Source organism: Sinorhizobium sp. M4_45, from assembly GCF_002885915.1.
GTDB lineage: Bacteria > Pseudomonadota > Alphaproteobacteria > Rhizobiales > Rhizobiaceae > Sinorhizobium > Sinorhizobium meliloti_A.
The window spans coordinates 1-397,654 of sequence record NZ_NWVE01000006.1; the positions used below are offsets into that span (position 1 = coordinate 1).

General features: G+C 60.8%; 373 protein-coding genes and 23 pseudogenes. 217 read left to right on the forward strand and 179 right to left on the reverse strand.

Features of this window, described 5'->3' with window-relative positions; all coding sequences use genetic code 11:
• Positions 1 to 304: 304 nt before the first annotated feature.
• On the reverse strand, positions 305 to 1,264 hold the full coding sequence (locus tag CN933_RS17110; protein ID WP_102761835.1) for an MBL fold metallo-hydrolase: 960 nt from the start codon (positions 1,262 to 1,264) through the stop codon (positions 305 to 307).
• Between the two features lie 93 nt (positions 1,265 to 1,357).
• Between CN933_RS17110 and CN933_RS17115 the strand changes: the two genes are divergently transcribed.
• The 3 genes from CN933_RS17115 (at position 1,358) to CN933_RS17125 (ending at position 3,206) form a co-directional block, all read left to right on the forward strand.
• Positions 1,358 to 2,311 (forward strand): LysR family transcriptional regulator, encoded by a 954-nt coding sequence (locus CN933_RS17115; protein WP_102761836.1) that lies wholly within the window; start codon positions 1,358 to 1,360, stop codon positions 2,309 to 2,311.
• Positions 2,312 to 2,598: 287 nt separating this feature from the next.
• The gene (locus CN933_RS17120; protein WP_102761837.1) at positions 2,599 to 2,853 is read left to right on the forward strand and encodes a type II toxin-antitoxin system HicA family toxin; all 255 of its coding nucleotides are present in this window, start codon (positions 2,599 to 2,601) and stop codon (positions 2,851 to 2,853) included.
• Positions 2,850 to 3,206 (forward strand): type II toxin-antitoxin system HicB family antitoxin, encoded by a 357-nt coding sequence (locus CN933_RS17125; RefSeq protein WP_102761838.1) that lies wholly within the window; start codon positions 2,850 to 2,852, stop codon positions 3,204 to 3,206. Before CN933_RS17120 ends, CN933_RS17125 begins: the two co-directional genes overlap by 4 nt.
• Before the next feature lie 873 nt (positions 3,207 to 4,079).
• On the opposite strand, the gene CN933_RS17130 is transcribed toward CN933_RS17125, so the two are convergent.
• The 4 genes and pseudogenes from CN933_RS17130 to CN933_RS17145 all read right to left on the reverse strand — a co-directional run.
• Positions 4,080 to 4,916: an alpha/beta fold hydrolase gene (locus CN933_RS17130; protein ID WP_102761839.1), complete on the reverse strand. Its 837-nt coding sequence runs from the start codon at positions 4,914 to 4,916 to the stop codon at positions 4,080 to 4,082.
• A 253-nt stretch (positions 4,917 to 5,169) separates the two neighbouring features.
• Positions 5,170 to 6,768, reverse strand: a complete 1,599-nt coding sequence (locus CN933_RS17135; RefSeq protein WP_102761840.1) for an MFS transporter — start codon at positions 6,766 to 6,768, stop codon at positions 5,170 to 5,172.
• Positions 6,765 to 7,208 carry a DoxX family protein gene (locus CN933_RS17140; RefSeq protein WP_102761841.1) on the reverse strand — a complete coding sequence of 148 codons (444 nt, stop codon included), beginning with the start codon at positions 7,206 to 7,208 and terminating at the stop codon, positions 6,765 to 6,767. Before CN933_RS17140 ends, CN933_RS17135 begins: the two co-directional genes overlap by 4 nt.
• 161 nt (positions 7,209 to 7,369) lie before the next feature.
• Positions 7,370 to 8,599 (reverse strand): annotated as a pseudogene (locus CN933_RS17145) (amidohydrolase family protein); the annotation flags it as partial.
• A 45-nt stretch (positions 8,600 to 8,644) separates the two neighbouring features.
• Between CN933_RS17145 and CN933_RS17150 the strand changes: the two are divergent.
• The 4 genes from CN933_RS17150 to CN933_RS17165 all read left to right on the forward strand — a co-directional run bounded on the left by CN933_RS17150 (position 8,645) and on the right by CN933_RS17165 (position 14,142).
• Positions 8,645 to 9,895 (forward strand): alpha/beta hydrolase, encoded by a 1,251-nt coding sequence (locus CN933_RS17150; protein ID WP_180980749.1) that lies wholly within the window; start codon positions 8,645 to 8,647, stop codon positions 9,893 to 9,895.
• A gap of 370 nt (positions 9,896 to 10,265) precedes the next feature.
• Positions 10,266 to 12,206, forward strand: coding sequence for a DUF3604 domain-containing protein (locus tag CN933_RS17155; protein ID WP_102761842.1), 1,941 nt, complete (start codon positions 10,266 to 10,268; stop codon positions 12,204 to 12,206).
• A 77-nt stretch (positions 12,207 to 12,283) separates the two neighbouring features.
• Positions 12,284 to 13,150 carry a peptidylprolyl isomerase gene (locus CN933_RS17160; RefSeq protein ID WP_180980718.1) on the forward strand — a complete coding sequence of 289 codons (867 nt, stop codon included), beginning with the start codon at positions 12,284 to 12,286 and terminating at the stop codon, positions 13,148 to 13,150.
• A complete protein-coding gene (locus tag CN933_RS17165) occupies positions 13,147 to 14,142 on the forward strand; it encodes a HupE/UreJ family protein (RefSeq protein ID WP_102761843.1) in 996 nt (331 codons plus the stop codon). The genes CN933_RS17160 and CN933_RS17165 overlap by 4 nt, the downstream gene beginning before the upstream one ends.
• Before the next feature lie 81 nt (positions 14,143 to 14,223).
• On the opposite strand, the gene CN933_RS17170 is transcribed toward CN933_RS17165, so the two are convergent.
• The 4 genes and pseudogenes from CN933_RS17170 to CN933_RS31830 form a co-directional block, all read right to left on the reverse strand.
• Entirely contained in the window at positions 14,224 to 14,868 is a 645-nt protein-coding gene (locus CN933_RS17170; RefSeq protein WP_102761844.1) for a LabA-like NYN domain-containing protein, read from the reverse strand.
• 266 nt (positions 14,869 to 15,134) lie between these two features.
• Positions 15,135 to 15,386, reverse strand: coding sequence for a hypothetical protein (locus tag CN933_RS17175; protein ID WP_102762155.1), 252 nt, complete (start codon positions 15,384 to 15,386; stop codon positions 15,135 to 15,137).
• A 315-nt stretch (positions 15,387 to 15,701) separates the two neighbouring features.
• A pseudogene (locus CN933_RS31825) lies at positions 15,702 to 16,004 on the reverse strand (chromate transporter); the annotation flags it as partial.
• A gap of 222 nt (positions 16,005 to 16,226) precedes the next feature.
• Positions 16,227 to 16,619, reverse strand: a pseudogene (locus tag CN933_RS31830) (exonuclease domain-containing protein); the annotation flags it as partial.
• A gap of 201 nt (positions 16,620 to 16,820) precedes the next feature.
• On the opposite strand from CN933_RS31830, the gene CN933_RS17185 reads away from it, so the two are divergent.
• From CN933_RS17185 to CN933_RS17200, 4 genes and pseudogenes are all read left to right on the forward strand, one after another.
• Positions 16,821 to 17,096, forward strand: a complete 276-nt coding sequence (locus CN933_RS17185) for a metal-sensing transcriptional repressor (protein WP_102761846.1) — start codon at positions 16,821 to 16,823, stop codon at positions 17,094 to 17,096.
• Positions 17,097 to 17,108: 12 nt separating this feature from the next.
• A complete protein-coding gene (locus tag CN933_RS17190; RefSeq protein ID WP_102761847.1) occupies positions 17,109 to 18,431 on the forward strand; it encodes an MFS transporter in 1,323 nt (440 codons plus the stop codon).
• A pseudogene (locus tag CN933_RS17195) lies at positions 18,428 to 18,662 on the forward strand (YqaA family protein); the annotation flags it as partial. The gene CN933_RS17190 and the pseudogene CN933_RS17195, both read left to right, overlap by 4 nt.
• Positions 18,659 to 19,180: pseudogene (locus CN933_RS17200) on the forward strand (urease accessory protein UreH domain-containing protein); the annotation flags it as partial. The pseudogenes CN933_RS17195 and CN933_RS17200, both read left to right, overlap by 4 nt.
• Before the next feature lie 8 nt (positions 19,181 to 19,188).
• On the opposite strand, the pseudogene CN933_RS17205 reads toward CN933_RS17200, so the two are convergent.
• A pseudogene (locus CN933_RS17205) lies at positions 19,189 to 19,879 on the reverse strand (MFS transporter); the annotation flags it as partial.
• Positions 19,880 to 20,093: 214 nt separating this feature from the next.
• Between CN933_RS17205 and CN933_RS17215 the strand changes: the two are divergent.
• The gene (locus tag CN933_RS17215; RefSeq protein ID WP_102761848.1) at positions 20,094 to 20,402 is read left to right on the forward strand and encodes a hypothetical protein; all 309 of its coding nucleotides are present in this window, start codon (positions 20,094 to 20,096) and stop codon (positions 20,400 to 20,402) included.
• A 197-nt stretch (positions 20,403 to 20,599) separates the two neighbouring features.
• Here CN933_RS17215 and CN933_RS17220 read toward each other — a convergent pair whose 3' ends face one another.
• Together CN933_RS17220 and CN933_RS17225 are read right to left on the reverse strand one after the other, a co-directional pair.
• Positions 20,600 to 20,950 (reverse strand): type II toxin-antitoxin system RelE/ParE family toxin, encoded by a 351-nt coding sequence (locus CN933_RS17220; RefSeq protein ID WP_180980719.1) that lies wholly within the window; start codon positions 20,948 to 20,950, stop codon positions 20,600 to 20,602.
• On the reverse strand, positions 20,931 to 21,206 hold the full coding sequence (locus CN933_RS17225; protein WP_102761850.1) for a type II toxin-antitoxin system ParD family antitoxin: 276 nt from the start codon (positions 21,204 to 21,206) through the stop codon (positions 20,931 to 20,933). The genes CN933_RS17220 and CN933_RS17225 overlap by 20 nt, the downstream gene beginning before the upstream one ends.
• Before the next feature lie 503 nt (positions 21,207 to 21,709).
• Here CN933_RS17225 and CN933_RS17235 point away from each other — a divergent pair.
• A pseudogene (locus CN933_RS17235) lies at positions 21,710 to 23,054 on the forward strand (ISKra4 family transposase).
• Positions 23,055 to 23,393: 339 nt separating this feature from the next.
• Here CN933_RS17235 and CN933_RS32385 read toward each other — a convergent pair.
• Positions 23,394 to 23,762, reverse strand: a complete 369-nt coding sequence (locus tag CN933_RS32385; RefSeq protein WP_348627611.1) for a VOC family protein — start codon at positions 23,760 to 23,762, stop codon at positions 23,394 to 23,396.
• A 656-nt stretch (positions 23,763 to 24,418) separates the two neighbouring features.
• Between CN933_RS32385 and CN933_RS17250 the strand changes: the two genes are divergently transcribed.
• The 3 genes and pseudogenes from CN933_RS17250 to CN933_RS17260 all read left to right on the forward strand — a co-directional run bounded on the left by CN933_RS17250 (position 24,419) and on the right by CN933_RS17260 (position 26,683).
• A complete protein-coding gene (locus tag CN933_RS17250) occupies positions 24,419 to 24,814 on the forward strand; it encodes a response regulator (protein ID WP_102761852.1) in 396 nt (131 codons plus the stop codon).
• Between the two features lie 256 nt (positions 24,815 to 25,070).
• Positions 25,071 to 25,235: pseudogene (locus CN933_RS31835) on the forward strand (sigma-70 family RNA polymerase sigma factor); the annotation flags it as partial.
• 248 nt (positions 25,236 to 25,483) lie between these two features.
• Positions 25,484 to 26,683: a GGDEF domain-containing protein gene (locus tag CN933_RS17260; RefSeq protein ID WP_102761853.1), complete on the forward strand. Its 1,200-nt coding sequence runs from the start codon at positions 25,484 to 25,486 to the stop codon at positions 26,681 to 26,683.
• A gap of 181 nt (positions 26,684 to 26,864) precedes the next feature.
• Here the strand turns inward: CN933_RS17260 and CN933_RS17265 are convergent, their stop codons facing one another.
• Both CN933_RS17265 and CN933_RS17270 read right to left on the reverse strand, forming a co-directional pair.
• Entirely contained in the window at positions 26,865 to 27,275 is a 411-nt protein-coding gene (locus tag CN933_RS17265; protein ID WP_102761854.1) for a response regulator, read from the reverse strand.
• The gene (locus CN933_RS17270) at positions 27,259 to 30,738 is read right to left on the reverse strand and encodes a chemotaxis protein CheB (RefSeq protein WP_102761855.1); all 3,480 of its coding nucleotides are present in this window, start codon (positions 30,736 to 30,738) and stop codon (positions 27,259 to 27,261) included. The genes CN933_RS17265 and CN933_RS17270 overlap by 17 nt, the downstream gene beginning before the upstream one ends.
• Positions 30,739 to 30,981: 243 nt before the next feature.
• On the opposite strand from CN933_RS17270, the gene CN933_RS17275 reads away from it, so the two are divergent.
• Both CN933_RS17275 and CN933_RS17280 read left to right on the forward strand, forming a co-directional pair.
• Positions 30,982 to 31,989, forward strand: coding sequence for a chemotaxis protein CheB (locus CN933_RS17275; RefSeq protein ID WP_102761856.1), 1,008 nt, complete (start codon positions 30,982 to 30,984; stop codon positions 31,987 to 31,989).
• A 193-nt stretch (positions 31,990 to 32,182) separates the two neighbouring features.
• Positions 32,183 to 32,680, forward strand: a complete 498-nt coding sequence (locus CN933_RS17280; protein ID WP_245425074.1) for an SDR family NAD(P)-dependent oxidoreductase — start codon at positions 32,183 to 32,185, stop codon at positions 32,678 to 32,680.
• A 545-nt stretch (positions 32,681 to 33,225) separates the two neighbouring features.
• On the opposite strand, the gene CN933_RS17290 is transcribed toward CN933_RS17280, so the two are convergent.
• Entirely contained in the window at positions 33,226 to 34,506 is a 1,281-nt protein-coding gene (locus CN933_RS17290; protein ID WP_180980720.1) for a cytochrome P450, read from the reverse strand.
• 652 nt (positions 34,507 to 35,158) lie between these two features.
• On the opposite strand from CN933_RS17290, the gene CN933_RS17295 reads away from it, so the two are divergent.
• Together CN933_RS17295 and CN933_RS31290 are read left to right on the forward strand one after the other, a co-directional pair.
• Positions 35,159 to 35,704, forward strand: coding sequence for a LysE family translocator (locus CN933_RS17295; RefSeq protein WP_180980721.1), 546 nt, complete (start codon positions 35,159 to 35,161; stop codon positions 35,702 to 35,704).
• A gap of 265 nt (positions 35,705 to 35,969) precedes the next feature.
• A complete protein-coding gene (locus tag CN933_RS31290; protein ID WP_146032671.1) occupies positions 35,970 to 36,209 on the forward strand; it encodes an FAD-dependent oxidoreductase in 240 nt (79 codons plus the stop codon).
• On the opposite strand, the pseudogene CN933_RS17300 reads toward CN933_RS31290, so the two are convergent.
• Positions 36,157 to 36,294 (reverse strand): annotated as a pseudogene (locus CN933_RS17300) (transposase); the annotation flags it as partial. The gene CN933_RS31290 and the pseudogene CN933_RS17300 overlap by 53 nt on opposite strands.
• 238 nt (positions 36,295 to 36,532) lie before the next feature.
• Here CN933_RS17300 and CN933_RS17305 point away from each other — a divergent pair.
• The gene (locus CN933_RS17305) at positions 36,533 to 37,543 is read left to right on the forward strand and encodes an IS30 family transposase (RefSeq protein ID WP_102761860.1); all 1,011 of its coding nucleotides are present in this window, start codon (positions 36,533 to 36,535) and stop codon (positions 37,541 to 37,543) included.
• Between the two features lie 101 nt (positions 37,544 to 37,644).
• On the opposite strand, the pseudogene CN933_RS32555 reads toward CN933_RS17305, so the two are convergent.
• Positions 37,645 to 37,797: pseudogene (locus CN933_RS32555) on the reverse strand (IS91 family transposase); the annotation flags it as partial.
• Positions 37,794 to 37,928, reverse strand: a pseudogene (locus CN933_RS31845) (NAD-dependent epimerase/dehydratase family protein); the annotation flags it as partial. The pseudogenes CN933_RS32555 and CN933_RS31845, both read right to left, overlap by 4 nt.
• Before the next feature lie 112 nt (positions 37,929 to 38,040).
• Between CN933_RS31845 and CN933_RS17320 the strand changes: the two are divergent.
• Genes CN933_RS17320 through CN933_RS17335 form a run of 4 tightly spaced genes read left to right on the forward strand, consistent with a single transcriptional unit; the run spans position 38,041 to position 42,193 of the window.
• A complete protein-coding gene (locus CN933_RS17320; RefSeq protein WP_102761861.1) occupies positions 38,041 to 39,018 on the forward strand; it encodes an AraC family transcriptional regulator in 978 nt (325 codons plus the stop codon).
• Positions 39,019 to 39,071: 53 nt separating this feature from the next.
• Positions 39,072 to 39,500 carry a c-type cytochrome gene (locus CN933_RS17325; protein ID WP_245425075.1) on the forward strand — a complete coding sequence of 143 codons (429 nt, stop codon included), beginning with the start codon at positions 39,072 to 39,074 and terminating at the stop codon, positions 39,498 to 39,500.
• 17 nt (positions 39,501 to 39,517) lie between these two features.
• The gene (locus CN933_RS17330) at positions 39,518 to 39,970 is read left to right on the forward strand and encodes a (2Fe-2S)-binding protein (protein ID WP_102761862.1); all 453 of its coding nucleotides are present in this window, start codon (positions 39,518 to 39,520) and stop codon (positions 39,968 to 39,970) included.
• 3 nt (positions 39,971 to 39,973) lie between these two features.
• Entirely contained in the window at positions 39,974 to 42,193 is a 2,220-nt protein-coding gene (locus CN933_RS17335; RefSeq protein WP_102761863.1) for a xanthine dehydrogenase family protein molybdopterin-binding subunit, read from the forward strand.
• A 707-nt stretch (positions 42,194 to 42,900) separates the two neighbouring features.
• Here the strand turns inward: CN933_RS17335 and CN933_RS17340 are convergent.
• From CN933_RS17340 to CN933_RS17370, 7 genes are all read right to left on the reverse strand, one after another.
• A complete protein-coding gene (locus CN933_RS17340) occupies positions 42,901 to 43,872 on the reverse strand; it encodes an alpha/beta fold hydrolase (RefSeq protein ID WP_102761864.1) in 972 nt (323 codons plus the stop codon).
• A 337-nt stretch (positions 43,873 to 44,209) separates the two neighbouring features.
• Positions 44,210 to 45,100 carry a LysR family transcriptional regulator gene (locus CN933_RS17345; protein WP_102761865.1) on the reverse strand — a complete coding sequence of 297 codons (891 nt, stop codon included), beginning with the start codon at positions 45,098 to 45,100 and terminating at the stop codon, positions 44,210 to 44,212.
• A gap of 33 nt (positions 45,101 to 45,133) precedes the next feature.
• Positions 45,134 to 45,475: a hypothetical protein gene (locus tag CN933_RS17350; protein WP_102762159.1), complete on the reverse strand. Its 342-nt coding sequence runs from the start codon at positions 45,473 to 45,475 to the stop codon at positions 45,134 to 45,136.
• Between the two features lie 22 nt (positions 45,476 to 45,497).
• Positions 45,498 to 45,962 (reverse strand): nuclear transport factor 2 family protein, encoded by a 465-nt coding sequence (locus tag CN933_RS17355; RefSeq protein WP_102761866.1) that lies wholly within the window; start codon positions 45,960 to 45,962, stop codon positions 45,498 to 45,500.
• A gap of 76 nt (positions 45,963 to 46,038) precedes the next feature.
• Complete coding sequence (locus CN933_RS17360) at positions 46,039 to 46,587, reverse strand: carboxymuconolactone decarboxylase family protein (protein WP_102761867.1); 549 nt, start codon at positions 46,585 to 46,587, stop codon at positions 46,039 to 46,041.
• Between the two features lie 126 nt (positions 46,588 to 46,713).
• Positions 46,714 to 48,765 (reverse strand): 2Fe-2S iron-sulfur cluster-binding protein, encoded by a 2,052-nt coding sequence (locus tag CN933_RS17365; protein WP_102761868.1) that lies wholly within the window; start codon positions 48,763 to 48,765, stop codon positions 46,714 to 46,716.
• 59 nt (positions 48,766 to 48,824) lie between these two features.
• Complete coding sequence (locus CN933_RS17370; protein ID WP_102761869.1) at positions 48,825 to 49,436, reverse strand: glutathione S-transferase family protein; 612 nt, start codon at positions 49,434 to 49,436, stop codon at positions 48,825 to 48,827.
• 300 nt (positions 49,437 to 49,736) lie between these two features.
• Between CN933_RS17370 and CN933_RS17375 the strand changes: the two genes are divergently transcribed.
• Positions 49,737 to 50,690, forward strand: a complete 954-nt coding sequence (locus CN933_RS17375; RefSeq protein WP_102762161.1) for an MBL fold metallo-hydrolase — start codon at positions 49,737 to 49,739, stop codon at positions 50,688 to 50,690.
• A gap of 208 nt (positions 50,691 to 50,898) precedes the next feature.
• Positions 50,899 to 51,741, forward strand: a complete 843-nt coding sequence (locus tag CN933_RS17380; protein WP_102761870.1) for an alpha/beta fold hydrolase — start codon at positions 50,899 to 50,901, stop codon at positions 51,739 to 51,741.
• 102 nt (positions 51,742 to 51,843) lie between these two features.
• Here the strand turns inward: CN933_RS17380 and CN933_RS17385 are convergent, their stop codons facing one another.
• The gene (locus CN933_RS17385) at positions 51,844 to 52,710 is read right to left on the reverse strand and encodes a LysR family transcriptional regulator (RefSeq protein ID WP_180980751.1); all 867 of its coding nucleotides are present in this window, start codon (positions 52,708 to 52,710) and stop codon (positions 51,844 to 51,846) included.
• 99 nt (positions 52,711 to 52,809) lie between these two features.
• Between CN933_RS17385 and CN933_RS17390 the strand changes: the two genes are divergently transcribed.
• Positions 52,810 to 54,228 carry an aldehyde dehydrogenase family protein gene (locus CN933_RS17390; protein ID WP_102761872.1) on the forward strand — a complete coding sequence of 473 codons (1,419 nt, stop codon included), beginning with the start codon at positions 52,810 to 52,812 and terminating at the stop codon, positions 54,226 to 54,228.
• Positions 54,229 to 54,249: 21 nt separating this feature from the next.
• Here CN933_RS17390 and CN933_RS17395 read toward each other — a convergent pair whose 3' ends face one another.
• Positions 54,250 to 55,245 (reverse strand): NADPH:quinone reductase, encoded by a 996-nt coding sequence (locus CN933_RS17395; protein WP_102761873.1) that lies wholly within the window; start codon positions 55,243 to 55,245, stop codon positions 54,250 to 54,252.
• Between the two features lie 109 nt (positions 55,246 to 55,354).
• Between CN933_RS17395 and CN933_RS17400 the strand changes: the two genes are divergently transcribed.
• Positions 55,355 to 55,684 (forward strand): winged helix-turn-helix transcriptional regulator, encoded by a 330-nt coding sequence (locus CN933_RS17400; protein ID WP_102762163.1) that lies wholly within the window; start codon positions 55,355 to 55,357, stop codon positions 55,682 to 55,684.
• An 11-nt stretch (positions 55,685 to 55,695) separates the two neighbouring features.
• On the opposite strand, the gene CN933_RS17405 is transcribed toward CN933_RS17400, so the two are convergent.
• Positions 55,696 to 56,580: a LysR family transcriptional regulator gene (locus CN933_RS17405; protein WP_102761874.1), complete on the reverse strand. Its 885-nt coding sequence runs from the start codon at positions 56,578 to 56,580 to the stop codon at positions 55,696 to 55,698.
• Positions 56,581 to 56,717: 137 nt separating this feature from the next.
• On the opposite strand from CN933_RS17405, the gene CN933_RS17410 reads away from it, so the two are divergent.
• Positions 56,718 to 57,293: an isochorismatase family protein gene (locus tag CN933_RS17410; RefSeq protein WP_102761875.1), complete on the forward strand. Its 576-nt coding sequence runs from the start codon at positions 56,718 to 56,720 to the stop codon at positions 57,291 to 57,293.
• 65 nt (positions 57,294 to 57,358) lie between these two features.
• A complete protein-coding gene (locus tag CN933_RS17415) occupies positions 57,359 to 58,105 on the forward strand; it encodes a pirin family protein (protein WP_102761876.1) in 747 nt (248 codons plus the stop codon).
• Between the two features lie 174 nt (positions 58,106 to 58,279).
• On the opposite strand, the gene CN933_RS17420 is transcribed toward CN933_RS17415, so the two are convergent.
• From CN933_RS17420 to CN933_RS17450, 7 genes are all read right to left on the reverse strand, one after another.
• Positions 58,280 to 58,696 (reverse strand): RidA family protein, encoded by a 417-nt coding sequence (locus tag CN933_RS17420; protein WP_210204019.1) that lies wholly within the window; start codon positions 58,694 to 58,696, stop codon positions 58,280 to 58,282.
• Between the two features lie 304 nt (positions 58,697 to 59,000).
• On the reverse strand, positions 59,001 to 59,648 hold the full coding sequence (locus tag CN933_RS17425) for a LysE family translocator (RefSeq protein WP_102761878.1): 648 nt from the start codon (positions 59,646 to 59,648) through the stop codon (positions 59,001 to 59,003).
• Between the two features lie 410 nt (positions 59,649 to 60,058).
• Entirely contained in the window at positions 60,059 to 60,817 is a 759-nt protein-coding gene (locus tag CN933_RS17430; protein ID WP_102762165.1) for an alpha/beta fold hydrolase, read from the reverse strand.
• 105 nt (positions 60,818 to 60,922) lie between these two features.
• A complete protein-coding gene (locus CN933_RS17435) occupies positions 60,923 to 61,657 on the reverse strand; it encodes a L,D-transpeptidase (protein ID WP_522954411.1) in 735 nt (244 codons plus the stop codon).
• Positions 61,654 to 62,184 (reverse strand): VOC family protein, encoded by a 531-nt coding sequence (locus CN933_RS17440; RefSeq protein ID WP_102761879.1) that lies wholly within the window; start codon positions 62,182 to 62,184, stop codon positions 61,654 to 61,656. The genes CN933_RS17435 and CN933_RS17440 overlap by 4 nt, the downstream gene beginning before the upstream one ends.
• A 65-nt stretch (positions 62,185 to 62,249) precedes the next feature.
• Entirely contained in the window at positions 62,250 to 63,098 is an 849-nt protein-coding gene (locus CN933_RS17445) for an alpha/beta fold hydrolase (protein WP_102761880.1), read from the reverse strand.
• Positions 63,099 to 63,144: 46 nt separating this feature from the next.
• A complete protein-coding gene (locus CN933_RS17450; RefSeq protein ID WP_102761881.1) occupies positions 63,145 to 63,969 on the reverse strand; it encodes an oxidoreductase in 825 nt (274 codons plus the stop codon).
• Between the two features lie 107 nt (positions 63,970 to 64,076).
• On the opposite strand from CN933_RS17450, the gene CN933_RS17455 reads away from it, so the two are divergent.
• A complete protein-coding gene (locus CN933_RS17455) occupies positions 64,077 to 64,940 on the forward strand; it encodes a LysR family transcriptional regulator (RefSeq protein WP_102762169.1) in 864 nt (287 codons plus the stop codon).
• 66 nt (positions 64,941 to 65,006) lie between these two features.
• On the opposite strand, the gene CN933_RS17460 is transcribed toward CN933_RS17455, so the two are convergent.
• The 8 genes from CN933_RS17460 to CN933_RS17495 form a co-directional block, all read right to left on the reverse strand.
• Positions 65,007 to 65,303 (reverse strand): chorismate mutase, encoded by a 297-nt coding sequence (locus CN933_RS17460; RefSeq protein WP_102761882.1) that lies wholly within the window; start codon positions 65,301 to 65,303, stop codon positions 65,007 to 65,009.
• Between the two features lie 41 nt (positions 65,304 to 65,344).
• Positions 65,345 to 65,929, reverse strand: a complete 585-nt coding sequence (locus CN933_RS17465; protein WP_102761883.1) for a hypothetical protein — start codon at positions 65,927 to 65,929, stop codon at positions 65,345 to 65,347.
• 51 nt (positions 65,930 to 65,980) lie between these two features.
• Positions 65,981 to 66,310, reverse strand: coding sequence for a hypothetical protein (locus CN933_RS17470; RefSeq protein WP_102761884.1), 330 nt, complete (start codon positions 66,308 to 66,310; stop codon positions 65,981 to 65,983).
• Positions 66,311 to 66,344: 34 nt separating this feature from the next.
• Complete coding sequence (locus CN933_RS17475; protein ID WP_102761885.1) at positions 66,345 to 67,121, reverse strand: molybdopterin-binding protein; 777 nt, start codon at positions 67,119 to 67,121, stop codon at positions 66,345 to 66,347.
• Entirely contained in the window at positions 67,118 to 67,972 is an 855-nt protein-coding gene (locus CN933_RS17480; protein ID WP_102761886.1) for a cytochrome b/b6 domain-containing protein, read from the reverse strand. Before CN933_RS17480 ends, CN933_RS17475 begins: the two co-directional genes overlap by 4 nt.
• A 110-nt stretch (positions 67,973 to 68,082) precedes the next feature.
• Positions 68,083 to 68,709, reverse strand: a complete 627-nt coding sequence (locus CN933_RS17485; protein WP_020808321.1) for a hypothetical protein — start codon at positions 68,707 to 68,709, stop codon at positions 68,083 to 68,085.
• A gap of 67 nt (positions 68,710 to 68,776) precedes the next feature.
• A complete protein-coding gene (locus tag CN933_RS17490) occupies positions 68,777 to 69,367 on the reverse strand; it encodes a TetR/AcrR family transcriptional regulator (RefSeq protein ID WP_003519161.1) in 591 nt (196 codons plus the stop codon).
• Positions 69,368 to 69,422: 55 nt separating this feature from the next.
• On the reverse strand, positions 69,423 to 70,250 hold the full coding sequence (locus tag CN933_RS17495; protein WP_102761887.1) for an oxidoreductase: 828 nt from the start codon (positions 70,248 to 70,250) through the stop codon (positions 69,423 to 69,425).
• A gap of 91 nt (positions 70,251 to 70,341) precedes the next feature.
• Between CN933_RS17495 and CN933_RS17500 the strand changes: the two genes are divergently transcribed.
• Positions 70,342 to 71,253: an AraC family transcriptional regulator gene (locus CN933_RS17500; RefSeq protein ID WP_102761888.1), complete on the forward strand. Its 912-nt coding sequence runs from the start codon at positions 70,342 to 70,344 to the stop codon at positions 71,251 to 71,253.
• Between the two features lie 51 nt (positions 71,254 to 71,304).
• Here the strand turns inward: CN933_RS17500 and CN933_RS17505 are convergent, their stop codons facing one another.
• The 5 genes from CN933_RS17505 to CN933_RS17525 form a co-directional block, all read right to left on the reverse strand.
• Positions 71,305 to 71,994: an aspartate/glutamate racemase family protein gene (locus CN933_RS17505; protein ID WP_102762171.1), complete on the reverse strand. Its 690-nt coding sequence runs from the start codon at positions 71,992 to 71,994 to the stop codon at positions 71,305 to 71,307.
• 269 nt (positions 71,995 to 72,263) lie between these two features.
• On the reverse strand, positions 72,264 to 73,019 hold the full coding sequence (locus CN933_RS17510; RefSeq protein ID WP_102761889.1) for an SDR family oxidoreductase: 756 nt from the start codon (positions 73,017 to 73,019) through the stop codon (positions 72,264 to 72,266).
• A 77-nt stretch (positions 73,020 to 73,096) separates the two neighbouring features.
• Positions 73,097 to 74,515, reverse strand: a complete 1,419-nt coding sequence (locus tag CN933_RS17515; RefSeq protein ID WP_102761890.1) for an MFS transporter — start codon at positions 74,513 to 74,515, stop codon at positions 73,097 to 73,099.
• 80 nt (positions 74,516 to 74,595) lie between these two features.
• Positions 74,596 to 75,282: a TetR/AcrR family transcriptional regulator gene (locus CN933_RS17520; protein WP_245292581.1), complete on the reverse strand. Its 687-nt coding sequence runs from the start codon at positions 75,280 to 75,282 to the stop codon at positions 74,596 to 74,598.
• Between the two features lie 5 nt (positions 75,283 to 75,287).
• Positions 75,288 to 75,668: a winged helix-turn-helix transcriptional regulator gene (locus tag CN933_RS17525; protein WP_102761891.1), complete on the reverse strand. Its 381-nt coding sequence runs from the start codon at positions 75,666 to 75,668 to the stop codon at positions 75,288 to 75,290.
• Positions 75,669 to 75,714: 46 nt separating this feature from the next.
• Between CN933_RS17525 and CN933_RS17530 the strand changes: the two genes are divergently transcribed.
• Entirely contained in the window at positions 75,715 to 76,524 is an 810-nt protein-coding gene (locus CN933_RS17530) for an SDR family NAD(P)-dependent oxidoreductase (protein ID WP_102761892.1), read from the forward strand.
• A gap of 45 nt (positions 76,525 to 76,569) precedes the next feature.
• On the opposite strand, the gene CN933_RS17535 is transcribed toward CN933_RS17530, so the two are convergent.
• The 3 genes from CN933_RS17535 to CN933_RS17545 form a co-directional block, all read right to left on the reverse strand.
• Positions 76,570 to 77,556 (reverse strand): alpha/beta hydrolase, encoded by a 987-nt coding sequence (locus CN933_RS17535; RefSeq protein WP_102761893.1) that lies wholly within the window; start codon positions 77,554 to 77,556, stop codon positions 76,570 to 76,572.
• Between the two features lie 187 nt (positions 77,557 to 77,743).
• Complete coding sequence (locus CN933_RS17540) at positions 77,744 to 78,391, reverse strand: NrsF family protein (protein ID WP_102761894.1); 648 nt, start codon at positions 78,389 to 78,391, stop codon at positions 77,744 to 77,746.
• Entirely contained in the window at positions 78,384 to 78,926 is a 543-nt protein-coding gene (locus CN933_RS17545) for a sigma-70 family RNA polymerase sigma factor (protein WP_245425078.1), read from the reverse strand. The genes CN933_RS17540 and CN933_RS17545 overlap by 8 nt, the downstream gene beginning before the upstream one ends.
• Positions 78,927 to 79,117: 191 nt before the next feature.
• Here CN933_RS17545 and CN933_RS17550 point away from each other — a divergent pair, with 191 nt between their 5' ends.
• Positions 79,118 to 79,903, forward strand: a complete 786-nt coding sequence (locus CN933_RS17550; RefSeq protein ID WP_102761896.1) for an alpha/beta fold hydrolase — start codon at positions 79,118 to 79,120, stop codon at positions 79,901 to 79,903.
• Positions 79,904 to 80,390: 487 nt separating this feature from the next.
• Here CN933_RS17550 and CN933_RS17555 read toward each other — a convergent pair whose 3' ends face one another.
• Positions 80,391 to 81,314, reverse strand: a complete 924-nt coding sequence (locus tag CN933_RS17555; RefSeq protein WP_102762173.1) for an AraC family transcriptional regulator — start codon at positions 81,312 to 81,314, stop codon at positions 80,391 to 80,393.
• A gap of 162 nt (positions 81,315 to 81,476) precedes the next feature.
• On the opposite strand from CN933_RS17555, the gene CN933_RS17560 reads away from it, so the two are divergent.
• The 9 genes from CN933_RS17560 to CN933_RS17600 all read left to right on the forward strand — a co-directional run bounded on the left by CN933_RS17560 (position 81,477) and on the right by CN933_RS17600 (position 91,193).
• Positions 81,477 to 82,790, forward strand: coding sequence for an MFS transporter (locus CN933_RS17560; protein ID WP_102761897.1), 1,314 nt, complete (start codon positions 81,477 to 81,479; stop codon positions 82,788 to 82,790).
• Between the two features lie 61 nt (positions 82,791 to 82,851).
• The gene (locus CN933_RS17565; protein ID WP_102761898.1) at positions 82,852 to 83,697 is read left to right on the forward strand and encodes an SDR family oxidoreductase; all 846 of its coding nucleotides are present in this window, start codon (positions 82,852 to 82,854) and stop codon (positions 83,695 to 83,697) included.
• 89 nt (positions 83,698 to 83,786) lie between these two features.
• The gene (locus CN933_RS17570) at positions 83,787 to 84,836 is read left to right on the forward strand and encodes an aldo/keto reductase (RefSeq protein ID WP_102761899.1); all 1,050 of its coding nucleotides are present in this window, start codon (positions 83,787 to 83,789) and stop codon (positions 84,834 to 84,836) included.
• A 134-nt stretch (positions 84,837 to 84,970) separates the two neighbouring features.
• Positions 84,971 to 85,954: an oxidoreductase gene (locus CN933_RS17575; protein ID WP_102761900.1), complete on the forward strand. Its 984-nt coding sequence runs from the start codon at positions 84,971 to 84,973 to the stop codon at positions 85,952 to 85,954.
• Between the two features lie 2 nt (positions 85,955 to 85,956).
• Positions 85,957 to 86,595: a DedA family protein gene (locus tag CN933_RS17580; protein ID WP_102761901.1), complete on the forward strand. Its 639-nt coding sequence runs from the start codon at positions 85,957 to 85,959 to the stop codon at positions 86,593 to 86,595.
• Entirely contained in the window at positions 86,592 to 87,191 is a 600-nt protein-coding gene (locus CN933_RS17585) for a class I SAM-dependent methyltransferase (RefSeq protein WP_102761902.1), read from the forward strand. The genes CN933_RS17580 and CN933_RS17585 overlap by 4 nt, the downstream gene beginning before the upstream one ends.
• Before the next feature lie 193 nt (positions 87,192 to 87,384).
• Positions 87,385 to 88,011 (forward strand): (2Fe-2S)-binding protein, encoded by a 627-nt coding sequence (locus tag CN933_RS17590; protein ID WP_102761903.1) that lies wholly within the window; start codon positions 87,385 to 87,387, stop codon positions 88,009 to 88,011.
• Between the two features lie 3 nt (positions 88,012 to 88,014).
• Complete coding sequence (locus CN933_RS17595; protein WP_102761904.1) at positions 88,015 to 89,016, forward strand: FAD binding domain-containing protein; 1,002 nt, start codon at positions 88,015 to 88,017, stop codon at positions 89,014 to 89,016.
• Positions 89,013 to 91,193: a xanthine dehydrogenase family protein molybdopterin-binding subunit gene (locus CN933_RS17600; protein ID WP_102761905.1), complete on the forward strand. Its 2,181-nt coding sequence runs from the start codon at positions 89,013 to 89,015 to the stop codon at positions 91,191 to 91,193. Before CN933_RS17595 ends, CN933_RS17600 begins: the two co-directional genes overlap by 4 nt.
• A 127-nt stretch (positions 91,194 to 91,320) precedes the next feature.
• Here CN933_RS17600 and CN933_RS17605 read toward each other — a convergent pair whose 3' ends face one another.
• A complete protein-coding gene (locus CN933_RS17605) occupies positions 91,321 to 91,686 on the reverse strand; it encodes a DUF1330 domain-containing protein (protein ID WP_180980723.1) in 366 nt (121 codons plus the stop codon).
• A 94-nt stretch (positions 91,687 to 91,780) separates the two neighbouring features.
• Here CN933_RS17605 and CN933_RS17610 point away from each other — a divergent pair, with 94 nt between their 5' ends.
• Positions 91,781 to 92,719 carry an AraC family transcriptional regulator gene (locus tag CN933_RS17610; protein WP_102761907.1) on the forward strand — a complete coding sequence of 313 codons (939 nt, stop codon included), beginning with the start codon at positions 91,781 to 91,783 and terminating at the stop codon, positions 92,717 to 92,719.
• Positions 92,720 to 92,765: 46 nt separating this feature from the next.
• On the opposite strand, the gene CN933_RS17615 is transcribed toward CN933_RS17610, so the two are convergent.
• Positions 92,766 to 93,458, reverse strand: a complete 693-nt coding sequence (locus CN933_RS17615) for a TetR/AcrR family transcriptional regulator (RefSeq protein ID WP_522954412.1) — start codon at positions 93,456 to 93,458, stop codon at positions 92,766 to 92,768.
• 67 nt (positions 93,459 to 93,525) lie between these two features.
• Between CN933_RS17615 and CN933_RS17620 the strand changes: the two genes are divergently transcribed.
• Positions 93,526 to 94,266 (forward strand): SDR family NAD(P)-dependent oxidoreductase, encoded by a 741-nt coding sequence (locus CN933_RS17620; RefSeq protein ID WP_180980752.1) that lies wholly within the window; start codon positions 93,526 to 93,528, stop codon positions 94,264 to 94,266.
• A 221-nt stretch (positions 94,267 to 94,487) separates the two neighbouring features.
• A complete protein-coding gene (locus tag CN933_RS17625) occupies positions 94,488 to 94,979 on the forward strand; it encodes a hypothetical protein (RefSeq protein ID WP_146032673.1) in 492 nt (163 codons plus the stop codon).
• A gap of 85 nt (positions 94,980 to 95,064) precedes the next feature.
• Here CN933_RS17625 and CN933_RS17630 read toward each other — a convergent pair whose 3' ends face one another.
• From CN933_RS17630 to CN933_RS17640, 3 genes are read right to left on the reverse strand one after another with little or no spacing between them, the layout of a single operon-like run.
• A complete protein-coding gene (locus tag CN933_RS17630) occupies positions 95,065 to 95,649 on the reverse strand; it encodes a dioxygenase family protein (protein WP_102761910.1) in 585 nt (194 codons plus the stop codon).
• 53 nt (positions 95,650 to 95,702) lie between these two features.
• Entirely contained in the window at positions 95,703 to 96,785 is a 1,083-nt protein-coding gene (locus tag CN933_RS17635; RefSeq protein WP_102761911.1) for an aldo/keto reductase, read from the reverse strand.
• 25 nt (positions 96,786 to 96,810) lie between these two features.
• The gene (locus CN933_RS17640) at positions 96,811 to 97,803 is read right to left on the reverse strand and encodes an MBL fold metallo-hydrolase (RefSeq protein ID WP_180980724.1); all 993 of its coding nucleotides are present in this window, start codon (positions 97,801 to 97,803) and stop codon (positions 96,811 to 96,813) included.
• A gap of 169 nt (positions 97,804 to 97,972) precedes the next feature.
• Between CN933_RS17640 and CN933_RS17645 the strand changes: the two genes are divergently transcribed.
• Positions 97,973 to 98,878 carry a LysR family transcriptional regulator gene (locus tag CN933_RS17645; protein WP_102761912.1) on the forward strand — a complete coding sequence of 302 codons (906 nt, stop codon included), beginning with the start codon at positions 97,973 to 97,975 and terminating at the stop codon, positions 98,876 to 98,878.
• 47 nt (positions 98,879 to 98,925) lie between these two features.
• Here the strand turns inward: CN933_RS17645 and CN933_RS17650 are convergent, their stop codons facing one another.
• Positions 98,926 to 99,420, reverse strand: coding sequence for a lipocalin-like domain-containing protein (locus CN933_RS17650; RefSeq protein WP_102761913.1), 495 nt, complete (start codon positions 99,418 to 99,420; stop codon positions 98,926 to 98,928).
• Positions 99,421 to 99,467: 47 nt separating this feature from the next.
• A complete protein-coding gene (locus CN933_RS17655) occupies positions 99,468 to 100,301 on the reverse strand; it encodes an SDR family oxidoreductase (RefSeq protein WP_102761914.1) in 834 nt (277 codons plus the stop codon).
• A 94-nt stretch (positions 100,302 to 100,395) separates the two neighbouring features.
• Between CN933_RS17655 and CN933_RS17660 the strand changes: the two genes are divergently transcribed.
• A complete protein-coding gene (locus CN933_RS17660; RefSeq protein WP_102761915.1) occupies positions 100,396 to 101,295 on the forward strand; it encodes a LysR family transcriptional regulator in 900 nt (299 codons plus the stop codon).
• Between the two features lie 114 nt (positions 101,296 to 101,409).
• Here CN933_RS17660 and CN933_RS17665 read toward each other — a convergent pair whose 3' ends face one another.
• The 3 genes from CN933_RS17665 to CN933_RS17675 form a co-directional block, all read right to left on the reverse strand.
• Positions 101,410 to 101,736, reverse strand: a complete 327-nt coding sequence (locus tag CN933_RS17665) for an Atu4866 domain-containing protein (RefSeq protein WP_134646417.1) — start codon at positions 101,734 to 101,736, stop codon at positions 101,410 to 101,412.
• Between the two features lie 104 nt (positions 101,737 to 101,840).
• Complete coding sequence (locus tag CN933_RS17670; RefSeq protein ID WP_102761916.1) at positions 101,841 to 102,395, reverse strand: nuclear transport factor 2 family protein; 555 nt, start codon at positions 102,393 to 102,395, stop codon at positions 101,841 to 101,843.
• 93 nt (positions 102,396 to 102,488) lie between these two features.
• Positions 102,489 to 103,547, reverse strand: coding sequence for an aldo/keto reductase (locus tag CN933_RS17675; protein ID WP_102761917.1), 1,059 nt, complete (start codon positions 103,545 to 103,547; stop codon positions 102,489 to 102,491).
• Positions 103,548 to 103,643: 96 nt separating this feature from the next.
• Between CN933_RS17675 and CN933_RS17680 the strand changes: the two genes are divergently transcribed.
• From CN933_RS17680 to CN933_RS17695, 4 genes are all read left to right on the forward strand, one after another.
• Positions 103,644 to 104,534 carry a LysR family transcriptional regulator gene (locus tag CN933_RS17680; protein ID WP_102761918.1) on the forward strand — a complete coding sequence of 297 codons (891 nt, stop codon included), beginning with the start codon at positions 103,644 to 103,646 and terminating at the stop codon, positions 104,532 to 104,534.
• 107 nt (positions 104,535 to 104,641) lie between these two features.
• On the forward strand, positions 104,642 to 105,091 hold the full coding sequence (locus CN933_RS17685; protein WP_102761919.1) for a MarR family winged helix-turn-helix transcriptional regulator: 450 nt from the start codon (positions 104,642 to 104,644) through the stop codon (positions 105,089 to 105,091).
• 4 nt (positions 105,092 to 105,095) lie between these two features.
• Entirely contained in the window at positions 105,096 to 105,905 is an 810-nt protein-coding gene (locus CN933_RS17690; protein WP_102761920.1) for an NAD-dependent epimerase/dehydratase family protein, read from the forward strand.
• A gap of 351 nt (positions 105,906 to 106,256) precedes the next feature.
• Positions 106,257 to 106,982: an SDR family NAD(P)-dependent oxidoreductase gene (locus CN933_RS17695; protein WP_102761921.1), complete on the forward strand. Its 726-nt coding sequence runs from the start codon at positions 106,257 to 106,259 to the stop codon at positions 106,980 to 106,982.
• Between the two features lie 459 nt (positions 106,983 to 107,441).
• Here the strand turns inward: CN933_RS17695 and CN933_RS17700 are convergent, their stop codons facing one another.
• The gene (locus CN933_RS17700; protein ID WP_102761922.1) at positions 107,442 to 107,993 is read right to left on the reverse strand and encodes a TetR/AcrR family transcriptional regulator; all 552 of its coding nucleotides are present in this window, start codon (positions 107,991 to 107,993) and stop codon (positions 107,442 to 107,444) included.
• 81 nt (positions 107,994 to 108,074) lie between these two features.
• Here CN933_RS17700 and CN933_RS17705 point away from each other — a divergent pair, with 81 nt between their 5' ends.
• Together CN933_RS17705 and CN933_RS17710 are read left to right on the forward strand one after the other, a co-directional pair.
• Complete coding sequence (locus CN933_RS17705) at positions 108,075 to 108,818, forward strand: SDR family NAD(P)-dependent oxidoreductase (RefSeq protein ID WP_102762180.1); 744 nt, start codon at positions 108,075 to 108,077, stop codon at positions 108,816 to 108,818.
• A gap of 71 nt (positions 108,819 to 108,889) precedes the next feature.
• Positions 108,890 to 109,684: an alpha/beta fold hydrolase gene (locus CN933_RS17710; RefSeq protein ID WP_245425082.1), complete on the forward strand. Its 795-nt coding sequence runs from the start codon at positions 108,890 to 108,892 to the stop codon at positions 109,682 to 109,684.
• 194 nt (positions 109,685 to 109,878) lie between these two features.
• On the opposite strand, the gene CN933_RS17715 is transcribed toward CN933_RS17710, so the two are convergent.
• The 8 genes from CN933_RS17715 to CN933_RS17750 form a co-directional block, all read right to left on the reverse strand.
• A complete protein-coding gene (locus tag CN933_RS17715; RefSeq protein ID WP_102761923.1) occupies positions 109,879 to 111,048 on the reverse strand; it encodes an alpha-hydroxy acid oxidase in 1,170 nt (389 codons plus the stop codon).
• A 4-nt stretch (positions 111,049 to 111,052) separates the two neighbouring features.
• Positions 111,053 to 112,318, reverse strand: coding sequence for a glycerate kinase type-2 family protein (locus tag CN933_RS17720; protein ID WP_102761924.1), 1,266 nt, complete (start codon positions 112,316 to 112,318; stop codon positions 111,053 to 111,055).
• Positions 112,319 to 112,320: 2 nt separating this feature from the next.
• Positions 112,321 to 113,301 (reverse strand): D-2-hydroxyacid dehydrogenase, encoded by a 981-nt coding sequence (locus tag CN933_RS17725; RefSeq protein ID WP_102761925.1) that lies wholly within the window; start codon positions 113,299 to 113,301, stop codon positions 112,321 to 112,323.
• A 68-nt stretch (positions 113,302 to 113,369) separates the two neighbouring features.
• On the reverse strand, positions 113,370 to 114,878 hold the full coding sequence (locus CN933_RS17730) for a tripartite tricarboxylate transporter permease (RefSeq protein WP_102761926.1): 1,509 nt from the start codon (positions 114,876 to 114,878) through the stop codon (positions 113,370 to 113,372).
• Positions 114,879 to 114,889: 11 nt separating this feature from the next.
• Positions 114,890 to 115,354 (reverse strand): tripartite tricarboxylate transporter TctB family protein, encoded by a 465-nt coding sequence (locus tag CN933_RS17735; RefSeq protein WP_102761927.1) that lies wholly within the window; start codon positions 115,352 to 115,354, stop codon positions 114,890 to 114,892.
• Complete coding sequence (locus tag CN933_RS17740; RefSeq protein ID WP_102761928.1) at positions 115,354 to 116,310, reverse strand: tripartite tricarboxylate transporter substrate binding protein; 957 nt, start codon at positions 116,308 to 116,310, stop codon at positions 115,354 to 115,356. Before CN933_RS17740 ends, CN933_RS17735 begins: the two co-directional genes overlap by 1 nt.
• A gap of 90 nt (positions 116,311 to 116,400) precedes the next feature.
• Entirely contained in the window at positions 116,401 to 117,084 is a 684-nt protein-coding gene (locus CN933_RS17745) for an RraA family protein (RefSeq protein WP_180980725.1), read from the reverse strand.
• 33 nt (positions 117,085 to 117,117) lie between these two features.
• The gene (locus CN933_RS17750; RefSeq protein ID WP_180980726.1) at positions 117,118 to 118,110 is read right to left on the reverse strand and encodes a hydroxyacid dehydrogenase; all 993 of its coding nucleotides are present in this window, start codon (positions 118,108 to 118,110) and stop codon (positions 117,118 to 117,120) included.
• A 182-nt stretch (positions 118,111 to 118,292) separates the two neighbouring features.
• On the opposite strand from CN933_RS17750, the gene CN933_RS17755 reads away from it, so the two are divergent.
• The 4 genes from CN933_RS17755 to CN933_RS17770 all read left to right on the forward strand — a co-directional run bounded on the left by CN933_RS17755 (position 118,293) and on the right by CN933_RS17770 (position 124,352).
• The gene (locus CN933_RS17755) at positions 118,293 to 119,174 is read left to right on the forward strand and encodes a LysR family transcriptional regulator (protein ID WP_102762186.1); all 882 of its coding nucleotides are present in this window, start codon (positions 118,293 to 118,295) and stop codon (positions 119,172 to 119,174) included.
• 190 nt (positions 119,175 to 119,364) lie between these two features.
• Positions 119,365 to 120,720 (forward strand): anti-phage END nuclease, encoded by a 1,356-nt coding sequence (locus CN933_RS17760; RefSeq protein WP_102761930.1) that lies wholly within the window; start codon positions 119,365 to 119,367, stop codon positions 120,718 to 120,720.
• A 298-nt stretch (positions 120,721 to 121,018) separates the two neighbouring features.
• Complete coding sequence (locus CN933_RS17765) at positions 121,019 to 122,011, forward strand: AAA family ATPase (protein ID WP_102761931.1); 993 nt, start codon at positions 121,019 to 121,021, stop codon at positions 122,009 to 122,011.
• Positions 122,012 to 122,018: 7 nt separating this feature from the next.
• Positions 122,019 to 124,352: a S8 family peptidase gene (locus tag CN933_RS17770; protein WP_102761932.1), complete on the forward strand. Its 2,334-nt coding sequence runs from the start codon at positions 122,019 to 122,021 to the stop codon at positions 124,350 to 124,352.
• A gap of 57 nt (positions 124,353 to 124,409) precedes the next feature.
• On the opposite strand, the gene CN933_RS17775 is transcribed toward CN933_RS17770, so the two are convergent.
• The 3 genes from CN933_RS17775 to CN933_RS31540 all read right to left on the reverse strand — a co-directional run bounded on the left by CN933_RS17775 (position 124,410) and on the right by CN933_RS31540 (position 126,393).
• Entirely contained in the window at positions 124,410 to 124,649 is a 240-nt protein-coding gene (locus tag CN933_RS17775; RefSeq protein WP_102761933.1) for a hypothetical protein, read from the reverse strand.
• Between the two features lie 34 nt (positions 124,650 to 124,683).
• The gene (locus tag CN933_RS17780; protein ID WP_102761934.1) at positions 124,684 to 125,841 is read right to left on the reverse strand and encodes a S8 family peptidase; all 1,158 of its coding nucleotides are present in this window, start codon (positions 125,839 to 125,841) and stop codon (positions 124,684 to 124,686) included.
• A gap of 165 nt (positions 125,842 to 126,006) precedes the next feature.
• Complete coding sequence (locus tag CN933_RS31540; protein WP_180980727.1) at positions 126,007 to 126,393, reverse strand: hypothetical protein; 387 nt, start codon at positions 126,391 to 126,393, stop codon at positions 126,007 to 126,009.
• A gap of 144 nt (positions 126,394 to 126,537) precedes the next feature.
• On the opposite strand from CN933_RS31540, the gene CN933_RS17785 reads away from it, so the two are divergent.
• Both CN933_RS17785 and CN933_RS17790 read left to right on the forward strand, forming a co-directional pair.
• The gene (locus CN933_RS17785; protein ID WP_180980728.1) at positions 126,538 to 128,133 is read left to right on the forward strand and encodes an AAA family ATPase; all 1,596 of its coding nucleotides are present in this window, start codon (positions 126,538 to 126,540) and stop codon (positions 128,131 to 128,133) included.
• 1 nt (position 128,134) lies between these two features.
• Positions 128,135 to 128,992, forward strand: a complete 858-nt coding sequence (locus CN933_RS17790) for an HNH endonuclease family protein (protein ID WP_102761936.1) — start codon at positions 128,135 to 128,137, stop codon at positions 128,990 to 128,992.
• A 229-nt stretch (positions 128,993 to 129,221) separates the two neighbouring features.
• Here the strand turns inward: CN933_RS17790 and CN933_RS17795 are convergent, their stop codons facing one another.
• The 6 genes from CN933_RS17795 to CN933_RS17820 all read right to left on the reverse strand — a co-directional run bounded on the left by CN933_RS17795 (position 129,222) and on the right by CN933_RS17820 (position 140,653).
• Positions 129,222 to 130,295 (reverse strand): T6SS phospholipase effector Tle1-like catalytic domain-containing protein, encoded by a 1,074-nt coding sequence (locus CN933_RS17795; RefSeq protein WP_180980729.1) that lies wholly within the window; start codon positions 130,293 to 130,295, stop codon positions 129,222 to 129,224.
• A 56-nt stretch (positions 130,296 to 130,351) separates the two neighbouring features.
• On the reverse strand, positions 130,352 to 131,638 hold the full coding sequence (locus CN933_RS17800) for a ComEC/Rec2 family competence protein (protein WP_102761938.1): 1,287 nt from the start codon (positions 131,636 to 131,638) through the stop codon (positions 130,352 to 130,354).
• On the reverse strand, positions 131,635 to 133,368 hold the full coding sequence (locus tag CN933_RS17805) for a gluzincin family metallopeptidase (RefSeq protein ID WP_102761939.1): 1,734 nt from the start codon (positions 133,366 to 133,368) through the stop codon (positions 131,635 to 131,637). The genes CN933_RS17800 and CN933_RS17805 overlap by 4 nt, the downstream gene beginning before the upstream one ends.
• A gap of 359 nt (positions 133,369 to 133,727) precedes the next feature.
• Positions 133,728 to 136,886 carry a UvrD-helicase domain-containing protein gene (locus CN933_RS17810; protein WP_102761940.1) on the reverse strand — a complete coding sequence of 1,053 codons (3,159 nt, stop codon included), beginning with the start codon at positions 136,884 to 136,886 and terminating at the stop codon, positions 133,728 to 133,730.
• Positions 136,816 to 139,503, reverse strand: coding sequence for a PD-(D/E)XK nuclease family protein (locus tag CN933_RS17815; RefSeq protein WP_102761941.1), 2,688 nt, complete (start codon positions 139,501 to 139,503; stop codon positions 136,816 to 136,818). Before CN933_RS17815 ends, CN933_RS17810 begins: the two co-directional genes overlap by 71 nt.
• Positions 139,504 to 139,759: 256 nt before the next feature.
• Positions 139,760 to 140,653 carry a helix-turn-helix transcriptional regulator gene (locus CN933_RS17820; protein WP_102761942.1) on the reverse strand — a complete coding sequence of 298 codons (894 nt, stop codon included), beginning with the start codon at positions 140,651 to 140,653 and terminating at the stop codon, positions 139,760 to 139,762.
• A gap of 115 nt (positions 140,654 to 140,768) precedes the next feature.
• On the opposite strand from CN933_RS17820, the gene CN933_RS17825 reads away from it, so the two are divergent.
• The 7 genes and pseudogenes from CN933_RS17825 (at position 140,769) to CN933_RS17855 (ending at position 146,787) form a co-directional block, all read left to right on the forward strand.
• Positions 140,769 to 141,734 (forward strand): CBASS oligonucleotide cyclase, encoded by a 966-nt coding sequence (locus CN933_RS17825; protein ID WP_102761943.1) that lies wholly within the window; start codon positions 140,769 to 140,771, stop codon positions 141,732 to 141,734.
• Positions 141,735 to 141,741: 7 nt separating this feature from the next.
• Entirely contained in the window at positions 141,742 to 142,254 is a 513-nt protein-coding gene (locus CN933_RS17830; RefSeq protein ID WP_065662027.1) for an HORMA-1 domain-containing protein, read from the forward strand.
• Complete coding sequence (locus tag CN933_RS17835; RefSeq protein WP_102761944.1) at positions 142,254 to 143,207, forward strand: AAA family ATPase; 954 nt, start codon at positions 142,254 to 142,256, stop codon at positions 143,205 to 143,207. The genes CN933_RS17830 and CN933_RS17835 overlap by 1 nt, the downstream gene beginning before the upstream one ends.
• A complete protein-coding gene (locus tag CN933_RS17840) occupies positions 143,204 to 143,935 on the forward strand; it encodes a DUF6602 domain-containing protein (RefSeq protein WP_102761945.1) in 732 nt (243 codons plus the stop codon). Before CN933_RS17835 ends, CN933_RS17840 begins: the two co-directional genes overlap by 4 nt.
• A 57-nt stretch (positions 143,936 to 143,992) precedes the next feature.
• Positions 143,993 to 144,643 (forward strand): SEC-C metal-binding domain-containing protein, encoded by a 651-nt coding sequence (locus tag CN933_RS17845; RefSeq protein WP_102761946.1) that lies wholly within the window; start codon positions 143,993 to 143,995, stop codon positions 144,641 to 144,643.
• Positions 144,644 to 145,489: 846 nt separating this feature from the next.
• Positions 145,490 to 145,683: pseudogene (locus CN933_RS32390) on the forward strand (hypothetical protein); the annotation flags it as partial.
• A 147-nt stretch (positions 145,684 to 145,830) separates the two neighbouring features.
• Positions 145,831 to 146,787 carry a hypothetical protein gene (locus tag CN933_RS17855; RefSeq protein WP_102761948.1) on the forward strand — a complete coding sequence of 319 codons (957 nt, stop codon included), beginning with the start codon at positions 145,831 to 145,833 and terminating at the stop codon, positions 146,785 to 146,787.
• 320 nt (positions 146,788 to 147,107) lie between these two features.
• On the opposite strand, the gene CN933_RS17865 is transcribed toward CN933_RS17855, so the two are convergent.
• Positions 147,108 to 148,247 carry an RHE_PE00001 family protein gene (locus tag CN933_RS17865; RefSeq protein WP_180980730.1) on the reverse strand — a complete coding sequence of 380 codons (1,140 nt, stop codon included), beginning with the start codon at positions 148,245 to 148,247 and terminating at the stop codon, positions 147,108 to 147,110.
• Positions 148,248 to 148,429: 182 nt separating this feature from the next.
• On the opposite strand from CN933_RS17865, the gene CN933_RS17870 reads away from it, so the two are divergent.
• The 3 genes from CN933_RS17870 to CN933_RS17880 are packed head-to-tail and all read left to right on the forward strand — an operon-like array spanning position 148,430 to position 150,286.
• Complete coding sequence (locus CN933_RS17870) at positions 148,430 to 148,687, forward strand: type II toxin-antitoxin system VapB family antitoxin (RefSeq protein WP_018096619.1); 258 nt, start codon at positions 148,430 to 148,432, stop codon at positions 148,685 to 148,687.
• The gene (locus tag CN933_RS17875) at positions 148,684 to 149,085 is read left to right on the forward strand and encodes a type II toxin-antitoxin system VapC family toxin (RefSeq protein ID WP_102761949.1); all 402 of its coding nucleotides are present in this window, start codon (positions 148,684 to 148,686) and stop codon (positions 149,083 to 149,085) included. Before CN933_RS17870 ends, CN933_RS17875 begins: the two co-directional genes overlap by 4 nt.
• A gap of 25 nt (positions 149,086 to 149,110) precedes the next feature.
• Positions 149,111 to 150,286, forward strand: a complete 1,176-nt coding sequence (locus CN933_RS17880) for a site-specific integrase (RefSeq protein ID WP_102762188.1) — start codon at positions 149,111 to 149,113, stop codon at positions 150,284 to 150,286.
• A gap of 265 nt (positions 150,287 to 150,551) precedes the next feature.
• Here the strand turns inward: CN933_RS17880 and arsH are convergent, their stop codons facing one another.
• The 5 genes from arsH to CN933_RS17905 form a co-directional block, all read right to left on the reverse strand.
• Positions 150,552 to 151,307: an arsenical resistance protein ArsH gene (gene arsH / locus CN933_RS17885; RefSeq protein WP_102761950.1), complete on the reverse strand. Its 756-nt coding sequence runs from the start codon at positions 151,305 to 151,307 to the stop codon at positions 150,552 to 150,554.
• Between the two features lie 20 nt (positions 151,308 to 151,327).
• On the reverse strand, positions 151,328 to 152,395 hold the full coding sequence (arsB, locus tag CN933_RS17890) for an ACR3 family arsenite efflux transporter (RefSeq protein WP_102761951.1): 1,068 nt from the start codon (positions 152,393 to 152,395) through the stop codon (positions 151,328 to 151,330).
• Positions 152,396 to 152,482: 87 nt separating this feature from the next.
• Complete coding sequence (arsC, locus tag CN933_RS17895) at positions 152,483 to 152,914, reverse strand: arsenate reductase (glutaredoxin) (protein ID WP_102761952.1); 432 nt, start codon at positions 152,912 to 152,914, stop codon at positions 152,483 to 152,485.
• A complete protein-coding gene (locus CN933_RS17900; RefSeq protein ID WP_102761953.1) occupies positions 152,911 to 153,438 on the reverse strand; it encodes an arsenate reductase ArsC in 528 nt (175 codons plus the stop codon). The genes arsC and CN933_RS17900 overlap by 4 nt, the downstream gene beginning before the upstream one ends.
• On the reverse strand, positions 153,435 to 153,788 hold the full coding sequence (locus CN933_RS17905) for an ArsR/SmtB family transcription factor (protein WP_102761954.1): 354 nt from the start codon (positions 153,786 to 153,788) through the stop codon (positions 153,435 to 153,437). The genes CN933_RS17900 and CN933_RS17905 overlap by 4 nt, the downstream gene beginning before the upstream one ends.
• 184 nt (positions 153,789 to 153,972) lie before the next feature.
• On the opposite strand from CN933_RS17905, the gene CN933_RS17910 reads away from it, so the two are divergent.
• Genes CN933_RS17910 through CN933_RS17925 form a run of 4 tightly spaced genes read left to right on the forward strand, consistent with a single transcriptional unit; the run spans position 153,973 to position 157,802 of the window.
• Positions 153,973 to 154,938 carry an ABC transporter substrate-binding protein gene (locus CN933_RS17910; RefSeq protein ID WP_102761955.1) on the forward strand — a complete coding sequence of 322 codons (966 nt, stop codon included), beginning with the start codon at positions 153,973 to 153,975 and terminating at the stop codon, positions 154,936 to 154,938.
• A 22-nt stretch (positions 154,939 to 154,960) separates the two neighbouring features.
• Positions 154,961 to 155,965, forward strand: coding sequence for a FecCD family ABC transporter permease (locus CN933_RS17915; RefSeq protein ID WP_102761956.1), 1,005 nt, complete (start codon positions 154,961 to 154,963; stop codon positions 155,963 to 155,965).
• On the forward strand, positions 155,962 to 156,996 hold the full coding sequence (locus tag CN933_RS17920) for a FecCD family ABC transporter permease (RefSeq protein ID WP_102761957.1): 1,035 nt from the start codon (positions 155,962 to 155,964) through the stop codon (positions 156,994 to 156,996). The genes CN933_RS17915 and CN933_RS17920 overlap by 4 nt, the downstream gene beginning before the upstream one ends.
• Before the next feature lie 8 nt (positions 156,997 to 157,004).
• Positions 157,005 to 157,802, forward strand: a complete 798-nt coding sequence (locus tag CN933_RS17925) for an ABC transporter ATP-binding protein (protein WP_102761958.1) — start codon at positions 157,005 to 157,007, stop codon at positions 157,800 to 157,802.
• Here the strand turns inward: CN933_RS17925 and CN933_RS17930 are convergent.
• Positions 157,774 to 158,475 carry a class I SAM-dependent methyltransferase gene (locus CN933_RS17930; protein WP_102761959.1) on the reverse strand — a complete coding sequence of 234 codons (702 nt, stop codon included), beginning with the start codon at positions 158,473 to 158,475 and terminating at the stop codon, positions 157,774 to 157,776. The two genes, CN933_RS17925 and CN933_RS17930, sit on opposite strands and share 29 nt — an antisense overlap.
• A 364-nt stretch (positions 158,476 to 158,839) precedes the next feature.
• Entirely contained in the window at positions 158,840 to 160,789 is a 1,950-nt protein-coding gene (locus tag CN933_RS32235; protein WP_210204020.1) for a calcium-binding protein, read from the reverse strand.
• Between the two features lie 361 nt (positions 160,790 to 161,150).
• Between CN933_RS32235 and CN933_RS32240 the strand changes: the two genes are divergently transcribed.
• From CN933_RS32240 to CN933_RS17950, 4 genes are all read left to right on the forward strand, one after another.
• Positions 161,151 to 161,927 (forward strand): PDDEXK nuclease domain-containing protein, encoded by a 777-nt coding sequence (locus CN933_RS32240; protein ID WP_280951593.1) that lies wholly within the window; start codon positions 161,151 to 161,153, stop codon positions 161,925 to 161,927.
• Positions 161,857 to 162,459, forward strand: a complete 603-nt coding sequence (locus tag CN933_RS32245) for a PDDEXK nuclease domain-containing protein (protein ID WP_280951598.1) — start codon at positions 161,857 to 161,859, stop codon at positions 162,457 to 162,459. Before CN933_RS32240 ends, CN933_RS32245 begins: the two co-directional genes overlap by 71 nt.
• A gap of 477 nt (positions 162,460 to 162,936) precedes the next feature.
• The gene (locus CN933_RS17945; RefSeq protein ID WP_018096606.1) at positions 162,937 to 163,137 is read left to right on the forward strand and encodes a type II toxin-antitoxin system VapB family antitoxin; all 201 of its coding nucleotides are present in this window, start codon (positions 162,937 to 162,939) and stop codon (positions 163,135 to 163,137) included.
• Positions 163,134 to 163,517: a type II toxin-antitoxin system VapC family toxin gene (locus CN933_RS17950; RefSeq protein ID WP_102761960.1), complete on the forward strand. Its 384-nt coding sequence runs from the start codon at positions 163,134 to 163,136 to the stop codon at positions 163,515 to 163,517. The genes CN933_RS17945 and CN933_RS17950 overlap by 4 nt, the downstream gene beginning before the upstream one ends.
• Positions 163,518 to 163,609: 92 nt before the next feature.
• On the opposite strand, the gene CN933_RS17955 is transcribed toward CN933_RS17950, so the two are convergent.
• The 4 genes and pseudogenes from CN933_RS17955 to CN933_RS17970 form a co-directional block, all read right to left on the reverse strand.
• Positions 163,610 to 163,999, reverse strand: coding sequence for an ester cyclase (locus tag CN933_RS17955; RefSeq protein ID WP_102761961.1), 390 nt, complete (start codon positions 163,997 to 163,999; stop codon positions 163,610 to 163,612).
• Positions 164,000 to 164,337: 338 nt separating this feature from the next.
• Positions 164,338 to 164,712: pseudogene (locus CN933_RS17960) on the reverse strand (type II toxin-antitoxin system VapC family toxin); the annotation flags it as partial.
• A 93-nt stretch (positions 164,713 to 164,805) separates the two neighbouring features.
• Positions 164,806 to 165,426: a hypothetical protein gene (locus tag CN933_RS17965; RefSeq protein WP_102761962.1), complete on the reverse strand. Its 621-nt coding sequence runs from the start codon at positions 165,424 to 165,426 to the stop codon at positions 164,806 to 164,808.
• Between the two features lie 366 nt (positions 165,427 to 165,792).
• Positions 165,793 to 166,503: a LysM peptidoglycan-binding domain-containing protein gene (locus CN933_RS17970; RefSeq protein WP_102761963.1), complete on the reverse strand. Its 711-nt coding sequence runs from the start codon at positions 166,501 to 166,503 to the stop codon at positions 165,793 to 165,795.
• A gap of 229 nt (positions 166,504 to 166,732) precedes the next feature.
• Between CN933_RS17970 and CN933_RS17975 the strand changes: the two genes are divergently transcribed.
• From CN933_RS17975 to CN933_RS17985, 3 genes are read left to right on the forward strand one after another with little or no spacing between them, the layout of a single operon-like run.
• Positions 166,733 to 167,182: an MgtC/SapB family protein gene (locus CN933_RS17975; RefSeq protein ID WP_102762191.1), complete on the forward strand. Its 450-nt coding sequence runs from the start codon at positions 166,733 to 166,735 to the stop codon at positions 167,180 to 167,182.
• Positions 167,179 to 167,697, forward strand: coding sequence for a DUF421 domain-containing protein (locus CN933_RS17980; RefSeq protein WP_102761964.1), 519 nt, complete (start codon positions 167,179 to 167,181; stop codon positions 167,695 to 167,697). Before CN933_RS17975 ends, CN933_RS17980 begins: the two co-directional genes overlap by 4 nt.
• Positions 167,697 to 168,218, forward strand: a complete 522-nt coding sequence (locus CN933_RS17985) for a spore germination YkwD domain-containing protein (protein WP_102761965.1) — start codon at positions 167,697 to 167,699, stop codon at positions 168,216 to 168,218. The genes CN933_RS17980 and CN933_RS17985 overlap by 1 nt, the downstream gene beginning before the upstream one ends.
• A 64-nt stretch (positions 168,219 to 168,282) precedes the next feature.
• Here CN933_RS17985 and CN933_RS17990 read toward each other — a convergent pair whose 3' ends face one another.
• The gene (locus CN933_RS17990) at positions 168,283 to 169,545 is read right to left on the reverse strand and encodes a DUF2254 domain-containing protein (RefSeq protein ID WP_102761966.1); all 1,263 of its coding nucleotides are present in this window, start codon (positions 169,543 to 169,545) and stop codon (positions 168,283 to 168,285) included.
• A 430-nt stretch (positions 169,546 to 169,975) separates the two neighbouring features.
• On the opposite strand from CN933_RS17990, the gene CN933_RS31550 reads away from it, so the two are divergent.
• Positions 169,976 to 171,025, forward strand: a complete 1,050-nt coding sequence (locus CN933_RS31550; RefSeq protein WP_102764407.1) for a PRC-barrel domain-containing protein — start codon at positions 169,976 to 169,978, stop codon at positions 171,023 to 171,025.
• A 203-nt stretch (positions 171,026 to 171,228) separates the two neighbouring features.
• On the opposite strand, the gene CN933_RS18000 is transcribed toward CN933_RS31550, so the two are convergent.
• Together CN933_RS18000 and CN933_RS18005 are read right to left on the reverse strand one after the other, a co-directional pair.
• A complete protein-coding gene (locus CN933_RS18000; RefSeq protein WP_018096595.1) occupies positions 171,229 to 171,702 on the reverse strand; it encodes a MarR family winged helix-turn-helix transcriptional regulator in 474 nt (157 codons plus the stop codon).
• A gap of 267 nt (positions 171,703 to 171,969) precedes the next feature.
• Positions 171,970 to 172,383 carry a hypothetical protein gene (locus CN933_RS18005; protein WP_102761967.1) on the reverse strand — a complete coding sequence of 138 codons (414 nt, stop codon included), beginning with the start codon at positions 172,381 to 172,383 and terminating at the stop codon, positions 171,970 to 171,972.
• A gap of 165 nt (positions 172,384 to 172,548) precedes the next feature.
• Here CN933_RS18005 and CN933_RS18010 point away from each other — a divergent pair, with 165 nt between their 5' ends.
• On the forward strand, positions 172,549 to 173,787 hold the full coding sequence (locus CN933_RS18010; protein ID WP_102761968.1) for a bifunctional alpha/beta hydrolase/OsmC family protein: 1,239 nt from the start codon (positions 172,549 to 172,551) through the stop codon (positions 173,785 to 173,787).
• An 864-nt stretch (positions 173,788 to 174,651) separates the two neighbouring features.
• On the opposite strand, the gene CN933_RS18020 is transcribed toward CN933_RS18010, so the two are convergent.
• Both CN933_RS18020 and CN933_RS18025 read right to left on the reverse strand, forming a co-directional pair.
• Positions 174,652 to 175,020 carry a PRC-barrel domain-containing protein gene (locus CN933_RS18020; protein ID WP_018096592.1) on the reverse strand — a complete coding sequence of 123 codons (369 nt, stop codon included), beginning with the start codon at positions 175,018 to 175,020 and terminating at the stop codon, positions 174,652 to 174,654.
• A 78-nt stretch (positions 175,021 to 175,098) separates the two neighbouring features.
• Positions 175,099 to 176,211, reverse strand: a complete 1,113-nt coding sequence (locus tag CN933_RS18025; protein WP_498323598.1) for a flavodoxin family protein — start codon at positions 176,209 to 176,211, stop codon at positions 175,099 to 175,101.
• Positions 176,212 to 176,459: 248 nt separating this feature from the next.
• Between CN933_RS18025 and CN933_RS18030 the strand changes: the two genes are divergently transcribed.
• Complete coding sequence (locus CN933_RS18030) at positions 176,460 to 177,764, forward strand: PQQ-dependent sugar dehydrogenase (RefSeq protein WP_102761970.1); 1,305 nt, start codon at positions 176,460 to 176,462, stop codon at positions 177,762 to 177,764.
• Positions 177,765 to 177,771: 7 nt separating this feature from the next.
• On the opposite strand, the pseudogene CN933_RS32560 reads toward CN933_RS18030, so the two are convergent.
• From CN933_RS32560 to CN933_RS18050, 4 genes and pseudogenes are all read right to left on the reverse strand, one after another.
• A pseudogene (locus tag CN933_RS32560) lies at positions 177,772 to 177,979 on the reverse strand (cell filamentation protein Fic); the annotation flags it as partial.
• Between the two features lie 62 nt (positions 177,980 to 178,041).
• Positions 178,042 to 178,248: an antitoxin VbhA family protein gene (locus CN933_RS18040; protein WP_102761971.1), complete on the reverse strand. Its 207-nt coding sequence runs from the start codon at positions 178,246 to 178,248 to the stop codon at positions 178,042 to 178,044.
• 267 nt (positions 178,249 to 178,515) lie between these two features.
• Positions 178,516 to 178,794: a type II toxin-antitoxin system Phd/YefM family antitoxin gene (locus tag CN933_RS18045; protein ID WP_102761972.1), complete on the reverse strand. Its 279-nt coding sequence runs from the start codon at positions 178,792 to 178,794 to the stop codon at positions 178,516 to 178,518.
• Between the two features lie 185 nt (positions 178,795 to 178,979).
• Complete coding sequence (locus tag CN933_RS18050; protein ID WP_180980731.1) at positions 178,980 to 179,900, reverse strand: LysR substrate-binding domain-containing protein; 921 nt, start codon at positions 179,898 to 179,900, stop codon at positions 178,980 to 178,982.
• A gap of 126 nt (positions 179,901 to 180,026) precedes the next feature.
• Between CN933_RS18050 and CN933_RS18055 the strand changes: the two genes are divergently transcribed.
• Both CN933_RS18055 and CN933_RS18060 read left to right on the forward strand, forming a co-directional pair.
• Positions 180,027 to 180,419 carry a RidA family protein gene (locus CN933_RS18055; protein WP_102761974.1) on the forward strand — a complete coding sequence of 131 codons (393 nt, stop codon included), beginning with the start codon at positions 180,027 to 180,029 and terminating at the stop codon, positions 180,417 to 180,419.
• 1 nt (position 180,420) lies between these two features.
• Positions 180,421 to 181,557, forward strand: a complete 1,137-nt coding sequence (locus tag CN933_RS18060) for an NADH:flavin oxidoreductase (RefSeq protein WP_102761975.1) — start codon at positions 180,421 to 180,423, stop codon at positions 181,555 to 181,557.
• Positions 181,558 to 181,603: 46 nt separating this feature from the next.
• Here CN933_RS18060 and CN933_RS18065 read toward each other — a convergent pair whose 3' ends face one another.
• Positions 181,604 to 182,488 (reverse strand): LysR family transcriptional regulator, encoded by an 885-nt coding sequence (locus CN933_RS18065; RefSeq protein ID WP_102761976.1) that lies wholly within the window; start codon positions 182,486 to 182,488, stop codon positions 181,604 to 181,606.
• Positions 182,489 to 182,798: 310 nt separating this feature from the next.
• Between CN933_RS18065 and CN933_RS18070 the strand changes: the two genes are divergently transcribed.
• From CN933_RS18070 to recX, 3 genes are all read left to right on the forward strand, one after another.
• A complete protein-coding gene (locus CN933_RS18070) occupies positions 182,799 to 185,234 on the forward strand; it encodes a penicillin-binding protein 1A (protein ID WP_180980732.1) in 2,436 nt (811 codons plus the stop codon).
• Between the two features lie 32 nt (positions 185,235 to 185,266).
• Positions 185,267 to 186,964, forward strand: a complete 1,698-nt coding sequence (locus tag CN933_RS18080) for a peptidoglycan D,D-transpeptidase FtsI family protein (RefSeq protein ID WP_102761978.1) — start codon at positions 185,267 to 185,269, stop codon at positions 186,962 to 186,964.
• Between the two features lie 164 nt (positions 186,965 to 187,128).
• Positions 187,129 to 187,701, forward strand: coding sequence for a recombination regulator RecX (recX, locus tag CN933_RS18085; RefSeq protein WP_280951599.1), 573 nt, complete (start codon positions 187,129 to 187,131; stop codon positions 187,699 to 187,701).
• A gap of 5 nt (positions 187,702 to 187,706) precedes the next feature.
• On the opposite strand, the gene CN933_RS18090 is transcribed toward recX, so the two are convergent.
• A complete protein-coding gene (locus CN933_RS18090) occupies positions 187,707 to 188,987 on the reverse strand; it encodes a GGDEF domain-containing protein (RefSeq protein ID WP_522954413.1) in 1,281 nt (426 codons plus the stop codon).
• 474 nt (positions 188,988 to 189,461) lie between these two features.
• Between CN933_RS18090 and CN933_RS18095 the strand changes: the two genes are divergently transcribed.
• The 4 genes from CN933_RS18095 (at position 189,462) to CN933_RS18110 (ending at position 194,006) form a co-directional block, all read left to right on the forward strand.
• A complete protein-coding gene (locus CN933_RS18095) occupies positions 189,462 to 190,238 on the forward strand; it encodes an aminoglycoside adenylyltransferase family protein (protein ID WP_102761981.1) in 777 nt (258 codons plus the stop codon).
• A gap of 162 nt (positions 190,239 to 190,400) precedes the next feature.
• Positions 190,401 to 191,051 carry a glutathione S-transferase family protein gene (locus CN933_RS18100; RefSeq protein ID WP_102762193.1) on the forward strand — a complete coding sequence of 217 codons (651 nt, stop codon included), beginning with the start codon at positions 190,401 to 190,403 and terminating at the stop codon, positions 191,049 to 191,051.
• 150 nt (positions 191,052 to 191,201) lie between these two features.
• Entirely contained in the window at positions 191,202 to 193,265 is a 2,064-nt protein-coding gene (locus tag CN933_RS18105; protein ID WP_102761982.1) for an ATP-dependent helicase, read from the forward strand.
• 300 nt (positions 193,266 to 193,565) lie between these two features.
• Positions 193,566 to 194,006: an ion channel gene (locus CN933_RS18110; protein WP_180980734.1), complete on the forward strand. Its 441-nt coding sequence runs from the start codon at positions 193,566 to 193,568 to the stop codon at positions 194,004 to 194,006.
• A 138-nt stretch (positions 194,007 to 194,144) separates the two neighbouring features.
• Here CN933_RS18110 and CN933_RS18115 read toward each other — a convergent pair whose 3' ends face one another.
• A complete protein-coding gene (locus CN933_RS18115; RefSeq protein WP_102761984.1) occupies positions 194,145 to 195,032 on the reverse strand; it encodes a LysR family transcriptional regulator in 888 nt (295 codons plus the stop codon).
• 99 nt (positions 195,033 to 195,131) lie between these two features.
• On the opposite strand from CN933_RS18115, the gene CN933_RS18120 reads away from it, so the two are divergent.
• Together CN933_RS18120 and CN933_RS18125 are read left to right on the forward strand one after the other, a co-directional pair.
• Positions 195,132 to 195,854, forward strand: a complete 723-nt coding sequence (locus CN933_RS18120; RefSeq protein WP_102761985.1) for an SDR family oxidoreductase — start codon at positions 195,132 to 195,134, stop codon at positions 195,852 to 195,854.
• A 59-nt stretch (positions 195,855 to 195,913) separates the two neighbouring features.
• Positions 195,914 to 196,288 carry an Atu4866 domain-containing protein gene (locus CN933_RS18125; protein ID WP_245425087.1) on the forward strand — a complete coding sequence of 125 codons (375 nt, stop codon included), beginning with the start codon at positions 195,914 to 195,916 and terminating at the stop codon, positions 196,286 to 196,288.
• A 20-nt stretch (positions 196,289 to 196,308) separates the two neighbouring features.
• Here CN933_RS18125 and CN933_RS18130 read toward each other — a convergent pair whose 3' ends face one another.
• Positions 196,309 to 196,989, reverse strand: coding sequence for a class I SAM-dependent methyltransferase (locus tag CN933_RS18130; protein WP_102761986.1), 681 nt, complete (start codon positions 196,987 to 196,989; stop codon positions 196,309 to 196,311).
• Positions 196,990 to 197,259: 270 nt separating this feature from the next.
• Here CN933_RS18130 and paoA point away from each other — a divergent pair, with 270 nt between their 5' ends.
• The 6 genes from paoA to CN933_RS18160 all read left to right on the forward strand — a co-directional run bounded on the left by paoA (position 197,260) and on the right by CN933_RS18160 (position 204,512).
• Positions 197,260 to 197,895, forward strand: coding sequence for an aldehyde dehydrogenase iron-sulfur subunit PaoA (paoA, locus tag CN933_RS18135; protein WP_522954414.1), 636 nt, complete (start codon positions 197,260 to 197,262; stop codon positions 197,893 to 197,895).
• Entirely contained in the window at positions 197,892 to 198,842 is a 951-nt protein-coding gene (locus CN933_RS18140; protein WP_102761988.1) for an FAD binding domain-containing protein, read from the forward strand. The genes paoA and CN933_RS18140 overlap by 4 nt, the downstream gene beginning before the upstream one ends.
• Before the next feature lie 4 nt (positions 198,843 to 198,846).
• Positions 198,847 to 201,045, forward strand: coding sequence for an aldehyde oxidoreductase molybdenum-binding subunit PaoC (gene paoC / locus CN933_RS18145; protein WP_102761989.1), 2,199 nt, complete (start codon positions 198,847 to 198,849; stop codon positions 201,043 to 201,045).
• Positions 201,046 to 201,135: 90 nt separating this feature from the next.
• Positions 201,136 to 202,269 carry a DNA polymerase IV gene (gene dinB / locus CN933_RS18150; RefSeq protein ID WP_522954415.1) on the forward strand — a complete coding sequence of 378 codons (1,134 nt, stop codon included), beginning with the start codon at positions 201,136 to 201,138 and terminating at the stop codon, positions 202,267 to 202,269.
• 499 nt (positions 202,270 to 202,768) lie between these two features.
• On the forward strand, positions 202,769 to 202,891 hold the full coding sequence (locus CN933_RS32250; RefSeq protein ID WP_018096561.1) for a hypothetical protein: 123 nt from the start codon (positions 202,769 to 202,771) through the stop codon (positions 202,889 to 202,891).
• A gap of 889 nt (positions 202,892 to 203,780) precedes the next feature.
• The gene (locus tag CN933_RS18160; RefSeq protein ID WP_180980758.1) at positions 203,781 to 204,512 is read left to right on the forward strand and encodes an adenylate/guanylate cyclase domain-containing protein; all 732 of its coding nucleotides are present in this window, start codon (positions 203,781 to 203,783) and stop codon (positions 204,510 to 204,512) included.
• 12 nt (positions 204,513 to 204,524) lie between these two features.
• Here the strand turns inward: CN933_RS18160 and CN933_RS18165 are convergent.
• Positions 204,525 to 205,300: pseudogene (locus CN933_RS18165) on the reverse strand (sulfite exporter TauE/SafE family protein).
• Between the two features lie 299 nt (positions 205,301 to 205,599).
• Between CN933_RS18165 and CN933_RS18170 the strand changes: the two are divergent.
• The 8 genes from CN933_RS18170 to CN933_RS18205 all read left to right on the forward strand — a co-directional run bounded on the left by CN933_RS18170 (position 205,600) and on the right by CN933_RS18205 (position 214,904).
• A complete protein-coding gene (locus tag CN933_RS18170; RefSeq protein ID WP_102761991.1) occupies positions 205,600 to 206,586 on the forward strand; it encodes a BMP family protein in 987 nt (328 codons plus the stop codon).
• A gap of 11 nt (positions 206,587 to 206,597) precedes the next feature.
• Positions 206,598 to 208,013 carry an amidase gene (locus CN933_RS18175; RefSeq protein WP_102761992.1) on the forward strand — a complete coding sequence of 472 codons (1,416 nt, stop codon included), beginning with the start codon at positions 206,598 to 206,600 and terminating at the stop codon, positions 208,011 to 208,013.
• Positions 208,010 to 209,536, forward strand: a complete 1,527-nt coding sequence (locus CN933_RS18180; protein ID WP_102761993.1) for an ABC transporter ATP-binding protein — start codon at positions 208,010 to 208,012, stop codon at positions 209,534 to 209,536. The genes CN933_RS18175 and CN933_RS18180 overlap by 4 nt, the downstream gene beginning before the upstream one ends.
• Positions 209,526 to 210,575 (forward strand): ABC transporter permease, encoded by a 1,050-nt coding sequence (locus tag CN933_RS18185; RefSeq protein WP_102761994.1) that lies wholly within the window; start codon positions 209,526 to 209,528, stop codon positions 210,573 to 210,575. The genes CN933_RS18180 and CN933_RS18185 overlap by 11 nt, the downstream gene beginning before the upstream one ends.
• Positions 210,572 to 211,516 carry an ABC transporter permease gene (locus CN933_RS18190; RefSeq protein ID WP_100674095.1) on the forward strand — a complete coding sequence of 315 codons (945 nt, stop codon included), beginning with the start codon at positions 210,572 to 210,574 and terminating at the stop codon, positions 211,514 to 211,516. The genes CN933_RS18185 and CN933_RS18190 overlap by 4 nt, the downstream gene beginning before the upstream one ends.
• Before the next feature lie 17 nt (positions 211,517 to 211,533).
• A complete protein-coding gene (locus CN933_RS18195) occupies positions 211,534 to 212,832 on the forward strand; it encodes an amidohydrolase family protein (protein WP_102761995.1) in 1,299 nt (432 codons plus the stop codon).
• A gap of 95 nt (positions 212,833 to 212,927) precedes the next feature.
• A complete protein-coding gene (locus CN933_RS18200) occupies positions 212,928 to 213,605 on the forward strand; it encodes a cupin domain-containing protein (protein WP_018096551.1) in 678 nt (225 codons plus the stop codon).
• Between the two features lie 96 nt (positions 213,606 to 213,701).
• Entirely contained in the window at positions 213,702 to 214,904 is a 1,203-nt protein-coding gene (locus CN933_RS18205) for a multidrug effflux MFS transporter (protein WP_018096550.1), read from the forward strand.
• A 64-nt stretch (positions 214,905 to 214,968) separates the two neighbouring features.
• On the opposite strand, the gene katG is transcribed toward CN933_RS18205, so the two are convergent.
• Positions 214,969 to 217,152, reverse strand: a complete 2,184-nt coding sequence (gene katG / locus CN933_RS18210; RefSeq protein ID WP_102761996.1) for a catalase/peroxidase HPI — start codon at positions 217,150 to 217,152, stop codon at positions 214,969 to 214,971.
• Positions 217,153 to 217,272: 120 nt separating this feature from the next.
• Complete coding sequence (locus CN933_RS18215; protein WP_102761997.1) at positions 217,273 to 218,163, reverse strand: LysR family transcriptional regulator; 891 nt, start codon at positions 218,161 to 218,163, stop codon at positions 217,273 to 217,275.
• Between the two features lie 98 nt (positions 218,164 to 218,261).
• Between CN933_RS18215 and CN933_RS18220 the strand changes: the two genes are divergently transcribed.
• From CN933_RS18220 to CN933_RS18230, 3 genes are read left to right on the forward strand one after another with little or no spacing between them, the layout of a single operon-like run.
• A complete protein-coding gene (locus tag CN933_RS18220; RefSeq protein ID WP_102761998.1) occupies positions 218,262 to 219,677 on the forward strand; it encodes an aldehyde dehydrogenase family protein in 1,416 nt (471 codons plus the stop codon).
• Between the two features lie 57 nt (positions 219,678 to 219,734).
• Complete coding sequence (locus CN933_RS18225; protein WP_102762196.1) at positions 219,735 to 220,301, forward strand: TetR/AcrR family transcriptional regulator; 567 nt, start codon at positions 219,735 to 219,737, stop codon at positions 220,299 to 220,301.
• A 55-nt stretch (positions 220,302 to 220,356) separates the two neighbouring features.
• Positions 220,357 to 221,325: a quinone oxidoreductase family protein gene (locus tag CN933_RS18230; RefSeq protein WP_102761999.1), complete on the forward strand. Its 969-nt coding sequence runs from the start codon at positions 220,357 to 220,359 to the stop codon at positions 221,323 to 221,325.
• A gap of 92 nt (positions 221,326 to 221,417) precedes the next feature.
• Here CN933_RS18230 and CN933_RS18235 read toward each other — a convergent pair whose 3' ends face one another.
• Positions 221,418 to 223,007, reverse strand: a complete 1,590-nt coding sequence (locus CN933_RS18235) for an ABC-F family ATP-binding cassette domain-containing protein (RefSeq protein WP_102762000.1) — start codon at positions 223,005 to 223,007, stop codon at positions 221,418 to 221,420.
• Positions 223,008 to 223,116: 109 nt separating this feature from the next.
• Between CN933_RS18235 and CN933_RS18240 the strand changes: the two genes are divergently transcribed.
• Entirely contained in the window at positions 223,117 to 223,770 is a 654-nt protein-coding gene (locus CN933_RS18240; protein ID WP_102762001.1) for a TetR/AcrR family transcriptional regulator, read from the forward strand.
• 62 nt (positions 223,771 to 223,832) lie between these two features.
• Here CN933_RS18240 and CN933_RS32255 read toward each other — a convergent pair whose 3' ends face one another.
• The 8 genes and pseudogenes from CN933_RS32255 to CN933_RS18275 all read right to left on the reverse strand — a co-directional run bounded on the left by CN933_RS32255 (position 223,833) and on the right by CN933_RS18275 (position 232,388).
• Positions 223,833 to 223,958, reverse strand: coding sequence for a hypothetical protein (locus CN933_RS32255; protein WP_272939047.1), 126 nt, complete (start codon positions 223,956 to 223,958; stop codon positions 223,833 to 223,835).
• A gap of 27 nt (positions 223,959 to 223,985) precedes the next feature.
• Positions 223,986 to 224,402 carry an organic hydroperoxide resistance protein gene (locus CN933_RS18245; RefSeq protein ID WP_102762002.1) on the reverse strand — a complete coding sequence of 139 codons (417 nt, stop codon included), beginning with the start codon at positions 224,400 to 224,402 and terminating at the stop codon, positions 223,986 to 223,988.
• A gap of 315 nt (positions 224,403 to 224,717) precedes the next feature.
• Positions 224,718 to 225,923 carry a plasmid replication protein RepC gene (repC, locus tag CN933_RS18250; protein WP_102762003.1) on the reverse strand — a complete coding sequence of 402 codons (1,206 nt, stop codon included), beginning with the start codon at positions 225,921 to 225,923 and terminating at the stop codon, positions 224,718 to 224,720.
• 156 nt (positions 225,924 to 226,079) lie between these two features.
• Complete coding sequence (repB, locus tag CN933_RS18255; protein WP_102762004.1) at positions 226,080 to 227,084, reverse strand: plasmid partitioning protein RepB; 1,005 nt, start codon at positions 227,082 to 227,084, stop codon at positions 226,080 to 226,082.
• A complete protein-coding gene (gene repA / locus CN933_RS18260) occupies positions 227,081 to 228,256 on the reverse strand; it encodes a plasmid partitioning protein RepA (RefSeq protein WP_100674083.1) in 1,176 nt (391 codons plus the stop codon). Before repA ends, repB begins: the two co-directional genes overlap by 4 nt.
• Before the next feature lie 1,838 nt (positions 228,257 to 230,094).
• Positions 230,095 to 230,289: pseudogene (locus tag CN933_RS31865) on the reverse strand (selenide, water dikinase SelD); the annotation flags it as partial.
• Positions 230,290 to 230,488: 199 nt separating this feature from the next.
• Entirely contained in the window at positions 230,489 to 230,716 is a 228-nt protein-coding gene (locus tag CN933_RS18270) for a hypothetical protein (RefSeq protein WP_100674081.1), read from the reverse strand.
• Positions 230,717 to 230,732: 16 nt separating this feature from the next.
• The gene (locus CN933_RS18275) at positions 230,733 to 232,388 is read right to left on the reverse strand and encodes a M10 family metallopeptidase C-terminal domain-containing protein (protein WP_100674080.1); all 1,656 of its coding nucleotides are present in this window, start codon (positions 232,386 to 232,388) and stop codon (positions 230,733 to 230,735) included.
• Between the two features lie 322 nt (positions 232,389 to 232,710).
• On the opposite strand from CN933_RS18275, the gene abc-f reads away from it, so the two are divergent.
• Positions 232,711 to 234,333, forward strand: a complete 1,623-nt coding sequence (gene abc-f / locus CN933_RS18280) for a ribosomal protection-like ABC-F family protein (protein ID WP_102762005.1) — start codon at positions 232,711 to 232,713, stop codon at positions 234,331 to 234,333.
• A 192-nt stretch (positions 234,334 to 234,525) separates the two neighbouring features.
• On the opposite strand, the gene CN933_RS18285 is transcribed toward abc-f, so the two are convergent.
• Positions 234,526 to 235,425, reverse strand: a complete 900-nt coding sequence (locus CN933_RS18285) for a LysR family transcriptional regulator (RefSeq protein ID WP_100674078.1) — start codon at positions 235,423 to 235,425, stop codon at positions 234,526 to 234,528.
• Between the two features lie 101 nt (positions 235,426 to 235,526).
• On the opposite strand from CN933_RS18285, the gene CN933_RS18290 reads away from it, so the two are divergent.
• Positions 235,527 to 236,516 carry a zinc-dependent alcohol dehydrogenase family protein gene (locus CN933_RS18290; protein ID WP_102762006.1) on the forward strand — a complete coding sequence of 330 codons (990 nt, stop codon included), beginning with the start codon at positions 235,527 to 235,529 and terminating at the stop codon, positions 236,514 to 236,516.
• A 48-nt stretch (positions 236,517 to 236,564) separates the two neighbouring features.
• Here CN933_RS18290 and CN933_RS18295 read toward each other — a convergent pair whose 3' ends face one another.
• Both CN933_RS18295 and CN933_RS18300 read right to left on the reverse strand, forming a co-directional pair.
• Positions 236,565 to 236,831 (reverse strand): DUF2277 domain-containing protein, encoded by a 267-nt coding sequence (locus CN933_RS18295; RefSeq protein ID WP_014528166.1) that lies wholly within the window; start codon positions 236,829 to 236,831, stop codon positions 236,565 to 236,567.
• A 103-nt stretch (positions 236,832 to 236,934) separates the two neighbouring features.
• Positions 236,935 to 237,951 (reverse strand): LacI family DNA-binding transcriptional regulator, encoded by a 1,017-nt coding sequence (locus tag CN933_RS18300; protein WP_102762007.1) that lies wholly within the window; start codon positions 237,949 to 237,951, stop codon positions 236,935 to 236,937.
• A gap of 343 nt (positions 237,952 to 238,294) precedes the next feature.
• Between CN933_RS18300 and CN933_RS18305 the strand changes: the two genes are divergently transcribed.
• The 10 genes from CN933_RS18305 (at position 238,295) to CN933_RS18350 (ending at position 249,031) form a co-directional block, all read left to right on the forward strand.
• Positions 238,295 to 239,386 (forward strand): Gfo/Idh/MocA family protein, encoded by a 1,092-nt coding sequence (locus CN933_RS18305; RefSeq protein WP_102762008.1) that lies wholly within the window; start codon positions 238,295 to 238,297, stop codon positions 239,384 to 239,386.
• A 22-nt stretch (positions 239,387 to 239,408) separates the two neighbouring features.
• On the forward strand, positions 239,409 to 240,323 hold the full coding sequence (locus CN933_RS18310) for a sugar phosphate isomerase/epimerase family protein (RefSeq protein WP_102762009.1): 915 nt from the start codon (positions 239,409 to 239,411) through the stop codon (positions 240,321 to 240,323).
• 88 nt (positions 240,324 to 240,411) lie between these two features.
• Positions 240,412 to 241,593 (forward strand): aldose 1-epimerase family protein, encoded by a 1,182-nt coding sequence (locus CN933_RS18315; protein WP_102762010.1) that lies wholly within the window; start codon positions 240,412 to 240,414, stop codon positions 241,591 to 241,593.
• The gene (locus CN933_RS18320) at positions 241,590 to 242,384 is read left to right on the forward strand and encodes an SDR family NAD(P)-dependent oxidoreductase (protein ID WP_102762011.1); all 795 of its coding nucleotides are present in this window, start codon (positions 241,590 to 241,592) and stop codon (positions 242,382 to 242,384) included. The genes CN933_RS18315 and CN933_RS18320 overlap by 4 nt, the downstream gene beginning before the upstream one ends.
• 28 nt (positions 242,385 to 242,412) lie before the next feature.
• Positions 242,413 to 243,606 (forward strand): CaiB/BaiF CoA transferase family protein, encoded by a 1,194-nt coding sequence (locus CN933_RS18325; protein WP_102762012.1) that lies wholly within the window; start codon positions 242,413 to 242,415, stop codon positions 243,604 to 243,606.
• A gap of 2 nt (positions 243,607 to 243,608) precedes the next feature.
• A complete protein-coding gene (locus tag CN933_RS18330; protein ID WP_102762013.1) occupies positions 243,609 to 244,757 on the forward strand; it encodes a type 2 periplasmic-binding domain-containing protein in 1,149 nt (382 codons plus the stop codon).
• 4 nt (positions 244,758 to 244,761) lie between these two features.
• Positions 244,762 to 245,532: an enoyl-CoA hydratase/isomerase family protein gene (locus CN933_RS18335; RefSeq protein ID WP_102762014.1), complete on the forward strand. Its 771-nt coding sequence runs from the start codon at positions 244,762 to 244,764 to the stop codon at positions 245,530 to 245,532.
• A complete protein-coding gene (locus tag CN933_RS18340; RefSeq protein ID WP_180980736.1) occupies positions 245,532 to 246,494 on the forward strand; it encodes an ABC transporter permease in 963 nt (320 codons plus the stop codon). The genes CN933_RS18335 and CN933_RS18340 overlap by 1 nt, the downstream gene beginning before the upstream one ends.
• Before the next feature lie 22 nt (positions 246,495 to 246,516).
• Entirely contained in the window at positions 246,517 to 247,491 is a 975-nt protein-coding gene (locus CN933_RS18345) for a sugar ABC transporter substrate-binding protein (protein WP_102762015.1), read from the forward strand.
• The gene (locus CN933_RS18350) at positions 247,478 to 249,031 is read left to right on the forward strand and encodes a sugar ABC transporter ATP-binding protein (protein ID WP_245425091.1); all 1,554 of its coding nucleotides are present in this window, start codon (positions 247,478 to 247,480) and stop codon (positions 249,029 to 249,031) included. Before CN933_RS18345 ends, CN933_RS18350 begins: the two co-directional genes overlap by 14 nt.
• Positions 249,032 to 249,283: 252 nt before the next feature.
• Here the strand turns inward: CN933_RS18350 and CN933_RS18355 are convergent, their stop codons facing one another.
• The 4 genes from CN933_RS18355 to CN933_RS18370 form a co-directional block, all read right to left on the reverse strand.
• Complete coding sequence (locus tag CN933_RS18355) at positions 249,284 to 250,531, reverse strand: enolase C-terminal domain-like protein (protein ID WP_102762016.1); 1,248 nt, start codon at positions 250,529 to 250,531, stop codon at positions 249,284 to 249,286.
• 90 nt (positions 250,532 to 250,621) lie between these two features.
• Positions 250,622 to 251,818 (reverse strand): AGE family epimerase/isomerase, encoded by a 1,197-nt coding sequence (locus CN933_RS18360; RefSeq protein WP_102762017.1) that lies wholly within the window; start codon positions 251,816 to 251,818, stop codon positions 250,622 to 250,624.
• Between the two features lie 13 nt (positions 251,819 to 251,831).
• Entirely contained in the window at positions 251,832 to 252,617 is a 786-nt protein-coding gene (locus tag CN933_RS18365) for an SDR family NAD(P)-dependent oxidoreductase (protein ID WP_102762018.1), read from the reverse strand.
• Entirely contained in the window at positions 252,617 to 253,552 is a 936-nt protein-coding gene (locus CN933_RS18370) for an SMP-30/gluconolactonase/LRE family protein (RefSeq protein WP_102762019.1), read from the reverse strand. The genes CN933_RS18365 and CN933_RS18370 overlap by 1 nt, the downstream gene beginning before the upstream one ends.
• 208 nt (positions 253,553 to 253,760) lie before the next feature.
• Between CN933_RS18370 and CN933_RS18375 the strand changes: the two genes are divergently transcribed.
• The 20 genes from CN933_RS18375 to CN933_RS18470 all read left to right on the forward strand — a co-directional run bounded on the left by CN933_RS18375 (position 253,761) and on the right by CN933_RS18470 (position 271,223).
• Entirely contained in the window at positions 253,761 to 254,450 is a 690-nt protein-coding gene (locus tag CN933_RS18375) for a GntR family transcriptional regulator (RefSeq protein ID WP_102762020.1), read from the forward strand.
• A 125-nt stretch (positions 254,451 to 254,575) separates the two neighbouring features.
• Complete coding sequence (locus CN933_RS18380) at positions 254,576 to 255,310, forward strand: FadR/GntR family transcriptional regulator (protein ID WP_018096518.1); 735 nt, start codon at positions 254,576 to 254,578, stop codon at positions 255,308 to 255,310.
• A 2-nt stretch (positions 255,311 to 255,312) separates the two neighbouring features.
• Positions 255,313 to 256,509: a mandelate racemase/muconate lactonizing enzyme family protein gene (locus CN933_RS18385; protein WP_102762021.1), complete on the forward strand. Its 1,197-nt coding sequence runs from the start codon at positions 255,313 to 255,315 to the stop codon at positions 256,507 to 256,509.
• Between the two features lie 59 nt (positions 256,510 to 256,568).
• Positions 256,569 to 257,261: a GntR family transcriptional regulator gene (locus CN933_RS18390; protein ID WP_102762022.1), complete on the forward strand. Its 693-nt coding sequence runs from the start codon at positions 256,569 to 256,571 to the stop codon at positions 257,259 to 257,261.
• Positions 257,262 to 257,306: 45 nt separating this feature from the next.
• Positions 257,307 to 258,281, forward strand: coding sequence for a sugar ABC transporter substrate-binding protein (locus CN933_RS18395; protein WP_102762023.1), 975 nt, complete (start codon positions 257,307 to 257,309; stop codon positions 258,279 to 258,281).
• Between the two features lie 186 nt (positions 258,282 to 258,467).
• Entirely contained in the window at positions 258,468 to 259,451 is a 984-nt protein-coding gene (locus CN933_RS18400) for an ABC transporter permease (protein WP_102762024.1), read from the forward strand.
• Positions 259,448 to 260,179 carry an ATP-binding cassette domain-containing protein gene (locus CN933_RS18405; RefSeq protein WP_102762025.1) on the forward strand — a complete coding sequence of 244 codons (732 nt, stop codon included), beginning with the start codon at positions 259,448 to 259,450 and terminating at the stop codon, positions 260,177 to 260,179. Before CN933_RS18400 ends, CN933_RS18405 begins: the two co-directional genes overlap by 4 nt.
• A gap of 7 nt (positions 260,180 to 260,186) precedes the next feature.
• Positions 260,187 to 260,942: an SDR family oxidoreductase gene (locus CN933_RS18410; RefSeq protein ID WP_102762026.1), complete on the forward strand. Its 756-nt coding sequence runs from the start codon at positions 260,187 to 260,189 to the stop codon at positions 260,940 to 260,942.
• Positions 260,942 to 261,829, forward strand: coding sequence for an aldose 1-epimerase (locus CN933_RS18415; RefSeq protein WP_102762027.1), 888 nt, complete (start codon positions 260,942 to 260,944; stop codon positions 261,827 to 261,829). Before CN933_RS18410 ends, CN933_RS18415 begins: the two co-directional genes overlap by 1 nt.
• A 130-nt stretch (positions 261,830 to 261,959) precedes the next feature.
• Positions 261,960 to 262,982, forward strand: coding sequence for a LacI family DNA-binding transcriptional regulator (locus CN933_RS18420; protein WP_102762028.1), 1,023 nt, complete (start codon positions 261,960 to 261,962; stop codon positions 262,980 to 262,982).
• Positions 262,983 to 263,107: 125 nt separating this feature from the next.
• Complete coding sequence (locus CN933_RS18425) at positions 263,108 to 263,776, forward strand: amino acid ABC transporter permease (protein ID WP_100674071.1); 669 nt, start codon at positions 263,108 to 263,110, stop codon at positions 263,774 to 263,776.
• Positions 263,777 to 263,786: 10 nt separating this feature from the next.
• Positions 263,787 to 264,443, forward strand: a complete 657-nt coding sequence (locus CN933_RS18430; protein WP_018096512.1) for an amino acid ABC transporter permease — start codon at positions 263,787 to 263,789, stop codon at positions 264,441 to 264,443.
• A 46-nt stretch (positions 264,444 to 264,489) separates the two neighbouring features.
• Positions 264,490 to 265,287: a transporter substrate-binding domain-containing protein gene (locus CN933_RS18435; RefSeq protein WP_180980737.1), complete on the forward strand. Its 798-nt coding sequence runs from the start codon at positions 264,490 to 264,492 to the stop codon at positions 265,285 to 265,287.
• Positions 265,288 to 265,303: 16 nt separating this feature from the next.
• The gene (locus tag CN933_RS18440; RefSeq protein ID WP_102762030.1) at positions 265,304 to 266,083 is read left to right on the forward strand and encodes an amino acid ABC transporter ATP-binding protein; all 780 of its coding nucleotides are present in this window, start codon (positions 265,304 to 265,306) and stop codon (positions 266,081 to 266,083) included.
• Between the two features lie 32 nt (positions 266,084 to 266,115).
• Positions 266,116 to 267,054, forward strand: coding sequence for a 2-hydroxyacid dehydrogenase (locus CN933_RS18445; protein WP_280951595.1), 939 nt, complete (start codon positions 266,116 to 266,118; stop codon positions 267,052 to 267,054).
• A 16-nt stretch (positions 267,055 to 267,070) separates the two neighbouring features.
• Positions 267,071 to 267,403: an EthD domain-containing protein gene (locus tag CN933_RS18450; protein WP_102762032.1), complete on the forward strand. Its 333-nt coding sequence runs from the start codon at positions 267,071 to 267,073 to the stop codon at positions 267,401 to 267,403.
• A gap of 293 nt (positions 267,404 to 267,696) precedes the next feature.
• Positions 267,697 to 268,095, forward strand: coding sequence for a RidA family protein (locus tag CN933_RS18455; protein ID WP_180980738.1), 399 nt, complete (start codon positions 267,697 to 267,699; stop codon positions 268,093 to 268,095).
• Positions 268,096 to 268,218: 123 nt separating this feature from the next.
• Positions 268,219 to 268,926, forward strand: coding sequence for a BA14K family protein (locus CN933_RS18460; protein ID WP_102762034.1), 708 nt, complete (start codon positions 268,219 to 268,221; stop codon positions 268,924 to 268,926).
• Positions 268,927 to 269,180: 254 nt separating this feature from the next.
• Positions 269,181 to 270,032, forward strand: coding sequence for a D-amino-acid transaminase (locus CN933_RS18465; RefSeq protein WP_102762035.1), 852 nt, complete (start codon positions 269,181 to 269,183; stop codon positions 270,030 to 270,032).
• A 153-nt stretch (positions 270,033 to 270,185) separates the two neighbouring features.
• Complete coding sequence (locus CN933_RS18470; RefSeq protein WP_102762036.1) at positions 270,186 to 271,223, forward strand: DmpA family aminopeptidase; 1,038 nt, start codon at positions 270,186 to 270,188, stop codon at positions 271,221 to 271,223.
• A gap of 17 nt (positions 271,224 to 271,240) precedes the next feature.
• On the opposite strand, the gene CN933_RS18475 is transcribed toward CN933_RS18470, so the two are convergent.
• Positions 271,241 to 272,182 (reverse strand): LysR family transcriptional regulator, encoded by a 942-nt coding sequence (locus tag CN933_RS18475; RefSeq protein WP_026168760.1) that lies wholly within the window; start codon positions 272,180 to 272,182, stop codon positions 271,241 to 271,243.
• Positions 272,183 to 272,364: 182 nt separating this feature from the next.
• Between CN933_RS18475 and CN933_RS18480 the strand changes: the two genes are divergently transcribed.
• The 8 genes and pseudogenes from CN933_RS18480 to CN933_RS18515 all read left to right on the forward strand — a co-directional run bounded on the left by CN933_RS18480 (position 272,365) and on the right by CN933_RS18515 (position 280,123).
• Positions 272,365 to 273,990 carry an amidohydrolase gene (locus CN933_RS18480; protein ID WP_102762037.1) on the forward strand — a complete coding sequence of 542 codons (1,626 nt, stop codon included), beginning with the start codon at positions 272,365 to 272,367 and terminating at the stop codon, positions 273,988 to 273,990.
• A gap of 56 nt (positions 273,991 to 274,046) precedes the next feature.
• Entirely contained in the window at positions 274,047 to 275,639 is a 1,593-nt protein-coding gene (locus tag CN933_RS18485; RefSeq protein ID WP_102762038.1) for an ABC transporter substrate-binding protein, read from the forward strand.
• Between the two features lie 82 nt (positions 275,640 to 275,721).
• Positions 275,722 to 276,657 carry an ABC transporter permease gene (locus tag CN933_RS18490; RefSeq protein WP_102762039.1) on the forward strand — a complete coding sequence of 312 codons (936 nt, stop codon included), beginning with the start codon at positions 275,722 to 275,724 and terminating at the stop codon, positions 276,655 to 276,657.
• Between the two features lie 5 nt (positions 276,658 to 276,662).
• Complete coding sequence (locus tag CN933_RS18495; protein WP_100674058.1) at positions 276,663 to 277,484, forward strand: ABC transporter permease; 822 nt, start codon at positions 276,663 to 276,665, stop codon at positions 277,482 to 277,484.
• A complete protein-coding gene (locus CN933_RS18500; RefSeq protein ID WP_102762040.1) occupies positions 277,481 to 278,392 on the forward strand; it encodes an ABC transporter ATP-binding protein in 912 nt (303 codons plus the stop codon). The genes CN933_RS18495 and CN933_RS18500 overlap by 4 nt, the downstream gene beginning before the upstream one ends.
• Positions 278,389 to 279,351, forward strand: coding sequence for an ATP-binding cassette domain-containing protein (locus CN933_RS18505; RefSeq protein ID WP_102762041.1), 963 nt, complete (start codon positions 278,389 to 278,391; stop codon positions 279,349 to 279,351). The genes CN933_RS18500 and CN933_RS18505 overlap by 4 nt, the downstream gene beginning before the upstream one ends.
• A gap of 119 nt (positions 279,352 to 279,470) precedes the next feature.
• The gene (locus CN933_RS18510; RefSeq protein WP_102762042.1) at positions 279,471 to 279,722 is read left to right on the forward strand and encodes a FitA-like ribbon-helix-helix domain-containing protein; all 252 of its coding nucleotides are present in this window, start codon (positions 279,471 to 279,473) and stop codon (positions 279,720 to 279,722) included.
• 19 nt (positions 279,723 to 279,741) lie between these two features.
• A pseudogene (locus CN933_RS18515) lies at positions 279,742 to 280,123 on the forward strand (type II toxin-antitoxin system VapC family toxin).
• Positions 280,124 to 280,262: 139 nt separating this feature from the next.
• On the opposite strand, the gene CN933_RS18520 reads toward CN933_RS18515, so the two are convergent.
• Entirely contained in the window at positions 280,263 to 280,691 is a 429-nt protein-coding gene (locus tag CN933_RS18520; protein WP_180980739.1) for a GFA family protein, read from the reverse strand.
• Between the two features lie 395 nt (positions 280,692 to 281,086).
• Between CN933_RS18520 and CN933_RS18525 the strand changes: the two genes are divergently transcribed.
• The 5 genes from CN933_RS18525 (at position 281,087) to CN933_RS18545 (ending at position 286,101) form a co-directional block, all read left to right on the forward strand.
• Complete coding sequence (locus CN933_RS18525; RefSeq protein ID WP_180980740.1) at positions 281,087 to 283,621, forward strand: PAS domain S-box protein; 2,535 nt, start codon at positions 281,087 to 281,089, stop codon at positions 283,619 to 283,621.
• Between the two features lie 26 nt (positions 283,622 to 283,647).
• On the forward strand, positions 283,648 to 284,010 hold the full coding sequence (locus CN933_RS18530) for a response regulator (RefSeq protein ID WP_102762045.1): 363 nt from the start codon (positions 283,648 to 283,650) through the stop codon (positions 284,008 to 284,010).
• Between the two features lie 82 nt (positions 284,011 to 284,092).
• The gene (locus tag CN933_RS18535) at positions 284,093 to 285,010 is read left to right on the forward strand and encodes a DnaJ C-terminal domain-containing protein (protein WP_102762046.1); all 918 of its coding nucleotides are present in this window, start codon (positions 284,093 to 284,095) and stop codon (positions 285,008 to 285,010) included.
• Positions 285,007 to 285,345 carry a chaperone modulator CbpM gene (locus CN933_RS18540; RefSeq protein ID WP_102762047.1) on the forward strand — a complete coding sequence of 113 codons (339 nt, stop codon included), beginning with the start codon at positions 285,007 to 285,009 and terminating at the stop codon, positions 285,343 to 285,345. The genes CN933_RS18535 and CN933_RS18540 overlap by 4 nt, the downstream gene beginning before the upstream one ends.
• A 225-nt stretch (positions 285,346 to 285,570) precedes the next feature.
• Positions 285,571 to 286,101, forward strand: coding sequence for a cytochrome c family protein (locus tag CN933_RS18545; RefSeq protein ID WP_102762048.1), 531 nt, complete (start codon positions 285,571 to 285,573; stop codon positions 286,099 to 286,101).
• Positions 286,102 to 286,151: 50 nt separating this feature from the next.
• On the opposite strand, the gene CN933_RS31870 is transcribed toward CN933_RS18545, so the two are convergent.
• Positions 286,152 to 286,616: a hypothetical protein gene (locus tag CN933_RS31870; protein WP_245425102.1), complete on the reverse strand. Its 465-nt coding sequence runs from the start codon at positions 286,614 to 286,616 to the stop codon at positions 286,152 to 286,154.
• Between the two features lie 189 nt (positions 286,617 to 286,805).
• On the opposite strand from CN933_RS31870, the gene CN933_RS18555 reads away from it, so the two are divergent.
• The 4 genes from CN933_RS18555 to CN933_RS18570 all read left to right on the forward strand — a co-directional run bounded on the left by CN933_RS18555 (position 286,806) and on the right by CN933_RS18570 (position 288,966).
• Positions 286,806 to 287,015, forward strand: coding sequence for a cold-shock protein (locus CN933_RS18555; protein WP_100673568.1), 210 nt, complete (start codon positions 286,806 to 286,808; stop codon positions 287,013 to 287,015).
• A gap of 129 nt (positions 287,016 to 287,144) precedes the next feature.
• Entirely contained in the window at positions 287,145 to 287,525 is a 381-nt protein-coding gene (locus CN933_RS18560; protein ID WP_102762049.1) for a DUF6481 family protein, read from the forward strand.
• An 86-nt stretch (positions 287,526 to 287,611) separates the two neighbouring features.
• Positions 287,612 to 288,682: a fatty acid desaturase gene (locus CN933_RS18565; RefSeq protein ID WP_102762050.1), complete on the forward strand. Its 1,071-nt coding sequence runs from the start codon at positions 287,612 to 287,614 to the stop codon at positions 288,680 to 288,682.
• Complete coding sequence (locus CN933_RS18570) at positions 288,679 to 288,966, forward strand: hypothetical protein (protein ID WP_018096482.1); 288 nt, start codon at positions 288,679 to 288,681, stop codon at positions 288,964 to 288,966. Before CN933_RS18565 ends, CN933_RS18570 begins: the two co-directional genes overlap by 4 nt.
• 123 nt (positions 288,967 to 289,089) lie before the next feature.
• Here CN933_RS18570 and CN933_RS18575 read toward each other — a convergent pair whose 3' ends face one another.
• Together CN933_RS18575 and CN933_RS18580 are read right to left on the reverse strand one after the other, a co-directional pair.
• On the reverse strand, positions 289,090 to 289,695 hold the full coding sequence (locus CN933_RS18575) for a general stress protein (protein ID WP_102762051.1): 606 nt from the start codon (positions 289,693 to 289,695) through the stop codon (positions 289,090 to 289,092).
• A gap of 32 nt (positions 289,696 to 289,727) precedes the next feature.
• Positions 289,728 to 290,042 (reverse strand): PepSY domain-containing protein, encoded by a 315-nt coding sequence (locus CN933_RS18580; RefSeq protein ID WP_100673565.1) that lies wholly within the window; start codon positions 290,040 to 290,042, stop codon positions 289,728 to 289,730.
• A gap of 258 nt (positions 290,043 to 290,300) precedes the next feature.
• Here CN933_RS18580 and CN933_RS18585 point away from each other — a divergent pair, with 258 nt between their 5' ends.
• Both CN933_RS18585 and CN933_RS18590 read left to right on the forward strand, forming a co-directional pair.
• Entirely contained in the window at positions 290,301 to 292,307 is a 2,007-nt protein-coding gene (locus CN933_RS18585; protein WP_102762052.1) for an AI-2E family transporter, read from the forward strand.
• A gap of 89 nt (positions 292,308 to 292,396) precedes the next feature.
• The gene (locus tag CN933_RS18590; RefSeq protein WP_102762053.1) at positions 292,397 to 294,580 is read left to right on the forward strand and encodes a putative bifunctional diguanylate cyclase/phosphodiesterase; all 2,184 of its coding nucleotides are present in this window, start codon (positions 292,397 to 292,399) and stop codon (positions 294,578 to 294,580) included.
• A 175-nt stretch (positions 294,581 to 294,755) separates the two neighbouring features.
• On the opposite strand, the gene CN933_RS18595 is transcribed toward CN933_RS18590, so the two are convergent.
• Positions 294,756 to 295,229: a VOC family protein gene (locus CN933_RS18595; RefSeq protein ID WP_102762054.1), complete on the reverse strand. Its 474-nt coding sequence runs from the start codon at positions 295,227 to 295,229 to the stop codon at positions 294,756 to 294,758.
• Between the two features lie 298 nt (positions 295,230 to 295,527).
• The gene (locus CN933_RS18600) at positions 295,528 to 296,931 is read right to left on the reverse strand and encodes a S8 family serine peptidase (RefSeq protein ID WP_102762055.1); all 1,404 of its coding nucleotides are present in this window, start codon (positions 296,929 to 296,931) and stop codon (positions 295,528 to 295,530) included.
• Between the two features lie 141 nt (positions 296,932 to 297,072).
• On the opposite strand from CN933_RS18600, the gene CN933_RS18605 reads away from it, so the two are divergent.
• Together CN933_RS18605 and CN933_RS18610 are read left to right on the forward strand one after the other, a co-directional pair.
• Positions 297,073 to 297,615, forward strand: coding sequence for an RNA polymerase sigma factor (locus CN933_RS18605; protein WP_102762056.1), 543 nt, complete (start codon positions 297,073 to 297,075; stop codon positions 297,613 to 297,615).
• The gene (locus CN933_RS18610) at positions 297,612 to 298,397 is read left to right on the forward strand and encodes an anti-sigma factor family protein (protein ID WP_102762057.1); all 786 of its coding nucleotides are present in this window, start codon (positions 297,612 to 297,614) and stop codon (positions 298,395 to 298,397) included. The genes CN933_RS18605 and CN933_RS18610 overlap by 4 nt, the downstream gene beginning before the upstream one ends.
• A 5-nt stretch (positions 298,398 to 298,402) precedes the next feature.
• Here the strand turns inward: CN933_RS18610 and CN933_RS18615 are convergent, their stop codons facing one another.
• Together CN933_RS18615 and CN933_RS18620 are read right to left on the reverse strand one after the other, a co-directional pair.
• Positions 298,403 to 298,819 carry a hypothetical protein gene (locus CN933_RS18615; RefSeq protein ID WP_026168757.1) on the reverse strand — a complete coding sequence of 139 codons (417 nt, stop codon included), beginning with the start codon at positions 298,817 to 298,819 and terminating at the stop codon, positions 298,403 to 298,405.
• A gap of 239 nt (positions 298,820 to 299,058) precedes the next feature.
• On the reverse strand, positions 299,059 to 299,772 hold the full coding sequence (locus CN933_RS18620; RefSeq protein ID WP_102762058.1) for a DUF6065 family protein: 714 nt from the start codon (positions 299,770 to 299,772) through the stop codon (positions 299,059 to 299,061).
• A 186-nt stretch (positions 299,773 to 299,958) separates the two neighbouring features.
• On the opposite strand from CN933_RS18620, the gene greA reads away from it, so the two are divergent.
• Positions 299,959 to 300,441 (forward strand): transcription elongation factor GreA, encoded by a 483-nt coding sequence (greA, locus tag CN933_RS18625; protein WP_102762059.1) that lies wholly within the window; start codon positions 299,959 to 299,961, stop codon positions 300,439 to 300,441.
• A 136-nt stretch (positions 300,442 to 300,577) separates the two neighbouring features.
• Here the strand turns inward: greA and CN933_RS18630 are convergent, their stop codons facing one another.
• From CN933_RS18630 to CN933_RS18650, 5 genes are all read right to left on the reverse strand, one after another.
• Positions 300,578 to 302,104: a malonate--CoA ligase gene (locus CN933_RS18630; protein WP_102762060.1), complete on the reverse strand. Its 1,527-nt coding sequence runs from the start codon at positions 302,102 to 302,104 to the stop codon at positions 300,578 to 300,580.
• The gene (locus CN933_RS18635; RefSeq protein WP_102762061.1) at positions 302,101 to 303,540 is read right to left on the reverse strand and encodes a malonyl-CoA decarboxylase; all 1,440 of its coding nucleotides are present in this window, start codon (positions 303,538 to 303,540) and stop codon (positions 302,101 to 302,103) included. Before CN933_RS18635 ends, CN933_RS18630 begins: the two co-directional genes overlap by 4 nt.
• Positions 303,537 to 304,853: a TRAP transporter large permease gene (locus tag CN933_RS18640; protein ID WP_018096469.1), complete on the reverse strand. Its 1,317-nt coding sequence runs from the start codon at positions 304,851 to 304,853 to the stop codon at positions 303,537 to 303,539. Before CN933_RS18640 ends, CN933_RS18635 begins: the two co-directional genes overlap by 4 nt.
• Positions 304,850 to 305,419, reverse strand: a complete 570-nt coding sequence (locus tag CN933_RS18645; RefSeq protein WP_018096468.1) for a TRAP transporter small permease subunit — start codon at positions 305,417 to 305,419, stop codon at positions 304,850 to 304,852. The genes CN933_RS18640 and CN933_RS18645 overlap by 4 nt, the downstream gene beginning before the upstream one ends.
• Positions 305,420 to 305,485: 66 nt before the next feature.
• Positions 305,486 to 306,490: a TRAP transporter substrate-binding protein gene (locus CN933_RS18650; RefSeq protein ID WP_102762062.1), complete on the reverse strand. Its 1,005-nt coding sequence runs from the start codon at positions 306,488 to 306,490 to the stop codon at positions 305,486 to 305,488.
• 126 nt (positions 306,491 to 306,616) lie between these two features.
• Between CN933_RS18650 and CN933_RS18655 the strand changes: the two genes are divergently transcribed.
• From CN933_RS18655 to CN933_RS18690, 8 genes and pseudogenes are all read left to right on the forward strand, one after another.
• Positions 306,617 to 307,291: a GntR family transcriptional regulator gene (locus tag CN933_RS18655; RefSeq protein WP_018096466.1), complete on the forward strand. Its 675-nt coding sequence runs from the start codon at positions 306,617 to 306,619 to the stop codon at positions 307,289 to 307,291.
• Positions 307,292 to 307,522: 231 nt separating this feature from the next.
• Positions 307,523 to 308,923: a type II and III secretion system protein family protein gene (locus CN933_RS18660; RefSeq protein WP_102762063.1), complete on the forward strand. Its 1,401-nt coding sequence runs from the start codon at positions 307,523 to 307,525 to the stop codon at positions 308,921 to 308,923.
• Positions 308,920 to 309,219 (forward strand): hypothetical protein, encoded by a 300-nt coding sequence (locus CN933_RS18665; protein WP_102762064.1) that lies wholly within the window; start codon positions 308,920 to 308,922, stop codon positions 309,217 to 309,219. The genes CN933_RS18660 and CN933_RS18665 overlap by 4 nt, the downstream gene beginning before the upstream one ends.
• A 21-nt stretch (positions 309,220 to 309,240) precedes the next feature.
• Positions 309,241 to 309,771 carry a tetratricopeptide repeat protein gene (locus tag CN933_RS18670; protein ID WP_018096463.1) on the forward strand — a complete coding sequence of 177 codons (531 nt, stop codon included), beginning with the start codon at positions 309,241 to 309,243 and terminating at the stop codon, positions 309,769 to 309,771.
• A gap of 89 nt (positions 309,772 to 309,860) precedes the next feature.
• Positions 309,861 to 310,667, forward strand: a pseudogene (locus tag CN933_RS18675) (class I SAM-dependent methyltransferase).
• Positions 310,668 to 310,728: 61 nt separating this feature from the next.
• The gene (locus CN933_RS18680) at positions 310,729 to 311,514 is read left to right on the forward strand and encodes a class I SAM-dependent methyltransferase (RefSeq protein ID WP_102762065.1); all 786 of its coding nucleotides are present in this window, start codon (positions 310,729 to 310,731) and stop codon (positions 311,512 to 311,514) included.
• A gap of 371 nt (positions 311,515 to 311,885) precedes the next feature.
• Entirely contained in the window at positions 311,886 to 313,190 is a 1,305-nt protein-coding gene (locus CN933_RS18685) for a metal-dependent hydrolase family protein (protein ID WP_102762066.1), read from the forward strand.
• Positions 313,191 to 313,275: 85 nt separating this feature from the next.
• Positions 313,276 to 314,328 (forward strand): AI-2E family transporter, encoded by a 1,053-nt coding sequence (locus CN933_RS18690; protein ID WP_102762067.1) that lies wholly within the window; start codon positions 313,276 to 313,278, stop codon positions 314,326 to 314,328.
• A 69-nt stretch (positions 314,329 to 314,397) separates the two neighbouring features.
• Here CN933_RS18690 and CN933_RS18695 read toward each other — a convergent pair whose 3' ends face one another.
• From CN933_RS18695 to CN933_RS18720, 5 genes are all read right to left on the reverse strand, one after another.
• Positions 314,398 to 315,036 (reverse strand): HdeD family acid-resistance protein, encoded by a 639-nt coding sequence (locus tag CN933_RS18695; RefSeq protein ID WP_102762069.1) that lies wholly within the window; start codon positions 315,034 to 315,036, stop codon positions 314,398 to 314,400.
• A gap of 407 nt (positions 315,037 to 315,443) precedes the next feature.
• The gene (locus CN933_RS18705; RefSeq protein ID WP_102762070.1) at positions 315,444 to 315,938 is read right to left on the reverse strand and encodes a DUF1269 domain-containing protein; all 495 of its coding nucleotides are present in this window, start codon (positions 315,936 to 315,938) and stop codon (positions 315,444 to 315,446) included.
• Positions 315,939 to 316,073: 135 nt separating this feature from the next.
• The gene (locus CN933_RS18710; protein ID WP_102762072.1) at positions 316,074 to 316,364 is read right to left on the reverse strand and encodes a YMGG-like glycine zipper-containing protein; all 291 of its coding nucleotides are present in this window, start codon (positions 316,362 to 316,364) and stop codon (positions 316,074 to 316,076) included.
• 110 nt (positions 316,365 to 316,474) lie between these two features.
• On the reverse strand, positions 316,475 to 317,734 hold the full coding sequence (gene arcA / locus CN933_RS18715; RefSeq protein ID WP_102762074.1) for an arginine deiminase: 1,260 nt from the start codon (positions 317,732 to 317,734) through the stop codon (positions 316,475 to 316,477).
• A gap of 14 nt (positions 317,735 to 317,748) precedes the next feature.
• A complete protein-coding gene (locus tag CN933_RS18720; RefSeq protein WP_102762076.1) occupies positions 317,749 to 319,170 on the reverse strand; it encodes a basic amino acid/polyamine antiporter in 1,422 nt (473 codons plus the stop codon).
• A 103-nt stretch (positions 319,171 to 319,273) separates the two neighbouring features.
• Here CN933_RS18720 and CN933_RS32565 point away from each other — a divergent pair, with 103 nt between their 5' ends.
• On the forward strand, positions 319,274 to 319,324 hold the full coding sequence (locus CN933_RS32565; RefSeq protein ID WP_146032676.1) for a twin-arginine translocation signal domain-containing protein: 51 nt from the start codon (positions 319,274 to 319,276) through the stop codon (positions 319,322 to 319,324).
• 168 nt (positions 319,325 to 319,492) lie between these two features.
• Here the strand turns inward: CN933_RS32565 and CN933_RS18725 are convergent, their stop codons facing one another.
• Positions 319,493 to 320,920 (reverse strand): basic amino acid/polyamine antiporter, encoded by a 1,428-nt coding sequence (locus CN933_RS18725; RefSeq protein WP_102762077.1) that lies wholly within the window; start codon positions 320,918 to 320,920, stop codon positions 319,493 to 319,495.
• 204 nt (positions 320,921 to 321,124) lie between these two features.
• On the reverse strand, positions 321,125 to 321,961 hold the full coding sequence (locus CN933_RS18730; RefSeq protein WP_180980741.1) for an alpha/beta hydrolase: 837 nt from the start codon (positions 321,959 to 321,961) through the stop codon (positions 321,125 to 321,127).
• 212 nt (positions 321,962 to 322,173) lie between these two features.
• Here CN933_RS18730 and ppk2 point away from each other — a divergent pair, with 212 nt between their 5' ends.
• Positions 322,174 to 323,094, forward strand: a complete 921-nt coding sequence (gene ppk2, locus CN933_RS18735; protein WP_100673543.1) for a polyphosphate kinase 2 — start codon at positions 322,174 to 322,176, stop codon at positions 323,092 to 323,094.
• A gap of 77 nt (positions 323,095 to 323,171) precedes the next feature.
• Here ppk2 and CN933_RS18740 read toward each other — a convergent pair whose 3' ends face one another.
• On the reverse strand, positions 323,172 to 324,251 hold the full coding sequence (locus CN933_RS18740; RefSeq protein WP_018096459.1) for a mechanosensitive ion channel family protein: 1,080 nt from the start codon (positions 324,249 to 324,251) through the stop codon (positions 323,172 to 323,174).
• Between the two features lie 260 nt (positions 324,252 to 324,511).
• On the opposite strand from CN933_RS18740, the gene CN933_RS18745 reads away from it, so the two are divergent.
• Complete coding sequence (locus CN933_RS18745) at positions 324,512 to 324,838, forward strand: GYD domain-containing protein (RefSeq protein WP_180980742.1); 327 nt, start codon at positions 324,512 to 324,514, stop codon at positions 324,836 to 324,838.
• A gap of 134 nt (positions 324,839 to 324,972) precedes the next feature.
• On the forward strand, positions 324,973 to 325,692 hold the full coding sequence (locus CN933_RS18750; RefSeq protein ID WP_102762079.1) for a fimbrial biogenesis chaperone: 720 nt from the start codon (positions 324,973 to 324,975) through the stop codon (positions 325,690 to 325,692).
• Positions 325,693 to 325,733: 41 nt separating this feature from the next.
• On the opposite strand, the gene CN933_RS18755 is transcribed toward CN933_RS18750, so the two are convergent.
• The gene (locus CN933_RS18755; protein ID WP_102762081.1) at positions 325,734 to 326,669 is read right to left on the reverse strand and encodes a LysR substrate-binding domain-containing protein; all 936 of its coding nucleotides are present in this window, start codon (positions 326,667 to 326,669) and stop codon (positions 325,734 to 325,736) included.
• Between the two features lie 117 nt (positions 326,670 to 326,786).
• Here CN933_RS18755 and CN933_RS18760 point away from each other — a divergent pair, with 117 nt between their 5' ends.
• The gene (locus CN933_RS18760; protein ID WP_102762082.1) at positions 326,787 to 327,659 is read left to right on the forward strand and encodes a PhzF family protein; all 873 of its coding nucleotides are present in this window, start codon (positions 326,787 to 326,789) and stop codon (positions 327,657 to 327,659) included.
• 115 nt (positions 327,660 to 327,774) lie between these two features.
• Here CN933_RS18760 and CN933_RS18765 read toward each other — a convergent pair whose 3' ends face one another.
• The gene (locus CN933_RS18765; protein WP_018096455.1) at positions 327,775 to 327,978 is read right to left on the reverse strand and encodes a cold-shock protein; all 204 of its coding nucleotides are present in this window, start codon (positions 327,976 to 327,978) and stop codon (positions 327,775 to 327,777) included.
• A gap of 248 nt (positions 327,979 to 328,226) precedes the next feature.
• On the opposite strand from CN933_RS18765, the gene CN933_RS18770 reads away from it, so the two are divergent.
• Positions 328,227 to 329,771, forward strand: a complete 1,545-nt coding sequence (locus CN933_RS18770) for an MFS transporter (protein WP_102762084.1) — start codon at positions 328,227 to 328,229, stop codon at positions 329,769 to 329,771.
• 91 nt (positions 329,772 to 329,862) lie between these two features.
• Complete coding sequence (locus tag CN933_RS18775) at positions 329,863 to 330,816, forward strand: SDR family oxidoreductase (RefSeq protein ID WP_102762085.1); 954 nt, start codon at positions 329,863 to 329,865, stop codon at positions 330,814 to 330,816.
• Between the two features lie 209 nt (positions 330,817 to 331,025).
• On the opposite strand, the gene CN933_RS18780 is transcribed toward CN933_RS18775, so the two are convergent.
• From CN933_RS18780 to CN933_RS18800, 5 genes are all read right to left on the reverse strand, one after another.
• Positions 331,026 to 331,940, reverse strand: coding sequence for an SMP-30/gluconolactonase/LRE family protein (locus CN933_RS18780; protein WP_018096451.1), 915 nt, complete (start codon positions 331,938 to 331,940; stop codon positions 331,026 to 331,028).
• 14 nt (positions 331,941 to 331,954) lie between these two features.
• Positions 331,955 to 332,902 (reverse strand): ABC transporter permease, encoded by a 948-nt coding sequence (locus CN933_RS18785; protein ID WP_018096450.1) that lies wholly within the window; start codon positions 332,900 to 332,902, stop codon positions 331,955 to 331,957.
• Positions 332,899 to 333,846: an ABC transporter permease gene (locus tag CN933_RS18790; RefSeq protein WP_102762087.1), complete on the reverse strand. Its 948-nt coding sequence runs from the start codon at positions 333,844 to 333,846 to the stop codon at positions 332,899 to 332,901. Before CN933_RS18790 ends, CN933_RS18785 begins: the two co-directional genes overlap by 4 nt.
• Positions 333,843 to 335,291, reverse strand: a complete 1,449-nt coding sequence (locus CN933_RS18795) for a sugar ABC transporter ATP-binding protein (RefSeq protein WP_180980743.1) — start codon at positions 335,289 to 335,291, stop codon at positions 333,843 to 333,845. The genes CN933_RS18790 and CN933_RS18795 overlap by 4 nt, the downstream gene beginning before the upstream one ends.
• Before the next feature lie 72 nt (positions 335,292 to 335,363).
• The gene (locus CN933_RS18800) at positions 335,364 to 336,380 is read right to left on the reverse strand and encodes an ABC transporter substrate-binding protein (RefSeq protein ID WP_102762090.1); all 1,017 of its coding nucleotides are present in this window, start codon (positions 336,378 to 336,380) and stop codon (positions 335,364 to 335,366) included.
• A gap of 273 nt (positions 336,381 to 336,653) precedes the next feature.
• On the opposite strand from CN933_RS18800, the gene CN933_RS18805 reads away from it, so the two are divergent.
• Together CN933_RS18805 and CN933_RS18810 are read left to right on the forward strand one after the other, a co-directional pair.
• Positions 336,654 to 337,901, forward strand: a complete 1,248-nt coding sequence (locus tag CN933_RS18805; RefSeq protein WP_102762092.1) for a sensor histidine kinase — start codon at positions 336,654 to 336,656, stop codon at positions 337,899 to 337,901.
• Positions 337,898 to 338,620, forward strand: coding sequence for a response regulator transcription factor (locus CN933_RS18810; protein ID WP_018096445.1), 723 nt, complete (start codon positions 337,898 to 337,900; stop codon positions 338,618 to 338,620). The genes CN933_RS18805 and CN933_RS18810 overlap by 4 nt, the downstream gene beginning before the upstream one ends.
• Positions 338,621 to 338,778: 158 nt before the next feature.
• Here the strand turns inward: CN933_RS18810 and CN933_RS18815 are convergent, their stop codons facing one another.
• The 6 genes from CN933_RS18815 to CN933_RS18840 form a co-directional block, all read right to left on the reverse strand.
• The gene (locus tag CN933_RS18815) at positions 338,779 to 339,045 is read right to left on the reverse strand and encodes a hypothetical protein (protein WP_026168753.1); all 267 of its coding nucleotides are present in this window, start codon (positions 339,043 to 339,045) and stop codon (positions 338,779 to 338,781) included.
• A gap of 140 nt (positions 339,046 to 339,185) precedes the next feature.
• Positions 339,186 to 339,362 (reverse strand): hypothetical protein, encoded by a 177-nt coding sequence (locus tag CN933_RS18820; protein WP_164866947.1) that lies wholly within the window; start codon positions 339,360 to 339,362, stop codon positions 339,186 to 339,188.
• 262 nt (positions 339,363 to 339,624) lie between these two features.
• Entirely contained in the window at positions 339,625 to 340,362 is a 738-nt protein-coding gene (locus tag CN933_RS18825; RefSeq protein WP_003525223.1) for an ATP-binding cassette domain-containing protein, read from the reverse strand.
• The gene (locus CN933_RS18830; protein ID WP_180980744.1) at positions 340,362 to 341,381 is read right to left on the reverse strand and encodes an ABC transporter permease; all 1,020 of its coding nucleotides are present in this window, start codon (positions 341,379 to 341,381) and stop codon (positions 340,362 to 340,364) included. Before CN933_RS18830 ends, CN933_RS18825 begins: the two co-directional genes overlap by 1 nt.
• A 69-nt stretch (positions 341,382 to 341,450) precedes the next feature.
• Positions 341,451 to 342,401: a sugar ABC transporter substrate-binding protein gene (locus tag CN933_RS18835; RefSeq protein WP_102762095.1), complete on the reverse strand. Its 951-nt coding sequence runs from the start codon at positions 342,399 to 342,401 to the stop codon at positions 341,451 to 341,453.
• A gap of 119 nt (positions 342,402 to 342,520) precedes the next feature.
• On the reverse strand, positions 342,521 to 344,035 hold the full coding sequence (locus tag CN933_RS18840) for an aldehyde dehydrogenase family protein (RefSeq protein ID WP_102762096.1): 1,515 nt from the start codon (positions 344,033 to 344,035) through the stop codon (positions 342,521 to 342,523).
• A 118-nt stretch (positions 344,036 to 344,153) separates the two neighbouring features.
• Here CN933_RS18840 and CN933_RS18845 point away from each other — a divergent pair, with 118 nt between their 5' ends.
• Positions 344,154 to 344,855 (forward strand): GntR family transcriptional regulator, encoded by a 702-nt coding sequence (locus CN933_RS18845; RefSeq protein WP_180980745.1) that lies wholly within the window; start codon positions 344,154 to 344,156, stop codon positions 344,853 to 344,855.
• 149 nt (positions 344,856 to 345,004) lie between these two features.
• Here CN933_RS18845 and CN933_RS18850 read toward each other — a convergent pair whose 3' ends face one another.
• Positions 345,005 to 345,619, reverse strand: coding sequence for a TetR/AcrR family transcriptional regulator (locus CN933_RS18850; RefSeq protein WP_018096433.1), 615 nt, complete (start codon positions 345,617 to 345,619; stop codon positions 345,005 to 345,007).
• A 128-nt stretch (positions 345,620 to 345,747) separates the two neighbouring features.
• Between CN933_RS18850 and CN933_RS18855 the strand changes: the two genes are divergently transcribed.
• From CN933_RS18855 to CN933_RS18875, 5 genes and pseudogenes are all read left to right on the forward strand, one after another.
• On the forward strand, positions 345,748 to 347,214 hold the full coding sequence (locus tag CN933_RS18855; RefSeq protein WP_180980746.1) for an MFS transporter: 1,467 nt from the start codon (positions 345,748 to 345,750) through the stop codon (positions 347,212 to 347,214).
• A 149-nt stretch (positions 347,215 to 347,363) separates the two neighbouring features.
• Positions 347,364 to 348,356 carry a PQQ-dependent sugar dehydrogenase gene (locus CN933_RS18860; RefSeq protein ID WP_102762199.1) on the forward strand — a complete coding sequence of 331 codons (993 nt, stop codon included), beginning with the start codon at positions 347,364 to 347,366 and terminating at the stop codon, positions 348,354 to 348,356.
• Positions 348,357 to 348,500: 144 nt separating this feature from the next.
• Positions 348,501 to 349,847 (forward strand): annotated as a pseudogene (gdhA, locus tag CN933_RS18865) (NADP-specific glutamate dehydrogenase).
• Positions 349,848 to 350,160: 313 nt separating this feature from the next.
• Complete coding sequence (rnk, locus tag CN933_RS18870) at positions 350,161 to 350,583, forward strand: nucleoside diphosphate kinase regulator (RefSeq protein ID WP_102762097.1); 423 nt, start codon at positions 350,161 to 350,163, stop codon at positions 350,581 to 350,583.
• A gap of 299 nt (positions 350,584 to 350,882) precedes the next feature.
• Positions 350,883 to 351,353, forward strand: coding sequence for a GreA/GreB family elongation factor (locus CN933_RS18875; RefSeq protein WP_234841231.1), 471 nt, complete (start codon positions 350,883 to 350,885; stop codon positions 351,351 to 351,353).
• A 52-nt stretch (positions 351,354 to 351,405) separates the two neighbouring features.
• Here the strand turns inward: CN933_RS18875 and otsA are convergent, their stop codons facing one another.
• The 4 genes from otsA to denD form a co-directional block, all read right to left on the reverse strand.
• Positions 351,406 to 352,797, reverse strand: a complete 1,392-nt coding sequence (gene otsA / locus CN933_RS18880; protein WP_100673514.1) for an alpha,alpha-trehalose-phosphate synthase (UDP-forming) — start codon at positions 352,795 to 352,797, stop codon at positions 351,406 to 351,408.
• A gap of 471 nt (positions 352,798 to 353,268) precedes the next feature.
• Positions 353,269 to 355,047 (reverse strand): IlvD/Edd family dehydratase, encoded by a 1,779-nt coding sequence (locus CN933_RS18885; RefSeq protein WP_102762099.1) that lies wholly within the window; start codon positions 355,045 to 355,047, stop codon positions 353,269 to 353,271.
• An 8-nt stretch (positions 355,048 to 355,055) separates the two neighbouring features.
• A complete protein-coding gene (locus CN933_RS18890; RefSeq protein WP_102762100.1) occupies positions 355,056 to 355,937 on the reverse strand; it encodes an NAD(P)-dependent oxidoreductase in 882 nt (293 codons plus the stop codon).
• On the reverse strand, positions 355,934 to 356,917 hold the full coding sequence (gene denD, locus CN933_RS18895; protein WP_102762101.1) for a D-erythronate dehydrogenase: 984 nt from the start codon (positions 356,915 to 356,917) through the stop codon (positions 355,934 to 355,936). The genes CN933_RS18890 and denD overlap by 4 nt, the downstream gene beginning before the upstream one ends.
• Positions 356,918 to 357,113: 196 nt before the next feature.
• On the opposite strand from denD, the gene CN933_RS18900 reads away from it, so the two are divergent.
• The 8 genes from CN933_RS18900 (at position 357,114) to CN933_RS18935 (ending at position 365,452) form a co-directional block, all read left to right on the forward strand.
• Positions 357,114 to 358,559: an FAD-binding oxidoreductase gene (locus CN933_RS18900; RefSeq protein WP_102762103.1), complete on the forward strand. Its 1,446-nt coding sequence runs from the start codon at positions 357,114 to 357,116 to the stop codon at positions 358,557 to 358,559.
• Between the two features lie 14 nt (positions 358,560 to 358,573).
• A complete protein-coding gene (locus CN933_RS18905) occupies positions 358,574 to 359,299 on the forward strand; it encodes a FadR/GntR family transcriptional regulator (RefSeq protein ID WP_102762105.1) in 726 nt (241 codons plus the stop codon).
• A 147-nt stretch (positions 359,300 to 359,446) separates the two neighbouring features.
• The gene (locus CN933_RS18910; protein ID WP_102762107.1) at positions 359,447 to 360,643 is read left to right on the forward strand and encodes a fumarylacetoacetate hydrolase family protein; all 1,197 of its coding nucleotides are present in this window, start codon (positions 359,447 to 359,449) and stop codon (positions 360,641 to 360,643) included.
• Positions 360,644 to 361,177: a TRAP transporter small permease gene (locus CN933_RS18915; protein WP_018096421.1), complete on the forward strand. Its 534-nt coding sequence runs from the start codon at positions 360,644 to 360,646 to the stop codon at positions 361,175 to 361,177.
• Complete coding sequence (locus tag CN933_RS18920; RefSeq protein WP_102762108.1) at positions 361,177 to 362,454, forward strand: TRAP transporter large permease; 1,278 nt, start codon at positions 361,177 to 361,179, stop codon at positions 362,452 to 362,454. Before CN933_RS18915 ends, CN933_RS18920 begins: the two co-directional genes overlap by 1 nt.
• A 50-nt stretch (positions 362,455 to 362,504) precedes the next feature.
• On the forward strand, positions 362,505 to 363,509 hold the full coding sequence (locus CN933_RS18925) for a TRAP transporter substrate-binding protein (protein WP_100673505.1): 1,005 nt from the start codon (positions 362,505 to 362,507) through the stop codon (positions 363,507 to 363,509).
• Positions 363,510 to 363,667: 158 nt separating this feature from the next.
• Positions 363,668 to 364,348, forward strand: coding sequence for a DUF2161 domain-containing phosphodiesterase (locus tag CN933_RS18930; protein ID WP_018096418.1), 681 nt, complete (start codon positions 363,668 to 363,670; stop codon positions 364,346 to 364,348).
• A gap of 126 nt (positions 364,349 to 364,474) precedes the next feature.
• Complete coding sequence (locus tag CN933_RS18935; protein ID WP_102762110.1) at positions 364,475 to 365,452, forward strand: 3'-5' exonuclease; 978 nt, start codon at positions 364,475 to 364,477, stop codon at positions 365,450 to 365,452.
• 54 nt (positions 365,453 to 365,506) lie between these two features.
• On the opposite strand, the gene CN933_RS18940 is transcribed toward CN933_RS18935, so the two are convergent.
• The 5 genes from CN933_RS18940 to CN933_RS18960 all read right to left on the reverse strand — a co-directional run bounded on the left by CN933_RS18940 (position 365,507) and on the right by CN933_RS18960 (position 372,418).
• Positions 365,507 to 367,600, reverse strand: coding sequence for an oxidoreductase (locus CN933_RS18940; RefSeq protein ID WP_102762111.1), 2,094 nt, complete (start codon positions 367,598 to 367,600; stop codon positions 365,507 to 365,509).
• A 252-nt stretch (positions 367,601 to 367,852) separates the two neighbouring features.
• Positions 367,853 to 368,698, reverse strand: a complete 846-nt coding sequence (locus CN933_RS18945; RefSeq protein ID WP_102762113.1) for an alpha/beta hydrolase — start codon at positions 368,696 to 368,698, stop codon at positions 367,853 to 367,855.
• 15 nt (positions 368,699 to 368,713) lie between these two features.
• Complete coding sequence (locus tag CN933_RS18950; protein ID WP_102762115.1) at positions 368,714 to 370,177, reverse strand: NAD-dependent succinate-semialdehyde dehydrogenase; 1,464 nt, start codon at positions 370,175 to 370,177, stop codon at positions 368,714 to 368,716.
• A gap of 16 nt (positions 370,178 to 370,193) precedes the next feature.
• Positions 370,194 to 371,393, reverse strand: a complete 1,200-nt coding sequence (locus tag CN933_RS18955; RefSeq protein ID WP_102762117.1) for an iron-containing alcohol dehydrogenase — start codon at positions 371,391 to 371,393, stop codon at positions 370,194 to 370,196.
• On the reverse strand, positions 371,390 to 372,418 hold the full coding sequence (locus CN933_RS18960) for an Ldh family oxidoreductase (RefSeq protein WP_102762119.1): 1,029 nt from the start codon (positions 372,416 to 372,418) through the stop codon (positions 371,390 to 371,392). Before CN933_RS18960 ends, CN933_RS18955 begins: the two co-directional genes overlap by 4 nt.
• A gap of 94 nt (positions 372,419 to 372,512) precedes the next feature.
• Between CN933_RS18960 and CN933_RS18965 the strand changes: the two genes are divergently transcribed.
• The 5 genes from CN933_RS18965 to CN933_RS18985 all read left to right on the forward strand — a co-directional run bounded on the left by CN933_RS18965 (position 372,513) and on the right by CN933_RS18985 (position 377,459).
• Positions 372,513 to 373,205 (forward strand): GntR family transcriptional regulator, encoded by a 693-nt coding sequence (locus CN933_RS18965; RefSeq protein WP_102762122.1) that lies wholly within the window; start codon positions 372,513 to 372,515, stop codon positions 373,203 to 373,205.
• Entirely contained in the window at positions 373,202 to 374,794 is a 1,593-nt protein-coding gene (locus tag CN933_RS18970; protein ID WP_102762123.1) for a sugar ABC transporter ATP-binding protein, read from the forward strand. The genes CN933_RS18965 and CN933_RS18970 overlap by 4 nt, the downstream gene beginning before the upstream one ends.
• Positions 374,760 to 375,755 carry an ABC transporter permease gene (locus tag CN933_RS18975; protein ID WP_102762124.1) on the forward strand — a complete coding sequence of 332 codons (996 nt, stop codon included), beginning with the start codon at positions 374,760 to 374,762 and terminating at the stop codon, positions 375,753 to 375,755. The genes CN933_RS18970 and CN933_RS18975 overlap by 35 nt, the downstream gene beginning before the upstream one ends.
• 29 nt (positions 375,756 to 375,784) lie before the next feature.
• Positions 375,785 to 376,753 (forward strand): substrate-binding domain-containing protein, encoded by a 969-nt coding sequence (locus CN933_RS18980; protein WP_018096407.1) that lies wholly within the window; start codon positions 375,785 to 375,787, stop codon positions 376,751 to 376,753.
• Between the two features lie 118 nt (positions 376,754 to 376,871).
• A complete protein-coding gene (locus tag CN933_RS18985) occupies positions 376,872 to 377,459 on the forward strand; it encodes a DJ-1/PfpI family protein (protein ID WP_102762126.1) in 588 nt (195 codons plus the stop codon).
• Positions 377,460 to 377,621: 162 nt separating this feature from the next.
• Here the strand turns inward: CN933_RS18985 and CN933_RS18990 are convergent.
• Positions 377,622 to 377,965 (reverse strand): annotated as a pseudogene (locus CN933_RS18990) (DUF2200 domain-containing protein).
• A gap of 368 nt (positions 377,966 to 378,333) precedes the next feature.
• On the opposite strand from CN933_RS18990, the gene CN933_RS18995 reads away from it, so the two are divergent.
• Positions 378,334 to 378,585, forward strand: a complete 252-nt coding sequence (locus CN933_RS18995; protein WP_102762128.1) for a GlsB/YeaQ/YmgE family stress response membrane protein — start codon at positions 378,334 to 378,336, stop codon at positions 378,583 to 378,585.
• A gap of 28 nt (positions 378,586 to 378,613) precedes the next feature.
• Positions 378,614 to 379,099: a YidB family protein gene (locus CN933_RS19000; protein ID WP_102762129.1), complete on the forward strand. Its 486-nt coding sequence runs from the start codon at positions 378,614 to 378,616 to the stop codon at positions 379,097 to 379,099.
• 255 nt (positions 379,100 to 379,354) lie between these two features.
• Here CN933_RS19000 and CN933_RS19005 read toward each other — a convergent pair whose 3' ends face one another.
• Positions 379,355 to 380,248 (reverse strand): LysR family transcriptional regulator, encoded by an 894-nt coding sequence (locus CN933_RS19005; RefSeq protein WP_146032674.1) that lies wholly within the window; start codon positions 380,246 to 380,248, stop codon positions 379,355 to 379,357.
• A 99-nt stretch (positions 380,249 to 380,347) separates the two neighbouring features.
• On the opposite strand from CN933_RS19005, the gene CN933_RS19010 reads away from it, so the two are divergent.
• Positions 380,348 to 381,088 carry an SDR family oxidoreductase gene (locus CN933_RS19010; RefSeq protein WP_102762131.1) on the forward strand — a complete coding sequence of 247 codons (741 nt, stop codon included), beginning with the start codon at positions 380,348 to 380,350 and terminating at the stop codon, positions 381,086 to 381,088.
• A 26-nt stretch (positions 381,089 to 381,114) separates the two neighbouring features.
• Entirely contained in the window at positions 381,115 to 381,333 is a 219-nt protein-coding gene (locus tag CN933_RS19015) for a tautomerase family protein (protein WP_102762133.1), read from the forward strand.
• 92 nt (positions 381,334 to 381,425) lie between these two features.
• On the opposite strand, the gene CN933_RS19020 is transcribed toward CN933_RS19015, so the two are convergent.
• Positions 381,426 to 382,271: an aldo/keto reductase family oxidoreductase gene (locus tag CN933_RS19020; RefSeq protein WP_280951600.1), complete on the reverse strand. Its 846-nt coding sequence runs from the start codon at positions 382,269 to 382,271 to the stop codon at positions 381,426 to 381,428.
• Between the two features lie 147 nt (positions 382,272 to 382,418).
• Between CN933_RS19020 and CN933_RS19025 the strand changes: the two genes are divergently transcribed.
• Positions 382,419 to 383,342 (forward strand): LysR substrate-binding domain-containing protein, encoded by a 924-nt coding sequence (locus CN933_RS19025; RefSeq protein ID WP_102762137.1) that lies wholly within the window; start codon positions 382,419 to 382,421, stop codon positions 383,340 to 383,342.
• 108 nt (positions 383,343 to 383,450) lie between these two features.
• Here CN933_RS19025 and CN933_RS32395 read toward each other — a convergent pair whose 3' ends face one another.
• Positions 383,451 to 383,573, reverse strand: coding sequence for a GMC oxidoreductase (locus CN933_RS32395; RefSeq protein ID WP_348627615.1), 123 nt, complete (start codon positions 383,571 to 383,573; stop codon positions 383,451 to 383,453).
• 243 nt (positions 383,574 to 383,816) lie between these two features.
• Here CN933_RS32395 and CN933_RS19035 point away from each other — a divergent pair, with 243 nt between their 5' ends.
• Positions 383,817 to 384,716 carry a helix-turn-helix domain-containing protein gene (locus tag CN933_RS19035; protein WP_102762138.1) on the forward strand — a complete coding sequence of 300 codons (900 nt, stop codon included), beginning with the start codon at positions 383,817 to 383,819 and terminating at the stop codon, positions 384,714 to 384,716.
• Positions 384,717 to 384,753: 37 nt separating this feature from the next.
• On the opposite strand, the gene CN933_RS19040 is transcribed toward CN933_RS19035, so the two are convergent.
• The gene (locus CN933_RS19040; protein WP_180980747.1) at positions 384,754 to 386,892 is read right to left on the reverse strand and encodes a TonB-dependent siderophore receptor; all 2,139 of its coding nucleotides are present in this window, start codon (positions 386,890 to 386,892) and stop codon (positions 384,754 to 384,756) included.
• Between the two features lie 311 nt (positions 386,893 to 387,203).
• Here CN933_RS19040 and CN933_RS19045 point away from each other — a divergent pair, with 311 nt between their 5' ends.
• From CN933_RS19045 to CN933_RS19065, 5 genes are read left to right on the forward strand one after another with little or no spacing between them, the layout of a single operon-like run.
• Positions 387,204 to 388,199: an iron-siderophore ABC transporter substrate-binding protein gene (locus CN933_RS19045; protein ID WP_164866943.1), complete on the forward strand. Its 996-nt coding sequence runs from the start codon at positions 387,204 to 387,206 to the stop codon at positions 388,197 to 388,199.
• Entirely contained in the window at positions 388,196 to 389,242 is a 1,047-nt protein-coding gene (locus CN933_RS19050) for a FecCD family ABC transporter permease (RefSeq protein WP_180980748.1), read from the forward strand. Before CN933_RS19045 ends, CN933_RS19050 begins: the two co-directional genes overlap by 4 nt.
• Positions 389,239 to 390,279, forward strand: a complete 1,041-nt coding sequence (locus CN933_RS19055) for a FecCD family ABC transporter permease (protein ID WP_102762142.1) — start codon at positions 389,239 to 389,241, stop codon at positions 390,277 to 390,279. Before CN933_RS19050 ends, CN933_RS19055 begins: the two co-directional genes overlap by 4 nt.
• Positions 390,276 to 391,118, forward strand: coding sequence for an ABC transporter ATP-binding protein (locus CN933_RS19060; protein WP_102762144.1), 843 nt, complete (start codon positions 390,276 to 390,278; stop codon positions 391,116 to 391,118). Before CN933_RS19055 ends, CN933_RS19060 begins: the two co-directional genes overlap by 4 nt.
• Entirely contained in the window at positions 391,115 to 392,182 is a 1,068-nt protein-coding gene (locus tag CN933_RS19065; protein WP_102762146.1) for a DUF2218 domain-containing protein, read from the forward strand. Before CN933_RS19060 ends, CN933_RS19065 begins: the two co-directional genes overlap by 4 nt.
• A 265-nt stretch (positions 392,183 to 392,447) precedes the next feature.
• On the opposite strand, the gene CN933_RS31875 is transcribed toward CN933_RS19065, so the two are convergent.
• The 3 genes and pseudogenes from CN933_RS31875 to CN933_RS19080 all read right to left on the reverse strand — a co-directional run.
• Positions 392,448 to 392,657, reverse strand: coding sequence for a hypothetical protein (locus tag CN933_RS31875; RefSeq protein WP_102762204.1), 210 nt, complete (start codon positions 392,655 to 392,657; stop codon positions 392,448 to 392,450).
• A 288-nt stretch (positions 392,658 to 392,945) separates the two neighbouring features.
• Positions 392,946 to 393,287 (reverse strand): annotated as a pseudogene (locus tag CN933_RS19075) (glycoside hydrolase family 16 protein); the annotation flags it as partial.
• A gap of 78 nt (positions 393,288 to 393,365) precedes the next feature.
• Positions 393,366 to 393,578 (reverse strand): annotated as a pseudogene (locus tag CN933_RS19080) (transposase domain-containing protein); the annotation flags it as partial.
• Positions 393,579 to 393,893: 315 nt separating this feature from the next.
• On the opposite strand from CN933_RS19080, the gene CN933_RS19085 reads away from it, so the two are divergent.
• Positions 393,894 to 394,076: a hypothetical protein gene (locus tag CN933_RS19085; RefSeq protein ID WP_017265658.1), complete on the forward strand. Its 183-nt coding sequence runs from the start codon at positions 393,894 to 393,896 to the stop codon at positions 394,074 to 394,076.
• On the forward strand, positions 394,063 to 396,126 hold the full coding sequence (locus CN933_RS19090) for a recombinase family protein (protein ID WP_102762148.1): 2,064 nt from the start codon (positions 394,063 to 394,065) through the stop codon (positions 396,124 to 396,126). Before CN933_RS19085 ends, CN933_RS19090 begins: the two co-directional genes overlap by 14 nt.
• Before the next feature lie 24 nt (positions 396,127 to 396,150).
• Here CN933_RS19090 and tnpC read toward each other — a convergent pair.
• A pseudogene (tnpC, locus tag CN933_RS19095) lies at positions 396,151 to 397,536 on the reverse strand (IS66 family transposase); the annotation flags it as partial.
• Between the last annotated feature and the right edge of the window lie 118 nt (positions 397,537 to 397,654).

Here is a 397,654-nt window from a genome sequence, read left to right on the forward strand (position 1 = left end):
GGAGGCACTCAGCTGGCATTTGGCTGAGGGCAGCGAGGTCTTCCAACGCCAGAGGTGGCCAGAACGGTTCGCAGGTACGTTGGGTTGATTTCCGCTATTGGCGCTACCTGCTCGTCCCGATGAGCAAGACGGAACGACCGCCTTCCACCCAACCGAGGCAGTCGGCAAGCTGCTGAGCGCCCGTCCGTAGTGTCGGCTGTTTATTCCTCGCCTTGAGCGGATTCGGCGCGGCAGCCATCACTACAGCTTCTCCCGGCGGTTGCCTGATCCGCGCGTTTCACTGGAGGATAGCCGGTCGTCAGAACTACGAATAGTTGACCGGTAGCCAGTCGCAATTGGTGCTGTCTTTACGGACATGTCCGATGCCCGGAAAGGCGATGTGTGCGCCTGCCACCAGATATTTGCCTGCCACCGCCTGTCGGAACGCAATGTCGCGCGCATCAACGGCGGCCTTCTGGTCAATATCGAATTCGATTGCGATGCCGGGTTCATCGAATTGCAGGATATCGCCATGCGTGATGTCGCCCCAGAATACGATCTTCTGGCCTTCGCTTTCCAACGTGATGGCGCTGTGACCCGGTGTATGTCCCGCATAAAGAATGGAACCAAGGCCGGGAACGGGCGCTGCGTTATCCGCGAAGGTTTCGAATTTTCCGGCTTTGACGTAAGGCGTTACGCACTGGTCCGCCTCGCGAAAATGCTGCTTGACGATGCCGGTCGCTGCCCTGGCGTTCTTCGGGCTTAGCCAGAATTTGGCCTCCCGCTCATTGACCCGCAATGTGGCGTTCGGAAAGGTATGCTTGCCATTGCTCATCAACCCGCCGGAATGATCGGTGTGAATATGGGTGAGGATGACATCATCGATGTCATCCACCTTGTAACCGGAAGCCTCGATGTTGGCCACGAGTTTGCCGAGCGATGGCCCGAGATAGGCACCGGTGCCCGCATCGATCAGTATCAGCCTATCGCCGTTGTTGACCAGGAAGGCGTTGACGGACGTTGGTACGAGCTCCGGCAGAAAGGCATCCTTCAACACGTTCTGGGCATATTGTTGGCTGGTATTGGTATACAGCTTAGCCAGCGGCAGGGCGACCGTGCCGTCCGACAGGGCCGTGACCTCTACGGAGCCGATTTTCAGCCGGTAGAAACCGGGCGCCTGAACAGCGGCATAAGGTGCCTTGGCGAAGGCGGGCGACGGTGCGCCGAAGGGTGCAGCGATGATGCCGGACAAAACGCCTTTGAGAATGGAACGACGGGATGGCATGGGTTTGCTCCTTGAAAGATGGTTCGGAACGGCTTGCAAGTTCCTGCTCTTCAGCTAAGGATGTCTCGGTCAGCAATCAAATCGATATCGGTCATGCAAGTCATCGATCATTTCAATCTTCGTTCCTTCGACCTCAATCTTCTCGTTGCCTTCGATGCGATGATGGAAGAAATGAGCGTGACACGTGCTGCGCAGCGCTTGAAAATCCAACAACCTGCCATGAGCCACAATATATCCACGCTGCGCACACTGTTTCAGGATGAGCTTTTCGTCCGTGTAGGGCAGGTGATGAAGCCCACCGCACGGGCGCTCAATTTGTCCGGCCCGGTGCGGCAGGCTCTGCGACAGGCGCAGGCGGCCGTGTTGATGGCAGACGCATTCGATCCGGCCACCGAACGGCGCACGTTCCGGCTGGGGCTTTCCAGCGAGGTGGAACTGCTACTGCTTCCCGATCTGACGGCTCGGCTGCGCGATATCGCGCCGGGCATCCGTATTCTGGCCCGCGGTGGTGATGCCCAGGAGGTTGACGCGATGCTGGAGGCCGGCGTCGTCGATCTGTCCGTGGGGTGCAGCTATCTGCCCGATTCACGGCACCATTGCGAGCCGCTGTATCAGTCCAGCGTTTTGTGCTGTTTCAATCCACAATTGCTGAAGGTTTCGAATCCGGTAGGCCTCGATGCTTATATGACCGCACAACACGCCGTGATCTCACAGACAGACAGCCTGCATGGCTGCGTCAAGGATGCGCTGAAACACGCGGGCGCAGAACTGGAGGTGGTAGCGGCAGCACCCGATTTCATGTCGATATTGGCCACGGCACGCTCATCTGCCGTGATTGCCACCGTATCATCGCGCATTGCACTTCGTTACGGACCGCTGCTGGGACTTGAGGTGAGCCCGGTGCCACTGGAGCTTTCGTTTCCACCCGTGGCAATGGTTTGGCCGCTTCAGACGGACAGCGATCTTGGCTGCGCATGGTTGCGGCAGCAGATCCGTGAGGCGATGCTGAGGACGAACGGGAGTAACGTCGCGCATATTGCGGCGTGACGGGCGGTGGAGATCAGCGTGTGTGTGAAGGCCTCGCCTTGAACGGACTCGAACTGCAGACCCGTTATTACAATCTCCACCAAAACCACTATTTGATCTTAAGAACGTAGGCAGCGTCCTTGGTCATCCAGCTCATCGCGTCTCGGAGGACGGCACCAAAGATCTTACCGCCCGCTCCGGCCTTGATCCGCCGCAAGTAGGACTTTTCGGTGTGCTCAGTTCGATCGAAGTCACGGAGCTGTTGAGTTTATGCTTGCATAAACAGCAAGCGTCCTTATATTGCTAGCATGAACAGCAAGCAGAGAAAGACCCTTGCGGCCGTATTCAAGGATCCGGTTTCTGGAACCATTGAATGGGCCGCTATAGAGAACCTGCTTGTGGCCGCTGGAGCGAACGTAATCGAAGGAAACGGCTCTCGCGTGAAGTTCGAAAAAGACGGCATCATTGCGAGCTTCCACAGACCCCATCCGGACAAGGAAGCAAAGCGGTATCAGGTGCGCGATGCTCGCGAGTTCCTGATGCAAATTGGAGTAACGCCATGAACACCATGACTTACAACGGGTATCACGCTCGCATCGAATTCGATGCTGAGGACGAAGTGTTTTTTGGCAAGATTGCAGGTATTTCCGATGTTATCGGCTTTCACGGCGACAGCGTCGTTGAGCTTAAGAAGGCCTTTCATGAGGCAGTCGATGATTACCTCGAGACCTGCAGGAAAATAGGCAAAGAGCCTCAGAGGCCCTATTCAGGAAAGATGATGTTTCGTGTCGCTCCCGAAGTCCATCGCCGAGCGGCTCTTGCTGCTGAGCTTTCGGGAAAGAGCCTTAACCAGTGGGCAGAAGAGGTGTTGGAAGAAGCCGCCGACCACTTTGCCGAGGCACGCCTCTCAGCATAGTGCCCGTTGCGGCTCATTGTAAATCCGCAATTCGCCCTACGGCGACTGGCCGTTCGATGAATTGGCTTGAATGCGCTCCCGCGCAAGTGCTTGGGCTATCGAACGCCCACCGAGGTCTTCATGGCGCATTTGCGCGAATGCGCGTAGTGCCCTACTCTTCACCCGTCAATGTTGCACTTGGATTAGATTCTCCCGAACATGAACATCCTCGCAACAAGTCGTGCACGGGATTCGCGAAGAACGGCTCCCTTCGACCCCTTGCGGCAGTAGGGGACGAGGACCGGGAATGGCTCGATTGAGCCCGGTCCAGCTTCCCGCTTCGCTGACGACCGCCGTACGCCAAAGCTGTCACGAGACCTCTTCGAAATAGAAGCACAACCCGATCGCAGTCAGAATCCACCCTTCAGGTCTCGATGGCTCCTTCCGCCATCAACCTCGTCTTCGGAAAGGAAGTTTTCACCCATTCGGCGAAAGCCGCCGCCGCGAGGGATGGCGTTGCTCCCCGGGGAAGAAGGAGGTTACACGCGTGACGGACGACGGACGGCGCGTTGACGGGCTGGATCAATGCCTTGCTGGCGAGAAAGCGCTCGATCAGCGGCGGCCCAATCAGGGCAAAGCCCTGTCCATATGCTTGCTCTGTAGCAGGTGTATGCGTCCTCCGGTGAGAGTTTGAAGATTTCCTGAGATATGCCGCCGAGGCAGCGACAACTGATGATGCCGAGGAACTCGAGCCGCACCGCCATCGGTTCGAGTACCCGGGCAATCAGGCTTGCCGTGCCTTTACGTGGCTATGTCATGGTCACCTCAGCTAAAATTGTGGATGATCCCTCAGACAGCGGATGCAAGAGAGCCGCAACCGTCGTCTGTAGTGGGTCAGCTCTGGACGAAGCCTAGAAGATCGGCGTTCAGCACGTCGGCATTGACCGTGAGCATGCCGTGCGAGAAGCCGGGATACGTCTTGAGGGTGCCGCTCTTCAGAAGCTTGGCGGTCTTCAGCGCAGAGTCTGCGATCGGGACGATCTGGTCGTCTTCACCGTGCAGAACGAGCGTCGGAACCGTGATCGCCTTCAGGTCTTCGGTCTGGTCGGTTTCCGAGAAGGCCTTGATGCCGTCATGATGCGCCTTTACGCCACCCATCATGCCCTGACGCCACCAGTTCTGGATCACGCCTTCCTGAACCTGGGCGCCTTCGCGGTTGAAGCCGTAAAATGGGCCGGCAGGAACGTCGCGGAAGAACTGTGCGCGGTTAGCGGCAAGCGCAGAGCGGAAACCGTCAAAGACTTCCATTGGCAGGCCTTCCGGGTTGGCTTCGGTTTTGAGCATCAGCGGCGGGACTGCGGAAACGAGAACGGCCTTGGCCACGCGGCCGGCCTTCTGGCCGTACTTAGCAACGTAACGAGCGACTTCGCCGCCGCCCGTTGAGTGACCAATATGAACCGCGTTCTTCAGGTCGAGATGTTCGGCGACAGCAAAAGCGTCGGCGGCGTAGTGGTCCATATCATGACCATCAGCGACCTGGGCGGAACGGCCGTGGCCACGACGGTCGTGAGCGACGACACGATAGCCTTTGGAAAGGAAGAACAGCATCTGGGCATCCCAGTCGTCGGATGACAGCGGCCAGCCGTGATGGAAGACGATCGGCTGTGCGTCCTTGCGCCCCCAGTCCTTGTAGAAGATTTCGACGCCGTCGTTGGTGATTACAGTGCTCATGGCTTGTTTCCTTTTGAATTGGCTTCGGGGGATGCAGCGTTGGCTACAATGAAAGGGAGGCGGGCATTTCGAAAGCGGGGCTACGGAAACTGCGGAAAGCGGCATCATCGTTGCTTGTATCGCAGACCCTTTGTTCTTCTAACGGATCCATGTTGTCTGGAAACGCGCCGATCAACAATTGCAGTAATGATTTCGAATCAATTGCCGTTTCTGCAATTATCAGACAGTCGTACTGGTCCGCCTCCCTGTTTCGTTACGCAGCGCCAAGACGATTGATGGTCAGGAAGTGGCGGACGACCGGCTTTTCCGTCCCGGCGTGATAGGCAAGCACCTTGCCCTGCAGGTCGGCGTCGGCGTTGGAGACCCGCTTGTGTTGGCGAAGATGCTCGGCCCAGGATTCAACCATGAACCACTCGACAATCTTCTCGGGGTCGGCCGAATCCTCGGTGATGCCCCACCCGTAGGCACCATCGCGGCGGCGCTCCCTGGAAAGATGATCGATCGCGTGCAGGAAGGCTGTGTGGTGCTGCTTCTCGACCTTGTACTCGATCAGGATTAGAACCGGGCCACGGTCATGGGCGATCGGTTCCGCAACAAGCGGCTCGGGCCAATGGTTCGACGGCACCAGGTCGGCATCGCCGGCCGGAAGCTTCATGCGGTGCATTATGAACCCGGCGGTGAGCAGGCCGATGCCTCCAATGATCAAGGTGGACTGGATGCCGACAGCCTCGCCGACCGCGCCCCATCCAAGGCTTCCGGCAGTCATCGCACCGTTGAAGACGGTCAGGTAGACGGCGAGCCCACGGCCGCGCACCCAGTTGGGCAGAACAGACTGCGCAGTGCCATTGAGCGTTGTCAAGGCGGTGATCCATGCACCACCGAGGAACAGAAGGACCATGATGGCGACGATCTTTGGCGGCGCAAGCGACAGGACACCCATGACGGCTGCTGTGACAAGCGCGGCGCCGAGCAGCAGGCCGTCGGAGCTCAAGCGTTCACGCAGCTTCGGCATCACCAAGGCTCCGCCGATGGCACCAGCACCTACCGCACCGAGCAGGATGCCATAGAAGCTGGCATCACCACCGAGCAGTTGCCGGGCAACGAGCGGCAGAAGTGCCCAAACCGCGCTTGCGAACGCGAAGAAGATCGCGGCGCGCAGGAGGACGATGTGCAGTGGCGTGCTCGAGCGGGTGTAGCGAAGTCCGGCCCGGAACGCGCCAAAGAAGTTTTCCTGGAGAGCATCGTTGGCGTTCTTGGCGCGTGGCCACCAGACGAGAGCTGCGATCACCACGATGTAGCTGGCAACGTCTGCGCCATAGGTGATCCCGGCTCCGAAGGCTGCGAGAAGCAGGCCGCCCGCAGCAGGCCCGATTGAACGAGCAATGTTGATGCCGAGCGAGTTTAGCGCCACTGCGCTCTTCACGTCCTCGCGCTTCACCAGTTCCGGAACAATTGCCTGCCAGGTCGGCCCCATAAGCGCTGCTCCGATCCCGCCGAGGAAGGTCAGACCGATCAGCGCGCTGACCGAGAGCATGCCCGTCTGCGACAGGACCATCAGGGAGATGCTGACGGATGCCAGCAGGAGTTGGCCGGCAATCAGGAATTTGCGCCGATCGAGGATGTCGGTGAGAACGCCTGCTGGGATGGCAAGCAGAAAGATCGGCAGGGTTCCAGCCGCCTGAACCATGGCGACCGCGGCTGGCGATGCCGAAAGATCCGTCATCAGCCAGGAGCTAGCGACGTCGCGCATGAAGCTTCCGGTGTTGCCAAGGACGGTGGCGGTCCACAGAACCGCGAAGACTGGCTGGCCAAGGGGCGCAAAGGTTCCCGCGGATAATTTTGCGGCGCTCATTTTCCTGCTCCCTTGGTGAGGTCGAATGCTGCAACAAAGACGAATGCGCCTGCGAGGCCGAGGTGCTCGAAGAAGGCGTTGGTCGCCATCATGCGATCCATTCCCGGTGCCATCTCCCAGAAGCGGAGGGCGATGAAGGTTGCGAGAAGCGTGAAGCCAGCCAACGCCAGAGCACCTGCCCAGCGCAGAAAGCCGGAGATCACCATGGCAGAGGCCGTCAGCTCGAAGACGATGACAGCGACCGCAAAGAAAGCGGCTGGGTGGAGACCGAAGTGGTCCATCTCGGCCAGGGCACCATTGAAGTCGAAGATCTTGGTGAGCGGACCCTGTATGTAGGCTGCGCAAAGAGCCAACAGTGACACCCTCCGAGTAACCGGAGAGCCGATGACGCGTGCCAGATTGCTCCGGATTGGGTTGGATAGTTGAGATTGGTAGGTCATATCTGCTCCTGCATGTTCGCCGCGAGGGCTGCGTTCGATGGAGCGATATTGGCTGGTTACCGCGTAGCCAACAATTGCAGCAATAGTTTCGATTTAATTGCAAAATCAGCAATTATGGAGTGACGCTCGGGTGTCGGTGGGCCACCCGAGCTGAATGTTCGTCAGACCGCCCAGCAGGAGCAGCCGAGAGCGCCGAAGAAGCCTTTGAGGTCGGCTATCGGGAGCTTGGATGTCCAGGCCCCGGCATGGTCGTGGCCGTGCACGCCGCAATCACTTGCACATCCGCATGTGGAGATCGCGGTGCGGCGGAGCGAACGGGCACCCGCTCTTTCCGGTTCGCCCCAGGCCGCGTAACCGCCGAACTTGCGCACCGGAGACCAGTCGGGCATCGCGGGCGGGATCTCGTTCTCGTCGAGCGTCTTGAAGTCGCCTGCGCCATAGACAATCTTGCCGCCGACCATGGTCAGCTCCGAGACGATGAAGGAGATCTCGTCCTCGGCGCAGGAGAAGAAGTCCTTGTCCGGCACCACGAGGTCGGCGAACTGCCCTTTTTCGATGCGGCCCTTCTTGCCTTCTTCGTTGGAGAACCATGTGACCTTTTCGGTCCACATTCGCAGCGCCGTCTCGCGGTCGAGGCAGTTTGCCCGAGGGTAGAGCTGCATGCCGCCGACCGTCTTGCCAGTTACCATCCACGACAGCGAGACCCACGGATTGTAGGAGGCGACGCGGGTGGCATCGGTGCCGGCCGAGACGTTTACTCCCTTGTCGAGCATGCGGCGGATCGGCGGCGTCGCCTCGGCCACGCCGTGACCGTAGCGCTCGACGAAGTATTCGCCCTGATAGGCCATGCGATGCTGGGTAGCGATACCGCCGCCAAGTGCGGCGATACGGTCGATCGAGCGGTCCGAGATGGTTTCGGCATGGTCGAAGAACCAGTTCAGTCCTTCGAGCGGGATATCCTTGTTGACCTTCTCGAACACGTCGAGGGCGCGGGAGATCGTCTCGTCATAGGTGGCATGCAGGCGCCATGGCCAACGGTTTTCAGCCAGGATGCGGACGACCTCTTCCAGCTCGCCTTCCATTTCAGGAGCCATTTCCGGACGGGGCTGGCGGAAATCCTCGAAGTCGGCGGCCGAGAAGACAAGCATCTCGCCGGCACCGTTGTGGCGGAAGTAGTCGTTACCCTGTTTGTATTTGACCGACTGCGTCCAGTTCAGGAAGTCCTGCTTCTCTTCCTTGGGCTTCTGGGTAAAGAGGTTGTAGGCCAGCCGCACCGTCATCTGGTTCTCGTCGGACAGCTTTTGAATGACCTCGTAGTCGTCAGGATAGTTCTGGAAGCCGCCACCCGCGTCGATCACGCCTGTCACGCCAAGGCGGTTCAGTTCGCGCATGCCTCATCATTTCCTTCCGATCGTCTTCAGCGGGCGGCCCTCTGCCTGGCATTCGTCGTGCTTTCCGGATGCGGCGGGCATCCGAAAGGCGTGCTGACGCCTGTCGCCGACAGCACGCCCACAACGAGCCGCGTCGACATGCTGATCACCACCACCCGCGGCCGTTCGGAGGTGGCCGGAGAGATGTTCACGGGCGAACGGGCGCGCGCCCCGGCCTTCGCGAATATCACGGTTTCGATCCCGCCTGTCCGCAAGGTCGGCGAGGTTGCCTGGCCAAAAAAACTGCCGTCCAATCCAGCCACCGATTTCGCGACGTTGAAGGCGGATGAACTGACCAAGGATGGAGCCAAGACCTGGCTCAATGCCACGGTCAGGAAAAGTCCCGACCGCAGCGTGCTCGTGTTCATCCACGGCTTCAACAACCGCTTCGAGGACTCGGTCTACCGCTTCGCGCAGATCGTCCATGACTCGGGAATCAAGAGTGCGCCTGTGCTGGTCACATGGCCGTCGCGGGGCAGCCTGCTAGCCTATGGCTACGACCGCGAAAGCACCAACTACACCCGCAATGCGCTGGAATCGCTCTTCCAGTACCTGGCCGCGGATCGCGAGGTGAAGGAGGTGTCGATCCTCGCGCATTCGATGGGGAACTGGCTCACGCTCGAGGCTCTCCGCCAGATGGCGATCCGCAATGACGGGTTGCCGCCCAAATTCAAGAACGTGATGCTTGCGGCTCCTGATGTCGATGTCGACGTCTTCCGCTCGCAGATCGAGGACATGGGCAGCCAGCACCCCCGGTTCACCCTGTTCGTATCGCGCGACGACCGGGCTCTTGCCTTCTCGCGCAGGGTCTGGGGCGACATTCCCCGGCTCGGTTCGATCGACCCCGAGGTCGATCCCTACAAGCAGGAACTGGCGGACAACGAGATCACCGTCATCGATCTGACCAAGGTCAAGGCAGGCGACGGCATGCATCATGGCAAGTTCGCCGAATCCCCGGAAGTCGTCCGCCTCATTGGCGCACGCATCTCCGAAGGTCAGCCTCTGACCGACAGCCGGATGGGCCTCGGGGACCATCTCATTGCAGGAACGACGGGAGCAGCCGCTGCGGCCGGCAGCGCCGCCGGCCTGATCCTCGCGGCTCCAGTCGCCGTCATCGATCCACATACCCGAGACAACTATGCCAACCACGTCGGCGCGGCGATGGGACGATCGGGTGGCAAACAGGAGATCGCGGTGAAAGACTGCGCTTCGAGACCGTCGGCTGAACGCGATCCGGCGTGCGCGCCGCAAAACTAATGGGTAAATCGAGATGCCCAGATACCGCAAACCCGGACTGGCGGCAGTGCTGGCGGCGGTGATCGGCAACAGTGCTGTCGCGGCCGATGTCTCGCCACTGCTCGTCGGAGAGCCTCGGCCTTTTTGCCGTTTGAGCTAGCGGTCGCTGTATGCAACGAGTTTGCAGAATTTAGATACCAGCTGGTTCGAGCCTCCTGACAATCTGCAAGCAAAAGGCCAAAACAAGATCAATGGACGTGCTATGGTTTGCATCTATTACAACTGTTTAAAATGACCGAGGGCTGGGGGCCGAGTTCCCGTCATCGATGCAAATCAAAATATGCTGCTCGGATACTGTTACCATGACTGGGTCGGGAAAAGGGGGGGGACAATGAAAAGCACATCTGTGACGTTGGTTTTTGCCGGGTTCATCAGCCTGGGCTCTGCCTTGGCGGCTGAGGCTCAGGAGACCACCGATATCGGCACTCTGGACGGTGCAAAGGCCGAAAAGGCATTTTCCAGCAAACCGGTCTATTCGCCCTATACGGGGCGCAATTTTCCGACCCGGCCGCTGTTCGGCGACACGCATTTGCATACCGGGGCTTCATTCGATGCCGGGGCTTTCGGTGCAAGGTTGACGCCTCGCGATGCATATCGCTTTGCTCGCGGCGAGGAGATCACGGCGTCGAGCGGCCAGCCTGCCAAGTTGTCACGGCCGCTCGACTTCCTCGTGGTGGCCGACCACTCGGACAACATGGGCATGTTCCCCGACCTCTTCGCCGGCAAGCCGGAAGTCATTTCCGATCCGCAGGCCAAGACCTGGTACGAGGAGATCAAGGCGGGACAAGGCGGCAAGGCCGCGCTCGAGATCATCTTCAGCTTCGGCAAGGGGACACTGCCCAAGAGCATGATCTACGGGCCGGAGACACGTCCCTACAAGAACGCGTGGCAGGACACGATAAAGGCCGCCGAGGAATACAACGAGCCGGGCCGCTTCACCGCCTTCATCGGCTATGAGTGGACCTCGAACACGGCAGGCAACAATCTACATCGCAATGTCGTCTTCCGTGACAATGCCGACAAGGCCGACCAGGTCGTGCCCTATACGACGCTTAAGCCCTTGGGCAGCGACAATCCGCGCGACCTATGGAAGTGGATGCAGGCCTATGAGGACAAGACCGGCGGCAGCGTGCTGGCGATTGCGCACAACGGCAATCTGTCCAACGGCCGCATGTTCCCGCTGATCGAATCCTTCACCGGCAAGCCGGTCGACAAGGAATATGTCGAGCAGCGCTCCAGGTGGGAACGCCTCTACGAGACAACCCAGACGAAGGGCGACGGCGAGGCGCACCCGGTTCTGTCGCCCAATGACGAATTCGCGGATTTCGAGACCTGGGATTTCGGTAATCTCGATGCCAGTGTGCCGAAGACGCCTGATATGCTCGAGTTCGAATATACACGGTCCGCGTTGAAGAACGGCCTCAAGCTCGAAGCCGAACTCGGCACAAATCCCTACAAGTTCGGGCTGGTCGGCAGCTCCGACGCGCATACCGGCCTTGCGGCCATGGAAGAGGAAAACTTCTTCGGAAAGACCACGCCGCAGGAGCCAAGCCCGGAGCGCCTGACGGCAACGTTCGTCAAGGACGCCAAAACCGGCATCACGGTGATGGACTGGGAGGTCGGCGCGTCGGGCTACGCCGCTGTGTGGGCCACGGAGAATACGCGGGAATCGATCTGGGACGCCATGCAGCGCAAGGAGACCTATGCAACCACCGGGCCGCGCATGGCCGTGCGCTTCTTCGGCGGCTGGGATTTCGAGCCTACCGATACCGAGACCCGCAACCCCGGCGCGATCGGCTACGGCAAGGGCGTTCCCATGGGCGGCGACCTGACGGCAGCGCCGGAAGGCAAGGCACCGTCGTTCCTGGTGGCGGCGCTGCGAGACCCAATCGGGGCCAATCTGGACCGCTACCAGATCGTCAAGGGCTGGCTCGACGACAAGGGCGAGACGCATGAGCAGGTGTACGACGTCGCCTGGGGCGGGGACCGTAAGCCGGGCGCCGATGGCAGGGTGGCATCGGTCGGCAGCACCGTCGACCTCGAGAACGCGACCTGGACCAACACCATCGGTGCGCCGGAACTGATCGCGGTCTGGAAGGATCCGAGCTTCGATCCGAAACAGAAGGCCTTCTACTACGGACGCGTCATCGAGATACCGACGCCTCGGTGGACCGCCTATGACGCCAAACGGTTCGGGACAAAGCCGCTGGAGGGCACACGGATGACCGTCACCGAACGCGCCTATACCTCGCCGATCTGGTATACGCCGTGACTCAAAGGGAAGTGGATGTCGCGATGCCGGCGGCCGAACCGACCGCCGCATCATTTGGTCCGTCATCCGGCGAACGAATGAGCACGATATTGTTCAAACATGTGCTGAGAGAGCCGCTGGTCCACTTCTTGGCTCTCGCGCTGCTGATCTTCGCGGGCTACGGGCTCTTCGGCGCCAATGCTGACAGCAAGCCGGACAGCATCGTCGTCGTCGCGCCGAAGATCGAGCAGATGGCGACCCTGTTCGCCAAGACCTGGCAGCGTCCGCCGACCGCCGATGAACTCAAGGGCCTGATCGACGACTATGTGAAGGAAGAAATCCTCGTTCGCCAAGCGCTGGTGCTTGGACTCGATGAGGGCGACGCGGTCGTTCGTCGCCGTCTGCGCCAGAAGATGGAATTCCTGAACGCCGCGGACGCCGAAGCGCTGACAGCGACCGATGCGGAGCTCGGCGCCTACCTGAAGGCCAATCCAGCGACATTCGAGATCGATCCGATGCTGGCCTTCCAGCAGATTTTTCTGAACCCTCAGCGGCATGGCGAAGCGATCGAACAAAACGCCGCCACCATCCTAGACCTCTTGCTGAGCCAACCTGCGACCGATCCCGCTTCGCTTGGCGACGCCTCGATGCTGCCACCGGAGCTGGCGCTCACGAGCAAGAGCTTGATCGGACAGACCTTCGGCGCCGATTTCGCGGAAGCAATCGACAAGATAGCCCCGGGCCAATGGACGGGTCCTATCGCCTCGGGTTTCGGACCTCACCTGGTCCGGGTGTCGGAACGCAAGCCCGGCCGACTGCCAGCCCTCAGCGAGGTGCGCGACGCCGTGACGCGCGAGTGGACCAATGCCAAACGCAAGGAACTCGAAAACCAACGCTTTGCGGAACTTCTCAAGGGCTATGTGGTCAATATCGAGAGCCTGACCAACGCGGAAGGCAACCCGTGACACGGCTTGGTACCCTGCCGGTCTTGTTCCTCCTGATGTTTCCGGCCGTGCCGGGGGTCGCCCATGAGATTCGACCAGCCTATCTCGACATGCGGGAAACTGGTCCGGACGAGTTCACCGTCGTCTGGAAAGTGCCGGCGCAGGGCGAGATGCGTCTCGGGCTTTATGCAAGTCTGCCGAAGCCGTGCATGGCAAAAGCCGAACCGGCGAGGTCGATCGAGGGCGGAGCTTATCTGGAGCGATGGACCGTCGCCTGCGCAGGCGGATTGAAGGGCGGCGAGATCGCCATCAACGGCCTCAGATCGACCATGACCGAAGCGCTCGTCCGCATCGAATACGAGAACCGCGACACGGAGGTAGTGCGCCTCATGCCGGAGGCGCCCTCATTCGTCGCCGCGGGTGCACAGACCGGCCTTGAGGTCGCCCGGACCTACTTCCTGCTGGGTGTCGATCACATACTCTCCGGCCTCGATCATCTGCTCTTCGTTCTTGCACTCATTCTGCTCATTCGAGATCGCTGGATGCTCGTCAAGACGATCACGACCTTTACGATTGCCCACAGCATCACGCTGGCTGGAGCGTCGCTTGGATATTTCAGCCTGCCCCAGAAGCCGGTCGAAGCAACGATTGCGCTCAGCATTGCGTTTATTGCCAGCGAACTGATCAAGATGAAGCCGGGCAAGAGCAGGCTCTCGGAAAGCCACCCCTGGGTAGTGGCCTTCGCGTTCGGGCTGCTGCATGGTTTCGGGTTTGCCGGTGCCCTGAAGGAAATCGGCCTGCCGCAATCCGACGTGCCGCTGAGCCTGCTGACATTCAACCTGGGCGTCGAGGCAGGACAGTTGATCTTCGTCGCCGCGGCGCTGGGCGTGCTAAGGGCCGCGGGCGCACTGGGCACGATGCAACCCGCACTAGCCCGTCAGTTCAGCGCCTACATGATCGGGACTGCTGCGCTGCTGTGGCTGGTTTCCCGAATCGCCGGGTGGGCGGCGTGAACTATGGCGCAATGCGACGCCGGGAGCAGGAGCCATCACCATCAATCGAGATGGCTTTCTCGATGGAGCCCTGTCGCAGCCTCACCCCTCAAGTGTCGTGACTGCGTGTCCGTCGTCGCTGCCGTTTGAGGCGCTTTCTGCAGGCTCCCGACTTATTTCGCTCCGGAGCATGACCAGATCGATAAAGTGATCGGCTTCGCGGCGCAGTGCGTCTGAAGTCTCTGGCGGCCGCGTCGCCATGGTTGAGACTACGGAGACCTTGCGCCCCTTGCGTTGCAATGCCGCGACAAGGCTCGTGAAGTTGCCATCGCCTGAGAAGATCACGAGATGATCGGCGGTTTCCGCCAGTTCGATGGCGTCGATCGCAAGTTCAACGTCCATGTTGCCCTTGATTTTGCGTCGGTCGAGCGTGTCGGTGAATTCTCTGGCGGGTTTGGTCACCACCTGGTATCCGTTGTAGTCGAGCCAGTCGATCAACGGGCGGATCGTGGTCGTTTCCTCGTCCTCCACCACCGCGGCATAATAATTGGCCCGGAGCAGATAGGCGCGCTTCCGAAAAGCCTGGAGCAGCTTGCGATAATCGATGTCGAAGCCGAGCGCCTTCGAGGCGGCGAGCAGATTGGCGCCGTCAATGAGGAGCGCGATCTTCTCCCGCTGATCAACATGGCCGTTCTCTCCGCCGCAGGGCCCGCACCGGAGCCAATCACGGCAGCCGGGACTTCGCATATAATGAATTACTAAAGTGATTGGACCAGAGTGGTCTAGGGGGCTATACCCGGTGCACCATCAGAAGTTTATCTATTAAAGACACTCAAGGATGTGATTGATTTTTAGAGGGGAGCCGCTCGGCGGGCTCCCCTTGCTGCCGTTACCAAAGAACCCCTCTAAGGGTGATTAGGACAACGATCGCAATGCAAAGCGCGGGCGTTGACCTGATCGCAAAAATCGATTGCCCTGAATCCGATAACCGAAGCTTCCAACGTAAGATCTCATCACTTTTTCACGCCTCCAAGCGGGTTATTTAAGACCCGCAATGCTCTTGCTGCATTTTTGGGGCTGAGCCCATTCATTTTCCAGGCGCCGATCGTTGCGACGTTCCCCGAGAAGACGTGATAGATCGTATAGGTCCCATCTCCCTCAAAGCGGCGTCCATACTGGTGAGACTGCCCAGAGCTGTCCGGCTCTCCTCCTCGCGCCTCCCAGCCGCTAATAGTGCTCGCGTCCACCTCGTGCTTGCTCTTCATTTGCAACCTCCCTTGCGCCCGATGGTGGATCTGCTCGGTAGTGATGAAATACGGCATGAGCGGCCACGATGACGGACGCTGCAGAGACCGCTGCTGAGCATGCCATATTCACGCAGCGGCACGGCTGCTGCGTGTTTAGAACGGGGGGAGTTTGACGGGGCGGGGTGGGAATGCACCCGGAAGCCAAGCTAGCCCTGAGGGTGAATGCTATGTCTCAAGAATAAGTCCTTAATAAGTTTCTGCTAATTAAACTGGATTACCCGCAAGAGTAACGGCTGGCTGAAGCCCGGCGAGACGCTCGTCTCGGCATTTTCAGAGACGACGTTCGTCTCTGAGAATCGGACCGGGTTCCCGCTTGTGACCGCAGCCAACTCTAAACAACGGCGAACCGAAGCGCCCGCCAATATAGCCGAATATCCCGCCGGCCAACATGATCAGCGGAAAGGAGACGCGGAAGAAGAAGATGGCGATGAAAGCCGCTGCAGCGATGCCGACTATCAGTCGCCTCGTGAGCGCGCCCTGCCGCCTATCCGACACGGCACGAACGACAACGGCGACCAACGCCGCTTTCAGGCCGAGGAACAGCTCTTCGACAACGGTGACATTGCCGAACGCGGCACTCTTCAGCAACCGGAGACCGGTATCCTCTCTTCAGCGGCTGAGACGCGCTAGCGGGGGCGAAACCTGCAAAATAGGCGTCATCAACCCGCACGCTTCTCTTCCGACATCCTCATTCGCTTCGCCGATCGCATGTCTCTACGAAACCCGTTTCACGCCGGGGGGCTGCCATGTCCCTTCGCCCGCCGGCAGGAAAGACGGTGGCGTAGTCTTCGGCCAGTATAGATCGGCAGGTTCAATGATGGTGCGCAGCTGATAGAGGTCGATCATCTGGCCCGCCCCAATTTCCTCTGTGATGCCGGTCAGGCGCGTGATCTCGGAAGGAATTGGAGCGCTCGGTTGCTGCAAGCCACCATAAACCCGATGACATCGCCGATGGTGCCGGTCGGATCGAACGTGAATGCCACCGCGCCGATCTCGATATCTCGTCCTTGCGATGGTTGAGGCCGGTCGTCTCGGTATTGAGGATCACGCCCCTCGGGGGAAAGCCCGGGCGTGCGACCGCCGCGACGTACGAGGCTCGAGCCTTCTCGGAATGCGATAGCGGTCAGACTCCCGGAGCGCCACACAATATCGTCCCTCGCTCAAGCCACTCCGAGGGTGGCGCTTCTTCACCGACGAACACCCGCCTTAGCAGGTCCTGCCTCGTCCGCGACAAACAAATCGAACTGCTTCATTTGCTCAGCCTCGCGGCCGCGATGCGACGAGTTCCCAGCTTGTTCCAGATTTTTTCGTATTCCTCCCTCACCCGGCTATCGTGGAGTCTGCAAGATTCTTCGGTTGAGTTATCCCCTCCAGGAGGATAGGAGATGCAGCATGACAGAGGACAAACACGAAACCCATCCAGAGATCGTGAAGCGGCTGAGGCGGGCCGAAGGACATCTGAAAAGCGTCATTGCGATGATCGAGTCGGGGAGGCCGTGCCTTGACATTGCCCAGCAGCTCCATGCTGTCGAAAAGGCGATCGCTCAAGCGAAACGGACACTGATACAGGACCACCTCGATCACTGCCTCGAGGAAACCGTCGGCGCTCTTCCCCGCGACCGACGCCAATCGATCGATGAGTTCAAGTCGATCACCAAATATCTCTGAGGCGCTCCCGACATGCTGCAGGTCCTTGCCAACCGCACCTACCGCCACCTGTTCCTGGCACAGGTGATCGCGCTCGTCGGCACGGGTCTCGCCACCGTCGCGCTCGGACTTCTCGCCTATGACCTGGCAGGAGCAGAGGCCGGCGCGGTGCTCGGCACTGCACTTGCCATTAAGATGATTGCCTATGTCGGCGTCGCCCCCGTCGTCGCCGCCTGTGCCGAACAACTTCCCCGCCGTGCGATGCTCGTTTGCCTCGATCTCGTGCGGGCAGCCGTTGCGCTGTTCCTGCCCTTCGTGACCGAGGTCTGGCAGGTCTATGTGCTGATTTTCCTGTTGCAATCGGCGTCCGCCGCCTTCACGCCGACCTTCCAGGCGACCATTCCGGACGTGCTGCCGGATGAGAAGGAATATACGCGCGCCTTGTCGCTTTCGCGACTTGCCTATGATCTCGAAAGCGTCGCAAGTCCGATGCTGGCGGCAGCGCTTCTGACCGTGGTCAGCTTCCACAGCCTGTTCGCCGGAACGGTAGTCGGCTTCCTCGCATCGGCGGCCTTGGTTGTCTCGGTCGTGCTGCCGAGCCCCAAGGCGTCGGAACGCCGCGGCATCTATGATCGGACGACACGTGGCCTGCGCATCTATCTCGCCACGCCACGCCTGCGCGGCCTGCTCGTCCTCAACCTCGCGGTCTCGGCGGCAGGGTCGATGGTCATCGTCAACACCGTCGTGCTCGTCCAGGCAGAATTCGGCCTCGCTCAACGCGACACCGCCGTGGCGCTTGCGGCGTTCGGCGTCGGCTCAATGATTGCCGCCCTGCTGCTGCCGCGAATGCTCGACAACATGCCGGACCGCACTGCCATGCTGGCGGGGGCCGCCGTTCTCGTTGCAGGGCTGTTCATCGGCGTGTTCGTACCGAGATTCGCTCTGCTGCTGCCGCTGTGGCTGGCAGTCGGCGTCGGCTATTCGCTTACGCAGACGCCATCCGGCCGGCTGCTCCGCCGTTCGGCTCACCCGCAAGACAGGCCCGCGCTTTTTGCCGCGCAGTTCGCGCTCTCGCACGCCTGCTGGCTGATCACCTATCCTGTCGCCGGATGGCTCGGAGCCACCGTCGGTATGCCGGCGACCTTCGCCACGCTTGGGGTGATCGCCGCCGCCGCCATCTTCGTCGCCGCACGGCTCTGGCCGGCGGACGATCCCGAGGAAATCGAGCATGTCCACGACGACCTTGCCGAGGACCACCCGCATCTTGCCGACGCCAAGCGTGTCGGCGATGGGCACAGACATAGCCATGTCTTCGTCATCGACAGCCATCATCCCGATTGGCCCACCGAGCGATGAGCGAACTCGCCGTCTATGCCGGGCTGTTCCTGGTGGCGCTTGCGGGCCGCCACGATCCTGCCGATGCAGTCGGAAGCAGCGCTGGCTGGCCTGCTGGTTGCGGGATACACGCCATGGCTGCTCATCGCCGTCGCAGGCGTCGGCAACGTGCTTGGCTCCGTCGTGAACTGGCTGATCGGCCGCGGCATCGAGCGCTTCCGCCATAAGCGCTGGTTCCCGGCAAGTGAGGCGGGCGGCGCGGGCTGATGGTCTCGCTGGCACTGTCCGCCACGCACGTGACGATGGCCGTGGTCATAGCCATGTTCTCGCTGCCGCTGGTATCGATCATGCTTGGAAAGGCTGGGTCGGCTCCGCTGCTCGAGGACGTGAGCCGGGGACTGCTCGGCCTCATCGGGGCGTGGATGCTGTGGAGCTCCTTCTTCCGGCCGCCGCATGTGCACGGCGAAGGCGAAGGTGTCGCCGTCGGCTTCATGGCCGGGCTGATCCCTTGCCCGTTGACGCTGTTCGTCATGACCTTCGCCATGTCGCGCGGCGTGCCCGAAGCCGGGATCATGTTCGCCCTCGTCATGATGACGGGGGTGGCAATCACCCTTTCGAGCGTAGCGCTCGCGACCGTTTTCTTCCAGAGGCGGATGGAGAAACTGCTCGCCACCCGACAGGCTCTGCTGACCAAGATCTCGAAGGCTGTCGAGGCCGTCACTGGACTGATCCTGGTGATCGTCGCGGTGCGGGAGATTTTCATCCGTTGAAGAGTGCGTCAGCATTCCTCCGGCGGTTTCAGCCGCCGGAACTGCATCAGCAACAGAAGATCGTAGACGATCTTCAACGCGCCGCAGATGAGCAGCGGCCATGCCCGGAAAGAGGCGGCGAAGAGAGCGCCCGCCAGTGCAGGACTGACCGAGGCGGCAAGGCTGCGTGGAACCGAGGTGAAGCTTGCAGCGGCGGCTCGCTCCGCCTCGTTCACGACGGCCACCACGTAGGACGAGCTCGTCGGCACGTGCATCTGCGACAGTGCGGCCCGGACCAGCAGAAAGCCAAGCGCGAGGGATAGTGTGGGCGCAAGCGCCGCTAGCATCAAAGCGATGCTGGACGGGATGTGTGTGAACACCATCGTGTTGATCAGTCCGATGCGTCGCGACAGCCATGCGGCCACAGGAAACGACTGCGCCGACAGCACGCCCGACCAGAAGAAGAAAACACCCGCCTCTGAAAGCGACAGGCCAAATCGCGCGAACGCTGACGCTGGCGGCCGAGGGGTTGATCGTCCCGACAAACGCGATGACCAGGAGCAGCGCGTATTCGTGGACAACGGCAAAGGCCACGCCGGTCGCGATGACGAGACTCGCACCGGCCAGCAAGATTTGGCGATGATCATACCGGGCTCCGAGGAACCCGACACATATCGTCAGCAGCGAGGAGCCAAGGAGCGATGCCGTTGCGATGACGCCTCGGAACCGGACAGCCGGTCGGTGCTATGACGGATATTGTTTCACCGTCTTAGCAGGGATCATTCTTGGCTTTGGCTTCTACCGAGCCTGGATCGGCGCAGTGCTTGCGGTTGCACTGGCGGGTGCGGTTGTCGCGGCGACGCGTCTGCCGCCCCGGGTGTCGACGGGCAGCGATTGCATCCGACCTAAGGATCCATCGACAGTGAGGCGATTAATGATCGTCGAAAACCCTACGGCGTCAGCAGAACCTGCCGGACGCGCGATTTGGGCAACATTGTTGTCGGCTGAAGCGCAGCGCCGCGAGAAAAGCGGGAACGAGAACCGCCTTCTGCGCCAGCCACCGGGCGATATCGATGTTTTCATTACGCCCGGCGGTCGGATGCTCCTTGTTGGACGCCCTCCGGAGGCCGATGCGGAATTCGACGGCCCTCGCCTTCTGGGCTCGGAATTGCAATGCGGCATCCCTTCCGACCCTTCCGGCCTGAAGTCTGGCGAGACCGGCAAGGTGAAAGATACGAGCTGATGAGCGGCAGCACGAACGCGGTCACCGGCAACAGCAACAGCTTGCAGCAAGCTGGCGTAATTTATGATCAATACCAGCGGCGGAGAGAAATGTACAAAAGCAGTTCGGCCATGCGAGCGCCGAAATGACCCGCAAATGTCAGCGCCGATGCGGCCGATTTAGAGTCAATCTGCGACGGCCTCGGGGCTGTAACGACGTTATCCCGCCAGCATACGCGCGAGCATATTTCTGATGTGGTCTTGCGCGCCGTAGAAAATTGCCGCGACATTGATTGTGCGGCTATGTTCTACCGGTACAAACCAAATAGCCGCCTTGTCCCGCCGAAGAAACCGTATTCCGGGATAAATATCGGGCCGCAGAGTCCCGATATGGGGCGTATCGACTAGACGATCGATCCCGACACGCAATTTGCGGATCCGTTGCGCGGTACGCTCCACAGCCTCGTCAGGCGAGTCCCCGAGATCGACATAGGCGTCAAACAGATGATCGAAGATCAACTCGAAATCGCGTTCGGCATCCTCAGAATATTCAAGAGTCCACACGAACAACCCGTCTCTTCCGCTCAATCATTGCCGCGACGCGGCTTTCCATTTCCGCCGCAGAAATCATCGATCCGTTCAATCGCCGCTGGACCAATTCGCGAAGCGCTGCCGTTTCGACGGTCTCAGTTTCCGTCTTCTGCCGAAGCAGTTCTAGGCCCTGCTGAAGAACCGAACTCATGCTGGAATACCGGCCGCTCTCCACCAGCGAACGGGCAAACGCATCCTGCTGGTCGGTCAGCGAAATCGACGATTTGACACTCATCGGTTTAACTCCTTTGAGTCTAATTTGCTGCTCAGTAGCACATTTGTCAATCTGACGAGATGATCCGGCAGGGCGGGCGCAAAGTCAGGGACGTCGGACCGGATCATCTCAATGACCAGGAGGTGGCGCAGTTAGTCGAGCGAATCGCGATTGCCGTCTTTGGCCACTCGCTGCGCGCGGGTCTAGCGTCTTCGGCGGAGGTGGTCGACGAGCGATGCAAAAGCAGCTGGGCACGCTTCGGCCGAATGACGCGCAAATAACCGCGCCGACCCGACGATTGCGATCAGCCCACAGGCTGATACTGCCCCCCGTAATCCGCTTGTAACCTGAAGCCTGTCGGGCGAAATGAAAAACTGCCCCCCCTAACGAAGCGATGTGGTTTTGCACTTAATTCCCAGAAGCTGGTCGCAGCAATTTCAACCAGGAGGGCGGGAAAAACGTGGGGGTAAGAATATTGGCGTAACGAGAACCCTTTTCGAAAGGGGTGTTCATTGGCAACGCAAATGAGGATGAAGATCTGGGCCGAGTTTGTCGGGGCCGATGGCATTCCACAACGTCGGGAAATCGCTGGCGTCGAGCGCATCGTGGAGGGAGCGCGGCTTGATGATTTCGGCCTCTCTCTGGAGGAAGGCAAAGCGATACACCGTCGTTTGCAGGAAGAGCTCACGCAGTTTCAGGCGGATCAAGCCAGCAAGCAGGATCGGAAATGTAACGCCTGCGACCGCCTTCGGCGGGTTCATGAATCGAACTCGGACGGTTCATTCTCTGTTCGGCATTTGTCGCCTGCGCGTGCCCCGGTTCCGCTATTGCGTGTGCGGGAAGACGGCAAGATTGAATGCCGGAAGCATCGAGATGCTGCTGAAGGGCAGAGCAACGCCGGAATTGGAGCGCGTTCAGGCTGAACTCGGCTCCCGGCTGTCATTTCGAGAAACCGCCCGTGTGCTCGATCTCTTCGTTCCGGCCGCGCGACCACACAATCATCGGACCGTCGTGAACCGGCTGGCCAAGGTCGCCGATCAGATCGAGAAGTGGGACGCTGCGAGTCTCTATCGCATCAGCCGAGTTGGCGAATCCGCAATTTCCGTCTTCATAGATGGAGCCTATATCCGCGCAGTTCCCGGATATCAGAGCCGCCATTTCGAGATCGCCATGGGACGCGTCGTTTCAAAGGGTCGGCCGCCTCGTCGGTTCGCGGCCGCGCCGAATGTCGCCACTGGCAAACACGACGTGCTCCGTGCGGCGATGCGGGCGCAAGGATGGCTGCCTGGCCGCGAAGCCACCGTCTTCAGCGATGGAGACGTCGGCTTGCAAAGCCTCGTGCTCACCGCAACGCGACAGCCCATCACTTACATCCTCGACTGGTTCCATCTTTCGATGCGGCTCCGGCACATCGAACAGGCATGGGAAGGAATTAGGCATGTCGGCGACCTGAACATCTACCTGCGGGACGTAGCGGTTCATGTGCCGAGGCTTCGGCATCTCCTTTGGAACGGCTATGTCAGGGAGGCAACGAGAGCGGTGAAAGATATGCTCTACCAGATAAGGCAGCACGCTAGGCTTAGAGACGCCAACAAAAAGTTCAACCGCTTGTGCGAATTGATTGGTAATCTTCAGACCTATCTGATCCAGAACAAGGCGTCGATTGTCGACTACTGCCACCGATATGGGGCAGGTCAGCCGATTTCCAGTGCCCCCGCCGAGAGTGCCGCCAACAGTCTCGTCAACGCCCGCATGAATAAGAAACGTCAAATGCGCTGGTCGCCCGTCGGCGCTCACCGGGTCCTTCAGGTCAGAGCCGCAGTCGCAGACGGCCGCCTCAAACAAGCCAAGTTTGCCCTGGCCGCTTAACCCCAACGTTTTTCCCGCTCCCCCGGATGAGGATGATGGCGGTGGAGACGACAGTCCCCTTCCCCAGCAGCCATTACCGGAGCCGGTGTGAAAAAGGGCATTGTCCCGGAACATTGCAGCCAACACGGTGTTTGAGAGGCGTTCCCATTTGAGGAAGGTTGTTTTCTCCCTCTGAATTTCGACTAGCGGACAAACAATCGCACATGTCGGACAACTGCAGCGCTCCTAATCGCATCTGTCGGAGCGCTGCTTTTCTTGCTGCTAGGCTGATTATCCGTTCAATCCCAACAATGCCGTAGATCGCCATCAGGAGCATGACGAGAACCAGCAACAGGATAATTATCGTCGATACTCTCTTGGACATGCCAGTGAAATAACAGTACAGCGTGCTTGGAATAGGACTGAAGTCTTACTCCAAGGAGTTGCTGTATTCCGCTTAATACAACGAACCAGCACAAACCCAAGCAGTGCCCCGCCCAGTTGGCATGCCGAGTGCCGAACATGGCTGACACAAATAGAGCTGCAGTGGGCAATGCTCGGGAATGCAACAGCGTCCTGAAGACTGATCTTTTGGGCCCCGAAATGCAGTGACCACTTGCCTGGCCGTTCCTCCCGCGATTCCATGTTCAGTACACGTTCATAGAAGCGGCGAGTGGCGCGGACGTCGTTGACGCAGAGCACTTTATGATCGAGCGCACAAACCTTCATGCCGTCACTTTACCTTTCCGAACATCGAAACGAAACTGTTACGGGACCGACTCTCCACTACTGCGATGGGCGAATGGCTGGGAGCGCCACCGGTGGTGTCGGCCCTTTCCTAGTCGTCGTCAACTCAACCGACCACGTCTGGGCGCCATGCCACACGCACTGAATGCGAACCTTTCCTCTATGACCATGTAGGCCGGGATAAGGGTGTACGCGGGATACAAACTCCCGCGTCCCGGTAATGCGACCAGGACGACCACTCTCGGGAAATCCTCGTCAAACAACCACAGCCCAGAGCAAAACTCAGGCGAGAGATGCAGTCAGTGGCTGCGGAGACTCACTCGCTCACGCAGGGTGGGGCCGTTTTCCCGAGATACGAATTCGACCATATCGGCGCCAATGGGAGACCCGCAAAGGTGCGTCTCTTCGGCTGTTTCGGTCCGGCCGGACAGCCGTGCGTGTTTGCGAGAAACGGCCCGACGCCAGGGTACACGGAGAGGGAAGGCGGAGATGTATCCTGTTGCACTTCCATGATGCTGCGGCGCGAACTTCGGTCTGGTCTGACCAGGAAACCTGAGCAAGCGCCCAATCCAGTCACATTTGAGGGAACCGTTTGCCGAACTGCGCGTTCACGGGAACCATATCTCGGGGGACATGCATTGGAATCGGTCACCATATTGCTCGCGGAGGACGAGACTCTCCTGCTGTTGGACTTCGAAGACGCCCTTAAAGAGGCCGGGTTCGTGGTTCTGGCGGTGACGAACGGCAAGAAGGCAATCGAGCATTTGAAAGCCGCAGAACCCTCCATCGCTGGAATAGTGATGGACATCCGCTTCGCTGAATCCCCGAGCGGTTGGGATGTCGCCCGCATTGCAAGGGAGGTCGACCCGGAGATGGCGGTGGTCTACATCAGCGGGGACAGTGCTCCCGATTGGGCGCCTCAAGGCGTTCCTAAGAGCATCATGATTGAAAAACCTTTCGTCATGTCACAATTAATCGTTGCAATTTCGCAGTTGCTAAATGACAGGACGGCGGGAGCTGCAGCTTTGGAATAATTTGGGGGCTACCCTCACGGGGGAGGCTCCCGCCTCTGTCCTGTGTCTCTGTCTCCTTCGCGCATAGCCGCGACCTCAAGTCTCGCTCCGTCGCCCAGCGGTCCCGGGCTTCGCCGAGGAATGTCCGAGTGACGCATCTATTGTCCTTCGCGCCAGGTAGATGGGAGTCACTGGGGCGACAACCCACCACCACGCTTTACCGCGTCAGATCGAGGCCACTTGCCGTGGTGGCGCATTGGCATGCTAGAAGCTAGACATGAAGCCGCAGCATATCACCGAGCTGATCGTGCGAACCGCGATGAAGGATCGCAAGGCTTTCGATGCGCTTTATCGCAGCACCAGCGCGAAACTGTTTGGAGTTTGCCTGCGTATCTTGAACAACCGCTCGGAAGCCGAGGAGGTGGTGCAGGAGGTCTTACTCCCCGATCTTTCTCACTTTCACATCCGCGGCCATAAAGCCAACGCCGAGCAATTCGTCGTTCTCCTCCCTTTGTGTTTTGGATCTTGGCGTTCGCGCGCTTCTGCATCGAATACGTCCCAGTCCCCCGTGCTCAAGCGCCGCATCATCGTTTAATGATTTCTTTGTGCGCCATCACTAATGTGCCTCCTGGTCCGCGAAGCGCGCTCACGGGCTAGTCGTTGTCACGGGCGCATATTGGATTCTGCTTCATGGGCGGTGCGATCTCACTACTGGCGGTGAATTTCATCGTCGCCCAGATCTTCGTGGCTGCCTTTGTGATCATCTCAGTGAAGAGCCGCTCGGGCCGGGCGGCGGCCTGGTGCGCCGCAGGTTTCGCCATCGCCTCTCTCTCTGCGATCTGCGAGGTCGTCCTGCCATTTACACCCATGCCAAGGCTCTTTGCCGTTGGTGCCTTTACAAGCGTTCTTGCCGGTTTCTGCCTCCTGCGCGTCGGTCTTGGCGTTTTTTACAGCGTTCCGGCAAAGCCGCTGGCGCTTACAGTCTTTTTCACTGGGTCGGTGATCGTCGACCTCGTGATCTATGATCTTCCGCGAGGAACGTTGCAGCACGCCTTCTTTTACCAGATGCCGTTCTTCGCGATCCAGGCATGGTCCGCCACCACGATCATCCAGTCCCAGCGCCGATCCTACGCGGACAGGAGCCTCTTTTGCCTGCTGACGCTGAGCGCAGTCTATTTCCTTGTGAAGATCTACGCCGCGATTGCTGCAGGCTCAGGGGCCACCGCGGCGGATTATCTGCAAAGCCCGTTTGCCCTGACTTCGCAGGCGCTCGGAGCCATTCTGATCGTCGGCACGGGCGTAGCGATGCTTGGTGTCATGGTCAAGGACATCGTCGACGAGGCTCGCGCCAGTTCCGAAATCGATGCCCTCTCGGGTCTTTGCAATCGACGCGGGTTTTCGAGCCGTGTCGCGCCTCTCCTGCGCGATCTGAGCGATCAGGACATCGGAACGCTGATCCTTGCGGACATCGATCGGTTTAAACTCGTTAACGATACCTTCGGCCATCATGCCGGCGACGAAGTCATCCGAGAATTTTCGTGTGTTTTGGCTGATCTCATGCCTCACCGCGCGGTGGCGGGGCGCGTAGGGGGCGAGGAGTTCGCCATATTTCTTCCGCGCGTGGGATTGGCCGATGCGCGCGTAATAGCCAACGGAATTCGCGCGGAGCTTGCAGCAAAGCGCATCAACGGCCTTCCGGAAGGCGTCGCGGTTACTGCAAGCTTCGGCGTTTCTGCGGTAGCGGCGGGTGAGCTCTTGGACGCGGCGATGAGGCGGGCTGACAATGCACTTTATGTCGCCAAAGCTGGCGGACGGAACCGTGTGGAATGCGCCGAGGCACCCGTACGTGTCGTCGCTTCTAACGATCACCATGCGATCGGGACTTGGTAGCAGTGCGCCGACACCTGACCACCATTCAAGATCTCCCGATTCTTCGGTGTCAGCTCAACAACGTACTCTCCGGAGACCACGGCCAGTTGTTCCCGTCGATACCATATGCGACCTGCTATTGTAGCGGCTGCGCTGTATCCGAAGACAATCTCCGCCGAAGCCAAGTGCCGTCATTGGAAACTTACGCCGGCGAAGGCGGCAGGTTCGAGGCCGTAAGCACTCCTGCGGCCGTCCCAACAATATCCTGCTGCGTGGCGGGCTTTACGATGACGACCGCGCCGTTGCCTTTCTTTCGCATGTCGTCGGGTAGCGTTTGGCCGCTATAGAAGAAGAATGGAATGCCCCGCTCGTTGAGGAGATCGATGACCCCCTCGGTGGTTGCCGTGCCCAGGCGAATGTCGAGCACCGCGAGCGCAAACGCTTCATTTTTCGCCGCCACCAATGCGGTCTCAAGGGTGGCGCAGGGTCCCACCACCTGAGCTCCACCATCGAGAAGTGCCGCCTCGAGGTCGAGAGCGATCCAAATCTCATCCTCGACTACCAGAACTCTGACGCCCTCAAGGGGCCTGCCGTCGTCATTTTTCCGCGCCATCTGGCGGGATCTCCGGAAGCTCGATGTCGACCGTGCAGACGACGCCATCCGGTTGAAAATCGCGACGGACCGTAGATCCTGGCAAGCTCTTCTCGATCAGAACGCCGCCGAAACCCTGCTCGCTCGGCGGCTCGACCGGCGGGCCACCGCGTTCTTGCCAGATAACCGCAAGAGTTCGGCCGTTGTTCCCGAGTTTCCAACTGAGTTTGACTTGTCCGTTGTCGGTAGAAAACGCTCCATATTTGGCGGCGTTGGTCGCGAGCTCGTGGAGCACGAGACCGAACGGCGTAGCCAGGTCCGGCGGCAACATCACTGGTTCGCCCTCGATCAGCAGGCGGCGCCGATCAGTGCCCGCATATGCATCGAGCTGCCCGCGCGCGAGTGCGTCGAGCTCGGCGCCGCTCCATTCGGAATCGACAAGCAGCTTGTGGGCGCTCGCAAGTGCTGCGAGGCGCCCCTCAAAGCGCTCGACGAAGTCCTCGCTCGATCGCGTTGTGCGGAGCGTCTGGCGTGCCAGCGACTGGACGACAGCGAGCGTGTTCTTCACGCGATGGCTGAGCTCGTTCAGCAAGAGCTGCCCGCGCCGCTCCCAGCGCTTGCGGTCGGTGATATCGCGGGTGCTTTCAAGCACAAGGCGGCGCTCGCCGATCGGCACGAGCTCGATCTGGCTCTCTACCGTCAGCACCCGCCCGTCCTTGGTGGTATGGTTCAGTTCGCCGCTCCAACGGCCCTTCTCTGCGAGCCTTCGCCGGAGCTTGTCGAAGGACGAGCCGGGAACGGCCGTCTTGAGCAGTTCTTCCTTGCGCCTTCCGAGCGCTTCCACACGCGAATAGCCATAGAGTTCCTCGCTGCCGCGGTTCCACTGCATGATGCCATCGTCGAAGTCCCATACGAACATGGGCGAGCGCGACAGCTCGACGAGCCGCATTTCCTGTTCAAGGCGCCGTCCGCTCTCCTTCGCCGCCTCTTCGGCATGGCGCCGCTCGCTGATGTCGACGAATGTGACGACGACGCCGTCGATCTTGTCTTCGATCGTACGGTAGGGACGCATTCTCACCAGGTACCAGCCGTCGTTGCGGCCTTTCACCTCGTGTTCGATCGGCGTGAGCTGCTTCAGAACCGAGCATGCGTCGTCAGCAAGTCCCGCATATTCGAGGTGATGCGTGAAATCGGTGATCGGCCGGCCTTCGTCGTTCGGCGTCACGTTGAAGATCTCGGTTAACCGGGGGGTGAAACGCTTGATGCGCAGGGACGGATCAAGAAAAAGTGTCGCGATGTCGGTTGCCGCCATCAGGTTTTGAAGGTCGCTGTGGGCGCGAGAAACGCTTTCCAGCTTCAGCTTCAACTCATTATTGACCGTTTGCAGCTCCTCATTGATGGACTGGAGTTCTTCCTTGCTCGTCTCCAGTTCCTCTGCCGTCGAACGGTATTCCTCGTTCATTGACTGCAATTCTTCGTTGGCGGCGCGCAGGTCCTCACTGGCCGACTCCGACTCCTGTCTCGTCAGGCGAAGCCGGCTTTGCGCAAGCTGCAGTTCTTCCTGGAGCTCGCGAATAAGCTGGTCGATGGACGGACGACCGTCGAGCGTCTCGAGGACCACCTCCCCCGTCTTGTCGATGACCTCGCCTTCGATGAATAGCACCAGAGCATGGCGCGTGCGCTCGTCCGCCTGAACGACAGGCTTCACCTGCAGGTAAACGCGATGCGGCTGCGCATCGAGTTCGGCAAGTATCGGCATGCTCAAGGTCGGTTCATTCCGCTCGAAGGCGCGATGCAGCGCCGCCCTCAGATCGAACCGGAACTCCTCGCGCACGAGGTCCGTCGCATCGGTCGTAACGGGACCGCCCGAGGGCCGGAGATACCGCCCGGCATTTTCGGAGAGGTGAATTGCGTGATGGCTTTCATCCACCAGCATGCTCGGGGGGGCAATCTTCTCAAGCATCTGACGGTGCACGGCCGCATCGCTGATGTGGCCCGCCGGCGCCGGTCGGATGATCGTCGATGTCCTCTCCGTCTTGTGTGGGCCCAGCAATACCGGCGGCACCAGACGCCGATCACCGCCTGCTACGGCCCTGTAGATGCGCGCCTCGCGGTTCAGAGTGCGGAAGAGGCCCGGATAGTCGGCGCTTTCAGACGATCCGAGCAAAAGGAAGCCGCCGGGTTTGAGCGCGTAGTGAAACGTACTGCACGCCTGTTGCTGCAGCTGGCGGTCGAGATAGATCAGCAGGTTCCGGCAGGAGATCATATCGAGGTGGGAGAAGGGCGGGTCCCTAAGCAGGCTGTGGCTTGCGAACAAAACGACGTCGCGCAACTCGCGACGAACGCGATAGTGATCGCCCTCGCGCTGGAAGAACCGGCGCAGCCGCTCCTCCGAGAGATCGCCTTCGATCGTCGATGGGTATCGCCCCTCGCGGGCCATGCTCAGTGCCTGAAGGTCGAGATCGGAGCCGAATACTTGAATTTCCGGCGAAAGGTCGCGGCGCGAGGACTCCTCGAGCAGAAGCATGGCGATCGTGTATGTTTCCTCGCCGGTGGCGCAGCCCGGAACCCAGACCCTGATGCTGTCGGCGGCTTCCTTGCCGTCGAACAGCTGCGGGATGACGTTCTCGGCCAGAGACTTGAACGCCGAAGGATCGCGAAAGAACGTGGTGACGGAAATCAGGAAGTCGCTGAAAAGAGCCTGCGCCTCCTCGGCATTCTCGCGCAGGTAGTCGAAATAGTCTGCGAGCCTCTCCTTCCTGGCGACCTGCGCTCGCCGGCCGATACGCCGCAGAATGGTCGCGCGCTTGTACTGGGAGAAATCATGTCCGGTTCGGGCGCGCACATGCGACAGAATCCGCCCGACCAGATCTTCGTCTCCAGCCTCATCGAGATGCGAAGACAGTCGGTCACGGCTGGCAATCAGGTCGGCCAGGCGCCGGGGAAGTTCGCGCACGGGGAGCACGAAATCCGCCATGTCCGTGGCAATCGCATTGCGGGGCATGGAGGCATATTCCGCCTCGTCCGGATCCTGGACGAGCACGATCCCGCCCGCCTCCTTTATGGCCCTGACGCCAAGCGCCCCGTCCGCCCCGGCGCCGGTGAGTATGACCGCGAATTCGCTTCCATGTTCTTCCGCGAGCGACCGGAAAAACAGATCGATCGGCGCGCGGATGGAACGGGGCTCTTCGAACGGAAGCGCGGCTATGGTCCCGTCGGCGATCTTGAGTCGGCGGTTCGGCGCAATGACGTAAACGTGGTTTCTTTCAAGGCGCGCTTGGTCCTCGACCTGCGTAACCGGCATGCGCGTCCGTGCCGCTAAAATGTTGGCAAGCTCGCTTCTGGCATGAGGATCGAGATGGACAATGACCACGAAGGAAGCGTCGGTGTCGTCCGGCAAAAGATCGAAGAAGGTCTGAAGAGCCTGGACGCCGCCCGCAGAAGCTCCGATTGCGACAATCGGAGGATCCAATTCTCGATCCATGCTCAACCTCCCGGAATCTCACAGGAACGGGCCGCCTGCGCGGCGGCTGCTTTGCCTGTGAGGAATATCGGCAATCTTCAAGGCCGGAGGTAGCCCATTCTACGTTCCCGGCACCTTCCTCTTATATCAGCGGACGTGTCGGCCATGATAGTATCGAGTGGGAAAATCTTCCCTTCGTCCTCTCAACCGGCAGGTCGTCGAACTTATCCGCGTGTGGAGCGTTTTTGCTCGATGGAGCATGGCATGAGCCGCCGCGACATCATAGCCATAGGAGGTTCGCTTGGCGCGGTGGCCGCCATGAAGCACCTGCTTGGCAACCTTCCGAGCGACTTCCCCGCCACCGTGTTCGTCGTCATACATGTGGGCGCACGCGGAAAGGATCTGCTCGCAGATATATTCGATGCGAACACCAGGATTCCCGTCACGACCGCTGTCGACGGAGAGCAGGTCGAACGCGGCCACGTCTATGTTGCGCCCGCAGATCACCATCTCCTCGTCATCGATGGCATCATCCGGCTTGGCCGCGGCCCCCGCGAGAACCTGGCTCGACCGGCGGTCGACCCGCTCTTTCGATCAGTCGGTTTGAATTACGGACCACGGGCAATCGCGGTCGTACTCACGGGGATGTTGAATGACGGGGCCGCCGGACTTTCCGATCTCAAGAGGTGCGGCGGGGTGACTGTCGTCCAGAACCCGAGCGACGCTGTTGCGCCTGATATGCCGATTGGGGCCCTGAGGGCAAGCGACGTCGATTACCGCGCTTCCCTCGACGGTCTCGCCGCACTCCTCGTCGAGCTCACCCGCGAAGAGGCCGGTTCGCCCGTTCCCATTCCGGGCGACATCAAGCTCGAGATCGATATCGCCCTCGGCCGGCAGATCGGTTCCGAGACGATGCGAACCATTGCGGACCCGGTCCCGATCTCGTGCCCGGCTTGCGGCGGCGTGCTGTCGCAGATCAAGAACTGGCCGCCGCTGCGGTTTCGTTGCCAAGTCGGGCATGCCTATACGTCCGAGGCTTTGGCTGCGGAGACGGAAGGCGCCGTCGACGAGGCTCTGAGAGTTGCCCTTCGGATCATCGAGGAGAGGGTAACTCTCAGCGAAAAAATGGCTGAAGATGCGCAGCGCAGCGGTTTCGCCGCCGCCGCTGCCGCAAACAGAAGGCGGGCCAAAGAGGGACGGCAGCATGCGGAAACACTGCGTCGCGCGATCGCCGGCAGCTCGCCGGACGCCACTGCAGGCAAAGGAGGCTGAGCAGGCGCTCAATCAGATCGGCTGATATGAGACGACTCCCTTCGACACGCGTCTCCTGCCGCGCGTGCATAGCAGCAGCCGGCTCTCCCATCTTACGGGTCGCTTTCACCGGACATCGTGGAACCTTCGTGGGAGCCAGCTGGTTGGTCGTCAAGCTGGAGGTGCATCATGTCCGCGCAGAAGGTTTCAAAGCTTGTCGAAGATTGGCCGCAATATCGCTTCCGAGCTCGGCAGGGAAAGCGTGCCCTACTACGCAGCCTATACGGCGTCAAAACACGGCGTAATCGGGTTGTCCGACGCGCTGCGCCAAGAGGTGAAGCAAGCAGGTCTTGAGAATATTCATGTATGCGCGATCATGCCGACAGCACACGACACACCCTTCTTCGATCATGTGGCGAACTATAGCGGGCACCAGGTTGAACCGCCAACGCCTCTGCATGATCCGGAGAACGTCGCCGAAGCCATTGTGGCCGCAGCACGCGATCCCAGCGATGAGGACATCGTCGGATGGGATGGGACTATCAAGATCGCTATGAAGCGCTTTCTTCCGAGCGCGGCCGATGCGCTAATGGCCCGGACAATGCACAAGACCCAGATGGACGCCCCACCCGCACCGAACTCTCCCGGCGCGGTGAGCAGCCCGATTGAGGAGGGAACCGAAGTCGATGTTGGACGCCGCACGCGGCGGTAGCTCGGATCACAACCAATTGCCATCCGCGATTCGTCGATGCGAATACCTCAGATATTCGCATTCAAGTGCCTCGAGAACTGCAGTATCGAGAACACGCGTCCGATGTCGATCGACCGAGACATCGCCGGTCTGCTGGCGACTGCCGTCGGTGCCAATCTTGCCAGACGTCCCGAGCATCTTCGGGTAGACTTTTGCGTCAAGTCATGTGAGCTGACGTGAGACAGCGGTTGTATCGCCTCCACTACATCAAAAACCCGAAAGCGTACCTGATTGGCGCTATTGCGGCTCATCAGGCCGGCACACCGCTCGCAGGGCCTTTAGCGCCTCCTCCTCGGAGCGGCAAAGAAGATTGAGTTTGACGGGTCTCCGAAGCGCGATCTGGATGTGGTGCGGGCCAAACACTCGGATCAGCCCATGACCGGGAAAGCGCCCGTTACCCGCAACTCGATTGTTCCACCGCGTGATCCTGCTGGGCGGGTGCCTGTAAGCATGCGACGCGCCGAGTATTCGCGAGCATTCATCGTAGAACATCCGCCTGTCGCCGGTCATCTGCGAGACCTCGCTGCAACGGCGTTCGCCTCTGTATGGGCCAGAATTATCGAGACTGGCGGTGCCGGCGAGGCCGGAATTGAGCCGAGCGGAATGTTGGCATCCGCAGGTGTTATTCGAACAGGGCGGCTTCGGCAAATGAGCTTCAATGTTTCTTGTAGAATCGCGACCGTCATTTTTTCGCCTGGGCAGCGATGGCTGGTTTCGGGCCGACCTCCTCCTTGTGGAATGAAGCGGAAGTCCCCATTGCGCCACGACGATTCCCGCTTGGGATTGAAGACTGCCGGGCGAGGAAAGAGGCGTGCGTCGTGGGTCGTCCCATAGAGATCCAGCAGAAGCCAATCGTCTTTGCCGAGTGGATGGCCCTGCCAAACAAGATCCTTTCTCAGCCTCGCACCGACAAAAGGAAAGAACGGATAGAGCCGGCGTACCTCCTCGACGAAGCCTTCGATCTCCTTGTCGTGCCCGCCGCGGAACCGTTCCTGCCAGTCTGTGTTCCGGGCAAGCGCCAGAGCCAGGAATACAATCCAGCGGCTGATTGCAGAGATCGGACGCAGCAGGTTGAGGAGTTCGACAGCTGCCGCTTCCGTCGAAAGAGCTCGTCCGTCAACATCCCGGTAGAGCAAGCAAATCGTCTTCAGCGCGCACTCACCGCTCACATCAAGTGAACCGTCACGCACTGCCTCCACGATGGATGCCAGCCAGCGTTCGGTTCGCCGGCGAGACATCAGCGCTATCCATGCCGATGGGCCAAAGCTGCCGGTACTGTCGATCATTCGTGCGAGGCTCGCGGCGAGCCTCCGGTCATCGCGGCTGGACCCAGGAATTCCGATCCAATCCGCCGACGCTTTCGTCAGAGCGAGATTGGCCAGTTGCCGCAGATCGAAGCGAACGGTCTCAGGGTCGCCGACCTGAGACAGCCAGTGATCGCGGAAGCGGTCGACGAGTGCTGCGATTTCATTATCACTCATCGCCAGATCGATAAACATCGCCTTCCTCTGCCGGTGCCTCTCTCCGTCAAGCTGCTGGACGCTGTGCTTGTCCTGAAGCAGGCGAAGAACGGTCCAGGGCATCGAGCCGACACGCGTTACATCCTCGCTGTCGTAGAAGAGCTGCGCCGCTGCCTCCCCGCGCATGCAGAGCACCGGCCGAAGCATCAGCCGGGTTTGAAAAATATCGCTGCCGAGTTCGTCACATCGCGCAGATATGAATGTGTAACCCTCCCGAAGCAGCGCTAGAGTACTGTCGAATGACGAGGTGCGGGGTACCGATTTCATCGTGCGTCTCAGGCTCGCTTGTGCAGACGCCCAACTTTTCCCCGCTGTGGATGTTCCCTGTGGCTGGGCTGCGCGAAACGGAAGGAGAGTGCCGTTATAGCCTTGCCCCCATACGGGGTGCGTCCACACGGTCAGGACAGCAGACAAATCGAGCACTGAAGCCGCCATTTGACGTTTAGTCATCGAACGCCCGATTAAGCGTGTCGGATTGCAACATCTTACGTGGTGGATGACTGGTGACCAAAGGAGAAGGTGCGGGTATCTGACCTTTGAGGAATTCTGGACACGCGAGTAGTTGACCCAAGATCGGCTCATTCGAGAGGTCCCGGCTCCGGCGGAAAATAGATGAGCAACCGCCGAACGACGGCTTCCGACGTCGGCGGCAAAATCGCCATCCCCATGGTCCCGTTCGTTGCCCCGAAACCCTATGTGGACGCAGCAAACTGATCGCACGCTAACTTCGACAAACGGCCTAATACGGCTGTATCCGGCAGTAGCCAGACCCGGCCGATACGCCGCGCGTCCTGCCGCTCACTACTGTGAGGGAACTTCGCGCCGCCGGCACGGTTTCACCCGGATGCTCGATCCGTCCACGTACGCCTCATTCCTCGGCGCTGTACTCGCCTACCAGCTCTCTGGGGTTGGTCCAGACATGATGCTTGTCATTGGCCGCGGCATGGGCCAGGGCAGGCCCGGCGGCATTGGGATGTGTGGCCGCAGGGCTTGTTCAGATCCCGCTGCTCGCAATGGGGCTGCCACGGTCATTCTTTCCTCGCCGCCGCTGTACAAGGCTCTGCAACTGATCGGGGCTGCCTATTTGATTTATGTGGGGATTCGGTTCCTGGCTGCCGTCGATACCGGGAAAAATCAGGATTGTGTAGCGTCCGCGCCTCTGCTCGGGGCCTTTCGGCAAGGGATGATCTGCAACCTGACAAATCCGGCAGCACTTTCCTTCATGCTCGCCATCCTCCCGCAGTTCGTGCACCCGTCCTCCGGATCGCCTGCGCTGCAGTTCGTGATTCTAGGAGGCACGATGAAGGTAACGGGATTGCTGATCCTGGGCTCGGTGGCTCTGACTTCGGGCGCGTTCAGCAGTTGGTTGGCACGCAACAGACCGATTATGGTCTGGCAGCAACGCATCGCAGGCACCATCATGATCGCACTGGGCATCAGATTGCTCCTGTTGATGCGTCAATAAGCGGCCGCTAGGACTACGCGGTAGAAGAATCGAGCTCCGGGCCTGGTAATGGGAGCGACAGACGGTTCTGGGCAGAATGCGCGTATACTCAGCGTTCCACATCGTTTCAGTCGGCGGCCAGTGGTCGTATCCAGCTATGCATTTTGTAGTACCCAACCACCCAACCAGTGATGCAGGGCGCGCATGATCGGTCTCAGGAAGCCTCCTTCCGGTACCGACGTTCCGCAGTGGCAAGTGAGAGCCTGATGCTGATTGACGTGGAGATTTGCGTGCCAGCGATCTCTGCATTGTCGGCGCCGGTCCGGTCGGGCTCGCACTCGCCTTAAGATGCGCCACCAGAGGCCTATCGGTATCCCTTGTCGACGGCGGCGATTCAGCAAGCGGCCCGATTGGCAGGCTCTGTTCGGTGCGGGGGACTTTGCCACGGCGCATCACGCCAGGTTTTGGGGCGGCCGAAAGATTCTGCGGAAGCGCATCCCAAGGCTGCGCATCAAAGCGAAGTTAGGCGAACCCTGTTTCAAGGCATCGACCTCTATTGCCTGATTGATCGTCAGCATGCCCCGCGGTCTGATGCAAAGGGCGGCCGCGACGGCACAGGCAGGGTGACGATCGCACAGACGCCCTGGGCCCTACTGACCGGCGTCATCTGGCTGCAGCGCATCCCCATCCCGAGAGTCGTAGGCACCGCGCCCGGCGCGCCGTCGGCCCACCGACGGCAAGCATTCCAGTCGATACATTATGCGATCTTATCGGTGTAGCCGATGGGTTCAAGGATGAAGTGCGACTTGCGATAGATACCAATGGGTTATCACGCGCAAGGAATGGCTCATGAGACGGACCTACTCTCAGATCGATATGGATGAACGTCGCAGGATCGCTCGCTGGCGATCGGCCGGCCTGAGCGCCACCGTTATCGCCGAGAAGCTCGGCCGGCATCGTTCGACGATTTTCCGCGAGCTCAGGCGCAATGCTTTTGAGGATCCGCAGATGCCGGATCTGAGCGGCTACTATTGCGTCACCGCCAACGAGATGGCCCGTGAGCGCAGAGCCAAGCTGCGCAAGCTCGCCCGGTTCTCTCATGTGCGCCAATCGGTCATCGAACGGATCATCCATGGCTGGTCGCCACAGCAGATCGCCGGCCGCATGCGGCTGGAGCGCCATCCGATCTGCGTCAGTTACGAGACGATCTACAAGTTCGCCTATTCCGCAGACGGTCAGGCCATCAAGCTATGGCGGCACCTGCCGGAGCGTCGTGCGAGACGCAGGCCGAGGCATGCTCGCCGGCGTCACGGTCGCCGCTTCAGCCCGGAACTGAACATCCTTCACCGTCCTGATGCTGTCGACGAACGCAGGCAGTTCGGCCATTGGGAGTGCGATCTCATTCAGTTTCGCAAGAAGTTCGGCAAGGCCAACGTGACGTCACTGGTCGAGCGGGTCAGCCGCTTTGCGGTCTTCCTGCGCAACAACGACCGGCAATCGAAGCCGATCATGGACGGGCTGATTCGGGTGCTCCAACCCCTGCCCCACGCCGCTCGACGCTCCATCACCTTCGACCGTGGCACCGAGTTCAGCGAATGGCCCTATCTGCAGGCTGGCATCGGAACACAGACGTGGTTCTGCGACCCGCAGTCGCCCTGGCAGAAAGGCACGGTCGAGAACACCAATGGCCGGGTTCGCAAATGGCTTTCGAGAGAGGTCGATCCCCTGTCGATCAGCGACGGCGAACTGAAGGACATCTGCGATCGGCTCAACTCGACACCGCGGAAGTGCCTCGGCTACCGAACGCCCGCGGAAGTCTTCCGCAAGAAACTGCTCGCGCAAATGCGACGTGCCGGTTAGCTTCACACGCGTAAGTCGCAGTTCGGCATGAACTTACAAAAGGTGAACATCACAGCAACCCGCCGTGCGGGGCTCATGGGAGCACGATTCCGTCCGCCCCGGTAGCGCGACAGGGCAAGCACGGCCTGAGGCCCGGCGAAGGGCGCCTTGGCATAAACCACCCAGCGCTTCTTCCGGACGGGTGCCAAGTGCCGCTGGAATGCCCGCCGGTCGATGAAGTGCGCCATCGATCCGAAAATGGTAAGCCTACTGCTCCAAGCGTGGCCAGTATTCCGGCTGCGCCCGCCGACCGGACCAGTCCAATGACCTTGTGTCCGGCAGCGATCAAATCCGTCACCACCGCCGAACCAACAAAGCCTGAAGCTCCTGTCACCAAAATCCGCATTGTCTTGATCTCCCCTTGTCGCCGATGGAACTTCCTTCAAGGCTAGATGCTTGCTTGCGCACGATCCACGCTCTAACGTCCGCACTATCGTCGCAATCGTCCGGATTTCGTCTTGGATCCCCTTTCTGAAGTTCTATCGCTGCTCAAAACTCGCAGCTATATCTCGTCCGGGTTCAGCGCCGCAGGCGATTGGTCTCTTCACTTTGCGCTGCGTGATGACATCATCAAATGCTACGCCGTCGAGGCGGGAGCATGTTGGCTTGCTGTGGAAGGCATCGAGGAGCCGATCAGGCTCGAGGCGGGAGATTGTTTTGTGCTGGCGAGCGGCCGGCCCTTCCGGCTGGCAAGCGATCTGGCATTGCAGCCGCTAGATTCCAAGACAGCTTTCCCTCCCGCGGAACCCGGCGGTACGGTGACCGTCAACGGCGGCGGCGACCTGCTTCTTGTGGGCAGCCGGTTCACGGTTGCCGGACGCCATGCCGGGGCACTCCTCAAGATGATGCCGCCCATCGTTCACATTCGAAAAGAGGTGGATCAGGTGGCGCTGCGTTGGTCGGTGGCAAGGATGCGCGAAGAACTTCGCGAGGATAGGCCAGGCGGAGCGCTGATCGCCCAGCATCTGGCCCACATGATGCTGGTACAGGCGCTGCGCTTGCACCTGGATGAGGGAGGCCATGAAGCCGGCTGGTTCGCTGCACTGAAGGACGCCCGCCTGAGCAAGGCACTTTCGGCCATCCATTCCGATCCGGCACGACGCTGGACCTTGCAGGATCTTGCCGGGCAAGCCGGAATGTCCAGGTCGGTCTTCGCGCAGCGGTTCCGGGAAACGGCCGGCGAGACGCCGATGGACTACCTTACCCGCTGGAGAATGCTGCTTGCAGGCGAGCGGCTGGAAAGCACCGGTGAGCCCGTATCCGCGATCGCACCCTGCCTTGGTTATGAATCCGAAAGCGCCTTCACCAGCGCCTTCAAGCGCGTCATGGGATGCACCCCCAGAGAGTATCTCCACCGCCGGCAGAAGCCGATCTCACCTCGGAAGCTCAAGACCGATCCGGACGATCGCGACGATATTCGAGACTCAGCCGAATAGATCGTATCGGGAAGACTGTTTTATCGTGCCTTCAGCAATGGAGGCAATGAATGATGTCTACCCCATTCCATGGAATGCCAAGCCTACAGGATGCCCAGGATGAAGGAAGGCGACGGACGCTGCCGGCGATCCTTCTCGCAATATCGGGCTTGCTCTGTCACCTTCCAGCTGCCGCTCAGGATATTGACGGAGCTCGCCTGTTTCAGCAGCGCTGTGCGACCTGCCACAGTGTGGAGGCCGGTCAGAACAAGGCGGGCCCGCACCTGTCGGGCTTGATCGGCCGGGCCGCCGGAACCGTCGAAGGCGCTACCTACTCCGATGCGTTGCGTTCCTCCGGCATCACCTGGGACAGGCAATCCCTCGAGACCTTTCTCACGGCGCCCGGCCGCATGGTCCACGGCACACGGATGACGGTTACCATCCCCAATACAGGCCAGCGAGCGGCAATCATCCAATACCTCGAAGGCCAGCCAGCCAATTAAGATCAGGAGAAGCACCCATGACAGCGTTCACCATAAACGGGCGCGCAATCGATGTCGTCGCCGAACCCGATACACCGCTTCTTTGGGTGATCCGGGAACATCTGAAGCTGACCGGCACCAAATTCGGCTGCGGGATCGCACAATGCGGGGCCTGCACCGTCCATGTCGACGGCGAGCCTACCCGCTCCTGCCAGACCTTCCTGCAGGATGTCGCCGGCAGGGAAGTAACCACGATCGAGGGCCTGTCAGCGGATTCCAGCCATCCCTTGCAGAAGGCCTGGATCGCCGAGCAGGTGCCGCAATGCGGTTACTGCCAGTCCGGACAAATCATGCAGGCCGCCGCCCTTCTCGCGACCACGCCCAATCCGACCCGCGAACAGATCATCGACCACATGGATGGGAATATCTGCCGCTGCGGGACCTATGTTCGCATCATCAGCGCGATCCAGCGCGCAGCAAGGGAGAGCTGAGCCATGACTCCGACCCAACGGCCTCAAAGCCGCGCGCTGTCGCGGCGCAGCTTCCTCGTCACCACCGGCAGCCTGGGCATTGCCGTCGCGTTTGGAAGTCTGCCCGACCTCACATACGGCGCGACCCCGGCTGCCGCCGCCGCGGGTGATTTCCGCCCCAATGCCTGGATCACGATTGCAGCGGACGGCACCGTCAGCATCATCGCGCCTGCCGTCGAAATGGGCCAGGGGATCATGACCACGCTGCCGCTGCTCGTCGCCGAGGAATTGGATGCCGATTGGAACCGTGTGCGGGTCGTACAGGCGCCCTCCGATGCGGAAACCTACGGCAATCCAGGCTTCTACGGTATCCAGCTCACCGGCGGCAGCGAATCGACGCGTGGTTACAACGCGCTGCTTCGCCTGACCGGTGCCCAGACCCGCCTGATCCTGCTGGCGGGTGCTGCCGGCCTACTGAACGTGCCGACGGGAGAACTCACGACCGAACCCCACAGAGTGGTGCACCCATCCTCGGGCCGGACGCTCGACTATGGCGAGATCGCCGCCAGGGCCGCGCTCCCGGATCCCCTGCCGCAGGCGACTGAGGCTGACCTGAAGCCGCGCGACAGGTGGCGTTATGTCGGAAGCAGGTCGATACAGCGCATCGACGTGCCTTCCAAGGTTAATGGCACCGCCATCTACGGGATCGACGTCCAGCTTCCGGGCATGCTCTACGGGGCGGTCCTGCGGGCACCGGTTCAGGACGAGCGGCCGGACGCCATCGACGACGCCGAAGCAAGGCGCGTACCCGGGGTCACCCGTATCCTCCCGCTCCCCTACGGAGTGGGCATCATCGGCGAGACGGTTGAAGCGACGAAACGCGCGAAGGATCTGCTGAATATGACCTGGAGCACCACGTCCCGGGTCCGCAATTATACCAGCCGGCGGCTGCTGGATGAATACCGCGCCATCGGCCGCGACACTGGGAAAAAAGGCGTCTCCGCTCACGCCGACGGCGATGCCGAGGCCGCGATCGCAAATGCCGCGACCGTGATTGAGGTCGACTACATGAGCGACCATGTCGCCCATGCGACCATGGAGCCGATGAACGCCACCGCGCTCGTAACGGGGGACAGGGTGGAGATCTGGGCGCCGACCCAAGGGCCGACAGGCACGCAGGGTTTTGCGGCGAATATTGCCGGCACCACGCCGGACAAGGTAAAGGTCAACACGACCCTGCTCGGCGGCGGCTTCGGACGCAAGGCTGAAGCCGACTTCATCGTCGATGCGGTATCGCTGGCCAAGGCGGTGGAGGGACGGCCGGTCAAGGTCATCTGGAGCCGCGAGGACGACGTCCGGCATGACAAGTTCCGCCCGCTCGAGGCTCAGCACGTCAAGGTGGGGCTGGATGCCCAAGGAACCATCGTCGGCTGGCGGCACCGCATCGTGGCGGACTCGATCTTCGCCCGCACGTTGCCCCCCGTCTTCGAGGAGGCCGGCGGCCACGACGACGTGGTGACCGAAGGGGCCAAGTTCAACTACGCCATCCCGGCCCATCAGATCGAATATCTGCGCCAGGACCACGGTCTCGCCATCGGATTCTGGTTCGCGGTCGGCGTCGGCTATACGAGGTTCGCGATCGAATGCGTTGTCGATGAGGTCGCCGCCGCCAGAGGTATCGATCCCGTCGCGTTGCGGTTGGAGCTTCTGAAGGATCAACCGCGGGCGCGAAAGGTTGTCGAGACCGTTGCCCGGATGGCGGAATGGGATCGGACGCGCGACGACCGCGGGCTTGGCATTGCCTATTCCGATGCCTTCGGCTCCCATTGCGCCCAGGTCGCCGAGGTCTCGCTCAACCGCGAGACCGGTGAAATCCGGGTGCATAAGGTCTGGTGCGCCATCGATCCCGGCGTGGCGATCCAGCCGCTCCATATCGAGGCCATGATGATCGCCGGCATCACCGGCGGGACCGGCCACGCGCTGTTCGAGCAGATCAACGTTGTCGACGGCGAGGTGCAGGAGTCGAATTTCGACACCTACCGGGTCATCCGCATGGCCGAAGCCCCCGAGATCGAGGTCTCCGTGGTGCCAACGCCCGGAAGCCCCTTCGGCGGCATCGGCCAGGCCGGTCTGCCACCCACCGGCCCGGCGATCGCCAATGCCGTCGCCAGGCTCACCGGCGGCGTTCGGCTTCGTCACTATCCGTTCCTGCCCGATCGGGTGAAGGCGGCGCTCAAAAGCTGAACTGGATGTCTCCAACATACGCAGTCCCATCGGCGCTTTGGCATGACCAGAAAGAGCGCAACAGCAGATGACAGCAATGGCTCGGGCTTGACAGTCTCAATGCTTGCTTACGAAAGGAATCGAACCGACGGCCCGCTATTTGAAAATTGCGTATTTCACTGGCCTCGCCATTTGCAGCAGCTCAAACGGAAAGCCGGTCAGCAGGAACTAAAAGTATACCGTGCGAGCATCTTTCCACGAGGAAGGAAGTCTATATCCTCGCCGATAACACGGAGGCGACAACGGCCCCAAGCCATCCTGACGCCCCTCATTGTAGAAGATCGTTGATCAAAGCGGCCTAGCGGGCTGCAGCGTGGTTGCGGGGGCAGGATTTGATCCTGCTATTGCCAGGTTTGATCGGTTGAGGTGTTCATTGCTAAGGCGTGATTTCGGGCGGCTGTATTGATAAGAGCTGAACCCGCGGCCCCGTCAATTCGGAGGCTGGCTGCAGTTGAAGGGACTCGAACCGCCGACGTGTGCCTGCGATCGCCAAACGAGAGCCGCCGGTAATGATGACCAATATTTCCATCTCAAGGTAAACCAGAATACCTGCCGCGGGAGGAGAGATGCGGCGGGCGTATCGAAACAAATGGCTGCCCCATGAAGAGAGGCTTGTGGAGGAGGCTTCCTGAACCGTTTTCAGGCGGTGCGGGAGCCTCACCCTGTTTTCACTCTGCAATCTTGCGATCCAGGAACCTCCTGATCAGCGGAGCCATCTCGTCCAGCTTGTCCTCAAGCGCAAAATGGCCTGTATCAAGAAGATGGAACTCTGCTTCGGGAAGATCACGCAGATAAGGGTGCGCACCTTCTTCCGGGAAAATCTTGTCGTTCTTTCCCCAGACGATCAACGTCGGCGGCTTCCGGTCCCGGAAGAAGGCCTGGAACTGCGGATAGAGCGGCAGGTTGGTACGGTAATCGTAGAACAGGTCGAGCTGGATATCCTTGTTACCCGGCCGATCGAGCAGCGCCTGGTCGTGAACCCAATTGTCGGGGCTGATCCGCGTCAGGTCTTTGACGCCATCGGTGTACTGGAATTTGGTCGTTTCAGGTGCAACGAGAACAGATAGCGCTTGCCGGTCCTTCTTCGCCCCTGACTTCCAGTAGGTGCGGATGGGGTTCCAGAAATCACGGATGCCTTCGTCATAGGCATTGCCGTTCTGGACGATCATTCCGGTGACGCGATCCGGGTGCTTGAGCGCTAGCCGGTAGCCAACGGGTGCGCCATAGTCCATGAGATACATCGAATATTTGGTAGCACCGAGCTTGGTCAGCAGCGTGTCGACGATATCGGCATAGTGGCCGAAGGAATACTCGAACTTGGTGTGATCGGGGGCATCGCTCTGACCGAAGCCCGGATAGTCAGGGGCGATGACGCGGTAGCGGTCAGCGAGCAGCGGGATCAGGTTGCGGAACATGTGCGACGATGTCGGGAAGCCGTGAAGCAGGACGACGACCGGGCCGTCGGCCGGTCCGGCTTCGCGATAGAAGACGTTGACGCCGTCGATTTTCACGGAGCGATAGCGAACCGTCGCAGATGCCTGCTGGGCGATCGCCGGCGTTTCGGCGAAGACTACGTTTGCGGGCGCGGTAATAAAGATGCTGGCGGATGCGAGAAGTAGGGCGGCAAGAGTGCGAGACATTGTGGTTCTCCTCAGGAGTGGTCGTGGGCGGCTTGTTGCCTGCAGCCAACATCGCTCTTTCAGCCTGGAAGGAGAATGTTCGTATTCGACAACGGATTGTTGCGTCTGGTGATATGAGTGCGGCAAAACAGGCGGCCATTTGGATGAACCGCTACGGTGGCGTCGGCGTGGGTAACGCTGTCCGTCGGATCGCAGCTCAGGGGATCGACTTGCGGTGTGACCATCGCGTTCAGAAACAGGGATAATTGTCTACCCGAACGGCGGTCCCACGCAACGAGACGGGGAGCGAACGCAGTTCGCTCCAAGAGCATAGGCCTAGCTTGGTGATATCGAGGGGCTAGTTGAGAAGGCGGTTCTCGCGCAGCCTTGCCGCAGCCATATCGACGAAGGCGCGCACCTTTGCTGGAGCGTGCCGACCCTCCGGATGGAGGATGTGTATGGGAAAAGGCGGTTCCTCGAATTCACTGAGGATGATCTGCAGCTCTCCAGCCACGAGCGCTGGGCCAATCTGGTAGTTAAGAACCCTGGTCAGGCCCCATCCGTCACGTGCCGACTGGATCGCCGCTTCGTTGGTGTTGCATTGTAAAGCCGCATCCACGGATACTCGCAGATCGCCGCCAAACTTCCAGTCAGGTGAAGCCCAGGCCGCAGTGGAGGCCGCGATACGGTGGTCTTTGAGGTCAGCTGGCGATTTCGGAACACCAAACCGCTCAAAATACTTCGGAGAACCGCACATGACGCGACGGACCGTACCAACTTTCACAGCAGAGAGATTAGAGTCGGGGAGATGGCCGATGCGCACAGCGACGTCGATGCCTTCCTCGACGATGTTGACCGGTCGATCGATGAACAGCGTCTTCGCTTTCATCGTCGGATAGGTATCGAGGTAATCCGTCACGACCGGAAGAACGTACATCTGCCCGAACAGCGCGGACGCGGTTATGGAGAGGGTCCCCGTCGGCGTCGCGTAGGAACCGCCGGCAGCCGCCTCTGCTTCTGCGATATCGGCAAGGATCCGGCGACAGTCTTCAAAATAGCGAACGCCCGCTTCGGTCATCTTCACCGAGCGGGTGGTTCGCACGAGCAGGCGCGCACCAATAAGGTCTTCGAGCGAGGCAACGGCACGTGTGACAGCCGGTGCGCTCATGAACATCTGGCGTGCGGTGTCCGCGAAACTTTCGGTTTCGGCGACCTTAACAAAGATCCTCATTGCTTGCCAGCGATCCATCCATTCCCCCGAAGCGCTCGAATTTCCAAGACCTTAGGGGCTTAAAAACGAAGCCTCAAGAGGCACGAGATCATCCGATTGAGAACGGCAAGCCTGCGAGATGAGTTCTATCTCCGCGCAGACTTCCTCGGAAAGACCGGCGCGCAGTGCGCGCTGGTGCGTCTCCCGAGAGGCATTCAAAGCAAGCGAGACCGCGACCGAAGTCTCGAAATCGAAGCTTGACCCCCGCCTTGCGATGTCCATCTCGGCGCCGGTCATACCAAGGGCACGACCGGCTTCTTCTTGTTTCGCAAGCAGCGCTTTGCTCGCGTTGGTTCTCGTGAGAGCCAGTTCTATTGAAAGCCTCACCCGCGGATCAATTGACGAGCTGGCCATTTCCATGTCCTTGATCAGCCGCCTAAAAGCCGAAATCGCTAAGGCCAGGATGGTCGTCCGGCCGGCGGCCCAGCGGCCAACGAAACTTGCGATCCGCTTCAGCGATCGGGTGTTCGTTTATGCTTGCATGGCGTTCCCGCATCAGGCCGTCCTCGGCAAATTCCCAGTTCTCGTTGCCATAGGCGCGGAACCACTGGCCACTATCATCGCGATGTTCATAGGCATACCGGACGGCAATGCGATTGCCGGTGAAAGCCCAGAGTTCCTTGATCAGGCGATAATCGAGCTCCTTGTTCCACTTGCGGGTCAGGAAGGCCTCGGCTTCGGCGCGGTTCTTCGCGAACTCGACCCGGTTACGCCAGCGCGTATCGAGCGTATAGGCGAGCGCGACCTTGGCGGGATCGCGGCTGTTCCAACCATCTTCTGCAAGACGGACCTTCTCGATGGCACTCTCTCTGGTGAATGGGGGAAGCGGGGGACGGGACATGTTTAAAGTTCCTCTCAGGATGACTTTGACCGTGAGGCGGGAAGCGGTTTGTCTTGTACCGCCTCCAAGCCCGGCATCAGGCAGCCGCGCGATCGATACGGGGAAAGTCGATCTCGGTATCGAGGGCCTCGTTCACGTAGTTCGTGAAGGTGTTGAGGGCCACATGGGCGATGATCTCGACAATCTCGGCATCGCTGTAGCCGGCATCGCGAACCTTGGCGATTTCGGCTGGCGAGACGGACCCACGAGCGACCGTCAGAGCCCTGGCGAACTCGACTGCAGCAGCCGCCTTCGGATCGTTCGACGTGCCGTTACGGTTGGCAGCGATTTCACTTTCGTCGAGCTTGGCGAACTTCGTGCCCGTGAAGGTGTGGGCCGAGAGGCAGTAGTCACAGCCGTTGGCTTCAGCCATGGCGAGTGCGATGCGTTCGCGAGTAGCCGACGGCAGCTTACCTTTGCCGAGTGCGCCCTGGAGCGACGTCAAGCCCGTCAATGCGGCGGGGCTGTTGGAAACCAGCCGGAAGATGTTTGGGACGGATCCGATCTGCTTCTGGATGGTTTCGAGGATCGGACGGGAAGCTTCGGGAGCTTGTTCGATGGTTACGGGGGTAGGAATGCGTGACATTGTATTCTCCTTTTTCGATTGGGAGAGAGTCGTCGCTCTCTTGAGATTGAACATGATCCGGTCGGGACGATTGCTGAACATCGAAAGGAAACAAGGGACCGTTACGCTGGACGCATCAATCGGCCCTTAGACAGCGAGCTGCAGGCCGCCTTTCTGGTCGGCAGGAACAGCGCAGCAGAGGAGCACTTCGTCGGCGTCGATCTTCGCAGTGGGCTGCTTGACGTAAGCGACGGCGCCCTTGACGAGCTTCGTCCGGCACGTCCCGCAGTTGCCTTCCCGGCAGCTGAATTCGGGGTCGAGGCCGCGCGCCTCGGCAAGTTCGAGAAGCGTGCCGGAACCCGGCGTCCACCGAGCTTCTTTCAGGGAACTCGTGAACACCACGGGCACAGGTTTTTCGGACGGCTGCGCGGCGGGAGACATCAAGGCTGGTTGCCCCGTGCGGATCAGCGACGACGGACCGAAGGCCTCGGCCTGGATGCGATTGTCAGCAATGTTGAGAGCCCGCAGCCCATCATAGATGCCTTGAGTGAACTGGGGAGGCCCACACAAATAGAAGTCATAGTCGTTGAATGGGAGGAACCGCGTCAGCATCGCCATATCGATCCGCCCGGCGGCATCGAAGTCCCTGCCCTCTTCAGCATCCGTCGTGTCGCTGAGGACCCTGACCAAACGCGCGGCCCCCTTTGTCGCACCGATAAGGTCGGCGATCTCCTTGTCGAACGGTCGATCGGCCTTGGAGCGAGCCGCATAGAACAACGTGACTGGACGGATACGCTGCTTGCGGAGCCCTTCGTAAACGACATGACGGAGCATCGCGAGCATCGGCGTGATGCCGACGCCGCCTGCCAGAAGCACCGCCGGGCGTGTCGAGCGGGCGTCGATGCTGAAGTCGCCGGCCGGCGCGCGCGCCTCGATGACATCGCCAACGGCGATGCGATCATGGAGGAACTGAGATACCTGACCATCGCGCTTGACGCTGATGCGGTAGATCCTGTCGGACGGCGCGACCGAGAGCGTGTAGGTGCGAATGACCGCCCTATTTTCGCCGGGCAGCTTGATGCGGATGGGCAGATGCTGACCGGCCGCGTGCGGAAGGAGCCCTGCGCCATCGCCTGGCCGGAGGTGGAAAGACTTGATCGTCGCGCTTTCATCGACGATCGCGGTGACGGTCATTGGCCGCCAGCTTTTAGCAAACTCTGCGGCGCGGAGACGGTCGGCCGCTTCGCTCCAGCTGCCCGTCATCAGGGAACTCGGGGACCAGCCGTCCTTCTGAAAAGCCCACCTCAGAGCCAGCGCATTGCGGCGCCGAACAATGCGCGTCGGCTTGAATGTCCAGAACCGCTCTGCCCCCTGGAAAGCGGCGATCTCGGGCGAGTCGAAAACGACTTCGGCTGTTCCTGTCATCTGCAGCGTGTCGCCCGTGTTGAAATCCACGAACAGCAGTCCTGCCTTTCCGTTCAGCAGGATATTGCCCAACGTTGCGAAGAAGAGATTGCCGTCGAAATCCGGGATCGTCAGGACGCCGTCGTCACCGACGCGGACAAACCCGGCATTGCCGCCGCGATGGGAAACATCCACCTGACGCCGGTCCTCGCGATCGACATAGGACGCGACGAAGAAGGCGTCGGCTTCACGAATGATCGCGCGCGCTTCGTCATCGAGGTCGGGCAGTTGCTCGACCTCACCGGTAAACGGTTCGCCAGGCTGACGCTCGAAAGAAAAGTCGCGCAGCTGAATGTAACGCGGACAATTGCCAAAACTCTGGTCGACATCAATGCGGAAACCGCCGGCGATTGCCGAGACAAAACCGTTCATGCGGTTGCGGCGACGGGTGTGCATCTCGATGCCAAGGAGACCGATCGGCAAGCCGCCCGCCAGTCCTTCACTGGCCGGGTCGCTCGGATCGCGGTGCGCAGCAATGTCAAGCACGACGGGCGAAGGTGACGACATGAACCCCGGCTCGCCTTCGACGAACGTCGCCCAGGCGTCTCCGGCCTGATCGACGCTCCCGAGAACGATGAAAGGGAGTTGGGCGTAGAAGTCCCGGTGCTGGTCCGGCATGAAATCGCGAACGACACGCTGGCCGACGGAGGCCATGCGTTCCTTTACGCCGAGCTTTTCCTGAATAAAGGTCTCGCCTTCATGCCACGTCGGCAATTTCGTAGGCTTCACGGACATCTGCGTTCTCCAGAAAAAGAGGCGAAGAGCGTGCGAGGTGTCGCACGCTCCGGTGAGGCTCAGGCCGCAAGACCCACGGGCGTCTTGACGAAATCGACGAATCCCGGAAGGTCTTCGACGCGAGACAGCAGAGCGTTGACGGAGGGATAAGCGCTAAGGTCGACATTGCCCTCCGGGGCGCGCGCGACGTAGCTGTAGATCGCGACGTCGGCGATCGTCGGGCGGTTGCCCACCAGCCATTCCCGTCCTTGCAGCTGGCTCTCGATCCGTCCAAGGATGGTATGTGCCCGGCCAATGACCTCTTCCGGGTTGAACTTGGCGCCGAACACTGTCACCAGACGCGCAGCTGCCGGTCCGTAGGCGATTTCACCGGCCGCAACCGAGAGCCAGCGCTGGACTTCAGCGGCGCCTTTGGCATCTTCGGGAAGCCACTCCGTCTGGCCCGACTTCTTGGCGAGGTAGACCAGGATCGCGTTGGAATCAGAGATGAAGACATCGCCGTCCGCCAAGACCGGGACCTGACCGAAGGGGTTCATTTTGAGGAAATCAGGCTGCTTATGGGCGCCAGCCTTCAGATCAACCTCGACCAGCTCGTGGGGGAGCCCGATTAGGGAAAGGAAGAGCCGAGCCCGGTGCGAGTGGCCCGACAGTGGATGGTGATAAAGTTTCATGTGATCGCTCCTGATTAAAGGCCGGGTTCGTTCCCGATCCGTGAACACAGGATGCAATGCGCGACCGCCCGGCTGAATAGTCATGATTGGCACTGGACCATTACGCCAGATGCAACAGTGTGCGGCGCACAAACACCAGGCTTCCGGAATCGCGGTTGAAAGCGCTTCGACATGACGCGGCGCTGGCGGAACTCTTACGCCAAGCGAAATAATCCCTTGTGCGCTTTGCCGATTATCGATTGCGGCAGCAAGCGTATTGTCTGGCCATCTTCTCAGGCAACAAGGAACTTCGCCGTGAACATCGCCAACACACCTTACGTCAGTCGCCGCACTCTTCTAACCGGGGCCCTAGCAACATTCGCTGCTGCTCCTTTCCTGGCGTCGAACGCGCTCGCCAAATCCGGAACCATCGTGGACTCCCTAAGGGATGCAGCGTCCCGGGCTGACATCACGACCTATCCGGTGCGCGCCAACATTGCCGTACTGGAGGGATCGGGCGGCAACATTGCCGTTCTAACCGGTAAGCAGGGGAAGGTCCTCGTCGATGCCGGTATCACGGCAACTCGCACTCGGATCGAACAGGCTCTTTCGAAGCTGGGGGATCAACCTGTCAGGCATCTTATCAACACCCATTGGCACTTCGACCATACCGACGGAAACGAATGGCTGCACTCTGTGGGCGCCGCAATCATTGCTCATGAGAACACGCGCCGCCACCTGCTTGAGGCCCAGCGCGTTGATGACTGGAATTTCGATTTCCCACCTTCACCCTCTGGCGCGATTCCTGCGACCCTGATCACAAGCGACAAGGTGCTGGAGCTCGAAGGTACGAAGATCGGTATCACCGCCTATCGCCCGGCGCATACGGACAGCGACATCTCCGTTAAGTTCGAGGAAGCAAACGTCATCCACGTCGGGGACATCTTCTGGAACGGCCTTTATCCCTTTATCGACTATTCGACTGGCGGGAGCATAGATGGAACGATTGCAGCGTCAGCGAAAGTCATCGCTGCGGTGGATGCGGATACCGTCATCATTCCAGGTCACGGCAAGCCGCTCAGCACGCTCGACGGTCTGAAGCATTATCACGAGATGCTGGCGACCATCAGGGACAATGTCGCAAGGCTGAAATCAGCGGGTCGGTCTGTCGAGGAAACGGTTGCAGCGAACCCGACTGAGGCGTTCGACGATGAATGGGGCAAAGCGATTATCAGCCCCGCCTTCTTCACGCGCCTTGTCTACAAAGGTGTCTGAAGAAAATCGCCGCTCGAACCGACTTCTGATCTCAGAAGCAATCGGCACCATGCCATCCACCATGAGGACTAATATGACCGAAGATCAACCATTTAACGTCTCACGTCGAGACGTTCTGCTCGGAGGCTCAGCGCTGCTGCTGGCCTCTGGTATCCCAGCGTTTGCCGCATCAGGCAACGCACAAACCATCCAATAAGGAGAAACGACAATGACAGAAGCATTCATCACTACCAAAGACGGCGTAAACCTCTTTTACAAGGATTGGGGGCCGAAGGACGCCCAGCCGATCGTATTCCATCATGGCTGGCCCCTGTCGTCCGATGATTGGGACAACCAGATGCTGTTCTTCCTGTCGAAGGGTTATCGCGTGATCGCTCATGACCGGCGCGGGCATGGTCGGTCGCAGCAGGTCAGCGACGGTCATGACATGGATCATTATGCTGCCGACGCGTCAGCGGTTTATGAGCATCTCAATATCAAGAATGCCGTCCATATCGGCCACTCGACAGGTGGTGGCGAGACCGCCCGCTATGTCGCCAACTTCGGCGAGCCGCGGGGTCGTGTGGCCAAGGCTATCCTCGTGAGCGCGATCCCGCCGCTGATGTTGAAGACACCTTCCAACCCCGACGGAACACCGATCGAAGTCTTCGACGGCCTCCGCAAGGCACTGGCCGACAATCGGGCGCAGTTCTATCTCGACCTTCCTACAGGTCCTTTCTTCGGCTTTAACCGGGAAGGCGCAAAAATCTCGCAGGGCCTCATCCAGAACTGGTGGCGCCAGGGCATGATTGGCGGCGCCAAGGCCCATTATGATGGGATCAAGGTGTTCTCGGAAACCGATCAGACCGAGGACCTGAAGAAGATTTCGGTGCCCACTCTCGTCCTGCATGGCGATGACGACCAGATCGTTCCCGTCAAGGCGTCCGCAGAACTTGCCGTGAAGCTTCTGAAGAACGGAACCTTGAAGGTCTATCCAGGCTATCCGCACGGTATGCTTGCGACCAATCCTGATGTTCTGAACGCTGACATGCTCGCATTCATCCAGAGTTAAATTGTGCTGGAAGGAGAGAGATTCGCTACCTGCGCCCTCTCTCCTTTCGACTCCACTGAGAGTTGGCTCGAAATTCAATGCGAGCTCGACGAAACATCGAATTCAAGACGATCTGTCGATATCACCGCTTTGCCTAATCTCGTGGATCAAGTCGACAAGCCGGCGGAGCTTTGCCGGGATATTGCGTCGGCCGGGATAGTATAAACATAGGCCCGGATAGGGCGGGGTCCATTCGGCCAGAACCTGCTGCAGCCTTCCGGCAGCAAGGTCGTCCCTGACCTGCCATTCGTTCAGATAGGCGAGTCCGGCTCCGTCGCGGGCAGCCCGGAGCATCAGGTCGCTATCGTCGAGCACGAGCTTGCCTGGAACGTCGAGCGCAAAGCTCTCGCCTCGCCGCTCGAACTCCCAGCGATAGATGGTTCCACTCGCCATCCGCGCACGGATGCACCTGTGGAGCTGAAGATCTGCCGGGACCTGCGGCTTTCCATAGCGGCGGAAGTAATCGGGAGACCCAACGATGACCGGGTCGATACTGTCGCCGATCGGGACAACCACCATGTCGGGAGGAACAGCTTCTCGGATCCTGATTCCAGCGTCGAAGCCCTTGGCATTTACGTCGACCAGCGCCCCTTCGGTTACGACCTCCACCGCCATCTGCGGGTTCCGTTGCATATATTCCAAGATCAGCGGCGTCAGGATCATCCGTGTCGCGCCGACCGATGTATTGACAGCGCTACGGATCGCCTCCAGCGCCGGTCCGACGCTTGCGACAAATTGCTCTCCTGCGGTTGAAAGGACCACACTCCGGGTCGAACGGTTGAACAGCCTGACGCCCATGCGCGTCTCCAGCGCAGCGATCTGCTGGCTGAGGGAGGACGAGGAGATCCCTAGTTCGCGAGCCGCTGCCCGGAACCCACCTCGGGACGAGACGGCCATAACCGCCTCTAGTTCAGCGAGCGAGCCACGCATCATTGTCCGTAATCCCCTATCAGGCTGAGTGCTTTTGGCCAACTTATCAGGACAGTCCTGAAATGCCAGATATGACGGAACAGCCGAAAGGAGTTTGAAATGTACGACATCGACAAGATCTATATCGACGGGCAGTTCGTTACGCCTCGCGCAACCGAGACGGCCGATCTCCATAATCCCTCGACGGAAGAGAAGATCGGAACGGTCAGACTGGGTAGCGTCGAAGATGCACGGGAAGCGGTGGCGGCTGCAAAGCGCGCCTTTCCCACATTCTCACGCACGACGAAGGCAGAACGCATCGAGATACTGAAGCGGTTGAACGCGGCAGTCGCCTCGCGGGTCACCGATCTCACCGAAGCGATGGCGCTCGAATATGGTGCTCCGCAGACGTTTACTCGCTTCGCCATCCCGCATGCTGCTTCAAGCTTCCTAACTATAGAAAATGTCTTGGAGAATTATGATTTCGAGCGGCAGATTGGCCGCGCCCGCGTCGTCATGCAGCCCTCTGGCGTCGCCGCTGCCATCACGCCCTGGAACAGCAATATCGGCTTCATTACCTCAAAGCTCGCGACCGCCATCGCCGCAGGCTCGACCATCGTTATAAAACCCAGCGAGATGAGCGCGCTACAGACGCAGATCCTGACTGAGTGCCTTCATGAAGCGGGTTTGCCGAAGGGCGCCTTCAACATCGTCAACGGACTTGGCAATGTCGTCGGCGCGGAACTCAGCCGGCATCCGGACGTCGCCAAGGTGACGTTCACCGGCTCTACCGCGGTCGGCAGGGAAATCATGCGCAATGCGGCGGAGACCTTCAAGCGCGTGACGTTGGAACTCGGCGGCAAGGGTCCGAACATTATTCTCGATGATGCCAATCTCGACGCGACTATTCCCGCAGTACTGCGGATGGGGCTCATCAACAGCGGCCAAGCGTGTATTGCCGGTACCCGTATTCTGGTGCCCAAACATCGGATCAATGAGGTTCTGCGCAGGTTGAAGCAGGAGATCGAGACGTTCAAGGTCGGTGCGCCGGACGATCCGGATGCGATGATTGGCCCGATGGTCAGTCAGAAGCAGTACGATCGAGTTCAGTCCTATATCGAACTAGGAACGCGAGAGGGTGCCAGTCTTCTGACGGGCGGGCTCGGACGGCCTGCTGGAATGGATCGTGGCTGGTTCACGAAGCCGACCATATTTACGGATGTCGACAACCAGATGCGCATCGCGCGTGAGGAGATATTTGGGCCGGTTCTGTCGGTGATCCCCTATCGCGACGAGGACGAGGCCGTGTCGATTGCAAACGACACCCAGTACGGGCTTCAGGCCTATCTTCATGGCACCGACTCTGCACGCATGCAGGCGCTCGCGGATCGACTGGAGTGCGGCCGCGTCGTTGTCAACGGCGCGCCGCACGAGCCGCTCGCTCCTTTCGGCGGTTTCAAGCAATCGGGTATCGGTCGCGAGTATGGCGTGTTCGGCCTCGAGGCGTTCCTGGAGCCAAAAGCCGTCATCGCCTCATGAGCTGAGCTTGATGGGATCGCATCACGGGTTCTGAATTCGGAGGAGAACCTTACCGACAGCTTTCCCGCTCTCCTGCCTCTCGTGTGCCTCGGCCACTTCGTCAAGCGCATATGTCTTCGCGATCCGCGGAGCATATGCCCCCGATGCGGCGCAGGCCGAAACCTCCTCGATTGCATACCACATCGCGGCTTCCGGCATGGTGTAGACATAGACGAACCGGAACGAGAAGCCGCCCAGCAGCGCCGGGAAGAACGGGATCGTCAGCTTCGCGTCTGGCGATTCAGTCGAATAAGCCGAGACGACTCCGTCGCGGGCGAGAGAGGCGATTGCTACGTCGATGTTGGCGGAGATATCGACGTCTACGATGCGATCGACGCCATGGCCGCCGGTCGCCGATCGTAGCGCCTGAGAGACATCCTCATCGTGACGGTTGAGCACAAGGTCGGCACCAACCGCTCGCGCGACCTCGGCCTGCTCCTCGCGGCTCACAGTCGCCGCCACCCACGCCCCCACCCATTTGGCAAGAAGGATTGCCGCGTTACCCACGGCGCCCGCTCCGCCCTGAATAAGAACCCGCTTGCCGCGCAGGTCTCCGTCGGCGAACAGGCAGCGGTGCGCGGTCATCGCAGGGACGCCGAGCGACGCCCCGATTTCGAAGGATACGTTGTCGGCCAGCCTGACAGCCTGCGCGGAGGGAACGACAACAAGTTCCGCCGCCGTCCCGGACGCGCGGCCCCATTGCGCCATGTAGACCCAGACGCGCTCGCCGACGCGCGACGGCGGCACGCCGGGACCGACGGCGTCGATGATGCCGGCTCCGTCCTGATGCGGCACGATCCGCGGAAACGGCATGAGCTTGCCGCCAAATCCAATTCGCGCCTTGATGTCGGAGGGATTGATGCCTGACGCAACCACCCTCACCCGAACCTCTCCGGCTCCCGGCTGCGGATCGGGTAGCTCGCCGATGGACAGCACCTCTTTTGCAGATCCTTGTCGGTCGTAAAATGCAGCTCGCATGGCGCACCTCTGAAATAGTTGCCTCCAACTACGGGCGACGCAGGCGAACTTGCAAGTAGGCAACGTTTCTGCCCATAGAGATAGAAAGTACACTATTGGAGCGGACATGATGGTTTCAGGTCGGAAATGCCCCGTCGAAACAACTGTCGATGTCGCCGGCGGCAAGTGGAAACCGATGATTATCTACCGCCTCCTGGACGGTCCGCGTAGATTCGGTGAGCTGCGCCGCCTGGTAGGCGACCCGAGCCAGCGTTCGCTGACGATGCAGCTTCGCGAGCTCGAAGCCGACGGGATCGTCGCCCGCGAAGTCTTCGCCGAGGTTCCGCCGCGCGTTGAATACTCTCTAACGTCGTTCGGGCAGACGCTCGCGCCCGTGCTGATGGCCATGCGCGACTGGGGTGTGGCGTTTCAGGAGCGGCATTCGGCGACACACTCTTAGACTTTTCTGCGCTAGCCAGTCCGAGCGTTCGCCGAGAACCTCTCGACAAAGAAATCGATGAGAACCCGAACCTTCCGCGACACGTGCGATCCCGGCGGCCGCACGATGTAGACGCCGATCTCCGGCAGGCTGTAATCCGACATGATCGGCACGAGGGTTCCGGCTTCCAGGTAATTCTGAGCGATCACCACGGGTAGCGCTGCGACGCCAAGCCCCGCCGCCGTCCCTTCGGCGATGCCCGCAGCGCTGTCCGCCTTGAAGCGTCCCTGACCGTTGACGACCGCCGTCCGGTTCCCATCGGAGACCTTCCAGCTTTCGGTGCCCTGCAGGATGGCCTGATGTTCGAGAAGATCTGACGGCTTATGCGGAACGCCGTGAACACGCAGATACCCCGGGTTTGCAAAAAGGCCTGCCGCAAAGGCGCCAATCTTGCGCGCAGTCAGGTTCGAATCCTGCAGGTATCCGACGCGGATGCCGCAGTCGAAGCCTTCCGCCACCAGATCGACGTAGCGGTCGCTGTAATGCGCGTGGATCTGCAGGAGCGGATGCAGGCGGGCGAGCTCGGCCAGTGCCGGGGCGAAGTGCCCAGGACCGAAGGACGATGGGACCGCCACGCGAAGGCGTCCCCGCAGATCTCCGGTCGGCAGCATCTCCTCGCGTGCGACGTCCATCTCCAGGCACATGCGGGCGGCGTGCTCGCGGAAGGTGGCGCCAGCTTCGGTGAGGGATGCACCTCTGGTCGTCCGTGCCAGGAGCTGAACGCCGAGCTCGCTTTCAAGCCGAACGAGCCGCCGGCTGACGATCGACTTCGGCAGGCCGAGACGCCGCGCGGCCACCGTGATGCCACCCCCGTCCGCCACCTCAACGAACGTCTGCATGTCCTCGAAGCTGATCATCCCAGTGTTCCATTTTTCGTTCCACAGAGTGGCCTACCATAGAGCTACCGTGCCGCCAATCGCAACGATAAATTTCAATCATCGAGCGGATCGAAACGACTTCACCAACCACCGCCGACAGAAAAAGGAGCACGACAATGCATAAGGACGTATTCACCCCCGAGAGTTCCGCCATGCTGCTGATCGACCACCAGATCGGTACGATGGCCTGGACGCACTCGCACGACATCAACCTGGTCAAGCAGAACGCGCTGAAGCTTGCCCGCATCGCCAAGGCCGCTGCGATTCCGACGATCCTGACCTCCAGCATGGAAGACCAGATCCAGGGCCCGCTGCTGCCGGAACTCGAAGCAATCCTGCCCGAAGCGTTTGAAGCACGCATCAAGCGTCCCGGCATCGTCAACGCCATGCACCACGACGGCTTCAACCAGGCGGTCAAAGCGACCGGTCGCAAGAAGCTGTTCGTTGCCGGCGTGACGACTGAGATCTGTGTCACCTTTCCGGTCCTGCAGATGCTCGACGAAGGCTACGAGGTCCAGGTCTCGGCCGACGCGTCGGCTTCCTACACCAAATACGGCGACGACATCGCCCTACGCCGCATGGAAAAGGCCGGCGCAATCATCACCACTGTCGACCAGATCATCTCCGAGCTTGCCGTCGACTGGACGAGCCCGCTCGGTCAGAAGCTAGTCGGCATCCTGAACTATCATTGAGCGCGCACAGCGGGGACGTTCGGCGCGGGCCATAGAGCCCGCGCACGGATGAAGGGAGCACCATAATGACCATCACCAAGATTCCCGCGGGCCGGATGCTCGGCGACTTCAGCCAAGGCTTCGGCGTCGAGATCCTGTATCCCGGCCAGACGCTAACGTCGGACGACACCGGTATCGGCCCGATCGGACGGATCGATCGCGCCCAGGTGCAGCCGGGTCAGCTGATCGGTATGCACCCCCACAAGGACGACGAGATCCTGACTTACATTCGCGGCGGCGAGATGCTCCATCGCGATACGGTCGGGAACGAAAAGAAACTCGACAAGACCCACTTCATGATGATGAACGCCGGTCATACGTTCCAACACGAAGAACTGATGCTCGGTGATCGTCCGGTGCGCGCGCTACAGATATTTCTGCGACCAAACGCTCCCGATCTGGAGCCGATGGTACAGTTCCATGAATTTCCGCAGGAAGACAGCGTCGATCGCTGGCGGCTTATCGCCGGACCGAGCGCTGCACCGTTGAAGGTCAGATCTGACGTCCGCGTCTTTGACGCCCGTATCGCTGAAGGGGTCCATCTGCGGCTGCCGGCCGAGGAAACTGGAAGAAATACCTTGCTCTACGTCTACAGTGGAAAGGTCGCCATCGCGGGCGAGGTCATATCGGAAGGGGAAAGCGTATTTTCGACCGCTGCCTATGACGATCTTACCGCATGGGCTGAATCAGACGTCTTGCTGTTCTCGATGGATCCTGCGGCGGAGGTTTACCGAGGTGGCATGTTCAGTGGGAACCAGAGGCGCCGCGTCTAGAGATGCAGGCCTCGATCACTCCTCGCTTGCCGGCCTCGGCGTCATCTCGACCACCACGTCGAGGTCCCCACACGGCGTCATCGTTCTGCTCAATATTCACGTTAAGGCTCTGGGCTTACGCTCTTGACAGGTTATGAACCCGCGACCCGTCGTGCATTCGCTGCGCCGACCTTGTTATTCTTCCAGTTTGGGGAACCAGCGCGAAGATACCGCTGCCACAACCTTGATCTCCACAAGGAGACCGGGATGGGCAAGTTCAGAGACTCCAATGCAAGTCCAGGCACATGTTCCGCGGGGGAAAATCCGGTCCTTTACCTTGCGAAAGGTATCCATGTGCTGCTGCAATCCGACGTGGTATGTCGTCATTTCGACGACATCCTCGAAACTACAACCTGCCGCTGACAAAACTGTAGCTAAGTTGTCCCAGCACGCCTCGAACTGCTTCTCCGGGTCGTTGATGACATCCATGTTGGCATCACGTCCAATCTGGCCCGCGCAGAAAACCAGATTTTCGACGCGTACTGCAGGGGCATAGCCTGCCCGCTCCACAATGGACTTCATTGCCACCGGCACGATAATTTCGCGTTCCACTAATGATCCTTTCTTCATCCGCATCGGCTAAACCAAGTTGACCAAGTGAATGCAACTGGCGCGAGGCGGTCGTTGTATGCAAGCCGCGTAGGCACATAAATGTGACTTCTCAGCGCGTTTTTCGCATGATCGGCTGCTTTAGCTGATAGCACTTTGCCCTCGTCAACATGAAAGATGCTGCTCCCGACGTGGTGCCCTCTGCTTCAAATTAGGCTGTCGCATGACCCGCAAATGTAGTCCGTCAAGCCGAAACCGTTCCTCCCCTCATGCTGGAACTCTTGGGCCCCGGATTAGGTTGACACGATCATGCCGGGCTCTTTGCCAATAACAAGCGACCGCCTAGCAAAATCAAAGCCGTTCCGGAGATCGTTTTGATCCTTCTGGCGACGTGCGGGCGATTGAGAAAACCAGTCACGCTGCCGATAAGGAGGACAACTACGCCGTAGAAACCTAGAGCGATCAGGGCATGTGTGAGTGCAAGCGCGGCGCCATTTGCAAGCACGTCCTGTTGGTGGCCCTCCAAGAATTGGGGGAACACCGCAACGTAAAAGATCGCCGGTTTGGGATTGAGGAAGTTGCTGAGATACCCGCGAACGAAGGCTTTCGGAGCTGTCAAGCTCACTGAAACCCGGCTTGGATTTATGACAGGTGCATCCAGACGTCGCAGCGACAAGAGCGATTTAATCCCCAGCCAAATGAGATAGGCTGCGCCCAAGAGTTTCAGCACCGTGAACAATATTGCCGACGCTGCGATCACCGCCCCCACTCCAACAAGTGCCAACGCGGCATGGGAAACGATGGCTGCGGCAAACCCAACTACCATCCCGAAGCCGGTCAACTTCGTATTGCTATGAGAATTGGCTAGCAGCAGAGCAAGGTTAGGTCCTGGCGTTACCACGATCATTGTGACGATAGAGATAAATATGAAGTACTGATGCAGAGGGATGGACATGGCGACGACCTTGAGGTTCGGGTAGAAATTCGGAGCGTACTGCGTGCGGTCGTTCTTCGACCTGCATCACACGCAGGAGTTCGAGTTATGACGAAGTTATCGGGCACAGTGCCCCCCGGGGCAAACATATATGCGTAACAGCATCCGACTAGGGATCCAAATCCGATACGCGCTACAATCATCGGAGTGCGCTCCTGCTGTATCTTCCATCGCGATCCAAATTGAGGGCCAGCGACGACACGAGGCTTTAGAACGCGATGATGGACTGCGTGGTCTCTCTGATGACAACATTTATCCTTGGTGCGGCGATCACATCACTGACAAAGCGCGCGTGCAAACTCGCAAACTGCGTTACATTCCAAATGCAATTCAGTTGGCGAATTTGCAGAGACTACAGCGCTCTTTTACTGTCAATCGACAGCTTCCGCGGCCCCCTCGATTACCTTCGCAACTGCTGCGGCCTGCGATGTGTAAATGGCGTGACTACCGTCGATCTCTGTCACCGTTGAACCGGCGCGCTTGTACATCCAGCGCTCAAGGTCCGGATTGATCGTCATGTCGTCCTTCGCAACAATCCCGTAGCTAGGCTTGTCGTGCCAGGCGACAATAGACACGGGTGCACTGGTGGCCGCGATGGCGACAGGCATCTGAGACCGGGCCATAAACTCGCCCTGCTCTTTGGGTAGATCCGCTCCGAAATCAGCCGCGAACTTTGCCGGGTCGATAAGCAGGAAGCCATCCTTTGTCGGCTTGATATCGTTGGTGGGTGACGGCATCGATTGGAGCAGTTGTGCGGTGCTTTCGCCCTTTTCTGGCTGCAGTGCCGCAACATAGACTAGTGCCTTGACCTTGGGATCATCACCTGCTGCCGTGATGATCGTGCCCCCATAGCTGTGGCCGACGAGAACGACGTCCCCGTCCTGCTGATCAAGCACGCTCTTCGTGGCTGCAACGTCCTGATCCAGGCTTGTCAGTGGCTGCTGGACGATGCTGACATGATAGCCGTCGCGGGTCAGGATGTCATAAACGCCGCGCCAGCCCGAACCATCCACGAGCGCGCCATGGACAAGCACGATGTTGCGCGCGTCCGCTAAGGCTGGGGCTGTTAGGACAGCGGAAGACAAAAGCACGGCAATGAGGCCAACGGCCGCTTTACTGAAGTTGGACATGGTCGGTAGTTCCTTGAGTTCTGTGCGTGGAATTGCGGAGGCTTTGAAAGCGCTGAAGGACCTGTCTTCCCTGGTCCAGGGAGGGATGGACATGATCGCTTGCGCTTACTGCTTGACGACAATTGGAGCCTTGAGCGGGACGCGTTCATAGAGGTCGATAATGTCCTGGTTGAGCAGGCGCACACAGCCGGACGAAACGGCCTTGCCAATCGAGCGCCATTGCGGATTGCCGTGCAGACGATAGAGTGTGTCCTGGCCGCCGGAGAAGATGTAAAGCGCTCGCGCACCGAGCGGATTTTTCAAGCCCGGCTCCATGCCGCCATTCTCGATCGAATACTTCGCAAGTTCCGGTTGACGCGCGACCATCTCGTTCGGCGGCTTCCAGCGCGGCCATTTTTGACGCCATTGAATGACGCCATCGCCCTGCCAGGCAAATCCCTCGCGGCCGATCCCGACACCATAGCGCATCGCGGTCCCACCCGGCTGGACGAGATAGAGAAAGCGTGAGGGGGTATCGACGACGACGGTGCCAGGCGCTTCCCCAGTCGGATCAATGACCTGTTGACGGTAATAGCGCGGATCAATCTGTTTGTAGGGAACCGCTGGTATCAGGAAACCACCATCTTCAATGGGGCCGTAAATGACCGCAAGTTCGGAATCTGTCGGCGCGGCCGCAATCTGCACAGGGCGAACCCGATCCAGGAGGCGCGTCGGCTGCGGATCCAGCATCCGGCCGGCTCCGGAGGTTGACGTGCAACCTGCCACGGCCGAGGCCGCAGCCATCGCCGAAAGCGACAGAAGGCTGCGGCGAGATAACGAGGTATCAAAGCTCACGCTCATTCCTCGTCCTGCCATCTGCGCAGATCCGTCTGGTCATGATAGGCCATGCGATCAGGCGTGGTGATAAACTCAATCATCGTGCCCCACGGCGTGCGGCAATAGCAGACCTTGTTTCCAGGACCTTTTTCGGTTGCGTAGGGAATAGCGCGTGGTGCCGTGAGGGCTGTTCCGCCGGCCTTCTCAAAGCGCTCTACCGATGCGTCGATGTCGTGGGTATAGACACCGAAATGCGTAATGCCCAAGTCGCTCGGTGTAACCGGCTGCGCTTGTTTGGGGCCGTGCATTTCGAAGAGCTCGATGTCAGGCCCGGATCCGATCTTGACCATCGCCTGCGCACGCACAACCGTTCCCGGGTAGGCACCAGTGGCCCGCTCGAACTCGGGTCCCTCCCTGGCCGGATCCTGCGGCCCGAACGATTGGTAGATCACCTGGCCGCCAAAGGCTTCCACCAGGAACGATTTTGCTGCCTCGATATCGGGCACTGTGATGCCGATGTGATTGACGCCGCGAATTTGAGGTGCGGTCATTATAGTTTTCCTTTCTTGTTGAATCGATGAACGCGATCGGACTCAATTTGCCCGGATCGCGGAGTTCACTTGGCCTTGAGGAAATCGATGAGAGCGGCGGCCACTTCATCGGGGCGCTCGTCTGCCACATAGTGACTGCAGCGGGCAATCGAGCCGCCCGTTACATCTGTGGCGAACTCCTTGAGCATCGGGACCATGTGAGCACCAAAACGCTGCTCTCCGCCGAGACCTAAAACCGGAATCCGGAGCGGTTGCTTTTTGTATTCGAGCGCGGCCGCATGGTCGGCGGTTAGTGTGCGGTACCATTCCATGCCACCGCGCGTGCGACCAGGAAGTGCCATTGCTTTCGCATAGATGTCGATGTCTTCAGGATTAAATGTGCTGTGATCGTAAAACCGCTCCGCCATGAAGGCCGAAACATAGTCATATTCGCGGCCATAAATCAGGCGTTCCGGCAGATCCCGATTGGCATGGAACGCGAAGTGCCAGATCTTTGCCGTCGTCGCCTCCCATTGGCTCCAGCCGGGAAGCGGAACATCGAGGACGGCAAGGTGAGTAATCGCATCTCGATAGATTGCGGCCTGCGGCAATGCGACCATTCCGCCGATGTCATGGCCACACACGGCATAGCGTTGATGCCCAAGGGAAAGCATGACCTCATGCGCGTCGCGCGCCATCGTCGCCTTGTCATAGCCGTCAAGCGGGCAGTCTGAAAAACCCGCACCGCGCAGATCAATCGCCACCACGCTAAAATGTTCGGCCAGCAGCGGCATGACGTGGTGCCATTCCCACCAGGTTTCCGGCCAACCGTGAAGCAGAAGGATCGGGGGACCGGAGCCGCCCGTGACGGCATTGATCTTGATGCCATTCACCGGCACCAGCTGCTGGGCAAACCCTTCCAATGTTGGGATCATAACTCTTTCCCGTCGATGTTGATGTTAAACAGAGCTAACGACCAGCTCAGGGCTGATCGAAATCGGTCACGATCGAGATGTCGCGCCAGGTGTCGATATCACGGCGAAACGAAGCCAACTTTCGCTCAGCGATTGAATGCGCGACGGGCCCAAGCGGCAGATGAAGCGGGGCATCATCCGCATCGACCGCCTGCAGGATCACTGCAACCGCCTTGTCGGGATCGCCTGCTTGATTACCGTTGTTGGCTTCACGATAGTGCCTGCGCGAACTCTCAGCGTATTCCGGCATCTCCTTGGCCGCCATCGTGATCGAACGGCCGAGGAAATCGGTGCGAAACGGCCCAGGCTCGACGACTAGTACGCGGACGCCGAACGGCTTCAGTTCACCCGCGAGCGCCTCGGAAACCCCTTCAACCGCAAACTTGGCGGCATTGTAATATGCTGCACCGCCGCTGCCCGCGATCCCTGCGCCGGACGACATGTTGACGATCATTCCGCCCGAACGTCGCAAGGTCGGCAACGCTGCTCTGGTGGTTTCGATAAGACCGAAAACGTTCACCTCGAACATCGGTCGATATTCTTCGGGCGTGCCCTCCTCGAGCGCCCCAAACAGTCCGTAGCCGGCATTGTTCACCAGCACGTCAAAACCCCCAAATGTCTCGACGGCCTTTGCGACCGCGGTATTGGCCGCCGCCGCATCTGTCACGTCGAGCGGCAAGGTGATCATGCGGCCGTCAAATGGCCGAGCCATTTCTTCGATCGAGTTGACGCTGCGGGCCGTTGCGACGACCCGATCGCCCCGCTGTGCCGCAGCCATCGCGAGCCGTTGTCCGAAGCCGCTCGAGCAGCCTGTGATGAACCATGTTTTCATGACGTTTCTCCGCTTGTTTTCGAACATGACTTGAATCTAGGTGTTTAGATCTGTACTTGAAGTCACAGTTTTGCATTCTCGATGTTCATTTTTGTAAGGGTTTGGCCGTGGAATGGAGTGACGTAAAAATCTTCCTTGCGATTGCGCGATCCGGCACGCTCGGCGGCGCTGCGCGTGCTCTTCGTACAAGCCATCCCACCGTCGGCAGACGGCTGCGTGCCCTCGAGGAGGCGATCGGCCACACGCTCTTCCAGCGGACCGCGGACGGTCTCGTGCTGACCGAGGAAGGCCATGGAATCATCACTCTGGCAGAGCAGATGGAAGAAGGCGCGCTGGCCATGGAGCGCCGGCTCGCCGGGCAGGAGCAAAACCTCAAAGGCAATCTGCGCATCTCGTCAGCAGACTGGTTCGGGGCCTATGTCCTACCTCCCATCGTGGCAGATTTCTCGAAAGCCTACCCCAATGTAGACGTCGAGATCCTAACCGGCACTCGCCTGTTCAACCTCGCGCAAAGGGAGGCCGACGTTGCCTTTCGCATCGTTCCGTTCGACACTGCCGATGTCATCCAACGGCGGCTCTTCAGGCTCGAATACAGCGTCTACATCGCCGAGGAGTCGCCTGACCCCAAATATGGCGACGGGTCTGGCTTCCGGCTGATCACCCACGATACTTCGACCGGGCAGTTCCCCGACATAGCCTGGCTCGCCGAGAGTTTCCCGAACGCAAGACCCGTGCTGCGATCAAACAACCGAAACGTCCAGGGGCGGATGTGCAAGCAGGGCGTTGGGATCGCCGTCCTGCCCCGCGTCGTGGGCAATCAAATCCCAGGTATCCGCAGACTGGAACTACCTAAGCCCCCGCCGGCGCGAGACATCTGGATGGGATATCACCGGGACCTGCGACGTCTTCAGCGTCTTCGGGCATTTATCTCAACCGTCTCGGACCACCTCACAAGCGCCCCTGCGTGGTAAGCCGTGCGAAAAAGATCGATTTCCCCCGCCGATCACGGCTGCGCTAGGACAGCCGCGACAGACAACTTACTTCTTGGCCGCAATCTCCCTGTGCCGCTCCACCACAGCGCCCACGATCATTGTCATCAGCCCTTCGACAAAGCGCCGACTGAGACCAACATCATTGGCGATCCTCATCAGTCGATCCAATTGGCGTCGCTCTCGCTCATTATCGATCGCCGGCATCGCCTGTTCGGCTTTCAAGTGGCCGACTAGCTCGGTACAGCGAAAGCGTTCGGCCAGGATATAGAGGAGAGCTGTATCCAGATTGTCGATGGTCCCCCGATAGGAAGCAAGTTGCCCTGCCGCGTCATCTGTCGTCATTTGAATATTTTCCAAGCGGTTTTATTGGCGCGAGGTAGCGCTTATGAAATGGGATGCATACTGCGACGCGACAGGGCGATCGTCAGCCAAATTGCCGAAACCAAGAAGTAGAATGCCCCAACGCCAGCGTAGCCCGCAACGGTTGCGATAGAAGGCTCCTGCGGCATTTGCGCCTGGAAGATGAAGAGCGCGCCGGCCAAAGCGGATTGGCCACCGCTCAAAATCATCGCCCACTGGCCTCCACTCGTTTTCCAACGCCGCACGGCGGTCCCAAGCTGCAATAGCCCTGAAAAGATTGCCCATAGACCGAAAGCGCCGAGAACCCAGTTCATGTTCATTGTCAACGCCACGATCACGGCTATCGTCATGACCGAGCTCGCTGCGACGTTGATCGCTTGGCTCCGGTTGGCGGCAAGACCACCGCTCCTCGCGGCATCGATAACGTTCGCGATTGCATCCCAAGCGGGATAGACGATCAGCAGTGCGGCAGCCACCGCAAAGGAATGCCGTCCGGCCGTCAAAGCAGCCGCGACCCACAGCACTGAGAAGGCCGCTCTGGTAAAGTAATATTGCTTCAGCCACTGGTCGTTACCGCGCGGGGCACGGGAGGTCTGGTTGTTCGACATTGTTTTCTTCCACTTTCCGAACTGGTTGATTGATGGTTCGCGCAGGCGTCGTCAGATGAAGACGACATGTTTGCCGAAGAGGGTGTTCTCGTCCCATTCAGTACGGCCGATCCGATCGCTTTCGCCGGAGAGTTTCCCGACCGACATTTCGGAACTATCGAGGTCATGCGAGCCGCCTTGAGAGGAAACCTTGGCCCCGCCGCCGTGGGCACCCTTGATACACACGCTTTTCTCGAAGGCATCGCTGATCGCCTCCTGCCGCCTGGCCACCCATCGGCCGTCAGGATCTGAAAGGATCGAACTGGTTTGGTTGGTTTCGACCTGTCGTGAAGGCGCAATTGCTGAAATCGGCATCACTTTCTGGACTTTCCGTCGGCTCATGGATTGTTTTCCTGTGGTTCACCATTTGATGGCCTTAGAAGCCGGCGTACCATTCGTAGCCGCGATCTTCCCAATAGCCGCCATTCCCGCCCCACAGGTCGGCGAAGCTGTCGACCAGTTCGATGCGCATGATGTACTTGGCCTGTTTGTACCCCAGCTGCCGCTCGACTCTGAGACGCAAGGGCGCCCCGTGGCCGACGCTGAGGTCCTGGCCGTTCATCTCGTAGGCGAGGATGGTTTGAGGATGAACCGCGTCGATGAGATCGATGCTCTCGTAGTAGCGGCCGCTGCCATCAAGCGTCTTTTCGAGCTCGTCGGCACAATGCAATACGACGTAGCGCGCCGTTGGCTTGACCCCGGTGAGGCGCAACAGATGGGCGAGCGGAACGCCTCTCCATTTGCCGATGGCGCTCCAGCCTTCGACACAGTCATGGCGGGTGATCTGGGTGCGGGACGGAAGCGCCTTCAGATCTCTGAGCGAAATCTCTCGAGGCCGATCAACAAGACCGTCGATCTTCAGTCGCCAGTTTGCGAAGTGACCTTCCAGCAGCTCCGCATATTCATCGCTGTCGGGAGCACTCGTTCCATTGACACGGAAGGAGGGGGAAATGTCCTTTTCGTCAAACTCGCGCGCCAGTGAATCGCGCCCCTGAAGCAGTCTTTGGGCTTTCATGGTCAGATGCTCAGCTGAGCGAAGGACTTTTGCGACGTCTGCGTTCTGGTCCAAGAGGTCGCAACCCGAGAGAGTAAGGGCGCTGGCCCCGAGCGTGCCGCCGATGAGAAAGCGGCGTCGGGTGAAAAGCTTGCTCATGATTTCGGGCCTTTCTCCTGGATCGCATAGCGTCCGGTGATCATCGAGCGGATGTTGTTCCAGGTCCCGGACAGGACCACCATTGCCACATGCACGATGACGAACAGCACCAGAGCCGATGCGGTGACGAAATGAATGGTACGCGCAGATTGACGTCCGCCAAAAATCTCGATCAAGGCGGGCAGAGCGGCATCGACGCCCGGTGACATGGTCAGGCCTGTCAAAACCATCAGAGGCAGGAGGACGACAATAACGGTGAGATAGGTGAGCTTTTGAAGCGCATTGTAGTGTTTGGCCTCCTCCCCTTCCGAAAAGCGGAGCCGAGCGTGGTCGAGGATTTCGCGGCCGAGGTGGCGCGGCGAGATCTCATGGGGCTTTGGCGCGAGGTCTTTGCGGAAATGTCCGCTGAGCACGCTGAAGCCGAGATAGACAATGCCGTTGATCACAAACAGCCAGGCGAAGAAGAAATGCCAGCGACGTCCGGCGGCAAGATCCTGGAATGAAGGGATGGTTGCCCAGGAGGGAAAAGCGCGTGAGACCTGTTCGCCATCAGCCTGAGAAACGCCAAGCACGCCCGTCGTGGGGATCTTCAACCCGGCAATACGTACGAAACCGCGCGGCTGACGGCCGCCGTCATCGGAGCCTATTGTCATAACGGCGGGATCGCCGTTCGCGCCATAATGACCCCAATAAAGCTCTGGGTGGGCATTGAAGATCTGCAGCCCGCTCAAAAGAAGGAAACTCAGGCAAAGCACGTTCAGCCAGTGCGTGACACGGGTCACAACGGAGTGCCGGCGGATAAAGATCGTCCGTGGATATTCAACATTGTCGTTGGAAGCGTTTGCGCTCATCTCAGCGTCTTTCATCGTTGACATGTTACGGCTGCAGATCAGGCGTCGCCGATTTCTAGTCACTGGCCGAAGCAGCAAGGCGGCCGCTCCGGCCAGTGGCGGCGTGGTCTTCACATGGGGGGAACCACGCCATTCCTGCCGACGACCACCTGGTGGGCGATCGGGCCTGTTGCAGCTTTTTCAGCTGTGATGAAGACCACGGCGCCAGGAACGAGATCATCCTTCGTGGCCGCGGCGATGGTCACGACCGGTGTCCCATCCGGAATGGCGATCTTCTTTTCCTTGCCATGATAGGTCACGGTGACAGTCCGGCCATCGACGCCTTTAACGGCATCCGCGACCGTCGCATTGGTCATGCTGCTGTCCGGCTTCAGATCCCAACCGTAGCTCCCCTCGCCTGTGCCTTTCATTGCCGGCGGGAAAATCAGGACCTCAAGTGCGCCATCGCCACCATCGGCCTTTGGTAGGGATGCAATGCCGACAAAATCTCCCGGCTTGATGTCGGTGACCTTGGCATTCGCGACGCCTGCCAGCTTCCAGTCGTCGGCAAGCGCGACGTCCATTGTCTCCCCTTCGCGGGTCTTCACTTTGAGCGTTGACCCCTGGTAGTCGACGATGCTGCCGCGGACATGGATCGGCGCGGCTTTCTTATCCTCGGCAGATGCGGGTGCCGAAAGGACAGTTACAGAAAGGATGCTTGTCAGCCCGAGGGCCAAGGCTGGGAAAGTATTTCTCATTTTTATCTTCCTACTAGTTGGTAGTTTCGATGGACGCGATTGACCCGAGTAGCCTTGCCACGCAGGATTAGTGAGAAACCGTCGGCGTGAGACGATTGAGGGCAGGTTCGAGTATCATTGAGAACACTTCCGGCTTCCCATTGGCTCTCGCCGAAAGCATTGCCCCGTAGACGGTTGCCAGAAATGTTTCGGCTTCGACATGCGGCGCACTGGTAAGACTCAGCTCGCCCTGCTTGGAACCTCGCTCCATGACCGAAGCCAGCCACGAAGAGATGAAGCGAAAAAAGTTCGTAACCTCGGTTGCGACTTCCGTGGGGAGGGATGGCAGTTCACTGGCAAGCATAGCACAGACACAGTAGGGTCTGCTGGCATCCTCAATGCATGCAGCCCAGTGGTTTGCATAAGCCTTGAGGATGTCCAGAGCATTCGGAACCTTCTGCTCAAGGACTGCCACGCTTGCCTGGCCATCCTCCCGATAGCGCTTGACCAGCTCACGCACCAGATCGACCTTGCTGGGAAAATGATGATGAATACTTGCTTTGCGGATACCGACAATCTCCGAGATATCGGCGTAGCTGAAGCCATTGTAGCCGCCGCTTATCAGAAGGTGTCGGGTGGACGCCAGAATGTCGTCCGAGGTGGTCGAAAGATTGCTCATGCAGCTTGTCTACCTTCTAGTAGGCAGATCGTCAACAGCAAATTTTGGGTTTGCGTTAGCCGTCTGTGGAGACAGTCACACTCTTCCAAGCTTCGATTTCCTGGGTCAGGCGTTCGATCCGCGCCGTTACATGTCTAAGCGCATCGCTGCCAAGGAGAAGTTGCGGCGGGGGATTTTCAGATTCGATGAGGGTCAGCACCGCGTCGGCGAGCTTTTGCGGATTTCCGAGCTGCTTGCCGCTCACTGCCTGACGCGCCTCGCGGATCGGATCAAACAGGGTATCATAGTCAGCAATGGAACGCTCTGTGCGGACCATGGAACGGCCTGCCCAGTCCGTCCGGAACGAGCCGGGGCAAAGGGTTGTTACGTGCACACCAAACGGCGCCATTTCCGACCGCATGACCTCTGAAATACCCTGCAACGCGAACTTGCTGCCGCAGTAATATGCGATGCCGGGCATGGTGATCATACCGCCCATCGACGTGACGTTCACGATAAAGCCGCTTCGGCGCTCACGGAACCTCGGAAGAAATGCCTTGGCCACAGCCACGGCGCCGAACACGTTCACGTCAAACTGACGTCGCATCTCTTCAAGTGGCGATTCCTCGAGCACGCCCTCGTGACCGTATCCGGCATTGTTGATCAGCACGTCGACTGGCCCGTGTTCGTCCTCCGCTTGCTGGACGACGTCAGGGATGCGGTCGAAATCGGTGACGTCGCAAAGGACCGGGCGCAGTTCCGGGAGGCTCTTTGCCAGCGTTTCGCGCGAGGCTTCGGAGCGGACGGTCCCGATGACGGTGTGACCGGCTTCGATTGCGGCAGTGGCGATCGCCAATCCGAAGCCCGAATTCGCCCCTGTTATGAAAAACGTTTTGCTCGACATTTCTAAAACTCCTTGATTAACCGTGGATGACAGATAATCTCAACGCCAACTGAACTCGATTGCGGATCCTCTAATTGTTTTGCCTAATCCTATGATTTCTGAAAAGCAGTCCGTCGCCCATGACCGGCTCGTCGCCGTGGCCGGGCAACTGGCTCCTCGCCTCGGCTACAATCAGACTGCGATCAGTTGTGTCCGTATCCTTCGCACCGAGGCGGTGCTCGATGACGTTCCGGTTCTCTATAAGCCGGGGGCGGTCTTCGTATTACAGGGAAGCAAATACGGAATCCTCGAAGGCGACGTCTACCTTTATGACGAGGATCATTATCTCGCTGTCTCGGTACCGGTTCCATTCCGAATGACTTCAAAGGCAAGTCCACAGCGGCCATTGCTTGCCGTCTATCTGGAGTTCGATATGCAGATGGCGACGGAGATCGCTCTGCAGGTGGAAGAACTCGCAGGTCCCGCAGACGCCAAACCGAGAGGGCTGCTCTCGAGCAGAATGGACAGCGATATCGAAGACGTCCTGCTTCGCTTACTGACGGCGCTCGGCAACCCGGTCGATGTCGCCGTGCTCGGGAGCTCTATTCTGCGTGAACTGCATTACCGCGTGATGGTTGGCTCGCAAGGTAGCGCGGTTATCGCGGCCCTTCAGCGAAAAGGGACGTCCGGAAAACTGCTTCAGAGCGTGGCATGGCTGCGGGAGAACTACAGCAGTGAAATCGCCGTCGCGGATCTTGCGAGAGACTTGGGTATGAGCGTTCCTTCCTATCACGTCCATTTCAAGAACCTGACCGGCTCAAGTCCGATGCAATATGTGAAGGCGATGCGGCTCCATGAAGCGAGACTGATGATCGCCCGCCAGACTGCAACAATTGCAGAGGTGGCGGCGTCAGTGGGCTATGTCAGCCCGGCGCAATTCAGCCGCGACTTCAGACGGCATTTCGGGCGTACCGCATCTGAAGAAGCGAAGTGGGTCCGGCATCACCTGGGCGAACAGGTTTGACCATTGCCCCTCACCGTTATCACGATCGATCGACCGTCAGAACACAACATGTCATTGTAAAGCGGCTTGAAGGGCGGCTTTGCAATGAATGAGGGTCGTGTCGAAGACGGGAACGCCTACGTTATCCTGGTTTAACAGCATACCCACCTCGGTACAGCCGAGGATAAGACAGTCGCAGCCTTTGTCGACCAGACGCTGCGCAATCCGTTCATAGGCCAAGCGGCTCTCCTCGCGAACGATGTCGCGGCACAGCTCTTCATAGATAATACGATGGGTTTCTGTTCGATCATCAGCTTCAGGGATCGTTGGCGACAGCCCCTGAGCGATGAGGCGGTCGGTGTAGAAGGTCTGCTCCATGGTGAAGGCCGTTGCCATCAAACCCGGTCTCCGGAAACCGCGGTCGAGGATAGCGGTTGCAGTCGCGTCCGCGATGTGCACGAACGGGATCGACACCCCGCCCACGATGTTGTCCGCCACCTTGTGCATGGTATTCGTCGCCAGGATGAGGAGGTCGGCACCTCCGCGCTGCAGCGCGATAGCATGTTCATTGAGGATTCGGCCCGCCGCGTCCCAATCGGAGGATGCCTGCAACTTTTCGATTTCGTCGAAGTCGACAGACCGTATGAGAAGCTCGGGAGAATGAAGTCCTCCCAGGCTATCGCGGGTAAGCCTGCAGAGTTCTCGGTAATAAATCTGGGTTGATGTCGCGGACATTCCGCCAAGTATGCCGATGGTCTTCAAATGCTTCTCCATGTTCATACGTTAGGTCTGTTACCGCTCAACGGGCGCTTGAGCAGAAACCAGGCCACCCATATTTGCTACCTTGGTACGATTGCAACGCAGGAAAACCACCAACGGAGTGGAGAAATGCCTGAATAAGGGCCGCCGTCCGCTTCGCCGAACATACGCGCACAGTGCAGCGGAGGGAACTCCGCGGCGGCCCATGCGCGCCCTTATTCCGCGCTAGTAGCTACAGGGTGGAACGGCGAGGCACCGCCTCGTCTCAATGCTCAGGCACTGATGCCGCCGTCGACGAGAATGCCTGAGCCGGTAATGTAGGCTGCACCGGGCCCCGCGAGAAAGGCGACGGCCTCTGCGACTTCACTGGTTTTACCGTATCGAGCAATCGAGAGGTTTGGCAGGATAGCGGCTGCGAGCGCGCCATCGGCAGGGTTCATGTCAGTATCAATCGGACCTGGTCGAACCAGATTGACCGTAATTTCCCGAGAGCCCAACTCACGTGCGAGGCCGCGCGTGAAGCTTTCCAGCGCAGACTTTGTCGCGGCATAGACCGCGATCCCCGCGAACGGCACAGCCAGACCCGCGTTGCTGCCGGTACTGATGACGCGACCTCCGTTGGGAATATATTTCAGCGCTGCCTGAGTGATCAGAAAGACACCGCGAACATTGACGTTCAGCTGAAGATCAATCTCCTCCAGTGGCTGCGTGGAGAAATCACCTGCGAAAAGGACACCGGCATTATTGACCAGAATATCAAGGCCGCCGAGCTCAGCGACAGTTTGTTCGACGGTAGCCATCGCGGCTGCTTTGCTCGCGGCATCGGCATGGATGGCGATCGCATTTCGACCCATGGCGCGGATCTTGGCAACGAGAGCTTCCGCTTTCTCGACCGACTTCTCATAGGTGATCGCAACATCGGCACCATCCTCGGCCAGTTTTAGCGCAATTGCCGCACCGATACCGCGTGCCGCACCGGTGACCAGCGCGCGCTTGCCGGAAAGAGGTAGTGTGGAGATGTTGTTCATGGAGAGTACCTCTGTATGTCTCTGTTTTGCTTGGGAGTTTCACGCCGTTTCCGCGCGATCGGCTGATGATGCGCCGCTCATCGACGCAACGGTTGGGTCGATGTAAGGCTGACGGAAAGCCATCCCGCGATGAGAAGACAAATGGCAATTGCAACGGCTGCAACGCTGTATGCTCGGCCAATGGATTGAACGTCTGTGGCCGACCCCAAGATCGAGAAGAACAACCCGCCAACAATTGCGGCTGCCAACGCACCGCCAATCTGAAACATCGAATTGACCAGACCAGAGGCCAATCCTGACTGCGCCCGGTCCACCCTTTGCACGATGCTCTTCACCAGGTTTGGAAGGGCGATCCCCTGCCCCGCACCGATAAGAAAAAGCGCGGCAAAAAGGAATTGTGGAAGGCCATTCGAAATCAAGGCCGCCGTTCCAAACAACCCTGCAGCTTGCAGCACCATGCCGGCGCCGGCGGAAAATCTTCCGAAGACGCGGAGGATGCGCTCACTTGCGAAAGGACCAAGGACGAAGCCGACGGCCGCAGGAAGGATCGCCAGCCCGGCCTCGAAAGGCGTCAGACCAAGGCCACCCTGCTGATAGACCGAGAATATCAGCCAGAAGGCCGCAAGCGAGTAGAAGAACAATGCAGCCAGCAGCCCGCGCATTAGTCCACGGTTTTGCAGCAGGCTAGGTGCAAGAATCGGATCTCTCCCCGTCGACTCCAGGTGTTTCTCATGCCGCCAGAACAGGAGGAAAAACGGGAGGGACATGACAAGCATCAGGATTAGCCAGATCGGCCACCCCTGCTCCCGCCCCTCGATCAGCGGCGCAATCAGCGCAGATAGCGCAATCGCGATCAACAATGCTCCGCCAAGGTCCAATTTGCTTGGGCGCTCAGATCGGGTTTCCCGCAACATGATGAAGGCCGACGGCGCAGCGACCGCGATAACCGGCAGGTTGATGAGGAAGATGGCTCTCCATCCAAGACCAAGGATATCAAGCGCAATCAACGCACCACCGAGAAACAGACCAACCATCGATGCCACCCCGAATGTCAGGGCATAAACGCTGAGGGCTTTTGATTTTTCGTGGTCTGGGAAAATCGCGTTGATGGAAGCCAAGGCTTGCGGCGCCATGATTGCCGCTGCAAACCCCTGAAGGATACGGCCGGCGACCAACGCGGCTGGAGACCAGGCAAACCCGCATAAGGCAGATGCGGCTGCAAACCCGACCATTCCAGCCAGAAAGACATTTCGTCGACCATAGAGATCTCCAAGCCTGCCCCCAGTGATCAGCATCACAGCATAGGTGGTGGCGTAACCGGAGATAATCAGCTGCATCGTCGACGCAGAGGCCCCGAAATCCTCCCGGATCGAGGGCAGCGCCACGTTGACGATGAAGAAGTCGAGCGGTGGCAAAAAGGCACCGGTCAAAAGGATGACCAGTGCCATCCATCGACGTGGATCGAGTTTGTTATTGGGATTGCTGGTGTCTCTCATAAGTCTCTCCACATCGACCAAAAAATCGATCGACGGTTTGCAATGGCAATGATTTGGAACTATTTGGTTCCAATTTTGGGTCAGCCAAGTGCCTTCAGCGCCAGTTCGACCATGGCCCTCGTCTCAGCGCGATCCGCTCCTGCCTTGGCGAGGACCCGCATACCTTGGATCTGACACACGAGGAACCTGGCGAGCGTTCGTTCATCCAGCCCTGGATCGATTTCGCCCACGGCCTGGGCTCTTATGATCGCCGCCGCATAAAGATCTTGCAGACGTCTGAACAGCCGGGAAATACGTGGTGCGACCTCTTTATCCTCTGGAAGCATTTCGACGGCTGCAAAGACGACAAAGCAGCCACGCAAACCTTCCGGTCCGGATGCTTGATCCACTTGTTGCGAGAAAGCGTCTCGAATTGCTGCTTTGGGCGACGGATTGGAATGCAGCGTTTCACCGACCGAGCGAACGGCGTCCTCGATGTAAGCGTCGAGGGCGCGCAGATAGATGCCTCTCTTGTCGACGAAAGCCTTATAAAAGCTGCCTCTGGAAAGTTCCATGCCCTCAAGCAAGTCGGGAAGGGATGCATCGTGATATCCACGATTCCAAAATACGTGCATTGCTTTTCGAACTACTTCATCGAGTTCGAATTCTCGAGGGCGACCGACGGACGCGGATATTTGATTGCGCTTGACCATGGCAAATATATGGAACCATTCGGTCCACAATACAAGCGATATTTTCGGGATGATGCGCCAAGCGTCGGTGCCCAACTTAGTTAGCGACGCCGATCGACGGGATAATCCCGAGAGAATTCCTTGACGGCCATCAAAATCGGCATAAGCCCGCGGCCTGCCGAACTCAGCGAGTATTCGACTCGAGGAGGCTGCTCTTGAAAGTCGTGCCCGATTATGAGGCCGTCAATTTCCAGCTCCCTGAGATGTTGCGTTAGCATCTTCTGGGATATCCCAGGTATGTCTCTCATGAACTGCGATGCCCGCAATGATGGTTCGGCGAACAATCGGAAAAGGATCGGCAGTTTCCAACGTCCTGTGATCATCCGAAGCACCCTGCTGACATGAGAGACAGAACCGTCGGCTCCGAGGCACGTCGCCCTGTCCTCGACAGGCACTATAAAGTGCGTAATTGCCTGCTTCATCGACGAACCTCATATCTGCTGGAGACGGTAACACGGATCAAATATCATGGACTTACAACTCCAAAACAAGGTTGCGCTGGTCACGGGAAGCAGCAAGGGGATTGGCGAGGGTGTGGCCAGAGGCCTCGCGAAGGAAGGGGCAACCGTTCTTGTCCACGGTCGCGACAGAATGAAAACAGAGGACGTCGCGCATGACATCATATCCTCTGGAGGTCGGGCATTCGCGGTATTCGGCGACCTGACAGTGTCGGATCAGGTCGATCGTCTTGTTAGGGATTCCAAGGCCGCAGCAGGGTCGATCGACATCCTGGTCAATAATGCCGGCGGATCTGCCCCGGCGGAGGATTGGACTTCGACAAACCCTGAAACGTGGGCCGCTGTCTATGACATGAACGTGCTCGCATCTGTGAGGATCATCTCGCTAGTTCTGCCCGCAATGAAAGCATCGCGGTGGGGTCGGATCATAAACATCTCAAGCCTGGCGGCCCTGATGCCGCCCGCAAGTCGACCGGACTACTCCGCCGCCAAGGCGGCCATGATCGCGATGACGGCGTCGCTCGCAAAAGACGTTGCTGCACACGGCATCACCGCAAACACCGTTTCGCCTGGAACGGTGCATAGCATCAGTTTGGATACCGCATTCCGTAAGAAAGCCATTGAGAGGGGGATGGCCATTGACGCCCCCTGGGACGACATAGAGAGAGAAATCCTGCCAATGTTTGCTCAGGTGCCCGTTGGAAGGGTCGGAACCCTCGAGGAGATTGCAGATGCGATTGCGTTTCTCTCGAGCCCCCGTGCTGGCTATATCACAGGAGCAAACCTCCGACTTGACGGAGGAATGTGGCCAGGGATGTAGCAGGACAACAGAGAAGCTGCGCCAAACCTGTCTAAGTTCCCCGCCTCAGTTCCAGTTTGCCATGACGAACCGGTGGATCTCCGCTTCGAGTTCCTGGTCTTCCGGCGTCCCACCCATGAAGCCACCATGGGGCATAGCTTCGAAGACGTGCAATTCGGTTTCCACGCCAGCTTTTCGCAAGGCTCGATGCATCCTCACCGTGTTTGACAGGAACAAATCACGCGTGCCGGTCTGCAGAAACGTCGGCGGGAAGCCCCGCAGATCACCAAAGAGTGGCGACAGATAGGGATTGGAAAGATCTGCACCACCAGCGTAGAGCAGGTTGCTTGATCTAAGCGGGCGAGGGAGAACAAGATCAAGCATCTGGTTTGTTTGGAAACTGTCGCCCGATTCGGTGAGGTCAACCTGTGGCGAGAGCAAGACCAATCTGCCGGGCATTGGCATGCCTTCATCTCTCGCCCTTAGCAGCATAGCAGTCGCGAGATTGCCGCCGGCCGATCTCCCCAGGATGACCACCTTGTCGGGGGGATGACCGTTCAACACATGACGGTACGTGGCCAAGCAGTCATCAAGAGCGGCCGGATAGGGATCCTCAGGCGGCATCCGGTAATCGACGCCGTAGCATCGAACGGCATGCTGGTGAGCTTGGCGGCGTGCACTGACGCGACAGGCCTCTCCGCCTCCGAACACCAATGCGCCGCCATGCAGGTCGATGAGTGCGCCACGCTCATGAAATGCTCCGTGCGGCGTCGCAACATGGATCGTTGCTTGCTCGACTACAATTGTCGTGACTGTGGACTGCAAACTCTCGGCAAGATCTTTAGCCGCGGCGGCGTAATGCGCATCTACTGCGGCTTTCATCATCATCCAGCCTGAAAAATCCTCTGGGGACGGCATTTCGAACCGCGCATTGATAGGGCTGCCGTCCTCGTCGACCAAGCACGACAGTGCCGCTTGTGCTTCGACGCTGATGGACTGTGGGACCTGAATTATCCGTGAAGGGACGGCTGCACTGCGTGAGGAATTGCTCATTTCTTGCTCTGTCACGGAACGAAGCGACGACTTTCTCTCGAACCCGGGCGCCGGTCTGGCCTGTCGACTATAGTTGATCTGCCCGAGATACAAGATCGCTTCAGATTGGCGTTTGGGTCCGCAGCCCGATAACTGACTGTATCCCATTGCTTTGAGGGGAGAATAGCCTATTACCAAACTGATTTTGCTACCACCTTAACAGTTTGGGCCCGATTGACGCTCCCAGTGCCGCTACACATGCAATGGCGATCGAATACCATACCGCCACAAAGGCAGCGCCATCGTTGAGGCAGGCGATGGTATAGGCGAGACCACCAACGGAACCTGCAAGGAAACCTGCAATAGCGCCTGCCTGGCTGAGCCGCGTGGGCGTTCCGGCTCGCATCGCAGAGAGAATAGCGGCGAGTGCCGGGATGGAGGCCATGATGATAGTACCCGCACAATTTAGCACCGAGTAGGTGTGAACCCCAAGCAAGGGAAAGCCGCTCCGATCCGACAAAGCTCCGGTAAGCAGGAAGGCCAGTCCCGGAGCAAGAAAGAGAACCGTGCGAGGAACCAGGCCCGGCTGGACCACTGTCCAAACAAGCTGAAACCCGCCGGCAGCTACAAGAACCATGCCGATGACTTTGAATAGGAATGTCCATGTCGGCAGTATCTGCATGAGATCGGAGCGCGGACCGGCGATCATCACAACGACGCCAGTCGCTGCCAGGATCGAAAAGACCAGCGCGACAGGAAGGACGATCGAGAGACGGAGCAAAAGTGACGAACCTTTACCAGCTTGCGCTGCAAGCCCTCGAATAAGATCGTCCGTTGGCTGTCGATTGTCATTCATGCCCGGGGCCCCTTCTCTGTGTTGCCGCCATTAGTTTCTTCAACGAGCGATGGAAGGCGACGCGCACCGCTCCCTCGGTGGAACCGATGCGCGCCGCGGCCTCTTTGGTAGAGGCACCCTCGAGCCCGATGGCTCGGACAGCAGCCTGTTCGCCAGGGGGCAAGGCGGAGATTAGTTTTTCGACATCTGCCGGATTGCGTTCAGGATCGACGACCCCCTCAGATGAGAACAATCCGGCCCACTGCTCTTCGGTCAAATCGACGCGCATGCGTGCGTCTCGGCCCAAGCGCCGGCTGGCGTCAATGATCTTGTAGCGCGTGATTGCGTTCAGCCAGGGAAGCAGAGACCGCTTCGTATCCCATTGGTGGCGACGGGAATGCACTGCTATGAGCACTTCCTGTACGACATCCTCTGCCTCATAGCGACTGAAGCCCATATACCGCAAATGCGTTTCGGCGATCCGCCGCACCGAAGCGGCGAAAGCCCTGAGAAATGCCTCGTAGGCAGCGCTATCTCCAGTGCGTTCCGCGCGCATCGCTTTCGCCCATCTGTCTTCCCGTGTGTCCATGCACTCGTGCTTTCGGTTGGACGAGACCCGTTGTTACGTCGCATCGCGAAATTATTCGATATTACGCGCCGATCACATAGGCGTGACGATGTAAGATCGGGGAATTCCCAACGAAAGACTCCTCGAAGCATGTGCTTTATGATGAAAGGAAGTCCGGAATGATCATGAACAGGCGCACATTTTCAACTGCTATGCTTGCCGGCGCGGCAGCATCAATGCTTTCAACCAAAGGCTTGGCCGCGTCGGCAGCCGGCCGCCCAGAAAAGGCCCGTAACGTTGTCTTCGTGCATGGGCTATTCGCAGATGGTTCCTGCTGGAGCGAAGTGATATCGAGGCTGCAGCCAAAGGGCTTGAACATCACATCCGTGCAGAACCCTCTGACCACTCTCTCGGAATCGGTTGCTGCTGCGGAGCGAGTATTGGCGCGGCAGGATGGGCCAACAGTATTGGTCGGGCACTCATTTGGGGGAATGATTGTAACTCAGGCAGGAATGCACCCTAATGTGTCGGCGCTCGTGTACGTCGCCGCCCGTGCACCGGACGCAAACGAGGATTTCGGCGCTTTAGCGAAAACCTTCCCTACTCCCCCCGCTTCTGCCGGAATTGTTTTCGACGGTGAGGAAGGAAGACTTAGCGAGAAGGCGTTCCTCGAGGACTTCGCCGGTGACATTCCCACGGCCCGCGCGAAGGTGCTGTATGCAACGCAGTATCCTTTCCAGAAGACGCTACTCTCAGGCAAAGTTACCGAAGCCGCTTGGCGCCACAAGCCCAGCTATTACGCGGTGTCGAGCGAGGACCGCACGATCAACCCGGACCTGCAGCGCTTTCTCGCCAAACGCATGGACGCAAAGGCAATCGAATTGAAAGCCAGCCATCTCTCGCTGATCTCGCACCCGGACGAGGTCGCGGAGCTTATCCTGGAAGCTGCAGGCCAGAAAGCCTAACCCGATCCGCGAAATTCAGACAGTCAGACACCGCTGCGTGACCTCCCCTAAACCTGCGCTAGTCGTCCAGTGACCTCTTTGCAAAGCGGACGGTTTCTAGGCAACGAGGCAAGCAGCGCAGTCGAGAGAGGACGACAGCCAAGACTGGGGGTGTCGTTCTTTCTCCGAGCTGTTAGGCAATGAATATATGTGTGCCAGGTTGTTCAGATTTATCTCTCAAGCAATCTAGCTCTTGAACCGAGTCGAACCTAGGACACGTTGTTTCCGGATTCTGAAGCCTGGCCTTATGGATGCTATTGCATTCCACTTGGGAACATTGCGACGGCCAAAGACGGAGCTTCTACCAACACAATTGACTACCTTGGGTTGCCAATATCTCGTGCATGAGGTTGGCTTCTAACTCCCGCCTTCCTCTTCAGAACGCGTGCTGAACTAAACGCCGGGTTTCCCCCGCGCACTTTCCGTCACGCCGTTCTTACTAACTCCATCAGGCTGAACGCACACTTCGGCTTGCATAGGCATTGTGGAGGCGCTGCTGGGTCAAGGCATCCTGCTTGGGAGCAATGCCAAAGGTTCTTGAATATTCGCGACTAAACTGCGATGCGCTTTCATAGCCAACCCTGTAGGCCGCTTCGGCAACATTGGCGGCCTCCGTCACCATAAGGCGGCGTGCTTCGAGCAAGCGTAGTTGCTTCTGGAACTGAAGCGGCGTCATAGAGGTCAACGCTTTGAAGTGCTGATGGAATGACGACGGGCTCATCCGCGCGATCTCCGCTAGCTGTTCGACACGCAGCGTGTCTGCGAAGTTGGTGTGCAGCACCGACACGGCCCTGACGACGCGTTCGATATTGGATTCCGGCAGTGCCAGCTTGCAGATGTCACCGCCATGCGGCCCGCTCAGCAGCCAGTAGCATATTTCACGCACGATCGAAGGCGCCAGAACTGGAATAGCTTTCGGCGTTGCCAACAATCTCACCAGGCGAAGAATGCAGTCGGCCAGCGGTTGATCGACTTTAGCAACGAAAGCACAGGGACCTGATTCTTCTGATTGCGCCGGAAGTGCGTCCAGTTGTTCAAGGACGTTCCGCAAGGTTGCCACGTCGAAATCGATCAGGACGCCCACATAGGGAACCTCTTCGCTCGCCTCGACAATGCGGCCGGTCGCCGGGAGGCCAACGCTGACAACCAGGCACTCCATCGTTCGGTAGTTCAGCCGCTCTTCTCCGAAATGCAGCTCCTTTGCGCCCTCCAGCACAACGCAGAGCGACGGCCGATAGATGTTTCGCATCGGCATCATCGACTGAAATGAGCGGACAATATTGAAGCCATCAATGGCTGTCGGGAACAGGCCTTGGCCACCGCCCTGGGCTTCGATGTAATCCGTTACGGCTGAAAGTAGCGGTGCATTCATGCGCGGCTCCACATAGTCCAAGGGCCATGGCAGCACTTGGCTCCTCGCCGGCTTATTCGCCTCCTCTGCAGGAATAGGCAAATTTCTTGAGAATTCGGGCATTCTGCTCATCGGACACTCCATCTAGCTTAAGGGTGCAACCAAGCGAGGAGTAACCTCAAAATGGCAGAAATTGTCGCCGGGTCAAGAGATCCTTCAATAGTGCGGACACAGCCCGCACCCTTGAGCAGTGAGTATGTGAAGAGTTGGCGGTTCATTGCCATATGCACCGTCCTGTTGCTGATCAACGCATTTTCGCAGATCGATCGGATCCTTCCGTTCATCCTCGCCGAAAAGATCAAAGCAGACCTGTCACTCAGTGATACCCAGATTGGACTGTTGACTGGCGTCGCCTTCGCGGTCTGTTACGCACTTCTGTCGTTGCCGCTCGCTCGCGCGGCGGATCGAGGATCACCACGGCTGGTCCTGGTCTCGTGCGTGCTGATCTGGAGTGTGATGACAACACTCGGCGGCTTCGCCGCCAGTTTCATGTTTCTTGCGCTGACCCGCTTCGGCGTCGCATTCGGAGAAGCAGGGGCAGTCCCGGCCGGCCATGCCTTGATTGCGCGCAAGATCGAACCGGAGCGGCGTGGCCTTGCGATCGGTCTTTTCGCGATGGGTATTCCGCTGGGAACGATGGCTGGATTTGCGGCTGGCGGTGCCATCGCGGATATCTTCGGTTGGCGTGTCGTACTGATGGGTGCCGGCGCCATCGGTGTCTTGATCGGCTTCTTGACGTGCCTTGTCGCAGGTCCGACGCCGCGCGTGCATGTTACCGCCACCGGCAATGAACCATTTTTGCGGACAAGTCTAAACCTCCTGTCGGCACCGGCCTTTCGCTGGCTATTCCTAGGCACGATTTTCCTCGGTTTTGCCGGAGCACCGTTCTACGCCTTTTCTGTCCCGTTTTTAATTCGCACCCATGATCTCACCGCAACCGAGGTAGGCGTCTTCTTCGGACTGCTGCAGGGGCTGATGGGCATTGTCGGCACATTGGGCGGAGGTCGCTGGTTCGACCATGCCGTTCGCTCCGGATCCGGTCGCGTGCTGGGTCCGCCTGCCGTGCTCTTCCTGGCGGCCAGCATCACAACGACTGCGGCTCTGTTTGCCCCTGCGGGATGGATGTCCATCGCTTTGTTCGTCCCTTCGATGCTGTCATTCTCGTTCATGCTGCCCTGGGGTTTCGGTGCAGCGCACCTCGTCGCCGGCCCTGGTCGTCAGGCGCAGGCATCCAGCCTCGTCATGATTGGCAGCGGCCTTATCGGGCCAGCCCTCGGCCCCTTGTTCGTCGGCGTGGTGAGCGATGCTGCAAGCGCAGCCGATGTTCCAAACGGTCTCGCGCTTGGCCTTTTGATCGTGCCCTTGGCGAGCATCCTGTCTGGCCTGGCGCTTCTCGTCGCCAACAAAAGGGTCGGCGCTTTCCTTCGGCAGCGCTGAACACCTCCCCATCCACGCAACATCAAAGGCGCCCCGGGCCTATTGAAAAGGAGAAACCTCAATGCCTGATACCGGCAATTCCCGCCGCACGTTTCTGGCTCTTGCAGCCGCCGCACCATCGGCTCTTGCGATGACCGGCATAGCCTCCGCCCAAAGCACACAGACAACCGTGAGAAATACAGAACAACGCGTGGCCGTCGTCACGGGCTCATCACGTGGCATTGGAGCCGCCACCGCAAAGCGCTTGGCGCGCGACGGCTACGCTGTGACGGTGAACTATCTAACCAATCGTGATCTTGCGGCTCAGGTGGTACGCGACATTGAGGCGGCCGGTGGTCGCGCAATTTTCCGTCAGGCCGACGTGGCGGACGCGGCAGCGGTGAAAGCGCTGTTCGACGCCAATGATGAGGCATTCGGCGGCGTCGATGTCGTCGTCAACAATGCCGGTATCATGAATGTCGGCCCCTTTGCCCAGATGACCGATGAAGCCTTCGACCGGATGATCGCCACTAATGTGAAGGGCAGCTTCAACGTCCTGCGCGAAGCGGCCCGCCGCGTTCGCGATGGCGGCCGGATCATCAGCCTCAGTTCGAGCATCATCAAGACGCCGCCGCCCGGGACCGGAGCTTACGCGGCCAGCAAAGCCGTCCAGGTTTTGTATTCAGGCGTGCTCGCAAAGGAACTGGCTGGTCGCGACATATCGGTCAACGCCGTTGCGCCCGGCGCCGTCGATACGCAACTCCTGCGTCAGCACGGGGAAGAAGCGCTCAAGGGAATTCCCGAGCAGACGCCGCTCGGACGACTGGGACTGCCGGAGGACATCGCCGGCACCATAGCCCTTCTATGCTCCAAGGAAGGCGCATGGGTGAATGGCCAGAACGTCTTCGCAAACGGCGGTCTCGGGTGAGACGGTAAGCCGCCGACAGCACCCCTCGGCGATGAAGAGGGACGAGGGGTTCCCACGACAACGAGACCATTACCGCGAAGGAGAACATTATGAAATACAACACGCTCGGAAATACTGGTCTTTTCGTCTCTGAGCTTTGCCTGGGAACCATGACCTTCGGCGGCCAGGGCGTCTGGTCCAACATGGGCAATGTCCAGCAGGAAGACGCTGAAAGCCTGATCGCGCGTGCCCTCGACCATGGCATCAACTTCATAGATACCGCCGACATCTATTCCGGCGGCGTCTCCGAGGAAATTCTCGGCCAGTCGCTCAAGAACCTGGGTGTCCGGCGCGAAGACGTGGTCATCGCCACCAAGGTCTGCGGACCGATGGGCACAGGTCCAAACGAGGCCGGCAATTCGCGGGCGCATATCATAAACAGCGTCAAGGCGAGCCTGAGAAGGCTCCAGGTCGACTACATCGACCTCTACCAGCTGCACAATGTCGATACTGTGACGCCGATCGAGGAAAGTCTGGCAGCTCTTGACATGCTCGTTCGGCAAGGCCTGGTTCGTTATGTTGGTGTGTCGAACTGGTCGGCCTGGCAGATGGCGAGAGCCGTTGGCCACAGCGAACGGCTCAACCTGGCGAAGATCGCGACGACGCAGAACTACTACACACTCGCTGGCCGCGATATCGAGCGGGAGATCGTACCCCTGGTCAAGGCGGAGCGGCTTGGCCTTCTCGTCTGGAGCCCGCTCGCCGGTGGGCTGCTCAGCGGCAAATTCGGGCGCGACAAACAAGGCGCCGAAGGCAGCCGCCGCACGACCTTCGACTTTCCGCCTGTCGCGATGGATCATGCCTACGCCGTCATTGAGGCGATGGAGCGCATCGGCCAACGGAAGGGCGTGAGCGTCGCTCGCATAGCACTCGCCTGGCTGCTGCACCAAACACATGTCACGAGCGTGATTATCGGCGCGAAGACGGTCAGTCAACTCGACGACAGCATCCGGTCGAACGAAGTGTCGCTCGACGTCAAAGAACTGGCCGAACTCGACGCGGTGAGCAAACTCCGCGCCGAATATCCCGCCTGGATGCAACGAACGCGTCAGGCGCCGGAACGGCCCCCGCTCGAAATCAGCGAAATTGCTGCCGAATAGGCTTGGATCCTAACCCCCATTCTGGATCCTGGAAGGTCGCCCCCGCCCCCAGCGACCTTTGTCCGCCGGAGATGCCTACCCCTCGTCGCATCTCCGGCGGGCCACTTTTCCAACACTGAACCAAGGAACTCATCATGTCCAAACCCTGGACGCTTGACGACATGCCGTCCCAGCAAGGCCGCACAATCCTCGTCACCGGAACCGGTGGCCTGGGTTTCGAGGACGCCATTGCATTGGCCAGAGCCGGAGCTGAGGTGATCCTCGCCGGCCGCAATCCTACGAAAGGAGCTGAAGCCATCCGGCGCATCAACGATAAGGTGTCGAACGCTTCAGTGACCTTTGAGCAGGTTGATCTCGGCAATCTCGATTCGATCGAGGCGCTTGCCGAGCGGCTGAAAGAAAGTCGCGATCATCTTGACGTGCTGATCAACAATGCAGGCGTCATGACGCCGCCGGTGCGCAAGACCACAGCTGACGGGTTCGAGCTGCAGTTCGGCACGAATTACCTCGGTCACTTCGCCCTGACAGGCCACCTGTTGCCGCTACTGGTGCAAGGACGAGATCCAAGGGTTGTGACGCTCTCCAGCATCGCCGCAAAAGGCAGGAACGTCGCGATCGACTTTGACGATCTGCAGGCGGAGCAAAGCTACAAGCCCATGCCCGTCTACAGCCAGTCGAAGCTCGCCTGCCTAATGTTCGCACTCGAATTTCAGCGACGCAGCGAGGAGGCTGGTTGGGGTATCACCTCCATCGCTGCTCATCCCGGCATTTCCCGGACGGACCTGCTGCACAACGCACCGGGACGCCGCAGCGCGCAAGGACTTCTGCGGTCGCTTTTGTGGTTCCTGTTTCAACCCGCGTCCCAAGGGGCACTGCCGACCCTGTTTGCCGCCACGTCTCCGCATGCCCGCGGTGGCAAATATTATGGCCCCGATCGGCTTAGCGAAACCCGCGGTTACCCCGCGGAGGCGCAAATCCCGCCACAGGCAAATGAGCTCCACGTCGCCAAGAGACTTTGGGATATCTCGGAAAAGCTGGTCGGCATTGAGTACGAGGCCCAACCTACCACGATGGCAGATCCGCTTGTCGCCGCGACGACGATGAGACAAGGGGGCTAAGAATGGATCCGCTCGCAGATCTCGTCGATTGGATAGCGCTATACGGAGTCGTCGGACTTCTTTCGATCGGTCTCGCGGAACGCTTCGTCCCCGCGCTCCCGTCCCACGGCGTGCTGGTAGCAATCGGCATTGCCGCCAATGACGATGCGTGGTCAGTTCATACCGCTGTGGCCGGTACCGCAGTTGGGAGCTTCATTGGCGCGCTTGCGCTCTACATTCTTGTGCGCGCTATCGGAGAAAGTAAGTCCGTCGCACTTCTCCATGTCGTCGGCAAGTGGATTGGTGTTTCCCGTCAACGCATCGACCAAACACTCTCTTCCCTGCGCGCCCGGGAACAAACGATCGCCATCACATCGCAGCTCATCCCCACGGTAAGGTTGATCACTCCCCTGGCGGCAGCGCTTTTAGGGACAAGCATGCTACGTTTCGCGTCTGGCGTGGCGGTGGGCATCGTGTTGTGGAACGGGTTGTTCATCGCCGCCGGCTACCTGGCCGTCATGGCGCTACCGGACATCAACTCTTCGGCGTTTGCCCTGAAAATACTGGTATTCCTCGTTTTTGTGGAAGCGCTGATTGCCGTGACATTGCGGCTGCAACTTCGCTGCTCGAAGCAAGCTTGGACGAGCGGGGATGCGCAATGAGCAGCAAAACGGCAGATGCACTCCTGTTCTTTCGTGCCTGGCTCTCTGCGCCTTTGCAGGTGGCCTCGGTTACGCCTTCGGGACGCGCGCTCGCATCGCTTATGACCAGCGAGATCTCTGCGGATACCGGAACCGTTATTGAACTCGGTCCAGGAACGGGCGTCTTCACCGAAGCGCTGCTCAATCGTGGAGTTTGCGAGTCGGATCTCATTCTTGTGGAATATGGCGTAGATTTCGCCCTCGAGCTCACGATCCGCTTCCCGGCAGCGACCACCCTTCGGATGGACGCGGCGCAACTGCGCAAGTTCGAACTGCAGACTTCGGCGCCCATTGGTGCGGTCGTGAGCGGTCTTCCTCTTTTATCAATGCCAGTCCGAAAAGTGATCACCATTCTTGAAGGTGCCTTTTCGCATCTTCGTCATGACGGTGCATTTTACCAGTTCACTTACGGTCCACGATGCCCGATCCCGAGGCCCCTGCTTGATCGGCTAGGCCTGAAGGCGACGTTCATTGGCGGGACACTCGCGAACGTGCCGCCCGCTGCGGTCTATCGCATCAGTCGGCGGCGACGGCGCCCATCACTGGTAGCGACGTGAGGTGCGTGAGTGTGGTGGGTCCCTCCCGAGATTTCGAGATTAAACCACCATTGCGAAGGAAGACTTACCGCCTTGCGCAGCTTTAATCACCTAATTTTCCCGGTCGGGCTGCTCTAGGTTCAGGAAGGTTGGGCGGCTTGAAGAGAATGATTCCGAACGAACGCAGTTGCAATCATCAGGAGGCCAGATCCGAATGACGGACCCGCAAGATATGCAGTTCTTACCCCTTACTCGACGGCAGGTCCTGGAAGCTGGAACGGTCGTTTCAGCCTCCGGAATGATATCGACGGCGACCGCACAAGAGCAAACACAGGTGACAACTTCTCCTTCTCTGCCCGAGAACGGGACCACCGTTCACATAGCTTGCCGCGTCAATGGCCAGCCAACGGCAATCGATATCGATGTGAGAGCATCCCTGCTGGACATGTTGCGCGAGCGCCTGGGCCTCGTCGGTGTCAAGAAGGGATGCGACCACGGTCAGTGCGGTGCCTGCACCGTCCATATTGATGGCCGACGGATTGCTTCCTGCCTGACTCTCGCAGCCAAGGTCAATGGTCGCGAGGTCACGACCATCGAAGGTATCGGAAGCGCGGACGGCCTGCATCCCATGCAGCAAGCCTTCATCGACCACGATGCCCTGCAATGCGGCTATTGCACACCTGGGCAGATCATGGCCGCGATTGCGTGTGTAAAAGAGGGGCACGCTTCAACACCAGAAGACATCCGGGAATATATGAGCGGCAACATCTGTCGCTGCGGAGCCTATGTCGGCATCGTTGCGGCGATCGAACAGGCCGCTCCTCAGATCGAGCGGGGCTGAACTATGAGATCACTATCCTATGTCCAAGCCAAAACTGTGCGCGAAGCCATCGAAGCATATGCCGCGGCAGGCGAAGGTGCGCGCTACATTGCTGGCGGAACCACTCTTTACGACTTGATGAAGCTCGGTGTCGAGCGGCCCGCCCATCTGGTCGATATCGCCTCTCTGGAAGGGGCTGACCGGATTGATACAAGCGGTGACGTTCTGTTTTTTGGCGCCGGAGCGCTTATGGCAGACGTCGCCGAAAATGATGTCGTCCGCCGTGACTATCCCGTCTTGGCCGAGAGCCTTTCGAAAGCCGCCTCTCAGCAGCTTCGCAACATGGCGACCGTTGGCGGCAACCTGCTGCAGCGGACCCGCTGTCCCTATTTCCGGAACGGCGCAATTGGCGCCTACCCCTGCAACAAGCGAGCGCCCGGCTCCGGATGCGCAGCGATTGGGGGGCTTGACCGCGGGCAAGCCGTGCTCGGCATCAGTAACGCTTGCACAGCCGTGTCGCCTGGTGACTGGCCCGTCGCGTTGACCGCGATGGACGCGACAGTGGAGATCCAAGGTCCGGCGGGACTACGATCAGTTCCGATCGCCGAATTTTACCGACTGCCTGGTGATACGCCCCATCTCGAATTCGCGATCGAAGCCGGCGAGATCGTCACCGGGATGTCAGTTCCGAAGACGGAGGCCGGCCGCAACTCGACCTATCTCAAAGTGCGCGATCGCGAGTCATATGCTTTTGCCCTCGCCTCGGCAGCCGTGGCGCTGGCGATGGACGGCGATCACGTACGACAGGCGAGTATTGCTCTCGGCGGCGTTGCCACCCGGCCTTGGCGGGCACGCGAGGCAGAGGCGCTTTTAAACCGTCGAACGATCGAACCGGACATTGCGCTGGCTGCCGGCAGAGCGGCATTCGCCGATGCCCGACCCGGCGAGCACAACGCATTCAAGATTGAACTCGGTGCTCGCACGCTTGCCGATGCCATCATGACAGCTGGAAGGAAGATGCAATGACACAGGAACGGACCGCTGACCGCCCTCGGGTCGATGCTTATGAAAAAGTGCTAGGTCGGGCACTATACGCGGCAGATCAGCCGATCGCCGGTCTGCTTCATGCGATGGCGGTTCCAGCGACAATCGCCAAGGGACGTATTGAAGCGATCGACGCAACTGCCGCTGAAAATGTGCCAGGCGTCGTGCGCATCTTTACGCATGAAGATTTCTCGCAAATCAAGACGACACCTGCCGCTCGCGGTGCCTATGGTCAGCCCGGCAAAGGCCATCAGCCGATGACGAGCCCGGTCGTGCGCCACCGGGGCGAACCGGTCGCCCTGGTGGTCGCCGAAACCTTGGAGGCCGCCATCGAGGGCGCGGAAGCCATCAAGGTCCGCTACGCCGAAGAGGCATTCAGCACTCACATGGAGGATGATCTTGCCAGTCCGGAACCGAAGCCGGATCGCCAGCTGTCCTCCGGTGATGCGCAGGCAGCCTTTGCTGCTGCCGATCATCGCATTGATGTCGAGTACGTGCATCCCCAACAGCATCACAATCCAATCGAGCTGATTTCGACGAGCGCCGCATTCGAGGACGGAGAACTCCGGATCTATGAGGGCACCCAGGCGGCGTCAGCTTTTGCCGGCGGCCTTGCAGGGATGATGGGAATGGAGCCGACACGGCTGCGCGGCGTAAGCCCCTACACCGGCGGAGGCTTCGGCCAGAAGAACGGCATTCAGGAGCAGAGCGTGCTTGTTGCAAGCGCCGCCATTCTACTGCGCCGCCCCGTGAAACTCGTGATGCCGCGTGGTCAGTTGTTTCACACGGCATCCTATCGCCCAAGAAGCCGTCACCGGATCCGGCTCGGGGCGGACAAACAAGGTCGCCTCCTGGCAGGCCTTTATGAAACGGTCCAGCAAAACAGTCGGTACGATGGGTTTGCCTGTGATCACGGCGCCAATCCCCCTCGCATGTACGAATATGGTGCCTGGGCAGGAAGCGACCGGATCATCCGGGTCGACACCCAGACGCCCGGCCATCAGCGTGCACCGCATGAGCATCCCTCTAGTTACGCCACCGAATGCGCATTTGATGAGTTGGCTGAGGCTGTCGGGATGGATCCCGTCGAGCTCCGCATCCACAATGACGCTCAAAATGACCTGATTACTGGAAAGCCATTTTCGTCTCGTCATCTGGTTGATTGTCTAAGACGCGGGGCGGAGCTGATCGACTGGAGCCGACGAGCCCGCGAACCTGGCTCCTTGGGAGCAGAGAACGGAGACCGCATCGGCCTCGGTGTTGCCTGTGGCAGCTACAAGGGATCGATGACGGCAGCTGTTACGACACTTCGTCTGTCGGCAAGCGGACGATGTGAGATCTCGACATCCGGCCATGAGATGGGACAGGGCATCCGTAGCGTCATCGCCGCGGAGCTTATCGAGGTTCTTGGCGTCGATCCAACCAAGCTCGATATCCGGATCGGAGATACCGGACATGCGCCACAGCATATAACCGCGGGCTCATGGGGGACGGGAAGCGTTGCGCCGGCCGCGCGAAGCGCTGCCCTGAAACTGCGGGAAGAGCTTAGCGTTCTAACCGGTGCGCCATTGTCGGAAGAACCGGTTCATGTCCAGCTCGCCCGGACCCGCCGCCCCTCTTTGGAAGTCACGGTGAATACGATACCGCTCGGCAAGGACGCACAGGTCATCGAGCAGTTGCGCCGGGGTATCCCATCCACTACCGGCCCCGAATATCCGGACTTCATGGCGTTCAGCTGGATCGCCCATTTTGCTGAAGTTCACGTGGAGACATCGACCGGGCGCGTGCGCGTCAAACGCGTCGTCAGCGTTGCCGACTGCGGTCGGGTCATGAACCGGCGTACTGCGGAAAGCCAGGTCAGAGGCGGTGTCGTCTGGGGAATTGGCGCAGCACTCCGCGAGGCTGGTGAAACTGACCCCCGCTTCGGCGGAGTCCTCAACAATGACCTTGCCGAATATGTCGTACCGGTCAACGCCGACATAGGCGCGATCGACGTCGATTTCATCGATCAACCGGACTTCAAGCTCAACATGTCCGGCGTCAAGGGTCTCGGCGAAGTCGCCATGGTCGGAGCGGCTGCAGCCATCGTCAATGCCGTCTACAATGCGACCGGCAGACGTGTGCGACATCTGCCCATCAGGATTGAAGACCTGCTGTAAAGCAGGTCTCAACGGCAAGGCATGCGAGACGAAGGGAGGGCACCCGATGCCCTTTTCTGGGCACAGTTACGCGACGGAAGAGTGGCGCAATCGAGCTGCCCTTTGAAATGCGCGACTATCTAACTCTTCATCGAGTCATTGTGCGGATTGGCTGCAATACCGCCTCTTCGAGGGCTGACATCCGGATCGGGTCGGCAACGGCGTAGGCCGGGTCGGCGATCATCTTGACGAAAGTTGACCGGTTTGGGTAGCGCACCAGCGCCACCGCATCCCAGGATTGGCCCGGTTCGGCGCAGAGTGCGGTCGCGCCATCGCCGGCGAAGATGATTTCAGCACCATATCGCCTGACGATCGGGCCGGCCATCGCGAGGTAGTCGAGATAGCGCTGGCGTCCCCCATCCACCTTGAACCGAAGGAGGTTAAGCATGACGATGGGCTCAGCGTCATCTTCGGCAAGAAAGCGGTCGATATCGGCGGCGGTGACTTTAATCATCATAATTCTCCAGCGGTAAGGCCTCAGCCTCGTTCCAGTCCTCCGGCAAATTATGCTATTGCTTCTGCAAGAATACTTTATCTAAAGCCCAAAAATGGATCCCTTCCTAGATCTTATCCGATTGCTGCGGCCGCGCGCTGCCCTCCTGGGGCGCGGCTTAGACGCAGGGGGTGACTGGGGCATCAGTTTTCCAGCGCTGGGAGACCTTTTGTTCTTCTGGCTGGAAGAGGGCGATTCCCTGCTGATACGACCTGGCTGCGCTCCGCTGTCGCTCAGAAAGGGCGACTTCGTACTGCTGCGGACAACGCTTCCTTTTACGCTGGCCTCAAGTCAGGAAGTAGAGCCGTTGGACAGCGTCGCGGCCGTGGCAGCAAAGCGGGAGGGACGGTTGAAGCTGGGCTCCGGTCAGGAAAGGCCGATTTCGCTTCACATGGGTAAATTCCTGTTCTCGACAGCCAACGAGGATCTTCTGACCGGGCTTCTCCCGCCCCTCGTTCATATCCCCTCTCGTTCGCCCATACTCCATCGGCTGCACAATTTGCTCGCGTTGATGGAATCCGAAGGCCGCGACCCCGGGCCAGCAAGCGAGTTCATCATCCTCCGTCTTGTCGAATTGGCGCTGGTCGAAATACTCAGAATGCCTGCCTCGGGTCTTCCGGAACAAGCTATCGATCCAGCCAGCCGCGGCCTGCTTGCCGGCCTTCGAGATCCGGTAACCGCCAAGGCGATTCGTGCCATGCATGAAAATGTCGGGCAAGAATGGACGGTCGATTCTCTGGCGAGGCTTTGCGGTGTCTCGCGATCCGCCTTTGCCACACGCTTTCGTGCCGTCGTCGGAATCGGCCCGATATCGTACCTGTTGCGGTGGCGCATGGCACTTGCCAAGGAGGCCCTCAAGTCTGGAACGGCGAAGATTGAGGAGATCGCCTTTTCGATCGGCTACAAGTCGGCGAGTGCGTTCAGTACTGCTTTCACGCAAGCCGTAGGATGCTCGCCGAGCCGCTTCGCAGAATGTCTTTCCCGCTCTCAATAAGGGAATAGCCTCAAAAGCTGTTGCGTAGGCCATCACATCAAAGGGATCAGGCCTTGCTCAGCATGCTCTGATCGATGGTACCGGTGATGTTGTCCCAGCCGGAAAGCGCAAATTCCGCCGCGGCATTCAGTTCAGCCCGTTCCGCGCCATCGCGGGCACGGATCGCCATACCGCTCTGGACGATCTGCACGAACCTCGCCAGCTTCGTCGTGTCTGCCGTGGGGACAAGATCACCCTCGATCTTTGCTCTGTCAAAGCGCGCCTTGAGGATGTCGAAACCACCTGCGCGCGTTGCTCGCATGAGTTCGGCTAGTTCGGCGTGTCCTTCGCTACCCACCGACGCGAGTGTCGCCATGCACCCGTGCGGCAGATCGCAATCTCCGCCAGTCATGGCGATTGCGGAATCCTCGAGAAATGCAAGAGCGGCTTCTCTGGCTGTCGACGCTTCTCGAAAGCGCGTCCAGACCAATCCTTCATAGGTCGTGTAGTAGTATTCGAGCGCTTGCGCATAGAGTTCATCTTTCGAACCGAAAGCAGCGTACAAACTCTTCGTGCCGATCCCCATCGCTTCCGTCAGGTCCGCGATCGAGGTCGCTTCATAGCCTTTGATCCAGAACAGCCGCGTCGCTGTTGCAAGCGCGGCAACGCGATCGAACTCCCGTGGCCGACCGCGTGGGGGGCGGGGCGACGATGAACTAGGTGGTGGTGTCAAAGCGTCATTGTGCATCGACCACTGCATAATTCAGTTGACGTTAGTTTGCAATGGCCATAGGTATTTCTACATCGATCACTGCATAAAAGGAAAGATCATGGAATTGCTTGGAAAACGCGCCCTGGTAAACGGCGGCTCTCGCGGAATAGGAGCTGCCATTGCAATTGCTCTTGCTGAGAAGGGCGCGGATGTCGCATTCACCTATCAGTGTTCGGCGGACAGGGCTGCGTTAGTGGTCAAGACCATTGAGGAAAAAAGCCGGCGCGGGCTCGCCATTCAGGCCGATAGTGCCGACCCGGACGCCATTCGGCGTGCCGTGGACCATACGGTCGACAGACTTGGAGGGCTTGATATCCTGGTCAACAGCGCAGGGATCGGAACCGCAGGCATGACAGCGGATCTAGCGCTCGCGGACCTGCAGGCCATGCTTGATGTGAACGTTCGCGCTCCTGTCCTGTTTGCGCAGGCGGCAATACCGCATTTGTCATCCGGAGGCCGGATCATTTCTCTCGGCTCCTCCCTGGCGGAGCGTGTGCCCTTCCCCGGGGTCACGGCTTACGCGATGTCGAAGTCGGCGCTTCTGTCATTTACACGAGGTCTTTCGCGCGAACTCGGACCTCAAGGCATCACCGTCAATCTTATTCTCCCGGGTTCAACTGACACGGAAATGAACCCCGCCAATGGCGAGAATGCTGACTATCAGCGCAGCCTTACCTCGCTCGGTCGGTTTGGCGAGCCCCGTGAAGTCGCCAGTGCAGTCGCGTTTCTGGCAAGCCCTGCTGCCAGTCTGATCACCGGCGCCGTTCTAAGTGTAGATGCCGGCTTCAACGCCTGATCCTCCACCTTCTTCGGACGTCGACCTCGCCGACGTCCGCTGCTCTCGCATAGCGCCTCGACTGGTACCTGAAAGGATTCAGGTGGCTGCGACGCCCGGCTAACACGATAAGCAAAATCAGCTGAAGAACCTCATCTGCGATCAAGTGGCGGGGAAAAATCAGCCCCGAGCAAGCCGCTAATGCGATGCTCGGAGGCAGAACTAACAAAGGAATCAACACGATGATCGTTGCAGGCAACTCCAGGATCCCCCTGCTCTTGCAGTCGAACTCCCGATTGTCTGGGCAAGACACCGTCCGCGAAGCACAGCAAGTCAAAGGAGGTGGAAATCTCCCCTCTGTCTCCCTTGAACCCCGATATGGCTCGAAGCTTGCGGACGCGCTGTGGTCGATGGAGAGCAACGGCGTTGTGTTGGACCAAAAGCCTAACCGCACCGCTCTCAGTAAAGACGACAAACCCGATGCGGGTGACGAGTTTCTGAAGGTGTCCAAGATGACGCCAGCCGAACGTATCCGTTATTTCTTCCTGAAAGATCGCGAGCTGAATGAAGACAAGCTGGCTGCAATGAGCCAGAAGGATCGAGAGGCGATCGAACAGCAGATCAAAGAGACTATCCTGCAACAACTCGGCTTGGAGAATGAAGACGGTAAGCCTGACGACGCGCCCGAGCCAGCACAGGAAGGGGATCCGGTACCTTTGGATGCAACGCCGTGAAGCGGCGGCGTTCGCAATCGCCCGAATGGCTCAATGACGTCCTGCAGGTCGGTAAAGGGGGGCGCCCGCTGAGACGTCATCTTCGTCAAACTACGAAATCAAATCGCCCGAACCTTCCGTCACCGGTCTGCTTGATGTCGAGGAGCAGCGCCTCGTCAAACAACCTGTCCCCGGCATTTCTGGGCTCGCCGGGAAAATAGAGCTGGGTGGTGAGGACCCGCCCACTGGGGCGCTGGACCTTTAAATGAAAATGCCGCGTGCGGCCGGGATAAAGCGCGGGCACGATGGTGTTGAACCACCAGCGCCCCTGGGCGTCGGTAAACTGGTGTCCGCGCAGGCGAAAACCCACCCTGTCATAGTCGCCTTTCTCGTCGGCGTGCCAGATCTCGACGAGACTGCCGGCTAGAGGCCGGCAGCGGTTATCGAAGACGAATCCCGCGACGGTGATCCGCTCGCCATTGGGCGCGTCGGGATAAAGATCCCGCTCGAGCGGCGAGTTCGGTCTGAAGAACGGGCCTGCTTCCCGTTCGGGGGTCAGTTCGTCTTCATCGTCACATGCTGGCGTCAACGGCAGTTCGGGAGCGGCCTGAGCAAACGCCCTGCTTCTCGCCACGTCGATGAGGGGCAGCGTCAGAAAGGCCGTCAGAAGCGAACGTCTGGTGGAAGGCAAGGCGGATCTCCCAATGAATGTTCCAACGTGATGGCGGGTTAACTGACGCGCCGTTACTGCAGGCGTTGCGCGGCGTTCGCCTGCGCCTCCCGGATAAGGCCTTCATACATATTCTCCTTGCCGGGATACCACGACATCGTGCCGATGGATCCAAAGCCGGGAATCGTCTCCATATGTGCGACCATGCGGGCGCGCATCCGCTCGTCGGGAAGCGGACCCTTCAGCGCCTGGACATTGTCGCTCATATGGTCGGGGTTAGACGTGCCGCATAGGACGCTCGTGACGGCAGGATGCGCCATGACCCATTTCAGGAAGAACTGCGCCCAGCTCGTCGCTCCGAACTCGGCTGCAAAACCGGGAAGCTCATGGCCCTCGACCACCTTCATCAGGCGGGCCTTTTCGAGCGGCAGATTGATCAGCACGCCGACGCCCTTGTCGGCCGCAGCGGGAAGAAGACGGCGTTCGGCGTCGCGGTTGAAGATCGAGTAGTTCGTCTGAATGAAGTCGACATCGTCGCGTTGGATGATGGCCAGCAACTGGTCCTGCGCCGCCGACTCGTGATGGGTCACGCCGACATGGCGTATGAGGCCTTCCTTCTTCCAGGCCTTCATAAGCGGGACGACGACCGGCGCATTGGTAATGCTGTGGCATTGCATGAGATTGATCGTGTCGCGCCATGTGCGCATGCGCGATTGCCGGAAGCTTTCCATCGCGTGGCTTTCGTCGCCGAGATATTCTCCCGTCGACCAGACCTTGTTGGCGAGGAAGATCTCGTCCGAACCGTCGAACTCTCCCATGAACTGGCCGACGCTGACCTCGGCCGAGCCGTAAAGCGGCGATGTGTCGACCACACGGCCACCCGCAGCGACATACCGCTCGAAGACCTGACGCAAAGCGTCGCGTCGGTCACCGGGCTTCAGGTCGAAGGTGAGGAAGGTGCCGAGACCCAGCGCCGTGACCCTTTCGCCGGTCCGCGGCAAGGTGCGGGTAAGGACGTCCGGGTTGGATCCAGCGGTTGGCGACGCCACATTCGTTTCCTGGGTTTGTGCCACAGCGTGGCTGGCAAATGCCAGCCCTGTCGCCGCCGCGCCCATCGTGCCGAGGAAACCGCGCCTGTTGATCTTTGACTGGTCCATGAGAGTTCTCCTGTTTCCTTAATCGTCAAAACTGCCAGTTGGCGGGGACCCAGGCGTAACCGCCGTCGGTTTTCAGCATCCGGCCGAGGCCGGGGAAGGGAAAATGGAAGCCGAGCACCGGGATACGATCGGCGGCCGCCCTGTCAAAGATGCGCCGACGGGAGGCAAGAGCGGTTTCCTTGTCGCGGTCGGGGCCTGGAAGCCACGGCCTGTCGACGTTGACGACGGGGTGATAGGCAAGGTCCGCCGTCAGCAGCAACTGGTCGTTTCCGGAATGGACGAGGAAGGTGGCCATGCCCGGCGTGTGGCCGGATGCGACGATCGTCGTCAGGCCCGGCACGATCTCGGCGCCGGCTTGGTAAAGCTCCACATCGTTCATGAACGGCGTGAGGTTGTTCTTGATGTTCGCGGCGAAGCGCAGACGGAACTCCTCCGGCACCGGCATATAGGAGAGATCCGGATCGGTACGGACGAAGAAGTCCCAGTCCGCCTTGGGGACGAAGACCGTGGCGCGGGGAAAGGCCTTGCCGCCGTCTGCGGTTCTCAAGTTACCCACGTGGTCAGGGTGGGTATGGGAGATAACGATCGCGTCGATGTCCGCTGGCGCGAGGCCGACAGCGGCGAGATTATCAAAGATCTGGCCGCCGTTCGGGCCCATGGTCTTGCCGGCTCCGGCTTCGATCAGAATGCGCCGGCCGCCGGTTTCGATCAGCAGCGTGTTGAGGTTGAGTGTCATGTGATCGGCCGGAAGAAAAGCCTGCCGCAGGACCTCCTGAAGCTCGGCTTCCCGCGCATCGCTTGCATAGACGCGCGGCGGGCCACCGATCACGCCGTCGCTCAACACTGTCGCGCTGATGTCCCCGACGCGAAAGCGGTAATGCCCGGCATTGCCAGCGAGCGCGGGCGTGGCCTGGGCGTTGGCTGCGCCGGAACCGGCCAGGCCGGGTATTAGCATGCTTGATGCGCCTGCGACGGCGGACAGCATGACAGCGCGTCTGTTGAGGATGAAGGCATTCATCGGTCTTCCCTTTCGCATTGGGCACGCCCGGCTTCGCTACGCAGGGGCCTAAATGACCCGCAAAGGAACCGGATGGAGCGCGGCGTTGAACTCTACGCCAACCATGACATCGGACCATTGATCTGATAAGCTGCGCTAAGTTTATCAGCTTGATTAGAAATGCTTCTCAATGAACCCTCTTCGTCTGGACAGCTTCGACGTTTTCGTGGCCATCGTGCGTTGCGGCGGTTTCCGCGCGGCAGCGCTTGAGCGAGGGGTCTCTTCATCGGCCTTGAGCCAAACGATGAACGCCCTCGAAGAGGCTCTGGGTATCCGGCTCCTCAATCGAACGACGCGGAGCGTGTTCCCCACGGAGGCAGGCCAGCGCCTTCTTGAACGCCTGGCACCTGCATTGGGCGACATCAGGCTCGCCATCGCCGAGGTCGATGAACTGCGGGACAGCCCATCCGGCACGCTCAGGATCAACGCGCCCGCGCCGGCCGTCGATCATTTTCTCTGTCCGCTGGTGTTCGATTTCATGGACGCCTATCAAGAGGTGAAAATCGAGATCATCAGCGATGCGGCCGTCATCGATATCGTGGAGCAGGGTTTCGATGCCGGCGTCAGGTTCGGCAAGCAGCTGGCGCAGGACATGATCGCGCTGCCGCTTGGCCCTGCACTTCGCTACGCCATTGTCGCTTCACCGGATTATATCGGAAGGTGGGGACAGCCGCAGACACCGCACGAACTTGTGGATCACGACTGTATAAGACGCCGGTTCCCAGGCGGGACGCTCGTCACATGGCAGTTCGACGAGGCGGGCGAAGAGATTGAAGTCACGCCAACGGGCCGATTGACGGTCAGCTCCGCGCATAACGAACTGCAAGCTGCGCTGGCAGGCAGAGGGATTGCCCATGTCTTGGATGACTACGCCAAGCCGCATATCCAAACCGGCCGGCTGGTGGAGCTTCTCTTAGACTGGAGCCCCACCCTGCCACACTGGTTTTTATACTATCCCAGCCGACGCCTTCCAAGCGCCGCCATGCGCGCCTTTCTCGACTACATGAGGAACTATGACTGGCAGGCCAGGACCTGATGCCGTTCCAGCCGGCATTGCGGCAGGAACGGCTTGTCGGCGATGCCTTATTTGACCCGCTGCCATTCGATCCTGATTTCGGTGCCTTCCGGCCGGCGGAATTGCTCGGTCATACGATCACCATCAACGATGAGCGTGAGATCAGCACGCGTCCGCACGCTGCCGACCCAGTTCGGGAATGTCGACCCTTCGACACGGTTTCCGCTGAACTCTCCGTTCTCATCGACGGTATAGGTTCCGAAAAACCCGATGCTGCGTGACATGGCCGTGCGGTTTTCATCATCCGTTCCCTCGCCGCGCGTGTTGGAAGCAAACGGCGGGATTTCGGCGTCGGTCAAGACCTCCACGAAATGCATGTCAGGCGTGAAGACGAGAAGCCCATTGGGCTTTTCTCCATAGGCGGCGATATTTTCCCCGCCGGGGTCGATCGTCGCCGAGATCATGCGCCAGGTGCCTGCGACCTGATTTTCGGTGGCAGTCTGCGCGAAGGCAGCCGACGAAATGCTGACGGCGACAGCCAATGTGATCGGTCGAATGAACATGTCGTTTCCTCTGCTGTTAGAATGATAGGGTCCCGCCGCTGCGGGGTTCACCGATCCTGCCGGTCGGCGGAATTCGCGACATCCCGCTGCGCCTCGAGTGCCGACAGGCGTTTGGAAAGCGCCTGCGAGATGGAGGAGTAGGCCGTGCTGCCCAGCGCCAATCGCAGTGGTGGCTCCTCGCTTTCGGCAGCCGACAGGATCGCTGCCACGGTACGCGCCGCATCCCCCTTGATCTCGAAACTGCCATCGCCGATTGCGCGGCGAACGGCGGCCGCAGGCGTTCCATTGTAAGCAGCCATGGGATCCGCACAGACCAGATTGGCTCCGAAGTTCGTGCCGGTCGGCCCCGGCTCGGCGATGATGAAGTCGATACCGAAAGGCGCCACCTCCTGTGCCACGGCTTCGATGAAGCCCTCGATGCCCCATTTGGTCGCGTGATAGAGGCTGAAGCCGGGATAGGCGATCTGCCCGCCTTCGGACGACACCTGGACGATGCGCCCGCTGCCTTGCATTCGAAGAAGCGGCAGTGCTGCGCGGATCAGATGAATGGACCCCGTGAGATTTGTGGCGATCTGTCGATCGATCTCTTCGTTCGTCAGCTCTTCCGCCGCACCGAACAGTCCGTAGCCGGCATTGCTGACAATGACGTCTATCCGGCCGTGCCGCTGGAAGGCTTCTCCAGTTGAGAGGTTTATGCTTTCCGGCTCGACCAGATCGAGCTGAACCACGTCCAAGCGTTCGCGGTAGGTCTGTTCGAGTTGCGTCAGCGCCCCGCGACGGCGGACCGTTGCGATGACTGTGTGCCCCTGCGCAAGCAGTTGCTGCGTCATTTCGAAACCGAGTCCCGAAGAAGCGCCGGTTATGAACCATGTCTTTGGCATGTGATCTCCTTATCTTCCATTCGCGAATGTAGATCTGCCGGATTAGTGATATAAGATTGGCAATTTGAGATGAGATAGTGAGGAAAGTTCACGAATGATGCGCCCCAGCCTAAGCGATCTGGCTGCCTTTTCCGCAGTGGCCGATCATCAGAGCTTTCGCAAAGCGGCCGACGTCATGGGTGTTTCGCGTTCCGCGGTCAGCCACGCGATCATCGGTCTCGAGGCGAAACTCGGCGTTCGGCTCTTCAACAGGACGACGCGCAGCGTTTCGCTGACACAAGCCGGCTCACGCCTGCTTGGCCGCGTCAATCCGCTTCTTCAGGATCTCGATCAGGCGCTCGATACGCTTTCGGAGGAACGCGGCACGCCAAGTGGCACGCTACGGATCAATGCGAACAAGAGCGGCGCACGCATCCTTCTCGCCGACGTCGTTCCGCTCTTTCTCGATCTCTATCCCGACGTCGAGCTTGATCTCGTGTCGGAAGGCCGCCTTGTCGACATTGTGGAACAGGGTTTCGACGCCGGAATACGCCTGTTAGAAGCCGTTCCGAAAGACATGATCGCGGTAAAATTTGGCGGCGACGTGCGTTTCGTCACCGTCGCAGCGCCGTCTTATCTGGGAGGCAAGGCCAAACCGCAAATACCCGATGATCTTCATCAGCATTGCTGCATCCGCCAACGTCTGCCGAGCGGCAAGCGCTATCGCTGGGAATTTTCCAGACGCGGCGCCGAAATCTCTGTCGACGTGCCGGGCAACCTCACCCTCGATGACAGTGATCTTCTCGTGCAGGCGGCGGCGGACGGCCGCGGTATCGCTTATGTGCCGGAACATTTCGCGCGGCCGCTCATCGGATCGGGCAGGTTGGTGACCGTGCTCGATGACTGGTGCCCGCCCATGCCCGGCCTGGCGCTCTATTACCCGCGCAGCCGGCATGTACCATCACCGCTGCGAGCCTTCATCGACCTCCTTCGGGAGGTGGACAGGTCACGATAAAGGGGCGACGCCGCGTGACGTCTGCCCCTGTCAGATGGCCTGTCAGATCGATAGAGAAGAACCTGCGGCGCGATCGCTCTGGCCTGATCGCGCAGCAAAGGCTCGTTCGATATGTCAGGGTGTCGCCGGCTTTCGACGCAAGATCATGCCGCCATGGTGCAAGGTGTTGGCATCGACGAAGTCGCCGTCGGCGGTAAAGCCCGTATCGTCCCAGTATTCGATATGCGTTCCGTCGACTTCATAGCGGCCTTCATAGGCTCGCTCGCGCTGGCCGCGCGCTTCGACATAGCGTCCGTTCGGCAGAAGTTCGTGGCGGACGCGGTTGTCGTCGGTGACCCACATGCCGGCGTAGGGATGGTTCGGCTGCAAATTTGTTTCCTGTGCTTCTACGGATTGAAACGAAAGGGTGGCAGTGACGAGGGCTGCGAATGCCGGCCGCATGGTCTGGCTCCTTTAGGCGTTGCTGTTGGCGGTCTGGTGAGGGCGCGAATACGCGCGCGGTGCCGGTCCGGCAGACGCGCAGGTCTGCCGAACCGCAGCATCGGTCATTGGGAACGCGGGGCGTTGTTATCCACGACCTGCTGATAGGCAACAAGGTCCAGGAAGGCTTCCGCATTGACCACGAGGCCGTCCTTCATCTTGAGAATCCAGACGAACTGGTTGCGGTAAGGTGCGCCGGACGTCGTCGTCGCCGTCCCATCGAAGCGGATGATGACCGTGTCGCCGTCGGCAAAGATGTTGTGCACCTGCGGCATGATCGGCGTCGCAAGGCGGCTGGTCAGGGGAAGAGAGGCCTGTTCGACGAAATCCTTCTGGTTGCGATAGGTGCCGGCCACCGGGCCCGAGCCATGAATTGTCCAGACGACGTCGGGGGCGAGGAGTTCCGCGAAGACATAGGTTCCTCCGCGCCATTTTTCGAAGGCGGCCTCTACGATCGCCTTGTTCCGTTGCTCGACCGCGGCGCTATCGGCAGCCTGCACCTGCGTTGCCGTGGTGTTGGCGATGGCTGGACCCGGCAGGGCGAGCGACAACAATGCCACTGTGATCAGAGCCGTATGGCTCGCGCCGGCAACCCGCTGGCGTGTCGGAAAAATGGTCATGGTATCGATCCTTTCTGTTGCTGGGGACTTGGCGGGGCCTATCGACGAGCAATGAAACTGGATGCACCGTCGATGGGACTCGCGTTTCAACGGTCAGTTACGGCGTTCGACCGCCGCACCGCCGAAGATCAGTTGCTGGACAAGGGGACGTTGCGTGAAGCGCGCGGGAAAGACAGGGACCGGCGCGCTGATCCGGTCCAGTCGGTCCAGTTGCTCCGGCGTCAGCTCCAGATCCAGAGCCTTGAGATTGTCCTCGGCCTGGGCAAGCGTGCGCGCGCCGATGATGGGGGAGACGACGGCCGGGTTGGCCAGCGTCCAGGCAAGCGCCACACGCGACGGCGTGGAATCGGCCTCTTCCGCGACGGTTCGAACCTCGTTCGCTATGTCGATCGCACGCCGGTTCAGATGCCCCGACGACGCTATCACCCCCTTGCGGGTGGCGGACACGGCTGCCTCTTGCGAATCCTCGACATCGGCAAGGGAATACTTGCCTGTGAGCACGCCTCCGCCGAGCGGCGACCATGGAAGCACGCCGAGACCCAGAGCCGCGGCCGCCGGCACAAGCTCATGCTCGACGGTCCGCTCGACGAGGCTGTACTCGATCTGTAGCGCCACGAAGGAAGACCAGCCTCTGATGTCGGCCAGTGTCTGCATCTGTGCAACGCGCCAAGCAGGTGTGTTGCATATGCCGAGATAGAGCACTTTCCCGGAACGAACGAGGTCATCGAGTGCCCTCATCACCTCGTCCGGCCGGGTCGTCATGTCCCACGCGTGAAGATAAAGAAGGTCGATGCGATCCGTGTCGAGCTGCTTCAGGCTCTGCTCGACGGAGCGAACCATGTTCAGGCGGTGGTTGCCGCCCGAGTTCGGGTTGCCCCGATCGCGTGCCATGGTGAATTTCGTCGCAAGAACGATCCGCTCGCGCTTGTCGGCGATGAAGGTTCCAAGCAGGCGTTCGGCACCGCCATCGGTGTAGTTGACCGCCGTGTCGAGGAAGTTGCCACCTCGATCGACATAAAGATCGAAAATGCGGCGCGCCTCGTTGCCGTCGGCACCCCAGCCCCATTCGGAACCAAAGGTCATCGTTCCCAGGCTTAACGGTGAAACGCGCAAGCCCGACCGTCCAAGAAGTTTATAATCATCAAGCGCCATGTCAGCTCTCTCCTGGTTGCGAGAACCAAGGTAGGCAGCTCGATAAGATCAAACAACTTGCCCAATGATGACCACGCTGGTAAATCTGCCTAACCAATGGCGATCGATCTGAACGGCATTTCTGTTTTCCTGGCAGTCGCGGACGCGCGCAGCTTTCGTGTGGCCGCGGAGAATCTGGGCGTAACGCGGCCAGCCATCAGCCAGGCCATCCGGCGTCTCGAAGATCGGCTCGGCGTGGCGCTCGTGCGTCGCACGACGCGCAGCGTCAGCCTCACGGAGGCCGGCGAGCAACTGTACCAGCGTGTGGCGCCGGCGATTTCCGAAGTCGGACTGGCGCTCGACGCGACGGCAGACCGCGACAGCGCACCAAGCGGGCTCTTGCGGCTGGCCGTGTCGTCCATTGCCGAACAGTTCATTGCTGGGCCGCTTCTGGCGCGTTTCGCGGATGCCTGTCCCGCCGTTCAGATCGACGTGACGGTCACGGACGAGGAGTTCGACATCGTCGCGGAAGGCTATGATGCGGGGGTGCGGCTGGGCGAAGTCATCGATCAGGACATGATTGCCATTCCCGTCTCGGGCGATCAGCGCCAGTGCGCCTTCGCCGCGCCATCCTACATCGAACGTTTCGGCGCGCCCGCGCATCCTTCGGAGCTGTCAGCGCATCGCTGTATCGGCTGGCGCCCGGCGCCGCACAGCGCACCCTATCGCTGGGAATTCGGGCAGAATGGACGTGAGTTCGACGTGGCTGTCGACCCGCAGATCACCACCAACGACATGTGGCTTATGATCCGCACAGCCTGTGCCGGCGGCGGCATCACCTTCGGGATGGAGGACACGTTCAGACCCTATGTCGAATCTGGTCAACTGGTCCCTCTCCTTCAGGACTATTGCCCTCCGTTTGCCGGCTTTTTTCTTTATTATCCCAGCCGTCGCAATCTCGCTCCGAAACTTAGGGCACTCGTCGACCATGTGAAGCGGTGGCGATAGCGCCCATTGTGAGATCGCTGTCATCTTACCTGGCCCACTGTCCTTGAGCCTTGACATTCGTTTGCTACCTTGCGATTATCGTTAGGTAGCAAACGAATGAGGTTTCAATGCACGATCAGGCGGACACCAAAAATCTCTCCGTGGGCGCCTGGACCAAGCGGTGCTATTTCGCCGGTCGGGCCCTCATGGACGAGCGCCTAAGACCCTTCGATCTGGGGTCCACGCAGTGGTATGTCCTCTGGTCTCTCGTCAACAACGGCCCATCCGTCCAGCGCGACCTCGGTCGCGCTCTGGAACTCGAACGCGCCACCTTGAGCGGAATCATCGCAACGCTCGTCCGCAAGGATCTGGTTGCGCAGACCGCGGATGGCAGCGATCAGCGACAACGTCTGCTGACATTGACGGCGACGGGAGAGGCGCTGTGGCGACGCCTCCCTGATCTTTCTTTCATTCACGACGCTGCTTTCGGCGGAATTAACGAGGCTGATCTGGCCACGACCATACGTGTCCTCAAATCAGCGACAGAACGACTGCAGACCCTGTTGAGAAAGGATTGAGCGGATGACCGTACTGATTACCGGGGCCACGGGGCTCGTGGGTGAGCGACTTGTCCCGCGGCTGGCCGAGGCCGGCTTTGCCTGCCGCGTCCTGCTTCGGCCAGGCAAGGATTGCCCCGCGGGCGCAACGGGCGTTACGGGCGACATTCTCGACCCTTCGAGCCTGGCGAAGCCCGTCACCAAGATTTCTGCTGTCGTGCATCTTGCGGCCGTCTTCCGCACGCAGGACACCGATCTCATATGGAAAAGCAATCTCGATGGGACGCGCAATCTGATCGCAGCCGTGAAGGCCCATGCTCCCGATGCGCGCTTCATTATGTCGAGCACCAGCCATGTCTACAACAAGGACAATCCGCATCCGGGACGGGAAGACGATCCGGTCGATCCGCAACACGCCTACCCCGCAAGCAAGGTTGCGGCGGAACGGGAGCTGCGTGAAAGCGTGTTGAATTGGTCGATCCTTCGCTTTCCCTTCGTCTATGGTGATGGGGACGGACATCTCGAATCCCTGCCCGATCACGTCGGCACCTGGCATCCGGCACAGCGCATGAGCACGATCCACCATCGCGACATTGCACAGGCGGTCACGCTGGCACTCAAGGGTGCTTTCGACCGGCGCGTCGTGAACGTTGCGGACGAAGCCCCCTCCTCCATCTACGAACTCGCGGGCATCGTCGGGTCCGCCATGAAATCAAGCGCCGAGCCTCTTGCAAATCCATGGTACCTGCATGTCGATACGTCCCTCGCCCGCAGTCTGGGTTTTCGTCCCAGCATCAGAACAGTCTATCAAGCCTTTGAGGAAGGCCTTTCGTAGGCGGATCGCAGAATGCGGTGGCCGAGCTCGACATTTGGCCTGTTACTGTTGCCTCAGCGGGTGGTAGGCAAAGCCCATGGAACAACATCCAGCAATTGACCGCCTTGGATAGGCATCTGACGGAGAGAATACGACGCGAGGCCTCGTCGCATCAGACCATCTGCCATCTGGTGACGACCGCAGACAATTGGATCGGCACGATGTCCGCGGCTTCAACGCTTGATTCAGCCAGGATCAGATCAGAAAGCCCTAAAGTCGACCTGTATGGCGCTCATTCTGCACTGGAAACCCGACCAGCTGACCCAAAAACATTATCGAGAATAGTTCTCCAACGTAAAATGGTAGGCGATCATGCAGCGTTCCCACAACCCATTCGCTAAAGTCATTCTGATCACGGGCGCCGGCCGCGGCATCGGTGCTGCGTTGGCAAAGGCCGCAGCCGCTGAGGGTCACTTGGTGGTTGCGAACTATCGGTCCGAAAGCGGCGAGGTCGAGCAATTGTTATCTGGCCTGAAAGATAGTATCGGCATTCGAGCGGATGTCAGCATCGCGGATGATGTCCAACGCCTGATCAACGAGACCCTCGCCCACTTCGGCCGTATCGATTGCGTGATCAACAACGCTGGTATCGGCGAAGTCTGCCCTATCGACCGCCTCGATCTCGCGCTTTTCCAAAAGACGCTTAATGCTAACCTGACGAGCGCGTTTTTGGTCTCACAAGCTGCATGGCCGCATATGACCCGGGATGGTGGCCGACTTATATTCATGTCGTCGGCCGCCGCCCGTACCGGCGGCGGGCTTTCCGCCGCCTATGCCGCGTCGAAAGGCGGAGTGGAGAGTTTGATGCACGCCTATGCCAGCGCCCTCCGACCGCACCGGATCACGGCGAATGCCATAGCGCCCGCTCTGATCGAGAGCAGAATGGCCGATGCAATCGATGTCGGCCCGACGGAAAAGCTGCCCTTAGGGCGCATGGGGCGTGCTGAAGAACTTTGGCCAGCGACACGGATGATCATAGAGACCGAATATCTGACGGGCCAAACCATCCACGTCGATGCCGGCAGATACATGACCTAAATGCCTGCGAAAGGCCCGCTCAAGGCGGGGAGCATCAAAAACTGGCCTTGGGCTCTTGACAGGAATCGAACCCACGACCCGCTCCTTTTTTGACCAGGAGAGCTCATAGAGAACTTAGGTTGCCCGGAGGGACGACGTAACAGGACTTTCTGATCACCTGCCATGCCGATCTTCAGATACGATACTCCACCCGGATAGTCCGGAGTCGGCCCACAGCGGTGTTTCCAGAACCGAACTATAAGTGTTCGGGATGGGGGGATACTTAACGGTCCGCTTCTGGGGCAGGATGATGAGGGGTCGCCATTCGCGGCAGCAGCAAGCTTCGGGCCTCGCGCCTCCCGCAGACAATCGGATAAACGGGGTGAAAACGCTGGCGCAAATTCGGCTGCCGCATCGCTTCGAGGCGCCGCGAGTGTATGCGAAACCCGTAAAATCGGACCCCGCAGGTCTTCGGATAATTCAACGCACACGCATGCCATTGAAGAGCAAGTCCACCAAGTGGGCAACGCGCGGCGCTGGTTCATCGTCCTTCTCAACCGCAATGGCGATTGCACTCACAACACAGACTACGTCGTCGAAGCTCGCATCTTCACGCACAATCCCGACCTCCTTTGCGCGCCGGAGCAGTCTGTGCCCTTCCTCGGTGATCGCGTTACAGCCAGGCGTTCCGTGTTGGATGACAGTCCCGAGCGAAGCCGCGAGGCTTTGGTAGACGCTGGTGTTCAGTGCGAGCTCCTCAAGAAACTGGCGTAGCGCGTCCTCGGGCTGATGATCGGCATCTCGCGCGCGGCTTGCCTCTGCAACCGACGTGAAGCGTTCGTTGCTGGTGGCCGCTAAGAGTGCTTCTCGCGTCGGAAAACGGCGGTAAAGCGTGCCCGCCCCGACCTTAGCTCGCTTGGCCACTTCGTCCAGCGAGACAGTCGCCCCCCGTTCCAGGAAGAGCTCCTCCGCAGCGACGAGAATGCGTTGACGGTTCCGTTCCGCATCAGCGCGTAGACCAACTTCGGACATTTTTTCATCCCGGGTTGCAAAGTGGAGAATGTCTCCATATCGTAAGTGGAGAATATATCCACTTAGACGAAGGATGTTATGATGCCTAATCGGTTCGAAGGCAAGGTCGTGGTTATCACTGGTGGGAGTGATGGCATCGGGTTGGCATCCGCGCGGCGGTTTGCGGAAGAAGGCGCCTGGGTCTACATCACCGCGCGGCGGCAAGAGTTGCTCGATCTGGCGGTCGGCCAAATCGGTAACGGTGCGGTCGGCGTGCAAGGCGACGTCACGGACCTCGCTGACCTGACGTCGTTATACGAACGCGTTGAGCGTGACCACGGCAAGGTCGATGTCGTCTTTGCCAATGCCGGCATGCACCAACCCGTTCCGCTTGAAGCGATCGAGGAAGCACATTTCGATTCGACTTTCGGCCTCAACGTGAAGGGGGTGATTTTCACCGTGCAAAAGGCACTGCCACTGATGAGTGAAGGGGGCGTAATCGTTCTCAACGGCTCGATCGCCGGATCTAAAGCCTACCCAGGACAGTCGCTTTACAACGCCAGCAAGGCGGCGGTCCGCTCCTTCGCACGAAGCTGGACCATCGACCTGAAAGAACGCGGCATCCGCGTCAACGTCGTCTCTCCCGGTGCAACGGAGACCAGGCTGATGCGCACCTACTTCGATGCAGCACCGGGGGCTGAGGAAGAGGTGGTCAAGGGGGTTCCGCTTGGACGACTTGGACACCTCGAAGAGGTCGCCAGTGCCGTGCTGTTCCTGGCGTCGAGCGAAAGCAGCTTCGTCGCAGGCCATGAGCTTTTCGTCGATGGCGGGGTCGCAGCGGTTTGACCCCGAGCGGGGTTCCTAGAAACGGTGGAGCGACGCTCGGCGCGCTCCGGAAATATTTGGAAGGTATTAGAATGTCTATGATGAGAACTTTGGCTGCCGCCCTACTGACGCTGTCAGTCGCGGGCCCTGCCTGCGCCGAGGGGCCTGCCAACGCTCAAGCACCCGACGAGGTTGTCACATCTGCCACAGCTCCTGCAGGCAACGTCGTGCTCGTGCATGGCGGGACGACGGATGGCTCGGGATGGAAGGATGTATTTGAAATCCTGCGGGCGAAGGGGCTGACGGTTACCGTCGTTCAACTACCGCACACAAGCCTCCAGGACGATATTGCCGCGGTTAAACTCGCTGTTGCTTCTCAAAGCGGTCTCACCGTTCTGGTTGGCCACAGCTATGGCGGCGCCGTCATCACCGAGGCCGGCACGGCACCCAGCGTCAAGGCATTGGTCTACGTTGCTGCCCTTCAACCCGACAAGGGTGAAACTCTGGCAGAGATCAGTAGCCGCTTTCCGATGGGTATCGACTCGAAAATGCTCGACGACAAAAGGTTCGTTCCCAATCGGGAGAGCTATCATGACATGATCGGTGCCGACCTTCCTGTCGACGTCACCGATTTTATGGCGGCCTCGGCCAAGCCCATGAGGGTGGATACGTTCCAGATGCGGTTTGAGAATGCCGCTTGGCATAACAAGCCGTCGTTCGGCATCGTGACAACCGAAGATAAGGTCCTTTCTCCGGAGTTTCTGCGATGGATGTATGATCGCACGTCGACGAAGGTAAAGGAAATCAAGTCGAGCCACATGGTCTACATGTCGCATCCGCAAGAAACGGCAGACGTCATCCTTGAGGCTTTAAACTCGGTGAGGTGACGAAGGGCGGAATCTATGAGTGGCTACCCGGCTGAAGGGAATGCGACGTAGTCTCTACCGAAGATCTACTTCCGATGCGCCTGCTGGAAACAGCGCATCGGATAGTGGCGTGCAATATTCTCATTGCTTAGCGAATGAGCGCTTTCAGGAAAATCGCCACGACCTTGATCGGTTTCGGCATAGGTAATCCCATATTATCTTACCTGTACAAGGAAATCGCTGGCGAGTTCTTCGATGGCCGAAAGGCCGAGAAGTGCCATGTTTCTATCCAGTTCCGTCTGAAGGAGCTCCGCCGCTCTCATGACACCGAGGAGGCCGGCAACCGAAGCGGCGTAAAGAAAGGGGCGGCCAACGAAAACGAAGCGTGCGCCAAGGGCAAGAGCTTTCACAATGTCGGTACCGCGGCGAAATCCGCCGTCCACCATAATCGGCATCTGCTCGCCGACGCGATCAACGATCGCGGGAAGAGCGGCTATAGGGGATATCGCACCGTCGAGCTGCCGTCCGCCGTGGTTCGAGACGATCACCCCATCGGCACCCAGAACCTGAGCCTTGGCAGCATCGTCGGGGTGCAGGATGCCCTTCACCACCAGCCTCCCGGCCCACCGGTTCCGGATGCGCTCGAGATGTGTCCAGTTCAGATGGTCCTTGCGTCCGAAGTCGCGCATGACGTTAGAGGAGATGATCGGCGCACCGCGTGTGGCGAAGGAGTTCTCGAAATGCGGGATCCCGTACTGGAGCAGGGTCCGCAGGAACGTTCCGACGGTCCAGCGGGGATGCGTGATCCCCTGCCATGCCAAAGCAAGGCTTGGTCTGAGCGGCGTGGAAAACCCAGCCCTGATGTTGTTTTCCCGGTTTGCCAAAGCCGCGGTATCGACGGTGAGTACCAACGTCCTGAACCCAGCAGCGGCTACGCGGTCCACCAAGGCGTCGATCCGCTCGGGTTCTCCCGGGAGGTATGCCTGAAACCAAGTCGCCGGCGCAGTCGCAACCACATCTTCAAGCTTGATCAAGGACGACCCGCTCATGATCATGGGAATTCTGGCTCGGCTCGCCCCTTGGGCGAGTATGAGATCGCCGCGGTAGGCCATGAGAGCACTGATGCCCATCGGCGCAATACCAAAGGGGGCGCTGTAGCTTTCGCCGAAAATCGTCGTCTGTGTACTTCGTTGAGAAACATCCCTTAACACGCGAGGCCGAAATGCGTAATTGGCAAAGTCTTCGCTGTTGTGACGAAGCGAGGCGCCGGTCTCGCTGGCCCCTGCCACGTACCCGAATAGCGGTCGGGGAAGGTGGCGTCTGCCAGCGATTTCGAAATCATCGAGGCAGAGATATTTCTGGAGGTTGCGATTGGTCCTGTGCATCTGCTTACTCGATCAAGACCGCCCGGAAGTCATTGACATTGGTTCCCGTCGGCCCGGTGACGAACAGATCGCGTGAGGCGTTGAACCCAGTCCAGGCGTCGTTCGATACGAGCAGGTCATGGGGATCGAGACCTGCGGCTCGAAGCCTACCGATCGTGAACCCATCCACGAACGCCCCGGCATTGTCTTCAGAGCCGTCCACGCCATCGGTGTCCGCTGCAAGAGCCGTAATATCTTCTTGGTCAGCAATCTCGATCGCCATCGAAAGAAGAAACTGGGTGTTTCGTCCGCCTTTTCCTTTGCCGCGAAGCGTGACCGTACTTTCTCCCCCCGACAGCATCACCACGGGCTTTTGGAACGGCCGGTCGTTGCGCGCGACCTCCTTGGCAATCGCGGCATGAACCTTGGCGATCTCGCTCGCTTCGCCTTCGATGGCGTCGCTCAACACGACGGCTGTGATGCCTCGGTGCCGCGCGAGTGCCGCCGCAGCGTCCAGAGAAGCCCGTGCGGACGCGATGATTTTGATCTCGTTACTGCCGAAGCAGGGGTGGTCCGCGTCGATACCGGTTACCGCCTCCTGAAGATGCCGGATGACGTGCCCTGGCAACGCCAGACGATATCGCTCGATAACGCCAAGGGCGTCTTGCGGAGTCGAGCGCGATAAGACGGTCGGGCCGCTGGCTACCAGAACAGGATCGTCTCCGGGAATATCGGACACGATCAGCGTGACGACCTTGGCGGGATAGGCGGCGATCGCCAAGCGCCCGCCCTTGATCTTCGAAAGCTGGGTCCTCACGGTGTTCATCGCCGAGATCGGGGCCCCCGAAGCGAGGAGCGCCTTGGCAACAGCGATCTCGTCATCCAGCGTCAGACCGTCCGAGGGCAGTGCCAGCAAGGATGATCCGCCTCCGGAGATCAATGCCACCACAAGGTCGTCTTCACTGAGATCGGAGACGGCATCCAGTAATCGGCTGGAGGCCTCCACGCTTGCCGCGTCTGGAACCGGATGACCGGCCTCGACAACCTCTATCCGACCGCATGACGCCCCTGTCCTGTGCTTCGTGACAACGACGCCCTCGAGCGGGCCCTTCCACAGGCTATCGAACGCGCGCGCCATCGCCACCGATGCCTTGCCGGCTCCCACGACGACAGTGCGCCCTTTCGGCTGCTGAGGAAGGTTTGCCCTGATTGCTTCGTAAGGATCAGCAGCAGCGACAGCCGCGCAAAACAGCTCGGACAAAAAAGCTCTGGTGTCCGGCACGATCGCCATGATCAAGCAGCCACGATGTTCGTCGGTGCGCCGCGCTCGAAGGCTTCGACGTTGTCGATCAACTGATCGACAAGCGACTGGACCGCCTCGCGGCTCGCCCACGCCACGTGCGGCGTCAGGATGAAGTTCGGCAGATCGAGCAGACGCATCAGTGGATGATCGTGTGCTGGGGGCTCGGCGGTGACCACATCGAAGCCCGCACCGCTGATCTGGCCGCTTCTCAAGGCGTGTTCCAGCGCGGCCTCATCGACGAGACCGCCGCGTGCGGTGTTGATCAAGAGTGGCCGCTTCCCCATCTGGGCGAACTCCGCGGTCGAGATCATGTTGCGGGTCGAAGGCATCAAGGGAGAGTGCAAGGTGATGATGTCGCTGGCCTCGAGGACCTTCTCGAACGGCGTATAGAGCGGCCCCATCCCCTTGCTGCCCTTGTAGTCGGAGAACAGGACTTGCATTCCAAAAGCCCGGCCAAGGTCCGCCACCGAACGCCCAAGAGCACCGTCACCGATGATGCCAAGCGTCGAGCCGGCAAGATCGTTGATTGGGAAGTCGAAGTAGCAGAACTGGTTCGCGTCCTGCCAGCGTCCGGCCCGCACCGAGTTGCGATAGGCTAAAACGCTGCGGCGAAGCGCGAGGATCAGAGCGAAGGTGTGCTCGGGAACCGTGTTGACCGCGTAGTTGCGGATGTTCGATACCGTAACGCCACGCTGCGTGCATGCGGCAACATCGACGACATCGGTTCCCGTGGCGGCTACGGCGATCAGCTTGAGGTTGGGGGCGGATGCAATTGCCGAGCCTCTTACGGGGGCCTTATTCGTGATGACAATGTCGGCATCCTTGATGCGTTCCGACACCTCGTCTGGAGCCGTCTGGTCGAACTGTATGAGTTCGTGTGCGAAGGAGAACGGACGGAAGTGAATGTCGTCGGGCAAGGTCTTGCGATCGAGGAGAACGATGCGAAGAGGATTGCGGCTTGCATCAGGCATTGGGAGGACACCGAGTTCGAGGAAAGAACGGCGGCCGCGTTCAAGCGGCCGCTTGCCGGGGATCGTAATTAGGCTTCCTCTTCCTGGAAGGCTTCTTCGCGGGTTTTGCGGAATGACGGCAGGATCATCAGGAGAAGGACGCCGGCAGTCATGATTAGGAGGACGAGGCTAATTGGCCGCTCCACGAAGACGCTGGGGTTTCCGTGGGAGATTGTCAGCGCTCTACGGATGTTGGTTTCCAGCAGCGGTCCGAGGACGAACCCCAGGAGCAGAGGACCCGGCTCGCACTTTGCCTTACGGAAAGCATAACCGAGAAGTCCGAAGCCCGCAGCCAGCGCCACGTCGAAGATCCGGTTGTTGATGCTGTAGACACCGACACAGCAGAAGAGAAGGATTGCCGGGTAGAGCAGACGGTAGGGAACTGTCAGGAGCTTCACCCAGACCCCGATCAGGGGCAGGTTGATCACGACGAGCATCAGGTTGCCGATCCACATGCTGGCAACGAGACCCCAGAAGATTTCCGGCTGGGTTGCCAGCACCGTCGGCCCTGGAGTGATACCGTGGATGATGAAGGCGCTCAGCATCATCGCCATCATGTTGTTCGACGGAATGCCGAGCGTTAGAAGCGGAATGAACGACGACTGCGCGCCGGCATTGTTGGCGGCTTCAGGTCCGGCGACGCCCTCTACGGCACCTTCGCCGAACTCCTCCGGATGCTTGGACATCTTCTTTTCGACGGAGTAGGCGCAGAAAGATGCGAGCGTTGCTCCACCGCCCGGCAGTACACCGAGGAAGGTACCAACACCGGTCCCTCGCAAGACGGCCGGCCATGCGCGCCGAAAGTCTTCTCGGGTTGGCCACAGGCGGCTGAGCTTGCTGACCAGCACGCCACGGGCTTCAACATTTTCGAGGTTTTCGATGATCTCGGCGAAGCCGAACAGCCCGATGGCAATAACGACGAAGTCGATGCCGTCGAAAAGCTCGACAGCGGTGAACGTAAGGCGCTCTTCGCCGGAGCTGGCGTCGATTCCGACCATACCGAGCAGCAGGCCGAGAAGGATCATGCCGATCGCCTTCAGAACTGGCCCACGTGCAAGGATCGTCGCGGCGAGGAGCCCGAACAGCATAAGCGACACATACTCTGCGGGGCCGAACGATAGCGCAAATGATGAAAGGGTTGGTCCGGCAATCGCTAGACCGAATGTTGCAACGGTACCGGCAAAGAAGGAACCGAGTGCTGCGACGGCAAGCGCCGATCCGGCTCTTCCTTGTTGAGCCATCTTGTAGCCGTCGACAGCGGTAACGACCGATGATGCTTCACCCGGAAGGTTGACGAGGATAGCAGTCGTCGATCCCCCGTACTGTGCACCGTAATAGATGCCGGCGAGCATGATGAGGCCCGCCAGGGGCGGAAGGTAGAACGTAATTGGCAGCAAAACGGCAATCGTCGCCGTCGGCCCGATTCCCGGCAGGACCCCGATCAGCGTGCCGAGGAGAGCGCCTAGAAGACAGAAACCGAGGTTCGTAGGCGTCAACGCCTCGCTGAACCCGAGCATGAGAAGGTCGACGAAGTTCATGTGTTTCCTCCTCAGAACGGCCAGATCGGCATCTGCACGCCGAGGCCGACGATGAAGACCAGAGCGCCGAACGCCGTAAGCCCGGCGGTGAGCAGAATGACCTCGCGAAGTCGTGAATCCCGGTCGGCGATGCTTCCTACGAGTAGCAACCAGACAGAAGCTGCGACGAAGCCGAAGAACTCGGCCATAAACGCAAATCCCACAACTGCCGCCAGAATGATGATCAGCGGCCGGAGCTGTGGTTTGGCAATGTCCACGCGCGCCCGGACCGCCCCGAACCCGCCTATCGCCGTGCCAATGACGATCAGAAGCCAGCACACTATTCTGGGAAGATACCCCGGACCCATGGCGGACGCCGTGCCCATGGTCAGGTCGCGCCCGGCCCAGAGGCCAAGCGCGCCGAATCCTATGAATAACGCTGCGGTGAAGAGGTCCGGCCGGTCACCGGTCCCTCTAGCCTTGCGAGGGGCAGCCATTACTTCTGTTCCTTGGCCAGCTTCCAGATCGCGCCCAGGCGCTCGCCGCGCACGGGAAGCTCCTTGTTCCAGTCTTCCGATGAGCGATAGGAAAGGGCGAGCGACATCTGCTTCGCCTTTGCCTGGAACTCCGGATTGTCCAGGGCTTTTTTGATCGCGCCTGAGAACTTCGTCCGGATTTCCTCGGGAACGTCGCAGTTCATGGCGATGCCGCGCTCGGAACTCATCAGGACATCGAAGCCCTGCTCCTTCGCAGTCGGAAGGTCGGGGGCGATCGAAGCGCGTTCCTCCGCGAACTGACCAAGATTTTTGAACGCAGATTGATCGCTGCCCGCGAACTCACCGACGTTGATGCCGATCGTATCGACATGTCCACCAAGAAGCGCGGTGCGAGCCTCATTCGCACCGTTGAAGGTGACGGCGGTCAGGTCGATACCAGCTGCTTTCTCCAACTGGAGCATTGCCAGGTGTTCGTCGGTTCCCAAGCCAGTTGTTCCTACGGTCACCACACCAGGGTTTTCCTTCGCGAAGGCAACGAGGTCCTTGAGCGTGTTGAACTTGGAGCCGGACTGAACGATGAAGGAACCCGGGTCTTCAACGATACGGGCAACCAAGCAGAGCTTGGTTGGATCGAAACGGACCTTGCGATCCATCTGCATCGTGAGATAGCCCGGGGTGTTGAGCGAGGAAACCGTATAGCCGTCAGGCCGGGCTTGCGTCATCGCGGTGTAAGCGATTTCGCCGGAAGCGCCGGGACGGTTCAAGATAGTGATCTTGCCGCCCAGCTCTTTCTCGACATAAGGAGCGAGCGTACGGTTCATCACATCGGTGCCGCCGCCAGGAGCGAACGCCACGATGAATTCGATAGGCCGATCGGTCGGCCAATCAGCATGAGCTACGCCCGCGCCGAGAAGCAGCGTCGTTGCCAGCGCGGTATTCCGGATCAAATGCTTCATCTTATCCTCCCAGGATAGTGTTCATCGGTGTTTTCGAGAGCCTTGAGAACTGGCCGACGTTTCCCCCTCCGGAGCGTCGGCCAGCGTCGTTCAGTTGGTAGATGGTAGTTCGCATCCGCCTTTAACGAGGGCGTCGTTGAACCAGGTCGGGTTGTGCGTCCCCGCTTTGATATGCTCGATTTGCTTCTGCTCGGCGGCGTGCTTGGCAACGGTCCTTTCGTAGACCTCCGCAACGTCGTCGATTGGAACGACTACGACGCCGTCCGCGTCGCCGACGATCAGGTCACCCGGCATGATGACCATTCCGCCGATGGCGATCGGGGTGTTGATCTCCCCTGGTCCGTTCTTATAGGGGCCGCGATGGGTAACGCCCACAGCGAATGCCGGAATGTTCATTTCGAGGAAGGCATCAGCGTCACGAATAGCGCCATTGAGCACGAAACCGACGACGCCCCGACGGTGCGCGTAGTCGAGCATCATTTCGCCCATCAGGGCGTGGGTCACGTCCCCGGCAGCATCCATGACGATCACGTCGCCGTCCACGGCCATGTCCATCGCCTTGTGAAGCATGAGGTTGTCGCCTGGAGGGGCTTTGACGGTCAGCGCGCGACCGACAAGCTTGCCGTCTCGGTGCATGGGACGAAGCTCGGCCCCGCCTGCATACATGCGGTGCATGCTGTCGCTGATGTTGGCGACCGGAAGCGCCCTGAACTTGTCGATCCATTCCTGATCAACGACCCTGTCCCTGTTGCGAACCCTGAATCCTATGGTCAACGTAGTCTCCTCAATGCTTTTGATTGTCTGTGTTCAAGCTGGCGTCTTCGCCAGCGCCCGGTGGTTCACGATCCTCTCGCGACCAAGGGAACGTCCTTCTACGATGGCGAGGATGCCCTCGACGGCGTCGACGCCGACGCGAACGTTTGCCTCCTGCGTCACGCCGCCGATGTGGGGTGTGACGACGATCCGCTGGTTCTGCCAGAATGGGTGATCGCTTGCGGGCGGCTCCGTTTGGAACGTGTCCAGCCCGGCCCCGGCAATCTGTCCGCTCTCGACAGCGCGAAGAAGGGCGTCTTCGTCGATCAGGCCGCCCCGCGCGGTGTTGATGACAAAGGAGCCAGGCTTCATCAGGCCGAGCCGGCGATCATCCAGCAGGTCGCGTGTCTCGGGTGTCAGGGGGCAGTGCAGGCTGACGATATCGGAGGATGCGATAAGATCGTCCACGTCAGCTACCCGGGCGACCCCGGCCTCCGCAAACGCCGCTTCGTCGGTAAAGGGGTCGAACGCCTGTACCTTCAACCCAAGTCCCTTGGCGAAGGCAGCGGTATGGCGAGCGATCGCGCCAAAGCCGACGAGACCGATGGTCATGCCAGCGAGTTCCTTGCCGGAGAAGCCGGGCTTTTCCCAGCGTCCGGCACGCAGGCTGCTGTCCAGCGGAACGATCCGCTTCACCACGGCAAAAAGCAGTGCGATCGCATGTTCAGCGACCGAAAGGGCATTCGCACCAGCGGCGACGACAACGGGTATTTCACGGCGTGACGCGGCGTCCACATCGATATTATCGACGCCGACCCCATGTTTCGAGAGGACCCGGAGCGAAGGCGCGGCCTTGATCGCCGCTTCTCCGAAACGGCCCATGCGAACTACGACGCCGACAGGATCAAGGTCCGTCACGATGCGGACCAGATCGTCTTCGCTCGTGTAAGGGGGAACGTAAGATACCTGGTAGCCATTGTCGGCAGCTAGTTTTACGGCTTGTTCGTTGATGGCTGGTCCAGTGACCAGGATGTTTCGGCTTCCCATGCGTACCTCAAACTGGAATGCGCGAGGACGCAGCGTTGCTTTCGCACCGTGTTGACATCCTCCCATACGCCAAAGTTCCTCCTGGCGTCTCCTAGGGAAAACTTAACATAAGGTTTCCTTGATCAAAGCGAATAATTCTGGCCAAGATGAACAGGAAAACTTAATTTGCGTTGGGGGCGACCTTGGATACACGTCAGCTAAAAACCTTAATCGCTATAGCTGAGCACGGAACCTTTGCGAAAGCTGCCGAAGCCGTAGGTTTGACCCCGTCCGCAGTGAGCCAGCAAATCCAGTCCTTAGAAACTGAGGTCCGGGCGGAACTGTTCGATCGTTCAACAAGGCCGATCACGCTTAACGCCCATGGCCTGCAGATGCTGGAAGCAGCGCGGAGGTTGGTGCGCTCTGCAGACGATATAGTAGACGCCATTTCCGGACGCACCATCAGTGGAACGTTCACCATCGGCTCGGTTCGTTCGAGCGCTCTTTCGCTCCTGCCGTCGGCGATCGTCGCCCTCAAGGCCGACTTTCCCGACCTCAGGATCAAGCTTCACGTCGCCAATACGGACGAATTGCTGAACGATGTGATGTCTGGACGCCTGGATTGCGCGATGGTCGCCGAATATTCAGGGGTCCCTTCCGCGCTCAGATGGCGTCCGTTCATTAACGAACCTCTCCTCGTGATCGCGCCACATAGCACTCCAGAAATGTCTGGTCTTGAGATGCTGTCAACAATGCCATACGTCAGGTTCAACAGTAAGTTCAGATTGGCTCAGATCATCGAGACCGAACTGGCGAAAACCGGCGTCGTGCCAAACCTCATTGCAGAAATAGACACGATAGCTTCGGTCGTATCATGTGTCATCCACGGCCTCGGCGTCTCCGTCGCGCCTTGGATCGCACTAAAAGACGTTGCCGTTCCAATCGTTTCGGTGCCCTTTGGCGATCCGCAAATTCTGAGGCAGATTGGATTTCTGGAGCGGCGGGCTGGTACGCGCACTGCGGTCATAGATCGATTACATGAGCACTTGGTTAGGCTCAGCCATCCTTACGGTATAGCGCGTTAAATAGGCGCTCTAACGCAGCATATTTTCCGCAACTTCTTCAATCGCCTTGATGGGAATCGAACTGGCGTCCTTATCGTATCAGCATCTAAGATATTGATCTCATTGGGAGCTTCAGCAATTGTTCACCCTTTGACTGGGCAACCTCGAAGAGTGTACACCTCAGTGCGTGACATCGGGGGGAGAAATCGCTTTGGAATTGCTTTTGAACGGTATCAATGGCAACTATCTGCGCAACATCCTATTAAATGCCGCCAAAGATACTGAACGAGTTGACGCCGCGGTCGCTTACGCGACCGAAAACGACCTTCTCTTTGAATGGTGTTGGAATAACAAACTACCTCTTCGCTACTGGGGACGCTTTGACGAACAAGTACCGGTAAGTATTCCCGTCCTAGAACAATTTCTTGCCCGACGGTCAGGGCGATACGTCTGCAAACTCGTGCGCCAGTTTCATCCAAAGGTGATCTGGTTGCGCGGCTCCGGCGCTTACATAGGCTCTGCGAACCTAACCCAAAGTGCATGGTGGAATAACGTCGAGGCAGGCGTTTTTCTCACGGAGGACGAGCTCGTCGATGGCGGACACGATCTCCAACTCGAGCAATTTTTCAAAGAGATCGAAGCGCATGCCGCACCTTTGACTCAGGAACTGTTTGATCTATTGTCAGCCAGGAACAAGGAACTGACCCGGCGCAAGATCGCTCAGAAGGATGCGGACGAGGCATTCGCCGCGACCACGCTCGTTCCTCATTTTCCTGGGTTAGCGAGATCAAACACGAAATCAGCGGGTGAGAAGAGGAAACAAGCGTTTTTGGACGAGTGGAACAGTACTCTTCAAATCATACGAGACATCTCGGTCAAAATTTCCATCGAGGGCAACAGGCCCTCGTGGGTGAGCGCAACCGCGCCATTGGGAGCCCATGCCGATCAGTTTCTCCACGCTCATTATTACCAAAATACGTTCGACGGTAGGAGGGCAGATTTCGAGACGCATTTTGGAAGAAACAGATCTGACCCAGATAGTGCCGTTGAGACAGCAATACGGTGGTGGCAGAAGCGGCCTGACAGTTCGGACGAAAACCGGATGCTGAACAAGACGGCCCCAGCCCTGCGGCGGGCATTCGCGGAAGACCGTCTTCAACGTTTGACGGAGGACGAGTTCGTTCAGGTGCTTGGTAAAATCCATGCAACGCGGGAGTTTGCTCGTCGAGCGCCGAACCGCCTCATCGGGCTTAGAGGCGGCCGCCCGTATGACATACCGGAGAAAGTTGATGCTTTGGCGAGGCATATCTACAAGGCACCAAATCGCGGCGGCGTCTCCGCATTGGAGACTTTGACCTACATTCTCTATGATGGACGAATTGAGGACGTGCCGATCCGGCTATGGAACGCGATTGTTGACCCAAAAAGGAAAATCGAGCTGATCGGCGTGAGCGCTCTCGGCGAAATCGTAGGCTGGGCTCTTCCGGACAGGTATCCTCCGCGAAATGGGAGAACGAGCAAGGCGCTTCGGTCGCTCGGGTACGACGTCACAGTTCACGTGGGCTAGCGTTTGGAGTTTTAGCGAAGGCGGGGATCCGAGCAGCTGTAAGAACGTCAACACGGTCCGAAGGAGACTCGGGACCGACGGCCACCCCGCCGCGTTTTCCGCCGGCCGGGCTACTGCAGAGGGCCGTTTGTAACGCCGCAGTCGTTGAGCGCCGTGGACAATGCCTGCGGATAAACTGAATTCGCTGGCGCTGAAACTAAATCCGTAGGAAGGTCATTGTCTAAATCAGGTGGTAACTTCATCCTGAAAAGATGCTATCCGGTTGTGATTCGAACCCAGGGGAAACGACGGACGACAGATGGCACGCGGCGAGTTGATGAAAAAATTGCTGGCAAGTTACGGACGCGATGAGGATTTTCGCGCCGTCGCCGAGCAGATCATCGACGAGGAAGAGAAAAAGAACAACCGCGCCCTTGCTCGGACATTGCGAAAGACGCTCGAGGCCGGTCCTCAGCGGACGCAGTCGGCCCCGAAGGCCCTCGCTCCCCTCATCCCATTCCCGGAAGCCGCCGCAGATTTCGTGGAGCGGATCGAGCCCGAGCACAATCGTAATGACATTGTTCTAAGTGCCGCTAACGTCAGGGTGCTTCTTGGCCTGGTCAAAGAATTTCGACGGGCAGACGAGATTCGCCAGCACGGTCTCAAGATTCGCTCGAAAATGCTCTTCTGCGGACCGCCAGGCTGCGGCAAGACACTTTGCGCGGAGATTTTCGCCGCCGAGTTGGGCCTGCCTCTGTTCCGGGTAAAGCTGGATCGACTGATCTCTTCCTATCTTGGCGAGACGGCGACCAACATCCGAAAGACATTCGAGTTCGCTCGCAAGCAGCCGTGTGTGCTGTTTTTCGACGAGTTTGATGCCCTCGCGAGGACTCGAGACGACAGTGGCGAGCACAACGAGCTTCGTCGCGTCGTTAACAGCCTGCTGCTCTTTATCGACAACATGCAGCCGAAGGGCTTTCTGATCGCAGCGACAAACCTCGACCGCTCTCTCGACGCGGCTATCTGGCGGCGTTTCGATGAGGTCCTTTGGTTTGACAAGCCCGAAGCCGCGATGATCGCTCGTTTCCTCAAGCTCAAGTTCAAGAATGTCCCCATCGCGTTCGACCCGGCCCGACATTCGGCTGCACTCGAGGGTTATTCCTTCGCCGAAATTGAACGTGTCTGCACTCAGGCGATCAAAGCAATTATCATAGAGCGTCGCAAGCAAGTCCAGGAGCGGGACTTCAACCGTGCACTTCGGGACGAGGCGCGGCGGCGTGCCGGACAAGCCCGTCTTGCACCAATAATCTGAGGCCGCCGTGGCCCAGTACGACCATCTCGAGCTCGTCCGACTTCCAGAACAGCTTGAGCGACGCAAGCACGGCGGGGGTGGTCCGCCGCCTGACAGGGATGGTCCCCGGCACAGTGCAAAGCTCAGAGACGAGCTAAACGCCGCCCGAGACGAGCAACGCCGGCGACGCAAGCCGGAATTCGTGAATCCAGCCCTGATCCTCCGAGTCCAGATGACGGGGGCACTGCAGGAGGCAGACTGGGAGCAACTCGGACTTACGGTCCTATCCAGCGACGCCGACCGAACGCTGGTGTTGTTCGCATCCAACGACGAGATGGCAGAGTTCAGAACGCGGCTGGATGCCTACCAACGCGGCGCGCCTGCGGGTCAAAAGAACGCCCCCTACAACAATTTCATAGGCGGCATCGAAACGATCGGCTCGGTCGAGCCGCGCGACCGCATCGGAATTCGCTTCCGCGAGGATGGCCTTGTCGATATGGCTGACTTCCGGGATGGCGAAGCCTATCTCGTCGATATCGAGGTATGGGACCTCGGTGAACGCCGTCTTCGAGAGCGGAAACTCGACGACATCGTTCGCTACATCGAGGCGCGCGGGGGCGAGGTATTCGACCAGTATATCGGTCCATCTATCACAATGCTCCGCGCCCGTTTGAGCGGTGAACTCGTCAGGACGCTGCTGACAATCGAGGAAGTGGCTTCGGTGGATCTTCCGCCGAGCCCCGACCTCGTCACCTCCGAGGCGATGGACATGGTCCTTGCAGCGACCCCTCCCCTCAACGAGGTCGATCAGGCGGCTCCTGTCATCGGCATCATAGACAGCGGCCTCAATGCTCATCCCTTCCTCGATGGAATCGTCGTCGGCAGCATCGCCGTTCCCGAAGATCTAGGCACTGCCGATGTGTGGGGTCATGGAACACGAGTCGCCGGTATCGCCGCCTTTGGTGATTTGCGAGCGCAATTGGCGACGGGCGAACTTCGTCGTGGTTCCAGGATCTGCGCGGCGAAGGTCACGAACGATGCAGGTAGCTTCGACGATCGGCGTCTCGTCCCTTCTCAGATGCGCGAGGCAATCACGCGGCTCAGCGAAGAATTTGGTTGTCGGATTTTTGTCATCTCGCTCGGCGACAAGAAGCGCGTCTTCAACGGTGGCAAGGTCGGGACTTGGGCTGCGACACTCGATGAGCTGGCACGAGAGCTAAATGTCGTGATCATCGTGTCGGCTGGAAACCGTGGGCCCCGTGCTGGTAATCGTGTAGAGCAAGGCGTCACAGAATATCCGGATTACCTGCTCGAGGCGAACAATCACCTGCTTGAGCCCGCTGGCGCCATGAACGTAATAACGGTCGGGTCAATCGCGCAGGGAGAGGGCCTGGATGCGGATATGGCGGACGATGTTCGCGTGCGTCCGATTACCCGCCCGAATGAGCCGTCACCATTTTCGCGGATAGGACCGGGTCTTGGAGGCGGCACCAAACCAGACCTTGTCGACGTGGGTGGCACGTTGATCTTTGACGCCGTCGTCGCTCGTCTCCGTGGCGGCGAGGATCGTCCGAGTGCTGGGGTTCTCACGTTGAATCATAATTACCTCAATCGTCTCTTCACGGCCGGCTCGGGCACGTCTTACTCAGCGCCACGCGTCGGTTTCAGCGCCGGGCAGATCCTTGCTCGCTTTCCCGGTGCCTCCGCGAATTTGGTCCGCGCTCTACTGATCGGCTCCGCGGAGGTCCCGGTGGAGGCAAGTGAGCGCTTGGAGATGCTGGGAAGCGAAGCTATTCGCTCGGTATGCGGCCACGGCCTAATTAACCTCCAGCGCGCCGGTTTCTCCGATGATGCCCGTGTGACGCTGTACGCTGAAGACGAGCTCCCGCTTGATCATTTCGCTGTCTATCGCATCCCAATTCCTGAAATCTTTCAGATAGGAAATACCGAGCGCACGATCCGGGTGACGCTCGCTTACGATCCCCCGGTGCGCCACACGCGAAACGATTATGCCGGCGTCGGGATGAGTTTTCGGCTGGTGCGCGGGTGCGAGCCTGCTTTCATCTTCGAGCACTATCGGAAAAGAGCTGAGGCTGAGGGCCCCTTCCCCGAAATGCAAGACCGCTTCAACTGCAAACTCGAGCCAGGTCCAAAGGCGAGGGAAAAAAGTTCAGTGCAACGCGCCAGCATCACGTTCAAGCGTGGCATCGAGCAATATGGCGACAGCTATTATCTCGTCGTCCGTTGCGAGAGCGGTTGGGCGAGCCATGTGGATCGCCAAGCATTCGCAGTCGTTGTCGAACTGCTTCAGAAAGCGGAAGTTCGATTGTATGAGCGTTTGCGCCAGCGCCTGCGAACGTAGCGCCGGACATCACTCCTGAGCCTCTCACCCAGTGCTACACGGCATCGACAGCTCGGATCAGCGACTGCGAATGCCACCAAGAAATGAAAATTCTTGGGATTCCTCGATGTCACAGGTGGCCTCGACGAGCGAACGGACTTGTGCCTCACGTTCGATCGGAACGACGATATCTACTGCATAGTCGGTCTCACCGCCCAAGACGACAACGTCCGGAACGTCCGAAATCAAACTCACAATATCAGGCCGCGCACCCTGGAAAGGTCGTTTGACCGAGATGGTAAATTCGATGTTTTTCACACGCGGTTCCTTTCATTAGGCTAGATATATAGCATCAAAGGGCTCTGTCCACAAATTCTGGGAGTCGCGGGAGCCCATAACCCTGTTGATTACCCGGCAGACCGAGATCTTCGCACAGGCTTTGAAAAAGCACGCGGGCGTGGTGCGAGCGTTTCTCGCTACGCGGCAGCGCCGCATATACCCGATCGGCGGCCAATGCAATCGCAAGCGTTGCGGTACTTATTGGAGCTGCGAACGATGTCCCGAGCAAATCGAAGGGCCCCTTGCCATTGATGTCGAAGATAATGCCGCATCCGGGAGCAACCGCCGAGATGTTTTGCCCCGATCCCGAGAAATTGCACCGGAAGAAGCTCTCATCATCGAACTCTATCTCGCTCCGGTTAACAAACGCCTCGAACGCGGCATGGGATCCCGCCTCGGCGAAATCTGTTTTACCGATCGCGCCTATCGCGAGGCATTCGTCGTAAGCTGCCGGATAGCGGATTTCGCCTTGGTTGCCGGAGGCGGCCAAGACGATCGCGCCGGCCTCGATGGCATCCTTGATCGCCTTGTGAACGGCCACACTCGGCCGTTGCGCATCCCCCCAGCTCAGATTGATGATGTCGGCTTGATGATCTTGCGCAAGTGCCCTAATGGCACTCGCGGCAACACCGGGTCGCGCTACGCCGTCGGGGCCTATTGCGGAGGCGTGAATAACTGTGGCGCCGCGGCAGATGCCTGCGAAACCACGGCGAGATGCCGGCTGTGACACAAGCACCGAGCAGACTTGCGCGCCATGTGCAAGCGGGTCGTGCTCGCTCGGATGGCAGCTGAGGGGCGAAATCATCTGTACCTGCTCTTTGAGGCCCACCGGCTTGAAGGGTGTGTCGACCACACCTATCCGGATTCCGGCGCCGAGAGCCGGATTGATCGAAAGGTTCATGATGTCGTGCCACCACCCCTTGGGACCCGGTGGAAGTGGCGGGCAGTCGGCATGAAGCTCGCCCTCATGCTCATCCAGCAATTCCATTAGTCCCCAATAGCCAGAGACGCGGGGCTGAATCATGACTGCCTTCGGCATATCAACAGCCAGGAGATCGACGGTGAGCCGACCGCCCATATCCGTCTCTCGTTCACGTATCTTGGACCCAAGGAAGTAGCAGCGAGCCGGAATCCCTCTCCCATTGCCCTTAACAGTCAATTTCAACTTCATGAGTGTTCAACTTTGAGTGCGGTAAGTTTGCAGTGGGACCAGACACGAATTTTCTGTACTCGAAAGGCTAGCGAAGCAGGTCCCGCCATTGCAGAGAAAGCGACCGCTTCGCCACCTTTTTGTCAAGGCAAAGGCGACGCTCCGCTTGGTCTGATATGATTTTCCTCACAAATATTGGTAATTGCAGAATGGACATTGTTCAACCCCGAGATAAAATGTCATGTCGATCCATGACAGCGGGGGCTCGCCATGATTTTCGTTGATCGCGGTGCCGTGCAGAATCCGATGGACGACGAGGTTCTTGCCCACGCAGCACGGGAGATCCAAGACCACTACAGTCTCGAGCCGAGCATGCGCCGGCAAACCAAGCTCGACCTTCAGGAAGAGTGGCGTCACGTCCGCGAGGTGATCAACCCACCTCTCGCGCGCCTGTTCAACAACAAATGCGCCTATTGTGAAACGCCTTTCGGCCCATCCGATCACATTGCGGTCGATCGGTTCCGTCCCTCGTCCGGTGCCTCCGATCTCAGCGGCCGAGGCAGCGTGGATCATTATGGCTGGCTCTCGTTCGAGTGGCGCAACCTCTATCCTGTTTGCTCGGCATGTAATCGCGCTAAGCGGTCGCTCTTCCCCGTCGATGGAGAACGAGCGCCTCTTCTCGCAACGATCGACACGATCGACCTTTTGGAGAAGGCGATGCTGCTCGATCCCTGCCGTGACGATCCCGAGGAGCATCTCGAATTCATCGAAGACGGTTCCGTAAGAGCAATCACCAAGAAGGGCGAAACTACAATCAAGGTCTTCAATCTGAACCGCAGTGCTTTGCGCGAACAACGTCGGTCCATCTACGCAGAAATGCTTTCAACCGTAGCCGATGCCGCGTCACCGGACGATTTGGTCGGTTCAGATCGTCCGTTTACGGCGACGCGCCGCGCTGCTGTCGCAAGCCTGCGCAACCGCATGGAGCCCCTTCACTCCATTGCGGTACCCGAGGAAAGTAGGAGTGCGGAAATAGTCATCGACGTCGATGAGGAAGCTTTTCGGCTCACAGCACGGCCGCTTCAATCGATCTCGATCCGGAATTTCCGCATGCTCAGGGAGGTCGATCTGACTTTTCCGGAGCCGAATAGCATGAACGCGCCGTGGCTGATGTTGCTCGGAGAAAACGCGTCAGGCAAAAGCACTTTGCTGCAGGCGATCGCGCTTGCGCTTGCCGGCGCGGAAGAAGCGTCACGGCTGACGAAGCCCAACCGAGTGCTCTCGTCGGGCGCAGCATATGGACAGGTCAGCCTGCGATTCTGGGACAACACGGCGCCTGTCGAGTTGCTTTTCAGAAAAGGAGAAACGCTTTTTGACGGCGCTAGGCGCCCGTCGGCGATCGTCCTCGCTTATGGCTCGCTTCGCTATCCGGACGCCCGGGCGCGTGATGCTGCCACTTCGTCATCCCCACTGTTTGCAAGGGTCGCGCCCCTTGTAAAACAGGTTGCGAAACTCCCTTTTCACCGGACTTGGCTTCGCGAGCTTCCGGAAGAGCAGTTCGACGTGGTCGGTCGAGCCCTGAAGGAAATCTTGCCGATCCAGCAGAACGCTGTATTTACGCGCAAGAACGGCCGCCTGTTCTTCCTCAATAGCGATCATCTTGCCTCATTGAGCGAGATGTCCGCAGGCTATCAGTCAATAGTCGCCGTTTGCCTCGACATTATCCAGCTTCTATTCGAGCGATGGGAAACGCTGCAAAGCGCCACGGCCGTGGTGATCATCGACGAGATCGATGCACATCTGCATCCACGCTGGAAAATGCGTATCGTCGAGAGCTTGCGCGCGGCCATGCCGCAGGTCCAGTTCATCGCAAGTACGCACGATCCGCTGGTCTTGCGCGGCCTGCGAAACGGCGAAGTCGCCCTTATGGAACGTGACGACAACGGCGCGGTCATCGCCAACCGCAATCTCCCACCGATTGAAGGCATGCAGGTCGACGACTTGCTGGTCTCCCGACACTTCGGGCTCAGCAGCACGGTCGATCCCACGTCGGAAGCACTCTACAACGAGTATTATCATCTGCTGTCACTTCCGGCCGACGCTGCACGTGATCGGCGCATCGACGAACTTAAATTGCGTTTGGGCGATAGGGAGGCCTTTGGCCGCAATCGGAGGGAAAACCTTCTGCTCGCGCTTGCGGATGAGGCCCTGGCGGAAACGAAGCCAGTGACCACGCAGGACCTGAAAGACACCACCCTAAGCAGGCTGCGATCGCTTGCGGCAAGCCGGACTACCATCAGGAGCGGAAGGTAAGATGCGCGCGATCGTGCGAACGGCGTTGGCACCTGCCGGGTTGGGGAAACTTGTCCGAGGAAAAACAGAGCTCGAGCGGGCGCGCAAGCACTTCGACGTTGACAAGAACGTCGATGGTTTCACCTTCAATGTCTATTCCGACGCCAGCGTGAAACAGGCATTGAATGATCTTTTCGACGGAATGTGCGGCTATTGCGAAAGCTACTACGATGCAACGCAGACGCAGGATGTCGAGCATTACCGCCCGAAGGGTCGGATCGACAACGGTGTGACCAAACTCAAGCCCGGCTATTGGTGGTTGGCCGCCCATTGGGGCAATCTCGTTCCCTCTTGTATCCTCTGCAATCGCGAGACGAATCAGATTCTTTTCGATGGAAGCATATTGAAGACCGGCAAGGGAGATCGCTTCCCGATCCTAGACGAAACCACACGTGCGACGACGGAAGGTGGAGAGGTCACGGAAACACCTCTTCTGATCGATCCCTGCTCTGACGATCCGGGCGACTATCTCTGCTACGTGGTTCGGGACGGAAAGTGTATCATGGTTCCGAAAGTCGACAACTCGGACGACCTGCGCCACAGCCGGGCGCGTGCCTCGATCGATATCTATGGTCTCAATCGAGCACCCCTGGTCCGCGACAGAACCCGCTACATGAAAAGGATCAGCTACGCGTTACGGCAGTTGGAGCGGCAGGTGGCCTTGCTGGACGCTGCGGGACCGGAGACGACAGCGGATATTGAGGCCGAAATTGCCGAGAGCCTGGAGTTCCTCGACGCACATGCCGACGGCAAAGATCGATTTTCAGCGATGGCCCGCTGGCTTATCCAGCCGGTCTATGAGCGGTTGGGCATCGCTTGACGCCAATAGTTCCAAATGTGCCGCGAGTTGCTCCTCCGTGCGCTCGCATTTGCAAACGGGATGGAGGTTCGGCTGCCAATCAATCACACATTACCAGCGCCCCGGCTACGAAACTCGGCTCTTAGGTCAGCCGGCATAGAAATCGGTTATAAACTTGGACCGGTGCTCTGCGTTCTGCCACTTCATGAGCTGTCGACGGCAATGTATGCGATTGGCCAATTGCATGTCGCTACTTGCCAGACGGCCAAATCTCGGACGCTTTTTGCGCCCCGGATGGGATTGGATAGTTTGGAAGTGTCCAGACGCTGTCATGCAATATCGGGCTCGGGCCCGGATTTCGTCGACTGAATGGTTTAAAGCTCCAACTTTTGCGGCCGGTCGAGGAATCGTAACGGAGCTTCGGCACATATTCGGCAGGCCACCATTTCCAGGTCAGTGAGTCGTGCACCGTGAGCGCACCGCTTGCGACGTCGACTGCAATCTGATCGGCAAGGTCGGCCTTTGCTGCGTCTTCGATGATCAGGTCATGCTTCTGGGCTTCTTCAAGCATCCAGAGCAAGGCGATGCGTGACAGTCCGCTTTGAGCATCAAGATAGCCTCCTCCGACATCGCAATGTGCGCCGGCAAACCAAATCTGTCTCACATCCTGACCCTGGGGCGTTGCAGCGAGATTTGTGCGGAAGAATGCGCGCCGCTCATCCAGAGCCACGGCGTGACGAAGAACCTCTATGTCGGGATTGTCATGCGTATAGGGGAGTGCCGTGGGCGATCCGATCCATCCGACCGAACTGACCGTATCCCAGACACCGACGAAATGCGGCTTGCAGTCCTGCGTCGCGAGCTCGGACTTGAAATCAGCGGCGAGCTTGAAGTAGGTGTCGCGGCGCTGGCTGTTGTCGCGCGCCTTGTCGATCGCCCAAAACATGTCCACGAGGTAGGGGACCATGGCGTCATTTCCGGGCATCAGAAGGCCATACATCTTGATGAGGGCAACGAGAGCCCGCGCCGTATAGGCGCCTCGGCTGAATCCAAACACGAAGAGCTTATCGCCCGGTCGAAAATGCGTCATGATGAAGACATAGGCATCAACGATGTCGCGCTTTAGCCCATAGCCGAAAGCCAACCCCGCGAGCTTCGCAAACTTGGCACCGAGACCGGTGACAAATCCTGGCGGCGCCTTCGTGCCGACGCCAGGGTGATAGTAGACAGCTTGTCGCTCACGATCCTTGCGCAGAATTCGGCAAAGCTTGGCGACGTTGGTGCGATCTTCGCTAAACTGGTTTGAAGTTCCGTCACAACACACGACGAGGTTTCGGCCGCCGGCAAGCGCTTCCGTCGAAGACGGGGTGGGGATTTCGTTCATGGAAAATCCAACACGGTTTCGTGGAAAAGTTCGTTTTCTTTCAGGCTCTGCGTTGTGAAGAAGTCACTTTGCCGATCGAGTGCCTGGACCAGAGTCTGACGGGGGACCTCGGTGCGCCGCTCCTCGTCGCCATGTTTGTGCGCCATCGTCGACATCAACGTCTGAAGGCGGCCGGCGTGGTCATCTTCAGACTTCTGGTCGAACAGTTCCCAGAGCGATTTTGGCGTCGCGTTCAGGCTGCCGTGGTGGCCGACCTTGTAAAGATCGACCTTTCTGAGCTTTTCACGCACAGCAGGCTGACTGAGTGCATAGGACCAGTTTTCGATCTGCGCATCGCCGGGAAAGAGCAGGCTCTTCGAGCCGCACCGAAACAGTAGAATCAGGCTAGTGTTGTTCAGCGCCGTGTCGAGGATGCGAACAAGACGCAGCATCTGATCTGATCGCAACCGGCGCGCCTGACTAATTATCCAGCGTGCGTCAATTGGAAATTGCGACCCGATCCGTTCCACGGTGAAGTCGGGAAAGAGTGGCGAAACCCTCTGCCCCTTTGTCGGACCGAGAGAGGCGGCAGCATTGGCCATCAGATGCCAGAATTCGTCCTGGTCGCGGCTGCGCTGCTTTGTGATCTTTTCCGACTGTTCGATTGACGGCGGCCCGAGGATGTCGATCTTGACACCCGGAAGCAGGTCCTCAAGCGCCGTCTTGTCGCCGGCCTTGGCATATTCGCGGGTCGCCGACATCGTCATCAGGTTTTCGACAGCTTCGCGGTTGGCGAGATTGTTCTCCCCCATGAAAGAAAGCTCCTGCCGCAACGAGGGTGACAGATAGCGGACCCTTTTCACCTCGCTGAAGATTGCACCGGCTGCCTGCTGCATGGCCGCAAGCGAGGAAATGTGGTGGGCGGCAAGGGAGACCCCTGGCGGCAAAGGGCCTCTGGCATCGACCGCAAGCTTCGGATCCTCGGTCCACGGCTGCAGAACGAGTTCAGGCTTTAGTTCGGCAATGGTCTTCCCCGAAGACGGGCGCTGCTTTTTTGTCGTGAATCCGGAAATATGGTCCTTGTGACGATGGGTGGCGACCACCGCCAGCCGTTGATCCTTCGTTCGGCTGGCAATGTCATTGGCAATCAGGTCGAGCTGGTTTTTTGGTACGCCGTCGGGTAGTCCGGTCGAACCGAAATCGATCAGGACATGCCGTTTGTCGGCCGGATATTCGAACGACAGCAGGAAGCAGTCGCCGAATCCGACCTGATAGGATGTGATGACCACGCGGCTTGGCTTCATCCCGCCTTCTCCTGCACACCGCTACGCGCCAAATGCAGGGCGGAGAAATAGCCGGCCCTGTCCTTCTTCCTATCGAGGAAACCTTGTTTCCAAAGATAGGTAAGGCGTTCACCCTGGCGTTTTTTGTCGGATCGATCGTTCATCAGATGATTGGCGATCTGATACTTCAGCTGGCCATATTCGTCGAAAACCAACGTGCCGCCGCCAAGCAGGCGCAGGGAGCGCCAGAACTCGATTTCTTCGGGAACGTCGACCTTAAAATCCTGTCGGAGCTCACCGGCGGTGACAGTCAGGACCTGGACGTATTCCGCGATCGTCTCGCGCAAGACGAAACCGTCCGGCGCAATTCGCATACTCGGGCGCACCGACTGCACTTCGATATAGCCAATGTCCCCAATTTCCAGAGCCTTGCGGTTCTCCCAGACGAAGCGGAAGACCTCCTCGTTGTCGCGCAGCATGGAATCGAAATGTGTGCGGCTATAGATCATTTCCTCGTCGCAGCGCAGCCAGCTGCCGTCCACATCGGCGCGCTTGCTGGGGGAGATTCCGAAGGCCGCAAAGTTCGAAAGCAGCGCGTCGCGATAGCCATAGCGATCATCGGGAACGACCTCTCGGTCGACGGTCAATAGTGCCGAGAGATAGTCGGAGAAGGAAAGGTCGACGGGTGGGCAGTAGTCGATGGCACGAATGGCCATCGTCAGTAGGTGGTCCGCAGCGCGTGCACCTTCCTCGATGACCAGCGATCGGTCTTTCTTCCCATCGACGATGGTGCCGACCCGGCTGAGGCGATTGACCCAAATATCGAGGAAAGATCGCAACATGGCGGCAACGAGGAGTTCGCCGCGTTTATGGACTTCATGCCACTCAGGATCGTCCATGTAGTCTTTGCCAGGCGGCAGCATGATGGAGTGGCGTAGCGCCGAGCCGCGTACTCCGCTCATTTCCTGTCCCATCTCGTCTGCCAAGCGGAAGAGTACAGTATTGGCAAGCTTGTCCTTCACAAGAAGCTCCTCGTCGATCAGGCGTCCGCCACTAGTCCCGTCGAGTGCAGCCCCGACGACATCGGTAAGCGCGAAAACGGAGAGCAGCGCAACGACGTCGGCTAAACCCTCGTGAAACGCGCCTTGGTCAGGTGAGGATGGCTCAAGGTAGCGCGATCGAAGCCCGTCGAGGATCGCGTGTGTCGTCTCGTGTGCGATGACATCGTGCGAGAGGCACGAGAAAACCGTATGCGTATCGCCGTTCTTGTCTGGAAAACTTTCGAAGTAGCCAAAGAACAGCGAGCGATCATCGCGCGAGTAAAAGGCGTTCGGCTCGGCAAAGGCATGCGGGAGGATGTTGAGCTGGTGGCCCTCGCATCCCCACTGGACCCGGCGGCCAAGGGCGAATTCGAATCGGGCCAGAATGCGCATGGCGATGGCATAGACATTCTGGGCATGAAACCGCGGATCGGAGAGAAGGGTTTCATCCGGCGCGTTCTCGAAAGGATCGTGATATTCGCCGGCCAAGCCCGATGGGAGGTAGGCCGGCTGATATAGGGCATTCGCAGTTACGTCGTAGTCGACGACCGCAACCCGATAGCCGCGCGGTCCGGATAAGAGCTCTTCGGCCGGCACATCGATCGACGCAGTAACGATTCGACCATCAATCCTGACGGAAGGATCCTGTGCGATGATTGACAGCTTCCGTGAGCTCCGGAGGCTATGGCGTGTCCCCTTCACATTCCGCATGCGTATCCCCCAACGCGGTGCAGACGCAGCATGGTGAATTTCGCCGCGGGAATCAACTATACGGCGAAGTAATTCGAGCTCTACCGCGGCTTTTTAGGCCCAACCGAGAACTCATTCCGCATAGCCCAATTACAAAGGCCGGATCGAACAGCTTGTTGTGTTTCGGCTATCGTGCGAGTTGTCATCTGGAGTCAGCTGAATTCATGGCATTATGGAAGGCGCGAGGAGTCCGAGGGTCGCGACCGATGACATTTCAGAAGATTATGAGGATCGAATTGGCGAGCTCTCAGAAACCGACGTCACGGGCGCTTGAATAGGCGATCGATCGCTTAATCTAGCCAGGCAGACACCCCTCCGCCTCACCCTTCAGCAGGAGCGAGGCGAAACAGCGCACCGACGATAGGCATGTGGATCCAAAGTTCCGAGCATCGTCGTCCAGTGATTGATTCCACCGCACCTGCATAGGCAGCAAGCTGCGGCGCGTGGCCAACGGCTCGTTCTTCCCAAAGCTCGAAACGGCCGGGAAAGCTCTTGTGGTCGATAATAGCGAATTCACTCCCAGTTTCGACCAACATGTCAATACGGCCCTTGAGAAGCTGATCGGCTATGGCGGCCGCGACAGGCACTTCAGCAATGGTGCTGGCCGCCGGCCATCGGCCGCGGCGCCAGGTTGCTAGTCTGTCACTAGCGATAAGCGCATCGTCCCCTTTGAATCCCATTACGCCCCAGCGCGTCAGGATAGACGATGCGTCGGCCAGCCGCTTGTCTCGGTCGCGGTCTGGATCATCATAGCCGATGATGGAATGGAGCGCTTCGCCCAGCGCTGCAATGTCGGCGATCCCGTCAATCGGGAGCCTTCCGCCAAGGTCAACCCTTTCGACGATCTTCCAGCTTCCACCTTCCGCCTCGCTTGGTTTCAGGAACAAGGGCGGACGGACCTGCAGTTCGAGTGTTCGCGTTCGAACGAAGGTGGGCGGCGCGTCACGCTCCGCGGCCACCCCGCTCGTCGCAAGAACTTTCACATCGACTGTGAAATTCTGGTTTCCAACCCCAAGCTGGTTATCGTCGCTCTGGGGAGGAACGACATGCGCTACGGCCTCCGGCGCCTTGAGCAGGCTCAGCCAATTGAGCGGGCCTTTCGCCGGCGGAGCAAACATCAGATAGTCGCGGGCTCGCGTGGCGCCAACATAGAGAAGCCTGGTGTCTTCCTCGACAGCGCGTTGCAAAGCACGCCGCCCCGTCTCTGAGTTCGCGACCTCAACATCGATCGTGCTGCCTTTTCCAATCTGACCATACGGCCACGGCCAGAAGCGAATCCACCGCTCCGCCAGAGGGTTGCGCCAATCAAGCTCGCCGGTCGTCTCGGCGACCGGCTCGAACAGCCGCGCCTTCGATTCCCAGGCAAGTCCGGTCAAGATCGTCATTGGCCATTCAAGGCCTTTCGATCCGTGATAGGTCATGACCTGGATCGCATCACTGGCGAGGCTTGGGGGGCGCTTCGGCTCCGCTCCGTCGAGCGCAAGCAGAAGCCCCTGCAGGGTCGCAGGCGCGCCGGACGCAGCGCACTCTTCCTCATAGGCGCGTGAGAAGCCGCGCAACGCCTCGAGGTCGTCGAAGCGCATCGCGGTATCGCCCCAGCTCTCGATATGGCTCAACAGTGCTGGCAACGCGAGTACGGCGTCAACCAGCTCGGCCGGCGTGAAACTGAGCAATTGAGCCGCGAGCCTATCGAGCGCATCTGATATCGGCACGGCTGCCCGGAGCGCCGCATCGGCATCATCAGAGGTAGCAGCCTGGAGCCAAGCATCGGAGCCGGAATCATCGGCGAAGAAGCGGGCGAGTTCCGCGAGGGCAAGGCGATCCGTCGCGTCAGCCACGCGCCGACAAGCGGCGAGCACGAATTCGACGTGGGGTGTACGCGCAAGGCCCGATCGTTCAACTGCCACCGGAAGTCCAGCACGGCTAAGGGCGAGGGCAAAACGTCCGACATCGGTATTGGAACGGCAGAGAATGGCGATGTCGCCTGGCCTGATGGCCCTGTGATTGCGTTTGTCGTCTTCGACAAGCCAGTCGTCTGCCTCTGCCAGACATTGCCGGATTCCCTCCGCGAGGGCTTGTGCCTGCTCATCAACTTTGCCAATCAGCCACCACCATCCAGCCGAAGGCTTGTCAAAGCCAGCGTCAGATCGCGCCGCATCCGAAAACGCATGCTGCGCCGCCGGCAGTCCCATTCGTTCGAAGACCGGCGTAAACATCGCATTGAAGAGATCTACCAGGGTTTTGCGGCTTCGCCATGATTTGGACAGGACCGGATTGTCCTCGGGCTTTCCGCCAGCCCCGAGAAACGCAGCCTGGGTCAGCTCGGTGTCGGCGCCGCGAAAGCCGTAGATGGCCTGCTTCGGATCACCAACCCAGGTGCTCTCATCGACCAGCTCTCCAAGAAGTGTGAACACGGCAAGCTGCAAGGGACTCGAATCCTGGAACTCATCGACGAAGACACGGCTGACACGTTCCTTGAGCCTTGCGGCCAGGTGAGGTGTTTTGAGGATCTCTAGCGCGAGAGCTTCCTGATCCGTAAAATCCAATAGCCCACGCTCGGCTTTCCAATCCTGGTAAGCGGTCAACGCCTCGGCGGCGCAATGAAACGTCTCCGTGATGAACTGCTCGCATTCGAACCGGAGCCGTGGATGCTCGCTGTGCCGCCCCGCCGCGGCGATAAGACGGATCAACGCCTGATTATAAGGTTGTCCGTCCTTGGTGGGCGCGCATTTCACCTTGGTCAAACGCGCCCAAGTCGACCAACTGAGCGTTTCGCCGCGTAAAATGCGTTCATGCGCCGCCCTGATCGTCTCGACCGAATCCGCTCCCGTGCTGCTCACGATGGCCGGGCGCATTTCGAAGGCATCCTTCAACGCGTTGGCCAGTGCTGCGTCGAGGTCCGCGGCGTCTGCTGCGGGAGGTGGAAAGCATGCCAGAAAGGTCTGAATTGATCGCTGCGCCGACGAGGCTAACTGGTCAGCCTCAATTCCATTTGCCCTCGCGAACGTCGCGATACTGCGCACAGTCCGGCGCCAGTCAGGAGGTTCTCCCGTCCCCGGCGCACGAGGATCATTGTAGCCGAAGTGGTCCGCGAGTTCGTTCAGGACCTCGGCACGTGCTGCGATTGCACCGTCCGCGGCCACGCTGAACACCAGCGACATGTTGGATTCACCGATGACATTGGTCGACGGCGAGCGCCCCAGGTCGATGGCAAATTCGCTGACGATTTGGCTGCAAACGGCGTTGACAGTGCCGAAGCGCGCACCGAGCAACTGGGCAGCTGCGTCTGCCTTGCCTTGTCCAAATAGTTTGGCGCGGGCACGTTCGACAAGTTCATCTGCCGCCTTGATAGTGAACGTCGTCGCGAGGATCTGTTCGGGCGTGCGCACCAGGACCTCGTCGGCGATGTCATTGACGCTCCTCGTAGACGCGACAGAGGCCGCGCAAATTGCAGAAGCGGCAGGGTTCTTTCGCCGCATCAATCGCAAGCCCAGCAGGTCGTAGATCACCTGTATCGGGGAAACCGGCCGCAATCAGAGTCCCCTTCGTGGTGAGATCGTGCCAGACACGCCAATCGTTTGTCACATGGCCAAGCGTAGCGAGGTCATCTATATCCGCTTCAATAGGATTGCCGGTCAGAATGGAGCCCGGACCCGCTACGATGCGTCGCTGGCGCAGCAGAAAATAGCCTCCCGGAGCACCCGTCCCGTCGCTGGCCGAAAGCCCGCGATAGATGGCTAGCTGGATGGCACGCCCGGACGCGACTTCCTCCCTATATCGCCGTTCGGAGCGGGTCCATTTGAGGTCTAGAACTGCGATCCGGTCGCCGCGACGAACCAGGAGGTCGAGCCTGCCTTGAAGCAGGAGGCGCCCCTGGATACCTTCCCGATCGAGTTCCGAACCGACGATCTCCAGACCTTGAGTATGGAGCAGGCGAACAAGCGCCTCCAAGGCACGTGGCACCATTTCGCGAGCGGCCGCGAGTTCTCCGGCATGTTCGGGCTGGAGGAGCGGAGCTGCGATCTCGGGAAGCAGGCTTTCGAAATGCCTGATTGCTTTCGTCCTAATATCGGCTTCGGCCGGTGGTGCACCCGGAAGCAGGAGCCGGCGAGCGATCTCGTGGGCGAGATTTCCGAAGAGCTGGTCGGTGCCTGGGATTTCTGCAAAACGACCGCGCCGAAGATTGAGAATATCCTGAGCGAACCAGCTCAATTGACAGTTCAACATCCGTGTCAACGAAGTCGCGCTCTCACGACGGGTGTCGGTAAGGCGTGTCGTTCCCGGCGGTATCGTCCAGACTGGAATCCCTGCTGGCGGCTGCGCTTGCCGTTCAACAATCTGGCGAGGAAGTATCCTGCCGGCGAGCATGGCATCGGGTTCACGCAGCAGCCGTTCCGCCTTGAAGGTGATCGCCGCCCCGCTTTCTTTCAGCAGAGGCCGCAAACGGTGCGCCATGGGATGAAGGGTTGTCTGCGCGTCGCGCGCAAGCGCTGGATGCACGAGAATGACTCTTCCATGAGCACGCCGGATGACACCGCTATGGGCGGCCTCGATCCGACGCGCAATTGCTTGTGAAGCATCAATCTCCACGCCATTAGCAATCAGCGCATCACGCTCGGCATTGTCCCACGGGGTGAGGGCGATCTTCTCGCCAGGACCGACAAAGTTCCACCAGACGATGCGCTGGGCCGAGGACCACAATGCTCCCGGCGCCTTGATGGCACGAACAGCGCCAGCTTCCGCGAAATGGTCCGGATTGGGAACGCCCTCCGACAGGACTTGCAAGACAACCCGCTCGAGAAGGAGGGCGGGAATGACCGAAAGCTCCAGGCGGCTCAGGGCGTCAGACACAGCGGCTGCAGAATTCGAAACTGCCATCAGCAAGCGGTCGCCCTCGCCACCGTCCGAACGCATCGCCCAAGCGGCCACTCTCCCGCAGATCGCCATCGCCTCCGACAGTGGCATCCCCTCGCCTCTCGCAAAGCGCCCGACCTCCGTCCATGCGCGCCATTCCGCAAGCGTCGTGTCGGTTTTCCGGCGCGCTGTATCCGCGTCGGATTGCGTATTGATTTCGAGCAGGCGATCCTCGATTTCGCACCATGCTTCTCGCCAGACGCGGCCACCGACACCCGGCTCTTCGCTGAGAGCACGAGCAAGCCCACGCGCCACCCAGGCCGCAACAGGAGGCCGCGGAAGAAGGAAGAGGTTCAAAAGCACGCGTGGGTCGAATGGCTGCCACGCGGCAGCAAAAGCCAGAGGAAGAACCTGCAGTGCTCCTCGCCAGGGTGATGAGGCGGAGAGCCCGAGGGCTGGAATGCCCCTCGCCCGCAAAGCATGGTCCAGGAGCGCTGTATCGCCGTCGGAAGCGAGAATGACAGTTCCGTGGAGGTCCTCCGACGGCACAGCAGCTAACCAGTCGGCAATCGTTTCAGCTGCCATGAGTTCCGTATCGGCTTCCACCATTGTAAAAGTGCCGTCGCCGGCTAGTGGCTGGACGGGCTCCCCTGACAGAACCCGCTGCACTATTCGCAAGTCGGAGCCCTCTGGCGCCAGTTCGGGCTGCTCATGTTGGAAGATAGTGACCCCGACGGATTCGAGAGCGTCAACGATGCGTGCCCACAGCGGCGGCAAAAGATCCCGCCGGTCTGCCAAACCGAGTTGATGAATTCTCAGGCCAGGCCTTGTCTTGAGGACGTGGAGCAAAGCTATGGCGCGGTCTTCCAAGCCCGCCGGCAATGTTGGCTCGACGGCCTCTGCGGCAGCGAGATCGTCTAGGCGAGTGCTGCCGATGGCGGTACCGTGCCAGCCACTGCCCACCAGCGTATCGCGCCAGTCAAGGAGGGTGGCGGCCGTAGACCAGGGGTCTCTCGCAAATGACGAGGCCCAGAAACGATCGCCACCGCAAGCACGAAGCTTTGCCAGATAAGTCGAAATGCGCACTGCCTTCGAAATGCTCGGCGCTAGCATTCCTAGCTGGGTCTCGAGAGTTTGAACCAAACCCAAAGGTCCAAGTACGTCCTTATCGAGGTCTCCGGACGCGTCGTGAGCGTCGGGATAGACTCGACCATCTGCTGCCAAGCTGAAGATGAGATGCATGTCCTGCCCCTGATTCTCCCCTACTCCAGATTGCACAAACCGGACCTTCTATGCGAGATCTGTCGCAGTCTGAAACAACAGAAGTTTAGCATTGGAATTCCGGCTCGTATGGTGGAAGCGCTCGATCAACGTTCGACTAAATGGTACGAGGTGCTGACCCCTACAGACAAAATCTACAATTTCGTTCAGGAGATAGGGTTGCCGCAGCTTGTCCTACACCGCGACGGCATAGGTCCATCGGCTCGCGCAACAATGCTCATTTCCGATTTATCCGGTCAACGATTCGACGCTTTGACTCAGCTCTCGCCGCTCGGATATCACTCTGAACGGCCTCAAGGTTATGTAAGCAAATCTGTGCCCTTGCCGGAGGCAGATCGGCAAGATCCAGGTTCATCCGCATAATAAAGTAATATGCCATAGATAGCCGAACATCGATTGTTCGCCGACCGTCGGCCATCGCGTAGTCTCGTTCGATAGCAAGGGATTGCTCTTCGGTCAGGCCGGGGTGCGGCCGAAGATCCAGCGATACTATTGTATTCCACTCCAGGTCGTCCTCGGGATCGAAATCCGCGGGTGCACCTGGTTTGATCTGATCAATACGCGTCAGAACGAAGTCTCGAAAATCGTCACGATCACACGCCCAGGCGCGAACGTGCCATCGGTAGCCATCAAAGGCGAGCGCGTGAGGAGCAATCTCCCTGGTCCGTGAATTGGTCAGAGATTGATACCGGACCTCGATGGAATGCTTAGAGCGAATAGCGGCAAGAATCGTACGCAAGCAATCCGGATCCACATGTCGCACAATATCAGGCGCCATATCGATAGTTGGCAGATCTCGGAACCAGACCTCCCTTCTTGGAAGAGCGCCCGTCAGCAATGCCCGCAATTGCAGCAGGAGCCGGTCAGCGGAAACTCTGAGGAAAGAGGGCTTGATATTGCCCGTAGGCTTGAAAGTTTTTTCAGTTGCATCATAGGCGATATTGTCGCCAGCCAATTCCCGATAGCGCCGAAGGTCAATCGACGCTTGTGGCGTCGATATCTGAAACATCTCTTCCAGATCGCTTCGGTTGAGTGCCCCCTCCCAAAATAGCTTCCATTCCATGAACTCGAAGCGTTGATTTTGTGTCCAAGGGCGCTTCTCATCGGTCATGCATATAATTCCTTGACGGGTATAGATTTTATACCCATATAGTTTCTATCGGTATATTTGAGGAATCTAGTATCTTGGCTTTGAAGTCAAGGGTTCGCCGTTTTTGGAGATGGGCATGAGCCATGAGCATGTAGGGCATCGTGAGATATTAAGCTTTGCAGAGGAGCGCGTGAATCTTCCGCAGGACAAGGCGCAAGAATATCGCGCCCAGGCGCGGCGACTGCGGGAAAAGCTCGAGTCCTATCTCGACGAGCACCCCGATTTCACCCTTCGCAAGATGATGCTCTCGGGCAGTCTGGCAAAGGGAACAGCTTTGCGCTCGCTCAACGACATAGATGTTGCCTGTTACATTAGCGGCGCGGACGCGCCACAATCTGTAAGCGCCCTGCTGACCTATCTCGCCGAGCGGCTGCGCAAGGCCTTTCCGAACTTTGCGGCTGATCAAGTCACCCCTCAGACCTACTCGGTGACCGTCTCCTTCCGCGGCTCCGGATTGGACGTGGATGTCGTCCCGATCCTCTACAACGGTGATCCGCAATGGTATGGAAATCTGGTCAGCCAGGATGACGGGTCATTCCTGAAGACGAGTATCCCACTTCACCTTGAATTTGCCGGCAAACGAAAGAAGTCGCAAGAGAAGCATTTTGCCCAAGTCGTGCGGCTCGTAAAATTTTGGGCCCGCCGCCAGAAACAGGAACGCGACGGCTTCCGGTTCAAATCGTTCATGATCGAGCTGATCATGGCCAAGCTTTGCGATGAGGGTCTTGACCTCTCTGACTATCCGGAAGCGCTGCAGCACTTCTTCACCTATATCGCAACGAGTGGCCTTAAGGACCGGATCGCCTTCTCCGATTACTATCCGCTCTCCAGCATCGGCACATTCTCAGAGCCAATGAAGATCATCGATCCCGTGAACGCTCTGAACAATGTCTCGCGCCTCTACACAGTCGCCAATATGGATGACATCGTCGAAGCTGCCCTCGATGCAGGAGACGCTATCGATGCCGCATTGGCAGCCCCCAGCAAGCAGTTGACCGTCGGCTACTGGCAGAAGGTCTTCGGTTCCACGTTCCAGGTATGAGGCCGCAATGTCCAGCTACAGCTACACCGAGAGCGCGACATTTACGATTACACATGCTCGCCACATGGCAGCCAAGATCGCAACTGACCTTAAGCGCATTCAACGCCTCTACGGCAAGCCGACCGATCAGACCATCGCCGACTATGAGGCTGAAGCCGTCGCGATGATGAAAGCGGGCTATCTGTCTTCTGTGACCTATGGGTTTAAGCGCGACGGTTCCTGGATCGAGCCGACATTGAAGTACACGGCACGCGATCTCGCCAATAGTACCGCGAATGACGACGACCCCGGTAAAATCCGTCCCGGAAAAGATGTTTCCGGCGCGTCATTTACAAGTTTCCTGGCCTATTCGGATGCGTATTTCGCTTTGCCGCAAAGCGACCGGAATTCGTTCAACAATGGCCTCCCCTTCCAACGGACCACAGGGACAGAGCCGCCGGTAAGCGGTTATTTCGCCTCCGACCATACCTACTCAGCCGGAGGTCGAGCGCTCGACCGCTCGTGCGTAAGGAGCTACTGATGCAGAACATGCCTGGATTGGACGAGCTCTTTGAGCGCCGGCAAAGTTATCCCGATTTCGAGCCGCAAGAGCGTCTAGCACGACTTGTCGGCCTTGACGATCAAAAGTCGCGCCTAGCAAAGATCCTCGGGCTTATGGTCAACCCGCAGGGGCTCGAAAAGTGGGCTGCCCGGTTTCATGCGACCGAAGCTCGCCCCCTGCTCGACGTGATTTTGCGGCGGCCGCCGCTTGTTGTCCTCGCAGGAGACGTCGGATCGGGCAAGACCGAGCTGGCGGAGACAATAGGAGACGCCGTCGCCCGTCAGGAAGATATCGAAATAACCCTCTTCCCGCTTAGCCTCGCGACACGCGGTCAGGGACGCGTCGGTGAAATGACGCAACTGCTTTCGGCCGCATTCGAACATACAGTCCAGGCGGCAAGCAAGCTGAAGGGCGACCGAAAGTCGAAAGGTGGCATCATCCTTCTGGTCGACGAAGCGGACGCCTTGGCGCAGTCCCGAGAGGCCGCGCAGATGCACCATGAAGACCGGGCTGGGGTCAATGCGTTCATCAGAGGTATTGATAGGCTCGCAAACTTGCGGCTACCCGCAGCTGTCATCATGTGCACGAACCGGCTTAACGCACTTGATCCCGCAGTGCGGCGTCGAGCCGCCGATATTCTAGCGTTTGCGCGACCGAATCGAGAGCAGCGACTTCATATACTTTCACTCCGCCTCGGACCACTCGGGCTTTCCAAAGAGCAATTACACATGCTCGTGGAGGCAACGGGCGGAGCCGGTGATGTTCCAGGCTTTACATTTTCCGATCTCACCCAACGGCTGCTTCCGGCCATCGCACTTGACGCCTACCCGCACAAGCCTGTCGAAGGTATGCGCGCGGTACAGATTGCCAAGGCCATGACGGCGACGCCAGCTTTCCGAGACGAAGTGGCTGCAGAAAAGGTTGCAAGATGAGTTGGTCGATCCAGACGCTCCTCTCGGAGCTGCATGACGATATCCAGGAACGCCTTGGTCGCGCCCGCAAGGCATTCGGCCATCCGGGAACGAAGGGGGAAGCCAGTGAGGCCGTCTGGCTTGAGATGTTACAGACCTATTTGCCCACCCGATACAAGGCGGCATCTGCTCACGTCGTCGACAGCACAGGTGCATTCAGCGATCAAATCGACGTCGTTGTGTTCGATCGCCAGTACTCGCCCTTCATATTTTCCTTTCAGGGCCAAACCGTCATTCCGGCCGAAAGCGTTTATGCAGTGTTCGAGGCCAAGCAGTCGATCAATTCCGAACAGGTGGCGTACGCCCGAAATAAAGTCGCGAGCGTGCGATCCTTGCATCGTACTAGCTTGCCGATCCCACATGCTGGCGGGAAATATCCTCCCAAGCCGTTGCAGCACATCATCGGCGGCTTGTTAACGCTCGAAAGTGATTGGTCGCCGGGCTTGGGCGACCCTCTCGCAAGGGCGCTTACGGACGGCGAAGAATCCAACCGGCTCGATTTGGGATGCGTGGCAGCGCATGGGATCTTCGCACGCGATGCCGACGGAGAGAATACGATAACGCCCATGCGGAAACCCGCGACGGCCTTTCTTTTTGAATTGATCGCTCGGCTGCAGGAACAGGCGACCGTCCCCATGATCGATATTCGGGCTTATGCGCGGTGGCTTGACGTTGATCTTCCGAGCTAGTCACCAACGGATAAAGCGAACGACAAGTCCACGCCATCATACGACTGAGCTTCCGCCATGCCCGCGATCAGCACAGAACTCTTCAAGAAAAGCTACACGACTACGCCGAAGGCCCTCAACTCAGCGATAATCGATTTCTGTCGAGAAGTAAGCCCAGGTGTCAAACCGCGTTATCTTCCCGTGAGACCTGATCCGATCTCCCAACCGTCGGAATGCTTCAACAACGTTATGGCCAGAGTATCCAAAGAAGGCGGCAATCTCGTCTACGGGTGGCTGGTCTGGGAATGGCCGAATGTGTTCATTGAGGCAGAACATCATGCGGTTTGGGAATCGAACGGCGTGCTTGTGGACATAACCCCCCATGTAAACGGCGAGAATGAAATCCTTTTCCTGCCCGACCCGAAGAGCACGTATGATTTCGTGGGGCAAAAACGCCGCATCAACATCAAGAGGAGTCACGGAAGGTTCGCGAGCGTGTCTCCCTGGATCGCGGCTACGGATGTTCTGCAGGAAACCATCGAACGGCGTTCGACTGGAAACACCTTCACAATTGATCGCGACGAGCTGGCGGCACTCGCACGAAATGTCCAAAATAGCCTTGGGGCGGTGTTCGTCGATATTGCCAGGCATACCAGACCAAACGATCGTTGCTTTTGTCTCAGCGGACGCAAGTTCAAGAAGTGCTGCTCGAACTTGGTCCAGCTTTAGAATCTGAGTGCGAGGTTTCCATCTGCGCTGACCGGAACTAAAGGTGGAACTTGCCAAGTTCTGCCAGGCCGGCAGTTGATCGCATATCGTAATGCTGAGGGGATGTATGGGCAGACTGAATCGATGGGATAATTGCGCACTTTGCGGCGAGTACCGACTGACTACCCGTGAACATGTGGTCCCTCGATCGCTCTATCCCTCGTCGAAATCGCGAAGCAAGTTTCAACGAATAACGATTGCCAGCTGTTCCGATTGCAACAACGGCAGCTCCGATGATGACGCACACTTCAGAAACGTGATTCTTGTAGCCGGAGATCCCAACGCCTCAGCTACCGAACTATGGGATGGCCCCACCCGCCGAGCCTTCGCGCAGATCGACGGCGTACGCAGAGCGAGGGAAATTTTTGCTTTGATGGAACCAGTGCCGGAGCTAGGAGGCGAGCGTTACAAGATCTACCCAGCACGAGATGAACGTATCCTTCGAACTGTGCGAAAGATTGTCAGGGGGCTGGCGCATTTTCATGGCATACAATCTGCGATACGAGACAACGAGATCGTCGCAGACGTGATGAGGTATACGCTTCCAGACGAGACTATCGAAGCAATGCAATACCACCATGCCGAACCCGACGTCCTGCAATACGCATTCGTAAATCTTGGCGCCGGCCCCGACGTTCGTAGCCTTTGGATATTACGGTTTTTCGAGCGGACTAGCTTCGTGGCCGTGCATTTCGGTTCATCGACCGCAGCCGCATTACCGTCGGATTCCGGAGCTAGAGCCTAGGCTCGACCTAGAAGCCGGCGGCTTCGATTTCCTGGAGCTAGTCCTCGGTCGTCTAGCCGGTTGTGTACCTCAGCCGCGCCGTCACCCATTTGCGTTAACGTGACTGAATATCCCTAACCCATTGCTGAGACTCATCTCGCCGCTCAGTCGGGAGCACATCAATCTCACAGAAATTTATGCCTGTGACACCGGGCAGCAGATGCACCAAGGATTGAGACGCCCTCGGCTGCCTGGAAACATCCGACGGGCCGAATGATGTTCACATTCCGTCCCCTAGCCATTGCGCTCTAAAAGAGGTCGCCATCGTGCCCCGATTCTATCCCGTTTCGTCCTGTGGTGGTATGATTGAAATAGCTGGTGCTTTGCCGCGAGCCTAGCGGCACGACACACACCGAGGGTGGACATGAACTTCTCGCACACTCAAACTGCGCGACTTGAAATTGCGGCGGACACGGCCGTCGCGACAGTGTTGACAGGCTGCAGCTCACCACCTCCAAAGGGCGAGGTGGATACTGTCGCCGAACTTGTGCTGAACGGAACCCCGGCAATCGCTGCGGTGTGGAAGCCGATCCTCGCTGGACTCGGTATGACCGTGACATTCGATAGTGTTTTTTGTCACGGCTCTCCCTACGTCACTTTCAGTGACACGAGACCTTCGCAAGTTTGCGAGCTCGGGGACCTGCTACTTGTCATAGACTACTCCAACGGAAAGTCGTGGACGCGACAAGCGGCGTTGGTACAGGCAAAAATGGATTCGGCCGGTCGGATCAACGTCGCGGGCAGAAGTGCATTGGACCAGCTTGCCCTATATCAGAAATGGCCGGTATTCACATTCAATTCCAAGGTCTACGATCGACGTGGCCGGGGTTTCACGACGGCAATCACCGGCGCCTCTCCAACAGATGCCGGCCGCTACGGCGGCATCGACCTGACGGTAAAATCCGAACGCTGGCACCAAATCGATCCAACGGCGGTGCCACCATTCGTGACCGCGAGCGGAACGGAACTCGGAAGCTTTCTTGCGCGCCTGGCCGATGGCCAAGCAGGATACGGCGCAGCAGCTACTCACCTGAGCGGTATGCCACCTGGCACCGCAGACGACTGGTCGTTTACGGTAGCCGAGCTGCTCCACATCACCAGTCGCCTTTCCCACGCCGCGTTGACCCGCGCCGGAGGAGCCGGGACGGTACGAGGTCAATCTCACACCATCAAGATGGCAACCGCACATCCGATGATTGACTGGATCATCTCAGAGTTGAGCTACCCACCACCGGGGGAAGGCAAACCGGAAGGTAAGGGCGGCCGGCCTCGCTCAAACGGAATCAGCTACATTCACGGCCGGATCGAGCCAGCACCTTGAGGCATACCGTTACGATGCCCGTTAAAGAGTCCTTCAACGAGGGCCGCCCCGTCTGCGTGCCGCAGCGCCTGTCAGTTGTCGAACGGTTGGCGAGCAACCTGCTTACCGGCGCCTTTCACTAACAAGGGATATCCTCAAGGCGTCCAGCCCGTTTTTGTTCAGGGGTGGCCGGCTCCGCAAAGATGATAGAGATAGGAGCGAGCAACAGCGTCCTCCACAAATGCCCACGCTCTCGCATCTGAGACAACCTCGACCTGACCAGGACCAGCATTGCACTGTCTTAATACGCTAGACTGATGGCGGCTAACTCCTTAGCTGACTTACACGATCCCCCACGCCCGAAACCTCCCCCTCCCCGTCATCTCCCTCAAGCCCAGCTCCAAAACGATCCGCCGCGCCGCCTGCGGCGTGACCTCCAGCGTCTTCGCCACCATCCCGGCCGACACCAGCGGTTTTGCCATCACCAGCTCTACCAGCTCAGGCAGCTTTGACGACGTCCGCCGCCCCTCCAGTTTTCGCTCGAACATTGTTTTCGCTAATGTCAGCCGGTCATGCTCTTTCACGCCGATCTCGGCGGCCGCCAAAAATCCGTGAGCAATGGCGAGCAACCGGGTCTCCCGATCACGATGCCGGCGCCGATCGACGAGAATGGTTTTCAGGCCGAGGTTGATGGCGGCGAGATGGCCATCGGTGGTGACGCCGGCCTGGCGCAGTATGGAGGCGGCAAATAGCCGGCCGAGCCAGGGCGCATGCTGCAGGACGGAAAGCTCGTTCCAGGCATCGAGGGCAACGATCGCCTGCAGCACCGCCGGTAAGTGTTCGGCCTGGCGCAGCACACCGCGCCATTCCTCGAGCCGCGCGTCCTCATCCCAGTCAAGATCGTAGATCATCGAATCTTTCTCTTGCGTCATGCCACGGCCGGGCCGTGCTGCGTTCTCGATTGCCGCCTCCGATCGGGCAAGAACCGCATCGATGGCAGCGTAGTCGACACCAGGGAGATTCTCGACGTCATCACCATCATCGGCCTCCCCTCCCGAATCTGTCGCAACCGGGCGCCGGTTGGCAGCTGCCGGCTCCGCCTCGTCAGCGGCGGCCGACGTGAATTCCCCGGTTTTTCTCAGAGTGCGGACGCCGCCGGTCGATAGTGCCCAGCCCGGGAGTTGGGTGGCGATGCGCCGGCGGGTGCGCAGCACATCGCGGGCGATTGTCAGCTCGTGGGTCGGGGTGCGAATATCGCGGGTAGCATCGTGGAGGACGAGGTCTTCGAGATGAACCAGTTCGCCGTCGATCCACATCGAGGCGCAGGCATCGGTGAATTGGGTGCGTTCGAGGAAGCCCGCGCCAACGGGCGAACGGGCGATCCGTTCGTCCAGGCGCGCCAATTCGATACCGGCGCGGAATGCCGGCTCCAAAAGCGCTGTCATGCTGATTTTTGCGGTATCATAAGCCATTGAAATCATGGTAAATGATTTCTTAAACGAACGCTATCTGAATATTACGGTTCCTCACATGGTATGATCTGTGGATGGGCTTCTAACCATCGATAGGGACCCAGTATCGATAGCGAGCCATCTGAAGGTGATTTCCTTGCCATCTGGAGCCAGAATCGTTATCTTCGAAGGGATTCGATCGAGGAAACGCAATGTCCGAACCGCAACTGTCCGTCCGCAGCACCAAGGCCCGGGATCTGGCGCACGCGCTGGCGCGCCGCACGGGTCAGCCGATCAACAGGCTCGTCGAGCAGGCGCTCGAGCACTACGATCTGGAACTACGCCAGCAGTCTGCCCGGACGCCGATCGACGTCCTGTCGGACTTGATGGCCGAAGGCCGGCGTGCGGTCCCGGCCGGCACGACCTCCGCGCATGACGATTTCTACGACGAATACGGTTTGCCGCGATGATCGCTGTCGATACGTCGGCCATTCTGGCGATGGCGTTGGCAGAGCCGGAGGCCGAACGATTCACGGCGTTGGTCGGTCGGGAGGCAATTGCGATCGGCTGGCCTACCCTGCTGGAGGTGCGTATGGTGCTGACAGGCAAAGGATTTCCCAACTCTTCGGACATTGTCGATCAGCTTGTCGAGCTGCCCAACGTCGCGGCGATTGCTTTCGACGAGGCGCATTACCGGGAAGCGGAAAGAGCGTTCGACCGCTTCGGCAAAGGTCGCCATCCGGCCACGCTCAACATGGGCGACTGTTTTTCCTATGCTGTTGCGAGGATCGCCAAGGCGCCGCTGTTGTTCAAAGGGAACGATTTTGGCCAGACGGACCTGAAAATTCACCCGGCATCATCCGGTTGAGGGACAATTGCCGACCAAGCCCGAAATGATCGACAAACATAGAGCGGCGGAATCGGACAGCCAAGCGGTCCACCGCCGCGCCGAAGAACTCGACGCGCTCGACGCCATACTGCCCTTCGACCGCCGCGACCAGCTCGCCGCGCTGCTGACTGACGACGACGTCGCCACACTCAAGCATCTGGCTCAGGAGGGCATGGGCGAGAATACGCTGCGGGCGCTGGCCTCCGATCTCGGCTATCTCGAGGCCTGGTGCCGCCTCGCCACCGGTGACACCCTCCCCTGGCCGGCTCCGGAAGCGCTGCTGCTGAAATTCGTCGCCCATCATCTCTGGGACCCGGTCAAGCGCGCTGACGATCCGGCCCACGGCATGCCCGCGGGTGTCGAGGCGGGATTGCGCAGCGACGGTCTGCTGAGGGCCGACGGTCCGCACGCGCCAGGCACGGTGCGGCGGCGGCTGACCTCCTGGTCGATCTTGACCCGCTGGCGGGGTCTGACCGGTTCCTTCGGCGCGCCGTCGCTGAAGAGCGCGCTCAGGCTAGCGGTGAAAGCAAGCAGCCGGCCGCGCCAACGCAAGAGCAAGAAGGCGGTAACCAGTGACGTCCTGCTAAAGCTTCTCGAGGCCTGTGCCAGCGATCGGCTGGTCGACTTCCGTGACTCCGCGCTGCTTTTGACCGCCTTTGCCTCCGGCGGCCGGCGCCGCTCGGAGGTGGCCGGGCTTCGGGTCGAGGACCTTGAAGATGAGGAGCCGGTGCGCGCGGATCCAAACGACAAAACCTCCCCTCCCCTTCCCTGCCTCAGCATCCGCCTTTGCCGCACCAAAACGACTAATGTCGACGATGACGAACAGGTGCTTCTCATCGGCCGCCCCGTGACCGCCTTGAAACGGTGGCTGGCGGAAGCCGGGATCAACGACGGGCCGATATTTCGGCGTATCGATCAATGGGGCAATGTCGACCGCCGTCCACTGACCCCGCAATCGGTCAATCTGATCCTGAAAGGTCGTTGCAGACAAGCAGGGCTTGATCCGGCGCTGTTTTCGGCGCACGGCTTGAGATCCGGCTATCTCACCGAGGCGGCCAATCGCGGCATTCCCCTGCCCGAAGCGATGCAGCAGTCACTGCATAAGTCAGTGAGCCAGGCGGCGAGTTATTACAACAACGCGGAACGGAAGAACGGACGAGCGGCCCGGCTGATTGTCTAAGCGTCGCTGCGCACTCAAGGATGCATCGGCTCGTTTCTCGAACGACTGCCCGCTAACGGCTCTTAGGATATTTTTGCCTCCGCGAGGTCCCGGGGAGTAACCTGGGAACCGACTGGCGCGAAATTGGGAAAGCATATCTGGCACTCTGCCAGCGGCGGCCAGCGTTCCCGGCATCGCTGAACCGCCTTCGATCGCCTCCTTCGGCGATTGAATACTCAAGCGTGCAGATCTTTGGATCGGTGGCCGCTGTGAACGGTCTCGGCCTTTACGCCGCACCCTTTTGCGGGGCGATCGCGATGGCGGAGAGGTCGGTCTCCGGGTTAACCGGCGTTTTCGCTTCCTTGCGCTCTGAATAGCGGTCGACCAATTGAGCCGAGTGCGGCCGCAGGAGGATCGTAAAGCGGACGAGTTCCTCCATGACGTCGACGATGCGGCTGTAGTAGCTGGAAGGCTTCATGCGCCCGTTCGCATCGAATTCCTTGAACGCCTTGGCGACGCTCGACTGGTTCGGGATGGTGTACATGCGCATCCAACGTCCAAGGATACGCAGCGTGTTGACCGCGTTGAAGCTCTGCGAGCCGCCGGACACCTGCATGACCGCGAGGGTACGGCCTTGCGTCGGACGGATGCCGCCCATGTTCAGCGGCAGATGATCGATCTGCGCCTTCATGAGTCCGGTGATCTGGCCATGGCGCTCTGGTGAGCACCAGACCATTCCTTCGGACCAGATCGCATGCTCACGGAGCTCCTTGACGGCCGGGTGATCGTCGCCCTTGAACTGGTCGGGCAGCGGCAGGTCCGAAGGGTCGAATAGGCGGGTCTCCGCGCCGAAGTACTCGAGAATTCGCGCCGCCTCTTCGACCGAGAACCGGGAGTAAGAGTGCTCGCGCAGCGATCCGTAGAGGAGCAGGATGCGCGGCTTGTGGTCCAACGGACCGAGGCCTTCCGCCGGATTGCGATGCGCGTAGGCAGGGTCGAGAGCCGGCAGGTGGTTGATGTCGGGAACGGTGCGCAATCTCATTTTTCAGGATCTCCTATGCTTCAAACAGCCGCGGGAGCCGTTTCGGCGAAGTAGCGGCGGCCGAGCCACAGTGCGAGCTGCACCAGCAGTATCAGCACGGGCACCTCCACGAGCGGTCCGATGACCGCGGCGAAGGCCACTGGCGATGCAAGACCGAAGGCGGCAATGGCAACCGCGATCGCCAGTTCAAAATTGTTGCCCGCTGCCGTGAATGCCACGGCGGTGGTGCGCGGATAGTTGGTGTCGATCAGTTTCGCCATGAAGAAGCTGACGGTGAACATAATGACGAAGTAGATCGTCAGGGGGATTGCGATCAGGACGACATCGAACGGCAGCCTTACGACATCGCCGCCCTTCAGACTGAACATCGCGACGATGGTGAACAGCAGCGCCGCAAGGGTGATTGGGCTGATCTTCGGAAGGAAGGCGTTCTCGTACCAGTCCTTGCCCTTTGCCTTCGTAAGAATGCGACGCGACAGGTAACCGGCGAGGAACGGTATCCCGAGATAGATCAGCACTGCTTCGGCGATCGTCCAGAAGGACACGTCGATCACGCTTCCTTCCAGGCCGAAAAGCGGCGGCAGAAAAGTGAGGAAGAACCAGGCGTATATGCTGAAGAAGAGTATCTGGAAGTTCGAATTGAAGGCGACGAGACCTGCAACGTATTGATTGTCGCCGCGGGCAAGCTGGTTCCAGACGAGAACCATGGCGATGCAGCGGGCGAGACCAATCAGGATAAGGCCCGTCATGTATTCCGGATAGTCGCGCAGGAACAACACGGCGAGCCCGAACATAAGCACCGGGCCGATCAACCAGTTCTGCACCAGGGAAAGCGTTAGTATGCGCTTGTCGGCAAAGACCTGATGGAGTTCCTCGTAACGCACCTTGGCCAGCGGCGGATACATCATCAGGATGAGTCCGATCGCGATCGGAACGTTGGTGGTCCCGACGGAAAGACTGTCGAGGGCTGCCGGCAAGCCCGTGAACACGGTGCCGAGCACAAGGCCGAGCGCCATGGCGGCAAATATCCAGACCGTAAGATAGCGATCGAGAAACGAGAGGCGGATTGTGGGTTGGGCGGGACGCAACTGCGTTCTCCTTGAAAATGAAGTCCGGTGCGCAGCCTCGCTCGAGGCGTCGCTTCGCTTGCTCTGGTCTGCTCTGCTCTGCTTCGGCTAGACGCGCCGGCCGCTCGCATCGACGACGACCTGGCCGTCTTCCTTCGCGAAAGCGCCCTTCTGCTCCTGGGGCAGGATATCCAGGACGACCTCGGAAGGTCGGCACAGCCTGACGCCAAGCGGCGAGACGACGATGGGGCGGTTGATCAGGATCGGATGCTGCATCATCGCGTCGATGAGCTGGTCATCGGTGAGAGCCGGATCGCCGAGGCCGAGTTCTTCGTAGGGTGTACCCTTTTCGCGAACCAACTCGCGAACGGGTATACTCATGCGGACGACGAGCTGCTCCAGCAGCTGCCGGCTTGGCGGAGTCTTCAAATACTCGACCACATGCGGTTCGATTCCGGCGTTGCGTATCATTGCCAAGGTGTTCCGCGACGTGCCGCAATCGGGGTTGTGATAAATGACGATGTCGATCGGCTCTTTCATGCGACGTCGGGCCTCTGTGCAGTGGAACCTTCCATCTGGCCGATCTCGTGCAGTTTTGCCGTCAAGCTCAGCCGCTCCAGGCTTTCCACCGGAAGCGCTGCGAAGGCGGCAATGCGGAGTTTCATGTAACGAAGCGTCGTGGCGAACGCGACGCGCTTCTCGGCGTCTGTCCCCTCGACGGCTGCCGGGTCTTCGACGCCCCAGTGCGCTGTCACGGGCTGTCCCGGCCAGACGGGGCAGGCCTCGCCCGCGGCATTGTCGCAGACGGTGAAGACGAAATCGAGTTGGGGAGCGCCGGGCATGGCAAATTCGTCCCAGCTTTTCGACCGAAGCCCTTCGACGGGATAGTGGTGGCCTGCAAGCGTCTCGATGGCGAACGGATTGACCTCGCCCTTGGGTTGGCTCCCCGCGGAAAAGGCATTGAACTTGCCGGCTCCGTCCTTTCGCAGAACGCTTTCTGCGATGATCGAACGTGCGGAATTGCCCGTACAGAGAAACATCACATTGAACGTCGTCTTGGTCATCCGGTTACCTTTTCCTTTGAACGACAGGGATTGAGTTCCTCGATCAGCGGAGCGCAGAGATCGGCATCCCCTCCGCAGCAATCCTTGAGGAGAAAAAGGGTGAGACCGCGCAGACGCGAAACATCCGCGCGGTAAACGATGAGGCGGCTGCGGCGCTCCGAAGACACCAAGCCCGCCCGAGCAAGAATATTCAGATGCGTCGACATGGTGTTGTGGGGGACCGCCAAGCTGCGCGCGATATCGCCGGCGGGCAGCCCATGGGGCTCATGCCGGACAAGAAGGCGGAAGGTCTCCAGCCGGGTCGATTGAGCGAGCGCCGCAAGAGCCAGAATTGCATTTTCCTGTTCCATATGTCGAGAATACTCGAAATGTGGACAGTGTCAAGCGCCGATGCCGTGGACCATGCCTTCTGGCAACGCACCGGCGCATAAGCGGAGGCGACTCTCGGAATTGATCGGAAGTGCAGGTAAGTGGATTGCAGGACTCCTCTTTAATAGCTAAAGCGGTGTCGACATTCATGTGGAGGACATCGCCGTGGCGAACGCACGTAGAATCGCAATTCTCTCTGCTCTTCTGGCAGTGGTGGCGGGAGGCCCCGCTCACGCCCAGGACGGCAAGACGCTGACGATCACCGACGACCGTGGCGTCAAGGTGGAGGTACCGCTTCAGCCGAAACGCATCGCCTCGATCTCCTACTTCGCGGATGACGTGGCTCTTGCCCTTGGCATCAAGCCCGTGGCGAGCACCTATATGACGGCGGGACGGGAGCCGGACTTCCTCCTCGGCATGACGGCAGGCATGAAGCAGATCGGCCAGCGGGCCAAGCCAAACCTGGAGCTTCTTGCGGAAGCCAAGCCCGACCTGATCGTCGCCATCCGCCGCTACACCGTCGGCAATGCGCCGCACCTCGAGAAGATCGCCCCCTATGTCGCTTACAACATGGAGCTTTTGGACGGGAGCGACCGTGAGATCGCCGAGCTCTCGAAGATCCTCGGCAAGCCCGAGCGCGGCCTCCAGTTGAACAAGGAATTCCGCGAGCACCTGGCGGAATTCGCCGCCGGGGCTCCGAAGGAGGTGAACCCTCGCTTCGCGATCATGTGGGGTGGCGAGACGCCGTTCGCATTCCACACGGAAAACACGGCTGCGTCCATCGTCGCGGCGATTGGTGGCGAGAACATCGCCGGCAACATGACGCCGGGCGGCGAATTCGGCGTCGATCTCAGCCTGGAGACCATGCTCGAGAAAGACCCTGAAGTCCTCTTTATTTACGACTCGGGCCCCGATCGGCCGCATGAGAACAACCCGATCTGGCAGGAACTGACGGCCGTCAAGAACAATCGGGTGTTCTATGTCGGCGACCAATGGGTCGAGACCAACGGCGCCATCGCGCGCGAAATCGTTCTGCGCGAGGCCGCCCACTACCTCTATCCCGACGTCTTCCCTGCCGTGGACGCGAAGGCGGAAGCCGCCAGGATCATTCCCGCCGAGGCTCGGAAATAGCGGACGAGCGATCGCGACGGCGATGGGCACCCGGAAATCCTCCATAGCCATAGGCCTCGTCTTCGCGGCGACCTTGCTGATTGTCCTCGTCGGGCTGCTGTTTGGGGCGCGGACACTTTCCATCGACGCCGTTCTGCGCGTGCTCTTTGCTCCCGACGGCAAGATCGAGTCGATCCTGGTTTGGACCCTGAGGCTGCCGCGAAGCCTGGCGGCCGCCGTCGCGGGTTCGGGCCTCGCTGTCTCGGGCTATCTGCTGCAGGCACTCACCCGCAACCCGCTCGCCGATCCGGGGATTACGGGCGTCACCGCCGGCGCCGTCGCGCCCATCGTCGGCTGCTTCGTCTTGCTGCCATGGTTTTCATCCGCCTATTACCCGTTCGTAGGCCTCGCGGGCGGTCTCGCCGCAGCTTGGGTGACGTTCTGGGTGGCACGCGGCGGAACCGGGCGCCCGCTTCATCTCGCCCTTGCGGGCGTCAGCGTGTCGCTGTTTCTCGGGGCGATCACGATTTACATGCTGCTCCTGGCGGGGCCGCAATCGACCGCACTGCTGTTCTGGCTGTCCGGCGGCTTCGCCGGACGCACCTGGTCGCACCTCGTCCACATGCTTCCCTGGGTCGGCCTTGGGGTAGTGGGAGCGCTGTCGCTGCACCGGGTCATCGCCATGTTCGCCCTGAGCGACCACGCCGCCGCCGGAATGGGCGTGCAGCTTCATTTCTGGAAACCCGTCCTGCTGCTTCTCGGCGTCTGTCCGGTAGCGGGCGTCGCCCCCGTTGCAGGCCCCGTCGCCTTCGTCGGTCTGGCAGCCCCGCATATCGCCCGGCTCCTGCGGCCCTCGGGAACTGCGTTTGAGATCGCGCTCACGGCGGCCATCGGGGCGCTAATGGTGACCTGCGCCGACTTCATCGCTCGCACCATTGCCATCCCGAAGGAGCTTCCCGTCGGCATCATCACCGCGCTTCTCGGCGGGCCGATTTTCATCTATCTCATCCAGCGAGGGCGCGTCGGCATCAAGGGAACGACCGCATGACTCCAGTCCCGCTCGGCCTTACCCGACCGAAACCGTGGCTCCTGCCCGCGGTCATTCTGCTGGTCCTGTTCTCGTTCGTCGCCGCCGTGCTCCTTGGCGTCGTCGACATTCCCGCAGCGGACGTCGCCTCGGTTCTGGCCGGGAGCGGGTCGCCTGAAGCGCGTTCGATCATTCTCGACATCCGTCTGCCACGTATCGTCACGGGCATCCTCGCCGGAATTCAGTTCGCCGTCGCAGGGCTATTGCTCCAGACGATTACCCGAAACCCTCTCGCCGATCCGTCACTGATGGGGGTGTCGCAGGGCGCGACTTTGACGGTCACAGCGTTCTTGCTGTTCACCGTCTACATCTTTGATCCCGGGTCCAACACCGTGGCCGAGCTACCGATCGCATGGCTGCCGCTGGCGGGAATGGTGGGTGGCATCGCGGCGGGAGGAGTCATCTACATTATGGCTTTCCGGCTCGACCTCAGCCCGCTCAGGATCACGCTCTGCGGGATCGCGATTGGGGCGGTTCTGCACGCGCTCGCCATTGGCCTGATCGCGGGCTGGGGCTCGGCCCGCATCGAGATCATTCTCGAATGGCTCTCCGGAAGCCTTTATGCGCGCACATGGGATCACGCGATCTTCCTGCTGCCGTTTACGATCGCCGGCCTGGCCGCCCTCCCTCTGATCTATCGTCCGCTGGTCCTCTTGCAGTTCGACTCCGCTGTCGCCCGTTCCTTTGGGCTCTCCTATCGCAAGCAGTTTTCGCTTGCCCTGCTCGTATCCTGCACGCTCGCCGCAAGCGCCGTGGGGGCAGTGGGCCCGATCGTTTTCGTAGGGCTCATGGTGCCGCATCTGGCGCGCTTCCTCGCCGGGCGAGATTTCCCGCTGGTGCTTCCCCTGACGGTCGTCCTCGGAGCGGTCATCGTCACCCTCGGGGACCTGATTGGTCGTCTGGTCGGGCAAGCCGAAGAAGTGCCGATCGGAGTGGTCACTGCCATCGTCGGGGTGCCGGTACTGCTCACCCTTGTACGCAAAGCTCCCTGAGATCGCCCATGCCTCTGAGATGTACGCAATTATCGGTTAACTACGGTCGCCGGAAGGCGCTGAACGGCTTTCGGCTGTCGGTGCAGAAAGGCGAAATCCGCACCCTTATCGGGCCGAACGGCTCCGGAAAAAGCACGGCACTACAGGCAATGGCAGGCTTGATCCGGCCCGCGGAGGGGCAGGCGAAGATCGGGGATGTCGCGGTAACTTCGATGTCGCGGCGCACGATCGCCAAAAAGCTGGCCTTCTTGCCGCAGCAGCCCTCCGCCCCCGACGAGATGACGATCGCCCAGCTTGTGCGACAGGGGCGCTTTCCTCACGTCGGGCTCTTCCGCTCCTACGACCACAAGGACGAGGCGGCCATCGAATGGGCGCTTGAAAGCACCGGCCTCACGCGTCTGGCGAATCGAACGCTTCAGGAGCTCTCGGGCGGCGAACGGCAGCGGGCGTGGATATCGGCGGCGCTGGCGCAGGAGGCAGCCATCCTGCTGCTCGACGAGCCAACGTCATTCCTGGACATCGGATATCAGGTGGAGGTTCTGGACCTCGTCCATCGCCTCAGCCGAGAGAAAGGCGTGACGATCGTCATGGCGATTCACGACATCAACCAGGCGATCGCCATCAGCGACCGCATCTCGCTGCTGGAGAGAGGCGAGTTGCGTTTCGACGGGGAGCCGAGAGCGCTCGCCGAAAGCGGCCTGATCGAAAAGACATTTCGGGTGAAGGGGCGGTTCGTCGAGGTCGCCCCGGACAAGCCGCCGCATTTCGACGTCGAGCTTACACGCTTCCTGCGTTCCGGCGCTTGATCAGGCGGAACACGATCTTGGTCTCAGTGTAATAGTTCAGGGCATCGGCAAAATCCGGAGTCCAGCCATCCTCGACGAATGGAATGTATCCGTCATACTCCAGCTTTCTGCCGGAGACCTCGAAGCCAGCCTTCGCAAAGGCGCGGCAGTAATCGGAAATGGAGCGATCCTGGACGACGGTGTTCGTGCGCCTCGCCACGAGCTCGCGCCATTTCGGCCAGAGCGGGTTGTCGGTGTGGCAACCGGTAACGGCATAGTACACTCCACCGGGCTTCAGAGCCTTGAAGATGTCCGCGGCATGGGCGTCGATGTCCTCGAGGAGGTAAATGACCTCATGGCTGATCGCGAGATCGAACTCGTCGACCCAGCCTTCGAGCGTTCCACCAACAGCGTGTTGGACGGGGATGTTGCCCTTGAGAGTCTCGGCCTTTGCGATGGATTGCTCTGCAATGTCGATGCCGAGCGCCTTGCGGAACGGCCTGATCGCATAAAGATGCCGCAGCAGGCCGCCTTGGTTGCAGCCGAAGTCGAGGACGTTCTTTTCCGAAAGATCGCGCTCGACGATGAGCCCTACAAGATGCCGCCAGATCGGGGCGTGTCCGTCCGCCATCCTGTCTTCCGCATCCGGGTCGACGTACCATGTGGTGATGGTTTTCTGTGCCTCATGGCTCATATGCCGTCTCCCGTGCGATTCTTCTGATGCGACTCTCATAGGGTCGCCAGAACGACGTGGATAGGTCAAATCGAAATGAATTCGACCTCGATATTCCGGATGAGTGCCGCCGATAACAACGCCGCCCTTCGGCCTTCGGCGCGCATGCCGGAGTCGCGACGAGGAGCTACGACCATCGCGATCGCCAGCCCTCATGAGTGGCGCGGCCTGCGATCCTCTTAGCCCAGGACGTGAACATCCCGGGAAGACGGCCTGCAACCGCCTCGTGGAGGAAGGCTGAACTCGTTCGGGCGGCACCTCACGGTGAGCGCCACATTCCAATCGACGCCAATTGACATGCCCGGTTCGGGCACCGCCATGCGCCTCAAAAGTAAAACTCGGTGAAGGACAGGTTCTCGGCCGAAATCTCCGTGAGGGTGACGCCCTCGATCAGGATGCCGGCATCGTGGAACCCGTCGAGCGTGACGAAGACGCCGTCCTGCGTGTCATGCGCGGCCGCCAGGAAATCCGCGTAGCTGCGGATCGAGGCGATCTCGCCATCGGCGTCGATGGCGAAGCTGAGGATGTCGCCCGCCAAAGCGCTGAAATCCGCGATGCGGTCGACGCTGTCGGTCTCGAGAGACGAGACGGACCACTGGAAGATGTCGGCATCGCCGCCACCGTGCAGATAATCGGCTCCCTCCTGGCCTGACAGCCGGTCCCTGCCCGTATGTCCCCACAAGTGATCGTCACCCGAGCCGCCGCTCAGATCGTCGGCTCCAGCTTCGCCCCGCAGATCGTCGGAGCCGGCGCCGCCAAGCAGGCGGTCGTCGCCAAAATCGCCGGACAGGAAGTCGTCGCCGTCGCCGCCGAGCAGGCGGTCGTTGTCATCGCCACCGAACAGGCGGTCGTCTCCGGCCCGTCCTTCCAGAAGATCGTCACCGAAAAAGGCGGAGAGCTGATCAGCCCCGTCGGCGCCATGCAGCGTATCGTCAAGATCGCCAAATCTCCCGCTCGACACGGCGAAGCTCTCGATGTCGGTCCATGTCAGCCCGGTCGAGATCGATCCACGCGTCGCGTCGAAATCAACAGGCCCGAGCAGATGGGACACTTCGAACGCGAGGTGATCGTTGCCTTCCCCCCCGTCGACACTGCCCGAGCTCCCCGCTCCGATCCGGTCATCCCCTGTGCCGCCGTCGACGCTGTCCGAGCCCCACGCCCGGATCTGGTCATTCCCCGCGCCGCCGCTGATCGTTGCCGGGCCGCTGCCGGAGAAACGCGAAATCCGGTCGTCGCCATCGCCGCCGTCGATGACGTCGCGACCGTCGAAGCTTTCCATGATGTCGTTGCCCGATCCGCCAAAGAGGCGATCGTCTCCCGGGCCGCCGTCCATTCTGTCATCGCCGGCGCCGCCCTCGAGGGTATCATTGCCGGCTCCTGCCCTGACATTGTCATCCCCGTCGCCGCCGGACATCGTGTCGGCTCCGCTCCCGCCGGACAGGCCGTCATTCCCCGCCCCGCCGAAGAGGCGGTCATTGCCGGCATCGCCGCTCAGGCCGTCATTGCCGTCTCCGCCCGACAAAACGTCATTGTCCAGGCCGCCGTCCAGGTTGTCGTCGCCGTCTCCGCCCTCGATTCGATCGTCACCCGCACCGGTATTGGCGAGGAGATCGTCGAGTCCGCCGCCGATCACCGTATCGTCGCCGCTTCCGGTCCAGACACGGGCCGTCTCGAGATTGCGCAGGACCGTGCCGGTCGATGCGCTGCCCGCGGCGAAGTCGATGGTGACGCCATCCACGTCTTCGGAATTGTCGATTGTCACCAAATCCCGTCCGGCGCCGCCATCGATCACGGCCGAATACAGCGTCGTGGTGATCGCGTCGGACCCGTCGCCGGTGACGATGACATCGTCGCGCGTACTGCCGTAGACGATGTCATTTCCACTGCCGGTGAGCAGCTCAAGGCGCTCGATATCCCGGAAGAAGACATGCTGGGCCGTCGAGGGATCGCGGCCGATCATGGCGTGACCCTGCGGACCGTTGAAGATCACGTCCTCCGTCGCCAAGGAGGCATTGACGGCGAGGGTATCGTGGCCAGCGCCGCCGGTGACCGCGCCGCCCGTCCCGGCCAGGATCAACCGGTCGTCGCCGTCGCCGCCGTCGAGGCGGTCATAGCCGCTTGTGCTCCTGACGAAGTCGTCTCCCGCACCGGCATCGACAAGGTCATCTCCGCCACCGCCATCGATGTCGTCATTGCCGGCAAGGCCCCAGATGCGATCCGTCTCGTCCGTCCCGCGCAGCGTATCGCCCCCGCCCGTCCCCACGATCTTCGTCATGAAACCGCTCCCCCCAGCTGAGACACGAGGCGTCCGGATAGACAAGCCGATACCTCATAGTTGATCACGGAAATATAGTTCCGCTTCTCTGCAAGTTCAATTACAATAATGATTCGATATTATATTTATTTATGGTCGAAATTTGAAACAAATTACTGAAGACAAAAGCGACACTCAAGTCACGAATGCCGCTACACTTCAGCATCGCTTCGGCGTTCGGGACGATCGACCTGTATCCCTCGCCTTGAGCGGAATCGAACCGCGGACCCGCCGTCATAGCGGCCAAATTAAAGTGATGGATGACTACGCGAATTCGTGATCGGTAGAGCTTTTTCCGGCCCGGCCTGATAAAGACTCACCCATGACCACGCTCATTCCTTCATCTGACGGCGACGGGTATGCCTCTCTGCTTGCGGAGCTTAAGGACAGGATCCGAACAGCTCGCCTGAAGGCGGCCGTCGCTGTCAACCAAGAACTCATCTTGCTCTACTGGAGCATCGGCCGCGAGATCCTGGCACGCCAGGTCGCCGAAGGATGGGGCGCGCGCGTCATCGATCGGCTCGCCACGGATCTTCGGCGCGATTTTCCCGAGATGACGGGGCTTTCGCCGCGGAACCTCAAATATATGCGCGCCTTTGCTGAGGCGTTTCCGGATGAAGAAATCGTGCAACAACTTGTTGCACAATTGCCCTGGGGTCATAACGTCAAGCTCATCGAGGCGTTGAAAAGCTCCGAAGAGCGGCTCTGGTATGCTCGCCAAGCGGTAGAACATGGGTGGAGCCGCAATGTTCTCGTACATCAGATCGAAAGCGGCCTCTACCAGCGGCAGGGGAAGGCACTTACAAATTTCGCCCGGACACTGCCTGCTCCGCAATCCGATTTGGCGCAGGAGTTAATCAAAGATCCTTACAGCTTCGATTTTCTTGCCCTCGGTCCGGCAATGTCCGAGCGCGAACTCGAGCAAGGACTACTCGAGCACCTACGCTCTCTCATTCTTGAGCTCGGTAAAAGGCTTCGCATTCGTCGGCAGCCAGCATCATCTCGAAGTTGGTGGGCAGGACTATTATCTGGATCTTCTATTCTATCATTTGCGGCTGCGCTGTTTCGTCATTGTAGAGCTGAAGATCGAGGACTTTAGGCCGGAGTTCGCTGGGAAGATGAACTTCTATCTGTCCGCGGTCGATGCCCAACTTCGACACGATTCCGACGCCCCGAGCATCGGCATCATTCTGTGCAAAGGCAAGAATGAAGTGATCGTCGAATACGCGCTTCGAGACTCCACAAAGCCGATGGGCGTTGCGGAATATAGACTCTCTGCCGCCCTCCCCGAGCCCTTGCAGAGAGAGCTACCGACAGAGGCGGAGTTTGCGCGCGAATTCCCGTTGATGGCGCTCGTGAAGCTGCGCATAGAGGTTGAGCGTGAAATCCGGCTACTGGTGGCCGATCAGACCGAAGCCGAGCGTCCGCTGGCTCTTGGACCAATGCTAACGGAACTGCAGCGACTCGGTTTGGCGCCCCAAACCGCAGATCGGCTCCGGAAGGCTCTACAGACCATGAACCGCGCTGCGCACGGTTTGGATGTCGAATCCGCGGATGCGTCTGAGGCAACCGAGGTCGCAACGGCATTCCTCGCCGAGCTCCGAGCGATCCGCGATAACGGATCATCGTGATACAGAATATCTGCACCCAGCAGAGTCCGACAGCCACGCAGGGTGAATGAAACGGCTCCGAAGGACTGCTTCCTGCCCCTCGCCCGTTTCGACCGAGCGTTCCTGTTGATACATGATTCGATCTTTTGAGCACAGAACGGGAACTACTTTCGGGCAATGTCCGCAGAATACAAACGATTATGCGAGCAGTCTGCAAAATCCCCAACTGAGTTTCGGTTGTTCGCTACGGTCCAGAACGAACCGCGGCTGACCTCTGCACCCATGGCAGAGAACTCTGCAGATGAAGCATGGCTGCTGGACAAGAAGCGACTGTCTCGGCAAGTGACTGTGCATCCCTCGCCTTGAGCGGAATCGAACCCTCGGCCCTAGCCAGCCTCAAGCTCGTGCGGCCGATGCGGTCGCTACGATGGCCAATCCAGGCGTAGATTTCTTCACCAAATGGTGCTATTTGTAGCACCAAAATCAGGAACCCGAACGATGCGATCGACTATCAACCTCGACGACGCTCTCATGGAAAGGGCTAAGTCCCTAACCGGCACGAAAGAAACCGCCGCTCTGGTCCGCCAGGCATTGGAGACGCTTGTCCGTGTGGAGTCAGGAAAACGCCTCATCGCGCTCGGGGGAACTATGCCGGATGCGGAGGCAGCTCCACGCCGCCGGAGCGCAGCTGCCAAGTGATTCTTGCCGACACTTCAATCTGGATTGATCATTTCCGGCATACCGATGCCGAGCTGCGTAGGATTATTGAGGACGATCGTCTCCTCTGCCATCCGGCCGTGATCGGAGAGCTTGCACTCGGCAGTCTTCGGGAACGCAGTAGTGTGATAGCATTCCTGATGGCTCAGCGCGAAGCACTCGTCGCAACGCACCACGAGGTCATGATGATGGTTGATCGCCACGCCATTTTCAGCATGGGGATCGGCTTCACGGATGCCCATTTGCTGGCCTCGGTTCTCCTCGATAAGCGAGTGGCTTTGTGGACGAGAGACAAGCGTTTGCGGGCAGCGGCCGAAAAGGCGGGGGCGTCGCTGCACACCCCCGCCCATACACGGAACTGAACACTGAATAAGAGGCCATGGCCGTTGCTCTTGCTGGTGGTGTCAGGACCGTTTTCGCACCCGAAGCGGTCGTTGATCAACTCTCTCTCTTTTTAGTATGGGAGCTGGGCCTCTATTGCGGATTTGTCGATTACCGACCATACCGAGCGGATCTTCGATCCTACGAACTCGTAGAAAACGTTCTCCGTGAAGGACACTCGACGTCCATTGACGCTCAGACCCATGAACTCGCCTTTCGGGGAGCAATCGAATGAAAGGCGGGCAGCAAGGCGCGGCGGTTCGCAGACAAGCAGTTGAATGTTGAACTGCAAATTCGGAATGTCTACGAAGTCCTGCACCAGCATTTCCCGGTAGCCCGATAGCCTTAGAAGGCGATCGTTATGCTGCACATCGTTGTCAACGAATTGACCAAGCTCGTCCCAGGCTTGTCGATTGAGGCAATCCAGGTAGGCACGGTAAATGTCAGCGAGTTCTCCGCTCATAATTTCCTCCAATAGGTGCACGCAACGCGGCTTCAAACGTCGAGAGATAGCGTACTGCTGCATTCTCCAATCCGGCAATTGGCAGGGCGGACCGCAAGGTCTTTCCCATAGGAGTTGATCCACCAGTGTCTCCGATTTTGCAGCGCAGAGTCGCCGGCTGCCGCATTAGCTTTATTCTTCGGGCTCTCCGCCCCGCGGACGATCGGCTACAGGCAGATGCGCCCGCCGCTTCGGTGAGAAGGTCGATTTTTATCGCTCGCCTTGAACGGGTTCGATCCGGCCATCCCGCAATCGAGCTGCCCCGGCTAGGGACCGCCTGTATTCGGATAAGTGAAAGGTCAGCCTTGCCAGGGATCGACGATAACAACGCCGGTGCCTTCGAAGTCTCTGGTGTTTCGTGTCACAACGGTCATGTCGTGAACCAGAGCCGTCGCCGCAATCAGCGCGTCGGCCTCATTGCGCCGGTCGGGGATGTGCAGGTGGGCACAACGTGTCGCAACCGCGTCGTCAATTGGCAGAATACGGCCCGCGAATTCCGGACGCACGTGACTGTCGAGCCAGGAACGCAGCCGAGCGCCTTGTGCGGCATCCCTGCGGTGCACCCCGACTACGCCCCGCTCCAGTTCGAGAATTGTGATCGCCGAAAGGAAAAAGCCCGATGCATCTTCCGCTCCGATCCATGCGACGACATTGGCATCGGCTTTGCCGTCACCCCGAACGGGACCAGCGCGTGCACCAGGGTTTCAATGGCGATATCCGGCACCGCAGCTTTCCATCCGATACATCATGCGATGCCGGGAACACGCTCAACGATCACGTTCCAAATCGGCCATCAGCCTTCTTCTGTCCCGCCTGTTTCTGATTTGCTCCGTTTGTAGCTCTCGTCCACGGATCACCGGTCCGCCGGCATTTTCGAGCACAACGAAAACTCTGCGCGCGCCGATGGGAAGGTCTTCCGAGCCGTAATGGCCCACGATTTCGACCATGATGGAACGAACCTCGGTGTGCCATTCGCCGGCAGGCGGGCTTTCCGATTCGGCATGCAGCGCGTGGCGCATCAGGGTCCCGAAGGAACCCAGATCCCTGATCTCGCCGCTCCCTAAAGGGCCTTGCCGCGTGCGCTGCCGAGCTTCGGCCGGAGCCTCTCCTTCCGGATGCAGCATGTCCGTTACAGGGCAGATGAGCGACCCCGCAGTGGTCTCCAGTTTAACAAGCACGCTGGCCACGTGGACTGGTCCCGAGCTCATATTGCTGAGGAAGCAGTGAGCGTCCAATCCGGCTCCCGCGCCGCGCGTAATCAACAAGGTGGCGCGGAGCTGCCTTCGATAGTTGCTGACGAACACCTGCAGGTAAACCACCCAGACGGCCAGGGTCCCCAGCCCGGTAAGCGCGGTGATAAGTTCGCGATGATCTTCAATCCACTGCATCCCGTTTCTCCGGCGGAAGTGCGATCCTTTGGTGTCCAATACCTTGAACGCCAATGCGACTTGGCGGTCAGCGATCCAATCGCGTGGAAGCCCCAGCGGCGGGCGAGAGGGCTCGCTCCTGTAACCGCTGAACATCCGTTGTGTTGCATTACAGGGAATGGCTGCCCGGCCGTTTCCACCCGCACCAAACGGCCGGGGGAAGAAGCGGCCTCAGAGCTGGCTGAAGCACGCCTTCAATTCGGAAGAAGGCTTTCCTGACTGGCGAGACCGCATACGCCGTTTCCCGGCGCGCAATCATCGTCGTGGAAGACTCTTGCTGCGGCTGAGGGTGAGCAAGTCTGTGACCAGACAGAGCCAGCGTCGACATCAGTCGGTAGTAGGACCAACGTCGAACGGTTCGGAAACCACACGGACGCGGCCGTCCACCGTCTCGACGGCAAAGGCGATCTTCTCTCCCTTTTGTGCCTGTTCAGGAACGGGGACTGTTGCCTCCAACAATCCCGCTTCGTTAGTGCGCGCACGGGAGATGGTTCGGAAATCCGCCTCCTCGCCGATGCGCACGCCGATCGTCACCTCGACCCCGCCCGGCAGGCCGTTTGCATTGAGGTCCACGTTATCGCCGGGACCGACATCTTTCGGAACGACCATCAGCTCAGCTCCCCGACTTTGGCTGGTTGAGACGCCCGGGAGACCGAGCCGCTCGCCCATTTCCAGAATGTCCCGGTTGAGGTCCGGCTGGTCGGAAAGGTAATCTGAAACCGACCTTCCCGCAGCTTCCGCAGCCTCATTCACGCGTTCACCTGCTTCGGTGACCGCCTGTCTTGCGCGGCTCAGCCAGTCACCCTCTGCGGATTCCGGCATCTTCAACTGGAGCCCTGCACGGATATCACCGGCGTCGAGAGAGGGGTTGGCGGAAAGCACAGCACCTGCAGTCGTTTCGCATCGCGCCGCGAGCTGCTCCAGCGTCTCTCCCTCGTCCACCACCTCGGTTTTTCCGCACACCTGTGCAGCGACTGTCGGCGAAACGGCAAAAAGCGTCACAGCGAGCGCGCATAGTTTGACTTTCAATTGCGGCATCCGTCGCCTCCTCTGACTGATTTTGCGTCGACCTAACAGAGCTTGGGCGTTCTGGTTCCTGGCACACGCCGTTGTGATTGCCTGAATCAGGCGCCCAGGGCGAAGAATACCGTTTGCGCTACCGGCGTTGGCCGGAACCAATCCGGCAAAACCCGGTTTGATCTTCCCGGCTCGTTCAATCGGCGCCTACACCTGCAACGGAGGTTTGGTGACCCGTGGGAAGGAGATGATGGAACTGGGGCTCGATCTTGAACGGCTGCTTGTTGACGTGGTGACCGTCGCAATCGCCTTCGCTCTGGCATTTCCGATCGGGTGGGAACGCGGTCGGGGCCGCTACAGCGTCGGCTTCAGAACGCTCCCCATCGTGTCGGTAGCTGCCTGCGGGTTCGCGCTCCTGGTGGACGCGAATTCTCCAGGGGCCGCGGAAGCTCAGGCACGCGTCTTACAAGGCGTAATCACCGGTATAGGGTTCATAGGTGGCGGTGCCATCGTCAAGCAACGGGGCAATGTGAAGGGGCTGGTTACCGCGGCGAGCATCTGGAACGCCGGTGCCATTGGTGCCGCGGTAGGATTGGGACGCCTCAACATAGCTATCGTGCTCAGCTTCATCAATCTCATCAGCCTTTTGGCCTTGGCATATCTCGGCATTCGTAGCGACGAAGACGAGAGCAGCGGATGAGTGAGTCGATGCTGTTTCACGGGTGGGAAAGCCTTCTGCGGATCATCATCGTAGGCAGCGCAGCCTATGCGTTTTTGGTCGTCGTCTTGCGTGTCTCCGGAAAGCGAACGCTCAGCAAAATGAATGCATTCGATCTCGTCATCACCGTTGCCCTGGGATCGACGCTCGCGACTGTATTGATGGACCGGAGCGTCCCTCTCGCCGATGGGGCGATCGGGCTCGCGCTGCTTGTCGGCTTGCAATTCTCAATCACATGGTTGTCGGTTCGTTGGAAGTGGGTCCGGGAGATGGTGAAGAGCGAGCCAACATTGCTGGTTCGAAACGGTGTCTGCCTGGACGACGCGATGCAGAGCCAACGCATCACGCGTGAGGAGATAGATGCCGCCGTTCGGCAATATGGGCTCGTCACGGTTGAAGAGGCCGCATGCGTCATGCTTGAGACTGACGGTTCCTTGAGTGTGGTTCAGAACGGCATCTCTGGCACCGGCTCCGCTACCGATCAAAGGAGAGCATAATGCCACCCCAGCCGGAGCTGCATCGCGGCAGGCAGTTTGCCGTGCAAACCTTTTCCGGCCCAGGTGTTCCCCTCGCCCTGCAGGTCGACGAAGAAGCTGCAGAGCTCTCCCCGCCCGAGCAGGTGGAGGTTGCCGCGCAAATGATAAACAGGGAGCGCCGACGGGAGGGTCTCGTTCCCGTGAAGGCAAGCGGCGCGCTCAACAGAGTCGCTCAGCGTCTCCTGCCGAAGGGTGAGTCCGGGGAAAGAATCATGAAGCAGCCGGACAGCCTTTACGACCTTTTACCAGCCGACTCTGAAACCCGGTGGAAGAAAATTGAAGTCGTAGCGGGCGGATGCGGAGGTTGTGGCGCGAAACCTACCGCCGCCGACATTCGCTACTTCGTTGATCAGTGGCTCCAGGACCCGCAGAACGGGGGGACACTTCTTAGCTCTGAAGCGACACAAATCGGCTTCGCGATGTTCGCCAATGGCGAGGGGCGGAAAATTGGGATCGCCGTCACCGGAGGCACCTCTGAATAGATCGTTTGCCAAGCCCTACCCCAATTTCCCAGACCGGATCTCACAGCGGCTTGTGGCCGCCCCTTTATTCCGCTGCTGTACCGAATTCGACAGCCAGCTCGTGCAGCCGAGCCCTATCTGCCTCCAAGGGGAGAGAGGAGGCCGCGCGATCAAAGGCGATGCGCGACTGACGCAGAGCGGCAGCGTTGGAGTCAGCATCACCCATGCGGGCGAGAGCCAGGAGTGCCTTTTGGATCCGCAGTTGCACCTCGATCAGGCCTGCGCCGTCGCGCGCCACGGCCATGAATGCGTCCTCGAACAGGTCCGCGGTAGCGAGCGGTGGCACATGGACATTTGGATGCTTCGGCTCATCCTGATGCGATCCATTGGCCCGCCCGTGCGCCCAGATGCTTAATAGCCTGGTCGAGCGGCCAATGACATCGATCGCAGTACCTGGATCATTGACCGCTGGGGAGAGGGCTCGACAGGCGATCTCACTCATTACGGCGAGGCCGAAACGCGGGTCCTGATCGAATGACCTTTCGTCGTCGATCGAGAACGCCGCACGCACCGCCTTGCGGAGCGCCCCCAGGTCAGTATCACCATCACTTGCTCCAATGCAGGCGATCGGCGTGTCGGCGTAGACGAACGTTCCGGGGATAACGTTGAGATATATCTGGGTATTGTGCTTGTCGCAGAGCCGGGACAGGGCCGGCATATCGACGTTCTGAACATAACCGATTGCGTCGCCCGTTACCGCGGCTACCGTTTCCGGGATGCTGCTCGCCCGGTCCGACAAGGCCCTGCCGCCGAGATAGGGCTCCGCAAGCCGTACCTCGATGGCCTTCCTGGCCGCCTCCTCCACTCGTACGGTCGTTTCGCCGACTCGGCCGAGGCGGGTCAGATGGTCGATCCAACGCAGCAACGACACGACCACGAGCGTGATGACCACGATTGTGAAGACGAACAGAACGACACGCCCGCGCTCGCCATAGGCGCCCGTTTTGAGCACGACCAAGCCGACGATGCTAAACAGAAAGGAACCGATAAAGGTCGAGAGAACCGTCTGCGTCAGGCGGTCTTCGATAAGCAGCTTGGTGGCACGCGGGGTGACGTTGCTGGTAGCCGATCCATAGGCTGAAACCATGATGTTGAGCGAGAAGGTGGTCACAGCCAGCATGCTGGAAGCGATGATGGTAAGAATGCTGTCGACGGCATCGGCGCCAATCCTCCCTGGCATCATCCAGGGAATGTAGCGATCGACGACCGCCGCGAAGATCGCGGCGAGCACCCCCAGGGCGCCGATCAGTGTAGCGTGCACCCAGAGCCGGCGCGTCAGCTGCGCCATCAACCATCGCCAACGCGGCATGCTCTCACCTCCGCCTGAATCACTGTGGAACAGAGCCATCCGCCTAGAGCCAAGGCTTCGGCAGCCTGTAGAACGTTAATGCAACGCGGATAGTTGCCAGCATCCGCCGTCTAACCGTCCCTGGCTGCCTGCCGTCGATCCGATCCGTCCGCTCGTTCAGGGAGTTGGGAGATCGCGGTCACCAACAGCATAACACGTCCCAAGCCGTCCTCCACAGCGGACGCTGCGCTTCGGCCAGGGCGAACGGACCAAAACACTTCGCGTCAGACGCCTGAGAGTGGCCATGTGGCCAGCCAGGCATCATTACCTGGGCGATCCTTGGAACCAATGCATGCGGCAACAGTTGGCCTTGAGAACGGTACCGATTCGCGGGTGCCCTTACGGAAGTGCGGCGGTTCCGGCGGGGCTGATGGAAGGGACCAATCCGATGAAACAGAGCAGACTACTCTTTGCGCCCCCGTTGCTCGCATTCGCAGCCCTGATAGCAACGCCTGTGTTGTCGCAGGCATTTGCGCAAAACACCGAGAACCCCTGCCGCATTCCGCCCGACGGCGACCAGAAATCACTCAGCCAGACGCTCGATGACTGCAATGGCGTGATTAAGCCGCCAAAGGTGGGCGACAGCGAATTGGTCGAGCCGGCGCCAGATGTGGGCAAATCTCGTTTGATTCGTCCGGGAGACCTGCCCGCACAACAAAGTGGCGCGGACGCGCCGCCGCAGACCGGAACGGCGAACCCCGCCGCAGGAAGGGTCGTTCTTTCCAATTGGAGCTATCAACCGCTTTACACCTCCGGGTGGAGCGTCGACCAGGTCTTCGACGACGCCGTCGTGCTAGGCCGCGAAGGTGAAGAGATCGGCGACGTCGAGAATATCGTCTTCGACCGCGACGGCGAAGTTCTCTCGCTTATTGCCGAGGTGGGCGGCCTTTGGGAGGTGGGCGACACACATGTCAGCATTCCCTGGAACGATCTGAAGTTCTCAAAGGACGGATCTCGCATAACAGTGCCGATAACGGAGGACACTGTCGACGACTATTCGGCGGCAGCCGCGCAACCACCCGGCGCGCTTCACAAGAAGGAGGCGGGCCAAGTTGCGACCGTGGAGGAGGACCTGGCGACCGGGCCGCAGCTGATCAAGGCCACGGACATCATCGGAGACACCGCCTTCCTGAACAATGCTGAACGTTATGGCTATATCAGCGACATTCTCGTCAAGGATGGCCGGCTCGCGGCCGTGGTCGCGGACACAAGAATATACGGTCGCGGCTATCGCGCATTCCCCTACGCGGGGCCTGCGGCGTGGGCCAGGGGTAGCGGACGCTACGAACTCGGTTACGGCGTCGCTGAGGTCAGGAAGCTGGAGAACTTCGACTATAGCCGGATGCTGTACAAGGGGCCGACAGAACACACCGCAAAGTCCAGTACCGACAATGCGCCGGGCAGCTCGACCGCCCAGTGATGAATGCGCCTCCGACGGTTCGGCGCTCCAGCGTGGTCCTTGTCACTGATCGGACTACGACACAGCGGGGTCGCCTCCGTAAGGGGGCCCGCTCTGAGAACCTTGTGGTATCCGACCTCGAATGCATCTCCGAGCCGGTGATCCCGATTGGATAGTTTGGGCAGTTCGCCACGTGGCGCGAACCAGCGGGACTGGACCGGGGGTTACCCGGTCCGCGCCAATGCGCGGAGACGCGAGAGAGATTCAATCAGCAACGGCTCGTTATCGAGCATCGCACCCAGATGTCTTTTGGCCAGGAAGTTCAGAACGCGTTCGCCATAATCGGTGAGGCCGACAAGGACACGGCGCTTGTCGTCGGCCGATGGGATTCGCAGCGCCAGTCCAGCCGCCACCAGCCGGTCAACGAGCTGAACCGCGCCGTGATGTTGTATCAGCATCTCTTCGGCGAGTTGTCGGAGCATGATTCGGCTTTGGGGAGCAACTTTGAGTACCAGCAGTGCTTGATATTGTTGCGAAGTCACGCCCGCCTCGGAAAGGACCGCCTCGCTGAAGGAGAGGAAGCGACGCATGGCCAGCCTGACTCCGGCCAGCCCCTCGAACACCCCCGGATCAAGCGCCTCCTCATCGGCAATCTCAGGGACTTGTGTGCGGGACCGAGAACCTGCGCCGGAGGGCATGCGTAACATCCTTTGTTTACATCACGTTATGATATATACTGGTTGCACCTCAGGAGGGAGGAGGCGCGAGCGCGCCCACTTATCTGAACGGCGAATGCCGCAAAGTGCCGCGCTCGCGAACTATATCGCCAAATGCTGTCATTGCGAGGGCATGTCTTTGGCAAGCTGAGGTATAAATCACATGCCGAAGGGGCAGCCTGAAATCATTTCAGGCTGCCCCTTCCCTCGCCCCAGCCGCCACAGCCAATATTCGTCCAAAGACGCCGTTCAGCTGCTCGTCTCGACTTCCGAGAGCGATGGAAGTTCCTCCAAGCTTACAAGCGCATCGGCACAGGTATCGGCCGCATCCGGAACCGGCTTCGACAGACCGGCAATGACCGCCCAGCCCCCCTCCTCGATGAAATTGTCTTGTTCCCAACTGGACTTCGACTTGAGTTCCACAAGCTTTTGTGCCGCGTCGGGGGCGGACACGAAATTGTGCACGCAAACGTTTGAAATGAGCTCTGCACGAGCCTGCCGGACCGCGAGATCGGCCATGGTTCCGGCACGCCCTGCTGTCGTCCAACCGCCCCATGTGAAACCGACGACCATAGTCAGTATCGATGAGCCGACAACCGACCAGAACCATACACTCTTGGAAGGTCGGTACGCCGCCCAACCGCTGTCATTCGTTTCGGCCATGTCTCTCCTCCTCCGTTTTATATCATAGCATGATACAATTTCTGTTCAAGCAAACTCTTGAAGCGGGCCCGAGTTCAAAGGCGGCGAGCGCGCCGGCGCCATTCTGTCTCGCCGTATGGCCTTGCGGATGTAGAATGATGATTTCCTTGCAGCGGAGAAGTCACCATGACTTTCAACTCGCAACGGCTCCAGTTTTCCGGCCATTCCGGCGCGACGCTCGCCGCGCGCCTCGATCTACCGAACGGGCCATTGCGCGCCTACGCGCTTTTTGCCCATTGCTTCACCTGTTCCAAGGATCTCGCGGGTGCGCGCCGCGTTGCAGCAGAGCTGGCGCGCGAAGGCATCGCTGTGCTGCGTTTCGATTTCACGGGTTTGGGGTCGAGCGAAGGTGAGTTCGGCTCGACCAATTTCTCCTCCAATGTTGCCGACCTGCTCTCAGCCGCCGACTATCTGCGCCAACACTATCAAGCGCCGTCGCTTCTGATCGGCCACTCGCTCGGCGGCGCCGCCGTCCTGGCCGTCGCCGGGGACATTCCTGAGGTCCGCGCCGTTGCTACGATCGGTGCGCCGGCCGATGTCGGCCACGTCTTGAAGAACTTCGGAGCGAGTCTCGAGGAGATCGAGAAGACCGGGTCGGCCGAAGTTGATCTTGCCGGGCGCAGGTTCCTCATCAGAAAGCAATTTGTCGAGGACGCGCGTGCACAGCGCATAAAAGACTCTGTTGCGAGCCTGAGAAAACCGCTTCTCATTCTTCACGCGCCGTTGGACCAGACGGTCGGAATCGAGAACGCTACTGAGATCTTCAGCGCGGCGAGGCATCCGAAAAGTTTTGTTTCGCTCGACAGTGCCGATCACCTGCTCACCGACCCCAAGGATGCGGCCTTTGCCGGACGGATCATTTCGTCATGGCTGACGCGCTATCTTGCCGCCGATACGCCGCAGGGCACCGGACCGATTGAACATGTGCGTGTGATGGAAACGGGCGAAGGCAAGTTTCAGAACGCGATTCAGGCTGGCGGTCATCGGCTGTTCGCCGATGAACCCGAGAGCGTGGGTGGGCTCGATTCCGGACCATCGCCCTATGACTTCCTGTCCATTGCACTTGGCGCCTGCACCTCGATGACGCTGCGCCTCTATGCCGACCATAAGCAGCTGTCGCTCGGACGCATCGGCGTCGACGTCTCGCACGCGAAGATCCATGCAAAAGATTGCGAGGAGTGCACCGAACCGGAACGCAGCGGCAGCGGCACGATCGATCGTTTCGAACGCGTCATTTCCATTGATGGCGGGGTCTCGGAGGAGCTTCGCGGCAAGATCGCCGAAATTGCCGACAAGTGCCCGGTTCACCGCACGCTCGAGGCAGTGGCGAAGATCAGGACGACCGTGAAACCAGGATCACATTAGCTCCATTCGCCCGAATCGGCCTTCCGTTTTCAGGGAACGCTGAGCAGTTGATGTTGAATAGTCGACTAACCGGGTCTGACACCAGAACGCCCACCGCGCCGGGTGCGAATGACCTCTCGTGGAGGCAACTTGAATCCGCGTTCGCGAGAGGCGAGCAATCGTGCTGAGGTTTGCAAGAGGCCCATAGGACAGAAGCATGACAATCAACGCTTGACGAGCTGAACGGTGCCATGTGCGCCGAAAGGCACCGATTAGATTCTTTGCGTATATCATGCTATGATATATATTGCTTGGCACTCAGCCGGGAATGCGCGCGACGTAGTTCCAAAGGGCAAACGGCGGGCTCGCGAAGTGTATTGCTGCTGAATAGTGTCACCTCGGACGACCTCGCCAGCAATGCGGCCGACGACCCGGTCGGCTCAACTTCCACACGAAGCGGTCCCGGCTGCGCCAGGGAGGTTCAGATGCAAGTAACGGACGCTTGGGAAGAATGGTGGCGAGGGCTGGGACATGTTGCCCGGTGCAACCGTGACATGGCACGAACACGCGAAGCATTTGAAGCTGGGTATGCGGCCGGCCGTCTCACCCGTCAACGAGCCGCTGATGACGCAGCCGAAACTGCGCGAGGTGCCCCTCCGGGGGCGCACGGACACGAGACCTGGAGAGCCACGCGAGCAGCGCGGGAGAGTACTTAGCAGCGCACTTTCGGAGTAGTCCCGATTCAGGCGGATAGATCATGTCTGTTGGCGCTTGCCGCCAAGGCGCTCCGCGATGAACACCGCTCGAATCATAATCCGGCAGCGAAGCGGCGATGGACAGCACTCCCCGAGCAACGCGGACGGGGAGCGCTGAGCATTTGCGAAATCATACCCAGTAGGGCGGAATCCCGTAATAGTCGTAGACTTTACGGCCGCTTTCGGGGCCCCAGTCATATTCCCGGTCTGCGGGATAGCGCGGGGCGCCTTCGACCTGTTCCTTTGTGATGTTCACCTGGAACCCGCCGAGATCCGTATTGTAGTCGAGCATTTCCCAGGGAAGCGGATAGTGTTCGTGTCCAACCCCGAGAAAGCCACCGAAGCTCATCACGGCATAGGCGACGCGTCCACCGCGCTTTTCCAGGATGATTCTCTCTATTGAGCCTACCTGATTGCCGTTCATGTCGTAGACAGTGGTGCCCACGACCATGTCGCTGGCGATGAGGTCATGCGATTGATGCAGATTTGGGTCGGCCATCGTTATTCCTCCTGTGGTGGCCCAACGCTCCTGGATATGAGTTGTTCCTCGGATCGCTTCGCAAGGGCCAGAGCTTGACTATTTCTGCCGTGGGGCCGGGAGCTCGCCTCCGGCCGAAACGAGCTTGCCGGCGCGTTTGAGCATCACCGCCTCGACCAATGTTCGCGCCGCATTGCGGACCTCTTCCTGCACGGCCTCATCCGCATCAAGCTCCTGGTGACTGAGCGCGTATGGCTTCCAGTAGCCGATATAGCGATCCATCTCCGCCAAGGGCCCCGCCGGCTCGAGATGCATGTAGCACAGCCAGTCGGACAGGCTGCGTCGAACGTTCTCGGCCCCCTCCACGTCCCCGTGAACGATGACGGAGAAGAGCCGCCCGGCGAGATGCCGAGGATAGTTCCAGCCTTGGAGTTCAAGCGCCTTTGCGAGCTTCGCATCCTTGCCCTGTGTCAGGGTGGGGTCCGGATTGCCGCCATCCGCGCAAACCAGCCGATCCATCATCAGCTTTACCGGCGACGAGACCTGATACCAGTTCACAGGCGTGACGATCATGATGCCGTGCGCCTCTACCCACATCGGATAGATGTCGTTCATCCAGTCGTCGACCTGGCCAAGCGAGTAGTTGGGATAGCAGGAGCACGGCCAGTGGCAGAGGGCCGGCGAGGTGGAAAAGCAGGCCTTGCACGGGTGGATCGTTCGCCCATATTCCGAGGTAAGGCGGTGCAGCTCGAGTATGCTGGTCTTGACCCCCGCCGTTTGATCAATCGTTTCCTGCGCGATCCGCGTCAGCCGATAGGATTTCGACATTTCGCCGGGACAAGTGTGTTCGCTGCGCGATGACCCGCTGATCAACAGGATGCGCGCGGGACCCCGACGGTCCGAGTGACGCTCTTGCGCAGCATGAATTGCGTCGCGCGCTGCGAGCCAATCGACGGACAGGTCGTAATCGGGGTCCTCGAATGCAGTGCCGGCCTTGCGCGTGTTGGGTGCTTTTCGCTCGTTGGAATAGGCATCCCAAGCCGCCGCAGCGATCTTATCCAGCTCCGATCGAAGACCGCTGAAAACCGGGTCTTGGAAACGGCTGAGGAAGCGGCGGCGAAATTCGTTCTCGGCCAGCCTGGGGCTTGGCGTTCCCGTTCGCGGCTCAAGCACTGGCGGGAGAGATTGCGTCCCGGGGATCTTTGCCATCATCCCGTCCAACGTAGCTGGCAAGCTCCTTTGTAATCGACCACGACGCCGATTGTTCCGATTGGGCGACTTTGGTCCCCCTCAGCGCACCCCCTCCCACGCGCGCGAGGAGACGCGCGCGACCCCGATAGCAGCGCTGGCGGATCAGGCAATCGGCAACAGGAGACGTTTCCCAGCCACAGAACAATGCAGTTTGAGGGTATCCACCCGCGGGCGCTTCGGCTAGCTTTCGCAAAAGGTTAGGAGGACACATGGGCCTGTCAGACGTTTTTGGTCGATTGGTCGCACTGATCGGTGCCGCAGCAATCCTTGTTCGCCGCCAGAACGGCGCTTCTCTGGAACCCGCCTATGGTAGCGTCCCGAAGATCCCGGGAGCCAAACCGCAAGGCATTCCCACCCTGAAAATGCCTACGGCCAGGGGATGGACGGATGGGCAAGTGCCGACTGCGGCGGCTGGGCTCAAGGTGAACGCATTCGCGGCCGGGCTCAAACATCCCCGCTGGATTGAGGTGCTGCCGAATGGCGACGTGCTGGTCGCCGAGGCGCTCAGCGAGCCCGGGGGCATCAAATCTGCCTTCGACTACGCCATGTTCACCACAATGAAACGCGCCGCTGCAGTCGGCGCCAGTCCGAACCGTATCTCGCTTTTGCGCGATGCGGACGGCGACGGCGTGGCCGAAAAACGCACCGTATTTCTCGACGGGCTCAATCAGCCGTTCGGCATGACGTTGCTGGGCGATACCTTATATGTCGGCAACACGGACGGGGTGGTCGCGTTCCCCTATGAAACGGGCGACACCAGCATCCGCGCGACAGGGCGAAAGCTGGCAGACTTCGAGGGCGGCGGGCACTGGACACGCAGCCTGCTTGCCAGTCGCGATGGACGAAAGCTCTTCATCGGCGTCGGGTCGCTCAGCAACATAGGCGAGCGCGGCATGGCGGCCGAGGAAGGACGGGCGGCCATTCACGAGCTTGACCTCGAGAGTGGTGAACGCCGGATATTTGCCTCCGGTTTGCGGAACCCGGTAGGCATGGCATGGGAGCCAACGACAGGTGCACTCTGGACGGTCGTCAATGAACGCGACGGGCTGGGCGACGAGACGCCTCCCGACTATCTGACATCCGTCCGCGACGGTGGTTTTTATGGATGGCCCTATTGCTACTGGGGGCAGATCGTGGACCACCGGGTGCCGCAGGATCCGGCCTTGGTCGCAACCGCTTTGACGCCGGACTATGCCCTGGGTGGACACACTGCATCGCTCGGTCTTTGCTGGCTTCCCGCAGGCACTCTGCCCGGCTTTCCGGATGGGATGGTGATCGGTCAGCATGGTTCCTGGAACCGCAGCTCGCTGAGCGGCTACAAGGTTGTCTTCATACCGTTCGTAGACGGACGCCCCGCCGGCCCCCCGCGCGACATTCTGACCGGCTTCCTTTCGCCCGACGAGCGGGCGTCCTATGGACGGCCGGTCGGAGTCAGCCTCGGCCCGGACGGCTCCTTGCTGGTGGCGGACGATGTCGGCGACGTGATCTGGCGGGTGACGGGCGAGGCAGCGTGAGCGTAAAATAACGAGGAATCGCCTTCAGATGGGGCCTTGTCAAAATTTCCCCTCGGGCCGGCTCCCTCGGCGATCTCTGCCGGGTGCTGGTCAACGCATACTCGGCCAGCCGGAGTTGCGAATGTGTTTTCAGGTCGAGTTTGTTGCGCAAGACGGTCCGGATCGCCGGGGACATCAGGGTAAGTGTAGGAACCTTTTTTGTGCTCGTTTTCCAATCGCTTCGTCTCGGACAAGCCGTCTGATCATACAGTCGGCTTGCTCGGACGACGGTTGAAACTCAAGCACTTTTGAAGCGCCCCAACATCTCCTCGCGAAGTTCTTCGGTCGTAATGTCGCCGGCGACATAACGCGCGGTCGCCTCCTCGAGGACAGGATCGTGAACGTAACCCTGCCGGATATTGGCAGCGCGCGCCTGTTCGGCGGCCTTGCGCCGCTTCTCGACGGCTTCCGGGGAACGATCCGGACGGCGGGAATGAACGTTCATCGGCAAATCTCCAAGTACCGGCACCGTAGCAGGAAAAAGGCTGAAAATCCAGAAATTTGCCGGATTTCTCGGTCTGGCGAAGGTGGGCGCCCGGCTCCTTGCTGGCCGCCGTCTGCGGTTCAGTCTCGGGGTTCCGATTCGAAGGTCGCCGGCAGCGAGAGGTCGTCCAAGCCGGGATACCGGCGAGATTGGCGCTGTACCGAAGCCGGCGGATCGAGAGGGTGTAGTAGGGCTCGTCAAATGCCAAAGACATGGCCGACCTTGATTTCAGTCGGCAGCATTCTTGTCCGTCAGCAGTTCGGCATCGAGATGATCGAGGCCCGGATCCATTTCGGATTTTTCGACTGCGGCAAGCTCGTCGCCGCTCAGCTCCGCCGTCGCCTCGACCCGGCGATCGCGTCGCACCAGTCGCAGATAGTCTTCATAGGCGATGAGCACGGTGCGCGGCCGGCCATTCTTGGTGATGATCACCGGCTCGCGCACGGCGGCATCCTGGTAAGCCCCGAAATTCTTGGAAACCGCCGCGGCGGTCACAGTGGATGTCATGTCAACACTCCCTTCTTTCCGGAATATACGGGTTTTCCGTAATTTCCGCAACGGCGCCGTGCACCGGTGTGGGTGCAGCTTTCCGCCCGCGTCCCGCTACTTCCTGAAATCATTTACGTTCATGTTTTTAGGTTCACCCGACCTACGAACATCGTGCTCTAAGCGCGAGGCTGGGTAAGTGACCGCTAGCCGAATCGATGCTCGGTATCGCCGAATTGCGCCATCACCCAGTCTCGCAGCACGCGCGTCGCGGGCCGGTCGGCCATGCGCGGGCTGTAGACGAGATCGCAGCGGTCGCCTTCGAGCGACAGTTCGAATGGCTGGACGAGGATGCCGGAGGCGAGCTCTTCCGCGACCAGGGTGAGGCTCAGCAACCCGATGCCCTGCCCGGCCACCACGGCCTGGACCGCGTGGATCTCGTCGGTGAATGAAATTCCCGCGCTCGCGTCGATGTCGGCGACGCCGGCCCGTGCCAGCCATTGCCGCCACACGGGCGCGCGCGGATCGTCGCGCCGTGCCGGACCCCAATCGAAATGGATGAGCGTCGCATGCCGGAGATCGGCAGCGCTGGTCCGAACCAGGCGCGGCGCGCAGACCGGCGCGAAGCGATCCGCAAACAGCGGCTCCGTGACAAGCCCCGGATAGTTGCCGCCGCCGAAACGGATGGCGGCATCCGCATCCGCATCCAGATCGACGGCCCGGTTGGAGGCGTCGAGCCGCAACGTCCAATCCGGATACGCCTCACGAAACGAACCTGCGAGCGGCGCCAGCCGCTTCGCGACGAAGGCGACGGTGGACGTGAGCCGCGCCACCTGTCCCGCCTGCTGGCGGCGCACGTCTGCGATCGCCTGTTCGAAGCGGTCCAGGCCGTCGCGCAGCACCGGATACAGCGTCTTTCCCGCGGCGGTCAGATGCACCTGTCGCGTTGCGCGCTCGAAGAGCTTGGCGTTCAGCGTCTCCTCCAACTGGCGGATCTGGTGGCTGACGGCGGTCGCTGAAACGTTGAGTTCCTCGGCTGCGTCCTTGAAACTCAGCCGACGGGCAGCAGCCTCGAAGACCCGCAATGCGCCAAGTGGCGGCAGCTTTCTCATCACTTCCCCACGCATGAATTCAATTCATCTATCGACTGAGAAATGCTCCTTTGTCAATGCGCGAAGGGACCAACATATTGCCCTCGACGAGCAAGGCAACAGTGCCGAGCTGAGAAAAACTCAATCATGAAAGGACACCCCATGTTTCTCGAACAGGTCGTCACGAAGCCGGATCCCTATGCGCCGTTCCTGCTTTCGCAGGCAATCAAGGCCAATGGCTTCGTCTTCGTTTCGGGTCAGGCGGCGATCGGCGACAATGGCGAGATCGTCGGCGAGGGCGACTTCGACCGCCAGGCAGAGCAGGCTTTCGGCAATCTCGATCGCGCCCTGAAGGCCGCCGGTTCCGGGCTCGACAAGGTCGTCAAGGTTACGATTTTCCTGCGCTCCATGGAAAATTTCGCAAAGATCGTAGAACTGCGCCGCAGATGGTTCTCCGCGCCCTATCCCGCCGACAGCATCATCGAGGTTTCCTCGCTCTATTCGCCACAGGCGCTGATCGAGATCGAGGCCATCGCGCTCGACGGGAGCCGCTGACATGAACGCGCCGGCGATCATCCCCTCACCGGTCTTCACCGGTACCAGCCTCAAAGGTCTCGATTTCGCCAACCGCCTGTCGGTCGCTCCGATGACACGCATCAGCGCCTCGTCCGCCGGTGTGCCGGGCGAACGCATGGTGCATTACTATCAGCGCTTCGCACGCGGCGGCTTCAGCCTGGTGACGACAGAAGGCATCTACACGGACAAGGCCTATGCGCAGACCTATTCGGGCCAGCCCGGCCTGACCGACCGGGAACAGGCGGACGCCTGGCGCCGCGTCGTCGATGCGGTCCATGCGGCCGGCGGCAGGATCTTCGCGCAACTCATGCATGGCGGCGCGCTGTCTCAAGCAAATCCTCACCGTTCCGGTACAGTCGGTCCCTCGGCCATCCGCCCGAAAGGCAGCCAGATGACCGGCTACCGCGGCGACGGCCCCTATGCCGTGCCGCGCGAGATCAGCGAAGCAGAGATCGCCGCCGCGATAGAGGGCTTCGCCGGTGCCGCGCGCCTGGCGATCGAGGTGGCCGGTTTCGACGGCATCGAGATCCACGGCGCCAACGGCTATCTCCTGGATCAGTTCTTCACCGACTACACCAACCATCGCAAGGATCGTTGGGGCGGCGACATCGTCGCTCGCCTGGGCCTGTCCCTGGAAGTGCTGAAGGCCGTGCGCGCGGCCATCGGCCAATCCGTGCCGCTCGGCCTGCGCCTCTCCCAGGGGAAGGTCAACGACTTCCGGCATAAGTGGACGGAGCGGGAACAGGGGGCGGCGAGAGTGTTCGAGGCACTGGCTGCGAGCCCGGCCGATTTCGCTCACGTGACGGAGTTCGAAGCCTGGCAACCGGCCTTCGAAGGCGGCGACATCTCTCTCGTGTCGCTTGCCCGCCGTCACGCTCCGCGTCTGTTTCTCATCGCCAATGGCAGCCTGCACGATCTTGCGCGCGCTGAGCAGGTGGTGGAAGCCGGAGCGGACATGATCGCGCTCGGACGCGGCGCGCTCGTCAATCCCGATTGGCCGCATCGCATGGCCGAAGGCAGCGCATTGCGGCCGTTCGAACTTTCGATGCTCGCGCCGACAAGCGAAATCAAGGACGGCGAACTCGCCCTTGACATGAGGGCGCGGCGACCAGCCTGAAGCCAGGTATGCCGGGGCGGGCATGCCCCGGCAGCTAACCTGCCGCCTATGGCACGCCGGCAGGGTTGGACAATTGTTGCTTCAGCCACGACTTGAACGCGGTCATGCCCCTGGTGAACTGGCGTGACTTCAGCCATGTCAGCCAATAGTCACCCGCTGCCACCGTGATGTCGAAAGGCTGAACCAGCCGTCCGCTCTCGATATAATGCTGGAACATGGTGATCGGCAGGAGGGCTGCGCCCGAGCCCCGGGCGGCCGCCTCTGCCAGCGCCAGCGAGGTATCGAAAACCATGCCGCGCAGGATGGGAGGCTGGGCGCCCGCTGCCCGGAACCATTGGGCCCACTCATCGGATCGGTACGAACGCAACAGCTCGATTCCGGCGAGGTCGACCGGTTCCTTGAGCCGAGCAGCAATCCGAGGCGAGCAGACCGGTGATAGCGGTGCGACCGACAGATGCATTGCGTCCGTGCCATGCCATGACCCGTCCCCGAACCGGATCGCGAAGTCGAGGCCGTCGCCGGCCAGATCGACGCGGTTGTTATTGCTCAGGATGCGCAGGTCAAGGTTCGGATGTGCATCATGAAAATCCGGCAACCGTTGCATCAGCCACCCGATCGCAAAGGTGCCGACGACGCCGACGGTCACGACTTCCTGGAAGTTTCCTTCCTCGAAACGGCTTATGGTCGCACACATGCGCTTGAACACGTCGCTCATCACAGGCGCAAGCGCCGACCCCTCATCGGTAAGGGCGAGGCCCCTCGGCAGCCGCCGGAACAACTTGACGCCAAGCAGATCCTCGAGCGACTTCACTTGATGGCTGATCGCGGTCTGCGAAACCCGTAGCTCCAGTCCGGCACGGGTAAAGCTGCAGTGGCGCGCCGATGCCTCGAAGGCACGCAATGCATTGAGGGGCAGTTTTGGCAGTTCCATGGAATCAGCTTCGTTTAGACCAAGTTTGATTCATGCCTACCCGCAAGATTGCTCGTTTGTCGAGTGCTATCGCTTCTGCCATTCTCCTCGCAGTTCTAGGCAATACCAGATCACGACGATTTTTGGGCGAGCAAGCCAAAGATCACGAACGTGATCGATTCCAACAGGTTAGAGCGGGACCCGGGCGGAAGGCCGCACACACTTTCCTCATCCCGCTCCAGGCATTCAATCACGACCGTCGCGGCATCCGCCACGGGCGGCATCTATTCTTGTGTCAAGTTTTTGTCTGGTCGGAGCCACTGATATCGGCATGAAGGTCATCGGTTATATATTCGGCATCGCCTCGGCTGCGTTGCTGGCTATCCTCGGCACGGGCGCCGTTTATCTGTCGGGAATCGCGAAGGACCTGCCGGATCACCGCAAGCTTGCGGAATGGGAGCCGGCGCTCATGACGCGGTTTTACGCGTATGACGGAACGCCGATTGCCGAATACGCCAGGGAAAGGCGTCTGTATCTGCCTATCGCCGCGATCCCGCAGCGCGTGAAGGCGGCCTTTCTCTCGGCGGAAGACAAGAGCTTCTATACCCACTCCGGAATCGATGTCCTGAGCATCGTCAAGGCCGCCTGGTCCAATGCCGTGAATCTGGGCTCCGGCCAACGGATGATCGGAGCCTCGACGATCACCCAGCAGCTTGCCAAGAACTTCCTGCTTTCTTCGGATCGCACCCTTGAACGCAAGATCAAGGAGGCGGTACTTTCGATCCGCATCGAGCACTCCCTCAGCAAAGACAGAATTCTCGAACTCTATCTGAACGACATCTACCTGGGGCTCGGGGCCTACGGAATTGCCGCCGGTGCGCTGACCTATTTCGACAAGTCCGTCAGCGAATTGACCGTTGCCGAGGCAGCGTATCTCGCAGCTCTGCCGAAGGGACCCAACAACTACAACCCGCACCGGAATCCCGAACGCGCGGTCAGCCGGCGCAACTGGGTGATCGGCCAGATGCAGCGCAACGGCTTCGTCAGCGCCGCGGAGGCAAGCAGCATGATGGCGAGACCTCTCGGCATTAAGCCTCGGGCCGAACCCCCCTTGATGGCGGAGGCAAACTATTTCGCCGAGGACGTGCGCCGGGAAGTCGCCGGGCAGTATGGCGAGGCGGCTCTCTATAATGCCGGGCTTTCGGTGCGCACGACGCTTGACCCGACCCTTCAGGCGGCTGCGCTGAAGGCGCTTCGGGCCGGCCTCGTCGAGTACGACCAGGCGCGGGGGTTTCGGGGACCGGTCGCACATATCGATGTCTCCGACTGGACGGCCGCCTTGGCTGAACAGAAGACTTTGACGGATGTGAAGGAGTGGCGGATCGCCGTAGTGCTCTCCTGTTCCGATGCGGGTATACGCATCGGACTTCGCAGTGCTAAGCCCGGTCCCGAGCACTCGCCGTCCGGCCCCGAAACGGGCTTTATCGGCAGCAATACCATGCGGTGGGCGCTGAAGCTTTCTGCCGGAGGCAGGATCAGGCAGGTCGACTCCATCGACAAGGTCCTCTCGCCGGGGGACGTTGTTCATGTCGAGAAGGCGGAAGACGGTTACCTCCTGCGACAAATACCCGAAGTGCAGGGCGCGATCGTGTCGATGGACCCGAATACGGGTCGCGTGCTGGCGAGCATTGGCGGTTTCTCCTTTGCACAGTCACGCTTCAATCGCGCGACGCAGGCTTTGCGCCAGCCCGGCTCGGCCTTCAAGCCCTTCGTTTACGCCGCCGCCCTGGATACCGGCTACACGCCGGCGACGCTGGTCATGGACGCACCCTTTTCGATGCCGGACGGGGCGGGCCGTCTTTGGAAGCCGAAGAACTACGACGGCAAATTCGGCGGTCCTTCCACTCTGCGCACCGGCCTTGAGAAAAGCCGCAACCTGATGACGGTGCGCCTCGCCCGGCATCTGGGCATGGACGTCGTTGCCGAATACGGCCGCGCCTTCGGCCTCTACGACAAGCTCGCCCCCTACTTGCCGATGTCGCTCGGAGCCGGCGAAACCACGCTGACGCGGCTCGTATCGGCCTATGCGGTCCTCGCCAATGGCGGACACGCCGTCAAGCCCTCGATGATCGACCGCATCCAGGATCGTCACGGTCGTACGATCTTCCGTCACGACGATCGCGGCTGCGATCGATGCAACGCCGCAAGCTGGCAGCATCAGGAAGAGCCGGTGCTTCGCGACACCCGCAAGCAGGTGCTCGACCCGATGACGGCCTACCAGGTGACATCGATGCTGCGCGGCGTGGTCGAGCGTGGAACGGCGCACCGGGTGGCGCAACTCGGCGCACCGGTCGCCGGCAAGACCGGGACCACGAACGACGAGAAGGATGTCTGGTTCGTCGGCTACACCCCGACGCTGGTGACCGGCGTCTTCATGGGATACGACGCACCGAAACCGATGGGCTACGGCGAAACGGGCGGCGGACTCGCGGCCCCGATCTTTATCGACTTCATGAAGGTGGCAATGCGCGGCAAACCTGCCGTGGACTTCCCCGTTCCGCAAGGCCTGACCTTCGCGAGCGTGAACCGCCGCACGGGCAGGCGGGCCGCTTCAGGAGACCCCGGTTCGGCTGTCGAGGTCTTCAAACCGGGAACCGGGCCGTGCTTGACGGAATGTCCCGTCATAGACGGGTTCGGCGCGGAGGGAGCCGAACTCCCTGCCGCGTTGCGCGAGCAGCTTCTGACAGCCCCCCAAGGCCTCTATTGAGCCATTGCCTCTTATCTCGTCGAGGGATCGAAATGAGGAAACACGCCTTCGTCCTGCGAAACAGTGCACGCAGCAGGCGGTTGCGCATCGTCTGCATCATGGCAGCGTTTGCCGCCATTTTCGCCGGCGCGTTCATACGACTTGTGCAACTCGGCATGCAGGAAGAGGCAGGCCGCGAAACCCGCCTCACCTATGACAGTGCCCCCGGTGGACGACCTGCGATCGTCGACAGGAACGGACAGCTGCTCGCGACCGACATTCCGACCGCGTCACTCTACGTCGAGCCGCGGTCGATTCCCGATCTGGACGAGGTGGTCGAGAAACTCACTGCGATCTTCCCGGAACTCGACGCGCGCGAACTCCATACCCGTCTACGACGCAAGGATGCGTTCACGTGGATCAAGCGGCAGATACCACCGGACAAGCAGCAGGCGGTGATCGATTCCGGATTGGCGGCGGTCGGCTTTAGGCCCGAAAATCAACGGCTCTATCCGAACGGTCCGTTGGCTGCCCATGTCCTTGGCGCCGTGGACATCGACAATTTCGGCATCGCCGGCATCGAAAAATGGATCGACGCAAACTGGCTTGCGGACCTGCGCGGCACCGGCATCGAACTTAAGGGGCGTGAGCTCCAGCCGGTCGAGCTTTCAATCGACCTGCGCGTTCAGTACGCCATGGAGCAGGAACTCGGCAAAGCCGTCACGAAATTCTCAGCCGCCGCGGGTGCCGGGCTCCTGCTCGACGTTACGAATGGCGAAATACTGGCGCTCGCCTCCTATCCGGCCTTTGACCCGAACAATCCGGTGGACGCCTTCAAGCCCGACCGGATAAACCGCGTCACCGCCGGCGTTTTCGAGATGGGATCGACGTTCAAGGCTCTGACCACGGCAATGGCGCTGGAGTCGGGCCGGTTCGATCTGCAATCCGTCGTGGATGCGAGCAGACCTTTGCGCTTTGGACGGCAGCGCATTCACGATTATCGCGGGAAATACAGGCCGCTCACCATTCCGGAAGCCTTCATTCACTCCTCGAACATCGTCATGGCGAAAATGGCGATGGCGCTCGGCCCCGAAGCGTTGCGGACTTTTCTCGGACGTTTCGGCATTTTGTCTCAGCTTGCGACCGAGCTGCCGGAGAGCGCCGCACCGCTGCGGCCCTCCTCCTGGAGCGAGGTGACCACGGCAACGGTTTCCTTCGGCCACGGGATCGCCGTCACGCCCCTGCAAGCCAGCATGGCCGTCGCCGCTCTGGCGAACGGCGGAAGGCTGATCAGGCCCACCTTCATAAAGGACAGCCCCGTATCCGAACGAATCATGGCGGAAAACCTCGTGTCTGCGAACACCAGTGAGGCGATACGCCACCTCCTGCGCCTCAACACCGCCGTCGGCTCAGCCACGAGGGCCGTTGTCTCCGGCTACGTGATCGGCGGCAAGACCGGCACGGCGGAAAAGGTGGTCCAGGGCCGCTATTCCAAGGTTCTCAACGTCACATCCTTCATGGGCATCGTACCGGCGGACAATCCCCGCTACCTGCTGCTCATCTTGCTGGACGAACCCCGCGGCCTGGCGGAAACCCAAGGCAACCGCACCTCCGGATGGAACGCCGTGCCGCTCGGCGGCGCCCTCCTGCATCGCATCCTCCCGATGCTCCTCACGCCCGTTTTCCCATCGCCGCCAGATGCCGAAGCTGTTCCCGTGGCGATGGGAGACTCATTGCTGAAGGACTGGTGACGTGGTGCAAGCCGAGCCTGATTATGATGCTGCCTTCGGTGGCGCTCCAGGTCGAGGAATCTGCATTGTTGTAGCCTTCCGCTGTCCTAACGGTTATGAGCGCCGTTGCATTGTCGGCAGAAGGAAAAATCGATGTGAAGCCGTTCGTTTCCGCGACACATCCAATCTGTGAAAGCGTTGCCGCCGACGAAGGGGCGGAGCAATCCGGCACACCGACACCCCGCATGTTCTCATGGGCGCGCAACTCGACGATCTATCGCCTTGAACGACGGATGCACACCGAGAAGCAGCTCTTCGACGCCATAGCGCGAAAGGCCCGGCAGAAATTCGACGGGATCAGCGAGGCGCAAGTCAAGGCACTGGCCGACTCCGCCGTGAAGTTCGCCTATGACAACAAGGCGCTCGACGACACTGCCTATGCGGAAATCAGCACCCGTTCAGGCATGCGCAGCGGCAAGTCCAAGCGTGCAATCGCGCAGAGGCTGTCGCAGCGAGGCGTCGCCAAAAGCACGGTTGCGTCCGCCGTTGCCGAGGCGGACGACCTGTACGCCGCCCTCGTTCTCGCCCGCAAGCGTGCCTTCGGGCCCTTTCGCAAGGGTGAACTCGACGACAAGCGAAAGGCAAAGGAGCTGTCCGCCTTCGCAAGGGCAGGCTTCAGCTTCGACATTGGCAAGAAGGTTTTCGAGATGCCGGTCGACGAGGCCGAAGAAGCGTTGGCCGCGGGCCGCCATCTCTAACATGGCTATGAGGGCGACAGGTCAGGCTGATAGAGGACCACCCGGTTACGGCCCGCCTGTTTCGCCAGGTAGAGTGCAGCGTCGGCCTGGTTCTGAAGCTTCTCCGGCGCCATGATCTCTTCACCTGGCGCCTGCGCCGCCACGCCGATGCTGAGAGTGACGTAGGGCGATACGCGGGATGCGGGGTTAGGAAGGGAGGCAGCTTCGACGCTCGCCCTGATTCGTTCAGCCGTAGCCAGCGCCGCTTCCTCATCTGCGCCCGGAAGCACCACGAGAAACTCCTCACCGCCATAGCGGGCCACATGGTCGCGGTTTCGCCTGACGCTGCTCTGAATGATCCCAGCAACTTTGACGAGGCAGCGATCTCCCTCGGCGTGACCGAGACGATCATTCAGGTTCTTGAAATCGTCGATGTCGCACATCAGCATGGCGGTGCCCGGCCGCCGCTCCGCGCCTGCGCTCCAGAGACGACTGAGGGTTTCCATCATCCAGCGCCTGTTGGCGATCCCGGTCAGGGGATCGGTCTTTGCAAGGCGCTCCAGCCGGGCATTGGCGTCGGCCAGCTCCGCCACCCGCCGCATGTCGCGAAGTTCGAGAAGGAAGGTCTTCTGGGCCAGGATCGTTATCGTGCGTCGGGCAACGACGGTCGCAATAATACCGCTCGCAAAGAACAGCGTTCCAGCTACGGCGCTGCCCCTCTCAAGCATGGGATTCTGCAACTGAAAGATCAGGTAGAGGCCGAGCGCGAAAGAGGCGACCGCCACCGTCCAGGCCAAAGGAACTGCGAAAATGATGATGGCGGTGATGGCGACGAACAGCATGATGTTAAGGTGCCGTTCATGGAATTCCCCACCCGCGCTCACGCCCACCAGCGCGACCGAAAGGAGGATGAGGAACAGGCCTGCTAGCAGGGACATCCTTTGCAGCCGGACGCCGCGCGGTTTTCGCCAGACATAGGCGGTGGCCAGCGCCGCGGGCGGCAGAATGCAGGCCGGCGGAAGCATCGAAAGCACGACCGCCTTCGGAAGCAGGATCGCGTTGAGACCCAGCGTCAGCACGTCCAGCAAGGTCACCCATATCATCCACGCGCGAATGATCTTGGCCGTACGCGACCACGAACGCTCCTGGAACAGGCGACCGAGCTCACCTCTAAGACGAATGTCACGCGTGCGGCCCGTGAGAAGGCGCTCGACTTCGGCCATGACGGCCGAATTGCGCGGCTGATACCGCATCTCCGGGGAGGCGCTCACGCGACCGGCACCAACTGCGCTTTCCTGAAGCTCCATCCTTGCCCATCTAGGGGAGCACCTCCTGCCGGCAAGATCATCCGTGCATGAACTTCCGAGTTGCAGCGGGGCCGCGGGCTCCTGTGCTGCAAGATCGTGAATACCCGGGCGCGCTCAGGCATTTCCCGCCGTCGTCTTGAAGTCGAATAGCTTTTGAGTGTTCTGGCGCAGAAGGGCCGTGTCATCCCGCTGATCGGCCCGCGCTCGCTTTCCGAGCTCAACCACAGCCTCGACGCTTTCTCAATTGCGCTTTCCCCATGTGACGTCCAGTGGCTGCGAGATGGCGACCCGGGCCGGTCGAGCGCTGCCTGAAGGTCTGCTCGCACTAAAAGCTGGCTTGTATCGGTTCAAGAGCTTGATACGCTCGCTGCAATATTCTAGCGCGTTTCACTGTTTCATTGGACCAGTGAAACGCTCTAACACTCTGAAACTGCGCACTTCTCCCGGTAGTACTTACATAAATCGAGCCGAGCCATGCGAGCGGACAGACAGCAGATTGACGAGGCACTGGCAGCGACAGAATCCATCCGCAGCATCCTTCGAGACGCGCTCCTTGCGGTTTATCTGCATGGATCGGCAGTTTCGGGTGGCTTGCGACCGCAGAGTGACGTCGACCTCCTCGCGATCGTCGACTGCCCCATGGCTGACGAACAGCGTCGTGATCTTCTGGCGGCTTTGCTGCGAATGTCCGGCCGGCATCCCCGTCCGGTCGGGGAGCCCCGCTGCATCGAACTGATGGTGTTTCTGCGGGCAGATATTGCCGCACCGAATTTTCCTGCTCGGGCTGAATTCATCTATGGCGAATGGCTGCGGGACACCTTCGAATGCGGAGGTCTCCCCCTACCTGTGTCCGACCCGGAAAACACGCTTGTGCTGGCCCAGGCGCGACAAGAGGCCGTTCCACTGTTCGGCCCCGATGCAAAGGAGCTTCTGCCCTCGCTTCCGCCGGAACAAATACGCCGCGCAATGCGCGATGCACTCCCCTCATTGGGCGACAGTTTACAGGGGGACGAGCGGAATGTGTTGCTAACCCTTGCGCGCATGTGGCGTACATCGGCCATCGGTGACTTCATCACCAAGGATGCTGCAGCGACATGGGCAGCGAGCCAGATGCCGGACGAGGAAGCTGATATGCTGATCTACGCGCGTGAGGCCTATCTGGGCAAGGTCAAGGACGACTGGCAAGATCGGCAGACTGCTTGCGAGCGGACGGCAGCATTTCTGCGCCAGCGGGTCTCGGAACTCCTGTGACGCTTTGGGGCGGAAGCTGCCAGGAAGCGTCTTCCGCTTAGCAGCGGCAGGAACGCACCATCGCGCTGTATCTGAATCGGCCGCGAGGATTACCTCGCGCATGGGGTGTCGGAATCGCGTTCGGCCGGTCGTCTTGAAGACGGACAAGCGATGGAGAGCAGCATGACTATTACCATTACCGCCTTTGAGCGGTCGCCCGATGGCGGCCAGGGTATGGCGCGTGACATGCGCGTTCGCTGGGCGCTCGAAGAAGTGGGCCAGCCTTACGACGTTCGTCTTCTTTCGTTCAAGGCGATGAAGGAACCCGCGCATCTCGCGCTTCATCCATTCGGGCAGATTCCGACCTATGAAGAAGGCGATCTCGCTTTGTTCGAGTCGGGGGCGATCGTGTTCCATATCGCTGAGCGCCATGCGGGCCTGCTGCCGGACGATGCGCATGCCCGGGCGCGCGCGATCACATGGATGTTTGCCGCCCTCAACACGGTGGAGCCGCCGATCGTCGATCGCGAGGTCGCCGAGTATCTGGAAGGCGACGAGACCTGGTACGAGCGGCGTCTGCCCTTCATCGACGAACGCATCCGCAGGCGGCTGGGCGAACTTTCCGGCCGACTGGGCAATGCGGACTGGATCGACGGAGCGTTCAGCGCCGCTGACCTCCTGATGGTGACGGTGCTGCGGAGATTGGAAGGATCGGGGATACTGGAGGAATATCCGAACCTCTGCCCCTATGTGGCCCGCGGCAAAGCGCGGCCCGCATACAAGCGCGCTTTCGACGCTCAGCTGGCGGTTTTCACCGCCGCACCGACCGGCTGACAAAGGTCCGCGCCGGCCGTTTGATTACAAGCGGCAATGTCCGAGCGAATCCGGGACGTCCCACTTTCCAACGGGCGATCGGGCTTGTATGTTCCCCCTCCGTTCTTAAGGCCGCGGCCGGATATCAAAGAGCTCATCGAGGGGAAGTAAATGGCGACGGCGGCGTATCTGGAGAAACTGAACGAGAGACAGCGCTGCGCCGTCGAATATGGTATCGGAGCAGGAGAAGACGCCCGGACAGGCCCGCTTTTGATCATCGCGGGCGCGGGCTCCGGGAAGACCAACACCCTGGCTCATCGCGTTGCTCACCTGATCGTTAACGGCGCCGATCCGCGCCGCATTCTCCTGATGACCTTCTCGCGAAGGGCCGCGGCCGAGATGTCGCGCCGCGTCGGGCGCATCTGCGCACAGGTGCTCGGTCCCAGTTCCGCAACGACGACCGACGCTCTTTCATGGGCGGGCACATTTCACGGTATCGGCGCACGGCTGCTGAGAATCTATGCCGAACAGATCGGGCTGAATGCGGAGTTCACCATTCACGACCGCGAGGACAGCGCCGACCTGATCAACCTCATGCGGCACGAACTCGGCTTTTCGAAGATGGAAAGCCGGTTTCCGGCCAAGGGCACCTGTCTGGCGATCTATTCGCGGGCAGTCAACGCGGAAATGCCGCTGAACGAAGTGCTCCGCACTTGGTACCCGTGGGTGTCCGGCTGGGAACAGCAGTTGAAGGAGCTGTTTGCCGGCTATGTCGAGGCCAAGCAGGCGCAGAACGTCCTCGACTACGACGACCTGCTTCTCTATTGGGCGCAGATGGTCAGCGATCCCTCCCTGGCCGACGATATCGGCAACCGCTTCGACCATGTCCTCGTCGACGAATATCAGGATACCAACAGACTCCAGTCCTCAGTGCTGCTGGCCCTGAAGCCCGGCGGGCGCGGCCTGACGGTCGTCGGCGACGACGCGCAGTCGATCTACTCGTTCCGGGCGGCGACGGTCCGCAACATTCTGGATTTTCCGAAGCAGTTCTCGCCGCCGGCCGAGATCGTCACGCTCGACCGCAACTACCGTTCGACCCAGCCGATCCTCGCGGCCGCCAACGGGGTCATCGATCTGGCGCGGGAACGCTTCACCAAGAACCTCTGGACGGATCGCGAGTCGGCTGAACGTCCGAAGCTGCTGACGGTGAGGGACGAGGCCGATCAGGCGAACTGCATCGTCGAGCAGGTGCTTGCCAATCGCGAATCCGGAATGCTCCTCAAACAGCAGGCCGTCCTCTTCCGCACCTCGAGCCACAGCGGCCCCCTCGAAGTGGAACTGACCCGCCGCAACATCCCCTTCGTAAAGTTCGGAGGACTGAAGTTCCTCGACAGCGCTCACGTGAAGGACATGCTGGCTGTCCTGCGCTTTGCACAGAACCCCCGTGACCGCGTCGCAGGCTTCCGGCTCCTGCAGATGCTGCCGGGCGTCGGCCCGCAGACCGCAGGCAAGATCCTGGACACGATCGCAACCGACCCCGAGCCGTTGATGGCGCTTGGGGAAGTCCCCGCCCCGCCGAGGAGCGGCTCGGACTGGCTGTCCCTGATCGAGTTGCTGCAGGCCCTGCGCAAACCCGCATGGCCGATGGAAATCGAGATTGCGCGGATATGGTACGAACCGCATCTCGAACGAATACACGAGGATGCCGAAACGCGCCGGGCCGACCTCGTGCAACTCGAGCAGATCGCCGCCGGTTATCAGAGCCGCGAGCGCTTTCTCACCGAGCTGACGCTCGATCCGCCGGACGCGACGAGCGACCAGGCCGGCGTACCGCTGCTCGACGAGGACTATCTGATCCTGTCGACCATCCATTCGGCCAAGGGGCAGGAATGGCGCTCCGTCTTCATGCTCAACGTCGTCGACGGTTGCATTCCGTCAGATCTGGCCACAGGCACCAGCCACGAGCTGGAAGAGGAGCGGCGACTTCTCTATGTCGGCATGACGCGCGCCAAGGACAGTTTGACGCTGATGGTGCCGCAACGCTTCTTCACCGGCGGTCAGCACGCGCAGGGTGACCGCCATGTCTACGCGAGCCGCACACGCTTTATCCCCGCGACATTGCTTCAGTTCTTCGAGAGCGCAACCTGGCCCGTCGCCAGCCCCAATGCCTCCGAGCGCAGCGCAAAGCAGATCCGCATCGATGTCGCGGCCCGGATGCGCACCATGTGGCAGTAGAGTTCAGCAATGCGTGATGGTCATCGCACTGGCTGTCCTCTGGCGGCGCTTCGCAGGGGTTCCTAGTAGAGGAAATAAGGAAATGCTCGACGGACCGCGCCGAATTCCCGCGATGCATTGTCCTGTACTCCCCTATTGCCCACCGTCGGTCTCGGCAACGGCACATTGGGACGGGACCGACAGACCGAAACTCCCAATCCGTACGATGTCCTGCTATGGTGGTTGTACCAGCGTCGCCGAGTCGAGTTGGTGCGTTTGAGGCGCCGATCATACTGCGGCAAGCACAGGGCGAGGTTGATAGTGCCAGGGATTGTGTTGGTCTGCCTGCTTTCCGCCGCACTCATCATCGTGACAAGCGCCACTCATTTTGAAATCATGACCGGCGTAGCGATCCTGCGTCGACGCAAGGTGCTTTCCAAACGAGCTGAAATGGTCGTTTTTCTCGGGTCGGCCTTTATGGCTCACCTCTTCGGCGTCGGCCTTTACGCTCTGGCCTTTGCCTGGATGCATTATCATCCCGAGTTCGGCTCACTCGAAGGACTGTCGGGCTCAAACGCCACAGACTTCTTCTATTTCTCGCTGACCTGCTACAGTACAATGGGCTTCGGCGATGTCTACGCGACAGGCGACATGCGAATTCTCGCCGGTCTGGAAGGTTTGAACGGGCTCGTTCTGATTGCCTGGTCGGCGTCGTTTACTTTCATTGCTGTGGAACGCATCTGGCGCGACGACCGGAAGTAACAGCGGGCCCAAAGATCCGGATGATGAGCCGCGCCGCGTCAATTATCGATTGCGATGATTTGGCAGCCGCATAAAGAAAATATAAGGAGTTCGGGCCGAGCGTGATCATGACCTTCGACGCTGCGCCGGAAGCGTCGGCTATCGCCACCGCCTTATATGCTCGATCAAAGCTCGCATCTTTGGTGCCATGTTGCGGCGCTGAGGGAAATAAAGAAAGAAGCCGGGGAACGGCGGCAGGAAATCCTGCAGCAGCGGAACAAGGTCACCGGTTTCCACGAACGGGCGGAAGGTTTCTTCCGTTGCGAAGGTGATCCCGGCCCCGCAGAGTGCCGAGCGGAGCATGAAGCGCAGGTCATTGGTGGTGATCTGGGGCTCGACCGCCACATCGAAGGGAACACCATTCTCCTCGAATTCCCACCTGTAGGGCGCGACATTCGGCGCTCGCCGCCAGCCTATGCAGCGATGATGGACGAGCTCACGCGGGTGCGCCGGCGTGCCGTGGACTGCAAGATAGGCGGGGGCGGCAACGGCCAGCTCGCGCTGATCGCCCGTCAGCGGCACCGCGATCATGTCCTGCTCGATCACCTCGCCAAGCCTGACGCCCGCGTCGAACCCGGCGGCCACGATGTCGAACTCCTCGTCCGTGACGGTGATGTCTATCGTCACCTTCGGATGGGTCTGAGCAAAGGAAGCGATGAGCGGACCGGAAAGGAATTGCTCGGCGATCGAGGTGACGGCGATCCGCAAAAGACCGCGGGGCTCATCCTCACCCGCTACCCGATCGAGCGCCGCCCCAATATCCGACAAGGGCTGCGACAGAGCCTCGCGCAGACGCTCCCCCGCTCCGGTCAGGCGAACTGAACGCGTGGTGCGGGTGACGAGCGTCGTTCCAAAGGCATCTTCGAGCCGCCGAACTCCCTGGCTGACAGCCGAGCGGGTCACACCGAGGCGATCCGCGGCAGCGCGGAAGTTGTCCTCCTCCGCGACGGCCAGGAAGAGCGGCAGAAGGTTCATGTCTATTTTCATTGTAGAGTACTGCTAACCATTGAGTTCAGTGATCGATGGATACCGGCGACAGTCATTGAAGTCCATCTTCTCCGTGCAAATCAAAGGACGGAGTACAACATGGACAAGGTCATTCTGATCACGGGCGCCTCCAGCGGCATCGGCGAGGGCATCGCTCGGGAGCTTGGCGCCGCGGGTGCGAAAATATTGCTGGGTGCACGCCGCCAGGCCCGTATCGAGGCCGTCGCCGCGGAGATTCGAGACGCAGGAGGAACCGCCCAGGCGCAGGTACTGGACGTGACCGACCGTCACTCCGTGGCGGCCTTTGCGCAGGCCGCGGTCGACAGATGGGGACGCATCGACGTTCTGGTGAACAATGCCGGCGTCATGCCGCTCTCGCCGCTTGCCGCCGTCAAGCTGGACGAGTGGGAGTGCATGATCAACGTGAACATAAAGGGCGTGCTTTGGGGCATCGCGGCCGTATTGCCGATCATGGAGGCACAGCGCAGCGGGCAGATCATCAATATCGGCTCTATCGGAGCGCTGTCGGTCGTACCCACAGCCGCGGTCTATTGCGCAACGAAGTTCGCAGTCCGCGCGATATCGGACGGGCTGCGCCAGGAGAGTACCAATGTCCGCGTCACCTGCGTCAATCCCGGCGTCGTCGAGAGCGAACTTGCTGCAACCATCACCCACAAGGAGACCGTGGCGGCAATGGACGCCTATCGCGCCATCGCGCTTCAGCCCGCCGACATAGCCCGTGCGGTCCGGCAGGTGATCGAGGCTCCGCAGAGCGTGGACACCACCGAGATCACGATCAGGCCGACCGCATCGAGCAATTGAACCGGCGCGAACCGTTCCCGGGACGCTTTCCCGCGTCCCCCTGACGAAAGGGATATTCCATGATCTTTTCCTTATTGACAGATCGCCTCGCCGGCGGCGGCCGCAAGCTGCTGATCGCTTCGACCTTGATGACCGCCGCACTCCTGAGCCAATCCGTAAAAGCCGAGGAATCCGAAATGCAGACCAATCACCCCTATGTCGGCCTTTGGGTCACAGAAGACAGTTACATCCGCCACGAGCTCCTGCCGAACGGTCGCTATGTCGAGGCCCGCGGTACGCGTGAACGGGCCTATGAGGGACGCTACCAAGTGACGGGCACGCATATCGATTATTGGGACGATACCGGCTTTACAGCGGATGGAAATTTTATCGACGGCGTTCTGCATCACGGCGGTATGATCTTCTATCGCGGGAGCCGGACGGGCAAACCATGAGCGCTCAGGATGTCGAGAATTCAGGCGTATCCTACCCAGCCCCTGAAGGTCATCGCCGCATAGAACAGGCGAACATCCGAGAAGCCCGCCTTGCGAAGCACCGCCTCGTCCTCCTCGGGCGAGAGAACCGATAACTTCGTCGCGATCGCCTGCCTTGCACTTTCAGCATCGCCGGAGGCTGTTCCGCCGAACGCGACGTGACGGGCGATCCAGGTCGAGCGCTCGGGTTCCGATTGCGGGAAACTGATATGCGCGACGACGAACGGAGCGCCTGGCACCAGGCGGCGGCGAATCTGTTCGAGTGTGTCGAGGCGATGAGGGCGATCAACAAAGTGGAGCGTGAGCAGGCAGACCGCCGCGTCGAACGGCCCCTCCGGTGCCTCGTCTATGTAGCCCTGCTGCAGATGGACACGCGGCAGATGGGGCCCCACCGTCTGTTCTGCGACGCGAAGCATGTCCGCCGACGGGTCGATGCCGCAAAAACGCCAACCTGAATTGTCGTCGGCTAGCGCTTTGAGCTCCATGCCGCCGCCGGCGCCGAGCACCAGAACCCGCGCCTGCGCCGGTGCACGTTCCGCGACCAACATCGATGTCATGCGATGCAGAGCGGCCAGCCCCGGTACTTTTCTCAACGTCCCTTCGACGTAGGAACTGGCGTGGGCGGCGGTAAAAGCTGGACTATCGACGCTCGGAGATTTCATCGTGCGGTTCTCCCAAATCATGTAACAATGTTTGTTACATGATTTGCCTTTCGTCAAGTCACCTCTGCCTGTGAAGGCGCCTGATCCAGTACCGCCATTCATCAATCGGTTCACAGGCATTATCGGCATCGCGATGGTAGTCACACGCGCTCTCCGCCCTAACTCACTTGTGAATGCGCCGGCGGGATCAATTCCCGCGCTCGGTTGTTGCGCGTTCGCGGCTTAGCCGCTTCGTCCTAGACCTTTCATCATCAAGACATGGAGCTGGATATGCAAAGTCCTGGCGCACTTGAAATCTCGCGGCGCGACCTGCTCGCCGCCTCGGCCGCTACCGTGACAGTGGTGAGCGCACACTCGCTCGGTCACGCGCAGACCAATGTCTCCACCGCACCCCAGAGCACGAAGGTCACTTTCACGGTGAACGGAGAACGCCGGGAGCTTCAGCTCGATAACCGCACGTCCCTCCTCGACGCGCTGCGCGAGCATCTGCATTTGACGGGCACCAAGAAGGGATGCGATCACGGTCAGTGCGGAGCGTGCACGGTTCTCATCGACGGTCGCCGAGTCAACTCTTGCCTGACGCTCGCCGTCATGCACGAGGGCGACAGCATCACCACGCTCGAGGGATTGGGGCAGCCCGAAAACCTCCATCCGATGCAGGCCGCCTTTGTCCAGCACGACGGATTCCAGTGCGGCTACTGCACGCCCGGCCAGATCTGTTCCTCCGTTGCCATGCTCGATGAAATCAAGGCCAATATTCCAAGCCATGTGACGGTGGATCTTACGGCGCCGGCCGAAATAACGCCCGTCGAGATCCGCGAGCGCATGAGCGGCAACATCTGTCGTTGCGGCGCCTATTCGAACATCGTCGAAGCCATCACCGAAGTCGCGGGGAGGAAGGCATGAGAGCTTTCAGCTACGAACGCGTCTCGTCGGTCGAGGCCGCGGCCCGGGCCGCTGCCACCACGGATGGCGCGAAATTCATCGCCGGCGGCACCAATCTCCTGGATCTGATGAAGCTGGAGATCGAGACACCGACACATCTGGTCGATGTCAACGGACTGGCACTGGACAGGATCGAAGCAACACCGGAAGGGGGGCTGCGTATCGGTGCCCTCGTCCGCAATACGGATCTTGCCGCCGACGAACGGGTCCGCCGCGATTACGCCCTTCTGTCGCGCGCCCTGCTCGCAGGGGCATCGGGACAATTGCGCAACAGGGCGACGACGGCCGGCAACCTGCTTCAACGCACCCGCTGTCCGTATTTCTACGATACCAACCAGCCGTGCAACAAAAGGCAGCCGGGCAGCGGCTGCTCGGCGCTGGCCGGCTTCAGCCGCCAGCTTGCGGTGGTTGGCGCCAGCGATGCGTGCATCGCCAGCCATCCGAGCGACATGGCGGTCGCCATGCGCGCCCTCGACGCCGTCGTGGAGACCGTGCGAGCCGACGGCACGACGCGCAGCATCCCGATCGCCGATCTCCATCGCCTGCCGGGGGACACGCCGCATATCGAACATGTCCTCGAGCGGGGCGAATTGATCACCGCGGTCGTCCTGCCGAAGCCGGCCGGCGGCAAGCAGATCTATCGCAAGGTTCGCGACCGGGCCTCCTACGCATTTGCGCTCGTCTCCGTCGGCGCCGTCGTGCAGCCGGACGGAACCGGCCATGTCGCGCTCGGCGGCATCGCGCCGAAACCATGGCGTGACGAGGCGGCCGACAAGGAGATGGCGAACGGAGCAAAGGCGGTCGCCGCCAAGCTTCTTGCCGGCGCCCGCCCGACTGAACAGAACGCCTTCAAGCTCACGCTCGTGGAACGCGCGCTGAGCGCCGTCCTCGTCGAAGCGAAGGGATAAGACAATGAAATTCGATACACCAGCAACGACGAACCCGATCGACCGGGGCAAGGTAATCGGCAAGCCCATCCCCCGCATCGACGGTCCGCTCAAGACCACCGGCAAAGCAATTTATGCCTATGAGTGGCATGATCCGAATAACCGCTATGCCTATGGCTATATCGTCGGTTCGGCAATCGCCAAGGGCCGGATCAGGTCGATGGATGTCGCCGCCGCGAGAAATGCTCCCGGTGTGATCGCGGTCGTCACCACCGATGGCGTCGGGGAACTGAAGAAGGGTAAATACAACACCGCCAAGCTCTTCGGTGGCACCGAGATCCAGCACTACCACCAGGCCATCGCCGTCGTGGTCGCCGAAACATTCGAGGAGGCCCGCGCCGCCGCGGCGCTCGTCAAGGTCGATTATGCCGAGGAAAAAGGCGCTTTCGATCTGGCCGCGGCCAAGGACAGCGCCGTCAAGCCGGAAGGCGAAGAAGACTCCGGAGCGGGCGACTTCGATGCCGCCTTCGAGGCAGCTCCCGTCAAGCTCGACCAGGTCTATACCACCCCGGACCAGTCGCATGCCATGATGGAGCCGCACGCTTCCATTGCCGCGTGGAGCGGCGACGACCTGACGGTCTGGACATCGAGCCAGATGATCGACTGGTGGCGGACCGATCTCGCGACGACGCTTGGGATCGACAAGGACAGGGTGCATCTCATGTCGCCGTTCATCGGCGGAGGCTTCGGGGTGAAGCTGTTCCTGCGCGCGGATGCGGTGTTGGCCGCGCTTGCCGCACGTGAAGCCAAGCGCCCCGTTAAGGTCGCCCTCCCCCGCCCTTTCCTGATGAACAACACCACGCATCGCCCAGCGACGATTCAGAGGATCCGGATCGGTGCAGGACGCGACGGCAAGATCACGGCGATCGCGCATGAAAGCTGGTCCGGTGACCTTCCGGGCGGTGGTCCCGAAGTGGCCGTCCAGCAGACTCGTCTACTTTATGCCGGAGCGAACCGGATGACCGCCATGCGGCTTGCCACCCTCGATCTTCCCGAAGGAAACGCGATGCGCGCTCCCGGCGAGGCGCCAGGCATGATGGCTCTGGAGATCGCCATCGACGAGATGGCCGAGAGGCTGGGTCTCGACCCCGTCGAATTCCGCATCATCAACGACACCCAGGTCGATCCGGAGAATCCCGAACGGCCCTTCTCGCAGCGCAATCTCGTCGGCTGCCTGCGCACGGGCGCGGAGCGCTTCGGCTGGCAAGACCGGAGCAAGCAACCCGGTGCTCGGCGCGAAGGAAACTGGCTGATCGGCATGGGAGTGGCGGCGGCGTTTCGCAACAATCTTGTGCTGAAATCGGGGGCCCGCGTCCGGCTCGACCGCGAGGGCATCGTCACGGTCGAGACCGATATGACCGATATCGGTACGGGCAGTTACACGATCATCGCCCAGACGGCGGCTGAAATGCTCGGTGTGCCGATCGAGAAGGTCGCCGTCAGCCTGGGAGACTCGCGCTTCCCTGTTTCCTCGGGTTCCGGCGGGCAGTTCGGAGGAAACTGCTCCACGGCCGGCGTATACGCCGCCTGCGCCAAGCTGCGGGAAGCCGTGGCGCAGAAGCTCGGCTTCAACACCACCGACGACCTTGTCTTCGCAGACGGGGAAGTCCGGTCGGGCGACCGCCGAATGCCGCTCGCGCAAGCTGCCGGCGATGAGGGGCTCGTCGCTGAGGATCTCATCGAATTCGGCGACCTCACCAAAACCCATCAGCAATCCACCTTCGGAGCTCATTTCGTCGAGGTCGCAGTCGACGTTGCGACAGGAGAGACACGGATCCGGCGAATGCTGGCGGTCTGCGCCGCCGGCCGGATCCTCAATCCGATCACGGCACGCAGCCAGGTGATCGGCGCGATGACAATGGGGGTCGGCGGCGCGCTGACCGAGGAACTCGTCGTCGACAAGGAGCGTGGCTTCTTCGTCAATCACGATCTCGCCGCCTACGAGGTGCCGGTGCACGCCGACATCCCGCACCAGGAGGTCGTCTTCCTGGAAGAGACGGATCCGATGTCCTCGCCGATGAAGGCCAAGGGTATTGCCGAGCTCGGGATCTGCGGTGTCGCGGCAGCTGTCGCGAACGCCATCTACAATGCGACCGGCATAAGGGTACGGGAGTATCCGATCACGCTCGACAAGCTGATCGAGAAGCTTCCGGAAGTCAGCTAGAACATGCCAAGGGCATCTACCCCGCGTAACTTTACGGCTAAGCAAGCATGGGAGGTTCGGATAGGATAGACAGCGCTATAGCGAGAGGAAATGATGCCAGCGGAGCCGGAGGAAGATGAAAGGAGTGGAGGGGCACCTGCCTCCTCCACTTTTGCTCGCGTGCGGAAAATCATCCATATCGACATGGACGCATTTTATGCTTCGGTGGAGCAGCGCGACAATCCGGAGCTTCGAGGCAAACCGGTCGCAGTCGGGTATCCGGAGGCGCGCGGCGTGGTCGCGGCCGCGAGCTACGAGGCTCGCAAATTCGGCGTTCACTCGGCTATGCCGTCGGTGACGGCCAAGCGCAAATGTCCGGAGCTGATCTTCGTTCCGCACCGCTTCGACGTCTACCGGGCCGTCTCGCGGCAGATTCACGCGATCTTTGCCGAATACACGCCGCTGATCGAACCTTTGTCGCTGGATGAAGCCTATCTCGACGTTACCGAGAACCGGAAAGGCATGCAGCTCGCAACCGAGGTCGCGGAACAGATACGCGCCAGGATCCGGGCCGAGACGCAGCTCACCGCATCCGCCGGCGTATCCTACAACAAGTTCCTTGCGAAGATCGCTTCGGACCAGCGCAAGCCCGATGGGCTGTTCGTCATCACGCCGAAGCACGGCCCAGATTTCGTGCAGGCGCTTCCCGTCAAGAAATTTCACGGCGTCGGACCCGCGACGGCGGAGAAGATGAAACGGCTCGGCATCGAAACCGGCGCCGACCTCAAATCCCGTGATCTCGCCTTCCTGCAACAGCACTTCGGCAAGTCGGGGCCGTATTTTTACTGGATCGCCCGCGGCATCGACGAGCGTGAGGTCAAGCCCGACCGCATCCGGAAATCGATCGGCGCCGAGGATACGTTTCGAGAGGATGTTCATGATCTTGAGGCGGCCCGCGCGGGCCTCAAGCCTTTGATCGACAAGGTCTGGCACTATTGTGAAGCCAGCGGCATTCGCGGCAAGACCGTGACACTGAAGGTGAAGTGGGCAGATTTCACGCAGATCACCCGAAGCAAGACCATCGTTGCGCCGATTGCGAGCGCCGCCGAAATGGGCGAGATCGTGGACCTGCTGCTGTCACCGATCTTTCCCGCCGCCAAAGGCATTCGATTGCTCGGGGTGACGCTCTCGTCTCTCGATCCCGTGGCCGATCGGATCGGGCCGCAGCTCGCCCTGGCGCTTTGAAGCTGCGGCCTGACAGAAACGAAAAAGCCTGCCGCGGGAGGAAGTGCGACAGTCCAGCCAAGTAAAAATCAAATCCGAGAGCTGCAGAGAAAAACACCCATGCGTATCGGAAAAAGAAAATATTGAGGAGGGGGATTCAGTGAGAAAGAAAAATCTCGAGGCGTTTACAAAACTTCCCTCAGTGCCCCGGAATCTCTTCAGGAATAACTGAGCAAATCTTGGTTTCGCCATATTTATGGCCCAACAGTTAATGGCTACTCATTGACGGGCTTGGCTCCAAGATCCTACCCCATCTCTCCGATCATCGATCGACTCCATAGAGGCGCAAAGCTTTCTCTGCTGCTGATGGAGAATATGGCGGCACTTGTTCGTGCTGCCATGGAGTCGAACCTGCTCCGCGGGCTCTGAGCGAGCCTTGCACAAATCACGCTTCCGAAGGAAGCGGGTGGTCCGTTCGCCAAACCGTCTCGATTCCAGACAGCTCACCGGGAGGAAACCAATGAAATCCTATGTTGAAAGCTTCGGATACCAATTCAATCCCGTCGATTTCGCGATCAGGTCGACGCCAGCACTCTGCATTGGAATGATCGTCTTTATTACTCTTTACGACGTGATCTGGTGAATGGCTTCGGCAAATGCGTCCGCATCCCAAGCGGCCGCAAACCGGACACACTTTTCCTCATCCCGCTCTAGCCCGAGCCACGCCTGAAATAGCTAGGAACGGCCGGTGAACATGGCGGAATGATACCCCGCTAATAACCCCTCCGCGGCAGCGACGGCATGGTATAATGCCGGCTCGTTACAACGCCTCGAACATCGTTACCCAGGTTCAACCATCGTTGCAGGAACTGCTGCATCGGTGGCTCGTTCTCACTTTGTGTGGAGTGGAGTACGTTCGAATGACTGGATGGAATTATCAGGAACCGGAACATCACGCCTCAACGGGACTGCCCGTAAGCATTCTGCTGTTGTCGGTCCTCGGAATATCAGCCTATCTGCTGGTCGGGGGTTCCTTGAGTGGTGGAGAGCGCGCCGGCTCCAAAGTCTATCTGCCTGTCGCGCAAACACAGGTTCGTTGAGGAAAGGCTGTTGGAGATCCCGGTCGGCCGGACCGGTGAGAGCCGTCGGCTGCCGCCGAAGAGGCAGCACCGGTTTTCGTCAGTCGGGCTTATCCGTGAATTAGTTCTCGGTTAGTCGGTTGGAGTTCCCGCCGAACCGGATGTGCTGGAACAACGAGGTCTCCGGGAGAGTTCCTCGGCGTGGCAACGAACCTGGTAAATCTTCATGCGTATCGTCATTGTAGTTATAGTCGCCTCAATTGTCAGCATCCTTGCTTTCAAATACGTCAACAATTCCTTGTGGAATGCACCCATAGCGGCCACGGCCGAAGAACTGTCCGAAGGTTAACGGACCATCGCGGTCTCAGTTACGGACCGCAAGGGTTTTCGAGAGATTTTGTGGCCCATATATGCGAGAGTCGCAGCGCGTCACGCAAACAGGGCGGCGGCAACATGTCTCAATCCAGGATTTGCAAGGGATGCTGGGAGCAGATGCGTATTCCGGTGCCCCTGCGCGGGCCGGCTTCCATTCCCTTCCGCGCCTTTGGCATCCGCCCGAGCCGAATGAACCCGAATACCTGCACGATCTGCGAACTCATGTTCACGCGCGTGATGAAAGCCCGCAAGATCACCGTTGACGTCTCCGTGCTTTTTGCAGATCTGCGAGGCTATACGGCGCTTTCGCAGTCGCTTTCGGCCGATAGTGTTTCGTCGCTGCTGGATGATTTCTACGATGAATGTGCCGCGGCGATTTGGGAGTTCGACGGCCTTCTCAACAAGACGGTCGGGGACGCGATCATGGCAATCTTCAACTTTCCGATTCCCCACCCGGATCACGCCGAGCGCGCCGTACTTGCCGCACGGGAGATCCAGCGCCGATGCCAATTGCGCCGTGAGGTTCGCCTGGCGGAGGGTGCCGGCCTGGACGGAAGTGAGCTCGGTGTCGGCATCGGCATCGACACCGGTGAGGCCAGCTTCGGAGAGTTCGGCCGATCCCACCGCGACCTGACCGCTATCGGAACGGTTGTGAATACTGCCGCTCGGGCCCAGTCCGCCGCCGAGGCGGGGCGAATCCTGGTGACCAAAGCCGTTTGCGAGCGCGCGCAGAGCCAAACGGCGGCCAGCGAGGGCCGAAAATACTCTCTCAAGGGCTTTGAGAGGCCGATCGAACTTTATGCAATCTGAAAAAACCGGGGTTCAGAAATACCCGGTAAGTTCGAGCGTCTGATAACCGGCCAGCAGCGTGATCAAAGATCCGACGAGCCGCAGAAGCGTTTTCTCTCGCAGTGCCTTGACCACCCATCCTGCAAAGGGCGCGGCAAGCACGCCGCCCGCGATCAGCCCGCCGATGGATGTAAGATGGTCGCGGAAATCGCCAGCCTGTTCCCAGTGACCGGTTAGAACCGTGGCCAGGAAGCTCAGAGACACTGAAAGTGCGATCAGAAACTCACTCGCATTGACGGTCCCGATGACGAAGCGCGGCTGTCCGCCTGCGCCGAGCAGACCGGTGGTGGCGACGGGCCCCCATCCGCCGCCGCCCGCGGCATCCAGAAACCCCGCGGTTGCGCCGAGCGGTGCCACGATCCTCAGCTTGACCGGGTTTGTGGGAATGCGATGAAGGAGCGGTAAAGCAGCCAGGCTCCGATCACTGCAAGATAGGCCGTGACGAAAGGCTTGACCTGATCTCCGTCAAACGAGGTCACGACGAAGGCACCCAGCATTCCACCGGCGATGCCGAATGGAATGAGCCGCCAGAACAGCTTCCAATCGATGTTGCGGTGATAGAGATGACCCGATCCGGAAGCGGCAGTGGTGAACAATTCCGCCGCATGGGCTGACGCCGACGCCTGGGCAGGCGGCACGCCAAAGGCAAGAAGCACCGTCGAGCAGATGACGCCGTAGGCCATCCCGAGAGCGCCATCGATCACCTGTGCGAGAAAGCCGACCAATGCGAACAGGATGAATTCTTCCATGGACAGCTCCGGGTTAGGGGACTCGACCGCGCCCCGCACAAGGAAGCCTCACATGTGCAGCGGCACACGGAGGCTTCCTGTTTCACTTCAGTCTCTGCTTCTTGGCAAGGTGGAAAACGAACGCACATGGGGCTTGTTCCGCGAGGCCCGTAGCTCGAGCGGCTCAGGGCATCGATGACCGTCATCCGCGATCCCCTGAAAAGTCGCCCATTGCCGCTTTTCTATTCACCCGCACTGCTTGACAAAGCTTTGTACAAAATAAAGATTCTACCAATTGGTAAAAATGGGGAACACCATCCATGGCAAGAGATCTGATGATGAGCCGGCGCAATGTGCTTGCGTCGGGCTTGGCGCTTGGCGTGAGCGCTTTTGCGCCGGGCGTGCGCGCCAGCACGCCGGTTAAGGTTGCCGGTATTCACGCCTCCCCTGTCGAAAACGCCTGGAACTCGGTCCTGCACAAGGCGCTGCAGGATGCGGCCTCGGAAGGCGTGATCGAATACGTCTTCTCCGAAGGCGTTTCCGGCACGGACTATCCCCGCGCGATGCGCGAATATGCCGAGCAGGGTGCAAAGCTCATCATCGGCGAAGCCTATGCCGTTGAAAAGCAGGCCCGCGAAGTCGCCGCAGACTATCCGGAGACCGCCTTCGTCCTCGGCTCGAGCGGCAAGGAATCGGGCGACAATTTCGGCGTTTTCGGCACCTGGAACCACGACGGTGCCTATCTTGCCGGCATGCTCGCCGGCAAGATAACGAAGTCGAACGTCGTCGGCTCCGTCGGCGCCATGCCGATCCCGGAAGTCAACATGCTGATCAACGCCTTCGCTGCGGGCGTGAAGGCCGTCAATCCCGATGCCAAGCACCTCGTCACCTTCATCGGTACCTTCTTCGACCCGCCGAAGGCGCGCGAAGCGGGCCTCGCCCAGATCGACGCCGGCGCCGACATTCTCTTCGGCGAGCGCATCGGCACCGCCGATGCAGCGAAGGAACGCGGGCTCAAATCCGTGGGTTCGCTGATCGACTACACGCCGCGCTATCCCGACACGGTCTTCGCCAACGCGCTCTGGGGCTTCCGCCCTATCCTCAACGCGGCAATTGCCGACGTCTCCGCCGGCAAGCCGGTCGGCAAGGACTACACAGCCTTCGGCCTGCTCAAGGAAGGCGGCAGCGACATTGCCTATGTCAAGGGCGTCGCCCCGGCGGATGCCGAAGCGGCGATGGAAGCAAAGCGCGCCGAGATCAAATCCGGCGCCTTCGAGGTTCCGCGCATCACGGGCGAGCCGAAGTAGTCGGCTTGTCTATGGCAGGCGATGCAATCTCTCTGGGTGAGGCGATCCGAACGGGCCGCCTCACCGCTTCCGAAGCGATGGAAGCATCCCTTGCGGCGGCCGGCCGATCGGCAGAAATAGGCGCAATCGTCCATCTCGACCCGACGCTCGGACGAACGGCCGCCGAACATGCGGACGCCCGCCTGCGCCACTTGCCTGGCGGCGGGCAGGCCGCACCGTTTCTCGGCGTCCCGAGCCTTGCCAAGGATCTGGGCGGCCCCTTCGCCGGCCTTCCGGTTGCTGCCGGATCGAACATGCTCGAGCGCCGTGCCGCCGTCTCGGAAGACAGCGAACTGGCAGCGCGGCTCCGCGGAGCAGGCCTTTGCTTCTTTGGACTGACCACGGTGCCCGAAATGGGCCTGTCGCTCGCAAGCGAACCTGCGGCCGGGCCGATCTGCCGCAACCCCCTCGATCCTGGCCGGACGCCCGGCGGCTCTTCCGGCGGGGCCGCGGCTGCCGTTGCCGCCGGCATCGTGGCGATCGCCCATGCGACCGATGCGGGCGGGTCGATCCGCGTCCCCGCGGCATGTTGCGGTCTCTTCGGCCTCAAGGCGAGCCGGGGTGCGATCGCGGCTGGACCATCCTTCGGCAATCATCTCGGCGGCATTGCCGGTGAGCTTGCGCTGTGCCGCTCCGTCCGTGATCTGGCGGCGATCTTCGACGCGGCAGCCGGACGCGCCAGGGGGCCGTTTGCCGATCCGTGGTTCGCCCCCTCCCCGTCCGGCCCCTTACGTGTCGGCCTTCTTCTCGAGACCGGCGGCCAATACCCGACCGAACCGGCGCGCAGCGAGGCCGTCGAAGAGGCAGCGCGGGCGCTGGAGCGAGACGGCCACAGCATCGTTGCGATGCGTTGGGACGCGTTCGCTGCGGGCATTGCCGCGAGCGGTCGGGTCCTGCGCGACATCGTCGCCGTCAACCTCGCCAATTTCGTCGTTTCCGCCGGTCTCGATGCCGGACGCGCCGAACGGCTGACGCAGGCTTTTGTCAGCCATGGGACGCGACTCGAGGCGACCGCGCTCTGGGCGACGCTTGACGACGCCGTCCATGCGAGCCATGCGGTCTGGTCGCTTTTCGACTACGTAGACTGTATCCTGACGCCCATGCTTGCATCGGCACCCCTTCCTATCGGATCCTTTCCTTTCGACCACGACGATATCGACCTTCAGATTCGCCGCATGACGGCGTTTGCGCCACTTGCCGCACTCGCCAATGCCACCGGTTTTCCGGCCCTCACGCTCCCATTCGGCGCGGATGAAGCCGGATTGCCGCTGCCGGTGCAGATCCTGGCGCCCATGGGCGGCGACCGCCTCCTCATCGAGCTTGCGGCGCGCCTGGAAAGAGAGGGCCGCTGGCAGCACCGTTTCGCCGTCGCGGGAATTCCGGAATGAGCGAAGCCATTCTCGACATTTGCAGCGTCAGCAAGCGCTTCGGCGACAATCTCGCCAATGACGACATCTCGCTGAGCCTCGGAAAGGGCGAGATCGTCGCCCTCCTCGGCGAAAACGGCGCCGGCAAGACCACGCTGATGAGCATCCTGTTCGGCCATTATGTGCCCGATAGCGGCAAGGTGCTGGTCGAGGGACGCGAACTCCCTGCGGGCAAGCCACGCGCGGCGATCCGCGCCGGAATCGGCATGGTGCATCAGCATTTCTCGCTTGCCCCCAACCTGACGGTGCTGGAAAACGTCATGGCTGGCACGGAACGCCTCTGGCAGCTGCGATCCGGGACCGGCGCGGCGCGGCGGAAACTGCGCGGCATTTGCCAGCGGTTCGGTCTGACGGTGGAGCCGGACGCGCGCGTCGGCGACCTCTCGGTCGGCGAGCAGCAGCGCGTCGAGATCCTGAAGGCGCTCTACAACGATGCGCATATCCTGGTGCTCGACGAGCCGACGGCGGTGCTGACGAATCTGGAGGCCGAGCGGCTGTTCTCGACACTGAAGGACATGGCGCGCGAAGGGCTTTCGCTGATCTTCATTTCGCACAAGCTAGACGAGGTCATGGCCGCGGCCGACAGGATCGTCGTGCTGCGCGGCGGCCGCAAGGTGGCCGAGCGTCTTGCGAAAGAGACGAACAAGGCGGAGCTTGCCGAACTGATGGTCGGCCGCAAGGTGGCCCGGCCCGTGCGCGAGCCTTCGACGCCCGGCGAGGTGGTGCTTGATGTCGCGGATGTGAGCGTCAGCATCGACGGGGTGGAACGGCTGAAGTCCATCGATTTCAGCCTCCGCGCGGGCGAGATTCTCGGCATTATCGGAGTTTCCGGCAACGGCCAGACGACGCTGGCGCATCTCCTGTCGGGTACGGTCAGGCGCGACAAGGGCGAACTCCTGCTGTTCGGCGAGCCGATCGGCGACCTTACGGTTGACGGCGCCGTCCGGGCTGGGATCGGCCGCATTCCGGAAGATCGCAACAAAGAAGGCGCGATCGGCGAAATGGCCATTTGGGAGAACGCCGTTCTCGAGCGCCTGCCGCGATTTTCGCGCTACGGCCTCGTCGATCGGCCGTCCGGCCAGGCATTCGCCGGCCAGATCATCGATGCCTTCGACGTGCGCGGCGGCCGGCCGACGACACGCACGCGGCTGCTCTCGGGCGGCAACATGCAGAAACTCATCCTCGGGCGCAATCTGATCGACCGACCGCGCATCCTGCTTGCGGCGCAGCCGGCGCGCGGGCTCGACGAGGGGGCTGTCGCCGCGGTGCACGAGCGGCTGCTCGAAGCGCGGCGCGCGGGAACCGCGGTGCTCCTCATCTCCGAGGACCTGGAAGAAGTCATGGCGCTTGCCGACCGCATTCAGGCCATCGTCAACGGTCGGCTTTCGCCTCCAGCCGCCGCCGACAGCGCCAGTGCCACGAAACTCGGCCTGATGATGGCCGGCGAATGGAATGAAGAGCACGAGGTTCCGCATGCGTTTTGAACGACGCGAACATCGTTCGCTCGCCCTGGTGATCGCGACACCCGTGCTTGCGATCCTTTGCGCGCTGGCGTTGGCCGGCCTGCTCATCGCTCTCGCCGGTGCCCCGGTCATGGAGGCCTATTGGCGCATTCTCGTCGGGGCCTTCGGCTCGCGGCTTTCGGCGACCGAAACCTTGACCCGCGCAAGCCCGCTCATTCTAACGGGCCTTGCCGCGGCGGTCGCGTTCCGGGCGAGGCTCTGGAACATCGGCGCCGAGGGTCAGTTCTATCTCGGAGCGATTGCCGTCGCCGCGGCCAGTTCGCACCTTTTCGGCGGTCTCCCCTCGCCCCTGCAGATTCCGCTGCTTCTCGTCGTCGGCGCGGCAGCCGGCATCGTCCTGCTGCTCGTGCCGCTTTGGCTGAGGCTGCGCTTTTCCGTCGACGAGGTCGTGACCACGCTTCTCCTCAATTTCGTCGCCGTGCTCTTCGTCTCCATGCTGATCGACGGCCCGCTCAAGGACCCGATGGGCTTCGGATGGCCGCAGTCGCAACCGGTCGCCGACGCGGCGGTCCTGCCAAAGCTTTTCGCCCGGTCCCGCCTCCATATCGGACTGATGATCGCACTCGTCCTCGCCGTCGCCGTCCATCTCGTTCAGTCGCGCACGGTGTTCGGCATGCAGTCGCGAGCAGCCGGCCTCAATCCGGCCGGGGCGGTGTTCGCCGGCGTGCCGCTCGGCCGTACCCTGGTGACGGTGGCCTGCATTTCAGGCGGGCTCGCGGGCCTTGCGGGGGCTATCGAAGTCATGGGCGTGCAGGGCTATGTGACGACGGACCTGTCGCCGGGTTACGGCTATTCCGGCATCGTCGTCGCCATGCTCGCCAATCTCCACCCCCTGGGCGTGGTGCTTGCCGCCCTGTTCACGGCGGTCATGTTCGTCGGGGCCGACGGGATGAGCCGCAGCATGGGTATCCCCTCCTACATAGCCGATGTCACGGTGGCCCTGTCGCTGATCAGCATGCTGACCGGGGTCTTCTTCACCCAGTACAGGATTCGCCGATGAACGCCGTCATCGACATTTTCGCTTCCGCCGGCCTCTGGGCGGCCGTCCTGCGCATCGCCACGCCGCTGATCCTCGGCACGCTCGGCGCGCTCCTGTGCGAGCGCTCGGGCGTCCTGAATCTCGGCATCGAGGGCATCATGACCTTCGGCGCGATGATCGGCTGGCTTACGGTCTATAACGGCGCCGACCTGTGGACGGGCATTCTCGTCGCGGGCCTCTCCGGCGGGATCTTCGGCCTCCTGCATGCGGGCCTGACAGTCACGCTCGGATTGTCGCAGCATGTGTCCGGCCTCGGGGTGACGCTTTTCGCCTCGAGCTTCAGCTACTACGTCTTCCGTCTGTTGGTACCGGTCGCGGGTACGCCGCCGACGATCGAGCCGTTCCAGCCGATCGACGTGCCGGTGCTGTCGTCCCTCCCCTTCCTGGGTCCGGCGCTCTTCACGCAGACGCCGCCGACCTATGCGGCGATCCTGCTGGCGCTGGCGCTCGGCTACATGCTTTTCCGTACGCCGCTAGGCCTGGCGATCCGCATGACGGGGGAAAATCCGCACGCCGCCGAGGCGCAAGGCATCAACCCGATGGCGATCCGCTTTGGTTCCGTCGTCGTCGGGAGCGCGCTGATGGGCATCGGCGGCGCCTTCCTGACGCTCTCGGCCTTCAACAGCTTCTTCCCGACCATGGTGCAGGGGCGGGGCTGGATCTGCATAGCGCTCGTCGTCTTCGCCTCCTGGCGGCCCGGCCGCGCCCTCGTCGGAGCGCTGCTGTTTGCACTGTTCGACGGCTTCCAACTGCGCCTGCAGACGCGGCTGAGCGGCGTCGTCCCCTATCAGATCTTCCTGATGATTCCCTATCTGATGTCGATCGCAGCGCTGGCGCTCATGGCCCGGCGCGCCCGCGTTCCGCAGGCGCTGATGCAACCCTACCGGCGCGGCGAGCGCTAAACCCGAAGGACTGACCCATGTTCGACCTGATCATCCGCAATGCGAACCTGCCGGACGGCCGGCAGGGCTTTGATATCGGCCTTGCCGGCGGCAAGATCGCCGCCATCGAGAAGTCGATAGCCACGACCGCCGGCGAGGAGATCGACGCGTCCGGCCGCCTGGTCAGCCCGCCCTTCTGCGATCCCCATTTCCACATGGATGCGACGCTGTCACTCGGTTTGCCGCGCATGAACGTCTCCGGCACGCTGCTCGAAGGCATCGCGCTCTGGGGCGAGCTGCGGCCGCTGCTGACGAAGGAAGCCCTCGTCGAACGAGCGCTTCGCTATTGCGACCTCGCCGTGACCCAGGGCCTTCTCTATATTCGCAGCCACGTGGACACGTCCGATCCGCGCCTCGTGACGGCCGAAGCGCTGCTCGAGGTCAAGGAAAAGGTCGCACCCTATATCGATCTGCAGCTCGTCGCCTTCCCGCAGGACGGATATTACCGCGCGCCCGATGGCGTCTCCTCGCTCGAGCGCGCGCTCGATATGGGCATCGGCATCGTTGGCGGCATTCCTCACTTCGAGCGCACGATGGAAGACGGCGCCCGCTCCGTCGAGGCGCTGTGCCGGATCGCCGCCGACCGCGGCCTGCCGGTCGACATGCATTGTGACGAAACCGACGATCCGTTGTCGCGCCACATCGAGACGCTCGCCGCCCAGACGGTGCGGTTCGGGCTCAAGGGGCGCGTGGCAGGTTCGCATCTCACCTCGATGCATTCGATGGACAACTACTATGTCTCGAAGCTCATCCCGCTGATGGCCGAGGCGGAGATCAACGTGATCCCCAATCCGCTGATCAACATCATGCTTCAGGGCCGCCACGACACCTATCCGAAGCGGCGAGGCATGACGCGGGTGCGCGAGCTGATGGCGGCCGGCCTCAACGTCTCCTTCGGACACGACTGCGTCATGGACCCCTGGTACTCGATGGGCTCCGGCGACATGCTGGAGGTCGGCCATATGGCGATCCATGTCGCGCAGATGGCCGGCATTGACGACAAGCGGAAGATCTTCGACGCGCTCACCGTCAATTCGGCAAAGACCATGGGGCTCGAAGGTTACGGCCTCGAGACCGGCTGCAAGGCCGACCTGGTCGTGCTGCAGGCCGCCGACGTGACCGAGGCGTTGAGGCTGAAACCGAACCGGTTGTTCGTCATCAAGGCAGGCAAGGTCATCGCGAAAACCGCGCCGCGCGTCGGCGAGCTTTTCCTCGCCGGGCGTCCCGCCTCGATCGACATGGCACGCGACTACGTTCCCCCGGTGCTGCAGCGCTGATCCCATGCCGCTGAAGCGGGCCACGGAACTGTTGAGAAAAATGAGGTCCGGTGACGGGAAGTTCCGTATAGTCGTGGCAATGGGAGACCTGTCAGATGCGCATCAATGAAGACCTGACGAAACCCGTAATCGTCCATTCGGCTAAACTCGACTGGGTTCCAAGCCCCGCCGCAGGGGTGGATCGCCGCATGCTCTACCGTATCGGCGGCGAAGTTGCGCGCGCAACCTCGATCGTTCGCTATGCGCCGGGCAGCGCCTTTCCACGCCACGTCCATAGCGGCGGCGAGGAAATCCTCGTGCTCGAGGGGACGTTTGAGGACGAGCACGGCGACTATCCTGCGGGCAGCTATTTCCGCAATCCGCCCGGCACCTCGCATATACCTGCCTCGAAGGAGGGCTGCACGATCTTCGTGCGGCTCTGGCAATATCGTGAGGGCGACGGCACGCAAATCGTTCGCCACCCTGGAGAGGGTGAATCAGCGCCGTTGCGCGAGGGGGTAGAGGCAGCGCGCGTCCTGTTCGACGACGGAAAAGAGCGCGTGTCGATAGAAACCTGGCTGCCGGGTTCAGCCGTCGGCGTCGAGAATCGCCGTGGGCTCGAGTTCCTCGTCCTTTCCGGCGGCCTTGCAGCCAGGGGCGAGCAACTGGAGCCGCAGAGTTGGGGCCGGTTGCCCGCAGGAGAGGCGCTCGAAGCGATCACCGGGCGTAAAGGCGCTGAGATCTGGATCAAGGACGCACCACTGCAGCACCCCGACGTGCTGCAGCTGCCCTGAAGCGCTACGCGGGCTCCGGACGGAGCATCTGCGGCGTACCATCAAGATTTGTGGTGAAACCGATAAGCAAAGTGCGATTGGTCAAGCGAAGTCTGCATGTTATGGGCAGGTATGTCCGTGAATGCTTCGCCAACCGTCATGTTCCTGCTGATCTCATTCGGCACCGTCCTCGGAATCGCGGGGACTGACTTGGTGCTGCCTGCAATTCCGGCCATGCCGACGGCATTCGGCGGGACTGCGGCACTGGCGCAGATGGTCCTTGCAGCCTATGCCGGGGGCACGCTCGTGGGACTGCTTACCTTCGGCGAACTCGGGGCGAGGTACTCTCGCCACAAGCTGTTGGTCTGGTCGCTTGGCCTGTTTGCCGTCACGTCTCTGCTATCTGCCTACGCGCCGACCTTGGAATGGCTGGTCGTCTTGCGTTTCGCGCAAGGCGCGTTCGGCTCGGGCCCGGCGGTTTTCGCGCCGGGCTTTATTCACGGCCTTTACCCTGCGGACAAGGCGCCTTCCATGTTCGGCAGGCTCGGCTCCATCGAGTCCTTGACGCCGGCTCTTGCGCCCATTGTCGGAGCCTATCTTATGACGGTGGGGGGATGGCAGACTTCTTTCCTTATGTTGGCCGGACTTGCAATTCTCTGCGCCATTGGCAGCTGGGCCTACCGTCAATCGCTTCCGGACCGGCTCGAGGCTCTTGAGCTCCATCGAAGCTATATGTCGATCATCCGCAATCGCGACTTTCTTCGGCACGGCTTAAGCCAGGCGCTTTCCCTCGGCAGCATTCTCATCTTTGTATTCGGCGCCCCCGCAGTGATGACAGGGGCATTGGGCATGACGATCGGAGACTTCATTCTCCTTCAAGTTTTCGGCATCGCCCTTTTTATTCTGGCGTCGAACGCGTCCAATGCACTTGCCCGAAGATTCGGTACCGAACGCATGATCATGATCGGTACCGGAGCTGTGGTTCTTGGCTTCTTCCTGATCCTTCTCTACACATCCCTCGGCGGACGCAGTCTGACTGTGCTCGTGCCCCTGTGGATGACCGCAAACGGCGCGTTCGGCATCCGGGGACCAATCGGTTTCCACCAGGCAATCCTTGCCTCAAAAGGGGATCATTCACGCGGCGCCGCCTTGGTCGTTGCCGCTATACTTGGGATCACTGCCGGAGGTACCGCCGCCGCCGCTCCTTTCATCAACATAGGCTGGTGGCCGCTAGCCTCGGCGAGTAGCCTCGCTGCGCTGCTGGCTTTGCTGTGTCTGACGCTGATCGGCAGCGCGGCGAATGAAACTGAAGACGGTTAGCGCATTTGACGACGATGCGGGGGAAGCCCAGGACATGGCTCAAGCCACGTCCTGGCCCCGTCAATCACACCAGATCGAAGCGGTCGGCGTTCATGACCTTGTTCCAGGCCGCGACGAAGTCCTTCACGAACTTCTCCCCGGCGTCAGACTGGGCGTACACCTCCGCAAAGGCACGCAGCTGTGAATGCGAGCCGAAGATCAGGTCGACGCGGGTGCCGGTCCACCGCGCAGCGCCCGTCTTGCGGTCGCGGCCTTCGTATACGCCTTCTTCGCCTGCGATGGGTGACCACTGCGTGCCCATATCGAGCAGGTTGACGAAGAAGTCGTTCGTCAGCGCTTCGGGCCGCGACGTGAAGACGCCATGCTTGGGCTCGCCCGCCTTCAGCACGCGCAGGCCACCGACGAGAACGGTCATCTCCGGGGCCGTCAGCATCAGCAGCTGAGCGCGATCCACAAGCGCCTCTTCCGGCTTCATGAATTGCCGGCGGCTGGTGCTCACATAGTTGCGGAAACCATCGGCACGAGGCTCCAGCGCGGCGAAGGATGCGGCGTCGGTCTGAGCCTCCGAGGCATCCATGCGACCCGGCGTGAACGGAACGGCAATGTCGTGGCCACCGGCCTTCGCCGCCTTTTCGACGGCGGCGCCACCTGCAAGCACGATCAGATCGGCAAGCGAGATCCTCTTGCCGCCGGTCTGGGCGGCGTTGAAGTCCCTCTGTATGCCCTCAAGCACAGCGAGAACCCTGGCGAGCTGAGTCGGCTGGTTGACCTCCCAGTCTTTCTGCGGCGCCAGGCGGATTCGCGCACCATTGGCGCCGCCGCGCTTGTCGGAGCCGCGGAAGGTCGAGGCGGAAGCCCATGCGGTCGAGACAAGTTCCTGCACCGACAGGCCGGAAGCGAGGACCTTCGCCTTGAGGCCGGCTATGTCCGTCTCGTCGACCAGCCTGTGGTCGACGGCCGGGATTACGTCCTGCCAGATCAGATCCTCGGCCGGGACCTCAGGGCCGAGATAGCGAACCTTCGGCCCCATGTCGCGGTGGGTCAGCTTGAACCAGGCGCGGGCGAAAGCGTCGGCGAACTGGTCCGGATTTTCGAGGAAGCGGCGCGAGATTTTCTCGTAAGCGGGATCGAAACGCAGCGACAGATCCGTGGTCAGCATGGTCGGAACATGCTTCCTGGAGGCGTCATAGGCATCGGGGATGGAAGCCTCGGCGTTCTTCGCCTTCCATTGATATGCGCCGGCGGGGCTCTTGGTCAGTTCCCATTCGTGGTTGAACAGGTTTTCGAAGAAGTGGTTGCTCCAGCGGGTGGGCGTCTGCGACCAGGTCACTTCCGGCCCGCCCGTGATCGCGTCCTTGCCGACGCCCGTGCCGAAGGTGCTCTTCCAGCCGAGACCCTGATCCTCGATCGCGCCGCCTTCCGGGTCTGCGCCGATGAACGAGGGATCGCCCGCGCCATGCGTCTTGCCGAAAGTGTGGCCGCCGGCGATCAGCGCCACCGTCTCTTCGTCGTTCATAGCCATCCGGGCAAAGGTTTCGCGGATATCGTGCGCGGCAGCAACCGGATCGGGATTGCCGTTCGGGCCTTCCGGGTTGACGTAGATGAGGCCCATCTGCACGGCGGCAAGCGGCTCGCTCAGTTGCCGTTCGCCGCTGTAGCGCTCGTCGCCCAGCCAGGTGCCTTCCGGTCCCCAGAACAATTCCTCCGGCTCCCATACGTCGACCCGGCCGCCGGCAAAGCCGAAGGTCTTGAAGCCCATGGATTCGAGCGCGACATTGCCGGTCAGGATCAACAGATCCGCCCAGGAAATCCTGTTGCCGTACTTCTGCTTGATCGGCCACAGCAAACGTCGGGCCTTGTCGAGATTGGCGTTGTCCGGCCAGCTGTTGAGCGGCGCGAAACGCTGCTGGCCCTGACCGGCGCCGCCACGGCCGTCGGTGATGCGGTAGGTGCCGGCGCTGTGCCAGGCCATGCGGATGAAGAGCCCGCCATAGTGGCCGAAGTCGGCCGGCCACCAGTCCTGCGAATCCGTCATCAGTGCATGCAGGTCCCGCTTCAGCGCATCGAGGTCGAGCTTCTTGAACTCCTCGGCGTAGTTGAACGTCTTGCCCAACGGATCGGAAAGACCGGAATGCCGGTGCAGAACCTGGACGTCCAACTGATCCGGCCACCAGTCGCGGTTCGATCTGCCTCTCGGTGCCGTGTGTGCGACGGGACACTTGCCCGCACTATCGCTCTTCTGATCCATGGTAATCTCCTCTTCCTCGATTGTGCGCGTCCAAAAGCAGCCTGTCCGACAAGTCGATTGGGCTGCATCAATTGGGCCGGCGCATGCTCCCCGTGATTTGGCGCAATTTTACCCCATTGGTCAAACGGCTTGTTCCCTGATCAGGTCGATGAAGGCGCGCAATCTGGCGGGCATGTGACGGCGCTGCGAAAAATAAAGGCTGAGCCCGGGATAGGCGGGGCACCACTCTTCCAGCACCGGAACAAGGCGCCCGGTAGCGATATGCGCAGCGAGCGAATACTCGCCGATATAAGCGAGTCCAGCGCCCGAAAGGGCGGCCTCCAGGATAAGGTCCGTCGCATCGAGCGTCAGATTGCCGGGAACGTCGACCACGTGTGCTTCACCCCGCCGCTCGAACTCCCAGCGATACAGTCTGCCGTTCGCCATGCGCATCTGGATACAGCGATGCCGCACCAGATCGAGCGGGACGACTGGCTTGGAACGCCCCTTGAAATATTCAGGCGATCCGACAACCAGGAAACGGAGGGTCCGGGTGATCGGAATGGCCACCATATCGGGCGAAATTGCCTCGGCAAGTCGTACCCCGGCGTCGAAACCCTTACCGATTACATCGACAAGCGCATTCTCCGTCACGACCTCAAGCTCGACCTCGGGATAGCGGCGGCCGTATTCGAGCAGCAGCGGCTCCAGCAGCATGCGTGCCGCGCCCGGCGCCATATTGAGCCGAAGCCTGCCCGAGGGTCTACTCGAATGCTCGCCGATATGCTCGATCGCATTCTCGATCGTTTGCAAGGCCGGTGCGATCGCAGAGAGGAATTGTTCTCCCGCAGCAGAGAGCGCAACGCTGCGCGTCGTGCGGTTGAACAGCCTGACTGCCAGGCGCTCTTCCAGCGCTGCTATCGCATGGCTCAACGCCGATGACGACATGCCGAGTTCGCGCGCGGCCGCGCGAAAGCCGCCATGGCGCGCAACCGCGGCAACCGCCTCCAATTCGCTCAAGCTTGCCCTCATTGTGCGATGTAGCTCACCAGCCTGTCCGATTTTGTCCGACTAGCCGCAACAGATAATGCATTCCATTTTCCTGGTGAAGCCATAACAGGAGAGAGGCAATGCGTATCATCGACAGAGTCTACATCGACGGCAGCTTCGTCGAACCCCACGGCGAGCAATGGGCCCCGCTCTTTAATCCGGCGACCGAAGAACAGATCGGAAAGGTGCGCCTGGCGGATGAGGAAGACGCGAACCGCGCCGTTGCGGCGGCCCGGCGCGCATTTCCCGCATTTTCCAATACGTCGAAGGAAGAGCGGATCACCATGCTGAAGCGCTTGCATGCGGCAGTCTCTGAACGAGCGGGCGATCTCGTGGAGGCCATGCGGGTGGAATACGGAGCACCGTCGAGTTTCATCGACTTTGCGGCGCGGCGAGCAGGAAACGTGTTCCTCGATATGGCGAAAACACTGGAGAGCTACGATTTCCGGCGGCGCATCGGCCGCGCCGACGTGGAGATGCGGCCTTCGGGGGTGGCGGTGGCGATCACACCGTGGAACAGCAATTATAGCTTCATCTGCGGAAAGCTGTCGGCAGCGATCGCGTCGGGCAGCACGATGGTCATCAAACCTTCCGAGATGAGCGCCATTCAAACGCAGGTCATCACGGAATGCCTGCATGAAGCGGCTCTCTCGAAGGGGGTGTTCAACATCGTCACCGGCTACGGCGCTGTCGTCGGTGCGGCGCTCACCGCAAACCGGGATGTTTCGAAGATCACGTTCACGGGCTCTACCGTCACGGGTCGCGCCATCGCCCAGACGGCCGCGGCGACGATGAAGCGGGTCACCATGGAGCTTGGCGGCAAGAGCCCAAGCATCATCCTGGACGATGCCGATCTCGAAGTGGCGATCCCTCAGGTTCTGGCTGCCGGCTTCCTCAACAGCGGTCAGGCCTGCATTGCCGGTACCCGCATCCTTGTTCCCGAATCTCGTCGCGACGAGATCGAGGCACGCCTGAAAGAGGCGGCAAAAGTGTTCACGGTCGGTGATCCCGGTGATCGCGAGGTGCGGATCGGGCCGCTGGTGAGCCAGAAGCAATGGGACCGCGTGCAAGCCTACCTGCGTCTCGGCCAGGAAGAAGGTGCAACTCTCCTGATCGGTGGCGAAGGGCGTCCGGAAGGCCTCGAGCGGGGTTGGTTCGTTCGTCCAACCATCTTCTCCGGCGTCCGCAACGACATGCGCATTGCCCGCGAGGAGATCTTCGGCCCGGTGCTCTGCGTCCTTTCCTATCGCGACGAGCAAGAGGCGATCGCGATCGCCAACGATACCGACTACGGCCTGCAGGCCAATGTCTTCGCTTCGGACCTTAAGCGGGCAAAGCGCATTGCTGATCGCATCGAGGCAGGCCGCGTGATCATCAATGGCGCACCGCACGAGCCGTTTGCACCTTTTGGCGGCTTCAAGCAATCCGGCTTCGGCCGCGAATTCGGCGTCTTCGGCCTGGAAGCCTTCCTCGAGCCCCGTGCGGTAATTTCCTGAGGAACAACCGGTAAGTATATTCTTGACAGATCGTTCCAGTATTCCTATATGGGCTTTATGGCACGGATCAAGGAATTCGACAGGGACGAGGCATTGGACGCGGCAATCGCCGTGTTTCGCGAGCATGGTTTTGACGGCACCTCGACGGAGATGCTGATACGGGCGATGAGAATCGGCCGCCAGAGCCTCTACGACACCTTCGGTGACAAGTGGAAGCTCTACTGCCTCGCGGTGGAACGCTATTCGGCGAGTGAGACGAGTGCTCATATCGCCTTGTTGCGCGGCAAACCGCGTGCACTGGACGGTATCCGGTTGGTGATGGAACGCGTTGTGGACAATGCAAACCAAGCTTGTCTCGGCGTGAACTCGATCTGCGAGTTCGGTCAAAGGCGGCCCGACCTGGCGGCACTGCATCATGCCGCCGATCTTCGGCTCAAGAACGCCGCGGTTGAACGCATCAGAGAAGCCCAGGCTGCAGGTGACTTAGCCGGTTCATTGCCCGCTGAGGCGGTGGCCGATTTCCTCGTTGCCAATATCGCCGGTATCAGGATAGCCGCCCGTGGGGGAGCAGGTCGGGAACATCTGCAGTCCCTCAGCCAGTTGGCGCTCCGCGCAGTCACCTAACAGGCAGAAAACTTTGCTCTTTTCTGGAATGATCAGTCAATAAAAGGATATATGCATGAAAGCCGTTGTGATGAAAGAGGTCGGTGGTACCGACGTGATGGAATTCCTCGATTGGCCTGAGCCTGTCGCAAGGCCGGGACATGTCGTGGTGGAGGTCGCCGCGGCCGGCGTGAACTTCATGGACATCGGCGTGCGCCAAGGTATGGCCTGGACCGACATCCCTAACCCGAAAGTTCTGGGTGTCGAGGGCGCTGGCCGCGTGCTCGCCGTCGGCGATGGAGCGGACGAGTTTGAAGTCGGCGATCGCGTCGCCTGGGTCTATGCTCCCGGAAGTTACGCTCAGCGCCAGTCGGTACCGACAGCCTCCCTCGTGAAAATTCCCGATACCGTGGACGATCGAACGGCTGCTTCCGCGATGATGCAGGGGCTCACGGCCAGTCACTTCGCGACGGATTTCTATCCCGTGCAGCCGGGCGACATCGCCCTTGTTCATGCGGCGGCCGGCGGGGTCGGCCTCCTGCTGACACAGATTATCAGGTTAAGGGGTGGCCGAGTAATCGGACGCGTCTCCTCCGAAGACAAGGTCGCGATCGCCAAAAAGGCCGGCGCCGAGCACGTCATCGTCGATACAGAGGGACAGTTTGCCGACGAAGTCCTGCGCCTGACCGGTGGTGAGGGCGTGAACGTCGTTTACGATGGCTCCGGTCCCAAAACCTTCAAGGGCTCGATCGAAGCGCTCCGCCGGTCCGGCACCTTCTGCTGGTATGGACCGGTGCTCGGCGGGCCCGGACCGCTCGATATCATGAGCCTGCCGAAGAGCATCAAGATCGGCTACGCGACATTCATGGATCACATCCACACTCGCAAACTCCTTCTCGATCGCACCAAACAGCTTTTCGACTGGCTCGGGGACGGGACGATCACGGTGACGATCGGCGAAACCTATCGCCTTGCCGACGCCGCCCGCGCCCATGCCGCAATGGCAAGCCGTGCAACCACCGGCAAACTGCTTTTGATCCCGTAAGAGCAAGTCACGAACGACATGCCGGCGCGGCGACCGACGCCGGCATGGCCGCAATACCTCTGAAGAGCGTCGGTACGCGCGGGGGATCGGCGTCAGCCGCTGCAGGTCGAGAGCTCCAGACGCGTGTCTATCCCGATGTTGGCAAGGAATGTCTCGTCATGGCTGACGACGACGAGTGCGCCGTCATAGGCGAGCAGCCCAGCTTCAACGGCCTCGATGGAGGCGATATCCAGATGGTTGGTCGGCTCGTCGAGAATGAGCAGCGATGGGGGATCGAAACCGCCGAGTGCACAGGCAAGGCCGGCGCGCAGCACCTGCCCGCCGCTCAAAGTCTCCACCCTTTGCAATGCCGCATCCGCGCGGAAGCGAAAGCTGGCTAACGCCGCCCGGCAGGCGTTGTCGCCGGCACCGGGATTGAGCCGCTTGAAGTTATCGAGGATCGTCTCGCCGCGCTCCAGGATGCTGACGCTCTGGTCCAGCAGAGAGAAGGGAACGTTTACGGAAACGGTTCCTTCGAAGGGCGGCAATTCTCCGGTGACCACCTTCAGAAGGCTCGTCTTGCCCGACCCGTTGGGGCCGATGATCGAAAGGCGCAGCGGGCCGACCAGCGAGAAGGATAGATCTCGAATGACCGGACGGGCGGGATCGTAGCCTGCCGTGACGCCGTCAAACGCGAGGACTTGCCGCCCAGCTGGAAGCTCGGTTCGCGGAAGACGGATGGAAAAGGGCTGCAGCACCTCGATCCGCGCTTTGGCGGCTGTGATGGCCTCGAGCGCGCCTGCGCGCTGTCGCTCGGCGAGTTCCACACCCCTGCCCCGGCTTTCTTCCGCATTGTTCTTGCGCCGGCCCAGGAGAATCCTCGGCATGTCGCCCTTTGCCGCTTTTCGGGTACCAGACGCGTCACGCCTGTCCTGGCGCTCTGCCAGGGCACGTGCCTTGCGATCGATTTCGTCGGCGGTCTTCTGTGCATGCGCAAGGCTTTGTTGCGCCGCCTCCAGCTCAACCGCCCTCGCCGTCTGATAGGCGCTCCACCCCCCGCCGTAGCGCTTTGTCCCGAGCGAGGTCAGGTCGATAATCGCGTCCATTTCTTCGAGCAGTTCACGATCGTGGCTGACGACAATCGCTCCGCTGCGCCAGCCGGAAAGAAGGTCGATAACCGCCCGTCTGCCGTCACGATCCAGATTGTTGGTCGGCTCGTCGAGAAGCAGAAAGTCCGGCTCGGAGAAAATTGCCGCCGCGAGCACCGCCCGCGTGCGCTGGCCCCCGGAGAGTTCGGTCAGGAGCGTATCCGCCCGCGCCTCCAGTCCAAGCCGGACAAGGGCGGACATTATGCGCTCTTCCACCGTCCAGTCCGCATTCTCCAGTTCTTCAAGGGTCGCCTCGCCTGTTTCGGCGCGCCGTAACACCGCAAGCGCCTGCGTCGCACCGAACACATCGGCGATGGTTTCATCGGTGCCGGACCGAAGCATCTGCCTCGCCAGGGCGACGCGTCCCTGGATGGCAACCGTGCCGGAAGAAGGTCTAAATGTACCGGCAAGGATGTTGAGCAGGATCGTTTTTCCGACGCCATTTCTTCCGACGAGCCCCGTCCGCTCCGGACCAAACGCCAGGTCGAGATCGGTCAAGACATGCTCCCCGTCGGGTTTCGACCAGGAAAGTGCGGAGAGAGTGATGGAGGGCATGGCGAACCTGTTGCATTGTTAATAACAGCACAGTACCGTGCTTTTATCAGCAACGAGCGGTGCGGACAATGGCGTTGTCCATCCCGCCCATCGACGGGGTCGGATATAGATGAATATAGTTCGCAGGCGTGGCGGCGGACGTCCCACCCGGGAAGAGGCCGAGGGTCTGACCCGCCGTCTCCTGGATAGCGCCCGCTCGACTTTTGCCCGCAAAGGGGTTGCGAACACGTCGATGGAAGAGATTGCCGCCAAGCTCGGAATCTCGAAACACACGCTTTATCGGAGATATCCGAACAGGCAGGCGCTTCTGGAAGCCGTGGTCGAACGTGACCTCGTCCGCTTTCGCAAGACGCTTGCCGACGCAGCGGGACAGGGTGATGCACCTCTCGCAGTGTTGCGCGATATGGCTTTCAGCTATTTCCGCTTCGGCACGGACCGGGATTATTCCGCTTTCTATATGTCGGTTACCGCCGAGGCCGTGTTTTCCTTGCCATTGCGGGAAAGGTTGGCGGCGTGGTCGAGTGCTGCACTGGAGCCCGTCGTGCAGGCGATCACATCGGCTCAGGCCGCGGGCCTCATCGTGCCGGGGTCTGCCATTGAGATTTGCCACGCCCTTGTCGATTTGCTTGAAGGCGCGAATAATCGTGTCCGTCTCTGCGGGTCCGAGTGTCCGGACGCCGAAAATCTTCGCCTGTTCGAAAGCCGCTGGGCCATTTTCCAGACTGCCATGAGACGCGAACCCGATCGACCGCAGAAAGCCTGAACGTGTGAAGGATCGGCTGGTCTCGCAGCCGATCCCTCCGCGAAATGGCGGCATCCGCTCCGTTAGAGCGGCATTACAGACGCCGCAAGGAGTCCGGCCAGCGCCGACGGCTCCGCCGAAAATATATCGTAGGCGCAAGGCGTTGCCACAACGGCGAATGTCAGTATGCCGACTATGAAGCGCTTCATCTAAACCTCCTTGAATCACGAGCTCGGTCAGGCGAGCGTCAGATCGACCTCGATGTTCCCCCGCGTTGCCTTTGAATAGGGGCAGGTCTGATGCGCTTCGGCGATGAGCGATCGCGCAAGGTCCGCGTCGATGCCGGGCAGGCTGACGGCAAGCCGGGCTCGAAGGAAAAAGCCGCCATCCGATTTGGCGAGATCGACTTCAGCATCGACTGCCGTTTCGGCCGGGAGCGACAACGTACGCTTCGCCGCGGCAAGACCCAGTGCACCGATAAAACAGGCCGACCAGCCGGCGGCGAAGAGCTGCTCAGGATTGGTTCCGGCCTTGCCGCTGCCGGGAGGCGAAAGCCTGACGTCCAGTTGGGCATCGTCGCTGCGGGCGAACCCTTCACGGCCGCCGGTCGTATGGGTCTTACCGGTGTAGAGAACCTTTTCCTGCGTTGTCATCAGACACTCCGTTCGGTTGCGTCGCACGATCGCGACATTTGACGACGTGTGTTCTGCCTGCGCGACGTATCGGGCATGTTTGCGAAACCGCCGGAATTGTACCCGGATGTAGGCATCTCACTGGGAGGTAGCCAAGGGGGCCGGCGTACTTTCCTAGTAAGCCACCGACGAAATTGGGGCACGCCCGACGCTCACGGTTGAAGGCGGCAACAGTGGATGCCGCTGGTTATTTCGCACGAGTGGGATCGCTCGGCCCATGCGGGTCGGCAATATGCGCGTGCCGATCGTGTTCCCCGCGGCGGCCGCCCGTCAGGATCACGACACCCTCGGCTGATCGGAGCCATTCGCCCTCAGCAACGCCATCAGCATCGGGCCGAGCGAGAATTTCCCTTGCCGGGCCTTGGCGGTCAGATCGCGCAGATAGCCGCCGGCGGAGTTGATATGCCCTGCCCTCTCCAGAATGCAGGCCACGGCGATGCCGGCGTTTTCCGGTCCCATGACCTCGCAGGCGTCCTGATAGGCCGAGGGGTAAACGCCAAGCATAGATCGTACCGTAACCGCAGCGATCATAAGGTCGCGCCAACTTTTCACCGTGCCGTCAGGACCGTAGTTGATGATTTCCGGGCAGGCCTTCAGTACCATTCCCAGCGGAAAGGCCCTTTTTGCCTCGTGAGCCCGTTCAATGGCTTGGCCGTCTGACCGCTCATTCGAAGAGCCACGTTCAAGTTCAATAATAGATTCGGGTTTTGATTCCTGTTTGTGCCGCTCAGTTTGATCGGGATTGCCGCTCATCTCTTGTGGTTTTATACGCTTTTGCAACTGGTTAGCCACATGTTCGCGCAGCATTTCGAACGCCTCTACCAGAGGGGTGAGGTCAGCGATGTCGGGCGCCCTCGGTATAGCCTGGACAAGGCTTCGAAAATCTTCCTGCATGGACGTCCAGTCGCCGGGCAGTTCTTCGAGCACCACGTCTATCAGCTTGGCGATGTCTCTGCGGCAAAGCGTCAGCCGCTCGCGCAGCCGTTGCAGCTCGAGCCGGTCCGCCTCGGCCTCGGCAGCGAGCCGCTCTATTTCGCCGGAGCGAGCCAGGAGTGGTGCGAGCGAAAAGCCGTACGCCGTGCCGATCGCTCCATCACGAGACTTGCGGGCATAGCGCTTGCCGTTCGGACTGTCCTTGCGAGCGACAAGACCTGCCTCGACCAACGCGGCCAGGTGCCTCCTTAGCGTCGCCTCCGCCATGCCGTGGGCTCTCAGCGACAGCTGAACGTTCGAGGGAAAGACGACCAGACCGGTCTCTCCGCTCAGCGTGTTCTCGGGATAGAAGCTCAACAGCGCGTTCAGAACGGCCAGCGCCCGGTCGCTGATGCCCAGACGGCGTTTGGCCGCACAAAGCGAGCGAAACAGCTTCCACTTGTCGACCGACTTCCCAGGTTCGATGTCGCGGGAGATGAACTGGCCTGCCAACATGGCAAGAGTCATCGTCCGCCGCCCAAAGGGCGTCGTCACACTTCCACTCTCCATTTTCCTTCACCTTCGATAAGGCAAAAGAAAGCAGCTCACCAAAAACGGTGCCAAGGACTCTTGACTGTGATTCGTGGAAATGCGATTCTCGATCTTGCTACAAATCTGAGGAAGGCTTCCACGGCTTGTTCGTTGGGGGCCTTTTTCTTTTGCGGGTTAGTCTCCTTGTTTCGAATGCTGCTTTTGCATGAATTGGTCGTGCAGGCTTTCGATCTGACCTGCAATGAAATCGACAAAGCCTGACGGCACAGACTTGTTGAACGTGAGCTTCGAAGCCGACTTGCCGCGTTGGATCTGGCCAAGCACGAGGCCATGAGAGATCAGATCGGCCGTGGCGGAAGAGGCTGCAGCCTTGGCATCCGCCTTGGCAAGCGCCTCAAAAACTGCAGCGAAACGAGCGTCACTCGATGAGGCCTGCATCTGGTCTCTCTCCAGAACCGACTGCGCTACCTTCGAGGGCTCTCTGTGGGCCGCCCAGCGCAGCTCAAATTCCACCCATCTGCGCCGTCCGATTTCAGGGGCCGGACCAATCTGCATCAGGATGTCGCGCGGCAATGCTGCCGCTATCCGAATCATTTCTGAGATATGCGACCTGCCGGTGCTCAGCGACGTGCAGATCACGTCGCGGCGATAACCCGCAGCCTCCTGCGACTGCGCAAATAGGCAACGCTCGATGAAGGACAGGTCCTTGCGGTTGCTGTTCTCCTCCCCTTGGAGAACGATCGCCTCTTCGTCGCTCAGCTCCCGGGCAATCGTCTTGAACTTGATGCCGAGGAGTTTGGCAGCGGCAAGCCGCCGGCGGCCGAATACGATCTGGAACGGCCTTGCGGCCCCCCGAACCGGGCGGACCAAGCCAGGAGTACTCTGCCCGTGCTCACGCATCGACTCGAGCAGATCCGCGATGCTGGCTTCGCTGTAGCCGGAATCGAAGCGATCCCGGATGGCGGATTCCATGATCTCGTCCGGATCGATCTCGACGATCTGGCCACCATCCTTGAGAAGTCGTTCGGCAAGCTCGCTGCGTTCCTGCATCTGGCGGACGCCGGCGGCGACTTTGAGAAGGTGGGGTGACGTGGACCGCTGCATTCCGCCCGTCTCGGCAGAGTTCTCCAGCTGCCCGAGGACATTGGCAAAAAGGCCTTTGGAATCCTTGCGGCTCATTCTCTCCCCCATGCCTTCCAGAACAGGCCTTCGAGTTCAGCATTGGCCGCGTTGATCGACTCGATGGCGCGGTCGTAGGTTTTCGGAGCCGAGAAGCGGGACCTCTGAACCTCGTACAGGCTCTGCTTCCAAGTCAGTGCATCGGCCACGGCCGTCGACTTGATGACCGAGTTGAGGAGCAGATCCTCGCCGAACACCTGTCTCATCAGCGCGGACATGTTGGCTTGAGGATGATCGTTCGGCTCGAATTTGGTGATCAGGAACTTGGCGAAATCCCATTGAGCCGCCGTGCCCACCTCATTCAGGATCTGCATGTAGGACCCGGCAAGCTCCAGAAACTTCGCCGTGGAGTCCACATCCAGCATATGCGCAGGAACCGGGATGATGACGCCGGTGGCAGCCGTCAGTGACGAAAGCGTCAGGAAGTTCAGCGACGGAGCCGAGTCCATGAGGATGAAGTCGTAATCCTCGGCGACCTGCTCAAGCGCTTGGGAAACGCGAAGCAGGAAGCCCGTGCCTGCGGATCGCCGCATCTCGAGCGCGACGGCCGTCTCGAACTCGGTCAGTTCGAGGCCGGCGCAGATGACATCGAATCCGACGATGTGGGTCTTATGGATGATGGACTTCGTCGGGACGGGATCGTCGAAACGAATGGCCGAGAAGAGTGTGTCGCCCGCACGGTAGTCGAATTCCGGCAGGCTGCCATGAAGGGCGGTGAGCGATGCCTGCGGGTCGAGATCCACGGCCAGCACGCGATAGCCCCTGAGTGCCAGATAGTGGCCGAGATGGATTGTCGTGGAGGTCTTGCTGGAGCCGCCTTTAAAGTTGGTGACGGCAACGATCTGGCATTGCTCGTCGCCTGTCCGGCGGGGGTTCATCCACTTCTTCCGGCCGTTTTGCGAAAGAGCCAAGCGCAATTCAAGAACCTGATCGAGCGTGTAGAAACGCCGTCCGTTGGCGATTTCGGGTTCGGGGCCCTGTTCCTTGGCCGCAACCTGGCGGATGTAGGCCTCCGTTACGCCCAGCAGGGCGGCAACTTCGGTGGAGGTGAACTTGCGCATCGTGCGGCGCGCATCCGGGGGGAATTGCGCCATGCTCAAGTTGTTCAGCGCCATTTCGAGCTTGCTGGAAAAGTTTTCCATGAAAGCGAGGCTGCTTAGGTGTCGCGTCATCGAAAGAATCCCTGGTGATCGTTTCCGTCACATAAGCAGTGAAGTGGTTAACCGTTTGCTAACCGCCACGTAACTACTCGAAAACACGCAAATTCGAAAAATCTCCGCAACTAGACGTACTCCGATTCGGCTATGGCCATCAATGCGCGCTGTGGATGACGCTTGTTGCCGGTGGGAAGCGCCCGCGCTGCGGTTCTCGAGCCTCCACGCGGGCATGTTGAGCCGCGACAGTGGTTCACGGCGAGCGGTCGGTTCGGAGCCTCCAGCGTTGCTTCGAAGGGTGACCTGGTGAACTCTAGCCAGAGTTCCCCGCGGGGAACGCGCTGGATGGCGAGAGCTGCGAGGCGGTACCGGCTGACCGCAACGGCGGCACATATGTGCATGCATGGGAAAAGCCCGGCTTTTCGATGTTCGCCCGTACCCCCTGCCCCAGCTTCGTAGGATGCTTACGGGCGACGACTGCACCGAACGGTTCCCCGCGGGGAACGCGACGGCGGCCTGGCGCGAACGGACTATTGGAGAGACACGCAATGCATCGCCCGCCACACGAGACAAGTGTCGCGTCGAGACTAGGATTTGTGGAGACGGTTGCGCGCTGCATGCTGCCGGTGGCGTATATATGGTGTGCCGCATAGGGCAGGAGCCTTGCGGCTATCGTCAGGAACTGTTCCGGCAATATGCTTTCCGTCTGGACCCTTGCCTCAGACAATTGACGGCCGGAACGCCAGGCGTTCCCCGCGGGGAACTTGACGGCGTGCCAACCGGTGCCCCCTTGACGCGGCCATCTGCGGCTGGTGTGAGATGCCGCCAGCCACGCTTTGCTCGACGGCCACGGAGGAACTCGACTTACACGGCATGTTCCCGCAGGCCTGGGTGAGGATTCATTCGCGGCCGCACAAACCTTGTGCGGCCGGCCGCGTTCCCCGCGGGGAACGCGGCTTACGGCGAGGCGGAGATCCAATGGATGTTCCACTGGCCTTGCCGCGGGTCTGCCGTGCAGCGCTTCAGATGCGGCCGGATGCCGCTATTCATTCGGTCCCCCGCGGGGAACTTTCGCAGCCATTTCCGCTACACCTATGGGGGGGGCGGCTACACGCCGGTTGGCCCGCAACCGGGCTTTTGCTTGTGACCTTCCGTGAAGGATCTCCGCTGATCGACCCCGTGAAGCTTCAAGCCTTTGCGAAGGGACGTTGGTCGGCTCGTGCCCTGCTTGGGGGAGGGGAGGGCGTCACGGATGGCGGGGTGCACGGCTGGATGCGCATCCTTAGCGCAGAACCGCATGGCGATCGGATTTAGCTGCATCGAAGCTTATCTCCAGCAGATGGTCGAGTGAGCGAGAGACAAATATGCCATTAGCATTCCGGGTGTCGTCGGGCGGGTGGAGAGCGGGATCGGGTCAAGGCTGAGTTCGACAAAGCAGGCTTGTGCTGTAGAGACCTCTCGTGACGGATCTCCTCTGAAGGACTCCCGCTCTGCTTCATGACAAAGTCGCTAAACGTATGAAAGACCTTGCATTGGCGGTCGGAAAATTACAGTTTGCGGGAGCCGGCGGACTTAGGGTACGCTCTATAGTGCTGGCTGACGGGTCCTTCTGGGTTTTTTGACGATCTGGGTAAGTCATTGAAATATAATCGCTAAAAATCCTTACGGAAGCTATATACCGAATGACTTCCGCCACTGCTGACGCTGCGAGGCCTCGCTTAACCGGACCAGATTAGGCCGCAGGACTTTTCAAATGTTCCCCGCGGGGAACAATCGCCACCGACCGGGAAAGCTGACACGTACGGGCCATCTCAAGTCCGTGTCCGAGGACTCCGAAACCGGTGAAAACGGTAATCGGTGGCAATCACGCAGGTGCTATCGTCTACCTGCCATACGGCGGCATCATCTGCCATGTCGTTGCCGACGAGGAGCTGGGCAAAAGGCCGGGCAGCCGGTTGCGTGGCAAGAAGCTGCTGTAGAACGGAGGGCGCGAGTTTGCAGCCGCAACCGCCACCGTGAACGAGGTCCGTGAGACGGGGGAGAGTGTTTATCAATCCTCCAGCAGCGTGGTTGGACTCACCTGATCGGCGCGAGAGTGGGCTGCCAGCGGCGACCATCGCTACCGCGTATAATCCGACGAGCTAGTTGTGGCGCAGCACGTCCATGGCGCTTCGACGCCGCGAGGGGTGAGGCATCGATGATGCGCCTGATCGATCAGGTGCCCGACCGGCCGCCTGGTCGGTGTTGTGTTTACTGCTGCGGACCTGCCGGCTTCGGTAACGGCGAAGAGTGCCGAGGCCGAGGCTGCGGCACGGCGCGAAAGCGCAGAGGATGAACCACCCAGTCAGACGGCAACGGCAGCGGGACGACGCAATCGGTCAGCAGGGTCTGATCTCCGTTGGTGACCTCGAAGACGATCCCGGGCCGCTCCATGCTCTTGCAGTCTGGCCAGCGCTCAAAATCGATCCATTCGCTCATGGCTTTTCCAACCCCCTCACAGCAGGAAATCGCTTCCGGAAAGAGCCGAAAGATTCGTCACCTTGATTTGGAAATCTGCAAGGCCGTCGCCATTGACGTCACCCGAGACTATCCCGCTCCTGAAGTTAAGTTCACCCGCTTTGCCGTGGAACGCACTGCTGCCGATAAATAGAAATGCCTGGTCTCCGACCGCATTGCTGTTCGCGTCGATTGAACGCAAATCCATCCGATCAATGCCGGACGCGAAATCATCGATCACGTCCCTGGCAGCCGGCGCCGATTGTGCGGTCGTCTGAAAGACGAAGGTGTCCGCACCGCCGCCGCCAATCAACCGATCGGCCCCGTTACCGCCGATCAGGGTGTCGTTGCCGTCACGCCCATTCAGCACATCGTTACCTGCAAGGCCGTTCAGGAGGTTTGCGCCATTGTCTCCGCGCAAGGTATCGTTGAAGGCTGAACCGTAGAGCCGCTCGATCGATACATATGTATCGCCCGCCGCTTCCCCCGTGTTGGAACCGGGCGAGGAAAGATCTGCGACGACGCCGGCTGTGGCATTCGAGTAATTCGCCAGATCGGTGCCATTGCCGCCGTCGAGCCGGTCGGCGCCCGCACCGCCGACAAGATTGTCGTTGCCATCGCCGCCGATCAGCCTGTCGTTGCCGCCGTTACCCCAAAGAGCATTTGCAGCGGCATTGCCGGTGATCGTGTCGCTGCCTGTGCCACCCTTCGCGTTCTCGATGAGGGAGCGGGCGTCGCCCTGAAACTGTAGAGCGTTGGCAATATTGCCGATCGCCACCTTTGAACCGTTATAATGCAGCTTCGCCAATTGCGCGGCCGAGGTGGTCGTCCATTCGCCCGGGCGCAGATCGGCCTTCAGTGCAGTCGTATAATTGGAGAAATCGTAGGTGTCCGTTCCGCCGCCGTCCCATACCGTAAGCAGGATCTTGTTGCCGCCAGGGGCACCCTCACCGATACCATTGATGAACATCTCGCCCGACGTCGGGCTCCAGCGATAGGTGGTGTTTCCGCTTTCGGTGGTGAAATCCGCGCCGTACATATGCTGCAAGGCGGCGATATCGTACATCATCAGGGATTGCGCGTATCCCCAGGTCTCGTTGGTGTAGCCGGTCGTGGTCGAGGCACCGACATAGGAACGGTAACTCATGACCGTGTATTCCATCGAGTCGCGGTTCACGGGCATGACGTTGCCCTCATGGGCGTGTTCCAGCCCAAGCGCGTGGCCGGTCTCGTGAAGGAATGTCACATAGGCGTAGTTTCCCTTGGCCGGTCGGCTGTAGTGGCCGGACGATTTGTTGAACCACGCGTCGCCGCCTTCTGCCGCGGTCGAGGGGAAATAGGCCCAGGCGGTGCTCGGAGCGTCGGACGAGGCGAGGCGGAGATCGGCATGCTTGGTCGCACTCTCCGTGACCTCGGTGAATGTCACGTTGGCGACGGAGGAAAATTGATCGAGGGCTGCGCGCGTGGCGGCCTGCTGTGCGGCGTTCAAGACCGCAAAGCCCTTCAGCGGCTCGCCATTGCCGTAACCGGAGCCGTAGAATGAAGCGCTGGTCGGGAAACTGAACGTGAAGTCCTTGATCCCCCATTTCCAGTCGCCGAGGAGACCGTTGACATAAGCGTTACCAGTCGTTGCATAAGTCGTGGTTGCAGGCATCGATTTCCCAGACCGTCGGGGTTGAAGTCAGGTCAGTACCCGCGTGCGATGCGCCGAGGTATGATCCGCAGGTGCGCTTATAGCTCGTCTCGGTTAACACCTTAATTCGGCCTCATGGTCGGGTTGGGTCAGACCAGGTGGTCTAGACCTGTGGGTTGCTTACGCCAGCGAGGCGAGGGGAGCGGCGTCTACCATGCGTGCGCTGGTTAGGAGCCGACGTGCGAAGCATAGCCTCGCCGAGAAGAAGATGCGTCCGGCCGGCGTGACAGCTACGCCAACCCGTGGCATAGGGGTGCCCGCAACCAGATAGGCCGTCCTCCGCATGATCCGCATCGAAAATATCAGCAAGTCCAACAGCCACCGCATCCTCTACATCGAAGCTTCGGCAGCGTTGAACCGCGGCGAAAAGATCGGGCTCGTCGGGCCGAACGGAGCGGGAAAGACGACCCTTTTCCGGATGATCACCGGTCAGGAACTGCCCGACGAGGGGCAGGTCTCGGTCGAGAAGGGCATGACCATCGGCTATTTCGATCAGGATGTCGGCGAGATGGCCGGCCGGTCGGCCGTCGCCGAGGTGATGGAAGGGGCAGGCCCGGTCAGCGCCGTTGCGGCGGAACTGCGTGAGCTCGAGACGGCCATGTCTGATCCCGATCGCATAGATGAAATGGATGCGATCGTCGAGCGCTACGGCGAGGTGCAGGCGCGATACGAAGAGCTCGATGGCTATGCGCTCGAGGGACGTGCCCGCGAGGTTCTCGCCGGCCTCAGTTTCAGCCAGGAGATGATGGACGGCGACGTCGCCAAACTGTCGGGCGGCTGGAAGATGCGCGTGGCGCTCGCCCGCATCCTTTTGATGCGGCCGGACGTCATGCTGCTCGACGAGCCGAGCAACCATCTCGATCTCGAAAGTCTGATCTGGCTGGAGGACTTCCTGAAAGGCTATGACGGCGCTCTCTTGATGACGTCGCACGACCGTGAGTTCATGAACCGGATCGTCACCAAGATCATCGAGATCGACGGCGGCGCGCTGACGACCTATTCCGGCGACTATGGCTTCTATGAAGAGCAGCGTGCGTTGAACGCGAAACAGCAGCAAGCTCAGTTCGAGCGCCAGCAGGCGATGCTCGCCAAGGAGATCAAGTTCATCGAACGTTTCAAGGCACGCGCCTCGCACGCCTCGCAGGTTCAGAGCCGGGTGAAGAAGCTTGAAAAGATCGACCGCGTCGAGCCGCCGCGTCGTCGCCAGACCGTCGCCTTCGAGTTCTTGCCGGCTCCCCGCTCCGGCGAAGACGTCGTCAACCTCAAGAGCGTCCACAAGACCTATGGCAGCCGGACGATATATGACGGCCTTGATTTCATGGTCCGCCGGCGTGAACGCTGGTGCATCATGGGCATCAACGGCGCCGGCAAATCGACATTGCTCAAGCTGGTCACCGGCACGACCAACCCGGACAAGGGCAGCGTCTCACTCGGCGCCAGCGTGAAGGTCGGCTATTTCGCCCAGCATTCCATGGATCTGCTCGACGGCGAGAGCACCATTCTGCAATGGCTGGAGGACCGTTTCCCCAAGGCCGGGCAGGCGCCGCTTAGAGCGCTGGCCGGCTGTTTCGGCTTCTCCGGCGATGACGTCGAGAAGCGATGCCGGGTGCTCTCCGGAGGTGAAAAGGCGCGGCTTGTAATGGCCGCAATGCTGTTCGACCCGCCGAACTTCCTCGTTCTCGACGAGCCGACCAACCATCTCGACCTCGATACGAAGGAAATGCTGATCAAGGCGCTCTCGGCCTATCAGGGCACGATGCTGTTCGTTTCGCACGATCGCCGTTTCCTGTCGGCACTATCCAATCGCGTTTTGGAACTCACGCCGGACGGGATCAATCAATACGGCGGTGGTTACAGCGAATATGTGGAGCGCACCGGACAAGAGGCGCCGGGCCTGCGCGGGTGACGCGCCGCGCCTCCGCGGCCTGCGTCTCCGGTTGACGCTTGGCGCTACTCCGCCACGCGAAAGCGGCCCGTCTGCCAGGCTGGGATCGCAGACATTGAAAGCACACTTTCCTTTATCAAAGCGCCCGCGTGAAGAAGGTTGCTGCTGCTTAATCGTCCCTCGCCAGAAGGGGCGGGGCGACCAACTCTCATTTCAGGTCATGAAACTCGGCAGTTGCGCCGCCAAGGCATCGACGGCAACGCGAACTTTGAGCGGCAGGTGCGTCGTCTGCAGCCATACTGCATGGCAATCATATTGAAACGGCGGCTGCTCCGGCAGGAGGCGGACGAGCGTGCCCGACTCGATCCGCCTCCGCACCAGCCAGAAGGGAAGCCATGCAAGCCCCAGCCCTCGTGCGGCGGCGTCAGCGATCGCATCGAGATCGTCGAGACGGAACCGGTGGAGCGGGGTCACCTCCGATGAGGATTGTCCCGGCCCCGGGAAAAGCCAGGGCGGGACCGGCCCGGACCTGCGATATACGACTGCCGAGTGCTGCGCCAGTTCCTCCGGCGTCTCCGGATAGCCATGCAACTCCAGATAAGAGGGCGAGGCGCACACGAGCATCGGCTGGCGTGCCACACGCCGGGCAATCAATCCCGCCCTGTCCTGCAAGACGCCCGTGCGGATAGAGAGATCATAGCCGTCTTCGGCAAGGTCGATGATGCGGTCGTTGAACGAGAGGTCAAGTTCCAGCGCCGGGTATTTTCGGGCGAGTTCCAGCAATACGGGAGTGACGCAGTGCCGGCCGAAGTGGACCGGCATCGTCACACGCAGTTTGCCGCGGGGTTCGGAAAGCTGATCGGCCGCAAGCGCATCCGCTGCTTGCGCTTCGGCGAGCACCACCCGGCAGCGTTCGTAATAGACATGACCGAACTCCGTCAGGCTCTGTCGGCGCGTGGTGCGGCTGATAAGCTGCACGCCAAGCCGATCCTCCAACGATCGAACATGCTTTCCGACCATCGGCCCGGATAGTCCAAGAGCATTCGCTGCGGCGGCGAACGAGCCGAGATCGACCGCTTTGACGAATACAGCCATGCTGGTCAGGCGATCCATATTGAAAACTCTCCGTTTCTACTGTTCTGCCATTCTCTCCATTTATTGGCTGAACCACTGCTGTCATAGCTCATTCAATACATTTGTTTTGGAGTCTTGCCATGGCGCGCGTCGTTCGCTTTCACGAGTTGGGTGGTCCGGAGGTGCTGAGGATCGAAGAGGTGCATGTGCCGGAGCCCGGGCCACATGAGGTTCGCATTCGCGTCAAGGCGTTGGGCCTCAACCGGGCCGAGGCCTTGCTCCGCGCGGGCGCCTATATCGAAACGGCAGTATTTCCGTCCGGCCTCGGCCTTGAGGCAGCAGGCTTTGTGGAAACGGTCGGTCCGGGCGTTCAAGGGTTTGCTCCCGGCGATCCGGTCAGCCTGTTGCCGCCGAAATCGATGATCCGGTGGCCCGCCTATGGGGAACTTGCGGTATTTCCTGCCGCACTCCTCGTCAGGCATCCGCCATCGCTGAGCTTTGAAGAGGCCGCCGCTGTGTGGATGCAGTATCTCACCGCTTACGGCGGCCTGGTCGATATCGGAGGGCTTCACAGGGGAGATTTCGTCGCCATTACCGCGGCATCGAGCAGTGTCGGGCTTGCCGCAATCCAGATCGCCAACATGGTCGGCGCCATACCGGTAGCCGTCACCCGGACATCTGCGAAGCGGCAACGCCTGTTGGAGGCCGGCGCGGCGCATGTCGTCGCCTCCCTGGAGGAGGACTTGCAAGCGCAGCTGAAAAGCGTTTCCGGACAGCGGGGAATACGTGTCGTGTTCGATCCCGTCGGCGGCCCGATCTTCGAACCGTTGACGGCCGCGATGGCACCGGGCGGCATACTTGTCGAGTATGGCGGGCTAAGCCCGGAGAAGACCCCGTTCCCGCTGTTTGACGTGCTGAGCAAATCACTGACGCTGCGTGGTTACCTGGTCCACGAGCTGCTCGCCGATCCGGAACGCCTGGAGTTCGCCAAGGAATTCGTCCTGGAAGGTCTGGAGGCGGGTGCCCTGAGACCCGTCATTGCCAGGACGTTCCCGTTCGATCAGATCGTCGAGGCACATCGTTTTCTGGAGTCCAACGAACAGTTCGGCAAAATCGTCGTGACCGTCTGACGAGGAACGCGACATCCGTGCCGGGCAAGCGAGCGGTCGATCATAGGCTCAAGCGAACCGCATCGCCGATCTCTCGCGCGCCTTTGCCGCGACTTCCTCACGATTGCGCGGAGGCTGCGACGTCTCCAGCGCGTCCAGAAGTTCGCGGGCGCATGCCGCGATCGAATCGACCGCGCGCTCGAAGGCGGCTTCATTGCGTTTCGACGGTTTGGTCGTTCCACTCAGCTTGCGCACGAACTGCAGCGCCGCGTCACGGATTTCCTCATCCGTCGCCGGCGGGTCGAAATTGAACAGGGGTTTTATGTTTCGGCACATGATTTGCTCCCGGTCATCTCTCTCCCGTCACCAAGGGAGGCTGCCCGGTTGAAGGTAGTCACGTGAGCGCGATTTGCAACCGGTCGCGCCGGCCGCGCCGCCGTCAGGTCTCGGGTATATTTTCCCGGAAGATCACTTGCAGACGCGGCGGATGATAGTCGATTGGCTTGCCCCGCACGGCGCAGTCCAGCATCGAAAGCGCCTCGCGGGCCTCCACCCGCGGATTCTGGTCTATCACTGCGTCCATGACGCCGTTTAGCAACAGCCTCTTGCTGTGCTCGGTCAGCTCGTGACCGACGAATATGATGCTTTCGGCCTTTCCGGCCTCGGCCAAGGCCTGGCCAATACCGGAGTTACCGGCACCTATATTGTAGATGCCCGCCAGGTCCGGGTGACGCTTCAACAGTGCAGCGGCTTCCTCGAAGGCGCGCTCGCGGTCATCCCGGATCTCGCGCAACTCGACGATTTCGAGGGCGGGGAACTCGTCAGCGATGATGTGACGAAAGCCCATTTCCCGTTCTTCGTGGCCTCGGTAGGAGAGAGAGCCGGCGAACAGCGCGATCTTACCCTTCGTCTCTCGGCCGAGAAAACGTCCGAGCAGGTAGCCTGCGAGCCTTCCGGCCGCGCGATTGTCGATGCCGATATAGCCGGTGCGCGGGACGTGCAGGATGTCGGATACGAGCGTTACGATAGGGACTCCCGACGAGGCGAGTGAACGCATTGCCTCTCTGACCGTCGGATGGTCCAAGGCGATTACGCCCACGCCCATGGTCTCGCCCCTCAATTCCTGAAGGGTGCCGGCGAGCGTATCGGGATTGAACCCTTCGATGGAGTGGACGCGCACGTCGAGATCAGGTCTGGCCGTGCCCTGGCTTTGCAATTGCCGGAGAAGGTTGGCGATGAAGGTATTGGTGCCTGCCGGCAGCACGAAGTCGAGGCGCACGCGCCCCTTCGCGGAGGCGTTGTGCGCGGCGGGGCCGAGGTAGCCCAGACGTCGGGCGGCATCCATGACGATTTCGCGCGTCCTGTGCTTGACGCCGCTGCGATTGTTAAGGACGCGATCGACGGTCGCGCTCGAAACGCCAGCCTCCCGGGCGATATCAGTCAGTGTGGATCGCAAAGCCGCCTCTTCGCCTGAAATGATGTATTTTGATGTAATCCTTCCTGGCAGAGAAACAAGGGGGAGTCGGGTCGTCGCGACAATGAGGCAGGAGAAATGCCCGGTTTTCCACTGAAATATCGGCCATTCCGCGGGCCGGCAAGCTGGACGGTTGGGGGGATAGGTCATAAAGCCTCGAGAAATGATGTAAAAAGATTGATAATGATGTTGACTTTGATGCGTATCGGAATGAGTATTCCGCTCGAATTGGTGCCGGGGAAGAGTGGAGCCGGACAAGTCGCCGGCCGCAATTTTGCCGCTACGGGAGTGTGGCGCCGCCGGCGAGGTGAATGGGAGGAGTTTCGTGAGCGCTGCCAATGGCTTCGTGCCTGACCCGCCGGTGCGGGTGAAAGAATACAAGATCGGCTGCATCGGAGCCGGCATGATCATGGCCGAATGTCATCTGGCCGCTTATCGGCAGGCGGGCTTTCCCGTCGCTGCGATCGCCTCACGCACGCAGGAACGGGCAGAGGCCGTGGCCGCGCGTTGGGAAATTCCCGCCGTTCATGCGACGCCTTCCGCTTTGATAGCCGATGCGAACGTCGAGATCCTCGACATTGCCTTTCCGCCGGACCAGCAGCCGGCGCTGATCCGCGAAGCACTTGCGCAGCCGCATATCAAGGCAATTCTCGCGCAGAAGCCATTGGCGCTCACGCTGGACGAAGCGAAGGCCTTGCGGGACGAGGCGGCAAGCGCCGGCAAGATACTCTCGGTCAACCAGAATATGCGCTATGACCAGTCTATGCGGGTTCTGAAGCAGATCCTCGACAGAGGCGAGCTCGGGACGGTCGTCATAGCGACCGTCGAGATGCGGGCGATTCCGCACTGGCAAGGTTTCCTTGAGGAATACGACCGGCTGACCCTCGCCAATATGAGCGTGCATCACCTCGACGTGCTGCGTTTCCTGTTCGGCGAACCGGACGCGATCACGACGGTCACCCGGCCGGATCCACGCACCGAATTCACCCATACGGACGGGATCACGATCTCGACGCTCACCTTCCCCAACGGCGTTCTCGCCGTCTCGATGGAAGACGTCTGGTCCGGCCCGCGCGAGGAGGGGTTCGACAGCGACATCTACATCAAGTGGCGGGTCGAGGGCACGGAAGGCGTCGCGCAGGGCACGATCGGCTGGCCGGACGGCTCGCCCTCGACGCTCTCATACGCGTCGAAGAAAACGACGGATGGGAAGTGGGTCAGCCCGGAATGGGAGACCATGTGGTTCCCCCATGCCTTCATCGGGGTGATGGAACAGCTGCAATATGCGCTGAAATCCGGCGAAGCCCCGGCGCTCTCCGTGGCCGACAACGTCAAAACCGTCGCATTGGTGGAGGCGGGCTACCGCTCCATCGCCGAGGCACGAACGGTCAAGCTTTCCGAGATCTCGGTCGACTGATTGCAAGGGAGGAATTTCAATCATGATGCAAACCGGCATTTTTACGGGCTATTTCCCATACAGCCTGGAAGAGACGGCGAGAAAAATAAGAGCGCTCGACTTCAATACCGTTCAGCTCGACATGCATTTCAAGGATGTCGAGCTGTCCGCGGGCCAGATCACGCGGGAGAAGTGCATCCGGATCCGCGAGACCTTCCGCGATCATCATCTGCCGATCTCCTGCATTTCGGGCTACACCAACATCATCCATCCGGACAGGGCAGAGCGCGAGCGTCGCGTCGGTTACCTCAAGGAGATCATCCGCCACGCCCAGTATCTCGGCACGCCCTATGTCATCTCGGAAACCGGCACCTACAACACGGAGTCGGACTGGGTGCATCACCCGAGGAACAAGACCGAAGAAGGCTTCGAGGAGTGCCGCAAGGTCATCGCAGATCTTGCCCAGCACGCCTATGATCATGGTGCCGTCTTCCTCCTCGAAACCTACGTGAACAACGTCGTCGGCTCGGTCGAGGAGACCGTGAAGATGTTCGCCCAGGTGGATCACCCCGGTCTCGGTCTGCTGATGGATCCCACGAACTACTTCGAGGCGCACAACATCGGCCGCATGGACGAGATCCTGAACCAGGTCTTCGACACCCTGCAGGACAGGATCAAGATCGCCCATGCCAAGGACGTCAAGCGTTCGGGCGACGACAAGACGGAGAAGCATGCCGATATTGGTGATGAGGACGCGCTCGAAAGCCATACCTTCCGCGGCGTGGGCGAGATCGAGCTTCCGGCACCGGGCCTCGGCTCGCTGAACTACGATCTCTATCTCCAGCGGCTTTCGAAGAAGCATCCGAACATACCCGTCATCATCGAGCATCTCGACGAAAGCGATGTGCCGCGCGCCAAGAGGTTCCTCGACGGGAAGCTTCGGGCGCTCGGCCTCTGATCACCGGACCGGCCGGGCACGGGTCCGGCCGCGTCTACCAAAGGCATGAAAGGAATGCCCGAGCCGGGCATACGACAGGAACATCCACATGGTCGAACTCTACGGGAAGGCGATGTCGCGCCGCGACATCGCCGCCAGGGCCGGGTCTTTTTCGCAATTTGCCGGCGTGCGCCTGATGACGCTCGAAGACGGCGTCGAGCGCGGCATCCGCATGCTGGAATTCCGCAGCGGAACGGGATTGCGCTTCACCGTGCTCGTCGACCGCGCCCTCGATATCGCCGACTGCGAATTTCGCGGCATGGCGATCGGATGGAACTCCCCGGCCGGCTTCAAGCATCCCGGCCTGCATGAATATGAAGGCGAGGGTGGTCTTTCCTGGCTGCGCTCCTTCTCGGGACTCATGGTGACCTGCGGTCTCGACCATATCCTGTTCATGGCGGACGAGCCGGGCGACACCTATGTCTACGGCCCGCGCAAGACCGTCAGCCATTCGCTGCACGGCCGGATCGGAACGATTCCTGCAAGGCTCACGGGCTATGGCGAGGAATGGAGGGGCGACGACTGCATCCTCTGGTGCGAGGGTGTCGTCACCCAGGGTACGGTGTTCGGAGAGCATCTCGACCTCGTGCGCCGCATCGAAATCAAGGCGGGCACCAACGAGATCAGGCTCACCGACCGGGTGGTCAATCGCGGCTTCTACCGCACTCCGCACATGTATTGCTACCACATCAACGTCGGTCATCCGGTCCTGGCGGAAAATTCCCGCTACCTGGCGCCCATCAAGGAGGTCGTCTGGGCCGCTCATGCCGGCGCCGACTACGAGAAGCAGGGTGTCGGCTACCATACGTTGCCGGCTCCGCAGCTCAATTTCCACGAGCAGGTCTGGCAGCACGAAATGGCCGCGGACGACGATGGCCGGGTTCCGGTTGCGCTCGTCAACGATGCGCTCGGCATCGGCTTCGAAGTCGTCACCCGCAAGGACCAGTTTCCCTGCATGTACGAATGGCAGAACCTGCAAGCCGGGCAGTATGCGCTCGGCATAGAGCCGTCGACCAATCACGTCCTCGGCCACGGTGCTGCGCGCGAGCGCGGCGAACTGATCTGGCTCGAGCATGGTGACGAACGGAGATATGACACCACCTTCCGGATCCTTCCCGATGCGGATGCGATAGCAGCCAGCGAGAGGCGGATCCGCAGCCTCGCCGAACAACCCGTCGACGCGTTTCCCCGGCCGACCGGCAATCACTTGCCCATCGGAGGACGGCGATGATTGCCGGACCTTTGACCGCCGGGGAGGTCGTCCCCGGAATGTCGATCGCCGGCAAGGTCATCCTTTATACGGGTGCGGCCGGCGGCCTGGGAGCGGAGACGACACTGAGTTTTCTCCGTGCCGGCGCACGCGTCGTGGCCATCGACAACGACGAGGCAAAGACGCGCGCGCTCGTGGATGCTTCGGAAAGGGAAGGGCTGGGCGGTCTCACGGTGCGGGCGATCGACCTCGCCGACCTGAGCGGCCTGCGCGCCGCGCTCGACCAGGCTGCTGCGAAGGCGGGCGGCTTCGATGTGGTGATCAACAATGCCGCGATCTATCCGTCGAGGCCGTTCGAAGAGTATTCGATCGAGGATTTCCAGCGCGTGCAGCGGATCAATGTCGATGCCGGCATCGTCTGCGTCCAGGCGGCCTTGCCGCACATGCGCGAGCGGGGCTGGGGCCGGATCGTCAATATCGCCAGCGTCACCCTGTCCGGCGGGTGGGCGAATCTTGCCCCTTATGTGCAGTCCAAGGGCGCCCTCGTCGGGCTGACGCGCGCCTGGGCGCGCGAATTCGGTGGCTACGGCATCACCGTTAATGCCATCTCGCCCGGCGCTTTCCCGACGGATGCCGAAAAGATCCATCCGGATCCGGAAGGCTATACGCGTTTCGTGCTCGACCACCAGGCGGTCAAACGCCGTGGTCGCCCGGCCGACATCGCTGCCGCTCTCACCTTCCTGATCTCCGACTCTGCGGGCTTCATCACCGGCCAGACCCTGAACGTCGACGGCGGCTGGGTGATGCACTGACCGCTTGAATACATAAGGAACTGAACGAATGGGAATTCTCAGCGGATTTCGCGTCCTCGATTGCTCGATCGCCATGGCGGGTCCGTTTGCGGCACAGCGTCTCGGCGACCTCGGCGCCGACGTGATCAAGGTCGAGCCCGTGACGGGCGAGTGGCAGCGCCACGTCGCCGCGGGGGGAGCCGGAGGCAACAGGGTCAACGTCTCCTTCCTGTCGCTCAATCGCAACAAGCGCTCGCTCGCCGTCGACCTGAAGTCGCCGGAGGGCAAAGAGGTTCTTCTCGACCTGGTGAAGACGGCCGACATCTTCCTGCAGAACTACCGTCCGGGCGTCGCGAAACGTCTCGGCGTCGATTACGACACGCTCTCCCGCATCAATCCGCGCCTCGTCTATGTGTCGATGTCGGGATATGGCGAAGATGGACCCTATATCGATCGGCCCGGACAGGATCTCGTTCTCCAGGGCATGTCCGGCGCAATGCTTTCGGCGGGACGCGAAGGCGAGGCGCCGACGGCGGCGGGGCAATATCTGGTCGACGCCATCACCGCCTACAACGCATTCGAAGGCGCCCTGGCAGCTCTCTTTCACCGGGAGCGGACCGGCGAGGGACAGCTCGTGCAGGTCAATATGCTGGATGCGATCACCACGATCCAGATGCAGGAGCTCTCTGTCTTCACGATCGGCCAGAAACCGCAGAAGCGCTCGGCCGAGCCGCACGCCCATGTCTACATCCGCGCACCCTACGGCGCTTTCGCCACCAGCGATGGTTTCATCATCGTCGCGTTTCCCAAGCTCAAGACCTTGGGAGAGGTGATCGGCGAGGAAAGCTTCCTGACCATGGACGACGAAGTCGACACCTGGACCAGGCGGGACGAGATCTTCGCCAAGACACGCGAGAAGCTGAAGACGAAAAGTTCCGAGGAGTGGCTGGCACGGCTTCGTGCGGCAGACATCTGGTGCGGCCCGGTCTATGGCTATGCGGACCTCGTCGAGGACGCGCAGATCAGGCACAACGGTACCTTCGTCGAATATGACCATCCGACCGAAGGCCGCGTCAAGACGCCCGGGTTTCCGATCAGGTTCTCCAAGACCCCCTCGACCGTCGACCGCGGGGCGCCGGTCGTCGGTCAGCATACACGCGAGATATTGAAGGGCGCGGGCTATGACGAGGCTCGCATCGCCGCACTCGAAGCCGCCGGTGCCATTGCCGTCGAGGACGTCTGACGATGCAACAGCTGAAGGCTCTGACATGGGATCATCCACGCGGCTACAACGCGCTTGCGGCTGCCGCCGCGCGCCCTGAACTTGCAGAATGGGGGCTCGCCCTAGATTGGGAGAAGCAGCCGCTCGAAGGCTTCGAATCCCATCCGATCGCCGATCTTTGCGCGCGCTACGATCTCGTGGTTCTCGATCATCCGCACGTCGGGGAAGCTCTGGCCGGAAATTGCCTGCGGTCTCTCGAGGACGTGTTCGGCGATGCGACCGTCCAGGCGCTCGAGGCGGCGAGCATCGGTCCCTCCTTGCGGAGTTACCGATTCGGCGGCGCTCACTGGGCGCTGCCGCTCGATGCGGCCACGCAGGTGATGGCCGCGCGGGCCGATCTTCTCGAGGCACCGGTGCCCGAGCTTTGGGACGAGGTCGTGGCGCTCTCCCGGACCACCGGCAAGGTGGCGCTGTCGCTCGCCGGTCCGCACGCGGCGCTCTCGTTCCTCTCGATAGCCGCGGCCTTCGGCGACCCTCCGGCGGAGACGGATCCGGAGGTCCTCGTCTCCCGGCACGTGGGGCGCCCGGTTTACGAACTGATGCGCGATCTCGCAAACCGCAGTCCGCGGTCTGTGCGCGACCGGAACCCGATCGGGATCCTCGATCACATGGCGTCGAACGACGACGTCGTGCTCTGCCCGCTGGTCTACGGTTACGTGAACTACGCCGCGCCGCAGACGGGGCATCAGGTCGCCTTCCACGACGCGCCGCGCCGCATCCCCGGCGGGCGGCGGGGTTCGACGCTCGGCGGTACGGGAATCGGCATCTCGCGGCGCTGCGAAATCACGCCGGCTCTGAAGGAACACCTGCTCTGGCTGATGAGCCGCGAGGCCCAGGTCGATTTCATCCCCGCCCATGACGGCCAGCCGTCTCGGCGCGAGGCCTGGCATGATCCACGCGTCAACGCCCGCTGGGGCGGATTCTACGAAAACACGGCCGATACGCTGGAGCAGGCCTATGTGCGCCCGCGCCACGACGGCTACATCGCCTTCCAGGGCAAGGCCTCGGCGCTTCTGCGGCAGGCCTTCGAGGACAAGGCGCCGGCCGACGGCGTGCTCGAAAGCTTGCAGGCCCTCTATGCAAGCCATCGCAAAGCCGGTGGCGAAAGGTAGGTAAATGACCGACGACGTTCTCTATGCCGTGGACGGTGCAATCGCCACGATCACCCTCAACCGGCCCCAAAAGCTCAATGCCGTGACGCCGGAAATGGCCGATGCGATCGTCGCGGCCGTGAAGGAAAGCAACGACAGCGACCGCATTCGCTGCGTCATCCTTACCGGCGCCGGTGAACGCGCCTTTTGCGCCGGCTCCGATATCCGCGAGCTCGACACCTACCGGACGCCCTGGCAGTTCCGCAATCGGCCGGACTATTGCGATGCGTTCCGCGCCCTGCTCAAGCCGACGATCTGCGCGGTGAACGGCTATGCCTTCGGTGGCGGCCTGGAAACGGCCATGTCCTGCGACATCCGGATCGCCTCGGAAAACGCGCAGTTCGCGGCACCGGAGATCAAGCTCGGATGGATCGGCGGCGGCGGCATGGCGGCACATCTGATGCATTCCATCGGCGCCTCGAATGCCGCGCTCATGCTGATGACGGGCGACCCGATACCGGCGGACAAGGCGCTGGCCTGGGGGCTGGTCAGCGAGGTCGTTGCCCAGACCGACCTGTTGGAACGTGCCCGCGCGATCGCCGAAATCATCGCCTCGCGGGCACCGATCGCGGCGGAAACGGCGAAGGCCAACCTCAAGGCGGCGGTTTCGATGCCGCTCGACAAGGCTATCGAATACGAACGCGATCTGCAGACGATCTGCTTTGCGACCGCGGACGCGGCCGAGGGCCGGGCGGCCTTCAAGGAGAAGCGCGCCCCCAATTTCGAAAGGCGGTGATGACCATGCAGTCAGCATTGACCTTCGCACGAGGACTGGGCCGGCATCGCGAAGCATCGGTGCTTGCCATGCTCGCCGTCGTGGCGCTCTATCTGACATTCGCCAGCGATTATTTCCTGGAGCCGCGCAACCTGCTGAACGTCGGCCGCCAGGCCTCGGTCGTGGCGATCGTCGCCTTGGGGCAGGCCCTGGTCATCATCGCCCGCGGCATCGATCTTTCCGTGGGTTCGGTCATCGGTCTGTCCGCTGTCGTCGCAGCCGTGCTGATGCGCGACACCGGCAGCGAGACCGTCGGCCTCCTCGGCGGCCTTCTGACGGGACTCGCCTGCGGCCTTGCCAACGGACTTCTCTACACGCGGCTGAAAATCAATCCTTTTATCGCCACGCTCGGCACGCTCTCGATCGCGCGCGGGATCGCGCTCCTCATGACCGGCGGCATCCCTGTATCGTTTGGCGGCTTTGCCGAGTTCGTCGGTGCGGGGCGCATCTTCGACATACCCGTGTCCTTCCTGCTGATGATCGTGCTCGCCGCGATCGTCCATGTATTCGCGAGCCGGACCGTCACAGGCCGGGAGATCTATGCGATCGGCGACAATCCCAAGGCCTCCCGTCTTGCCGGCGTGAACCTGCGCTCGACCCGGCTGTTCGTCTTCGCGCTGTGCGGCCTGCTGGCAGGGCTCGGCGGGCTCATCCTCGCGGGCAACCTGGCAAGCGCCGACCCGAATCTCGGCATGGGATACGAGCTGGACGTCATCGCCGCGGTGATCCTCGGCGGCACCGCATTGAGCGGCGGCCGCGGTTCGATCCTCGGCGTGGTGATCGGCGCCTTGCTCATGGCGCTGCTCAACAACGCTTTTGTGCTCCTCGGCATCTCTGCCTACTGGCAGGTCGTCACCAAGGGGCTCGTCATCATCTTCGCCGTCGGGCTGGACGGGCTGCAGCGCGGCGGCGACGACGACTGATCATTTATCGGAGGAGACAAGCATGTTGCTCAAGAGACTTAAAACCATGGCCTTTGCTGCTGCGGCCGTTTTGGCGGTCACGTTGCCTTCGCTGGCGGGCGAAGCACCGCAGGGCGGCACCGTCGCCGCGGTGGAAAACACCAAGGGGCCGGTGAGGATCGCTTTCCTGTCGTTTCAGAACAATCCGTTCTGGACCCCGGTCACGGAAGGGGCGAGGGCGGCGAACGACTATCTGTCGAAATACGACGCCAAGGTCGATTTCGTCGATCTCGGGGACGAGCTCTCCGCCGAGGCGGTCGTCGCCGGCATCGAGGGCGCACTCGCCAAGAAATATGACGGCATCGTCGTGGTGCCGATCTTCGACGGCACGGCGCGCATTATCAACGAAGCCACGGAAGAGGGCGTGCCGGTCTTCAACATCATTGCGGAAGGTGCGACGGAATCGCAGCGCCTTGCCTTCATCGGCCAGGATGCGACCTCGGCCGGCAAGCAGATCGGTGAATTCATCGCCAAGAAGATGAACGGAAAGGGCAAGCTCGGCGTCATCACCGGCTATTTCGGCGCCACCCAGCACACGCAGCGCATGAACGGCGCGCTGGAATATCTGAAGGCGAAATCCCCGGACATTCAGATCGTCGGTCCTTTCGAGAACAAGGATAAGGCGGAGTCGGCCTATTCGCTCGTCCAGGACATGATGACCGCCAATCCGGATCTCTCGATGGTCTACGTGACCGCCGGCGGGCCGTTCGGTGCGGCAAAGGCCGTCAAGGATCTCAACCTGACCGGCAAGGTCGGCGTCGTCGGCTTCGACCATACGCCCGACAATATCCAGTACCTGAAAACCGGTGAGATGGTCGGCCTGCTCGACCAGGCGCCCTACCAGCAGGCGCTCGATTCGAGCGTTATGCTCTACAACTATATCGTCGCCGGCCAGGAGCCGCCCGCAAAGGTTATCCCGGTGACCGGAAAGCTGCTGACGCCCGATGACGCCAAGTAACAGCCCGCGCGCGTCGGCTGCGCCCGGCGCAGAAGCCGCGCGCGTCGTCTCCGTGCCGCTCCTTCGCGCGCGCCGGATTGCCAAGAGTTTCTCGGGCAATTCCGTACTTCACTCGGTCGACCTCGACCTGAGGGCGGGTGAGATCGTGGGCCTGCTCGGTGAAAACGGCGCCGGCAAATCGACGCTGATGCATATTCTCTCCGGCGGCCTTCAGGCCGACGGCGGCACGATCGAAATGGACGGCCTGTCGGTCCGTTTCGGTTCGGTGTCGGAAGGCATCGAAGCGGGCGTCAGCTTCGTTCATCAGGAACTGTCGGTCGTCGGCGCGCTGAGCGTCGCCGAGAACCTGCATCTCGGTCGGATGCCGCGGACCGGTATGGGCCTCGTCGATATCGACTTGATGCAGCACGCGTCCCGTGCCCTGCTTCAAAGGGTCGGTGCCGGTCACATCCAGCCGGACCGGGAAGCAGGGACCCTGCGGGCGGGTGAACAGCAGCTGGTCGAGATCGCCAAGGCGGCGGCAAGAAAGCCACGGCTGCTGATCCTCGACGAGCCGACGTCATCCCTGACGCCGCACGAGGTCGCCGGGTTCTTCTCCTATGTCCGCGAGGCGCGGGAGGCAGGAGCGGCCATCATCTTCATCACGCATCGCCTCGAGGAGGCGATGGCCCTTTGCGACCGTGTCGTCGTGCTGCGGAACGGGGCGATCGTCAGCGAGCGACGCCCCGGCGAAACGAACCGCGAGCAGCTGATCAAGGACATGACGGGGAAGCCCGCCATCTACCAGTACAGGCAGCGTTCCCTTGCAAGCGGGACGCCTGCGCTGTCCGTCGCGGGATTGTCGGACGATCGTCTGCTGGACGACATCAGCCTCGACATTCGCAAAGGCGAAATCTTCGGCCTGTTCGGTCTCGTCGGTGCCGGCCGCACCGAGCTGCTGGAGCTTATACACGGGGTGCACCGGCCAAAGGCCGGCGACATCTCGCTGTTCGGAGAAAAGGTGGCCTTCGCCGACCCGAGCGAGGCGGTGAAGGCGGGGATTGCGCTCGTGCCGGAAGGCCGCAAGACGGCAGGCATCCTGCCGCAGCATTCGGTGCGCGACAATGCCGCGATCAGCAGCCTGCGCCGTTTTTCGAAGGGCCTGTTCTCCGATCGGGCAGGAGAGGCCGGGCGTATGGCGTTCTATCGCGAAACGCTCGGCATTCGCATGGTTCGCGACACGCAACCGATCTCGACGCTTTCGGGCGGCAATCAGCAGAAGGCGATCTTCGCCCGCGCCCTCATGGCCGAACCGCGATTGTTGCTCCTGGACGAGCCCACGCACGGAGTGGATGTCGGCGCGAAGTCCGAGCTCTACGACATCGTCGCCCGGGAAACGGAAAAGGGGCTGACCGTCCTCATCGCTTCGTCGGAGGTCCCGGAGATCCTGGCGCTGTGTGATCGCGTCGCCGTTCTCTCCAAGGGACGGCTCGCCGGCGTCGTCGACCGAGCCGACATGACGGAAGACCGAATTTTGACCATGGCATTCATGGAGCACTGAACAGTGGGTATCGGCTTTTGCGCTGCCCCAGGTCCGAGTTTTAAAGCCTGAGCCTTCGGCCAATATCCGGCTGCTCTCGCAGATATGCCACCCTTCAAAGTTGGAACAGTTTCCAGCTCCAAGCGGCCGGCCGTCAGGTGAGACACATCGCAATTCTCTTCCGTTTGCCCCGATTACTAGAATGACGACGATCAGGTCTCGGCAGGATGGGTTCCATTTCCGTGAGGTTGCGAATAGGTCCCAGGTGCAGCCTCAGTAATCGACGGTTCGATCGTCGTTGGGATCCGCCCATCGGGTGTTCGGGACGACGGAAAACCAGCCGGGGCGGGAGGGATCGCGGTCGTAGGGATAGCCGCCGAGCGTTTTATGAAGGTCGGCGTACTGCCCGAGCTTGTCGCGATCGAGCTCGACCCCGAGACCGGGCGCCGTCGGTACCTTGATGGCACCGTTCTCGTAGCGCATCGGGCCGCCGACGATGATATCGTCGGTCAGCTGGTGATAATGCGCATCTGCGTGGAAGACGAGGTTCGGGAGAACCGCGCCGAGATGCAGCATCGTGGCGAGCTGAATGCCGAGTTCGCCCGATGAATGCACCGCGATGCCAAGCTGGAAGGCCTCGCAGACGCCCGCCGCCTTCACGCAGGGGCGGATGCCGCCCCAGAAGGTGGTGTCGAGCAGGATCACGTCCACGGCGGGATTGAGGATATTGGCGGCGAGCTGCTCGAAATTCACCACGACGGTATTGGTGGCGAGCGGCATGGTCGTGTTCTCGCGGACGCGCCGCATGCCGTTCAACCCCCAGGTGGGGTCCTCGTAGTAATCGTTGTTGAGATCCTCGATGCCCTTAGCGAAGCGGATCGCCTCCTCGACGCTGAACGCCGCGTTCGGGTCGTAGCGGACGCTGTCGGGACCGAGGGCCTTCGCCCATGCGCGAAAGACCTCCAGCTCGTAATCCGGCGCGAAGACGCCGCTCTTCAGCTTGTGCGAGGTGAATCCGCACTTCTTTTTCAGCGCCAGCGTCTGCTCGATGAGCTGATCGGCCGTGCGCGTCTCGCCTTCGCCGGTGTCCTTGTTGGGAAGGCGGAAAAACATGTAGCTGGCAAAAGGAACCGCATCGCGCATCTTCCCGCCGAGGAGATCGCAGACCGGCACGCCGAGAAATTTGCCCATGATGTCGAGACAGGCGAACTCGATGGCGGCATGCATCTGGGTGCGGTTGTTGTAGAGGCTGGCGGTCGGGTTGCAGATCATGAAGCGGAGATTTTCCAGCTCGAAGGGATCGTGGCCGACCAGATAGGGCTTCAACGCCCGGAACGCCGCCTCGGCGCTCTCTCCGCCTCCGCCCATTTCGCCGAGACCGACGATGCCAACATCGGTTTCCACCTCGACGATCGTACGGACGAACCGCCCCCAATGTGCACCATTGGAATGACGCAGCGGCGCCTCCAGCGGAACGGTGACGGTGGTCGCGCGGATATCGGTGATCCTGGGTCGCTTCATGGGAGGCTCCAATGCAGGCTGTCGGGTGCGGAGGTTAAGGTGCGGGGCGCCGGCCGTGTCCGTCGGCGCTGGCCGGAAACGGTCGCCCTGCTATTGCGCCTCCCCCAGCACGCGCAGGATTTCGTAGCAGGCACCGAATGGATGGTAGTCGGTCTTGCCTGGAGGGCTCTTGATGTCGCTCTGCTTCACGCCGTCGGGCGAGAGAATGCGGAACCAGCAGCCATATTCGTGATCGATCAGGTGCCGCCAGCTGTAGCGCCAGAGCCTGTCGTAATCCTGCCAGTAGCGCTCCCGTCCGGTGCGTGCGGCGAGCGCGGCCGCGGCCGCAATCGTTTCGCAATGGACCCAATGATATTTGTCGAGGTCATGGAGCTTGCCGTCGGGGCCGTAGCTGTAATGCATGCCGCCGAATTCGAGATCGGCGCTCTTTGCCAAGGCCGTCTCGTAGAGAAGGAGGGCTTTCGGCAGGATCCAGTCCTGCGGGCGATAGCGCTCGAGGATCAGGAGCAGCTTGGTCCATTCCGTCATGTGGCCAGGCTGGTAGCCGTAGGGCCGGAAGAGGTGCTTCGGATCGTCCTTGTTGTAATCCCAGTGGATCGACCAGTCCTCGCGATAGTGCTCCCAGACCACGTCCTGAGCGTTGGCGGCAAGCTCGACGCAGATGCGCCGGGCGAGGGTTTCGGCGCGGTCCAGGTAACGCACCTCGCCGGTCGCCTCATAGGCGGCCAGCATCGCCTCGGTCATGTGCATGTTGGCGTTCTGTCCCCGATAGGGCGAAGTCGCCCCCCAGTCGCGGCTGATTTCGTCCTTGTAGAGTTCGCGGTCCGGCTCCCAGAAGCGGCTTTCGAGAAGTTCCCAGGTCTGCGAAACCCGGGCATCCATACCCGGAATTCCGGCCTTCATGGCTGTCGCATAAGCGAGCAAGACGAAGGCGTGGCCGTAGCAATGCTTCGTCGCATCCACCGCATCGCGGCCGCGCATCAGCCAGAAATAGCCGCCATGCTTCGGATCGCGATGAACCTCGTCGAGATACCTTACGCCATGGGCGGCCGCTTCCGCGAAGTCCGGGCGCTCGAAGAGCACCGCGGCGGTGGCATAGTTGAAGATGAAGCGCGTGGTGGAGACGAGATGCTGGGTCTTCCGGTCGGTGATGAAACCGTCGTCGCGGTATTCGTTGTAATAGCCTCCGTCTTCCTCGTTGAGGCAGATCGGATGGTAGAAATCCATGATCTCGCGCATATGGGCGCGCAGGAAGTCTTTCGAGCGGAAATCGGGAAGCGGTTTCATGACGGACCTCCGGTCAATCTGGAATGACGATGCCGAGCTTGGAAAGAACGCCGCCGTCGATCTTGATGTCGGCGCCCGTGATGAAGCGGGCCTTATCGCCGGCAAGAAAGGCAACCAGTTCGGCAATTTCGGAAGGCTTGCCGACGCGGCCCAGCGGATGTCCTCTTCCCCAAGCTTCCAGGGTCGCCTCGGCGGTGCCTTCGCCTTTCCACAGATCGGCGGCCCAGCGCAACATCGGGGTATCGACAGAGGCGGGGCAGACGGCATTGACAGTAATATTGTCCCCGGCGTGATCCAGCGCCATGGCGCGCACGAGTGCGTTGATCGCGCCTTTGCTCGCCGTATAGGCGGCGACGCCCGCCTGCGAAGCATAGGCCTGCACGGAAGAGATGGCGACGATCGCGCCGCCGCCGCGCTTGCGCATTTCGGGAATGGCGAATTTGGAGGCGAGGAAGATGCCCTTCAGATTGATGTCGAGAACGTCGTCCCAGACTTCATCCGGTGTGTCGACCACGGTGCCGTAGCGCTGGATGCCGGCGCAGCAGGCAAGAATATCGACGCCCCCATGGCGCGATACCGCGGTCTGAACCGCCGCTTCCATGTCGTCCTTGGAGCGGACGTCGCCGACGAACCCGGCGGCATTGTCCCCGATGGAAGCAACGGCCTCGTCGACCGAAGCCTTGTCGTTTGCCACGATCGTCACCTTGCCGCCGCCGGCAGCAAAGCGATGGGCACAGGCGAGACCCATGCCGAGGCTGCCGCCGGTGACGACGATGCTCTTGCCGTTGAAATCGCTCATCACGCTGTCTCCGTAACAGAGGGGAACTTGTCGGACGCCGGCCCGAATTTTGGCTCTTCGACGCCGTGCCCCACGCCCTCGACCGCGAAGAGCCCGCCCTCCAGCGGATGCGTATCGAGATGATCGTTCGTCATGGTGAAACGCGCCGAGGTCACATAGAGGGTGGAAAGATCCGTGCCGCCGAATGTGCAGCTCGTCGGCCAGCTTGCCGGCAGCTCGATCAGTTGGACGAGACGGCCGGTTCCGTCGAAGCCCGCGACGGCTGCGCCTCCCGCCACCCGGCAGTTCCAGAGCCGGTCGTCCGCATCGAGGCAGGAGCCGTCCGGCAGGCCGCGGGCGAAGCCGGCCACGACGGTGCGCCGGTTGTCGATTCTCCCGGCGGCAAGATCGCAATCGAACACGTAGATCTCGTTGGCGAGCGTGTCGGCGAAGAAGAAGCGGTTGTCCCGCGTCCAGCCCATGGTGTTGGTGATGCCGTATTCGTTGGGCGTGAGCTGCGACACGTGACCGGCGGGATCGATGCGGTAGACCGCGCCCGATTGCCGGTCCAGGGCCTTCGGTGAGCCGCTTGCGTCAAGATTGCTCTGCATCGTCGCGACCCAGAAGGAGCCGTCCGGTGCGACCCGACCCTCGTTGAGGCGATTTTCCGGCAGATCCGGCTCCGGCACGGCAAACGCCTCGAAAGGCCCGCCAGGCGTCCATAGGCAGACGTTGCGGCTGAGGCCGACGATGAACCCGCCATCCGCCCGCATGCCGATCGACGTCACGAAGTCCGGCGTCGGCCATGTGTCATGACGGCCGTTTTCGGGTTCGAGCCGATGGATGCGTTTGCCGACGATATCGACCCAGTAAAGCGCCTTCTCGTCCCCGGACCAGAGAATGCTCTCGCCGACGATGTCCTTCGCATCGAGGAGCAGGGAAACCGTGGCACTCATGGCCGCGCCATGAATCCGGTATGCAACGCTGCGGGACGTCGCCGCTTGCGGTTGGTCATTGGTGTCCTCCCAAACCCGTTTGCATTCTTGTATGCAAGATTTCAGAAAGCGTCAAGGAGCTTCAATGGCGAGTAGCAAACGAAACGTTGTGCGGGTAATCTGCTCGCGATGAACAATTGCATGCAAAAATACATAGGACTTTCAATTTATGACGCGTGACATAAAAATCTCGGCCGCGGAGCATTGCTACCGCACACTTTCGCGCAAGATCATCGGGCTCGAACTGAAGCCGAACGAACCGATCGGCGAGCATGCGCTGGCCGGGCTGCTGGGGGTCAGCCGCACGCCCGTGCGCGAGGCCCTTTCGCGGCTGAGTGCGGAAGGACTTGTCGACCTCCGGTCCCGGGCAGGCGTCGTGGTGGCGCCGATCCGCATGGACGCGGTCAGGACCGCCCAGTTCGTTCGCGAACAGCTGGAGCTGGCGATCGTTGCCGAAGCGGCGCAGCAATCGAACCGCCGCGTCCTGCTCGGCATACGGCAGGCCATCGAGGAGCAGGAGCTTGCTGTCCTCGAGGACAACCCCGACCTGTTTTTCGAGTGCGACGAACGCATGCACGCGCTTTACTGCAGCCTCGCGGGCCGCGACGGAGTCTGGGCCTTCATCTCGGATGCCAAGAAGCATATGGACCGGGTCCGCCGTCTGTCGATACAGGCGGGGCAACTCGACCAGCTGGTCGAGGATCACCGGCGCGTTCTCGAGGCTGTGAGCGAAGGGGACGCGACCAGCGCGCAGGAGATCATGCGGCTGCATCTGCGGCGCGCGATGGTCGATCTGGGCGAGCTTGCTCAGCGGTTTTCGGCGTATTTCGCGTCGGATACGGGAGGCGATGCCCGTTAGGCCGCTTCTGTCGAGCGGTTACTTCCGTGCCTTCCAAACAGATTTTGCAATTCGGCGTTGACAACAGCCGAAGGCGAATCTATTCACAGGTCATCATAAACCTATCTGATAGGTAGGAGGTTAACTTGATAGAGCTCAAGGCGGAGGAAGAGTCCTCATCCGGACGGTCCGGCGCGGATGGACTGCTCGGCGGCGTCATGACTGCCGTGAAGGTTCACATTCGCGAGAACGGTCTTCAGGTCGGCGATTCGTTGCCGAGCGAGGGAGCCTTTGCAGAAAAGCTGGGCGTATCCCGCAGCGTCGTGCGCGAGGCCTATCGTTCGCTCGCCGCGCTGACGCTGATCGACATCGGTAATGGCCGGCGTCCGCGGGTGGCCGCGCCCAAGGCGGACGTGCTCGCCCTGGTGACCGACCATGCCGTGCATACCGACCAGGTGACGATCCAGCAGATTTTCGATGTCCGCCGGACTGTCGAGCGCCGCACCGTCGTGCTGGCAGCCATGCGCCGCACCGACAAGGAGGCCGCCGAAATCGTCGCGCTTGCCGAAGCGATGCAGCGGGATTTCGACCAGCCGGTCAGGGTCATGGAACATGATATCGCCTTTCACGAAGCGATCGGCACGGCGTCCCGCAACCCGATGTTCGCGCTGATCGTCGGCTCCTTCCATGTCGTGACGCGCCATACCTGGCCCATCGGCTGGGCGAGCCGCGCCAGCAATGAGACGCGGCAGGAAAGTATCGACGGCCACATGACCATCGCGCAGGCCATCGCCAACGGCGACCCGGCGAAAGGCGAGGAGGCGATGGTCGAGCATTTCGATCTGACGGTAAAGGCGCTTTTGGCGGCAGGAGTTTATTGAGCATGAAGATCACGGAATTAGAAACGGTCCGCGTCCGCGACTTTCCCAATATTCTGTGGGTCCGCATCCACACGGACGAGGGGCTTGTCGGACTTGGCGAGACCTTCTTCATGGCGCAGACCGTGGAAACCTACATTCACGAGGTGGTGGCCCCGAAACTCGTCGGGCGCGACCCGCTGGAGATCGACCGCATCTCGAAGGATCTGACAGGCTATCTCGGCTTCCGCTCGACCGGGGCGGAGATGCGCGGCAATTCGGCGGTGGATATCGGGCTCTGGGACCTTTTCGGCAAGGCGACGAACCTGCCGATCGCCCAGCTTCTCGGCGGCTTCTCGCGGCGCGAGATCCGCACCTACAACACCTGCGCCGGCAACACCTATATGCGCGACGCGAAGGGCCAGCAGACGGCAAACTACGGCATCGGCGGCCCGCGGCGCGACTATGACGACCTGAACGGATTTCTGGAACGGGCGGACGAACTCGCCGAGGATCTCCTGTCGGAGGGCATTACTGCCATGAAGATCTGGCCGTTCGATATCGCGGCGGAGAAAAGCGGCGGCCAGTATATTTCCGGGCCGGACCTGCGCAAGGCGCTGGAGCCCTTCGAGAAGATCCGCAAGCGCGTCGGCGACCGCATCGACATCATGGTCGAGTTCCACTCCATGTGGCAGTTGACGCCCGCCATCCAGATCGCCCGGGCACTCGAGCCCTATGCCACCTTCTGGCATGAAGACCCGATCAAGATGGACTCGCTCTCCAGTCTGAAGCGCTACGCGGCGGCAAGCCGCGCGCCGCTCTGCGCGTCGGAAACGCTCGCGACCCGATGGGCCTTCCGCGATCTCATGGAAACGGATGCGGCCGGGGTCGTCATGCTCGACCTCTCCTGGTGCGGCGGGATTTCCGAGGCAAAGAAGATCGCCACCATGGCGGAAGCCTGGCACCTTCCGGTCGCGCCGCATGATTGCACCGGCCCTGTGGTGCTCGCAGCCTCGACGCATCTGTCGCTGAATGCTCCGAATGCGCTCGTCCAGGAAAGCGTGCGTGCCTATTACAAGACCTGGTATGCCGATCTTACGACGCAGCTGCCCACTGTGACGAACGGCATGATTACCATTCCGCCGGGGGCAGGGCACGGGGTCGACCTCGCTCCCGATCTCGACCGGAAATTCGAAGTGTCGCGGCGCAGTTCGAAGGATTGAAGTTCGACCAACTTGTATGGTAGTAGGCCAACACTGCCGGAAGCTTGGAGGGGGGCCGGATGCAGAACATTAAACCGCAGCGCGTTCTGTCCGCGATCGAAGCTGTCGGTCCGCAGGTCTATCGCATCCTGCGCGAGCAGATCATCCAGGCGGAGCTGGTGCCCGGCGCGCGCATTTCCGAAGCCGAGATAGCAAGAAGCCTGTCGATCAGCCGCCAACCGGTTCGCGAAGCCTTCATCAAGCTGGCAGAGGAGGGGCTGGTCCAAGTGCTGCCCCAACGCGGCACCTATGTGACGCGGATTTCGACGGCATCGGTCATGGACGTGCGCTTCGTGCGCGAGGCGATCGAGGCCGACATTGTGCGCCAGGTCGCCGGCGAGCATGAGGTGGCGATCGTCGACGAACTGCGCGAACAGATCGCCCGCCAGAAGCAGGTGCCGCATGACGATCGCGCCGCGTTCCTGCGGCTGGACGAACTCTTCCACCACACGCTCGCGACGGCCGCCGGCCGCGCCTATGCCTGGAGCGTCATCGAAAGCGTCAAGGCGCAGATGGACCGCGTCCGGTTCCTGAGCGTCGACGACCCGCAGATCGGCCGGCTGATCGAACAGCACGAGCAGATCGTCGATGCGATCGCGGCAGGTGATGTCGGCGGGGCAGAGCAGGCGCTGCGCATGCATCTGCGCGAAATTCTGAAATCTTTGCCCGAGATCGCGCGATCGCGGGCGGAGTTCTTCGACGGCACGGGGTGACCGGCCGCCGCAATATGATCGATGTTCAACGGGAGGTAACGCATCATGATCAGGAAATTGATAGCAGGAACGGCCCTGGGGTTGACGCTGATGGCTCCAGCCGCCAGCGCGGAAGGTCTCAGCATCGCCTTCGTCAGCCATTCGTCGGCCTCGAACACGTTCTGGCAGGCGGTCAAGAAGGGCTATGACGACGCCTGCGAAAAGGTCGGCGCCTCGTGCCAGTTGATCCTCACGCAGACGGAAGGCGCGGTCGAGCAGGCCGTCGCCAATCTGCAGGCGGCGATCGCCTCCAGGCCGGACGCGATCTTCGTCGCGATCGTCGACAACAATGCCTATGACAACGTGATCAAGGAAGCCGTCGACGCCGGCATCCTGGTGCTCGCCGTCAATGTCGACGACAGCGAAGGCGCCAAGGGGAACGCCCGCAAGGCCTTCATCGGCCAGGGCTTCACCGCGGCCGGTTACTCGCTCGCCAAGGCCCAGTCGGAAAACTTCCCGAAGGAGGGCCCGCTCAACCTGCTGGTCGGCGTCAACGCGCCGGGCCAGACCTGGTCCGAGCAGCGCGCCGGCGGCGTCACGAAATTTCTGGAGGAATATAAGGCCGAGCATTCCGACCGCGAGGTGAACATCACCCGCATCGATTCGGCCACCGACCTCGCGCTTACCGCCGACCGCATCGGCGCCTATCTCAATGCCAATCCGGACACGACCGCCTATTTCGATACCGGCTACTGGCATGCCGGCGTCGCCAAGGTCCTGAAGGATCGCGGCATCGAGCCCGGCAAGGTCCTGCTCGGCGGCTTCGACCTCGTGCCCGAGGTGCTGCAGCAGATGGAGGCCGGCTATGTTCAGGTGCAGGTCGACCAGCAACCCTACATGCAGGGCTTCATCCCGGTCATGCAGGCCTATCTCTGGAAAACCGCCGGCCTGACACCCTCCGATGTCGATACGGGGCAGGGCATCGTCACGCCGAAGGACGTGCCGACGATCCTCGAACTGGCGAAGCAGGGTCTGCGCTGATCCGGCGCTCCCGATAAGCAACAGGCGTCTTGCCCGAGCTCGAAACCGGAGCCGGGGGGAATTCATGCGGCTTTCCGCCGGTATCCCGTCCCAGCTCTCGGAATCGATCGCGTCGACGATCTCAGGCACCCGACCTGAGATCGTCGTGATCGGTCAGGCACGACGCCGAACCATGAGTGGCAGCCCATGAAGCGATTTCTGAAAATCTATCTCGACAAGCCCGAGCTTGCCGGCCTTGCACTGCTGATCGTCCTCGTTCTCGTCTTCCAGGCGAAGTCGAACGGCATTCTTCTTTCCTTCGAAAACATGCGCGGCGTATTGGGCCTTCTGCCGGAAATGGCGCTCGTCGCCATCGGCGTGACGCTCCTGATGATCTGCGGCGAATTCGACCTGTCGGTCGGGTCCGTCTTTGCGCTGATGCCCATGTCGATGGCGGTGATACTGAATTCCGGCGTGCCCTTCACCGTCGCGGTGCTGCTCGGTCTCATGATCTGCGGGGCGATCGGTTTCATCAATGGTTATGTCACGCTGCAATTCTCGATACCGAGCTTCATCACCACGCTAGGGATGCTCTTCATCGCGCGCTCGCTGACCATCGTCATATCAGGCGGTTTTCCCCCGCTTCTGCCGCCCGACCTGCCGACCTGGCTTTTCACGGACTATATCTGGCAGGGCTCGCCCTTCCGCATGTCCTTCCTCTGGTTCGTGGTCATTGCCGCACTCGTGGCGGCGTTGCTGTCGCTCACCAATTTCGGCAACTGGATCCGGGCGACCGGCGGCTTCAACGAGGCCGCCGCCTCCATGGGCATTCCGGTCAAGCGCGTGAAGATCGTCTGCTTTATGCTCTGCTCGGTACTGGCGGGCTTTGCGGGACTGCTTCAGGTGCTGCGTCTCGGTTCGCCGTTGCCGTCGATCGGCGAAGGGCTGGAATTGCAGGCGGTCGCCGCGGCCGTCATCGGCGGTACGGCGCTCGCAGGAGGGATCGGGACGGTCTTCGGCGCCATCATCGGCACCCTTCTGATCCGCACGATCGACAACGGCCTGGTCCTTTCCCGTGTCGATGCCAACTGGTTCAAGTTCGCGATCGGGGTTCTCACCATGTTTGCCGTCATCGCCAATGCCTGGATGGGCAAAATGTCCCGCAAGATCAAGGTGGAGGCGCACAAATGACCACGCCGATCATCGAGTGCCGCAACCTCCAGAAATGGTACAGCGGCGTGCATGCGCTGAAGAATGTCGACCTCACGATCCACCCCGGCGAGACCGTCGGCCTCGTCGGCGACAATGGCGCCGGCAAGTCGACGCTCATCAAGATTCTCTCGGGCGTTCACCATCAGGATTCCGGCGACGTGCTGATCGAAGGCCGCAAGGTGGCTCTTCGCAGCCCCAAGGATGCGATGCGCCACGGGCTGGAAACGATCTATCAGTACAATTCCATGGTCCCATCCATGTCGATCGCCCGCAATCTCTTCATCGGCCGCGAGCCGATGAAATGGTCGGTCTTAGGCATCGGCATCATGGACCAGAAGCGCATGCGCGCCGAAAGCATCCGTGCCATCGCCGATGTCGATCTGCATCTGCGCTCGCCGGATGCGCTGGTCGGCGAGCTTTCGGGCGGCCAGCGGCAGGGCGTAGCCATCGCGCGCGCCATGCACTTCAAGTCGAAGGTGCTGATCCTGGACGAGCCGACGAACCATCTTTCGGTCAAGGAGACCGACAAGGTGATCGGCTTCGTTCGCGGATTGAAGGCGCAGGGCCTGACCGGGATCTTCATCTCGCACAACATGCAGCACGTTTTCCAATCCTGCGACCGCATCGTCGCCATGGCACGCGGCGAGATCGTGTTCGACAAGCCGACCGCCGAGACGTCGATAGACGAGGTTCACGCGCTTCTGTGAGGTAACGATGACAGAGCTTTCCGGAAAGACCACCCTCATTACCGGTGCGCTCGGCACCCTCGGCCGCGCCCAGGCCGAGCGGCTGGCGCGCGCCGGCGCCGCCTTGATATTGCTCGACAGGCCCGGCTCCGAAGCCGGGGAGGGCTTCGCGGCGCGTGTCGCCGCGGCTCACGGTGTGAGCGCGATCTATGTCGGCGAGGACCTCAACGACCTGGCTTCGGCGGAAAAGCGCGCAGCTACGCTTTCCCGCGAGCATGGCGGCATCGATATTCTCATCAACAATGCGGCGCTCATCATCAATAAGCCTTTCGAGGAATTTTCGCTGGAGGAATACGAGGACCAGGTCCGCGTCAACTCGTCGGCGGCTTTCGCGCTTGCCCGGGCCGTCGCGCCCGGGATGAAGCAAAAGCGCTACGGCAAGGTCGTGAACTTTTGCTCCCTGACGCTGAACGGCCGCTGGGACGGCTATGTGCCCTATGTGGCGTCCAAGGGCGCGATGCTGGGGCTGACGAAGGCGCTTGCGCGCGAACTCGGCCCGCACGGCGTGCGCGTCAACGCGGTGTCGCCGGGCGCGGTGGTTTCGGACGCCGAAGAGCGGGTCTTTGCCGACCGCCTGCAACAATACAATGACTGGATCGTCGAAAACCAGTCGCTGAAGGCGCGCATCCAGCCCTCCGACGTCGCCGACCTGGTCCACTTCCTTGTCTCGCCTGCCTCCGACATGATTTCCGGCCAGAACATCGCGATCGACGGCGGCTGGTGATGCCGGCGATCGAGCTCTCCAACGGCGATGCACGCATCGTCCTGCGGCCCGATCTCGGCGCCGGGCTGACGGCATTCGACGTGCTGCACGATGGCTCCTGGCAACCGATCTTCCGCAGGGTCGATCCCTCTACCGCGCATCCCTTCGCGCTTTCGAACATTCTGCTCGTTCCTTTTTCCGGCCGGGTTTCCGGCGGCGGGTTCACATTTGACCGAACCTTTCATGCCCTGCCCCGGAACGTGGAGACGGAGCCATACCCGATCCACGGGAACGGCTTTTCGGCCGCGTGGGACGTTGCCTCCGTGAGCGCGGATTCGATCACGCTCACCCTTTCGGCAGAAGGACCGGGGCCTTTCCGCTACGATGCGAGGATGTCCTACCGCCTGGAGAGCGCCGGCCTGGCGATGGAGCTGAGCCTCGTCAACCGCGCCAGGATCCGTCTGCCCTATGGCGCCGGTTTTCATCCCTGGTTCGTGCGCGAGCCGGATACGACGCTGCACGCGCCGGCCCGCGGCGTCTGGCTGGAGCAATCCGATCACCTGCCAAAGGCCTACGATGCCATAGCCGCACATCCGGAAATGGATTTCAGCAGGCCGCAGCCATTGCCGGAGCGATGGATCAACAACTGGTTCGACGGCTGGAACGGCAAGGCCCGCATCCACTGGCCGAGGCGTGGGCTCGTGGCGGACGTGGATGCGAGCGAGGCGCTGCGCCAATACGTCGTCTTCTCACCCGCTGCCGACGCCGGCTTCTTCTGCTTCGAACCGGTGACGCACCCGGTCGATGCGTTCAACCTTCCCGGCAAGGCCGAAGCCCGCGGCCTCAAGATTCTCGAGCCGGGTGAATCGCTGAGCGTCTCCACGCGTATCGCCGCGAAATCTGGCTGAGCATGTCGTCAGCCGCGGGCTCCCGGGCGCCGCGCCGGGCGGAAACCGTTGCGCAGCTTCGCTCGATTTGCCCTAGTGTTCGCCCGTCGACTATAGTCCTCTCCACGCTTTTTTACCCGATCGGTATCCAATGTCTTTCCAAGAACGAAAGAAGCCTCGCGTCACGCTTCTGGATGTCGCGCGGCATGCCAATGTTTCCCGCGCGACCGCCTCTCTCGTTCTTCGCAAGAGCCCGCTGGTCGGCAGTGAGACGCGCGCGCGAGTCGAGCAGGCGATGCGGGATTTGGGCTATGTCTACAACATCGGCGCAGCCCGCCTGCGCGTCGAACGCAGCCAGATCATCGGCGCAATCGTTCCAAATCTCACCAATCCATTCTTCGCGGAACTCCTTTCAGGTATCGAGGAGGCTATCGGGGCCACCGGCAAGGTGGTCATTCTCGCCAATAGCGGGGAGAGGGTGGAGCGGCAGGCGATGCTGCTCCAGCGCATGCGCGAACATGGGGTGGACGGGGTCGTTCTTTGCCCCGCCGCGGGCACCGAACCCGACCTGTCCGAGCAGTTGTCGGCGTGGGGTATGCCCGTCGTCCAGGTATTGCGCCACATTTCCGCCGATATGGACTATGTCGGCGTGGATTATGCCGGCGGCATGCGTCAGGCGGTGGATTATCTCGCAACGCTCGGTCATGAGAAGATTGCCTTTGCCGCCCACGGCCCGGTTCATTCTGCCTATCGGGAGCGCGTGGACGGCTTTCGTGCCGCCATGCTGGCAAAGGGGTTCGATCCCGAGATCCTGATCCATTTGCCGGCACAGCTCGGAGAGATCGCCGGCTCGACCCACCTTCTGTTTGCAAAGGCCACACAGCCGACTGCCGTGATCTGCTTCAATCATCTTGTCGCTCTTGGCCTTGCCGCAGGACTTCACGATTGCGGACTGACGATCGGACGCGATCTCTCGCTGATCGGCTTCGACGACGTGGCTGACGCAGAGGCCATCCGGCCGAGACTGACCTCGGTCTCGACCGGCCCGACTGCGATCGGCGAAAAGGCGGCGCTGCTCCTCGTCGAGCGCATCGCCAATCCGGATTTGCCGCCGCGGCGCATGGTGAACGATACGACGCTGAACATTCGGCAGTCCTGCGGCCCGCCCGCCTGATCGCGTCCGATCACGGACGTCATTTGCGGTTGACGCATGTCAGGAAACATTTTAGATCGATCTAACTGACGCATATCGCGGGAAGCGCGACGTGCGGCGGCGGTAGTGTGGGAGGAGGTCCCGGCATGTACGAGTTCAACTTCGCGCCTGTGCTCGCGTCCTTCGACCAGTTGCTGATCGGCGCCTGGCTCACGGTTCGCCTGTCATGTGCAGCCATGTTGATCGGCCTCGTCGTGTCAGTCTTCTGCGCCTGGGGAAAGACAGCAGGACCGGCGATCCTGCGTACCGTGATCGATGGCTATATCGAGATTATCCGCAACACGCCTTTCCTCGTGCAGATCTTCTTCATTTTCTTCGGCATGCCTTCGCTTGGCCTGAGGCTTTCGCCGAACAGTGCGGCGCTGCTGGCGCTGGTGGTCAACTTCGGCGCCTACGGCACGGAGATCATCCGCGCCGGGATCGAATCCATTCACAGGGGACAGGTGGAGGCCGGTTGGGCGCTTGGCCTGTCGAGGGCCCAGATTTTCCGCTATATCGTCATGAAGCCGGCTTTGCGCACCGTCTATCCCGCGCTCACCAGCCAGTTCATCTATCTGATGCTGAATACCAGCGTCGTGTCGGTGATTTCGGCGGATGACCTGGCTGCGGCCGGCAACGACCTTCAGTCCGCGACCTTTGCGAGCTTCGAGGTCTATATCGCGGTCACTCTGATCTATCTTGCCCTGTCGGTCGGTTTCTCCGCGCTGTTTTATGCGGTCGAGAAAATGGCCTTCAAATATCCCCTCGGCCGTTAGGAGCACTGTCATGATCAGAGCCTTCGGCTGGAACGAGTTTCTCGTCATCGTCGCCGCGGCACAGTGGACGATCGCCCTTTCCGCGATCGCCTTTGCCGGCGGCAGCGTCGGCGGACTACTGGTGGCATTGATGCGCGTCGCCGATACGCGAGTGCTGCGTCTCTCCGCGACGGGCTTCATCCGCGTCTTTCAGGGAACCCCGCTGCTGATGCAGCTCTTTCTGGTCTTCTTCGGCATGAACATCTTCGGCTTTTCGATCAATCCTTGGATCGCCGCGACGATTGCGCTCGCGCTCCACGCCAGCGCCTTCCTGGGCGAGATCTGGCGGGGCTGCATCGAGGCCGTGCCGAAGGGACAGCGCGAGGCGGCGACAGCGCTCGGCCTGCGCTATTTTCGGTCGATGCGTCATGTGATCCTGCCCCAGGCGGCCCGTATCGCCGTCGCGCCCACTGTCGGTTTCCTCGTGCAACTCATAAAGGGCACCTCGCTCGCATCGATCATCGGCTTTACCGAACTGACCCGACAAGGGCAGATCATCAACAATGCGACGTTCAGTCCGTTTCTGGTCTTCGGCACCGTTGCCGCCGTCTATTTTCTGCTTTGCTGGCCGCTGTCGCTGATCGCACGCCGGATGGAAACCCGTTTTTCCCGGGCAACGGCACGTTGACGGGCCCCGCCGGCGGGAGGGCCGGCATATGAGAAGGGAAGGGCTAATGAATATCTCGAGACGCATGGCAATATCTGTCCTCGGAGCTGCGATTGTCGCGGGTTTGGTGGCGCCCGCCGCAGCGCAGACGGTGGAGGCGATCAAATCGGCCGGAACGGTGAAGATCGGCATGCTGGTCGATTTCCCGCCGTTCGGGATCATGGACGCGAACAACCAGCCGGATGGTTACGATGCCGATGTTGCGAAGCTGCTTGCCAAGGAGCTCGGAGTCGAAGTGACGATCGTGCCGGTGACGGGACCCAACCGCATCCCCTACCTGCAGAGCAACCAGGTGGATCTGCTGGTCGCCTCGCTAGGCATCACCGAGGAGCGCGCCAAGAACGTCGACTTCTCGCAACCTTACGCAGGCATTTCGATCGGCGTGTTCGGCGCCGCCGACCTGGACGTCACAAAGCCTGAAGATCTGGCCGGCAAGACGATCGGCGTCGCCCGTGCCAGCACGCAGGACACGGCGACTACAAAGATTGCCCCTGAGGACGCCAACATTCAACGCTTCGACGACGACGCCAGTGCGGTGCAAGCGCTCCTTTCCGGACAGGTCGAACTGATCGGCGTTTCCAATGTCGTCGCGGCCCAGATCGAAGCCGCCGCCCCGGGGCGGTTCAATCAGAAGCTTCAGCTTAGCCAGCAGGTTCAGGGTATCGCCATTCGCAAGGGATCGAGCGAGATGTTGAACTTCGTCAACGGCTTCCTCGACAAGGTTAAGGCGGACGGACAACTCAACGCCATCCACGAGAAGTGGCTCGGCTCTCCGCTGCCGGAATTCGTCACTGAAGCGAAATAAGAATGGAGCCCTCGCGATGAACACGGAACGCGAAAACGCCTCGCCCCCGGATTCGCGCGAGGCTTCGGACCCGGCCGTCCGCATGGAGGGCGTCAACAAGTGGTATGACGCCTTTCACGCGCTCAAGAACATCGACTTGGCGGTCGGCCGCGGTGAACGGATCGTCATCTGCGGACCATCGGGTTCCGGCAAGTCGACGTTGATCAGGTGCATCAACCAGCTCGAGACCATTCATTCGGGCAGGATCGTCGTGGACGGTCACGACCTGACCGCCGGCGGACGGAACGTCGATCTGGTCCGGCAGGAGACCGGCATGGTTTTCCAGCAGTTCAACCTTTTCCCGCACATGACGGTGCTGGAGAACTGCACGCTGGCTCCCATGAAGGTTCGGGGTCTCGCCAAGGCAGAGGCCGAAGAGACGGCGATGAAATATCTGAAACGGGTGCGCATCCCCGAGCAGGCCGCGAAATATCCGGCGCAGCTTTCGGGCGGACAGCAGCAGCGCGTCGCGATCGCGCGGGCTCTGTGCATGAACCCGAAGATCATGCTCTTCGACGAGCCGACCTCGGCTCTCGATCCGGAGATGGTCAAGGAGGTCCTGGACACGATGGTCGATCTCGCCAACGAAGGCATGACCATGCTTTGCGTCACGCACGAGATGGGCTTCGCGCGAAGCGTCGCCGATCGTGTCGTCTTCATGGACCGCGGCGAGATCCTGGAGGTTGCGCCGCCCGATGCCTTCTTCGGGGCCCCGCAACACGAGCGCACGCGCTTCTTCCTCGGCCAGATCTCCTGATGGCCACACCCCGGTAATTGGAGTTTCGAAACGTGAAACCAGATCTATTGCTCGTGGAGCCGATGATGCCGTTCGTCATGGACGAACTTCAGCGGAATTATACGGTTCACAGGCTTTACCAGGCCGCCGATCGGCCAGCGCTCGAAGCGGCGCTCCCATCGATCCGCGCGGTTGCCACGGGCGGCGGCGCGGGCCTTTCCAATGAATGGATGGAGAAGCTTCCATCACTGGGGATCATCGCAATCAACGGGGTCGGGACGGACAAGGTGGATCTCGCCCGCGCGCGCAGTCGCAACATCGATGTGACGACGACGCCGGGTGTCCTTGCGGACGACGTCGCTGACCTCGGTATCGCGCTCATGCTCGCCGTCCTGCGGCGGGTCGGCGATGGCGACAGGCTGGTGCGCGAAGGCCGCTGGGCCACGGGCGAACAATTACCGCTCGGCCACAGCCCGAAGGGGAAGCGGATCGGCGTACTCGGTCTTGGTCAGATCGGGCGGGCATTCGCGTCGCGCGCGGAGGCCTTCGGCATGTCGGTGCGATACTGGAATCGGTCTGCGCTTTCCGGCGTCGACTGGATCGCGCATCAGAGTCCCGTCGATCTCGCCCGCGACAGCGACGTTCTGGCCGTCTGCGTGGCGGCGAGTGCGGCGACGCAGAACATCGTTGACGCATCCCTTCTTCAGGCGCTCGGTCCCGAGGGTATCGTGGTAAATGTCGCGCGTGGCAACGTCGTCGACGAGGAGGCCCTGATCGAGGCGTTGAGGTCCGGAACGATCGCGGGTGCCGGGCTCGATGTCTTCGTCAACGAACCCGCAATCCGAAGCGAATTCCACACCACGCCGAATACGGTGCTCATGCCACATCAGGGCAGCGCGACGGTCGAGACGCGCATGGCAATGGGAAAGCTCGTGCTTGCAAATCTCGCCGCCCACTTTGCCGGCGAAAAAGCGCCGAACACCGTCAACTGAAGCGGGAGAAGACATCATGATCGTTCGCCAGGCCCTGTTCGAGGGGATCATCCATCATGGCCGGGAGCAGGCATTCCGCGACTATGTCGAGGAGAAGCTGCTGCCTCTGTGGCAGGCCTTTCCGGGCGTCAGGGAAGTCCGGGTGCTCCATGCCGTCGACCGGGACGAAGGGGCACCGGTTTTCGCGATGATCCTTTCCACCATCTATGATGATCGCGCTGCTTTGGCGCGAGCATTGGAGTCGCCGGTGCGCTACGAGAGCCGCGAACTGACCAAGGGTCTGCTGGAGATGTTCGAAGGCCACATCCACCACCATGTGTTCGAGCTCGACGCTCGATCAAGGGATTGAGTTGTGCGCTGCTCCCCGAGTGCCGCCAATCCGTAGCACGTGCCCTTTCAAGGTACGAATAAGGCAAACGCTTGCGTCATTGCAGCGAGTGTCCGGGCAGGTGGCAAGCGGCTGATCGACTCTTAGAAGTTCGTCCGAACAATTTGGGTGGCACCCGGCGTTTCACATACGTCGCGTATATTTGAGTTGACAGACGCTGCGGACGCTGGTTCACATACGCCGCGTATGTAGAGCCGGCAGCGCGATGTCACAATCACCCAGCGCCGGCAGAAACGTTGAAAAGGAATGACCAGATGACGCGACGCGACGCAATCTTTCCCGCCGATCGGCATGCCCTGTACGAAGCTCACGGATATTCAGCCGCGATCCGCTCCGGCGACCTCCTGTTCGTCTCCGGGCAGGTCGGCAGCCGTTCCGATGGTAGTCCGGAACCGGATTTCGGGCGCCAGGTCCAACTGGCTTTCGAAAATCTGCGGGCGACGCTGAATGCGGCCGGCTGCACCTTCGACGATATAGTCGATGTGACCACGTTCCACACCGACCCCGAGAACCAGTTCGAAACCATCATGGCCGTCAAGAATCAGATCTTCAGCGCTCCACCCTATCCCAACTGGACCGCGCTGGGCGTGAACTGGCTTGCCGGGTTCGATTTCGAGATCAAAGTCATCGCGCGCATTCCCGGGGCGGCATAGGATTTCGTCGACCGGAGCACCGGCACCGCCGCTCACTATCCGAAAGCTCAAGCATTCTGAGGCATCGTCGGAACTTGAGACCGAGCCCTTGCATTTCTTCGTGGAAGGACGAAGGAGGCTTAAGTGAAAACGGCGTTGGCGGTATTTGGCGGGTTCGTCCTGTCTCTCGCGTTGTTCCTGAGCGGAGCGGTCGTCGCAGTCTTGTTCCTTACCGGCAAGCCTGCGCGCCAGCCGCAGCTCGACGTGAACCAGGCGGAAATATGGACCAAGCAGCCGCGAGCAGTCGACAGGGCGGCCCAGCAATTCGAGCGACTGCCCGCCCGCTCCGCCCCGTCCGACCTTAACGCTTCGAGAGAGTCCGAGACGCCCGCAATGGGCAACGAGGCCGAAAAGGAACGCGCCCCGGAGCCTTTGGACAAGACGGCCACCGCTTCAATTCAACCGCCGCCGGCGCAGGAGCAGCCGACGGCGTCGACAGTACCCGCCGCTCATGCCGAATGGTGTGCGAAACGCTATCGCAGTTATCGTCCGTTCGACAACAGCTACCGATCTTTCAGTGGCGGACGGCGGACCTGCAACTCACCCTACATGGATGCGGCGTGGTGGCCGTCGGAGGATATTTCGCCTGTAACGCGCGGTATCGAGGCGGAAGAGGCCGACGACCCCTCGACGCAGTTGGAATACTCGGCCGACAATGGGGCCGACAATGGCGAGGCAATCAGACTGACGCAGGAACACGTTGCCTATTGCTTCAGCCGCTACCGCTCCTACCGCCCGGAAGACAACAGTTACCAGCCTTACAGCGGCGGCCCGCGCAAACAGTGCCGGTAAAGAGGCGCTTGGGCGATCTGCACCAGGAGACCGCTCCAACCGACTGAAAATCATCTCAGGCAAATTTTGCATAGGATGCTGCGCGAATTGAATTGGTCAGCCGCGGCAAGTCGCTCCTATGTTCCGTGATGACCGCATGTCTCCTTTCATCGGACCGGTGAAACGAGACATGCGGCAAGTTGACGATTTTGCAGCGACCTTTGCGTCCAGAGAGGCGCGGCGCTGCAGGGCAGCAGGCACAGCAAGGGGAACACATGGGCAGGATCGTCTATGTCCACGGTCAATTCCTGCCGGAGGAGGAGGCCCGCATCGGGCTTTTCGATCGCGGCTTCCTGTTCGGTGACGCCGTCTACGAAGTGACGGCGGTTATCGGCGGACGGATGATCGACAACGACCTGCATCTTGGCCGTCTGGAACGTTCGCTGAGGGAACTCGCCATTCCGCTTGCCCTCTCGCGCAGGGAGATTGCCGGCGTCCAGGCGGAACTGATCGCCCGCAACGGCTTGCGGGACGGCACGGTCTATCTGCAGGTCTCGCGCGGCGAGGCGGATCGCGACTTTCTCTATTCCGACGCGCTGGTGCCGCGGTTCGTCGGCTTCACGCAGGCGAAGACGCTGACCGGCACGAAGGCTCAGCAGGACGGCATATCGGTCGATCTCGCCGACGACCCCCGCTGGAGCCGACGCGACATCAAGACCGCCATGCTGCTCGGTCAGGTCATGGCGAAGCAGGCGGCACGCGCCCGCGGTTTCGACGACGTCTGGCTGGTGGAGAACGGGCTGGTGACGGAAGGCGCATCCTCCACGGCTCATGTCATCACCGGTGACGGACGCATTCTCACCCGCGCGGCGTCGCGCGCGACGCTGCCGGGCTGCACGCAGCGTGCCCTCGCACTGCTCTGTGCCGCCGAGGGTCTCGCGATCGAGGAGCGCCCCTTCGCGCCCCACGAGGCGCAGGGCGCCGCCGAGGCGTTCCAGACCTCCGCCTCCAGCCTCGTCATGCCAGTCGTGCGCATCGGTGACCGGGTCGTCGGCAACGGCAAGCCCGGTCCGATGACCCGAAAACTCCAGGCCCTCTATCTGGAAGCGGCCGGCGTTCCGGTCTAGAGCACTACCGGGAAAAGTGTGTAACGGTTTTCCATCCGGAAGTGCGTTGGATCAAATGGTTAGAGCATTTCAGTGTTTCTATGAAACGTTGAAATGCTCTAGATCCGTTGACTGGTTCACTGAACCAGAAAAAGCGATGCAGGGAGGGGCGATATGAAGACCGCGCGCGAACTGGGGCTGATCCCGCAGGGCAGGCTCGAACCGGGGCCGGGCAATGCCATTACCGACGTCGCGGGCGTTTCGGTCGGCCACCGGTCGCTGCGCGGCGAGGGCCTCTTCACCGGGGTCACGGCGATCCTTCCGCATGCAGGCGACGTCTTCCGCGTGAAGCCGCGGGCGGCGGTGGAGGTCATCAACGGCTTCGGCAAATCGGCGGGGCTGATGCAGGTGGCCGAACTCGGCACGATCGAGACGCCTATCCTGCTCACCAACACCTTCGGCGTTGCCGCCTGCACCGAAGCGCTGGTCCGCCGCGCCATCGCCGCCAATCCGGAGATCGGGCGAAGGACCTCGACGGTCAATGCGCTGGTCTGCGAGTGCAATGACGGCAGCATCAGCGACATTCAGGCGCTGGCCGTAAGGCCCGCCGATGCCGAGGCGGCGCTGGACGCCGCGCGCACGGGGCCGGTGGAGCAGGGTGCGGTCGGCGCCGGCTCCGGGATGACCGCCTTCGGATTCAAGGCCGGCATCGGCACGGCCTCGCGGCGCATGCGGATCGGCAAGCGCGACTTCACGCTAGGCACGCTGGTCCTTGCCAATTTCGGCGCGACGGGAGACCTCGTCCTGCCGGATGGGCGCCGGCCCGATCCGCGGGCGCCGGCCGATCGCGAGCGCGGCTCCGTCATCGTCGTCATGGCGACCGATCTTCCCTTGGCAGATCGCCAATTGCAGCGGGTCGCGCGGCGTGCCGGCGCGGGCCTTGCCCGGCTCGGTGCCTTCTGGGGCCATGGCAGCGGCGATGTCGCCCTCTGTTTCACCACCGCCGACCCGGTGGACCATGAACCCGCCGCGCCGTTCGCCACGCAGGAGCGGCTCGTCGACGGCCACATCGACATCGCCTTCCGCGCTGCCGCCGAGACGACGCAGGAGGCGGTCCTGAACGCGCTCTGCATGGCCTCCGCCATGCCGGCGCGCAACGGCCGCATCTATCCCTGCCTTGCCGACTGGCTGAAGGAGAACCCGTTCCCATGATCTTCGTGAAGGTCTGATCAGGCCGGTGCGGGTTCCAGGAGTCGCTGCGCCGTCGCCCATAGTTCCTCGACCTTGCGGTTGCGGCTCGCAGCGTGGCGGTAAAGGCGGATCTCGAGGTCAAGGTTCCAACCCTCGTCGGCAGAGGCAGGCACGAGGCGGCGCGCATCGATTTCCTCGCGCGCCAGGCTCTCCGGCAGCCAGCATACGCCCGCGCCCGTCACCGCCATGTTCATCAGGCCGGCGCTGATCGTGTTTTCGTGCGTCGTACGGCGCCGGAAAGGCGGGCGGCGCAGCAGCAGGCGCGACAGGGCGACCCCGAAGAAGGAATTGAAGCCGTAGCTGAGATAGGGGATGGCGAGCCGCGGCTGCGCGATGGCGCGGTCGAGGAGGTTCAGTCCCGGCTGCGCATCGCCGGACAGCACGATCTCCGCCGCGACCAGCGGGATCAGCCGGTCATGGGCGACGGTCAGCGCGGAAAACTGCCCGCTATCGAGATGAAACGGCACTTCCGGATGCGCATAGGTCAGGAAGAAATCCGCCTCGTCGCCGACGAGCGCGTCGAGGTTCGCTTCGATTCCGCCGCGGTCCGGAATGAGCGAGGTGCTGAATGATCCACCCGCCGCTTCCAGCGTCTTCAGCCAGCGCGGAAAGAAGGTGACCGTCAGCGTATGCAGCGCGGCAAAGCGGATGAGGCCCGGCTCGTGCGGGAGACGCAGCACTTCGCGCGCCGCGTAGAAGGTGCGGATCGCTTCCTGTGCCACGGGCAGGAAATTGCGCCCCGCGGGCGTGAGTTCGGCCGGCATGGTGGCGCGGCTGATGAGCGTCGCGCCCAGCCAGCTCTCCAACTGCTTGATCCGGCGGCTGAAGGCGGGTTGCGTCACGTTGCGCAGCTCGGCCGCGCGCGAGAAGCTGGACGTGTCGGCAAGCGTCACGAAATCCTCCAGCCACTTGATCTCCATATCCGCTTCCTTTGCTGCACGCGTGCTGCGCGCGATCATAAGTCATTCAATCGAAATAGGTATGTCGATTCTGCATGGGTTGTTGCCAAAAGCGAATTGGCCAAGCCAACTGCAACCTTCCACGTTGCGTCTGGAGGAAATAGGTGCCGGCCCGTCCGGGACCGACACGGGGGGAGTTGCGAATGGCGCTCGGAATAGAAGCCGATCTTATCCTCATCAATGGCCGGATCTGGCGCGGCCGGGAGGAGGGCATCAGCGATGCTCTCGCCGTGTGGCAAGGCAAGGTTCTTGCAACCGGCAGCGATGCGGACATCTCGGGCCTGAAGGGGCCGCACACCGAAGTCATCGATCTCGAAGGCCGCTTCGCCACCCCCGGCCTCATCGACAACCACCTGCATCTCATTGCGACCGGCATGGCCATGGGCTGGGTCGACGCGACGCCCGCCAGCGCGCCGACGCTTGCCGCCCTGCTGGGTCGGATTTCCGACCGCGCAGCCACGACGCCTAAGGGTGGCTGGGTTCGCGCCCGCGGCTATGACCAGGTCAAGCTCGACACCGGGCGGCACCCGACGCGCGACGATCTCGATCGCGTGGCCCCCGATCACCCGGTCCTGCTGACACGGGCCTGCGGCCATGTCTCGGTCGCCAACTCCCGCGCTCTGGAGCTTGCCGGCATCACCGAGGCGACGGCCGTGCCGGAAGGCGGCGTAATCGGCCTCACGGAGGGCCGGCTGAACGGCTTCCTGGCGGAAAACGCCCAGAGCCTCGTCAGGGCTGCCATGCCGACGGCAACGACCGAGGACCTGATCGACGGAATCGAGCGGGCAGGGCGATATCTGCTCTCCTTCGGCATCACCAGCTGCATGGATGCGGCCGTGGGGCAGGTCTCCGGTTTTGCCGAAATCCAGGCCTATGAGATGGCCAAGCTTTCCGGCCGGCTGCCGGTGCGCGTCTGGTTGACCCTGCTCGGCGATCCCGGCGTTTCCATCGTCGACGATTGCTGGCGCGCGGGCCTTCTTTCCGACGCCGGTGACGACATGCTGCGCGTCGGCGGCGTCAAGGTCTTCCTCGACGGCTCGGCTGGCGGGCGCACCGCCTGGATGACGACGCCCTACAGGGGCGAGCCGGACAATATCGGCGTGCAGATGCTGCCGGATGCGGAGGTCGAGGCGGTCGTCAAGGCGTGCCACGACCGCGGCTATCAGATGGTCTGCCACGCCATCGGCGACGGCGCGATCGAGCAGCTCATCACGGCATACGAGAAGGCGCTTGCCGCAAATCCCGATCCCGATCGCCGCCATCGCGTCGAGCATTGCGGCTTTTCCACACCGGATCAGAATGCGCGCATGAAGGCAGCCGGTATTCTGCCTGCGCCGCAGATGGCCTTCATCCACGATTTCGGCGACAGCTACATATCCGTGCTCGGGGAGGAGCGCGGCCGGTCATCCTACCCGATCGGCACCTGGATGCGCATGGGCCTGAAACCGTCGACCGGCTCGGATTCGCCGGTCTGCTCGCCGGATCCGTTCCCGAACCTGCACGCGATGCTCACGCGCCGGACGGGCAGGGGCACGGTGTTGGAGGCATCCGAACGGCTGAGCCGCGAGGAGGCATTGCAGGCCTACACCGAATACGGCGCCTATTCGCAGAAAGCCGAGGGGGTGAAAGGGCGGCTCGTGCGCGGTCAGTGGGCGGACATCGCCGTCTTCGACAACGACCTTCTGGCTGCCGCGCCCGAAACCATCCTTTCGGACACAAAGTGCGTGCTGACCCTGCTTGCGGGCCGCGTCGTGCATGATGCGCGCTGACGGCCTGCCGGACTGAACCGAAACGATGCCGAGAACGGCACGAGAGGGAGAACGAAATGCTGAAGAGATTGACACTGGCCGCAATGCTCAGCCTCGGCGTGGCTGCCGGGGCGCTTGCCGCGGGCGAGCGCCATGGCGGTACGCTCGTCTTCACCGCGCCCTACGGCTCGAGCTTCGCCACCCTGGACGTGCAGTCGAGCCCCAACACGCAGGAAGAATTCATCACGCAGGCCATCCATCGTGCGCTCTACAGCTGGGATTCGAACCAGAACAAGCCCGTCCTGGAACTGGCGTCCTCGGAGGAGGTGTCCGAGGACGGCAGGGTCCACACCTACCACCTGCGTAAAAACGCCGTGTTCCACAACGGCAAGCCGCTGACGGCCGATGACATCATCTACAGCTACAAGCGCATCGCCAACCCGGAAAACGCCTTCCCCGGCGCAAGCTTCATCGCCGTCATCAAGGGCGCCGAGGACTATATCGCCGGCAAGGCCGACGAGATTTCGGGGCTGAAGAAGATCGATGACCATACGCTGGAGATCACCTATACCGGTACGATCAATCCCGGCTTCCCGCTGATGCAGAACACGACGGTCATCTACCCTTCGAATGTCGAGGACGAATCGACCTTCGGCAAGAATCCGGTCGGCCTCGGCGCCTTCGTCTTCAAGGAGCACGTGCCCGGTTCGCAGGTCGTCGTGGAAAAATTCGACAAGTACTACGAGGAGGGCAGGCCCTATCTGGACCGCATCAACATCGTGCTGATGGCCGAGGACGCCGCGCGCGACGTCGCTTTCCGCAACAAGGAAATCGACGTGTCGATCCTCGGCCCCACCCAGTACCAGGCCTATCAGGGCGAGGAGGGGCTGAAGGATCACCTTCTGGAAGTCGCCGAGGTGTATACCCGCAACATCGGCTTCAACCCCGCCTTCGAGCCCTTCAAGGACAAGCGGGTGCGCCAGGCGATCAACCATGCCATCAATGCGCCGCTGATCATCGAGCGCCTCGTCAAGAACAAGGCCTACCCGGCCTCCGGCTGGCTGCCGATTTCCTCGCCCGCCTTCGACAAGGACAAGGCGCCCTACGCCTACGATCCGGAGAAGGCAAAGGCGTTGCTCGCCGAGGCCGGCTATGCCGACGGCTTCGAATTCGAGGTGACGGCGAGCCCGAACGAAAGCTGGGGCGTGCCGATCGTCGAAGCCATCCTGCCGATGCTGAAGAAGGTCGGCATCACCGTGAAGCCGAAGCCGGTCGAAAGCTCCACGCTCGGCGAGGCGGTGACGACCAACAACTTTCAGGCCTTCATCTGGTCGAACCTTTCCGGCCCCGACCCGCTGAACGCACTGCGTTGCTACTATTCGAAGACGGCGCAATCGGCCTGCAACTACACCAGCTATGCAAGCGCGGAATTCGACAAGCTCTACGAGGCGGCACAGCAGGAACGCGACCCGGCCAAGCAGCACGACCTCCTGCGCCAGGCCAACAACATCGTGCAGGACGACGCTCCGGTCTGGTTCTTCAACTACAACAAGGCGGTGATGGCCTACCAGCCGTGGATCCACGGCCTCGTTCCGAACGCCACGGAACTGGCGATCCAGCCCTATGACGAAATCTGGATCGACGAGACGGCGCCGTCATCGCGCCAGTAAGACCTTGAGGGGGAGGGGGTAGCTGCGGCTGCCCCCTGATCGATTGTCGCCGCCCGTACGGGCGGCCAGAACGGGACCGCTCATGCTTCGTTTTACCCTGCGCCGCGTCCTGCAGATCATACCCACGGTCGTGGTGGTGGCGTTGCTCATCTTCGTCATCTTCAGCGTCGTACCAGGGACCTTCGCCGCAAGCCTCTTCGCCGATGGCAGGCGCGCCGCCGACCCGCAGATGATCGCCCGCCTCAACGAGGAATTCGGGCTGAACAAGCCGTTGATGGAGCGCTTCGTGACCTATGTCACGGACCTTGCGCAATTCGATCTCGGCACCAGTTTCCGCACCCGTCAGCCGGTGATCGACCTCATCAACGACCGTATGTGGGCCTCGCTGCAACTGGCGCTCGCCGCCATGGTCTTCGCCCTCGTCATCAGTGTGCCGCTCGGCTTCGTTGCTGCGCTGAGGCCCGGCTCCGTGCTCGATACGGTGACCATGATCGGGGCGGTGTCCGGCCTCTCCATGCCGCAGTTCTGGCTGGGTCTCCTGATGATGTATCTCTTCGCACTGCAGCTGAACTGGTTACCGAGCTTCGGTTACGGCGACGGGTCCCTCCGGAACCTGATCCTGCCCGCCGTCACGCTCGGGGTCACGCCCCTTGCACTTCTCGCGCGCACCACGCGTGCCGGCGTCCTCGATGTCCTCAACGCCGACTTCATCCGCACCGCCCATTCCAAGGGCATGAGCGAGGCCAAGGTGGTGCGCTGGCATGTGGCGCGCAACGCGCTGGTGCTGATCGTCACGACCGTCGGCCTGCAATTCGGCTCGCTGATCGGCCAGGCTGTCGTGATCGAGAAGCTCTTCGCCTGGCCCGGCATCGGTTCGCTTCTGGTCGATAGCGTGGCGAGCCGCGACATTCCCGTGGTGCAGGGCACGATCCTCGTCATCGTGCTCTGGTTCCTGGTCATCAACACGGCCGTCGATCTGATCTATGCCGCGATCGATCCGCGCATCAAGCAGGAGTGACGGGAATGCGCCTCGGCTTCAATTTCTGGCTCGGTGCCGGACTGACGACGCTGGTGATCCTCGCCGGCATCCTCGCCCCGTGGATTGCGCCCTTCGACCCCGTGCTCGACGCGGACCTGATGAACTCCGAACTGCCGCCGGACGCCACCTTCTGGTTCGGCACGGACGGGCAGGGGCGGGACGTCTACACCCGCATCCTCTACGGCGCGCAGATATCGCTGACGGTCGGCATCGTCTCGCAGGTGATCAACTCGATCATCGGCGTCACGCTCGGCATGACCGCCGGTTACTGGGGCGGCTGGTGGGACGATCTGGTGAATGGCTTCACGAACGTCATGCTCGCCATTCCCTCGCTGATCTTCGCGCTGGCGGTGATGGCGGTGCTGGGTCCCGGCCTGCCGTCGCTGCTCATCGCGCTCGGTCTCACCAACTGGAGCTGGACCTGCCGCATCGCCCGCTCTTCCACACTCTCCCTGAAGTCGCTGGGCTATGTGCAGGCGGCGCAGACGCTCGGCTACGGGGACCTGCGCATCATGTTCACGCAGATCCTGCCCAACATGATGGGACCGATCCTCGTCATGGCGACGCTCGGCATGGGCTCGGCGGTGCTTTCGGAAGCCGCGCTCTCCTTTCTCGGCCTCGGCATCCAGCCGCCGTTCCCGAGCTGGGGCTCGATGCTGACGGATGCGCGGCAGCTCATCCAGCTCGCGCCCTGGGTGGCCATCTTCCCCGGCCTTGCCATCTTCCTTTCGGTGCTCGGCTTCAACCTTCTCGGCGACGGCCTGCGCGACAGCCTCGACCCGCATATGAGGACGCGCACCCCATGACCGCGCTTCTGGACATCAAGGAACTCCACTTGGGCGTCGCGGTCGGCCGCTCCGTCAATCGTCCGCTCCTCAAAGGAGTCTCCTTCCAGATCATGCCGGGCGAGGCCTATGGTCTCGTCGGCGAGTCCGGCTCGGGCAAGTCGGTGACTTCGCTCGCCGTCATGGGGCTTCTCAAGAAGCCGCTCGCCGTTTGCGGCGGCGAGATCCTGTTCAAGGGGCAGAATCTGCTGGCGCTGCCTAAGCGCGAGATGCGGCGCCTGCGCGGCAACCGCATCGCCATGATTTTTCAGGAGCCGATGACGGCATTGAACCCGCTCTCGACCATCGGCCGGCAGATCGCCGAGATGTTCGTGCTGCATCAGGCAAAGAGCTGGGACGATGCGCAGAAGCTCGCGGTCGACGCGCTCGCCAGCGTGCGCGTGCCCAATCCCGACCGGCGGGTGCGCAACTATCCGCACCAGATGTCGGGGGGCTTGCGCCAGCGCGTGATGATCGCCATGGCGCTCGCCTGCAATCCGGACCTCCTGATCGCCGACGAGCCGACCACGGCGCTCGACGTCACCGTGCAGGCCGAGGTGCTGCGGCTGATCAAGGAACTCTGCGCCGAGCGCGGTACGGCGGTTCTCTTCATCAGCCACGATCTTGGTGTGATCGCCAGCATCTGCCAGCGGGTCGGCGTCATGTATGCCGGCTGCCTCGTCGAGGAGAACGAGACACGGGCGCTTTTCGCGGCACCCCGGCACGAATACACCCGTGGGCTCCTCGGCGCCCTGCCGCGCTTCGGCAGCCGCGGTCTGCACGGCCGCCAACGGCTGGTCGACATCGATAGCATCATTGCCGACCGCTCGAAGCTCACCGAGACCCGCTTCATCGCGCCGCGCAGCGCGGAAGAGGGGGGTCAGCCATGACCGACCCTCTGCTCGAGGTGGACGACCTGCATGTCCGCTTTTCCGTTGCCGGCGGAGGGCTGCTCGGAACCGGGCGGCGCATGCTGCATGCCGTCAACGGCATCGGCTTCTCGCTCGCCAAGGGCGAATGCCTGTCGATCGTCGGCGAATCCGGTTGCGGCAAATCCACCACGGCGCTCTCGATCCTCGGTCTTCAGGAGCCGACCGAAGGCACGATCCGCTTCCGCGGTCAGCCGCTTACCGGGCCGGGTGCGCCCGGACGCATGCAGCGCGCCAAGGCGGTGCAGATGGTTTTCCAGGACCCCTATGCCTCGCTGAACCCGCGCCAGTCGGTACGCACCTCGCTCGCTGCGCCGCTCAGGCTGCACGGCATCACGGCCGCATCGGAGATCGCCGACCGGATCGAGATCATGCTCGCCAATGTGGGGCTGACGCCCGAGCAGGCGAACCGCTATCCGCACGAGTTCTCCGGCGGTCAACGCCAGCGCATCGGCATTGCCCGCGCCCTCATCCTCGAACCGGAAATCGTCGTGCTGGACGAACCGGTATCCGCCCTCGACGTGTCGATCCGCGCACAGATCATCAACCTGCTGCTGGACCTGCAGGAAAAGCTCGGCCTCGCCTACCTGATGATCAGCCACGACCTGAGCGTGGTGGAGCATATGAGCGACCGGGTGCTGGTGATGTTCTTCGGACAGGTCGTGGAGGAGGACGGCTGGCGGGAGATCTTCGAAAGGCCCGCCCATCCCTATACGCGCCGGCTCATCGCTGCCATTCCCGATCCGGATGCGGCGCTGAACCCGCGGACGAAAGACCACTTTGCCGATGTGCCGCTTCCTGCCGGTCGCCGCGTCGCACTTGACGGCAGCACGGCACCGGACGTCTTTGCCGCGCCCCCGCCCTCCGAACTCGTCGAAATTGCGCCCGGCCATCGGATGAGATTGGTGCCAGTCGTCTAGAGAAATTCCGGGAAAGCGGAAATTCTCTAGTCCAGCGTAAAGCCCTGTCGCCCAAAATTGCGACGCGACTGCAAAAGAACTAGATTGCTATCATTGAAAGCGAATGCAAGGGTTTGACTATGGCGATCCTGACGGTTGGGAATGTGCCAGATGAAGTGCATCGCGCATTGCGCGTGAGAGCGGCGATGCACGGCCGCAGCACCGAGGCGGAAGTGCGGGAGATTCTGGAAAGTGCAGTGAAGCCCGAGCAGCGCGTTCGCATGGGCGATGCCCTGGCTGAGCTCGGCCGGCGACTGGGCCTGACCAATGACGATTCCGCAGTGTTCGACGAGGTACGTGACAAGGCGCCGGCGCAGCCGATGAGATTTTAATGATCTCGTCTCCGAGGCGATGAAGCCGGCCGCCGATCCGGCCGTGCGCTCCTGGTTGAACGAGCAGGTCGCTGAAACCCTTTATCTGGCCGGTGTGACGGGCCGAACTGCTGTTCGAAATCGGTGCGCTGCGGGACGGTCGGCGCAAGAAGGTTCTGGCCGAAATGCTTGACGGCGTGCTCGAACTGTTTGGCGATCGCGTATTGCCGTTCGATACCGGAGCTGCTCGCTACTATGCCGGGCTTGCCGTGACCGCTCGAGCCGCCGCCAAGGGATTTCCGACGCCCGACGGATATATTGCCGCCATTGCCGCCTCCAGGGGATTTATCGTCGCAACGCGCGATATCAGCCCGTTCGAAGCGGCTGGACTTACCGTGGTAAATCGTTGGCACCATAGATGAATCAGAAACCTCATCCACTGGTGCTTCGGATCGTTGCAGGCGGCATAGAGAGCAGCAGATTGGTGAGCCGCGGGCCGTCGCTTTCAGCGGTGAGCAGAGCGTCTGCAGCGCGTGGAAAGTTTGTGCGCCCCCACCGGCTCTAGCCTCCCCGTGCCGATTCCTGCTGCCCCATTGGAAGGCCCTGGAATTGCTCCACCGTTTCATCAAGCTGCACCCACTTATGTTTCGATTGCTCAAATACTGACATGGCAGGCGGGGCGAAGTTCGGGTCGGCAAATGACCCTACCGCCACCCCGATCCAGGACGGCGAAGCATCGGCTTTCCAATAGAGGGTCGAGCCGCAGCTTGGGCAAAAATGCATCCGGACCTTGCGACCGCTCTCGGCAGTACGAATGTACTCTGTAGACACGCCAGATATTTCGACACAGTCAATCGAGTAGAACGCATTCGCGCTGAAAGGTGCACCAGTTCTTCGCTGACAGGCGAAACAGTGACACAGCGCGGTCAGTTGTGGCGGTTCGTTAAGCATCAATCTTAGAGCGCCGCAGGCGCATTGGGCAGTGGCCATGGAAACTCCTCCCGCTTGCACGGTCAGATTGCGTTTATTGAGAGCTGAAGCGCGGGCCCGAACCGCAATTCATTGCGGTGGGCGACGCGAAGGGCTGGACCTGATGCAATTTCAGGATCACAGAAGCTCGACTGTAGATCTCTAAAGCGCCGCGGTCTAGATGTGAGCTTTCGATAGGGTGCAGGAAATGGGGGCGGTCAACGGTACCGCCTGGATGACGTGGCCGGTCCGAGAATGTGCGAGTCAAAAATGTGGGGAACAAAACCGCGTCCGGTGCGTTGATGTCGGTTAAGCAATTTTGCGCACCTGGGGTCGCGCGTCGAGCAGAGTTGTCCCTCCATGACTCCGGCTGAGATTCAATCGATCCCTTGAAGAGCCGCGAGGGACTTGTTTTCATGTCGAATGTCGAAGAATTTCCGCTTACCGGTCGCGTATTGACCGAATACGAAGCGCTGATCACGTCAGCTCCAACTGCGCTCGATGCTATCCCGGGAGCCGTTTATGTCTGTGATCACGAGGGATGGCTCGTGCGCTACAACGCCGAGGCAGCCGAGCTTTGGGGTAGACAGCCATCGCTCAGCGCACCGCGAGAGCGGTTTTGTGGGTCCGAACGTCTTTTCCTTCCGGACGGCGCGCTCTTGGAGCATCAGGACTGCCCTATGGCTAAGGCGGTCAAGAACGGTGTCTCCACGCGCAACGCCGAGGTGATCATCGAAAGACCTGACGGATCCCGCATCTTTGCGCTCGTGAATATTCGCCCGCTCAGAGACCATCGGGGAGCAATTCAAGGGGCGATCAATTGCTTCCAGGATATTTCGCAACAGAAGCGGATCGAAGCGGAGGTCATCCGCAAGAGCAAGGACCTGGAGGACTTCTTCGAGAACAGCGCGATCGGGCTGCACATCGTCAGCGCCGCGGGCATCATCCTGCGGGCGAACAAGGCAGAGCTGGAGCTCCTCGGATATCCGGCGGACGAGTATGTAGGCCGGCACATCGCTGAATTTCACGCAGATCCGCCTGTCATCGGCGACATTCTTGACCGCCTGTCCTGTGGCGAAAAACTCGATCGCTATCCCGCCCGCTTGCGCGCACGCGATGGCTCGATCAAGCATGTGCTGATCACATCCAACAGCCGCTTCGATGACGGAAAATTCGTCAACACCCGATGCTTCACGACCGATGTTACCAGCCTGTACGAATCGGAAGACGCACGGCGTGAGAGCGAGGAACGCCTTTCAGCCACCTACCAGGCGGCGACGATCGGGATCGCTGAATCCGATGCGAATGGCCGCCTGCTGCGGGTCAATGACGCATTCTGCACCATGCTGGGCCGCTCGCGCGAACAACTCCTGACTATGACGTTCCTCGACTATACGCATGAGGATGACCGCGGTGAGGAAGCCCGCTCCTATGCCCGGCAGGTCGACGGAGAGATTGATACCTATGCAATTCGCAAACGTGCCGTGAAGCCCGACGGTACGGTCGTTTATCTCGATGTTTACAGTTCGACTGTCCGCGATCACGCCGGTCGGTTCCGTTATGGCGTGCGGGTCCTGCTTGATGTCACCGAAGCGAAACGCATGGACGACCGGCTTCGCGAAAGCGAACAGCATATGCGTGATTTGCTCGAGGCGCTGCCCGCCGCCGTCTACACCACAGATGCCGAAGGTCGCATCACTTTCTTCAATAAGGCGGCTGTCGAGATGGCCGGCCGCACCCCACAGATCGGAGATAAATGGTGTGTCACCTGGCGTCTCTATAGACCGGACGGCACCTACCTGCCGCACGACCAATGTCCAATGGCCGTGGCGCTCAAAGAAGACCGACCGGTCCGTGGCGAACAAGCCGTGGCGGAAAGGCCGGATGGGACCCGTGTACCGTTCATACCCTATCCCACTCCGCTGCATGATGTCGCCGGCAAGCTCGTTGGGGCGGTCAACATGCTGGTGGACATCTCCGATCGCGAGAAGGCTGCGGAATACGCAGAGCGGCTCGCGGCCATTGTCAGGTTCTCGGACGATGCGATCGTAAGCAAGGACACGCAAGGCATCATCCAGACTTGGAATAGAGGTGCCGAACGCCTGTTCGGCTATAGCGCCGAGGAAGTGATCGGAAAGCCTATAAACATCCTCATTCCGCCCGACCGCCAGGACGAGGAGCCCGGTATTCTTGAAAGGATTCGGCGAGACGAGCACATCGACCATTATGAGACGGTACGGATTCGAAAGGACGGAACCCTGATCGATGTCTCCTTGACGGTCTCCCCTTTAAAAGACGCCCGCGGTCGCGTCGTCGGCGCGTCAAAGATCGCGCGCGATATTACAGAAAGGCGACGCAGCGAAGAACACCGCAAGCTCCTAATCAACGAACTGAATCACCGCGTGAAGAATACGCTTGCCACGGTTCAGTCGCTGGCTGCGCAAACCTTCCGTGGTGTAAATGCAAGCCAGGATTTTGGCCGGTTCCAAAGCCGGCTCGTCGCATTGGCGAGGGCGCACGACGTGCTTACTCGGGAGAGCTGGCAGGGTGCGGATCTTCAAGAGGTCCTACACGCGACGATCAATCCAATCTGCGTGGAACCCCAGCAGCGTGTTGAGGCCTCCGGTCCGCCAATCCGGTTGCGGCCGAAAATGGCATTGGCATTGTCGATGGCTTTTCATGAGCTTTGCACGAATGCTGCAAAATACGGGGCGCTCACGAACGACGGCGGTCTCATCAAGGTCAGCTGGCATGTCAGCGATAGTGAGAGCGTATCTCACCTGCATTTACAATGGGAGGAGATTGGTGGTCCATCTGTCAAAGTCCCAGCGCGGACGGGTTTTGGCACCCGGCTGCTCGAACGTGCTTTGGCCCGCGAACTCGGCGGCAAAGTCGATCTTGTGTTTGCGCCGAGCGGCGTGCGCTTTCACATCGAGGCGCCACTGGCATGACGTTCAAGCTTCTACAGGCCTGACGCATGATAGAGCGCAGACTTCGGGTACTCGTGGTCGAAGACGAATCCATGATCGCCATGCTGATTGAAGATAGTCTATGCGAACTCGGGCATGAGGTCGTCGCTATAGCCTCTCGGATGCAGGAGGCGCTCGATATCGCCCGGAAAAGTCAGTTCGACATCGCCATCATCGACGTCAATCTGGACGGGGAGCCCAGTTATCCCGTCGCGGACGTTCTGGCGGAACGCAATGTACCCTTCATTTTTGCCACGGGCTATGGCAGCAAAGGCCTGGATACAAGGTACTCGAACATCCCCTTGCTCACGAAGCCGTTTCTGGACAGCGAACTGGAAACCGCGCTGATGCAGATTTCAAAGGAAGTCTAGCGAGCAGAGGCCCGAAGATGTTGACGCGCAGCTTGCCGCAGCCGCGCAGTCGACGTGCACGTCAAATTGGTGGAGGTGATCGGTGACTGATGATCCCTATCAGATACTCGGCGTTCCGCGTACCGCCAAACCGGATGAGATCCGCAAAGCCTACCGCAAGCGCGCAAAGGAGCTGCACCCGGATCTGCATCCAGGCGACAAGGAGGTGGAAGCCAAATTCAAGGCGCTTTCCGCAGCCCACCATTTGCTGAGCGATCCCGAGCAGCGGGCCCGGTTCGACCGGGGCGAGATCGATGCATCGGGGGCAGAACGGCCGCAGCAGCACTTTTACAGGCACTACGCCGATGCAGACCACTCGCGGCGGTATGGTTCAGCGGGCGGAACCGGTGAATTCGAAGATGTGTCGGACATCTTCGCGGATGTTTTCGGGCGGGGCGGGGCAGGGGCTCGTTTCAAGGCGCGTGGGCAGGACCGTCATTATCACCTCGAAATCGAGTTCCAGGACGCGGCAAACGGCGCCCGACGCCGCATCACCTTTCCCGACGGGAACACGCTCGACTTGGCCATTCCTGCCGGCACACGTGATGGCAGCACGCTCAGGCTGAGGGGCAAGGGGGCACCGGGGATTGCTGGCGGGGAACCCGGAGATACCTTGATCGAAATAAGCGTCCGTTCTCACTCCGTCTTCCGTCGTGAAGGCAACGACATCGAAATGGATCTGCCAATTACGCTCTATGAAGCCGTACTTGGTGCAAAAATCGAAGTGCCGACGATTTCCGGGCGCGTATCGATGACCATCCCCAAGGGTTCAAATACGGGCGACATCCTGCGTCTCAAGGGCAAAGGAGTGAAGTCTCAAAACGGCCCCGCCGGGGATCAGCGTGTTACGCTGAAGGTCGTTCTGCCGACGGCGACCGATCCCGATCTCGAGCGTTTCATGGAAACGTGGCGGCAGAGCCACGCTTATGACCCGCGCGAAGCTCTACGGAGGGCCACATGAAATTGACGGAGAGGCAAGTCCTTGAACGGTGCGACGCTGTAACCCTCAAACAGCTGCGCCAGTGGGTGCACAGCGGTTGGATCGTGCCGGCTCAAGGCGAGAGCGGGCTCTCATTTGACGACGTCGACGTCGCTCGAATCCGCTTGGTTTGTGAGCTCCGGCGCGACATGAACGTCAACGATGACGCTGTGCCGATCATCCTTGCGCTGCTGGATCAGCTCTATGGTCTAAGGCGGGAGCTTAGAACAATTGCGACGGCGCTGTCGAAGCAGCCTGATGAGGTACGCCAGCAATTGAAGCAGTCGCTCTTTTCGCATATTGGCCAGCAGCACTAGCCCGCGGCATCGCAATTTGTTGTCGCAAAGGTGCTGCAGGGCGTTGGCCAGGAGCGCTCTACCGGCCGCACTTTCCGAGAAGGTCGTCGCCGAATGGTGCGACCTCCGTCAGGCTGAACCACATAGAGGTTCGGCGATTTCCCGATAATTCGAAATGGCTAATATATAGGGCAACTCCGTTATGATATTCAGTTTGCTTCAGCAGCGAACCTCAAGGAGGCAAGCATGTTTCGGTTGGGCATTGGGTTCGCATGTTTCGCCACCTATGCTTTTGGGCTACAGCCGCTCGGGGCCGCTGCTGCCGACGATCCCGAAATTGCGCGCGGGGAATATCTCGTCACGATGGGCGGCTGCAACGACTGTCACACACCGGGATATTTTTTCGGAAAACCGGACAGCTCACGCTTTCTCGGCGGGTCGGATGTAGGCTTCGAAATTCCCGGAGAGGGTGTTTTCATCGGTCGCAACATCACGCCCGACAAGGAGACCGGCATCGGCAGTTGGACCAGGGAGCAGATTGTGACGGCCATTCAGACCGGGCAGCGCCCCGACGGCCGCATGCTTGCGCCGATCATGCCGTGGCACGCATTTGCGCAACTCACAAAAGAAGACGCAGGCGCAATTGCAGCATTCCTTCAGAGCCTGAAGCCGGTAAGTCATCGGGTGCCGGGCCCATTCAAGCCAGGGGAAAAGGTATCAACATTTATGTTCAGGATCTTGCCGCCGGGCGAAACCGCGGCCGCAGCGCCAAAATAGCCGTTGCACGCGGCTCCGAAGTCTTCCGGCGCCCCCGCCGTTCCCTTGGCTCAGCCTTTGTGTTTACCACCCTGTGGGCTGCTCTTCTCGGCATTCTTGAGCTGATTGGTGAAGCTCGTCTCTACCTTCACCGGCGCCTTTTCCTTTTTCGGCTTCCGCGCCTCGCGGTTGCCTCTCACTTGTCCTTTTGCCATCGATGCGATCCTCTTGACGTTGAATTTGACGAAGCTCCCCGCCATGCGGGCCGGCCAAATGAGAAACAGGCCGTGATGTCCAACAATATGCTCTCGAATGAGCCGGTCGTCATCGGCCGCTTGAGGCGCGCGACTCCGCGTTCCCGTTGTGCCCCATTTCTTGTTCTCCTCCTTGGCGGCTTCGCTTATTTGCTTGGTACGATTGGTTTCGGCTTCCTTCAGCGATAGCTGCGGGTCAGCTTTTCTCCCGAACGGCCTAGCGGCGGTTGCGCCGGTATGGAAGGAACGCGACCGCTTGGATTTCTCTACCAAAGATTGCATTAGACTTCCCGAAAAACAAAAAGTTGACGTGGTCGATGCTCTCGTCTAAGAGAAAGCATCGATACTTGGTTTGCCGATATTTGTTTTGCTGCGCTTTGCGCGTCTCTTGACGAACTTCCCTCTCTCAAAAATCGAAACCCCGCTGTGCGTCGCCCAGCGGTGATCAATGTTGCTAAGAAAGGGTTCGTTATGGCCACTGGCACAGTTAAATGGTTCAATTCCACCAAGGGCTTCGGCTTCATTCAGCCCGACGACGGCAGCGCCGATGTGTTCGTTCACATCTCTGCTGTTGAACGCGCAGGCATGAATTCGATCGTCGAAGGTCAGAAGCTCGGCTTCGAGCTCGAGCGCGACAACAAATCGGGCAAGATGTCCGCAGGCCAGCTCCGCGCTGCCTGACGCTTTTTCGCCGCTGATGACCACGGATGTACTGGCATCGCGGCAAGAGGTTCGAAGAGGCCAGGCGAATGTCTGGCCTTTTTCCGTTAACGCGGTCTTCGCGACCAAACGATATCAAAGGAACAACGATTGAGACATCCGAACGACAACGGCTTTGCCGAACGACGCAATGCCGCGGCAGATGCAAAGCGCCGGCTTCTGACAAAATTTGCATCCGCTCCCAAGCCGACCGACCCTGAAATGCAGGAAAAACTGGCTGCGCGCGAAGCGGCCAACCGTGCCAGGGAGGCCCGTCGCGCCGAGCGCGAAGCGCTGAAGACAGCCGAGAACAAGCGAATTCTGGCGGAAGCCGCTGCGTTGGCCGCGGCTGCCGAGGCCGAGCAAAGGGCTGAAGCCGAAGCCCGTCAGGCAGAAATTGCCGATCGGGTCTCGCGTGTCGTCGCCGACGAGGCGGCCCGCAAGGCCGAACGCGACCGCCGCTATGCGGCTCGCAAAGCCCGCCGGGCGTAACACTTCAACACCTGCACCCGTTCCACAGGCGCAGCCCATTGCCCTGGCAGATGATCACGGGGCGAGCGAAAAACGGACCGGTTATAATGAGCGCACATGTCTATCCACCCGCTTCACTTGTTGAGGACAATGCTGGAGCGTGGTTGAAGACGCTGGCGAAATACCGGCAGCCCCGTCTGGGGCGTAGCGCCTTCGAACTGTTCGTCACTCTCGTTCCTTTCGCCATCTTCTGGGCAGCGGCCTGCTTTTCCCTGGCCAACGGCTTCTGGCCCGGGCTGATCGCGATCCTTCCTGCCAGCGCCTTCCTGCTCAGATTGTTCATGATCCAGCACGATTGCGGCCACGGCTCGTTTTTCGCCCGTCGGGGGCTCGATGACTGGACCGGCCGCGTGCTCGGGGTCCTGACCCTGACCCCTTACGACTATTGGCGGCGTGCACACGCCGCCCATCATGCGACTGCGGGCAATCTCGACCAACGCGGGGTTGGTGACATCACCACGCTGACGATTGCCGAGTACCGAGCCCTTTCGCCGACGAAGCGCCTCGGCTACCGGCTGTACCGGCACCCGCTCGTCATGTTCGGCATCGGGCCGGCCTGGCTCTTCCTGTTCAAGCAACGCCTGCCGTTCGGGATGATGAACTCGGGTGCTCTGCCTTGGATTTCGACCATGGGGACGAATCTTGCGATCGTTACGCTGGCCGGCTTTATGGTGTGGGCCGTCGGGTTGGGACCTTTTCTCCTGATCCATCTTCCGGTCGTGCTGCTCGCAGGTGCAGCCGGCGTTTGGCTCTTCTATGTGCAGCACCAGTTCGAGGAGACTCACTGGTCGGCGGGCGAGGATTGGCGTTTTCCTCAGGCGGCGCTGCATGGCGCCTCCCATTACGATCTTCCGCCGGTGCTGCGGTGGCTCACCGGCAATATAGGCATTCATCACGTGCACCACCTGTCCAGCCGGATCCCCTATTACCGTCTGCCGGAAGTACTGCGTGACCATCCGCAACTTGCCGGCATCGGCCGGATCACCTTGTGGGACAGCCTCAAATGCGTCCGGCTCGTGCTCTGGGACGACCGGCGCCGGAGGCTAGTTTCATTCCGCGACGCCGCAGGGTCGCTGCGCCGCTCCCTTACCGAAGATGGACGAAAGACGACGACATGATTGAATTGACGCCAACGCAGATCCGGGGCCTTAAGCTTGCCAAGGACGGTGACGTCCATCCCCAGGGTGGGAAGAGGTGGACGCACCTGAATGCCCAGGTCACCTATGCAAGGAAGGACCGGTTCAAGGAACGGCCGCAGAAGATCAAGTTCCTGACGACCGCGACCCTGAACGAGCTGCGCGAGCACAACCTCGTGAAGGCGCTCGATACGGATGTTCCGCCTGAGGAGTCGGCTCACGGCATTACCATGGCCGGCAAGATGCTGCTTCTGAAGATCAAGTGAGCACGCCCCAGAAGAAGCATGGGGCGCGCGCGCGCGCTACCGGTTTGGCTCGACGGCCGCGGAAGTAGCTGCGAGGGCCGGCCGCCCTTGCAGCCCCCGCAGCGGCGGACGTCAGCCCTGCCGTTATGGCATCATGCCGCGGTACCGCTCACGCTCCCGTTCGACCTGATCGAGCGTGTACGGATCGGCATTTTCGTCGAAACGTGACCATCCTTCCTGGGCATAGATGCTTCTGCGGGCCGCAGGATCTACGATTTTGCGCTGTTTCAGGATCGCTTCTGCTCGGGGTGCGACACTGTCTTCGACCCTTGCCGTGACCAGAGTGCCCCCTCTGCGAACGCCTTCGGCGTAGACATGTGCGTCTTCTTCATCGACGCCGGATTCCGTCAGCGCACCGATCAGGCCACCAGCTGCGCCCCCGGCGATTGCGCCGGCGGCCGCACCGGCCGCGGTGGAGGCAAGCCAGCCGGCAGCCACCACTGGGCCAACTCCAGGGATGGCCATAAGGCCAAGCCCCGTCAGAAGGCCAACGACGCCGCCTCCGGCAGCGCCGAGGCCAGCTCCGGCACCGGCCCCTTCGGCCGCGTTCGAGCCGTCCGTCGAGTAGCGATCTCCCGTGTTGTTCGCGACGATGCTGATGTTGTCTGAAGGAACGCCTGCCGTTTCCAGATCGCTTACGGCCTCGCGAGCATCTGCATAGTCGTCAAAGAGCCCTGTTACGGTTCTCATATTCGTTCTCCCTTTCCTTTGGTGTCTGTGGACTACTGCGCCGTTACGTTGCCCTGATAGTCGAGAGCGACCGAAACGGATTTGCCCTCCTTCATCGCAGTTGCCTGCCACACACCCTTGTCGTCGAGCTTCAATCCGCTGACCTCGGTGTATCCGGCCTCTTCGATCCGTTCCTTCGCTTGCGCTTCAGTAAAGCTGTTCGCGCCTTCGACCGGTGCCGTCGGGTTCTCAGAATCGGGCGTTGCGACAGCAGGCGTTTCTCCTTCCGGTGAAGGTGTCGTCTGCGCGAGTGAAGTCGTGGCCACGGCGCTCATCAGTGCTGCCGCGGCAATGATCATATTTTTCATGTGGTTACCTCTTCAGAAGACCGCGATTGATCCCCCGTCGCAGAAACACGCCGGGCGCAGAATGGTTCCCGGCGCGATGCTCCGGCCGCCATGCTGGTGGGCGGCTTGGCTTTGGCACCGGAAATGGCAACTGCTGCGGTTCCATGCAACGGAGCATCTGCTGGGCGGCGCCAAACACTGCCCTACCTACTTGCGAACAAGGTTCTTGCCTGCTGGTCGCAACCAGGTCGACCGCTGGGTGATGTGGTGGAGGGTGTGGTGCTGAAGTTCTCGCGTGGCGTTGACCAGGATCGTGCAGCCGCCGCAGGCGGCCTGCAGCAAATCGCGTTTGCGCGCAGCGCAGCAGCCGCGGCGCAGCCGTCACGTCTACCGACCCTCGTCGCAACCGCTGCCACGGTTGCCGTCCTCTATTTCGCCCGGGACGTCTTCCTGCCGCTGGCCATCGCCATTCTGCTCACCTTTGCGCTCGCGCCGCTGGTTTCGAGGCTGCGTCGAGTCGGTTGTCCCCGTTCGGTGGCCGTCGTCGGGACGGTGACGACGGCTTTTCTGTTCCTGTCCGCATTCGGCGCGGTCATAGCGATGCAAGTGAGCGAGGTGGCTCAGAACCTGCCGACCTATCAGTACAACATCGTCGAGAAGGTCAGGACCCTGAAGGAGACCGGATCGGAAAGCCAGATTTTTGAACGGATTGGCCGCGTCATAGAGAGGATCAGCACGGAGATCAGCCGGCCCGAACCAGAGGTGCGCGCCTCACCCGAACCGGCGCCGGAGACCCAGCCGTTGCTCGTGGAGATTTTCTCTCCGCAGCGGCCGGTCGAAACACTGAAGAATATCATCAATCCTCTGCTTGGGCCCCTGGCGACGACCGGCCTCGTCATCGTCGTGGTCATCTTCATGCTGTTCGAGAGGGAGGAGCTGCGCGACCGTTTCATTCGGCTGGTCGGCTACGGCGACCTGCATCGAACGACCGAAGCACTTCAGGACGCGGGCGCTCGCGTCGGCCGGTACCTGCTCATGCAGTTGGTCGTGAACATCACCTACGGCATTCCGCTGGCCATCGGCCTCTCGCTGCTCGGTATCCCCAATGCGGTCCTCTGGGGGATGCTCGCCATCGTGTTGCGCTTCGTCCCCTATATCGGGCCGGTCATCGCTGCGGCTCTGCCGTTGTTCCTGGCGTTTGCCGCGGCACCTGGATGGAGCCTGCTCGTCTGGACGGCGGCCTTGTTCATTGTCCTCGAGCTCGTGAGCAACAATGTCGTCGAGCCTTGGCTTTACGGTTCCCGCACCGGTTTGTCGCCGCTCGCGATCATCGTCGCGGCGATCTTTTGGGCATGGCTCTGGGGGCCGGTCGGACTGGTGCTGTCGACGCCGCTCACCGTGTGCCTTGTCGTCCTCGGTCGCCACGTCCCGCAATTCGAGTTTCTGGAGATCCTGCTGGGCAACGAGCCTGTGCTCGATCCGAAGGAGCGCCTCTATCAGCGTCTGCTCGCCGGAGATCCGGATGAGGCGACGGACAATGCGGAAGACATGCTGGAGGAGAAGTATCTCGTCGAGTTCTACGACACGGTTGCTATTCCCGCACTGCTCCTGGCGGAGCGGGACCGCGCACGGGGCGCCCTGACAAACGCCCAGGCGGCTCAGATTGCCCAGAGTGCGAACACCCTCATCGCCAATCTCGAGGAGATTGCCGGCGAAGAGGAGGGGGAGGAGGAAACGGGCGCGCAAGCGCAGGAAACTGGTGATGATGATGCGGACGAATATGATCTTCCCCTCGGCGACGGCAAGTCCGTCCTGTGCGTCGGAGGGCGCAGTGATCTCGATGACGTTGCCGCATCGATGCTCGCCCAGACCCTATGGATCCAGGGCGCGGAGGCGGCTCACGCCGGTCACGACGTCCTCAAGGCGGGCAATATAAAAGCTTTGAAGCTCGAGGGGCGAAACGCCGTCGTCCTGAGCGTTCTCGACCGGGATTTCATGAGACATGCTAAATTTACCGTGCGTCGGCTGAAACGCATGGCCCCTGCGGCGCGCATCGGAATCGTTCTGTGGCAAGAGGATGGCCGGCCGGACACAGCCGAAAGAGACCAGCTCGTTGAATCGCTGCAGGCGGATTTCGTGGTATTCGGGATGGGCGACGCCGTCCGCGAGGCGCTTTCAGACGAATTGCCTCGGTCTTTGAAACTCGCCCATCCGAAGATCGCACCCGGATACGCCATGCGGAGAAGCAAGCGTGCGGATAGGGAAAGCACGGCCAAAGCGGACTAGATCGTGAGATGCCGAAGGGCACGTGCGAAGCTTACGCCGTTTTAAGACGTTCAGCTCAATGATGAGCAGCCCTGTCAGGAGGAGTGCGGATGAGGTTTGTGGCTGGCAAAGTCGCGGTTTTCAGGTGGATGCTGCCCTTGGCCATCGCAATGGCGTTGATGGGAGGCATATACCTGGCCGTCCGCTGGTCGGCGCAGCAATCGGACGCTGTGGCGGTGAAGCGGCAGCAACACCTCGTCGAGCTTGTCATCTCCAAGATGCAAGGCAGCATCGCCCATGATCAGGAGAGCGTCACCGTCTGGGATGACGCCGTCAGAAAAGTTTCGCAGGAATGGGATTCGCGGTGGGTTGATTCCAACCTGGGCAGCTGGATGAACAGCTATTTCCGACACGACGGCGCATTCGTGATCAGTCCGGACCGTAAACCGTTATACGCCTTTCTTGCCGGCCGGACTGACGAAGCTTTCAGCAACATAGAACCCGAAGCAATGCCGCTAATCGCCAAGCTGCAAGAGAGGCTCGCAGCAGGCGACGAGGAAGGAACGAGCGAGCAGGTGCTGTCCATCGGCGAGAGCGATCTCGTACGCATCGGGGGCCGCCCGGCGATTATCAGCGTGAAGCCGATCGTGTCGGACACCGGTGATATCGTTCAGGAGCCCGGCAGGGAATTTCTGCACTTGGCCGTCCGCTTTCTCGACGGCGATCTCCTGACCCATCTCGGTGAGGATTATGGTTTCGAGGACCTGCGCTTTTCTGTTTTGCCGGAACTCGGTCGGCAGCGGTCCTATGCTCCTATCGTTTCATCGTCCGGAGAAACGATAGGGTATTTCTCCTGGCTCCCGTTCAGGCCCGGTGCCGATGTGATGAAGGCCACGGCGCCGGTGCTTCTGGTCGCCGGCGCCCTCCTCTTTGCCCTCACCAGCGCGCTCAGTATCGTATTGCGGAGGCGGTCGAGACGTCTGCAGGAAAGCCAGGCGGAGCTCAACCATCTGGCGCGTCACGATCCGTTGACGGGCCTCGCCAACCGTGCGTCTTTCAACGGTCTGCTGGCGCGCGTCGTCGCTACGTCGACAATCGATCAAGCCAACGCTCTCCTGTACCTCGATCTCGACCGCTTCAAGCAAGTGAACGACACACTCGGCCATCCTGTTGGCGATCGGCTGATGGTCGAGGTCGCGAAACGGCTTAAGGAAACCGCTGCTGGTGCCGCCATTTCCAGAATTGGTGGCGATGAGTTTACCATCATCGTCGAACGCACCCGCCAGGATCAGGTGGAGAAGCTCTGTGACTCGCTGATCGCTTCGATCCGCCGGCCTTTCGAGATAGACGGACAGCCGATTCTCATCGGACTTTCGATAGGTGTGGCCGTCGCGACCGGGAATGGCGCCGACCCCGTCGAGATCACGCGGAAGGCCGATATCGCGCTTTACCACGCCAAGTCGGCCGGGCGGAACCGATACGCAGTGTTTGGCCCTCACATGGACGAACTGATCAGGACGAAGCGGGATCTGGAACAGGATCTGCGAGCGGCCCTGGATGCCGGCAATCAGCTCGAGGTCTTCTACCAGCCCGTATATTCGGCGCAGTCCCATGAGATAAGCTCGCTGGAAGCTCTTATTCGCTGGCGGCATCCGAGCAAGGGCAACATAGCACCGGATGCCTTCGTTTCGCTTGCGGAGACTGCCGGCCTCATCGATCGGCTCGGCGCTTTCGTGCTGAAGGAAGCCTGTTCTACGGCGCGCGAATTTCCGGGCCTCGACATCGCAGTGAACGTCTCCGCGGTCGAGCTTGGACAACGGCATTATGCCGCCCAGGTTCTCTCACTGCTGCGGCAGTTCGGGGTCGAGCCGTCGAGACTGGAGCTCGAGATCACCGAAACGGCTCTCCTCGACGAAGCCGGCGTCTGCGAAAAAAACATCACGGCGCTACGCGAGTTCGGCGTCAAGTTCGCACTTGACGATTTCGGTACGGGCTTCTCCTCATTTGGGCGGCTGCAGCGCCTGGAGGTCGACCGGATCAAGATCGATCGCTCTTTCGTCCACGCCTTCGACCGGCCCGGTGGCGGCGTGGCGGTCGTGCAGTCCATCGTCGGTGTCGCACATGCGAAAGGCCTGCGCATCACCGCCGAAGGCGTGGAGACCGAGGAGCAGAGCGAAATCCTGCGCAAGCTTGGCTGCGACGAATTGCAGGGCTTTCATTTGTCCAGACCGATGCCGAAGAGTTCACTTCGTCAGCTTCTTGGGACAGACAAGGCTCAAGGAACCTCCTTCTAGAGCACTTCCAGGAAAAGTGTGTAACGGTTTTCCGTCCGGAAGTGCGTTGGACCAACGGGTTAGAGCATTTCAACGTTTCCATAAAACAGTGAAATGCTCAGCTAACGGCGGTCCGAGCGTCTGCACAGGGACGGAGACGCTCTTGCCGCAAACCGGGCCGCAGTCCGGTGGAGCCTCAACCGCGCCGCGCCGCCTCGATTGCAGCGACGTCTATTTTTTTCATGTCCATCATCGCCTCGAACGCTCGCTTTGCTTCGTCGCCGCCGGCCGCCATCGCGTCGGTCAGCACGCGCGGAGTGATCTGCCAGGAAATTCCCCATTTGTCCTTGCACCAGCCGCAGGCGCTTTCCTTCCCGCCATTGCCGACGATGGCATTCCAATAGCGATCGGTCTCTTCCTGATCGTCGGTGGCGATCTGGAAGGAGAAAGCCTCGTTGTGCTTGAATGCGGGCCCCCCGTTGAGGCCGATACAGGGAATGCCCGCAACGGTGAAGTCGACCGTCAGCACGTCGCCCTCTTTGCCCGCGGGGTAGTCACCGGGTGCGCGGTGCACGGCACGCACCGCGCTGTCAGGAAAGATCTCACAGTAGAAACGAGCGGCAGCCTCGGCGTCCTTATCGTACCATAGGCAAATCGTATTCTTCGCCATTGCGTGGTCCTTTCGCTTGGAAACATTCGGATTTGGGCCGCAAGCGGCCGACATTGGGAAATCACCTGCCCGGCCGCCAGTGAACGTAGAGCTACCTCACGGAAGAGGCTCCCATTATGCGCTTCGAAAGTCGCACGGGATCACCAAGTATTCAATGCGCCCGCAAGAAAAGCCGGGCACATCGGCCTCGCAACGCTGCAGCGTCTTCACACAGCGCCGATGGCGCGGCGTTGTGAGTGGCCGGTCGGTGGGCTTGGCCCTTCCCATGCACGTCTTACACCGGACGACGCTGCTGAGCTCAGGACTTCGTCTTGCAAATCGCTCGCGCGTTCAACAGACCCCAGCCGAAGACAGGATCCTTTCCCGGTTCTCCGAGATCTTCGGCGTGTCCGGTCAGCCTGTCGCGGAGCAATTCCGGAGCGAGGTCCGCTTCAGATGCTTTCATCATCGCCACCGCCGCGGTCACGAATGGGGCGGCGAAAGAGGTTCCCGTCTTCGGACGCGCGCCGCTGACCGAAGCTGCTGTCCAGACCGCCACGCCAGGGGCGGCGAAGTCGATATGCTCCCCGCGTCCGGCGCGCCGGTAGGGCCGTTTGCGCCTGTCGGTCGCGGTGACGGCAATGACCTCTTCATAGGCAGCCGGATAGACGGGCTTGGCTCTCGGACCGTCATTGCCCGCGGCGGCGACCATGATGATTCCGCGCTCCCCCGCCTTTTTGACCGCCTGTTCGAGCAGGAGATTGGGCGGGCCGGCAAGGCTGAGATTGATCACCTGAACCTGACGCCCAACGAGGAGGTCGAGTGCGCGCGCCAGATCGAAGGCGGCGGAGCGGTCGTCTTGCCGCCCCGCCCGGTGAAACGCGTCCACGGCGATGAGCTTTCCACCCGGTATCAAGCCCGGCGTGCGGCTCGTGGCTGAGCCCACGAGCAAAGCCGCGACCGCCGTGCCGTGCTGCCTGCCGGACTCCGGCAGTTCTTCGTCGACGAGGCGGACGATCTCTACGTTGCGAGCCTCGAATGCGATGTGATCGGGGTTGATCGCCGTATCGACAAGGCCGATACGCACGCCGGCCGCGCAAGTGCCAGGCCAGGTTTGAGCCGAGGGCCAGCCGATCACGTCGCGTGCCAGGCAGTCGCTTTCGACGCACGGGGCATCGGGATGCTGTTCCGGCCGGAAATAATGGTTGAAGTCGATCACCGCTTGAGGCGCCAGGGCGCGGGCCTGCTGCCGAGCGGCTTCCAGTGTCAGGCCTTGGGGAATGCGAAGCTTGATCACCTCGGCGTTGAAGGAAGCCATCGTGTTCCGTTCGAGGAGCTCGAAGCCTGCGGCCGCCAACCCGCCGAGTTCCGTCGAACTGAAACCCAGCCCGACGATCTCATCGGGCGCTCGTATCGGTGCGGCCGGTGCGGCTGCGCGCGAGCGCCGCGGGGCGGTCCGACGTGGCAGGAACTCTCGGAATGGAAACAGGCTCTTGCCGCCACTCCATCCGGCGCCGGCGCCGTAGGAGCCGGAGCGGCCGGAACCGCGCGAGCCGCGGTTGCCGTCATTCCCACCGTCATCGTCGTCGTCATCGTCGGCCAGGGCAAGACCGGTTCCGAGCACGTCACGCACGATCATGTTCCCGGGAGCCAGGACGTCGCCGGATAAGAGTGCGATTGCAGCAATGGGCGCGAGCAGCGCCAGTTTCGACGTGGTCAGCATCTGAAAACCTCAATCGGCTAGGTCAGGCGGATAGGAGGATAGCGCATTCCTTGGACGGTGAGACCGCTACCTGTAGATTGTGTCAGAACGGCTGAGTCGTCGGTCTATTCCCTCTTCTAGCCAATTACGGAGTTTCGGGACATGAGCAGTGCGGTGAAGGATGTCGGCGAACGCCTCATGGCGTTCCTGCCCAATCTGCGCCGCTTCGCCATCTCGCTTTGCGGCTCGCGTGATGTCGCCGATGATCTTGTGCAGGCGGCCTGCGAGCGGGCACTGGCCAGTGCCGAGCGCTTCGAGCCGGGCACGCGCTTCGACGCTTGGATATTCCGCATCCTGCGCAATCTCTGGATCGACCAGGTGCGCCGGCAGAAGACCGCAGGCGTGCAGGACGATATCACCGAGCGTCATGACATCGCCGGTTCATCCGGCGAGCGTGAAGCCGAAGCGCGGCTGACCCTCAAAACCGTCGCGGAGGCGATCACCGAATTGCCGGACGAGCAGCGGGAGGTGGTTCTTCTTGTCTGCGTCGAGGAGCTATCCTATCGCGAAGCGGCCGATGTGATGGGCATTCCCATAGGCACGGTTATGAGCCGACTGGCGAGGGCACGTAAGAGTTTGGCCGAGGCTGCCGGAATAACACAGTCGACCGGACGTTCTCAGTCAATAAAGGGCACAAACGAATGACAGGAACGGACTTCTCCGACGAGACACTGATGCGGTTCGCCGACGGCGAGCTCGACGCCGGGACGATCGCCGAAGTAGAACGAGCGATGGAATCGGATGACGAGCTGGTCGCGCGTGTGGCGCTCTTCATCGAAACGCGCCACGCTGCCAAGACCGCTATGGAGCCGCTGCTCGATGAGCCGGTACCTTCCGGCCTTAAGCGTGCGGTCGAAAGAATGGTGACGGAGAAGACGTCGCCACCTCCTGTATCGGGCGCGGGCATCCTGCCTTTCCCACGCCGCGTTGCGAACGAATCTAACAGAAGGCGATGGCTCGCTCCCGTCGCTGCCTCGCTGGCGGCTGTCGTTGCGGGATTCGGCGGATATTGGCTGCGGGGAAGTGTCGAGGCACCGATCGAAGGTGGCTTGCGCGTTGCCGCCATAGGCAGTCCTGCGCTTGATGAGGCGCTCGCCACGGTCGCCGCAGGCGAGGAACGGCGGCTGCCGGGTTCCAAGCAACGCTTCCGGGCGATTGCGACATTCCGTGACAATGCGCAGGCGCTGTGCCGCGAGTTCGAGCTGGACTCGGCCGATGGCTCAACAGTGGTTTCGGTTGCCTGCCGCACCGGGGCCGAGTGGCGTGTGACCTTCGCCGTCATCGCACCCGTGGCGAGCGGCGGCTATGCTCCTGCATCTTCCATGGAAACGCTCGACGCCTATCTGACAGCGATCGATGCAGGGGCGCCGCTCGAGGCGGCGGAAGAGGCTAGAGCTCTCGGCGAACTCCGAGGTGCGCAACGGTGAGTGCATCAAAAATCGCGGTCATGGAATAGAGGCGCGCACCGCCCGTTACTCCTGCGGACCGAAGAAGCGGTCCGGTTTTCATAAGGAGTAGATGAGATGACAAAGAACTGGACGAACAAGGCAATCGCCGCCGGCTTGGCGGCACTCGTGGGCTCTGCCGCCGAAGCAAGGGAATATACCTCCTCATTTCCCGGCGTGGATCGCGCTTCGACGCAAACCGCCCAGACGACCGGCCGGACCGACGGCGAGATCATAGTCGCCGGCAACAGCTCATCCAATTCGAGTTCCAACTCCTCGAGCAATTCGAGTTCCAATTCCTCGAGCAATTCGAGTTCCAACTCGTCGTCCAACAGTTCCTCGAATTCGAGCTCCAATTCATCCTCGAACAGCTCGTCGAACTCATCCTCCAACCGTTCGTCCAATTCGAGCTCGAACCGGTCCGACCGGGAGTACCGTCCGGGCAAGCTCTGGCACACAGGGCGCTGAGGTTGCGGGAAAGCTGACGGTGCGACAAGAGCGGGGGCCGGATATTCCGGCCCCCGCCTTTTTTACCGGACCTTTCAAAGCGTTTTAGGATCTCGTTGAAAACGGTGAAACGCTCTAACCTTTGAAGCTGCGCACTCCGGACGGCAAACCGTTACACACGTGTTCTGGAAGTGCCCTAGCGAGCGGCGCGCGCGGACTTGCGATACCAGCCCTCTGCGGCGATGGTGTTTCGGTGGACCGTCTCGCGCTCAACAGCTTCCGCGCGGGTTTCGGCGCGGATTTCCGCTGTGACTGCCGCATCGGCACGGCGGAAGGGTATCACCTGCACAAGCGGCGTTCCCTTTTCGACGACGTGAAGGCCATCCGGTGCCGTCGCGAAGAACGGAAAATGGATGTGAGCGCTATAGCTGTCCGTATCGACAATCCCGGCCACGCATTCAAAAGGCTGTCCCGGGCGGTTTAGCGGCGGCAGAAACAGGCAACTCCATCCGGGCGGTGTGCGGATCGACCAGAAATTGTGAAACTTGCAGGGCGGGGAGGGCTCTTTCGGATTTCCCGCCACCTGATGGGCGCCGTGGTTGCTGACCATTACCCGGTCGAACTCCCAGCCGGCCTCGACGTTGCGGCCGTCATCCTTGATGTCAAGGCGCACCGTCGCGGCGATCGGCAGGATCCAGCCGGTGGTCATGGCATCGAGAAAGGGCATGCAGCGTTTGACGGTCAGACCGTTGTTGATTGCCGACTGGTGCCCTTTGTCGACCGCCGGCAGCCGGCGGAACCAATCAGGCAGAACCGATTTGGCCGGTACCGGCCGCGCGATGACGCCGTCGTCTTCCGGATGGCAGACAAACTGAATGACCCGCGGATCTTTCTTTAGGAAACTTAACATCCCGCTTCTCCCGTTGAATGACCCGGGAGTAACGGAACGGCGAGGCTTCTATTCCGTCGGCGAAAGAATGAGCAGAAACTCGATGTGTCGATACTGTCGGTTCCTGTCATCGCCCTATATAGTTCCGAGAAAACAGAGTGCGATCGCTCCTAAGGAGAAAGCGCCACGTCCAAGCGGAGTTCGCCGGTGAGCGTAGCCTTCATCAAGGAAGAAAGTGCCGAAACGGCCTCGGAAACACTGCTGCCTGACCGGCCTGTCTCACCCCATCCGAACCTTGTCACGGCAAAGGGATTGAAGGCTCTGGAATTGCGCCTCCAACAGGCTCGCGAAGCCTACGAGGCCGCAAGCACCATCGAGGACGTGAATGAACGGCGGCGGCAGGCGGCGGGCCCCTTGCGTGATCTGCGCTATTTCGCGGAAAGAGTTCGGACGGCTCAACTCGTCTCCGATCCGGCTTCGTTCGATGTGGTCGCATTCGGAAGCACGGTCACCTTCAGCCGTGATGACGGGCGGGTACAGAAATATCGGATCGTCGGAGAGGATGAAGCCGATCCCAAGGCCGGTTCGATCTCCTACGTGTCCCCCGTGGCAAGGGTTCTTATGGGCAAATCTGTCGGGGACATCGCGAGTGTCGGCGATCAGGAGCTCGAAGTGCTCGCCATCGCGTAGAGCGGGGTGAGGAAGGTGTGTGCGGTTTTCCGCCCGGAAGAGCGTTGGATCAAATGGTTAGAGCATTTCAGTGTTTCTATGAAACCATGAAATGCTCTAACCGATCAGAAGCAATCTCTCGGCGTGCGCGCAATGCCTACGCGCGCGCCTCGGCTGCTGCATAAAGACGCGCATATGTTTCGCGAAGCACGTTCTTCTGAACCTTGCCCATCGTATTGCGCGGCAGGTCGTCCACGAAGATCACCCGTTTCGGTTGCTTGTAGCGCGCCAGCCGGCCTTCCAGACCATCGAGAATGGCGCGCTCGTCGATCGTCGCACCCGGCTTCCGGACGACCACGGCCGTGACGCCTTCGCCGAAGTCCGGATGCGGCACGCCGATGACTGCCGTTTCCACGACCCCCGGCATTTGGTCGATCTCGGTTTCGACTTCCTTGGGATAGATGTTGTATCCGCCGGAAATCACGAGATCCTTGCCTCGCCCGACGATATGGACATAGCCCCGCTCGTCGATCTTGCCGAGGTCGCCGGTGATGAAGAAGCCGTCGGCGCGGAACTCCGCCTGCGTCTTTTCGGGCATGCGCCAATAGCCCTTGAACACGTTCGGGCCCTTCACCTCGATCATTCCCGTCTCGCCTTTCGGGAGTGGCCTGCCGCTCTCCGGATCGGCAATACGAAGCGAAACCCCCGGCAATGGGAAGCCGACGGTTCCGGCGATGCGCTCGCCGTCATAGGGGTTGGAGGTGTTCATATTGGTTTCGGTCATGCCGTAGCGCTCTAGAATGGCATGTCCGGTCATCTGGGCGAAAGTCCTGTGGGTCTCGGCAAGCAGCGGAGCCGAGCCAGACACGAAAAGCCGCATCCCGGCGGTTGCCTCGCGCGTCAGCCCCGGATTCTGAACGAGACGCACATAGAAGGTCGGAACACCCATCATTGCGGTTGCTTGCGGCATCAGACGCAGGACTTCGTTGGCGTCGAATTTCGGCAGGAAAAACATCGAGGCGCCGGCCAGAAGAACGACGTTCGATGCAACGAAGAGGCCATGCGTGTGGAAGATCGGCAGCGCGTGGATCAGCCTGTCGTCGGCCGTGAAGCGCCAATGGTCGCGAAGCGTGGCGGCGTTCGAGAGGAGGTTGTCATGCGTCAGCATCGCGCCCTTGGACCGCCCGGTCGTGCCCGACGTGTAGAGGATGGCGGCGAGGTCATCCGGACCGCGGCCGGCGTCGCGGAAATCCGGCGCATTGCCTCGGGCAAGGTCGATCAGCGAGCCGCCACCTTTCTCGTCGAGCGTCTCGACCTTGGCGCCGTGATCGGCGGCAAGCTTCGAGATCCCCTCCTTTGCAGCCGGCGCGCAGATGATGAGCCGAGGCTCGGCATCTGCGAAGAAATAGTCGAGTTCGGCAAGCGTATAGGCCGTGTTGAGGGGAAGATAGACCGCGCCCGCGCGCAGGCAGGCGAGATAAAGCATCAGCGCCTCGGGGCTCTTCTCCACCTGCACCGCCACCCGATCGCCCGGCCGCACACCGAGGCTCTCGAGCCCGGAAGCGATGCGGCCCGAATGCTCCAGCATGTCGCCATAGGTCCAGCGGCCGCCGTCGGCCGTCAGGATGAAGGCGGCGTCGGGGCGCGCTGCCCGGCGTATGGCGTCGAACAGATGGTTGCTCATGAAGTGAACTCCTTGTTGCCTTTCCTTCCTGGTGCGTCGGCTGATCGGACGTCCGGGGGAAAGGCGTCCGGACCTGGAACGAGGCTGCGTGAACTCCTGTCGGCCGGCACCAGCCGGCGGATGGCGGGTGCGGCGACGACCTCGCCGCGGGTCGCAAAGACCTCGTGGTTAGTCTCGATGTCATCGAGCTTGTAGAGATAGTTGACCATCAGCCCGTGGGCCTGGCGCATCGCCCGTTCGGACCGGTCGCCCAGGAAATTGATGCGTTCGAGCCGTGCGCCATTGCCGAGATGGAACCGGGCGACGGGATCGACGGTCTTGCCGTTGCGATTGCGAGCCCTGAGGAAGTACCAGGCGGCCGCAGCCGTCAGGCTTGGCTGGATGGCCGCCGCGGTCTCCGGCTGATCGGCCCAATCAGGCTCATCGAGCACCGCGAGCCTGCTGCGGTCGGCGGCGGACAGGGCGTTGGACGTTTCGGCCCGGCGTTCGCGCGACAACCAATCGGCAAAGCCCGGCACCGGCGACAGCGTCACGAAGGTGTCGAGGCGAGGGAGGTCGCGCCGCAGATCCTCCACCACCTGTTTGATCAGGAAGTTGCCGAAGGAGATGCCCCTGAGGCCTTCCTGGCAGTTCGAAATGGAATAGAAGACGGCTGTCGTCGCGTCGGTAGCGCGGATCGGCGCACGGTCCTCCTGCAGCAGCTCCGCGATATTGGAAGGCATTTCGCGTGTCAGCGCCACTTCGACGAAGATCAGCGGATCGTCGACCAGTTGCGGATGGAAGAAGGCGAAGCAGCGTCGGTCCTCCGGCGCAAGCCGCCGGCGCAACTCGTCCCACCCGCCGATATGATGGACGGCCTCGTAACGAATGATCTTCTCCAGAATGTCGGCCGGCGTCGACCAGCTGATCGGCCGCAACACCAGGAAGCCCCGATTGAACCAGGATCCGAAGAGATGCGCGAAGTCCGTATCGACCGCCTCCAGATCGGGGTTTTGGGCTTTGAGTTCGAGGAGGTCCGCCCGCATGCGGACGAGGGTCGCGATGCCGTTCGGCGCAAGATTGAGCCTGCGGATCAATTCCTGGCGGCGAGGTTCTGCCGCCATGCTCATCTCGAGCAGCGCCTTCGGCGTCGGATCGGCGCGATAGGCGTCTATCGCCCGCTCCAGCCGTTCGATATCAGGGCCGAAACGAGACAGCAGCGCCAGCATGAAATCGCGCCGCTTGTCCTGATCGAAGCCTTGCCAGCGATCCAGAATGTTCTTGGCCAGCGCCATGCCCGACGCCTCGCCTCGGCTCGACAGCAGCGTGTCGCAGAGCGCTTCCATGGTGCCGACCGGATTGACATCGCCGTTCCGGGCCGGACCGAGCGACAGGAATCGCCGGCCGCGCTCGGCAATGCTCTGCAGCATGTCGCTGAAAAAGGACGTCGTGCTCATTGGACGGTTCCCAGCATCTGGTTCGGCAGCCACGTCGCGATGCCCGGAAAGACGCAGAGGAGAGTGATCGCCAGGAACATGACGAACACGTAAGGCAGGGACCCCCAGAGAATGTCCTTCGTCGGAATCTGCGGCGCAATGGCATTGATGACGAAAAGATTGAGCCCGATCGGAGGCGTGATCAGGCCGACCTCCATGTTGATCGTCAGCACGATCGCGAACCAGTAGGGGTCGAAACCCGCCTGGGTGACGATCGGGAAGAGCATCGGCGAGGTCATCACGATGACGGCGACGGGGGGCAGGAACATGCCGCAAATCAACAGAAAGACGTTGATGATCAGCATCAGCACCCAGCGGTTGACCTCCATGTCCGCAATCGCAGCCGCGACGGTCTGCGTGATGAACAGTGACGACAGCGCGAAGGCGAAGAGCTCGGCAGCCGCCATGATCATCATGATCATGACGCTTTCCTTCATCGCCGACCCGAAGATGCCGGCGACGGGCCGAAAGCGGAACAGCCGATAGGCGACGATCACGACGGCCAATGTCAGGAATGCGCCCGCACCGGCTGCTTCGGAAGGCGTGGCGATACCGCCATAGAGGACGTAGAGCGTGCCGGCGATGATCAGCAGGAACGGCAGGATGCGCGGAAGGCCGGCCAGCCGTTCCTTAATCGAGTAGCGAACCAGGCGTGCATCGAATTCGTAGCCCTTGCGTTTGCAATCGATGATCGCCCAGATCATGAACATGATCGTCAGCAGAATGCCGGGGACGATGCCCGCCATGAACAGCCGCCCGATGGAGGTCTCGGTCGCTATTCCGTAGACGATCAGCGTCACCGAAGGGGGAATGAGAATACCCAGCGTGCCGCCGGCGGCGATTGAGCCGCTTGCGACCGAAGTGGGATAGCCGCGCCGTATCATCTCCGGAATGCCCATCTTGCCGATCGCGGCGCAGGTCGCGGGCGATGAGCCCGTCATGCCGGAAAAGATGGCGCAAGCTCCGATATTGGACAGAATGAGGCCGCCCGGGATGCGGTTCAGCCATCGGTCGAGCGAGGTGTAGAGATCAGATCCCGCCGGCGAGGAGGCGACCGCCGCGCCCATAAGGACGAACATCGGGATCGACACATAGGCCAGATTGGCGATGCCTGAAAACATCGTATCGCCGAGCACGTAGAAAATGCCGGCGCCGCTTTGCATGTAGAGCGCTGCAAAGGCGGCAAGACCCAGGGCGAAGGCGATGGGCATTCCCGTTGCCAGCAGCACGAAAAGACACGCAACGATCATCAGTCCAGAGACGGTCGGGCTCACTGGATGATCTCCTGTGGATGGCGGTCGGCGCCTGGGGGCGAACCCGGTTCGGCCGCGCCGTGGCCTATGGCTGCCGGGACTGCCGGGGCGGTGAGGAGTGTCAGAATCTGCGCGACATATTGCAGGCACAGCATCGCGAAGCTGACGGGCAGGGCGGCGAGCGGTACCCAAAGCGGCGGCGCCCAGACGCTGGAGTGTTTCCAGTTCCCCTCCCACGCGTCGTGGAACTGAATCCATGTCGCAATCAGCATGACGACGCAGAACAACAATCCGAGCAGGCCCGCAAGAATGCGCAGGACGTAGCGCGTGCGGTCGCCGACCACCATTTCGACGACGTCGATGCCCACATGGCCGCCCTTGAGCAGGACGTATGGCGCGCCGAGAAACATGGCTGCGGTAGCGGAAAACACGACGAAGTCCGTCTGCCAGATCGTCGCCTGGCGAAAGACATAGCGCTGCATGATCATTTGGCAGACGACGAGCATCGCCGCAATGAGCAGGGCCGTCGCAATGGCCGCAAGGCCACGCGAAGCATTGCCGACAGCCTGTGAATAGGCCTTGAGCATCAGATCATCCCCGAGTTGCGCTGGAAGGGAACGGCGCGCCGGAGCACGCCGTTCTTCCGGTCCGCCTTATTTCACGGCGAGCGCCTTTTCGATCAGCTTGTCGCCGCCGGGAACGTTGGCGGCGAAGTTCTTGTAGGACGATGCCTTGGCGAGTTCGAGCCAGGCATCGTAATCCTCCTTCGACATCTCCACGACTTCGACGCCTGCCTTCTTGTAGGTGTCGATCATGACCTGATCGCCCTTGCGGATCTCTTCGTTGAAATAGGCTTCCGCTTTTTCCCCGGCAGCAAGGATCGCCTTCTGCTGCTCTTCCGTCAGGCCATCGAAGACGCGCTTCGACACCAGCACCGGCTCGTACATGAACCAGAGGGCGTTTTCTCCCGGCGCCGTGAGGCACTTGGCCTGTTCGAACAGGCGATAGGACACGAAACTCGCCGATGAGGTGTTAGCCGCATCCAGGACGCCGGTCTGCATGCCGGTGTAGATTTCCGAAGATGGCATGGATGAGATCGAAGCACCGGCTTCCACGAGCATCTCCTCGAAGGCCGGCCCGGCGGCGCGGATCACCTGTCCCTTGATCGTGTCGGGGGAGGTGATGCAATTCTTCTTGGAGGCGAAGGCGCCGGAGAGCCACGCATCGGCGATCACCAAGGCGCCGGCATCCTCGATGACCTTCTTGATGTCCCCCATGAACTCGGAATCGTTAAGCCGCATGGCGCGATCGAAATTTCCCACGAGGCCGGGCATCAGCGTCGCGGAGAATTCCGGGTGGCGGCCCGAAGCATAGTCCAAGGGGAACGAAGTCATATCGAGCAGGCCCCGTGTGACCGCATTCCACTGATCGTTCGGCTTGTAGAGCGACGACCCCGGGAACACCTGGATTTCGAGGCCGACATTGGCGGCGGCGACCTCGCGGGCGATCAGTTGCACCATCTCGTCGCGAATGTCGCCCTTTCCCCCCGGGAACTGGTGTGACGCCTTCAACACGGTCTGGGCACCCGCTGTGGAAGCGATCAAGCTGCAGATGGCCGCGACAGCGGAAGTCGTCAACTTCCGTCGAAAACTGCTCATTTCTTCCTCCCTGACATGCCGGCCTCCCGCCGGCTTGGTAGTAAGAGTGGATCCATCTTGCGTACCGTGTCAAGATTTTTGTATACAAGAGAGATGGTTGTTGCATACGGACCGGTCGGATAAGGAATGAGCGAGAACATTTTCTACAAGCTGCGGGACGATATCGAGAACGGCATCGTAACGGGCGAGTTCGAGCCGGGTGAACGTCTGGACGAGACGCAACTCGCCATGCGCTTCGGCGTATCCCGCACCCCGATCCGCGAAGCCTTGATGCAACTGAGCGCGATCGGGCTCGTCGAGATCAGACCCCGGCGCGGCGCCGTCGTCGTGGATCCGGCCCCGCAGCGCGTCTACGAAATGTTCGAGGTGATGGCTGAACTGGAAGGCATGGCCGGCGCTCTTGCCGCGCGACGGCATACCGAGGAAGACAGCGCGGCTCTGTTGGCCGCCCACGAGAAATGCCGGGAAGCGGTTCTCGGCGAGGAGACCGATCGCTACTATTACGAGAACGAGATTTTCCATCGCGCGATATACACGGCGAGCCATAGCGGCTTTCTGGAGGAGCAATGCACGACCCTGCATCGCCGCCTTCGCCCCTATCGCCGCCTGCAGCTCAGAGTTCGCAACCGCATGAAGGTCTCGTTCAGGGAACATGGAGAGATCGTCGAGGCCATTCTTTCCGGCAATGCGGATGGCGCGCGGGAGGGTTTGCGCAGCCATGTGGCGGTCCAAGGCGACCGCTTCGGCGACCTTGTCGCAAACCTATCGAACCGTGACCGGCGGAGCGGCCGGCTCGGATAGGAACCGGACGATGAGGGATTCCGATCCCAATACAGTACTTGAGAATACAGGCTGCGCGGGCCACTAAAAATTGCCGGTTTTATTTAAAATTCCTGGGTGTTTATTGTGGCTTGGGGGGATTCTTGGTTGACCTTGGGACAGGTTCTCGAAACACTCCCGGCGGTTACGGCCAACACGTAGCGTCACGAAAGTGCGACATTGTGCCGAGTGTCGTGGAGGAACACAGGAACCATGACAAGGTCAAGAGGCTCCCTTTTTGCGTTCTTCTGCTTCGTTGTGGCTCTGTGTACGGGCATTGGCGCCAGTCCCCCGGCCTTCGCCAACGGCGATTCGGTCGAAATCTCGTCGAATTTTTCGCGGTCGATCAAGGTTGCGAAGGGCAAGACGATCACGATCAGGGCCGTGCAGCGATTCGATGAGATCGTCATCGGGGATCCGGAGATTGCGACCGTAACCCCTCTGACCGATCGTTCCTTCTATATTCTCGGCAATGAACTGGGGTCGACGAGCCTCACCATTTTCGATGCGGAAAAGAATCCGGTCGGCATTATCGACATAGAGGTGACGCTCGATACGAAATTGCTGTCCTCGACGATCCGGCAGTCGGTGCCGGGCTCGAGCGTAAAGGTAACCTCGGCGAACGGAAGGATCGTTCTTTCCGGCTCTGCCACGGACGCGGTCGCAGCTTCCCAGGCGGAGCAGATAGCATCGCGCTTTGCCGGCGACGAGGAGGTCATCAATTCCATTAAGATCACGTCGTCCCAACAGGTACAGCTGAATGTCAGATTCGTGGAGATCAACCGCGACGTCGGCAAGGAGCTTGGAACCCAGATCAGTGCCGCCTATGCCTGGTCGAACGGGAGTGTCGAGTTCAACTCCTCCCCGCGCGCGACATCCAATAGGCCGGCCGGCTCGCTTATCGGCAGCCTCATCGGAGAGGGCTACTCGGTCGATGTGGCGATCGATGCGCTCGAAGACAGGGGTATGGCCCGGCGCCTCGCCGAGCCGAACCTGATAGCGCGTTCCGGTGAGACTTCGAGCTTTCTGGCCGGCGGCGAATTCCCCATCCCCATCTCGGAGCAGGACGGAACCATCACCGTCAGCTATAAGAAGTTCGGCGTCGGTCTGGATTTCACGCCGACCGTGCTCAGCGATGGCCTTATCTCCCTCGACATCGAGCCGGAGGTATCGGCGATCGACAACACCGCCTCCTACCGGGTGGGAAACATTGCGATCCCGGGCTTCTCCGTCCGCCGTGCCCGGACGTCGGTCGATCTCAAGAGCGGCCAGAGCTTCATGATCGCCGGCCTCCTGCAGAGCGAGAACAATCTCATCACCCAGCGCGTGCCGGGCCTCGGGCAACTTCCCATTCTCGGCGCGTTGTTTTCGTCCAAGGCTTACCAGCGCCGCGAGACCGATCTCGTGATCATCGTCACGCCTCATCTCGTCAAACCGATCGATCCCCTCAAAAAGGTCGCCAGCCCGTCGGATCGAACGAAACGGCCGACCGAAGCTGAATTCTTTCTCGGCAATATCGATGAAGTGGAGGTCAACGGCAGGGGCCGGTCTGCGTCGAGGCAGGCGCGTGTCGTCCGCGCACCGAGTTCCGGCCATTTTCTGGAGCTCCAATGATCCGCAGAAGCAGCAGGCCTAAAGGCTTTCACGGCTTTCTTTTTCTTGCGTCGATCCTGCTTTCCGGGTGCCAGAGCTACGAATTCGTCCGCAGCGAAACGATAGCCCTGTCCGCAGGCGATGCAATCGCGGCCAATAGCGCGATGCAGATGGTCGATCCGTGGCCGCCAAGGGTCAAGCAGACCAGCTTGGTCACGCCGGCCGACCTGGAACAATATAAGCCGCAGGACGCGGAGCAAAACGGGACGAACGGGGGAAATGGTGAGCCTTATCCGAACGACACCACGACGCAGTAGCAAGAGGGCGGCGATCAGCGAATGGAGATGACAATAGGCGAGTCCGGCCGGAGTGTGCTGGGCCGTCCGGGAGGAGAACGCCGGACCACGGAACTGGCCATGGCGATCGTCGCCGCTGTGCTTCTTTCGAGCTGTCAGACGTCGGAGGTGTTGTCGGGTGCCGAATTTGACCCGACATCCGCTCTGATGTCATCCGGAGACGTGAGCAAGTCCGATCTCGATCAGGGCAAGCTTCAATTCATGAACGGCAATTATGGGCTCGCCGAGAAGCACTTTCGAAAGGCGGTAGAGCTGCGGCAGGACAACGCCGAGGCGCTGATGGGATTGGCGGCCTGCTATGACCGCCTCGGCCGGTTCGATCTGGCGGACCGCGCCTATAGCCAATTGCTCAAGGTGGCCGGGCGCCAGCCACGCATCGTCAACAACATGGGCTACTCGCACTATCTCCGAGGCGAGAAGGCAAAAGCCCGCAAATTGCTGCTCGAAGCTCGTGCGGCATTACCGGGGGACGAGACGATCGAGGCCAATCTTGCCTTGTTGGACCGCAGTTGAGGGCATAGCGTCAGGCTCCCGCCGTCGGGCGATGTTGATCGGCTTCGCCTTCGCAGCTAGCTTCGACGGTCAGCAACTGGGTGACCGCCATGGCCAGTGACGTCCTTGCCCGTTCCTTCGGCAAAGAGGCATTCGGGCTCGACCCGCAGAATTACCACACGGCCCGGCCGCCCTATCCGGAGCTCGTCTGGGATGCGCTACGAAAGCGCGCAGGACTCCGAAGCGGTATTTCCATCCTCGAGATTGGAGCCGGAACCGGGCTGGCCACCGAACGCCTTCTTGACGATCGGCCCCAACGGCTTCTGGCTGTAGAGCCAGACAGGCGGCTAGCAAAGTTTCTTCGCGATCGATTGGACGAGGAAGAGCTCGAAGTGGTGGAAACTCCCTTCGAAAAATTGAAAGTTCCGGAAAAGAGTTTCGATCTCGTCGTCAGTGCGACGGCGTTTCACTGGATTGATGCCGTTCCCGGCCTGCGGCGCATACAGCGACTGCTGCGAGACGGCGGTAGCGTCGCTCTCATTTGGAACGTGTTCGGGGACGGTGTCAGGCCCGACCCATTTCATCGAGCAACGGCACACCTGTTCTCGGGCCATCGTACGAGCCCGTCCGGTGGCGGAACGACCCAGACGCCATACGGCCTCGATGTCGGAGCGCGACTGGCCGACTTGGAGGAGGCTGGATTTACGTCCGACGAGCCAGAGCTCATAGACTGGACCCTGTAGCTGGACCCGTCCGCTGTTCGACGCCTCTACGCGACCTACTCGAATGTCACGGCACTGCCGGAGGACGAGCGGGAAAGATTGCTCGGCGGACTGGAGAAAGTGGCCGAAACCGAGTTCGCAGGCGTTGTCACCAGAAACATGACCACGTCGGTTTACACGGGAAGACGAGAGTAACGGGGTGCAGGGGAGGGAGGATCAAACTCCCGGACCAGCCCTCACAAAGAGAGGGAGTGCTATGGCGTTGGATCGTGCCGACTTTTACGACGCAGAATTGGCGCGACACAATCGCCACCTGCGGGTTGCTGCCGACTTTGGCGCAGATGATCGGGTGCTCGATATCGGCTGCGGTGCAGGACAGACGACGCGCGAGGCCGCCCGCGCCGCGTCGCAAGGCGAAGCGATCGGTGTGGATATTTCCGCGGAGATGCTTGAGGAGGCAAGGCGACGGAGTGCCGCTGAGGGTCTGCGGAATGTGATGTTCGAGCAGGGCGACGCGCAATTTCACGGATTCCCGACCGGCAGTTTCGACCTTTGCATCAGCCGGTTTGGCGTGATGTTCTTTGCCGATCCGGCGGCGGCATTTGCCAATATCGGCCGGGCCATGCGCCCCGGCGCGCGCCTTGTGTGGATGGTATGGCAGAGCCGGGAGCGTAACGAGTGGTCGCGCGCCATCCGGCAAGCCCTGGCGCCGGCAATTGCGGTTTCCGCAGGTGCTGCCGACCCGTTTTCACTTGGCGATCCTCCGGTTGCCGCGGACCTTCTGAGATCGGCCGGCTTTACTTCGATCGACTTTGCGGACGTGCGAGAGCCGGTCTTCTATGGATCGGATGTCGATGCCGCGTTCGATGCACTCACCAGCCTTTATCTTGTGCAGGACGCTCTCGCGGCCGCAAATGAACCGCCGGACAAACCACTGCAGCGGCTGCGCGGCTTGCTTGAGGCGCATATGACCCCGAAGGGCGTATTTTTCGACTCTCGCGCGTGGATCATGACTGCCCGCCGGCCAGGCGGCGGAGGCTGACTACGCCAAGAAAGTCTGCGATCAGCAAGTGGTCTGCCAAGTGGACACTGTGTCGGTATCCGATGTCGGGAATGAGTGAGACGGCGAAGCGCGGTTGCCCGTTCCTTCGGCGATCTGGCGTGCCAAGATTTCGACCCCCCTGTACTATGAAAGAGACCACCGCTTCTTGACGTCTGCATTGTATAAGCTACAACTTGTCCTTGCGGCGTGACCACCTCTCCTCCTGAAGCGGGATGATCGTCATGTGTCAAAAATCCTCTGGATCGCAGCAGTCGACGCAATGTAAGGCTGCCGTGCATGCGGCGTCCCGTCCTGCAGCGTTGTTCCTTCTTGCGCATCCCGTTTTCACCTTGCTGCGCTCTGGCAGAGAAATGCTTGCGGCGGCTCTCGTGCTCGGACTTTGCGCGACCGCCAGCGCCGATGACGTGCTTTTCGAAAACGTCCACATCTTCGACGGAAAAAGTGCTGCTCTTTCGGCGCCGTCGAATGTTCTGGTCCAAGGCAATGTTATCGCGGAGATTTCGGTAAGCCCCATCGAAGCCGAAGGCGCTGAGCGCATTGCCGGCAACGGGCGAACGCTAATGCCGGGCCTGATCGATGCGCACTGGCATGCGATGTTGGCTGCTTCCACCCCGGCAGAGGCAATGGGCGACGTCAGCTTCGCCAGCATCGTGGCCGGCGATGAGGCGACGGATACGCTGATGCGCGGCTTCACCACCGTTCGCGACGTGGGCGGGCCGGCGTTCGGCCTCAAGCGGGCCATAGACCGGGGCATCATCCCCGGACCGCGCATCTATCCGTCCGGTGCCATGATCACGGTGACCAGCGGGCATGGCGATTTCCGCCAGCTCACCGACCTGCCAAGGAGGACGGGCGGCCTGCTCACCCCGATGGAGACGAGCGGGGGTGCCATGGTCGTGGACAGCCCCGACGAGGTGCGTCTGCGCGTCCGCGAGCAGTTCATGCAAGGCGCCGTTCTGATCAAGCTGACGGCGGGCGGCGGGGTGTCTTCACCCTTCAGCCCGCTCGACGTCACCACCTTTACCGAGCCGGAATTGCGGGCCGCCGTGGAAATCGCCGAGAATTGGGGCAGCTACGTCGCCGCGCACGCCTTCACCCCTGATGCGATCCGGAAGGCTATCGCTGCTGGTGTGAAGTGCATCGAACACGGCTTCCTCATGGATGAGGCCACTGCCAAGCTGATCGCCGAAAAGGACATTTGGCTGAGCTTGCAGCCACTTCCGGAATTGATGAGGACAGGCCTTCGCGAGGGTTCGGTCGAGCGTGCCAAGGCCGATGAGGTGTGGCCGGGTATCGGCAGGACGTACGAACTGGCAAAGAAATACAAGATCAAGACCGCGTGGGGCACGGATGTCCTGTTCTCCCGTGCACTGGCGAGGCAACAAGGAGCAATTCTTGCCTCACTCGTGCGTTGGTACACGCCTTCCGAAGCGCTCGTTATGGCAACGGGGACCAATGCCGAACTGCTGGCGCTGTCGGGCCAGCGCAACCCCTATCCGGGAAAGCTCGGCGTGATCGAGGAAGGCGCGCTCGCGGACCTCCTGCTCGTCGAAGGCAATCCGCTGGAGAATATCGACCTGGTGGCCGATCCCGCCAACAGCTTCAAGATCATCATGAAGGACGGCATGATCTACAAAAACACACTCGCCCAGTGAGCAACGACGGCCTGATGGCACCACCGAAGACTGCTGTCGTCGCATGCTACTGATGGACTGAGCAGATCGTCTGAGAGGTAGGTGCATGCCCGCCGCAAGAATGAAGATAATCTACACTACCCAAATTCTGATAGCGACTCTGCTCCTCCTCGCAATGCTCTCGATGGCAAGTTCGATATTTGCCCCAGTAGCTTTTGCGCTATTTATCATCGCGCTTGTGTGGCCGACGCAGTGCCGCTTGCAGGCTATGCTCCCTCGCCACTTGGCGCTCATCATCAGCTTCCTCTTGGTCGTGCTCGCCATCGTCGCGTTCGGCTGGCTCATAGCCTGGGCATTCGGGCATGTCGGCCGGTGGTTCATCGCGGATGCAGCGCGTTTTCAGCAGCTCTACGATCAGGTTCGCCTGTGGCTCGAGGAACACGGCGTAGCGGTTGGCATGCTCTGGTCAGAGAACTTCAGCGTTGGCTGGATCGTGCGTACTGTACAGGCCGTAAGCGGCCGGCTTAACAGCACCTTGAGTTTCTGGCTGATCGCGCTCGTCTATGTCCTGCTCGGGCTGATGGAGGTGGAGGCTTTCGGGCGCAGGCTCGAGGCCATGCGAAACCGGACGGGCAGTACATGGTTTCTTCGTGGCAGCCAACAAACCGCTATGAAGATTCGCCGCTACATGATGATCAGGACCGTGATGAGTGTCGTCACCGGGCTTCTGGTTTGGATTTTCACCCGCGCTGTCGGGCTGTCTCTCGCCGAGGAATGGGGCTTTATCGCGTTCGCTCTCAACTACATCCCCTTTCTTGGGCCGCTTGTGTCCACCCTGTTCCCGACGCTCTTTGCTCTTATCCAGTTCGGGACTGTGGAGACCGTCTTGATTGTCTTTACGGGCTTGAACCTCATTCAGTTCGTTGTGGGCAGTTATATCGAGCCACGAGCCTCAGGCAGCGCGCTGTCAATGTCCCCTGTCATGGTCCTGTTTTCCGTTTTCTTGTGGGGTTACTTATGGGGGATCTTCGGCGCCTTCATCGGCGTGCCGATAACGATCGCGTTGCTGACCTTCTGCAACCAGCATCCGTCCAGCAAGTGGCTTTCAGAATTGTTCGGTCTGGAGATCGCAACCGACGCTTCGACGCCCAGCGGATAATGCGGTCGTCATCGTCGGCCATGCTATGTGGGTCAAGCGATTACGATCGCGCCGATACCGTCCCGGCAGTCAGGTGGGTGGCGATGCCTGATTGTTTCCAGTTTTGTCCGGCCGGGGGAAAAATGCAAATCTCAGCCAAGCCACGCCATGCGCCAGAAAATCGATCCCCAGCAAGAGTGCAAGGAGCCAAAGGCCCGTCTTCGGGAACTCGGCCAGGACGACAAGTCCCGCGCCGGCCCCGAACGCTCCCGACAGCATCATAGGCCATCCTGCCTCACGCCAGTGGCTAATGCTGAGCAAGATCCTGACGGCGCCCGAGAGGATGAACAGCAGGCCGACCGTGTAGGTTTGCAGCAAGTCTTGTGTGCGCCCTGAGCGGGCCACCATGTTCGTGAGGACTTCCATCACGCCCGAGCCGGCGACGTCGGTTAGCATTAAGCCGAGGGCGATATATAAAAATCCGAGCAGCGTTTGCCATGACAGGCCACCCCATCGTCTCGCCCAGAAGGCATATACGATTTCGAACACGCCAACCAAGATGGCGGCGGTTCCGACGAAGGCCGGAGTGACGACTGGTGCAAACGCCACATCCCCCAGGACGACCAGTCCCGCCAGAAGCATTACGCCGCCAAGGACGACCCGAACAGAAGGCGGGGGGCCGCTCGGGTCGCCACCTGCATTGACCGGCATGGTGTCGTAAGATGCCATGGCTTCCTCGTGACTCCGGCTGCTCGTTGCAAACACTATGCTCCGAGAAGCGGTGCGATCGTCGGCAAATCTTCAAAGACGTCGGCGCATCGATCCGCGGGCGGATTGACCGTCTGTACGGACCTTGCGCCTGCAGTGCCGGGCGGCAGATCGCACTATCGCCGTTCATTTCGGCGAAGGACGTGGCCCGCGATGAAAGCTATACCGATGAGCAGAAGGACTACTCCTGCCAATCCAATTCCGAACGAGCCATATCGGTAGCCGGACGCCGCGAGGAGGAAACCAATAATGATACTCGCGAAGCCGATTAGCTTCATTTTCATCAGGTTGAAGTTTTCGCCGTATCCTGCCATGTGAGTATCCAATTTCTGCGCGTCCGGTTCAGTCGTCACCAGCGCGAACGGCGTCTAAGCGGCGCTCGCTTTCTGCAAGGCGTCCCGCAGCAGTTGCTCCTTGCTTTCATCCAGTGAGGTTTTCAGGATGGTGCCGCCAAATGGCGATATGTCCTTCCGAACCTTGTCCTCAGTCATCTCCTTCACCAGCACGAACAGTGCCGCATTGCCGGGCTGAAGACCTCTGGCAAGTTCCTTCATGAAATCGTCGTTGATGCCCACATCGCTCAGCGCGCCCCCGATTGCTCCGGAGGCCGCACCTACGGCCACCCCGATCAGCGGGTTGAGGAACAGCACACCGACGAGCAGACCCCAGAAGCTTCCTGAAGCGGCACCAGCCGCAGTGAGGTTCATCAGTTGATTCAACTTGACCTTGCCTGCGTCAGTCTTTGTCGCGATCACGGCGTCGCCCAATGTGAGCAAGTATTCTTTCTGCAGTCCAATCAGGCGCTGTCGGACTTCTTCGGCTTTGTCTTCACTGGGATAAATAATGGCAATCAGGCTGGACATGACTAACTCCCATTTACGTTAGTTGCGAAGCTTAGCGGCAACCTGGCGCGCACCCTGAATGCCCAATGGTGCCGGTCGCGCAGGCGTTCACGGCCTTCCGGGAATAAGGTTGCAGGGCGCGCCAGGCGGCAGGTTTCATCGGCACCTTGCGATGATGATTGTCCCGTCGGGCTGTCTGTATCTGCAGTTGCCACGGTTGTAGGACGGAGTCGTTGCAGTTCCGACCGCGGCCCCGACCAGAGCTCCGCCAGCCGCACCGGCGACGGTGCTCGTTGTGTTCCCTCCAATCAACTGGCCCGCCACCGCGCCTGTTCCGGCGCCTATCAGAGCTCCGCCCAGGCCGCGTTGGTTCTGTTCGGTGGCGCACCCACCGGCAAGCGCGGCCACAACCGCAAGCGTGAGAGGGAGTATCGTCCTTCGGGTCATGGCATTTCTCCTTGTGCGAGAGCGCCAATCTCTGGAAAATCGGGCTGAGAGATCAGACGATTCTCAGGGCAGGGCTAGAGGCGCTCCGGGCCAGCGACCGCCGATCTTGGTCAGTAATCCACCGCATCACGGGTAATTGGGCAGGTCATGCAATGGCCACCGCCGCGTCCGCGACCGAGTTCGGCGCCCGTAATGGTGATCACTTCAATGCCGGCTCTGCGTAGAAGCGTATTGGTGTAGGTGTTGCGGTCGTAGGCCAGCACCACGCCGGGCGAGAGGCAGACGAGATTTGCGCCGCTGTCCCATTGCGTCCGTTCGCGCACATAGGCGTTCCCGCCGGTCTCGACCACGCGCATTTCCTTGAGACCCAGGGCGTCCCGCACCGTTTCGACAAACGAGCCACGATCCCTGTGGAGCTCGACGGAGCCCGGCTTCTCACCCGGTCTGTAGGAGAATGCCTCGATTTCGTTGACAATGTCGGGGTAGATAAGCACGCAGTCGCGGTCGGCGAAGGTGAAGACCGTGTCCAGGTGCATAGCCGCACGTAATTTTGGCATTGCGGCGACGATCACGCGCTGCGCGGCGCCTTTTTCGAACAGGGTTGCGGCGAGCTGGCTGATCGCCTGCCGCGACGTTCGCTCGCTCATGCCGATCAACACGTTACCTTTACCGATCGGCATGACGTCGCCGCCCTCGAGTGTGGCGAGCCCCCAGTCCAGGGTCGGGTCGCCCCACCAGACATTGACCTTGCCGGCGAAATCCGGATGGAACTTATAGATCGCAGTGGCGAGAATAGTCTCTTCGTGACGCGCCGGCCAGTAGAGCGGGTTGAGGGTCACTCCGCCGTAGATCCAGCAGGTGGTATCACGCGTATAGAGCGTGTTAGGCAGCGGGGGAAGGAGATACTCTGCGACTCCAGCAGCGTCCCGGATCAAATCCAACATTTCGCCGCCAATAGCCTCGGGGAATTCATGGGTCGAAAGTCCGCCTATCAGGGTTTCCGCAAGCTCCCGGTCGGGCAGCCCTTCGAGGTAGCTGCGGATCTCGTCAACGAGCTCAAGCCCGACCTGGTTGGGCACGACCTGGTTATCGAGTATCCACTTCCTGGCTTCGGGAAGTGCCACGGTCTGGGCCAGCAGGTTGTGCATCTCGACAACGTCGACGCCGCGGTCTCGCAACTTGGTCATGAAGTCGAAATGATCGCGCCGGGCGTTGTCGACCCAGAGGACGTCGTCAAACAGGAGGGCGTCACAATTGCTCGGCGTGAGCCGTTGATGAGCACGCCCCGGCGCGCAGACCATGACCTTGCGTAACTGGCCGACCTCGGAATGCACGCCGAAAGTGTGCTGGGTCGAGCTTTCAGAAGACATGGCAAATCTCCTTTTCAGATCGTCAGGTAGCCGGTGGACAATCCGATGATCGCGGCGATGCAGCCGATGACTGCAGTCGCGAAAATCAGCCAGTCGATGGATGTGTTGAAAACGCGCTTGCCCCGCTCCCGTCTTGCCCAGAAATAGAGGATCGTGCCAGGGGCATACAGAAGAGCCGACAGCAGGACGAACTTGATGCCGCCCGCGACAATCATGAAAAATGTGTAGACGGCGGCGATGCTGGCGATGATCAGGTCGCGGGTGCGTTCACGCGGCCGGACCTCGTAAGTCTCGGCGCGTTGAGCCAGCATGAAGCCGAAGGCAGCCACGAACATGTAGGGGATCAGCGACATTGCGCTCGTCAAGTTCAGCATCAGCGCGAACGCATCCCGCGACCAATAGGTGCTGATGACGAACAGTTGGACGATGATGTTGGTAAGCCACAGCGCCGCTGCGGGCACCTTGTTTTGATTCTCGGTGCCGAAAAGACGGGGCATGTCGTCCGTGCGCGCGGCTACGTAGAGCACTTCCGCGCACACCAACGACCAGGCGAGATAGGCGCCAAGCACCGAGACGATCACCCCGATGCTGATGAAAACCGCACCCCAGGGGCCGACGACGGCAGCAAGCACTCCGGCCATCGAAGGCTGGCTCATGGCGGCGATCTCGGGGCGCGTCAGGGCCGCATAGGGCAGCAGCGTGACCAGTACCATCAGCGCGCTGACGCCGATGAAGCCCATGATCGTGGCCGTTCCGATATCGGAGCGCGTCTGAGCATAGCGCGAATAGTTGCTCGCCCCTTCGATGCCGATGAAGACGAAGACCGTCGCCAGCATTGTCGCCTGGATTTGTTGGAGGAGGCCTGCCTCCGACATCCCCTCGCCACCCCAGAAGTTGAGCCGGAACAGGTCGAGCTTGAAGAAAAAGAACAGGATGATGATGAAGGCAATAATAGGAATGACCTTCGCGACGGTCACGACGGTGTTGACAAACGCCGCCTGCTGGATGCCTCTCAAGATCATGAAGTGGAAGAGCCAGATACCGATCGAAGCGACGAGTATTGCGACGACAGTATTGCCGTCACCGAAGACCGGGAAAAAATTGCCAAGCGTGGACTTGATCAGTACCCAGTACGACACGTTGCCGATGCAACTGCCGATCCAGTAGCCGAAGGCGGATAGGAAGCCGGGATAGTCGCCAAAACCTTCTTTGGCATAGGCGAAAACGCCGGCGTCAAGATCGGGCTTGCGTTCCGCCAGCGACTGGAAGACGCGCGCCAGCATGTACATGCCGCCCCCTGCAATGCACCAGGCGATGATTGCGCCGAACGGCCCTGTTGCGACGCCGAATGTTCGCGGGAGCGAGAAGATGCCTGCGCCGACCATGGAACCGACGACCATGCCAGTCAGAGCAAACAGGGAAAGCTTCTGCGCCATCGCATTACTCCCGGATTCGCCGGTGAAGAGGCGTCTGCGGAGGTGCAGACGCGCGAACAACTCTGGAGATCGCTTGCTTGACAGGTGAAATTACGGATATTGCATGCGGCGTGGATTTTTGAAGATGCTATCTGCTTCTGGCGCCGCTTTATAGCGTACTTGAATTAATCACAATGTTAACGTGTAATACTCAAAATTGCAAGAGCGAAACGCTTTGCTGATGAAATCCTTACCCAAGGACATGAGATCTACATCGCCGCGCGTGACTTTCATACGGGTAAAGAACACTTCAACGTTTTGTGTTACTTCATTTTTTCTCAATCTATATAGTGATGCGGCCGGTCAGGAGACCGTAGATGCCGACAAGGCATCCGGCCACGGCAGCTATGAAAACGAGCCATTCCCGAGGGCCGAACACCGGCTTCTTCTGTTCTCGCCTTGCGTAGACGAACAGGACCGTTCCAAGCGCGTAGAGAATGGCGGAAAGCAGCAGGAACTTCAGGCCGCCGGCATAGATCATAAATGCCGTGTAGACGGTGGCGGCACCCGCGAAGATCAGATCGCGGAGCCGCTCTTTAGGTCTGATGTCATAGTTCTCGCCCCGCTTGGCGACAAGGAAGCCATAGGCTGCCACCAGCAGGTATGGAACCAGAACCATTGCGCTCGTCAGGTTTACCATCAATCGAAACGCATCTTCCGAAAACAGGGTGCTAATGAGGAAGAGCTGGATCACGCCATTGCTCAGCCAAAGAGCCGCCGCCGGAACCTTGTTGCTGTTCTCCCTGGCGAGTACGCTCGGCATGTCTCCGTTTTTGGCGGCGCAGAAGAGCACTTCGACGCAGATCAGCGACCATGCGAGATACGCTCCGAGCACGGAAACGATCAAACCGGCACTGACAAAGACGGAGCCCCATGGCCCGACGACGGATTCCAGAACGGAAGCCATCGATGGTTGGCGCATGCCCGCGATTTCGGGTCGTTCCAGGACTCCGTAGGGCAGCAGGGTTACCAGCACCATCAGTCCCAATACGACTACGAACCCCAGTGTCGTGGCCACGCCCACATCGGAGCGCTCGCGCGCGTAGCGCGAATAGACGCTGGCGCCCTCTACGCCGATGAACACAAAAACGGTGACCAGCATGGTCGCACGAATCTGCTCGAAAAGGCTCGCCCCGGGCATGTCCGCGCCGCCCCAAAAATTGATGCGAAAGAGGTCGGTCTCGAACGCACCGAGCAGGATGACTATGAAGATCAGAATGGGCACGATCTTTGCCACGGTGACGACGGTGTTGATGGCCGCGGCCTCTCTGATCCCTCGCAAGATCATGAAGTGGAAGCCCCACAGCGCGACAGAGGAGACAAGCACAGCCGCGATCGTGTTGCCGTCGCCGAAGAACGGGAAGAACGCGCCGAGGGTGGCCTTGATCAACACCCAGTACGACACATCGGCGATGCAGCCGACCAGCCAATAGCCGAGAGCCGAAAGGAAGCCGGCATAGTCGCCGAAGCCGGCGCTCGCATACGCGTAGACGCCTGCGTCGAGGTCCGACTTGCGTTCCGCGAGCACCCGGAACACGTGAGCCAGAGTGAAGATGCCCGCCCCTGCGATGCACCAGGCCACGATCGCTCCGAACGGACCAGTCGCACTGCCGAAGGTGCGCGGCAGTGAAAATATGCCCGCTCCCACCATGGAACCGACGACGAGCGCGGACAGCGAAGCGAGCGAAAGTTTCTGAGCAGTGCTGGTCATGCGGCCTCCGATTGCGTCACGGTTGCCTGATTAAAAGCACGTACTGATGAGCTGCCCCTACGTGTTAGGGCCGAAACGTTGTACCTCCTGCTTCAAAACTTCAAGCTGTAAAATCCTAGGGGACCCGGCTGTATTTAGTTGTGATAATCTGCGTCTGTCGCCAGTACCCAATGATCCCGGGTGGACTAGCGGATTAGCGGCTCGTCAGTTCCGGTCCCTTCGCGGCGGTGGATCGGCGTTGTCTTCTTTTTGCGCCTCCACAAAACGAATGATGTCGTCGACCATGCGGGCGTCCCACAGATCGTTATGGCCGGCGTCGTAGATGAGCATCTGCTTGGGCTCGGGAGCGATTTGATACAGAGCTTCGCCCGAAGACAATGGGATGATGGTGTCATGCCGGCCGTGGATAAACAGCTTCGGTTGCCTCACCTCTGCGATTTTCAGATCTGAGCGGAAGGGATCCTTGGTGAGGAGCGCAACCGGGAAGAATGGATAGTAGGTCTGGGCGAGCGAGAGGACCGACAGGTAGGCAGACACGAGGATAACCGCGACTGCCGGCCGTTGTCCAGCCGTATTGACCGCCACACCGCTTCCCAGCGACTGGCCCAGCACGACGATCTCGTTTCCGGAACGTACCGCAAGCCAGTCGAAGGCGGCAATGCCATCAATCAATAAGCCATGCTCGTTCGGCGTCCCAGATGATCCCGGATAGCCGCGATAGGAAAGCGCGAGCAGGCCGATGCCGCGTGCGGCAAGAGCCTGGGCGAAGAAGCCATAATTGCTGACCCGGTCGGCATTTCCGAGGAAGAACAACACCGACGGCTGGCCGGGCTCGCTCTGGCTATAGAGGCCATGAAGCGCTTCTCCATCGCTCGTTTGGATGTACACGTTCTGCCCCCAGCTCGCTCGCTCCGGCGCCGAAGTTGCGCTTGCACCGGGGTAAAGGAGCGCGCGCTGGGACAGATACGTCACGCCGACAAGCGAGATGTATGCGAAAGCCGCCAATAGCGGCAAGATCAGCAGGAGTTTAGTGGCATTCACAGTTCATGCCCGCTGCTCGTCCGCTCCATTGAGATCGTCGGGTTAGTATGCCCAAATGGGACCTGCCATCACAACGTTCTTGTGTCGCCGGTGAGTCTCGACCCTGCTTACGCCGGCGGCATGCGTCCTGGGGAATGTAAAATTTCCTTCACTCCGACATGGAATAAGCCATTCTTGCGATCAGCTGTTGGCGTGAACTGCGGAGGCGTGACATGAGTAAGTCGAAAGACGAGGTAGAACGCATCGATTGGCTCGAAGCGGAACTTGCTGACACAATCGACGAGGATTACGAGCTCGAGCTTTCAGAGCCGGCCTTATCCGAGGAAATACGCAAGATTTACCGTAAAGCGCACCCTCCGACGCTTCCCCGCATGGACTATTTCCGCGCGCTCCTGGCGTTGCAGGCGGAGCTAATCAGGCTGCAGGACTGGGTCGTCTACCACAAGGAGAAGGTCGTCGTAATCTTCGAGGGACGCGACGCGGCTGGAAAGGGCGGCGTCATCAAGCGCATCACCCAGCGACTCAATCCGCGCATCGTGAGAACGGTGGCACTGCCGGCGCCGTCCGATCGCGAGAAGACTCAATGGTATTTCCAGCGTTATGTGCCACATCTCCCGGCCGGCGGCGAAATCGTCCTCTTCGACCGCTCCTGGTACAACCGCTGCGGCGTCGAACGCGTCATGGGCTTTGCGACCGAGGAGGAGGTCGAGCAGTTCTTCGACGACGTGCCGGAATTCGAACGCATGCTGGTGCGCTCCGGCGTTCGGCTGGTCAAATATTGGTTCTCGATTACCGACGAGGAACAGCAACTGCGCTTTCTGACGCGCATCCACGACCCGCTGAAACAGTGGAAGCTCTCGCCGATGGACCTGCAATCGCGCGTGCGTTGGGAAGCCTATACCAAGGCCAAGGAAGAGACCTTCGCCCGTACCAACATTCCCGAAGCGCCATGGCACATCGTCGAGGCCAACGACAAGAAGCGGGCGCGGCTCAACTGCATCGACCATCTCTTGAAGCAAATCCCTTATGAGGATGTGCCGCACGAGGATATCACCTTGCCGGAGCGCATTTTCAATCCCAACTACGAGCGGAAGGTCCTGCCTCCGGAGCTTTATGTTCCCGCGAAATACTGACATCTCGGATACAAAGGCGCGAAAACATCCGGCGAGTCGTCACGGCGGGGATGGTCGCAAACCCGGCGTGGGGAAATTCACCGCAAATTGCTCTTCGGAAACAGTACGCGATCGGGTTCTGCGTTCATTCGCGCCAGCATTTCCTTGATCAGGCGTGTTTTGGTGCGCCCCGCTTCCTTCGGCGGCACGAGATAACGCACGATGGCCTCGAGCCAGGTGTTTTCGCTGACGCGAAAATGAACCACGGGATGCTCCTTCACCTCGAGTTCGTCCACCGGCGTATTCGAGAGGATGTGCTTATAGATCTTCACCTTCTGGCTCATGATGTCGCCGACCTGCTCTTCCACGACCTCTCTCATGGTCAGCGCCACGAACTCCAGATCGCTTTCATAGGCGAGCTGGAACTTGATTTCGTTCCAGACGTAGGGAAACAGCGGCCAGGAATAATTGAAGACCGGCGTCTCGAACACGGTTGAGTTCGGAAACTTGATGATGCGTCCGCTCGGATGATCGGTCCAGAGGTACTCGCCGCCGAATTCCCACAGCGTCGTATCGAGATAGCTGACATCGATGACATCGCCATGGGCATCGCCGATGCGAATTCGGTCGCCAACGCGATATGGCGCCCTGGCCAGGATATAAATCCAGGCGATGAAACTGGAGATCGGCATTTGCAGCGCAAAGCCGAGAATGAGTGAAATCAGGCCGAGCGAAACGACCGCGGCGTACCAGTTTACGAATAAGACCGAAATCGCCACGAAGACGATGGCGACCACGACGACCAATCGAAAAATACGTTTCAGGTTGAAACGCGAGACACGGTTGGGAATTCGGCCAATGAGAAAGACTTCAATTAGGTTCGCAACGGTCAGCATAATAAAAATGAGAAGGCCGCCCTTGACGTAATTCATCACGCGGAGGCGTAAGGGCGCGTCAAACCAATCCAGGCGCCAATTGATCAGGACTTGGACGCCAAAAAGCAGCAAGGCAGCGGCCGCGAAGCCAACCGTCCACCAGACGTCTTCTTTGCGAAGGCTGAAGCGAAATTTTTCCTCGGGCCTTTTCGCCTTCTGTTGCATGGTTTTTGGATCAGCGGTCTGTTGCGCGACCCGTTCGAGCCGGGAAAGGTTCTCCTGTTCCTTGTCGCGTCGTTCCATGGGTTCACCCCGGTGTCGCCATCCCCGTGCACACAGTCTAAGGCAGCGAGCAACCCATTATATCATCGTTAAACGCCGAAGTGGGCACCATCCATGTTCAGCACTGGCCGAGCCGATGGCTGCAGTCCGCAATGACACGCAAGCTGCCATCCAAGGCGGCAAGGTTGGAGCTATTCGCAGGCCGATCCCGAACGTCGGAAATGACTCGCGTTCTCCGGGGACCGGGCGTTAACTGAGTTATCGTGACAGAGGAGGCTGACATGGCCATGTATCTCACGCGCTTCAGCTACACGCCCGAGACGTGGGCGCGAATGATCGAAAACCCGGAAGATCGCCGTGAGGCGGCACGTTCGTATATCGAATCCGTCGGCGGAAAGCTCCATGGGTTCTGGTACGCCTTTGGCGAGCATGACGGTTGGAATCTGTGGGAGGCGCCCGATAACGTATCGATGGCGGCCGTCGCCCTTGCCATCGGCGCAGGAGGCGCGCTCAGCTCTATCGAAACCACTGTCCTCCTCAGCGTCGAGGATACGATGGAAGCCCTTGGAAAGGCAAAGTCGATTGGCTATCGTCCCCCTGGAGCCTAGGCGTGGTGCACTCTTCCCACCCATATTGAAGGCGAGTGGCGCTTCGTGAAATCTCCGTTCGCCGTCCGAGTTCTCGTTGAAGTGCCGCCAGTTCCACGGCGTTGATGCACGGAAGTGCCTGACAGGAGATCGCCATGTGCTCCATGCTGAAAAGCATCGGCCTAGCTGTTTTGCTTTTGTTGTACACACTGACTGCCAACGCTGCTTCGCTCGTCATTTCTCCGACCTCGGTCGAGCGTGTTGCACCGGATCGAGCGGCGGTTTTGCATCTTAGAAACCAGGTGAGCCGCCCGGTCGACATCGAGGTGCGGGTACTTCGTTGGAGTAAGGAAGGCGGAGTAGAGCAACTGAAGCCGACCAACGATGTCGTTGCAAGCCCGCCATCAGCACGGCTGCCGCCGCACGGCAACCGCATCGTCAGTGTGGTACGCGTCAGCAAGGAGCCGCTACGCTTGGAGGAGAGCTACCGGGTGTTGATCGACGAGTTGCCCGATCCAAAGGGGAGTAGGTCGGGTGCCGAAAGCGTGGCCGTGCAACACGTTCTGCCAGTCCTTTTCCGCACTCCGGAAGCTTCGGCGTCGGAGGTTGATTGGAGTCTGGCACGCTCCCGCGGCTGGCTCATGCTCGTGGTTGAAAATAATGGGGCCAGGAGGCTGAGGCTGTCTGATGTGAAGCTGATGCAGGGCGGGGAAGTCATCGCCCGACGTGACGGGTTTGTCGGATATGTGCTGCCGGGCCTGACGAGGCAATGGCGAGTCGGCACGGAGGACAGTTATTCGGGCGGCCTTGTGACACTTTCAGCGAAAAGCAACGGCAGCGCGATCGATGCACAGCTTGGCGTCAGCGGTCGCTAGGAACTTGATTCGAGCTTGTTCATCTCGATCCGCGGCAGCGGTCAAGGACGAGCCGCGAGGCTCACGGTAACCGGTCTGGGCTCAGGATGAGCTGCGGAAAAGCAGTTCTGAAACCACGTCCGAAGTGCTGCGATGTCATTGCGCTGTTCCAGCCCCAGGGCGCAGGCAAAATGATAGGCGTCGCCGGCAAGTGTTTGCGAGAATGGGGCTTCCAGCAAACCAGCAGCAAGTGCATCGGCGACAAGGACTCGACTGGCGATGACCACGCCCTGGCCGGCAATGGCCGCCTGGACGGCCAGCATGCTATCGGGAAATCGGGGGCCGGCACTGGTATCGAGGTCGGCGATGCCGGTCTGTTCACACCAGCGATTCCAATCGGGTTTCGGCGTCGGGCGACTTCGCCCGTCGATGTGGATCAGCGTGACGCGCCGCAGGTCCTCAAGTTGCGACAGACCGAGTCCTGGGCTGCAAACCGGCGTCATCACATCGCTGCAAAGTTGCGTGCTGGCTGCGCCGGCGAATGGACCACGCCCGTAACGTATCGCGGTTTCGATGCCCCCGGCGCGCAAGTCCTCGATCGTGTTCGACGTGTGCAATCGCAGGTCGATCGTCGGAAGGGCTTGGCGCAGCGCATCCATTCGCGGCACCAGCCAGTGACTCAGAAATGCTGTCGTCGACGTCAGGGTGACTGTTGTCGGCGCCGTCTCAGCCAGCAGTCGTGTGACTGCCCGTTCGATTTCGCCAAAACCGGAGGCCGTCGCCTCGTAAAGCGCCTTACCCGGCGGGGTCAGCGTCACGGCTCTGGGCGTCCGGTCCAGTACGCGCAGGCCCATATAAGCTTCGAGCTGTTTGACCTGATGGCTGATTGCCGTAGGCGTGACCAAAAGCTCTTCGGCTGCGGCCTTGAAGCTGGCGCGGCGCGCGGCGGCTTCAAAGGCGCGAAGTGCGGACAAGGGAGGCAGGCGCAAACGTTGCATGCTGAATCCAGTTCATCTTAGAGCTGAGGATTTCGATTTTTATTCTTCAATAAGAAAAAGCTACAGTGATGAAAGCTACGCTACACTAAATTTAGCTCATTCAAGTCGGGGTACAAAATGGTTGAATTGGTCGCAGGTCTCATCGATGTATTTGCGGATGTGCCGCTGTCGGGCAATCCGCTGGCCGTGGTACAGGACGCCGACGACCTGACCGACGACCAGATGCGACGGATCGCACGCGAATTCAATCAAGCCGAGACCACATTCCTCATGCGGAGCACACGGGCGGACTGGAAGTTGCGATCGTTCACTGCGAGCGGTGCAGAGGTGTTCGGTGCGGGTCACAATGCTCTTGGGGCCTGGCTCTGGCTCGGGGAGAATGGCGATCTCGGTTCGCTGACCGCGGCCCGAACCTTTCAGCAGGAGATCGGCAGAGATGTTCTGCCGATCGAGCTCGAGTCGGTCGGCGGTCGCATCCATGGCCGCATGCGCCAGATGCCTTTGAGCCTGTCGGACCCGCTCGATGACGTCGCACCTCTGGCTGACGCTCTCGGCCTGGATCCCAGAGACATTTTGCCCGACCCGCCTGCACGTCCGGCCGATACCGGAGCCACGCACCTTATGGTGCGCGTCCTGAATGCGGATACCGTAGACAGAGCGCGGCCGATGGCCGACAAATTGCTCGCCGTTCTCGAGAAGACGCCTGCGGAGGGCTGCTATATCTATGCACTCGACGCCGATGCGCCGGATACGGCTTACGCTCGGTTTTTCAACCCCTCCGTTGGTCTCTGGGAGGATGCTGCGACGGGAACCGCGGCTGGCCCCCTGGCGGCCTATCTTGCCGCCACGGGAAACCTTACGAACGACGAACTGGTCATCGAGCAGGGCACCAAAATGGGCCGCCGGAGCATTCTGCGCGTCCGGCTTGCTCCCTTGCCGGAACTCTCCGGCGCCGGGATCGTCGTGGTCAAAGGAGTGATCCGGCTTTAGAGCACTTCCAGGAAAGTGTGCAGCGGTTTCCCGGACACGGCGAAGCGTCATCGACAGAGCGCCTCCGCGTTTCGATGAAACACGGAGGCGCTCCGAACCTGCCGGAAGTCTGCCGTCAAAGCACGGAGACGTTTTCCGCCTTCGACTTTCCGGTCTTGCGATCTTGACCGACCTCGTAGCTGACCTTGTCACCCTCTTTCAGCGAACCGCCGTGCTGCAAGGCAGACACGTGAACGAAGACGTCCGTTCCGCCATCCTCAGGCGTGATGAAGCCAAATCCCTTGTCGTCGTTGAAAAATTTAACAGTACCTGTAGGCATGATAGTCCCTCCTTGCTCGCGCACTTTTGGCTCGCGTGCCGAACCTACAGCGCGAATGCTTTCCGATCAACGTCAGCAGCCGTTCTGATCGTTTTCACGTGTGATTACTTCAGTGACAAAGGACGACGGCCTCGTTCAAGCCGAGTTTGAATTCTTGAAAACCTGCCTTGGGATCGAAGCCGGTCGAATTGATACTTGTCAACGGCTGCGATTCGGGGAAATCTCCGCCGGCTTTCCGGAGGACGACCATGGCCGAGACTAGTCACACGCCTGAGCAGGCAAGCCGCCGTGAGTGGATTGGCCTCTGCGTCCTGTCGATCGCATGCCTGATCTATTCGATGGACCTTTCGGTGCTGTTCCTCGCGGTACCAGCGATCGTCGCGGACCTCGATCCTTCCGCATCGCAACTGCTCTGGATAAACGACATCTATGGCTTCATGGTCGCGGGCTTTCTCGTGACCATGGGAACGCTGGGAGATCGAATCGGGCGGCGACGGGTATTGCTGATGGGCGCTTTTGCTTTCGGCGTCGCATCGGCCTTCGCGGCTTTTGCAAACACGCCGGAGCAACTCATTCTGGCAAGGGCTCTGCTTGGCATCGCGGGTGCGACGATCGCGCCCTCCACTCTGTCGCTGATCGTCAATCTCTTCAAAAACGAGGCGGAGCGAAACAGGGCGATCAGCATCTGGGGCACGGCCTTTGCGCTGGGCGGCCTCGTTGGCCCCCTCATCGGCGGAATTCTGCTACAGTATTTCCACTGGGGATCGGTGTTTCTGATCAACATACCAGTCATGCTCTTGCTTCTGGCCGTCGCCCCGTTTCTGCTGCCGGAATACAGGAACAATGATGCCGGCCGACTGGATCTGTTGAGTGTCGTGCTTTCGCTCGCGACGGTTCTGCCGATCATCTACGGCTTCAAGCATATGGCTGCCGACGGTTTCCAGCTTGCCCAAGTCGTCTATATCGGACTGGGGCTTCTGGTCGGCCTCCTGTTTGTGAGGCGTCAGCGACGCCTCAGCGACCCATTGGTCGACCTCGCGCTCTTCCGGGTGCCAGCCTTTACGGCCTCGCTGATGGTAAACCTCGCCGGTGTCTTCTTCGTCTTCGGCGTCTTCCTGTTTCAGAACCTCTTCCTGCAGCTTGTGCTCGGTCTGTCGCCATTGAAGGCTGCGCTCTGGTCCGCGCCATCGGCCTTCGTCTTCGCAGTCATGTCTTTTCAGGCCTACCGTTTCACCAACCGCTTCGGACCCGTCAGAACCGTGCTAGGCGGGCTTTTGATCAATGCGGCGGGAGCTGCTGCTATGGCTGTAGCCGCCTACGCCGAGAGCTTGATCGGGATCCTTGGCTCCAGCATGATCATCGGCTTCGGCTTCGTTCCTGTCGTCCTGACCACGACCGGCCTGATCGTGGGAACTGCACCGCCCGAACGGGCAGGCTCGGCTTCGGCCATATCGGAAACGAGCGCAGAATTTGGAGGCGCACTGGGAATCGCGGTGCTCGGCAGCTTGGCGACCCTGGTCTATCGTATGGCGATGAACCGCGCCGACCTGAGCGGCCTCGATCCCGTGCAAGCCGAGGCCGTTTCTGCTACCCTTGCCGGCGCAGTCGAGACAGCTCGGTCGATGCCGGGTTCAACGTCAGCCGTCTGGCTTGAGACTGCGAAAAGCGGCTTCTCACTTGGTTTCTCCATATGTTGCGTCGTCGCAACGGTGACGCTCCTTCTTCTCGCGATCGTCGCCCGGCGGGTATATGCCAGCGCACACATCGATGAGAGCACATTGGCCTCTCATTAGGTCACGATGATTTAGGAATGGCGAGGATGCGGTCTCGCCCAAACCTTTTGGCCTCGGCGGCGTTTATCCTCCTCAATCGAAGGAGGCATCAATGAAATCCGAAACCGGGCAGAAACAGCGCGACATCCAGAAGCAGGTTGAAGAGGCCGACAAGAAGGAAAAACCGAAGGCCTCAGGAGCCATGCAGGCGGGCGCTCGCCGTTATCCGGAGCCGCCATTTCCGAAGGTGCATCAGGACAAGCCGGGCTCAGAGGCTGATCTTCCCGTCGCGCCAATGTACGATGCCCCGTTTTACAAGGGTTCAGACAAGCTGAAGGACAAGGTGGCGCTGATCACGGGGGGTGACTCCGGCATCGGTCGGTCGGTGGCGGTCCTCTTTGCCCGTGAAGGGGCGGACGTCGCCATCGTGCATCTCGACGAATCTCAGGACGCAGACGAAACAAAGGCTGCTGTGGAACAGGAGGGACGAAAGTGCCTTGTGATCAAAGGCGACGTCAAGGATGCGAGCTTCTGCCGAAAGGCAGTGGAAAAAACGGTCATGCAGCTTGGACGCCTCGACATCCTCGTCAACAACGCCGCCTTCCAGGTCCACACGCGTGACATCGAGGATCTGACCGACGAACACTTCGACGAAACGCTGAAGACGAACCTCTATGGCTACTTCTACATGGCAAAGGCCGCTATTCCGCATTTGAAGAACGGCTCGGCGATCATCAACACCGGGTCCGTCACGGGCCTTACCGGCTCGAAGGAGCTGCTGGACTACTCCATGACCAAGGGTGGAATTCATGCCTTCACCCGCGCTCTTTCGGGACATCTCGTGCCCAAAGGTATCCGCGTGAACGCCGTCGCGCCCGGCCCGGTCTGGACGCCTCTCAATCCATCGGACAAAGAGGCTGAAGATGTGGAGAAGTTCGGCTCCCAAACGCCGATGAAGCGTGCGGCGCAGCCAGAGGAAATTGCTCCGGCCTACGTCTTTCTCGCCTCTCCGCAAATGTCGAGCTACATCACCGGCGAGATTCTTCCGATCGTCGGCGGCTACTGATCTCGTCCTGCTCGACCGACGAACGTCGCTATCCCTAGCGCCGGGAGGAGGCCGACCTCCGATCAGACGAGTGACGGCCTTTGGCCGTCACGAGGAAACCCGTTACCCAGTATCGTTCGAGAGCACTTCCAGGAAAAGGGTGTAACGGTTTTCCGGAAGTGCGTTGGATCAGACGGTTAGAGCATTTCAGTGATTCCATGAAACATTCTCTAAGGCACCTGGGACCCCGTCACGGCGACATAAAGTGAATAAAGCGAGCGGGTTGCCGCAATGAACAGGCGGTTGCGCCTTGGACCGCCGAATGTGAGATTGGCGACCGTCTGCGGAACCAGGATCTTGCCGATCAGCTTGCCGGCAGGATCGAAACAGTGCACTCCATCTCCGGCGCTCGACCATAAATTTCCGTTCGCGTCCGTCCGGATGCCGTCCGGAATTCCTTTGTCGATGACGCAGAAGACGCGTCCGTTCGCGAGCCGTCCGCCGCTGGTCACGTCGAAGGCGCGTATGTGCCGAGGGAGGCGGTCATCGTGACTTGCCGATGAATCCGCCACGTAGAGGGTCTTTTCGTCGGGCGAGAAGGCGAGGCCGTTCGGCTGGATGAAGTCCGTCACGACTGCGGAAAGCTCGCCGGTCTCCGGATCGAGCCGGTAGACGTTGCGCGTCGGCTGCTCCGGGTCTGCGCGATAGCCTTCGTAGTCGGACATGATGCCGTAGGTGGGATCGGTGAACCAGATCGTGCCGTCCGACTTCACCACGACATCGTTCGGTGAATTGAGCCGCCTGCCTTCGAAACGATCGGCGAGCACGGTAATCGAGCCGTCCACCTCGGTGCGCGTGACGCGGCGCGTGCCGTGCTCGCAGGAGATGAGCCGTCCCTGCCTGTCGCGTGTATGGCCGTTGGTAAAATTGGACGGCTCACGATAGACGGAAACGCCGCCCTCCGGCGTCCATCTTAGAATGCGCTGATTGGGAATGTCGCTCCACAGGAGTTGGTTCGCATCGTTGAACCAGACGGGACCTTCCGCCCAGCGGCAGCCGGAATAGAGCTCGTCGAGACCGGCACTGGTCACGATCATCTGACGGAAGCGCGGGTCGTGGATTTCGTAGATGGAGGCCTCGGCCATGGCAGTCTTTCCGTTTATCGCATGCCCCGCCGACCGCCGGCGAGCATGATGACGCTGATGATGATGAGGCCGGTCATGATGAGGCGAATGCCTGCGCCGAGCCCATAGGTATTGAGCATGGAGACCACGAGGAACATGAAGAGCGACGCGCCCCATATGCCGGGCACGTTGGAATCGCCGCCGGCGACCGCTGTGCCGCCGATCACGACGACGGCAATCGACATCAGAAGATACTCCGCGCCCATGTTGAGCGCCGCGCCGCCGGAGAAGCAGGCGAGCAGATAGCCGCTGATCGAAGCGAGCACGGCGCAGAACAGGTAGGTGACGAAGCGCGTTCCGTCGACCGGTATGCCTGCCATGCGGGCGGCCGGCATGCTCTGTCCGATCGCCGAGATCCAACGGCCGTAGATCGTCTTCTCAAGCAGGATCCAGGCGAGGACGGAGATCAGGAAAGCGACGATTGCCACGTTCGGCACGCCGAGCGTACTCGTGGTGGTGAATTCCGCAAGCACGCTCGGGGGCTTGATACGAAGACCGCGGTTCGTCCATATCGCGCCGGACTGGACGATGAAGCTCATGGAGAGCGTTGCGATAATCGGCGGGATGCGCAGCGCCTTGATAAGCGTGTAGTTGCAAAGACCGACGCCAAGACCAATGAAGACGGCAAGGAGAAGGCCGGGCAGGATCATGCCGTTTTCGACATTCATCAACTTCAGTGCCACCGTGCCGGCGAGCGTCATGGTGGCGGGAACCGAGAGATCGATGTTTCCGGGACCGAGGGTGATGACGAACATCTGCCCGATGCCGACGATCACCGAGAAGGCCGCAAAGGTGAGCGCTGCCTGCGACAGTCCGAGCGTGCCGGCGCCCCCCGTCACCATGATCGTCAGGAACCAGACGACGAAGGCAGCGAGCCACGACCAGACCCAGGGTTTGCCGAACTGGCGGACGAGCGCGTTCATCGGCGTTTCTCCCGCTTCTCGAAGCGGTTCAGCATCAGGCGGAGCGCGAGCACGATGATCAGAATCGCGCCCTGGGCGCCAATCTGCCAGTCCGGGGAGATGCGCAGGAAGGAGAGGAACGAGCCGGCAAGCGTCAGCGTCAGCGCCCCGATGACGGCGCCGACGGGAGAGACGCGGCCGCCGATGAATTCGCCGCCCCCGAGAATGACGCCGGCGATCGACAGCAGCGTGTAGCGCAGCGCGATATTGGCATCGGCCGAGGTGGTCAAGCCGACGAGGGCGATGCCTGCCAGCACCGCAAAGAGGCCAGCGAGGGCATAGGCGGTCGCGCGCGCCGCGACGATCGACCAGCCGGCGCGCTCCACCGAGCGCTGGTTGCCGCCGACGCCACGGATCAGAACGCCGAGCGAGGACCGCTTGACGATGAAATGCGCAATGACGGCGATGATGATGCTGGCGACGATCGCCATCGGGGCCAGGGGCGGCTTGACGGTCATCAGCCACCGCACCCAGTCGGGCGCCTGCCCGCCCGGTGCCGGCAGCAACAGCACCGCAAGGCCGCCCCAGACGAAGCTCATGCCGAGGGTGACGACGATGGACGGCAGGTTTCGTAAATGGATGACGACGCCGATCGCCGCATAGGCTGCGACCGCGCCGGCGAGGATCAGGATGCCTATTGCCGGCTCGTCCCGCAGGAAAGTCGCGGTCACGCAGGCGACGAAGCTGACGAAGGCGCCCATCGAGAGATCGAGATCGTTCACCGCCATCACGAGCATCTGCGCGATCGTCGCGAGCGCGATCGGCACGGCCAGGTTGAACAGCAGGTTTAGGCCGATATAGCTCATGGCGCGCGGTTGAAGCCAGAACACAGCAGCCAGCAGCAGCGACAGCGATAGAGCGGGAATGACAAGGCGAATGGCCTCGGAGGACAGGCGAAACGTCATGCGGCTCCCTCGAAGGAGGCGGAGATAATGTTTGTCTCGTTGACGGCATCGCCGGCGAGTTCGGCCGTGATGCGGCCCTCGCGGAACACATAGACCCGGTCGCAGAGGCAAACCTCGTCCATTTCCGTCGAATACCAGATGAAGGTGCGGCCGCGCGCCGCCTCCTCGCGGATGATCGCGTAGACTTCCTGCTTGGTACCGACGTCCACGCCGCGCATCGGATCGTCCATCAGGACGATCGATGCGCGCGTGGTGAGTGCGCGGGCGAAGAGCACCTTCTGCTGGTTGCCGCCGGAAAGCGAGAGGATGAGTTTGTCCAAATCGGGCGTGCGGATTTCGATGCGTTCTTTCCAGGCCGTTCCCCTCGTCTTTTCGCCGGCTTCGAGGACGAGGCCGCGGCGGGACATGTCACTGAGTGAGGCGATGGAGAAGTTTCGCAGGATGCTCCACAATTCGAAAACCCCGTTGAGGCGGCGGTCGCCGGCGACGAAGGTGACGAGCGGATTACGCTGCGGCAGCCAGTTGCCGGACCGGGCGGCATGCAGCGCGAGGAGGAGCTCGGTCTGTCCGTGGCCAGCCAGGCCAGCGAGGCCGATGATCTCGCCAGAGCGCGCCGTGAAGGGAATATCCGCTGCCGGATGGGACAGAACGACCGGCGCCGCGGCTTGGTCGCGCACCGGACGCTGTCGGGTTTCCGCCTTCGTGACGCTCCCCATTGCCTCGACGAGGCCGTGATGGTCGAAGCGGTGCGCCGGACGTTCGGCGACGACGCGGCCGTCCTTCATGACGACGATACGGTCGGCGGTTTCGAGGATCTCGTGCAGGATATGCGAAATGAAGATGACGGATCCGCCCCCGGCGATAAAGCGGCGGACATGGTCGAGCATCTGACGGGCGAGGCTAGCATCGAGCGACGATGTCGGTTCGTCCAGGATCACCAGCCGCGCGGGGGTGCCGGCATCGGAAAAGGCCAGCGCGATTTCGACCATCTGCCGTTCGGCGATCGAAAGATCTCCCACGGTCCGGCCGCTGTCGATGCCATGGCCGGGAAAGACGGCGTCGAGGCTCTTCTCGATGATCTTCGCAGCCCGCGAACGCCAGCCGAAACCGCCGAGAGCGCGATGTACAAGACGGGTGTTCTCGACGATGGAGAGGTTGGGGCAGAGGGACAGCTCCTGAAAGACGCAACGCACGCCCCGGTCGCGGGCGGCATTGATGCCGTAGCGTTCCTGCCGCTCGCCGTCACTCGTGACGGTTCCCTGGTGTGGCGTAAGGCCGCCATTGATCACGCTTACGATCGTGGACTTGCCTGCCCCGTTATGTCCGACGAGCCCAACGCATTCGCCGGGCATGACACGAAGCGTGACGCCGTCGAGCGCCTTGACTGCGCCGAAGCTTACCTTGGCGCCGTCGACCGCAATGATCGCCTTCGCTACGTCGTCCATACTGCTCGCCATCATCTGCTCAACAAGACTGCCGCGCGGTCATCTACGGCCGCGCGGCAGCCACCGGGAGATTTAGTTTGCCGACTCGATGACCTTGATCGCGTCTTCCTGCGTGTACTCCACATTGGCGACGCCACCGGCCTGGGTATTGGCGAGGTTCGCTTCCAGATTGTCCTGATCTATGCGCAGGAAGGGAACGACGAGGTCCTTCTTGACCTCCTTGCCGTCGAGGATCTGCTGGGCGACCCAGAAGGCAAGGGTGGAGACGCCGGGCGCTATCGAGACCGACATGGTTTCATAGCCGTTCGCATCCTTCTGCTCCTTCCACCACTTCAGTTCATCCTCGCGATTGCCCATCACGATGATCGGCATCTTCCGGTCGGTCGCGGCGATCGCCTGCGCGGCACCGTAACCATCTCCGCCCTGCGTCACCACGCCGGCAATTTCAGGCAAGCTCGGCAGGATGCCGGCAACGGCCTTCTGCGCAACGTCCTGCGCCCAGTCTCCGTGCACGGAGCCGGCGATCTTGAACTGCGGGAACTGCTTGACGCCCTCATGGATGCCGGCCGAGATCTCGTCGTCGACGAATACGCCGGCAAGGCCGCGGATCTCGAGCAGATTGCCGCCGTCCGGAAGTTTGTTCGAAAGATACTCGACCTGACTGCGGCCCATTTCCTTGAAATCGACGGCGATGCGCCAGGCGCAGGGTTCCGTCACGATGCCGTCGAAGGAGACGACGGTAATGCCGGCATCGCAGGCCTCCTTGACCGCGCCGTTCAGCGCCGTCGGTGAGGCGGCGTTCAGCACAATCGCGTCGTAGCCCTGCAGGATCATGTTCTGGATTTGCGCGGCCTGTTCCGTTGCCTGGTTCTCGGCAGTGGTGAAGGCGTCGGCCGAAGCGACGACGCCGGCCTTTACGGCTTCCCCCGTCACCTTTTCCCAGCTCGTCAGCATGGCCTGGCGCCACGAATTGCCGGCATAATTGTTCGAAAGGGCGATCTTCTTGGCCGAGGTCTCGGCAAATGCGGAAGCGGGCATCGCGGCGCAAGCGATCGCGGCGGATGCCAGAAGCATCTTACGGATGGTCATGTCTCTCTCCCTCATGATCGCCTGGCAGGCGATCGCTTCACCCGCCCGGCCAATCGGGGTCGAGTGAGATTGTTCTTGCACTGAGCTTCCTCCTCTCAGTAAGGGCAGGATGCGGGAGATCGACGGGCCTGTACAGGCGCAAGGCGGCAAGATGTTTGCGGGTTTTGCGAAACAAGCTGCGGGTTTACGCAAGACGGCGGCGCTCCCGCGGGCGCTTACTGACGAAGCGACTGCGGCGGGTTGAGGAGCCTGCCGCTTCTGGAGGAAACCACGATGCTGCATCCTGCACCCGCAGCCATGTTCGATCATTATCTCGGAATTTCCCGGTTGCTTGCGGGCCAGCTCGACTTTCGCTCGGCCATTCGCTCGGTCGCGGCGGAGGTCGCGCACATCATCCCCCACGACCATCTCGATGTCTGCGTGCTCCTCGAGGACGGCAACTATCACACCGCCTATGAGACGGGCATCGAGACCGCCTGGGGCGACCTTGCCGGCGCACCTGTCGTCAACAGTCCGATCCGCTCCCTCCTATGGGGCGACGTGGACTTCCTGCTGGCCGACGACGCAATGATCGACCCGCGCTTCCATTTCGAAGGCGCGTTCAAGCGGCCGATCGTCGAACAGTCGCTAAGGAGCCGACTGCATGTACCGATGAAGGTTCAGGGCGCGATCATCGCGGCGCTTTCATGTTCCTCGCAGGAAGCGGGTGTCTACACGATGGAGGACGTCGAGCGGGCCCGCATTATCGCAGACCTGCTTACGCCCTATTTCTTCGCGCTGCGGGCGGCCGAGCAAGCGCAACGGTCGGCGATCGTGGAAGCGGAAGCTCGTGCTCGCGAGGAGGGCCTGCGGCTCGGTGCGCTGAAACTCACCGAAGCATTGGAGCAGGAGCGTCAGCGCATCGGCATGGACCTGCACGACCAGACGCTCGCCGACCTGACGCGTCTCGCCCGCAGGATCGATCGGCTGTCGCGCAACGGCGAGGTGGCGCCGGAGGCGTTGGAGCCCGTCTCCCGCTCCCTGCAGCATTGCATGCAGGACCTGCGGCAGATCATCGAGCAGGCAAAGCCCTCCGTTCTCCAGCTCTTCGGACTTAGCCAGGCGATCGAGCACCACCTGGACCGCTCGACTCGGGACGCGGGCTCCATCATCGAATGGGGCCTGGCCGACGAGACGAATGGTGCGCTGGAACGGCTGGAGCCGACCGTCATCGTCGCGCTGTTCCGCATCGCTCAGGAGGCGATCAACAATGCGGTGCGCCACGCTGCTCCGCTTGCCGTCAAGGTGCGGCTCGACGCGGGCGACGACCGGTTGTCGATCGAGATTGCGGACGATGGAACCGGACTTGCCAAAACGCGGGGACGGATCGGCGAGGGAATCGACAACATGAAGACCCGGGCGCGACTGATTTCCGCGCGTTTCACGATCGGTCCGGGCCACAATAATCGCGGCACCGTGGTGCGCGTGGTGCTGCCGCTCACGCCGCACGACGCGGGCTCAATCGAGGAGAGGGCGGAATGAAGGTTCTGATCGTCGAGGACGACCCGCTGCATCGCTCCTACCTGCATGAGGCGGTCAATGCAGCCCTGCCGGAATGCGACACCGTGATCGAGGCGGAAAATGGAACTGTCGGCGAGAAGCTCGCTCGCGATCACAAGTCGGCGCATATCGTCATGGATCTGCAGATGGCGAGCCGCAACGGCATCGAGGCGGCGCGCACGATCTGGAAGGAGCGGCCGGAGACCCGCATCCTTTTCTGGTCGAACTATTCGGACGAGGCGTATGTACGCGGTGTCTCGCGCATCGTTCCGGATGGAGCTGCCTATGGCTACGTCCTGAAATCCGCGTCCGACGAACGGCTGAAGCTTGCCCTGCGCTCGATCTTCGTCGAGAGCCAATGCGTCATCGACCGGGAGGTGCGGGGTCTTCAGCAGAAAAGCCTTGGCCAGACGAACGGCTTCACCGATTCCGAATACGAGATCCTCGTCGATATCGCACTCGGCCTTACCGACAGGGCCATTGCCAGGCGCCGCGGCCTGTCGCTGCGCAGCGTACAGAACCGCCTGCAGCAGCTTTACGACAAGCTCGACGTCTACCAGGCCGCGAGCGACGACAATGACGACGGCCGCTTCAATCTGCGTGCCCGCGCCATCACGATCGCCTTCCTGCGCAAACTCCTGAACTACAGCGCGCTGGAGCGGGCGGAAGCGGAACTACAGGAGTGGTTGGACGGAAAATAGACTCCACAGGCAATGCGGAAGCTTCGACGATCGCAGCAGTTGAGATCGGGATCCGTCATCATCCCGTGATTTTGTCTCCCTGGAGTCAAATCACAATTCAGAGCCTGCTGACTAGCGATCTTTCGCAGCGCGGCTTTCTAGATGATTGTGATGCTGCCTCAGTGGCGCCCGAGGCCGGAGAACTTTTGGCGCTCGCGAATGTAAGCGATGGCGGCCGCTTCGAGGCTCGTGCATTCCTCTTCGGATTTGAGCAGGGCGGCGTCGTCTTTTGATGCCGCACATCGCAGGACGTCGCGGCGCAGGCAGGCGTGCTCGTAGACTTCGCACAGCTTCAAGAAAGTGAGGTCGTGAATCATCCAGGCACTGTCGCGCACATCAGGTACCGCCAACAGCAGTCGAGCCATTCCAGCCTTCTGTACGTCCATTGTTGCGCCCTGTTCCATCAACGAGGTTAATGCGCAATGGCTGCTGCTGAAAAATGGTTCCATGAGTACATCGAGGCGGCGGTTTCTCGATCATTGCGGGCAGAGCAACCTGAGCCGCATCCACTCGGCGGGGTTGACGGTCATTGCGAGGTTGCTTCAGGCCTGTCGCCGGGTTCGATCAATGTTGAATTCTGCTCGATCGGCATTGCAGCCAAGGTCCTGATGTCCTCGGCCAGCGCGGCGAGCTGTGCCGCAATTTCCAAGAGGTCGGAAGCAGAGTTTTCCTCGTCATTGTGTTTCATATCGCGGTCGTCCATGTCCCAACTCCAGGCAACGGGTGGTTGCATAGCCTCGCGAGGCAGGGTCCGCCGTGGAAATCACAGGACCTCAGTCTAGCAGAGCACCAAACCGAGTGCGGAATCTAGCATGTCGTCCGTTTACGACGATGGGACATTGGTCCGAGACCAAAGCGCCAAAGGTCCTACGCCCAAACCGGTGTACTCAGGACGGAAAGGGGAATGTTATTTGACCCTGGTTGGACGTTTACGGCATCTGCCTCCTGCTTTCCAGGAACCGGCATCAGGTGAGCACGACATATTCGGTCAGCTGGCTGATCGTCGTATCCGCCTTCTGCACGTCGAAGACCTTCGTGCCATGGCTCATGATCACGAACCTGTCGCAGACCTGATAGGCGTGGTAGAGATTGTGGGTCACCAGCACGCTCGAGACATTCTCCGCCTTGAGCTTCAGCACCTGGTTCAACAACGCTTCCGTCTCGCGTACGGAGAGCGCCGAGGTCGGCTCGTCGAGGAGCAGCACGCGCTTCTTGAAATAGACGGCGCGGGCGATTGCGACCGCCTGTTTCTGCCCGCCGGAGAGGTTGCCGACGAGCGTATCCGGGGAATCGATGCCGGAGATGTGCACGGCGTTTTGCAGGACTTCCATGGCGATGTCGCGCATCTCGCGCTGCCGGAGGAAGCCGAAGCGATCGGTCAGCTCACGGCCCATGAAGATATTGCGGGTAATCGAGAGTGAATCGACCAGCGCGGTGTGCTGATAGATCGTTTCGATGCCGGCATCGGCGGAATCCGAGCGGCAGGAAAAGGTCGTCTTCTTGCCGTCGACGCTGAGATAGCCGTCCGTCGGCTTGTGGATGCCGGAGATGAGATTGACGGTCGTCGACTTGCCGGCGCCGTTGTCACCCAAAAGGCCGACGACTTCCCCCTCGCCGATATGGAAGCTCAGATTGCGAAGCGCGGTAAGCGCACCGAAGCTCTTCGAAATGTTGTGCAGTTCGAGAAGATTGGGGGTCGACATCACGCAAGACCTCGCCGCTCGATGAGATGGTTGAAGATTGCAGCCAGCACGATCAGCGTGGCGATGAACATGTCGAGGTAGAAGCCCGGTGCCCGCAGGAGAAGCAGGACGTCGGTAATCGTGTGGATGAGCAGCACGCCGAGAAAGATTCCGATGATCGATCCGCGCCCTCCGCGCAGCGACAGGCCGCCGATGACGCAGGCGGCGATGGCCTGGAGTTCCAGACCCGCACCCTGCCCAGGCTGCACGCTGCCGACGCGGGCTGTCGCAAGAATGCCCGCCACCGCAGCCATGCCGCCCGCAATCGCAAAGGCAATCAGTTTGACGCGGCTGGTGTTGATGCCGATCGCCTCGGCCGCAGCGCGATTGCCACCGGTCGCGAAAACGTGGTTGCCGAAGCGGTGGCGGTGTAGCAGCAGGTGAAAGCCTATGACGAAGAGGACGATCCAGATGAAGGCGGCGTTGACGCCGAACAGGGTGCCGGAAAAGAGGCTGGTGAAGACCGGCTCCGGATCGAAACGCACCTGGACGGCACCGTTGTAGAGCAGCACCGCGCCGCGCCAGAAGAGGAGCCCGCCGAGTGTGACGATGAAGGACGGCAGACCAAAGCGCAGGGTGATATGGCCGTTGAGGGAACCGATCAGCAGGCCGGTCAGAATACCGATAGGTGCTGCGACGAAGGCGCTCAGCCCCGCATTGACGAGCGAGGCCATCAGCACGGCCGTGAACGTGTAGACTGAGCCGATGGAAAGGTCGAAATCACCGGCGATCATCAGTACGCCGGCTCCGAGCGCGAGGCATCCAAGCACGGGGATCGCCTTCATCAGGATCGTCAGGTTCTGCGGCGAGAGGTAGCGGAACTCGTCCGGATAGAGGAGCGCGCCGGCGATGCAGACGATCTGCAGGGTCATGAAGACGAGAAAGATCGCTCCCGCCGGCATGCCCATGATCTGCTTGAGGATGGATTGTCTCTGGGTCCGCGAGCGTGGCGCGGCACTTTCGGCTAGGACAGGAGTCACGGTCTGGCACCCGATCGTTGGGGAAGGGGGAACCGGCCGGCCGCGCCGGCGGGCTCCCTCGGAACGCGGTTAGCGGTAGCTGCCGATCAGCGGCTTGACCGAACCGATGCGCGACTTGTCGAGGAAGGCGCCCTGGCCCGTGTCGATGTCGGTTGGAGTCAGCCCGTATTTTTTGGCAAGCGCGATCTGGGCGATCGGGTAGTAGCCCTGCAGATAGGGCTGCTGGTCCATGGTCGCGTACATCGCGCCGGATTCCACCGCATTTACGATCTCGACCGCAAGGTCGAAACCGCCGAAGGGAATGTCTACGCCGGCGTCCTTGATGGCGCCCGCGCCGACGGTCGAGGTGACCGAGCCGGTGCCGAACAGCGCCTTCACATTCGGGTTGGCGATGAGAAATTGCGCAATGATGTTCTGCGCTTCGGCGGGGTCGAGACCGGCTCGAACCGTCTCCACCTTGATGCCGTTTTCGGTCATCGCCTTCTCGATGCCGCCGCCACGGGCGACCGCAAAGCTCGCTTCCGGAATTTCGCGCGGGTTGAAGACGACGTCGCCGGACTTGAGGCCGAATTCCTTGATCATGCGGTTGCCGAGCTCATAGCCGGAGGCAAGCTCATTCATGCCGACATAGGCCTGGCGACAGTTGCCCTTGGCGCCGTCGAGGTCATCGTTGTTGAAGCCGATGACGATGATACCGGCCTTGACTGCCGCGCAGATGCTCTCGTCGAAAGCATCCGAACTGGAGATCGCGACGGCGATGCCATCGACGCCGCTGGCCGTCGCGCTTTCGATCAGGTCGTTCTGGCGCACCGGATCGTTGTTGGCATACTGCACGTCGAGGTCGACGCCGAATTGGGCGGCGGCGTCTTGCGCTCCCTTCACCACCGGATTAAAGAACTGCACACTCGGATCGAGATAGATGATCATCGTTGCCTTGACGTCTGCGGCGAGCGCGCTCGACGTCAACAAGGTGGCAAGGCCCGCAGCCAGGGCCGCGGTTCTGAGCCTGGTCAGTTTCATTGCGTGTCCTCCCTTTGGATGTGCATTGCGGGTCGCAAGACCCAAGTCTCGGCTGGCGGGCTCCGACCAAAGATCACGCCAGCCGAGATATTCCTCCTCCCGACCCAGACTGCGGCCGATTATGTGAACCAGGGCGCGGGGCGCCCGAGCGTCACGTGGACACCCTTGAACTGGGAATATTCGTCAAAGCCATAGCGGCCGAGTTCGCGGCCCAGGCCGCTCTTCTTGTAGCCGCCGATCGGCAGCTCCGGCGTGCCGTCGATCACGCTGTTGATCCAGCATCGGCCGGCGCGGATGCGGCGGATGCTCTGCAGCGCGGTTTCGAGATTGGTCGACCAGACGCTGGCCGAAAGACCGAATTCGGTGGCGTTCGCCAGCGCTACGGCTTCGTCCGCGGTCTTGAAGGTCAGCGTTGAAAGCACGGGACCAAAGATTTCCTCTCGTGCGATCGACATGTCGGGCGTGACGCCGGCAAAGACCGTCGGTGCGTAGTAAAGGCCGGCCTCCCTGCCGGTCCTTTCGCCGCCGAGCAGCAGTTCCGCGCCCGATGCGATGCCGGCCGTCACATAGGAATGCACCTTTTCGGCATGCGTCTCCGAGATCATTGCGCCGATCCTGGTGCGTTCGTTCAGCGGATCGCCGAAAGTCACCTTGCGCGAGATGTCGAGCAGGCGCTCCATCAGCGCATCGCGGATGCCCTCCTGCACCAGAAGCCGGCTGCCGGAAATGCAGCACTGGCCGGCATTGTGGTAGACGCCATAGGCGACGCCGTCTGCCGCCGCATCGAGATCCGCATCGGCGAAGACGATCTGCGGCCCCTTGCCACCAAGCTCCAGCCCCACGCGCTTGACGTTGCGCGCCGCGATCTCGCCGAGCTTCGTGCCGACGCGGACAGAGCCGGTAAAGGCGACCATGTCGACGCTCGGGTCTTCGGCCAGAACCTGGCCGGCGGGATCGCCATAACCGGTGACGACGTTGAACACGCCATCGGGAATGCCGGCTTCGCGCGCCAGCTCCGCCATACGGATCGACGTGCCCGAAGTGAACTCGGAGGGCTTCAGCACGACCGTGCAGCCGCTGCCGATCGCCCATGGCACCCGTTCCGACGCGATGATGAAGGGAAAGTTCCAAGGCGTGATGATGCCGACGACTCCGACCGGCTCGCGCAGGACAAGGCCCAAACGATCGTCGCCGATATTGTTGTGGGTCTGTCCTTCCAGCGCACGGGCCTGGCCGGCGGCATAGGACCAGAGATCTGCGCAGAAACCGATTTCGCCGCGCGCCTGCGCGATCGGCTTGCCGACCTCGAGGCTCTCGATCAGAGCCAGCTCCTCCTGTCTCGCAAGGATGAGGTCGGCGACCTTGAACATCAGGCGCGACCGCTCTGCGCCCGACATGCGCGGCCACGGGCCGGTATCGAAAGCCTTCCGGGCGGCCGCGACGGCATTGCGCACGTCGTCGGCCGAGGCCTCCGGCCATGTGCCGACCGTGACGCCGGCGTGGCCGGGGCTCACCCGATCGATCGTCCTGCCTGAAGCGGCATCGACCGACTTGCCATCGACAAGCATCTGGTAGCGGGATTTAATACGCAGACGGGGATCATTGGAATCGGGTGCGATGAAATTGGACAGCAATAGCGTTCTCAGGCCGGCCCGCGCGGCGCCAGCCCCTCCCTGTTCATCCGGTTTGCCGGATTTCTGTTGCGCCTGAATTGTATGGTACTGTATGGTGGTTCAAATTGGATGTCAACGGATGACGGCGGCGAAAGACATGAACCTCGAATCCCTGAAGATCGACACCGGCGAAACCGCCGCGGCCCAGGTCGAGCGGGACTTGCGCGAATCCATCATCCGGCTGGAGCTCGCCCCCGGAATGCGGCTCTCCGAACAGGAAATCGCCACACGCATGGGCGTGTCGCGTCAGCCCGTTCGCGAGGCGCTCATCGCGCTGGGCAAATCCAAACTGGTGGATATCCGGCCCAACAGGGGCACCGTCGTCGTGCGGATTTCAGCCAGACAGATGATGGAATCCCGCTTCGTGCGCGAGGCCATCGAAGTCGCGGTGGCGCGTCGGGCCAGCGAGACATTCGATAGCTGGACGCGACGCAAGATCGACACGATCCTCGCTCGGCAAAAGGCGGCGAATGAGGCGAATGACCACAATGCTTTTCGCCGGGAGGACGAGCAGTTCCATATCGCGATCGCCGAGGGTGCAGGCTGCGGCCTCGCCTGGAACGCCATCTCCGACATCAAGGCACACATGGATCGCGTCTGCAACCTGCAGCTGCGCCATCCGGACTCGATGAAGAAACTGATTGCCGAACACGAGGCGATCATCACCGCCATCGACGCGCGGGATGCCGACGCGGCCGCGGCCGCCATGCGCAGCCATCTCAACGGCATTCTGGCCGACCTGCCGCAGATCGAGGCGGACAATCCAGACCTGTTCGAGTGACCGTTTTCCGGCGTCTTGCTTTGATCGGAGCCGACAAAAACATGCAGCAGATCAAAGCGCTACAGCGACCTTTGCCCGTTCGATAAGACGCGCGGTGCTGTTGCCGATGCGGTCCCGCGTTCCCGGTCGGGCCTTGATACTCCAGGTGATCAACGATGACTTCTGTCGATCATCGCGACAATGGTCGCGAAAAGCTCCTCCTGCGCCTGCGCCGCCGTGATCTCCCCCGCAGAGGCGGCATCCGACAGGGCGTTGGCAGCGCCGAGCATAGCCCAGAACCCCGCCGGTCCGATGCCTCGCCGCCCCACGAAAGCCGCCAGTGCCCTTCGGCACTTCTCGATGAAGGCCAGTTGATAGTCTCGCTTTACTGCCTCCAACTCGGGGGAGCCCGCAAGGGCTGCGAGCACGTCGGGCATTTCCCGGCCCTGCGCGAGCACACAGTCGACGTATGAGGTTGCGATGACCTTGGCTCGATCTTCGAGGGTCGGGCCGCTCCCGTCGAGTGCGGCGTCGATCATCTCCGTCTGCCGGGCGTCAAAGTCCCGATAGAGCGCTATCAGCAGGCCATTGCGCGTGCCGAAATGGTCATAGACCACCGGCTTGGCGACAGCAGCGCCTTGCGAAAGCCTTGGGAGCGTCAGGGCATCCGAACCTTCTTCGCGCACAAGCTGCCATGCCACGTCGAGAAGCTGGCGCCGTCGCTGCTCGCGACTGAGACGGACACGCTTGGCGGGAGGCTGCATTTTCTTCGGCCTGCTTGACATCGCTATATACCAAAAGTAACTTACCTGGAGTATATAGTAACTGCCCTTCAATCGCAACCATCCACCGGCCCCGCGCCGGCGGCCGAATCCGCATGCCTTCGCATGCGGTTCCCAGAGGATTTGTGCCTATGACCGATACTTCACTTCCACGCTCCGCCGATCGAACCGCATGGCTGGGCCTCATCGCCATTTTACCCCTGGTCCTGCTTGTGGCCATGGACGGGTCGATCCTTTATCTCGCCATGCCGCATGTCACTTCGGCCCTCCAGCCGACCGCTGATCAGGCGCTCTGGATCCTGGACATCTACGGCTTCGTGGTCGGATCGCTGCTGATCGTTTTCGGGAATATCGGCGACCGCTACGGCCGGCTGAAACTCATCATGACCGGCGCGGCGGTCTTCGGTGCAGGGTCGCTCGGCGCGGCCTATTCGCAAACGCCAGAGCTGCTGATCGCCTCGCGTGCCCTGATGGGGCTGGGTGGCGCAACACTCCTGCCGTCCGGCTTGGCCATCGTCAGCGCCTTGTTCCCCGATCCGCGACTGCGCGCTCAGGCTATCGGCATCTTTGCGGCCACTTTCGCAGCCGGCTTTGCGATCGGCCCGCTCATTGGCGGCATGCTGCTGCGGCAGTTCGCGTGGGGCGCCGTGTTTCTCATCAATGTCCCCGTTGTCATCGGCTTCATGATCGGCGCACCCATCCTGTTGCGGGAGGTGCGCTCGACCGTCGGCGGCAGCATCGACCTGGCGAGCCTCGTCCTGTCCTTTGCCGGCATCTTGCTGTTCACCTATTCGCTCAAGCATGCGGCCGCCTATGGCTTCACTCCGACACAAATCCTTGCCGGAGCCGCCGGCATAATGGCGCTGGCGCTATTCGTTCTCAGACAGAAAAGACTTGAATACCCGCTGCTCGACCTCGGTCTCTTCCGCGACCGCATCTTCTCTACCGCTATCCTGACGGGCCTTCTGTCGCTGGTCGTGTGGTCTGCTGCCGGGTATCTGTCGGGCGTCTACCTGCAATCGGTGCTGGGCATCGATGTGTTCGCCGCCGCGCTGTTGACCCTGCCGGGCGCGATCGTGCTGACGGCGACCTGCGTGGGCACCGCCCGCATCGTCGAACGGATCGGCCGGAAGACCGCACTTGTGGCAACGCATCTGCTGATCAGCGCCGGCGCTTTCCTGCTGCTGTTCACGACGACCGAGGCAGGCATTGCGGTCTTCGTCGCCTCTACCATGGTCGCCGGCGTCGGATATGGATTGTCCTTCAGCCTTGTGGCCGATATTGCGGTTTCGGCGGTTCCTGCGAACCGGGCGGGTGCCGCGGGTTCGATAGCGGAGACCAGCAACGAGCTGGGCAACGCGCTGGGTATTTCTCTGCTTGGATCTTTGGCGACACTGAACTTCCGGCTATTCGGCCCCGGTGTAGCGGGGACGCTCGATGAAACGCTCGATCAGCCCGGACTTGCATATCAAAGCCTGATTCAGGCCCAGGAAGCGTTCCTCACCGGCATGCATGTAGCGATCGGCACGGGCGGTCTCCTGACGCTCGCAGTCGGGGTCTTGGCATGGGTCTGGCTGCCGAGCAGGTTGCCGGAATGATGTTCCCGCCGCGGCGCATGACGGTCCTGTTCGCCTCGACGAAGGAAAGAGGAGATCACTTCGCCGTGAGGCTCGGACTTCGGCTTGAAACGGGACTGCGCCGCTCCAATTCCGTTCGAGCACGATTCGCGTGCATTCGGAGGGTGGCGATGGGCCTCTCATTCCCGAAAGCCGGTTTTGTCGCGCTCGTCTCAGCCGTGGCACTCGCCTGCGGCCTGCCCCTCGGTACGGCGCGGGCGGAACTGCTCGCGCGCGTGCCGTCCGCACGCGAGATGGCGGTGTGCGGCGACGTGTTGTTCGTCGGAACGAAGGGCTCCTCGGTCTACGCCCTGTCATTGTCCGGCGGCCGCGCCCGCAGGGTCGCCTCCGGATTTTCCAATGCGAACGGCGTTGCCTGCTCACGCGGCCGGCTGTTCGTCGCTTCGGGAAACAGCATAACGGCTTTCGAGATCGGCCGCGGCGGCACGTTGAGCGGCAGACGCGTTATTCGGCGCGACCTGCCGGATTCGGGAGCCCACGGCTATCGTTATGTCGCCGTCGGCCCGGAATCCCGCCTCTATGTCTCGCTCGGGTCACCCTGCAACATTTGCATTCCCCGCGGGCTGCAAGGTACGATCGTCAGCATGAACCAGGACGGGTCCGACCTTCGCAGAGTGGCCTGGGGTGTGCGCAACTCTGTCGGCTTCGACTGGCGCGGCGGCACAATGTTCTTTACCGACAATGGTGCCGACAGAATGGGTGACGATATCCCGCCCGATGAGCTGAACGCTTTGCGGCCGGGCGGCTTTTACGGCTTCCCCTATTTCGGAGGCGATGTGCCGCTCACAGGGTTCGAGGACGCGACGCCGCCCGCGCGCCAGATTCCGCCTGTCTTCAACTTTCAGGCGCATGTCGCAGCGCTCGGGATTCACTTCTTCCGCAGCCTGGGCGGCGATGCTCTGGTGGCCCAGCACGGCAGTTGGAACAGGTCGGTACCGGTCGGCTATCAGGTCGTGCGGGTCCGCTTCCGCGGCGGCCGCCCGGTCTCGGCGACCACCTTCCTCAGAAACGTCGGTCGTCCGGTCGACGTCAAGGAAGCGCCGGACGGGTCCATCCTCGTATCCGACGACGCCGGCGGCGCGATTCACATCTTCAGGCGATGACGCCCCACGCAAAGGGATTCGCGGAGGTCTGAAGCGCCTTTCGCCTATTGGTGGTTGAACAACCAAAAGTTGCTGTTTCCTAAATCACACCGTTGGGATATTGCGCCTGTGCCGATTGAGGTAAGACGGCCAAGGAGAATTATTGTGAATGTCGACGAAAAACTGGAATCCATCCTGACCGAAGTCCTGAGGCGTAACGGAGGTGAACACGAGTTTCACCAGGCCTCTGCGCGAGGTCCTGGAGAGCCTCGGACGCGTGATAGCCAAACACCCCCGTTACGCCGAAAACGCGCTCATCGAGAGGATCTGCGAACCGGGGCGTCAGATCATCTTCCGCGTGCCCCGGGGTTTACGACAAGGGCCAGGTCCAGATCAACCGGGGATTCCGGGTTCAGTTCAACTCCGCACTTGGGCCGTACAAGGGCGGGGTCCGGTTTCATCCTTCGGTGAATGTCGGAATCATCAAGTTCCTCGGCTTCGAGCAGACCTTCAAGAACGCACTGACCGGTATGCCGATCGGCGGGGCAAAGGCGGCTCCGACTTCAATCCCAGGGGCCGTTCGGACGGCGAGATCATGCGCTTCTGCCAATCGTTCATGACGGAGCTTCACAGGCGTCTCGGCGAATACACGGACGTTCCTGCGGGTGACATCGGTGTCGGGGCCGGGAGATCGGCTACATGTTCGGTCAGTATAAGCGTCTTACCAACCGCTACGAGGCCGGTGTGCTCACGGGCAAGGCACTGTTCTACGGCGGTTCGCGTGCCCGACAAGAAGCGACGGGCTACGGAGCGACCTATTTCGTCCAGCGCATGCTTAAAACCAAGGGCCTGGACTTTGACGGCAAGCGGGTGACCGTCTCCGGATCCGGCAACGTCGCGATCTATACCATGGAGAAGGTGATCGAGTTTGGAGGAAAGATCGTGGCGTGCTCCGATTCAAACGGGTACGTTGTCGACGAGGACGGTATCGATCTCCAACTGGTCAAGGAAATCAAGGAAGTGCGTCGCGAGCGGATCTCGGAATACGCGCGGCTGAAAGGCGCCGGGACTCACTATATCGAAGCGGGCTCGATCTGGGATGCGCCCTGTGATGTCGCGATGCCTTCCGCGACCCAGAACGAACTCACCGGGAAGGACGCAAGGGTATTGGTGAAGAACGGTGTTCTTGCCGTGGGTGAGGGCGCCAACATGCCTTCTACGCCGGAGGCCGTTCGCATTTTCCAGGAGGCAGGTGTGCTGTTCGCCCCCGGCAAGGCCGCGAACGCGGGAGGAGTTGCCACCTCCGCTCTTGAGATGCAGCAAAATGCCTCACGTGACAGCTGGACGTTCGAACAGACCGAGGCGCGTCTTGCAACCATCATGCAGGCGATCCACGACCGTTGCGCCGAGACCGCGGAGGAATATGGAGCTCCGGGAGACTATGTTCTCGGAGCAAACATAGCTGGCTTTGCCAGGGTGGCCGAGGCAATGGATGCCCTCGGCGTGATCTGAGGCGCAGGGGCGATAATGCCGCTCTGGCTGCGTGCCGCGGGTGCTTGCGCACTTGCGTCACCCGGCCGGGCGGCTTGACTTCCCTGATACCGCGGGCGATCATCCGGCCATGCTGACGAACCGCGACATATATCCGCCTAACACTCTGGGGGTCCGCCTGATCGCAGGATCGTAACCCGGATCCGGCCTCGTCGCCCGCCGGATCCTGGGTGAACGCGGTCAGCACAATTCTCGCTGACATGCGCGACAATCTTCACGAATATTTCAACATGCACGCGGAAATCCCGTGCCTGTTCCGGAGGTATCGCGAACGATGTCCAGCATCATGATCTCCTCGAATCTGCCCCTGCCTTTCATTGGAGCGACGGACTATTCTCTTCTCAGCCGCCTGGCCTATCAAGCCTTGTCGAGGGACTTCGACATCGCCGCTGAACTGATCGAAAAGCTGGAGCGCCCTTGCGTTCTGCCAGACGACCAGGTGCCGCCCGACGTCATCAAGATAGGGTCCGTGGTCACTTGCGAGGTCGAGGGCGGAATTCGCCGGACCTTCTCTCTCGTCCATCCTGATGACGTCGATGCCGAGGAGGGGAGGATTTCCGTCCTGACGCCGGTCGGAGTGGCGCTTCTCGGTCTCCGGTCCGGACAGGCGGTCGAGTGGTTCTCTCGAGATGGGCAGAGAAACCGTCTGACGGTCGCTCGGGTCGAGGACGACGTGACGGGCGAACTCGCCCTCTGAGCCTTCCGGCGCTCAAAAGGACTCGATCGAGGACTCCATGCACTTGCCCCGAAGCAGAAAGCGGAAACCTAGAGGAGGTTGCCTCACCGCAGGCTCGTAGCCCTGTGTCGAACCGCTCGCGGTCGGCACAGGGAGTTTCTGTCTCGTCAGCTCGAGCAAAGGCCGACCGCCATGGTTGCGCCGTTCGTGCCCCCATATTTGCTCGAGAGGGCAGGTCCACGACCCGACGGAAGCTGGAGTGATGAGCAATGTCGAGAGAAGCTTTCTGCCAACTGACTGCAGGAGACCTAAACATCCTGATGTCCATGCTGGACGAAACCGGCCACACGGAGTCCTTTACGATTCTACTGCGCGAGAAGTTGAACTACGCCAGCGTGTTCTTCCGTGAAGACATACCTGAGAATATCGTCACGCTGGACACGCAGGTAGTCTACACCGTCAACGGCGTGTGCTGCGGACCACATGTTGTGGTCCGCAGCACAGCGAGTAGACCTGCCGACTCCGCCATCTCCGTTCGGACGATGCGGGGTTTGGCGCTGCTTGGGCTGGCCGTCGGCGAGAGGACCGAGATCCTCGGAGAGGACGGCTGGCCCGAAATCCTCGCGGTCGAGCGCATCGTCCTTAAACCTGAGGCGGAGGCTCGCCTGCAACAGACGAGCAACGAACCCATGCAACTGATCGACCACGCTCCGCAAGTGGTCAATTTCCGGCCGCGGCCCAGGAAAGCGGCCATTCCACATGACGATGATCCAGGTCCCACGGCCGCATGATCTCGCGGCAGCCGGTCATGGCTGTACAGGGCCAAAGATAGAGAGCAGCGATCTAACGCGACGGATCCGGTGATGTCCTCAGATCATCGAGAAAGTCCCGGCACCAGCGCGAGACGTCGTGTTCCAGCAAGTGATCCATCATTGTCTTCCAGCGATCCTTCCGCTCTTCCAGCGGCATGCTGAGTGCGCGCGCCATAGCGTTTGCGGTCCCCTCGATGTCGTAGGGGTTGACGAGCAGGGCACCTCTCAGATCTCGGGCGGCTCCGGCGAAGCGCGAAAGCACGAGCACGCCCGGATCGTCCGGGTCCTGCGCGGCCACGTATTCCTTCGCAACCAGGTTCATCCCGTCTCGAAGCGGCGTCACGAGGCCGACTTTGCCAAGCCGGTAAAGCCCTGCAAGAATATTCCGGCCCACCGAGCGGTTGATATAGCGTATGGGCACCCAATCGACTGCGCCGAGCGCGCCGTTTACCCTGCCGGCCTGTTCGGCCACAGTGCGCTGCATGGCTTCGTATTCCGGCACTTCGGAGCGCGACTTCGGCGTGATCTGCAGATAGGTGACACGCCCCTGCTGGGCCGGATTGGCCAAGATGAAGCGCTCGAATGCGTCGATCCGCTGCGTGATTCCCTTCGAGTAATCCAGGCGATCGACACCGATGATCAGGCTGCGGTGCTCGATGCTTTCTCGCGCTTTCCTGACGGTCTTGTTGGTCAATGCCTTCTTGGCGAATTCGGCAAAGGCCGCAGTCTCGATGCCGATTGCATAGATGCCGCCCTTGAACACGCGGCCATAGGCGCTGAAGCGGCCTCCGCCGAGTTCATCGCCGATGCCTTCCCGCCGGAGGCAGCCGGCAAAGTTCTCAAGATCATGATCGGTCTGGAAGCCGACGACATCGTAGTGCGACAGGCCGCGCATGATCTCCTCGTGAACGGGCATCGTGAAGAGCACGTCGGCAGGCGGCCAGGGAATGTGGAGAAAGAAGCCGATCCGGTTCTTCAAGCCCATTTGGCGCAGTTCCGCGGCGAGAGGGATCAAGTGGTAGTCGTGCACCCAGATCACGTCATCGGGCCTGATGAGCGGCGCCAGCCGGTGGGCGAAGAAGCGGTTGACGCGGAAATAGCCGGCCATCTCCTTGCGACCGTATTCGGCAAGATCAAGCCGGTAGTGACAGATCGGCCAGAGAACGCGATTGGCAAAGCCTCGGTAGTATTCTTCTACGTCGGTATCGGTCAGATCCGTGAGTGCATAGGTGATATTGCCTTGCTGCAACTGAGCAAGCGGCTGCGGCTCGTGCTCTCCGCTCGATTGTCCCGACCAGCCCATCCAGATGCCGCCATGCTCTTCAAGGGCGACTTTCAGCGCGACCGCCAGCCCGCCGGCAGGCACAATGCCGCCCTTGTCCGGAACGGGTACACGATTGGAAACAATGACGAGACGGCTCATGCCGAGTTCCTTTCATTCAAGAAAATATAGACTTGGCGCTCAAACGTTCAGGGGGAGAACGCGTTTCCGACGCAGACGATCCCGACGGCGGGAAAATCGCCGAGAGGATGCAACCCGCGCGTGGAGCGGCGACGGCCGCTCTGGTGTCGAAGGCGTATTCAGCGCCGATCATTCGGGGGGCATGGACGAACTGGATGAATGACGGGTTTCTCGGCGGTGCGGATGATGTCCGCGCCGCCGTACTTTCATGCCCCGCCCGGCTTCTGGCTGGGAGCTATCCGTTGAATAAAAAAAGGGCGGCCGGAGCCGCCACTTCATCATCAGGGATTTAAAACCTACGAACGCTTCCTGGAATTGCGCTAGAGCGGGATGAGGAAAAGTGTGTCGGTTTTCCTCATCCCGTGTCTCAATTTCTTGGAACCATTTGATCCAACGCACTTCCGGACGGAAAAGACTTTTCCCGGAAGTGCTCTAGTGATTGTGGCGGGGCATGTTCTTGGCGATCTGCCGGAAGTCTGCTGCACCTTCGAGCACCGCGCCGTCGGAAAGCTGGGTGACGGACTTGCGGTAGATGCGCTGCCAGGGCGTGGCATCGGCCGGTACGGCGGGAATGCCGTCCGCCTTGCGTTTTTCGATGTCCTCGTCGGAAACCAGCATGTCGCAGCGCCCCTGGTTGAAGTCGATGCGGATCACGTCACCGCTCCGCAACCAGGCGAGACCGCCGCCGGCCGCACTCTCCGGCGAGGCGTTCAGGATGGAGGGGCTGTCGGCCGTGCCGGATTGACGGCCGTCACCGATGGTGGGCAGGCTCCGGATGCCGCGTTTCAAGAGGTGATCCGGCGGCTGCATGTTCACAACTTCCGCCGACCCCGGCCAGCCGAGGGGGCCGGCGCCGCGGATCACCAGGATGGTGTTCTCATCGATCTCGAGTTCAGGGTCGTTGATGCGCTTGTGGTAGTCCTCCGAGCCGTCGAAGACCACGGCCTTGCCCTCGAAAACGCCCTCGCGGCCCGGCTCCTGAAGATAGCGCTTCCTGAAATCGTCGGAGACGACACTCATCTTCATGATGGCGAAGTCGAAGAGATTGCCCTTCAGTACCAGAAAGCCTGCCTTTTCCTTGAGGGGCTCGTTGAAGGGGCGAATGACTTCGCGATCGGTGGATTCGCGCCCTTCGAGGTTCTCGGCCATGGTTTTTCCCGTGACGGAGCGACAGCCCCCGTCGAGCTTCCCAGCCTTCAGGAGCTCCCACATGATGGCAGGTGTGCCGCCAGCGCGGTGATAGCGTTCGCCGAGATAGGCACCCGCCGGCTGGATATTGGCGAGCAGCGGGATATCGAAACCATGGACCTGCCAGTCATCCGGGTAAAGCTCGACGCCGGCATGCTTCGCCATGGCCGCAAGATGCGGCTGGGCATTGGTCGAACCGCCGATCGCCGAATTGACGCGGACGGCGTTGAGAAACGCTTCACGGGTCAGGATGTCGGATGGCTTCAGGTCCTCGAAGACGAGTTCCACGGCGCGGCGTCCTGTACGATAGGCCATCTGCCCACGCTCGCGATAGGCAGCGGGGATAGCGCCGCAACCGGTGAGCGACATGCCGAGCGCTTCGGCCATCGCGTTCATTGTCGAAGCCGTGCCCATGGTGTTGCAATGGCCGACGGAGGGAGCCGAATCGAGTGCTGCCTGCATGAACTCCTCGCGGTCGATCTCGCCTGCCGCGAGCTTGCGGCGCATGCGCCAGATCACCGTGCCGGAGCCGACGAGATCGCCTTCGTGCCAGCCGTCGAGCATGGGGCCGCCGGAGAGCACGATCGCCGGGATGTCGACCGTCGAGGCCGCCATCAGGGCGGACGGCGTGGTCTTGTCGCAGCCGGTGGTCAGCACCACGCCATCCAGCGGATAGCCGTAGAGAATTTCAACGAGGCCGAGATAGGCGAGGTTGCGATCGAGGGCGGCCGTCGGGCGCTTGCAGTTCTCGAAAATCGGATGCGTCGGGAACTCGATCGGAATCCCCCCGGCATCGCGGATGCCGTCGCGCACGCGCTTCGCCAGATCCATGTGCACCCGATTGCATGGGGTGAGGTCGCTGCCGCTTTGGGCAATGCCGATGATGGGCTTGCCGCAACGCAATTCCTCCGGCGTCACGCCGTAGTTCATGAAGCGCTCCAGATAAAGCGCCGTCAGATCGATATGGTCCGGATTGTCGAACCAGTCCTGTGAGCGCAGGCGACGCTGGGGTTTGTCAGTCATGGCGGGACCTAATTCCTTGGGTTGAGCTTTTCGAGATGCAGAAGCAGTCCGCTGTGGTCCTGTTCGCCGCCGCCGGACTCGACGAAGTCGGCAAATTCCTGCCGCACTTGCCTGGTCAGGGGAAGCTCGAGGGAGAGCCCATCCGCCATGGCCATCACGGCGTTCAGGTCCTTCAGCTGGTTGTTCGAAGCGCCACCGGGCACGAAGTTGCGCTCCACCATACGGGCGCCGTGCAGTTCGAGGATCCGGCTTTCGGCGAAGCCGCCGCGGATCGCGTCCCGAAAGGCCGCGCGAGAGGCACCGCCGGCTTCCACCAGGATCATGGCTTCGGCCACCGCGCCGATGGTGACGGCGACGATCTGTTGGTTGGCGAGCTTGCAGACCTGGCCGGCACCGCTCGGGCCAACGTGGGTTACGCGACCGAGCGCCGCAAAAACGTCCTTCAGGCTTTCGACCGCGGCGCCATCGCCGCCGGCCATGATGGCGAGCGTACCGGCGGCCGCGCCTACCACGCCGCCTGAAACCGGTGCGTCGAGGTGACGGATGCCCTTGTCCGCCAATCTGCGCGCATGTTCGCGGGCGATCTGCGGGGCTATGGAGCTGCAATCCACGACGATCGTACCTTCGGGGAGGCCGTCGGCGACGCCGCGCTCGAACAGGACCTCCGATACGGCCTGGCCGTTGGTCAGCATGGTGAAGACGACAGCTGCGCCGGCGACGGCGTCGGCCGGCGAGGCAGCGATTTCAGCACCGTCGGCGGCCAGCGGCTCGGCCTTGGCGGCGTCACGGTTCCACACCGTAACCGGAAAACCGGCACCGAGCAGCCGCCGCGCCATCGGTGCCCCCATCAAGCCAGTGCCGAGAAACGCAACCTTCGTCTTCCCGCTCACAGCTTCCCTCCCAGTTCGTCCTCGATGTGCACGCGGATAATCTCATCGAAACTCTTTTCGGCAGTGAAGCCAAGTTCGGTGGCGCGTTTGGCCTCGAAGCCCGGCGCCCAACCGGCGACCATCTTCATGATCATCTCGTCGGGTTCGCGGCGGATGAGCTTCACGGCCCTCTCGCCGGCAACGCGGCGCAGCGCTTCGATCTGCTCGCCCACGGTGGCACTGAGACCCGGCATGGAAAGGTTGCGCCGCGGGCCGACCTTTTCAAGGTCGATGGTCGCGCCATGGATGAGGAAGCCGACCGCGGACCGCGGCGAAGTGTGCCAGTGGCGGACATCCTCCGAAACAGGCAGGACGGCTTCCTGGCCGACCAGCGGCTCGCGCAGGATATTGGAGAAGAAGCCGGAAGCCGCCTTGTTGGGCTTGCCGGGCCGGATGCAGATCGTCGGCAGGCGGATGCCGATGCCATCGAAGAAGCCGCGGCGGCTGTAGTCGGAGAGCAGCAGCTCGCAGATCGCCTTCTGGGTGCCGTAGCTCGTGAGCGGAGTAAGATGATAATCGTCCGGAATGGGGAAGGGGAGCGGCGCTCCGACCACGGCGATCGACGAGGTGAAGACAAGGCGAGGCTTGTAGCCATCCTGATCGTGAGCAAGGCGGATCGCATCGAAGAGATAGCGCGTGCCGTCGAGATTGATCCGGTAGCCCTTGTCGAAATCGAGCTCGGCTTCACCCGAGACGATTGCCGCCAGATGGAAAATGACATCCGGGCGCCCCTCGACGAGCTTCTCGGCTTCGCCGGAAGCGGAAAGATCGCCTTCCCGTGCAACGACCGTACCGGCAAAATCCTGCGGCCTTTCCGGTGTCACCACGTCCACGAGCGTCAGCTTCTCCACCGGACTTCCGCCGAGAGCGCCGTCCTTGACGAGGCGCTGCGTGAGCTTGCGGCCGACCATGCCGGCAGCGCCGATGATCAGGATATGCATGAATGTCTCCTCCTTGAGTGAGGCCGCATGCGATCAGGTCTTCATGCGGGTCGAAAATAGGTCTTGTACGGTTGTCTGATAACCTTATATGCTTCGATTGAAAACAGGAGACTGGCGGTTCGAGCCAAAGAATCTCGATCGCGTGCAGGCATATGGCGGACGCATTCGCAGAGACGCGCGAGGAGGGGCAAGGAGCATGACGAGCGCAGGCACGATAGAGGAAGCAAAGGGCCCTGCGGAACTGCGCCTGGTGCTACGTCAGATGCTCGGCGAGGATATCGTGCTGAGCGAAACGGAGGAAATGCTCCGTTACTGCCGCGACTGGCATGGCGACGTAACCAGCGGCACCGTGGCGGTGATTCGTCCGCGCTCGACGGAGCAGGTGGCGGCGGCCGTGAAGGCCTGCCGTGAGCTTGGGCTTTCGATCGTACCGCAGGGCGGCAATACCGGCCTCGTGCTCGGCGCCATTCCCGATGCTCCGGAGAGGCAGGTCGTGCTTTCTCTGTCTCGCATGAACCGCATCCGCAAGATCGATGCGGCCGACTTTTCGGCGGTGGTCGAGTCCGGCTGCATCCTGTCCGAACTCAAGGATGCGATTGCAGAGATGGGCATGTTCTTTCCGCTTGCACTCGGTGCGCAGGGAAGCTGCCAGATCGGGGGAAATGTTTCGACGAATGCCGGCGGCATCAACGTGCTCCGCTACGGCATGACCCGCGAATTGGTGCTGGGACTTGAAGTGGTCCTCCCGGACGGCAGCATCCTCGAAGGTCTGTCGACGCTGAGAAAGGACAATCGCGGCATCGACCTGAAGCAGCTTTTCATCGGTGCGGAAGGCACGTTCGGCATCATCACTGCCGTCTCCATCAAGCTGACGCCCTATCCGGATTACGTGGCCACGGCGCTGCTCGGTCTTGCCTCCCTGGAAGATGCCATCAAGCTCTATCGCCGGGCGCGTCGGGACTGCTGCGACCTGATGTCGGCCTTCGAATTCATGCCGCCGCTCGCCTTCACCTTGGCGCAGGAGGCGATGCCGGATTTGCCGATCCCGATCTCGGCGGAATATCCAGCCTATGTGCTGATGGAGATTTCCGGCTCCGGCCTCGTCGATGTCGACGATCTGATGCAGCGCTTCCTCGAAGGTGTGATGGAGGAAGGGCTCGTCCTCGACGGAACGATCGCCGCCTCGCAGACGCAGGCGCGCAATCTTTGGTTGATCCGCGAGGGCATGAACGAAGGCCAGGCGAAACGCGGCGCTCATATGCGCACCGATATCTCCGTTCCGCTCTCACAGCTGGCATCCTTCGTAGAGGAGGCGGAAAAGGCGGTCTCCGACGCGCTTCCCGGCGCCGTCAGCGTTTCCTACGGCCATGTCGGCGACGGCAATGTGCACCTCAACGTCCTGCCGCCGGCCGGCAGTACGCCCGACGAGCGGATTGAATTGATCTACAAGGCCAAGACGGTCGTGAACGAGGTGCTCGATCGCTATACCGGAAGCATCAGCGCCGAGCACGGTATCGGGCGCCTGAAGCGACCGGATTTCGACGCCAGGCTGCCGGAGACCCGCCGAAAGCTGTTGACGGCGCTCAAGCATGCCGTTGACCCGGAGATGATCATGAATCCCGGTTGTCAACTGAGATTCTAAAAGGGAGAGCAATCTTGGCGGCAATGGATTTCGGCCAGATCAGCAGGAGCGAGCATTTGCCCGCGCGCATCGCGGCGAAGATCGGCAGGGAGATCACCGAAGGACGTATCGCACCCGGAGAGAAACTGCCGACGGAGCATCTGCTCGCCACGACCTTCGGTGTCAGCCGCTCGGTGGTGCGGGAGGCGATAGCTCAATTGCGAAATGAGGGCCTGGTGGAAACGCGCCAGGGCGTCGGTGCCTTCGCGACCGAAATCGAGCGCCGGCAATCGCTGCGCATAGAGCAGGGTGATCTCGCCAATCGGGGAAGTTTCCGGGATCTGTTTCAGCTCCGTATTCCGCTTGAGGTGGAGGCGGCCCGGCTTGCGGCGATCCATCATACACCGCAGGAATTGGGCAGGATCGACGAGGCGTTGCAGCAGATGACCGGCGCGGAAAAATGGACGGAGCAGGGAATCGTCGCCGACCTCGCATTTCATCGGGCGATTGCGGCGGCCACCCATAACGAATATTTCCTGCTTTTCATCGGATTCATCGCCGAGCGGATCAGCCTGGCGATCAACGCGGCACGCGCCGCTGCAATACTTGAGGAGATCGTCGAAGTCACGATTGCGGAACATGTCTCTATCCGAGATGGCGTGGCGGCGCGGGATCCGGCCAGGGCCGAGGAGGCGATGCGCAACCATCTGAACGGGGCGGCGGCCCGCCTGGACCTGACGATTGAAAGCTTCTCGTCCTGAGGTTCGGGTCGGGCGGCGCAGCCCGTGAGGGGCGCATCAGACTTTACTTACCAACGGCCTAGACATGGCCAAAAAGTCATACTAGAAGCAGGTCATCTCGTTGTCAGACATCCTGACAATAGGAGGCCCGTACCTTCGAGGTACGAGATGAGCGGAGGATTTCTCGTGAGTTTCGAACAGGCACTGAGCGCTGAATCAATCCAGCCCGCGGACGCATCCGGCGCGATGCTCGTCGGGCGCGTCTGGTCCAAAACCGCCGGCGGACCTTGCCCGGTCCTGATCTCGGATGGAGAGGTTCTCGACCTGACCCCACTCGCGGCAACGATTTCCGAGCTTCTCGAGATCGACGGCCTTGTCGACGCGTTGCGCGACCCGTCGCGCTTTGCCAGCCTCGGCTCTCTCGATGCATTCCTCCGTGGCGAGGCGGGCGATCTTCTGGCGCCTGCTGATCTGCAGGCCGTCAAGGCGGCTGGCGTCACCTTTGCGGACAGCATGCTGGAGCGGGTGATCGAGGAGCAGGCCAAGGGCGATCCGCTGCGCGCGCAGGAAATTCGCGGCCGGCTGGCCCCCGTCCTCGGCGACAATCTCAAAGGTCTCGTAGCCGGCTCCGACAAGGCCGCCGAGGTCAAGAAACTGCTCCAGGAGCTTGGTCTTTGGTCGCAGTACCTCGAAGTGGGTATCGGTCCCGATGCTGAAATCTTCACCAAGGCGCAGCCCATGTCTTCGGTCGGTTGTGGTGCTTATATCGGTATCCACCCCAAATCCGACTGGAACAATCCGGAGCCGGAGGTGGTGCTGGCCGTCACGTCGAAGGGCAGGATCGTCGGTGCGACGCTCGGCAACGACGTCAATCTTCGGGACTTCGAAGGCCGCTCCGCACTGCTTCTCAGCAAGGCCAAGGACAATAATGCGTCCTGCTCGATCGGCCCCTTCATCCGGCTTTTCGACGGTGCGTTCACGATCGAGGACGTGAAACAGGCGGAAGTCTCGCTCGTCGTCGACGGCAAAGAGGGTTTCAAGATGACCGGCGTCAGCCCGATGTCGGCCATCAGCCGCAGCCCGGAAGACCTCGTATCGCAACTTCTCAACGACAACCACCAGTATCCGGATGGCGTGGTCTTCTTCCTCGGAACGATGTTTGCGCCAGTGAAGGATCGTCGGGGCGCCGGGCTCGGTTTCACCCATGAAATCGGAGACCGGGTCGAGATCTCGACGCCGCGCCTCGGACGCCTGGTGAATTGGGTCGATCATAGCGACCGCTGCCCGAAATGGAGCTTCGGCCTGGGCGCTCTGATGAAGAACCTGGCCGAACGCGGGCTCTTGCAGGCGAAACGGGAGGGCTAGATGCAAAAAGCGATCGATACGTTCTATAAACTGCTCGAGCTGCTCTTGATCGTGCTGCTCGCAGGCATGGCGGTGATGGTGTTCCTGAACGTCGTGCTGCGCTACGGCTTCAATTCGGGCATCAACGTCTCGGACGAGATGTCACGGTATTTCTTCGTGTGGCTCACCTTCATCGGTGCGGTTGTCACCTTCCGTGAAAATTCGCACGTCGGGGTCGAGACCTTGGTCTCGCTGTTCGGCCGCAAGGGCCGCATCATCTGCATGATTCTCTCCAATATCGTCGTCATCGCCGTGTCGGCGATCTTCTTCTGGGGCACCTGGAAGCAATCGCCGATCAATGCCTCGATGGCCGCACCCGTTACCGGCATCTCGATGCTGTGGGTCTACGGGATCGGATATTTCACCGGAGCGGGCGTGGTCCTGATCGCGCTCGAGCGCCTATTCCGCCTGCTGACGGGGCGCGTCACGGAAGAAGAAATCGCCGCCTTCGCCGGTGAAAACATGTCTCTCGAGCAGCTGGCGGAGCGCACTTAATGACCCTTGTCGTCTTCATCGTTTCGCTGCTCGGCGCCATGGCAATCGGCGTGCCGGTTGCCTTCTCGCTGATGTTCTGCGGCGTCATGCTCATGTGGTACATGGGCATGTTTAACACCCAGATCATCGCTCAAAACATGATCGCGGGCGCCGATACATTCACGCTCCTCGCCATCCCCTTCTTCATTCTCGCCGGTGAATTGATGAACGCCGGCGGATTGTCGCGTCGCATCATCGATTTCGCAATCGCCTGTGTCGGTCATATACGCGGCGGTCTCGGCATCGTTGCCATCATGGCGGCCGTGATCATGGCAAGTATCTCGGGTTCGGCGGCAGCCGACACCGCGGCACTTGCGGCAATCCTGATTCCGATGATGGCGAAGGCCGGCTACAACGTTCCCCGGTCTGCGGGCCTGATCGCTGCAGGTGGTGTCATTGCCCCCGTCATCCCCCCATCCATGGCCTTCATCGTGTTCGGAGTGGCGGCGAACGTCTCGATTACGCAGCTCTTCATGGCAGGCATCGTGCCCGGTCTCATCATGGGTATCGCCCTTGTCGGCACGTGGCTGCTGGTTGTGCGGAAGGATGATATCCAGCCGCTTCCACGCACGCCGGCGAGCGAGCGGCTCCGCGCCACCGGGCGGGCCCTTTGGGCTCTTGGCATGCCGGTCATCATCCTCGGCGGCATCAAGGCCGGCGTCGTGACGCCGACCGAAGCTGCCGTGGTTGCCGCAGTCTACGCCCTCTTCGTCGGCATGTTCATTTATCGGGAACTCAAGCCCCGTGACCTGCCGGGTGTCATACTCCAGGCGGCGAAGACCACCGCTGTGATCATGTTCCTCGTTTGCGCCGCGCTCGTTTCCTCGTGGCTGATCACTGCAGCGAACATACCAGCGGAAATCACCGGCTTCATCTCTCCGCTGATCGACCGCCCGACGCTTCTGATGCTCGTCATCATGCTGGTCGTATTGGTGGTGGGCACCGCACTCGACCTTACGCCCACGATCCTGATCCTGACGCCGGTGCTCATGCCGATCATCAAGCAGGCCGGAATCGATCCTGTCTATTTCGGTGTCCTGTTCATCATGAATACCTGCATAGGGCTGCTGACCCCACCAGTCGGCGTCGTATTGAACGTCGTCAGCGGCGTCGGCCGGGTTCCGCTCGGCAAGGTAATTGTCGGCGTGACGCCATTTCTGATAGCCCAAATACTCGTGCTTCTCCTTCTGGTCCTGTTCCCGGACATCGTCATCGTGCCCGCACGCTGGCTCCATTAGAAGGGCCTTAACCCGCAACCCCTCACCAACAATCCAAGGGAGGATACCCCGTGAGAAAACTGCTTCTTGCCACGACTGCCATCGCTTTCGGTCTTTCGGCCGCGGCGCCGGCTTTCGCCGAGTTCAACGACCGCAACATCCGCGTGTCGAACGGCATCAACGAAGACCATCCGGTCGGTAACGGCATCAAGGCGATGCAGGCCTGTCTCGATCAGAAATCCGGTGGCAAGCTGAAGCTCACCGCTTTCTGGGGCGGCGCGCTCGGCGGCGACCTTCAGGCGACGCAGGCCCTGCGCTCCGGCGTGCAGGAGGCCGTCGTCACCTCGTCCTCGCCGCTCGTCGGCATCATACCGGCACTCGGCGTATTCGATCTGCCGTTCCTCTTCGGCAACGCTCAGGAAGCCTACACGGTGCTCGATGGCGATTTCGGCGACATGATGAACGAGAAGCTGGAAGCGGCCGGCTTGGTCAATCTCGCCTACTGGGAAAACGGCTTCCGTAACCTGTCGAACTCGGTTCGTCCTGTCACCAAGTGGGAAGACTTCGAAGGGATGAAGGTTCGCGTGATGCAGAACAACATCTTCCTCGACACCTTCCAGAACCTCGGTGCCAACGCCACTCCGATGGCTTTCGGCGAAGTCTTCTCGGCGCTCGAAACCAAGGCGATCGATGCGCAGGAAAACCCCTATGTGACGATCGATACGTCGAAGTTCTTCGAAGTGCAGAAGTACGTGACCGAGACGAACCACGCTTATACGCCCTTCCTCTTCCTGTTCTCGAAGCCGATCTTCGACAGCTATACGCCGGAAGAGCAGGCAGCACTGCGTGAATGCGCAGTCGTCGGCCGCGATGAGGAGCGCAAGGTCATCCAGGAGCTCAACAAGAAGTCGCTGGAGAAGATCAAGGAAGCTGGTCTCGAAGTGAATACCCTGTCTGCTGAAGAACAGGCTCGCATCCGCGAGAAGTCCATGGTCGTCTATGAAAAGCACAAGGCTGAGATCGGTGCCGACGTGGTAGACGCCATTCTCGCCAAGCTGGAAGAGATCCGCAAGTAAACAACAAAACAGGCTGCGTCACGGAGCGTGGCCTTGCTCTATGCTTCCAGGAGACCCGCGGCCGTCCGGCCGCGGGTTTTATCCGATTAGGATGATTGTCCGGTAGGGGCGGATCGATATAGCTTACAGAGCGATTCTTCGCTTCAACCTGCAGGCATATGGAAACGTCGCTTTATCTCCCCGTCAAAGGCTTTCTCGAAAAGGCAGGTTACGTCGTCAAGGGCGAGATTGACGGCTGCGATCTCGTCGGCCTGAGCGACGACGATCCGCGCGTGGTCGTGATCTGCGAACTGAAGCTGCGCTTTAATCTGGAGCTCATACTGCAGGCCGTCGATCGCGCCGCTGTCGCGGACGAGGTCTGGATCGCGGCGCGGGTCTCGGCCAAGGGAAAAGGTCGCGAGGCCGATAAACGCTACCGCGATCTCTGTCGCAGGCTCGGGATAGGCATGCTCGGCATTTCCGATGCCGGCGACGTCAGCGTGATCGTCGGCTCCGTATCGCCGATGCCGCGCACCAATCCGAAACGGCGTTCGAAGCTCATGCGCGAACACCAGAGGCGGCGCGGCGATCCAGCAATAGGCGGGAGCACACGCGCGCCTGTCATGACCGCGTACCGCCAGCAGGCGCTCGGCTGTGCGCTGGCGCTGGCATCAGGCCCGCTGCGCGTGGGTGAAATCAGATCCGGCGTCCCGGATGCCGGGAAGATACTGCTTTCGAATGTCTATGGCTGGTTTGAACGGCTCGACAGAGGCGTCTATGGCCTGACGGAGGCCGGACGGGAAGCATTGCAGCGGTGGCCGCAGCAGGACACGCAGGAAAAAACGGCCGTCCCGGCATGATTTTTTACCGACGCGCTGAGCGCATGTGGGGTGCTCCATCGCATTATCGGTGGGTATGAGCATGGGGGAGGTGTTCACAGGGCAACCGGCGCTTTAGAGTTGGAGCACCTTAACGATGGGGACCGGATGACCTCTCAGCTCGACATGTTTGCCCGAGATGTGCGACCAGCAGCCGCGAGAACCGAGCGAAGCCGGGCCCGCCGGCAGGCATCGACCTCCCTTTCCGAAACCGAGATGCTTGCCGCGTTGAAGGCAACGGGTCGCTACAGGATATTGCGAAAGCTTGAAGCCCGCACGGTCGTGTCCGATGTGAGACCCGGCTTTCCCCTGAGGGGCGTCATCCTCGACACCGAGACAACCGGCCTCGATGCCCGCAGATGCGAGGTCATCGAGATCGGGCTGGTCGCATTCACCTACAACGCAGAGGGTGAGATCGGCGATGTGGTCGCTGTTTATGGCGGTTTGCAGCAGCCGACCATCGCCATTCCGCCCGACATCACCCGGCTGACGGGTATTACCGATGCCATGGTCGCCGGCCAGTCGATCGATATTGCTGCAGTCCAAGCGATCGTTGGGCCTGCGGATCTCATCATCGCCCACAATGCCGGCTTCGATCGGCCGTTTTGCGAGGCGCTTTCGGATGTGTTTGTCCGCAAGGCCTGGGCATGCTCGGTCTCCGAAATCGATTGGAGCGGGCGAGGTTTCGAAGGCACGAAGCTCGGCTATCTGATCGGTCAGAGCGGACATTTCCATGACGGGCATCGGGCTGTGGATGACTGCTTCGCTCTCCTCGAGGTGCTTGAGCAGTCTGCGGACGGTGCCAAGCTGCCGCCGTTTGCCGAACTTTACAAAGCGAGCCAGCGTTCACGGGTCAGGATTTTCGCGGAGAATGCGCCGTTCGACCTGAAGGACGTGCTGAAGGCTCGCGGGTACCGCTGGTCTGACGGCAGCGACGGCCGCCCAAAATCATGGTGGACTGAGGTCGCCGAGGAGGAGCTCGAGGCTGAACTCGGCTTCCTTCGGAAGGAGATCTATCGCTGGGACGAGGCAGATCCTCCGACGCAGCGGCTGACGGCGTTCGACAGATACCGGGCGCGAAGATAATCGAGCATCGCGGTCGAGCGCGCCCAACCCATTCGGTTGGGGGGCGGGACCATCCTACGCCGAGCGAAGACCGTAAAGCCTTGCAGTATCTTCCCGCATGAATGGCGCCCGATCCTTGTCGACCTGTTCCTGATAGGTCCGGGCATATTGATGGCCGGAATAGACGGCGGCGGCGATCAGGCCTGGCGCGAGGCAGTCGCCGAGGCGGGTGACGGTCTTGATGCCGGCATCGGCCCACTCGTCTCCGCGTGCTTTGAGCTCCAGCCACAGCGTTTCGTCCGGCAGGCGGGCGGTGACCGGGACGAGAGTGGCGCAATCGACCGGACGGGTCCTGCCGCTGTAGACGCAGGATAGTTCCAGCTGGTCTTTCGTCCGACCGGCGAGGGCCATGGCCGTGACGATCTCGACGCCGAGATCGATGAGGCGCTTCTGGATACGTGCCTGCTCCAGCGTGTTCCTGCTCCAGGGCGAAACCTGGGATTCCGGGGTTATGAAGGTGACCGTGCGTCCCCTCCTGGCGAGCAGTTCGGCGAGCACGCTGCCCATGTAGAAGCAATCGTCGTCGAAGACGATGACGGGGCCGTCGGCGGGCACCGCCTCGGCGCCCCCGGAGAGAATTGCGTCGGGAGAGACGAGGATGCCTTTCGAAAGAAAATCGAGCGGCACCCGGTGGGTGCGGCCAACGCCGTCGGTGCGCCAGCTCGCTCCGGTCGCGATCGCCACATGGGGGATGCCGTATTGCAGTATGTCGGCGGCCGAAAGCCGACTGTGCAGGTAAAGCTCGGCATTGACGCGGGTGCTGAGTTGGCCGATGCGCCAGTCGCGCACGCGGCCCCAGGTCGCAAGACCGGGTAACCGACATTCGCGCGCAACGCGACCGCCCCATTCGCCGCTGCCTTCCGCCAGCATGACATCGACGCCGCGCTGGGCAAGCGCCCGTGCCGCTTCCAGGCCCGCCGGTCCGCCGCCGATGATGAGGGCGGGTTCGGGATTTTCGGACACCGCGATGGTCTCCGGATGCCAGCCCTTGCGCCATTCCTCGCCGACCGTCGGGTTCTGTGTGCAGCGCATTGGAACGTTGGTATTGTCGCCTGAGGTGCAGATGTTGCAGCCGATGCATTCGCGGATGTCATCGATGCGCCCTTCCTCGATCTTCTTCGGGAGGAAGGGATCGGCGATCGACGGGCGCGCGGCCCCGATGAAGTCCAAAATGCCCTGCTTGATAACCCGCACCATGCTGTCCGGCGACGTATAACGGCCGACGCCGACCACCGGCTTGGTGGTGACGGATTTGACGAAGCGGATATAGGGCTCCTGGTAGCCTTCTTCGGAGAAACGAGCCGTCTGGCTATCGTTCGACCAGTCGGAGAGATTGACGTCCCAAAGGTCCGGAAGTTCGCCGAGCGCCGAAATGATGTCTTTCCCCTCTCCCTCGCAGGTGATCCCGTAGGGGCCCATCAGTTCGTCGACGGCAAGGCGCACCGCGAGCGCACAGGTGTCACCGATCGCCTCGCGCACATCATCGAGAATCTCTCGGAACAGGCGGAGCCGGTTTTCGAAGGAGCCGCCATATTCGTCGCTGCGATCGTTATGGCGGCGTGACAGGAAGTGCTGCAATACGCTCATGTCGTGGCCGGCATAGAGATAGACGATGTCGAAGCCGGCCTTTTTGGCGCGAAGCGCGGCATTGCGATACCAGCGGCGCATGTCGCTGATGTCTGCCTTATCCATTGCGCGCGCCTGGACGGGATCGAGGCTGTCGCTGACGGCGTGCGAGGGAGCGAGCGGGATCATCCGGCTGAAACGGTTGGCGACGTGAAGGCCGTTGTGCACGAGCTGGATGGCCGCGAGGCTGCCATGGGCGTGGATACGTTCCGTGACGGCGGAAAGGGCCGGCAGATCGCCGTCGTCCCAAAGACGAGCTTCGTTGGCTGGCGTCAGGTCCGATGTCGGGTGGATTTCCGCCTCCTGGGTGGAGACGACCGCCCAACCGCCTTCCGCCTTCGTGCCGCGCAGCTGGGCTTCCGCATTGGGGTAGCGGTAGCCCATGCCGGAACAGTGGGGCACCTGATAGAAGCGGTTGCGCGCTGTGACCGGGCCGATCTTGACGGGTTCGAAGAGAATATCGAAGCGGGTGTCTCGGGACATTGCCTTGGATCCTGAAGGGGAGCTGCGGCCCACCGCGCCGGAGCGCCGCGGTTGGGGTGGCGGCAAGATATCGGGAACCTTCCGTCAGGCAAGAGATTTGTTATACGAGTGTATAATATTATGCTGCGGCGTAGTTTTTGATGTGGTCCGCGGTTCGCATCCCTTCAATGCGGCCGACATAAACCAACGCACCAGCGCCGAACTTCTTCGGCGCTCGCCGCGAGCATTTCGCCCTAAGGCGCTTTTCCGGATTCACCGGGTTGGTCGGGCCACCAAATCGTGAAGCTGCCGGCCGAGTATGCCGTCGGTATCGGCAAGATCGAGCACGACGCTCATGTGGTTGAGATCAGGAACCGGGAGCAGTTCGGCACTTTCGTCCCGGGCTCGCAGCAGCTCACATAGCCCGGCCGCCTGACTCTGGAATGGCTTCGTCTCGTCGGTGCCATAGGCGATGACGCGCGTCGGGCACGGGAGCTGCGAGCTGGTGAGAGGAGACCATGCGGCGGCTTCCATCGGTGTCATTTCCGCTTCGTGTCGAAGGAAGCTGTCCGGTATGCCCGACAGGTCGTAGATTCCGCTTAGGAGCAGCAAGCCTTGAAGCGTCGGCAGGGAGGGCGGGTAGGTTTCCTCGGGCCCGGTTGCTGCGAGGAAGGAGGCAAGATGCGCGCCTGCCGAATGACCGCTGACGGTCAGTCGCGCAGGATCCGCGCCGAAATCGCTTGCGTGGGCCTGAAGCCAGAGCACCGATCGCCGAACCTGATCCACCAGCAGGTCCAAGCGGCTGCGAGGCATCAGGTTGTATTCCACCAGGGCCGCAATGCCGCCCGCCGCAAGAACCGGTGCAGCGACGAAACGATAGTTGATCTTTTCGCCGGAGCGCCAGTATCCGCCGTGAACGAACACATGCAGGGGCGCGCCGGCCTGCAGGCGCTCCGGCAAGATGACATCGACGACCTCGCGGGCGCCGGCGCCGTACGGTATGTCTGCCCGCACATCGGCGCGCGCCGATAAGGCCCGGCTGCGTTCGGCGAATTCTGTGGCGATGGTGTCGAAATCGGGCACGAAGTCGCGAATGCGGTAAAGGTCCTGTGCTGTCATCGTCTGCTCCGCCGATCAATAATCAACTGCATAATATTTCGGCTCCATGAATTCCAGAATGCCGGCCACGCCGCCTTCGCGGCCAAGGCCGCTCTGTTTAACGCCGCCGAAGGGAGCGGCGGGGTCTGACATCAGGCCCCTGTTGATGCCGAGCATGCCGGTTTCGATGCGCTTGCCGACTTTCATCGCACGGTTGAGATCGCGGCTGTAGATGTACGCGGCGAGGCCATACTCCGTATTGTTTGCGAGGCGGATCGCCTCGTCGTCGCTTTCGAACTTGTAGACAGGCGCGACCGGTCCGAAGATTTCCTCACGTGCGATCGACGCGTTTACGGGGACGTTTTCGAGTACCGTCGGCGGATAGAAGTACCCGTTTTCCATAAGCGGTTTGCCGCCGGTCGTTGCCCGCGCACCCGCGGCGAGTGCCTCTGAGACGAGCCGGTCGATCTTGCGGACGGCGTTTTGCGTGATCATCGGACCACATTGCGTCTCGGGATCGTATCCGGGACCGATCTTCAGAGACATCATCCGCGCCGTGAGGCCAGCGACAAACGCATCATGGATGCCCGCCTGGACATAGAAACGATTGGCGGCAGTGCAGGCTTCTCCAGCGTTTCGCATCTTGGCGATCATCGCACCGTCGAGTGCCGCCTCGAGGTCCGCGTCGTCGAACACGATGAAGGGCGCGTTGCCGCCGAGCTCCATCGAGCAGCTGACGACCGACTTGGCGGCTTCGGCAAGCAGAACGCGGCCAACGCCGGTCGAGCCGGTGAATGAAAGCTTACGAACCCGCGAATCGGCGAGCATCGCATTCGTTATTCCGCCTGGATTGCTTGTGGTCAGCACGTTGACGACGCCAGGCGGAACGCCCGCCTCTTCGCCGAGTCGGGCCATGGCGTAGGCCGTCAACGGCGTCTCCGAGGCAGGTTTCAGGATCACCGTGCAGCCGGCGGCAAGCGCGGGCCCGATCTTGCGCGTCGCCATTGCGGCGGGGAAATTCCAGGGCGTGATCAGGACGGCAATGCCGATCGGCTCATGGTCAACGAGGATATTGTGCGACCCGGAGGGAGTGCGCCGGAATTCGCCCGGAATGCGGGTCGCCTCTTCAGCGTACCAGCGGAAGAATTCGGCGGCATAAGCTACTTCGCCGCGTGCGTCGACCAGGGCCTTGCCGTTTTCCAGTGCGATGAGAGTTGCAAGCTCCTCGGCGTGCTGTGTCATCAGCTGATACCAGCGTCTCAGGATTTCCGAGCGCTGGCGAGCCGGAGTGGCGCGCCACCCCGCGGCAGCGGCATGCGCGGCATCGACTGCGCGCTGTGCGTCCTCGATGGAGGCGTCGGCGACCTCGGCCAGCAGATTACCGGTCGAAGGGTCGAGAACGGTTATTCCGCTACCGCTTTGCCATTTGCCGCCAATGTAGAGGCCCGCGGCGTGCAGGGCGGGATCGGCGTAGCCGGAAAACTTGGCATGGAAGGTCATGGAGGGTCCTTTCGACTCAGTTCAGGCGCGAGCGGTCGCCGCAATGGGCGGCGGTGACGAGGTTGCGCATTTCGTGCGGGTTCAGGGGGCGGGGATTGTTCTGGATGAGGCGTGCGATACCCGAGCTTTGTTCCGCCACCCAGTCGATCCGGTCTTCCTCGAGGCCGAGATCCCGCAGCGTGGCGGGAATGCCGATGCGTTCGAAGAGCGAAACGAGGGCAGGGATCACTTCATCCGGTCCGCCGAGCCCGGCCGCATGCGCGATCTGCGCGAGTTCGTCGCGGATGAGCGGCGCATTCCAGGTCATGACATAGGGCATGAGACAGGCGACCCCGAGGCCATGCGCCGTATGGGTGAGCGCGCCGACGGGGTACTGGATGGCGTGGGCCGCGGCAGTGCCCGCCACCCCGAAAGCAAGACCGGCGAGCGTTGCGCCGAGCATCACCTTTTCGCGCGCGCCGGCGTCGGCGCCGTCCTTGCATGCCCTCTCAAGCCCCTGCCACAGGAGGGTGATTGCGCCAAGGGCAAAGTGATCGGAAAGCGCGTTCTTACCGACGAAGACGCGCTGCTGCGCGATACCGGGGACGGGCTCGCGCCGGATCGCCGTGAAGGCTTCGATCGCATGCGTTAGGGCGTCCGCGCCGGCGATTGCAGTCAGGCCGGATGGGCAGGAGAGGGTGAGTTCGGGGTCGCAGATCGATACCGCCGGGATCAGGTGCGGGCTTGAAATGCCAACTTTCAGGCTACGTTCGGCATCCGAAAGCACGGCGACGGGCGTCACCTCCGAGCCGGTGCCGGCGGTGGTGGGAATGGCGATCAATGACATCACCGGGCCGGGGACGGCATGTTCGCCATAATAGTCCTGTGGCCGCCCGCCGTGGGTAAGGAGGAGGGCGACGCATTTCGCCATGTCGAGACAGGACCCGCCACCGATGCCGATGACGAGGTCCGGCGCAAAGCCCCTGGCCGCGGCAGCGCTCGCGATGCCCGATTCCACGGGGACGTCCGGCAGGGTGGAACTGTCCACCATCACCTCAAGCCCTGCCTCCTCCAGTCGCCGCACCAGCGTAAGCAGGTCGGCATCCACTGCAAGGCGCGTGTCGGTGACGATCAGCGCGCGCCGGCCGAGCTTGGCGGCGATGCCGCCAAGGGCATGGCGCTGCCCGGCGCCGAAAAGCAGTTCGCGCGGCGCCCTTAGTGTGCCGAATAGGTTCATTCCGTATGTCCTCCGATGAATTCAGCGACCTCGAGGGCCGTAAGTTGGTCGAAAAGCGGCCGCGGCAGTTCGATGCCCGTCTTCGCTGCTGCAGCGCGGCGTGCGCGTGCCCCGTCTCCCGGAATGGCGACTGGTTGCGCAGGGTCGAGCGGGCGGGATAGGCGCAGGCGGTCGAGATAGGCGGCAAGTTCCGGTGTGCTACCCGCGCCTGCCGAGGGATCGATCAGAATGAAAAGGTCGCCTTTATTGGCGGGATGAATGTCGTCGAGCGTTCCATGCACTTCAGGCGCCAGATTGGATCCGGCAAGCGCCGCGACAAGAAGCTCGATCGCAAGGCCCAGACCATATCCCTTCGCGTCGCCGAACGGTGCGATCGCCCCTGCCTGTGCCGCGTGCGGATCGGTTGTGGCGCGACCGTCTCGGTCCACTGCCCAGCCGGCGGGGATCGCTAGACCGCGCATCGCATGGTTGTTGATCTTGCCCATGGAAACGATGCTGGTTGCGAGATCCAGCACGAAAGGGCGGTCACCCGCAGGAATGCCGATTGCGACCGGATTGGTGCCGACCATGGCTTGCGTTCCGCCGAATGGGTGCACGAGCGCTTCGCTGGTCGACATGACAATGCCGATCAGGCCGTCTCTTGCGGCGGCCTCCGCATAATAGGCAAGCATTCCCATGTGATTGGCGTTGCGGATCGCGGCGATGGCGAGCCCCGTCTCCTTAAGGACGCGTTGCGTGACGAGCATGGCGTTCATCATCACGACCGGGCCCAGGCCGCGTTCGCCGTCGACGCTCAGAAAGGAGTCCCTTTGCCAGACTCCCTTTCCACGCGTCGTGGGGTTCGCAAGCCCTTTATCCAGCCGGGACAGAAGTAACGGCAGGCGTTGCAGGCCGTGGGAGGGCAGTCCGCGCAGCTCGGCCTCCACGAGGAGGTCGGCCTGGAGACGGGCGGAGTCGGCTGGAACACCCCGCTTATCGAGTAGAGCAACGGCCAAATTCCTCAACCGATCGGGCGAGAGCCTCATCCAGAAATCCTATATCAGATCATATACGATATTGTATTTGACATGCGATATGTTATTTGCAACAAAACCTGGTATGTCAATAAGCAGTCGGAGAATGGCAGTGGCAATTGCAGCGGAGCGGGCAGGCAGGAGCGGCGGTATCCGCCCGACGAGTGTGGTCGAAAGCGTCTATGACAGCATCTATCACCGGCTGATGGCGCTCGATATTGCGCCTGGTGCACGCATTCCGATCGATGTCCTCGCTCGCGAACTCGGCGTTTCCCAGACCCCGATCCGCGAGGCCCTGAGCCGCCTGGAACGCGAGGGCCTCGTTCGAAAGGAGCATCTGATCGGCTATAGTGCGGCCCCGCAATGGACGCGCAAGCAGTTCGAAGACCTCTATGCTTTTCGTCTGCTGATCGAACCCGAAGCGGCCCGGCTTGCCGTCGCCAACATGACTGCGGAGGCGCTCCAGCAGCTCGAGAATTCCGCGGCCGATATGGGCCACGGCGAGGCTCCGGTCGATCGTAACACGCGCTACTCCCGCTTTGCCCGCGCCGATGCGCAGTTCCATGACGCGATCCTGAAGATCGCCGGGAACGACGTGATCCGCAGCACGCTGTCGAACCAGCATGTCCATCTGCACATCTTCCGGCTGATGTTCCACATCCGGGTGACTCAGGAGGCGCTCGAAGAGCATGAGAGTCTGCTGGCTGCCTTCCGGGCGCGCGATCCGCAGGCCGCATACGATGCCATGCGCGTCCACATCGAACGCTCGCGCGATCGTTTGCTTTCGGCTTTCGAATGAACGCGGTCCTGCCTTCCAATGCGGTCGCGCCGCTGCCAAACCCTGCTGTTGCCGCACTCGCGGCAGAGGGCCTTGGCAAAGCCTACGGTCCGATTACCGTCCTTTCGGATGTCACGCTTGAGGTTCGCGCTGGAGAGGTTCACGCCATTATCGGTGAGAACGGCGCCGGAAAATCGACGCTGATGAAGCTCCTTTCCGGCCATGTTGCCCCGACGGCCGGCCACCTGCTCCTGGAGGGGAAGTCGATCGAGTTCCGAAACGCGGTGGAGGCGGAGAATGCCGGCATCGTACTCGTGCACCAGGAAATCCTGCTCGCTGCGGACCTCACCGTCGCGGAAAACCTGTATCTGGGTCGCGAGGTCGGCCGCGGTCTGCTGGTCGATGACAAGGCGATGAACAGTCGTGCCGCCGAACTCCTCGCGCGGGTCGGTTCAGCGGCCCGGCCGCGCGACCGTGTGGGTGAGTTGCCGCTCGCCCAGCGCCAGCTCGTGCAGATCGCGCGCGCCCTCCTGGACGAGCGAAAGGTCGTCATCTTCGACGAGCCGACTGCGGTTCTCGCAAACGACGAAGTGGTGGCGCTGCTCGACATCGTCCGCAGCTTGCGCGATCACGGGGTTGCGGTGCTCTACATCTCCCATCGTCTCGATGAGGTTCAGGCGATTGCCGACCGGGTCACCGTGCTTCGCGACGGCCGCATGATCGGGACCTGGCCGGCGCCGGGCCTCGGCCAGCGTGAAATGGCGGAGCTGATGGTCGGGCGGGAGCTGGAAATGCTCTATCCGCATAAGCGGCCAACCGCGACTGCGGCTCCGATCCTTTCGGTCACCAACCTTGCCGTCGACCACGGCTCGCAGAAGGTCTCATTTAGCGTCAGGCCCGGCGAGGTGCTGGGTATCGGCGGCATGATCGGGGCGGGTCGTACCGAACTGATCGAGGGCCTGATGGGTCTTCGTCCGTCAGAGGTTAAAAGCATTGTCCTGAACGGCCGGCAGATCGGGAGCCGTTCCGTCGGCACCCTGATGGAGGCCGGCCTGGTTTACCTCACCGAGGACCGCAAGGGCAAAGGCCTGCTCCTGGAGGAGAAGCTCGGTCCCAACCTCACCCTGCAGGCGCTGGACACGATCAATCCGGGTGTCCTTCTGGACAAGCGGGGAGAGCTTTCCCGCCTTCGAAAGGCGGTGGCCGATTACGACATCCGCGTTCGCTCGCTCCGCCTCGAAGCCAGCCAGCTTTCGGGTGGGAACCAGCAGAAGCTGCTCCTCGCCAAGGTCATGATGGCCGACCCCTCGGTGATCATCATCGACGAGCCGACGCGCGGGATCGATATCGGCAACAAGAGCCAGATCTATGAATTCATCGACGGGATGGTGCGCGCCGGCAAGGCCTGCATCGTCATTTCGTCGGAAATGCCGGAACTGGTGGGTCTTTCCGACCGCGTTCTGGTGATGCGTGCCGGGAGGATCGTCGCTGAGCTGAGCGGCAACGAAATCAATGAGGAAAATGTCGTCTACGCCGCCACGACCGGTGGGCGCGCGGACGTCGGGGAGGAGAAACATGACCGCAGCGACAGCAACACTCGCACCCACTGACGACGGAGCGCGCATCCGTTGGGCCGATCTGGCGCCCTTCATCGCCCTTGCGGTGATCGTGCTGTTCGGGGCGCTGGTGAACTCCAATTTCGTGTCGTCGGCCAACCTGATCAACGTCATTACGCGGAGCGCCTTCATCGCGATCATCGCCGTCGGTGCGACCTTCGTTATCTCGTCCGGCGGGCTCGACCTGTCCGTGGGCTCGATGATGGCCTTCGTCACCGGTATCATGATCATGGCGATGAACCATCTCGCCCCGGCATTTGGAACCTGGGCGATTCCGATGGGAGCGGGCATCGCGCTGCTGGTGGGAGCGCTGTGCGGCCTGTTCAACGGGCTTATCGTGACCGTCGGGCGAATAGAGCCCTTCATCGTGACGCTGGGCACGATGGGCATTTTCCGCGCCTTCATCACCTTCATGACCGACGGCGGCTCGCTGCCTATCGATCGCAGTCTCCGGGAAGCCTATCGTCCGGTCTATTTCGGCAGCGTCTTCGGTATTCCTTATCCGGTGCTCATCACCTTCGTCGTCGTCGTGGCCGGCGCCTTCCTGCTCTACAAGACCAAGTATGGCCGCCGCTTGAAGTCGGCGGGATCGAATGTCGAGGTCGCGCGCTTTTCAGGCGTCAACGTCGCCGGAGTCCGTACCGTCGCTTATGTGATCCAGGGCTTCTGCGTCGCCGTCGCTGCTATCTGCTATGTGCCCCGCCTCGGCGCGGCGACGCCAACGACCGGACAGCTCTGGGAGCTGCAGGTCATCACCGCGGTCGTGATCGGCGGCACGGTGCTCCGCGGCGGGCGGGGACGCATCGGCGGCACGGTGGCCGGCGCCCTCATCCTCGAGGTGATCGCCAACGTCATGGTTCTGTCGGACATGGTCTCGGAATACCTCGTCGCCGCCGTTCAGGGAGCGATCATCATCGTCGCCATGCTGGCGCACCGCTTTACTGCCAACCGCTGAAAACAGCACCGACTTCGAAGGAGGAGAAAATGAAGTCTATTATCCGCAAGGCTGGACTCTTGTTATCGACGGCTACCCTGGTCCTGGCTCTGCCGCTGGGCAGCGCTCAGGCCCAGGAGAGGAACGTGACTGTCGCCGTCTCAATTCCGGCCGCAACGCATGGATGGACGGGAGGAGTCGTCTACCATGCAGAGCAGGCTGAGAAGGAGGTCGAGGCCGCCTTTCCGAATGTAGACGTCGTGCTGTCGACCGCGTCATCGGCGACCGCGCAGGTCTCCGCGCTTGAAGACCTGTCGGCGACCCGGAAGCTCGACGCGCTGGTCATTCTGCCGTTTACGTCGGAAGAACTGACCGGACCGGTCGAGCAGATCAAGGAAAAGGGCACCTTCATCTCCGTGGTCGACCGTGGCCTCACCGACCCGACGATCCAGGACCTCTATGTCGCTGGCGACAACATCGCCGTGGGTGCCAATACGGCGCACTGGCTTTCCGATAAACTTGGCGGGGAGGGCGAGATCGTCGTCTTGCGCGGCATCCCGACCGTGATCGACGACGAACGCATCAAAGGCTTCTCGGACGTCATCAACAAGACGAAGATCAAGATCCTCGATATCCAGTACGCCAACTGGAACCAGGACGAAGCCTTCAAGCTCATGCAGGACTATCTTGCAAAGTACCCGAAGATCGACGCCGTCTGGGCCAACGACGACGACATGTTGCTCGGCGTCATCGAGGCCGTCGACCGTGCGGGCCGCAAGGACATCAAGTATGCCCTCGGCGGCAACGGCATGAAGCAAGTCATCGAAATGGTGAAGGAAGGCAATGAGCGCACGCCGGTCTCGACTCCCTATCCGCCGTCAATGATCAAGTCGGCCATCTATATGACCGCGGCACAATTCGCCGGTCAGGCGCCGATGCGCGGTTCGTTCCTGCTCGGTGCACCGCTTATCACTCCGGAGAACGCCGACCAGTTCTACTTCCCCGATTCCCCATTCTGAGTGTTGCCCGGCCTGCTGGCCGGCATCGATCAAACACGAGAGCGGGGTGAGGAAAAATATGTGCGGCTTCCACCCGCATCCCGTATCTCGACTTATCCAAGGCAACAGGAGATATGACATGAGCGGCAAGAAGATCCTCATGCTAACCGGCGAATTCACCGAAGAGTATGAAATCTACGTTTTTCAAAAGGGCATGGAGGCCGTCGGCCACACGGTGCACGTCGTCTGCCCGGACAAAAAGGCGGGCGACCGTATCAAGACCTCGTTGCACGACTTCGAGGGCGACCAGACCTACACGGAGAAGCTCGGCCATTACGCCGACATCAACAAGACGTTTTCCGAAGTGCGGGTCGAGGAATATGACGCTGTTTATGCAGCCGGCGGACGCGGCCCCGAATATATCCGCACCGACAAGCGCGTTCAGGACATGGTGCGGCACTTCCACGACACGGGCAAGCCGATCTTCACGATCTGCCACGGGGTGCAGATCCTCATGGCTGTGCCTGGCGTGCTGAAGGGCCGCAAGGTCGCCGGCCTTGGTGCCTGCGAGCCGGAGGTGACGGCTGTCGGTGGCACCTACATCGACGTGGAGCCCACCGGGGCCTATGTCGACGGCAACATGGTCTCGGCGAAGGGGTGGACGGGCCTTGCCGCTTTCATGCGCGAGTGCCTGAACGTGCTCGGCACGAAGATCACCCACACGTAATGGATTGAGAGTGAGATCGACAACTGCCCTCGGGTGATCGGCCCGAGGGAGTTTGCCAATGCCGGTCGGAGCGTGCGCTTTTGCTGTACCAGGAGCAGTGATTCGACCGGACCTCGCTCGTACTTGTCGAACGCGTGCTCCATAATCTTGAAACGAGGCTGACTACTTTCGCAGAATTTTCTCCATCGCCTTCCCCTTTGCGAGTTCATCGATCAGTTTGTCCAGGTAGCGGATTTCCCGCATGGTCGTATCCTGGATTTCTTCCACCCGGACGCCGCAGATCACCCCTGTAATCAACGATCGGGAGGGATTCATACTTGTGCAAAGAAGTTCCGGAAATCGGTATTCTTCGCCAGCTGATCGTCCAGGGACTGTTGGCCATATCCCGTCAGCCAACGGATGATTTGGTCGACCTCTGCCTTCGTGCGTCCTTTCTTCTCAGCCTTGGCGATATAGTGGGGATAGACGCTCGCGACGCTGAGCGAATAGATGCGATGCTTCTCCATGCGTCCTCCTGAACGCTCCGAATGTCCTCCGGCCCAGGATAGCTGACTTCAAGACCACAACAAACGGCGACAATGAACGCCTCTCCGAGATCGCCAGACAGCGCAGCATCCCTATACTTGGCAAGCGCCGGAGAGACGGCTCGCATGGCCTCATCGTAGCGGGCGGCGACGCCGGCGGAAACGTCCTGTCTTCGTCGTCGCCGCGTCTCTGCGGCCGACAAGCCGGCAAAAGACATACGGCTGCTCCTTGTCGAGCCGCGCTATGTGTGTTTTCCTGATGCCCCCTTTCATTGTTTCCAACGGACGGGAGCCTCGGAACCCGCCGATGCAATGAGCAGACTTGCTTAATTACACGAGGGACTTCTGGAATGGGTATAATCTGGACCATCATCATTGGCTTTGCCGCCGGTATCGTGGCGAAGCTCATCGTGCCGGGCGAAAACGAGCCGAAAGGCTTCATTCTGACGACAATCCTGGGCATTGTAGGGGCTTTCGTCGCCTCATATCTGGGCCAGGCATTGGGGTGGTACAACGCCAATCAGGGCGCCGGGTTCATCGGAGCCATCGTCGGCGCCGTGATCGTTTTGCTCGTATGGGGTGCCGTCGCCCGGCGCGCTTAAGGGTTCACCAAGCAGAAAGGAACCGACAATGGCCTCATCTCGCAACACCATGCCGTCGCTCGCGGCGTTATTGGGGCTGCTCGCTGTCGCTGGCTACCAGAACCGGGACAAGCTGGGACAGATCTTTCAGGACGCAAAGGGGGGCGCTCAGAACAGTGGCGGCATTCTCGGCGAACTCGGCAAGATGTTCGGCGGCTCCGGGGAAGGTTCGCTCAGCAAGGGCCTGGGAGAACTTGTCGATGCGTTCAAGAACGGTGGGAACCGGGAGGCGGCAGACTCCTGGGTAAGCGCCGAAAAGCCGTCTCAGGGCATTTCGGCCGAACAGGTCGAATCGTCGATCGGCAAGGATACCCTTCAGGAATTGGCCGCGAAAACGGGCCTGGACTACAATGAGCTGCTGAAGCGCCTTTCGACATCGATCCCGGACGCGGTGGACAAGATGACTCCGAACGGTCAGTTGCCGCAGAACGATGAGGAAGTCCTTGGGCGGTCCGGCGGGCCCGCTTCCGCCTAGCCAGGTCGGCGGGATGCGCCACGTGTCTCCCGCCGACGCGACACCCACACTTAGGGCATTTCAATGCTTCACCATTTTGATTCAACGCACTTCCGGACGGAAAATCGCTCCACTTTCCCGGAAGTGCTCTAGGCACGTCCCTCGCGAACACTGACGACATGCCCACCGCTGTTTTCGGCAGGCGGCTATCTGCGCGATCTGGCGGCGAAGGCCCGGCGAGCGACACCTTCAGCTGAACAGGCATTCGGCTGGCAGTTACAAGTCGGCTTCGGAAAACAGTTTGACGACCCAATCAATAAACACGCGCACCCGCGGCGAAAGCTGGCGGTTCTGGGGGTAAAGCGCCGAAAGCGGTGTCGGCGGGGGAGGGAACCTGGCAAGAACCTCGACCAGGGTGCCTTCGTCCAGGTCCCGCTGCAGGCGGTAGCGCGGCGCCTGGATCAGGCCGAAGCCGCGGCGGGCGAGATCGGTCATGGTGTCCGAGTCGTTGACCGTCAGCCGGCTGGGCAAGGCCACGTAGCGGACGCTGCTCCCGACGGCGAATTCGAGCGGCATGATCTGCCCGGTGCGCGATGAGATGAATCCGATGGCGCGATGCCCCTCCATCGCATCGGGGGACCGGGGTGTTCCGTGCCTCTCTATGTAGGCCGGGCTGGCGCAGGTGACTTCGCTGATCATTCCCAGGCGGCGCATGATCAGGCCGCTGTCCGCAACCTCTCCGGCGCGGATGACGCAATCCACGCCCTCCCTGACGAGATCCACCAGACGGTCGCCCTGACCGATCTGCAGGTCGAGCAGAGGATTACTGTCGAGGAATTCATTGAGCCGCGGCAGCAGGAACGTGCGTGTGAGCAGGGGATGCGCATCCACGCGCAGCAGGCCGCGGGCCTGCATGTCCCGGAAGGCGTTTTCCGCCTCGTCCACCTCGGCGAGAATCGCAAGGCAGCGCCGGTAGAACGTCGCGCCGTCCAGCGTCGGCGCGACATACCGGGTCGTTCGCTCGAGAAGTCGAACGCCAAGATTGTCTTCCAACTGCTTGATCGCTTCCGTTGCGGTGGATCGGGCAAGGCCGAGGTCCGACGCCGCAGCAGCGAAGCTGCGGCGTTCGACGATCCGGATGAAGAGCTGCATGCGGTCGAGCCGGTCCATGGCTTTGTTCACCACAGCCGAATTCTGATGTCAATATTTGCTCGATTGTTCTGACGCGGTGGCAGCAATATCTCCTGTTCGTCAAACAGGAGAGTATAAATGACCATTAAAGGACAACGCGTCGCGATCGTCACCGGAGCATCCAAGGGCATCGGCCGGGCCATCGCACTGCGGCTCGCAAAGGATGGCATCGCCGTCGTCGTGAATTATTCAAGCAGCAGTGAGGCTGCGGCCGCCGTGGTTGCGGAGATCGAAGCGCGCGGCGGTAGAGCGGTCGCGATACAGGCGGACATAAGCAGCCCGACCGCCGCTGCCGACATGTTCAATGCTGCCGAAGAAGGCTTCGGCGGCGCCGACATCCTCGTCAACAATGCGGGCATCCTGAAGCTGGCGCCGCTTGCCGATACCGACGACGAAAGCTTCGAGCAGCAGATCGCGATCAATCTCACCGGCACGTTCCGCGCCATGCGCGAAGCAGCCGGCCGGCTCCGGGACGACGGCCGCATCATCAATTTCTCGTCCAGCGTCGTCGGCGCCTATGGGCCGACCTACGGGGTCTATGCTGCCACCAAGGCTGCCGTCGAGGCGATGACCCACGTTGCCTCGAAGGAACTCGGCGGCCGGGGTATCACAGTCAATGCTGTCGCGCCCGGGCCGGTCGAGACCGAGCTTTTCATGACTGGCAAGTCCGATGAGCTAGTCCAAAGGATTGTCGGCACGATTCCGCTGGGGCGCCTGGGTCAGCCCGGCGACATTGCCTCGGTCGTTTCCTTCCTTGCCAGCCCCGAAGGCGGCTGGGTGAACGGCCAGGTGCTCCGCGCCAATGGCGGCATGATCTGAAGCAGACCTCCAGAAGGGAGAATCCCATGCCGTTCGTGAACATCAAGACGCCTGAAGCTGCACTCAGCGGCGCCCAGAAGGAAGAAATCGTGCACCGCATGACCGACATGCTCGTGGAGTATTTCTCCGAAGCGGCACGGCCGCACACAATGGTGCTGATCGAGGAAGTGAAGGATGGCGGATACGGCCGTGCCGATGAGATCTTCATCGTTCCCGACGGCTACCGTGCGAAGGAAAGCAGTTGATTCCGAGGCTCATCGAGGGCCGGCGCGGATTTTCGCGCCGGCCCTCGCCATTGCTGCGGTCGGCTGAATCGGGGACCTCAGGTCCGTCAAGCTCACCTCCAGGCGGGCACCATTCCGTCGAGTTCGGGCATTGCTTCTTCCGGGAGATCGATTTCGGCGGCGTCGAGGTTCTCCCTCAAATGCACGCGCGAGGAGGTGCCGGGGATCAGCAGGATGTTCGGGGCGCGTTTCAGCAGCCAGGCGAGCGCCACCTGCATCGGCGTTGCGCCGAGCCGGGCTGCCACGTCGGACAGCGTCGAGGACTGCAAGGGCGAAAAGCCGCCGAGCGGGAAAAAGGGCACATAGGCGGTGTCGGCGGCGGCGAGCCGGTCGATCATGGCGTCGTCGGCCCGATTGACGAGGTTATACATGTTCTGCACGCAGACGATCTCCGTGATCCTGCGGCCTTCCTCGACTTGTCCCGTGGTCACGTTGGAAAGGCCGATATGCCGGATCAGCCCCTGCCGCTTGAGATCGGCCAGCACCATGAGCGGTTCCTGGATCGAACCCTCGGCCGGGCCGTGCACGCTGAACATGGCGCGCAGGTTCACGACGTCGATGACGTCAAGTCCGAGATTGCGCAGATTGTCATGCACAGCTCGCGTCAGTTCTTCCTTCGTGAAGGCCGGGATCCATGAGGCGTCCGCGCCGCGCCTGGCGCCCACCTTGGTGACGATGACGAGGTCGTCCCTGTAGGGGTGGAGCGCTTCCCGTATGATCTCGTTCGTCACGTGCGGGCCATAGAAGTCGCTCGTATCGATGTGGTTGACGCCGCTCTCAACCGCTTCGCGCAGGACGGCGACCGCTTCCGCGCGGTCGCGCGGCGGACCGAAGACACCTTTGCCGGCGAGCTGCATCGCACCATAGCCGAGTCGGTTCACCACCTGGTCGCCGAGCATGAAAGTTCCTGATCTTGCAATACTGGACATGCGCGGATCTCCGTTTTGAGCCACGAAAACGGGATTAGGCCTGTTTCATTGGAAGGACAATCAGCTACCATCCGCACGGGCTGTACGGCGTGCCGTACAATTGGTAGGAGCGGGAATATGGAACGGGACAGGCCCGACATGGCGGATGTGGGCGCCTTCATGAAGGTTGCCCGGGCCGGCGGGTTTCGAGAGGCGGCTCGGGCGAGCGACGTCAGCGCGTCGGCGCTGAGTGACGCCGTGCGGCGCCTCGAGGCGGAGCTCGGCGTCAGGCTTTTCAACCGCACCACGCGTAGCGTGGTACCGACCGAGGCCGGCCGGGGGCTGATGGAGCGGATCGGACCGGCATTCGGCGAGATCGATGCCGCGCTCGATTTCGCCCGCGGTTTCCGTGACCGCCCGGTGGGCGTGCTGAGACTGAACGTGCCGGTCAGCGCCGCAAGGCTAGTCCTGCCGTCCATCGTGCCACCCTTCCTTGCGGCCTATCCCGACATCAGGCTGGAGATCATGACTGACGAAAGCTTCGTCGACGTGATCGCCGCGGGCTGCGACGCCGGCATCCGCTATGACGAGCGGCTGCAGCAGGACATGATCGCCGAGCCGATCGGGCCTCGCATCCAGCGGTATGCGAGCGGTGCTTCGCCGGCCTATCTCGACGCGCATGGCCGGCCGCAGCATCCGCGCGACCTGCTTGGTCACAGCTGTATCCGCGGCCGTTTCGCCGGCCGGCCAATCAGTCCCTGGGAGTTCGAACGCGACGGCGAGGCGGTCACGATCGACCCGCCCACGTCGCTTGTGGTGCAGGCGGGCGGCGGCTCGGATCTCGGCATCGCGGCGGCGATTGCCGGAACCGGCATCGTCTCGATATTCGAGGACTGGCTGCATCCGCACTTCAAAACCGGAGCGCTGGAGCCCGTGCTGGAGCCGTGGTGGCTGAGCTTTTCGGGCCCCTTCCTCTACTATCCCGGGCGCCGGCTGGTGCCCGCGCCCCTCAGGGTCTTCATCGACTTCATCAGGGCCATGCCGCCGGCTGGAGCCCGTTGAGCGAGCGACACGCCTTTGGCGAACGAGGCCCGAAGTTTGCTGGCGAAGAAAGCCTGCGGTATCAGAGCTTCGTGTCGTTCAGGATCAATTCGGCCGCCTTTTCCGCGATCATGAAGACTGCGGCTTGGGTATTTTCCGAACCATGGTTGGCATGGTCGAGGCGTCGCGCAGGCCCTCCATCCGGCGAACCTTCAGAGTCGGATCCGTCACCGCCTTCTCGTCCGTTCCCACTCCGCAAGCACCCGCTCGGCGGCATTGGCGTAGCCCGCGCGCATGAAGAAAATACTGTACGTCCGGTCCCTCGAGGCCCTCCCACTTTCGCGAAAAATAAAAGCCCAGCTTGCCAGTTTGAAAAAAAGATGAGAATACGGCTCAACTTACTTGGCCTGCGATGTGGAATGGCGCCGAACGACAGTGCAATTTCCCTGCCCGCACCGACATCTGGCACCTTAAAGAGGAAGAACTGATCTACAAATGAGCTTCTGGCATTCCATGTCTTGGAAAACCGAAGGCATTCGGGTCACGGCGCCGGTCCAATGGCGCCAATACGATGGGATGGTCAGCGTCCTTTGGGAGGCGGAAAGTCAAGCCGGTGCCAGCGGCTATTATCTCGCGGACGATCCGCGCATCATGTTTTTCTTCAACGACGTCTCCTCGAACGTTCGCATTTCGAACCAGGACACTGATCTGGCGAGGAATTCGCGCCCGATGGCGCGTGCCGTGTATGTTCCTGCCGGTGTGCCGTTGTGGACGGGCAGTCTGAAGACACATAGCTTCAGCCACCTCAATCTGCACCTTCACAAGGATCGGGTGTTACGGTTTCTGGCTCCATCGGTTGGGAGCTCAGCAGCGCTAACGGCGTTGCGCCGTCCGGTCGAGCTTCAAAACGTGGCGGCAATCGATGCGTTGGCGAAGCTGCTGGCCGACGAAATAAAGAGCCCTACCAAGCATGCAGTCTATGCGGAGAGCCTTATCGGCAGCATCGTCGCGGGGCTTCTGGATATTCCTGCCGAGAGGGAGGAAAGGGCCGGCGGCAGGCTGACGCAGGCACAGATGAATAAGCTCATCTCGCATATCGACGCGCTTGGTGATTATCGTATGTCTGTCGCCGATATGGCTGCCGTCGTTGGCCTGTCCGAAAGCTGGTTTGCAAACGTCTTCAAGCAGACAATGGGTAAGACGCCGCTGCAATGGCAACTTGCAAAGCGAGTCGAGCTTTCGAAAAAGCTGCTCGGCGAAAGCGACCTGCCAGTCGCCAGCATCGCCGCGCAGCTCGGCTTCTCCGATCAGGCACACCTGACGAAGGTCTTCCGTCAGATCGTTGGCGAAACTCCCGCGGCTTGGCGGCGGATGCGGCAATTCCGGCAATCGTGAAGATCCCGGCGGCAAGTCGCGGGTCGACGGCTTGCCCCTACCAAGTCTGGCGCAGCGTCGCGAGAATGCTGCGGCCCGGATTGTAGTAGACCGCCCCGGAGTCCTTGCTCGCCACGTGTTTTTCGTCGAATAAATTGTTGACGTTCAGCTGGAACGTGGTGTTTTCCTGAACCTTGTAAATAAAGGCTGCATCGAAGACGACTGCACTCTCCGACGATGAGCTGTTGGTAATGTCCGTGTAATAGGCGTCCGCGTAGCGAGCTCCGAGCCCGAACATCATGTCGCCCCGCGCGCCGTCGCCCTCCAGCGTGTAGGTGCCCCACACCGAAGCAATATTCTTGGGGACACGCATGAGGCGGTTGCCATCATTAGCACCGCCAGGTTCTTCAATCTTTGAATCGATGTAGCTGTAGGCGGCAATCACGCTGATATTGTTCGTTACCTCCGCCTTGGCTTCGAGTTCGAAACCACGATGTCTGACCCTTTCGACGGTTTGCGGCAGGTAGGTGACCTGGTCGAAAACCGTAATGTTGCCCTTCGTCAGGTCGTAGACGGAAGCGGTGAACAAGGCCGGAAAGGCATCCGGCCGATATTTGATCCCGACTTCATACTGCTTTCCCGTGGTAGGATCGCTACCTGCGGCAGGCGGCGCGGCCGACTCGGCGTAGCTGATGTAGGGCGCCAGCTCCTCGGTCATCTTGTAGCTCGCGCCGATCCGCGTCGTAAATTCACTGTGGTTGCCAGCCCTTGTGGTACCCGCAAGGAGGTTCGTCTCGCTAAGATCGAGCCAGTCATTGCGCAAGCCGACACTCACGGTGAGCTTGTCGAAAAAGGTCAGATCCTGCTGCAGATAGATCGCGTTGGTCTGCTGGTCGTTGTTCGTGCTGGCATAAGGCGCCATCGCGCCGGGCCCACCTGAATAGATCGGGTTTTCCCAATCGATCGAAGGCGCAGACGTGTAAAAGTTGGCACTGTCCGATTCGTATTTATTGTAGTCGGCACCGAGAAGCGTGCGGCTTTCCACATTGTCGAGACTTGCTTCGTAAATCAGGTGAGCATCGATGACGAATTGTTCAGTCGATTTCTCGTTTCCGAAGAAATAGCGACCCGCCACCGTCGAGCCATCCGTTGGTGTGCTGCCGATATAGGCACTGCCGAACCCGTCGTTCAGCTTGCTGTAGCGGGCGTTGGAGCTGACACTCAGGCCGTTGCCGAAATCGTGGTCGAAAAGAACGCTGTAGCTATTGCGGTTCGTCTCTGTGAAGTAATAGTCCGGCTCGCCAAAAAACTGATCCCTGTCGAAATCGGTGCCGAGTGGGTGGCCACCGCTCCCGGGAACTCCGTCCCTGTCGAGATGATCGAAGACAAATGTCAGATTTGTCGCGTCGGTGGGGCGCCACGTCAGGCCGCCCATGACGAAGTTCTCGTCATCCTGAGAATAATCGTATTCCGCGTCCGAGCGCTGAAATTTGCCGGTCAAACGGTAGGACAGGGTGTCGTCCGCTGTAAGGTTGTCACCGAAATCGAAGCCGAGTTCCTTATGCGAGAACGATCCGCCGGTGCCATAGACTTCACCGAAACGATCGCTCTTCGGCGTTTTCGTGACGTAGTTTATCGATCCGCCGGGTTCCGCCGCTCCAAAGCTTGAGGAGCTGGCGCCCTTCAACACCTCGATGCGCTCGAAGGCATAGGGCTCTTCCCGGACCCCTGCAAAGGTCCTGCCAATCGCCAAACCGTCGCGATACGTATACGGAGTGAAGCCGCGAATGTCGAAGTAGTCGTAACGGTCGTCCGAACCATAAAAGTCGGTCACGACCCCCGCCGTATATTGTACGACTTGCTCGATGGTGTCGGCGGCGCGTTCCTCAATTTCTTTGGAGGTGATGACGGATACCGAGGCAGGGGCTACCAGGATATCGGTCGGCATCTTGCCGGCGCCGGTCGTTTCGGTCGCGACGATCGACTTTGAATCGTCCTCCGTATTGAGAACGCTTCCGCCACCGGTGCCGTGCGCCACAATAGTCTCCAGCACCGTTGCGTCGCCTTCAGTGCCTGCGTCCTGTGCGAACGAGAGAACAGGCGTTAGAGCAAAAAGTGCTGTGTAGCCCAACAGAAATGCGTCTCGTGAACGAAACGGTACCCTCGTTGGCCAGCGGCCGGTCTGATCGATGTCCATGTCCATGTTCCAATTGACGTAAATGCTGAAAGCGGGCCCCAATACCAACGCCCTTTGAGGTCTCCGAACTGCATCGCGTCCGGCCGTCCGCTACACAGGAAAGCTGCGCTCAACCGGCCCCGGCGTGAAGCCGTTCTCCCACGAGCCGCTATTAACTGGAGCAGTATTGTCCAGTATTGTATGTTTCCCCGGATTTGTACGATCCTCCGGAAATCCGCGCGCTCTTTCTGGATATCGGCGGCTTTGCCGTTGACGCCGCTTAATTAAGCTGAGACTGGGGGTCAACTTAAAACCTTGGATGGAGTGTGGCGATGAGGCTGTTCCGTTTCGCTGTACTGGCAGTCATAGCCCTTCTTTGGACAGGCAGGCACGGCACTGTGTTCGCTGCCGAGAGTGCTGCGTATCCCATCACCATCGAGCATGCCTTCGGCAACACCATCATCGCAAAGAAGCCGGAGCGTGTCGCAACCGTCGCCTGGGCGAACCATGAGGTGCCGCTGGCTCTGGGCATCGTTCCGGTTGGAATGGCGCGCGCCAACTTCGGCGATGACGACAATGACGGCATTCTGCCGTGGGTCGCCGCACGTCTCGGTGAACTCGAGGCTGAAACGCCGGTGCTTTTCGACGAGGGGGATGGCATCGATTTCGAGGCGGTCGCCGCCACGCGACCGGACGTCATCCTTGCGGCCTATTCGGGCCTCAGTCAGGCGGACTACGACACGTTGAGCGAGATTGCACCTGTCATCGCCTATCCGCAGGCTCCCTGGTCGACCGACTGGCGCGAGACCATCCGGATGAACAGCGCGGGGCTCGGGATGGCTGCGGAAGGGGAAGCGCTGATAGCCGGCATCGAAGCTGAGATTGCCCTGACGCTGGAAGGATATCCCGAGCTCAAGGGCAAATCGGCAATGTTCATTACTCATCTCAGCTCATGGGACCTCAGCGTCGTCAATTTCTACACGACCAACGATACGCGCGTCAGGTTTTTCGCCGATCTCGGGCTCAGATCGCCGAAAAGCGTGGTGCAGGCTTCACAAGCCGGAAAGTTCTCGGGCTCCGTCAGCGCCGAGCAGATCGATGCTTTCGACGATGTGGATATTCTCGTTACTTACGGCGACGGGATGCTTTTCGATGCCTTGAAAGCCAACGCGCTGATGCAGCATATGCCTGCCGTTGCACGGGAATCGATCGTCATGCTCGGCAACAACGCGGTCGGCAATGCCGCCAATCCCACGCCACTGTCCATCAGATGGGTCCTGAAGGACTACGTGAAGCTGCTCAGCGAGGCAGTCAAGAAGTCAAAATGACCGCCGGGATCATCAAGACATCGGACGGGCGTTGGTCGCCCGTGTCCCGTTCCAGCCGGATGCGAAGTCTTTGGCTGGCAGCGCTTTTCGCGCTTCTGATGGTTTTGCTTGTCGCCTCTGTAACGGTCGGCACGCGCTATGTCGGGTGGGACGATGTCGCCGCGGCGCTGGGCGGTGCGCAGGATAACATCGGTCGCGCATCGGTCGCGTTGCGCATTCCGCGGACGTTGCTGGCCCTGCTTGCGGGGGGCGCTCTGGGGTTGGCCGGAGCGGTCATGCAGGGCGTGACCCGCAATCCGCTTGCAGACCCCGGCATTCTCGGCGTCAATATGGGGGCATCCCTCGCAGTTGTCATCGGCGTCGCCTGGTTCGGGATGTCGTCGCTGTATGCGTATATCTGGGTGGCCATCCTGGGTGCCGCATGCGCCGCGATCTTCGTCTATGCCATAGGTTCGCTGGGCAGGGGCGGCGCGACCCCTTTGAAACTGGCGCTGGCAGGCGCGGCAACGTCCGTCGCATTTGCGTCCATGGTCACTGCCGTCGTGCTGCCGCGTGGCGATATCGCAGGGGGTATTCATTCCTGGCAGATCGGTGGTGTTGGCGGCGCGACTTACGAGCGCATCCTTCCCTTAGTGCCCTTTCTGCTTGTCGGGTTCGTGATCAGCCTGTTGTCGGCCAGAAAACTCAACTCTCTTGCACTCGGTGACGAGCTTGCGACCGGGCTCGGCGAGAGCGTCGCAACCGCGCGGGCCGTTGCTTCCTTCGGCGCCATCCTTCTTTGCGGTGCGACGACAGCCATATGCGGGCCGATCGGCTTTCTCGGGCTGGTCGTGCCGCATCTCTGCCGCCTGCTGATTGGCGTGGACTATCGGTGGCTGCTGCCTTTTTCGACGCTGGCAGGCGCGTGCCTCCTGCTCGCGGCGGACATTGTCGGGCGCATCGTCGCGCGCCCTGCAGAGATCGACGTCGGCATCGTCACCGCCCTGATCGGTGCGCCATTCTTCATCTGGATCGTCCGGCGCCAGCGCGTGAGGGACCTGTGACAGCTCCCTCATCCACCCTTGGCGTCGTGATCGCACACCGCAGAAAAAGCGCGCGCAGGCACGCTGTCATTCTCGCGGTGTTGCTGACCCTGGTCGCAGTGGTCTTCGCCGTCACCTTGTCGGTTGGGCAATCCGTCACGCCGCCGAGCGATGTTCTGCGCGTGCTCCTCGGCGAACCGGTTTCGGGCGCATCCTTTACGGTGGGGCAACTGAGGTTGCCGCGCGCCGTGCTGTCGATTCTTGCAGGAATATGCTTTGGACTGGGCGGCGTGGCGTTTCAGGTCATGTTGCGCAATCCGCTCGCCAGTCCCGACATCATCGGGATTACCTCTGGCGCTGGGGCGGCTGCCGTTTTCGCCATTGTAGTCCTGTCCATGGACGGGCCGATGGTTTCGGTTATCGCTGTCGTAGCGGGACTTGGCGTGGCGCTGCTCGTCTATGGCCTTTCCTTCCGCAATGGGGTGGCCGGCACCAGGCTGATCCTTGTCGGCATTGGCGTTTCCGCCATGCTGCAAAGTGTCATCGCCTATATCCTTCAATCGGCGCCTGCCTGGAATTTGCAGGAAGCGATGCGTTGGCTGACCGGCAGCGTCAACGGCGCTCAGCTTGGCCAGGCACTGCCGCTTCTGCTCGCCCTCCTGTTCTTCGGGGCACTACTGCTTGTTCGCGGTCGCGATCTCGAGACATTGCGGCTGGGCGACGATACGGCGGCCGCTCTTGGGACGAGGGTCTCGCATACAAGGATGCTGGTGATTGTCGCCGCGGTCGGACTGATCGCGTCGGCGACCGCGGCAACGGGGCCGATCGCCTTCGTCGCTTTCCTGTCGGGCCCGATCGCCGGCCGGATCGTACGAAACTCCGGCTCGGTGCTGATCCCATCTGCACTGACGGGCGCCCTTCTCGTGCTTGTCGCCGATTATGTCGGGCAGCACCTTCTGCCGAGCCGCTACCCTGTGGGCGTCGTAACCGGGGCGCTTGGCGCACCCTACCTGATCTATCTCATCGTTCGCATCAATCGGATCGGGGGGGCTTTATGACCGATCATCTGCTCGTCGCCAGCGGATTGACGGCCGGCTACGACAACACTGAAATCCTGCATGCACTCGACCTCACCATTCCCCCGGGCAAGATCACAGTGATCGTCGGCGCAAATGCCTGTGGCAAGTCCACGTTTCTTCGCACGCTCTCGCGGCTGATCGCGCCCAGCAAGGGACAAGTTCTCCTCGACGGCAAGTCCATCCACCGGACACCGTCGCGAGACCTCGCCCGGACGCTGGGTCTGCTGCCGCAATCGCCGATCGCGCCGGAAGGCATTACCGTGGCCGACCTCGTCAGCAGGGGACGGCATCCGCATCAAAGCCTGTTTTCCCGCTGGACGCGACAAGACGACGAGGCGGTCGACCGTGCGCTTGAGGCGACAAAGACGTTCGACCTTGCCGAACGGCCGATCGACGAGCTCTCCGGCGGTCAGCGGCAGCGGGTCTGGATCGCCATGGCACTCGCGCAGCAGACCAAGATCCTGCTGCTCGACGAGCCGACGACCTTTCTCGACATCAACCATCAGATCGAGGTGCTCGATCTGCTGACCGATCTAAACAGCACGCGTGGAACGACGGTGGTCATGGTGCTGCACGATCTCAACCTTGCTGCCCGCTACGCCGACCATCTCGTGGCGATTGCCGGTGGGCGCGTGCACATTTCGGGCACTCCGGAAGAGGTGCTCACCGAAGAGACCGTGCGGCACGTCTTCGGCCTCGATAGTCGCGTCATCAGCGATCCCACGTCGGGCCGGCCGATCATGCTGCCGATCGGGCGACACCGGATGGCCGTCATCGACGACACGGGCGATGCACCACAAAAGGAGAGTCGCGCATGAACGCAATTCATTCATTCAAGCTGTCCGGCGTAGCGGTCTGCGGCAGCGCTGCCGACATGCTCGACGAGATCTGCGAGCATTTTGCCGAACATGCCGAGGTCGAACGGATAGACGACCTGGCGTTGCTGCGGAGCGAGCTCGGCGTCGCGCGCATCGGCATTGCAAATGCGGGCCTGTCGATCGAGCTCGACTGCCCGACGCGTGAAATGCTGCACATGAGCCGCACGATCCTGGCGGAACATCTTTTCTATTTCGCCGAAGACCAGCCGTTCGAATTGACCTGGTCGGAATCGATGTCCCTGTCGGTGCTGCCGAACCTTCATGAGGTGACCGTCGTCTCGGCGCACGATGTCACTCCGCATATGCGTCGCGTGATATTTTCCTGCGCCGATGTGACGCCTTTTGTGGGCGGCGACATGCATGTCCGCCTGCTGGTGCCGCCGAAGGGCAAACCGCCGGTATGGCCCGGCTCGCGGGAAGACGGCCGCATAGCGTGGCCGGAAGGCGAGAACACGCTTCTGGTTCGTGTCTATACCATCCGTGCCGTCGATTTGGATCGGGGCGAATTGTGGATCGATTTCTTGCAGCATCCCGCTCCTGGCGTACCGACTCCGGGTGCAGACTTTGCGCGCGACGCGCAGCCTGGAGACGTGGCCGCCCTGTTAGGGCCAGGCGCAGGCGGCCTGCCGGCGGAGCGCTCCATTTTGCTGATCGGTGACGAGAGCGCCCTACCGGCCATAGCACGGATCGCGGCAGAGGCTCCGGCTGAAACGCATATACGTGCCATGATCGAGGTTGAGGACAAGGCGGAAGAGCAACCGCTTCCGACCGATGGCGTGCTCGACGTGCGTTGGTTGCACAGGCGGAGCTACCCGGAAGATGCTGCCGACGTTCTCGTGTCCGAGGCGAAAGCAGCGATAGAAGCCGTCGATGCCGAAACGTTTGTTTGGGTTGCGTGCGAACGAAGAGACATACGAGCCATCAGGACCTTCCTCAAAGCGCGGCAACATGATCGCAGGAAGATGTATGTCGCTTGGTACTGGGAACGAGGGAAAATCGCATAATATATTGACGGGAAGCTTGCCACGTGGGGCCTGGAGTGCCGCATCTGTAATGTGTTCTCCGACGCTACCGCTGCTGATCGACGGCGTGTTCGCCGATGGCCGGCATAGAAGTGCGAAGATCTCACATGTCGGCGTCGTGGGCGGTTCGCATCCGCTCAAAGCGATGGACACTCTAAGGCTGGTCCGGGCCCGCAAGGCTAGGCAGGTCCAGCGGATGATTCAACCTGGCCTGCAATCCATCTGCGCCACGGGTGACGGAACGCATTCAGGCATTTCGGCTGGCAACGGGTAGCTCGCAACGCCATTTTCTGACGCTCAGGCCTGGATGCTGTCCAGACCAGTTGCTGACATACATGACGGAACGGAACATACATTGCGTCAATGAATCTTGGATCTCGAGCTCCAGGCGCTCCTCACGGCACTTTTCGGGTGCCGACAAAAGGCATACCGTCAGTACAAGTGTTACCGGCTCCATTATAATCCCCTCCCGCGGTGAAATTAAGCACACGCGGATAGCGGCAATGACCGTATTGATGGGCCCTATGAACCCATTCACGCCATGTGCGCCTTCCTTTTGGTGCACGAGCCGCTTCTGCAAGTTTCGGGTTCCAAGCTCTAATTTATGACCGTCACTGGGAACCCCGCAGTTCCAAAGGGAACAGTTTAGCGAAAGCGGGTTTTGCCAATCCATTCTGACCGGCAGATGCTTGCGCTGCCGGTCTCCTTGGAAACTTCTTTCCTGGCTCAGATCTGCTTTCCTTGCTCAGATGTGCCAATCGGCGTCGAGCGAATAGGACTTGACGTAGTCGACCTTCATTTCGGCGCCGTCCATGAGCCCGTCGTCCGGTGGGCCAGCCATCCCGCCAACCGCAAGATTGACAAGCATGTACATCGGATTGTGCATGTCCGAGGGGGTCTCGGCGCGTGCGATCGCGGTATCGTCGAAGTACCAGACGATCTCCTCTTCCGTCCAAAGCACACCATATTTGTGAAAGCCACTTGTATCGGTGACCCTGGCTGCGCTTGCGATGCTGGTCTGCGAACCGGTCTCATTGGAATGCACGGTGGCGATGACCGTATTTGGATCCTGGCCGTACATTTCGATCGTAAACGCTCATTTCCCTGCACGTTGACGCCCGCGATTTCGACGGAATGTGTGCGAATGGGAAGGCATCCGGCTTGATCAGGCCGGTGAGGCTTTGGGGAAGTTGAAGGGCAGCAGGTCGGTGATATCTGCATCTTCGGTGCGTTGAGGCAATTCGGTGAGGACGCGGCGCAACCACGCTAATGGCTCGACGCGGGAGGCGCGGCAGGTCAGCATGAGGCTGTAAATGACGGCGCTGGCCTTGGCTCCATCGGCGGTATCGCTGAAGAGCCAACTCTTCCTGCCGGTGGCAATCTACCGAACATTCTGCCCATATCGGGGAAGAAGTCGAGATCCATTACCGCTGGCACGCGCTGTATGGTCGGTTTGTCCGCCGTTATTACGGGGAGCAACGCCGCGGATCCGACCTCGTCGTTGTTGAGCACGAACCTGGTGTGACGACGGCCGTGGAGCGGTGGATGTTCGACCGCGCGATCTGTGCCGCAATGAAGTTGGGAGAGCCGCAGGTATCGTTACGAGCGCTGATGGACCTTGACCGGGTACTCAAGGATCATGGACTCAGGCAAGTCTTTTCGGATGACGCAACTGTTATCGAGGAGGCATGTGATGAAAGCGCGACAGCACCACGCCATCGTAAAACAACCCTGCCAGCTCAGCATGACGTTGGAAACGCCCGAGCTGACGCGGATGAGCGCCGTGGAACGACAAGCAATGATTTTGCGCCTTGCGCAATTGATCCTGCAGGCGGGCGGGACGACGATCACGGAGGACAGCGATGACGCACGTTGATCTTCCCGCATCGCTTTTGAAGCGTAAGGCCGTGGTTTATGTCCGTCAGTCCACACCTGCGCAGGTGCAACTCAATCGCGAGAGCCAAAGACGCCAATACGAACTTGTCGAGGAAGCGCGACGGCGTGGATTTCGAGATGTCGAGGTCATCGATGACGATCTTGGCCGCTCGGCAAGCGGAACAGTTGCGCGACCGGGGTTCGACAAGCTGGTGGCCTGGCTGTGTGCTGGTGACGTCGGCGCCATCCTTTGTCTCGACGCTTCCCGTCTCGCGCGTAACGGCCGCGACTGGCATCACCTGTTGGAACTGTGTGGCTTGGTTGAAGCGCGGGTGATCGATCTCGACGGTGTTTACAATCCTTGCCGTCCGAACGACAGGCTGTTGTTGGGCATGAAGGGAAGCATCAGCGAATTCGAGTTAAGTATTCTACGAACGCGCATGTATGAAGCCGTCCGGTCCAAAGCACGACGAGGAGAACTGCGCATCGGCGTGCCGATTGGCTATATCTGGCATCGCGAGATCGGTCTTGGGCTGGATCCTGACGCTCGCGTCCAGGAAGCAGTGCGGCAGATATTCAGCCGTTTTCGCCAACTGGGAAGCGCTCGTCAGACCCATCTGGCGCTGCATCGTGAAGGAATGCATTTTCCCCGCCCTTCGGATGGCAGGAAACTGACGGCGCTCGATTGGACGCCAATCCGCTATCGCAATGTGATCTCGGTACTGAAGAACCCGTTTTATGCTGGAGCTTACGCCTATGGCAAAAGCAAGAGCCGAACCGCAGTCGTCGATGGCCGCGCTCACAAGACGTACGGCCACATCCGGCCACTCGACGAATATGATGTTCTTTTGAAGGATCACCATGAAGGTTATATCGACTGGGGAATATACGAACGCAATCAGAAGCAACTTGCCATTAATGCATACGGTCAGCGCGATGGAGCCAAGTCAGGGCGAGGCGGCCGCTCCCTGTTGATCGGATTGATGACCTGCGGCCAATGCGGGCATCGGTTGAGGGTAGCCTATCGAGGGCGTTACCCTTATCCTGTCTACCAATGCATCGGCCGGACGGCGCACGGATTACCACGGTGTATGTGTTTTGGCGGCCAGCGAGTCGACACGGCGATTGCGCGTGAGTTGATGAGGGTCGTTCAACCGATTGCAATTCAGGCAGCGCTTGTTGCAGAGCGGACCCACATGGAAACTCAACGTGAACAACAGCGCATTCTCGAACTCGAGTTGCAACAAGCTCGTTACGAAGCATCGCTCGCCGAGCGACGCTATGCGGCGTGCGATCCGGATAATCGCCTGATTGCCGCCCAGCTCGAGAAGAACTGGGAGACATCACTACGCCGCGTCAGCGAGTACGAAGCTCGACTGGACGATATCAAGACGCACAACTCGGCGACACCCACGCCCGATTTTACCGGCCTTGCCGAAGATCTCGATGCAGCCTGGTCATCGTCCAGCGTAACGATGCGAACGCGCCAGCAGTTGGTGCGCGCGCTTATAAACGACATTACCGTCAACATTGATGAGGCTGACTGCGAGATCGTGCTGACGATCCATTGGAAGGGCGGTCGACATTCCACCCTCCGCTTGCGCAAACCACAATCCGGTGAACATGAATGTGTCACGTCCGATGATGCCTTGGCCATCATCGAGAGTATGGCGAGCCGCTGGTCTGATGAGCACATCGCAGCGACCTTGAATCGGATGGGATTGCCGACTGCCCAAGGCAAGAGCTGGACGGCAAAGCGCGTCGGCTCGATCCGGCGCGTGCGTGGAATTCATGCCTATAAATCAGCGGAGAAAGACGGAGAATGGCTGACGCTGACCGAAGCTGCCAAGGCCAGCAACGTCACCGCTCATCGCATTCGCAGCCTGATCGCGGCCGGGATACTGCCGGCCCAACAGGTTGTCCCGGGGGCTCCGTACCAGATTAACGCCTCGCATCTTCGCGATCCTCGCGTCGCCACTGCGATGAGGCGTAAAGGGCGCCCGTGTCAGTCGCCGCCGGAAAGTCAAATTCCAATGTTTACAGATACTTGAAGAGGGGGTGTATAATGAACACTGCGTTGCAAAAACTCTGATATCGCGTTCGAGAAGGTTGTTGTCGATCGGCATCCTGCCGTCTTCGGTGTAGCGCGTCAGATATTCCCATTGGTTCAGGGTATAGGAGACGGCATCGCCGAGCTTGCTGTCCGGCAAGACCTTCGGGGCGATTTCGTCGAGCCATGTCTTGAGGGCATTCAGGATGGGTACGCTGTGTTGCTGGCGAAAGCGGCGAATGCTGTCGGCCTGCGTCTCACCGTGCTCCGGCTTTTTGTCCCGCGCCTGTCTTTCAACCCGGTAGAGCTGTTCGAAGAACCGGAGCGCCTGCTCCGGCGGCCCGCCGGGTTTGTTTCTCGTCTTGAGAGCATTGACAAAACGTCGCCTTGAATGGGCCATACATCCAAGGTGGATCGCGCCCTCCATCGTGCGCCAGGCGGAATAGCCGTCGCTCATCAAGATGCCGCGGTAATCGCCGAGGAAGGTCTGCGGGTGTATCTGGCCGCGGCCCGGCTGATAATCGAGCAGCACGATCGGCTCGTCACTGTCCTCGCCGCTCCGATAGGCCCACATATACGATGTATCGGTGGCCTCACGATTCTTTTCCTTCAGGACCTGAACCGTCGTCTCGTCGCCATGGATGAGAGGTTGCGATCTGAGCCGCAATTTCAAGGCGTCATAGATGCGGGACAGATGTTTTTCGCTCGAGCCGATCACCCAGTGACCCAGAGCGCCACGGCTGACAGGAACCCCGGCGCGCTCGAAGGCCTGGGCCAGACGGTAGAGCGGCGTGCCGTCGACGTATTTGTGGACCAGTGCAAATGCCAGCGTCGAGGCCGTGGCGATGCTGCCCGGCAAGGGCTGCGCGGGCATCGGCGCGATAACGATTGGCGTGTTGATCCCGGTGCGGTCGCAATGGCGGCAAGCATATTTGAACCGCACATTCTGCAGAACCTTCGCCTTCACCTCGATATGAAGCTGCTCGGTAACGGTCTCTCCCATGCGATGCATCTGACCATGACAGCAGGGACAAGCCTTGTGATCGTCGGCAAGGTCATACTCGACGCGCTCGCGCGGCAGGTGTTCCGGCAGCGGTCTGCGGCCGCGCTTCTTTCCCGTCGTGCTTTCGATCGCCGGTAACCCTGTGTTTGGCAGGTCGACGACATCGCCATCTTCGCCGCCGGCGACATCCTCATCGGCAACCTGTTCGGCTTCATTGAAGAGGCGATCCACGTGTTTTTCGCTACGCGGCGCAAACCGATGCAGCCGCGCCAGCGCCAGCTCTTCCTCGAGTTTGACGATGCGCTGCGAGAGCGCTTCCTTCTCGGCTTTCAGCGCGGCGATTTCGGCAGCATGTGCCGCCAACTGCGCCTTCAACTCTGCAACGCTCGGTTCGCCGGTTCGATTCATCAGATTCTTGAATCTGAACCGTACCGCCGCGTCAACCGCGCAATTCAAGAGCCCTCAGCCAGCGACCTGGTATTGCCGCACCGGATGGCGCACCATCGCATCGATATCGATGCCATCG

Bases quoted from the DNA above. Each gene is read 5' to 3' on its own strand.
- CN933_RS18040 (WP_102761971.1), bottom strand. From the start codon at position 178,248: ATGAACGTTCATTCCCGCCGTCCGGATCGTTCCCCGGAAGCCGTCGAG.
- CN933_RS17500 (WP_102761888.1), top strand. From the start codon at position 70,342: ATGATTTCTGAAAAGCAGTCCGTCGCCCATGACCGGCTCGTCGCCGTG.
- CN933_RS18645 (WP_018096468.1), bottom strand. From the start codon at position 305,419: ATGCTCAAGGCCTATTCACAGGCTGTCGGCAATGCTTCGCGTGGCCTT.
- CN933_RS17550 (WP_102761896.1), top strand. From the start codon at position 79,118: ATGATCATGAACAGGCGCACATTTTCAACTGCTATGCTTGCCGGCGCG.
- CN933_RS18805 (WP_102762092.1), top strand. From the start codon at position 336,654: ATGCTGCATCCTGCACCCGCAGCCATGTTCGATCATTATCTCGGAATT.
- CN933_RS18860 (WP_102762199.1), top strand. From the start codon at position 347,364: ATGGGCCTCTCATTCCCGAAAGCCGGTTTTGTCGCGCTCGTCTCAGCC.
- CN933_RS19040 (WP_180980747.1), bottom strand. From the start codon at position 386,892: ATGGACATCGATCAGACCGGCCGCTGGCCAACGAGGGTACCGTTTCGT.
- CN933_RS17640 (WP_180980724.1), bottom strand. From the start codon at position 97,803: ATGAATGCCTTCATCCTCAACAGACGCGCTGTCATGCTGTCCGCCGTC.
- CN933_RS18000 (WP_018096595.1), bottom strand. From the start codon at position 171,702: ATGCCCTCCGGCGCAGGTTCTCGGTCCCGCACACAAGTCCCTGAGATT.
- CN933_RS18190 (WP_100674095.1), top strand. From the start codon at position 210,572: ATGAACGCCGTCATCGACATTTTCGCTTCCGCCGGCCTCTGGGCGGCC.
- CN933_RS18005 (WP_102761967.1), bottom strand. From the start codon at position 172,383: ATGGCCGAAACGAATGACAGCGGTTGGGCGGCGTACCGACCTTCCAAG.
- rnk (WP_102762097.1), top strand. From the start codon at position 350,161: ATGTCCAGCATCATGATCTCCTCGAATCTGCCCCTGCCTTTCATTGGA.
- CN933_RS18235 (WP_102762000.1), bottom strand. From the start codon at position 223,007: ATGCCCTCCATCACTCTCTCCGCACTTTCCTGGTCGAAACCCGACGGG.
- paoA (WP_522954414.1), top strand. From the start codon at position 197,260: ATGCAAAGTCCTGGCGCACTTGAAATCTCGCGGCGCGACCTGCTCGCC.
- CN933_RS18725 (WP_102762077.1), bottom strand. From the start codon at position 320,920: ATGACCAGCACTGCTCAGAAACTTTCGCTCGCTTCGCTGTCCGCGCTC.
- CN933_RS17400 (WP_102762163.1), top strand. From the start codon at position 55,355: ATGGTTTCAGGTCGGAAATGCCCCGTCGAAACAACTGTCGATGTCGCC.
- CN933_RS17305 (WP_102761860.1), top strand. From the start codon at position 36,533: ATGAGACGGACCTACTCTCAGATCGATATGGATGAACGTCGCAGGATC.
- CN933_RS18855 (WP_180980746.1), top strand. From the start codon at position 345,748: ATGACCGATACTTCACTTCCACGCTCCGCCGATCGAACCGCATGGCTG.
- CN933_RS19010 (WP_102762131.1), top strand. From the start codon at position 380,348: ATGACCATTAAAGGACAACGCGTCGCGATCGTCACCGGAGCATCCAAG.
- CN933_RS17685 (WP_102761919.1), top strand. From the start codon at position 104,642: ATGCACGATCAGGCGGACACCAAAAATCTCTCCGTGGGCGCCTGGACC.
- CN933_RS17975 (WP_102762191.1), top strand. From the start codon at position 166,733: ATGGAACTGGGGCTCGATCTTGAACGGCTGCTTGTTGACGTGGTGACC.
- CN933_RS19045 (WP_164866943.1), top strand. From the start codon at position 387,204: ATGAGGCTGTTCCGTTTCGCTGTACTGGCAGTCATAGCCCTTCTTTGG.
- CN933_RS18910 (WP_102762107.1), top strand. From the start codon at position 359,447: ATGAGCGGAGGATTTCTCGTGAGTTTCGAACAGGCACTGAGCGCTGAA.
- CN933_RS18285 (WP_100674078.1), bottom strand. From the start codon at position 235,425: ATGGATCGCCTGACCAGCATGGCTGTATTCGTCAAAGCGGTCGATCTC.
- CN933_RS17140 (WP_102761841.1), bottom strand. From the start codon at position 7,208: ATGACCTACCAATCTCAACTATCCAACCCAATCCGGAGCAATCTGGCA.
- CN933_RS17475 (WP_102761885.1), bottom strand. From the start codon at position 67,121: ATGAGCAAGCTTTTCACCCGACGCCGCTTTCTCATCGGCGGCACGCTC.
- CN933_RS17390 (WP_102761872.1), top strand. From the start codon at position 52,810: ATGTACGACATCGACAAGATCTATATCGACGGGCAGTTCGTTACGCCT.
- CN933_RS17430 (WP_102762165.1), bottom strand. From the start codon at position 60,817: ATGTCCAACTTCAGTAAAGCGGCCGTTGGCCTCATTGCCGTGCTTTTG.
- CN933_RS18845 (WP_180980745.1), top strand. From the start codon at position 344,154: ATGACGGCGGCGAAAGACATGAACCTCGAATCCCTGAAGATCGACACC.
- CN933_RS18130 (WP_102761986.1), bottom strand. From the start codon at position 196,989: ATGAAATCTCCGAGCGTCGATAGTCCAGCTTTTACCGCCGCCCACGCC.
- CN933_RS17340 (WP_102761864.1), bottom strand. From the start codon at position 43,872: ATGTCTCGCACTCTTGCCGCCCTACTTCTCGCATCCGCCAGCATCTTT.
- CN933_RS18185 (WP_102761994.1), top strand. From the start codon at position 209,526: ATGCGTTTTGAACGACGCGAACATCGTTCGCTCGCCCTGGTGATCGCG.
- CN933_RS17470 (WP_102761884.1), bottom strand. From the start codon at position 66,310: ATGAGCCGACGGAAAGTCCAGAAAGTGATGCCGATTTCAGCAATTGCG.
- CN933_RS17815 (WP_102761941.1), bottom strand. From the start codon at position 139,503: ATGCATCTCATCTTCAGCTTGGCAGCAGATGGTCGAGTCTATCCCGAC.
- CN933_RS18360 (WP_102762017.1), bottom strand. From the start codon at position 251,818: ATGAAACCGCTTCCCGATTTCCGCTCGAAAGACTTCCTGCGCGCCCAT.
- CN933_RS18480 (WP_102762037.1), top strand. From the start codon at position 272,365: ATGGCGCTCGGAATAGAAGCCGATCTTATCCTCATCAATGGCCGGATC.
- CN933_RS17530 (WP_102761892.1), top strand. From the start codon at position 75,715: ATGGACTTACAACTCCAAAACAAGGTTGCGCTGGTCACGGGAAGCAGC.
- CN933_RS18245 (WP_102762002.1), bottom strand. From the start codon at position 224,402: ATGACAACGCAGGAAAAGGTTCTCTACACCGGTAAGACCCATACGACC.
- katG (WP_102761996.1), bottom strand. From the start codon at position 217,152: ATGGATCAGAAGAGCGATAGTGCGGGCAAGTGTCCCGTCGCACACACG.
- CN933_RS18485 (WP_102762038.1), top strand. From the start codon at position 274,047: ATGCTGAAGAGATTGACACTGGCCGCAATGCTCAGCCTCGGCGTGGCT.
- CN933_RS18815 (WP_026168753.1), bottom strand. From the start codon at position 339,045: ATGGACGTACAGAAGGCTGGAATGGCTCGACTGCTGTTGGCGGTACCT.
- CN933_RS18525 (WP_180980740.1), top strand. From the start codon at position 281,087: ATGTCGAATGTCGAAGAATTTCCGCTTACCGGTCGCGTATTGACCGAA.
- CN933_RS17405 (WP_102761874.1), bottom strand. From the start codon at position 56,580: ATGATCAGCTTCGAGGACATGCAGACGTTCGTTGAGGTGGCGGACGGG.
- CN933_RS17545 (WP_245425078.1), bottom strand. From the start codon at position 78,926: ATGCGCGCGGAACGCACTGGAGATAGCGCTGCCTACGAGGCATTTCTC.
- CN933_RS18170 (WP_102761991.1), top strand. From the start codon at position 205,600: ATGGCAAGAGATCTGATGATGAGCCGGCGCAATGTGCTTGCGTCGGGC.
- CN933_RS17440 (WP_102761879.1), bottom strand. From the start codon at position 62,184: ATGACCGCACCTCAAATTCGCGGCGTCAATCACATCGGCATCACAGTG.
- CN933_RS18200 (WP_018096551.1), top strand. From the start codon at position 212,928: ATGCGCATCAATGAAGACCTGACGAAACCCGTAATCGTCCATTCGGCT.
- arsC (WP_102761952.1), bottom strand. From the start codon at position 152,914: ATGAAAGAGCCGATCGACATCGTCATTTATCACAACCCCGATTGCGGC.
- CN933_RS17570 (WP_102761899.1), top strand. From the start codon at position 83,787: ATGAAATACAACACGCTCGGAAATACTGGTCTTTTCGTCTCTGAGCTT.
- CN933_RS18180 (WP_102761993.1), top strand. From the start codon at position 208,010: ATGAGCGAAGCCATTCTCGACATTTGCAGCGTCAGCAAGCGCTTCGGC.
- CN933_RS18720 (WP_102762076.1), bottom strand. From the start codon at position 319,170: ATGGCGCAGAAGCTTTCCCTGTTTGCTCTGACTGGCATGGTCGTCGGT.
- CN933_RS18275 (WP_100674080.1), bottom strand. From the start codon at position 232,388: ATGCCTGCAACCACGACTTATGCAACGACTGGTAACGCTTATGTCAAC.
- CN933_RS18655 (WP_018096466.1), top strand. From the start codon at position 306,617: ATGAGCGAGAACATTTTCTACAAGCTGCGGGACGATATCGAGAACGGC.
- CN933_RS18125 (WP_245425087.1), top strand. From the start codon at position 195,914: ATGATCTTTTCCTTATTGACAGATCGCCTCGCCGGCGGCGGCCGCAAG.
- CN933_RS18230 (WP_102761999.1), top strand. From the start codon at position 220,357: ATGAAAGCCGTTGTGATGAAAGAGGTCGGTGGTACCGACGTGATGGAA.
- arcA (WP_102762074.1), bottom strand. From the start codon at position 317,734: ATGTCTTCTGAAAGCTCGACCCAGCACACTTTCGGCGTGCATTCCGAG.
- CN933_RS17765 (WP_102761931.1), top strand. From the start codon at position 121,019: ATGGCACGCGGCGAGTTGATGAAAAAATTGCTGGCAAGTTACGGACGC.
- CN933_RS18570 (WP_018096482.1), top strand. From the start codon at position 288,679: ATGATTGAATTGACGCCAACGCAGATCCGGGGCCTTAAGCTTGCCAAG.
- CN933_RS18415 (WP_102762027.1), top strand. From the start codon at position 260,942: ATGCCGGCGATCGAGCTCTCCAACGGCGATGCACGCATCGTCCTGCGG.
- CN933_RS18775 (WP_102762085.1), top strand. From the start codon at position 329,863: ATGAAATCCGAAACCGGGCAGAAACAGCGCGACATCCAGAAGCAGGTT.
- CN933_RS18530 (WP_102762045.1), top strand. From the start codon at position 283,648: ATGATAGAGCGCAGACTTCGGGTACTCGTGGTCGAAGACGAATCCATG.
- CN933_RS18175 (WP_102761992.1), top strand. From the start codon at position 206,598: ATGGCAGGCGATGCAATCTCTCTGGGTGAGGCGATCCGAACGGGCCGC.
- CN933_RS17110 (WP_102761835.1), bottom strand. From the start codon at position 1,264: ATGCCATCCCGTCGTTCCATTCTCAAAGGCGTTTTGTCCGGCATCATC.
- CN933_RS17185 (WP_102761846.1), top strand. From the start codon at position 16,821: ATGACAGAGGACAAACACGAAACCCATCCAGAGATCGTGAAGCGGCTG.
- CN933_RS19060 (WP_102762144.1), top strand. From the start codon at position 390,276: ATGACCGATCATCTGCTCGTCGCCAGCGGATTGACGGCCGGCTACGAC.
- CN933_RS18090 (WP_522954413.1), bottom strand. From the start codon at position 188,987: ATGGAGCTTCAGGAAAGCGCAGTTGGTGCCGGTCGCGTGAGCGCCTCC.
- CN933_RS18600 (WP_102762055.1), bottom strand. From the start codon at position 296,931: ATGCTGACCACGTCGAAACTGGCGCTGCTCGCGCCCATTGCTGCAATC.
- CN933_RS18495 (WP_100674058.1), top strand. From the start codon at position 276,663: ATGCGCCTCGGCTTCAATTTCTGGCTCGGTGCCGGACTGACGACGCTG.
- repB (WP_102762004.1), bottom strand. From the start codon at position 227,084: ATGAGCCGCAAGGATTCCAAAGGCCTTTTTGCCAATGTCCTCGGGCAG.
- CN933_RS18610 (WP_102762057.1), top strand. From the start codon at position 297,612: ATGACAGGAACGGACTTCTCCGACGAGACACTGATGCGGTTCGCCGAC.
- CN933_RS18405 (WP_102762025.1), top strand. From the start codon at position 259,448: ATGACCACGCCGATCATCGAGTGCCGCAACCTCCAGAAATGGTACAGC.
- CN933_RS18760 (WP_102762082.1), top strand. From the start codon at position 326,787: ATGGTTGAATTGGTCGCAGGTCTCATCGATGTATTTGCGGATGTGCCG.
- CN933_RS31875 (WP_102762204.1), bottom strand. From the start codon at position 392,657: ATGGAGCCGGTAACACTTGTACTGACGGTATGCCTTTTGTCGGCACCC.
- CN933_RS18745 (WP_180980742.1), top strand. From the start codon at position 324,512: ATGGCCATGTATCTCACGCGCTTCAGCTACACGCCCGAGACGTGGGCG.
- CN933_RS17880 (WP_102762188.1), top strand. From the start codon at position 149,111: ATGATCGACAAACATAGAGCGGCGGAATCGGACAGCCAAGCGGTCCAC.
- CN933_RS17715 (WP_102761923.1), bottom strand. From the start codon at position 111,048: ATGCACAGGACCAATCGCAACCTCCAGAAATATCTCTGCCTCGATGAT.
- CN933_RS18490 (WP_102762039.1), top strand. From the start codon at position 275,722: ATGCTTCGTTTTACCCTGCGCCGCGTCCTGCAGATCATACCCACGGTC.
- CN933_RS17515 (WP_102761890.1), bottom strand. From the start codon at position 74,515: ATGAGAGACACCAGCAATCCCAATAACAAACTCGATCCACGTCGATGG.
- CN933_RS18140 (WP_102761988.1), top strand. From the start codon at position 197,892: ATGAGAGCTTTCAGCTACGAACGCGTCTCGTCGGTCGAGGCCGCGGCC.
- CN933_RS32235 (WP_210204020.1), bottom strand. From the start codon at position 160,789: ATGACGAAGATCGTGGGGACGGGCGGGGGCGATACGCTGCGCGGGACG.
- CN933_RS17730 (WP_102761926.1), bottom strand. From the start codon at position 114,878: ATGAACTTCGTCGACCTTCTCATGCTCGGGTTCAGCGAGGCGTTGACG.
- CN933_RS19090 (WP_102762148.1), top strand. From the start codon at position 394,063: ATGACGCACGTTGATCTTCCCGCATCGCTTTTGAAGCGTAAGGCCGTG.
- CN933_RS18500 (WP_102762040.1), top strand. From the start codon at position 277,481: ATGACCGCGCTTCTGGACATCAAGGAACTCCACTTGGGCGTCGCGGTC.
- CN933_RS19000 (WP_102762129.1), top strand. From the start codon at position 378,614: ATGGCCTCATCTCGCAACACCATGCCGTCGCTCGCGGCGTTATTGGGG.
- CN933_RS18050 (WP_180980731.1), bottom strand. From the start codon at position 179,900: ATGCGTGGGGAAGTGATGAGAAAGCTGCCGCCACTTGGCGCATTGCGG.
- CN933_RS18510 (WP_102762042.1), top strand. From the start codon at position 279,471: ATGGCGATCCTGACGGTTGGGAATGTGCCAGATGAAGTGCATCGCGCA.
- CN933_RS18095 (WP_102761981.1), top strand. From the start codon at position 189,462: ATGCGAGCGGACAGACAGCAGATTGACGAGGCACTGGCAGCGACAGAA.
- CN933_RS17385 (WP_180980751.1), bottom strand. From the start codon at position 52,710: ATGCGTGGCTCGCTCGCTGAACTAGAGGCGGTTATGGCCGTCTCGTCC.
- CN933_RS17575 (WP_102761900.1), top strand. From the start codon at position 84,971: ATGTCCAAACCCTGGACGCTTGACGACATGCCGTCCCAGCAAGGCCGC.
- CN933_RS17840 (WP_102761945.1), top strand. From the start codon at position 143,204: ATGAGTTGGTCGATCCAGACGCTCCTCTCGGAGCTGCATGACGATATC.
- CN933_RS18750 (WP_102762079.1), top strand. From the start codon at position 324,973: ATGTGCTCCATGCTGAAAAGCATCGGCCTAGCTGTTTTGCTTTTGTTG.
- CN933_RS17260 (WP_102761853.1), top strand. From the start codon at position 25,484: ATGGGCGGTGCGATCTCACTACTGGCGGTGAATTTCATCGTCGCCCAG.
- CN933_RS18955 (WP_102762117.1), bottom strand. From the start codon at position 371,393: ATGAACCTATTCGGCACACTAAGGGCGCCGCGCGAACTGCTTTTCGGC.
- CN933_RS18010 (WP_102761968.1), top strand. From the start codon at position 172,549: ATGACTTTCAACTCGCAACGGCTCCAGTTTTCCGGCCATTCCGGCGCG.
- CN933_RS17855 (WP_102761948.1), top strand. From the start codon at position 145,831: ATGAACTTCTCGCACACTCAAACTGCGCGACTTGAAATTGCGGCGGAC.
- CN933_RS18575 (WP_102762051.1), bottom strand. From the start codon at position 289,695: ATGAGAACCGTAACAGGGCTCTTTGACGACTATGCAGATGCTCGCGAG.
- CN933_RS18920 (WP_102762108.1), top strand. From the start codon at position 361,177: ATGACCCTTGTCGTCTTCATCGTTTCGCTGCTCGGCGCCATGGCAATC.
- CN933_RS17600 (WP_102761905.1), top strand. From the start codon at position 89,013: ATGACACAGGAACGGACCGCTGACCGCCCTCGGGTCGATGCTTATGAA.
- CN933_RS18680 (WP_102762065.1), top strand. From the start codon at position 310,729: ATGGCGTTGGATCGTGCCGACTTTTACGACGCAGAATTGGCGCGACAC.
- CN933_RS18065 (WP_102761976.1), bottom strand. From the start codon at position 182,488: ATGGAACTGCCAAAACTGCCCCTCAATGCATTGCGTGCCTTCGAGGCA.
- CN933_RS17490 (WP_003519161.1), bottom strand. From the start codon at position 69,367: ATGAGCAATCTTTCGACCACCTCGGACGACATTCTGGCGTCCACCCGA.
- CN933_RS17820 (WP_102761942.1), bottom strand. From the start codon at position 140,653: ATGACCGATGAGAAGCGCCCTTGGACACAAAATCAACGCTTCGAGTTC.
- CN933_RS18100 (WP_102762193.1), top strand. From the start codon at position 190,401: ATGACTATTACCATTACCGCCTTTGAGCGGTCGCCCGATGGCGGCCAG.
- CN933_RS17825 (WP_102761943.1), top strand. From the start codon at position 140,769: ATGAGCCATGAGCATGTAGGGCATCGTGAGATATTAAGCTTTGCAGAG.
- CN933_RS18980 (WP_018096407.1), top strand. From the start codon at position 375,785: ATGAAGTCTATTATCCGCAAGGCTGGACTCTTGTTATCGACGGCTACC.
- CN933_RS17525 (WP_102761891.1), bottom strand. From the start codon at position 75,668: ATGAAGCAGGCAATTACGCACTTTATAGTGCCTGTCGAGGACAGGGCG.
- CN933_RS18205 (WP_018096550.1), top strand. From the start codon at position 213,702: ATGTTATGGGCAGGTATGTCCGTGAATGCTTCGCCAACCGTCATGTTC.
- CN933_RS17790 (WP_102761936.1), top strand. From the start codon at position 128,135: ATGCGCGCGATCGTGCGAACGGCGTTGGCACCTGCCGGGTTGGGGAAA.
- CN933_RS18540 (WP_102762047.1), top strand. From the start codon at position 285,007: ATGAAATTGACGGAGAGGCAAGTCCTTGAACGGTGCGACGCTGTAACC.
- CN933_RS17865 (WP_180980730.1), bottom strand. From the start codon at position 148,247: ATGATTTCAATGGCTTATGATACCGCAAAAATCAGCATGACAGCGCTT.
- CN933_RS17130 (WP_102761839.1), bottom strand. From the start codon at position 4,916: ATGAGCACTGTAATCACCAACGACGGCGTCGAAATCTTCTACAAGGAC.
- CN933_RS17425 (WP_102761878.1), bottom strand. From the start codon at position 59,648: ATGTCCATCCCTCTGCATCAGTACTTCATATTTATCTCTATCGTCACA.
- CN933_RS17585 (WP_102761902.1), top strand. From the start codon at position 86,592: ATGAGCAGCAAAACGGCAGATGCACTCCTGTTCTTTCGTGCCTGGCTC.
- CN933_RS32250 (WP_018096561.1), top strand. From the start codon at position 202,769: ATGAAATCCTATGTTGAAAGCTTCGGATACCAATTCAATCCCGTCGAT.
- dinB (WP_522954415.1), top strand. From the start codon at position 201,136: ATGATGCCAGCGGAGCCGGAGGAAGATGAAAGGAGTGGAGGGGCACCT.
- CN933_RS18790 (WP_102762087.1), bottom strand. From the start codon at position 333,846: ATGACGTTTCGCCTGTCCTCCGAGGCCATTCGCCTTGTCATTCCCGCT.
- CN933_RS18470 (WP_102762036.1), top strand. From the start codon at position 270,186: ATGAAGACCGCGCGCGAACTGGGGCTGATCCCGCAGGGCAGGCTCGAA.
- CN933_RS18020 (WP_018096592.1), bottom strand. From the start codon at position 175,020: ATGGCCGACCCAAATCTGCATCAATCGCATGACCTCATCGCCAGCGAC.
- CN933_RS18545 (WP_102762048.1), top strand. From the start codon at position 285,571: ATGTTTCGGTTGGGCATTGGGTTCGCATGTTTCGCCACCTATGCTTTT.
- CN933_RS17625 (WP_146032673.1), top strand. From the start codon at position 94,488: ATGATCGTTGCAGGCAACTCCAGGATCCCCCTGCTCTTGCAGTCGAAC.
- CN933_RS17365 (WP_102761868.1), bottom strand. From the start codon at position 48,765: ATGTCCGTGAAGCCTACGAAATTGCCGACGTGGCATGAAGGCGAGACC.
- CN933_RS17985 (WP_102761965.1), top strand. From the start codon at position 167,697: ATGCCACCCCAGCCGGAGCTGCATCGCGGCAGGCAGTTTGCCGTGCAA.
- CN933_RS17900 (WP_102761953.1), bottom strand. From the start codon at position 153,438: ATGACCAAGACGACGTTCAATGTGATGTTTCTCTGTACGGGCAATTCC.
- CN933_RS18385 (WP_102762021.1), top strand. From the start codon at position 255,313: ATGAAGATCACGGAATTAGAAACGGTCCGCGTCCGCGACTTTCCCAAT.
- CN933_RS17370 (WP_102761869.1), bottom strand. From the start codon at position 49,436: ATGAAACTTTATCACCATCCACTGTCGGGCCACTCGCACCGGGCTCGG.
- CN933_RS18985 (WP_102762126.1), top strand. From the start codon at position 376,872: ATGAGCGGCAAGAAGATCCTCATGCTAACCGGCGAATTCACCGAAGAG.
- CN933_RS18350 (WP_245425091.1), top strand. From the start codon at position 247,478: ATGACGCCAAGTAACAGCCCGCGCGCGTCGGCTGCGCCCGGCGCAGAA.
- repA (WP_100674083.1), bottom strand. From the start codon at position 228,256: ATGACGCGACACCTAAGCAGCCTCGCTTTCATGGAAAACTTTTCCAGC.
- CN933_RS18915 (WP_018096421.1), top strand. From the start codon at position 360,644: ATGCAAAAAGCGATCGATACGTTCTATAAACTGCTCGAGCTGCTCTTG.
- CN933_RS17590 (WP_102761903.1), top strand. From the start codon at position 87,385: ATGACGGACCCGCAAGATATGCAGTTCTTACCCCTTACTCGACGGCAG.
- CN933_RS17215 (WP_102761848.1), top strand. From the start codon at position 20,094: ATGATCGTCGAAAACCCTACGGCGTCAGCAGAACCTGCCGGACGCGCG.
- CN933_RS18355 (WP_102762016.1), bottom strand. From the start codon at position 250,531: ATGAAGCGACCCAGGATCACCGATATCCGCGCGACCACCGTCACCGTT.
- CN933_RS18765 (WP_018096455.1), bottom strand. From the start codon at position 327,978: ATGCCTACAGGTACTGTTAAATTTTTCAACGACGACAAGGGATTTGGC.
- CN933_RS18505 (WP_102762041.1), top strand. From the start codon at position 278,389: ATGACCGACCCTCTGCTCGAGGTGGACGACCTGCATGTCCGCTTTTCC.
- CN933_RS18995 (WP_102762128.1), top strand. From the start codon at position 378,334: ATGGGTATAATCTGGACCATCATCATTGGCTTTGCCGCCGGTATCGTG.
- CN933_RS18965 (WP_102762122.1), top strand. From the start codon at position 372,513: ATGGCAGTGGCAATTGCAGCGGAGCGGGCAGGCAGGAGCGGCGGTATC.
- CN933_RS18315 (WP_102762010.1), top strand. From the start codon at position 240,412: ATGGTCGAACTCTACGGGAAGGCGATGTCGCGCCGCGACATCGCCGCC.
- CN933_RS17810 (WP_102761940.1), bottom strand. From the start codon at position 136,886: ATGCGGCGAAAGAACCCTGCCGCTTCTGCAATTTGCGCGGCCTCTGTC.
- CN933_RS17115 (WP_102761836.1), top strand. From the start codon at position 1,358: ATGCAAGTCATCGATCATTTCAATCTTCGTTCCTTCGACCTCAATCTT.
- CN933_RS17325 (WP_245425075.1), top strand. From the start codon at position 39,072: ATGTCTACCCCATTCCATGGAATGCCAAGCCTACAGGATGCCCAGGAT.
- CN933_RS18650 (WP_102762062.1), bottom strand. From the start codon at position 306,490: ATGAGCAGTTTTCGACGGAAGTTGACGACTTCCGCTGTCGCGGCCATC.
- CN933_RS18685 (WP_102762066.1), top strand. From the start codon at position 311,886: ATGCTTGCGGCGGCTCTCGTGCTCGGACTTTGCGCGACCGCCAGCGCC.
- CN933_RS18605 (WP_102762056.1), top strand. From the start codon at position 297,073: ATGAGCAGTGCGGTGAAGGATGTCGGCGAACGCCTCATGGCGTTCCTG.
- CN933_RS31550 (WP_102764407.1), top strand. From the start codon at position 169,976: ATGGAAGGGACCAATCCGATGAAACAGAGCAGACTACTCTTTGCGCCC.
- CN933_RS17905 (WP_102761954.1), bottom strand. From the start codon at position 153,788: ATGGAACAGGAAAATGCAATTCTGGCTCTTGCGGCGCTCGCTCAATCG.
- CN933_RS18665 (WP_102762064.1), top strand. From the start codon at position 308,920: ATGATCCGCAGAAGCAGCAGGCCTAAAGGCTTTCACGGCTTTCTTTTT.
- CN933_RS17410 (WP_102761875.1), top strand. From the start codon at position 56,718: ATGCATAAGGACGTATTCACCCCCGAGAGTTCCGCCATGCTGCTGATC.
- CN933_RS17805 (WP_102761939.1), bottom strand. From the start codon at position 133,368: ATGCGGAATGTGAAGGGGACACGCCATAGCCTCCGGAGCTCACGGAAG.
- CN933_RS17460 (WP_102761882.1), bottom strand. From the start codon at position 65,303: ATGACGACAGATGACGCGGCAGGGCAACTTGCTTCCTATCGGGGGACC.
- CN933_RS18330 (WP_102762013.1), top strand. From the start codon at position 243,609: ATGCAACAGCTGAAGGCTCTGACATGGGATCATCCACGCGGCTACAAC.
- CN933_RS18770 (WP_102762084.1), top strand. From the start codon at position 328,227: ATGGCCGAGACTAGTCACACGCCTGAGCAGGCAAGCCGCCGTGAGTGG.
- CN933_RS17945 (WP_018096606.1), top strand. From the start codon at position 162,937: ATGCGATCGACTATCAACCTCGACGACGCTCTCATGGAAAGGGCTAAG.
- CN933_RS18025 (WP_498323598.1), bottom strand. From the start codon at position 176,211: ATGATGGCAAAGATCCCCGGGACGCAATCTCTCCCGCCAGTGCTTGAG.
- CN933_RS18810 (WP_018096445.1), top strand. From the start codon at position 337,898: ATGAAGGTTCTGATCGTCGAGGACGACCCGCTGCATCGCTCCTACCTG.
- CN933_RS17480 (WP_102761886.1), bottom strand. From the start codon at position 67,972: ATGAGCGCAAACGCTTCCAACGACAATGTTGAATATCCACGGACGATC.
- CN933_RS18340 (WP_180980736.1), top strand. From the start codon at position 245,532: ATGACCATGCAGTCAGCATTGACCTTCGCACGAGGACTGGGCCGGCAT.
- CN933_RS18080 (WP_102761978.1), top strand. From the start codon at position 185,267: ATGAGGAAACACGCCTTCGTCCTGCGAAACAGTGCACGCAGCAGGCGG.
- CN933_RS18670 (WP_018096463.1), top strand. From the start codon at position 309,241: ATGGAGATGACAATAGGCGAGTCCGGCCGGAGTGTGCTGGGCCGTCCG.
- CN933_RS17875 (WP_102761949.1), top strand. From the start codon at position 148,684: ATGATCGCTGTCGATACGTCGGCCATTCTGGCGATGGCGTTGGCAGAG.
- CN933_RS17925 (WP_102761958.1), top strand. From the start codon at position 157,005: ATGCCTCTGAGATGTACGCAATTATCGGTTAACTACGGTCGCCGGAAG.
- CN933_RS17965 (WP_102761962.1), bottom strand. From the start codon at position 165,426: ATGCAGTGGATTGAAGATCATCGCGAACTTATCACCGCGCTTACCGGG.
- CN933_RS17465 (WP_102761883.1), bottom strand. From the start codon at position 65,929: ATGTCGAACAACCAGACCTCCCGTGCCCCGCGCGGTAACGACCAGTGG.
- CN933_RS18820 (WP_164866947.1), bottom strand. From the start codon at position 339,362: ATGGACGACCGCGATATGAAACACAATGACGAGGAAAACTCTGCTTCC.
- CN933_RS18565 (WP_102762050.1), top strand. From the start codon at position 287,612: ATGAGCGCACATGTCTATCCACCCGCTTCACTTGTTGAGGACAATGCT.
- CN933_RS18420 (WP_102762028.1), top strand. From the start codon at position 261,960: ATGTCTTTCCAAGAACGAAAGAAGCCTCGCGTCACGCTTCTGGATGTC.
- CN933_RS18780 (WP_018096451.1), bottom strand. From the start codon at position 331,940: ATGGCCGAGGCCTCCATCTACGAAATCCACGACCCGCGCTTCCGTCAG.
- CN933_RS17170 (WP_102761844.1), bottom strand. From the start codon at position 14,868: ATGCGAAGTCCCGGCTGCCGTGATTGGCTCCGGTGCGGGCCCTGCGGC.
- CN933_RS17190 (WP_102761847.1), top strand. From the start codon at position 17,109: ATGCTGCAGGTCCTTGCCAACCGCACCTACCGCCACCTGTTCCTGGCA.
- CN933_RS17970 (WP_102761963.1), bottom strand. From the start codon at position 166,503: ATGCCGCAATTGAAAGTCAAACTATGCGCGCTCGCTGTGACGCTTTTT.
- CN933_RS17675 (WP_102761917.1), bottom strand. From the start codon at position 103,547: ATGGCGCTTGATGATTATAAACTTCTTGGACGGTCGGGCTTGCGCGTT.
- CN933_RS18960 (WP_102762119.1), bottom strand. From the start codon at position 372,418: ATGAGGCTCTCGCCCGATCGGTTGAGGAATTTGGCCGTTGCTCTACTC.
- CN933_RS18370 (WP_102762019.1), bottom strand. From the start codon at position 253,552: ATGAGTGCCACGGTTTCCCTGCTCCTCGATGCGAAGGACATCGTCGGC.
- CN933_RS17635 (WP_102761911.1), bottom strand. From the start codon at position 96,785: ATGGACCAGTCAAAGATCAACAGGCGCGGTTTCCTCGGCACGATGGGC.
- CN933_RS17380 (WP_102761870.1), top strand. From the start codon at position 50,899: ATGACAGAAGCATTCATCACTACCAAAGACGGCGTAAACCTCTTTTAC.
- CN933_RS18345 (WP_102762015.1), top strand. From the start codon at position 246,517: ATGTTGCTCAAGAGACTTAAAACCATGGCCTTTGCTGCTGCGGCCGTT.
- ppk2 (WP_100673543.1), top strand. From the start codon at position 322,174: ATGAGTAAGTCGAAAGACGAGGTAGAACGCATCGATTGGCTCGAAGCG.
- CN933_RS18365 (WP_102762018.1), bottom strand. From the start codon at position 252,617: ATGAGCGATTTCAACGGCAAGAGCATCGTCGTCACCGGCGGCAGCCTC.
- CN933_RS19065 (WP_102762146.1), top strand. From the start codon at position 391,115: ATGAACGCAATTCATTCATTCAAGCTGTCCGGCGTAGCGGTCTGCGGC.
- CN933_RS18935 (WP_102762110.1), top strand. From the start codon at position 364,475: ATGACCTCTCAGCTCGACATGTTTGCCCGAGATGTGCGACCAGCAGCC.
- CN933_RS18295 (WP_014528166.1), bottom strand. From the start codon at position 236,831: ATGTGCCGAAACATAAAACCCCTGTTCAATTTCGACCCGCCGGCGACG.
- CN933_RS18335 (WP_102762014.1), top strand. From the start codon at position 244,762: ATGACCGACGACGTTCTCTATGCCGTGGACGGTGCAATCGCCACGATC.
- CN933_RS18930 (WP_018096418.1), top strand. From the start codon at position 363,668: ATGGAAACGTCGCTTTATCTCCCCGTCAAAGGCTTTCTCGAAAAGGCA.
- CN933_RS18795 (WP_180980743.1), bottom strand. From the start codon at position 335,291: ATGGACGACGTAGCGAAGGCGATCATTGCGGTCGACGGCGCCAAGGTA.
- CN933_RS18635 (WP_102762061.1), bottom strand. From the start codon at position 303,540: ATGAGCACGACGTCCTTTTTCAGCGACATGCTGCAGAGCATTGCCGAG.
- CN933_RS18310 (WP_102762009.1), top strand. From the start codon at position 239,409: ATGATGCAAACCGGCATTTTTACGGGCTATTTCCCATACAGCCTGGAA.
- CN933_RS17295 (WP_180980721.1), top strand. From the start codon at position 35,159: ATGATGCTTGTCATTGGCCGCGGCATGGGCCAGGGCAGGCCCGGCGGC.
- CN933_RS19005 (WP_146032674.1), bottom strand. From the start codon at position 380,248: ATGGACCGGCTCGACCGCATGCAGCTCTTCATCCGGATCGTCGAACGC.
- CN933_RS18710 (WP_102762072.1), bottom strand. From the start codon at position 316,364: ATGACCCGAAGGACGATACTCCCTCTCACGCTTGCGGTTGTGGCCGCG.
- CN933_RS17670 (WP_102761916.1), bottom strand. From the start codon at position 102,395: ATGACCATTTTTCCGACACGCCAGCGGGTTGCCGGCGCGAGCCATACG.
- CN933_RS19050 (WP_180980748.1), top strand. From the start codon at position 388,196: ATGACCGCCGGGATCATCAAGACATCGGACGGGCGTTGGTCGCCCGTG.
- CN933_RS17930 (WP_102761959.1), bottom strand. From the start codon at position 158,475: ATGAGCCATGAGGCACAGAAAACCATCACCACATGGTACGTCGACCCG.
- CN933_RS17800 (WP_102761938.1), bottom strand. From the start codon at position 131,638: ATGAAGCCAAGCCGCGTGGTCATCACATCCTATCAGGTCGGATTCGGC.
- CN933_RS17835 (WP_102761944.1), top strand. From the start codon at position 142,254: ATGCAGAACATGCCTGGATTGGACGAGCTCTTTGAGCGCCGGCAAAGT.
- CN933_RS18590 (WP_102762053.1), top strand. From the start codon at position 292,397: ATGAGGTTTGTGGCTGGCAAAGTCGCGGTTTTCAGGTGGATGCTGCCC.
- CN933_RS18220 (WP_102761998.1), top strand. From the start codon at position 218,262: ATGCGTATCATCGACAGAGTCTACATCGACGGCAGCTTCGTCGAACCC.
- CN933_RS17535 (WP_102761893.1), bottom strand. From the start codon at position 77,556: ATGAGCAATTCCTCACGCAGTGCAGCCGTCCCTTCACGGATAATTCAG.
- CN933_RS18435 (WP_180980737.1), top strand. From the start codon at position 264,490: ATGAATATCTCGAGACGCATGGCAATATCTGTCCTCGGAGCTGCGATT.
- CN933_RS17650 (WP_102761913.1), bottom strand. From the start codon at position 99,420: ATGTTCATTCGACCGATCACATTGGCTGTCGCCGTCAGCATTTCGTCG.
- CN933_RS18105 (WP_102761982.1), top strand. From the start codon at position 191,202: ATGGCGACGGCGGCGTATCTGGAGAAACTGAACGAGAGACAGCGCTGC.
- CN933_RS17605 (WP_180980723.1), bottom strand. From the start codon at position 91,686: ATGATTAAAGTCACCGCCGCCGATATCGACCGCTTTCTTGCCGAAGAT.
- CN933_RS18940 (WP_102762111.1), bottom strand. From the start codon at position 367,600: ATGTCCCGAGACACCCGCTTCGATATTCTCTTCGAACCCGTCAAGATC.
- CN933_RS17660 (WP_102761915.1), top strand. From the start codon at position 100,396: ATGATGCGCCCCAGCCTAAGCGATCTGGCTGCCTTTTCCGCAGTGGCC.
- CN933_RS17450 (WP_102761881.1), bottom strand. From the start codon at position 63,969: ATGAAAACATGGTTCATCACAGGCTGCTCGAGCGGCTTCGGACAACGG.
- CN933_RS17485 (WP_020808321.1), bottom strand. From the start codon at position 68,709: ATGAGAAATACTTTCCCAGCCTTGGCCCTCGGGCTGACAAGCATCCTT.
- CN933_RS17830 (WP_065662027.1), top strand. From the start codon at position 141,742: ATGTCCAGCTACAGCTACACCGAGAGCGCGACATTTACGATTACACAT.
- CN933_RS17345 (WP_102761865.1), bottom strand. From the start codon at position 45,100: ATGGATCGCTGGCAAGCAATGAGGATCTTTGTTAAGGTCGCCGAAACC.
- denD (WP_102762101.1), bottom strand. From the start codon at position 356,917: ATGCATATCCTGATCATCGGCGCTGCCGGCATGGTCGGCCGCAAGCTC.
- CN933_RS18555 (WP_100673568.1), top strand. From the start codon at position 286,806: ATGGCCACTGGCACAGTTAAATGGTTCAATTCCACCAAGGGCTTCGGC.
- CN933_RS17265 (WP_102761854.1), bottom strand. From the start codon at position 27,275: ATGGCGCGGAAAAATGACGACGGCAGGCCCCTTGAGGGCGTCAGAGTT.
- CN933_RS18375 (WP_102762020.1), top strand. From the start codon at position 253,761: ATGACGCGTGACATAAAAATCTCGGCCGCGGAGCATTGCTACCGCACA.
- CN933_RS18455 (WP_180980738.1), top strand. From the start codon at position 267,697: ATGACGCGACGCGACGCAATCTTTCCCGCCGATCGGCATGCCCTGTAC.
- CN933_RS18850 (WP_018096433.1), bottom strand. From the start codon at position 345,619: ATGTCAAGCAGGCCGAAGAAAATGCAGCCTCCCGCCAAGCGTGTCCGT.
- CN933_RS18070 (WP_180980732.1), top strand. From the start codon at position 182,799: ATGAAGGTCATCGGTTATATATTCGGCATCGCCTCGGCTGCGTTGCTG.
- CN933_RS18620 (WP_102762058.1), bottom strand. From the start codon at position 299,772: ATGTTAAGTTTCCTAAAGAAAGATCCGCGGGTCATTCAGTTTGTCTGC.
- CN933_RS18270 (WP_100674081.1), bottom strand. From the start codon at position 230,716: ATGAGCGAATGGATCGATTTTGAGCGCTGGCCAGACTGCAAGAGCATG.
- CN933_RS18595 (WP_102762054.1), bottom strand. From the start codon at position 295,229: ATGGCGAAGAATACGATTTGCCTATGGTACGATAAGGACGCCGAGGCT.
- CN933_RS18055 (WP_102761974.1), top strand. From the start codon at position 180,027: ATGTTTCTCGAACAGGTCGTCACGAAGCCGGATCCCTATGCGCCGTTC.
- CN933_RS17155 (WP_102761842.1), top strand. From the start codon at position 10,266: ATGAAAAGCACATCTGTGACGTTGGTTTTTGCCGGGTTCATCAGCCTG.
- CN933_RS18835 (WP_102762095.1), bottom strand. From the start codon at position 342,401: ATGAAACTGACCAGGCTCAGAACCGCGGCCCTGGCTGCGGGCCTTGCC.
- CN933_RS19025 (WP_102762137.1), top strand. From the start codon at position 382,419: ATGGAACGGGACAGGCCCGACATGGCGGATGTGGGCGCCTTCATGAAG.
- CN933_RS18975 (WP_102762124.1), top strand. From the start codon at position 374,760: ATGACCGCAGCGACAGCAACACTCGCACCCACTGACGACGGAGCGCGC.
- CN933_RS18400 (WP_102762024.1), top strand. From the start codon at position 258,468: ATGAAGCGATTTCTGAAAATCTATCTCGACAAGCCCGAGCTTGCCGGC.
- CN933_RS18045 (WP_102761972.1), bottom strand. From the start codon at position 178,794: ATGACATCCACTGTGACCGCCGCGGCGGTTTCCAAGAATTTCGGGGCT.
- paoC (WP_102761989.1), top strand. From the start codon at position 198,847: ATGAAATTCGATACACCAGCAACGACGAACCCGATCGACCGGGGCAAG.
- CN933_RS18215 (WP_102761997.1), bottom strand. From the start codon at position 218,163: ATGAGGGCAAGCTTGAGCGAATTGGAGGCGGTTGCCGCGGTTGCGCGC.
- CN933_RS17580 (WP_102761901.1), top strand. From the start codon at position 85,957: ATGGATCCGCTCGCAGATCTCGTCGATTGGATAGCGCTATACGGAGTC.
- CN933_RS17725 (WP_102761925.1), bottom strand. From the start codon at position 113,301: ATGCCTGATGCAAGCCGCAATCCTCTTCGCATCGTTCTCCTCGATCGC.
- CN933_RS32255 (WP_272939047.1), bottom strand. From the start codon at position 223,958: ATGAAGCGCTTCATAGTCGGCATACTGACATTCGCCGTTGTGGCAACG.
- CN933_RS18630 (WP_102762060.1), bottom strand. From the start codon at position 302,104: ATGAGCAACCATCTGTTCGACGCCATACGCCGGGCAGCGCGCCCCGAC.
- CN933_RS18410 (WP_102762026.1), top strand. From the start codon at position 260,187: ATGACAGAGCTTTCCGGAAAGACCACCCTCATTACCGGTGCGCTCGGC.
- CN933_RS18660 (WP_102762063.1), top strand. From the start codon at position 307,523: ATGACAAGGTCAAGAGGCTCCCTTTTTGCGTTCTTCTGCTTCGTTGTG.
- CN933_RS18430 (WP_018096512.1), top strand. From the start codon at position 263,787: ATGATCAGAGCCTTCGGCTGGAACGAGTTTCTCGTCATCGTCGCCGCG.
- CN933_RS17870 (WP_018096619.1), top strand. From the start codon at position 148,430: ATGTCCGAACCGCAACTGTCCGTCCGCAGCACCAAGGCCCGGGATCTG.
- CN933_RS17540 (WP_102761894.1), bottom strand. From the start codon at position 78,391: ATGAATGACAATCGACAGCCAACGGACGATCTTATTCGAGGGCTTGCA.
- CN933_RS18195 (WP_102761995.1), top strand. From the start codon at position 211,534: ATGTTCGACCTGATCATCCGCAATGCGAACCTGCCGGACGGCCGGCAG.
- CN933_RS18465 (WP_102762035.1), top strand. From the start codon at position 269,181: ATGGGCAGGATCGTCTATGTCCACGGTCAATTCCTGCCGGAGGAGGAG.
- CN933_RS17270 (WP_102761855.1), bottom strand. From the start codon at position 30,738: ATGGATCGAGAATTGGATCCTCCGATTGTCGCAATCGGAGCTTCTGCG.
- CN933_RS19020 (WP_280951600.1), bottom strand. From the start codon at position 382,271: ATGCTCGGCGACCAGGTGGTGAACCGACTCGGCTATGGTGCGATGCAG.
- CN933_RS17435 (WP_522954411.1), bottom strand. From the start codon at position 61,657: ATGAGCGTGAGCTTTGATACCTCGTTATCTCGCCGCAGCCTTCTGTCG.
- CN933_RS18240 (WP_102762001.1), top strand. From the start codon at position 223,117: ATGAATATAGTTCGCAGGCGTGGCGGCGGACGTCCCACCCGGGAAGAG.
- CN933_RS18740 (WP_018096459.1), bottom strand. From the start codon at position 324,251: ATGGAACGACGCGACAAGGAACAGGAGAACCTTTCCCGGCTCGAACGG.
- CN933_RS17690 (WP_102761920.1), top strand. From the start codon at position 105,096: ATGACCGTACTGATTACCGGGGCCACGGGGCTCGTGGGTGAGCGACTT.
- CN933_RS17655 (WP_102761914.1), bottom strand. From the start codon at position 100,301: ATGCCAAAGACATGGTTCATAACCGGCGCTTCTTCGGGACTCGGTTTC.
- CN933_RS32240 (WP_280951593.1), top strand. From the start codon at position 161,151: ATGACCACGCTCATTCCTTCATCTGACGGCGACGGGTATGCCTCTCTG.
- CN933_RS18945 (WP_102762113.1), bottom strand. From the start codon at position 368,698: ATGACAGCACAGGACCTTTACCGCATTCGCGACTTCGTGCCCGATTTC.
- CN933_RS17495 (WP_102761887.1), bottom strand. From the start codon at position 70,250: ATGTCGAGCAAAACGTTTTTCATAACAGGGGCGAATTCGGGCTTCGGA.
- CN933_RS17615 (WP_522954412.1), bottom strand. From the start codon at position 93,458: ATGCAGTGGTCGATGCACAATGACGCTTTGACACCACCACCTAGTTCA.
- CN933_RS18785 (WP_018096450.1), bottom strand. From the start codon at position 332,902: ATGAACGCGCTCGTCCGCCAGTTCGGCAAACCCTGGGTCTGGTCGTGG.
- CN933_RS17330 (WP_102761862.1), top strand. From the start codon at position 39,518: ATGACAGCGTTCACCATAAACGGGCGCGCAATCGATGTCGTCGCCGAA.
- CN933_RS18390 (WP_102762022.1), top strand. From the start codon at position 256,569: ATGCAGAACATTAAACCGCAGCGCGTTCTGTCCGCGATCGAAGCTGTC.
- CN933_RS17415 (WP_102761876.1), top strand. From the start codon at position 57,359: ATGACCATCACCAAGATTCCCGCGGGCCGGATGCTCGGCGACTTCAGC.
- CN933_RS17120 (WP_102761837.1), top strand. From the start codon at position 2,599: ATGAACAGCAAGCAGAGAAAGACCCTTGCGGCCGTATTCAAGGATCCG.
- CN933_RS17915 (WP_102761956.1), top strand. From the start codon at position 154,961: ATGGGCACCCGGAAATCCTCCATAGCCATAGGCCTCGTCTTCGCGGCG.
- arsH (WP_102761950.1), bottom strand. From the start codon at position 151,307: ATGAGATTGCGCACCGTTCCCGACATCAACCACCTGCCGGCTCTCGAC.
- CN933_RS17175 (WP_102762155.1), bottom strand. From the start codon at position 15,386: ATGAAGAGCAAGCACGAGGTGGACGCGAGCACTATTAGCGGCTGGGAG.
- CN933_RS17845 (WP_102761946.1), top strand. From the start codon at position 143,993: ATGCCCGCGATCAGCACAGAACTCTTCAAGAAAAGCTACACGACTACG.
- CN933_RS18705 (WP_102762070.1), bottom strand. From the start codon at position 315,938: ATGTCCAGCCTGATTGCCATTATTTATCCCAGTGAAGACAAAGCCGAA.
- CN933_RS17705 (WP_102762180.1), top strand. From the start codon at position 108,075: ATGCCTAATCGGTTCGAAGGCAAGGTCGTGGTTATCACTGGTGGGAGT.
- CN933_RS18800 (WP_102762090.1), bottom strand. From the start codon at position 336,380: ATGACCATCCGTAAGATGCTTCTGGCATCCGCCGCGATCGCTTGCGCC.
- CN933_RS17355 (WP_102761866.1), bottom strand. From the start codon at position 45,962: ATGTCCCGTCCCCCGCTTCCCCCATTCACCAGAGAGAGTGCCATCGAG.
- CN933_RS17290 (WP_180980720.1), bottom strand. From the start codon at position 34,506: ATGAAATCGGTACCCCGCACCTCGTCATTCGACAGTACTCTAGCGCTG.
- CN933_RS18755 (WP_102762081.1), bottom strand. From the start codon at position 326,669: ATGCAACGTTTGCGCCTGCCTCCCTTGTCCGCACTTCGCGCCTTTGAA.
- CN933_RS17275 (WP_102761856.1), top strand. From the start codon at position 30,982: ATGAGCCGCCGCGACATCATAGCCATAGGAGGTTCGCTTGGCGCGGTG.
- CN933_RS17750 (WP_180980726.1), bottom strand. From the start codon at position 118,110: ATGGGAAGCCGAAACATCCTGGTCACTGGACCAGCCATCAACGAACAA.
- CN933_RS17720 (WP_102761924.1), bottom strand. From the start codon at position 112,318: ATGGCGATCGTGCCGGACACCAGAGCTTTTTTGTCCGAGCTGTTTTGC.
- CN933_RS17955 (WP_102761961.1), bottom strand. From the start codon at position 163,999: ATGAGCGGAGAACTCGCTGACATTTACCGTGCCTACCTGGATTGCCTC.
- CN933_RS18690 (WP_102762067.1), top strand. From the start codon at position 313,276: ATGCCCGCCGCAAGAATGAAGATAATCTACACTACCCAAATTCTGATA.
- CN933_RS18160 (WP_180980758.1), top strand. From the start codon at position 203,781: ATGTCTCAATCCAGGATTTGCAAGGGATGCTGGGAGCAGATGCGTATT.
- CN933_RS18520 (WP_180980739.1), bottom strand. From the start codon at position 280,691: ATGGCCACTGCCCAATGCGCCTGCGGCGCTCTAAGATTGATGCTTAAC.
- CN933_RS19085 (WP_017265658.1), top strand. From the start codon at position 393,894: ATGAAAGCGCGACAGCACCACGCCATCGTAAAACAACCCTGCCAGCTC.
- CN933_RS18695 (WP_102762069.1), bottom strand. From the start codon at position 315,036: ATGGCATCTTACGACACCATGCCGGTCAATGCAGGTGGCGACCCGAGC.
- CN933_RS17225 (WP_102761850.1), bottom strand. From the start codon at position 21,206: ATGAGTGTCAAATCGTCGATTTCGCTGACCGACCAGCAGGATGCGTTT.
- CN933_RS17780 (WP_102761934.1), bottom strand. From the start codon at position 125,841: ATGAAGTTGAAATTGACTGTTAAGGGCAATGGGAGAGGGATTCCGGCT.
- CN933_RS18115 (WP_102761984.1), bottom strand. From the start codon at position 195,032: ATGAAAATAGACATGAACCTTCTGCCGCTCTTCCTGGCCGTCGCGGAG.
- CN933_RS17700 (WP_102761922.1), bottom strand. From the start codon at position 107,993: ATGTCCGAAGTTGGTCTACGCGCTGATGCGGAACGGAACCGTCAACGC.
- CN933_RS17610 (WP_102761907.1), top strand. From the start codon at position 91,781: ATGGATCCCTTCCTAGATCTTATCCGATTGCTGCGGCCGCGCGCTGCC.
- CN933_RS19015 (WP_102762133.1), top strand. From the start codon at position 381,115: ATGCCGTTCGTGAACATCAAGACGCCTGAAGCTGCACTCAGCGGCGCC.
- CN933_RS17735 (WP_102761927.1), bottom strand. From the start codon at position 115,354: ATGGCTGCCCCTCGCAAGGCTAGAGGGACCGGTGACCGGCCGGACCTC.
- CN933_RS17555 (WP_102762173.1), bottom strand. From the start codon at position 81,314: ATGAATGCACCGCTACTTTCAGCCGTAACGGATTACATCGAAGCCCAG.
- CN933_RS17695 (WP_102761921.1), top strand. From the start codon at position 106,257: ATGCAGCGTTCCCACAACCCATTCGCTAAAGTCATTCTGATCACGGGC.
- CN933_RS17680 (WP_102761918.1), top strand. From the start codon at position 103,644: ATGGCGATCGATCTGAACGGCATTTCTGTTTTCCTGGCAGTCGCGGAC.
- CN933_RS18440 (WP_102762030.1), top strand. From the start codon at position 265,304: ATGAACACGGAACGCGAAAACGCCTCGCCCCCGGATTCGCGCGAGGCT.
- CN933_RS17135 (WP_102761840.1), bottom strand. From the start codon at position 6,768: ATGAGCGCCGCAAAATTATCCGCGGGAACCTTTGCGCCCCTTGGCCAG.
- abc-f (WP_102762005.1), top strand. From the start codon at position 232,711: ATGATCCGCATCGAAAATATCAGCAAGTCCAACAGCCACCGCATCCTC.
- CN933_RS18475 (WP_026168760.1), bottom strand. From the start codon at position 272,182: ATGGAGATCAAGTGGCTGGAGGATTTCGTGACGCTTGCCGACACGTCC.
- CN933_RS18950 (WP_102762115.1), bottom strand. From the start codon at position 370,177: ATGACCTTCCATGCCAAGTTTTCCGGCTACGCCGATCCCGCCCTGCAC.
- CN933_RS18120 (WP_102761985.1), top strand. From the start codon at position 195,132: ATGGACAAGGTCATTCTGATCACGGGCGCCTCCAGCGGCATCGGCGAG.
- CN933_RS17785 (WP_180980728.1), top strand. From the start codon at position 126,538: ATGCTGCTCGATCCCTGCCGTGACGATCCCGAGGAGCATCTCGAATTC.
- CN933_RS18030 (WP_102761970.1), top strand. From the start codon at position 176,460: ATGGGCCTGTCAGACGTTTTTGGTCGATTGGTCGCACTGATCGGTGCC.
- CN933_RS17125 (WP_102761838.1), top strand. From the start codon at position 2,850: ATGAACACCATGACTTACAACGGGTATCACGCTCGCATCGAATTCGAT.
- CN933_RS18885 (WP_102762099.1), bottom strand. From the start codon at position 355,047: ATGACTGACAAACCCCAGCGTCGCCTGCGCTCACAGGACTGGTTCGAC.
- CN933_RS17565 (WP_102761898.1), top strand. From the start codon at position 82,852: ATGCCTGATACCGGCAATTCCCGCCGCACGTTTCTGGCTCTTGCAGCC.
- CN933_RS31540 (WP_180980727.1), bottom strand. From the start codon at position 126,393: ATGATCCACGCTGCCTCGGCCGCTGAGATCGGAGGCACCGGACGAGGG.
- CN933_RS18580 (WP_100673565.1), bottom strand. From the start codon at position 290,042: ATGAAAAATATGATCATTGCCGCGGCAGCACTGATGAGCGCCGTGGCC.
- CN933_RS18060 (WP_102761975.1), top strand. From the start codon at position 180,421: ATGAACGCGCCGGCGATCATCCCCTCACCGGTCTTCACCGGTACCAGC.
- CN933_RS17560 (WP_102761897.1), top strand. From the start codon at position 81,477: ATGGCAGAAATTGTCGCCGGGTCAAGAGATCCTTCAATAGTGCGGACA.
- CN933_RS32385 (WP_348627611.1), bottom strand. From the start codon at position 23,762: ATGAAGGTTTGTGCGCTCGATCATAAAGTGCTCTGCGTCAACGACGTC.
- CN933_RS17920 (WP_102761957.1), top strand. From the start codon at position 155,962: ATGACTCCAGTCCCGCTCGGCCTTACCCGACCGAAACCGTGGCTCCTG.
- CN933_RS17980 (WP_102761964.1), top strand. From the start codon at position 167,179: ATGAGTGAGTCGATGCTGTTTCACGGGTGGGAAAGCCTTCTGCGGATC.
- CN933_RS18875 (WP_234841231.1), top strand. From the start codon at position 350,883: ATGTCCATGCTGGACGAAACCGGCCACACGGAGTCCTTTACGATTCTA.
- CN933_RS18900 (WP_102762103.1), top strand. From the start codon at position 357,114: ATGACGAGCGCAGGCACGATAGAGGAAGCAAAGGGCCCTGCGGAACTG.
- CN933_RS19035 (WP_102762138.1), top strand. From the start codon at position 383,817: ATGAGCTTCTGGCATTCCATGTCTTGGAAAACCGAAGGCATTCGGGTC.
- CN933_RS17160 (WP_180980718.1), top strand. From the start codon at position 12,284: ATGAGCACGATATTGTTCAAACATGTGCTGAGAGAGCCGCTGGTCCAC.
- CN933_RS31870 (WP_245425102.1), bottom strand. From the start codon at position 286,616: ATGCAATCTTTGGTAGAGAAATCCAAGCGGTCGCGTTCCTTCCATACC.
- CN933_RS18395 (WP_102762023.1), top strand. From the start codon at position 257,307: ATGATCAGGAAATTGATAGCAGGAACGGCCCTGGGGTTGACGCTGATG.
- CN933_RS18320 (WP_102762011.1), top strand. From the start codon at position 241,590: ATGATTGCCGGACCTTTGACCGCCGGGGAGGTCGTCCCCGGAATGTCG.
- CN933_RS18225 (WP_102762196.1), top strand. From the start codon at position 219,735: ATGGCACGGATCAAGGAATTCGACAGGGACGAGGCATTGGACGCGGCA.
- CN933_RS18450 (WP_102762032.1), top strand. From the start codon at position 267,071: ATGATCGTTCGCCAGGCCCTGTTCGAGGGGATCATCCATCATGGCCGG.
- CN933_RS17595 (WP_102761904.1), top strand. From the start codon at position 88,015: ATGAGATCACTATCCTATGTCCAAGCCAAAACTGTGCGCGAAGCCATC.
- CN933_RS17445 (WP_102761880.1), bottom strand. From the start codon at position 63,098: ATGATCCCAACATTGGAAGGGTTTGCCCAGCAGCTGGTGCCGGTGAAT.
- CN933_RS17740 (WP_102761928.1), bottom strand. From the start codon at position 116,310: ATGAAGCATTTGATCCGGAATACCGCGCTGGCAACGACGCTGCTTCTC.
- CN933_RS17510 (WP_102761889.1), bottom strand. From the start codon at position 73,019: ATGAACAACATCTCCACACTACCTCTTTCCGGCAAGCGCGCGCTGGTC.
- CN933_RS17990 (WP_102761966.1), bottom strand. From the start codon at position 169,545: ATGGCGCAGCTGACGCGCCGGCTCTGGGTGCACGCTACACTGATCGGC.
- CN933_RS17395 (WP_102761873.1), bottom strand. From the start codon at position 55,245: ATGCGAGCTGCATTTTACGACCGACAAGGATCTGCAAAAGAGGTGCTG.
- CN933_RS17360 (WP_102761867.1), bottom strand. From the start codon at position 46,587: ATGTCACGCATTCCTACCCCCGTAACCATCGAACAAGCTCCCGAAGCT.
- otsA (WP_100673514.1), bottom strand. From the start codon at position 352,797: ATGAGCCGTCTCGTCATTGTTTCCAATCGTGTACCCGTTCCGGACAAG.
- repC (WP_102762003.1), bottom strand. From the start codon at position 225,923: ATGGAGAGTGGAAGTGTGACGACGCCCTTTGGGCGGCGGACGATGACT.
- CN933_RS17710 (WP_245425082.1), top strand. From the start codon at position 108,890: ATGTCTATGATGAGAACTTTGGCTGCCGCCCTACTGACGCTGTCAGTC.
- CN933_RS18325 (WP_102762012.1), top strand. From the start codon at position 242,413: ATGGGAATTCTCAGCGGATTTCGCGTCCTCGATTGCTCGATCGCCATG.
- CN933_RS17350 (WP_102762159.1), bottom strand. From the start codon at position 45,475: ATGGCCAGCTCGTCAATTGATCCGCGGGTGAGGCTTTCAATAGAACTG.
- CN933_RS18825 (WP_003525223.1), bottom strand. From the start codon at position 340,362: ATGTCGACCCCCAATCTTCTCGAACTGCACAACATTTCGAAGAGCTTC.
- CN933_RS17335 (WP_102761863.1), top strand. From the start codon at position 39,974: ATGACTCCGACCCAACGGCCTCAAAGCCGCGCGCTGTCGCGGCGCAGC.
- CN933_RS17645 (WP_102761912.1), top strand. From the start codon at position 97,973: ATGAACCCTCTTCGTCTGGACAGCTTCGACGTTTTCGTGGCCATCGTG.
- CN933_RS18970 (WP_102762123.1), top strand. From the start codon at position 373,202: ATGAACGCGGTCCTGCCTTCCAATGCGGTCGCGCCGCTGCCAAACCCT.
- CN933_RS17665 (WP_134646417.1), bottom strand. From the start codon at position 101,736: ATGCGGCCGGCATTCGCAGCCCTCGTCACTGCCACCCTTTCGTTTCAA.
- CN933_RS18290 (WP_102762006.1), top strand. From the start codon at position 235,527: ATGGCGCGCGTCGTTCGCTTTCACGAGTTGGGTGGTCCGGAGGTGCTG.
- CN933_RS18425 (WP_100674071.1), top strand. From the start codon at position 263,108: ATGTACGAGTTCAACTTCGCGCCTGTGCTCGCGTCCTTCGACCAGTTG.